At 69.3% G+C, this 461,373-nt stretch carries 394 protein-coding genes, 5 tRNA genes, 5 pseudogenes and 3 riboswitches (1 of these 407 only partly in view); of the genes and pseudogenes, 153 read left to right on the top strand and 251 right to left on the bottom strand.

Features of this window, described 5'->3' with window-relative positions; translation table 11 throughout:
* The 3 genes in view from Ssi02_RS04030 to Ssi02_RS04020 are tightly spaced (each overlapping or abutting the next) and all read right to left on the bottom strand, a layout consistent with a single transcriptional unit that may run on beyond the window.
* Window positions 1-1,171, bottom strand: partial view of an amidase gene (locus tag Ssi02_RS04030; RefSeq protein ID WP_204021102.1) — the 5' portion only. Its footprint begins 248 nt before the window's first position; only the first 1,171 of its 1,419 coding nucleotides appear in the window; the start codon lies at window positions 1,169-1,171; its stop codon lies beyond the left edge, outside the window.
* Window positions 1,168-1,851, bottom strand: coding sequence for a DUF1028 domain-containing protein (locus Ssi02_RS04025; protein ID WP_204021101.1), 684 nt, complete (start codon window positions 1,849-1,851; stop codon window positions 1,168-1,170). Before Ssi02_RS04025 ends, Ssi02_RS04030 begins: the two co-directional genes overlap by 4 nt.
* Window positions 1,851-2,327, bottom strand: a complete 477-nt coding sequence (locus tag Ssi02_RS04020) for a nuclear transport factor 2 family protein (protein WP_204021100.1) — start codon at window positions 2,325-2,327, stop codon at window positions 1,851-1,853. Before Ssi02_RS04020 ends, Ssi02_RS04025 begins: the two co-directional genes overlap by 1 nt.
* A 281-nt stretch (window positions 2,328-2,608) precedes the next feature.
* On the opposite strand from Ssi02_RS04020, the gene Ssi02_RS04015 reads away from it, so the two are divergent.
* Window positions 2,609-4,042 carry a M20/M25/M40 family metallo-hydrolase gene (locus tag Ssi02_RS04015; RefSeq protein ID WP_204021099.1) on the top strand — a complete coding sequence of 478 codons (1,434 nt, stop codon included), beginning with the start codon at window positions 2,609-2,611 and terminating at the stop codon, window positions 4,040-4,042.
* On the opposite strand, the gene Ssi02_RS38540 is transcribed toward Ssi02_RS04015, so the two are convergent.
* From Ssi02_RS38540 to Ssi02_RS03995, 4 genes are all read right to left on the bottom strand, one after another.
* Window positions 3,999-4,199, bottom strand: a complete 201-nt coding sequence (locus Ssi02_RS38540; protein WP_239128602.1) for an alpha/beta hydrolase — start codon at window positions 4,197-4,199, stop codon at window positions 3,999-4,001. The genes Ssi02_RS04015 and Ssi02_RS38540 overlap by 44 nt on opposite strands.
* Window positions 4,200-4,335: 136 nt before the next feature.
* The gene (locus Ssi02_RS04005) at window positions 4,336-5,472 is read right to left on the bottom strand and encodes an NAD(P)/FAD-dependent oxidoreductase (protein ID WP_204021098.1); all 1,137 of its coding nucleotides are present in this window, start codon (window positions 5,470-5,472) and stop codon (window positions 4,336-4,338) included.
* Window positions 5,469-7,019 (bottom strand): protein kinase domain-containing protein, encoded by a 1,551-nt coding sequence (locus Ssi02_RS04000; RefSeq protein WP_204021096.1) that lies wholly within the window; start codon window positions 7,017-7,019, stop codon window positions 5,469-5,471. The genes Ssi02_RS04005 and Ssi02_RS04000 overlap by 4 nt, the downstream gene beginning before the upstream one ends.
* 8 nt (window positions 7,020-7,027) lie before the next feature.
* The gene (locus Ssi02_RS03995) at window positions 7,028-8,401 is read right to left on the bottom strand and encodes a DUF4407 domain-containing protein (RefSeq protein WP_204021093.1); all 1,374 of its coding nucleotides are present in this window, start codon (window positions 8,399-8,401) and stop codon (window positions 7,028-7,030) included.
* A gap of 315 nt (window positions 8,402-8,716) precedes the next feature.
* On the opposite strand from Ssi02_RS03995, the gene Ssi02_RS03990 reads away from it, so the two are divergent.
* From Ssi02_RS03990 to Ssi02_RS03980, 3 genes are all read left to right on the top strand, one after another.
* Window positions 8,717-10,138 carry a hypothetical protein gene (locus Ssi02_RS03990; protein WP_204021091.1) on the top strand — a complete coding sequence of 474 codons (1,422 nt, stop codon included), beginning with the start codon at window positions 8,717-8,719 and terminating at the stop codon, window positions 10,136-10,138.
* An 83-nt stretch (window positions 10,139-10,221) separates the two neighbouring features.
* Window positions 10,222-11,232: a GTPase gene (locus Ssi02_RS03985; protein WP_204021089.1), complete on the top strand. Its 1,011-nt coding sequence runs from the start codon at window positions 10,222-10,224 to the stop codon at window positions 11,230-11,232.
* Window positions 11,229-13,175 carry a hypothetical protein gene (locus Ssi02_RS03980; RefSeq protein ID WP_204021087.1) on the top strand — a complete coding sequence of 649 codons (1,947 nt, stop codon included), beginning with the start codon at window positions 11,229-11,231 and terminating at the stop codon, window positions 13,173-13,175. Before Ssi02_RS03985 ends, Ssi02_RS03980 begins: the two co-directional genes overlap by 4 nt.
* 182 nt (window positions 13,176-13,357) lie before the next feature.
* On the opposite strand, the gene Ssi02_RS03975 is transcribed toward Ssi02_RS03980, so the two are convergent.
* A complete protein-coding gene (locus Ssi02_RS03975) occupies window positions 13,358-13,822 on the bottom strand; it encodes an NUDIX domain-containing protein (protein WP_204021085.1) in 465 nt (154 codons plus the stop codon).
* 847 nt (window positions 13,823-14,669) lie between these two features.
* Between Ssi02_RS03975 and Ssi02_RS03970 the strand changes: the two genes are divergently transcribed.
* From Ssi02_RS03970 to Ssi02_RS03955, 4 genes are all read left to right on the top strand, one after another.
* A complete protein-coding gene (locus tag Ssi02_RS03970) occupies window positions 14,670-15,944 on the top strand; it encodes a dicarboxylate/amino acid:cation symporter (RefSeq protein WP_204021083.1) in 1,275 nt (424 codons plus the stop codon).
* An 87-nt stretch (window positions 15,945-16,031) separates the two neighbouring features.
* Window positions 16,032-17,210: a threonine synthase gene (locus Ssi02_RS03965; RefSeq protein WP_204021081.1), complete on the top strand. Its 1,179-nt coding sequence runs from the start codon at window positions 16,032-16,034 to the stop codon at window positions 17,208-17,210.
* Window positions 17,207-17,845 carry a helix-turn-helix transcriptional regulator gene (locus Ssi02_RS03960; protein ID WP_204021078.1) on the top strand — a complete coding sequence of 213 codons (639 nt, stop codon included), beginning with the start codon at window positions 17,207-17,209 and terminating at the stop codon, window positions 17,843-17,845. The genes Ssi02_RS03965 and Ssi02_RS03960 overlap by 4 nt, the downstream gene beginning before the upstream one ends.
* 41 nt (window positions 17,846-17,886) lie before the next feature.
* A complete protein-coding gene (locus Ssi02_RS03955) occupies window positions 17,887-18,309 on the top strand; it encodes a RidA family protein (protein WP_204021076.1) in 423 nt (140 codons plus the stop codon).
* Between the two features lie 248 nt (window positions 18,310-18,557).
* Here the strand turns inward: Ssi02_RS03955 and Ssi02_RS03950 are convergent, their stop codons facing one another.
* The 5 genes from Ssi02_RS03950 to Ssi02_RS03930 form a co-directional block, all read right to left on the bottom strand.
* The gene (locus Ssi02_RS03950) at window positions 18,558-20,411 is read right to left on the bottom strand and encodes an AAA family ATPase (protein WP_204021074.1); all 1,854 of its coding nucleotides are present in this window, start codon (window positions 20,409-20,411) and stop codon (window positions 18,558-18,560) included.
* On the bottom strand, window positions 20,408-20,668 hold the full coding sequence (locus Ssi02_RS03945; RefSeq protein WP_204021072.1) for a hypothetical protein: 261 nt from the start codon (window positions 20,666-20,668) through the stop codon (window positions 20,408-20,410). Before Ssi02_RS03945 ends, Ssi02_RS03950 begins: the two co-directional genes overlap by 4 nt.
* A 641-nt stretch (window positions 20,669-21,309) precedes the next feature.
* Window positions 21,310-22,527 (bottom strand): hypothetical protein, encoded by a 1,218-nt coding sequence (locus tag Ssi02_RS03940; protein WP_204021070.1) that lies wholly within the window; start codon window positions 22,525-22,527, stop codon window positions 21,310-21,312.
* Window positions 22,528-23,411: 884 nt separating this feature from the next.
* Complete coding sequence (locus Ssi02_RS03935) at window positions 23,412-24,554, bottom strand: carboxylesterase family protein (RefSeq protein WP_204021068.1); 1,143 nt, start codon at window positions 24,552-24,554, stop codon at window positions 23,412-23,414.
* Between the two features lie 224 nt (window positions 24,555-24,778).
* Window positions 24,779-25,444, bottom strand: coding sequence for a TetR/AcrR family transcriptional regulator (locus Ssi02_RS03930; protein WP_204021067.1), 666 nt, complete (start codon window positions 25,442-25,444; stop codon window positions 24,779-24,781).
* 297 nt (window positions 25,445-25,741) lie between these two features.
* Here Ssi02_RS03930 and Ssi02_RS03925 point away from each other — a divergent pair, with 297 nt between their 5' ends.
* Both Ssi02_RS03925 and Ssi02_RS03920 read left to right on the top strand, forming a co-directional pair.
* Entirely contained in the window at window positions 25,742-26,443 is a 702-nt protein-coding gene (locus Ssi02_RS03925; RefSeq protein ID WP_204021065.1) for a hypothetical protein, read from the top strand.
* Window position 26,444: 1 nt separating this feature from the next.
* Window positions 26,445-27,098 carry an RES domain-containing protein gene (locus Ssi02_RS03920; protein WP_204021063.1) on the top strand — a complete coding sequence of 218 codons (654 nt, stop codon included), beginning with the start codon at window positions 26,445-26,447 and terminating at the stop codon, window positions 27,096-27,098.
* Between the two features lie 82 nt (window positions 27,099-27,180).
* Here Ssi02_RS03920 and Ssi02_RS03915 read toward each other — a convergent pair whose 3' ends face one another.
* A complete protein-coding gene (locus tag Ssi02_RS03915; protein WP_204021061.1) occupies window positions 27,181-28,017 on the bottom strand; it encodes a hypothetical protein in 837 nt (278 codons plus the stop codon).
* Between the two features lie 136 nt (window positions 28,018-28,153).
* Between Ssi02_RS03915 and Ssi02_RS03910 the strand changes: the two genes are divergently transcribed.
* The 7 genes from Ssi02_RS03910 (at window position 28,154) to Ssi02_RS03880 (ending at window position 36,920) form a co-directional block, all read left to right on the top strand.
* Window positions 28,154-29,572 carry an alpha/beta hydrolase gene (locus tag Ssi02_RS03910; protein ID WP_204021060.1) on the top strand — a complete coding sequence of 473 codons (1,419 nt, stop codon included), beginning with the start codon at window positions 28,154-28,156 and terminating at the stop codon, window positions 29,570-29,572.
* Window position 29,573: 1 nt separating this feature from the next.
* Window positions 29,574-30,662, top strand: a complete 1,089-nt coding sequence (locus Ssi02_RS03905; RefSeq protein WP_204021058.1) for a sensor histidine kinase — start codon at window positions 29,574-29,576, stop codon at window positions 30,660-30,662.
* On the top strand, window positions 30,659-31,330 hold the full coding sequence (locus tag Ssi02_RS03900; protein ID WP_239128578.1) for a response regulator: 672 nt from the start codon (window positions 30,659-30,661) through the stop codon (window positions 31,328-31,330). Before Ssi02_RS03905 ends, Ssi02_RS03900 begins: the two co-directional genes overlap by 4 nt.
* Before the next feature lie 450 nt (window positions 31,331-31,780).
* Window positions 31,781-34,309 carry an NPP1 family protein gene (locus Ssi02_RS03895; RefSeq protein WP_204021056.1) on the top strand — a complete coding sequence of 843 codons (2,529 nt, stop codon included), beginning with the start codon at window positions 31,781-31,783 and terminating at the stop codon, window positions 34,307-34,309.
* 340 nt (window positions 34,310-34,649) lie between these two features.
* The gene (locus tag Ssi02_RS03890; RefSeq protein WP_204021054.1) at window positions 34,650-35,411 is read left to right on the top strand and encodes a MerR family transcriptional regulator; all 762 of its coding nucleotides are present in this window, start codon (window positions 34,650-34,652) and stop codon (window positions 35,409-35,411) included.
* On the top strand, window positions 35,408-35,992 hold the full coding sequence (locus Ssi02_RS03885) for a hypothetical protein (RefSeq protein WP_204021052.1): 585 nt from the start codon (window positions 35,408-35,410) through the stop codon (window positions 35,990-35,992). The genes Ssi02_RS03890 and Ssi02_RS03885 overlap by 4 nt, the downstream gene beginning before the upstream one ends.
* Window positions 35,993-36,176: 184 nt before the next feature.
* Window positions 36,177-36,920, top strand: coding sequence for a sirohydrochlorin chelatase (locus Ssi02_RS03880; protein ID WP_239128577.1), 744 nt, complete (start codon window positions 36,177-36,179; stop codon window positions 36,918-36,920).
* Between the two features lie 82 nt (window positions 36,921-37,002).
* On the opposite strand, the gene Ssi02_RS03875 is transcribed toward Ssi02_RS03880, so the two are convergent.
* The 3 genes from Ssi02_RS03875 to Ssi02_RS03865 are packed head-to-tail and all read right to left on the bottom strand — an operon-like array spanning window position 37,003 to window position 39,946.
* Complete coding sequence (locus Ssi02_RS03875; RefSeq protein WP_204021048.1) at window positions 37,003-37,692, bottom strand: hypothetical protein; 690 nt, start codon at window positions 37,690-37,692, stop codon at window positions 37,003-37,005.
* A gap of 40 nt (window positions 37,693-37,732) precedes the next feature.
* The gene (locus Ssi02_RS03870) at window positions 37,733-39,061 is read right to left on the bottom strand and encodes an FAD-dependent oxidoreductase (protein WP_204021046.1); all 1,329 of its coding nucleotides are present in this window, start codon (window positions 39,059-39,061) and stop codon (window positions 37,733-37,735) included.
* 27 nt (window positions 39,062-39,088) lie between these two features.
* Window positions 39,089-39,946 (bottom strand): tryptophan 2,3-dioxygenase, encoded by an 858-nt coding sequence (locus tag Ssi02_RS03865; protein ID WP_204021044.1) that lies wholly within the window; start codon window positions 39,944-39,946, stop codon window positions 39,089-39,091.
* A gap of 160 nt (window positions 39,947-40,106) precedes the next feature.
* Here Ssi02_RS03865 and Ssi02_RS03860 point away from each other — a divergent pair, with 160 nt between their 5' ends.
* The 5 genes from Ssi02_RS03860 to Ssi02_RS03840 all read left to right on the top strand — a co-directional run bounded on the left by Ssi02_RS03860 (window position 40,107) and on the right by Ssi02_RS03840 (window position 45,137).
* Entirely contained in the window at window positions 40,107-40,562 is a 456-nt protein-coding gene (locus Ssi02_RS03860; protein WP_204021449.1) for an Lrp/AsnC family transcriptional regulator, read from the top strand.
* Between the two features lie 543 nt (window positions 40,563-41,105).
* Window positions 41,106-42,545: a hypothetical protein gene (locus Ssi02_RS03855; RefSeq protein ID WP_204021042.1), complete on the top strand. Its 1,440-nt coding sequence runs from the start codon at window positions 41,106-41,108 to the stop codon at window positions 42,543-42,545.
* 130 nt (window positions 42,546-42,675) lie between these two features.
* On the top strand, window positions 42,676-43,203 hold the full coding sequence (locus tag Ssi02_RS03850; protein WP_204021041.1) for an NUDIX hydrolase: 528 nt from the start codon (window positions 42,676-42,678) through the stop codon (window positions 43,201-43,203).
* A 450-nt stretch (window positions 43,204-43,653) separates the two neighbouring features.
* Entirely contained in the window at window positions 43,654-44,025 is a 372-nt protein-coding gene (locus Ssi02_RS39575; RefSeq protein WP_204021447.1) for an SDR family oxidoreductase, read from the top strand.
* A gap of 14 nt (window positions 44,026-44,039) precedes the next feature.
* Window positions 44,040-45,137 (top strand): alpha/beta hydrolase, encoded by a 1,098-nt coding sequence (locus tag Ssi02_RS03840; protein WP_204021039.1) that lies wholly within the window; start codon window positions 44,040-44,042, stop codon window positions 45,135-45,137.
* A gap of 7 nt (window positions 45,138-45,144) precedes the next feature.
* Here Ssi02_RS03840 and clpX read toward each other — a convergent pair whose 3' ends face one another.
* The 3 genes from clpX to Ssi02_RS03825 all read right to left on the bottom strand — a co-directional run bounded on the left by clpX (window position 45,145) and on the right by Ssi02_RS03825 (window position 48,085).
* Complete coding sequence (gene clpX, locus Ssi02_RS03835; protein WP_204021037.1) at window positions 45,145-46,425, bottom strand: ATP-dependent Clp protease ATP-binding subunit ClpX; 1,281 nt, start codon at window positions 46,423-46,425, stop codon at window positions 45,145-45,147.
* Window positions 46,426-46,645: 220 nt separating this feature from the next.
* On the bottom strand, window positions 46,646-47,044 hold the full coding sequence (locus Ssi02_RS03830) for a cytochrome P450 (RefSeq protein ID WP_239128576.1): 399 nt from the start codon (window positions 47,042-47,044) through the stop codon (window positions 46,646-46,648).
* A 492-nt stretch (window positions 47,045-47,536) separates the two neighbouring features.
* On the bottom strand, window positions 47,537-48,085 hold the full coding sequence (locus Ssi02_RS03825) for a DsbA family protein (protein WP_204021033.1): 549 nt from the start codon (window positions 48,083-48,085) through the stop codon (window positions 47,537-47,539).
* A 557-nt stretch (window positions 48,086-48,642) separates the two neighbouring features.
* Here Ssi02_RS03825 and Ssi02_RS03820 point away from each other — a divergent pair.
* Window positions 48,643-49,209 carry a dihydrofolate reductase family protein gene (locus Ssi02_RS03820; RefSeq protein ID WP_204021032.1) on the top strand — a complete coding sequence of 189 codons (567 nt, stop codon included), beginning with the start codon at window positions 48,643-48,645 and terminating at the stop codon, window positions 49,207-49,209.
* Here the strand turns inward: Ssi02_RS03820 and Ssi02_RS03815 are convergent.
* Together Ssi02_RS03815 and Ssi02_RS03810 are read right to left on the bottom strand one after the other, a co-directional pair.
* A complete protein-coding gene (locus Ssi02_RS03815; RefSeq protein ID WP_204021030.1) occupies window positions 49,194-52,352 on the bottom strand; it encodes an AfsR/SARP family transcriptional regulator in 3,159 nt (1,052 codons plus the stop codon). The two genes, Ssi02_RS03820 and Ssi02_RS03815, sit on opposite strands and share 16 nt — an antisense overlap.
* Before the next feature lie 90 nt (window positions 52,353-52,442).
* A complete protein-coding gene (locus Ssi02_RS03810; RefSeq protein ID WP_204021029.1) occupies window positions 52,443-53,852 on the bottom strand; it encodes an MFS transporter in 1,410 nt (469 codons plus the stop codon).
* Window positions 53,853-54,122: 270 nt separating this feature from the next.
* Here Ssi02_RS03810 and Ssi02_RS03805 point away from each other — a divergent pair, with 270 nt between their 5' ends.
* On the top strand, window positions 54,123-54,509 hold the full coding sequence (locus Ssi02_RS03805) for a VOC family protein (RefSeq protein ID WP_204021027.1): 387 nt from the start codon (window positions 54,123-54,125) through the stop codon (window positions 54,507-54,509).
* 97 nt (window positions 54,510-54,606) lie between these two features.
* Here the strand turns inward: Ssi02_RS03805 and Ssi02_RS03800 are convergent, their stop codons facing one another.
* The 5 genes from Ssi02_RS03800 to Ssi02_RS03780 form a co-directional block, all read right to left on the bottom strand.
* A complete protein-coding gene (locus Ssi02_RS03800) occupies window positions 54,607-56,010 on the bottom strand; it encodes an MDR family MFS transporter (RefSeq protein WP_204021025.1) in 1,404 nt (467 codons plus the stop codon).
* On the bottom strand, window positions 56,007-56,804 hold the full coding sequence (locus Ssi02_RS03795) for a GntR family transcriptional regulator (RefSeq protein WP_204021023.1): 798 nt from the start codon (window positions 56,802-56,804) through the stop codon (window positions 56,007-56,009). The genes Ssi02_RS03800 and Ssi02_RS03795 overlap by 4 nt, the downstream gene beginning before the upstream one ends.
* Window positions 56,805-56,940: 136 nt before the next feature.
* On the bottom strand, window positions 56,941-57,915 hold the full coding sequence (locus Ssi02_RS03790) for an LLM class flavin-dependent oxidoreductase (RefSeq protein ID WP_204021021.1): 975 nt from the start codon (window positions 57,913-57,915) through the stop codon (window positions 56,941-56,943).
* Window positions 57,916-57,921: 6 nt separating this feature from the next.
* Window positions 57,922-59,280, bottom strand: coding sequence for a dihydroorotase (locus tag Ssi02_RS03785; protein WP_204021019.1), 1,359 nt, complete (start codon window positions 59,278-59,280; stop codon window positions 57,922-57,924).
* Window positions 59,270-60,214 carry an alpha/beta hydrolase gene (locus Ssi02_RS03780; RefSeq protein ID WP_204021017.1) on the bottom strand — a complete coding sequence of 315 codons (945 nt, stop codon included), beginning with the start codon at window positions 60,212-60,214 and terminating at the stop codon, window positions 59,270-59,272. Before Ssi02_RS03780 ends, Ssi02_RS03785 begins: the two co-directional genes overlap by 11 nt.
* Before the next feature lie 197 nt (window positions 60,215-60,411).
* On the opposite strand from Ssi02_RS03780, the gene Ssi02_RS03775 reads away from it, so the two are divergent.
* Both Ssi02_RS03775 and Ssi02_RS03770 read left to right on the top strand, forming a co-directional pair.
* Window positions 60,412-61,251 carry an ABC transporter ATP-binding protein gene (locus Ssi02_RS03775; RefSeq protein WP_204021015.1) on the top strand — a complete coding sequence of 280 codons (840 nt, stop codon included), beginning with the start codon at window positions 60,412-60,414 and terminating at the stop codon, window positions 61,249-61,251.
* Window positions 61,248-62,015 (top strand): ABC transporter permease, encoded by a 768-nt coding sequence (locus tag Ssi02_RS03770; protein WP_204021013.1) that lies wholly within the window; start codon window positions 61,248-61,250, stop codon window positions 62,013-62,015. Before Ssi02_RS03775 ends, Ssi02_RS03770 begins: the two co-directional genes overlap by 4 nt.
* A 32-nt stretch (window positions 62,016-62,047) precedes the next feature.
* Here Ssi02_RS03770 and Ssi02_RS03765 read toward each other — a convergent pair.
* Window positions 62,048-63,235, bottom strand: a pseudogene (locus Ssi02_RS03765) (RNA-guided endonuclease InsQ/TnpB family protein); the annotation flags it as partial.
* A gap of 158 nt (window positions 63,236-63,393) precedes the next feature.
* Between Ssi02_RS03765 and Ssi02_RS03760 the strand changes: the two are divergent.
* Genes Ssi02_RS03760 through Ssi02_RS03750 form a run of 3 tightly spaced genes read left to right on the top strand, consistent with a single transcriptional unit; the run spans window position 63,394 to window position 66,362 of the window.
* Window positions 63,394-64,227: an ABC transporter permease gene (locus tag Ssi02_RS03760; protein WP_204021011.1), complete on the top strand. Its 834-nt coding sequence runs from the start codon at window positions 63,394-63,396 to the stop codon at window positions 64,225-64,227.
* A 42-nt stretch (window positions 64,228-64,269) separates the two neighbouring features.
* The gene (locus tag Ssi02_RS03755; protein WP_204021009.1) at window positions 64,270-65,292 is read left to right on the top strand and encodes an ABC transporter substrate-binding protein; all 1,023 of its coding nucleotides are present in this window, start codon (window positions 64,270-64,272) and stop codon (window positions 65,290-65,292) included.
* 17 nt (window positions 65,293-65,309) lie between these two features.
* A complete protein-coding gene (locus Ssi02_RS03750; RefSeq protein ID WP_204021007.1) occupies window positions 65,310-66,362 on the top strand; it encodes an alcohol dehydrogenase catalytic domain-containing protein in 1,053 nt (350 codons plus the stop codon).
* A 68-nt stretch (window positions 66,363-66,430) separates the two neighbouring features.
* On the opposite strand, the gene Ssi02_RS03745 is transcribed toward Ssi02_RS03750, so the two are convergent.
* The 6 genes from Ssi02_RS03745 to Ssi02_RS03720 form a co-directional block, all read right to left on the bottom strand.
* A complete protein-coding gene (locus Ssi02_RS03745) occupies window positions 66,431-66,649 on the bottom strand; it encodes a hypothetical protein (RefSeq protein ID WP_204021005.1) in 219 nt (72 codons plus the stop codon).
* A gap of 211 nt (window positions 66,650-66,860) precedes the next feature.
* Window positions 66,861-67,061 carry a hypothetical protein gene (locus Ssi02_RS03740; RefSeq protein ID WP_204021003.1) on the bottom strand — a complete coding sequence of 67 codons (201 nt, stop codon included), beginning with the start codon at window positions 67,059-67,061 and terminating at the stop codon, window positions 66,861-66,863.
* Between the two features lie 47 nt (window positions 67,062-67,108).
* The gene (locus Ssi02_RS03735) at window positions 67,109-67,624 is read right to left on the bottom strand and encodes an NUDIX domain-containing protein (protein WP_204021001.1); all 516 of its coding nucleotides are present in this window, start codon (window positions 67,622-67,624) and stop codon (window positions 67,109-67,111) included.
* Window positions 67,625-67,762: 138 nt separating this feature from the next.
* Entirely contained in the window at window positions 67,763-67,993 is a 231-nt protein-coding gene (locus Ssi02_RS03730) for a hypothetical protein (RefSeq protein WP_204020999.1), read from the bottom strand.
* A 121-nt stretch (window positions 67,994-68,114) separates the two neighbouring features.
* On the bottom strand, window positions 68,115-68,414 hold the full coding sequence (locus Ssi02_RS03725) for a hypothetical protein (RefSeq protein ID WP_204020997.1): 300 nt from the start codon (window positions 68,412-68,414) through the stop codon (window positions 68,115-68,117).
* A gap of 141 nt (window positions 68,415-68,555) precedes the next feature.
* Entirely contained in the window at window positions 68,556-68,804 is a 249-nt protein-coding gene (locus Ssi02_RS03720) for a hypothetical protein (protein ID WP_204020995.1), read from the bottom strand.
* Between the two features lie 159 nt (window positions 68,805-68,963).
* On the opposite strand from Ssi02_RS03720, the gene Ssi02_RS03715 reads away from it, so the two are divergent.
* The 3 genes from Ssi02_RS03715 (at window position 68,964) to Ssi02_RS03705 (ending at window position 71,023) form a co-directional block, all read left to right on the top strand.
* Window positions 68,964-69,482: an SRPBCC domain-containing protein gene (locus tag Ssi02_RS03715; protein ID WP_239128575.1), complete on the top strand. Its 519-nt coding sequence runs from the start codon at window positions 68,964-68,966 to the stop codon at window positions 69,480-69,482.
* A complete protein-coding gene (locus Ssi02_RS03710; RefSeq protein WP_204020993.1) occupies window positions 69,479-70,027 on the top strand; it encodes a TetR/AcrR family transcriptional regulator in 549 nt (182 codons plus the stop codon). The genes Ssi02_RS03715 and Ssi02_RS03710 overlap by 4 nt, the downstream gene beginning before the upstream one ends.
* 312 nt (window positions 70,028-70,339) lie before the next feature.
* The gene (locus tag Ssi02_RS03705; RefSeq protein WP_239128574.1) at window positions 70,340-71,023 is read left to right on the top strand and encodes a hypothetical protein; all 684 of its coding nucleotides are present in this window, start codon (window positions 70,340-70,342) and stop codon (window positions 71,021-71,023) included.
* Between the two features lie 40 nt (window positions 71,024-71,063).
* Here the strand turns inward: Ssi02_RS03705 and Ssi02_RS03700 are convergent, their stop codons facing one another.
* Window positions 71,064-72,608 carry a hypothetical protein gene (locus Ssi02_RS03700; protein ID WP_204020989.1) on the bottom strand — a complete coding sequence of 515 codons (1,545 nt, stop codon included), beginning with the start codon at window positions 72,606-72,608 and terminating at the stop codon, window positions 71,064-71,066.
* A 194-nt stretch (window positions 72,609-72,802) separates the two neighbouring features.
* On the opposite strand from Ssi02_RS03700, the gene Ssi02_RS03695 reads away from it, so the two are divergent.
* Window positions 72,803-73,570, top strand: a complete 768-nt coding sequence (locus tag Ssi02_RS03695; protein ID WP_275410577.1) for an enoyl-CoA hydratase/isomerase family protein — start codon at window positions 72,803-72,805, stop codon at window positions 73,568-73,570.
* Between the two features lie 130 nt (window positions 73,571-73,700).
* Window positions 73,701-75,050, top strand: coding sequence for a carotenoid oxygenase family protein (locus Ssi02_RS03690; RefSeq protein ID WP_204020985.1), 1,350 nt, complete (start codon window positions 73,701-73,703; stop codon window positions 75,048-75,050).
* 88 nt (window positions 75,051-75,138) lie between these two features.
* Here Ssi02_RS03690 and glgC read toward each other — a convergent pair whose 3' ends face one another.
* Window positions 75,139-76,374, bottom strand: coding sequence for a glucose-1-phosphate adenylyltransferase (gene glgC, locus Ssi02_RS03685; RefSeq protein ID WP_204020983.1), 1,236 nt, complete (start codon window positions 76,372-76,374; stop codon window positions 75,139-75,141).
* An 85-nt stretch (window positions 76,375-76,459) separates the two neighbouring features.
* Here glgC and glgA point away from each other — a divergent pair, with 85 nt between their 5' ends.
* Complete coding sequence (gene glgA / locus Ssi02_RS03680; RefSeq protein WP_204020981.1) at window positions 76,460-77,635, top strand: glycogen synthase; 1,176 nt, start codon at window positions 76,460-76,462, stop codon at window positions 77,633-77,635.
* Window positions 77,636-77,730: 95 nt separating this feature from the next.
* Here the strand turns inward: glgA and Ssi02_RS03675 are convergent, their stop codons facing one another.
* Together Ssi02_RS03675 and Ssi02_RS03670 are read right to left on the bottom strand one after the other, a co-directional pair.
* Window positions 77,731-78,225 (bottom strand): NUDIX hydrolase, encoded by a 495-nt coding sequence (locus Ssi02_RS03675; RefSeq protein ID WP_204020979.1) that lies wholly within the window; start codon window positions 78,223-78,225, stop codon window positions 77,731-77,733.
* Entirely contained in the window at window positions 78,222-78,557 is a 336-nt protein-coding gene (locus Ssi02_RS03670) for a hypothetical protein (protein WP_204021491.1), read from the bottom strand. The genes Ssi02_RS03675 and Ssi02_RS03670 overlap by 4 nt, the downstream gene beginning before the upstream one ends.
* Window positions 78,558-78,563: 6 nt before the next feature.
* Between Ssi02_RS03670 and Ssi02_RS03665 the strand changes: the two genes are divergently transcribed.
* Entirely contained in the window at window positions 78,564-79,106 is a 543-nt protein-coding gene (locus Ssi02_RS03665) for a protein kinase domain-containing protein (protein WP_275410576.1), read from the top strand.
* Between the two features lie 63 nt (window positions 79,107-79,169).
* On the opposite strand, the gene Ssi02_RS03660 is transcribed toward Ssi02_RS03665, so the two are convergent.
* Window positions 79,170-79,535: a PH domain-containing protein gene (locus Ssi02_RS03660; protein ID WP_204020977.1), complete on the bottom strand. Its 366-nt coding sequence runs from the start codon at window positions 79,533-79,535 to the stop codon at window positions 79,170-79,172.
* A gap of 473 nt (window positions 79,536-80,008) precedes the next feature.
* Here Ssi02_RS03660 and Ssi02_RS03655 point away from each other — a divergent pair, with 473 nt between their 5' ends.
* Window positions 80,009-80,326 carry a DUF4190 domain-containing protein gene (locus Ssi02_RS03655; RefSeq protein WP_204020975.1) on the top strand — a complete coding sequence of 106 codons (318 nt, stop codon included), beginning with the start codon at window positions 80,009-80,011 and terminating at the stop codon, window positions 80,324-80,326.
* Between the two features lie 232 nt (window positions 80,327-80,558).
* On the opposite strand, the gene Ssi02_RS03650 is transcribed toward Ssi02_RS03655, so the two are convergent.
* From Ssi02_RS03650 to Ssi02_RS03625, 6 genes are all read right to left on the bottom strand, one after another.
* Window positions 80,559-80,960 (bottom strand): nitroreductase family deazaflavin-dependent oxidoreductase, encoded by a 402-nt coding sequence (locus tag Ssi02_RS03650; RefSeq protein ID WP_204021442.1) that lies wholly within the window; start codon window positions 80,958-80,960, stop codon window positions 80,559-80,561.
* A gap of 41 nt (window positions 80,961-81,001) precedes the next feature.
* Entirely contained in the window at window positions 81,002-81,559 is a 558-nt protein-coding gene (locus Ssi02_RS03645; protein WP_204020973.1) for a GNAT family N-acetyltransferase, read from the bottom strand.
* A gap of 137 nt (window positions 81,560-81,696) precedes the next feature.
* A complete protein-coding gene (locus Ssi02_RS03640; RefSeq protein ID WP_204020971.1) occupies window positions 81,697-82,014 on the bottom strand; it encodes a hypothetical protein in 318 nt (105 codons plus the stop codon).
* A complete protein-coding gene (locus Ssi02_RS03635) occupies window positions 82,011-82,856 on the bottom strand; it encodes a DODA-type extradiol aromatic ring-opening family dioxygenase (RefSeq protein ID WP_204020969.1) in 846 nt (281 codons plus the stop codon). The genes Ssi02_RS03640 and Ssi02_RS03635 overlap by 4 nt, the downstream gene beginning before the upstream one ends.
* A complete protein-coding gene (locus Ssi02_RS03630) occupies window positions 82,849-83,709 on the bottom strand; it encodes an amidohydrolase family protein (protein WP_204020967.1) in 861 nt (286 codons plus the stop codon). Before Ssi02_RS03630 ends, Ssi02_RS03635 begins: the two co-directional genes overlap by 8 nt.
* On the bottom strand, window positions 83,706-84,818 hold the full coding sequence (locus Ssi02_RS03625; protein ID WP_204020965.1) for a CaiB/BaiF CoA transferase family protein: 1,113 nt from the start codon (window positions 84,816-84,818) through the stop codon (window positions 83,706-83,708). The genes Ssi02_RS03630 and Ssi02_RS03625 overlap by 4 nt, the downstream gene beginning before the upstream one ends.
* A gap of 250 nt (window positions 84,819-85,068) precedes the next feature.
* Between Ssi02_RS03625 and Ssi02_RS03620 the strand changes: the two genes are divergently transcribed.
* The 8 genes from Ssi02_RS03620 to Ssi02_RS03585 are packed head-to-tail and all read left to right on the top strand — an operon-like array spanning window position 85,069 to window position 92,038.
* On the top strand, window positions 85,069-86,145 hold the full coding sequence (locus tag Ssi02_RS03620) for an ABC transporter substrate-binding protein (protein WP_204020963.1): 1,077 nt from the start codon (window positions 85,069-85,071) through the stop codon (window positions 86,143-86,145).
* Entirely contained in the window at window positions 86,145-86,954 is an 810-nt protein-coding gene (locus Ssi02_RS03615) for an ABC transporter permease (RefSeq protein WP_204020961.1), read from the top strand. Before Ssi02_RS03620 ends, Ssi02_RS03615 begins: the two co-directional genes overlap by 1 nt.
* Window positions 86,951-87,691 (top strand): ABC transporter permease, encoded by a 741-nt coding sequence (locus tag Ssi02_RS03610; protein ID WP_204020959.1) that lies wholly within the window; start codon window positions 86,951-86,953, stop codon window positions 87,689-87,691. Before Ssi02_RS03615 ends, Ssi02_RS03610 begins: the two co-directional genes overlap by 4 nt.
* The gene (locus tag Ssi02_RS03605; RefSeq protein WP_204020957.1) at window positions 87,688-88,482 is read left to right on the top strand and encodes an ABC transporter ATP-binding protein; all 795 of its coding nucleotides are present in this window, start codon (window positions 87,688-87,690) and stop codon (window positions 88,480-88,482) included. The genes Ssi02_RS03610 and Ssi02_RS03605 overlap by 4 nt, the downstream gene beginning before the upstream one ends.
* A 16-nt stretch (window positions 88,483-88,498) precedes the next feature.
* Entirely contained in the window at window positions 88,499-89,839 is a 1,341-nt protein-coding gene (locus Ssi02_RS03600) for an amidohydrolase family protein (protein ID WP_204020955.1), read from the top strand.
* Complete coding sequence (locus Ssi02_RS03595) at window positions 89,839-90,630, top strand: MBL fold metallo-hydrolase (protein WP_204020953.1); 792 nt, start codon at window positions 89,839-89,841, stop codon at window positions 90,628-90,630. The genes Ssi02_RS03600 and Ssi02_RS03595 overlap by 1 nt, the downstream gene beginning before the upstream one ends.
* A complete protein-coding gene (locus Ssi02_RS03590) occupies window positions 90,606-91,487 on the top strand; it encodes a sulfurtransferase (protein ID WP_204020951.1) in 882 nt (293 codons plus the stop codon). The genes Ssi02_RS03595 and Ssi02_RS03590 overlap by 25 nt, the downstream gene beginning before the upstream one ends.
* Window positions 91,484-92,038 (top strand): YceI family protein, encoded by a 555-nt coding sequence (locus Ssi02_RS03585; protein ID WP_204020949.1) that lies wholly within the window; start codon window positions 91,484-91,486, stop codon window positions 92,036-92,038. The genes Ssi02_RS03590 and Ssi02_RS03585 overlap by 4 nt, the downstream gene beginning before the upstream one ends.
* A gap of 65 nt (window positions 92,039-92,103) precedes the next feature.
* Here Ssi02_RS03585 and Ssi02_RS03580 read toward each other — a convergent pair whose 3' ends face one another.
* Window positions 92,104-93,099, bottom strand: a complete 996-nt coding sequence (locus tag Ssi02_RS03580; protein ID WP_204020947.1) for a ribonucleotide-diphosphate reductase subunit beta — start codon at window positions 93,097-93,099, stop codon at window positions 92,104-92,106.
* 39 nt (window positions 93,100-93,138) lie between these two features.
* Window positions 93,139-95,340 carry a ribonucleoside-diphosphate reductase subunit alpha gene (locus Ssi02_RS03575; RefSeq protein ID WP_204020945.1) on the bottom strand — a complete coding sequence of 734 codons (2,202 nt, stop codon included), beginning with the start codon at window positions 95,338-95,340 and terminating at the stop codon, window positions 93,139-93,141.
* Between Ssi02_RS03575 and Ssi02_RS03570 the strand changes: the two genes are divergently transcribed.
* Window positions 95,341-95,478 carry a hypothetical protein gene (locus Ssi02_RS03570; RefSeq protein ID WP_204020943.1) on the top strand — a complete coding sequence of 46 codons (138 nt, stop codon included), beginning with the start codon at window positions 95,341-95,343 and terminating at the stop codon, window positions 95,476-95,478.
* A riboswitch (cobalamin riboswitch) is annotated at window positions 95,470-95,729 on the bottom strand. Its footprint overlaps the gene before it by 9 nt.
* A gap of 429 nt (window positions 95,730-96,158) precedes the next feature.
* Here the strand turns inward: Ssi02_RS03570 and Ssi02_RS03565 are convergent.
* Both Ssi02_RS03565 and Ssi02_RS03560 read right to left on the bottom strand, forming a co-directional pair.
* On the bottom strand, window positions 96,159-96,365 hold the full coding sequence (locus Ssi02_RS03565) for a cold-shock protein (protein WP_204020940.1): 207 nt from the start codon (window positions 96,363-96,365) through the stop codon (window positions 96,159-96,161).
* Window positions 96,366-96,593: 228 nt separating this feature from the next.
* Complete coding sequence (locus Ssi02_RS03560) at window positions 96,594-97,619, bottom strand: Bug family tripartite tricarboxylate transporter substrate binding protein (protein WP_204020938.1); 1,026 nt, start codon at window positions 97,617-97,619, stop codon at window positions 96,594-96,596.
* A gap of 260 nt (window positions 97,620-97,879) precedes the next feature.
* On the opposite strand from Ssi02_RS03560, the gene Ssi02_RS03555 reads away from it, so the two are divergent.
* Window positions 97,880-99,250, top strand: a complete 1,371-nt coding sequence (locus tag Ssi02_RS03555; protein WP_204020936.1) for an amidohydrolase family protein — start codon at window positions 97,880-97,882, stop codon at window positions 99,248-99,250.
* Between the two features lie 276 nt (window positions 99,251-99,526).
* Here Ssi02_RS03555 and Ssi02_RS03550 read toward each other — a convergent pair whose 3' ends face one another.
* Window positions 99,527-100,198 carry a helix-turn-helix domain-containing protein gene (locus tag Ssi02_RS03550; RefSeq protein ID WP_204020934.1) on the bottom strand — a complete coding sequence of 224 codons (672 nt, stop codon included), beginning with the start codon at window positions 100,196-100,198 and terminating at the stop codon, window positions 99,527-99,529.
* A gap of 237 nt (window positions 100,199-100,435) precedes the next feature.
* Here Ssi02_RS03550 and Ssi02_RS03545 point away from each other — a divergent pair, with 237 nt between their 5' ends.
* Window positions 100,436-101,653 carry a cytochrome P450 gene (locus Ssi02_RS03545; protein WP_204020933.1) on the top strand — a complete coding sequence of 406 codons (1,218 nt, stop codon included), beginning with the start codon at window positions 100,436-100,438 and terminating at the stop codon, window positions 101,651-101,653.
* Between the two features lie 3 nt (window positions 101,654-101,656).
* Here the strand turns inward: Ssi02_RS03545 and Ssi02_RS38530 are convergent, their stop codons facing one another.
* From Ssi02_RS38530 to Ssi02_RS03520, 5 genes are all read right to left on the bottom strand, one after another.
* The gene (locus Ssi02_RS38530) at window positions 101,657-102,049 is read right to left on the bottom strand and encodes an Atu4866 domain-containing protein (protein WP_239128573.1); all 393 of its coding nucleotides are present in this window, start codon (window positions 102,047-102,049) and stop codon (window positions 101,657-101,659) included.
* 61 nt (window positions 102,050-102,110) lie between these two features.
* Window positions 102,111-102,953 (bottom strand): helix-turn-helix transcriptional regulator, encoded by an 843-nt coding sequence (locus Ssi02_RS03535; RefSeq protein WP_204020930.1) that lies wholly within the window; start codon window positions 102,951-102,953, stop codon window positions 102,111-102,113.
* The gene (locus Ssi02_RS03530) at window positions 102,950-103,420 is read right to left on the bottom strand and encodes a nuclear transport factor 2 family protein (RefSeq protein ID WP_204020928.1); all 471 of its coding nucleotides are present in this window, start codon (window positions 103,418-103,420) and stop codon (window positions 102,950-102,952) included. Before Ssi02_RS03530 ends, Ssi02_RS03535 begins: the two co-directional genes overlap by 4 nt.
* 254 nt (window positions 103,421-103,674) lie before the next feature.
* Complete coding sequence (locus Ssi02_RS03525; RefSeq protein WP_204020926.1) at window positions 103,675-103,845, bottom strand: hypothetical protein; 171 nt, start codon at window positions 103,843-103,845, stop codon at window positions 103,675-103,677.
* 163 nt (window positions 103,846-104,008) lie between these two features.
* Complete coding sequence (locus Ssi02_RS03520; RefSeq protein WP_204020924.1) at window positions 104,009-104,392, bottom strand: hypothetical protein; 384 nt, start codon at window positions 104,390-104,392, stop codon at window positions 104,009-104,011.
* A gap of 357 nt (window positions 104,393-104,749) precedes the next feature.
* Here Ssi02_RS03520 and Ssi02_RS03515 point away from each other — a divergent pair, with 357 nt between their 5' ends.
* A complete protein-coding gene (locus Ssi02_RS03515) occupies window positions 104,750-105,004 on the top strand; it encodes a hypothetical protein (RefSeq protein WP_204020922.1) in 255 nt (84 codons plus the stop codon).
* A gap of 52 nt (window positions 105,005-105,056) precedes the next feature.
* Here Ssi02_RS03515 and glmS read toward each other — a convergent pair whose 3' ends face one another.
* The gene (gene glmS, locus Ssi02_RS03510) at window positions 105,057-106,880 is read right to left on the bottom strand and encodes a glutamine--fructose-6-phosphate transaminase (isomerizing) (protein ID WP_204020920.1); all 1,824 of its coding nucleotides are present in this window, start codon (window positions 106,878-106,880) and stop codon (window positions 105,057-105,059) included.
* A gap of 13 nt (window positions 106,881-106,893) precedes the next feature.
* A complete protein-coding gene (locus Ssi02_RS03505) occupies window positions 106,894-107,169 on the bottom strand; it encodes a hypothetical protein (RefSeq protein ID WP_204020919.1) in 276 nt (91 codons plus the stop codon).
* Between the two features lie 465 nt (window positions 107,170-107,634).
* Between Ssi02_RS03505 and Ssi02_RS03500 the strand changes: the two genes are divergently transcribed.
* The 7 genes and pseudogenes from Ssi02_RS03500 (at window position 107,635) to Ssi02_RS03475 (ending at window position 110,839) form a co-directional block, all read left to right on the top strand.
* Complete coding sequence (locus Ssi02_RS03500; protein ID WP_239128572.1) at window positions 107,635-109,695, top strand: N-acetylmuramoyl-L-alanine amidase; 2,061 nt, start codon at window positions 107,635-107,637, stop codon at window positions 109,693-109,695.
* 91 nt (window positions 109,696-109,786) lie between these two features.
* A tRNA-Gly gene (locus Ssi02_RS03495) sits at window positions 109,787-109,859 on the top strand.
* Window positions 109,860-109,872: 13 nt separating this feature from the next.
* Window positions 109,873-109,943: transfer RNA gene (locus Ssi02_RS03490), tRNA-Cys, on the top strand.
* 73 nt (window positions 109,944-110,016) lie between these two features.
* Window positions 110,017-110,089 (top strand) — tRNA-Gly (locus Ssi02_RS03485).
* 26 nt (window positions 110,090-110,115) lie between these two features.
* A tRNA-Val gene (locus tag Ssi02_RS03480) sits at window positions 110,116-110,187 on the top strand.
* 328 nt (window positions 110,188-110,515) lie between these two features.
* Window positions 110,516-110,602, top strand: a pseudogene (locus tag Ssi02_RS39720) (hypothetical protein); the annotation flags it as partial.
* Window positions 110,603-110,605: 3 nt separating this feature from the next.
* Complete coding sequence (locus tag Ssi02_RS03475) at window positions 110,606-110,839, top strand: WD40 repeat domain-containing protein (protein WP_373870079.1); 234 nt, start codon at window positions 110,606-110,608, stop codon at window positions 110,837-110,839.
* Between the two features lie 31 nt (window positions 110,840-110,870).
* On the opposite strand, the gene Ssi02_RS03470 is transcribed toward Ssi02_RS03475, so the two are convergent.
* From Ssi02_RS03470 to Ssi02_RS03445, 6 genes are read right to left on the bottom strand one after another with little or no spacing between them, the layout of a single operon-like run.
* Entirely contained in the window at window positions 110,871-113,531 is a 2,661-nt protein-coding gene (locus Ssi02_RS03470) for a fumarate reductase/succinate dehydrogenase flavoprotein subunit (protein WP_204020917.1), read from the bottom strand.
* Window positions 113,532-114,245 (bottom strand): ABC transporter ATP-binding protein, encoded by a 714-nt coding sequence (locus tag Ssi02_RS03465; RefSeq protein ID WP_204020914.1) that lies wholly within the window; start codon window positions 114,243-114,245, stop codon window positions 113,532-113,534.
* Window positions 114,242-115,177, bottom strand: coding sequence for an ABC transporter permease (locus Ssi02_RS03460; protein ID WP_204020912.1), 936 nt, complete (start codon window positions 115,175-115,177; stop codon window positions 114,242-114,244). Before Ssi02_RS03460 ends, Ssi02_RS03465 begins: the two co-directional genes overlap by 4 nt.
* On the bottom strand, window positions 115,174-116,577 hold the full coding sequence (locus Ssi02_RS03455) for an ABC transporter substrate-binding protein (protein ID WP_204020910.1): 1,404 nt from the start codon (window positions 116,575-116,577) through the stop codon (window positions 115,174-115,176). Before Ssi02_RS03455 ends, Ssi02_RS03460 begins: the two co-directional genes overlap by 4 nt.
* Window positions 116,578-116,589: 12 nt before the next feature.
* Window positions 116,590-116,817, bottom strand: coding sequence for a 4Fe-4S dicluster domain-containing protein (locus tag Ssi02_RS03450; RefSeq protein ID WP_204020908.1), 228 nt, complete (start codon window positions 116,815-116,817; stop codon window positions 116,590-116,592).
* The gene (locus tag Ssi02_RS03445; protein ID WP_204021435.1) at window positions 116,808-117,560 is read right to left on the bottom strand and encodes a GntR family transcriptional regulator; all 753 of its coding nucleotides are present in this window, start codon (window positions 117,558-117,560) and stop codon (window positions 116,808-116,810) included. Before Ssi02_RS03445 ends, Ssi02_RS03450 begins: the two co-directional genes overlap by 10 nt.
* Window positions 117,561-117,947: 387 nt before the next feature.
* On the opposite strand from Ssi02_RS03445, the gene Ssi02_RS03440 reads away from it, so the two are divergent.
* The gene (locus tag Ssi02_RS03440; RefSeq protein ID WP_204020906.1) at window positions 117,948-118,778 is read left to right on the top strand and encodes an alpha/beta fold hydrolase; all 831 of its coding nucleotides are present in this window, start codon (window positions 117,948-117,950) and stop codon (window positions 118,776-118,778) included.
* 290 nt (window positions 118,779-119,068) lie between these two features.
* Here Ssi02_RS03440 and Ssi02_RS03435 read toward each other — a convergent pair whose 3' ends face one another.
* Window positions 119,069-119,521 (bottom strand): DUF2690 domain-containing protein, encoded by a 453-nt coding sequence (locus Ssi02_RS03435; protein WP_204020904.1) that lies wholly within the window; start codon window positions 119,519-119,521, stop codon window positions 119,069-119,071.
* A 387-nt stretch (window positions 119,522-119,908) separates the two neighbouring features.
* Window positions 119,909-120,535, bottom strand: a complete 627-nt coding sequence (locus tag Ssi02_RS03430; protein ID WP_239128571.1) for a TetR/AcrR family transcriptional regulator — start codon at window positions 120,533-120,535, stop codon at window positions 119,909-119,911.
* Between the two features lie 50 nt (window positions 120,536-120,585).
* Between Ssi02_RS03430 and Ssi02_RS03425 the strand changes: the two genes are divergently transcribed.
* Window positions 120,586-121,515, top strand: coding sequence for an NADP-dependent oxidoreductase (locus tag Ssi02_RS03425; protein ID WP_204020902.1), 930 nt, complete (start codon window positions 120,586-120,588; stop codon window positions 121,513-121,515).
* Window positions 121,516-121,790: 275 nt separating this feature from the next.
* The gene (locus tag Ssi02_RS03420; protein WP_204020900.1) at window positions 121,791-122,720 is read left to right on the top strand and encodes a DUF5996 family protein; all 930 of its coding nucleotides are present in this window, start codon (window positions 121,791-121,793) and stop codon (window positions 122,718-122,720) included.
* Window positions 122,721-122,869: 149 nt separating this feature from the next.
* Here the strand turns inward: Ssi02_RS03420 and Ssi02_RS03415 are convergent, their stop codons facing one another.
* Window positions 122,870-123,571 (bottom strand): thiamine pyrophosphate-dependent enzyme, encoded by a 702-nt coding sequence (locus tag Ssi02_RS03415; RefSeq protein ID WP_239128570.1) that lies wholly within the window; start codon window positions 123,569-123,571, stop codon window positions 122,870-122,872.
* A 272-nt stretch (window positions 123,572-123,843) separates the two neighbouring features.
* Here Ssi02_RS03415 and Ssi02_RS03410 point away from each other — a divergent pair, with 272 nt between their 5' ends.
* Both Ssi02_RS03410 and Ssi02_RS03405 read left to right on the top strand, forming a co-directional pair.
* The gene (locus Ssi02_RS03410) at window positions 123,844-124,428 is read left to right on the top strand and encodes an enoyl-CoA hydratase-related protein (RefSeq protein ID WP_239128569.1); all 585 of its coding nucleotides are present in this window, start codon (window positions 123,844-123,846) and stop codon (window positions 124,426-124,428) included.
* A gap of 55 nt (window positions 124,429-124,483) precedes the next feature.
* On the top strand, window positions 124,484-124,720 hold the full coding sequence (locus Ssi02_RS03405) for a 3-hydroxyacyl-CoA dehydrogenase NAD-binding domain-containing protein (protein WP_204020896.1): 237 nt from the start codon (window positions 124,484-124,486) through the stop codon (window positions 124,718-124,720).
* 254 nt (window positions 124,721-124,974) lie between these two features.
* Here the strand turns inward: Ssi02_RS03405 and Ssi02_RS03400 are convergent, their stop codons facing one another.
* The 4 genes from Ssi02_RS03400 to Ssi02_RS03385 all read right to left on the bottom strand — a co-directional run bounded on the left by Ssi02_RS03400 (window position 124,975) and on the right by Ssi02_RS03385 (window position 136,127).
* Window positions 124,975-125,607: a hypothetical protein gene (locus Ssi02_RS03400; protein ID WP_204020894.1), complete on the bottom strand. Its 633-nt coding sequence runs from the start codon at window positions 125,605-125,607 to the stop codon at window positions 124,975-124,977.
* A gap of 69 nt (window positions 125,608-125,676) precedes the next feature.
* Window positions 125,677-133,899, bottom strand: coding sequence for a LamG-like jellyroll fold domain-containing protein (locus tag Ssi02_RS03395; protein ID WP_204020893.1), 8,223 nt, complete (start codon window positions 133,897-133,899; stop codon window positions 125,677-125,679).
* 836 nt (window positions 133,900-134,735) lie between these two features.
* Window positions 134,736-135,248, bottom strand: coding sequence for a hypothetical protein (locus tag Ssi02_RS03390; RefSeq protein ID WP_204020891.1), 513 nt, complete (start codon window positions 135,246-135,248; stop codon window positions 134,736-134,738).
* Between the two features lie 354 nt (window positions 135,249-135,602).
* Window positions 135,603-136,127: a hypothetical protein gene (locus Ssi02_RS03385; RefSeq protein ID WP_204020889.1), complete on the bottom strand. Its 525-nt coding sequence runs from the start codon at window positions 136,125-136,127 to the stop codon at window positions 135,603-135,605.
* 204 nt (window positions 136,128-136,331) lie between these two features.
* Here Ssi02_RS03385 and Ssi02_RS03380 point away from each other — a divergent pair, with 204 nt between their 5' ends.
* The gene (locus tag Ssi02_RS03380; RefSeq protein ID WP_204020887.1) at window positions 136,332-138,134 is read left to right on the top strand and encodes an alkyl/aryl-sulfatase; all 1,803 of its coding nucleotides are present in this window, start codon (window positions 136,332-136,334) and stop codon (window positions 138,132-138,134) included.
* On the opposite strand, the gene Ssi02_RS03375 is transcribed toward Ssi02_RS03380, so the two are convergent.
* The 6 genes and pseudogenes from Ssi02_RS03375 to Ssi02_RS03350 form a co-directional block, all read right to left on the bottom strand.
* Window positions 138,124-138,279 (bottom strand): hypothetical protein, encoded by a 156-nt coding sequence (locus Ssi02_RS03375; protein WP_204020885.1) that lies wholly within the window; start codon window positions 138,277-138,279, stop codon window positions 138,124-138,126. The two genes, Ssi02_RS03380 and Ssi02_RS03375, sit on opposite strands and share 11 nt — an antisense overlap.
* A gap of 353 nt (window positions 138,280-138,632) precedes the next feature.
* Window positions 138,633-139,040: a hypothetical protein gene (locus Ssi02_RS03370; protein ID WP_204020883.1), complete on the bottom strand. Its 408-nt coding sequence runs from the start codon at window positions 139,038-139,040 to the stop codon at window positions 138,633-138,635.
* A gap of 131 nt (window positions 139,041-139,171) precedes the next feature.
* Window positions 139,172-140,740, bottom strand: coding sequence for a NucA/NucB deoxyribonuclease domain-containing protein (locus Ssi02_RS03365; protein ID WP_204020880.1), 1,569 nt, complete (start codon window positions 140,738-140,740; stop codon window positions 139,172-139,174).
* Between the two features lie 82 nt (window positions 140,741-140,822).
* Entirely contained in the window at window positions 140,823-141,158 is a 336-nt protein-coding gene (locus Ssi02_RS03360) for a hypothetical protein (RefSeq protein WP_204020878.1), read from the bottom strand.
* Between the two features lie 76 nt (window positions 141,159-141,234).
* Window positions 141,235-141,452, bottom strand: a pseudogene (locus tag Ssi02_RS39715) (class I SAM-dependent methyltransferase); the annotation flags it as partial.
* Window positions 141,446-141,583, bottom strand: a complete 138-nt coding sequence (locus Ssi02_RS03350; RefSeq protein ID WP_204020876.1) for a hypothetical protein — start codon at window positions 141,581-141,583, stop codon at window positions 141,446-141,448. The gene Ssi02_RS03350 and the pseudogene Ssi02_RS39715, both read right to left, overlap by 7 nt.
* A 100-nt stretch (window positions 141,584-141,683) precedes the next feature.
* Between Ssi02_RS03350 and Ssi02_RS03345 the strand changes: the two genes are divergently transcribed.
* From Ssi02_RS03345 to Ssi02_RS38525, 4 genes are all read left to right on the top strand, one after another.
* Entirely contained in the window at window positions 141,684-142,097 is a 414-nt protein-coding gene (locus tag Ssi02_RS03345) for a MerR family transcriptional regulator (RefSeq protein ID WP_204020874.1), read from the top strand.
* A gap of 131 nt (window positions 142,098-142,228) precedes the next feature.
* Window positions 142,229-143,335 (top strand): Kelch repeat-containing protein, encoded by a 1,107-nt coding sequence (locus Ssi02_RS03340; RefSeq protein ID WP_204020872.1) that lies wholly within the window; start codon window positions 142,229-142,231, stop codon window positions 143,333-143,335.
* A gap of 143 nt (window positions 143,336-143,478) precedes the next feature.
* Window positions 143,479-144,075 carry a hypothetical protein gene (locus Ssi02_RS03335; RefSeq protein ID WP_239128568.1) on the top strand — a complete coding sequence of 199 codons (597 nt, stop codon included), beginning with the start codon at window positions 143,479-143,481 and terminating at the stop codon, window positions 144,073-144,075.
* Window positions 144,076-144,110: 35 nt separating this feature from the next.
* Window positions 144,111-144,278: a hypothetical protein gene (locus Ssi02_RS38525; protein WP_239128567.1), complete on the top strand. Its 168-nt coding sequence runs from the start codon at window positions 144,111-144,113 to the stop codon at window positions 144,276-144,278.
* Between the two features lie 58 nt (window positions 144,279-144,336).
* Here the strand turns inward: Ssi02_RS38525 and Ssi02_RS03330 are convergent, their stop codons facing one another.
* From Ssi02_RS03330 to Ssi02_RS03320, 3 genes are all read right to left on the bottom strand, one after another.
* On the bottom strand, window positions 144,337-145,590 hold the full coding sequence (locus Ssi02_RS03330; RefSeq protein ID WP_239128599.1) for an SGNH/GDSL hydrolase family protein: 1,254 nt from the start codon (window positions 145,588-145,590) through the stop codon (window positions 144,337-144,339).
* Between the two features lie 237 nt (window positions 145,591-145,827).
* Window positions 145,828-146,994: a hypothetical protein gene (locus Ssi02_RS03325; protein ID WP_204020868.1), complete on the bottom strand. Its 1,167-nt coding sequence runs from the start codon at window positions 146,992-146,994 to the stop codon at window positions 145,828-145,830.
* A gap of 200 nt (window positions 146,995-147,194) precedes the next feature.
* Window positions 147,195-148,124 carry a DMT family transporter gene (locus Ssi02_RS03320; RefSeq protein WP_239128566.1) on the bottom strand — a complete coding sequence of 310 codons (930 nt, stop codon included), beginning with the start codon at window positions 148,122-148,124 and terminating at the stop codon, window positions 147,195-147,197.
* A 642-nt stretch (window positions 148,125-148,766) separates the two neighbouring features.
* Between Ssi02_RS03320 and Ssi02_RS03315 the strand changes: the two genes are divergently transcribed.
* From Ssi02_RS03315 to Ssi02_RS03295, 5 genes are all read left to right on the top strand, one after another.
* A complete protein-coding gene (locus Ssi02_RS03315; protein WP_204020864.1) occupies window positions 148,767-149,093 on the top strand; it encodes a DUF8820 family protein in 327 nt (108 codons plus the stop codon).
* A gap of 81 nt (window positions 149,094-149,174) precedes the next feature.
* Window positions 149,175-150,362, top strand: a complete 1,188-nt coding sequence (locus Ssi02_RS03310; RefSeq protein ID WP_239128565.1) for a DUF6745 domain-containing protein — start codon at window positions 149,175-149,177, stop codon at window positions 150,360-150,362.
* A gap of 92 nt (window positions 150,363-150,454) precedes the next feature.
* Complete coding sequence (locus Ssi02_RS39710) at window positions 150,455-150,862, top strand: radical SAM protein (RefSeq protein WP_373870077.1); 408 nt, start codon at window positions 150,455-150,457, stop codon at window positions 150,860-150,862.
* Window positions 150,863-151,465, top strand: coding sequence for an SPASM domain-containing protein (locus Ssi02_RS03300; RefSeq protein ID WP_204020860.1), 603 nt, complete (start codon window positions 150,863-150,865; stop codon window positions 151,463-151,465).
* A 10-nt stretch (window positions 151,466-151,475) separates the two neighbouring features.
* The gene (locus tag Ssi02_RS03295) at window positions 151,476-152,690 is read left to right on the top strand and encodes a methyltransferase domain-containing protein (protein WP_204020858.1); all 1,215 of its coding nucleotides are present in this window, start codon (window positions 151,476-151,478) and stop codon (window positions 152,688-152,690) included.
* Between the two features lie 34 nt (window positions 152,691-152,724).
* Here the strand turns inward: Ssi02_RS03295 and Ssi02_RS03290 are convergent, their stop codons facing one another.
* The 6 genes from Ssi02_RS03290 to Ssi02_RS03265 form a co-directional block, all read right to left on the bottom strand.
* A complete protein-coding gene (locus Ssi02_RS03290) occupies window positions 152,725-153,603 on the bottom strand; it encodes an STM4011 family radical SAM protein (protein WP_204020856.1) in 879 nt (292 codons plus the stop codon).
* 1 nt (window position 153,604) lies between these two features.
* On the bottom strand, window positions 153,605-154,912 hold the full coding sequence (locus Ssi02_RS03285; protein ID WP_204020854.1) for an STM4012 family radical SAM protein: 1,308 nt from the start codon (window positions 154,910-154,912) through the stop codon (window positions 153,605-153,607).
* Entirely contained in the window at window positions 154,903-155,709 is an 807-nt protein-coding gene (locus Ssi02_RS03280) for an STM4013/SEN3800 family hydrolase (protein WP_204020852.1), read from the bottom strand. Before Ssi02_RS03280 ends, Ssi02_RS03285 begins: the two co-directional genes overlap by 10 nt.
* Window positions 155,710-155,888: 179 nt before the next feature.
* A complete protein-coding gene (locus tag Ssi02_RS03275) occupies window positions 155,889-156,854 on the bottom strand; it encodes an STM4015 family protein (protein ID WP_239128564.1) in 966 nt (321 codons plus the stop codon).
* Window positions 156,855-156,993: 139 nt separating this feature from the next.
* Window positions 156,994-158,919: a hypothetical protein gene (locus Ssi02_RS03270; RefSeq protein ID WP_204020850.1), complete on the bottom strand. Its 1,926-nt coding sequence runs from the start codon at window positions 158,917-158,919 to the stop codon at window positions 156,994-156,996.
* Between the two features lies 1 nt (window position 158,920).
* The gene (locus Ssi02_RS03265; protein WP_204020848.1) at window positions 158,921-159,403 is read right to left on the bottom strand and encodes a hypothetical protein; all 483 of its coding nucleotides are present in this window, start codon (window positions 159,401-159,403) and stop codon (window positions 158,921-158,923) included.
* A 238-nt stretch (window positions 159,404-159,641) separates the two neighbouring features.
* Here Ssi02_RS03265 and Ssi02_RS39705 point away from each other — a divergent pair, with 238 nt between their 5' ends.
* Together Ssi02_RS39705 and Ssi02_RS03260 are read left to right on the top strand one after the other, a co-directional pair.
* Window positions 159,642-160,061, top strand: coding sequence for an effector-associated domain EAD1-containing protein (locus Ssi02_RS39705; RefSeq protein WP_373870076.1), 420 nt, complete (start codon window positions 159,642-159,644; stop codon window positions 160,059-160,061).
* 271 nt (window positions 160,062-160,332) lie between these two features.
* Window positions 160,333-161,421, top strand: a complete 1,089-nt coding sequence (locus Ssi02_RS03260; RefSeq protein ID WP_204020846.1) for a macro domain-containing protein — start codon at window positions 160,333-160,335, stop codon at window positions 161,419-161,421.
* Between the two features lie 296 nt (window positions 161,422-161,717).
* Here the strand turns inward: Ssi02_RS03260 and Ssi02_RS03255 are convergent, their stop codons facing one another.
* Together Ssi02_RS03255 and Ssi02_RS03250 are read right to left on the bottom strand one after the other, a co-directional pair.
* Window positions 161,718-162,932, bottom strand: a complete 1,215-nt coding sequence (locus Ssi02_RS03255; protein WP_204020844.1) for a hypothetical protein — start codon at window positions 162,930-162,932, stop codon at window positions 161,718-161,720.
* On the bottom strand, window positions 162,929-163,693 hold the full coding sequence (locus Ssi02_RS03250) for a TauD/TfdA dioxygenase family protein (protein WP_204020842.1): 765 nt from the start codon (window positions 163,691-163,693) through the stop codon (window positions 162,929-162,931). The genes Ssi02_RS03255 and Ssi02_RS03250 overlap by 4 nt, the downstream gene beginning before the upstream one ends.
* A gap of 172 nt (window positions 163,694-163,865) precedes the next feature.
* Here Ssi02_RS03250 and Ssi02_RS03245 point away from each other — a divergent pair, with 172 nt between their 5' ends.
* The gene (locus tag Ssi02_RS03245) at window positions 163,866-166,001 is read left to right on the top strand and encodes a tetratricopeptide repeat protein (protein ID WP_204020840.1); all 2,136 of its coding nucleotides are present in this window, start codon (window positions 163,866-163,868) and stop codon (window positions 165,999-166,001) included.
* Window positions 166,002-166,103: 102 nt separating this feature from the next.
* A complete protein-coding gene (locus Ssi02_RS03240; RefSeq protein ID WP_204020837.1) occupies window positions 166,104-166,514 on the top strand; it encodes a hypothetical protein in 411 nt (136 codons plus the stop codon).
* A 305-nt stretch (window positions 166,515-166,819) separates the two neighbouring features.
* Here Ssi02_RS03240 and Ssi02_RS03235 read toward each other — a convergent pair whose 3' ends face one another.
* The 5 genes from Ssi02_RS03235 to Ssi02_RS03215 all read right to left on the bottom strand — a co-directional run bounded on the left by Ssi02_RS03235 (window position 166,820) and on the right by Ssi02_RS03215 (window position 176,744).
* Window positions 166,820-169,456: an ABC transporter substrate-binding protein gene (locus Ssi02_RS03235; protein ID WP_204020835.1), complete on the bottom strand. Its 2,637-nt coding sequence runs from the start codon at window positions 169,454-169,456 to the stop codon at window positions 166,820-166,822.
* Window positions 169,457-169,683: 227 nt separating this feature from the next.
* Window positions 169,684-172,497: a type 1 periplasmic-binding domain-containing protein gene (locus Ssi02_RS03230; protein WP_204020833.1), complete on the bottom strand. Its 2,814-nt coding sequence runs from the start codon at window positions 172,495-172,497 to the stop codon at window positions 169,684-169,686.
* Between the two features lie 313 nt (window positions 172,498-172,810).
* The gene (locus tag Ssi02_RS03225) at window positions 172,811-175,216 is read right to left on the bottom strand and encodes an ABC transporter substrate-binding protein (protein ID WP_204020831.1); all 2,406 of its coding nucleotides are present in this window, start codon (window positions 175,214-175,216) and stop codon (window positions 172,811-172,813) included.
* A 443-nt stretch (window positions 175,217-175,659) separates the two neighbouring features.
* A complete protein-coding gene (locus Ssi02_RS03220; protein WP_239128563.1) occupies window positions 175,660-176,031 on the bottom strand; it encodes a transcriptional regulator in 372 nt (123 codons plus the stop codon).
* 80 nt (window positions 176,032-176,111) lie between these two features.
* Complete coding sequence (locus tag Ssi02_RS03215) at window positions 176,112-176,744, bottom strand: hypothetical protein (RefSeq protein WP_204020829.1); 633 nt, start codon at window positions 176,742-176,744, stop codon at window positions 176,112-176,114.
* 172 nt (window positions 176,745-176,916) lie between these two features.
* On the opposite strand from Ssi02_RS03215, the gene Ssi02_RS03210 reads away from it, so the two are divergent.
* Window positions 176,917-177,816 (top strand): ABC transporter ATP-binding protein, encoded by a 900-nt coding sequence (locus tag Ssi02_RS03210; RefSeq protein WP_204020827.1) that lies wholly within the window; start codon window positions 176,917-176,919, stop codon window positions 177,814-177,816.
* A gap of 99 nt (window positions 177,817-177,915) precedes the next feature.
* Window positions 177,916-178,653: an ABC transporter permease gene (locus Ssi02_RS03205; RefSeq protein WP_204020825.1), complete on the top strand. Its 738-nt coding sequence runs from the start codon at window positions 177,916-177,918 to the stop codon at window positions 178,651-178,653.
* A 61-nt stretch (window positions 178,654-178,714) separates the two neighbouring features.
* Here the strand turns inward: Ssi02_RS03205 and Ssi02_RS03200 are convergent, their stop codons facing one another.
* On the bottom strand, window positions 178,715-179,422 hold the full coding sequence (locus Ssi02_RS03200) for an SDR family oxidoreductase (RefSeq protein WP_204020823.1): 708 nt from the start codon (window positions 179,420-179,422) through the stop codon (window positions 178,715-178,717).
* Window positions 179,423-179,524: 102 nt separating this feature from the next.
* Here Ssi02_RS03200 and Ssi02_RS03195 point away from each other — a divergent pair, with 102 nt between their 5' ends.
* Complete coding sequence (locus Ssi02_RS03195; RefSeq protein WP_204020821.1) at window positions 179,525-180,397, top strand: helix-turn-helix transcriptional regulator; 873 nt, start codon at window positions 179,525-179,527, stop codon at window positions 180,395-180,397.
* On the opposite strand, the gene Ssi02_RS03190 is transcribed toward Ssi02_RS03195, so the two are convergent.
* From Ssi02_RS03190 to polA, 15 genes are all read right to left on the bottom strand, one after another.
* Window positions 180,352-181,041, bottom strand: coding sequence for an ABC transporter ATP-binding protein (locus Ssi02_RS03190; RefSeq protein WP_204020819.1), 690 nt, complete (start codon window positions 181,039-181,041; stop codon window positions 180,352-180,354). The two genes, Ssi02_RS03195 and Ssi02_RS03190, sit on opposite strands and share 46 nt — an antisense overlap.
* On the bottom strand, window positions 181,038-182,891 hold the full coding sequence (locus Ssi02_RS03185; RefSeq protein WP_204020817.1) for a dipeptide/oligopeptide/nickel ABC transporter permease/ATP-binding protein: 1,854 nt from the start codon (window positions 182,889-182,891) through the stop codon (window positions 181,038-181,040). The genes Ssi02_RS03190 and Ssi02_RS03185 overlap by 4 nt, the downstream gene beginning before the upstream one ends.
* Window positions 182,891-183,823 carry an ABC transporter permease gene (locus tag Ssi02_RS03180; RefSeq protein ID WP_239128562.1) on the bottom strand — a complete coding sequence of 311 codons (933 nt, stop codon included), beginning with the start codon at window positions 183,821-183,823 and terminating at the stop codon, window positions 182,891-182,893. Before Ssi02_RS03180 ends, Ssi02_RS03185 begins: the two co-directional genes overlap by 1 nt.
* Window positions 183,824-185,413, bottom strand: coding sequence for an ABC transporter substrate-binding protein (locus tag Ssi02_RS03175; protein WP_204020815.1), 1,590 nt, complete (start codon window positions 185,411-185,413; stop codon window positions 183,824-183,826).
* 151 nt (window positions 185,414-185,564) lie between these two features.
* Window positions 185,565-187,160 (bottom strand): ABC transporter substrate-binding protein, encoded by a 1,596-nt coding sequence (locus Ssi02_RS03170; protein ID WP_204020813.1) that lies wholly within the window; start codon window positions 187,158-187,160, stop codon window positions 185,565-185,567.
* Between the two features lie 241 nt (window positions 187,161-187,401).
* Window positions 187,402-188,994: an ABC transporter substrate-binding protein gene (locus tag Ssi02_RS03165; RefSeq protein WP_204020811.1), complete on the bottom strand. Its 1,593-nt coding sequence runs from the start codon at window positions 188,992-188,994 to the stop codon at window positions 187,402-187,404.
* A 205-nt stretch (window positions 188,995-189,199) separates the two neighbouring features.
* Window positions 189,200-190,789, bottom strand: a complete 1,590-nt coding sequence (locus Ssi02_RS03160) for a PucR family transcriptional regulator (protein WP_204020809.1) — start codon at window positions 190,787-190,789, stop codon at window positions 189,200-189,202.
* A gap of 35 nt (window positions 190,790-190,824) precedes the next feature.
* Window positions 190,825-191,703 carry a serine hydrolase gene (locus Ssi02_RS03155; protein WP_239128561.1) on the bottom strand — a complete coding sequence of 293 codons (879 nt, stop codon included), beginning with the start codon at window positions 191,701-191,703 and terminating at the stop codon, window positions 190,825-190,827.
* A 63-nt stretch (window positions 191,704-191,766) separates the two neighbouring features.
* Window positions 191,767-193,095, bottom strand: coding sequence for a serine hydrolase (locus Ssi02_RS03150; RefSeq protein WP_239128560.1), 1,329 nt, complete (start codon window positions 193,093-193,095; stop codon window positions 191,767-191,769).
* A complete protein-coding gene (locus Ssi02_RS03145; RefSeq protein ID WP_204020807.1) occupies window positions 193,044-194,915 on the bottom strand; it encodes a S9 family peptidase in 1,872 nt (623 codons plus the stop codon). Before Ssi02_RS03145 ends, Ssi02_RS03150 begins: the two co-directional genes overlap by 52 nt.
* A 158-nt stretch (window positions 194,916-195,073) precedes the next feature.
* Complete coding sequence (locus tag Ssi02_RS03140) at window positions 195,074-196,498, bottom strand: alpha/beta fold hydrolase (RefSeq protein WP_204020805.1); 1,425 nt, start codon at window positions 196,496-196,498, stop codon at window positions 195,074-195,076.
* Window positions 196,499-196,768: 270 nt separating this feature from the next.
* On the bottom strand, window positions 196,769-197,227 hold the full coding sequence (locus Ssi02_RS03135; protein ID WP_204020803.1) for a GNAT family N-acetyltransferase: 459 nt from the start codon (window positions 197,225-197,227) through the stop codon (window positions 196,769-196,771).
* Window positions 197,228-197,531: 304 nt separating this feature from the next.
* Entirely contained in the window at window positions 197,532-199,010 is a 1,479-nt protein-coding gene (gene rpsA, locus Ssi02_RS03130) for a 30S ribosomal protein S1 (RefSeq protein WP_204020801.1), read from the bottom strand.
* A gap of 223 nt (window positions 199,011-199,233) precedes the next feature.
* Window positions 199,234-200,991 carry a polysaccharide deacetylase family protein gene (locus Ssi02_RS38520; protein ID WP_239128559.1) on the bottom strand — a complete coding sequence of 586 codons (1,758 nt, stop codon included), beginning with the start codon at window positions 200,989-200,991 and terminating at the stop codon, window positions 199,234-199,236.
* A 560-nt stretch (window positions 200,992-201,551) separates the two neighbouring features.
* Complete coding sequence (gene polA / locus Ssi02_RS03120; RefSeq protein WP_204020799.1) at window positions 201,552-204,245, bottom strand: DNA polymerase I; 2,694 nt, start codon at window positions 204,243-204,245, stop codon at window positions 201,552-201,554.
* A 68-nt stretch (window positions 204,246-204,313) separates the two neighbouring features.
* Here polA and Ssi02_RS03115 point away from each other — a divergent pair, with 68 nt between their 5' ends.
* Window positions 204,314-204,730: a hotdog fold thioesterase gene (locus tag Ssi02_RS03115; RefSeq protein WP_204021413.1), complete on the top strand. Its 417-nt coding sequence runs from the start codon at window positions 204,314-204,316 to the stop codon at window positions 204,728-204,730.
* A 598-nt stretch (window positions 204,731-205,328) separates the two neighbouring features.
* Here the strand turns inward: Ssi02_RS03115 and aztD are convergent.
* From aztD to aztB, 4 genes are read right to left on the bottom strand one after another with little or no spacing between them, the layout of a single operon-like run.
* Window positions 205,329-206,531 (bottom strand): zinc metallochaperone AztD, encoded by a 1,203-nt coding sequence (gene aztD, locus Ssi02_RS03110; RefSeq protein WP_239128558.1) that lies wholly within the window; start codon window positions 206,529-206,531, stop codon window positions 205,329-205,331.
* Between the two features lie 29 nt (window positions 206,532-206,560).
* Window positions 206,561-207,511, bottom strand: coding sequence for a zinc ABC transporter substrate-binding protein AztC (gene aztC, locus Ssi02_RS03105; protein ID WP_204020795.1), 951 nt, complete (start codon window positions 207,509-207,511; stop codon window positions 206,561-206,563).
* Window positions 207,508-208,707, bottom strand: coding sequence for a hypothetical protein (locus tag Ssi02_RS03100; RefSeq protein ID WP_204020793.1), 1,200 nt, complete (start codon window positions 208,705-208,707; stop codon window positions 207,508-207,510). Before Ssi02_RS03100 ends, aztC begins: the two co-directional genes overlap by 4 nt.
* Window positions 208,704-209,573 (bottom strand): zinc ABC transporter permease AztB, encoded by an 870-nt coding sequence (gene aztB / locus Ssi02_RS03095; RefSeq protein WP_204020792.1) that lies wholly within the window; start codon window positions 209,571-209,573, stop codon window positions 208,704-208,706. Before aztB ends, Ssi02_RS03100 begins: the two co-directional genes overlap by 4 nt.
* 128 nt (window positions 209,574-209,701) lie before the next feature.
* Here aztB and aztA point away from each other — a divergent pair, with 128 nt between their 5' ends.
* From aztA to Ssi02_RS03070, 5 genes are all read left to right on the top strand, one after another.
* A complete protein-coding gene (aztA, locus tag Ssi02_RS03090) occupies window positions 209,702-210,391 on the top strand; it encodes a zinc ABC transporter ATP-binding protein AztA (RefSeq protein ID WP_204021411.1) in 690 nt (229 codons plus the stop codon).
* 472 nt (window positions 210,392-210,863) lie between these two features.
* Complete coding sequence (locus tag Ssi02_RS03085) at window positions 210,864-212,171, top strand: branched-chain amino acid ABC transporter permease (RefSeq protein WP_239128557.1); 1,308 nt, start codon at window positions 210,864-210,866, stop codon at window positions 212,169-212,171.
* 12 nt (window positions 212,172-212,183) lie between these two features.
* Complete coding sequence (locus tag Ssi02_RS03080; protein WP_204020790.1) at window positions 212,184-213,173, top strand: branched-chain amino acid ABC transporter permease; 990 nt, start codon at window positions 212,184-212,186, stop codon at window positions 213,171-213,173.
* On the top strand, window positions 213,163-214,128 hold the full coding sequence (locus Ssi02_RS03075) for an ABC transporter ATP-binding protein (protein ID WP_204020788.1): 966 nt from the start codon (window positions 213,163-213,165) through the stop codon (window positions 214,126-214,128). The genes Ssi02_RS03080 and Ssi02_RS03075 overlap by 11 nt, the downstream gene beginning before the upstream one ends.
* Window positions 214,115-214,954, top strand: coding sequence for an ABC transporter ATP-binding protein (locus tag Ssi02_RS03070; RefSeq protein ID WP_204020786.1), 840 nt, complete (start codon window positions 214,115-214,117; stop codon window positions 214,952-214,954). Before Ssi02_RS03075 ends, Ssi02_RS03070 begins: the two co-directional genes overlap by 14 nt.
* Window positions 214,955-215,291: 337 nt before the next feature.
* Here Ssi02_RS03070 and Ssi02_RS03065 read toward each other — a convergent pair whose 3' ends face one another.
* Window positions 215,292-215,423: a helix-turn-helix domain-containing protein gene (locus tag Ssi02_RS03065; RefSeq protein ID WP_204020784.1), complete on the bottom strand. Its 132-nt coding sequence runs from the start codon at window positions 215,421-215,423 to the stop codon at window positions 215,292-215,294.
* Between the two features lie 255 nt (window positions 215,424-215,678).
* On the opposite strand from Ssi02_RS03065, the gene Ssi02_RS03060 reads away from it, so the two are divergent.
* Window positions 215,679-216,074: a hypothetical protein gene (locus tag Ssi02_RS03060; protein ID WP_204020782.1), complete on the top strand. Its 396-nt coding sequence runs from the start codon at window positions 215,679-215,681 to the stop codon at window positions 216,072-216,074.
* A gap of 214 nt (window positions 216,075-216,288) precedes the next feature.
* Here Ssi02_RS03060 and Ssi02_RS03055 read toward each other — a convergent pair whose 3' ends face one another.
* Window positions 216,289-217,575 (bottom strand): ABC transporter substrate-binding protein, encoded by a 1,287-nt coding sequence (locus Ssi02_RS03055; RefSeq protein ID WP_204020780.1) that lies wholly within the window; start codon window positions 217,573-217,575, stop codon window positions 216,289-216,291.
* 334 nt (window positions 217,576-217,909) lie between these two features.
* On the opposite strand from Ssi02_RS03055, the gene Ssi02_RS03050 reads away from it, so the two are divergent.
* Window positions 217,910-218,782: a hypothetical protein gene (locus Ssi02_RS03050; RefSeq protein ID WP_204020778.1), complete on the top strand. Its 873-nt coding sequence runs from the start codon at window positions 217,910-217,912 to the stop codon at window positions 218,780-218,782.
* A 96-nt stretch (window positions 218,783-218,878) separates the two neighbouring features.
* Here Ssi02_RS03050 and Ssi02_RS03045 read toward each other — a convergent pair whose 3' ends face one another.
* Window positions 218,879-219,514 carry an ANTAR domain-containing response regulator gene (locus Ssi02_RS03045; protein ID WP_239128556.1) on the bottom strand — a complete coding sequence of 212 codons (636 nt, stop codon included), beginning with the start codon at window positions 219,512-219,514 and terminating at the stop codon, window positions 218,879-218,881.
* A gap of 133 nt (window positions 219,515-219,647) precedes the next feature.
* Here Ssi02_RS03045 and Ssi02_RS03040 point away from each other — a divergent pair.
* Both Ssi02_RS03040 and Ssi02_RS03035 read left to right on the top strand, forming a co-directional pair.
* Window positions 219,648-219,725 (top strand) — tRNA-Leu (locus Ssi02_RS03040).
* Window positions 219,726-219,995: 270 nt separating this feature from the next.
* Window positions 219,996-221,195: a serine hydrolase domain-containing protein gene (locus Ssi02_RS03035; protein WP_204020774.1), complete on the top strand. Its 1,200-nt coding sequence runs from the start codon at window positions 219,996-219,998 to the stop codon at window positions 221,193-221,195.
* 51 nt (window positions 221,196-221,246) lie between these two features.
* On the opposite strand, the gene Ssi02_RS03030 is transcribed toward Ssi02_RS03035, so the two are convergent.
* Window positions 221,247-222,416: an NAD(P)/FAD-dependent oxidoreductase gene (locus Ssi02_RS03030; RefSeq protein ID WP_204020772.1), complete on the bottom strand. Its 1,170-nt coding sequence runs from the start codon at window positions 222,414-222,416 to the stop codon at window positions 221,247-221,249.
* Between the two features lie 312 nt (window positions 222,417-222,728).
* On the opposite strand from Ssi02_RS03030, the gene Ssi02_RS03025 reads away from it, so the two are divergent.
* Window positions 222,729-223,781, top strand: coding sequence for an AraC family transcriptional regulator (locus tag Ssi02_RS03025; RefSeq protein WP_204020770.1), 1,053 nt, complete (start codon window positions 222,729-222,731; stop codon window positions 223,779-223,781).
* 78 nt (window positions 223,782-223,859) lie between these two features.
* On the opposite strand, the gene Ssi02_RS03020 is transcribed toward Ssi02_RS03025, so the two are convergent.
* The 3 genes from Ssi02_RS03020 to Ssi02_RS03010 all read right to left on the bottom strand — a co-directional run bounded on the left by Ssi02_RS03020 (window position 223,860) and on the right by Ssi02_RS03010 (window position 225,778).
* Window positions 223,860-224,021, bottom strand: coding sequence for a hypothetical protein (locus tag Ssi02_RS03020; RefSeq protein ID WP_204020768.1), 162 nt, complete (start codon window positions 224,019-224,021; stop codon window positions 223,860-223,862).
* Between the two features lie 40 nt (window positions 224,022-224,061).
* Window positions 224,062-224,817, bottom strand: coding sequence for an SDR family NAD(P)-dependent oxidoreductase (locus tag Ssi02_RS03015; RefSeq protein ID WP_204020766.1), 756 nt, complete (start codon window positions 224,815-224,817; stop codon window positions 224,062-224,064).
* A 79-nt stretch (window positions 224,818-224,896) separates the two neighbouring features.
* A complete protein-coding gene (locus tag Ssi02_RS03010) occupies window positions 224,897-225,778 on the bottom strand; it encodes an NAD(P)-dependent oxidoreductase (RefSeq protein ID WP_204020764.1) in 882 nt (293 codons plus the stop codon).
* 131 nt (window positions 225,779-225,909) lie between these two features.
* On the opposite strand from Ssi02_RS03010, the gene Ssi02_RS03005 reads away from it, so the two are divergent.
* Window positions 225,910-227,112: a GNAT family N-acetyltransferase gene (locus tag Ssi02_RS03005; RefSeq protein WP_275410574.1), complete on the top strand. Its 1,203-nt coding sequence runs from the start codon at window positions 225,910-225,912 to the stop codon at window positions 227,110-227,112.
* Window positions 227,113-227,476: 364 nt separating this feature from the next.
* Here Ssi02_RS03005 and Ssi02_RS03000 read toward each other — a convergent pair whose 3' ends face one another.
* The 6 genes from Ssi02_RS03000 to Ssi02_RS02975 form a co-directional block, all read right to left on the bottom strand.
* The gene (locus Ssi02_RS03000) at window positions 227,477-227,761 is read right to left on the bottom strand and encodes a type II toxin-antitoxin system Phd/YefM family antitoxin (protein ID WP_204020760.1); all 285 of its coding nucleotides are present in this window, start codon (window positions 227,759-227,761) and stop codon (window positions 227,477-227,479) included.
* Window positions 227,762-227,817: 56 nt separating this feature from the next.
* The gene (gene pyk, locus Ssi02_RS02995; RefSeq protein WP_204020758.1) at window positions 227,818-229,248 is read right to left on the bottom strand and encodes a pyruvate kinase; all 1,431 of its coding nucleotides are present in this window, start codon (window positions 229,246-229,248) and stop codon (window positions 227,818-227,820) included.
* A gap of 146 nt (window positions 229,249-229,394) precedes the next feature.
* Window positions 229,395-229,781 carry a DUF2784 domain-containing protein gene (locus Ssi02_RS02990; RefSeq protein ID WP_204020756.1) on the bottom strand — a complete coding sequence of 129 codons (387 nt, stop codon included), beginning with the start codon at window positions 229,779-229,781 and terminating at the stop codon, window positions 229,395-229,397.
* A 210-nt stretch (window positions 229,782-229,991) separates the two neighbouring features.
* Window positions 229,992-231,761, bottom strand: a complete 1,770-nt coding sequence (locus Ssi02_RS02985) for a S8 family peptidase (RefSeq protein ID WP_239128555.1) — start codon at window positions 231,759-231,761, stop codon at window positions 229,992-229,994.
* A gap of 362 nt (window positions 231,762-232,123) precedes the next feature.
* On the bottom strand, window positions 232,124-232,762 hold the full coding sequence (locus tag Ssi02_RS02980) for a response regulator (protein ID WP_204020755.1): 639 nt from the start codon (window positions 232,760-232,762) through the stop codon (window positions 232,124-232,126).
* Complete coding sequence (locus Ssi02_RS02975; protein ID WP_204020754.1) at window positions 232,759-233,874, bottom strand: sensor histidine kinase; 1,116 nt, start codon at window positions 233,872-233,874, stop codon at window positions 232,759-232,761. Before Ssi02_RS02975 ends, Ssi02_RS02980 begins: the two co-directional genes overlap by 4 nt.
* Before the next feature lie 166 nt (window positions 233,875-234,040).
* Here Ssi02_RS02975 and Ssi02_RS02970 point away from each other — a divergent pair, with 166 nt between their 5' ends.
* From Ssi02_RS02970 to Ssi02_RS02960, 3 genes are read left to right on the top strand one after another with little or no spacing between them, the layout of a single operon-like run.
* Window positions 234,041-235,507: an alpha/beta fold hydrolase gene (locus Ssi02_RS02970; protein ID WP_204020753.1), complete on the top strand. Its 1,467-nt coding sequence runs from the start codon at window positions 234,041-234,043 to the stop codon at window positions 235,505-235,507.
* The gene (locus Ssi02_RS02965; RefSeq protein ID WP_204020752.1) at window positions 235,504-236,376 is read left to right on the top strand and encodes an ABC transporter ATP-binding protein; all 873 of its coding nucleotides are present in this window, start codon (window positions 235,504-235,506) and stop codon (window positions 236,374-236,376) included. Before Ssi02_RS02970 ends, Ssi02_RS02965 begins: the two co-directional genes overlap by 4 nt.
* Window positions 236,373-237,125, top strand: a complete 753-nt coding sequence (locus tag Ssi02_RS02960; RefSeq protein WP_204020751.1) for a hypothetical protein — start codon at window positions 236,373-236,375, stop codon at window positions 237,123-237,125. The genes Ssi02_RS02965 and Ssi02_RS02960 overlap by 4 nt, the downstream gene beginning before the upstream one ends.
* Before the next feature lie 131 nt (window positions 237,126-237,256).
* On the opposite strand, the gene Ssi02_RS02955 is transcribed toward Ssi02_RS02960, so the two are convergent.
* Window positions 237,257-238,741 (bottom strand): glutamate synthase subunit beta, encoded by a 1,485-nt coding sequence (locus Ssi02_RS02955; protein WP_204020749.1) that lies wholly within the window; start codon window positions 238,739-238,741, stop codon window positions 237,257-237,259.
* A gap of 15 nt (window positions 238,742-238,756) precedes the next feature.
* On the bottom strand, window positions 238,757-243,271 hold the full coding sequence (gltB, locus tag Ssi02_RS02950; RefSeq protein WP_204020747.1) for a glutamate synthase large subunit: 4,515 nt from the start codon (window positions 243,269-243,271) through the stop codon (window positions 238,757-238,759).
* Between the two features lie 364 nt (window positions 243,272-243,635).
* On the opposite strand from gltB, the gene Ssi02_RS02945 reads away from it, so the two are divergent.
* Complete coding sequence (locus tag Ssi02_RS02945; protein WP_204020744.1) at window positions 243,636-245,276, top strand: bis-aminopropyl spermidine synthase family protein; 1,641 nt, start codon at window positions 243,636-243,638, stop codon at window positions 245,274-245,276.
* 86 nt (window positions 245,277-245,362) lie between these two features.
* Here the strand turns inward: Ssi02_RS02945 and Ssi02_RS02940 are convergent, their stop codons facing one another.
* The 15 genes and pseudogenes from Ssi02_RS02940 to Ssi02_RS02870 form a co-directional block, all read right to left on the bottom strand.
* On the bottom strand, window positions 245,363-245,998 hold the full coding sequence (locus Ssi02_RS02940; protein ID WP_204020742.1) for a hypothetical protein: 636 nt from the start codon (window positions 245,996-245,998) through the stop codon (window positions 245,363-245,365).
* A 197-nt stretch (window positions 245,999-246,195) separates the two neighbouring features.
* Window positions 246,196-247,800, bottom strand: a complete 1,605-nt coding sequence (locus Ssi02_RS02935; protein WP_204020741.1) for a YML083C domain-containing protein — start codon at window positions 247,798-247,800, stop codon at window positions 246,196-246,198.
* Window positions 247,801-248,465: 665 nt separating this feature from the next.
* Window positions 248,466-249,155 carry a VIT1/CCC1 transporter family protein gene (locus tag Ssi02_RS02930; protein ID WP_239128554.1) on the bottom strand — a complete coding sequence of 230 codons (690 nt, stop codon included), beginning with the start codon at window positions 249,153-249,155 and terminating at the stop codon, window positions 248,466-248,468.
* A 232-nt stretch (window positions 249,156-249,387) separates the two neighbouring features.
* On the bottom strand, window positions 249,388-249,681 hold the full coding sequence (locus Ssi02_RS39700) for a pentapeptide repeat-containing protein (protein ID WP_204021405.1): 294 nt from the start codon (window positions 249,679-249,681) through the stop codon (window positions 249,388-249,390).
* Between the two features lie 199 nt (window positions 249,682-249,880).
* Window positions 249,881-250,645 (bottom strand): annotated as a pseudogene (gene lgt / locus Ssi02_RS39695) (prolipoprotein diacylglyceryl transferase); the annotation flags it as partial.
* A gap of 185 nt (window positions 250,646-250,830) precedes the next feature.
* Window positions 250,831-251,583, bottom strand: coding sequence for a DsbA family protein (locus tag Ssi02_RS02915; protein WP_204020739.1), 753 nt, complete (start codon window positions 251,581-251,583; stop codon window positions 250,831-250,833).
* Entirely contained in the window at window positions 251,583-252,074 is a 492-nt protein-coding gene (locus Ssi02_RS02910) for a MauE/DoxX family redox-associated membrane protein (protein ID WP_204020738.1), read from the bottom strand. Before Ssi02_RS02910 ends, Ssi02_RS02915 begins: the two co-directional genes overlap by 1 nt.
* A gap of 698 nt (window positions 252,075-252,772) precedes the next feature.
* A complete protein-coding gene (trpA, locus tag Ssi02_RS02905; RefSeq protein ID WP_204020737.1) occupies window positions 252,773-253,570 on the bottom strand; it encodes a tryptophan synthase subunit alpha in 798 nt (265 codons plus the stop codon).
* A gap of 17 nt (window positions 253,571-253,587) precedes the next feature.
* The gene (trpB, locus tag Ssi02_RS02900) at window positions 253,588-254,811 is read right to left on the bottom strand and encodes a tryptophan synthase subunit beta (protein WP_204021404.1); all 1,224 of its coding nucleotides are present in this window, start codon (window positions 254,809-254,811) and stop codon (window positions 253,588-253,590) included.
* A gap of 17 nt (window positions 254,812-254,828) precedes the next feature.
* A complete protein-coding gene (gene trpC, locus Ssi02_RS02895; RefSeq protein WP_204020736.1) occupies window positions 254,829-255,653 on the bottom strand; it encodes an indole-3-glycerol phosphate synthase TrpC in 825 nt (274 codons plus the stop codon).
* 112 nt (window positions 255,654-255,765) lie between these two features.
* Window positions 255,766-256,263, bottom strand: coding sequence for a DUF2752 domain-containing protein (locus tag Ssi02_RS02890; protein ID WP_239128553.1), 498 nt, complete (start codon window positions 256,261-256,263; stop codon window positions 255,766-255,768).
* A gap of 499 nt (window positions 256,264-256,762) precedes the next feature.
* The gene (locus Ssi02_RS02885; protein ID WP_204020735.1) at window positions 256,763-257,434 is read right to left on the bottom strand and encodes a TIGR02234 family membrane protein; all 672 of its coding nucleotides are present in this window, start codon (window positions 257,432-257,434) and stop codon (window positions 256,763-256,765) included.
* Window positions 257,431-257,793, bottom strand: coding sequence for a phosphoribosyl-AMP cyclohydrolase (hisI, locus tag Ssi02_RS02880; RefSeq protein ID WP_204020734.1), 363 nt, complete (start codon window positions 257,791-257,793; stop codon window positions 257,431-257,433). The genes Ssi02_RS02885 and hisI overlap by 4 nt, the downstream gene beginning before the upstream one ends.
* Before the next feature lie 77 nt (window positions 257,794-257,870).
* Window positions 257,871-259,727: an ABC transporter ATP-binding protein gene (locus tag Ssi02_RS02875; protein WP_204021401.1), complete on the bottom strand. Its 1,857-nt coding sequence runs from the start codon at window positions 259,725-259,727 to the stop codon at window positions 257,871-257,873.
* Entirely contained in the window at window positions 259,646-261,424 is a 1,779-nt protein-coding gene (locus Ssi02_RS02870) for an ABC transporter ATP-binding protein (RefSeq protein ID WP_204021402.1), read from the bottom strand. Before Ssi02_RS02870 ends, Ssi02_RS02875 begins: the two co-directional genes overlap by 82 nt.
* A gap of 152 nt (window positions 261,425-261,576) precedes the next feature.
* Between Ssi02_RS02870 and Ssi02_RS02865 the strand changes: the two genes are divergently transcribed.
* On the top strand, window positions 261,577-262,227 hold the full coding sequence (locus Ssi02_RS02865; RefSeq protein ID WP_239128551.1) for a TIGR03085 family metal-binding protein: 651 nt from the start codon (window positions 261,577-261,579) through the stop codon (window positions 262,225-262,227).
* Window positions 262,228-262,450: 223 nt separating this feature from the next.
* On the opposite strand, the gene Ssi02_RS02860 is transcribed toward Ssi02_RS02865, so the two are convergent.
* Window positions 262,451-263,083, bottom strand: coding sequence for a MerR family transcriptional regulator (locus Ssi02_RS02860; protein WP_204020732.1), 633 nt, complete (start codon window positions 263,081-263,083; stop codon window positions 262,451-262,453).
* Between the two features lie 136 nt (window positions 263,084-263,219).
* Here Ssi02_RS02860 and Ssi02_RS02855 point away from each other — a divergent pair, with 136 nt between their 5' ends.
* Together Ssi02_RS02855 and Ssi02_RS02850 are read left to right on the top strand one after the other, a co-directional pair.
* Window positions 263,220-264,173: a hypothetical protein gene (locus Ssi02_RS02855; RefSeq protein WP_204020731.1), complete on the top strand. Its 954-nt coding sequence runs from the start codon at window positions 263,220-263,222 to the stop codon at window positions 264,171-264,173.
* A gap of 209 nt (window positions 264,174-264,382) precedes the next feature.
* Window positions 264,383-264,544, top strand: a complete 162-nt coding sequence (locus tag Ssi02_RS02850) for a hypothetical protein (RefSeq protein ID WP_204020729.1) — start codon at window positions 264,383-264,385, stop codon at window positions 264,542-264,544.
* 737 nt (window positions 264,545-265,281) lie between these two features.
* Here Ssi02_RS02850 and hisF read toward each other — a convergent pair.
* The 9 genes from hisF to hisD form a co-directional block, all read right to left on the bottom strand.
* Window positions 265,282-266,052, bottom strand: a complete 771-nt coding sequence (hisF, locus tag Ssi02_RS02845) for an imidazole glycerol phosphate synthase subunit HisF (RefSeq protein ID WP_204020727.1) — start codon at window positions 266,050-266,052, stop codon at window positions 265,282-265,284.
* Window positions 266,049-266,453: a Rid family hydrolase gene (locus tag Ssi02_RS02840; protein WP_204020726.1), complete on the bottom strand. Its 405-nt coding sequence runs from the start codon at window positions 266,451-266,453 to the stop codon at window positions 266,049-266,051. The genes hisF and Ssi02_RS02840 overlap by 4 nt, the downstream gene beginning before the upstream one ends.
* A 71-nt stretch (window positions 266,454-266,524) precedes the next feature.
* A complete protein-coding gene (gene priA / locus Ssi02_RS02835; protein ID WP_373870075.1) occupies window positions 266,525-267,247 on the bottom strand; it encodes a bifunctional 1-(5-phosphoribosyl)-5-((5-phosphoribosylamino)methylideneamino)imidazole-4-carboxamide isomerase/phosphoribosylanthranilate isomerase PriA in 723 nt (240 codons plus the stop codon).
* Window positions 267,248-267,252: 5 nt separating this feature from the next.
* Entirely contained in the window at window positions 267,253-267,591 is a 339-nt protein-coding gene (locus tag Ssi02_RS02830; protein ID WP_204020724.1) for a hypothetical protein, read from the bottom strand.
* A gap of 63 nt (window positions 267,592-267,654) precedes the next feature.
* Complete coding sequence (gene hisH, locus Ssi02_RS02825) at window positions 267,655-268,290, bottom strand: imidazole glycerol phosphate synthase subunit HisH (protein ID WP_204021399.1); 636 nt, start codon at window positions 268,288-268,290, stop codon at window positions 267,655-267,657.
* The gene (locus Ssi02_RS02820; protein WP_204021489.1) at window positions 268,281-268,445 is read right to left on the bottom strand and encodes a CG2302 family histidine operon protein; all 165 of its coding nucleotides are present in this window, start codon (window positions 268,443-268,445) and stop codon (window positions 268,281-268,283) included. Before Ssi02_RS02820 ends, hisH begins: the two co-directional genes overlap by 10 nt.
* A gap of 1 nt (window position 268,446) precedes the next feature.
* Entirely contained in the window at window positions 268,447-269,040 is a 594-nt protein-coding gene (gene hisB, locus Ssi02_RS02815; RefSeq protein ID WP_204020722.1) for an imidazoleglycerol-phosphate dehydratase HisB, read from the bottom strand.
* Window positions 269,037-270,122, bottom strand: coding sequence for a histidinol-phosphate transaminase (locus tag Ssi02_RS02810; protein WP_204020720.1), 1,086 nt, complete (start codon window positions 270,120-270,122; stop codon window positions 269,037-269,039). The genes hisB and Ssi02_RS02810 overlap by 4 nt, the downstream gene beginning before the upstream one ends.
* Window positions 270,119-271,429 (bottom strand): histidinol dehydrogenase, encoded by a 1,311-nt coding sequence (gene hisD, locus Ssi02_RS02805; protein ID WP_204020718.1) that lies wholly within the window; start codon window positions 271,427-271,429, stop codon window positions 270,119-270,121. Before hisD ends, Ssi02_RS02810 begins: the two co-directional genes overlap by 4 nt.
* A gap of 382 nt (window positions 271,430-271,811) precedes the next feature.
* Between hisD and ybaK the strand changes: the two genes are divergently transcribed.
* Both ybaK and Ssi02_RS02795 read left to right on the top strand, forming a co-directional pair.
* The gene (gene ybaK / locus Ssi02_RS02800) at window positions 271,812-272,309 is read left to right on the top strand and encodes a Cys-tRNA(Pro) deacylase (RefSeq protein ID WP_239128550.1); all 498 of its coding nucleotides are present in this window, start codon (window positions 271,812-271,814) and stop codon (window positions 272,307-272,309) included.
* Window positions 272,310-272,376: 67 nt separating this feature from the next.
* The gene (locus Ssi02_RS02795) at window positions 272,377-273,783 is read left to right on the top strand and encodes an amidase (RefSeq protein ID WP_204020713.1); all 1,407 of its coding nucleotides are present in this window, start codon (window positions 272,377-272,379) and stop codon (window positions 273,781-273,783) included.
* Window positions 273,784-273,973: 190 nt separating this feature from the next.
* Here the strand turns inward: Ssi02_RS02795 and Ssi02_RS02790 are convergent, their stop codons facing one another.
* On the bottom strand, window positions 273,974-274,591 hold the full coding sequence (locus Ssi02_RS02790) for a hypothetical protein (RefSeq protein ID WP_204020711.1): 618 nt from the start codon (window positions 274,589-274,591) through the stop codon (window positions 273,974-273,976).
* Window positions 274,592-274,666: 75 nt separating this feature from the next.
* Here Ssi02_RS02790 and murA point away from each other — a divergent pair, with 75 nt between their 5' ends.
* Complete coding sequence (gene murA, locus Ssi02_RS02785) at window positions 274,667-275,986, top strand: UDP-N-acetylglucosamine 1-carboxyvinyltransferase (RefSeq protein WP_239128549.1); 1,320 nt, start codon at window positions 274,667-274,669, stop codon at window positions 275,984-275,986.
* Between the two features lie 720 nt (window positions 275,987-276,706).
* Here murA and Ssi02_RS02780 read toward each other — a convergent pair.
* From Ssi02_RS02780 to dnaE, 5 genes are all read right to left on the bottom strand, one after another.
* Window positions 276,707-277,303, bottom strand: coding sequence for a hypothetical protein (locus tag Ssi02_RS02780; protein WP_204020707.1), 597 nt, complete (start codon window positions 277,301-277,303; stop codon window positions 276,707-276,709).
* A 51-nt stretch (window positions 277,304-277,354) separates the two neighbouring features.
* Complete coding sequence (locus tag Ssi02_RS02775; RefSeq protein WP_239128597.1) at window positions 277,355-279,655, bottom strand: transglycosylase domain-containing protein; 2,301 nt, start codon at window positions 279,653-279,655, stop codon at window positions 277,355-277,357.
* A 169-nt stretch (window positions 279,656-279,824) separates the two neighbouring features.
* The gene (locus Ssi02_RS02770) at window positions 279,825-280,193 is read right to left on the bottom strand and encodes a DUF5615 family PIN-like protein (RefSeq protein WP_204020705.1); all 369 of its coding nucleotides are present in this window, start codon (window positions 280,191-280,193) and stop codon (window positions 279,825-279,827) included.
* Window positions 280,190-280,504 (bottom strand): DUF433 domain-containing protein, encoded by a 315-nt coding sequence (locus Ssi02_RS02765; RefSeq protein WP_204020702.1) that lies wholly within the window; start codon window positions 280,502-280,504, stop codon window positions 280,190-280,192. Before Ssi02_RS02765 ends, Ssi02_RS02770 begins: the two co-directional genes overlap by 4 nt.
* A 35-nt stretch (window positions 280,505-280,539) precedes the next feature.
* The gene (gene dnaE / locus Ssi02_RS02760; RefSeq protein WP_204020700.1) at window positions 280,540-284,058 is read right to left on the bottom strand and encodes a DNA polymerase III subunit alpha; all 3,519 of its coding nucleotides are present in this window, start codon (window positions 284,056-284,058) and stop codon (window positions 280,540-280,542) included.
* A 192-nt stretch (window positions 284,059-284,250) separates the two neighbouring features.
* On the opposite strand from dnaE, the gene Ssi02_RS02755 reads away from it, so the two are divergent.
* Window positions 284,251-285,639, top strand: a complete 1,389-nt coding sequence (locus Ssi02_RS02755) for an amino acid permease (RefSeq protein WP_239128548.1) — start codon at window positions 284,251-284,253, stop codon at window positions 285,637-285,639.
* Here Ssi02_RS02755 and Ssi02_RS39570 read toward each other — a convergent pair.
* Complete coding sequence (locus Ssi02_RS39570; protein ID WP_204020698.1) at window positions 285,584-286,498, bottom strand: chorismate mutase; 915 nt, start codon at window positions 286,496-286,498, stop codon at window positions 285,584-285,586. The two genes, Ssi02_RS02755 and Ssi02_RS39570, sit on opposite strands and share 56 nt — an antisense overlap.
* 358 nt (window positions 286,499-286,856) lie before the next feature.
* Here Ssi02_RS39570 and Ssi02_RS02745 point away from each other — a divergent pair, with 358 nt between their 5' ends.
* The 3 genes from Ssi02_RS02745 to Ssi02_RS02735 are packed head-to-tail and all read left to right on the top strand — an operon-like array spanning window position 286,857 to window position 291,961.
* A complete protein-coding gene (locus Ssi02_RS02745; protein ID WP_239128595.1) occupies window positions 286,857-290,282 on the top strand; it encodes a serine/threonine-protein kinase in 3,426 nt (1,141 codons plus the stop codon).
* 39 nt (window positions 290,283-290,321) lie between these two features.
* Window positions 290,322-291,227, top strand: coding sequence for a serine/threonine-protein kinase (locus Ssi02_RS02740; protein ID WP_204020696.1), 906 nt, complete (start codon window positions 290,322-290,324; stop codon window positions 291,225-291,227).
* Window positions 291,224-291,961 carry a serine/threonine kinase C-terminal domain-containing protein gene (locus Ssi02_RS02735; protein WP_204020695.1) on the top strand — a complete coding sequence of 246 codons (738 nt, stop codon included), beginning with the start codon at window positions 291,224-291,226 and terminating at the stop codon, window positions 291,959-291,961. Before Ssi02_RS02740 ends, Ssi02_RS02735 begins: the two co-directional genes overlap by 4 nt.
* Before the next feature lie 9 nt (window positions 291,962-291,970).
* Here Ssi02_RS02735 and Ssi02_RS02730 read toward each other — a convergent pair whose 3' ends face one another.
* From Ssi02_RS02730 to Ssi02_RS02720, 3 genes are read right to left on the bottom strand one after another with little or no spacing between them, the layout of a single operon-like run.
* Complete coding sequence (locus tag Ssi02_RS02730; protein ID WP_204020694.1) at window positions 291,971-292,900, bottom strand: RluA family pseudouridine synthase; 930 nt, start codon at window positions 292,898-292,900, stop codon at window positions 291,971-291,973.
* Window positions 292,893-293,585, bottom strand: a complete 693-nt coding sequence (gene lspA / locus Ssi02_RS02725; RefSeq protein WP_239128547.1) for a signal peptidase II — start codon at window positions 293,583-293,585, stop codon at window positions 292,893-292,895. Before lspA ends, Ssi02_RS02730 begins: the two co-directional genes overlap by 8 nt.
* Window positions 293,549-293,968: a TraR/DksA family transcriptional regulator gene (locus Ssi02_RS02720; protein ID WP_204020693.1), complete on the bottom strand. Its 420-nt coding sequence runs from the start codon at window positions 293,966-293,968 to the stop codon at window positions 293,549-293,551. The genes lspA and Ssi02_RS02720 overlap by 37 nt, the downstream gene beginning before the upstream one ends.
* Before the next feature lie 539 nt (window positions 293,969-294,507).
* Between Ssi02_RS02720 and ileS the strand changes: the two genes are divergently transcribed.
* Window positions 294,508-297,669 (top strand): isoleucine--tRNA ligase, encoded by a 3,162-nt coding sequence (gene ileS / locus Ssi02_RS02715; protein ID WP_204020691.1) that lies wholly within the window; start codon window positions 294,508-294,510, stop codon window positions 297,667-297,669.
* Window positions 297,670-297,798: 129 nt separating this feature from the next.
* Complete coding sequence (locus Ssi02_RS02710; RefSeq protein WP_204020689.1) at window positions 297,799-298,293, top strand: hypothetical protein; 495 nt, start codon at window positions 297,799-297,801, stop codon at window positions 298,291-298,293.
* Window positions 298,294-298,458: 165 nt separating this feature from the next.
* Here the strand turns inward: Ssi02_RS02710 and Ssi02_RS02705 are convergent, their stop codons facing one another.
* From Ssi02_RS02705 to mraZ, 18 genes are all read right to left on the bottom strand, one after another.
* Window positions 298,459-299,832 carry a hypothetical protein gene (locus tag Ssi02_RS02705; RefSeq protein ID WP_204020687.1) on the bottom strand — a complete coding sequence of 458 codons (1,374 nt, stop codon included), beginning with the start codon at window positions 299,830-299,832 and terminating at the stop codon, window positions 298,459-298,461.
* Window positions 299,833-299,990: 158 nt separating this feature from the next.
* A complete protein-coding gene (locus Ssi02_RS02700; RefSeq protein ID WP_204020685.1) occupies window positions 299,991-300,947 on the bottom strand; it encodes a DivIVA domain-containing protein in 957 nt (318 codons plus the stop codon).
* A 49-nt stretch (window positions 300,948-300,996) separates the two neighbouring features.
* Window positions 300,997-301,284, bottom strand: a complete 288-nt coding sequence (locus tag Ssi02_RS02695; RefSeq protein ID WP_204020683.1) for a YggT family protein — start codon at window positions 301,282-301,284, stop codon at window positions 300,997-300,999.
* An 82-nt stretch (window positions 301,285-301,366) separates the two neighbouring features.
* On the bottom strand, window positions 301,367-301,873 hold the full coding sequence (locus tag Ssi02_RS02690) for a cell division protein SepF (protein WP_204020681.1): 507 nt from the start codon (window positions 301,871-301,873) through the stop codon (window positions 301,367-301,369).
* Between the two features lie 116 nt (window positions 301,874-301,989).
* Complete coding sequence (locus Ssi02_RS02685; protein ID WP_204020679.1) at window positions 301,990-302,694, bottom strand: YggS family pyridoxal phosphate-dependent enzyme; 705 nt, start codon at window positions 302,692-302,694, stop codon at window positions 301,990-301,992.
* Window positions 302,695-302,771: 77 nt separating this feature from the next.
* The gene (gene ftsZ / locus Ssi02_RS02680) at window positions 302,772-304,292 is read right to left on the bottom strand and encodes a cell division protein FtsZ (protein ID WP_204020677.1); all 1,521 of its coding nucleotides are present in this window, start codon (window positions 304,290-304,292) and stop codon (window positions 302,772-302,774) included.
* 285 nt (window positions 304,293-304,577) lie between these two features.
* Window positions 304,578-305,240 (bottom strand): cell division protein FtsQ/DivIB, encoded by a 663-nt coding sequence (locus Ssi02_RS02675; RefSeq protein WP_204020675.1) that lies wholly within the window; start codon window positions 305,238-305,240, stop codon window positions 304,578-304,580.
* A gap of 125 nt (window positions 305,241-305,365) precedes the next feature.
* Complete coding sequence (gene murC, locus Ssi02_RS02670; RefSeq protein WP_204020673.1) at window positions 305,366-306,805, bottom strand: UDP-N-acetylmuramate--L-alanine ligase; 1,440 nt, start codon at window positions 306,803-306,805, stop codon at window positions 305,366-305,368.
* Window positions 306,802-307,893, bottom strand: coding sequence for an undecaprenyldiphospho-muramoylpentapeptide beta-N-acetylglucosaminyltransferase (gene murG, locus Ssi02_RS02665; protein ID WP_204020671.1), 1,092 nt, complete (start codon window positions 307,891-307,893; stop codon window positions 306,802-306,804). Before murG ends, murC begins: the two co-directional genes overlap by 4 nt.
* Window positions 307,811-309,235 carry a putative lipid II flippase FtsW gene (gene ftsW, locus Ssi02_RS02660; RefSeq protein ID WP_307825575.1) on the bottom strand — a complete coding sequence of 475 codons (1,425 nt, stop codon included), beginning with the start codon at window positions 309,233-309,235 and terminating at the stop codon, window positions 307,811-307,813. Before ftsW ends, murG begins: the two co-directional genes overlap by 83 nt.
* Window positions 309,232-310,617: a UDP-N-acetylmuramoyl-L-alanine--D-glutamate ligase gene (murD, locus tag Ssi02_RS02655; protein WP_204020669.1), complete on the bottom strand. Its 1,386-nt coding sequence runs from the start codon at window positions 310,615-310,617 to the stop codon at window positions 309,232-309,234. Before murD ends, ftsW begins: the two co-directional genes overlap by 4 nt.
* The gene (gene mraY, locus Ssi02_RS02650; RefSeq protein ID WP_204020667.1) at window positions 310,614-311,672 is read right to left on the bottom strand and encodes a phospho-N-acetylmuramoyl-pentapeptide-transferase; all 1,059 of its coding nucleotides are present in this window, start codon (window positions 311,670-311,672) and stop codon (window positions 310,614-310,616) included. The genes murD and mraY overlap by 4 nt, the downstream gene beginning before the upstream one ends.
* The gene (locus Ssi02_RS02645) at window positions 311,669-313,051 is read right to left on the bottom strand and encodes a UDP-N-acetylmuramoyl-tripeptide--D-alanyl-D-alanine ligase (RefSeq protein ID WP_204020665.1); all 1,383 of its coding nucleotides are present in this window, start codon (window positions 313,049-313,051) and stop codon (window positions 311,669-311,671) included. Before Ssi02_RS02645 ends, mraY begins: the two co-directional genes overlap by 4 nt.
* The gene (locus Ssi02_RS02640) at window positions 313,048-314,577 is read right to left on the bottom strand and encodes a UDP-N-acetylmuramoyl-L-alanyl-D-glutamate--2,6-diaminopimelate ligase (protein ID WP_204021394.1); all 1,530 of its coding nucleotides are present in this window, start codon (window positions 314,575-314,577) and stop codon (window positions 313,048-313,050) included. Before Ssi02_RS02640 ends, Ssi02_RS02645 begins: the two co-directional genes overlap by 4 nt.
* Before the next feature lie 40 nt (window positions 314,578-314,617).
* Window positions 314,618-316,348 (bottom strand): peptidoglycan D,D-transpeptidase FtsI family protein, encoded by a 1,731-nt coding sequence (locus Ssi02_RS40140; RefSeq protein WP_446692631.1) that lies wholly within the window; start codon window positions 316,346-316,348, stop codon window positions 314,618-314,620.
* Between the two features lie 1,262 nt (window positions 316,349-317,610).
* Window positions 317,611-318,375: a cell division protein FtsL gene (ftsL, locus tag Ssi02_RS02630; protein WP_204020663.1), complete on the bottom strand. Its 765-nt coding sequence runs from the start codon at window positions 318,373-318,375 to the stop codon at window positions 317,611-317,613.
* A complete protein-coding gene (gene rsmH, locus Ssi02_RS02625; RefSeq protein ID WP_204021392.1) occupies window positions 318,362-319,297 on the bottom strand; it encodes a 16S rRNA (cytosine(1402)-N(4))-methyltransferase RsmH in 936 nt (311 codons plus the stop codon). The genes ftsL and rsmH overlap by 14 nt, the downstream gene beginning before the upstream one ends.
* Window positions 319,298-320,009: 712 nt before the next feature.
* A complete protein-coding gene (mraZ, locus tag Ssi02_RS02620) occupies window positions 320,010-320,441 on the bottom strand; it encodes a division/cell wall cluster transcriptional repressor MraZ (RefSeq protein ID WP_204020661.1) in 432 nt (143 codons plus the stop codon).
* Between the two features lie 457 nt (window positions 320,442-320,898).
* Here mraZ and Ssi02_RS02615 point away from each other — a divergent pair, with 457 nt between their 5' ends.
* Genes Ssi02_RS02615 through Ssi02_RS02605 form a run of 3 tightly spaced genes read left to right on the top strand, consistent with a single transcriptional unit; the run spans window position 320,899 to window position 325,495 of the window.
* Complete coding sequence (locus Ssi02_RS02615) at window positions 320,899-321,876, top strand: AAA family ATPase (RefSeq protein ID WP_204020659.1); 978 nt, start codon at window positions 320,899-320,901, stop codon at window positions 321,874-321,876.
* Window positions 321,873-323,132: a DUF58 domain-containing protein gene (locus tag Ssi02_RS02610; RefSeq protein WP_204020657.1), complete on the top strand. Its 1,260-nt coding sequence runs from the start codon at window positions 321,873-321,875 to the stop codon at window positions 323,130-323,132. The genes Ssi02_RS02615 and Ssi02_RS02610 overlap by 4 nt, the downstream gene beginning before the upstream one ends.
* Window positions 323,129-325,495: a transglutaminase TgpA family protein gene (locus Ssi02_RS02605; protein WP_204020655.1), complete on the top strand. Its 2,367-nt coding sequence runs from the start codon at window positions 323,129-323,131 to the stop codon at window positions 325,493-325,495. Before Ssi02_RS02610 ends, Ssi02_RS02605 begins: the two co-directional genes overlap by 4 nt.
* A gap of 189 nt (window positions 325,496-325,684) precedes the next feature.
* On the opposite strand, the gene Ssi02_RS02600 is transcribed toward Ssi02_RS02605, so the two are convergent.
* The 5 genes from Ssi02_RS02600 to efp all read right to left on the bottom strand — a co-directional run bounded on the left by Ssi02_RS02600 (window position 325,685) and on the right by efp (window position 330,514).
* Window positions 325,685-326,089, bottom strand: a complete 405-nt coding sequence (locus tag Ssi02_RS02600; RefSeq protein ID WP_204020654.1) for an SCO2097 family morphological protein — start codon at window positions 326,087-326,089, stop codon at window positions 325,685-325,687.
* Between the two features lie 373 nt (window positions 326,090-326,462).
* Window positions 326,463-327,710 (bottom strand): DNA polymerase IV, encoded by a 1,248-nt coding sequence (locus Ssi02_RS02595; RefSeq protein ID WP_204020652.1) that lies wholly within the window; start codon window positions 327,708-327,710, stop codon window positions 326,463-326,465.
* 949 nt (window positions 327,711-328,659) lie between these two features.
* Window positions 328,660-329,412 carry a class I SAM-dependent methyltransferase gene (locus tag Ssi02_RS02590; protein ID WP_204020650.1) on the bottom strand — a complete coding sequence of 251 codons (753 nt, stop codon included), beginning with the start codon at window positions 329,410-329,412 and terminating at the stop codon, window positions 328,660-328,662.
* 131 nt (window positions 329,413-329,543) lie between these two features.
* The gene (gene nusB, locus Ssi02_RS02585) at window positions 329,544-329,954 is read right to left on the bottom strand and encodes a transcription antitermination factor NusB (protein ID WP_204020648.1); all 411 of its coding nucleotides are present in this window, start codon (window positions 329,952-329,954) and stop codon (window positions 329,544-329,546) included.
* Window positions 329,954-330,514 carry an elongation factor P gene (gene efp, locus Ssi02_RS02580; protein ID WP_204020646.1) on the bottom strand — a complete coding sequence of 187 codons (561 nt, stop codon included), beginning with the start codon at window positions 330,512-330,514 and terminating at the stop codon, window positions 329,954-329,956. Before efp ends, nusB begins: the two co-directional genes overlap by 1 nt.
* 300 nt (window positions 330,515-330,814) lie before the next feature.
* Here efp and Ssi02_RS02575 point away from each other — a divergent pair, with 300 nt between their 5' ends.
* Window positions 330,815-332,671, top strand: a complete 1,857-nt coding sequence (locus tag Ssi02_RS02575) for a glycoside hydrolase family 9 protein (RefSeq protein ID WP_204020644.1) — start codon at window positions 330,815-330,817, stop codon at window positions 332,669-332,671.
* A 230-nt stretch (window positions 332,672-332,901) separates the two neighbouring features.
* On the opposite strand, the gene Ssi02_RS02570 is transcribed toward Ssi02_RS02575, so the two are convergent.
* Window positions 332,902-333,942, bottom strand: a complete 1,041-nt coding sequence (locus Ssi02_RS02570; protein WP_204020642.1) for an LLM class F420-dependent oxidoreductase — start codon at window positions 333,940-333,942, stop codon at window positions 332,902-332,904.
* Window positions 333,943-334,194: 252 nt separating this feature from the next.
* Here Ssi02_RS02570 and Ssi02_RS02565 point away from each other — a divergent pair, with 252 nt between their 5' ends.
* Entirely contained in the window at window positions 334,195-335,079 is an 885-nt protein-coding gene (locus tag Ssi02_RS02565; protein ID WP_204020640.1) for an endonuclease/exonuclease/phosphatase family protein, read from the top strand.
* A gap of 49 nt (window positions 335,080-335,128) precedes the next feature.
* Here Ssi02_RS02565 and Ssi02_RS02560 read toward each other — a convergent pair whose 3' ends face one another.
* The 31 genes from Ssi02_RS02560 to pyrR form a co-directional block, all read right to left on the bottom strand.
* Complete coding sequence (locus Ssi02_RS02560; protein WP_204020638.1) at window positions 335,129-335,749, bottom strand: nucleotidyltransferase family protein; 621 nt, start codon at window positions 335,747-335,749, stop codon at window positions 335,129-335,131.
* Window positions 335,750-335,754: 5 nt separating this feature from the next.
* Entirely contained in the window at window positions 335,755-336,849 is a 1,095-nt protein-coding gene (locus tag Ssi02_RS02555; RefSeq protein WP_204020636.1) for an XdhC family protein, read from the bottom strand.
* Window positions 336,842-337,927, bottom strand: coding sequence for a vWA domain-containing protein (locus tag Ssi02_RS02550; protein ID WP_239128545.1), 1,086 nt, complete (start codon window positions 337,925-337,927; stop codon window positions 336,842-336,844). Before Ssi02_RS02550 ends, Ssi02_RS02555 begins: the two co-directional genes overlap by 8 nt.
* A gap of 14 nt (window positions 337,928-337,941) precedes the next feature.
* Window positions 337,942-338,835 (bottom strand): AAA family ATPase, encoded by an 894-nt coding sequence (locus Ssi02_RS02545; RefSeq protein ID WP_204020634.1) that lies wholly within the window; start codon window positions 338,833-338,835, stop codon window positions 337,942-337,944.
* 162 nt (window positions 338,836-338,997) lie between these two features.
* Entirely contained in the window at window positions 338,998-339,450 is a 453-nt protein-coding gene (locus Ssi02_RS02540) for a PH domain-containing protein (RefSeq protein WP_204020631.1), read from the bottom strand.
* Window positions 339,451-339,732: 282 nt separating this feature from the next.
* On the bottom strand, window positions 339,733-340,203 hold the full coding sequence (gene ribH, locus Ssi02_RS02535; RefSeq protein WP_204020629.1) for a 6,7-dimethyl-8-ribityllumazine synthase: 471 nt from the start codon (window positions 340,201-340,203) through the stop codon (window positions 339,733-339,735).
* A gap of 330 nt (window positions 340,204-340,533) precedes the next feature.
* Window positions 340,534-341,784, bottom strand: a complete 1,251-nt coding sequence (locus tag Ssi02_RS02530) for a bifunctional 3,4-dihydroxy-2-butanone-4-phosphate synthase/GTP cyclohydrolase II (RefSeq protein WP_204020627.1) — start codon at window positions 341,782-341,784, stop codon at window positions 340,534-340,536.
* A gap of 5 nt (window positions 341,785-341,789) precedes the next feature.
* Window positions 341,790-342,392, bottom strand: coding sequence for a riboflavin synthase (locus Ssi02_RS02525; RefSeq protein WP_204020625.1), 603 nt, complete (start codon window positions 342,390-342,392; stop codon window positions 341,790-341,792).
* 104 nt (window positions 342,393-342,496) lie between these two features.
* A riboswitch (FMN riboswitch) is annotated at window positions 342,497-342,627 on the bottom strand.
* 214 nt (window positions 342,628-342,841) lie between these two features.
* A complete protein-coding gene (rpe, locus tag Ssi02_RS02520; protein WP_204020623.1) occupies window positions 342,842-343,513 on the bottom strand; it encodes a ribulose-phosphate 3-epimerase in 672 nt (223 codons plus the stop codon).
* A gap of 11 nt (window positions 343,514-343,524) precedes the next feature.
* Window positions 343,525-344,511, bottom strand: a complete 987-nt coding sequence (locus Ssi02_RS02515; RefSeq protein WP_204020621.1) for a phosphatase PAP2 family protein — start codon at window positions 344,509-344,511, stop codon at window positions 343,525-343,527.
* Window positions 344,512-344,930: 419 nt separating this feature from the next.
* Complete coding sequence (locus Ssi02_RS02510) at window positions 344,931-346,337, bottom strand: RsmB/NOP family class I SAM-dependent RNA methyltransferase (protein ID WP_204020619.1); 1,407 nt, start codon at window positions 346,335-346,337, stop codon at window positions 344,931-344,933.
* A gap of 208 nt (window positions 346,338-346,545) precedes the next feature.
* Window positions 346,546-347,478, bottom strand: coding sequence for a methionyl-tRNA formyltransferase (fmt, locus tag Ssi02_RS02505; protein ID WP_204020617.1), 933 nt, complete (start codon window positions 347,476-347,478; stop codon window positions 346,546-346,548).
* 327 nt (window positions 347,479-347,805) lie between these two features.
* Complete coding sequence (locus Ssi02_RS02500) at window positions 347,806-349,206, bottom strand: hypothetical protein (protein WP_239128544.1); 1,401 nt, start codon at window positions 349,204-349,206, stop codon at window positions 347,806-347,808.
* Between the two features lie 536 nt (window positions 349,207-349,742).
* On the bottom strand, window positions 349,743-351,359 hold the full coding sequence (locus Ssi02_RS02495) for a BTB/POZ domain-containing protein (protein WP_204020612.1): 1,617 nt from the start codon (window positions 351,357-351,359) through the stop codon (window positions 349,743-349,745).
* Between the two features lie 64 nt (window positions 351,360-351,423).
* Window positions 351,424-354,036: a primosomal protein N' family DNA-binding protein gene (locus Ssi02_RS02490; RefSeq protein WP_445009401.1), complete on the bottom strand. Its 2,613-nt coding sequence runs from the start codon at window positions 354,034-354,036 to the stop codon at window positions 351,424-351,426.
* Between the two features lie 226 nt (window positions 354,037-354,262).
* Entirely contained in the window at window positions 354,263-355,666 is a 1,404-nt protein-coding gene (locus Ssi02_RS02485; RefSeq protein WP_204020606.1) for a LuxR C-terminal-related transcriptional regulator, read from the bottom strand.
* Window positions 355,667-356,025: 359 nt separating this feature from the next.
* Window positions 356,026-358,356 (bottom strand): ATP-binding protein, encoded by a 2,331-nt coding sequence (locus Ssi02_RS02480; protein ID WP_204020603.1) that lies wholly within the window; start codon window positions 358,354-358,356, stop codon window positions 356,026-356,028.
* 180 nt (window positions 358,357-358,536) lie between these two features.
* Entirely contained in the window at window positions 358,537-359,730 is a 1,194-nt protein-coding gene (gene metK / locus Ssi02_RS02475; protein WP_204020601.1) for a methionine adenosyltransferase, read from the bottom strand.
* A 227-nt stretch (window positions 359,731-359,957) separates the two neighbouring features.
* Window positions 359,958-360,326 carry a hypothetical protein gene (locus Ssi02_RS02470; RefSeq protein WP_204020597.1) on the bottom strand — a complete coding sequence of 123 codons (369 nt, stop codon included), beginning with the start codon at window positions 360,324-360,326 and terminating at the stop codon, window positions 359,958-359,960.
* Between the two features lie 406 nt (window positions 360,327-360,732).
* On the bottom strand, window positions 360,733-361,974 hold the full coding sequence (gene coaBC, locus Ssi02_RS02465) for a bifunctional phosphopantothenoylcysteine decarboxylase/phosphopantothenate--cysteine ligase CoaBC (protein WP_239128543.1): 1,242 nt from the start codon (window positions 361,972-361,974) through the stop codon (window positions 360,733-360,735).
* Window positions 361,975-362,502: 528 nt separating this feature from the next.
* Window positions 362,503-362,766: a DNA-directed RNA polymerase subunit omega gene (gene rpoZ, locus Ssi02_RS02460; RefSeq protein WP_204020595.1), complete on the bottom strand. Its 264-nt coding sequence runs from the start codon at window positions 362,764-362,766 to the stop codon at window positions 362,503-362,505.
* Window positions 362,767-362,770: 4 nt separating this feature from the next.
* Entirely contained in the window at window positions 362,771-363,433 is a 663-nt protein-coding gene (gene gmk / locus Ssi02_RS02455; protein WP_204020593.1) for a guanylate kinase, read from the bottom strand.
* Window positions 363,434-363,557: 124 nt separating this feature from the next.
* Window positions 363,558-363,881, bottom strand: a complete 324-nt coding sequence (gene mihF / locus Ssi02_RS02450; RefSeq protein WP_204020591.1) for an integration host factor, actinobacterial type — start codon at window positions 363,879-363,881, stop codon at window positions 363,558-363,560.
* A gap of 197 nt (window positions 363,882-364,078) precedes the next feature.
* Window positions 364,079-364,780 (bottom strand): orotidine-5'-phosphate decarboxylase, encoded by a 702-nt coding sequence (pyrF, locus tag Ssi02_RS02445; protein WP_204020589.1) that lies wholly within the window; start codon window positions 364,778-364,780, stop codon window positions 364,079-364,081.
* Window positions 364,777-365,757 carry a dihydroorotate dehydrogenase gene (locus Ssi02_RS02440; protein WP_204020587.1) on the bottom strand — a complete coding sequence of 327 codons (981 nt, stop codon included), beginning with the start codon at window positions 365,755-365,757 and terminating at the stop codon, window positions 364,777-364,779. The genes pyrF and Ssi02_RS02440 overlap by 4 nt, the downstream gene beginning before the upstream one ends.
* Complete coding sequence (locus Ssi02_RS02435) at window positions 365,747-366,619, bottom strand: dihydroorotate dehydrogenase electron transfer subunit (RefSeq protein WP_239128542.1); 873 nt, start codon at window positions 366,617-366,619, stop codon at window positions 365,747-365,749. The genes Ssi02_RS02440 and Ssi02_RS02435 overlap by 11 nt, the downstream gene beginning before the upstream one ends.
* Before the next feature lie 56 nt (window positions 366,620-366,675).
* On the bottom strand, window positions 366,676-369,987 hold the full coding sequence (carB, locus tag Ssi02_RS02430) for a carbamoyl-phosphate synthase large subunit (protein WP_204020584.1): 3,312 nt from the start codon (window positions 369,985-369,987) through the stop codon (window positions 366,676-366,678).
* Complete coding sequence (gene carA, locus Ssi02_RS02425) at window positions 369,980-371,101, bottom strand: glutamine-hydrolyzing carbamoyl-phosphate synthase small subunit (protein WP_204020582.1); 1,122 nt, start codon at window positions 371,099-371,101, stop codon at window positions 369,980-369,982. Before carA ends, carB begins: the two co-directional genes overlap by 8 nt.
* Complete coding sequence (locus tag Ssi02_RS02420) at window positions 371,098-372,402, bottom strand: dihydroorotase (RefSeq protein WP_204020578.1); 1,305 nt, start codon at window positions 372,400-372,402, stop codon at window positions 371,098-371,100. Before Ssi02_RS02420 ends, carA begins: the two co-directional genes overlap by 4 nt.
* On the bottom strand, window positions 372,399-373,331 hold the full coding sequence (locus Ssi02_RS02415) for an aspartate carbamoyltransferase catalytic subunit (RefSeq protein WP_204020575.1): 933 nt from the start codon (window positions 373,329-373,331) through the stop codon (window positions 372,399-372,401). The genes Ssi02_RS02420 and Ssi02_RS02415 overlap by 4 nt, the downstream gene beginning before the upstream one ends.
* Window positions 373,328-373,951, bottom strand: a complete 624-nt coding sequence (pyrR, locus tag Ssi02_RS02410; RefSeq protein WP_204020573.1) for a bifunctional pyr operon transcriptional regulator/uracil phosphoribosyltransferase PyrR — start codon at window positions 373,949-373,951, stop codon at window positions 373,328-373,330. Before pyrR ends, Ssi02_RS02415 begins: the two co-directional genes overlap by 4 nt.
* A 173-nt stretch (window positions 373,952-374,124) precedes the next feature.
* On the opposite strand from pyrR, the gene Ssi02_RS02405 reads away from it, so the two are divergent.
* The 8 genes from Ssi02_RS02405 (at window position 374,125) to Ssi02_RS02370 (ending at window position 383,099) form a co-directional block, all read left to right on the top strand.
* Complete coding sequence (locus Ssi02_RS02405; RefSeq protein ID WP_204020570.1) at window positions 374,125-375,039, top strand: F0F1 ATP synthase subunit gamma; 915 nt, start codon at window positions 374,125-374,127, stop codon at window positions 375,037-375,039.
* Window positions 375,040-375,146: 107 nt separating this feature from the next.
* A complete protein-coding gene (locus Ssi02_RS02400) occupies window positions 375,147-375,401 on the top strand; it encodes a DUF3040 domain-containing protein (RefSeq protein ID WP_204020567.1) in 255 nt (84 codons plus the stop codon).
* 177 nt (window positions 375,402-375,578) lie between these two features.
* Window positions 375,579-377,030, top strand: a complete 1,452-nt coding sequence (locus Ssi02_RS02395) for an APC family permease (protein ID WP_204020565.1) — start codon at window positions 375,579-375,581, stop codon at window positions 377,028-377,030.
* Window positions 377,027-378,271 (top strand): arginine deiminase, encoded by a 1,245-nt coding sequence (locus Ssi02_RS02390; protein ID WP_204020563.1) that lies wholly within the window; start codon window positions 377,027-377,029, stop codon window positions 378,269-378,271. The genes Ssi02_RS02395 and Ssi02_RS02390 overlap by 4 nt, the downstream gene beginning before the upstream one ends.
* Before the next feature lie 188 nt (window positions 378,272-378,459).
* Window positions 378,460-379,866, top strand: a complete 1,407-nt coding sequence (locus Ssi02_RS02385) for an amino acid permease (RefSeq protein WP_204021385.1) — start codon at window positions 378,460-378,462, stop codon at window positions 379,864-379,866.
* The gene (locus Ssi02_RS02380; RefSeq protein ID WP_204020561.1) at window positions 379,866-380,780 is read left to right on the top strand and encodes a universal stress protein; all 915 of its coding nucleotides are present in this window, start codon (window positions 379,866-379,868) and stop codon (window positions 380,778-380,780) included. The genes Ssi02_RS02385 and Ssi02_RS02380 overlap by 1 nt, the downstream gene beginning before the upstream one ends.
* 294 nt (window positions 380,781-381,074) lie before the next feature.
* On the top strand, window positions 381,075-381,569 hold the full coding sequence (bldD, locus tag Ssi02_RS02375; RefSeq protein WP_204020559.1) for a transcriptional regulator BldD: 495 nt from the start codon (window positions 381,075-381,077) through the stop codon (window positions 381,567-381,569).
* Window positions 381,570-381,959: 390 nt separating this feature from the next.
* Window positions 381,960-383,099, top strand: coding sequence for a PP2C family protein-serine/threonine phosphatase (locus Ssi02_RS02370; protein ID WP_239128540.1), 1,140 nt, complete (start codon window positions 381,960-381,962; stop codon window positions 383,097-383,099).
* Between the two features lie 113 nt (window positions 383,100-383,212).
* Here Ssi02_RS02370 and Ssi02_RS02365 read toward each other — a convergent pair whose 3' ends face one another.
* Window positions 383,213-383,662: a YbaK/EbsC family protein gene (locus Ssi02_RS02365; protein ID WP_239128539.1), complete on the bottom strand. Its 450-nt coding sequence runs from the start codon at window positions 383,660-383,662 to the stop codon at window positions 383,213-383,215.
* A gap of 257 nt (window positions 383,663-383,919) precedes the next feature.
* On the opposite strand from Ssi02_RS02365, the gene Ssi02_RS02360 reads away from it, so the two are divergent.
* The 9 genes and pseudogenes from Ssi02_RS02360 (at window position 383,920) to Ssi02_RS02320 (ending at window position 394,703) form a co-directional block, all read left to right on the top strand.
* Window positions 383,920-384,729, top strand: a complete 810-nt coding sequence (locus tag Ssi02_RS02360) for a L,D-transpeptidase family protein (protein ID WP_239128538.1) — start codon at window positions 383,920-383,922, stop codon at window positions 384,727-384,729.
* Window positions 384,730-385,503: 774 nt separating this feature from the next.
* Window positions 385,504-385,953, top strand: coding sequence for an SAV_6107 family HEPN domain-containing protein (locus Ssi02_RS02355; RefSeq protein ID WP_204020555.1), 450 nt, complete (start codon window positions 385,504-385,506; stop codon window positions 385,951-385,953).
* A gap of 338 nt (window positions 385,954-386,291) precedes the next feature.
* Window positions 386,292-386,495: pseudogene (locus Ssi02_RS02350) on the top strand (helix-turn-helix domain-containing protein); the annotation flags it as partial.
* Between the two features lie 310 nt (window positions 386,496-386,805).
* The gene (locus tag Ssi02_RS02345; protein WP_239128537.1) at window positions 386,806-387,360 is read left to right on the top strand and encodes a GNAT family N-acetyltransferase; all 555 of its coding nucleotides are present in this window, start codon (window positions 386,806-386,808) and stop codon (window positions 387,358-387,360) included.
* 491 nt (window positions 387,361-387,851) lie between these two features.
* Window positions 387,852-388,931: a hypothetical protein gene (locus Ssi02_RS02340; protein ID WP_204020551.1), complete on the top strand. Its 1,080-nt coding sequence runs from the start codon at window positions 387,852-387,854 to the stop codon at window positions 388,929-388,931.
* A gap of 24 nt (window positions 388,932-388,955) precedes the next feature.
* Window positions 388,956-390,698, top strand: coding sequence for a hypothetical protein (locus tag Ssi02_RS02335; RefSeq protein ID WP_204020549.1), 1,743 nt, complete (start codon window positions 388,956-388,958; stop codon window positions 390,696-390,698).
* Window positions 390,695-391,960, top strand: a complete 1,266-nt coding sequence (locus Ssi02_RS02330; RefSeq protein WP_204020547.1) for a KH domain-containing protein — start codon at window positions 390,695-390,697, stop codon at window positions 391,958-391,960. The genes Ssi02_RS02335 and Ssi02_RS02330 overlap by 4 nt, the downstream gene beginning before the upstream one ends.
* Entirely contained in the window at window positions 391,957-393,894 is a 1,938-nt protein-coding gene (locus Ssi02_RS02325; protein WP_204020544.1) for a vWA domain-containing protein, read from the top strand. The genes Ssi02_RS02330 and Ssi02_RS02325 overlap by 4 nt, the downstream gene beginning before the upstream one ends.
* Before the next feature lie 158 nt (window positions 393,895-394,052).
* On the top strand, window positions 394,053-394,703 hold the full coding sequence (locus tag Ssi02_RS02320) for an isochorismatase family protein (RefSeq protein WP_204020543.1): 651 nt from the start codon (window positions 394,053-394,055) through the stop codon (window positions 394,701-394,703).
* Window positions 394,704-394,931: 228 nt separating this feature from the next.
* Here the strand turns inward: Ssi02_RS02320 and metF are convergent, their stop codons facing one another.
* Window positions 394,932-395,843 (bottom strand): methylenetetrahydrofolate reductase [NAD(P)H], encoded by a 912-nt coding sequence (gene metF / locus Ssi02_RS02315; protein WP_204020541.1) that lies wholly within the window; start codon window positions 395,841-395,843, stop codon window positions 394,932-394,934.
* Between the two features lie 231 nt (window positions 395,844-396,074).
* On the opposite strand from metF, the gene Ssi02_RS02310 reads away from it, so the two are divergent.
* Complete coding sequence (locus Ssi02_RS02310; RefSeq protein ID WP_204020538.1) at window positions 396,075-397,148, top strand: polyprenyl synthetase family protein; 1,074 nt, start codon at window positions 396,075-396,077, stop codon at window positions 397,146-397,148.
* A 203-nt stretch (window positions 397,149-397,351) separates the two neighbouring features.
* Here Ssi02_RS02310 and thiE read toward each other — a convergent pair whose 3' ends face one another.
* The 3 genes from thiE to Ssi02_RS02295 form a co-directional block, all read right to left on the bottom strand.
* The gene (gene thiE / locus Ssi02_RS02305) at window positions 397,352-398,029 is read right to left on the bottom strand and encodes a thiamine phosphate synthase (protein WP_239128536.1); all 678 of its coding nucleotides are present in this window, start codon (window positions 398,027-398,029) and stop codon (window positions 397,352-397,354) included.
* On the bottom strand, window positions 398,019-398,393 hold the full coding sequence (locus Ssi02_RS02300; protein ID WP_204020537.1) for an Rv2175c family DNA-binding protein: 375 nt from the start codon (window positions 398,391-398,393) through the stop codon (window positions 398,019-398,021). The genes thiE and Ssi02_RS02300 overlap by 11 nt, the downstream gene beginning before the upstream one ends.
* A gap of 92 nt (window positions 398,394-398,485) precedes the next feature.
* Entirely contained in the window at window positions 398,486-399,661 is a 1,176-nt protein-coding gene (locus Ssi02_RS02295) for an NAD(P)/FAD-dependent oxidoreductase (RefSeq protein WP_204020536.1), read from the bottom strand.
* 240 nt (window positions 399,662-399,901) lie between these two features.
* Here Ssi02_RS02295 and thiO point away from each other — a divergent pair, with 240 nt between their 5' ends.
* The 4 genes from thiO to pknB all read left to right on the top strand — a co-directional run bounded on the left by thiO (window position 399,902) and on the right by pknB (window position 404,106).
* The gene (thiO, locus tag Ssi02_RS02290; protein WP_204020535.1) at window positions 399,902-401,047 is read left to right on the top strand and encodes a glycine oxidase ThiO; all 1,146 of its coding nucleotides are present in this window, start codon (window positions 399,902-399,904) and stop codon (window positions 401,045-401,047) included.
* Window positions 401,044-401,244 carry a sulfur carrier protein ThiS gene (gene thiS, locus Ssi02_RS02285; RefSeq protein WP_204020534.1) on the top strand — a complete coding sequence of 67 codons (201 nt, stop codon included), beginning with the start codon at window positions 401,044-401,046 and terminating at the stop codon, window positions 401,242-401,244. The genes thiO and thiS overlap by 4 nt, the downstream gene beginning before the upstream one ends.
* Complete coding sequence (locus tag Ssi02_RS02280; protein WP_204020533.1) at window positions 401,237-401,992, top strand: thiazole synthase; 756 nt, start codon at window positions 401,237-401,239, stop codon at window positions 401,990-401,992. Before thiS ends, Ssi02_RS02280 begins: the two co-directional genes overlap by 8 nt.
* 92 nt (window positions 401,993-402,084) lie before the next feature.
* Window positions 402,085-404,106 carry a Stk1 family PASTA domain-containing Ser/Thr kinase gene (pknB, locus tag Ssi02_RS02275; RefSeq protein WP_204020531.1) on the top strand — a complete coding sequence of 674 codons (2,022 nt, stop codon included), beginning with the start codon at window positions 402,085-402,087 and terminating at the stop codon, window positions 404,104-404,106.
* Between the two features lie 113 nt (window positions 404,107-404,219).
* Here pknB and Ssi02_RS02270 read toward each other — a convergent pair whose 3' ends face one another.
* Complete coding sequence (locus Ssi02_RS02270; protein ID WP_239128535.1) at window positions 404,220-405,407, bottom strand: glycerate kinase; 1,188 nt, start codon at window positions 405,405-405,407, stop codon at window positions 404,220-404,222.
* A 47-nt stretch (window positions 405,408-405,454) separates the two neighbouring features.
* On the bottom strand, window positions 405,455-406,900 hold the full coding sequence (locus tag Ssi02_RS02265) for an AAA family ATPase (RefSeq protein WP_204020529.1): 1,446 nt from the start codon (window positions 406,898-406,900) through the stop codon (window positions 405,455-405,457).
* A 130-nt stretch (window positions 406,901-407,030) separates the two neighbouring features.
* On the opposite strand from Ssi02_RS02265, the gene Ssi02_RS02260 reads away from it, so the two are divergent.
* A complete protein-coding gene (locus Ssi02_RS02260) occupies window positions 407,031-407,870 on the top strand; it encodes a deoxyribonuclease IV (RefSeq protein ID WP_204020527.1) in 840 nt (279 codons plus the stop codon).
* Window positions 407,871-408,617: 747 nt separating this feature from the next.
* On the opposite strand, the gene Ssi02_RS02255 is transcribed toward Ssi02_RS02260, so the two are convergent.
* The 3 genes from Ssi02_RS02255 to Ssi02_RS02245 form a co-directional block, all read right to left on the bottom strand.
* Window positions 408,618-409,379, bottom strand: coding sequence for a LytR/AlgR family response regulator transcription factor (locus tag Ssi02_RS02255; RefSeq protein WP_204020526.1), 762 nt, complete (start codon window positions 409,377-409,379; stop codon window positions 408,618-408,620).
* Between the two features lie 82 nt (window positions 409,380-409,461).
* Window positions 409,462-410,667 carry a histidine kinase gene (locus Ssi02_RS02250; RefSeq protein WP_204020525.1) on the bottom strand — a complete coding sequence of 402 codons (1,206 nt, stop codon included), beginning with the start codon at window positions 410,665-410,667 and terminating at the stop codon, window positions 409,462-409,464.
* 141 nt (window positions 410,668-410,808) lie between these two features.
* The gene (locus Ssi02_RS02245) at window positions 410,809-411,426 is read right to left on the bottom strand and encodes a molybdopterin-dependent oxidoreductase (protein WP_239128534.1); all 618 of its coding nucleotides are present in this window, start codon (window positions 411,424-411,426) and stop codon (window positions 410,809-410,811) included.
* 319 nt (window positions 411,427-411,745) lie between these two features.
* Between Ssi02_RS02245 and aroF the strand changes: the two genes are divergently transcribed.
* Window positions 411,746-412,783: a 3-deoxy-7-phosphoheptulonate synthase gene (gene aroF / locus Ssi02_RS02240; RefSeq protein WP_204020523.1), complete on the top strand. Its 1,038-nt coding sequence runs from the start codon at window positions 411,746-411,748 to the stop codon at window positions 412,781-412,783.
* Between the two features lie 379 nt (window positions 412,784-413,162).
* Here aroF and thiI read toward each other — a convergent pair whose 3' ends face one another.
* On the bottom strand, window positions 413,163-414,365 hold the full coding sequence (gene thiI / locus Ssi02_RS02235) for a tRNA uracil 4-sulfurtransferase ThiI (protein ID WP_204020522.1): 1,203 nt from the start codon (window positions 414,363-414,365) through the stop codon (window positions 413,163-413,165).
* 247 nt (window positions 414,366-414,612) lie between these two features.
* Between thiI and Ssi02_RS02230 the strand changes: the two genes are divergently transcribed.
* Window positions 414,613-415,497 (top strand): MHYT domain-containing protein, encoded by an 885-nt coding sequence (locus Ssi02_RS02230; RefSeq protein WP_204020521.1) that lies wholly within the window; start codon window positions 414,613-414,615, stop codon window positions 415,495-415,497.
* A 118-nt stretch (window positions 415,498-415,615) separates the two neighbouring features.
* On the opposite strand, the gene Ssi02_RS02225 is transcribed toward Ssi02_RS02230, so the two are convergent.
* The gene (locus Ssi02_RS02225) at window positions 415,616-416,641 is read right to left on the bottom strand and encodes a 6-phosphofructokinase (RefSeq protein ID WP_204020519.1); all 1,026 of its coding nucleotides are present in this window, start codon (window positions 416,639-416,641) and stop codon (window positions 415,616-415,618) included.
* Window positions 416,642-416,783: 142 nt separating this feature from the next.
* Between Ssi02_RS02225 and glpK the strand changes: the two genes are divergently transcribed.
* From glpK to Ssi02_RS02210, 3 genes are all read left to right on the top strand, one after another.
* Window positions 416,784-418,253 (top strand): glycerol kinase GlpK, encoded by a 1,470-nt coding sequence (gene glpK, locus Ssi02_RS02220; protein WP_204020517.1) that lies wholly within the window; start codon window positions 416,784-416,786, stop codon window positions 418,251-418,253.
* An 11-nt stretch (window positions 418,254-418,264) separates the two neighbouring features.
* Window positions 418,265-418,540, top strand: coding sequence for a hypothetical protein (locus Ssi02_RS02215; RefSeq protein WP_204020515.1), 276 nt, complete (start codon window positions 418,265-418,267; stop codon window positions 418,538-418,540).
* A gap of 553 nt (window positions 418,541-419,093) precedes the next feature.
* Window positions 419,094-422,873, top strand: a complete 3,780-nt coding sequence (locus tag Ssi02_RS02210) for a P-loop NTPase fold protein (RefSeq protein WP_204020513.1) — start codon at window positions 419,094-419,096, stop codon at window positions 422,871-422,873.
* Between the two features lie 10 nt (window positions 422,874-422,883).
* On the opposite strand, the gene Ssi02_RS02205 is transcribed toward Ssi02_RS02210, so the two are convergent.
* Window positions 422,884-423,351, bottom strand: a complete 468-nt coding sequence (locus Ssi02_RS02205) for a Dps family protein (protein WP_204020511.1) — start codon at window positions 423,349-423,351, stop codon at window positions 422,884-422,886.
* A gap of 168 nt (window positions 423,352-423,519) precedes the next feature.
* Here Ssi02_RS02205 and Ssi02_RS02200 point away from each other — a divergent pair, with 168 nt between their 5' ends.
* Window positions 423,520-424,170: a helix-turn-helix domain-containing protein gene (locus Ssi02_RS02200; protein ID WP_204020509.1), complete on the top strand. Its 651-nt coding sequence runs from the start codon at window positions 423,520-423,522 to the stop codon at window positions 424,168-424,170.
* A complete protein-coding gene (locus Ssi02_RS02195) occupies window positions 424,170-426,569 on the top strand; it encodes a VIT domain-containing protein (RefSeq protein ID WP_204020507.1) in 2,400 nt (799 codons plus the stop codon). Before Ssi02_RS02200 ends, Ssi02_RS02195 begins: the two co-directional genes overlap by 1 nt.
* A 4-nt stretch (window positions 426,570-426,573) precedes the next feature.
* Here the strand turns inward: Ssi02_RS02195 and mmuM are convergent, their stop codons facing one another.
* A complete protein-coding gene (gene mmuM, locus Ssi02_RS02190) occupies window positions 426,574-427,458 on the bottom strand; it encodes a homocysteine S-methyltransferase (RefSeq protein ID WP_204020505.1) in 885 nt (294 codons plus the stop codon).
* Between the two features lie 50 nt (window positions 427,459-427,508).
* A complete protein-coding gene (locus Ssi02_RS02185) occupies window positions 427,509-428,225 on the bottom strand; it encodes a lysophospholipid acyltransferase family protein (protein WP_204020503.1) in 717 nt (238 codons plus the stop codon).
* A 154-nt stretch (window positions 428,226-428,379) separates the two neighbouring features.
* Here Ssi02_RS02185 and Ssi02_RS02180 point away from each other — a divergent pair, with 154 nt between their 5' ends.
* Together Ssi02_RS02180 and Ssi02_RS38500 are read left to right on the top strand one after the other, a co-directional pair.
* Window positions 428,380-429,144, top strand: coding sequence for an alpha/beta hydrolase (locus tag Ssi02_RS02180; protein WP_204020501.1), 765 nt, complete (start codon window positions 428,380-428,382; stop codon window positions 429,142-429,144).
* 63 nt (window positions 429,145-429,207) lie between these two features.
* Entirely contained in the window at window positions 429,208-429,891 is a 684-nt protein-coding gene (locus Ssi02_RS38500) for a DNA translocase FtsK 4TM domain-containing protein (protein ID WP_239128532.1), read from the top strand.
* Window positions 429,892-429,976: 85 nt separating this feature from the next.
* Here Ssi02_RS38500 and Ssi02_RS02170 read toward each other — a convergent pair whose 3' ends face one another.
* Window positions 429,977-430,627, bottom strand: coding sequence for an L-2-amino-thiazoline-4-carboxylic acid hydrolase (locus Ssi02_RS02170; protein WP_204020499.1), 651 nt, complete (start codon window positions 430,625-430,627; stop codon window positions 429,977-429,979).
* Between the two features lie 64 nt (window positions 430,628-430,691).
* Between Ssi02_RS02170 and Ssi02_RS02165 the strand changes: the two genes are divergently transcribed.
* A complete protein-coding gene (locus Ssi02_RS02165) occupies window positions 430,692-431,297 on the top strand; it encodes a TetR/AcrR family transcriptional regulator (protein ID WP_204020498.1) in 606 nt (201 codons plus the stop codon).
* A gap of 67 nt (window positions 431,298-431,364) precedes the next feature.
* Here Ssi02_RS02165 and Ssi02_RS02160 read toward each other — a convergent pair whose 3' ends face one another.
* The 4 genes from Ssi02_RS02160 to Ssi02_RS02145 form a co-directional block, all read right to left on the bottom strand.
* The gene (locus Ssi02_RS02160) at window positions 431,365-432,489 is read right to left on the bottom strand and encodes an NHL repeat-containing protein (RefSeq protein WP_204020496.1); all 1,125 of its coding nucleotides are present in this window, start codon (window positions 432,487-432,489) and stop codon (window positions 431,365-431,367) included.
* A gap of 51 nt (window positions 432,490-432,540) precedes the next feature.
* Complete coding sequence (locus Ssi02_RS02155; RefSeq protein WP_204020494.1) at window positions 432,541-433,239, bottom strand: endonuclease/exonuclease/phosphatase family protein; 699 nt, start codon at window positions 433,237-433,239, stop codon at window positions 432,541-432,543.
* Window positions 433,240-433,336: 97 nt separating this feature from the next.
* Window positions 433,337-434,269, bottom strand: coding sequence for an ROK family glucokinase (locus Ssi02_RS02150; protein ID WP_204020492.1), 933 nt, complete (start codon window positions 434,267-434,269; stop codon window positions 433,337-433,339).
* A 30-nt stretch (window positions 434,270-434,299) separates the two neighbouring features.
* The gene (locus Ssi02_RS02145; protein WP_204020490.1) at window positions 434,300-435,097 is read right to left on the bottom strand and encodes a hypothetical protein; all 798 of its coding nucleotides are present in this window, start codon (window positions 435,095-435,097) and stop codon (window positions 434,300-434,302) included.
* Between the two features lie 409 nt (window positions 435,098-435,506).
* Between Ssi02_RS02145 and Ssi02_RS02140 the strand changes: the two genes are divergently transcribed.
* Entirely contained in the window at window positions 435,507-436,340 is an 834-nt protein-coding gene (locus tag Ssi02_RS02140) for a hypothetical protein (protein WP_204020488.1), read from the top strand.
* On the opposite strand, the gene Ssi02_RS02135 is transcribed toward Ssi02_RS02140, so the two are convergent.
* Both Ssi02_RS02135 and Ssi02_RS02130 read right to left on the bottom strand, forming a co-directional pair.
* Complete coding sequence (locus Ssi02_RS02135) at window positions 436,301-437,146, bottom strand: SAM-dependent methyltransferase (RefSeq protein WP_204020486.1); 846 nt, start codon at window positions 437,144-437,146, stop codon at window positions 436,301-436,303. The two genes, Ssi02_RS02140 and Ssi02_RS02135, sit on opposite strands and share 40 nt — an antisense overlap.
* A 123-nt stretch (window positions 437,147-437,269) precedes the next feature.
* On the bottom strand, window positions 437,270-437,707 hold the full coding sequence (locus Ssi02_RS02130; RefSeq protein WP_204020484.1) for an SRPBCC family protein: 438 nt from the start codon (window positions 437,705-437,707) through the stop codon (window positions 437,270-437,272).
* Between the two features lie 235 nt (window positions 437,708-437,942).
* On the opposite strand from Ssi02_RS02130, the gene Ssi02_RS02125 reads away from it, so the two are divergent.
* Window positions 437,943-439,733, top strand: a complete 1,791-nt coding sequence (locus Ssi02_RS02125) for an AMP-dependent synthetase/ligase (protein WP_204020482.1) — start codon at window positions 437,943-437,945, stop codon at window positions 439,731-439,733.
* Here Ssi02_RS02125 and Ssi02_RS02120 read toward each other — a convergent pair.
* The 8 genes from Ssi02_RS02120 to Ssi02_RS02085 all read right to left on the bottom strand — a co-directional run bounded on the left by Ssi02_RS02120 (window position 439,727) and on the right by Ssi02_RS02085 (window position 449,574).
* Complete coding sequence (locus Ssi02_RS02120; protein ID WP_204021372.1) at window positions 439,727-440,866, bottom strand: glycosyltransferase family 4 protein; 1,140 nt, start codon at window positions 440,864-440,866, stop codon at window positions 439,727-439,729. The two genes, Ssi02_RS02125 and Ssi02_RS02120, sit on opposite strands and share 7 nt — an antisense overlap.
* 2 nt (window positions 440,867-440,868) lie before the next feature.
* On the bottom strand, window positions 440,869-442,185 hold the full coding sequence (locus Ssi02_RS02115; RefSeq protein ID WP_204020480.1) for a M48 family metallopeptidase: 1,317 nt from the start codon (window positions 442,183-442,185) through the stop codon (window positions 440,869-440,871).
* A gap of 9 nt (window positions 442,186-442,194) precedes the next feature.
* Window positions 442,195-443,073: a gluzincin family metallopeptidase gene (locus tag Ssi02_RS02110; RefSeq protein WP_204020478.1), complete on the bottom strand. Its 879-nt coding sequence runs from the start codon at window positions 443,071-443,073 to the stop codon at window positions 442,195-442,197.
* A 305-nt stretch (window positions 443,074-443,378) separates the two neighbouring features.
* Complete coding sequence (locus Ssi02_RS02105) at window positions 443,379-444,002, bottom strand: C40 family peptidase (RefSeq protein WP_239128531.1); 624 nt, start codon at window positions 444,000-444,002, stop codon at window positions 443,379-443,381.
* Window positions 444,003-444,039: 37 nt separating this feature from the next.
* A riboswitch (cyclic di-AMP (ydaO/yuaA leader) is annotated at window positions 444,040-444,199 on the bottom strand.
* 612 nt (window positions 444,200-444,811) lie between these two features.
* On the bottom strand, window positions 444,812-445,711 hold the full coding sequence (locus Ssi02_RS02100; RefSeq protein WP_239128530.1) for a C40 family peptidase: 900 nt from the start codon (window positions 445,709-445,711) through the stop codon (window positions 444,812-444,814).
* Between the two features lie 289 nt (window positions 445,712-446,000).
* A complete protein-coding gene (locus tag Ssi02_RS02095) occupies window positions 446,001-447,311 on the bottom strand; it encodes an NYN domain-containing protein (RefSeq protein ID WP_204020474.1) in 1,311 nt (436 codons plus the stop codon).
* 362 nt (window positions 447,312-447,673) lie between these two features.
* On the bottom strand, window positions 447,674-448,336 hold the full coding sequence (locus Ssi02_RS02090; protein ID WP_204020473.1) for a response regulator transcription factor: 663 nt from the start codon (window positions 448,334-448,336) through the stop codon (window positions 447,674-447,676).
* Window positions 448,333-449,574 carry a sensor histidine kinase gene (locus tag Ssi02_RS02085; RefSeq protein ID WP_204020471.1) on the bottom strand — a complete coding sequence of 414 codons (1,242 nt, stop codon included), beginning with the start codon at window positions 449,572-449,574 and terminating at the stop codon, window positions 448,333-448,335. Before Ssi02_RS02085 ends, Ssi02_RS02090 begins: the two co-directional genes overlap by 4 nt.
* 133 nt (window positions 449,575-449,707) lie before the next feature.
* On the opposite strand from Ssi02_RS02085, the gene Ssi02_RS02080 reads away from it, so the two are divergent.
* The 5 genes from Ssi02_RS02080 (at window position 449,708) to Ssi02_RS02060 (ending at window position 454,319) form a co-directional block, all read left to right on the top strand.
* On the top strand, window positions 449,708-449,917 hold the full coding sequence (locus tag Ssi02_RS02080; protein ID WP_204020469.1) for a hypothetical protein: 210 nt from the start codon (window positions 449,708-449,710) through the stop codon (window positions 449,915-449,917).
* Between the two features lie 8 nt (window positions 449,918-449,925).
* Window positions 449,926-450,414: a PH domain-containing protein gene (locus tag Ssi02_RS02075; RefSeq protein WP_239128529.1), complete on the top strand. Its 489-nt coding sequence runs from the start codon at window positions 449,926-449,928 to the stop codon at window positions 450,412-450,414.
* Window positions 450,411-452,066: a PH domain-containing protein gene (locus Ssi02_RS02070; RefSeq protein WP_204020467.1), complete on the top strand. Its 1,656-nt coding sequence runs from the start codon at window positions 450,411-450,413 to the stop codon at window positions 452,064-452,066. The genes Ssi02_RS02075 and Ssi02_RS02070 overlap by 4 nt, the downstream gene beginning before the upstream one ends.
* A gap of 120 nt (window positions 452,067-452,186) precedes the next feature.
* A complete protein-coding gene (locus Ssi02_RS02065; protein ID WP_204020465.1) occupies window positions 452,187-453,923 on the top strand; it encodes a DEDD exonuclease domain-containing protein in 1,737 nt (578 codons plus the stop codon).
* Between the two features lie 108 nt (window positions 453,924-454,031).
* The gene (locus Ssi02_RS02060) at window positions 454,032-454,319 is read left to right on the top strand and encodes an Lrp/AsnC family transcriptional regulator (RefSeq protein WP_204020463.1); all 288 of its coding nucleotides are present in this window, start codon (window positions 454,032-454,034) and stop codon (window positions 454,317-454,319) included.
* A 360-nt stretch (window positions 454,320-454,679) separates the two neighbouring features.
* Here the strand turns inward: Ssi02_RS02060 and qcrB are convergent, their stop codons facing one another.
* Genes qcrB through ctaE form a run of 4 tightly spaced genes read right to left on the bottom strand, consistent with a single transcriptional unit; the run spans window position 454,680 to window position 458,929 of the window.
* Window positions 454,680-456,332, bottom strand: a complete 1,653-nt coding sequence (gene qcrB, locus Ssi02_RS02055; protein ID WP_204021367.1) for a cytochrome bc1 complex cytochrome b subunit — start codon at window positions 456,330-456,332, stop codon at window positions 454,680-454,682.
* Between the two features lie 47 nt (window positions 456,333-456,379).
* The gene (gene qcrA / locus Ssi02_RS02050; RefSeq protein ID WP_204020461.1) at window positions 456,380-457,486 is read right to left on the bottom strand and encodes a cytochrome bc1 complex Rieske iron-sulfur subunit; all 1,107 of its coding nucleotides are present in this window, start codon (window positions 457,484-457,486) and stop codon (window positions 456,380-456,382) included.
* Window positions 457,483-458,295 (bottom strand): cytochrome bc1 complex diheme cytochrome c subunit, encoded by an 813-nt coding sequence (gene qcrC, locus Ssi02_RS02045; protein ID WP_204020459.1) that lies wholly within the window; start codon window positions 458,293-458,295, stop codon window positions 457,483-457,485. Before qcrC ends, qcrA begins: the two co-directional genes overlap by 4 nt.
* 16 nt (window positions 458,296-458,311) lie before the next feature.
* Complete coding sequence (gene ctaE, locus Ssi02_RS02040) at window positions 458,312-458,929, bottom strand: aa3-type cytochrome oxidase subunit III (protein WP_204020457.1); 618 nt, start codon at window positions 458,927-458,929, stop codon at window positions 458,312-458,314.
* Between the two features lie 196 nt (window positions 458,930-459,125).
* Here ctaE and Ssi02_RS02035 point away from each other — a divergent pair, with 196 nt between their 5' ends.
* On the top strand, window positions 459,126-459,527 hold the full coding sequence (locus Ssi02_RS02035) for a type 2 periplasmic-binding domain-containing protein (RefSeq protein ID WP_204021366.1): 402 nt from the start codon (window positions 459,126-459,128) through the stop codon (window positions 459,525-459,527).
* A gap of 721 nt (window positions 459,528-460,248) precedes the next feature.
* Window positions 460,249-461,289 carry an anthranilate phosphoribosyltransferase gene (gene trpD, locus Ssi02_RS02030; protein ID WP_204020455.1) on the top strand — a complete coding sequence of 347 codons (1,041 nt, stop codon included), beginning with the start codon at window positions 460,249-460,251 and terminating at the stop codon, window positions 461,287-461,289.
* Window positions 461,290-461,373 lie beyond the last annotated feature (84 nt).

Here is a 461,373-nt window from a genome sequence, read left to right as displayed (position 1 = left end):
CGGCGCGGACCGGGGCCTGCAGACCGATAGGGAAGGCCGTGACCGGCAGGGTGGGGCTGATCAGGACGTCGAACCCGGTGAACAGGTCCGCCATGGTGTGTCTCAGCACGGCGCGGCGGACCTCGGCCTCCTCGCCGGTGCCGGGAGCCGCCCGCCGCCAGGTCCTGAGCGTGTCGAGCAGGCTCGGTGACACGTCCGCCGCGGCGTCGCCGTACGTCGCGAACTCCTCCGCCATCGCGGACATGAACAGCGTGTCCCAGACCGGCCCCGCGTCGGCGAGGTCGACGGGTGCCTCGGCGGCCGGCAGGCCGATCGAGGCGATGTCGTGCAGGAACGCGGCCAGCACGCCTTCGACGTCGGGGTCCACGGATGTGCCGTCCACCGTGCGGTAGAACCCGGCGCGCAGCCCCCCGAGCTCGGCCCGGGTGAGGGGCTCGGGCTCCCACGCGACCCCGGGGTCGGCCTCATAGCGGCCGGCCGACAGGGTGAGGGCCAGCGCCGCGTCCCTGACGTCGCGGCTGAGGACGCCGATGTGCCCGAGCACGCCGAGCCGGCTCGGCGGGAAGGTGGGAACGGTCCCGGTGGTGGGTTTCACCCCGAACACCCCGCAGAAGGACGCGGGGATCCGGATGGAGCCGCCGCCGTCGGTCGCCACCGCGATCGGCCCGAGGCCCAGGGACACCGCCGCGCCGGAGCCGCCCGACGAGCCGCCCGCAGTCCTCGACCTGTCCCAGGGGTTGCGGGTGGGCGCGCTGATCAGGCTGTCGGTCGTCGCCTTGTGCCCGAGTTCGGATGTCGTCGTCTTGGCGAACACCAGGGCGCCCGCGCGTTTCAGCAGGCGCACGCTCGGGGCGTCGGGAAGCAGGGACTTCTCGGGGACGAGCGCCGAACCGCGCCGCGTCGGCAGGTCGGCGGTCGCCAGCAGGTCCTTCACGGTGATCGGCACGCCGTGGAGAGGTCCGACGGGTGCGCCGGAGGCGAGCCGGGCCTCGGCCCGCCGGGCCGCGTCCACGGCCTTCTCCGCGTCGGCGGCCTGCAGCGACGCATATGCGGGGTCGAGCAGGGTGGCCCGGTCGAGCAGGGCCGTCATCAGCTCCACCGGGCTCACCCTCCTCTCCCGGATCCGCTTCGCCGTCTCGATCGCGGTCCAGGTGTGGAAAACGTCTGTCACCGCGGGCCTCCGCCGGTCGCGAGCGGGTGCGGATATGCCTCGGCCGGAGGGAAGACCCCGGTCCTGTCGTAGTGGCCCCAGCATCCGTCCCATGCCTTGTGCAGATAGCGCAGCGCGGCGACGGGATCGCCCGCGTCGTCCACCCGGAGGTCGGCCAGCGGGCATCCGCCGGGATCGTAGACCAGGACCGCGGCCGACTGCCTGCCGCGGGCGTCGCCACCCGCCCGGTCACCGCCGTCGAGCGCGTCGATGATCCGGCTCACGAGATCGCCCGTACCGGCCTGGAAGCGCTCGATCATGCCGTCGAGGACCGCGGTGCTCCGCAGCAGGTTGCCGGCCACCGCGACGTGATCGGCCGTGCGTTCGCCGGACTCGTCGGGCACCGCGCTCCCGGTGTACGCGTGGGGGGCGTGCGCCATGGACACGGCCAGGAGTTGCCGCCGGTCGCGGCCGGGGTCCGCGGCCAGCCCCCGGGCGAACGCCGCGGAGGGGGAGTCCCCGTCGTCGAGGGCGTCCGCGATCTCCACGCCCAGCGGCGTGTTGACGGTCGCCTGGGTGACCACCAGCGCCGTCCCGCGCCTGGCGATGAGAGTGCGCCCGCCGACGCAGGGGCGAGCCGTGGCGATGCCGGCGCCGAGGTGCCCCGCCACCGGGTCACGCGCCACGATGGAGAAGGTCATCAGCCGCGGTCCGGCCGTACGCCGATGTCCTGGGTCGAGAAGTGCGCGTGGACCACCTTCCACCCGCCCGCGTCCCGCACGGCCACCTGGGTGGCGCGGTAGAAGCTGGGATTGTGCTCGGAGCCGTGCCCGATCCACTCCTTGTGCCGGCTGACGTAATCCGCGCTCACGCAGGCCATGTCGCCGCGCACGACGATCCTGACCCGGCCCGGCGAATAGGGCCCGAGCAGCTTGAACTGCGGCCGGTAGAAGTTCCAGATGTTCTCCCAGTCGGGCAGTCCTTCATAGGTGTGCCCGTTGGTGTTGTAGTGACGGTTCTCCGGGTTGTCGTCCCAAACGGTGGTCAGCAGCTCGTAATCGAGATCGTCGTTGGCCCTGAGGTACTCGTGGTGCAGGAACAAAAGCTGTTCACGATCCGCGTCCGTTCCGCCGTCGAACGACGTCGAAACCGGAAAGTCAACATCCGCGCTATTCATGTCCATCGCCTTCTCGTCTCGCCGGACCGGTATGCGGGAAAACTATCGGGGCGGCCCTGCCCGGTCGATATCCAATCCGGCCGCAGTGGTTACTCTTTAAAGATCACGACACCGGTTTCCGAGGGCGCCCGCCCGATGTCCCTGCCGTACGGTGGCCGCGGTCTGCGCAGGTCAGAGCGGATAACCGGGCAACCTCGCCGGCCTGTGGCATCCCCCGAAGCGGGAAGGGTCCACTCGCGCCCGCGCTTGGCCCGCCCGCGCGGCACGTGCATGATGGCGCCATGGCCGACCATTTCGAAGTCGACGGGCCGTGGCGTGAGCGGTGCCGTATTCCATTCGAGCTTCTCGACCGGGGAAAAGCCGCCGCGGAGCGCACTCTCGCCGAAATAGCGGCGCAGCCCGCGGTCAGCGCGAAGGGCGGTGATCTCCGGCCCGTCGCGGAAAGACTGGCGCGGCTGATGCGCGACTGCGGCCTTGAATCCGCGGTGATGCCGACCGCAGGCGCGCCGATCGTTTTGGGCCGGCGAATGGAATCCGATCGCCTGCCCACGATTCTCGTATACGGCCATTACGACGTTCAGCCGGTGGAGCCCCTGTCGGCCTGGTCGTCCGGCCCCTTCACCCCGGAGATCCGCGACGGCCGGATGTACGGCAGGGGCACGGCCGACAACAAGGGGCAGCACATCGCCCAGCTGCTCGCGATCAAGGCGGTGCTCGATTCCTCCGGGCGCCTGCCGGTGAACGTCGTGATGATCGTGGAGGGCGAGGAGGAGATCGGCAGCCCGCACCTGGAACGGTGGGTCGACGACCACGCGCATCTGCTCAAGGCCGACTTCGCCTACACCTCGGACGGAGCCATCCACCCGAGCGGGCGCCCCGTCGTGCTCTGCGGAGCACGCGGATTGCTCTATCTCGAACTCACCCTGCGAACGGCGTCGGCCGATCGGCACTCGGGCAATTTCGGGGGCGTCTCCAGAAACGCCGCACTCGAACTCTCCCGGGCGGTGGCCTCCCTCTGGGACGACGACGGCGAGATCGCCGTCCCCGGCTTCCACGACGCCGTCGCCGAACCCTCCGGCGCGGAAAGGGCCGCCGTGGAGGCACTCCCGCTGACCTGGCCCATCCCCGCAGCCGAGAGACTCACGCGGGTGACCTCGCCCTCGGACTGGTTCCACCGGGTGCTGCTCCGCCCCAACATCAACGTCTCCGGGCTGAACGCGGGCTGGACCGGCCCCAGCATGAAGACGGTCATCCCCGCGACCGCCACGGCCAAGCTGGACATCCGCCTGGTGCCCGGCCAGGACCCCGAGGACATCGCGCGCCTCATCACCGAGCGGCTGCGCGCGGCGGCCCCCGACATCGAGGTGAACGTAATCAGCGCGGTCAAAGCATCGCGCACACCACTCGACTCCCCCATCGTCGACCGGGTGTCGCAGGCCGTCGAATTCGCCTGGGAGCAGACGCCGCTCCTCTATCCGTCCCTCGCCGGCACGGTGCCGGACTTCGTGTTCACCTCCAACCTGGCACTTCCCTCGGTGATCGTCCCGTACGGCAACGCCGACCAGGCCAACCACGCCCCCGACGAGAACCTGCTCCTCGACTGCTTCCACAAGGGCGCCCGCACTTTCGTCGCGGTCCTGCACGCCTTCGCGGGCGATGGACCGGCGACCGTCACTGCTCCGGCACGCAGGCCGCGTTCGCCGGGGGCGGCCTGAGGTCGATCAGATAGCGGTTCGCGTGGGCGACCACGCACGGCTTGCCGCTCAGATAGAGCGCGTGTCCCTCCCGCTCGTAGCGTAGGCTCGCCGAGCCCGGCACCCGGTCCGCCAGGGCCCGCATTCTGTCGTGGTCGTTCCAGGTGCCCGCGGCCAGGAGCGGCGGGAGGTCTCCGGCCGGGAGCTCACGTGGCGGGTTCTTCTCCGGGGCCGGCCGGCCGGGGCGGCTCAGGGAGTTCCGGCATTCCGGGTCGACCGGTTTCTGGGGGCTGCTCAGGCGGGCTGACGCCGTACTAGACGAAGGCGGTAGCCGAGGTGTGGCCGCCGCCCCGGCCCGGGCGGTAGGGCGCGAGGGCCTCGGCGGGAGTTCCGTCGAGGACCTCCCGGGCGATCAGCCGTGCCAGGTGTGGGGCGAGCGTGACGGCGCTGTGGGACACGGCGACGTAGAGGCCGGGCAGGACAGGGCCGACGAGGGGGAACCCGTCCTCCGGCATGGGCCGCACACCACGCCGCACGTCTCTGACGGCCACCCCGGGCTCGAGGCCGGGCAGGATGTCGCGGGCACGGGCGAGGAGTTCGACCGCCCGCGCCTCCATGGTGGCGGCCGGGGTGGCCAGGTCGGTCGCCACGTCCAGGTCCCTGGCCGCCAGGAGCAGCCCGCCGTTCCAGTCGGGGCGCAGGTGCATGCGGGGCGCGTGGATCACGCCGCGCAGCAGACGGGCCGGCGTGGTCGTGGCGGTGAGTCCGGGAGCGGGAGAACCCGGAGCGTGCGCGTCCACGAGAGGGAGACGCACACCCGCGGTGCCGAGGATCCGGGAGCTCTGCCACCCGGCGGCGCAGACGACGTGGTCCGCGGTGATCAGATCGCCGGTGGCCAGTTCCACACCGTTCACCCGGCCGTGGTCCTGGGTGAGGGTCACCACCCGGTGGTGGGTGATGAGGCGGGCACCTGCGGACTTCGCGCGTTTGACGAGCGCTTGAGCGGCCTGAGAGGCATGGGCGAAGGCCTCACCGGGGAAGTGGGCCACATGCGCGTCGTCCGGCACCCGGACGGCGGGCTCGATCACGGCCACATCGGCCGGGCTGAGGAAGCGTGCCGGGTAACCACGCGAAAGTAGTCGTTCGACCCTGGCCGCGAGCTCGGCGCGGCTTTCCTCGTTGTCGGCCCACATCAGGTTCCCTGCGGGGACATGCCACTGCGGGGTGCCGAACTCACGGGCCAGCCGCTCCCACTCGCGCATCGCGGCGACCCGGAAGTCGAAGTAGGTCTCGTCCAGAGTCCGGTTCGCGTTGATCCACGCGAACCCGTTCGCCGTCGTGCCCCGCCCGGGGGTGCCCTCGTCGACGACGGTGACCCGGCACTCGGGCGCGAGCGCATCGGCCAGTGCGGCGCCCACGATTCCGGCTCCGACGACAAGGACGTGTCTCATCGTCTGCTCACAGCCTGCCTGACCTGGTCGCGCATCTGCTGACTGAGTCCGTTGAACAACACGTTGGCACGTCCCTTGGACATCGCCTTCAAAAGTCCGGCCGTGAACCCGGGCGGCACATGGTTGAGTACGGCACAAGCCCGCTCGGCCGGGAGAGCCTCGACCACGTCGACGGCGATCCTGGTCGTGCCCAGCGCGCCGATCACCCCCGCGGACGTCCGCACGTCGGCGTGCTGAAGGAACCTTTTGGCCTCCTCCACCGGCATCGCCCCCAGCAGGGCGGCGGAATCCCGGGCACGCATGTGATCCATGATCCCTCCGACGCGCCTCGCCGACAACACCTGGAGCACCGCCACCGTCTCGCTTGGACGGGCGGCCATCTCGTTCACCAGGGCGCCCGCGGCCTTGGCCGGCATGGCGGCGATGACGGACGCCGCCATGTCGGGCGGGAGCGCCAGCAGGATGGCTGCCGCGGGTTTGGGTTCGAGGTGGGTCAGTGCCGCCTGGACGGCTCCCGGTGTGAGGCCGGCGAGCAGTTGCGCGGCGCCGGCGGGGCTCATCTCGCCGGCCCGGCGTGCGATCCGCGCGGGGTCTCGCGTGTCGAGCTTCGGGGGCTTCGGTGGTGGTGGCGTCCGGTCGCGTTTGGGAGGCCGGGGGACGGTGGTGGCGCTTGACCGCATCCGTGCCTCCCGGCGCGGGACACCGTCTTCCTCTCGCGGGACACCGTCGGCGATCGACGTCAGAGCCCTGTCGAGTTCCCATGCCTTCATGCGCTGGGCGGGGTCCTTGTGCAACAACCTGACGACGGCGTCGGCCAGAGGTCCGGGGCGCTTGGCCCGTGGTGGGTCGAGGTCGAGGACCGCTCGCATCGTCGCCGTCGAATCGCTGCGTTCGAACGGGGAATATCCCTCCAGCGCGTAGAAGAGGGTTACCCCCAGCGACCACAGATCCGCGGGCGGGCCGGGAGGGTGCCCCTCGATCCGCTCCGGCGCGGTGAACGCCATGGTGCCGAGCATGGCGTTCGCACGGGTGAGAGCGACCTCACCGCCGAACTGGGCGATGCCGAAGTCGATGAGGTAGACCCCGCCGTTGTCGCCGATCATGACGTTGGCTGGTTTGACGTCGCGGTGCAGGATGTCGAGGCTGTGCGCGGCCCGCAGTGTGCTCAGCACGCGCAAGCCTATGCGGGCGACCTCGCGTTCGTCCGGCCCGCCCTTGTCGAACTCATCGCGAAGCACTTCGCCGAGCGTGCGGCCCTCGATGACGGCCATGACGATCCAGGGAGAGCCGTCCTCCTCGAAGACGTCGTGGATCTCGACGACTCCGGGGTCCTTGATGAGGGCGAGCGCGCGTGCCTCGCGCATGGCGCGCTCGCGCCGCACCGGCAGCCGCTCGCTCCTGGCATCCAGAACGACCTGCTTGAGGGCGACCCGGCGGTGGAGCGCCTGGTCGTCGGCGAGCCAGACATCGGCCATGCCCCCTTGCCCCAGCCTGGACAGCAGCCGGTAACGACCGCGGACGACGGGGAGCCCGCTCCGGGAGTTCACCGCGGGCCCTACTCGTCCTCGGGGAACAACTCGAACCTGGTGCCGGGGGCGAGCGGCTCCGCGACCCGGACCGGGCGGGCGTCCGGCATCGAGCGCAGTCTCTCGTCCTCCAGCGGGCTGTGCGCCGGCTCGCGGGGGAGCTGCTCGGTCACCAGCGTCTCAGGCTCGGCGCGCTCGTGGGAGACAGGCTCGTCGAGCGGCTCCTGCCGCGGAGGCGGCGGACGCTTCCAGATGGCCGACAGGTCCCTTCCCGTGCGGGGGGCGTCCGCGTGGTGTGCCGGGGAGGAGCCGAACGCGTTGTAGGCGCCCTTCGCCTCGCGGTATTCCCGGTCGACGGCGAGCTGGAGGAGCCTGTCGTAGTTGCCTGGCCGCTGCATCAGCTTCACCATGACCGGCAGGCACTCGATCAGCAGGAAGAGCAGGAACAGGACCACCCGGGCGGCCCCCAGGGTGAAGTCGCTGCCCGAGACCTCGTTGAGCGCCTGCAGGCGGATCAGCAGACCGTTGACGGACTCGTTCTCCTCGTCGAACGCCGCCTGCAGATTGCCTTGTCGCTGCAGAGCGGCCTTGAGCAGCGCCTCGGTCGTCGGAAGCTCCGTGTTCGCCGCGTCGAGCCGGCCCTGCTTCGCCTCCTGATCGGTGGCCTTGAGCTCCGACTTACGCGCGTCGATGTCGCGGTTGAGAGCGTCGACGCGGCTCCTGGCCTTCTTGTAGGCGGTCTCGCTGGCCTTCGCGAGGACACCCGGGCCCTTGCGGGGGCACGTCGGCCCGCCGTAGAGCTGGCACTGCCACTCCTTGTAGTGCTTCGCGGCCAGCTTCTGCTGCTCGTCGTGTTCCGCCGTCAGCGACTTGACCTTTGGGTCCTTCGCGGGATCGGCGGGGAGGTCGCCTCCTGAGGCGATGATGTTCCGCAGCTCCGAGACCCGCGCACGGAGCCGTGCCACCTCTTGGCCGACGGCTTCCTTGCCCTGGCGTTCGACGAACGCGTTGGCGCGGGCCTGCCGGATCTCCACGATCTGGGCGTCGATCTCCGACTTGAAGATCTGCAGGACCAGCGGCGTGGAGACGACCACTCCGAGCAGCACCGCCATGAGAATGCGGGGCACCGCCAGCCGCCACCGGCGCGGCCCGTCCGGCTGCAATGTGGTCACCAGCCACCGGTCGAGGCTCATGATGGCCAGGCCCCAGAGCAGGCTGACAGGGATGGCGAAGACAAGGTGAACACCGAGTGCGCTGTGGAGGGCGAAGGCCATCGACGCGGCGGCCAGCACGCTCGTGGTGAGAACCGCGCCGCCGATGCCGTCGAATTTGCCGCGCTCGGTGGGACATTGCTGCAAGATCTCGGGCCGTGCGCCGGACAGGGCAATCAACAGCCTTCTCACCGGGACTACCCTCCAGAACACATTTTCAGGAGATACCTCCCCCGGGCACCCCCTCCGTCAAGAGTAATCACCCTATTATACTTTGGCCAAGCGCATCTAATCTTGACGCCGGGGAAACCGAACGACTTAAAGGGGAATCACGCCGACATACATCCCATAACCGACATTTCCTGTTAAAGCAACCCCCTTGGGGGCTAGGGGGATATTTCGGGGCTGGGCAAACACGAGCCCACCTCGTGGTGAGCGTGATCATGCGTGATACCTGCATATCCGCATTACAACCACTCCCATTCACTCGCATTTCGGAGGCCGCAATTGACCGACGGGGGTGGAGATCTGCTGCGCAAGGCCCTCACCAAAGCAATAGACGAACTCGACGGATCCGCCCGCCTGATCGTGGTCGAGGTGGCCGCCGACGGCATGACCACCTTCACCTTGCACCGTGACGACGCCGGCACTCCGCGCGGGCACCACGGACCCGTCACGCCTTGGAACATCGCCGGCGAGCAGGAGTGGGAGGGGACGGCGGACGACGCCTCGGGTAAGGAGGCGATCGTCCGGGCCTCCGGAATACGGTCCCACGCCTCGGTGATCCTGATCTGCTCATTTCCCGACGGCCTGCAGGCCTCCCGGGCGATGGAATGGCTCCGCGAGGCGCGGCCGGACGCACCGCACTTCACCAAAGCGCATGTGCCGGTTCCCGCGCTGCTCCGCGAGATCCTCGCCGACGAGCCGCTGAAACGGTCATACGACCTTGTCGTGTTGAAGCGGGACGCGGTGAGCGGCCGGTTGGAGCTCGCGACGCAGCCGCTGTTCGCGATCGGCGCCAGGCGCGGACAGCCCGTCAGGGTCCGGGTTCGCTGCGAACCGGGCGACGACCGGGGCACCGCCTTCGCGGTGGCATCGTGGCAGAACATCCAGCCGAGCCTGCTGTCGGTCCAGTCGGCCGTGCTCTCCCCCGGCCGCCACGAGTTCTGGGCCACCTTGGAGCGGCCGGGAGTGGTGCGCTTCAGCGGTCTGCCGGCCCTGGTGCCCGACGACCGGCGCTGGGAGGACCTGGTCGCCTCCGTGCCCGCGACGCTCGATCCGCAGATCGGTCCGGCGCACCTCATCTGCGCGGTCGAGGTCAGCGGCTCCTCCGACCTCGTCGACGAACGGCTGCGCCGGGTCCGCCAGGTCGTCACGACGTGTGCGGGCGCGCTCCCCGACCGGCTGCACGTCTCGCTCCTCGCGTATGGCACGCACGGCTTCGGGCGCGGTGAGCGGGAGGAGCCGGTGGAGGTGCGCGTCTGGCACGTCTCCCCCAAAACCGCTCTGGACTCCCTGTCGGGCCTCGAACTCCGAGGAGCCCGGCCGGAGGGCTATCCCTACGCCGTGCAGATCGAGGACGCCCTGCACGAGGTCCACGGCCGGCTCGGCGCGGGGACCGGAGACCGTGTGGTGCTGCTGACCGTCGGCGGACGACCTCCGCATCCGCCCCGGGCCGAAGCGCGCATTCTGCCCTGCCCGCACCGGCATGACTGGGAGGATCTCCTCCACCGCCTGAGACGAAGGGCCGACTTGACCTTGGGCGCGATCTGCGACGAACCAGAGGAACGTGCCACCCCGGTCTGGCGCACTCTCGGTGAGGGAGCACGCGCCCACCTTGAGGTCGTGGACATCAGACGCCTCTGCTCCGACCTCGGCCTGGTCGCATCGGCGGCACAGCGGATCCCCTTTCCCCTGTACGACCCGTAGTGCCACGCATGGCGACACACGCCCCCGCCCTGTGCCAGTGAAAGGAACAAGAAGCCGGATGCCAGTGAAAGTAGAGCCCTGCCATGTCGGATGAGGGATCGGGGCGCGACCACACCGATATCGCGATGTGGGGCGCACCCGGCAGCGGCAAGACCACCCTCCTCGCCGCACTGTCCATCGCGTTGAGCCGCCGCCCGCAGCAGGACTGGAGGATCGTCGGGGGCGATGCCCCGTCGACCGACTTCCTGATCCAGAACACTTTGGCCCTGTCGGGCGTAGGCGAGTTCCCTGAGGCGACCAAGGACCGGAATCGCTATCGCTGGACGCTGCTCGGTCCTCCGGCTGGGAAAAACGGGCGCCGGCGGGGGAAACCCGCCCAGGTCACCGCGACCAGGATCAACATCAACCTCATGGATCCACCGGGCGGCTCCTTCGGCGACAGCCACCACCTCTCCACCGCCGACAAGTCCGAACTGATCTCCAGTCTGGAGAAAAGCAAGGGCATCATCTTCCTCTTCGACCCGATCCGCGAATTCGAAAAGGGCGACGCGTTCAACTATCTCTTCGCCCCGCTCAGCCAGCTGGCCAGTCAGATGCTGGCCTCGTCGGACAAATATCCCGACGGTAAGCTCCCGCATCACCTCGCGATCTGCATCACCAAGTTCGACGAGCTCAGAGTGCTGCAGACCGCCTCGGAGCTGACGCTGCTCACCACCGATCCCGACGACGTCCACCAGTTTCCCAGGGTCCCGCAGGACGACGCCGCGCAGTTGCTTCAGGAGTTGTGCTCGATATCGGCCACCGGCAACGCCGACATCATGCTGAACACCCTCACGCATTTCTTTCACGAAGACCGCATCAAATATTATGTGACCTCTTCCATAGGCTTCTATCTCGATCCCATGCGCAAGGTCTTCGACATGGCCGACCCGGTGAACCTCGTGCCCCACGCGCCCTTGAGCAGCCCTTCGGCCGCCGAGCCCATGCCCTCCCGGATCCGCGGCCAGGTCCATCCGATCAACGTGGTGGAGCCCGTGCTGTGGCTCGGTCAGCAAGTCCTGAACGAGCACGCGAACGGGAGCCCGGCGGGATGAACTCCGACCCGAGCGCGGTGTGGCTGACGGCCGAATGGGCGGTGGAGGGAAAACCGCCGGGGAGCGTCGAGGACTATCAGATCCTGAAGCACAGCAAGGGTCCGCTTCTCCACGAGGACTTCACGCAGATCATCGCGAGGTTCTCGACCGGCACTCCCGAACTCCTGCCCCAGGTGACGATCGCGTGGGTGGGGGACAAGGCAAACACGCGACTCATCCTGGCGATTCACCGGTGGACGGGCTACGACGGGCGAGGCCGTCGCATCGCGACCTCACGCTATTTCAGCGTGCTTTACCACTGGGCCGCCGAATATCACCTGTCCTACGAAGCGCTCTTCCACGCCCTGGACGGGTCCGCTCCCCCGTCGGACGACCTGGTCGAGTTCGCCGTCCAGCCGCATCTCGCGACAGTCGGCGACACGATCCGCGCGACCGCCATGGGCACGGCGGCACTCCTGCTCACCGGCAGGCACGTCTGCGTCCTCGAAGGCGGCGCGCTCTCCATGGACGACCGCCTGCGGTTCCTCGACGCCGTGGCCGCCTTCCTGCCCTACGGCATGCGGACCAGGCTCACCGCGTCCACCTGGAGCAGCAGCGCTTCGACGGACAAGATCAGATTGTCGTTCGCCTCCCACCCCGGCTCCGACAAGGTGATCCCGATCGTCTGGGGCGAGCCGGTGAGTCCTTCGTATCTCCCCGAACACGCCCAGACATATCTCGACCTCCTCACCCACCACCCCGACCCCGCCGAACTGATCGTCCGGCTCGCGATGGAGAGGGATCCGCTCACCTTCAAGCCAGAGGGATGCGCCGGCGCGGTGGAGGTGCTGGAGAACATCTGCGTCTCGACCGGACGCGGTTACGGGGAGTACGCCGTAAGGCTGCACAAGGTCGAAAGGACGCTGACCAGATACGCCGACGCCGCCGGCAACGGGTGGCTTTCCGAGATGAACACCGCGGTGGGGCAGCTCATCGACTTGAAGTGGAGTGCGGAGGACTTCTTCGACGCCGAGCGGCGGCGCTACCGGAAACTCATCCGGGACCGCAGGTTGCTGGCGAGCAGACCACCTGAGGGAATGCGAGCGGACGTCTACGCCGTGCTCCTGACCGTGGGATACGGCCAGGCGCTCGGCCCCGAGGACGTCGAAGAGATCCTCACCGACGTGCCCGAGCCGAGCCTCGAACTGATAGCGGCGCTGTCGTCAATGGAGCCCGCCGTCGTCCGGAGCCTGCCCCGGCTTCTGAGCAAGGAGGCCATGGAGGGGGCGTTCGCCTTCATGCAGACCGGCACGCTGGCGGAGGTGGCCGCCGAGGAAGGGCAGGCCACCTGGCTGATGGCCCTGGCCTGCAACGAACTCGTCGCACGAGGGTCGGGGGGCAGGCAGGACCCCTGCATCGCCGAGGCACTCAACGCGCACGACTATCTCATCGACGTGATCCGGGAGTTGCATCCGCCGGAGTCCGCCCACCACCGCTTCACAGGCCATCGGGTCATGCTGCAGGCAGCCTACGGCGACGCCTTGGATGGCGACGAACTCAAGGAGATCTTCAGCCGCGTCCTCGTGCCCGGCGCCGGCCCCCTGATCGCCGCCGCGAGCTCGCTATACGGATCCGGTGCCGGACGCGTGCTGCTGGACGCCGCCTTCCACCAGGTCGAGAAAACTCCCCTTCCAGCCGGGGTCCTCGATGCGGTGAAGGGCGACCTGCTCAAACCGGAGCTCGCGGGGGCACCACCCAAGCTTCCGTGGCCCAGTGCACTCCACCGAGGGATCCGACGCTTTCTACGACGCGGTCGCAGGCCGGCTCGGTCCTCACGATCCGGCGACGGGAAATCATCATGGATGTCTCCCGCGATGGTCTACACACTGAGAGCCATAGCGATTTCCATAGTGGTATTCGTCATCGCGCTCGGGGTCGGATACCTCATCGCACAAGCCCTGTAGAAAAGCGTCGATCGGCGCATACTCCAGGGAGCGCACCGGCTTTCGCCGTACCGAAGGCGGATTGGGCGACGTGGAACTCATCCTTGCCGGCCGTGCCGTCGCCGCCGGTGTCGCAGAGGTCCGGCACGGCCTCGATTCGCGCGGCCGGCCCCGCGCGGACGGCGGGGCCGGCCGCGGCCGGCTCAAGCGGCCGAAGAGTAGTCCTGCCTGTTCAGAGACGTGACGTACGTCGCGAGCACGGAGCGTTCCCCGGGAAGGATGTCCAAGGGCAGCTCGTTCAAGGGGAAGAAGGCGAGCTCGGCCCGCCCCCGGCCGGCCATCCTGGCGGTGTAGACGGCGGTCACGGTGAAGACCTGGTCACCGCTGCCCACGTGAAAGTAGTCCGGCCCCGAGCAGACGCCGAGGAGCTCAAGCTCGCCCAGGGCCACCTCGGCGGTGTCCTCGACCTCGCGGCGCACGGTCTCCTCGAACGACTCTCCGGCCTCGCGCGGCGCGCCGGGGAATCGCCATCCGCCACTCCTGTGGCACCTGATCAGCAGCACCCGCCCGCTGTCGTCGGTGACGACCACCGACGTGCCTGGGCGGCTCTGCTTATGGTCACTCGCTGTCGTATGCGGTTTCCTGACGTAGTCAAGCACCGTTTTCACCCCGATAATCCCCGTTTCCTGACTCAAGGCGGTCCCCACCGCCGTTCCCTCGCTATCAAGCCGAGTATTTGAGCGGAAATCGAGCGTCTTCCATCCCATCCCACGACCGCTCGGCCGGCCGCAGGATGCAGTCGCCCGGCCCTGGGTGATCCCTTCTTGCCCCACCTATCACCCAGGTGGATGAAAGTCGCTCACTATTAGGAAACTTTCGCAATTACCGTGAGTGTGTCACGCTGGGCAACGCTCATCAAGGTATTTTTATGGTCAAAGTCCGGTTTGAAGACACTCGTTATGACTTCGTGTCATGCACTCGGGTCATCCTTCCTCGGGCCTTAAAGACGGTCCACTCCGTCAAACGATCGGCGTCGGCGAAAGGTTCGCGGCTTCCGGCTCCCCACCATCCCGGGCACCGCCGCGTGACGCGCGGCCGGACAGCCCCTACGCCACAACCGGCCGACCTGCGTGGCGCCCGGCCGCGGAGTGGGTGAACAGCGCACGCCGGCCCCAGTTGCCGGGCCGCGGAGTGCGCGAGCCCACCACGGGACGCCACTCCCCCGCCGTCCCGCCTGCCAGGTCCGCAGGGGACCCCCGACGGGGGACCGACAGGACTTCGCGTCGGCCACCGGGCCGGGACCCCACGCTCTGACCTGCACGAAGAGATCTTGGAATTTTCTTGTATTTCTGCAATTCCTATCCAATACTGAGGGCGAGCGGGACCATATGCGTGCCGGCCACATCGAGCGTTCTCTGCGGAGCGAAGCCTGCAGCCCACTGCTCCGTGACAGTCGTTCGGTCCCTGCCACTCGCACCGGCTGGTGCGGTCACCCCCTCCCTATGGAGCTACTGCATGAAGAGTCTGATGAGCCGACTGATCGTCGGCGCCCTTGTCCTGGGGGTCGTAGCGGGACTGGTCTTGCACTACCAGTTCGCCGCGAGCCGCGAGGAAATCGTCGCGGCCCTGGACACTGTGACCCACCTCTTTCTCAATCTGATCAAGATGGTGATCGCCCCGCTCATCTTCGCGACGATCGTCAGCGGCATCACCGGCATGGCGAAGGCCACGGGCCTCGGGTCGCTGTTCGCCCGCTCGATGGTGTGGTTCGTCGCCGCGTCACTCCTCATCGGCGCCTACGGATTTCTCGCGGCGCACGCCATGGGCGTGGGAGACGGGCTGAACCTGACCCCGACGACAGGCGGCTCCGGCATCGAGACCGAGCCGGTCACGCCGGCCACGTTCATCGAGGGACTCGTCCCGCAGAGCTTCATCGAGGCGTTGGCCTCCAACAAGCCGATCCAGATCCTTGTGTTCTCGATGTTCTTCGGGATCGCCTTGCTCGCCCTCAAGTCCGCCACCGGCGACTCCCGTCTGGCCGACGCGATCGACGAGCTCACCACCGTCATGCTCAAGCTCACCGGATATGTGATGAAGCTCGCACCGATCGGCGTCTTCACCGCCGTCGCCGCAGCACTCACCGCGGAAGGTGTCGGCGCCTTCGCCACGTACGGATCGCTGATCGTCAGTTTCTACACCGCACTGGCAGGCCTGTGGGCCGCCCTGATCGCCGTGGGGGCCTTGTTCCTCGGCCGTGGAGTGCTCCGGCTGATCGCCGCGGTGCGCGAGCCCATGTTCATCGCGTTCTCGACGTCGAGCACGGAGGCCGCGTTTCCCAAGATGATCAGTGCGCTGACGTCCTACGGTGTCGATCGGCGGACGACCGGTCTGATTCTTCCGCTGGGCTACGCGTTCAACATCGACGGCTCGATGTTGTACATGATGTTCTCGTCGGTGTTCCTGGTCAACGCCTACAACATCGACATGCCCATCGCCCAGCAAATCCTGATGTGTCTCGTCCTGCTGGTTAGCAGCAAGGGCATGGCCGGTGTGCCGCGCGGCGCGCTCGTGATCATCGCCGCGGTCGTTCCCGGCTTCGGTGTCCCCGCGGCCGGCGTCGCGCTGCTGCTGGTGATCGACCAATTGCTCGACATGGGCAGGACCGCGACGAACATCCTCGGCAATGCCGTGGCCGTCGCCGTACTCGGCCGCAATGCGCCCGACACCAAGACCCACGAAACAGCACGAGCCGGCGAAGTTCCCGTGGCGGCCACCGAACCGGTGCGCTGACCCGGCTGTCCATCCCACGTGCCTCGACCACTCATCTGACATTCCCCTCCCGGGGGAAGCCACCTGCCGAAGGGTTCCAGCAGCTCCATGAACGACACCACCAGCGCCGTGATCGATACCCCGTTCCTCTACGACAGGTCCGGCCGGCGTTATGCGGTCACCGACCGGCGCTGGCGCGGTGAGGACGGGACGCCTCTCGCGCTCAGCCCGGTGCCGGGGCTCACGCCCGGCCAGATCGACACCGGCGAACGCTCCCTTTGGCGCTACCAGGCCGCGATCCCGGTCTCCCCACGGCACCGGGTGAGTCTCGGAGAGGGCCTCACCCCCATGCTGCCGCTGGACTGGGACGGGCTGCGTGTTCACTTCAAACTCGAGTGGTTCAACCCCACCTCCAGCTTCAAGGACCGCGGCATCACGGTGATGATCTCCCACTTGCTCGGACAGGGAGAGACGCACGTCCTTGAGGACAGCTCCGGCAACGGCGGCTCCTCGGTCGCGGCCTACGCGGCTGCCGCCGGGATGCACGCCAAGATCATCGTCCCCGCGGCTACGTCGGCCGCCAAGATCCTCCAGGCACGCGCCTATGGCGCCCAGATCGAACTCGTCGAAGGCACTCGGGAGCAGGTGTCCGACGAGGCGATCCGTCAGTCTGAGCAAATCTCCTATGCCAGCCACAATTGGCACCCGTTCTTTCTGCAGGGGACCAAGACGGTCGCCTACGAGATGTGGGAGTCGCTCGGGTTCAGGGCGCCCGACAACGTCGTGCTCGTAGCGGGTGCGGGCAGCAACATCCTCGGCTGTGACATCGCGTTCAGCGAGCTGCTCGAAGCGCGTCAGATCGACAGACGCCCCAGACTTCTGGTCGGCCAACCGGAGCACTGGGCCACCATCGCGGACGCGGTGAACGGGATCGATCCGCGGAGCCGAGGACCGCGGGTTCCGACCATCGCGGAAGGAGCCTCCATCGCCAACCCGGTCCGGCTTCCGGAGACCGTCGAGGCGATCCATCGCTCAGGTGGTGCGGCAGTGGCGGTCACCGAGGACCAGATCCGCACAGCCGTGCGCAAGTTGGCCTCGCGTGGTCTGTACGCCGAGCCGACCAGCAGCGTCGCCGCAGCGGCCCTCGATCATTTCATCGCCGACGGCACTATCGGCCCTGACGAGACCACCGTCGTTATCCTCACCGGAGCCGGACTCAAGTCCGCGGAGAAGATGGCCGCTGTCTTCGACACCGACAACAATCCAGACGAGGAGAGCCACGCATGAACCCCGACGCCTCCGACGAGCACCTTCTCCTCGAAGCCGAGAAGATCGCGATCGCGATCGGACGCATGTTCCCAGGCCTGTGTGAAGTGGTCCTCCACGACCTGCGCCAGCCGGAGCACGCGATCCGCGTCATCGAGAACAACCTGTCCGGACGCAAGGTGGGTGACTCCGCCACCGAGCTGGGGCTCCGCCGGATCGCGGATCCAAACTACCCCAGCGTGATCCAGAACTACCCCAACCAGTTCCCGGACGGCCGTCCGGTGAAGAGCACGTCAATCGGGATCAAGAATGCTGAGGGCCAGTACGTCGCGGCACTCTGCCTGAACCTCGACGTGTCGACCCTCTCCCCCATGACGCTCAGCCTGGCCAACCTGGTGGCGACCGAGGCCGAACACCGGGGCGAGGCATTGGAGACCCTGCGAGACCGCACAGCGCGGGAGTTGCGCGACGTCATCGAGGCATTCGCCGCCGAACGAGCCGCCACCCCGCGAGCACTCAGCCGTGCCGCCAAGAAAGACCTTGTCAGGCAGCTGCACCGTGACGGCTACTTCGACTCGAGGAGTTCCACCGAGACCATCGCAGACCTGCTCGGGATCTCCCGGAGCACCGTCTACAACTATGCCAAGCAGTCCTGACCACCGTCTCCCCGGTGACGCCCACCCGACGAAGGAACACGATGCCCAACCCCGCGACCCCGAACACCACCGAGCGCAGCGAGACCATACACCTGCGCAACAGCCCAGACTTGATCCAGCCGCTGGGCCACTACTCCCATGTCGCCGTCCACGGAGGCCTCGTCTACGTGTCCGGCCAACTGCCGGTGGACCAGCACGGCACTGTCCTGAGCGACCAGGCGTTCGACGTTCAGGGGCTCCAGGTCCTCCACAACCTCGACCAGTGCCTGATCGCGGCAGGCACCGACCGGTCCCGCCTCGTCTCGGTCACCGTCTACGTCACCGACATCGCTCAATGGCCGGCGTTTGACGCCATCTACGCCGACTGGATCGGTCAGCACCGCCCCGCTCGCGCCGTCACCGGCGCCAGCCGGCTCCACTACGACGCCGCAGTCGAGGTCCAGGCCGTCGCGGCCCTCTCCTGAGGAAGGCCACCCGGGGACTGGCCGTACTCCCCGGCCGGCGTCATGGCTTCGCCGTACTCCCCGGCCGGCGTCATGGCTTCGCCGTACTCCCCGGCCGGCGTCATGGCTTTGCCGTATTCCCCGGCCCGGCCGCCGGCACGCTGCCCGTCGCGGCCTGCGGCGGGGTGCCGGTGTCCGGCCGCCAGGACACCTCGGCGGCAGGGCGAGTTCGCCGATGTGGACCACGATGCGGGACGGCGGCGGAGGGTTCACGGCGCCGGCCACCCGTGGAGTTCGTGCGGGATGAGAGCCTGACCGAGCCTGCCGTACTCGCGGATGGCGGCACGATGCACGTGGCCCATCCCGATGGGGGCGTCCTCGTCGGCGGCGAGGAAGGCCGCGCCGAGGGCGATGTCGCGGATGGTGCCGCCGGGGACGTCGAGTTGCGCGAGCAGATCGTAGGAGAGGGCGCCGAGCGGCGCGGAGGCGGGGAAGACCCGCTGCCAGATACATTTGCGCTCGCCGGTGCCGGGATGCGGAAACACGACGGTGTGGCGGATGCGCCGCAGGAAAGCGCCGTCGATCGCGCCTTCCACGTTGGTGGTGAGGATGACAAGCCCGCGGTAGGACTCCATGTGTCGTAGCAGGCAGGAGACCTCGCCGCGTTGACCGAACAGCGTGTCGGCGTCGTCGAACAACAACACGGCTCCGCCGTATTCGGCGACGGCGAAGAGGCGGCGGAGGTTCCTCTCCGTCTCCCCGAGGTGTCTGCCGAAGACGGTGGCGAGGTCGACGCGGTAGAGGTCGAGTTTGAGGTCGTTGGCGATGACCTCGGCGGCGAGGGACTTGCCGGTGCCGCCGGGGCCGCTGAACAGCGCGGAGAGGCCGAGGCCGCGGGTGCTCCCGGCGGCCAGGCCCCACGTCTCGTGCACGCGGGCACGGCCGCGGACCGCGGCGGCTAGCAGGTGCAGGGTTTCGCGGTCGCGGCCTGGCAGCACGAGGTCGTCCCAGCCGGCGGCGGACTCGACGCGCCGGGCCAGGGCGTCGAGGCGGGGGCGTGACTCGCGGCGGCACGCCTCCCACAACTCGCCGGCGAGGGTCCGGGCGTCGCGGGCGCCGCCGGAGAGGACGGTCGAGACCACCCGTGCGACGGCGTCGCCGTCGATGCGGAACTGCGCGGCGATCGCGCCGAGATGTCCGCTCAGGAGTGTGGCACGTTCCCGTCCGACGGCCTGCCGCCAGACGGCCTCCCGCTCGCCGGCGCTCGGCGGCGGCAGGTCGAAGCGCACGGCGGTGTGACCGGGAGGCGCTTCCAAGGGTTCTGCGGCCGACAGCACCACGCCGCCGGTGAGCGAGCCGAGGAACCCCCAGAGCGCCCTCCAGACCTCGGGACCGTCGTCGGCCTCGATGAGCAGCACGCCGTCCGACAACACCGACTCGCGTTCCCAGAGCCGGGCGAGCGCCTCGCGCTCGGCGGGTGTGCCGGGCAGGTCGCGGGCCCGCATCGTGCTCAGCCGCATGTCGAGCAGCGCCGCCAGCCGCTCGGCGGTCGCGCGCCGCGCCGCGGCGTCCGGACCGGCGAGCAGCACGACGGGCCAGGCCGTGTCGTACGGCTGCGCCCGCCACAACCCGGCCGCACGTTCGGCGACCGGCCCGTGCACGCCGGGCGGGTGGGCCTCGCGGATGGGCGGCAGGTGGCGCACCAGGCCGGAGAGCCTTTCGTCGGCGGCGTCCGCTCCCATCAGGTGGTGCAGGATGCGCTCGTCGAGGCGTATGGGGGCTCTGGTGAGTCCGTGCGCCCGGGCGTCGAGCTCGATCAGCCGCCAGTGGCGGAGGGGGCCGCCGGGGGCGAGCGCGCTCCAATGGGCGTGGGCGGGCAGTGTGGCGAAGGCGGCGGCGAACGTCGGCCGCCCCGAGGTGGCCTCGGGCAGACTGCCGACGTGGGCGGCGAAGACCGGGTCGAGCTCCACTCCGGCGCACATCAGCACCACGTCGCGCTCGAAGTGCGACAGGCCGAACAGGTCGGTGAGGTGGTCGAGGGAGGCAGGCCCCGGCTCGTGGCCGTTCTCCTCCCCGCGCATGCGTGCGGCGAGGCGGTCCAGGGCGGCGGGCAACTCGGTCACCGGGTGGTCCCGGCGGTGACGACGGGCCGCCGCACCACGGGCGGGGGTCCGGCGGTCCCGGTGTGCTCAAGGAAGACGCGGAAGTCCCTCACTGTCTGCCCCCTTTCCGCGCGGAGCCGCGGGTAACGTTCCAACGCGCTCAGCTCGCCGTCCGCCGCCGGGGCGGGCTCGGGCGCGGCGTTGATCTCGGCGCGGGCGATCGTCACATGGACCACCGGTCGCTCGGGCCGGCTGTGCCACGTCTCCGTGGCCGGCATCCGCGCGCTCCGGTGAGGGCACAGCGCACGGACCCGCGACCGTGGTGTCCCGGCCAGTGGCGTTCTCGCGCCGCCCCCGGGTGAGGGGCACGACGGCGGAACCGGAAGGGAGGCCACCACCCGGGCGGACAGGCTCGCGCCCGACCGCCCTTCCTGTGGCCTCCCCCATCGCCCTCTCGCCCCCCGGTCCGGCCGCGGGCCCGGACGGCGAAACGGGCTGGGACAGCCCGGGGCTCACAGCGGCGGCGGGCAGCCGCATGGTCGCCGGGGCACGGACCTCGTCGGTCTGTCGCACGCCCCGGTCGGCTCCCCGCCGGGGGTCCCGCACGGGCCCCGGGCCGAAGTCATGAATGATCGCCTCTTGCATGGCGGAGTACGGCGAAGCCGGGTCGGCCGTCTGAAAGGGCACGTTCGCCTCCTGGGGTGTCACGCTCCCATCGCCGGCGAATTCGTCCCCGTCGTCGAGGGAGGGGCCGGAGGTATCCGACCGCTTGTCCTCCGTGTCGTCGGCGGTCCTGTCGGAGCGTGCCCACAGGTGGGGGCGGAGGGCGGCGACCTGTGTGCCCCGATCCTCCGAGGCCTCGCTGCCCAGCAGCCGGGCGAAGTAGTCGCTCACGGCCCATCACCGCCGCCCTCGACGATCATCTGGCGACTCCCGCGCGGATTAAGTCGATGTAGCTCTGCCGGCGGGTCTGCGGGATGGCCAGGATGTCCGCCTCGCTCCAGCCGTACGCGGAGGCTATCTCGTGAACCTCGGCCAGCAGGCGTACTCGGAACATCGCCAGGTGGGACCAGAGGTGCTCGACGAGGTCGAACCGCCCCTCGAAGGACTCACCACACTGGTCGCAGGTCACCGCCACGCGGGTTTCGGCCATCGGGTCGGCACGTTCCATCTCCTCGGCCACGGCGCGGGCCAGGGAGGGGGGGACGGTCGTCTCGATCCCGGCCTCGTCGGTCTCGTCGGCCTGCGTCACGGCTTCGCCGTATTCCTCGACCTCTATTACGGCTTCGCCGTACGCCTCGGCCTGGCCGGAGGGCTCGGCGGGCGGGGCGAGGGCCGCCTCCGGGATGTGAGCGTCGGGATCCGGCGATGTGGGGAGGTCCGCGCCGGTCTCACCGGATGCGGGCACGCCGGCCTCAGCGGCTGCCTTCGCAGTGTCCACGGGCTCGGACGGAGCCGGGGTGGGGTCGGCGGAGGCAGGGGTGGTGACGTCCACGCGCAGGACGCAGCGGGCGAGGAGGTTGGCCCCGTCGCTTCCCGGTGTGTCGGCCAGGGCTGCCAGGTCGGCCCAGGTGGGTAGCCGGAAGGTGGCCCGGCGGGAGCCGGCGGTGACCGAGTGGGGGCCGGCGAGCGGCGGGGGTTGTGATCCCCGGACGTCGGCGGTGGTGAAGGCGAGCTGCAGTTGTGCCGCGCAGGTGGGGCAGTCGGCCAGGCAGGTGATGTGCGGGCCGACCACCTGCTCGTAGAGGTCGAGGAGAAGCGCGTTGGCCGCGCCGAGCGGCATGTGGGCGGGCCCGGCCGGCGCCGGGCCGTCAGCGCGAGCGTGTGCCGGGTGCTCCCCCGCCCGGCCCGGCAGGACCTCCTGCTCGACCGGTGGCACGCTCGCGTGGCCGCCGAGGTCGTCTGTGCCCGGGGTGCTCACCGCCTCGCCGGCGACCTCGGGTGCGCCGTCATGGACGATCGACCGGGCCCCGCCGCTGTGCGTGCCGTATGTCGCGGATGTGTGCACGGCGTCGAACGTGTCGTCGTCGGTCATGCGGTCCTCGGCCAGGGCGAGGAGGGCGAGTGCTCGGGCGGGGCGTGACCGGGCGGAGGCGGCGCGGTCTAGGAGGTCCAGCAGCACGGCATTGGAGGTCAACGCACATCACTTTCTCGGTGGGGCGGGGAGGGGTTCAGGAGGCCTCGATGTGGATGCCTAGGTAGCGCAACGTGGGGGGCACCGCCGCCTCCTTGCATGGGTCTGACCGAGTTGTCACCTGGGGTTTATGATCACCGGTGACTTCAGCGGGCGAATCGGATCGGCGATAGCTGTGGAAACCGATGGCCCGGAAGGCGCTATATCTGAGTGCTTCTCTACCGCACAAGTCGGGGCGATGAGCGCCGTGCTGGACATCAGCCGACACCCGGCACATTATTGGCACAAGGGCCTGCATATAACTTGCACCCCATATGAGCTCGCCACTCATAGAAGTGTCGTTACAACATACGAAAATCGCCAGTACAACCAGGATACCTTGTGAACACGAAAACCATCCGAACACGTGGTGTCCGACATCCATCGGTGGAACGTTCTTACGCCCTTGCCGACGATCGCAGGCATGACAAAACGACATGTGTGCAGCAACAATGTTCACTCACCCGGCTCACCAAAAGCTAACTCACCGTCAGTCGCTCAGCAAGCCTTTTCCTGCTTACGCGTCGCAGTCCTCGCCCGCCTCCTTCCCCGCCGCCACACACCGCAACCTTCGCGGCGCCGGCCCGGGCGGAGGGAATGCCGGGTGATTCACAGGAGTCTTCAGCCTCGCGATACCACCTTGCCCTGGTAGAGCCCTCCCACTCCATGTCAGCGGTGATTCGCCGAACAGCAGTGGCCGGGCCCCGATTGCCCATGATCGGAACCCGGCCACATGTGGTTAGCGATTCGCTAACCACGCCTATGAGTCGGCCTATGCCCGGATGCGGCGATACCCCTCGGTCGCCCCCAAGCCGTAAGCGGTATTTATCCGATGGCTGTAGAAAACCCTACTGAGGGTACAACTCATTCCAGAACTGACACTTATGGGCCCGCGCCAGATCCGCCTGGCGAATCCCTTTCCCGTCGGAGTCCAGCGACTGGCCGTGGCCGCGCAGGATCGTCGAGACGGGCCACTCCGGCAAGCCACTGCCGTTAGGGTTACCCTTCGCCGCGAAGTTAGCCCAATATTTGATCATTTTCTCGGCGAAGCGCTTCTGCTTTGCGGTGAACGGCGCAGGGCGGCGCTGATACTCAAACAGATATGGCACGTCCGACCCGTGCACCGCGCCCGGCACGACCTTCGAGGGGGGAGTCGGCTTGGTCGTGATCTGCTCGGCGAACTCGAAGAAGTAAGACGGGACATATTTCCCGATATTCTTCTCGCCGGCGATCGTCACGTTGCGCGGGTCACCTCCGAACGCCGCCGCGTTGGCCTTGACCCAGCGCATCACGGCCCGCTGGTCCTCCGAGCCGAAACCGCCGGAGGTGCCCGTCTCCGAACTCGCGTCGAGCTTGGGGTGGGAGAGGGTGCCGAAGATGCCGATCCGGTAGTTGAACGTCACCACGACCATTTGCCCGACCGTGGCCAGGCGCCGCGCGTCGTACTCGGAACCACTCCCCGCGACACCGACCCCGCCGTGGATCCAGACGAACACCGGCAACTTCTTCCGGTCGGTGACCGGCGCGGTGACGTTGAGATAGAGGCAGTCCTCGTTCTCGCTGCCCCCTGTGCCCATCTGCTTGTCCTGCGGGCAGATGCTCCCGGGCTCGCCGGCGTCCAGCGTCTCCGTCCAGGGTTCGGCGGGCTGCGGGGAGGCCCAGCGCAGCTCCCCGAGGGGCGGCTTGGCGTACGGCACGCCCTGGAAGACGCGCACATTACTCTCGACGACGCCTTTGATCGGCCCCTTGTCGGTCTGCACGACCGCACTCATCCTGGTCTGCGCGGCCAGCGTCTTCACATCCGGCGCCGTCTTGCCGCCCGCGCCGCCGCCCGCCCCGCAGGCGGAGAGCCCGACGACGGCCGCGAGCGCCAGAGCCGCGGTCGCGTGCAGCCTGTGCTGTACGGCCAGCGCCCGCGACAGCCGTACCCCGTGTTTTTGCCAGCGTCGGGGGGGATTTGTCCCATCGGCCGTCGATCTCGTCCCTGCCACGACATCCTCCTCGGAGCCGGTGGCGCCGGCTCCTTTGTTTTAGCGATTCGCTAAAGAGAAACATGAGAGTGGACAAGGGTCAAGCCGCATACCTCGCTTTGACCCCCATTTCGGATATATCCCCCACGTCCCCTCTCAGGGGGTTCTCAGGCAGGGTCACCTACGTGGGGGTGTTCGGCGCCGTGCGGCCCGTCACAGGAGGGGACGCCTGCGTGGGGAACAGGTCAGCCCGTGCGGCCCGTCAGCCGGGCGAAGGTCTCCATGACCCGGGCGTCGAGCTCGGCCGGCTCCACGCCCAACTGGCGGGCGAAAGCCGTACGCATGACGAAGTAGCCGTACATGAAGCTGTCCCACATCACCAGGACCGCGGCGAGGTCCAGCCCGCTCTCCCCCTGCTCCCGCTCAAGGTCGGCGAGCCGGTCCTCGAAGTAGGCCATGGGCTTGAAGTCCTCGTCGCCGTCCAGGGCGAGCAGCATGAGCACCCGCGCGTAGGTCGGATTGCGGACGTTGACCCGGAACCCCCACAACTCCTTGTCCGGGACCTCCCTGGTGCGCATCCGGGCGAAGACCTCCGCCCCCGCGTCCTTCCTCGCCTCAAGTGCGGCGCGCAGCAGCGCCCGGCGGCTCCCGAAATAGTGGTGGATGAGCCCGCGGTTGACGCCCGCCTCGTCGGCGACCTCCTGCAGGTTGAGCCCCGCGAGCACACCGTCACGCTCAAGCAGCCGCAACGCCGCCTCACGGAGGGCCGCCTCCGTGGCCGCCCGGTTCTGCTTGGCCGCGGACTCCTTGCGCCCACGCCTGACCCCACGCGCCTTGCGCGACGTCCCGGACGACTCCCCATCCTCCGGCCTGCCCACCTGATCGGCCGCATTGTCGGCTGTGCCACTCACCCGCGCAATCATTCCACGCCCCGCCACTCCCCCTCGGCCCCGGCCAGCCTTTCGCTCCCCTCAGGCCGGTGCGAATCGGGGCGGCGGACTCGGCGTCTGCGACGTTCCCGTCCTGCCGGACCAATCCCTAAAGATCCACCGCCCATGGGTCGGATGGCGTCGCCGAGGGGAAGGCCGTATACCCCAGGGCGGCAGGGTTGTTGTCCTGGCGGAGATGGTCGCGATTTATATGGATGGAAGCGCGGCCACGGGGGCATCGGGTGAGTACCGGTCGAGAAAAACAGGGAGGGCTCGCCGTTGCCCGCGACAGAGTTCGTGACCACCATGGTGGGACGCCTGGATGAGATCCGGGAGTTACTCGGCCCCGCCGAGTCGGCACGGCTGCTGGCACTGCTCCAGCGCATCACCGAGGAGAGATCCGTTCAGGCGAGGCGCACCTGGAACGACGTGCTCACGCTGCTGCACAGAGGGCTGCCCCGCGATCACGACCTGCAGTCCGCGATCAGCGGAGCGAGTGTGACATATCGGGGCACGGCGGTGGCCGGCGATCTGGCCGCCGCGGTGGAGCGGTTACGGGAGATATCGCCCCATCTGGCGGCGCTCGATCCGACCAGACTTCCGCCCGGTTCCGGGGTCGAGGTGTCCTTCGACACCTGGTACTCCGAGGCGATGGCGGCGGTCCGGCAGGCGCTGCTCAGGACGCCGTCGCTGAGCGCCGACGAGCTGCGTGATCCGGCAGTGCCGGGCCTGCTCCGGCTGGAGCGGCCCGACGGGGGCGTCGCCGTACCGTCGTTCCAGTTCGGCGGGGACGGGGCGCCGATCCCGGTGGTACTCACCGTCAACGAGATCCTCGACGCGCGCCGCGATCCGTGGGGCACCGCCGACTGGTGGTTGCGCGGCAACGCGCTCCTCGGCGACGTGCCGGCGCGGCTGCTGGAACACGGCGTGGACGACGATCGGCTCACCGAGGCGGCACGCGCGATGCTGGAGCCGTACTGAGATGCCGCCCCAATTGCCTCCCCTCCAGCACCGGGGGACGCCGCACCGGGTCCTGCTTCCCCGGGGGACGTTCCTCTGGCGAGTCCACAACCGGGCGCAGGGACCCGGCGAGTTCACCCGGCTGCGTCCCGTGCCCGGCATGATGGGCGGCCGGTTCGACGGCAGCGAGGACGACGGCTACGACCACTGCTATCTGGGACGCGGGCAGACGACCGCCCTGGCCGAGTGCCTGCTGCGGTCGGTCACCTTCGACGGCGGCGGACCCCGGGTGCTGCCCTTCCAGGCGGTGGCGGGCAAGCGGCTGTCGCTGGTGGAGACCGCGCGCGAGCTTCCCCTGATCTCGCTGACCAGCACTCCGGCGCTGGCGGCGGTGGCGCAGGACGAGTGGCTGATCCAGGCGCCACCGACCGAATACGAGCAGACGCGGAACTGGTCGCGCTGGCTGCGCTGCCTCGACCCGACGGCGGCCGGGCTGGACTGGATCTCCCGGCGCGACCTGCCCAACCGCAGCATCGTGCTCTACAGCGACCGCTGCGGCCCGGCGCCGCTCTCCCCCACCCCGCTCCACGTCGACCTGGACACCCCCGACGGCCTGGAATGGCTCAACGTCGTGCTCCGCCCTTATCGCGCGATCGTGTCCCGGGTGGGCGCCTGACACCCTGCGCAGGGGGCGTCTTCGGCACGCCCCCTCCATTCGTGCTCACCACAGGTTTGTGCGCAGGGGTGTCGCGCCCGGGTCAAGCGCCGCTTCGCCGTGACGCCACGGCGGGGTGGCGGCGGCTGCGCACCGCCCCGGCGTGCTCCCAGATGATCGGCTCCACCTCGGCGGGGACTCGGGGCGCGGGCAGTCCGGCGAGCACCTCCCGCCTGGCGACCCGGGCGACGGCGACCCGCTGACGGTAGTCACTGAAGATCTGCATCTCACCGTCGATCGCCCAGCTGCTCCAATATCTCGTGGTCTGGAGCGCGACATAATCCATGCGCCCGTGAAGGTCGTCCCCGAGCCGCGCCACGTTGGCGGCCCATTCCCGCAACCGAGTCGGCGGCGCCCGCAGGACGAGCGCTCCCCCGACGCGCTCCACCGCCGCCCCACGCGTATCGGCAAGCGGTTCCCAGTCCCACGCCGCAGGCCCTCGCAGCCGCGCGACCTCGGCGTCCAGTCCCCACGTATGCCAGCGAACCGTGCCCTCGGAGGGAAGCGGTGCGACAAGACGGCGCGCCGCCCGGGGCGTCAGGGTCGTGAGATGCGCGGAGACCAGCATGACGGGGTCTGCGGGGGCGGCGTCGAACGGGTTGGGAGTGAGGTGCTGTCGATCGATGACGATGAGCGTGCCGGGGCGGCGTTGGAAGGACAACCCCCAGAGCAGCCGGCCCATCAGGCGTGCGCCGTAGACGTCGGATAGGACGTGCCAGGTGTCGTGGTAGCGGTTGGTGGAGAAGCGTGCCCCGGCGTCCGGCCGCAAGGTGATCACGGTGTAGTCGCGACCGTCCGCGTGCATCCGCCTGCGGTGCAGTTTGAGCCGGTCCCCGGCGTCGCGTGCGGCATCCGGGCGCGCTCGCTTGTGCGTCGGCACAGGCCTCCCTCATCTCTCTTTCGATGGAGTTCATGAAAGTCCTTGAGGCGTGGCGCTCACAACAGGTTTATGCGCTGGGGGGGATCTATCGAAAGGTAGACGCCGCGGGGTGCCGGGAGCGGTCAGGGTTGGGGGCATGAAGAAGACGATCACTACCGTGCTCTGTGCGGGGTTGCTCGCCACGCTCGCGGCGGCGTCTCCTGCGGCGGCCAAGGAGGGGCTGTCGTGGCGGGACTGCGGGGACGGGTTGCAGTGTGCCGAGCTTCAGGTGCCCGTTCACTGGGGCGATCCGCGGGGGAAGGAGATCACGCTGGGGCTCGCCAAGTTGCCCGCGAAGGATCCTGCCACGCGGAAGGGCACGCTGTTCATCAACATGGGCGGGCCCGCGCAGCAGATCTCGGTGCTGCGCCAGACCAAGGACTCCTTCGCCGACCTCACGCAGTGGTTCGACGTCGTCACCTCCGATCCGCGCGGCTTCGAGGCGAGCACCGAGGTCAAGTGCCCCACCTCGTATCCCATCCCCGAGGACGTGGAGTGGGTGATGCCCGATCGGGCGACCTACGAGGCCTACCGTGCCGACAATCGCCGTTTCGGGGAAGGGTGCGCCGAGGCCGCGGGGCCGCTGGCGGGCAGGTTGAACTCGTGGCAGGTCGTCCGCGACATGGACGCGATCCGCGGTGCGCTGGGCGAGGCGAAACTCAACTACTTCGGCAACTCGTACGGCACCGTCGTCGGCCAGATCTACGCCGGCACCTTCCCGGACCGCGTGGGCCGGATGTATCTGGACAGCGTCCTCGACCACACCGACACGTCCTGGATCGACTGGCTGACCCCCCAGGCCAAGACCCAGGAGGGCAACCTGCGCCGCTTCGCCGCCTGGTGCGCCGGGACCGCGAGCTGCGCGCTCCACGGCAAGGACCTGCTCAAGGTGTGGGACGAGGTCATGGCCCGCGCCGCCAGGCGGCCGATCCCCGCGCCCGGCGCGGGAGCGAAGGTCACGGTGCGGGACACCTTGATCGCCTCCCGGTCGCCCGTGGCGTTCGAGAGCGCGTGGCCGGGGCTGGCCAAGGCTCTGGCCGGGGCGCACGCGGGGGACGCCACCCTGTTCGCCAAGTTCCCTGCCGGTGCGCCGGATCCGGCGCTCAGCCGGGTCATGTACTGCGCCGACTTCCCTTATCCCACGAAATATCGCGAGGTGAAGGGCTTGGAGCGCCGGTTGCGCGCTGTCGCGCCGCGAATCGGCTGGACCTCGGCGTGGGTGATGGCGATGCACTGCGGCGGTCTGCCGAAGACGACGACCTATCCGCCCCGCCCGATCAACCCGCGGGGCCTGCCGCCGATCCTGGTCGCCAACGGGGACTACGACCACGCGACACCGCCCGCGCACGGCCGCCGGGTGGCCGCGGCTCTCAAGAGCGCCCGATATCTGCCGGCCAAGGGCGGCCACGCGCTCTACTGGTCCGGGCACCCATGCGTCCGTAAGCACGTGAACACCTATCTGACCACGGGGAACCTCCCGGCGAAGGGCACGACGTGCGGTCCGGCATCATCGTGACATGCGCTACCTGCGGGACATCCTGCTCGTCGTGGTCGTGGCGACCCTCCTGACGCTTCTCACGGTCTGGCAGGCGACGATCTCGGAGCGGCCGGTCCCTGTGGACCTGCCGCTCCTCGTCGTCTTGAGCGCCGGGGTGAGCCTCCCGCTGCTCGCCCGGCGCGTGCTGCCGCTGACCGCCGCCGGGGTGTCCGCCGCGGTCGCGCTGATCGACATGGCGCACCTGCACCGCTGGGAGGCGATGCTGGTCACGATGGGCGTCTTCAGCGCCGCCGTCTACCACCGGCCGCGCAACCCCGGCCTGGTGCTGGCCGTCTCGGCGTTGTGGACGATCGGCGTCGCGATGCTCATCACCGGGCAGCTCCCGATCCTCACCAACATGCTGATCGCCGGGATCGCTCCGGTGGCCACCGGTTACGCGTTGCGGCTGCACCGCGAACGCGCCGAACAGAGGCTGCGGTTGCAGCGCGCCGAGACCGAGCGCGTGATGGCCGAGGAACGCGCCTGGCTGGCGCGGAACGTGCACGACAGCGTGGGCCACTATCTGACCGCGATCCGCCTCCAGTCCTCGGCGACCGGCCGGGTGGCCGGCGACGCCACGGCCAAGCGGGCCCTGGACACGATCTCGGAGCTGTCGCAGTCCGCGCTCGGCGAGGTGCGCGACCTCATGCGGACCCTGAACGAACCGACCGGCACCCAGTCGGGGGTTGCCGATCTGGAACGGCTGGCCGCTCAGATGACCTCCCCTGGCCGGCGGATCGGCGTGCACCACACGGGAGCCGGGGGCGCGCTGCCGCCCACCGTCGACCAGACGGCCTACCGGGTGGTTCAGGAGGCGCTGACCAACGTCGCACGTCACTCCGACGCCACCGAGGTCGCCGTCTACCTCAGGCAGGACAATCGCTATCTGCGCATCGAGGTGCTCGACAACGGCGGCTGTGCCGTACACATGCCGGAGGTCGAGGGACAGGGCATCCGCGGCATGCGGGAACGGGTGCGCCGGCTCGACGGCACCCTCTCTGTGGGGCCGACGGAGACGGGCGGGTGGCGAGTGTGGGCCGAATTGCCGAAGGAGAGGACCGGCTGGTGACCATCCGTGTGCTGATCGCCGACGACCAGGAGGCGGCGCGTGACGCGCTGCGGCTGATCCTCGACGGCGAGCCCGACATCGAGGTCGTCGCGACGGCGGCCAACGGCGCCGAGGCGGTGCATCAGGCGTTGTGGCGGCGGCCCGACGTGGTGGTGATGGACCTCCGGATGCCGCAGATGGACGGCATCGCCGCGATCCGCCGCCTCAGCGCCACCGAGTCCCCGCCGAGAATGCTGGCATTGACGACGTTCGACCTCGACGAGTATCTGTTCGGTGCGCTGCTCGCCGGCGGCGCCGGGTTCCTGCTCAAGGACAGCGACCCCGAGGTGCTGATCGCGGCGGTGCGCGAGCTGCACCAGGGCCGGGGTCTGATCGACCCCCAGGTCACCGGCCGCCTGGTCGACCGCCTGGCCACCCTGTCCCCCCGCCCGGCGACACGCGAACTCGACCTGCTGACCCCACGCGAACACGACGTGCTGCGGCTCCTGGCCCGGGGTTTGAGCAACAGCGAGATCGCCGCCGCGTGCACAATCGAGGAGGGTACGGTGAAGACCCACGTCAACCGGATCCTCACCAAGCTCGGCCTGCGCACCCGCGTCCACGCGGCGATCTACGCCTACGAACACGGCCTGGTCGCCCCGGGCGACACCGAACGAAGCTTGCCGTGACCGCCGTAATGGCCAAGTCCTTTTGGGGCCGACATTGTGCCCACTTCTCTCCGGAGCAAGTCGGAATCCTCGTTATCTGAGCGGCCACAGCCCGGATGTGAGCCTGTTCTCATTGGAGCGCACTCGCCCCGATCGCGGCCCGCGAGGGTAGCGGCCCCCAGCCGGCTTCGCCGTACGCGAGGGCCTGAGCCCTCCCGCCAGCCCATGGCGAACTTCCACCGATTTGGTCGGTTTGGCCATGGAATGGTCTGTTGATCGATCAGCGAGAGAGTGGAGACTGCTCCCGCCATAAGATCCCTACCCCTTTGGTGGAGTCATGAAGTCACCCCTCCACGCTCGGCTGTCGGCACTGTTACCCCGGCGGCGGTGGCGTCCCGCACCACCACCTCGGCCCGCACCGTCGACGAGGTGAGGCCCCATGGCCCGGCACACCGCTATGAAGGGACGTTCTTGAGAAGCTCGTTGCGCATGGTGGCTCACGCTCTGGTGGTGAGCCTGGTCGTCGGCTTGGGGGTCGTGGGCGTCACGTCGCCCGCGTGGGCTGAGCCGCCGCCTTCCGAGATCCCGCAGAACGCCAGCGCCGCCCACCTCAAGTTCCAGCCGTTCATGGACTACGACAGCGACGGCTGCTACCCGTCGGTGGCGATCGGCCGCGACGGCACCATGAACCCGGGGCTGAGCCTCGGCGGCACGGTCAACGGCGCCTGCCACGACCCGTCCGACCTCGAGAACAGCAACATGTACGCGCGCACACGCTGCAACGCCAACGGCTGGTGCGCTCACAAGTACGCGCTGTATTTCCAGAAGGACCAGAAGCTCGACGGCAACCTGGGCCCCACCAACGGTCACCGGCACGACTGGGAACACATCGTGGTCTGGACCGAGCACGACCAGGTCAAGTACGTCGCGGCCTCGCAGCACGGCAAATACGTCGTGCGAGAGCCCCACGAGATCGAGATGGACGGCAACCACCCGAAAATCGTTTATCACCGGCAAAGCGGGGACACGCACGCGCTCCGCTTCGCCAATCGGGGCGAGCTTCCGGAGAACCACTGGCAGCGGTGGCACCTGCCGGACCTGATCAGCTGGAACGGCTTCCCCACCGACGCCCTGCGGGACAGTCTGGCCGCCCACAACTGGGGCTCCGCCACCCTCGCCCTCAAGGATCAGAACGACGAGTTCGCCAGGGACATCTTCAAGGCCAAGCACCGGCTCATCGTCGATGGCGAGAACTACAAGGAGTGGGAGCTGCCCTTCGACTTCGACCGCTTCACGAACGTCCTGCCGCCGGGGATGGCGGACCCGAACACCCCGCCCCGGAACGACGACGGCGACGGCCCCGCGGACTCCCTCCGGGTGATGGGCCTGGGGTCCTCCACCACGATCGGGGAGGGCAGCCCGGACGGCAACGGCTACCGCGACGTGGCCGACCGCGGGTTCAACGACCTGTACGCGGGCACGACCACGGCCGTCCCCCCGGCGGACACCACGCCCAAGGTGAACTGGGTCGGCTCCCATCGGGTCGGGACCATGCCCGACCGGGACATCGAGGGCTGGAGCGGTTACAAGATCTCGGACATCGCCGGCGTGGCGCGGTGCGCCGTCAAGACGTACCAGCCCAATCTCATCACCCTCATCGCCGGTGGGAACGACGTCATCCGGGACGAGCAGATGAGCGGCGCGATCGGGCGGCTCGAATCCCTGATCAGGCAGGTCATCGCGGACGACTCGCGCGTGACCGTGCTTGTGGCCGGCATGCAGCCGTTCCGCGACGCGGGCACCGACCAGCGAGGCAAGGCGTTCACCGCCCAGATCGCCCAGCTGGTCGGGCGGCTCGGCAGCGAAGGCCTGCGGGTGGTGTACACCGACATCACCGGGCTGGGTGCGTCCGATCTGATCTCCGACGGCATCCACCCGAACGGCGCCGGCTACCGCAAGATCGGCGAGGCGTTCGTGAAGGCGGCCCGCGAGGCCAAGGACAGGGGTTTGATCCGCCAGCCGCACCCGATGGCGCCGAACGCGGGCGACAACCCCTGCAAAGGCGAGGACTTCGGCGACGGCATAACCGTCCCGCAGCCCGACCCGACGAACAAGCTGGGCCCGCACTGGGACGACCGCGGCGTCATCCAGGCCACGCAGTTCCCCTCCAGCAACCGGTTCTGGATGGTCGACATCAACAAGGACGGCAAAGCCGAGTTCGTGACCGTCGACCCGCACCAGAACTTCCGGTTCTGGTGGAACGGCGGCCCCTCGGGCACCCATTGGGTGCCCTTCGTGGAGGGCACGCACTCCTACCATCCGCCCGGAGGCGCGGTCGGCAACATGTTGCGCTTCGCCGACGTCGACGGTGACGGCTTCCCCGACTGCCTGATCGTGCATCTGACCGGCCAAATCGACGTCCGCACCTGGAATGTCGACGCCCCGGTCGGCCACCGCATGTGCACGAAGAGATACGACGGTGTGGCGAGCGTCTTCACCAACGGCTCCGACGGGGACAGGCTGACCATCGACCCGAGCACCAAGATCCGCTTCGCGGACGTCACCGGCGGCGGTCGCGACGACTACCTGCTGATCAAGCCGGACGGCACTACCACCGCCTGGTACAACAGGGACTTCCAACTTAAGGACGGGCGCAAGTACCTGGACTGGACCCCGCCCCAGGAAATCAGCGGACGCCTGCAGAATCCCCGCGAGATCAGGTATGCCGACATCAACGGCGACAAACGCGCCGACCGCATCCTCATCACCGCCCGGGGCGGCGCCAGGGCCTGGATCAACGAGGGCGCCAGGGGCGCCGGAGGCACCTACCGCGACATCGGCCGCATAGCCGGCGACGCCGAGGTGCCGCCCAAGGACATCCAGTTCGCCGACCTCGACGCCGACGGCAAAGCCGACTTCGTACGCATCGGCTGGACCGGCGTCGCCCACGCCTGGCTCAACAAGCTGCCGCCGGACTACTTCAATAGCTTCCACCCATAAGGCAGGGCCGGCCAGGGTGACGTTTCAGCCCCTGGCCGGCGTAGCGGCAACCCCGCTTCGCCGTACACACCGGACGTCAAGTCGTCGCCATCACCTCGATGGGGAACACGTCCACTCTCCAGCAGCCGAGTTCACCGAAATGGAAGGCCGGCCCCCCACTCGTCTCCAGGACACTTGAAGGTGCTGCGGCTAGCTCATGCGAAGGACCGTTTCGGTGAATTCAGCGGGTGGCTGGTAATTGTCAGATCGCGATAGGTAGCCAGCTAAAGCACCTCCTGGGCCGACGGAGACCCCACAGACGACTTGACGTTCACGTTACGTCAACGTTTGTAATGGCCACATGCGGATCGGAGAGCTGGCGCAGATGGTCGGGGTGTCGACCCGGACCGTTCGCCACTATCACCAGCAGGGTGTCATGCCCGAGCCCGAGCGTACGGCAGGCGGCTATCGCGACTACAACGTCAAGGATGCCGTGCTGCTGGCCCGGGTCAGGCGGTTGACCGAGCTTGGACTGAGTCTGGCCGAGGTGCGGGACGTTCTGGCCGACAACGGTGGCAAGGAGCTGCGTGAGGTGCTGCTTGAGCTCGACGGCGACCTCGCGCGGCAGGCCGCGGCTATCGAGCGGCGGCGGGAGCGGCTGGCGGCGCTCCTCGCCAAGGAGGAGATCCATCCGGACGACGCCGTCTCGCCCGAACTCGCGGAGATCTTCGCGAGTGTGAAGGTGCCCGAGTCGGCGATGTTCAAGACCGACCGCGAGTTGCTGGCGCTCATGGACACCACGGCGGATCCGCAGGTGAAGCAGCACATGTTCGCCCTGGTGGGGCCGCTGCGGGATCCCAAGACGATGGAACGCGGCATCGACATCAACCGGCGGATCGAAGCCCTCGCGGACGCCGCAGAAGACGACCCGCGGGTGGACACGCTGGCCGAGGAGCTGGCGGCTTTCGTGCCGCCGGAGCTGGCCGAGGCGATCCGCGAGGGGCTGACCGGCGACACGCGGCCGTTCGACGGTGACTTCCTTGAGGAGATGGGGCTCGCTCCCGCGCAGGCCGCGGTGGTGCGCAAGGCCGTGCTGCGGATCACCGCCGGGGGTGACGCGTGATCCGGGCGACGCTGCGCGCGCTCGGTGACCTGGCGAGGTGGGCGGTGCGGCGTACGCCCGCCGTCCCCGGACACGCGATCGGTTACTCCGACGTCCAGCGCGGGATGATGCCCGTCCTCGCCGGAGTGCTGGTGGTGGAGACCGTGGCGGTCGAGGTACTGCTGTTCTCCTCCGGGGTGCCCCTCTGGCTGCGGTTGACCGTGGGGGCGGCCGACGTCTCGGGTGTGCTGGGGGTGGTGGCGACGGCGGTGTCGTGCCAGGTGCGGCCGCACGTGGCGGGCGAGGGGGTGCTGCTCGTGAGATACGGGGCGCTGTTCGAGCTGGCTGTGCCGTATTCCGCGGTGGCGGACGTGCGGAGTTCGGCGAATTTCAACGAGGAGGGTCTCATACGGCTGGCGCACGGCGTGTTGAGGGTCGCCGTGTCCTCGCAGACCAACGTGGTGGTGGAGCTGAGGGACGAGCTTGAGGTTCCGGGGCGCGGGAAGGCGCGGACGGTGAGGCTGTACGCCGACGATCCGCGGGCGGCGACGGCGGCGATCAGAAGGGCCGTGGCCGGTGCCGGAGAACCCGCCGGAAGCTAGCTTCCGGCCCTCGGCCGGGAGCTTATGGTGCCTACAGTGGCTGTTGTGACCCAATTGCCGCCGATAACGGTCACAATCTGCCGTGATTGCACCTAAACTCCGCGCTGTGAGTGACGGATCTTCCCCTTCGAGCCTGCCCGTACGCGAGCGTGCCCCTCGGCCATCCGGCCGTCACCGCCGGCCGGTGCCCGCTCAGCTCCCGCCGGAGGCGCCCGCCCTGGTCTTAGTCACGTCCGGCGAACCCGCCGACGTCGCGACCGAACTGGCCACGGTCATCAGAACCGACAACCCCCAAATCGAGGTGCGCCTCATCGGTCTCAAAGGCGACCCGGGCAACCTGTCAGCCGAACTCGAGTCGCTCGCCGAAGTGAGACCCGAGGAGATGATGGCCGCCGTGGTGGTGACCGTCTCCACCGGGCCCGACCCCGAGCTCGACCGGCTGGTCGCCGAGGCGGTCGAAGGGTGTACGGCGACAGCGGTCGTGGCCGAGCCCCTCGGCCCGCATCCCCTGCTCGCCGAGGCGCTGCACCTGCGTCTGGCCGACGCCGGACTCGCCCGTGCCGACCGGGTGCGCCTGCTGAGCGTGTCGAGCCCGGTGGACGCGGTCATCGTCGTCTCCACCGGCGGCGCCGAGGCGATGGCGGCGGTCGAGACGACGGCCGTGCTGCTGGCCTCCCGGCTCACTCTGCCCGTCATGGCCGCCTGCCTCGACGGTCAGCCGAGTGTCGCCCAGGCCGCCGAGCGGCTGCGGGGCATCGGCGCCGAACGCATCGCGCTGGCGCCGTGCGTGATCGGCAACGAGGCCGACGAGCTCATCGCCGCGGCTGCCGAGTCCATCGGCGCCGGGCGCGCCGAGCCGATCGGCGCCCACACCCTCCTCGCCGAACTGGCCGCCCGCGCCTACGGCAGCATCCTCGCCACCGCCTAATCCACCGACGACACCAGAACGGCTGCGGCCCACCCCTCCATGGGGGCCGCAGCCGAATTTTTTGCTCCCTAGAGAGCCGAGATCACATCAAGATTCCGGCTGAGGTGAGGGGGAGGCCGGCGAGAAGGCGTTCACGGAGGGCGGACCCGCGGATGCCGATCTCGGGTAGGTCGTCCGGGCCCGGGGTGCCGGTGATCAGGAGTTCGGAGACCAGGAGGTCGCCGAGCGGGGCATCGGGCGCCGGGTCGGCGAGGCCGCCGATGGGGGCGGTGGAAAGGTCGAGGTAGGCCGGAGCAAGGGTTCTGCCGTGGAGGGTGCCGGCGATCAGGTCGGGACAGAACTCATTCCAGAAGATCGTCACGGCGGTGCGCAGATCGCCGTGGATCATCACCAGCTTGCCGGTCATGTCGCCGACGAAGGCCTCCGCCGTCACATGACCGAGCACGATCAGCTTCGTGTCGCCCTCCAGGAAGATGTTCTTCGCCCGCAGGTCGCCAAGGACGATCAGTGCCGCCGCGCCGTCGTCCACGTTGACGATGTTGCCGTCGACGGTCAGGTCGCCGTCCACGACGTATCCGGTGGCCATGTCGGGCGTGCCCTCTTGCCACGGGGTCCGCCCGTGCTCGTCGAGGGGGAGCTCCCCGGTCACCGAGGCGGGACCGGGAACCAGGATGTATTGCTCCTCGTAGAGGTTCTCGTATGTCCCTACCGGCAGGCCCCGCCGCTCGAACAGGGTCACCGCGTCGTCCCACTCAAGGTAACTGCTTCGCATGCGCGAAACCGTAGCGCTCACCTCCGACAGTGCGCCCGCTCTAACGCCGGGATCTGACCAGTGAGCGGACGGCCAGCGCGCCCGCCGCGAGCACACCGGCCGCGGCAGCCGCCACGCCCGTGCGCTGCCGGTTGATCCGGGGCTGAATGTCGGCGTAGGGCACCGTACTAAACGACACCAGCTCATATCTCGACATGTATCTCCCGGGCAGTGCCCGCTCCAGCGCGTGCTCCACCTTCGTGCGCGCGAGGAACGCCTTGGAGGCGACCCGGTCGCGCATTTCGATGAAGTTGTCCAGCGCGAGGTCGGCGATGGTGTCGGCGTTGCGCTTGCGCCGCTGCTCGAACAGCGCGAGGGCCGCGGCGAAGTCGTCGCCCTTCTCGCCGAGGCACCGGTCGAGCTCGACGCAGTCCTCGAAGCCGCAGTTGGCGCCCTGCCCGTAGAACGGCACGATGGCGTGGGCGGCGTCCCCGACGAGCCCGACCACCGTCTCCGAGCCGGCGATGTGCCACGGTGAGCAGCGCACCGTGACGAGGTGCCCGACGGGGTTGTGCTCATAGTCGTCGAGCAGATCCGGCATCACCGCGTAGGCGTCGGGATAGTGACGCGTGAAGTGCTCCTTCACCTTCACCGGCGTGTCGAGGTCGGCGAAGCTGCCCGGCCCCGACTTCGGCCAGAACAACGTGCAGGTGAACGACCCACCGGGGTTGGGCAGCGCGATCATCATGGACGACCCGCGCGGCCAGATGTGCAGCGCGCCCGGATCGAAGGCGTAGTCCCCGTCCCTGGCCGGGATCGTCAGCTCCTTGTAGCCGTAGTCGAGGTAGCTCTGGCTGAAGTCGAAGCCGGGCCGCCACTGCATGTGGGTGCGCACCGCGCTGAACGCGCCGTCGGCGCCGAGCACGACCTGCGCCTTGTCGACCTCCACCGGCCCGCTCGCGGTCTCGAAGGTCAGGCGGCCGGTGTTCTCGTCGAGCCCGGTCAGCCGGTGGTCGAACCGCACCTCAACTCCCGGCATGGCCTCGGCGGCGTCCAGCAGGATGCCGTTCAGGTCGCCGCGGCTGATCGAGTTGATGGCCCGCCTGCCGTCGGCGCTGTAATGCTGGAAGGTAAGGCCGCCGTCGACGGCGTGCATCATGCGCCCCGGCATGGGGAGCGCCCCCTCCAGCACCCGCTGGTCGAGACCGACGCGGCGCAGCGCGTCAAGGCCGCGCTCGGAGAGCGCCAGGTTGATCGACCGGCCGCGCTCGGCACCGGCCCGGCGCGGGTCGGCACGCCGCTCGTAGAGCGTCACCTCGTGGCCGCGCCGGGCAAGGTAGCAGGTGAGCAGGCAGCCGACGAGCCCCGCGCCCACGACAGTCACTTTCACGGGGATGTCCTCCCAGGTCTTTCCGGCTCACATGAAGGTTCTGGCGGTCCACAACTCGGGGAAGATGTCGCGGCGCATGCTCTGCTCCAGCCACTTGAGCCCGGCGGACCCGCCCGAGCCCGGCTTGGCGCCCATCGACCGGCGCACCGCCACCACGTGGTGGTATTTCCAGTCGGAGAACTGCACCGCCACGTCCATCAGCACCTCGGCCAGCTCGCGCAGCGCCAGGTCGGCTGAGCCGTACACCTCGGTCCAGACCGCCTCCACCCCGTCACGCGGCCGGTATTCCTCGGTGAGATCGCGCTCAAGCACCTCGGCCGGTACGGCGAAGCCGCGCCTGGCCAGCAATTTCAGCACTGCGTCGTACAGACTCGGGGCGGACAGGGCCTCTTCGAGCCCCGCGTAGATCTTGGGCGCGCGGCGGTAGGGCCGGAGCTGCACCCGCGACTTGAGCCCGAGCAGGATCTCCACATGGCGGTACATCGCCGACTGGAACCCCGACGCCTCCCCCAGCGCGTCGCGGAACCCGTTGAACTGCTTCGGCGTCATCCAGCTCAGCGCCGCCCACGCGGCGTTGAGCGCCTCGAAATGGCGCACACTGCGACGCAGGGTGCTCGTCGCGCTCCGCACGTCGTCGGCGTCGAGCTGCGCCCGCACGAGCAGCCATTCGCTGCGCAGCAGTCCGAAGTAAAGCTCCATCACCTGCGTCGTGACCAGGAAGGCGAGTTCTTCGGGCTCGTCGGTCACGGTGTGCTGCAGATCGTGCAGCGTCTCTGTGCCGACATATCGGTCGTACGGCGTAGCCTGCTCGAAGTCCACCGTGGGCTGACCTTCGTTGATCCGCTCCCTGGCCGAACGTTCCTCGGCACTCACCGGCGTGATCATGATGGCCTCCTTCTTTGCACCCCCTTATGGTCGTCCCACGTCAGCGTGGGCGTAATGATGGATGGACGGCACATCGCCACTAATAGTTGCCGTTCCAAAGGCGATGTCCGCGCCTCACTTTAAGGGTAACGGAGAGTGACCGATCGTGACACTGGATGCAATGGACTGGGCCCTGCTGGCCGAACTCCAGGCCGACGCCCGCCTTTCCTTCAGCGAACTCTCCCGCCGCGTCCACCTGTCCGCACCCGCCGTCGCCGAGCGTGTGCGGCGCTTGGAGGAGACCGGAGTGATCACCGGCTACCACGCCAAGATCGACCCGGCATTGGCCGGACGACCGGTGTCGGCGGTGATCCGGATGAACTGCTACGGCCCCGGCTGCATCCTCCGCGACGAGGCGGTCATGGCCTGGCCGGAGATCCAGGAGGTCGACCGCGTCACCGGCGACACATGCTGCATCCTGCGCGTGTCGACCTGGTCGATGGCGGCCTTCGAGGAACTCATCGACCGCCTGGCCCGCCACGGCCAGCCCTCAAGCACGATGGTCCTGTCCACCCCGGTGCCCTGGCGCCCCCTCTCCCCCGGCACCCCGGGCATGGAGCCGGCCCGTGGCAGGTGAGCCGCGCGGCACGGCAAAAGCTCACGCCGTCTTTCCTTTCATGGTCAACTCCGAGTAAAATCCGGGATGTGGGGTGACGACGGGGAGAACTGAGTTCACAGCGGGGCGTAAAAGGGGAAACGTCTGATCGGCGCTGACTGGAGCGTCGACGCGTCCGGTCGTGTCCGGCGCCGCATCCAGGGTTTCAACGACTGAATTCAAGTCCGCTCAACGGGTCATGTCCGGCTTTCCTCATGCCAAAAAGGGCAGCCGGCACCGTTGGCGCCGTCGGCAGTGTGGGCGCCGATCGGCTATGGCTTCCCGCGCGATTCCATGCTCTATCCGCCCGGCTCCGGGTGCCGCCTCAGTCCTGTTCCACAGCGAGATCAAGCAAGAGGTCGAGAGCATTACATGAAGAGCCTTTTAGCCCGCGTACTTGCAGTCGTTTGCCTGGTCGGCGTATTTCTCATCCCCGCACAGGCCGCACAGGCCGACGCGTCCACCCGGATAACGGTGGACTCATGGGCCTCGGTGTCACTGCGAAAGCCACTCGAGTCGACATGGGTGAAATACGAACCCACCTATGAGAGCCCCGACGCGCTCGTGGGCCGCACCAACGGCCCCTTCGACGTGCAACGCTCGTTCTTCCAGGTGAAGGTCCCCGACTTGCGGGGCAAGAACATCCTCAAGTCCACCTTCTATCTAGCCACCAACCTGGGGCCCGACTGCGGCACACCCATCGAACTGTGGCGTACTTCCGCCATCGGGCCCAAGACCTCGTGGCTCCGCCAGCCGCGGTGGCTGGAGAAGGTGACCACCTCCTCACCCGCCGCCCCCTGCCCCCTCGACTTCCTCCTCCCGTGGGATGTGACCCCGCAGATCAAAGACGCGGTCGCAAGGGGCGACGAATACATCACCCTTGGATTCAAGTCGGCCGATGAGAGAACGGCAGGTCTCCGCAGGATCAAGACCGCCCACATTTCGGGCTCCGGCTCCCCGGGCATCGGGACCCAATACAACACCGCCCCCGACCCCCCGTCCGGCCTGGCGCAGGCGGGAATCTGCGGAGCGGCCCCCGTGGACCGCTACGTCCGGACGACCACGCCCGCCCTGTGGGCCACCATCACCGATCCCGACCTCCGCGGAGGCGCGGACCGCGACCTGGTGTCGGCGCGATTTGAGTGGGCGGACGAGTCCGGCGTCAAAATCGGAGAGCACGTCACCCGCGAAAACAGCTCGGGGTACGTGCACTGTATGACCGTTCCGGGCGGCGGGCTCGCCGACGGCGGCACCTACAAGTGGCGCGTCCGCGCGGAAAACCCCTGGTCCTACGACGACCCGCGCGGCGCCCCTGTGACGGGGACCGACGTCAGCGACTGGAGCGAGTGGCGGACGTTCACCGTCGACACCACCGCCCCGGCTCCGCCGACCATCACCTCCTCCGATTTCCCCGCCAACCAGACGGGCGGACGCGTGGGGCTGCCCGGCACCTTCACCTTCACCCAGGGCGACTCCACGGACGTGGTCTCCTACGAATACGAGCTGCCGCCTACCCCCGGGCGACCTTCGCGTGGCACCCTGCCCGTGGACGACGACGGGAAGGCGACCCTGACCTACATCCCTGTCAACACATTCTCCGTCCGGCTGACCGTCATGAGCGTCGACAGGGCGGGAAACAAGAGCCGCCCCGTGCTCTACACCTTCAGGCCCGGCCCCAACAATCCCCCCACGGTCTCCTCCACCACCTATCCGCCCGGCGCCGCCGGAGGCGGAGTGGGCGTGCCGGGTGAGTTCACCTTCAGCGCGAACGGCGTAGCCGAGGCGGCCACGTTCCGCTACGTCGTCCGAGGGGAGACCAAGGAGACACCCGTCGGCGCCGACGGGACGGCGACCGTCACGATCACCCCCGCGGCAACAGGAGTGACCACACTCACCGTGTACTCCGTCACGGCAGCGGGCAACACCCTCGCGACCACGACCTATAACTTCACCGTCAACGGCTGACATCTCCGGCGGTGCGCGGGTCGCCGCGCACCGCCGGCCTCACACACGCACTTTCTCCAGGCACTGCTCGGTGGGGGCCTGAGAGGAGATCACCATCGGCCCACTCCGCCGCCTCCTTAGGCTCATGCGCGTGACACAACCGACCTGGCGCCCCAGCGCACGCATCCTCCTGGCCGACCCCCACGACCGCCTCCTCCTCTTCCGCGTCGCCGACGGCACCTGGATCACCCCCGGCGGCGGCATCGACAAGGGCGAACCTGTGGAGGTGGCGGCAACCCGCGAACTCCGCGAGGAAACCGGCCGGCACGTCACCACCGCCCAGCTCGGCCCCGTCGTCGCCCTCACCGAGGGCCACTGGGAGGGCCAGTGGAACGGGCGGCTCTACTACTCGGTGGAGTCGTACTTCTTCCTCCGGGTGCCCGAGTTCACGGTGGACACCTCGGGCTTCACCGACTACGAACGCAGCGACATCTCCGTTCACCGCTGGTGGAGCCTCACCGAACTGCAGGACACGACCGAGCGCGTCGTGCCATGGGGACTACCCGGCCTCCTCCCCCGCCTCTACGCGGGCGAGGTCCCGGCCGCCCCCGTCCGGCTCCCCTGGCACCACCCGGAGTTCGGCCACCTGGAACCGGTGCGCCCCCCATCTGCCCTTTAGGGGGCACGGCGGAAGCCCGAGCTTGGCGACGAACGCGAGAAACGTTTGCCATGCCTGCTGCCGGCGAGGCGCGGTTGCGGCGGGGGTGAGCACCGACGTAAGATGTGAACACGTCTAGTGCACGTATGGCCGTGAGGGCCGCTCTCGACCGGCGGCCCTCACACTCTTTCGGGGCTTCCCCGATCTGAGCGAAGAGCCGGGGACAGCGGCCTCTTCGAAGGACACCACACACTAGGGCCGCCCTTCCGAGGGCGGCCTTAGCACTGTTTCCGGAGCATCCCGGCGACAATCACCCCTGAGCATTAGGGTGAACGCCGCTGGCCCTTGGCGGTGATCCTGGCCCTGTCCGCACGCGAGGGCAGAGCCCCCTCACGCCCCCATCCAACCGACCGGCCCCGGCGACTAAGGGAGAAAGGCGCCGACAGTGCGATGGATATTCGAGCGGTATAGCTGGACCACTTACGGCCTGGATGGAAAACTCCTTCCCGAACGTATCACCAAGTTGATTCGGTCCGACGATCCCGACGAGGCACGGCACACACTTCTCTTGATCGAGGAGGCAGTCGCCCCCATCAACGGACCCCTGCAGAACTGCGCACACGCAGTCGCTTCCTGCCTTGTCCAAGGACCGACGAAACCGGGTTCTTCGCCGGACGGCTCAGCCCAGAACGGCGGGAAAACCTTGTCGCCGCCACCGCGGTCAAGAAGGCGGGACGGCCCGAGGACGTGGCGGCGTTGGTCGCGTTCCTCGCCACCCCCGCGTCACGGCACATCACCGGCCAGGTGTTGCATGTCAACGGAGGCGCATACCTCGGACGGTGACACAATCCAGAACCATGACATCGGTTGTTGTGGTCGTAGGGTCTGAGGTCGTCGCCGACCCGATCTCGCTGGGGGAGATCGCCGAGCGGGAGTTCGCGGCGCTTGGGGTGTCCGGATGGGTCGTGCCAGTGTCGACCCCCGATGAGGCGTTGAAGGCCATTCCAGCGGGCGCCGCCGTCGTGGTGCCCGGGCCGGACCCGGAGCTGCGGCGATTGATGACCGAGCCACGCCCGGCCAACCCCGTGACGGAGGCGGTGCCGGGCGTGGTGTGGCTGGACATCCACCGCACCGGGCCGGTCACCGTGCCCCACGGCGACGCCCATGTGTACGGCAGAGGCATCAACGGCCTTTCCTGGGCGATCCGCCACGCGGTCCACCGGCTTCAGCACCCTGCGCGGCGTGTGCCGTACGGCACACATCCCGATCAATGGGGCGACCTGCGCCTGCCACGCGAAACCGACCGGCCGGTACCTGCGGTGGCGGTGATCCACGGCGGCTACTGGCGGTCGGTCTGGGCGGCGGACCTGACGGACGCCCTCTGTGCCGATCTGGCCGACAAGGGGTTCGCGGCCTGGAACATCGAATATCGGCGGCCCGATCTCCACGGCTGGGACGCCACGACGGCGGACGTCGCAGCCGCCCTGGCCGCAATGCACGAGCTCGACGCGCCGCTGGATCTCGGCCGGGTCGCCGTCGCGGGGCACTCGGCGGGCGGGCAGCTCGCCCTGCGCGCCGCTGCCGACGGGGCCCGCGTGGCGCTGACGGTGTCGCTCGCGGGGGTGCTGGATCTCGCCGAGTTCGACCGGCGTTATGTGAGTTCTGGCGCCGTGGCCGGGGCGCTCGGCGGGTCGGTGGACGAGCTGCCGGAGGTCTATCGCCGGTCGAGCCCGCTTGAGCGGCTGCCGATCGGGGTGCCGACCGTCGTCGTGCAGGGCACGCACGACGACCCGGACCTGATCGACGCGAGCCGCCGCTATGTGAGGGCCGCCGACGCGGCGGGAGATGATGTCACCCACCTTGAGGCGGCCGGTGACCATTTCGCCGTCATTGACCCGTCGAGTGCCCTCTGGGAGAGCACAATCGCGGAGATCACCCGCCGCCTGGGGCAGTAAGCCCGACCTAGGCGGACTTGTCGTGACGCTCCCGGTGGTCGAGGTGGTCACGCGGGACGAGGGTCGGGTTGACGTTGTTGAGTACGGTGTCCCGGGTCACCACGACCCGGGCTACATCGTCCCGGCTCGGCACCTCATACATCACGTTGAGCAGCACCTCTTCGAGGATCGCGCGTGTCGCACGAGCGCCGGTACGGCGGAGCAGCGCTTGTTCGGCGACCGCGTCGATGGCCTCCCCCTCGAACTCCAGCTCCACGCCGTCGAACTCGAACAGGCGCTGATACTGCTTGACGAGGGCGTTGCGGGGCTCGGTGAGGATGCGGGCGAGGGCGGTGCGGTCGAGCGGCTGGAAGGTGGACACCACCGGCAGCCGGCCGACGAACTCCGGGATCATTCCGTACTTCAGCAGGTCTTCCGGCATGACGCCGGCGAACGCGTCGGTGTTCTCCCGTTCCTCGACACTGCGCATGACGGCGCCGAAGCCGATGCCCTTGCGGCTGGCGCGCTGCTCGATGATCTGCTCCAGACCGGCGAAGGCGCCGCCGACGATGAACAGCACGTTGCTCGTGTCGATCTGGATGAACTCCTGCTGCGGGTGTTTGCGCCCGCCCTGCGGCGGCACGCTGGCGACGGTGCCTTCCAGGATCTTGAGCAGGGCCTGCTGCACACCCTCGCCCGACACGTCGCGGGTGATGGAGGGGTTCTCGCTCTTGCGGGCGATCTTGTCGATCTCGTCGATGTAGACGATGCCGGTCTCGGCGCGCTTCACGTCGTAGTCGGCGGCCTGGATGAGTTTAAGGAGGATGTTCTCGATGTCCTCACCGACATAGCCGGCCTCGGTGAGGGCCGTGGCGTCGGCGATGGCGAACGGGACGTTGAGCATCCGGGCGAGGGTCTGGGCGAGGTAGGTCTTGCCCGAGCCGGTCGGCCCTATCAGCAGAATGTTGGACTTGCCTAGCTCAACCGCATCCTTCTGCCTGCTCCCCCGGCCGGCACGAATGCGCTTGTAGTGGTTGTAGACGGCCACCGAGAGGGCCTTCTTCGCCCGGTCCTGCCCGACGACATACTGCTCAAGGAAGGTAAATATCTCCCTTGGTCTCGGCAACTCCTGGAGGACGTCGTCGGCTGCCGCCTCGCGGTCCTCCTGGATGAGCTCGTTGCAGAGTTCCACACACTCGTCGCAGATGCAGACCCGGCCTGGACCCGCGATGAGCTTCTTGACCTGCTTCTGGCTCTTCCCGCAGAACGTGCATTTCAGCAGGTCGCCGCCGTCACCGATGCGTGCCACTCGGAAACGTCTCCTCAAGTCGTACGGGCCAAGGCCCGGGAGTCGGGCAGGTCATCCCACGCGGCCTATTCCCCTGTTGTTCATGACCGTGTGGCTTTTGACGGTACCTGGTTCCCGGGGGTTCTGGATCTCTTCTTGGCCTGCCAGTTCCTACCGGCATGAGTAAAACGCCCCATGTCTAGGGCAAGGGCGCTGCGCCGTACGACCTGCTGTGCCCCTGTCAGGCCGTTGCCGGGCCGTTTGCCGTGGTGGCATGAAGGGTGGTGAAGCCGCCGGAGATGAGGGATGAGAGCGGTTGTGGGTTCGCCTCGCGCAGTGTCAGGCCGGGGAAGCGGGTGAACAACCTTTCCAGCGCCAAAGTGCCTTCTAACCGGGCCAGAGAGGCTCCCAGGCAGAAGTGGGGCCCCTGCCCGAAGGCCAGATGTGGACGTTGTGTGCGGGTCGCATCAAAGAGGTGCACATCGGGTCCGTGCTGCTCAGGATCGCGACCGGCCGCCGCGTGGCACATGAGCAACGCCTCGCCTGCGGCAATCGCCGTGCCGGCGAGCTCGACCGGCTCGCTGGTGTAGCGGAACGGCAAGTTGACAACCGGGGACAGCCAGCGGAGTGTCTCCTCCACGACAGCCCCCCACGTCACCGTGCCGGCCTTCGCCATGGCGAGTTGCTCGGGGTGCATGAGCAGGGCGTAGGCCGTATTGGTGATGAGATTGACCGTCGTCCACGCTGCCGGGTAGCTCCACCCGGACCAGCGGACCCAGTTCTCGCAGTTTCACGGCCTGTTCGAACTGGTCGGTCAGGGGGTCGAGGACGAAGGGGGCGGGAGTGGAGGTAGCGGGCACGGATGACCTCCCAGGGCAGCCTGCGTCGCGATCTGTGTGGGCGCTCCCCATCGTCCATGGGCCGCTAAGCATTCTCTAATGGGCAGATCTACTACATCGCCCTAACCACCCCGGAAATCGATATTTCATACACTGGAAGTACGGCAGAAGCCTGCCCGAAACCCCAGGCCAGGGCGAGGTGACGTGGCGCCTCGTTTTTCACTCCGGCTTCTCTGGACAGCGACAGCCATTTCCCGAGCCAAGGGGCACGCGGGATGCTCAACGAGCGCACATCAGTCTTCCTCCGGCCACCAGGGCACGGACCAGTCGAGTTCCTCCCCCTTGTATCTCACCGTGGGTGTGCCTTCAATTCCGCGGCCGAAGACAAGCTCGGTGACCTTGTCGGCGCGTTTGGCCGTCTCCGCCGACTTCAGACATGCGAAGAAAGGCTCCACCGGAATGCCGGTGCTCTTCGCCAGCCGCACGAGTTTCTTATAGGGGAATCCGCCCCGCTTGAAAGGACCGGGCTGGTGGGCGTACAACGCGTCGTGATATTCCAGCCACTTGCCGGGGGTGGGCACGCAGAGCGAGGCCGTCAATGCACGCCGTGAGTTCGCGCGCTGGACAGGCGTCTTGGCGGAGAAGAGCGTGAACGGATGGAAGACGACGACGATCTCCCCGGAAAAGGCCGCGTGCCGCAGCCACTTGCTGTTCTCCCCCTTGGCGAACTCCAGGCAGGCCGGGCACGCGTAGTCCTCGTAGACCTCGACCACCGGGGCTTTCACCCCCGGCTGCGCCATGCGCACAGTGCCGTCCGCCTGCAGGGTGATGAGATCGGCCACCGTCGTCACTCGTTCGGTTTTCTTCAATTGAATCCCGGAGCAACCGGCACTCACGGTAACGGAGGCGAGACATAACGCAAGCACTGCGGAAAACCGGCGTAGACGTACACCGCCGCGGGGCGGACAGAACTTGTAAGGCACCATCGGAGAAACTTTAATGCGCGCCTGGCTCACCCCTCGGCTTGGGCCCCCATATCAACCGGGATTCAGTGCCGAGCCACCGGCCAATTGCGCGTTCAGCGGCTTCATGTCGTGGAGCCGAACAACCAATTGTAAACCGGGCGCCGACCACCCCAAGACTTCCTCCAAGGTGAGTCCGCGCATGCCGACGACGTTAGGAGAGCCTCCCCCGCGCCTCTACGAACTGGTACGAACTTGCACGCCTATTTCAATTCCTTGATGGCCTGGCGGGCCTGCGAACGACGTCAAGGGAGCACCCGCCCGGGGCCGGGGCAGACCGGTAAGGCGACCTGAAGAAAACCGTAAGGGCCTCCCGGAAGGCTGATGGGTGTCAGGCGGACGGCATGAGGCCGGCGCCAAGTAGACGGGAGACACCCATGCGCAAGCTCATCGAGTCCACCTTCGTCTCGTTGGACGGCGTCATCGACGACACCCGCCCCTCCACCGCGTCGCGGGCGGAGCCGCAGCACTGGGGGCGGCCCTACTGGGACGAGGACCACGCCGGCTACAGCGCGAAGCTTATGGAGTCGGCGGATGCCCTGCTGCTGGGCCGGGTGACCTACGAGGGGTTCAAGGAGGCGTGGTCGGCGCAGTCCGGGCCGCACGCCGATCACATCAACAACATGCCGAAATATGTGGCCTCAAGGACCCTGACGGAGACCTCCTGGAACGCCACTCTCATCCAGGGCGACGTGGCCGAGGAGGTCGCGAAACTCAAGGAGCAGCCGGGGAAGAACATCCTGAAGTGGGGCACCGGCGAGCTGGACCGTGTCCTGGTGGAGCACGGGCTGGTGGACGAGTTTCACTTCTGGTATTTCCCGGCCATCGTGGGAGCGGGGAAGCACCTGTTCGAAGGGGCTGGGTTTGACACGACGCATCTGAAGCTTGCGGACATCAACCGTTTTGCCTCGGGGATCGTCGTCCACGTCTATGTCCCCAAGTAAAGGGCGCGGGCCTCTTCGGGGGTGAGCTTGCCGCCTTCATCGGACAGGGCGGTGAAGGCGGGCCCGGCGGCGGCCTGGACATCCGCGGTGATGCGGACCCAATCCTCCTGTTCCGACGGGGACGACGACCGCTCGGACTTCCGCCGACCGGCGCCCGCGGCGCCCAAGGTCCGGGCGGCCAACGCAGGCCGGCCGTCCACGACCAAGGCCGCCGCCATGCCGGCCAACGCCATGGACATGCCGTGTGCCGACCCCTGCTCGCGGAACACGTCGAAGGCCTCCGCGTGGAAGCCCAGGGCCGCGGCCGCGTCCCCCCGGCTCCCGACGGCGAAGCCGAGCTCCACCAGCACCATCGAGAGGTATGGCGGCTGCCCGGCCTGCTCTCGCGCGGTGGCCAGGAGCCACCGCAGGTGCTCCTCGGCGAGGTCGAGCCGGCCGGCCCGGCGGGCGGCGAAGGCCAGCCCCAGGGTGGCGAAGACCTCGTGGACTCGCTGGCCGTGCTCGGCGGCGAGCCGCCTCGCCTGCTCCCCCCGCTCCTGGGCCTCGCCGTAGTCTCCGACCTGCATCGAGGTCCAGGCGAGCCACGACAGCCGGCCGGCCACGTCGGACCACAGGCCGAGGTCCTCGGCGACCCGGAGGTGGGCCCGGCTCAGGCGGGCGGCCTCGGCGTGGTCGCCGGTGAGGTCGGCCAGGCCGATCAGCCAGTCGGTGGCCTGGAGCACACCCCAGTCGTCTCCCAGCTCGGCGAAGAGAGTGGCGCTGCGCCGGGCGTCGTGCTCCAGCCCCGCAAGGTCGTGGCGCAGGTGGGAGAGCATGGCCCGGGTGCTAAGAGCGGCCGCCTCACCCCACCGGTCACCATATGCCCGGAAGGTCTCCAACGCCCGCTCCAGCAGCTTCTCCGTGACCGTCTCATCGCCGAACTCGATGACCGCGCTCGCGAGGAACCACTCCGCCCAGGCGCGGTCGACCGGGTGCGACACCTTCGCATATGCCTCCAGCACCTCCTCCACCCGCTCCGGCCCGGCCTGCCCCTGCCGTAGGGCCAGGCCGAGGTGCCAGGTCTCGGCTCTGGCGCGGGCCTCGGCGGACGCCTCGCCGTCCACGGCCAGGGCGGTGGCCAGGGCACGGCGGGCCTCGGTCAGCCGGCCGCGGAGATAGCCGTGCCAGGCCAGGGCTCCGGCCAGCCGCAACGCCGGCTCGGCCGCGCCCGCACGCCGGAAGGTGTCCAGAGCCGTCCGCATGTTCGCGGCTTCGGCGTCAAGGCGTCGCAGCCACTCCCCCTGCTCGGGCCCGCGCAACCGCGGCTCGGCCTCCTCCGCCACGGTCAGGTAGTGATCGGCGTGGCGGCGGCGCAGGGCGGCCTCCTGCCCGGCTTCGCGCAGCCGCTCCAGGCAGAACGCCGAGACCGACTCCAGCAGCCGGAACCTCGGCCCGTCGCCGCGCACCACCAGCGAGCGGTCGACCAGCCGGGCCACCAGCTCGAACACCTCGTCACCTCCGGCGCACACCGCCGACGCCCCGGCCGGCGTGCATCCGCCGGCATGGACGGCGAGGCCGGACAACACACCGCGCTCGGCCTCGGTCAGGAGCCGCCAGCTCCAGTCGATCACGGCGGCGAGGGTGCGCTGCCGGGCGGGTGCGTCGCGGGGGCCGCTGCTCAGCAGGCCGAAGCGATCTCGGGGCACGGTCAGCCGGGCCGCGAGTTCCGGAACGCCCAAGGCGGGCACACGTGTGGCCGCGAGCTCCAAGGCCAGGGGGATGCCGTCGAGGCGGCGGCACACCTCGGCCACGCCCGCGGTGATCTCCGGTGCGGCGGCCAGCCCGGCTCGCGCCATGAACAGGCGTACGGCAGAAGCCTCCGTCAACCGGGCCGGATCATCGGTGTCGGGCACCTCCAGCGGTGGCAGGTCCCAGCGGGTCTCGCCGCGCAGACGGAGGGGCTCGCGACTTGTGGCGAGAATGTGGAGGCCGGGGGCGGCGGGGAGCAGTGCGCCGATCAGGGTGGCCACTGGCTCGACGACGTGTTCGCAGTTGTCGAGCACCAGCAGCGTGCGGCGGTCTCGCAGGGCGGCGGCAAGGCGCTCCCCCGCCGATGCCACGCTTCCGGGGGTGTCCGGGATGGAGAGCACGGAGAGCACCACCTCGGCGGGGTCACCCTCCCCGTCCCATGTGGTCAGGTCGACCAGCCAGGCACCATCGGCATATGTCCCGGCCAGGGCGCGGGCGGCCGCGATGGCCACGCTGGTCTTGCCCACTCCGCCGGGGCCGGTCAGGGTGACGAGCCTGCCGCCCGCCAGCAGCTCGCGCACCCGCTGGACCGCGTGGTCGCGGCCGATCAGGTCGGTGACCGGTGCGGGCAGGTTGGTGGTGGGTTTGACGGATCGAGGTGCCGGGGGCGGCGCGTCCTCCGCCGGATCGCCGGTCAGGATTGCCTGGTGGAGAGCGGTGAGCTCGGGGCCGGGGTCGAGCCCCAGGTCGTCGGCCAGCCGGCGGCGCAGATCCTGATAACCGGCCAGGGCCTCGGCCGTGCGGCCGGCACGGTGGAGGGCACGCATCTGAATCGCCAGAAGCCGCTCGCGGTAGGGGTGTCTCGCCACCTGCTCGCCCAGCTCGCCGATCAGGTCGCCGTGCTCGCCAAGGGCCAGCCTGGCCTCGCCATATGCCTCCAGGGCGGTCAGCCGCCGCTCCTCCCAGCGGCCGGCCGCCGCGCGGGCGAACTCCTCGTCGGCGAAGTCGGCGAGGGCTCCTCCCCGCCACAGGTCCAGCGCCTCGGCCAGCAGACCCGCCCGGCTCCGGGGGTCGCGGGCGGTCTGCGCCTGGTCGATCAGGGCCGCGAATCTCGCGGCGTCGGTCTCGGCGCGCAGGGCGTAGCCGGGCGGCTGGGAGGCCACCAGGTCTCGCCCGCCGGGCTCGGCGCTCTCCAGCGCGCGGCGGAGCTGGGAGACGCGCACGTGCAGGGCGGCGGCGGGGTCGGCCGGGGGCGAGTCTCCCCACAGATCGTCGATCAGCCGGTCGGACGACACCACCCGGCCCTCGTGGACCAGCAGGTCGGCCAGCAGGGCACGCACCTTGCGGCCGGGGACCGAGACCGGCTCACCCCGGTCGGTCCACACGGCCAGCGGCCCCAGCACCCCGAATCGCATCCCCACAGGTTACGAGAGCCGGCCGACAGCGGTTCCACGCCCGCTATCTCGCCAATCGCAGCGAACTGCTCTCCTGACTCCGCACGCCGGTCACGACCGGTGGGCGAATCTCCTCGGCACCACCAGTACGGCCAGCACACCCAGCACCGCCAGCACGATCAACGCCAGGAAGACGTCGTGCACGGCTCCGGCGAGCGCCAGCCGTACGACTTCGTCTCCTCCGCCTTCGACCGCACGGGAAGCCTGGTCGATGGAGGTGTAGCCGGTGCCGGCGAGCCGGTCGGCGAGCGAGTTGTTGGCGACGGCGGCCAGGAGGGAGGCGCCTACCGCACCGCCGGCGATGCGGAAGAACACCACTCCCCCGGTGACGACGCCGCGTTGTTCCTGCGGCACGCCTACTTGTGCGCCGATCAGCATGGCGCTGGAGACGAGGCCGAGTCCGGCTCCGTTGACGAAGGTGCAAAGACCTGCGTAATAGAGAGGTGAGGATTCGTTGAGCTGGGTGAACATCAATGCCGAGACGCCGATGAGGACCAGTCCGGCGAGCGCGGTGTCGCGAAATCCGATGCGCATGTAAAGGCGTGAGGAAAGCCCGGCGGCGAGGGGCCAGCCGACGGACTGCACGGCCAGCACGAAGCCGGCGACGACGGCGCTCGCGCCGAGTACGGCTTGCGCGAAGGTCGGCAGATAAACGGCGGGGCCGATGAGGATCATGCCGACGAGAAGGCTGCCGAGGAATGAGCCGAGAGTGACCCGGTCGCGCCACACCCACGGGGGGATGAGGGGTTCGGCGGCGCGGGTCTCCCACCAGCCGAAGGCGACCAGGAGAAGTACGCCGAGGGCGACAAGCCAGAGGAGTTCCTTCTGGAGGCCGAGCATCGTGGCGGTGACGCCGCCCATGAGGAGCAGCGTGCCGAGGATATCCATGCGGTGGGGGCGGCGCTGAACGGATTCCTTGAGCCATAGCGCGATGACGAGAATCGCGGCCAGGCCGATGGGGATTTTGATGAGGAAGGTCCAGCGCCAGGAGACCAGTTCGGAGAGCAGGCCGCCGAGGGCGGGGCCGAGGAGGGCGGAGACTCCCCAGACGGAGGAGAGGAGGCCGGTGATTCGCCCGCGTTCGTGGAGTGGGTAGAGGTCGGCGGCGAGGACCTGGGTGATGGGCTGGAGGGCTCCGGCGCCGATGCCTTGAAGAGCTCGGGCGAGGATGAGCACCGGCATGTTCCAGGCGAGTCCGGACAGGAGGGTGCCGGCCAGGAAGATGCTCATTCCGATGATGAGGAGCGGTTTGCGCCCGTACACGTCGGCCAGGCGGCCGTAGATCGGGGTGAAGACCGCCTGGGTGAGCATGTAGGCGGCGATCACCCAGGGGAAGAGGGAGAAGGACCCGAGGTCGCGGACGACGGAGGGTACGGCTGTCGCCACCATCGTGGAGTCGACCGCGGAGAGGGCGGAGCTGAGCATGAGGCCCGCGACGACGGGGGTACGGCGATTGGTCACGCTCGTGGTTCCCTCTCGGGTCGGTCCCAGAGGGTCGCGTGGGGGACCGTGCCATGCTTGGACCGCAGGCGAAGGCCAGGGGGGAACCCCGCTCCCACGGGCCTCGCCGGGGAGTGGACGGGCACCAAGTGGCAAAGCCAAATTACCACTTGAGAAGGGGGGTGCCTCCCGGGGGTCCGGGGGTGGGGCACACTACGCTGATCAACGGGCTCTTGCGCCGCCGGGTATGGTCACGAGGACCGGCATATTGAGGGGCTTGAGGAGCGGAAAATGCGGGTGAAAGCCTTCGACCACCTGGTGATCAATGTTGAGGACGTCGAGCGTTCCCTCGGCTTCTACAACGGGCTGCTCGGGCTGGAGCCCGTCCGGCTTGAGGAGTGGCGGGCGGGCAAGGCGCCCTTCGTATCGGTCAGGGTCACCCCGGACACCATCATCGACATCGTCCACGGCCCTCGCGGCGAGTCGAACGTCGACCACATCTGCCTCACCGTGGACCCCCTCGACTGGGACGAGGTCATCGCCTCCGGCGCCTTCACCGTCCTCGAAGGCCCGGTGAGCCGATTCGGTGCACGTGGAAACGCCATCTCCGTCTACGTCTCCGACCCCGACGGCAACACCGTGGAGCTGCGCTGGTATCCGCAGGACGCCGAAAGGTAATCGTCTGGCTCCGTGGAGCTTTCACCTGGCAGCGCTGCACCCGGCACGCTTTGAAGCCGGTTGCATGCTCGACGCCGTGGGGCGGTGAAACCACAAATCACGAGCGTGGGGTGAACCTCCGGGGCATGACGGCCACCGCGAAGAAGCCGGCCACGACGAATATCAGCATCGCCAGGAACGCGTTGTGCACCGCGCCGGCGAGGGCCAGGCGGACGGTTTCGTCGCCGCCGTTTTCCAAGGCGCGGATGGTGTCGTCGACCGAGCCCGCTCCGCCCAGGCGGTCGGCGAGGGTGCCGTTGGCGACGGCGGCGAGCAGTGAGGCCCCTACGGCGCCGCCGGCGATGCGGAAGAAGACCACGCCGCCGGTGACCACGCCGCGGTGCTCGTGGCCGACGACGGCTTGAGCGGCGACCAGGACGGAGATGGACAACAAGCCCAGGCCGGCGCCGTTGATGAAGGTGCACACGGCGGCGTACACCACCGAGGAGGCGGCGGTGAGCTGGGTGAACATCACGGCCGAGACGGCGATGAGGGCGAGGCCGGTGAGGGCGGTGTCGCGGAAGCCGATGCGCATGTAGAGGCGGGCGGATAGGGCGCCGGCGATGGGCCAGCCGATCGACTGCACGGCCAGCACGAAGCCGGCCACGATCGCCCCGGCGCCGAGCACGCCCTGGGCGAAGGTGGGGAGGTAGACGGCCGGGCCGATCAAGATCATGCCGACCAGCAGGCTGCCCAGGAAGGAGCCCAGCAGGACACGGTCGCGCCACACCCACGGGGGGATGAGGGGTTCGGCGGCCCGGGTCTCCCACCAGCCGAAGGCCGCCAGGAGCACCACGCCCGCGAGGGCTGTGCCGTACGAGGTCTCCTGGAGCCCGAGCATGACGGCCAGGACTCCGGTGGTGAGCAGGACGGTGCCGAGGATGTCCAGCTTGTGGTGACGGCGTTCGACCGTCTCGCTGAGGCGGAGTGCGATGACGACGACGGCGGCCAGGCCGATGGGGAGGTTGATGAGGAAGATCCAGCGCCAGGAGATCGACTCCGACAGGATCCCGCCCAAGGCCGGACCGAGAAGGGCGGAGGCCCCCCAGACGGTGGAGAAGAGGGCGTTGATGCGGCCGCGTTCGCGCAACGGGTAGAGGTCGCCGGCGAGGACCTGGGTGATGGGCTGGATGCCGCCGGCGCCGATGCCCTGCAACACGCGCGCCAGGATCAGCATGTGCATGTTCCAGGCGAATCCGGCGAACAGCGATCCGGCCAGGAAGATGCCCATGCCGATAAGGAGGAGCGGTTTGCGCCCGTAGACGTCCGCCAGGCGGCCGTAGATGGGGGTGAAGACCGCCTGAGTGAGCATGTACGCCGCGATCACCCACGGGAACAGCGAGAACGACCCGAGGTCTCGCACGATGGAGGGTACGGCTGTCGCCACGATCGTGGCGTCGACCGCCGCGAGGGCCATGGTGAGCATGAGCCCCGCGACGACGGGGCCGCGGCTGGAGGTCACGCGGGTGCGGGCTTCTTGCGGCGGCGCTTGGGGGTGACCGGGTCGGCCTCGGCCTCTTCGGAGGAGAGGACCTCGATGATGCGGCGCGAGACGTGCTCGAGGTGGTCGCGCAGGTGGGCGGCGGCGGTGTCGGCGTCGCCGCGCGAGGCCAGCCGGGCGAGCTCGCGGTGGCCACCGGCGCCGTGGTCGACGCGCAGGCCGAGGAGGTAGCGGCCGACGGAGTTGCGGAGGTCTTCGATGATCTCCACGGTGGTGGGGTTCTCGCCGGCGTCGTAGAGCTCGCGGTAGAACGCGACGCGTTCGTCGACGAGGGAGGCGCTGATGTGGGGTTCGTCGAGGGCGGTGCCGAGTTCGCGGAGGCGGGCGGCGCGGGCTGAGGTCATGCGCGCGATCGACTTGCGGAGGGCGTAGGTCTCCAGGAGGACCCGGAGCTCGTATATCTCGCGGACCTGTTCCACGGTGAGGGTGCGCACCACCGCGCCCTTGTGCGGGTGGAAGGAGACCAGCCCTTCGGACTCGAGCTGCATAAGCGCGGTGCGGATGGGAATTCGGGATACACCGATGCGCTCGGCGAGTTCCTCCTGCCGCAGGTGCTCACCGGGGGCGAGTACGCCGGTGATGATGCACTCGCGGATGATGTCATATGCCATTTGACCGACGGTCTTGTAACCGCCGGATGCACGCCCGACTACATCGGCGAAGGTGAGCTCCACCGACGCGTTCGCCTTGCGCACGACCATCAGGGTTCCGCCCCTCTGGTTGAGGGCCTTGTCAGGGCCCGGATCGATGTACATGTTTGGATACAATCCAAGCACAAGTTGAGCGCGGTCCTGGCTTTAGGCCCCCCGGCTGTGATCCGTGATATACCGCGCCGGGGCCGCCGGTCCCCGCTCCTCGCCCTGGAGATCAAGGGATCGGCGGCCCGACATCTCATCGCAGGTAGGGGAGCACCTGCGTGCCGAGGAGTTCGATCTGCTGGAACCAGCGGGCGAACTTGAAGCGGAAGTCGAACACGAGGTGCTCGACCCCGAGCGCCTCGAACTTCTTGACCTCCTCGATCACGTCGGCGGGGCTGCCGACGATCAGCTGGCCTTCGAGGTCCTCCACCGTCTCGAACCGCCCGGACGGCGGCTTGACAGCGAACTTCGCCTTGTTGGCCCAGGTGAGGAGGCCGGGCACGTTGACGTCGCGGAGGGCTTCCTCGCGGGTGGCCTCGACGGAGGTCGGGGGGATGACGGCGACGGTGGGCATGGGTTTACCCGCGGCCTCGGAGAGCGTGCGCATGGTCTCGATGCGCTGCGCCATGGAGAGCAGGGAGATGCGGCCGGGCATCCAGCCGTCGGCGAACTCGACGGCCAGGCGGGCCGAGCGCGGGGTGGCTCCGCAGTACCAGAAGGGGGCGGGGCCGCCGACGGGTTTGGGCTCGATGGTGATGTCGCTGAAGCTGAAGTTCTCGTCTGAGTACTCGACGGCGTTCTCCAGCGCGACTTTGCGCAGGATGTGGGCGTTGGAGCGGACAAGGGAGACGCGGTCCTTGTCGCCCCAGCCGATGGCGTCGAACTCGTGCTGGTAGGTGCCGGCGCCGAAGCCGAGGATGACGCGCGGCCCGACGAGCTGCGTCATCGTGCCGATCTGGAGCGCGGTGGTGAGTGGGTGGCGGAAGGGGATGAGGGAGCCGGTGCCGAGCTGGATGCGCTCGGTGACGGCACCGATGGCGGTGAGGGTGGTGAGGGCGTCGTAGAACTCGCGGTTGGGTGCCTCCATCTCGCCGTGGGGCTCGAAGACGAGGTGGTCGCGGACCCACACGGAGTCGAAGCCCAGTTCCTCGGCGAGCTGGGAGCCGCGCAGGAGCTTGACCCGGTCGGCGTGTTCGCCGAAGTGTGGGAGGAGAAGTCCGAACTTCATGGTGCTTTATGCCTTCTTTCCGTGACCAGGCCGGCCGGTGACCTTTCCTTCGCTGTAGACCTCGACGCCCCGCACATACGTGCGGTCGATCCGGGCCGAGCAGGTGGTCCCGTCGTACGGCGTCCAGCCGATCTTGGACAGGACCCCGTCGTTGGTGATCGTCCACGGGGCGTCGGGGTCGGCGATGACGATGTCGGCGTCGCGGCCGGGCAGCAGGGCGCCCTTGTGCGGGAGGCCGAAGTCGCGCGCCGGGTGCTCGGCCGCCATCTCCACCACGCGCGACAGGCTGATGAGGCCCTTGGCCGCGGCGTCGAGGAGGAGGGGGTAGTAGTACTGAATGCCGGGTGTGCCGGTGTGGGAGCTCCACATCTTGGTCCAGCCGATCTCCTTCTCCTCCCGGGTGTGGGGGGCGTGATCGGAGGCGACGTGGTCGATGGTGCCGTCGTTCATGCCTTCCCAGACGGCCTGGCGTGCGTCGTCTGGCACCCAGTAGGACAGGGCGTAGGGGCCGAGCCGCTCGACGTGCTCCCATTGCGACAGGAACGGCATCCAGTGGTTGACCTCGCAGGTCACGTCGACGCCGCGGGCCTTGGCCCGCCGCACGGCCTCGATGGAGCGCCGGGTCTGCATGTGGGCGAGGTGGATGGGGCACTTGGAGGCCTCGGCGAGGCGCAGCACGACGTCGATGGCGGTGTCCCAGATGACGCCCTCCCGCTCGGCATATGCCTGGGCGTAGGCGGCGGGGGTGTTCTCGCCGCGCTCGAGGTAGGCGCCCTCGATGTAGTCCATCAGCCCCTGGTCGTGGGGGTGGATGATGAACCTTTTGCCGGTGGGGGCAATCGTGTCCATCATGCGCAGAAGGTCACCGTGGTCGTGCATGCCGGTGCCCGCCGGGTGGGGGTAGGTCCGCCCGGTGTCGACGACCATGTAGACCTTGAAGGCGCGGATGCCGGCCGCCGCCATCTTGACGACCTCGCCAGGAAGGGTGGCCGCCGGGTTGTGGTTCCAGTCGACGATGCAGGTCTCGGCATAGCGGCTGAAGACGTCGTCGAGCGTCTCCATGGTGGTGGTCGGCGGGTCGAGGTTCGGCATGCCGAAGATCGTGGTGACGCCTCCGGCGGCGGCCTGGAGTGAGGTGGTGTGGATGTCCTCTTTGTGGGTGAAACCTGGCTCACGGGTGTGGACGTGGACGTCCACCATGCCCGGAAGCACGAGCTTGCCCGTCGCGTCGACCACCTGGCCGCCGGTCTCGACCTCGCGGTCCACCAGGCCGACGATCTTGCCGTCGGACACGAGCACGTCGGCGTCGAGGGCCCCGGCGGGGGTCAGCGCGGTGCCGCCCGAGATGCGCAGATCAACCGGCATCGGGCGCCTCGATCCTGTGCTCACCTTCGGGGGTGGACACCACGATGTGGGCGGGGCCGAGGTGCCGGTCGAACCAGCCGACGATGCGCGGCGTCGTCTGCGTCCAATAGCGGTCGTAGGCGGCATAGTGGGTGGTGTGCCGCTGCATGAGGAGCTCCTTGGGACCGCGGGCGGCCTCGTAGATCTTCTCGGCGTGGTCGGTGGGGGTCGTGGCGTCGTCCTCGATGCCGATGACCAGCAGCGGGGTGCGCAGCTCGGCTGCGGCGGAGACCGGCGAGTAGGCCAGGATCTCCTCCACCGCGGGGGCGAACTCGATCGCGGTGGGGATGCGCCCGTCCACGTCGGCCTTGATGGTGGTGGCCCGCCGCTCGCCCGTCGGCACCATGATCTCCTCGCGGGGGTGCACGACCCGGCCCTTGCCGGTGAGCACCCGCTCCCTGCGGTCGGCGGCGACCGAGGCGAGGAAGTCCAGCCATTCGTATTCACTTCGCATCCGATGCAGCCAGTCGGTCCCGTCGGCGACGGGAAGCTGGCTGACGGCGGCGCGGACGCGGGGGTCGGCCGCGGCCAGCAGCACGGCGTTGCCGCCGCCGGTGCCACCGCTGCCGAAGACGCCGATGCCGTCGGGCACGACGTCGTCGCGGGTGGTCAGGTAGGTGACCGCGGAGCGCAGGTCCTGAAGCTGGCGAGCCGGGGACAGGACCGACCTGTCGCCCTCGGAGTCGCCGAAGCCTCGATAGTCAAACACCAGTACGGCGAAGCCCGCCGCCGTCAGCGCCTCGTGATAGCGGACATACAGCTTGGCGTCCTTCAGACCGAGCCATCCCGGCCCTTGGACCACCGCGCGGTAAGGCCCCGCCCCCTTGTCGGGGGTGCGCCAGAGCGCGCTGATGCGGTCGCCCTCGCTGAACCAGCTCACTTCCTCGGTTCGCATATGCCTTCCCGGACACGTCGTCGGGCCCCGATGGCCCAGGCGTCATAAGCGTGCGTCTTTGTATCCAATCTTGTCAATAACAAGTTCTATAGCGACCTCTTAGGGCTCTTGACCCAGGATTTGAGCGATGAATAATGTAGCCATCTCTTCTGAGGCGCATCCCCAGCACCGCCGAAGTGAGGGAGGATCAAAAGCGCATGGCGCACGGCCAAGCAACACCCGCCGAAACCACGTCCCCCACCACCGCAGGCTCCCCCATCATCCAGATCCGGGGTCTGTCGGTCCGCTACCACATCGCCAGGACAGGCGCCTGGCTCACCGCGCTCGAGGACATCGACCTCGACGTATACGAAGGTGAGTTCCTCACCGTGCTCGGCCCCAGCGGCTGCGGCAAAACCACCATGCTCAACTGCATCGCCGGCCTGGTGGCGCCCACCACCGGCACCGTCGTCGCCGACGGCAGCCCGATCACCGGCCCCGGCCCCGACAGGGCCGTCGTCTTCCAGGACTACGCGCTGCTCCCCTGGCGCACGGTCGAGGACAACGTGCGGTTCGGGCTGGAGATGCAGCCCCGGCTGAAGGACGGCGCACGCGAGCGGATCCAGGAGGCGATCCAGCTCGTCGGCCTGGCCGGCTTCGAGCAGTCCTATCCGCGCGAGTTGTCGGGCGGCATGCAGCAGCGGGTCGGACTGGCCCGCGCCCTGGTCGCCGACCCGCGCATCCTGCTGATGGACGAGCCCCTCGGCGCGGTCGACGCGCTCACCCGCGAGGTCATGCGGGCCGAGCTCGAACGCATCATCTCGGCCACAGGGAAGACCGTCGTGTTCATCACGCACGGCATCGACGAGGCCATCCTGCTCGGCGACCGGATCGCCGTCTTCAGCTCCCACCCCGGCTCCATCAAGGAGATCGTGAAGGTGGATCTGCCCCGCCCCCGCTCCGGCCAGGTGAAGGCCGAGAGCTATGACGACCTGCGGCGCCACCTGTGGGAGGCGCTGGAAGGCGATGCGAAGGCCGCGGCCCGGGGCGACTCGTGAAACTCGTCAAACGCTACCGGACCCCGCTCATCGCCGTCGCCGACCTGGTGGTGTTCGTACTGGTGTGGCACGTCGCGGTGGTCAACCTGGAGCTCGTCAACCGGCTCTTCTTCCCCTCCCCCGGCGACGTGCTCGCCGCGCTCGGCGACCTGATCGCGGGCGGCGTGCTCGCCACGCAGCTGGCCACGAGCGCGACGAGCTGGGCCGTCGGCTATGTGCTCGGCGCGGCGGCCGGCGTGCTGACCGGCCTGATCGCGGGGAGCGTCAACGCGGTCAACCGGCTCGTGATGCCGCTGCTGTGGTCGCTCTGGGCGACCCCGCTCATCGCGCTCCAGCCGACGCTCACCGCGTGGCTCGACTACGGCTCGGGCCCCATCATCGTGCTGGTCTTCCTGAGCACCATGATCCCAGTCGCGCTCAACACGGCGACCGGCGCCCTCAGCGTGAAGAAGTCGCTGCTGCGGGCCGGGCAGGTGTTCGGCTGCAGCCAGGTACAGCTCTATCTCAAGGTGCGCCTTCCCTGGGTCGTGCCGTACATGCTCGGCGGGTTCAGGCTCGCCGTGCCGACCAGCATGATCGGTCTGCTGGTCGGGGAAATGGTCGGATCGCCGACCGGTCTCGGGTCGATCATCGTCAACGCGACGTCGCGTTTCCGCACAGGTGAGGCGTTCGCCGCCATCGCGGTCTATGTGGTGCTGTCGGTTGCTCTGGTGAAGATCCTCGATACGGCGGAACGGCGTGTGGGCAGATGGAGGACCGGTTGACTTCTTCCCCGCCTAATGGCGGGAAATCCAGCGGTCACCCGCTGGGCTTCCTGCTTCACCGACGACCGCCCCGTCCGGGAGGACTCCCGTTGAGGTCTCACACCGTCTCCACAGGCGGACACCGCCAGCCCGGCGGCCAGGATGTTGCGCGCCGCGTTCACGTCGCGGTCGTGCACGGCGCCGCAGCCGCACGCCCACTCCCGGACGTTCAGCGGCATCCCCGCAGCGACCGTGCCGCAGGCCCCGCACAGCTTCGAGCTGGGGAACCAGCGGTCGACCACGACGAGTTCACGCCCGTACCAGGCGCACTTGTACTCCAGCATGGAGCGCAGCTCCGTCCAGGCCGCGTCGGAGACGGCGCGTGCGAGCCTGCCGTTCCTCAGCAGGTTGCGGACGGTGAGGTCCTCGATCACGACCGTTTGGTTCTCACGGACGAGACGAGTCGACAGCTTGTGCAGGAAGTCGCGGCGCCGGTCGGCGATCCGCGCGTGGATGCGGGCGACCTTCACCCGGGCCTTGGCCCGGTTCGCCGAGCCCTGCGCCTTCCGCGACAGCTCCCGCTGCGCCTTGGCGAGGCGGGCGCGGTCGCGGCGCTCGTGCCGGGGGTTGGCGATCTTCTCCCCCGTGGACAGGGTCACCAGGGAGGTGATCCCGGCGTCCAGGCCGACCGCCCCGCCGGTGCCGGGGGCCGGGGCAACGGTGTCCTCGCACAGCAGCGACACGAACCAGCGCCCGGCACTGTCGCGGGACACGGTCACCGTCGTCGGCTCCGCACCCTGCGGGAGGGGACGCGACCAGCGGATGTCCAGGGGCCCGGCCGTCTTGGCCAGGGTCAGCCGCCCGTCGCGCCAGGTGAAGGCGCTGCGGGTGTACTCGGCCGACGCCCGGGACCTCTTCCGGCTCTTGTACCGGGGGTACTTCGCCCGCTTGGCGAAGAAGTTCCCGAACGCCGTCTGGAGATGCCGCAGCGCCTGCTGGAGCGGGACGGAGGACACCTCCGCCAGGAAGGCGAGCTCCTCGGTCTTCTTCCATTTCGTCAGCGCGGCGGAGGACTACACGTAGGAGATGCGGCGCCGCTCGCCGCACCAGGCCCGGGTGCGCTCCTCCAGCGCCTTGTTGTAAACGAGGCGGACGCAGCCGAACGTGCGCGACAGCTCGGCCGCCTGCTCGTCCGTGGGGTAGAAGCGGTACTTGAACGCCCGCTTGACCTGCCGCGTCACGCCTCAGACTCTATCGGCTCCGGTGTGAGTGGCGGGTGTCGTCCGGTGGCTGCGGACGCTGGATCGCCCTGGCGGCGATCCAGCTTTTCCTGCCCTGCTCCGCAGGAGCTTCGTTTCCTTCCCGCTCTGAAGGTCGGGGTATCCACGAAGGGGACCGGATGACCAGCGCGACTCTGGCCACCAGGAGGCCGCGGACGTCGCCCGGCGGGGCGAAGAAGTCCAAGGAGCTCAAGTGGAAGCTTGCGGTGGCGGCCGAGGTCGCTCTGCTGTTCGGGCTGTGGGAGCTCGCGGTCAGCGTGTTCAAGCTGGCCAACCCCGTGTTCGTGCCGCCGCCGAGCGCGATCTGGAACTCGTTCACCGAGATGGTGGCGGACGGTTCCCTGGGCGGTCATGCGTGGTTCAGCACGCAGAACGCGCTGATCGGGTTCGTGCTCGCCGTGGTGATCGGGGTGGGCAGCGGGCTCGCGCTCGGTTCGTCGCGGTGGGTGAGCGACATCGCGGGGCCGCCGTTCTGGACCGCGTATTCGATGCCGCGAATCGCGTTCCAGCCGCTGCTGGTGCTCTGGATGGGGTTCGGCGAGGGGCCCAAAATCCTGATCATCTTCCTGATGGCGGTCTTCCCCGTCGCGATCAACACGATGGACGGCATTCGCGGCGTGGATCCCTCCCTGGTGAAGGCGGCCAGGGTGTTCGGCGCGAGCCGTACGGCGATTTTCTTCAAGGTCCAGTTGTGGGCCGCGCTTCCGCTGATTCTGACGGGTGTGCGCATGGGCGTCGCCCGCGCCATGGTCGGAATCGTCATCGGTGAGTTCATCGGCGGCAGCGAAGGGCTCGGTTATCTCATCTTCCGGCGGTCGGCCGACTTCGACCTGGCGTCGTCGCTCGCGATCACGCTGATGCTCGTCGTCATCGCCAATCTGCTGATGGCGCTGGTGAGCCTGGTCCGCAGGCTCATCGCGCCCTGGTATTCCGAGGGCGTCACACCGGAGTGACCGGGGAAACCTCGCAATCTGCACAACCCCAAGGAGTGCCTCATGAGGCGTTTCGCAGCCTTTCTCGCCGCGGTCACCGTCGTCGTCGCCGGATGCGGATCGGGAACCGAGGACGAACCCACGGCCGCCAAACCGGCGGCGACCGGCCCCATCGGGCCGCCTGAGAAGACAACCGTCAAAATCGGCATGCGCCTGCCGAACCTCGACACCAACGCGCCCATCGAGATCGCGATCGACAAAGGCTTCTACAAAGAGGAGGGCCTGACCGTCGAGCGGGTCGAGGTGCAGTCGATCCGCGAGGGCATCGTCGGCGGCAGCCTGGACTTCGGCGCGGAGGCCGCACCGGACGTGGTGGCCGCCGCGGCGGCCGGCGCCGGGCTGAAGATCGTGGCCGGATATCGCAACCGCGAGCCGTTCGTGGTCGCGGTGCAGTCGGACATCAAATCGCCGCAGGACCTCGCCGGCAAACCCATCCTGCTCGGCGCGAACCCCGGCACCATCGAATACGACGTCCGCATGCAGCTGCTGAAGGACGCCGGCTTCGATCTCACCGGTGTCGCGTTCAAGGCGGTCAACCTGCCCGGTGGATCCAATGCCTGGGTCGAGCAGTTCAAGCAGAACAAGCTGGCGATGACGGTCATCTTCCCGAGACACAAGAAACTCGTCGAGGAGGCCGGCGGCCGATTCGTGCTGGACGTCATGAAGGAATGGCCGAACGACGCCCTTACCGCGACCCAGACCTTCGTCGACCAGAATCCCAACACGACCGCCCGCTTTATCAGGGCCACCATTAAAGGCATGAAGATCTTCAAGGATCCCGCACAGCAGAAATACGTGCAGGACATGATGAAGGCCAAGGGCTTCATGGTGACGCCCCTTGAGGCCGACCCCGCGGTCTACGCCAACGGGCCGCACCTCTACGACGACGACGGCGGTCTCGTCCCCAAGATGTTCGACGAGCTTCTCGGCGTGCTGAAGATGCCGCCGGCGAAGTTCGACAGCTTCACCTCGCTCGACCAGCTCTATCGGGCACAAGACGCCCTCGGCATCGCGCGGCGCCCATGATGAAAACGAGGCTCACCATGAGAGCCGCGCGGTTGCCCGAGGCGGGCGGTCCCGACCTGCTCCGTGTGGAGCAGGTCGGGACACCGGCCCCCGGCCCCGGCGAGGTGCTGATCGAGGTGCACGCCGTCGGGGTCAACCAGCTCGAACGTCAGGTGATGGCGGGCGCGCCCCTCGGGCGCCCCGTCCTGGTCCCCCGCACCGTCGGCCTGGACCCGACCGGCGTCATCGCCGCCGTCGGCCTGGGTGTGGCAGAAGAGCGGGTGGGCGAACGGGTGGCGGTCAAACCCAACGTGCCCTGCGGGACCTGCGATTTCTGTACGGCGGGGCACGAGGCCGACTGTTCCTCGCAATATGTGTCGGGCATCCACAGTGACGGCGGCGCCGCGGACTATGTGGTCGTGCCGGAGCGGGTGGCGTTTCCCATCGCGAGCTCCGTGGGCTACGCCGAGGCGGCTGCCGCCGTACACAGTGTGCCGATCGCGCTGCACATGATCCGCAGAGCGTATGGCCCGGCCGGGTTCGCCCCCGGCACCACCGTGCTGGTCACCGGGGCCACCGGCGCCCTCGGTGTGGCATGTGTGCAAGTGTGTGCCGCGCTCGGCGCACGGGTCGTCGCCGGTGTGCTCAAAGGCGAGCCCACCGGGGACCTCCCGTCGCTGGGCGCGGCCGAGGTGGTCGAATATCCGATCGACGGTTCAGCGGAGCTGGAGTCCGCCGTGCGGGACATCGCCCCCCGCGGTGTGCCGCTCGCGCTGGACGCCACCGGCAGCGGCGCCCTCATCGGCGCGGCGCTGCGGCTGACGTCGTGGGCCGGCCACACCGTTGTGGCCGCCGCCCTGCCCGAGTCGGCGTTCACGGTGGACACGCGCAACTTCTACACCAGGCGGGTCACCCTGCACGGATGCGCGGCAGCCGACTTCACCGACGTGCGCGACGGGCTGGGCCTGGTGGCGGACGGGCGGGTGAGTCCCGTGGTGGCGACGCGGATGGCGCTGGAGGACATCCGGGAGGCGTTCGAGATGACCAAGCGGCGGGACCACCTGGGCAAGGTGGTGCTGTCGATCCGGTGACGGAGGCGATCTGGGGTCTGCCCTCTCGTGGGGAGGGGGCGGACCCCGGGGCTTTTCGTTTTCGTTATTCAGACGTCGGGGAGCTGGGTGAGGGAGACAACCGGTTTCGGCAGGATGTGGGTCATACCGAAGGTACTGTTGGACTCCAGGGCGAAGGTGAGCTCATAGACCGTGGGGCTGAAAAGCCCGAGCCCCGGCTCAGGTGCGGCGTGCGCGGCGGGGGCGAGCAGGCCGCTCACCGCGGCGCTCAGGAGCAGGGTGGTGGCGATCCGTCGCGGAGTGGTCATGGGGTATCCGCCTTTCACGAGGGGGATCACTAGCGTGCTCGAATTTAACGTGAGGTGACTGGACATCCACTTAGGGTGATGTCGAGCCGGGGGTTCGCGAGGTGTGGTGCGTCCACATAGGGAAAGGGCCGGTCCGGTCCCGGGTGAGGCAGCACCGCCCGCCGGGACCGGACCGGCCCCTCCGACCCCCCACAGCGGGGAAGGCCGGCTGTCAGTGCCCGACGAGCGGGAGCCCGTGGGTGGAGATGGGCAGCCCGTGACCGCCCGCGCCGCCGACCAGGCCGCCGACGAGCGGCAGGCCGTTCACGAGGTGCAGCGGGTCGGGGGCGACGGCCATGGCGGCAGGGGCGGACAGACCGCCGATCGCGGCGGTCAGGGCGAGGGCGGCGGCGACACGGCGTGCAGTGCGCATAGTTGGCTACCTTTCGAAAGTGACCAATGTCGCCAACGAGGATAACTTTATGTGACTGGCAAATTACCTAGAGTGTCGAGTTCTTGGAAGTAGTCCGCCACGACGCGGGTGTGCAGGGGGAAGGCCAGCTCCCGGGGGCCGGTGATCACAAGCCACTCCGACGTCTCGGCGGTGGCGGCGACGGGCGGCAGGTCCGGTGCGGCCAGGCGCGGGCCGCGGGCGAAGACGAGCACGGTGCCGTCGGGGGCGCTGTGCACGTCGAGGAGCCGCACGGCGGCGGGGTCCACGGCGACACCGGTCTCCTCGCGGAGCTCCCGGGCCGCCGCCTGCTGCCACGACTCCCCCATGTCGATGAAGCCACCCGGCAGGGCGAGCTCACCCCGGCGCGGTTCGACGTCGCGGCGCACCACGAGGAGGCCGTCGTCCACCGGGAGCACCATCACGGCGACGGGTAGCGGGTTGAGGTAGCCGGTCTGCCCGCATCCGCCGCAGGTGCGGGGCCAGGCCGAGCCGGCGGCATATGCCGTACCGCAGTAGGAGCAGTGGGAGTTCTTGATCGCCATGCCCGCGAGACTAGGCGGACGCGGCGGCGACCACCAGCGGAGCGGCCGGGGCGAAGGGGCCGTTTCCCTGGGGCGGCCCGCACCGACGCCCGGCCGCCCCAGGGGAACGGCCGGACACCGGGTGCTCGTTCCCCCCCGCTATGGAGGGGTGAGGCCCGCGCCGGCGTTGAGGTTCACACCGAGTGGGGTGGTGAACCTGACACCGCCGCCGTCGCCGAGCAGCTGCTGGCCACCGCCTCCTCCCTCGCCGAGCAGACCGCCGACGAGGGTGCCGAGTGGATCGGGGTTGGCCATGGCGGGTGAGGCGGCCAGGACACTCACCGTTGTGGCGAGTAACAGCGCGGCGGCGACATGTCGGGCACTTGGCATGATTCCGCCTTTCAAGGTGATCACCGTAGTAACTCACAGTAATGACGTGACGGCTAAGGAATCACTTAGAAGCGGGACAGGGGGGCGCCGCATCACCTTCGGCTCCTGCCGTACGGCTTGATCAGTCGTCCACCGCGGCGGACCGCGTTTCGGCGTCGTCCCTGGCCGTGCTCGCCGGAGCCGCGGCCTTCGGTTTGCCCGCGCCCACCAGGTTGCCCAGCAGGCCGCCCACGGCCACAAAGGGATCGGCGCCCCTTGTCGTGGCACCCGCGCCACCGAGCAGGCCCGAGACCGAGCCGGCGCCGGAGGCCGGGGTGTCGGCCCTCGCCGGACCGGGGCCCGCCGCCACGGCGGGAGAAGCGGCGAGCCCGCCGGCCGCGGCGGCCAGCACAAGGGCAGCGAGACGGTGTGCGATGCGCATGAGTGCCTACCTTTCACGTGATCGTTGGTGAACCGGAGTAAGTCGCGAACGGTTGCGACGGCATGCAAGAAGACGCGAGGCCCTCACGGCCGGCGGACATCGCGGGTGCGATGCCGCCGGATGGGCCGTGAGTCACTCGGATTACCTGAAGAACTTGGCCCTGACCTCGGGAGCGGAGAGGGCTGCGTCCACGGCGGGCGAGGACGGGAAGAGCTTCGCGTTGAGATCCGTGCCGAACGGCCCTCCGACCAAGGCACCGAAGTCGGCGAGGTGAGCGACTGACGGAGGAACGGGGTCGGAGCCGGCCGCCGCGGCGGCGACGGCAGTGGTCAGACCGCTCAGCGCGGCGACCAGCGCCAGAGTGGTCGCGATACGGCTGGTGGTGCGCATGCTCGGCCTGCCCTTCTTCGGCGGTAGTTGCCACTGAAAATAACTTTCCGTGACTGAACCAACACCTAGAGATTGCGAAGTCGGTCGAGCTTGACCGGCTAACACCGTTAGCCTACGGTTGTGGCTAACAGCGTTAGCTCAACGGAGGTTCTCACGTTCGTGTCCACTGCGGCCAAGGTCACGGGCGGCATCGCGGCTCTGCTCGTCGCCGTCCCCGCGCTCCTCTACGCCTGGACGCTGCTCCGCCCCCACGAGATCCACACCCGCGTCGACATCGACGCCCCGCCGAGCCGGGTGTGGGAGGTCCTGACCGACTTCGCGGCCTACCCCGAGTGGAATCCGTTCATCGAGCGCGCGGAGGGCCGGGCCGAGGCCGGCGCCCGGCTGTCCAACCACCTGCGCGTCAACGGCGAGATCATGGTCTTCGGCCCGACCGTCCTGGCCGCCTCCCCCGGGCGCGAGCTGCGCTGGCTCGGGCGGTTCGTGATGCCCGGCGTCGTCGAGGGCGAGCACACCTTCACGATCGAGGACCTCGGCGGCGGACGCAGCCGCCTCGTCCAGCACGAGAAGTTCACCGGCGCGCTCGTGCCGTTCGCCGGGAGCACACTCGACGTGGTGGACGAGTTCAACGCGATGAACGCGGCGTTGAAGGCCCGCGCTGAGACAATGGTCCGGTGAGCGCTCGCCCGGAACCCCGCCCGTTGTCACCCCGCGCGTCCGAGATCGTGGCGGCAGCCCGCGAGCTCCTTGAGGAGCAGGGGCGTGACGCGCTCACCATGCGTGCCCTGGCCGAGCGGCTCGGCATCCGCGCCCCCTCGCTCTACAAGCACCTGCCCGACAAGGCGGCGGTCGAGGTCGCGCTGATCGAGCGCGGCTTCGTCGAGCTCGGCGACGCCCTCCACGCCGCCGTGGCCGACAGCGCCCCATCGCACGTGGTCGCCAACCTGCTCGCGACCTACCGCAAACACGCCCTCGCCAACCCAGGCCTCTACCGCCTGGCCACCTCAGGCGCCCTCCCCCGCCAGCGACTCGCCCCCGGCCTCGACGAGTGGGCCGGCACCCCGTTCTACCTCGCCGTCGGCGAGCCCCACCTGGCCCAGGCCCTCTTCTCCTTCGCCCACGGCATGGTCATCCTTGAGCTCGACAGCCGCTACCCCGACGGCTCCGACCTCGACCGCACCTGGGCCGAAGGAGCCCGCGCCTTCTCCTCCCTGTCCCCTTGAGAGACGGCTCTGTCCCCTTGAGAGACGGCTCTGTCCCCTTGAGGTACGGTCTGTCGCCTTGAGTACGGCGAAGCCCCGGACACGCTCAGCCGGGGATTTGGTCGAGCCGCCACAGGCTTCTGAGTCCGGTGCCGCTACGTCAGCGAGCTTACGGAGGCCCGGACGAGCTTGGCAGTAGTGCCAGGTCTACCTTCGAATCTCGCCTCAGCGCCCATGTGCGCCGACGGGTGCATCGTCCTTAATGGCGGGGTGCAGCAAACAGAGCTTTCTCATACTCGCAAGCCCCGCCCCGTCACCCTCCCGGGACCATGGGTGGAGGGGGTCGGCCTCGTTCTCGGGCCGCTGCTGCTTGTGGCGGGCGTGCTGGCACGGCTTGGACAGGACGACTTCTTCACCGGCCAGCTGGCCGCCTACGCCGCGCAGCCGGGTCGAATGACCCTCTCCTACAGCCTCTTCGCCGCGGGAAACGTGCTGCTCTGGCCGGCGGTGATCTGTCTGGCCCGCCGGATCGGCGACTCCGCTCCCGGATGGGCCAGGTGGGGCGTCGCTCTCGTGCTCGCCGGCCTGTTCGGCCGCGTCTTTCACGCCGGGGTGAGCCATCTCGCCTTTCAGATGGTAGACGCCCTTGGACTGGAGGCGGCGCAGCGGGCCGTGGCCTCCAGCTATGGCGCCTTCCACGTCTTCAAGGCCGTGAACATCCTCATCATGACCGGGTGGATCGTGCTGGCCGTCGCCGCGTTCCGGGCCAAGGCCCTTGGCACGGGGGCGATCGGCGCCGCACGCTGCGTCGCGCTTGCTCTCGCGCACGCGCTGCCGATCGGCGTGCTCAAAGGCAGCAGCGATGCCCTCGCCTGGGCTGCCTTACTCGGCCTGACCGTCGCCCTGGTCCCCCTCGGTGTCACTGTGCTGAGGCAGGCCCCGGCCCCCAAACCTTGGCTCGTCGCTCTTGTGCTGGTGCTGATCCCCATCGCCTTCGTCGCCGGTGTCGCCGGCTGACAGTGAGCGCGGTCCTCGACCCAACGGGCCGGGGTTCGGGTCACGGAGGGTTCGACGGGCGGAGCACGCGGGCGGTGCCGGCGATCAAGGCGGTGGCCAGGATCCAGCCGGAGGCGATCAGGGACCAGGCCAGCCATTGGGTGCCGGCCGCGGGTTCCCAGGCGGCCCGCTGTTCGAACAGGCTGACCGGGACCAACAGGTCCAGTGTGTAGACGAACGACGAGAAGGTCCGTTTCTCGTCGGGGTCGATCTGGGTGGGCGGATGGATGCCGAACACGACGGTGCCGATGGTCAGCAGCACTCCCGCCCAAACCGCGGCTTGCCAGGGGCGATAGCCATACCCCACGACCGCGTCGAGCATCCGGCCCCATCCGCGTCCCGTCGGGCGCAGGGTGGCGCGGTGTTCGCGCTGTTTGGCCAGCATGACGCGGCGGGCGTCGGGTTCGTGGCCGATGCGGCGATACCAGGCGGCGAGTTGCTCGTAGGGGTGGGGGCGGTAGCCGCCCGGGTCCCGGCACACCCAGTCGAGGCGTTCGGCGACGGTCCAGGTGCCGCGGAGGGATTCGTAGTTCGTGCCGTTGAGGTGGACCCTGTCCGGATAGCTGGACGGGTTGTCGAAAAGCACACCGACGCGGGAGTAGGCGAGGTTGACCTCGCCTTTGATTGACTTGGGCATCATGATCAGCTCGTCGACCTGCATGTGGCTGAGGTGCAGGGACCGGGTGGGTGCGCTGAGTTCGGCCCGGTCGAAGGAGAGCACACCGCCGATGCGGGCGCCGCGCAGCCGGATGCCGCCCTCGGCCTTGAAGTTCGCGCTGAACTCGGCGGTCTTGGCCTCCAGGAAGTCGCCGAACAAGGCGAGGTCGCCCGCGGCCCGCAGCTCGGCCCCTTGCAGATAGAGGCCACCGTTCAAGGTGGCGCCGATCAGGCGCAGCCCGCCCTCGGTGCGCAGTCCGCGCATGAACGCGCCGCCGTCGACGGTCAGGCCGCCCGCCCATAACGCCCAGGGCTGCTGACCCAGGAAACGTTCCTTCAGGTCCTCCTCCGTGTAGGGGTGGCCCATGTCCTCGAAGGCGCTTTCTGTGGCTCGCTTGTGCGGCGGCGGAGAGGAGACGAACGCCCGGGACAGGCGGAGCTGGCCGGTGATGTGGGCGTTGTCGAGGCGGAGACCGGTGCGCACGGTGGAGCCGTCCAGCTCGAACACACCGTCGATCTTGGAACGGGCGGCGCGGATGCGGTGAATGTCGCAGCCGCGGAACCGCAGTCCCTGGGTCGAGGCGTCGGTGAGGTGCACCACACCCGGGAGGTAGCAGTTGAGCAGATGTAGTTTGTCGCGCACCTCCGCGTCGGAGAGCAGCAGGTCACCGATGATGTGCGCGCCGGCCAGGCGCACCCCGGGGATCTTCCCCGGATCGGGTTCCCGTGCGCCGGTCAGCAGCGCCGCGATCACCTCGGCCCTGACCTGCCGCTCGGAACCCCACTCGGCCCCGTTCGCCGCGCGGTTGCCCTCGGCGTCGGAAGATCGCAGGTCGATCCAGGCGCCTGAGGGATACGCGTTCCAGACTTGCCGCTCAGCCGGTGTCATCCCCCGAAATGGCCGCGATCTTCGCACACCTGGACTTTACTCGCGGCGCTCCCGGCGTGGGGAGGCTTGCAGAAAGGCTTCTGGCGCGCGTGGGCGGGTGCCCGTCGAGATCATCATGGGAGTGAAAGTTGTGTGTCACCCGGTGTTCGGCACTTGGGCGAGGTCGGCGACAATGACCGGCATGCATCAGGAGGTTGCCCCAGGATTCGACTTTCACATCGACCACGAGGCCTCCATCGGCATCCCTCCGGCTAAACCGTCCGGAGAAGCGCAACGCCATGAGTGCCAGCATGTGGCATGACCTTCCGGGAATCCTCCGCATCCTCGCGGACAACCCCGCTGTGCGGGTGCTTGTCCTCACCGGCGCAGGGGGCACGTTCTGCTCGGGCGCCGACATCTCCGAGATCGCGAAACTAGGCGACGGCGGCGACAGCACCGGTGCCACCGTCGCCGCCGAGCGTGCGCTCCGGGAGTTCCCCAAGCCGGTCATCGCCATGATCGAGGGGTTCTGCGTGGGCGGCGGGTGCCAGCTTGCCCTCGCCTGCGATCTGCGCATCGCCACCGACAACGCCCGATTCGGCATTACCCCCGCCAAACTCGGTCTCGTCTACCCGTTGTCCTCCACCCACCGCCTTGTCGAGCAGATCGGCCCCTCGGCCGCCAAGCTCCTGCTTTTCTCCGCCGAGCTCGTCGACGCCTCCTGGGCGCTGCGGGTCGGGCTCGTCGACGAGATCACCGCCCCTGAGGAGCTCGCCGGCCGAGTCCACGGCCTGGCCCGTACGATGGCCACCCGCTCCCAGCTCACCCTGTCCGCGTCCAAGGAGATCGTCGACGGCCGGGCCGACGAGGACGCGTTCCGGGCCTGGCAGAAGCTGTCGGAGGACAGCGGCGAACTGGCCGAGGGTGTGTCGGCCTTCCTGGCCCGCCGTTCGCCGGCCTTCGCGTGGACACCTCACCTCTGACATAGCGGAGATTGCCTGGGCTGTACGGCATCAGCCCGGCAGGCCGTCTTTACAGCGGAAAGTTGCTCGTCACTTGGTAGATCCATGTGACTCTTTCGTGCCACTCTGAAAGGGAAGGGGATGATGTGACGTGTCGGAGACATCGCCGTTCTACCTGCAGGGTTTCCTCGCCCCGGTGGCCGATGAAGTCGACTATTACGATCTGCCGGTGACGGGTGCTCTGCCGTACGAACTCAACGGCTGCTACGCGCGCAACGGCCCGAATCCGCTCCCTGGGGACGACCCGGGCAACTGGTTCCTGGGCGCTGGCATGGTGCACGGCGTGCGGCTTCGCGCGGGCAAGGCCGAGTGGTACCGAAACCGGTGGGTCAGGACAAATTCCTTTGTCGAGGACGCGCCGTATATCCGTGCCGACTACTCCATCGACCTCACCGCCGTGCCCGCCAACACCAATGTCGTGGCCTGCCACGGCAAGGCGTTCGCGCTGGTGGAGGCGGGTGTGCCATACGAGATGACGTTCGGCCTGGACACGGTCGGGCCGTTCGACTTCGGCGGCAGGCTGAAGACGGCGATGACGGCCCACCCGAAGCACGATCCGGTGACGGAGGAGATGCACTTCTTCGGATATGGGTTTAGGCCGCCCTATCTGACCTACTACCGGCTGTCGCCCGAGGGCGAGCTGGTGGAAAGCCGGGAGATCGAGGTGATCGGCCCGACGATGATGCACGATTTCGCGATCAGTTCCGGTCATGTCGTCTGGATGGATCTGCCGGTCGTGTTCGACGTGATGACCCTCTCGCGGACCGGCATGCCATACCGCTGGGACGACGCCTACGGCGCACGGCTCGGCGTGATGCCGATGACCGAGGACGCCAAGGTGACCTGGCACGACATCGATCCGTGCTACATCTTCCACACCGCCAACGCCTACGAGGACGACTCGGGGCGGGTGGTGCTCAACGCCATCCGTTACCGTCCGGACGCCTTCAAGTCGGTCTGGACGGAGATCGAGGGACAATACGATCCGGCGGCCTCGGCGGCGATCCTCGGCCGGGCACACCTCCACCGCTTTGTGATCGATCCGGCGAACGGGGTGAGCGAGGAGCAACTCGACGATCTCGATATCGAGTTCCCGACCTGGAACATCGATCGCACGGGGGACGACAACCGCTACCTGTACGCGGTGTCGGTCGACGGGATCGTGAAATACGACCACAGGAACGATTCGACCGAGTTCTACAAGGTCGGCAGGGACCAGTTGCCGGGCGAGGCGGTCTTCGTCCCGTCCCGCCACAGCCGCGGTGAGGACGAGGGCTGGCTGATCTCCCTGGTGAGCGGGGCCGAGGACACACCCTCCGAGTTGCTGGTTCTCGACGCGAGAGACCTCACCTTCGTGGCGTCCGTGCAGCTCCCGTGCCGCGTCCCGGAGGGGCTTCACGGCTCCTGGCTGCCCTATGACGAGGAGCAGGAGGCGGCCTGACCCGGCCGCCTCCGGGCTCCGCTCAGGCCGCCTCCGGGCCTGCTCAGGGCCCTCTCCGGGCTCCGCTCAGGCTCCCTCCAGGCTTCGTTCAGGCCTTGACGACCGCGTTCTTGCCGATCACCACGATGCCGCCCTCGGTGACGGTGAAGCGGCGCCGGTCGTCGTCGAGGTCGTAGCCGATTCGTGCGCCGTCGGGGATCACGACGTTCTTGTCGACGATGGCCCGCCGCACCCGCGCACCCCTGCCGACCTTGACGCCGTCCATGATGACCGAGTCCTCCACCAGCGACCGCGAGTGCAGGATCGTCCGCGGCGAGATGATCGAGCGTGCGGCGGTGGCCCCGGAGACGATCACCCCCGGGGAGACCAGCGACTCCAGGGCGTGGCCGACCCGGTCGCCCTCGTTGTGCACGAACTTCGCGGGCGGCAGGGGATCGTGCCCCGTGTAGATCGGCCACTGCTCGTTGTACAGGTTAAAGATGGGATGCACGGAGATGAGATCCATGTGCGCCTCGTAGAAGGCGTCGAGGGTCCCGACATCCCGCCAATAGCCTCGGTCGCGCTCGGTCGAGCCGGGGACGATGTTGTGCGCGAAATCGTAGACCTCCGCGCGTCCCGCCTTCACCAGCATCGGGATGATGTTGCCGCCCAAGTCGTGCTTGCTCGACGGGTCCAGCGCGTCCTCCCGCACCGCGTCGATCATCGCCTGGGTGCGGAAGACGTAGTTCCCCATCGACGCATACACCTGATCCGGCGCGTCGAGCAGGCCGACCGCGTCGCGGGGCTTCTCGCGGAACGCGCTGATCCGCCGCCCGCTCGCATCCGTCTCGATCACCCCGAACTGGTCGGCCAGCGACAAGGGCTGCCGGATCGCCGCGACGGTCACATCGCATCCCGAATCCACATGCTGCTGGACCATCTGCCGGGGGTCCATCCGGTAGATGTGGTCCGCGCCGAAGACGATCACGTGTTCGGGCATCTCATCGTGGATCAGGTTGAAGTTCTGGAACAGCGCGTCTGCCGAACCGGCGAACCAGTGCGGCCCGAGCCGCTGCTGCGCGGGCACCGGGGTCACATAGTTGCCGAGCATCGCCGAGAGCCGCCACGTGCGTGAGACGTGCCGGTCCAGGCTGTGGCTCTTGTACTGCGTGAGCACCACGATCTTGAGGAAGCCGCCGTTGGCCAGATTGGACAGAACAAAGTCCACCAATCTATACATCCCCCCGAACGGAACCGCAGGTTTCGCGCGGTCCGCGGTCAGGGGCATCAGCCTTTTACCCTCGCCGCCGGCGAGCACGATCGCGAGCACTCTCGGGGTTGTCATAGGAGAGGACGTTACCCCTCTAACCCCCTAAAAACACCCCGGCCGAAACCACCATGAATCATGCGTCTGGCGTTAGGGTCGTTCCGTGCGAGTCGATCTCCTCACCCGTGAGTATCCGCCCGAGGTGTACGGCGGAGCCGGCGTCCACGTCGAATACCTCGCCAGGCAACTGCGCGGGCTGGCCGACGTGCGGGTCCGCTGCTTCGGCGAGCCCCGCCCCGAGCCCGGCGTCAGCGCCCACCGCGTGCCCGCCGACCTCGGCGCGGCGAACGCCGCCCTCCAGGTGCTCGGGGTCGACCTGTCGATGGCCGCCGCGTGTGAGGGGGCCTCCGTGGTGCACAGCCACACGTGGTACGCCAACTTTGCCGGACATATCGCAAAATTGCTGTATGGCGTGCCTCATGTGGTGACCACTCATAGCTTGGAGCCACTCCGGCCTTGGAAGGCCGAGCAGCTCGGCGGAGGGTACGCCCTGTCGTCGTGGGCCGAGCGCACCGCTCTGGCGTCCGCGGACGCGGTTGTAGCGGTTTCCGCGGGGATGCGGAGAGATGTGCTCACGGCTTATCCCGAAATATCACCGGAAAAGGTCTCGGTGATTCACAACGGCATCGACACCGACGAGTACACCCCCGACCTGGGCGACCACTTCCTCACGAAGCACGGCATCGACCCGGCGGTGCCGTACGTCGTATTCGTGGGCCGGATCACCCGGCAGAAGGGACTTGTGCACCTGCTCCACGCCGCACGTTCCTTCCCCCGCGACACCCAGCTCGTGCTCTGCGCCGGCGCGCCCGACACTCCCGAACTCGCAGCCGAGGTGACCGCCCTGGTCGAGGAACTCGGCGCGTCCCGCCCCGGCATCGTGTGGATCAGGGAGATGCTGCCGCGGCCCGAGGTGATCCAGATCCTCAGCCGCGCCGCCGTCTTCGTGTGCCCCTCGGTCTACGAGCCCATGGGCATCGTCAACCTGGAAGCCATGGCCTGCGCCACCGCCGTGGTCGCCACCGCCACCGGCGGCATCCCCGAGGTCGTCGACGACGGCGTGACCGGCCTCCTCGTCCCCATCGCCCAGTCCCCCGACGGCACCCCCCACGACCCCGCCCGCTTCGCCGCCGACCTCGCCGCCCGCGTCAACACTCTGCTGGGCGACCCCTCACGGGCCGCCGCGATGGGGGCGGCGGGCCGGGCCCGCGCGGAGGAACACTTCTCGTGGGCCCGAGTCGCGGAGCGCACCCATGAGCTGTACGAACGGCTCGTCTGACTCGTTCACCCAGATCGCAGCGGCCCCAGGCGCTTCAGCCGTCAGAGACCCTTGATCTTCATGGCGAGCTTGGAAGTGGGGCTGTCGCTCACGAGTCACCAGGCGTAACCGTCCACCTCTTCGACCTGGAGGACGACCTTGGGCTCCTTCACCCGGAACGCCCATCGGAAGTCCGCATGCCAGTGCTCGGGCTCGCCCTTGGACGGGCTGGCCGGGATGGTGTGAATGTCGATGTCCACGGGGGTGTGGTCCTGACCGGGCGGGGAAACCGCACCATGCCAGGAGATGCCGGTCTCCTCCTCCAACTCCCGCAGGGAAGCATGGAGTAGCCCGACGTCTTGGGGTTCGAGGTGGCCGCCTGGAAGCAGCCACTTGCCAAGAGTCTTGTGCTGAATGAGCAACAGCTTGCCGGTGTCGTCGATCACAACCGCACCACACGTGACGTGACCGCCGTCGAACTGCTTCCGGGACGTGAGCTCCTTCCCACTCGCCAGAGCGTCGGTCAGCGGCCGAAGGTGGCCGGCCTCGCCAGGATACCGCTTCAGATAGCGGGCGACCGAGGCACGGATCTCGTCGGTGGTGATGCTCATGAAGTCCCATCGAAGTAGCTAAGCCAGGTCGCGGCGATCCGGCTGCGATCGGCAGGGTCGAGTTCGTGCATCCCGGCTTCATGACCGACGGAGGTCAGCCGCGCCGTAGCCGCAATGATCTCGCCCTGCACGAGATAGATAAAAGCACCAACGCTCGCTCCGTGCAGGAAGTTGACCGCGTTCCCGTCGGCGAGAACGTAGAAGTAGTGGCTGGTCCGCTCATAGCGGATGACATGTTCATCCGGGTCGACCGGTTCCCGGACGGCCGTCCGGACAAGGGGCTCACGCGGAGATTTGTGCGTGAATGCCGGGTAACCGCAGGACTGCAACATCCCGGAGTGCCCGCGGTCTACGACTGCGGCACCCGGGACGACCGGCTCTACCTCGTTATGCAGCGCGTCGAGGGTGTCTCGGTGTCCACCGTGCTGGACGAGGCGGAGATCCCCGTCGCCTGGGCCGCGGTCGTCGGCACTCCGGAATATATGGCCCCGGAACAGGTGGCGGACGGCACGGTCGGCCCGCGAAGCGATCTTTACACGCTGGGGGTGGTGCTCGACGAGATGCTCACCGGGGAGAACCAGTTTCTCGGGGGGACTCCGCTCGCCTCCATGGACAATCATCTCGAACTCCCGCCGCGGCCGCTTCGGCGGCGACGCAGGGACGTTCCTCAAGATTTGGAGCGGCTGGTTCTCTGGCTGCTGGACAAGAACCCGGAGAGGCGACCGGCAAACGCGACCGTGGTTTTTAACCGCCTCATCGCCTTCTGCCAGGAAATTCCCAGCTTCCCGGGCTATGTGGTCACGTCGTCGCCACACGCGATCCGGATGTACGGCAAAGTCCTCGGAATGATCGACGGCTCCGCGGCCAGGGGGTCACGGTAAGGGTTATCCCCGGAGTGTGGCTAGCTGACCTCGCCGGACGGGATGGATCACCGAGGGTCACGGCTAAGCGGAAATATAATGCAGAATCACATTGTGGACGTGATGGCTTTTGTGGTCTCCGCGAAACTCCACCTCATAGGTGTGCGTCCCGACGTGAATGGCAATGGCCCCGGAGGAGAAAAACCCACCCGCCCAGGACTTATTGCTGACCACGCTGACGGCTGAGATCCTGCTATAGGGAATGCTGGTGATCGCCACTTTCTTCCCGATGAAAGACTTGTCCTGCACAATCACTCGCCGATTGGTCAGGCCGAGGAATCCCGTGCCGGCTCCGATGGCGTCGTAAACGGCGATGATCTGCTCACCCTGCAGCAGGCCACTCGCGATCTGGTCAAGCTGTTCCCGACGGTCGTAGGTGACATTCTCCACGGTTCCCCCTGATGAGTGGGCTTCCGTGGAACGCTACCCCGCCCGCCGCCGGCCCGCTAGATCCGTGACCGGACGGCAGGCACTTCAACATGCCGACACCGGAAAACACGCTCTGTGTGCCGGCGGTGACGTTTATGGAGGTGATGGCGGACTCCACCCGCCGCTAATGTAGGTAATCCCACCGCTCCAGGAAACCCGTCCATCCATGTAACAGAATGACGCACCTCTCGGATATCCGAGTAGCCGAGTGAAACCACGCTCGACCGTGCAGCGTCTAATGCGAAGCCCCCCAAAGCAAGGAGAAAACCGTGAGCGATCCGTACGGCCCGCCGAGTGACCCCGGCACTCAGGCCGGCTCGGGATATGGCCAGGCGCCCGGATACGGACAGCCGTCCGGCTATGGACAGCCCGGATCCCCCCCGCCTCACCCCGGGTATGGTGCCCCGCAGCCACAGCCCAAGAACGGCATGGGCGTGGCCGCCCTTGTCACCGGCATCATCGGTCTCATCTTCGGGCCGATCCCGTTCACGTTCTGGATCGGTGCACCGCTGGCCTTGGCGGCCATCATCCTGGGCGCGGTGGCCCTCAGCCGAGTCCGCAAGGGAGTGGCCACCAACAAGGGTGTGAGCATGTCCGGCCTGGTGCTGGGCATTCTCGCGGCCCTGGCCTCCATCGTGGGGGCGATCCTCTTCTTCGTGTTGCTGAACACAGGCATCGAGATCGCCGAATGCATAAACCAGAATCTCGGAAACCCCGACGCCGAGGCGATCTGCCTACAGCAGATCCAGTAGCTTCATCCGCCTAGCCTGCCACCCGGACTGCGGGAGTCCTCCGGGTGGCGGCGACGACCAGGCAGACGTGACGATTCCCAGGCCTTCGCCGTACAAGAAGGAGCACGTGCCCCAAACGGATGGGAAGGCACCGTAACGTGCCTCCCCGCATACGGACGACCACGCTGCGCGAAAGCCGCGAAGGAGGGGGGTACACGCACCGGAGCAGGACCGGTGCGTGTGCGGGGTCGGGTCAGCGGCGTTCGAGCACGACGACGGGGATCTCCCGTGACGTCTTCTCGGCGTATTCGTCATAGGCCGGCCAAGTGGCCCTCATTAGCTTCCACAACTCAGGCCGTTCGGCCGCCGTGGCGACCCGGGCATGGGCGGGAAAGACCTCGTCCATGACCTGGACCTCGACGTTGGGATTGGCCTCCAGGTTGAGGTACCACAGGGGGTGGTCGGGTGCGCCGCCCTTGGAGGCCACGATCACGTAGTCGTCGCCGTGGCGCTGGTAGATGAGCGGTGTGGTGCGAGCCTGGCCCGACTTGCGGCCGATGGTGGTGAGGAGCAGCACGGTGGTGTTGTTCCAGTCGTGCCCCTCGGCGCCGCCGGTCTCGCGATATCTCTTAACGTGCTCTTCTCCGAACAGCATCGTCTTGCCTCCCCAGTTGAATGCAGTGGACAAGATCTGGCCTACCCCGCCCGATATCGTTCCCACTCATCCCGCAAGGCGGAATGGATGATGGAGTCGCGCCATCCGGTGGGTGTGGCCACGTGATGGCGGGCTCGGCCCTCCTCGACCATGCCCGCGACGAGCATGGCGAGTTGGGCGGCGGTGTTGGCCGGGGATCGTGCGCCCCAGATGCGGTGCAGCCGAAGTCCGCGGAAACCGAAGGCGAGGAGCAGCCTCACCAGGTCGGTGCCCATGCCTCGACCCCAGTGGTCTCGGCGTAGTGCGACGGTGATCTCGGCGCTGTGGGGGTGTTCTGGATCGATGCGGAGCCTTCCGACGCCGATGACTTGACCGGATTCGTTGTCGATGACGGCGAGCACATAGACCTGCCGGGGCACGGCGGCGGCTAACGTGAGGGCCGCGGTGACGATCTGTTCGATCTCTGCGCGCGTGCGGGGGCTGAACGGCAGGTGCTCGGTGGCCGCGGGGTCACCGTATACGGCGTGTATGGCGTCCACGTCGTCCGGGGTGACATCCCGTAGGCTGAGCCGTCCTCCGGAATAATGAACGGAACGCATGCGATGACGCTAACGTCTCTTCTGTCCCACGGCTAGCGATCTTTCCCGTTTATGGATTAATCGGTGATTCTGATGGGTTCTGTGGTGCTGGTGTGGCCGAACGTCACGTAAGTCCGGCCACACACCGTTCGCCGAGGTCAGGTGGCGGTGTCGGGGTATCCGTGGGCGGCGGACCGCACCCGGTAACTCTCCACCAGCTCCGGCCGTGTGATCTCCGGCACCCAGACCGCCTCCGCGAAGCTCCACAAGAGGTACGGGTGACCGCCAAGGCCATAAATCGCACCGTAGTCGCGTGCGGCGAGAGCCTCGAACTCCGTGTCGGTCAAGGCGCAGGCCTCATTGGCCCGCTGCCGCCACGCGGCGGCGAAGCCCGCGGGGTCGCGGACATACTCCCTGTGGCAGTCGGGGTCCATGTTGACGTCCCGCATAAAAGCGTTCAACGCATATTTGCTCATGAGTCCGTCGGCCATTCGAAGAAGGGAGACGTGGCGAACCGAGATTTCACACCTTCGGCTGATATGGCTGGCGCGCCATCCGCGATGCCCATGGTCACCATGAAGTTCAGGAACTGGTGGCTGACGTTGCCCGCCGCCCGCAGCCGGTCATAGGTCAGCGTGCCGATGGCCTTGTCCACCTCCCCGTCCCGCATCCACCCCACGGCGGCCTCGTCGAACTCGTGGTCGGGCGATCCGTTGAAATGACGGGGGCCGCCCACCTCCGTAGCGAGATGTCCGCTCGCGACGACCGCCACGCGGCGGTTGAGCGGCGAATCTTCGATGGACTTCCTGATGGCCTGCCCCACCTGGAAGAACCGCTCGGCGGGCGGCAGCGGGGCCGCCATGCAGTTGGTGAACACGCACACCACGGGGATGTCGAGCCCCGGATTCAGATAGAGCAGCGGCACCAGCACGCTGTGGTCGGCGCGGAAGTCGTCGGAGGCGGAGAAGTCGACTCCGCGCTCGATGCCGCCGCCGAGGATGTCCCGCGCGAGCTCGCCGTCCCCGCCGAGGGTGCGGTATGGCAGTCCGAACTCGCGTTCCTCGTTCCAGAAGGTGGCCGGCACCGCCGAGGTCTTCCCCACCAGGAAGGACGGCATGTTGTCGTAGAACCACTGCGTGAGGTGGTCGGTGGCGATCACGACGATCGTGTCGGGCCTGGCCTCCTCCATCCGCCCGGCGAGGGAGGCGAAGGCGTCGCGGGTGGCGACCAGGTCGTCGGGGGGCGCGGAGCCGTCTCCCATCACCCGCCACAGCAGCGGGTTGTGCGTGGTGCCGTAGATGCCGACGATCTCAGACAAGGCCGAACAGCTCCTTGGCGTTGTCGAGCATGATCCGCCGACGGGACGTCTCCTTGAAACCGAGGTCGTCGAACTCCTTGACCCACCGGTCGACCTCCAGCACCGGCCAGTCGGTGCCGAAGAGCACCCGCTTGGTAATGATGCTGTTGGCGTAGTGCACGACGTCCGGCGGCCAGTATTTCGGCGCCCAGCCCGACAGGTCGATGTAGAAATTGGACTTGTGCCAGCAGGCGGCCAAGTTGTCCAGGTGGAAGGGCCACCCGGGATGCGCACTGATGATCTTCAACTCGGGGAAGTCGGCCGCCACGTCGTCCAGGTAGGGAATCGGCCGGGTGTATTCCAGCTTGTAACCCATGCCGCCCGGAGTGCCGGCGCCCGCGCCGAGGAAGCCGCCGTGGAACATCACCACGAGGCCGAGCTCCGCGCACGCCTCCCAGATGGGGTAGAAGTGCCGGTCGTTGGGGAAGAAACGCTGCCGCCCGGGGTTGAGCTCACCCACGCCCTTGATGCCATATTCCGCATGACAGCGGCGGATCTCCTCGATGGCCGCCTTGCCCTTCCACGGGTCGATCCCGGCGAAGGCGAGGAAGACATCGGGATGCTCCGCCTGCGCCCGGCCCAGCAGGTCGTTGGGCGCACCGATCACACCGGACTGGGTCTCGTCGTCGGAGTTCACGATGACGGCCATCATGCGCCGCTCGCGGTAGACGTCGGCCTGCGCGGCGAACGAGACGGGGGTGCGCTCCTTGCCGAAGTGTGATCCCATCTGCCCGCGTCTGCGGCCCATCGCCGCGAGGAACTCCTCGGTCTGCGGATGGGTGTGGACGTCGATCGCGACCAGGTCGTCGGTCACAGAAGCTCCTCGTTGTGCGCCCCGAGAGCGGGGGCGGGGGCGGTGCGGAGTCGGGGCAGCCGGCGTTCGTGGGTGGAGAACCGGGTGCCGGGGCGGGTGGTGTCGTCCTCGATCAAGCCCATGTGCAGCACCTGGGCGTCCTGCACCAGGTCGGCGACCGTGTTGAGCGGACCGTGGGGGATGTCGGCGGCGGTGAGCAGTTCGAACCACTCGTCCCGGGGTCGTTTGCGCGTCTCGGCCTTCAGCACCTCGTCGAGCGCGTCGTAGTTGCGGTAGCGCAGGTCCCGGGTGGCGAACCGGGGGTCGCTCGCCAGGTCGCGCCGGTCGAGCACGTCGAGCAGGCCGAGCCAGAACTTCTCCGGCACCGACATGTGCACGACGAACGGCAGGCCGTCGCTGCCCACGCAGCCGTAGGCCTGGGCGCGGGCCGCCCTGCCGCCCGGCTGCGCCGTAGAGCCCGTCTCCAGGTAGGTGGAGATCGCCTCGGTGAGGAAGTCAGCCACCGAGCCCAGCATGGAGACCTCGACTCGCTGCCCCTCCCCGCTCGCCGAGCGCGCGTGCAGCGCGGCGAGCACACCCTGTGCGGCGGACATGCCGGACAGCAGGTCGGAGAAGGCGGGGCCGATCGGCCGGGGCGACTCAAGCGGCACGAGGTGGGAGTACATGCCGCCGACCGCCGAGATCACCGTGTCGTAGGCGGGGCGTTTGGCGTAGGGGCCGCTGGGGCCGAATCCGGTGATGGAGCAGTAGACGAGCCGGGGGTTGCGCTCCTTGAGCACCGGCCAGCCGAAGCCGAGCCGGTCGGCGACCCCCGGGCGGAAGTTCTCGATCAGGACGTCGGCACGCTCGGCCAAACCGAGCAGCGAGCCGAGGTCGTCGGGCTGTTTGAGGTTGAGGACTACTGAGCGTTTCCCGCGGTTGTAGGCACCGAATTGGGGGCTGTACGGCCTGGCCCCGCCACCCTGCCATCGTCGCATTGGATCCCCCTCGGGGGACTCGACCTTCACCACGTCGGCGCCCATGTCGGCGAGCAGTTTCGCCGCGTAGGGACCGGAGATGTATTGCCCGATCTCGATCACGGACAGCCCGCTGAGCGGCCCTTGTGTCATCCGTCACTCCCTCGTGAACCGTTGACCTGGGGCGAAATTGGATTCAGTATACGTCTCTAACGGGGGGCTTCAATCAGCCCCGGAGGCGTCAATGTCTCGCCACTCTGCCACGTCGTCACAATGTCCGACTAGCCGTTTGACCGATTTGCAACTCAGTCGTACCGTCTTTCATGCTTTACCTACCAAAGTACTCGGAAAACTAGGGATCCGCCGCTGGCGGCACGAGATGTATCCAACCCTGGAGGTAATGATGAGGCGGATGATCGGTGCGCTCGCCGGTTTCGCCCTGCTCGCCGTCGCCGGATGCGGTGACAACCCCGATGCCGCCGCACCCGCGGGGCAACCCACACAAGCGGCACTCCCCGTGAAGCCGCCCGCCTCCATCGAAGAGCTCAAGGCCAAGGTGCAGGGCAAGGAGCTCTCCATCGCCAGCGCCGCCTTCCCCAACCCGACCCTGACCGGCATGTACAAGGTGCTGGACCTGCTCCAGAGCGACTTCGGGATCAAAGTCGAGTTCCGCATGATGGACTCCTCGCCGATGAACGCCGCGCTCATCTCGGGGCAGGTGCAGATCGGCCACGTCTCCCTCGGCGGCATGGCCTCGGCCGTGGAAGCCGGAGCCGACCTCGTCGCCGTCGCCGGCAACGACCAGAAGAACGCGTTCCTCGTCACCGCCCGCGCCCCCGCGGCCTCCCTGGCCGACCTCAAGGGCAAGCGCTTCGCCGTATCCCAGAACCTCAGCTCGATCGTCGGCCAGACCGCCGCCAAGTGCTTCTCCTCGGCCGGCCTCGACGTGCAGAAGGACACCCAGCTTCTCCACCTCGGCAACGTCGGTCAGATCGTCGAGTCGCTGGAAAGCGGCCAGCTCGACGGCGGCATGTCCGCGACCTTCCGGCAGACCGAGCTCGACCTCGAGAATCCCGGGAAGTACACCGTCCTCTGCAAGGGCTGGGAGGCCAACCCGCAGCTCAACGACGTGTGGGCGGTCAGCCGGGCCTGGCTGGAGGAGAACAAGGACATCGCCATGGCGCTGGCCATCGCCGAGATCAAGGCCGACCGGTGGACCCACGAGGACAAGGCCGGATGGCTCGCCCTCGCCCAGGCCAAGATCGAGGGCCTGAGCCCAGAGGCGGCGGAGAAGAACTACACCACCCTCGTCACCGAACTCGACGACTGGCCGGTCAACGGCAGCCTCGACCGGAAGATGTGCGACTTCACCCTGGCCACCAGCAAGGAGTTCGGCGTCATCAAGCGTGACTTCACCTGCTCTGACCTGGTGCTCTTCGACTACCAGCAAGCCGCCGTCGACTTCCTCGGGGCCAAGTGATGACGCTGGCCCACGGGAAGACCGCCGCTCCCACCCGGCTCGCCGCGCTGACCGGGCCCGGCCCGGTGCGCGACTGGACGATCAGAGTGGCCGCGTTCTGCGCCCTGCTCCTCGCCTGGCAGCTCGCCGCGCAGAACGTGTCCGTCGCCGTGCTCCCCACACCCCGCCGGGTGTGGGAGGGCATGGCCGGCCTGCTGGAGCGCGGCGACCTGCAGCTCGCCTGGGGGCAGACCGCCGTGCAGGTGGCGGCGGGCATGCTGCTGTCGGCGGTGTTCGGCGTGGTGCTCGGGGTGCTCATCGGCTGGTTCAAGCCGGTCGACGACGCCATCTCACCGCTGCTCAACGCGGTGTTCCTGATGCCGCGCATCGCGCTCGTGCCGCTCATCGCGCTCTGGTTCGGCCTCCAGGACACCGCCAAGATCGCCCTCATCCTGTCCTTCAGCTTCTTCGAGATCTTCTTCACCGTGCGCAACGGCGTGAAGACCATCGAGAACGAGTTCGTCGAAGTCGCCAAGGCCTATTGCATCCCCCAGTGGACGGTCCTCCGCAAGGTGGTCCTTCCCGCCATCACCCCCTATGTCATGACCGGCCTGCGCCTGGGCCTCGTCTACGCCCTCGTCGGTGTCGTGCTCGGCGGCTTCTTCCTGGAGTCCAACGGCATCGGCGGCCTCATCTACGCCCTCGGCTCCGACTTCCGTACGGCGGAGCTGATCGCAGCCCTGTTCACCGTCATGCTCGTCGGCCTGGCCGTCAACCTCGGCCTGCACCGCCTGGAGAACCTCCTCGCCCCCTGGAAGGTGACCCGGTGAAATACATCAAGGTCGCCGGCGTCGTCGTCTTCCTGCTGCTGTGGCAGCTCGCCGGCCAGATTAACCCCGGCATCTACTCCTCCCCCACCCTCGTCGTCACCGAGATCGTCCGGCTGTTCACCGAAGGCGGCCTGCTCGGCCTGGTGTTCGGCACCGTCGCCACCATGCTGCTCGGCTGGGCGTTCGCCGCGGTCATCGGCGTGTTCACCGGGTTCCTCATCGGCAGATACCGGCTGGCGTCGCTCGTGCTTGAGCCGTACCTCGTCGCGCTCTACTCCGTGCCGCTCATCGCGGTGGTTCCGCTGCTGGTGATCTGGTTCGGCATCGGCCAGACCTTCCTGCTCGCCACGATCGTGGTGGCCACCGGCATCATGCTGGTGTTCCCCACGGCGGCCGGCACCAGGGAGACCGTCCGCGTCTACGACCAGGTGGCGCGGGCCTACTGCGTCTCCGGTCGCCACTTCCTGTTCAAGGTGCTGCTGCCCGGGGCTCTGCCGTTCATCGCGACCGGCATGCGCATCAGCGTGCAGCGCGCCCTCATGGCGGTGATCGTCGGGCAGTTCCTCGTCGGCCACCCCGGGCTCGGCACCCTGCTGAGCGACGCGAGAGTACGGCTGGACGCCGACGAGGTCTTCGCCGTAGCACTTGTCGCGCTCGCCGTGGGCGCGGCCCTCACCGCCCTGGTCGGCTGGGCCGACCGCACCCTGTCGGCCTGGCGTCCCGAGGTGACCTCATGAGCACACAGAAGATCGAGATCGACACCGTCGGCAAATCCTACGAGACCGGCCCCCGCAAAAAGCGCAAAGTCGTGCACGCCCTCAAGGACGTGAGCCTCACCATCGCCCCCGGCGGCTTCGTCAGCCTCCTCGGCCCGAGCGGATGCGGCAAGACCACTCTGCTCAAGTGCATCGACGGGCTGATCCCCATCACCGAGGGCGAGATCCGGGTGGGCGGCAAGGCCATCGCCGACCCCGGACGCGACCGCGCCTTCGTCTTCCAGGACTTCCGCCTGCTGCCGTGGCGCACCGTGCTCGGCAACGTGTGCTTCCCCCTGGAGACCACGATCTCCTCCAAGGCCGAACGTGAGGCCATCGCCAAAAAATACATCGACATGGTGGGCCTGACGGCCTTCGAACGCCACCACCCCCACGAACTGTCCGGCGGCATGCAGCAGCGGGTCGGCATCGCACGGGCCCTCGCCGTCGACCCCGACATCCTGCTCATGGACGAACCCTTCGGCGCGCTCGACGCCCAGACCCGCGAACTCATGCAGGTCGAACTCCTGCGCATCTGGGAGCTCACCGGGAAAACCGTCGTCTTCGTCACCCACAGCGTGGACGAGGCCATCTTCCTGTCGCAGCGCATCGCGGTCTTCTCCTCGCGCCCCGGCACGATCTCCGCGGAGTTCGACGTGCCGTTCGCCTACCCGCGCACCGACCTCGGCATCCGCCGCGACCCCCGCTTCACCGACCTGAGGCAGGAGATCTGGCGCCTGCTCAAGGGCGACCAGAACTCCTTCTCCGACTGACGGGACATCTGATTCGATGACGCTTCTCATCCGCGGAGTGACCGCGCTGACCATGGATCCGGGCCTCGGTGAACAGTCCGGCACCGACATCGAGGTCGCGGGCGGCCGCATCGCCCGGGTCGGCCCCGGCCTCGAATCACCTGGCGCCGAGGTCGTCGACGGCACCGGCATGATCGCCGTTCCCGGGTTCGTCGACACGCACTGGCACATGTGGGGCACGCTGCTGCGCGGGGTGATCGGCGACGGCCCGGCCAACGGGTGGTTCGCCCGCAAAGGCAGGCTCGCGCCGTACTTCACCGCCGACGACACCTACCTCGGTGTACGGCTGGCCGCCGCCGAAGGCATCGCCGCCGGCATAACCACCGTGCACGACTGGGCGCACAACGTGCTCGGCCCAGAACACGCCGACGCCGACCTGCGCGCCCACCGCGAACTCGGGCTGCGCACGCACTTCTCCTACGGCGCGCCATCGGCCCACCCGTCGATGTCGCCCGAGGAGATGCGCCGCCTCATGGGCGACCGGGGCAAGGGCTTCGACGAGGCCATGGACTTCGGCGACGTCAAACGCCTCGCCGAGGAATATGCCGACGACCCGCTCATCGGCATCGGCGTCAACCTGCGCGGCCCCGCCCGCTCCAGTGCGGAGGTCTACCGTGCGGAGTTCCGGGCCGCCAGGGAACTCGGGCTGCCCATCGCCATGCACTGCGCCGGCACCCGCGCCGAGGTCAAACGTATCCACCAGGTGTCGCTCCTCGCCGAGGACGGGCTGCTCGGCCCCGATCTGCTCCTCGCCCACTGCCTGCACCTTCCGCAGCGGGACCAGGAGCTCGTGGCCGAACACCGCGTGCCCGTCACGATGAGCCCGATGTCCGAACTGCGGCTCGCCATGGGCTACCCGCCGCTGCTCGACCTCATCGACCAGGGCATCGGCGTCAGCCTGTCCCTCGACACCACCGCCATCAGCGCCGCCGCAGATCCCTTCCAGGCGATGCGTGTCGCTCTTGGCCTCGTCAACGTCTCACGCGGCGACGCCGAGGCCATCAGCCCGCGCGACATCCTGCGCATCGCCACCCTGGAAGGCGCCAAGGCGCTCGGCCTCGGCGACGTCACCGGCTCCATCACGCCCGGCAAACGCGCCGACCTCGCGCTGATCCGGACCGACGGCCTCCACATGGCGCCCGTCGTCGACCCCGCCGTCGCCGTCGTGCACTCGGCCGCGCCCTCCGACGTCGACACCGTCCTCGTCGACGGCAAGGTGCTCAAACGGCACGGCAGGCTCACCGGCGTGGACGAGGCCGAGCTGGCGGCGCAAGCCGTACACGCCCTCCGGGAGTTGTGCGGGCGGGCGGGATTCTGATGGCGTTCCGCATCGGCCGCGGCGGGGTGGAGATCGTCGCGCTCAGGGACGGTGACCACACGCCCGACTGGATCTGGCATTTCCCCAAGGACGGCGGTGATTGCGAGGGTTGCCTGAACTTCGGGGCGTTCCTTGTCATCGCCGACGGCAAGACCGTGCTCGTCGACACCGGCTGGGGCCCCCACCACGAACCGCCGGGGGGTCTCACCGCTCCCGCCGGGCTCCTCGCCGACATGGCGTCGGCCGGCGTCGGGCCCGACGACGTCGACCTCGTGGTCTTCACCCACCTCCACCCCGACCACGTCGGGTGGAACCTCATCCTCGACCCGCCCGTGCGGCCCCGCTTCCCGCGCGCCCGCTACCTCGTGCCGCGTGAGGACTGGCTGCACTACAACGTCCGCGACGACATCCACCCCGGCATCGTCGAGCAGGCCCTGCCGCTGGAACGGCTCGGCGTGCTGCAGCTCATCGACGACGGCCACCGCGTCACCTCGTCGATCCGCGCCATCGCCGCTCCCGGCCACACTCCAGGCCACACCGTGTACGCCGCGGGCGACGACACCCTGCTCCTCGGAGACCTGGCCCACCACCCCGACGTGCTGGAGCGGACCCGGTGGCACCAGCGCTTCGACTGGAACCCGGAGGAGGCGGTCGCCACCCGGGAGAAGCTCCTCGACCAGGCAGAACGCGAAGGCACCCTCGTGGGGCTCGGCCACTTTCCCCCGCCGAGCCTTGGACATGTCATCAGAAAGGACGGGCGGCGCATATGGCACCCCCTGGAAACCCGCTAGTCACCGCGGACTGGCTCGCCGAACGGATCGGCGATCCCGGCGTGGTCGTCGTCGAGGTGCAATACGAGCCCGACGTGGACGAATACTCGGCCGGGCACATCCCCGGGGCCCGGCACGTCTTCTGGAAGGACCTCTTCTGGGCCGACGACGTGCGCGAGTTCCGCAACCCGGCGGAGGCGGCCGAGATGCTCGGGTCGCTCGGGGTCGGGCCCGACACCACGCTTGTCTTCTACAGCGGGCGCGGGCAGTTCGCCGCCTACGGCTACTGGGTGTTCCACGAGATGAACGGCCACCCCGACGTGCGTGTGCTCAGCGGCGGCAGGGCCGCGTGGCGGGCGGCGGGCCACCCCCTCGTCACGGAGGCGCCGGGCGTCACGGCTGTGGCGTACAAGCCGCTGCGGGCCGGCCGCGACGACTCCACGCGCATCGGGAAGGACGAGGTCCTCGGGCTGCTCGGCAAACCCGGGGTCGTGCTGCTCGACGGGCGTTATGCCGAGGAATATCACGGGGAACGCGTGAAGCCCGGCGACGGCTTCGACCACGGCGCCGAACGCCACGGGCACATTCCCGGCGCGGTCAACCTGTGCTTCAAGGACCTCATCGACCCGGCGACCTTCAAGCTGCTGCCGCCCGACCAGTTGGAGGCGGCCTTCCGCGCCCACGGCGCCGGGCCCGACCAGGCCGACCAGGTCATCGCCTATTGCCGGCTCGGGCACCGCGGCAGCCTGCTGTGGTTCGCGGCGAGCGCCCTGCTCGGGTGGGACCACGTGCGGGTGTACGACGGCTCGTGGACCGAGTGGGGAAGCAGCGTCGGCACCCCCATCACCGGCCCCACCGCGGAGAGGAAGACAAAGTGACCTGGCCCGACCCCGGCACGTGGGAGATCGACCCGCGGCACACCAGCATCATCTTCACCGCCCAGCACCTCGTCGTCGCCCGCGTGCGGGGCAGGTTCGACGTGTTGTCGGGCTCCATCGAGGTGCGTGACCCCGTGGAGGAGTCCCGGCTCAGCGTCACCGTGGAGGCGGGCAGCGTCAACAGCGGCGTCGCCAAACGGGACGGGCACCTGCGCTCACCCGATTTCCTCGACGTCGAACGGTTCCCCACGTTGAGCTACGTCTCCACCGGGCTGCGTCTGCTCGACGAGCGCACCTTCACCGTGGAGGGCGACCTCACCCTCCACGGGGTGACCCGGCCCGTGGAGCTCGCCGCCGAATATCTCGGCTCCCACGCCGACGGCGACGCTCCCCTCGTGGCCTTCGTCGCCACCACCTCGATCGATCGCAACGACTTCGACCTGAGCTACAACCGCCCTCTTCCCGCGGGCGGCTTCGCGGTCGGGCCGCGCATCGACATCGAGATCACCGTGGAGGCCCTCCCGGCGGGCATCAAACGCGTCGTCGCCTGACCGACCGGGACCACCTCCGACCAGCCGGCCGGGGGTGGTCCCGTCTCCTGCTTCCCGGGGACGGCTCAGAACGACTCGTCGAAGGAGACGCTGCCCTCCACCGCGACCTGGTAGGCCGACACGCGGCGTTCGAAGAAGTTGGCCAGCTCCTGGACGTCCTGGAGCTCCATGAACCCGAACGGGTTGGCTGTGCCGTACCTGATCGGCATGCCGAGGCGGCGCAGGCGCTGGTCGGCGACGTATTGCAGATATTCCTCCATCTGGTCGGCGTTCATGCCGAACAGGCCGTCGCCGCACAGGTCGCGGGCGAAGGCCAGCTCGGCGGCGACCGCGTCCTCCATCATGGTGGTGACCTGCCCCGCCAGCTCGTCGTCGAAGAGCTCGGGTTCCTCCGACCGCACGGTGTCGACGACGCTGAAGGCGAACTCCATGTGCATCGACTCGTCGCGGAACACCCAGTTGGTGCCGGTGGCCAGCCCGTTGAGCAGGCCGCGCGACCGGAACCAGTAGACATAGGCGAAGGCCCCGTAGAAGAACAGCCCCTCGATGCAGGCGGCGAAGCAGATGAGGTTGAGCAGGAACGCCCGCCGGTCGGCCGCGTCTTCGAGCCGGGTGAGCCCGCCGAGCGAGTCGATGTATTTGAAGCAGAACTCCGCCTTGTCGCGGATCGACGGGATGTGCTCGACGGCGGCGAACGCCTTGGCGCGCTCGTCGTGGTCGGGCAGATAGGTGTCGAGCAGCGTGAGGTAGAACTGCACGTGCACGGCCTCTTCGAAGAGCTGCCGCGACAGGTAGAGCCGCGCCTCGGGGGCGTTGACGTGCTGATAGAGGTTGAGCACCAGGTTGTTGGCGACGATCGAGTCGCCGGTGGCGAAGAAGGCCACGAGCCGGTTGATGAGGTGGCGCTCCTGCGGGCTCATCTTGGCCAGGTCGGCGAGGTCGCTGTGGAGGTCGACCTCCTCGACCGTCCACGTGTTGCGGATGGCGGCGCGGTAGCGCTCGTAGAAGTCGGGATAGCGCATGGGCCGCAGCGTCAGGTCCATACCGGGGTCAAGCAGCATCGACATCCCTTTCGGGGTAAGTAGCCGGGAGAACCGGGATTACTGGCAGGCTTCGCAGATCTCGGGGTTCTCCAGTGAGCAGGCGACGGCCTCGGCGGACTCGCGTGCGGCGGGCACGGCCTCGACGGTGGTCTGCGCGATGCGGGTGGCCGGGCGGGACCGCAGGTAGTAGGTGGTCTTCAAGCCCTGGCGCCAGGCATAGGCATACATCGAGGACAACTTGCCGATGGTGGGGGACGCCATGAACAGGTTGAGGGACTGCGACTGGTCGATGTACGGCTGGCGCGCGGCGGCCAGGTCGATCAGCGCCTTCTGCGGCAACTCCCAGGCCGTGCGGTAAAGCGTCTTGAGCTCGGCGGGGAGGGCCGGGATGTCCTGGATCGAGCCGTCGGCCCGCTTGATCGCGTCGCGCACCTTTGGGGTCCACAGCCCCCGCTGCTTGAGGTCGGCCACCAGATAGCGGTTGACCTGGAGGAACTCCCCCGACAGGGTCTCACGCTTGAAGACGTTGGACACCTGGGGCTCGACGCACTCGTAGCACCCGGCGATGGAGGCGATCGTGGCGGTCGGCGCGATGGCGATCATGAGCGAGTTGCGCAGCCCCGTGCCGGCGACGCGGGCACGCAGCCGCTCCCACTCGGCGGCGTGCACCGGCGCGGCGGGGAAGTGGTCGAGGTGCAGCTTGCCGTCGGCGGCACGGGTCTCGCCGTATGACGGGTGGGTGCCGAGCCGCTCGGCCAGATCGGCCGAGGTGCGGTAGGCCGCCAGGGCGATCTCCTCGGCGATCCGCGTGGACAGCCGCAGCGCCTCGGGCCCGTCGAAGGGCAGCCGAAGCGCGAAGAAGACGTCGGCCAGCCCCATCACGCCGAGCCCGACGGGCCGCCACCGCCGGTTGGCGGCCTGCGCCTCCGGCGTCGGGTAGAAGCCGCGGTCGATCGTGCGGTCCAGGAAGGTGATCGCCGTGGCGACCGTACGGCGGAGCCGGGCCCAGTCGAGCTCCTCGCCCGGCGCGGCCGAGCCCGACAGATGCGCGCCGAGGTTGATCGAGCCGAGGTTGCACACGGCGGTCTCGCCGTCGCTCGTGACCTCCAGGATCTCGGTGCACAGGTTGGACAGGTGGATGACGTTCTCCGGCCGCGCGGTCTGGTTGGAGGCGCGGTTGGCGGCGTCCTTGAAGGTCATCCAGCCGTTGCCGGTCTGGGCGAGGGTGCGCATCATGCGGGCGTAGAGGGCGCGGGCCGGCACCTGCTTGACGTAGCGCCCGGCACGCTCGGCCTCGGCGTAGGCCGCCTCGAACCGCTCACCCCACAGGTCGACCAGCTCGGGCACCTCCTTGGGGTCGAACAGCGACCAGGTGCCGTCGGCCTCGACGCGGCGCATGAACTCGTCGGGGATCCAGTTGGCGAGGTTGAGGTTGTGGGTGCGGCGGGCCTCCTCGCCGGTGTTGTCCCGGAGTTCGAGGAACTCCTCGATGTCGGCGTGCCACGGCTCCAGGTAGACGCAGGCCGCGCCCTTGCGCCTGCCGCCCTGGTTGACCGCCGCGACCGAGGAGTCGAGGGTGCGCAGCCACGGCACGATGCCGTTGGAGTGGCCGTTGGTGCCCCGGATGAGGCTGCCCCGGGAACGCACCCGGGACCAGGCGATGCCGATGCCCCCGGCATATTTCGACAGGCGGGCCACCTGGCCGTATCTCTCGTAGATGGCCTCAAGCTCGTCGCGCGGCGAGTCGAGCAGGAAGCAGGACGAGAGCTGCGGGCGGCGCGACCCGGAGTTGAACAGTGTCGGGGAGCTCGGGAGGTAGGCCAGGGAGGACATCAGCCTGTAGAGCTCCGCGGCCTCGGCGACGGTGTCGGACAGGCCGGCCGCCACGCGGAGGAAGAAGTGCTGCGGGCGCTCCAGCACCGCGCGGGTCACCGGGTGCCGCAGCAGGTAGCGGTCGTAGACCGTGCGCAACCCGAAGTATTCAAACCGCGCGTCGGCGCTCTCGTCGATCAGCGCGTCGAGCTCCGCGGCGTGCGCGGCGGTGAACGCCGCCAGCTCGTCCGACACCAGCCCCGCCGCGTGTGTCGCCGCCACCGAGTCGGAGAACAGGCGCACCCCGTGGGCCGCCGCCTCCTCGGCGATCTCCTCGGCCAGCAGCGCCGATGCGACCTTGGAGTTCTCCGGGTCGGCGATGACCTTGGCCGCCGCCTCCTCGATGGCGAGCCGCCGGTCCACACCCTGAATTGCGGCAGTCGTCACGTGCCTGTCTCCCTACGCGCGCTCTTGAATCCCCCTGCGGCGTTCGGCGGGACGGGCACGCGCGGCAAGCGGCACGCCCGTAAGAAGGCACGGGTCGCCCGCTGGTCCGGCGGGCCCTCCCTCGAAGCCCTGGACTAGACGTCGCCGGCAGGTCTTCGGACTCGTGGGCACACTCCCGCCGACGTGGTCGTCGGCGGGCGCACCTAGTGGCCGTCGCTTCCCAGGCTCGCGCCCAGTGCTTGATGACGGCTGTCGTTCCCACTCACCGCTGCGGGGCAGTCCCGGAATTGGCGTGCCCGCCGCTCTGCCATGAGCGCGGGTGCCGCACCGGGTTCCCTCTTGCGTCGCCTCCGGGGCTCCGGGGGCGAACCAGCAACGAGCTGAATCCTACATCTAGTGCCGCCCGGCGCAACCACCCCAACACCTTGTGTCGTTTGCGTAGGTAGACCTAGTACGATCAGTCGTCAGGCACCCGTGTGGAGTGGCCATCGCGGCTCTCGTCCCGGCGCTCGTGACCGTCTTCCACATCATCCAGTCCCACGTGGCGGACCTGCGGCTGGACGACGGCCCGTCCGCGAGCCGGCGGATCAAGGAGCTGAAACGGAGTCCAGGGCCGCGATTATCGACGGGCAGGCGGCCGAGCTCGGCCGGTAGGGCGGCCGGCGGCCGGCCGGGCGACGCCGCTGCGGGGTGCCTGGCCATGTCTCGGCTGAGCCGTACGGCACCTCGTGCCCGGAGGCCGATCGGTTCCAGATAGCGGCCGGAACGAATCAGGGCCCGCATCCGTGCGGATGCGGGCCCTGATCAGTGATGCTTTGTCAGGAGGCCACGATGTTCTCGGCCTGCGGGCCCTTCTGGCCCTGGGTGACGTCGAAGGTCACCTTCTGGCCTTCACGCAGCTCGCGGTAGCCGCCCTGACCGACGATGTTCGAGTAGTGCGCGAAGACGTCGGCGCCGCCGCCGTCCTGCTCGATGAAGCCGAAGCCCTTTTCTGCGTTGAACCACTTCACGGTGCCGGTAGCCATGGAGATCTCCTCTTTTTGATGGTGCAAGGCCGAAATTCGCACTTCACGAATTTCGCGTTGCCGCAATAGGCCCACACCCGGAGATGACCGGTAAACAAAAATGCACCCGAGGTTACATTCCGTCAGGTGCACGCAAGCTCACATGGGTACCACACTGCAACTGACCTAAGCTTAGCGCATCCAAGGTGCGACACGTGTCCCCGTGTCGCCAAGATCACAGCACGGGGGTCAGTCCCGCCCTGTGCAGATCCCCCCGCAGCGGGCCTCGGGGCGGTGGAGCAGGCCGAGTTCGCGCAGGGAGCGACGGATCCTGGCGTCCTCCGCGGTCATCCACCGGCGGAAGTCGTCGCCGCCGAGGTGGATGCGCCGCCAGCCGCGCGAGGCGCAGGCCCTCGCCCAGTACGGCGACGCCGCCATGGCGTCCACAAGATCCACGGCGGCGTTCCTGTCGTCCTCGCTCATGCCTGGCGGGCCGACGATGCCCCGCCAGTCGTAATAATCCACGCGTACACCGCATTCCAGCATGGTAGGCGCGTCGATCCCGTCGACCCGGGCGGCCGAGGAGACGGCCAGAGGCCGCAGATCGCCTCGGGCGAGGCCGGCCCGCCACGCGGTGAGCGGGCCGATCGCCGCGGCGGCCCGGCCCTCAAGGAGGGAACGTTCCAGGTTGGCGGCGAAGCCGGCGTAGTCGAGCAGGCGCACGTCGGCGCCGACGCAGCGCCCGATCATGCCGAACAGGACGTGGTCGGCGCTGCCGACCGGCCCCCCTGCCACGGGGACGGCGGCGGGGCGGGCCTTGACCGCGGCGGCGAAGTCCTCGAACGCGGTGAACTTCGACGTCGATGGCACGACGAGGGCCTCGGCGTCGCCCACGAGGCGGGCCAGCGGCGTGACCGACGTCGTGGTCATGGCGGGGCCGTCGATCTGCGCGGCGGCCAGGTCCGCCAGTCCGGCCACGAGGAACCGCCGCTCGGGCCCGCCGTGGGCGGCGGCCCCGTCGGCGAAGCGGGTGGTGGTCTTGCGTATGTCGGCGAAGACCGAGGCCGGGGTGCCGAGTCCGGCCATGGTCGCCGCGGCCAGCCGTTCGTCACGCAAGGTGGCCGCCACAACCTGGGCGACGTCGAACGCGCCGCCGGCGCCCGCGGCCATGATCGACACACGCCCGGCCCGCCGCCCGGCGGATCCGTCCGCGGAGCCGCAACTCGCGGCGCACAAGGCCAGCCCGCTGAGCGTGAGAAAGCGTCGACGGCGCATAGGCGCCCCCTCCCCCGTGATCCCCCGTTTCATGAGGTTATCGATGTGTCACAGCACGTCACACCCCGGGAAGGTATTTGGATATAGATCCTGACCTGCGCATTCAACCCCCCATTCGATCTACGTTCAATGTTTCTACACAGCGTGCAGTGTGGCTTGACACCCTGGCCACGGCCGCCATAGGTTTCGGGCGTATCACGGGTATCCACCGCACACACGCGAGAGCCCGGCAGCACAATCCGAACCACTGGAGGTCCGCCGTGGCCGACCGCACCCTCATCCGCAACGCGAGCATCATCACCGTCGATCCCGCGATCGGTGATCTCAACGGCGCGGACCTGCTCATCGAAGGCACCCGGATCGCCGCGGTGGGCCGCGACCTGCCCGTGGACGGCGCATGGGTGATCGACGGCACCGGCACGATCCTGATGCCCGGCATGGTCGACACCCACCGCCACCTCTGGCAGACCGTGCTGCGCAACATCGCCGGCGACTGGACCCTCAACCAATACTTCGCCGGTGTGCGCGGCGTGCTCGGCGAGCACTTCCGCGCCGAGGACGTCTACGCCGGCAACCTCGCCGGCGCCTACGAGGCCCTCAACGGCGGGGTCACCACGGTCCTCGACTGGTCCCACAACATGAACACGCCCGAGCACGCGGACGCCGCGGTCGAAGCGCTCAAGGCGACGCACGGGCGCTACGTCATGTGTTACGGCAACTCCAACGACGAGTGGCTGCCCATCAGCGCCAAACCCACCTCGCGGGACGCCCGCAGGGTGCGCGCCGAGCACTTCTCCTCCGATGACCAGCTCGTGACCATGGGCATGGCCCTGCGCGGCCCGCAATACGCGACCCCCGAGGTGACGGTCGACGACTGGGCCCTCGCCCGCGAGCTCGGCGTGCTCATCTCCGTCCATGTCGGCGACGGCGCCTGGGGCCGGAACCGCCCGGTGGCCTGGCTCGCCGAGCGGGGCCTGCTCGGTCCCGACGTCGTCTGCGCCCACTGCAACTCCCTGGCCGACGACGAGTTCCAGATCATGGCCGACTCCGGGTGTTCAGCCGCCATGACCCCCGAGATCGAGATGCAGATGGGGCACGGCTGGCCCGCCACCGGCCGTCTCATGGCGGTGGGCATGGCCCCCACCATCGGCATCGACATCGCCACCTGCAACAGCGGCCACCTCTTCCAGGTCATGCGCACCGTGCTGCTGGTCGAGCGGGCCTTCGCCCACGACCGGGCCTACCGCACGGGCACCACGGTCGAGCGGCTGCCGATCGGCACCAAGGACGCCATCGCCTTCGCCACGATCAACGGCGCCAAGGCCCTCGGCCTCGACCACCGCATCGGTTCCCTCACCCCCGGCAAGGACGCCGACCTCATCATGATCAGGGCCGACGGCATCGAGATGGCCCCCATGAACAACGCCTCCGGCGCCGTCGTCATGGCGGGCCACCCCGGCCTCGTGGACTCCGTCTGGGTGGCCGGACGCCAGGTCAAGCGCCGCGGAAGCCTCGTGGGCGTGGACGAGCACACCGTCGTGGAACGCGTGAACGCCGCCCGCGACCACGTCCTCGCCCAGGCCGGGGTCGCCCCCGGCGAGGACTTCGTCCCGGACAACTACCAGGCCTGAGATCCCCCGGCCCGGCCCACACCCGAAGGAGCCAGGCCGAGGGACGATCCCCGGGCCCCGGCCCGTACGGCGAAGCCGGACTTGGCCGGTTGACCACAAACGGCCAAGCCCCGCGAGAAGACCGCGCTCCGGGCGGATCACCCCCGGCGCGAGACGAGCTGTACGGCAGGGAGCCGCCAGGACCCTCTAACCACCGCCAGGCCCCTGGAGGACCCCGGGCACGGAACCCCGCTCACGGCCCCCACCGGGCCTCCGCCGTACGGCAAGGCCCTTTGCTCATGGGGAGTGCGGGGTGTGCAGCACGAACCAGATCGCGCGGGTCGTGATCTCGCCGTCGTTGCGGTAGTGGTGAGGGGTGGAGGAGGCGAACGAGATGGAGTCGCCCGCGTTGAGCACGTATTCCTCCGTCCCTATGCGGCCGGTCAGCGATCCCTCGATCACGATGCCGTATTCGTAGCCCTCATGCCCCACCTGTTCCTCCGATGAGCTGCCCGGCGCATAGACGATCTCCATGAAGTCCACCCGGGAGTCGGCCGTGGTCGTGAGCCGCTCCCAGCGCACCCCGCTGCCGAAGTCGACGGCCTGGCGGCCGGTGGCCCTCTGCACCTGGGCCTGGAGGGACGGGGGCAGGGAGCGGATCAGGTGCCACGGTTCCGGCCGCCCCGAGCCGTTCCGTTCGGCGGGGGGCGGCTCTTGCGGAACCTCGGGGATGGCCAGGTTGAGCAGCCGGTCGATGGACACGCCCAGTTCACCGGCGAGCATGTAGAGCATGCCGACGGAGGGGGCGGTGACACCGCGTTCGATCTGGGAGAGCAGGCTGGCGGAGCAGCCGAGGGTGCGGGCCAGCGCCCGGATGGACAGTCCGCGCTCCTGCCGGGCGGCGCGGAGCCCGGCCCCCAGGGCCTCTGATCGCAGGGGGGTCGAGGAGCCGGTCACAGGGTTCGCCACAGCGTAAGCCTACACTGCACACTCCTGCTCACTCAGGCGCTCGCTTCGGCACCGGGGGCTGCACCGTACCGGAACCCGGCACAGGCAGCCGGACCCACCACCACGGGAACTCACCACATAAGGAGTCACGCCCCCACCCGACCAAATCACCATAAATGGTGATTTCTTGAGAAAAGGAAGGATCTCACCACATAAATGTGACCTTGAAAAAGCGTCAGGCCTCGCTAGCGTGCGTTTATGTCACAAAACTCTGCATGCCCTCATTTCCCTTTCCCTCGCCAAGAGCCCGGCCGCCCCGCCGATGAACTCCTGGACCTGCTCCGCCCCGGACCGCTGGCCCGTGTCACCTTGCCGAGCGGCGACCCCGCCTGGCTGGCGGTCCGCTATGAGGACGCGGTCGCGGTGCTGACCGACCCCCGCTTCAGCAGGAACCTCCGTTACCCCGGAGCTCCACGGCTGCTGAAGGGATATGACTTATCCGACGAGCCCAATTCGCTGATCAACATGGACGCCCCGGAGCACACCCGGCTCCGGCGGCTGCTCGCAGGCACCTTCACCCCCCGCCAGACCGACGGCTGGCGGAACGCCATCCGCGCCGTCGCCGACGATCTGCTGCTCACCGAGGTCAAGGCGGGCGAGCCCATCGTCGATCTGACGACCTTCGCCGTTCTCTATCCGGTGAGCGTGATCTGCGCGATCCTCGGCGTCAAGGAGCTCGACATAGCCAAGGTGCGCTCTATGTCCTGCGCCCTGCTCTCCACCGCCGACGTCTCGGAGGAGGAGCGCCGCCAGGCCTCGCTGGACTTCCACAACTACGCCGCCGAGCTCGTCGCCGAGCAGCGGCGCTCCCCCGGCGGCGGGCTGCTGACGCAGATGATCCAGGCGCGCGACGACGGAGACCGCCTGAGCGAGAGGGAGCTCGTCCGGCTCACCGTGTCCTTGATCCTCGCAGGTCACGAGACCACGAGTTCCCTGCTGACGCGGGGCCTGGTGCGCTTTCTGGAGCCGCGCTCGGGTTATGCGGCCCTCGTCGAGGCGCCGGAGTCGATCCCCGGGGTGGTCGAGGAGCTCCTGCGCACCGAGACTCCGGGGGACGCGCTCTTCATGCGGGTGGCGACCGAGGATGTGGACCTGCCCTCGGGACGGGTGCGGCGCGGCGAAGCCGTTCTGCCGGTCTCCTCGGCGGCGAACTTCGATCCCGAGGTGTTTCCCGACCCCCGGCGCGTCGACCCGGCGAGGTCCGGCCATCCGCATCTGGGCTTCGGCAGGGGGCCACACTATTGTCTCGGCGCCAACCTCGCCAGGGTGGAGCTCCAGGAGGCGTTCCGGGCACTGGTGGCACGGCTGCCGAATCTCGCCCTGGCCGAGCCGGCGAGCGCCGTACCCTGGTCGCAGGGACATCTGTTCAAGCGGCCGGAGCGCCTGCTCGTGCACCTCGGCGACGCTCCCGCATAACGGTCAGCGCTCGCGGTAGAAGATCATGCCGCCGTGGTGCAGTGTGTCGTTGTCGACGAAGACGCCGTCGGCGGTGAAACCGGTGTCGTCGACATAGTCGATCTGGTTCCCTGTGACGGTGTAACCGCCGGTATAGGCGCTCTTGCGGGTGCCGCGCGCCTCGTCGTAGCGGCCGTCAGCGGTCAACTCCTGGCGGATGTGGCCGTCGGCGGTGACCCACATACCGACATATGGGTGGGCGGCAATGCCGGTGGACGTGGACGTCACGGTGGGCTCCTGACTGTGGGAGGCGGTGGGTGAAGGAGTGGCCGCGCCCTGGACTGCCGCCTCGTGCTGAGAACAGGCAGTGAGGGCGAAGGCGAGAGCGGCGGTCACGGCGACAGTGCGTCTGATCATGGTTCCGTCTCAGTGGGATGGTCTCCCCGTGGGAGTGGTAAAAAGCCCCACGTTCCGCCGGTCACACATGCTTGTGCTGTACGGCGCGAGCCGTACCAAGGCGGTGACTGCCGAGCATGGCCAGGGCGTCGGCCGAGGGGCTCCCGGGTTCGGCCTGGTAGACGACCAGCTGCTGGCCGGGGCTGGAGTTGACGCTCAGCGACTGGTAGCTCAGCTCGATGTCGCCGACGAGGTGATGGTGGAATCGTTTGGTTTCGGCGGTCTTGCTGCGCACGTCGTAACGCGACCACAGGCGAGCGAAATCGACGCTCTTCAGGGACAACTCGCCCACCAGTGCGATGAGAGCTGGATCGTCCAGGTCGCCGCCGGTGCTGGAGCGCAGCGCCGCCACGCAGTTCTCGGCGATGACCTCCCAGTCGCGGTAGAAGGTCCGGGCGGGCGGGCGGAGGAACACCGCGGTGACCAGATTCGCCTCCTCCCCCATCCAGTCGAACAGCGCTTCCCCGAGGGGGTTGGCGGCCAGCTGGTTGAGATAGCGGTCGAAGATGAGCGCGGGGGTGGTGTGCCAGCCGTCCATGAGGCGGATGAGGGCGGCGTCCGCATACTCGGTGCGGGTGGGTCGTCTGCGCGGCGGCGCCGGGCTCGCCAGTGTGCGCAGGTGGTCGGCGGCGTCGGCGCTCAGGCCGAGAGCCACCGCGAGGGCCTCGACGACCTGGGGCGAGGGGTGCCTGTCGCGCCCCTGTTCCAGCCGGATGTAGTAGTCGGTGGACACCCCGGCCAGGATCGCGACCTCTTCACGGCGCAGTCCCGGCGTACGGCGCTGCCCCGCGGGTAGCCCGTGCCGTGCCGGGTCGGCCGCGGCGCGGCGGGCGCGCAGGAACTCCCCGAGACGGCTGCCGGTCATGAGAAGGAGCCGAGGGTGTCAACGCCCAGTTTCCAGGCCATGGTCAGGTGCTGCCCGGCGACCTTCCAGCCGTCGCCGGTGCGGACGAACTCCCACGCGTAGGAGCCGCCCATGTCGAAGTGCTCGCCCGGCTCGCCGCTGTCGGGGATCCCGACGAACAGCATGTAGCCGACGCCGGTGGCGCGGTCGCCGTCGATCTCGAAGTGCGTGTTGAGCAGGTGGTGGAACATGGCGTCATAGCGATCTTCGGCCTGGACGACGGTGTCCCTGATGGTGGTCGCGCCGTGGAGCGGCTCCCAGGGGCCGAAGGCGAGTTCGGCGTCGGCGGTCCAGCAGTCGATCCAGGTGTCGTAGTCCTTGTGGTCCAAGGCACGCCAGCCGCGCACGAGCAGGCCGCGAATCGCCTCCTTGTCGACGAGGGCGGCCAGCGCCTCGCTCGACGGGGCTGGGGCGGGAGCGGTGGTCACGAGAGGTTCCTTCCGGGATGCGCCCCTTGGGGGGCTCGATGGTGTCACCGTACGGACGACCGGAACGTGCCGGGTAGGCCTGTCACTCCCACCTACCGCCTGCAGGCGGGGCCAGGCGGTCATGGCGGTGTCCTCCACGGCCAACCTCGAGGTCGTCAAGCCGGGCTATGACGGCCCTCCTCACCTGGGCTTCGGCCGGGGCGCGCACTACTGCCTGGGCGCCAACCTGGCCCGCATCGAGCTCCAGGAAACCTTCAGGCCTTCGCCGCGCGGCTGCCGGACATGGCCCTGGCCGAGCCGGCGGCCGAGTTGCCGGGCACCTCGATCAGCCGCTTGGGCTCCTCCTCGATCACCCGCGGGTTTGGGGTTCCATGATCCGCTGTCCTGAACGTGTGCCTGTGCGGCTTCACGGGTGAAAGCCGCACACTTCTCCCATTGAAGGGGGAAAATAGAACGCCCGCCCCGGAGGTTGCGGCTTCGGGGCGGGCGTCGTTTCTCTCACAACCGTCGGCGTTCTACAAGATGGCGGTCACACCCGGGCGAAGGAGGGCATGTCCCGCCGTACTAACACCGACGGACTCCGGGTCGTCAGCTGCGGGTGGCGTCGACCGAGATGCCGTAGCCGCCGCCCGCGATGGACAGGGTGGCCTCGGACACGGTGTCGCCGGTGCAGGTGGGGGCGCTGAGCAGCCAGAAGACGCCCTGGCCGCCGAACTGCAGGCTGTTGGCGGAGACGGTGTAGGTCTGCTTGGTCGACTCCGATCCCCGGGTCAGGGTCACGTCGTTCGCGGTGACGGCGATGGTGACGGCGGCCGCGCCGGGAGGGTTGGCCGTATAGGTGCCGACCCACGATGCAGCCGTGCTGCCGCACGGGGCGGCCTGCGGTGCTGCGGCGAGAGCCGCGGGAGCCATGGCCAGCCCGAGGAGGCCGGCCAGTGCGATGGTGGCGGTACGCGCGCCGATGGGAGACATGGAGCTCCATTTCCTTGCAGGGGAGGCCGCCGTGGCGAGCTCCCCCCGTTGGGCGATTACTTTCAGTGGCATTTATATAACTCTCCGTGGCGACACTGAGAGCGCTACAGAGCGAGAAAAGCCTGTGTCGCCAGTGAGCACACTGTGGCTGAAGGGGCAGTAGTGATCTCCCTAGATGGCCACGTTCCCACCCGACTCAGCGGCCACCCGACGAGAATGCGCCTTACTCGCCATGCCTCCCACAGTTAACTTCTCCTACGGAATCTCAACGGTGCCCCAATTCCCCTTCCCCGAGGTAACGGCGGGACTCTCGGAGACGAACCGGCAAGGGAGCTGCAAGAGCCTTCGCTGCCCCACGTGCAACTGCCCAGCGGAGATCTCGCCCGTCTGGCCGCCCTGCCCGTCAACCAGGTGGCCAACCACGACCCGCCGGTCTTCCCCGCCCCCGACCGGCTGGTGACCGGGCACGCCCCCCACCCGGGGTTCGGCAGGGGTGTGCACTTCTGCCTGGGCGCCCCCCTGGCCAGGATGGAACTCCAGGAGGCCCTGCAGGGGGCTCGTCGAACGCCTTCCGAACTCCCCCGGCCGCCCGTCCGTCTGACCGTCTTCTAGGCGCCGCCGTACCGCATCGGCGGAGCCTCCGATGCGGTGCGGCTGGGCCGGGTCACTCGACGGTGACGCTTTTGGCCAGGTTGCGGGGGCGGTCGACGTCGCGGTCGAGGGCCACCGCCGCGTGGTAGGCGAAGATCTGCAGCGGGATGCTCAGCAGGATCGGGTCCAGCTCCGGCTCGTTCTTCGGCACGAGGATCACGTCGTCGGCGAGCTTGGGGTCGACCTGGCGGTGGCCGACCATGAGCACGTTCCCGCCGCGGGCGCGGATCTCCCCGAGGGTGGTGAGGTTCTTGTCCAGCAGTTCGTCGTCGGGCACCAGGGCCACGGTCGGCGTCTCGGGGCCGATCAGGGCGAGCGGCCCGTGCTTGAGCTCGCTGGCGGGATATGCCTCGGCGTGGATGTAGGAGATCTCCTTGAGCTTCTGCGCGCCCTCCCGCGCCACGGGATAGCCCCGCACCCGGCCCACGAACATCATGCTCGGATGGTGGGCGTACTTCGCGGCGAGCGCGGCGATCCGCTCGCCGCCGGCGAGGATCTCCTCAATCTGCCCGGGCAACCGCCGCAGCCCGTCGCAGATGCGGCGCCCGTGCGCGGGCGACAGGTCGCGCACCCGGCCGAAGTGCAGTGCGAGCAGCGCGAACGCGGCCGCCGTGGAGGTGAACGCCTTGGTCGAGGCGACCGACACCTCCGGGCCCGCGTGCAGATAGATGCCCCCGCCGCACTCGCGGGCGATGGCGCTGCCGACGGTGTTGACGATGCCGAGCACCCGGCCGCCCTTGCGCTTCAGCTCCTGGACCGCGGCCAGCGTGTCGTAGGTCTCGCCCGACTGGCTGATGGCGACATATAGCGTGTCATGCTCGACGACCGGGTTGCGGTAGCGGAACTCCGAGGCGGGCTCGGCGTCGGCGGGGATGCGCGCGAGCTCCTCGATCAACTGGGCGCCGATCTGCCCCGAATAGTAGGCCGACCCGCAGCCGATGATCTTCACCCGGCGAAATGCCCTGGTCTCGTGTGGTGTGAGGTTGAGCCCGCCGAGGTGGGCGATGTGGAACCGGTCGTCGATGCGCCCGCGCAGGGTGCGGGCCAAGGTCTCGGGCTGCTCGGAGATCTCCTTGAGCAGGTAGTGCGCGTATCCCCCGGTGTCGTAGTGCCCGGCGTCCCAGTCGACGACCAGCGGCTCCTTGGCCGTCTCGCGGGCGTCCATGGTGAAGGTCGTGAACCCGTCGGCCTTGATCACCGCCAGCTCGCCGTCCTCCAGGTGCACAACCTGGCGCGTGTAACGCACGAGCGCGGCCACGTCGGAGGCGGCGAACATCTCCTTCTCGCCGAGGCCGAGCACGATGGGCGAGCCGTTGCGCGCGACGACCACCTCGCCGGGGCGCTGGGCGTCGACGACGGCTATGCCGTATGTCCCGACGATCCTCTTGAGCGCCAGCCGCACGGCCTCCGACAGATTCGCGGTGTCGGCGACGGTGCGGGCGATGAGGTGGGCGAGCACCTCGCTGTCGGTCTCGCTGGCGAACTCCGCGCCGTCGGCGGTGAGCTTGGCGCGCAGCTCGTCGGCGTTCTCGATGATGCCGTTGTGCACGACCGCGATGCGCTGGTCGTTGGACAGATGCGGGTGCGCGTTGACGTCGCTCGGCTCACCGTGGGTCGCCCAGCGCGTGTGGCCGATGCCGAGGTTGCCCTTGAAGCGCGCGGGCACGGCGGAGGCCAGGTCGGCCACCCGCCCCTTGACCTTGCGGAGCTTGAGCGAACCCCTGGCGGACACGACGAGCCCGGCCGAATCGTAGCCGCGGTATTCGAGCCGCTGAAGCCCCTCAAGCAGGATCGGCGCCGCGTCCTGCGGGCCGACATAGGCCACGATTCCACACATCCGCAGATTCTCCCTATCCGTAGACGATCCGGCGCAGCTGCCGCAGCGACAACTCAGGCGCCGAGACCCGGCGCGCGGCGATCTCCGCCGCGATCCTCGGGAAGATCGCCTCGTTGGTGAGACCACGCGCCCGCAGCTCGGCGTGGCGGCGGCGGACGAACTCCTCCGCAGACTCGGAGAAGTATGCCAGCACATCCGCCACGACCCTGGCCGCCTCACCGGGGCCGAGTGGGCTCGTCCTGGTCAGGTGGGCGATGAGGTCGCTGTGAGGATGCCGCGCCGTTGACACAAATGTGGACCTTACGCAGAGAGATCTACCAATACCAAGCTCCCTGCCCGATATCGGGCAGGATTTCGATTCACAAGCTTCTCACAGGCTCTCTGCCCTGTTCACGGGGCCTTGGTGTGGTATCACACTTGGCTTCCGATCGAGCACATGCCCCCTCCCCTCGCGGGTCGGCGGGGGAACCGAGCAGCGACTCTCCCGAGCGGCAAGATCTCCTATCGCGCGCATCGCCGGGGCACCCCTGCCCACCAGAGGGATTTCCATTGATAAATCGGCTCCATTAATCAGATATCCCGATACACCACCCCGGCCTGAGCCGTATTCCATCCGATGAATCCATGAAGAACGGATCATCCATGGAAAAGCTTCACCGAAACCCCGAACCACCCTCCTCTGCACGAGCAAACCAGCCAATTACTCTGAGTAGTCTTGAAGGGACGAGGAGTAGTTGAGCCTGGGGAGTCGCAGATGCCGTCAATGTCGATCGCCACCTCCGCAGTGGTCGCCTCGGCCGCCGTGCTGATCTCCCCCGCCCTCGTCCCCCACGACCCCGCCGAACGCCGCGCCCCCGCCGCCCCCGCCGCGGCCACCCGCCATGCCGCCTTCGCCAAGGCCGCCGGCGAGTTCGGGGTGCCGGTCAGCGTGCTGCTCGGCGTCTCCTATCTCCACTCGAGGTGGGACTCCCATGCCGGGCTGCCCAGCACCTCGGGCGGATACGGCCCCATGCACCTGATCGACCTACCGGCGGCCCGGCGCGACACGGCTCTGCCGTACTCCCTGGGCAATCACCACGACGACGACCGCGAGGACCCGCGCGGCGACCCCTCGCGCCCGATGCCGAGACACCGTCACCAGCCCCCTAAGCACAGCCCCGCCGCGCCCCGCACGCTCATGCGGGCCGCCGAGCTGACCGGGATCGCCCCCGAGCGGCTGCGCCGCGACCCCGACGCCAACATCCGCGGCGGCGCGGCCCTGCTCGCCGACCACCAGCGCGCCCTCGGCGGGCACAAGAGCGCGAACCCGGCGGACTGGTATGACGCGGTGGCCGCCTACGGCGGAGACCCGGCAGGAAGCACCGGCTTCGCCGACGAGGTCTTCGGCACCATCCAGGCGGGCGCCGCCCGCACCACCGACGACGGCTTCGCCCTGCGCCTCGGCGCCCACCCCGCCCTCGGCGCCCACCCCACCCTCGGTGCGGACCGCGACCGCTCACCGCGTCGCTATCGCCTCCACCGCAACCCCGGGCCCGACCGCCAACGGCCGAAGTGGGGAAAGAAACGCCGCGGCGGCCACGGGCGGCACGATCGCCCCGCGCGACGCGATCACCGCCGGCGGGCGGAATGCCCGGAGTCACTGGCGTGTGAGTGGATGCCCGCCGCATATGCGCGGACGGGACGGAAGAGTTACGGCAACCACGACCGGCTGCATGAGGATCGGAAGATCGACTACATCGTCATCCACGACACGGAGGGGTCGTTCCGGGGTGTGCCCTCCATGGTCAACAATCCCCGGTATGTGAGCTGGCACTACACCATCCGCTCCGAGGACGGGCATGTCGCCCAGCATGTGCGGACGGGCGACATCGCCTGGCATGCCGGCAACTGGGATATAAATTCCAGATCCATCGGCATCGAGCACGAGGGCTACCTAGCCCGAGGCGGCACCTGGTACACCGAGGCGATGTATCGCGCCTCGGCCAAACTCGTGCGGCACCTGGCCGACGAGCACGACATCCCCCTCGACCGCGCCCACATAATCGGCCACGACAACGTGCCCGGCATCACCCCCGACCGCGTGCGCGGCATGCACGTCGACCCCGGTCCCTACTGGGACTGGGCGCGCTTCTTCGCCCTTCTCGACGCCCCCTTCACCGCCACCGGCGAGGAGGACGCCACCTCGGTCATCATCCGCCCGGACTTCGAGCACCACCAGGCGCAATACACCGGTTGCACACGCAAACAACCCGCCAGACACTGCAAACGCCAGGGCTCGGCCTCCGTCTGGCTGCACACCGAACCCTCCCACCACTCCCCCCTGGTCAAGGACATCGGCAAACACGGCGGCGGCGCCTCCACCCACAGCGTCTACGACCACGCCGGCCGCGCCTCCACCGGCCAGCGCTACGCCGTCGCCGACCGCCAGGGCGACTGGACCGCGATCTGGTATCTCAACCAGAAGGCGTGGTTCCACAACCCCGCCTCTTCCCCCACCGCCCTCCCCGCCGACGGCCCGCTCGTCACCCCACGCGCCGGCCTCGACTCCGTCAAGGTATACGGCAGGGCCTACCCCGAGGCCGACGCCTACCCCGGCGGCATCCGGCCGGAGAAACTCGTCCCCTTGCAATACACACTCCGCCCCGGCCGCCGCTACACCCTCGGCCTCACCATCCGCTCGGCCTACACCCGGGCCAAGTCGGTCGACCCACGAGAGCACGTGATCATCCGCGGCCGGCTCCGCTACCACCAGATCCAACTCGGCCACCGCGTGATGTTCGTGAAAGCCGACGACGTGGAGATCATCGACCGTTGATCCCTTTGGCCTTTGAAGCCGCCGGTTGGGCACATCCGGGCCTGAGAGGCGATAGAGTCTTACACGTAGCCCCAAGCGGTTGGGGCCACAGGCGGACGTGGCTCAGCTGGTAGAGCATCACCTTGCCAAGGTGAGGGTCGCGGGTTCGAATCCCGTCGTCCGCTCGGGTCGATCTTTGGTGGAGTGGCCGAGAGGCGAGGCAACGGCCTGCAAAGCCGTCTACACGGGTTCAAATCCCGTCTCCACCTCGGCGAGCATCGGTCACAATGGCGATTCTGCTAATGTGGCCGGTGCTTAACAAACGGGTGATTATTCATCCATGCGGACGTGGCTCAGCTGGTAGAGCATCACCTTGCCAAGGTGAGGGTCGCGGGTTCGAATCCCGTCGTCCGCTCTGAGGCCCCTTTTCGGGGGTTTTTAGGGCGATTAGCTCAGTGGGAGAGCGCTACCTTGACACGGTAGAGGTCACTGGTTCAATCCCAGTATCGCCCACGTGCCTTCCTTGGGGACGTGTGCCCGCGGAAAGCGCGGGCCGTTCGCGGCGGCACCTGCGTAGTGCTCGCTTCGCATCGCGGGTGGGGGCTTCGCCACCCACACCCCCCATCGCTTGCGCCCGGTTGGCCTTGTTCCTTGAATCTTGGCCTCCCCCGTGAGTCTGGGGCTTCTCGTTGTTTGTCGTTGGCCCCCGTAGTTTGGAACCGGTGCGCTTTGGCGTAAAGGGCCAGTTCGCGCTCGGGTGAGCCGATGAGTTCCAACCGGGAGCGGTGCCGACGCTGATTCAAGCTGTTTTAAATGACCGCCGGGTCGTGTTCGAGGTCACGTCCTGGGGATCACAACGTGGGTGACCTCTATGGCCTTCAGCCCTGACGGGCATACCCTGGCCGGCGCCAGTGCCGATGAGACGGCGCGGTTGTGGGACCTGGCTACCCGCAGGCCAATCGGCACCCCGCCGGCCGGCCATGCCGGGTCGGTGAATTCAGTGGCCTTCAGCCGCGACGGGCACACCCTGGCCGGCGGTGACGAGGACAACGCCGTGCGGCTGGGGAATGTGAGCGTGCCCGATCACCTGGAAGCGTGGCGGGCCGGCGGCGGCGCGTTGGTTGCTGCTGTTTTCGTACGCTCGGCTCACTGTCCGAACGCTTGATGTGAATGGTGGGCCGACCGGTCTATATGTTCTAGACGCGGGTGATCGCCTTACGCGCGTAGGCTCGGACGTCGGCGTCGGAGTCTGTGAGGGCGGCCCGCAGGGCGGGCGCGACATCCGTGGCGGCGGCGCGGGGGGTGAGGGCGAGCACGGCGGCCTTGCGCACGTCGATGTTGGCATCCGAGAGGGCCGCCACGAGCGGTTGCTCGGCGGTGGCGGGGTCGGCTGCCGCAAGGCAGCGCACCGCGCCCACCCGGACCTGCCAGGCGGGGTCCCGTATGGCCCGTACGGCGTCTGCCGTGAGCGGTGCGCCCACCGCTCCGGATGATTCCAGCGCGGCGGCTCTGACCAGCGGGTCGGCGTCCCCGGCGAGCAACGGCAGCGCGTCGGACGGCTTGCCGATGAGGCCGAGCCCCTTGGCGGCCCATACGCGTACCGCTCTTGCGGGGTCGGTCGCGGCGGTGGCCACCGGGCCGGCCTCGTCGAGTGAGACCAGGCCGCGGATCGCGGCGATTCGCACGCGGTGGTCCGCGTCAGCCAGCGCCGCCTGGAAGATCTCGGTACGGCCGAGCCGCAGCGCGCGCAGCACGTCCAGGACGGCGCCCCTGACCACGGGGTCCCCGCTGTCCAAGCGGCCCGCCAGCGCCTCGCCGAACTCCGCCGTCGCGGGCAGCACTTCGACGAGTTCCAGAAGGCCGGTGGCGGCGGCGTGCCGTACGGTGCCGCGCTGGTCGGCGAGCGCGCCGACCAGCGCCGTGCCCGCGCCTTGCGGCACGGTCTCGGTGAGCGTGGCGATCGCGGCTCTGCGCACTTTGGGGTCGGGGTCGGCCAGGTAGGGCGCGAGGTCGTGCATGGTCGGCTGTTCCTCGGTCAGGCGATGCAGTTCCAGGATGCGCGGTGAGCGGCCGACCGCGGCGCGGTCTGAACGTTCGCCGCGCGCCCGGCGGACCGCCGTGGCCGCGTGCGCTCCGAGGATCACGGGCTCGGCCGCGACGGGTGCGAACTCCGCTACGGGCACGAGGTACGGCTCCACGGGTCGCTTGAGGAACTCCATCGCGCCATCGCCGCGCTTGCGTAGGTTGAGGTGGTACAGCCAGGTGTCGTCGTCGCGTTGCGGCTGGTCGGCGCGCTCGTGGTAGAGGCCCCACCGGCTCTCGGTGCGGGTGAGCGAGGCCCTGGCCGCCATCTCGGCGCAGTCGCGGATGAAGTCCACTTCGGCGCACCGCATCAGTTCGTGGGGCGTCCGCGCCCCCATCGCGTCGATCTCCTCCCGCATCCGTTCGAACGACTCCAGCGCGATCTCCAGTTTGGCGGCCGTCTTGGGCGGGGCCACGTAGTCGTTGACGAAGCGGCGCAGTTTGTATTCGACCTGCTGTTGCGGCGGCCCGTCCGGGTTGCGCAGGGGCCGGTAGGCCAACGCGTGCGCGGCTTCGATCTGGTCCTCGGGCAGCGATGCTCCCGGCCGGTGGTGCGCGGCGGCGTGGGCTCCGGCCAGGTCGCCGAAAACGAAGGCGCCGATCATGTAGTTGTGCGGGACGCAGGCCAAATCTCCGGCCGCGTACAGGCCGGGCACGGTAGTCGCGCCGTGCTCGTCCACCCACACGCCGGACGCCGAGTGGCCGCCGCACAGGCCGATCTCCGAGATGTGCATCTCCACGTCGTGGGTGCGGTAGTCGTGGCCGCGCCCGGCGTGGAAGGTGCCGCGTGTGGGGCGCTCGGTCGTGTGCAGGATGTTCTCGATCGCGGTGACGGCCTCGTCAGGTAGGTGGGAGAGTTTGAGGTAGATGGGGCCGCGAGCCGAGGCGATCTCGGCGGAGACCTCGGCCATCATCTGGCCCGACCAGTAGTCGGAGTCGACGAACCGCTCCCCCTTGTTGTTGACCTGGTAGCCGCCGAACGGGTTGGCCACATACGCACAGGCCGGGCCGTTGTAGTCCTTGATCAACGGGTTGATCTGGAAGCACTCGATACCGCTGAGCTCCGCTCCGGCGTGGTATGCCATCGCGTAGCCGTCGCCGGCGTTGGTGGGGTTCTCATAGGTGCCGTAGAGATAGCCACTGGCGGGCAGGCCGAGTCGGCCGCAGGCGCCGGTGGCGAGGATGACGGCGCCGGCGCTCACCACGACGAAGCGGCCGGAGCGGGTGTCAAATCCCGCCACGCCGACGGCGCGGCCCTGTGAGGTGAGGACCCTGACCGGCATGACGCGGTTCTCGATGTGGACCTTCTCCCGGATGTGGCGCTGGCGCAGGACGCGGTAGAGGACCTTCTTCACGTCTTTGCCCTCGGGCATGGGGAGCACATAACTGCCCGAACGGTGGACCCTTCGGACGGCGTATTCGCCGTGCTCGTCCTTCTCGAACTTCACCCCGTACCGTTCCAGGCGGCGCACCATGTCATATCCCCTGGTCGCGGTCTGGTAGATCGTCTTCTGGTTGACGACGCCGTCGTTGGCCCTGGTGATCTCGGCTACGTAGTCCTCGGGCACGGCCTTGCCCGGGATGACGGCGTTGTTGACGCCGTCCATGCCCATGGCCAGCGCACCGCTGTGCCGTACATGGGCTTTCTCCAGCAGCAGCACCCGCGCGCCGTGCTCCGCCGCGGTGATCGCGGCCATGGTGCCGGCGGTGCCGCCGCCGACGACGAGGACCTCGCACTCCAGGTGCAGGCGGTCCTCGATCGAGGGGATCTCCATTCACAACTCCTTGATGATCTGGTCGCGCAGCGCCGTCCGGTCCACGCCGAGGTCGCGCGGTCGCGGCACTTCGATCAGCGCGCGCACGCCTCCTGAGCCGAGCACCACCACGCGGTCGGCGAGCAGGAGCGCCTCATCCACATCGTGGGTGACGAAGATGACCGTGGCGCGGGTGTCGCGCAGCACGTGCAGCAGAAGCCTCTGCATCTCGGCGCGGGTCTGGGCGTCGAGCGCGCCGAACGGCTCGTCCATCAGCACCGCGCGGGGAGCTCCGGCGAGGGCACGGGCGAGCTGTACGCGCTGCCGCATACCGCCGGAGAGTTCGCGCGGCAGCCTGTCCTCGTGTCCGGCCAGGCCGACGCGGGCGATCCACTCCCGCGCGGCCGCGCGGCGCTCGCGCTTGGGCAGTTTGCGTATGCGCAGCGGCAGCTCGACGTTGCTCCGGACGGTGCGCCAGGGCAGCAGAGCGTCGTCCTGGAAGATCATCGCGCGGTCCCGCGAGGTGGCCGCGATCTCCTCGCCTTCGGCGACGATCCTTCCCCGGTACGGCCGCAGCAGCCCGGCCAGCGCGCGCAGCAGCGTGGACTTGCCCGAGCCGGACGCACCGACCACGACCAGGACCTCGCCAGGCCGAACGGCCAGGTTGATCTCGTCGAGTACGGGGTCGCGAGCGTAGCCGAGCGTCAAGGACTCCAGGGTGATCCCCAGCGTCATGGCCCGCTCCTCTCCGCCCGGGGCAGCCACCGGGTCACCCTGCGGCCGACCAGCTCCACAGCGGCCGAGGTGAGCCACCCGAGCAGGCCGATGGTGATCATGCCGACGATGACGGCGGGGTAGTCGACAATCGTGTACGACATCCAGGTGCGGTAGCCGACCCCGAACTCCCCTGAGATCATCTCCGCCGAGATGACGCAGATCCACGACACGCCCATGCCGACGGACAGGCCGCCGAACACGCCGGGAAGTGCACCGGGGAGCACGACGTACCAGTGCACGTGGCGCCGGGCGCCGCCGAGCGTCCTCACCGCGTCCTCCCACAGGGTGGGGAGGGCCCGTACGGCATGGCGGGTGCTCACCGTGATCGGGAAGAACGCGGCGACGAACGTGATGAACACGATGCCCTGCTCGTCGGTGGGAAAGAGCAGGATCGCCACCGGGACCAGGGCGATGGCGGGGATGGGCCGCACGGCTTCGAGGAGGGGGGTGAACACGTCGCCCGCCCTCGTGGACCTGGCCACCAGCACGCCCATCGCGACGCCTGCCACGGCGGCCAGGCCGAAGCCGGCGAGGATCCTGATCAGGCTTTGGAGGAGGTCGAGATAGTAGATCTGGGTACCGAGCTGCCCAGCCGCCCGGGCAGCGATCTGGTCCAGTGTGGGGAGGCGGTCGAACCTCAGCCACAGGCGGGCGTCGGTGACGGTGAGCACCTGCCACAACGCCGCCGCGGCCAGGAGGGACGCGGCCCGGACCGCCCACCGCCGCCCACGTCCTCCGCCATTCGGGGCGGGTTGCGCAGATGCGGGAGACACGCCGCGCTCGGGGGCGTACGGCGACGCCGTACGCCGGGGGCCGTCCGAGCGTGGAGGCGAGGGCAGCGGGTCCGGCTGGCGGGCCTGGTCGGTGATCTGGGCCTCGGCGCCGCTCATCGGGCGTCGCCTCCCGCTGCGGCCTTCAGCGCGGACTCGTACGCGACGGGTTCCGTTTTCGGGTGGGCCTTGCGATAGGCATCGGCCCCGTCCTGCGTCGTGAAGGGCAGGAAGCGGGCGGTGGGATCGGCGGACGGGTCCGTCAGCCAGATGGACCGGTCGGCGAACCACCGCGTCCCCGTCGCCGTGTCCGGGACGTAAGCGGCGCGCACGCTCCCACCCGCCGTTGCGATCTGGCGGAGCAGGCAGGTGGGGGTGGCGGCGGGACGCGTGGCGTCCTCGCCGGTCAGCCAGAGCTCCGAGGCGGTCCTCGGATCGGAGACGGGCAGGTCGCAGGCGGCGTCGGTGCCAGTGACGGGGGCGGCGTTCGCGGTAGAGGCCCGGTCGGCGTCGTAGGTGGGGCCGTACGCCTTCCGCAGGTAGCCGTCGTTGACGAAAGAGCCGACGTTCACGCCGGAGAAGTCCGGGCTGATCCGCTTGAGGTAGGTCACGTCGTGCTCGTGCGCGGCCCGCAAGGGCTGCTTCAGCGTGACGTCGAAGGTCGCGATGCCGCCCCGCCCGTTGTAGAGGTAGACGACCTCGGGCGGCAGCCCCGTGGCCTTGGCCACCGACTCGGCCGCCTCCAGGGGGTGCTCGTGCAGGTAGCGGGTGGCGTCGATCTGTGCTTTGAGGAAGGCGTCGACGACCTCCGGATGCGCTTTGGCGTACTCCTGCCGCACCACCACACCATGGAAGGTCGGCACGTTGAGCGCCGAGCCGTCGTACACGATCCGGCCCTTGTTCTGGAAGGCCAGCAGCCCTGGCCAGGCCACGAACTGCGCGTATCCCTGGACGCCGCCGGATTCCAGCTGGGCCGCGCCCACGGCGGGCTGATGATTGACCGTCTCCACGTCGGTGATTCCGGCCTTCTCCAGGGCTTGGACGAGCGTCCCGTGTCCGGCCGAGCCGACACTGGCGGAGATCTTGGTTCCGGCGAGATCGGCCAGGGTTCGCGCCTCGGACTCGGGCGGGACGACGACCATGTTGAGCCCGCCGCGCAGGTTGTAGCCGGTGATGGAGATCAGCTCAGTGCGCGCCGCGGGGATGTCCTGCGTGCGGGCGGCGTTGATCAGCAGCGGGTAGTCGCCCATGGAGCCGATGTCGATCTTCCCGGCCACCATCTTGGCGGTGATGGGCGCGCCGGTGTCATAGTCCTGCCACTCGACCCTGTATTTGCTGCCGAGTCGCTTCTCCAGGTAACCGAGCGAACGCAGCAGGGTTCCCGCCGTCACCGTGTTGATGGTCTTGGACTGGTAGCCGACGACGAGCGTGGGCTTCCCGTCGCCGCCCGCCGACGTGCCTGAGACCGAGCAGGCGGCCGAGGCCAGCAGGAGGGTCGCCATCAAGGCCTTGCGCAGCATGGTGCTTTTCCTTTATCGCAGCAGGTAGGGAATGTTGATGGTGACCGCGTCCACGGGACACCTGGCCGCGCACGGGCCGCAGTACCAGCACTCGTCTACGTGCATGTACGCCTTGCCGGTCTCCTCGCTGATCGCCAGGGAGTCGAGCGGGCACGCCTCGACGCATAAGGTGCAGCCATCGATGCATACGGATTCGTCGATTGTCACGGGGACTTCGACGCGCTGGTTGATCAGGGCCATGCCCGCTCCTCGTCCGGGGTTCGTCGCAGTTGGCCGCGCATGGTGAGCCGATCGCCCCGGAATCGGATGAACTCCAGGTCGACCGGCCTACCGTCGGCCAGGTGGGTGAGCCGCTCGACCATGAGCAGCGCGGCTCCGCGAGGCGTGCCGAGCGCTGCGGCGGTGTGTGGGTCGGCGTTGACGGCTTCGAGCGTGAGCTCGGCCGTGCCGAGGGGCTGCCCGGCGATCCCTTCGAGCAGCGCGAAGATGTCGTTGTTGGCCAGGTCGGCGTCGAACAGCGGCTCGCCGGCGTCGCGGACGAGGTAAGTGAGATCAAGCGAGAGCGGCAGGCCGTTCAGGCTGCGGAGCCGTTCGAGGTAGACGACCTGCTCGCCGGGTGGGAGCCCGAGCCGCTGGCTGACCTGGGCGGGCGGCTCCATCAGGGTCATCGTGCGGACCTGGTTGGTCACCTGCCCGTGCTCGTGCAGGGTCTCGGCGAGGCCGAGCAGGCGGTGCAGGCCGTGCGGGTATTTCTCGGCCGCCACCGTGGTGCCCACGCCCGGACAGCGCTCGACCAGCCCTTCCTCGCGGAGCAGGTCGAGCGCCTCTCGTATGGTATTGCGCGAGGTGTCGAACTCGCGCGCGAGCGCGGCCTCCAGCGGCAGCTGCCCCTGGGGGAAGCTGTCTTGGAGGATCTGTCTTCTCAGCAGGTCGGCGACCTGCCGGGCACGATCTGCCCTGCGCCGCCGATCATCGAGCACCATCCGTTCCACAGCATTAAACCTACTAAATGAGTAGGAAAAAAGGGATAACGGGGAGATTGCGCCACTTTCGCCGGGTTGCCGCACCACGTTGACCTGCTGCGCGAGCGGCCCGTCGGCAAGATCTGCCACCCGGTCGCGGGGACCTGCCGACGGTGCCCTGCGCGTACGGCAGGGAGCCCACGTCGACGTCCACATACCGCTCGACCAGATCGCATCCATCCGGGAGGTTGACTGCGACGCCAGCCGGAAAAATCTTCACGGGACTGTCGACGGAGGACATCTCCGTTCGTCGTCAAGGTGTACGGCACCGCCGGACGACGTGGCCGCCCGACCGGGCGGCCGGCGAGCCGGCACCGCAGCGCTCGACACCAGATACGGGAGCAATCCGTGAACGCCCTATCGTCCACTCCTTCCAGCAGCGGCACCCTCGACGTCCCGGGCGCCCGGCTCCACTACGAGGTGCGCGGCCAAGGCCCGCTGATCGCCCTTGTCGGCGCCCCGATGCACGCCGCGGCCTTCGCGCCCCTGGCCGACCTGCTCGCGGTCGACCACACCGTCCTCACCACCGACCCTCGCGGCATCAACCGCAGCCCTCTCGACGATCCGGCCCAGAAGTCCACCCCGGAGCTGCGCGCCGACGACCTGTCCAGGCTGCTGACCCACCTGGACGCCGGGCCTGCCGCCGTACTGGGCTCCAGCGGCGGCGCTGTCACCGCGCTGGCCCTCGCCCAGGCCCACCCCGAGCAGGTGCACACCGTCGTCGCCCACGAGCCCCCGCTCGTCGAACTGCTGGAGGACCGCGACAGACTCCACGCGCAGACCGACGATCTCATCGCCACCTACCTGACCGGCGACGCCATCGGAGCCTGGGGGAAGTTCATGGCGCAGGCGGGCATCGAGCTGCCCGAGGGCGCGCTGGAGATGATGTTCGGTGGAGAACGCGACCCGCAGCAGGTCCGGGACGAGCACCGATGGTTCGCCCACGAGATGTGGGGAACAACCCACTGGCGCCCGGACATCGCGCTGCTGCGCACCGTCCCGACCCGCATCGTGATCGGCATCGGCGAGGAGTCGACCGGGCAGCTCTGCGACCACACCTCCAGAGCACTTGCCACCGCCCTCGACACCAAGCCCACCCTGTTCCCCGGGGACCACACCGGCTTCGTCGAACACGCCGACCGCTTCGTCACCCCGCTGCGCACCGTACTCTCGTCTTGAGGGCTTGATGCCTGTGCTGCCGCTCTCCTCTCATGGGCGATCGTGTTCTGGGATCGGAGGGCTTACCCCCGAATCCGAGCAGACGCGAGGTCCGGGGCGGAGACGGCTGGTTCAGTCCCAGACCTCTCCTTCGGCGGATGTATGGACGGTCGTCTGCTTCCGCCGAAGACAGGGGCAGGTCGCGCGCTTTCGTTCAACGTCAACTCGCTCCCTGTGACGAAGGCCGCACGGCCCTGGAGACGGCGCTGCCCACCCCCAGGGCCGTAGTGCGACCCGCGTGGTGGGACCCGTCAGCGGCAGGCCCTCCCCGTGGCGCCGGAGGCGTTCTGCCCGCCCTTGCCGCCGCCCCACTGCACGTGCACGCTGCCCCACGCGCACATGTTGTTGGCCCACAGCATGTCCCCCCAGTGCCGGCCCTTGTTGCCGGCCTTGAACCGGAAGGTGTTGCTCCGGCCGTCCTTGGTGTAGACGCTGATGCTGCCGGTCGCCGACGCGGCTGTCCTTACCTCGACCCAGTTGGTCTTGCACTTGGTCGACCACATCAGCCGCACCGTGCCGACCGGGCCGTGGATCCGGCTCTTGATGCCGGCCTTCCGTACTTCTCGTGCGGTCTTGGCGCAACCGCTGCGGTATGGGTCCTGGCCGTCGTATGGTTTGGCCGCCGCCTGCGCGGAGGTGGGCGACAGCACCGCAAGTGCCGCCGCCACGGTGCCGACCACGCCGACCGCCATTCGAAGCTTCACCGGGAACCGCCTTTCATCGATCAGGTTCGTCGGCACGTTAGCGGAACGACCGGACCATGGTCACAAATCCGACAATCGATAGGGGTACCTTTTCGGTCGTACGGCTACCGCCAGAAGTGCGTCTCCGGAAACCACGGCGACGGCCCGTCGAACAGGGGACGTGTCCCCGGACCGCCGGATCCTCGGCGAGCCCGGTTGGCGAGACGCCTCCAGCACACGCCCCGGGACAACGGGATGCTCGTCTGCGGTGTAGCCGCCCAGATGTGCCGGCCACGCCGAGAACGCGCCCGCATCCGCAGCGAGAAGGGCCTCCGCTGGGGCGGCCGGCCTCTCGCGCCGGCAGCTTGAAACACTCACCCAACCCGGTGATCGTTTCCGGTCACAGCACTAAGGCACCATCACCAGTGGCAGCCGGACCGCCGGGGGCAGTGGCGGGATGGCCGGCTCGGCCCGCATGCCCTGGATCAGCAGCGCGGCGAAGCGCCGCGAGGCGGCCACCGCGGAGGCTCGCGAGGTGGTCCGGATACCGCCGTTGGCCATGAGCATCATGATCAGGTCGTCCAGGACGAAGTCCGGGCGCAGCTTGCCCGCCGCCTTGGCCCGGCGGGCGAGTTCGGCGACCTTGCCCAGCGCCCGCTGCCGGTCCGCGGCGAAGTCGATCGCGTGGGGGAAAGCCGAGACGAACGCTGCGGTGAAGCCCCGATCCAGTGCGTGCAGTTCACATATCCGCTCGATCATCCGATAGAAGCCGCGCCATGGGTCCGGATCGGCCAGCCCCTCGTCGACGATGGCGGTGCAGGCTGCCATCTGCTCGGTGAAGACGTCGGTGACCAGCGCCTCTTTGGTCGGGAAGTGCCGGTAGAGCGTCGCGGGACCAACCTCGGCACGCCGCGCGATTTCGCGCATCGCCACGTCCAGCCCCTGCTCGGCGAACGTCGTGCGGGCCACTGCGAGGATGCGCTCACGGTTGTCCCGGGCATCGGAGCGCAGGGAGTGAGGCAAACGGTTCGTCACCGCTCTCACTTTAGCCAAACGGACGGGGTGTTCCGCTAGCGTCCGACGGCATGAGAGCACTGACATTCGCCGAGTACGGTCCCACAAGCGTCCTTGAGGTCGCCGACGTACCGGAACCACACGCGGGACCGGGCCAGATCCGGGTGGCTGTACGAACCTCGGGCCTCACTCCCGCCGACTGCTACCTGCGCTCAGGCCGGTTCCGCGACGTGGCGCCGCTGCGCCTGCCCCACGTGCTCGGCGTGGATGCCGCAGGTGTGGTCGATGAGGTCGGCACAGGAGTCACCGGTATCCGGCCGGGCGACGCGGTCTTCGGCGTCGTCGATATCGCGGAACTCGGCGGCGCGAACGCCGAATACGCCGTCCTGGCAGCCTGGGAGCTGAAGCCGGACGCGCTGAGCTGGGAGCAGGCCGGCGGTGCGGCCGGGAACGTCGAGACCGCCACGCGTGTCCTCGACCGGCTGAAGGTCGGCACCGGCACGACCCTGCTGATCGAGGGCGCGGCCGGCGGGGTCGGCACGGTCGCCGTCCAACTCGCGGCGGCCCGCGGCGCAACCGTCATCGGTACGGCCAGCGCACGCAACCACGAGTTCGTCGCGGGGCTGGGGGCGACTCCGACCACCTACGGCGCCGGTTTGGGCGAGCGGGTCACCGCCCTGGCACCAGGCGGAGTCGACGTCGTCCTGGACTGTGCCGGATCCGGTTCGCTGCCCGATCTGGTGGACCTAGCCGGAAGCCCGGACCGGGTGGTGACCATCGCCGACCTGAACGCCGTGGAGTTCGGAGTCCACCTGTCACGCTCGGCGGGCCCCGGAGCGGACCCGCAGGCGATCGAAGGGCTCGCCGCAGCCGCCGCCCTCGCACAGCAGGGCCGCTTCACCGTGCCGGTCGCGGCCGCCTTCCCCATCGAGAACGCGGCCGCGGCGCACCAGTTGAGCGAGACCGGCCACGCCCAGGGAAAGATCGTACTCACCCTCTAGTGTCCTGCGCCGGAAATTCGTCGGCACCATCGGGCGAGGGATTCGGCAACGCGACCCGCGCCGAACGATCAACCGCGGATGTCGACTTCACCAACGACCTGATGCGGCCGGCCGCCGGCGGCCGGCCGGCCTGATCCGGGGTCGTATCCGTGCCCGGCCGGGCACGAGCTGCGCGCGTTGCTGCGATCCGAGGCGTCGCCGCAGCTCAGCCGGGCAGGAAGAGACCGGCGGCCCTGATCGGCACGCGATACTGTGATCACGGAAAGGGGGCCGTCATGGACATGTTTCCGCCGTTGCCGCTGGAGGAGTGGTCTGATGCGAAGGAGACCATGCACCGGTTCGCGCAGATCGTTGGCAAGGTGCGGCTCGCGGCGAGCGACAGGCGCAACCACTGGTGGAACGTTCCGTTCCATCTGACCGGGCGCGGGCTGACCACCCGGCCGATGGGTGGGCTGGGCGAGATGCCGCTGTTCTGTATCGACTTCGATCTGGTTCGCCACCGCTTGGTGGTAGACGTCCTCGACGGGCGTAGTGCTGAGTTCGAGCTCGCGGGGCAGTCGGTGGCGAGTTTCCATGCGAATCTGTTCGCCGTCCTCGAGGGCTTCGGGCTTAGGCCGGAGATCCGGGCGGTGCCGTTCGACCTCGGCGATCAGGTTCCGTTCGCCGAGGACAGCGCACACGCCGCATACGATCCCGCGTTGATCAACCGCTACTGGCGCATCCTGTCGCAGGTCGCCCGGCTGCTCGAACGCCATGCCGCCGGCTTCGCCGGCAAGATCAGCCCGGTGCACCATTTCTGGCACACCTTCGACATCGCGGTCTCTTCCTTCACCGGCCGTGTCGTGAGCGGGGCGCCGCAGGTCGATCCGGTGAGCAGGGAGGCCTACAGCTGGGAGGTGATCAGCGCCGGGTTCTGGTTCGGGGATGCCGAACGGCCCTGGCCCGCGTTCTACTCCTACACCGCCCCCGAGCCGCCGGGCCTGGAGCGGGAGCCGTTGCGTCCCGAGCAGGCGGAGTGGCTCCCGGCGCGCGGGAGCCACTTGGCGATCCTGCGCTACGACGACGTCCGGGAGGCCGACGATCCCGTCGCCACGGTGCTCGACTTCCTGCGCAGTGCCTATACCGCGGGGGCGAAGCTCACTCACCTCGACGCGCAGAAGCTCGCCTGCCCGGGCGGTGTCACCGACCCATGGTACGAACCCTGACACTCGCCTCGCGGACGCCGGTGCTCTGGAGCGGACTCGCCTTGCTCATTTCGCTACGCAGCGCGGGCGTCTCCCGGCCCAGGACGAACCGATGTGACCGCGGGCCGCGCCGCCCGCCGTACATCGCATATGCTGCCCCGCCGGTCGGCTCAGTGGTGCCGGAACGCCTCCTCCAGCCACCACGCGCCGGAGTTGCTGACGATCTTCGCGTCGATCAGCATCGGCCTGGTCCGCGGCCCGGACACCCATGCCGCCACCGCATCGAGGTCGGCCGGGCGGCGGACCGTCACCGCTTCGAAGCCATAGCCACGCCCGATGGCGGCGATGTCGGTGTCGGGGAAGGCGACGGTGTCGAGGGGGTATCCCTGCGGACCGAAGTGGTGCACCTCCGCCCCATAGCCGCGATCGTTGTAGACGACAACAAGCATGGGCAGGCCAAGCCGGACAACCGTTTCGAGTTCCTGCGCGGCCATGAGCGCGCCACCGTCGCCCAGCGCCGCGACGGTGAGCCGATCGGGTCTCGCCAATGAGGCTCCGATGGCCGTGGCCAGGCCGAGTCCGATCGACTGGAACGCCTGCGTGAAGCAGAAGCCCTCCTCGTCCGGCACGGACAGGAACATCGACGGATATCCCATGAAGTTTCCGGAGTCGACCGCGACCAGCCGCTCAGCCGGAAGCAGGTCGTCCAGACGGATGGACAGAGTGCGGGGATCGATGAGTTCGCCCGTCGAAAGGTCGCGGTAGGGCTGATCCCGCCACCGACGCCCCTCGGCGATGCGATCCAGCACGGCAGGCGAACGATAGCCGGTCCGGAGTTCTGTGAGCCGGCTCGCGAGCAGCCGCGCGGTCACGCCCACATCGCCGTTGACGCGCTTGCGAGAAAGGACTGCGCAGTGACGCGCCTCCGCGCCTCCGCACCGCTGACCACCGACTAGCGGCATTTCGACTTCCGAGTCGACGCAACGATCGCCACGGTGACCTGAACCGGCCGGACAAGCTCAATGCGCTCACCTTCGAGTCCTACGCCGACCTGCGCGATCTGCTCACCGAACTCCCCCACCACACAGGCGTCAAGGTCCTCGTCATCTAAGGGCAGGGCAAGGGCTTCTGCGGCGGCGGCGACGTGAACGAGATCATCGGCGAGCTCATCAAGATGCGCGCAGGCGACCTGATGAAGTTCACCAAGATGACCGGCGAGGTCATCCGGGCCATGCGCGAGTGCCCGATCCCGATCATCGTCAAGATCCAGGGCATCGCCGCCGGCGCCGACTCCGTCATCGCCCTGGCCGCGGACTTCCGCATCGTCGGCACCTCGGGCCGGTTCACCTTCCTCTTCACCAAGGTCGGGCTGTCCGGCGGCGACATGGGCGCGGCCTACCTGCTCCCCCGCGTCGTCGGCCTCAGCGGCGCGACATCACTGCTCCTGCTCGGCGACCCCATCGACGCACATACCGCCGACCGCTACGGCCTCGTGTCCCAACTCGTCGACGACGACGACCTGGACGAAGCCGTCGCCACCCTCGCCACGCGCCTGGCGGCCGGCCCGACACTGGCCTACGCGCAGACCAAGAGCCTGCTGACCCGCGAGCAGGACATGTCGTTGTCGTCGGCCCTCGAACTCGACGCGATGGCCCAGGCCCTGCTGATGACCACCGACGACCACGCGGCTTTCAACGCGGGCCGCCCGCCGGCCTGGCGAGGAAGATAGAGATGTGCGGACCCCGGTGGCCGCGTGCCTCCCACAATCCTGAAGGTAGGCCGATATGAACATCAAGCGCGTGCTCGTGGTGGGTGCGGGCGCAATGGGATTCCATATCGCGCTGCTGTGCGCACGTGCCGGGCTGGAGGTCGGCTGTTGCGACTTCGCCTCAAACGTGCTGGACGAGGCACAACGAAAGCTCAGGGAACGCTCCGAACGCGACATCGCCAAGGGGCGCGTCCCTCACGATCGCGAAACCGACGCCTGCAGCCGGCTTCGATTCGGCACGTGCAGCGGGTAGGACACTGCCGCCGCCGTCACCTCGGAGACGGCGGGAAGCAAGGTGGACTCGGCCAGTCCACCAAGCGCGGCGGCCGACAGGAGGGAGCCCGCAGCCCCAGTAGGGCCGGGAACCTGTGCAAGGCGGTCGCTGTTCTTCAGAATCATGGGGTCGCACGAGGATGAAATAGGTTCGCTGCAGCATCCTACGCCACGCCGCCGTAACCTTTGGCGCGATCGTTCTTTCCTATCGACACCCGGATACCGCAGAGCCGATTACAGATAATCGTAGTCGATCAAAACTCCAGATAGAGAATTTTTTGCCGCATCTGATATATCACTCCGTGGAGACGATGCACTCTGCACAAGAAACTCCCTAACCAGTCCACCCTCCCAACCCGTACTTGCGACAATCGGCCAGAACCGCAGCCCGTCATACAATTCACGACCCGACACGGCTGCGATTACAGATCGGACCATATCATCATTTAGATTAATCTTCAGAATGGCCACCGCCCGAAATGCACCATCCATAACGGCATCAATCTCAGTGGCCAAACACCATTGAACCTGAGTTGAAGCATCGCCACGGTGCTCACCCAAGCGGACCACTGCATCACCGATCGCCGTCTGAACGAATGCCGCGACGGGCGCCCGGCGCTGAACCGCGCCACGCAGGAAGTCAAGAGCTTGATCATACATGCATGAACCGAGCGCCATGGTCAGCTGATACTGCGTCTCCCATGTGCGCGGGTTTTCGATCTCCCTTCCCAGAGCGTCCAACAACGCCGGCCCCGCTATCGGATCCTTCAGTCTCCTCAACTTCTCGGCCGCCGATCGACGACTGCGCGCGGATCGATCGTCAAGCTGGGATATCAGATCTCCCACTGAAACATGTGCCGCACCCATAGCCCACTCCTACGCCGCCTACATAGCGCATGATCCGGCAGCTTAGCCTAAACTAAGCCCCGTCACACATCAATCGAACCTGCCGAACCCGGCACCGCATCCACCTCGCTCTGCACAAGACATTCCGGGGGTCACAAATCCACGATCTTGAGCGCTTGAATTACATGCATGTCCTTCAAGGCACAGATTCTCACTGTTCAGGTTACCGCCAGCAGACCTCGGGACATTCTTATGCCCCACTGCCATATTAGCTGGATTAGCCGTCGTATGCCCGCATCGCCAACATTCATAATATCCGCCGGTTCTGGCAAACTCCTCATTTAGCATGCGACGCCTAATTCCCCGGGTGACATTCTTTCCTGCCGTTGGGCCTCCCGAGCTCGCAGCCACTTCACGTGCGGGGGCTGACTCTCCGTCTCGGAATACAAAAAGCGGCAACTGACACGGATTGGAATTGTGAACTAATAGGGGGCTGTCCCCCGCAATCACGTGGTAGGTGTGGAGATCACCGACCGTGAGGTTGTGGACCCGCTGTTTGGCGGTGCGCTTCTCGATAGTGGAGATCTGGACGTAGGTGCCGGCCGAGGTCTGCAGCAGCATCCCCGGCGTGAGCTGGGACGCCGGGAGCCATTCGCGTAGCTCGGGGACCCAGAACGGGTGGTTGCCCGTTGCGGTGAGGAGTTCGGTTCCCGTGGAGGGGCCTTGGATGCCTTCGCCCATGACGGTGATGTCCACCAGGGTCTTGTCGCCCTCGCCGGTGATCAGGGCGGTGACGGGGCGGGGTCCCGCTTGGCCGGTTTCGGGGTCTGCGGCCATGACGCTGTCGCCGAGCCGGATGTCCTCGATGGGCTTGCGTGAGCCGTCGGCCATCAGCACGAGGGTGCCGGGGATGAAGCTGTTGCCCTCGCAGTCGCTGGATGAGTCGGCCGGTAGTTCGGGGGCGACCTGGTCGATGACGTCGTCAATCAGTTCGTCTGTGGTGTTCTCGATGAAGTCTTCGACGACTTCCTTGGCGCAGCCGCGCCAGCTTGTGCAGCCGCGCCAGTCGCCCATGGGTTCGGCGCCGGCCTCTTCCAGCATGGACTCGACGACGGTGTTCATGAGGTCGTTCTTGGTGGTGTTGTTCGAGGAGTTGCCGCCCTTGCCGCGGCCTCCGCCCCGGCCAGAGTTGCCCTTGTTGCCTTTGCCCTTGTTGCCGCCGCGTCCGGCTGTGCCCTTGTTTCCGCTCTTGCCGGTGCCCTTGTTGCCCTTGGACCCTCTCCCCGAGGTGCCCTTGTTGCCCTTGGACCCTCTCCCCGAGGTGCCCTTGTTGCCCTTGCCGGCTTTGGCGCCGGAGCGGTTGGTCTTGGGACCGCCCTTGTTGGCCTTGGCTCCGCTTTTGGCGTTCTTGGGTGGTTTGGCGTTGGGTTTCTTCTGGCCGGTCTTCGCCGAGTGGCCCCTGGTGCTGTTTTTGCCCTTAGAGCCGTTCTGGGCGGCCTTCTTGCCCGTTTCCTGACCGGCTTTACGGGTGCTGGCCTGCGCACCCGTCTTCTTGCCTGTCTGGCCTCCGGCTTTCTTGCCCGCCTCGCTTGCGGCTTTCTTCGCGGTCTGGCCTGCGCCCTTGCCGACGCCCTGGCCCGCCCGCTGGGCGGCCTGGGGCAGGGCACGCTGGGTGGCTTGCGGGGCGACCCGCTTCACCACCTGTGGGACCACCCGCTGGACGACCGCCGGTACGGCGCGCTGCGCTATCTGCCTGGCGGCGACCTGGACGAGTACCCGGACGCCCACCCAGATGAGCGGGATGCAGAACGGGCAGTTGCCCGAGGGGTCGGTCATGGCCAGGGGGTCGCCCATGGCGTAGGTGTAGCGGTTGAGGTTGACCGACGGATACGGGCTCAAGGCGACGTCGTCGCGCGAGATGAACCCACCGGTGCCCGGCTGGTACCAGCGGGCCAGCATGTTGACCTTGCCGGTGTCGGGGTCGGTGTACTCGCCCTGGTAGCCGAGTCTGCGCTGGGCGCCGGTGCGGGCGACGACCTTGCCGTGGGGGTCGTAGGCGGCCGAGTCGACCAGGGCGGTGCCGGTGTAGGTGGCCACCAGGTCGCCGTGCAGGTCAGACATGGTGGCTACCGCCGGTCCTGTGCCTTCCTGGAGGCTGAGCAGGCCGCCTGCGGGGTCTCTGCCGTACTTAGCCTGCACGGTGCCTGCGGTGTCGGTGACGGCGGTGAGGTGGTTGTCGATGCCGGAGTACAGGTACCGTTCCTCCGCCCCCGCTTTGGTGCGGGAGGTGACGCGGCCCATCGCGTCGTATCCGTAGGAGATGTCGCCGTCGGTGACGAGCCGGTCGAAGGCGTCGAAGGCGAGGTTCCTGGTGGTGGCGCCGGTGGTCTCGGAGGCCAGGGTTCCACGCGGGGTGTAGGTGTAGGTGCTGCCGGCGCCCGAGGTCAGCCGGTTGCGTTCGTCGTAGGTGAAGTTGTCGGCTCCGGCGCGGGTGCGGTTGCCGGCGGCGTCCCATTCGTAGGTGGTGGCGCCTGCGGGGCCGGTCCAGGAGGTGAGGCGTCCGGCGCGGTCGTAGGCATAGGTATTGTTGCCGGCGCCGGCGGTGCCTTCGGTCGCTTTGGAGGTGAGTTTGTCGTCCTTATCCCACCCGTAGGTGATCTTGGCGAGCTGACCGCCGGTGCCATCCTTCAGCGTGTGGACCAGGAGCCGGTCCATCTCGTCGTAATCGAAGGTCTGTGAGTTGGCGGGGGTGGCCGAGGTAAGGGTCTTGAGCCGGTCGGCGATGTCGTAGCCGTAGGTAAAGGACCTGCCGCTGACCGGGTCTGCCGCCGTCGCCAGTCGGTCGTCGTCATCCCAGGAGAAGAGGGAGGTGCCTGTGTCGTCCACCCTTTCGGTGGGGTTCCCGTAGGCGTCGTAGTTGAAGGCGGCGATCTGCCTCCCAGCTTTGCGAACTGCGGTGAGCAGGCCGCGGTCGTTGTAGTCGAGGCCGTAGTCGCCGATCTGGGTCTCGCGGCCGACCATGTCGTAGGAGTAGGTGCGCTGGGGGGTCGCCACCTGCGCCCCGCTCCCGGTCTCGCTCTTCGCCCGGTCCAGACGGTCGTAGACCCTGTCCACACGCACGCCGCCCGGAGCCAGGGTGGTGACGGCGTTGCCCAGCGCGTCGTAGGAGAAGGTCCAGGTGCGGTCCGCCGGCTGGGGGTGCGCGGTGGTGGAGGGCTCGATGGTCGATTCGACCAGGCCGAGGCTGTTGTAGGTGGTCCACACGGTGTTGCCGCGGCCGTCGGTGGAGCGGGTCGGGTTGCCGAGGGCGTCGTAGCCGAAGGTGGTCGTGATCGACTGGGTGGCGTTCACCGGTTCGACGAGCTGGGTCACCTCGCCCGAGGCGTCGTAGGTGCGCTGCACCGTGTGGCCCTCGGCCGAGGTTTCGCTGGTCGGGTTGCCGTCCGCGTCGTAGCCCGTCGAGGTCTGGCGGAGCACCGTGCCGGTGGCGTTGAGGTCTTTGGAGCCGATCTCCCTGCCCGCCAGGTCGAACTCGGTGACGGTGGCGTTGCCCAGCGGGTTGATCACCTTGACGGCGCGTCCGGCCAGGTCGTACTCATAGCGCGTGGTGTCCAGCATCGGGTCAGTCTCCGCGGTGACCTCTCCGGCGGCGTTCAGCTCGTAGAGGGTGACACGGTAATCCGGCCCGGTCTCCTTGGTCTTGTTGCCCGCGTCGTCGTACTCAAGAGTTGTGACGAAGGTGTTGAGGGTAGGTTTGCGTTCGACGATCGTCGCCGTGTTGACGCGCCCCAGGTCGTCGTAGGTGCTGCCGGTTTTGGCACCGGTTGGGTCTGTGACGCTGAGCAGTTCACCCACGGTGTTGTACTCGTAGACCCAGACGCCTCTCGCTCCCATGGGCGGGTTTGCCGCCGGCTCGGTGACCCGAACGCGGTTGCCGAGCGCGTCATATTCCGAATTCCAGGAGACTCCGATTGCCTTGATGACCCCGGTGACCCGTCCAGCGGCGTCGTACGAGTAATGGGTGGCCGGTGTGGCGCCGGCCAGTCCGCGGATCTCGTTGTCGTTGAGTGCCCTGCTGTAGGCGTGCACCTCGTCGATGTCGCCCCGGAAGGAGTGCTCGTATGCGCCGTTGTGCTTACCCGCGCCTATGAGAAGGCCGCCTGTGGAGTTCCAAGCGCTGGTGTAGGTCGCGGCCGCGGTCGCTTCACCGTTCTCATACAGCCTTATCCGGCCCGCTGCCGCATCGTAGACACCGACCAGATGGGTCCACTCGTTCAGCTTGGCGGCGCGGTTTGACACCGCCTGAGTTTGGGCCGCCGCAGGGGTGTCGGCCTCGTAGGCCACCATGCGCCGCTTGCCGTCGCCGGCGTCGTAGGCGACTTTGAACGCGCTGCCGCTCGCGCCGGTCTGGCTGACCGCCGTGGCGTTGACGTCACCGCGAGTCAACCGCACCCACGCGCTGACGGTGTAACTCGCATTGGTCGTCAGTGCGGGGGTCGCGGTCACCGCGTGGGTGCCGGCGTCGAAGCGCACTCCCGCGCCGGTACGGCCGGTGGTCCAGGCCGTGGTTCCGGCTAGGTTTGCGGTGCGGCCGCCGACTGCGTCGGCCAATGCCGTACCCGTGCCCTCGTCCATCTTCCAGCGGCCGACCACACCTGTGGGCGGAGCGGGCGCGGTACGAAGCGGCGCGAAGTAGGCGGCGTCGCGCGTGGACACGACACGGCCGAGCCGGTCGTAGGCGGTGGTGGAGGTGCGGCCCTCGGCGTCGACGATGTGGGTACGGTTACCCGCGTTGTCGTAGCCCGCGCGGGTGGTCGGCCGCGTTGAGGCGGCGGCGCCGTCGCGCTCCACCTGAACCTGTGGCGCGACGGCCTCGATGAGGCGGCCGGCCTTGTCGTAGGTGTAGTTGGTCGTGTGGCCGGTGGCGCCGGGCAGGTTGCCGCGTGGGGAGGTCATGGCAGTGACCAGGCCTCGGTCGTCGCGTGTCCAGGTGGTGACCAGGTCGACGGCGCCGTTTTCGACGGTGCGGCGCACCGGTAGGTCGTCGGCGTTGTAGACGGTCTCCACGCTTTCGGTGCGGGTGGTGCCTGCGGCGCTCGCGACCTGGCGGGTGACGTTGTCGTTGGCGTCGTAGGTGAACTCGACGGTGCGGGCCAGCCCGTTGGGGTCGAAGGTCTGGGAGATGACCCGGTCGGCGGCATCGTGGACGAAGTTGACGGTTTCTGCGCCGCCTCCGGTGATGCGGCGGCTGAGATTGCCCGCCGCATCGTAGATGTTCTCCTCAAGCACCACGTCGCGTCCCGTGGTGGAGGCGTTCAGGCGTACGCCGACGGCCGTGACCTTGGCGAGGCTGTCGTCGGACAGGTAGGTGCGGCTGATGGTGCGGCCGGCGGAGTTGGTGGTGGAGGCCAGGCGCCCTTCGAAGTCATAAGCGAACGACTCCAGCACCAGATCGGCCGGCGGCTGCGGGGCCACCGGGCTGCCCGTCCAGTTCTTGAGCGTGCGGGTGGCAAGCTCACCGCGCGGAGTGTAGGCGTAGACGACCTGGTGGCCGAGCTCGTCGGTGGTGGAGGTGCGGGCACCGGTGTTGTCCCAGGTGTGGGTCACCGTACCGTTCTCGGCGCCGGTCACGGTCTCAACCCGGCCACGCGCGTCGTAGGTATAGACGACCTTGCGCTCTGGGTCGCCACCGGTCAGGTCGACCACGCTGCTGGTCAGGACCTTGCCGTCGGCGTTGTAGGTGTTGCGTGTCTCGGCGGTGTGCACGGCACGGGTGACCTCGTTGCGCACGCCCGCCCCGGTGTGGGTCAGCACCTGGCCGAGCCCGTTGTAGGTGAAGGTGGTGCGCACTCCGGCTGGCTCGGCCTGGGAGACTTCGACGCGCGCCGCAGTGCGGCCGATCGCGTCGTACTCGTAGCGGATGATCAGGCCTGGGGCGTCGGTCTCCTCGGCCAGGTCTCCGGCGGAGTTGTACTTGTAGGAGGCGGTGGCACCCCGGGCGTCGGTCTCGGTCTTGATCAGGCCGGCCGGGGTAGTGCCGCCGCCCACGGCGGGTTCGGTGCCGTCGGTGTAGGTGGTGGTGGCGGAGCGCCCGCTGGGGAAGCCCTGTACGGGCGGTGTGGTCTCCTTGGTCTGCTCGCCGTACTGGTTGTATTCCCAGGTGGTTAGGTAGCTGTTGTCGGTCGGCCCGCCTGAGCGGGCGTCGCGGTAGGCGACGAGTTGGTCGTTGCGCGGGTCGAACTCGTCGGCCGCGTTCAGGTGGTAGGTGTAGTAGTCCGGGGTGACCGTACAGGCGCCTGGGATGGCGGGGTCGCAGTCCTTCGTGGTGAGCAGGTTGCCGCGTTTGTCGTGTGTCTGCTGGACCACGATGCCGTTGCGGTCGTCGATCTCCGATATGAACCCGCCGGTGTCGTACTCATAGAGCGTGGTCTTGCTGAGCTGGTCGGTCTCCGACACCAGCCGGTATCCGCGCCAGGCGTCGTGCGTGTAGACCATGGTGCCGTTGCGGGGATCGGTCACCGTCACCGTGGATTTGCCGGTTGCCGGAGTGTAGACGGGTGCCCCGATCTGCCAGACGCCGCCGTTCTCATCCGTGTGGGTCTTGATCCGGTCGGTGGCCGCGTCGAAGGTGTTCTCCATCCACACCCGCCCCGACGGCAGGGTGATCTTCTTCATCCAACGCGGCTCGGCCAGCCTTGCGTTGTAGTGCTGCTGCACCTCGGCGGCCATGAGCGGCCGGTCGTAGACCGCGACCTCGTCCATCGCCCCGCTGTAGGGGAAGGCCGTGCGGGTGCCTGCGGTGCCGGGCACGCTCGGCGAGTGTCCCGGCAGGGCTTCGCCGTCTCCCAATTGGGCGCCGGGTTTCCACTGGACGCCCGCGGCGGTCAGGGTGCCGACCTGCTGGCCGTCCAGGAACATCGTCTGCGTGTTACCGAAGATCGTTAGCACGATGTGGTGCCACTGCCCGTCGTTGACCGGGGCGCCGGTGGTGATGGGGGTGGCTGACTCGTCGAACGATCCGCGCAGCCTGCCGTCCACCCCGACGTATAGCAGCGTGGCGTTGTGGCTGGAGGTGCTTCCGTATTCGTGGGCGGAGAGTACCGTGCCCGAGCCGGTGGTCTTGATCCACAGCTCCACGGACCCCTGCTCCTTGTGCGCGGCGACCGTCTGGTTGGGCAGGTAGACAGCGCTGTTGGCGAACTCCGCGGCTGTGTCGATAGTGCCGGCCAGAGCTCCGGGAACACCCAAGGTCACGTTGCCGTAGTTCGCGGTCTCCCCGGCGCTTCCAGCGTTCGCCCCCGTCGCGCTCCCGGCCGCCTCCCCCAACCGCCAATAGTGTTCAGGCGCCGAGTTCACGACGCTATTGCGATAGTTCGACCCGGCCTCGTAGGTGTAGTCGGTGCAGTTGTTCGGCGCCGGCTGCGGCAGGCACACCTTCGTGAGACTTCCGGAGGTGTACTCGTAGGTCCAGGTCAGCGGGGTGCCGTTCACCGGGGCGGTCGACACCGACGCCACCCGGTCGCCGCTCCAGGTGAACGACAGAGATCTGCCGCCCGCACCTGTCACCGTCTCCAGCCTGCCGCCCGCCCCGTAGACGAGGGTCTGCGCCCGGCCCCGCACGTCGGTGACCGAGGTGAGCCTGCCCTGCCCGTCGAACACGTAGACAGTGCCCGACTTGTCCATCAGTCTCCACCCGCCGCCCGCGACGACGCCGAGGGTGGCGTGCATGCCGGGCGGCGGCTGGAATGTGCCGTCGCCGTTGTCGCCGAACCGCACCTCGCGCCCGTCGGGATAGGTCACCAGCAGCATCGCGACGCCGGCGATGGTCTCCTGCCGTACCCGCATATCCCACCGCGTCGACCATCCCGCGCCGAACATGCCAGTGGTGCGGTGGTCGAGGCTGTTGTAGGAGCGGACCACCGACAGCGGAGGGCCGGCGACCTTGACGACGGCGTCGGTGAAGGCGGTGGTGTAGTTGCCCGCCAGGTGGTGGAACGCTTGGCCGTTAGCGCCGCGTGCGGAGAGCTGGGAGGTGACGGACGGCTGGATCACACCGGTGGTGAATGAGTGGACCGGGGAGCTCTGGGTCAGGCTTTCGATACCCTCCCTGGCGGTGACCCGCCACCAGTACTGCTTGCTCCACTTCAACTTGCCGACCGGGACTTTCCAGGTGCGGTCAGTGCTCCAGAGCGAGGTCTCACAACCGGTCCCGGTCATGTCCACGTTGTCGCAGATCGTGAACTGGTAATCGATCACAGTGTCGATCCGCACCGCATGTGCGTAGGCCTGGAGTTCGGGGGTTCTGGTCGCCACCATATTCTCGTGACCCGGCGACTGAAATGTGATGTCGGGGCGGATGGCGTACGGATTGCACGCCGTCACCCTCCGAGCAGAAGTGCCGACAGGCACAAACGTCGCCCTACGCTGCACCACCGCAACTCAGAGCGCGATCAGCAAACACTCAGAAAGGCAACCCGGAACGATCAAAGCGACAATGAAGATCTTTATCACAAAACGACAACACCACACACCGGTGACGCTTGACCACATATCGCACAAACGCTGTAAATAGGACGTTCGTCAAGTCTCTCTACGGTGAACTTCTGCAAGCTGACGGTCTCTTCGGAGCGGTCGGATGAACACCTGCATCGCACGCCAGCGTTATAGTGCACTGCACGTTAACTACGTACGGAAGGTTCCCGCATGTTGCCGACGCACCTGTAACAGGGGTTGGACCATGGCCTGATCGCATCAGACGATCTCGTGCGGGCCCACCTGCCCGTGTTCTCCCCGGCGCGATGAGACGGCGGCGTCGAGGGTCGACGTACGGCACCCCGCTCCACAGAGGAGGTCCGGTCATGTCCCCCCAGATGACCGCGCAGGCCACGCCACCATAGAGTCCATCTCGGCGAACTCCACGGCGCGTATGGGCAGCCGGGAGAACACCGTCTTGTTCGCGGCCGATGTCACGGCGCTGTTCTCCTGATCGTGCTGACCTTAGCTCTCCAGGAGATACCGAACTCATCGCCGGTTTCGGCGACCGCTCAGCAAGCACACCCCGCAGAGACTGGCAGCGCCGTGACGAGGGGAGGGCACCGCGCTTGATCCGGCCTTCCGCCGGACGATCCCCCTCGTCACGGACGTATGCCTTAGGCGTCCACGCAGTCCTGGTTCTTCAAAGCCAGGCTCATCTCGGTCACCTTCCCACGCTCCACGGCGAAGGAATAGTATGCCTTCGAGTTTCCGGGGACGGCGGCCAGCAGATATCCGTGCACCGTCTTCTTAAACTTCGGGTAGGCCGCGTACAGTTGCTTCGCCGTACTGCCCAGCCTGATGCCCTGCGGGGTCTTAGCGCCCTTCGGGGAGAAGATCACTGCAACGCCGCGCTTGGGAGAGATAAGCAGGTCGGCGCCGTCGAGTTTGTTGGGATCGGCCTTCAGATCCCAGGTGGTGCAACCGCCTTCGCCGTTCCGGTTGCGGACGATCGCCCCCGTGGCCGTGGCCTGCTTGGCCGACATCCCGAGTTTCACGACACCGTAACCCGACGGCCCCAGCGTGGGTGACGATGCGGCGGCGGGCGCGACCGTCGCCGTGATCAGCACCACCCCTCCCACCAGCGCCGCAGCCATCCCGGATCCGATCAGCCCCGTGGCGTTCTTCATGTTCTCTCCTGACGTGTGATCCTGCTTCGAATTCGACTCCCGATCGGCCCGGAAAGTTCACGGATGATCTTCCTGCTTTCCGCCCGCCCCGTCGGCCCTCGCTCAAGCCCACCCGGGGCCGACACTCCCGCGTGTCAGACGTCGCGGACGCTGAACACCTCGCGGGCTTGGACGATGGCTGAGTGCAGGCCGCCACCGACGACGGCAGTGGCTGTGCTCCGGACGGCGGTGAAAAGGGTCTGGGTAAGGAGTCTCTCGTAGACGTCGGCGGTGAGGGTGCCGTTGGAACATCCGGCGCACTTCTCGGCGGCGCCTTACACAGGGTGCAGGACGAGAAGATGACCGGTATCCGGCCTATGCCGAAGCTTGCTCAGCGGCCATGGTCGGAATATCGGCGTACAGGGTCCGAACCGCCTTCTTATCCGCTCCCCACGTGTAGAACTGCCCTTCGAACAGAGTCTCACAGGCCACCGTGGAGCCGTTCGGGCTGGAGGTCACGTCGACAGCGAGGGTCCCACCGAAAGTGCGCCACGAGGACGGGATGGTGGCCTTTACCCGGCAGCCCGCCTCCTGCTGGTCGAATTCGGTCATGTTCAGACCGCGCTGGGCCAGCGAGCACATGACGGCGACCAAGACGCTGCCGACCGGCAGGGAGAACTGCTCTGCCGACGAGCGGCGACTCTTGACGCCCAACTTCTTTCCGAGCGAGTTGCTCATCGGTCCCCCGAAGAGAATTTTCGCTGGGAGTAGGAACTCCTCCGCGCTCATCGCCCAGTCCGAATCCGCATCGTAGCGAGCAATAAGAGTTCTTACCTGCGGAGTCTCCAATAGAACCATCAGTCGATGCTCGTTGCCCCACTCAGGTAACCGCACGGTCATCGAAGCCCCCATCTATGAGTGCATGTCGCCTAAGCAAAACTCTACTTCAGCAGTGATCTCTCCGAGCGTGTCAGCGCTCCGTTTGCATCTCCCATGTGCGCGGGTTTTTCCAGGTCACAACTGGAGCACACGAGAGTCGCCGGAAATGCCCTCTTTTGGGACTTTCCTTGCCTTATCCAAGGCGGTGGCGGGCACCACGGTCTCATGGCAGGCCTTCCCCTGCACGATCGGGCGGACTTCGACGACGCCGGACGGGGATTCATGGCGAAGCTGAGCCCCGCCCTGATCAGAGCGGCCGACGGGCGGGTCGTCTGGGACAACGACGCCTACGACTTCCTCAGCGGCGACTGCCCCGCGACCGCGCACCCCAGCCTGTGGCGGCAGGCGCAGCTGTGCGCCAAGCAGGGGCTCTTCGAGGTAACCGACGGCATCTACCAAGTGCGAGGCCTCGACCTTTCCAACATGACGCTCGTCGAAGGCCACCGCGGTGTCGTCGTCATCGACCCGCTCATCTCCACCGAGTGCGCCGCCGCGGCTCTGCGGCTCTACCGGGACCACCGGGGTGAGCGCCCGGTGACCGGCCTGATCTACACCCACTCTCATGTCGACCACTTCGGAGGCGCACGAGGCGTCACCGACGGCGCCGATATCCCCATCATCGCCCCCGCCCACTTCATGGAGCACGCGGTCTCGGAAAACGTCTTCGCCGGCACCGCCATGAACCGTCGAGCCCTCTACATGTACGGCCAACTCCTGCCGCGCACTCCCGATGGGCATCTCGGCTGCGGGCTGGGCATGGGCACCTCCTCCGGAACGGTCTCCCTCATCCCACCCAACCTCGCCATCACCCACACCGGGCAGGAGGAGACGGTAGACGGCGTGCGCATCGTCTTCCAGCTCACCCCCGACACCGAGGCCCCGGCGGAGATGAACTTCCTGTTTCCCGACCACCGTGCCCTCTGCATGGCCGAGAACGCCACCCACAACCTGCACAACGCGCTGACCCTGCGCGGCGCGCTCGTCCGCGACACCCGCTTCTGGGCCCGATATCTGGACGAGGCCATCACCCTGTTCGCCGACCGCGCCGATGTGGCTTTCGCCTCCCACCACTGGCCCACCTGGGGCAGAGACGGCATCGTCACCTTCCTGTCCCGGCAGCGCGACCTGTACGCCTACCTGCACGACCAAACCCTGCGCATGGTAAATCTCGGCCTGACCAGCACCGAGATCGCCGAAGCCATGCAGGTGCCTCCCGCTCTGGAACAGGCCTGGCACACCCACGGCTATTACGGCTCGGTCAGCCACAACGTCAAGGCGATCTACCAGCGCTACCTGGGCTGGTTCGACGGCAACCCGGCCCACCTGTGGGAGCATCCGCCCGCGCAACAGGCCAAGCGGTATGTCGAATGCCTAGGCGGCGGCTTCGCCGTGCGCGCACTGGCCGAGCGCTACGTCGGGGAAGGCGACCTGCGTTTCGCGGCGACGCTGCTCAACCACGCGGTGTTCGCCGACGAAAGCGACTCGGAGGCCCGCGCTCTGCTGGCCCGGGTATACACACGGTTGGGCCACGGCGCGGAGAACGCCACCTGGCGCAACTTCTATCTGACCGGTGCCGCCGAGCTGACCGGCAGGCCCTCGGCGGGCATGACCGACACCACCGCGCCGGACATGCTCGCCGCACTCACCGCCGAAGAGGTCTTCGACTCCCTCTCCATCCGGGTAAACGGCCCCAAAGCCTGGAACGAGCGATTCGCCATCGACTGGCACCTCACCGACCTGGATGAGCACCATCGCACAACGATGTCCAACGGTGCCCTCATCCACCGCAGGACACCGCCCGATGGCCGGGCGGATCTCACGCTGCGGCTGACGAAACAGCGCCTGCTCGGCCTGCTCGGCGGCGAAGGGGTCGACGCCATCGATCACGACGGCGATATCGCCCTGCTGCGGCGGCTGATGGCCTTGCTCGAAGAACCCCGGCCGGACTTCACCATCGTCACTCCCTGAAGAGCGCGCTCACGCGCAAGGCGAGTCCGCGAAGTGCGGTGGGCACGCTTCGTCCGGTGAACCTGTCGAGGCGATTAGCGGGCCGGCTGTCGGGAGACCAGGCCATCGCCAGCATGCCGCCGAGCAGCCCGAGGAACATGCCCACCAGGAAGCCGCCCAGGTTGGACGTGGCTGCTCACAGCAGGTTGATCCTGTTTCGGCAAGTCCTGCCCGTGCTTCGACATGCGGCGACCGGCCGAGGTCGGCCAGTACGGGACGCCAGTTGAAGACGACAGCGATGCGGGCGGTATGCCCTCGTAGATGTCGGTTGCTGGCAAGCCGCCGAGGACGAACCGATCTTCTGCACCGGTGAGGAGTCGGGCGGCCTACGTTGACGAGGCCCCCGATATTGGGTTCATCTTGGTCGATCAACCACCTACCGGAGACCTCGTTTGGCCTCGATTCCCTGCACCGATTTTCAAGGCGGCGGGGACCCCGCAGCGGACCTTGATACAGGCCCTAGCCCTGCGAGGGCCAGAATTGCAGCTTCAGCAGGGTGAAGCCGACGAGAGCCGGTGTGAACTCCTCATGACCGAGGGACTTGTGATGAACCCTGACGTCCCAGAGTCCGTCCATCCGGCCAAGGTCGAACTCCGCGCCGTAGAACGTGTTACCGGAGTGCTCTTTCACAGCGAAGATCTTCCCCGAGGCGAAACGTACGGTGCCAGACCAGACGCCGTCCCAGGAGCGGAGAGGAGGAGGCTGCCCGTCCCAGAGCTCATACTTGATAAGGCACCGCTCGCCGGGGAGCCTGTTGAACAGGATCCCATTGTCGCCTGCGCCGGCCCACTCCCCCGCGGCGGCCTCAATGTCGTAGAGGTCGTCTTCCTCCTCCGCATCGGCGATGCCCGCCGGGCACGGAGCCATCTCGTGCTCATCAAGGAGTTCTGCTATTACTTCCGCCATGAACTGCCTGACATTCCTATCTCGTCACGGACGAAAATCGCTCCCTGGCCGAGCCACCCTTATCGGTGGCTCGGCCGGGAGGTAGGTTCAGACTACTGGATGTCTATCCAATACTTATCACCGTTCAGGATCCGATTGTTGCTGTACCAGGCTTTGAGCACACGTCCGTGGTCCTGGTTCTGCACCGACTCGATCCGATCGACCGAGAAGTTATGGGGAGGATTGGCTCGGGTCGCGCCCTGCAGGGTCGATGCGAACGGGAACTCATCGCAATCCGTTCCCTCCTCCTTCTTGATTTCGTTCTTGCACACCACGCCCGCCGTCGTACGATTCCCTTCGTTTGTCGGCTCGTACCCATGGCGCGTGAGCGGATTGTGCCAAACGCCACCGGGGATGTTCTTCGCCTGGAGCAGGTCTGGATAGGACTTGCCACCCGGCTTGGGATACGTGACCGACCCCGCAGTGAGTGCACGTTTGATGTGGTCGTACATGTCAGGGAACTTCGTGCCCTTTTCGTTAACGTCGTTCCTGGTCATCGTGAACGAGGGCACTCCCGCGTTGTGCACGCAGCCGCCTCCCCGCTTGTTGTGCCACTTTACCTGGGGCGACCGGTCACACCGGAACGTGCCGTCCGCGTAGATCGGTGTGCTGCTCCGCGTACTGTCTTCAGGATGCTTCACAACCATGGAGTAGTTGACCGTGCAATCGCTCTTGTTGTGATATCCCGTTCCGGGGCCCGACGTGTACTGCTCCTCGATATGCCACGCGTCGCCGGCTCGCGCCTGCCATTGAGCCACGGTGTATTCCCCGGTCATGCCCGTCGCGGACACAGCCGAGCACCCCGGACTGTTCGAGGCGATGGTGCTGGCGAAACGAAGACCGGTGGGGATGGTACCTGACACCCTGTCTATGTAGATGTGCTTGTAGACCTTGAATTCACGCCGGTCAATCGTGCCCTGGATGTAGGTGAGCTGATGCCCCTCGATGTCCCCGATCTTGACCGGAAGGAAGCTCCTAATGCCCCAAACCGGAATCTTCCACCCCGAGTAGCGGCAGTGGGCGAATCGGCTCGGTGTAATCGCGTAGGGCGCATTGCCGGTGCTTGTGGCGCTGTGACACTGCTGGTAGGTAGCGCTGGGCGTAACGGTTGCCCCCTTGCTGGGGAGGACTCGTCTGATCGGCGCCGGATCGGAGGCGGCCGATGTCGCGATGCCTCCTCCACCTGTCTTCGACGCGCCGACAATGAGGTCTCGCCATTCGGTCCACCTGCCGTCACCCGTGGCACCGGAGACTCGGGCACGCCATTTCAGCTCCGAACCGGCCTTCAAGCGCTTCTTCGGTACCTGCAGTGTCACCCGGGAATCGCCGGGCTTGACAGCGGCCTGCCCCGCCCAGATCACCCGGTCGCTTCCGAGCACCTTCGCGGTCTTGGCGGGCTTGTGGGCGATCTGCACCTCCGCTCTCGCCCTACCGTCTCTCGCGGCAGAGACCCATGCGGTCAACCGAGGCGTGCGTGTGGTGGCGACACTGACCCCGGCCACGGTCTTGCCGTCCTCCACCACCAGCTTCTCGACCACTTGGCCACGACCGGCGCCGGCGTCCGCGGTCGACGAGCGCGCCGCTGCGCTTTGCCCCGCTGCGGTGCTGATGGGGGTGTTCATGTCGGTCTGGATCTCCGCCGCGCGAGGCGGGTGGGCCGCCGCTCCTCCAGTGTCCGGGGTACGGCGAAGCCGTGCCTTGGCCTCAGGCTTTGCGGGCGGCGGCGAGGATGAGGGGGATGGCCAGGAACAGCCGTCCGGTTTCCGCCCGTCGCCGCTGGTCCGCCACCCAGGCGTCGTGGTCGCCCGCGCCGACGGCCCCGGCGGACAGCGCGCCGGCGGCCAGGCCCAGCAGCACGGGCAGCATGGCGGCATCGGTGAACACACCGAGGTGGGCTTCGACCCGCACGTCCTGGAAGCCCGCCGCCGCCAGCAGCTCCCGGTACTGCCGGGCGGCGCGTGGCGCGTCGATGCCGTCGGGCGCGGGCGTGGACGATGACGCGGGTGAGTCCGGGGTGGTCGGAGTCGATGAGGTAACCATCCCAGTCCTGCCCGAGGAGGATGATTTGACCGCCGGGCGCGAGCACCCGCCCTGCCTCCCTCAGGGCGCGCGGTGCGTCGGCGAGGTTGTGGTATAGCTTCTCCGCCCGATAGCCCGCCGCCTGCCCGTCGTGGAGGGGCAGCTCGTAGGCGTCGCCGAGGCGGAAGTCGCCTTGGGGGCACGCGAGCGCGCCAGAGTGATCATTTCCTCGTCGAGGTCGACACCGACGGCATTGGCCCCGCGGCCGCCCATCTCGGTGACGGCCCGGCCGGTTCCGCAACCGGCGTCTACCACCGTGTCACCGGGCGCGAACTCCAGGAGTTCGTAAGTGCGGGCACGCAGTCGGCCGCGCCGGGCAGTGAGTCGGCGAGGTCGAGCATGCGGATGAGCGGGGAGGCGTGCTCGGAGGCGGTGTTGTCGAGCATGTCAGCTCCGTTGGATGTATGGACATCCGTAGATGCCGCAGTGGTGTTGGACATGTCGGCAAGACTGCGACTTAATGCCGACATGAAGTCAAACGGCCTGATGAGCATTGGCGAGATCTCCGACCGGTTCGGGTTGGCCACCCATGTCCTGAGGCACTGGGAGTCCATGGGCCTGCTCACCCCCGCCAGAGTGGAGGGAGACCGCTGCCGCTACGGCGCCGACGACGTCGTCCGGGTCGTCATCATCCTGCAGGCCAAGGAGGCGGGGCTCAGTCTCGACGAAATACGCGAGATGCTGCACACCTCCAATGCGAAGGTCCAGCGTGGAATCCTCCTGCACAGGCGCAACGAGACGGCCAAGCGCATCGCCGAGGCCCAGGCGGCACTGGAACTGATCGACTGCGCCTTGGGCTGCGACCACGAGGACTTCGCCAGTTGCGCGGATTTCCAGGAGATGGTCTGGGACCGGATCCCTGCTCCACTGCGCCTCTCCCCCGCGACCGCGGGGAAGTAGCGGCGGGCGGCGGGCTCGATGCGAGAGGATAGAGCCATCGGCCATTCTTAACGAATACGGTCGGCATATCAATATCTGCCGTTGACGCCGCCGGGCTGGAATCATGCTGTGCATAAATCCCGGGAGGCACAATGAAACGCCGCACAGTTATGACCAGCCTCATATCGCTGGCATTGACGGCCGGAATTTCCCCGGCGCACGCCACTCAGACAAAGGAGGGCACGTGGGCAAAACTTCGTACGTACGGCACGCCGCCGTCCGCCCGTTCCGTGCCCTCGACCGCAGCTGTCGGCAGGCATGTCTACGTCTTCGGCGGCGTTCACGACTCCTTCAGCAGCGGCGAGAACACCTTCCTCAACGACGTCCACCGCCTCGACACAACAACCGGACGATGGACCGCAATCCAACCTCAGGGTGTGCAGCCTCCCCCAAGGGCTTGGGCGGATTCGGCACCCTATGGCCACTCGTTTCTGATATTCGGTGGATCACGCTACAACCCGGCAGGGACCGAACTCGAGGTCTTTAACGACCTCTGGTCCTTCGACACCGTATACCGGCGCTGGCGCGAGATCCGCCCGGCCAATGCCGGGCCGAGCGGGCGGAGTGGCGCGACCGTCTGGGTGGGAGGTGGCAGGCTTTACGTCTTCGGCGGGGTCGATGCGACCTTCACTGCCCTCAACGACCTTTGGGCCTATGACTTCGGGCGCAACTCCTGGGCCCTACTCAGCACGAACAGCGCCGCGGGCGCGCCTCCCCCGCGCCACATCGCCTCGTCCGGGACCAAGCCCGTCAACGGCAAGCTGGTGATCTACGGGGGCGAAGGGGTGTCCGGAGGCTCCTTCTCGATGCTCGCCGACACCTGGGAGTTCGACCTCCTGCGGAAGACCTGGAAGGAGATCACGCCGGCGACCGGAAACCTGGAGCCGCCGCACAACTACACCGCGTCCGGGGTGATCGGGAACCGTTTCTATTTGCACGGCGGCGACATTCCCGGCGGGCAGGCGGGGTGCGGCGCGCCGTTCGATCAGAATCCCACCGACGACATCTGGTCGTTCGATCTGAACGCACACACCTGGCGCAGGCATCAACCGCAGGCCCAACCCGCCCGGCTGAAGCGCCACTCGGGGACCGTGGTCTCCGGCCGGATGTACATCAACTCCGGCTGGGACTTCCAGTGTGCCGACGGCGTCGGCCCAGGCCAGGTCTGGAACCTCGACACCTATGTCTTCACTCCGTAGGTCACTGCACGAGGCGTGTCACCACCTCTCCCCTACAAGTCTCCGGGATGAGAACGCCCAATGATTGCCACCGCCCACTCCCGTCACCCTCCTCGGAGCACGATCTCCAGCAACGAACACTGCGGTTGAGGAAAGCTGAACTCATGGCGATTGAGTGGCCCCGAGAGGAAGTCCTCGCAGCGGTCAGAACACATCTGCTACGTGCGGGTGGCGTCACAGACGGGTACTCCGCCGTTGACGTCGTCGCGGAACCCGAAAACATGCTGGTGATCTTCCGCTGGAGACGAGATCCCAACGTATTCGCCATAGAGATCGGGTTCCCGGCGACACCCGAAAGTACGGTGACCGGCGAGCCGTTGCCCTCGGCGGACGCCTGGGCCTCCGACGTCGAGTTCCGCCTCATGGAAGAACTCGACACGGGCCTAATACACCGAGGCCACCGGACCATCCGCGACGGCTACGTCGTATTGGACCCCAAGGACGCTCCAGACATCTGGCCCACCGGGTATTTCATCGACTCGGTTCCTCTCGGTGACGACGTCATGCTCACTCCCCCGCCGCTCTCTGCAATCGCCTGCTGGTTGGCCGAGGCAGGGATGGATGTCACCATCCCCAGGCGACTGATCGCCGAGGCCAGGCCTTCTGGCTTCAGGCATATGTCAACAACTCCCGTGGGGAACCGTTTGTCGGTCATGCGGCCGCGTCCTGGGAGGACAAGCAGCACGCCACCGCCCGTCTAGACCCAGTGCACATCCAGCCCGGCATCCCATCGGGGGTGCGTGACGCGCTCGTACGTTTGGTGATCTTCAAGGCGGCCGAGGCCGGCGCCTTGCACGTCGTCACCTCGATTGAGGAGCCCGAACTCCGTGGGCTGGGGTTTCAGCCCACGGACGGCGGCGGCCTCGTGTTCCACACCAGCAGCGCCAAACCGCCCGGGGCCTGACAATGGGCTCCGTTCAACACCTCGTGTACGGCGAAGCCCCGATCCGGTCTTCCAGAGGTCAGAGAGCGCCGAGGTCGACGGCCTCGGCCATCGCCCGGTAGCCGGCGTCGTTCGGGTGGAGGTGGTCGCCGCTGTCGTAGGCCGGGCGGAGACAGTCGCCGTCAGACGGGTCGGCCAGCGCACGCTCGAAGTCCACCACGCCGTCGAACCCACCGCCGGTGCGGATCCACTGGTTGACGGCGTCGCGCACCGACTCGCCGTGGTCGGTGAAGAGCGGTGAGCCCTTGAACGGCGGCATGGTCCCGCCAATCACCTTCACACCGTCGGCGCGGGCGGCGCGGATCAGTTGCCGGTAATCGTCGATCAGTGCGTCCGCGGTCATTTTCGGATTGGGCACCGTACAGGCCGACGGGACGGTGTCACCGTGCATGATGTCGTTGATGCCGCCCATGGTGATCACGGTCCGCGCCCGGGGATGGTCGAGCACATCACGCTGGAAGCGGTTGAAGAAGCTCTCCCCCAGGCAGGCCGAGTCGTTGAGCACCCGATTGCCGCCGATGCCGCTGTTCAACACCACCTCTGTGCGGCCCGCGCGCTTCAGCCGCTGAGCAAGCACGTCCGGATAACGGCGGTCGGCGTCCGTCGTCGCCCCCTGGCCGTCGGTGATCGAGTCGCCGAAGGCCACGATCGTGTCCCGCCTCGCATGTGCGCGGTCGACGACGTCCAGTCCCGCCAGGTAATACCAAGAGGTGCTCCGCTCGCTGAACGACGCCGCACCCGGATCGCGGAGATGATCACCTGTGGCTCGGTATGAGGTGGCGACGGCGAGGTTGTGGTTGGTGGCCGGGCCGCTGGCTCCCTTGAAGTAGAGGGTCACCGTCACGTGCTCGTGGGCTCTCACCGACAGGTTGACGGTGTCGCTCACCGCGCGCCCGCCCGCGGGGACGACCACGGTGCCGGACCCGCCGAACCTCACCGTCCGCATCGTGTCCGGGCGCACTGCCGCGCCTCCCGCCGTCTTGCCGATGCTCGCACCGGTCAACGTGAGGGGGGCTGTGCCGTACGCATTGGTCAGGCGCACCCGCAGCTTGGAGCCTCCCACGCCGACGCGGACGACCTGGCGCACGGACTGGTCCTTGAAGCCTTCGTAGGCCCAGTTGGAGATCCATTCGCTCTGACTCGGGTGTTGTACGGCTGTCGCCCAGCCGCTTGTCCAACCGAGTCCGTCGGGTCGCGTGGCGGCATTGGCGGTGGTGGGCAGGGCACCGAGGAACAGCGCCCCCATCATGGCGATCAACGACACTCTGGGCATCGAGAACACGTGAAACGTCCTTCTTCTCAGGGATTGAGGGAAGGGCCTGGGCTGCGATGTGTAGGCAGCCGACCCTTCACCCAAAGTTGCGAAGGACCGCTTTCACGAACAACCGCCGAGTAGGAAACGTGCGATCACTCAAACTTATCGTTGGGCGGTTGCGCTGGCGTGGCTGTGTTGAGCTCCTCCTCGGTCTGCGGGGCGATGTGGATGTCGACGAACACGCCTTAGCTGTGGTTATGGGGTTGGGGTGTAGCGCAACGTGCCGGTGTTCACATACATATTGAGATCGGACGCCGCGACCACGAGCCCTCCTGGGTCGCGTTCGATCAGCATCACCGAAGCGGAGAGTTCTTGGAGTCCTTCCGCCACAGATGCCTCCGACAGCTTGGTGGCATGCGCGATCTCCTTCACGGTGGCTCCGGGGGACACGTGATCCGCTACGACACGGGCCACCGGGCTGACGATCATGGAACGAGGGACGACCAGGACTATCCGATCGATGAGCTCCGATAGATCGGGTGGATATTCGGGAGTGCCTTCCGATGAAGTGCGCAATTGAGGGATCTCGCCCCTCAGCAGACCGGATTCCGCCTGTTTGATCGCCTCTCGCCCGCCGGACAACAATTCCATAAGGCCTGTCAGGCCATAATTTATGTAAACGAGGTAGGCCATGCGTAGAAAGTCATCGTAGTGCTCTCGGCGCCTGTCATAGACGCCGGAAAGCCGATGAAAAGTCTCGATCCACAGCGTGGGCATGGCCCCCACGAGGTCATAGCTCAGAATAACAGCACCGACGAGCTCCGCGATGCCCTCTTCAAGCCCGCGCCCCATAAGATGAGGAGAGCTTTCCCCGAGAGCCACGCGAATTATCTCACGACAGATAAGCACTTCGGTGGACAGCGGATGAATCTGGTCAGCGACCAGATAAAGGCCCGTTTGGAGGCCATACCGCCGATGGTCGCCCTTGTCCACGGCGCGCACGGCATATGGGTGCCCGTCGAATGGCGGTGGAAGGGTGTCGACGATGCTGACCATGGGTTCTGCGACGTCCAGCCCATAAGATCCCAGGAAGTCCCTCGCGTGGGTGATGGCGTTGCCGAAGCAGCGATCGAGGTCTGAGTGGTCCACTATCCGCTGGCGGACATCGGGGTCGCCGATGACACGTGCGAGGTTTTCCGCCTCGGCTCGTATCAGGACCGACGTGGCGCGTGTGGCGTCATCGGTGACATCTAGGGGCGAGTCAATAAAATCGAAGAGAAGCTCCACCATGTCATCGGGATCGACTCTCGCGTCCTGAATGCGCTGAGGAAAGTGTGAGATTAGTCGATGCGGCAGGGCACACTGCGAACCACCGTGGCAGAATCCGCTCCACAGCAAGTCCTTACCCAAAAGTATGGACACGGGACCTCCCCTTTGCGGCGTCATGATGTCGATCAGGTGTCGTCAACGCCACCACCACCGAGTCCGGCAAGGCATCCTCGGTGACATCCTTCCGGCGATTGCCCGCCGTATTATCGCATCGCCGTGCGCCACACTCCCGCTGTTCGGGGGCGGGTGATTTCACCAGAAACAACCACCCCGCCCCCGAAATCACTCACAGATCAGCGCAGCATCGGCTCCGGAGCCGCCACCGGCCGCCGGGCCGCCGCCCGGCGTTCACCCACGATCAGTACGGCTACCGCCCCGAGCAGTACGGCCGCGCCCGCGAGAGCGGCGACGGTGAGGTGCTCCTGCAACAGGAGAGCGGCGAGGACGGTGGCGCTCACCGGTTCCATGAGGGCGATGACCGAGGCGGTGGCCGCGCGGACCACCGACAGGGCGGCGAAGAACAGCAGGTAGGCGAGAGCGGTGGGAACCGCCGCGAGGAAAGCCATCAGGGCCACCGTGTGCCCCATGTCGCCCGTCGGAGGCCAGATCCCTTCCATCAACGCCGGGGGCAGCAGGCACACCATACCTACGGCGAAGCCTTGCAAGGTGGACGTCACGGCTGAGCCGTACCCGCCGGCCGGCCCGGTAGAGGTGGAGTGGCGGTTGGCGAGGGTGGCGGCGGCGTAGCCGAGTGCGGAGATCACCGCGCAGGCTAGGCCGAGGAGTGGGGCGGGGGCGGGGTTGACGGTGCCGCCTACGACGAGGAGGGCTAGGCCGGCCAGGGCGGCGGAGGTGGTGAGAAGTCCTAGTCGTCCGAGTCGTTCGCCGAGGAAGATGTGGGCTCCGACAGCGATGAGGATCGGGGACAAGCCGATGGCGACGACCGTGCCTATGGCAAGCCCGGCGAACTCGATGGAGGCGAAGTAGGTCGCCTGGGAGATGGCCAGACCGGTTCCGGTGATGGCGATCCGCCGCCATCGGTCTTTGGGTGCCGGCTGGGGGATTGTGTGGCTACGCCGTACGAAGAGGGCGACTAGGGCTAGAAGTGCGACGGCTCCGGCGAAGCGCCAAAAGGTGACGGCTATCGGGCCGAGGCCACTCACGTCGTAGAGCATGGCGGCCACGGCGCCACCGGTGCCCCACGCTGTTGCTGCGATAAACACGCAAATTAGGCCTTGCCGTACGGACAAGGCATGAACGTTCACACTCAAGGGTTCTCCATGAGTCTCGACGCCTATAAGTCCAGGCATTTGCAGACATGCCTGGAACGGCCCGGAGGGACATCACGGGCCGTGAGATGTCAGAAATCGCTCGCTTGGGGAGCGTGACAGGGGGGTTCCGCTACGGAACCGGGGGCGGCGAGACCATGTAGGAACTCATAGTCGGCATCCAACCACGGCGTGATCGACGGTCGCCATGCCTTTTCGGGCGGGCAGCAGCCAATCTTGATCCAGGTCGGCGTTCCTGGGCGTACGGCTCGACCACAGGAGGCCACCGCCTTGATCCAGGTCGGCGTTTCTCGGCGCAGGGCTCGGCCATGAGAGGCCACCGCCTTGATCGACTTCGGCGTCCTCGGGCGTACGGCTCAGCCTTTCCACCAGGCGGCCCTTGACCCGGCCCCGGCTCGGCGTCCTCGGGCCCGCGGCTCGGTCAACGGCAGGCCGGGCCGCCCACCGCGAAGCCTCTCGCCGTCGCTCGCCGGGCCGTTCTCGACCCCGCCGGGAAATGTCGGTGAGGGCGGCTAACTTGCCGTGTCAGGTCACGACGCAGTGTTGATCCAGGAAGTGTTGATCCAGGAGGCAAGGATGTTCCGTCAGGGCGATATTTTGATCATGCCTGTTCCCGAGGAGTCGGTGCCGGCGTCGGTGCACACGCTGCCCTCCGTGCCGCGCGACGGGCGTGGGCGGCTTGTTCTCGCGCTCGGTGAGGCGACTGGGCACGCGCATGCGGTGGTGGGGCAGGGCACGCTGCTGCGCGACCCCGATCCGATGCTCCCCCAGCATCTGCATGTGACGTCCGCCGCGAGGGTGGTCCACGAGGAGCACGACCCGATTTCCCTCCCCCCGGGGTGGTATCGCGTGGTGAGGCAGCGCGAATACATCCCGGGTTCGGTGCGCATGGTCGCCGACTGACCGCCGGTCTCGATCGCAGGTGACGATCCGTTCAATGAGTCCCGAGTCCTGAAACCCTGTAGACCCCCTTGGAGATTTTCCATGAGCGCCACCCCCTCCACCTCGTCCGCTCCCGCCGGGACGCTGGTTTCCTTTGACGCCGCCGCTGCTCTAGTGGAGGCGGCCGACAGATGGTCGACGGTCGCGTTCGCCACCGGCGGCGCCGATCGCGACCGGGCCGAAGCGGGCATTCGCCGGAGTTACCAGACGGCCGGCCTGTCCTCGCCGGAGCGCGTGGTGTGGGTCCCTTCGCCCGCTCATGGAGCGATCGCCGCACTGCTGGTCACCGGTCAGGACCTCGGCGGGTTCACCGAGGGTCCGGTGGCCGCGATGGTCGCCGAGGTGCGAGAGCTGGTGGGGGCGGCCGAGGCGGGGCAGAGCGTTCGCCGGGTCGTCCGCGACCTCCCGTGGGAGGCGGCACGGTCGGCTGCCGTGACCGAGTTGGGCCCGCAGGGGTGGGCGCACGCCTGGTCGCTCACCGGAGGGCGTCTCTGGCCGCCCACGTCGAGCCTGGTGACCCAGGTCCGGCGTGCCATCGGCGAACTGGTGCCGGAGCAGGACGACGCCAAGGCCCGGATGTTGCGCGAGGCCACCCTCGACGCGATCCTCGGCCACCAGGACGCGGCCTGGCTGGCGGTGTTCGACGGTCTGGTTCAAGGTGGGGGGGCGACCGAGGCCGCCTGGCCCGAGGGGCTGGCTGCCCTGGCCGAGGTCACCCGGGCAGCCGGATGGTGGTGGCCGTTCGAGCGCCTGGTCATCGCGGCCGAGCTCCCCGTGGAGCTCCACCGCGACGAGCTGGCCCGGCTCCACCGGGGCGACGGCCCGGCGCTGGCCTACCAGGGCGGGTTCGCCCTGCACGCGTGGAGCGGCATGCCCGTCCCCGGAGACTTCATCGCCACCCTGCCCACGGCCACCCCGGCCGACATCAGGGAGCAGGACAACGCCGAGCTGCGGCGAGTCATGCTCGAACACTACGGCTTCGACCGCTACCTCACCGACACCGGCGCCAAGCCCGTCCAGAAGGACGAGACAGGCGTGTTGTGGCGGGTGGACATGCCCAACGACGAGCCCGTAGTGATGGTGGAGGTCGTCAACTCCACGCCCGAGCCCGACGGCACCTCCCGCCGCTACTGGCTCCGTGTCCCCCCGTCCACCGAAACCGCCCGAGCCGGCGTCGCCTGGACCTTCGGCGTGGAGCCGGACGACTACTCCCCCCTCAAGCAGACCTAATCGAATCGCTCAACGCCAAATATTCTCCATAAAACGTAAACAGCTGACTTTCAACTATTCTGAGGCTCTGGTATTCCTGATAAGCGGTATACATGGCCCTAAAAACCACACCTCGGAGGGGCTTGACGGAGGCGGCGGGCGTGGTGGACCGTCGTGGTGCGGCCTCATCAGCCCTGATGGGGCGAGGTTCTTATCCGGCCGCCGTGTCGCGAGGATGTCACCAGATGACCGCTCCACCGCTCCCCGCACAACCCACAGTTGCGAGTCTGCGTTTCCTATGGGCCGAGTTAACTACCAGATGTGGATTACGCTGCATTCACTGCTATGCCTCGGCAGGACCGGACGGAAATGACGGAACTATGAGCGTTGCCGACTGGAAGGCAACGTTCAACCAGGCTGCCCGGCTCGGGGCGCGTACGATCTCTATGATCGGAGGCGAGCCGACCCTCTATCAGGGGCTGGAGGACCTGATTAGGCATGCCCTCGGGCTTGGCCTTTAGGTGGAGGTTTACAGCCATCTGGCCCACCTTCCCGACCGTCTGCTGGAGGTGTTCGCGCTGCCAGGAGTGCGCATCGCGTGCTCCTTTTACTCAGATGACGAGAGCGAGCACCGGCAGATTACTGGTCGCGACACACTGAAGAGCACCCAGGAGAACATCGTCCGTGTCCTCGATCGTTCTATCCCGCTGAGAATAGGGATGGTGCACATTCTAGAGGGGCAGCGAATCGAGCAGGCCAAGGACCTGCTCACCACGATGGGCGTGACTGAGATCGGCGTAGACAGGCTCCGCTTGCTTGGCCGCCCGCAACGCAAGGCACCCGAGATCACCGAACTCTGTGGGGCATGCGGGCTGCGGTCGGCAGCTGTGCTTCCTAACGGGGAGGTCACGCCATGTCCACTGGCGCGATGGATGGCTGTCGGAGACGTGCGCGAGTTGGGCTTGCGTAACGCGCTCGACAGGATGAGGCCTGCCGCCGACAAGATTGCCGCGGCGTTGCAAGAGATCAGAATGTGCGGGCCACACAACGACGGGCAATGCTACCCGTGCGAACCTTCATGCAATCCCGGCTGTGACCCCGGCGTCGACCTGGAAGAGGAGTGAGGAAGTCCCCTTGAAATGGTCGGACGTCCGGCGCCGGGAGCTGATCGGCTCTCTCGTCGACTACCTCACTGGCAAACGCATTCTGCCCATCGACGATTGGCGGAGTCGGGTCTGGTACTCCGGGCTGTTCGAGGTGCCGCGTGACCTTTTTGTCCCCACCACCGGGTGGGCGGTGCCGTTCACCGAGGGGAAAGAACGGGCTATCGATAGAAGACGGGACGCCGGGGACTGGTTGAAAGCGGTCTACTCCGACACCACGATCGTGACCCAGCGGGACGACGGGGCGACAGATCCTGCTGATCCCTCGGGCATGCCGACGTCGTCGTTGACGCTGCCGTCACAGTCGCTGGCTCTTCTCGGACTCCTCGATGTGCACGATCACCATCGCGTGCTGGAGGTCGGGACGGGGACCGGCTGGACGGCCGGGATGCTGGCCTGGCGGCTTGGTCACGACAGAGTTGTGACGGTCGAAATCGACAAGGACCTGGCGGAGATCGCACGGGCGAACCTGGGCTCGGCCGGTCTTGATCCGCCCGTCGCCGCAGGAGACGGGGAGCAAGGGTTCGCTGAACATGCTCCCTACGATCGCATCCACGTCACCTGTGGGGTCCGCGACGTCCCCGCCGCCTGGATCGAGCAGGCACGCCCAGGCGGGGTGATCGTTCTTCCCTGGTTGCCTCCCGTCACATCCTTCTCAGGTGGTCATCGGCTGCGGCTGGACGTTGTGGGAGACGGGGTTGCGGTCGGCCGCTTCGACGGCAGTTGCGGCTACATGCTGCTCCGGGGGCAGCGGCACTCATCATGGTCTGAACCCGCCGGTGAGCCTCTCGTTGGAACAACGCTGTTCGATCCACGCACCATCAGCTCCCTATCGGACAACCCGGTCGACCAAGGCGCGACCGTCCTGCTTGCGGCCCTGCTGCCTCGGGTGGAGGTGCAAGTCTCGCGAGTTCGGCGGCAGAGTCGCATAGTGCACACGACCATGCTGCGTGATCTAGAAAGTGACGCACAGGCCACCTGTGAAGCGGTGGACGGTGAGGACAAGCACACAGTCACCCAATACGGCTCTCGCCGACTGTGGGAGGAGCTCGAGGCGGCCTACTTAGAGTGGATCAGGTTGGGCAGGCCGGCCAGAGATCGGTTCGGTTTGACGGTAAGTGCTGGTGCCGGCATAGACATCTGGCTGGATACACCAGGGCAGCGAATAGCTCCGATCTCCCGATAGTTGTCAGCCGCGATCCGGCCAAGACAGGCCACCGTCAACCAACACTTCGCGTCCTCGCCGTGCCCCCCGGCGGGGCGTGGGGGATGCGTTCGAGCACGCCTCCGGCGTACACGTCATAGAGGCCCAGCGGTTCCAAATGCACGTAGCCGATGTGGCAGTCGCACACAGCCAAAGGGCATCCGCGGGGGCGGAGGGCTGAGCGGAAAGAGTTGTCGTACAGGTTGCCGAGGATTTGGGGGACGAAGTGGCAGCGACGGACTGTCCCATCGCCGGCCACCGAGATGACGGACTCCCCCGTACGGCAGGGCCTGCCCAGGCTGTGATGCGGGTGGCGGCTGTAGGAGAACAGTGGGTCGAGGTCGTGCCAGGGAGCGGCGTCCTCATCTGTGTATACGTGTCCTTCGGCGGCGTTCACCCATAGATAGATTTCAGGGGGCAATGCATCGCGTAGGCGCCGGGCCTCCTCCACGTGCTCCGGTAATCCCACGATGCCAACGCTGAAGCGCACTCCCATCTCCGCCAACTCACGGCAGCGGGCCACGAAGCGCTCACGGCTGACCTGGGTCGGATGGTAGGTGACCCACAAGGCCAGGGTGCTGAGGTCGGCTTCGGTCAGCCAGGTCAGGCGGCAGCTCAGGTTGGTTTGGATGGCGACTCTGTCCAAGTGGGGCAGGTGGCTTAGGGTGACCATGGCCCGTCTGTACCACGATCGCACCAAGCCCTCTCCCCAAGGGGTGAACAACACCGAGAGCTGGTCGGGAGCATCGGTCACCCATGTTGTGAAGCGTTCCAGGGCGGCACGGTCTTCGCGTAGCTGGGTGGGGGTGTCGCGGCGCTTGGCGAAGGGGCAATAGGCGCAGTCGTAGTCGCAGCTCGACAAAGGCCCGCGGTAAAGAATGGTCAGCGGAGCCATCTCAACGCCCCTCATAAGTGTTCATCAGCGCTTGCACCGCAGGTGAGAACAACGACGGGCCAATGGCGTCGGAGTGGGCCAGACCTTCCGCCGTCAAGGCCAGGCGTTCGGCGTCGGCGGTCAACCAGCCGGTGTCCGCAAAACGCTCCAACGTGGGGAAGTCCGCGACGGCGTCCGTTCCGAAGGTCTCTCGGTAGGCTTCGCGGTCCAGGCCCTCAGCTTGGAGGAGTGACTGGATGAGATAGCGGCGGCGGCGTTCGTGGTCGTTCAGGTGGAACCCGCCTTCGGCGTAGGCGAAGTCGCCGGCCGGGCGCCCTACGTAGTCGTCGATGATGGCGCGGACGTGCCGGGCCCCCACGGCGTAGTCAAAGGAATAGTGCACCTCGCCCGTGTAGGAGCGGGCGCCGGCACCCAAACCGACCATGCCGTCTCGTTGGCAGCAATATTCGCCGGCGTCCCCACCTGTTCCGGGCAGGCGGAACATGCGCATCGACACCTGTTCATATCCCTCGGCCAGCAGATGGTCGCGTCCTTCGCGATATAGCGTCATCCGCTGGTCGTCCCAGTCCACGGCGTGCCGTCCCAGACCGGTCAACGGGCGGACATACAGGGGATAGAGGTAGATCTCCTCAGGACGCCATGCCAACGCCGCGTCCAGGGAATAGCGCCATGACGTCGAGGTCTGGCCGTCGATGCCATAGATCAGGTCGATGTTCAGCCGTTCAAAGCCTTCCGCTCTAATGGCGGTCAGGGCTTTCTCTACCTCCGCCCGCTTTTGAGGGCGGACGGCGGCTCGGGCCTCGGCGTCGATGAAGCTCTGGACTCCGATGGACACCCGGTTGGTCCCACTCGAACGAAGCACGGCCAACCGGTCGGGGGTGGCTGTCGCGGGGGACGTCTCCACGGACAGGGGCATGGTGTGGAGGTCGGCCCCCATCTCCTTCTGCGCGATGTCGAACAGGCGCTCCAGCTCTCCCGCGCTCAAATAGGTGGGTGTGCCTCCGCCAAACGCGGCCACCGCGAAGCGTGCGTCGTCTCCGATCGCGGCGCGTACGGCGGAAGCCTGCCTGTCCAAGGCGTCAAGGTAAGCCTGGGTGAGCTTCTCGGGCGCCCCCGTCCGGGTGAACAGGTTGCAGAAGCCGCATCGCATCTCGCAGAACGGGATGTGGATGTAGAGGAAAAGTGCCTTCCGACGCGGCTCCGCCGCCCAGAGGTCACGCAGATCAAGACGCGGCGCGAACTGACGATATGCCGTTTTATGGGGATAAGCGTAGACATACCCCTGGTAGGGGCCACTCGTTACTTCCACGAACCTTGCTCCAGAACAAACTCGCCATAAGGAACCGTCCACACGACCTCATGGCCCAGGCGATGGCCCACGTGACCGTCCTCGCCATAGGCCGTGCCATGGTCTGAGGTGACGATCGCGAAGCACCTTCGCCGTGAACTCATCAGCGCGAACAACTCCCCGATATGGCGATCCACATATTCCAACGCCGCCCCATGCGACTCCACCGTGTCCCCCCGGTCGGCGCCTGAGTGGTGGAACCAGTTGGGCTGATGCAGCGCCGAGACATTGACGAACAGGAACAGCCGCCGGTCCGCGGGAAGCCCGGCGACGGTCCGCGAGGCGCAGGCGATCTGCTCCTCCAGTGAGGTCGGCGACGTGACGCCGAACGACGGTGACCAGTGGCTCTCGGCGAACAGCCCGGGGAGCGCGGAGCCCAGTGGCGTCAGCTTGTTGAAGAACCCCACTCCCCCGATGCACACGGTGTGATAGCCCGCGGCGGCGAGGCCGGTGGGCAGGTCGGCGGCATCGAACACCCACGTGCCGGGAGCGGTGGTCTCGCTCCCGGGAAAGGCGGCGGCGAACAGGCGCGGGTGGGGACCGGAGGTGACGGGGGTGGGCAGGAAACCGGCGAGCATGGCGGCGTGGGCGGCGTAGGTGAAGTTGCCGGGGGTGTGGCGCTTCTCCCAGTGGCCGCCGGGGAGGGCACGCTGGAGGTTGGGGATGCGACCGCGGGCCATCAGATCGGCGGCGACGTCGTAGCGCAGGGTGTCAAGGGTGACCAGCAGCAGGTCGTGAGTGCCGACGACGGCGTTCATGTCAACCGAACGCGAGGCGGCGCGCACCTCGGACAAGGCCGGCCGAGGGGGCACGGACGGAGGCGAAGCCGAGCGTGAGCACTCCAGGTCAGCCGTCCCTCCTTCGGACAAGGACGTCCCAGGGACCACCGGAGGCATCCCGGCCGCGCCGGCGGAAGGCGAGACAGGCACGGCGGAGCTCATTCGGAGACCGTGATGTAACGCCTGCTGTCGTTCCCGTAGGACCTGCAGCGGTCGCCAAGCTTTAGATCGACACCCGTGCCGCCGAAGGTGCTCTCAACCTTGGCCGCCATCGTGGGGCTGAGGAAGTGGTGGCGCAGGTCGAGCCGTTTGAGGTGGGTTAGGGGCTGACCTGAGAGGAGAGCCGCAGCTCCCTCATCGCTCAAAGCCCCAAGGGCGAGGCTCAGCGACTCAAGGCGCGCGACGATCGGCGCATGGGCGACGGCGAGGGCGATGTCATCCTGAAACTCGCTGTTCTCCAGCCCAAGGTGGGTGAGCGCGGGAAGACGTTCGCCGGACAGCAGAGGGCCCAGGTCGGTGACGGTGACCGTGCACCCGTAGTTGTCGGAGCCAAGCCACAGGTCGAGGTGCCGCAGCGCGGGAAGGTCGCAGTCGAGCACGGCGCGCGGGACCTCGACCGGAAGGCCGCCCGTCTCGAACCGCAACACGCGCAGGGACTCGTGCCGCAGCGGCGCCAGCGACACACCGTTGCCACCCCGCACGTCCAGCCGCTCCAGCTGAGGGAAGGCGGTGAGGAGCGGCGTGATGTCGCTCTGCTCGATCCAGGAGATCTCATTCTCCTCCTGAGGAATCGCCCCGAGAAAGATCGAACGCAACGCGGGAAGCCGGTCGGCGGCCTCGGCGAGCAGGCTCACCACCTCTGCGGAGCTGCCGTCGAACTCGGCCCACATCCCCACCACAATCGCCTGGATCCGAGCGGGATCGACGCGTCTCAGCAACCTCTCGAACCGGGTCGCGAAGTCGTCGGAGTTGACCTCGCCGTCAATGTCTGCCGCGACGCGCCACGCGACCCCGCGCGCCGGAGGCAGCGGTGTCTCGTCGTCTTCGGGAGAGGAGACCACCGGCAGCCCGGCATAGACCTTGTCTATCGCGCTCACATCACCGTAAAAGGCGGTGTCCTCCACCAGGGGCTCCCCTCCGCGTCGTGCCGTGCGCACCACTTCTACCAGGGGTCACCGACAATCCCACCACCCGGTTGAAGCACAACGGGAACCACAATCCCCGGGCCGCCGTCCCCAAGCACGACGGCCCTGTGCTCGCGATCTAAAGGATCCGCAACCCGATAACCACCGCGGCCACGACCAGCAGCAGCGCGACCACCGCGATGACACCGGCGCCACCGACCAGCAGCCGGGTCAAGGTGTCGCCGTCCCACCACCACCGCTTGAAGGGGTGGGCGCCGAGCGGCCGCGCGGGCTGCTGCTGTTGCTGTGTGGTGAGGCTTTGAGCGGGTTCAGATGAGTTGAGCGCCCGGCTGGGCGGCGGCAGCCCCTGGTCGGCGAACCACCGGGTGCCGGCGTGTTCCAGGATCAGCGTGGCCAGTTTCGGATCCCGCACCTGCGCGATCATCGCGTGGAGCAGCACAGGTGCTCCCGAGGACTTCTGGATGACCTCCCGGATGACCCACGCGTCCGCCAAGGCTTCGCCGTACGAGACGGCGAGCATGCACTGCAAGATGCGTGACTGGGTGGCGAGGTCGCGAGGTTCAACGCGTTCGACGGCAGGCACGAGGAAGTCGTGCTGTGTCATGGCAGCGATGGATTTGTCGCGTTCACGCATGCTGTCCTGCCGGGCGGCGGCCCGCTCCATGAGCAGCAGCGCCAGGTCCGGCGACAACTCTGCGCATCGGGCGACGGCCGAGAGCAGCTCCGCCGTAGGCGCTGCGGACAGCAGGCCGTTGACCTCGGGCGTGTCGAAGTCCAGCCCCATCGCGACGGCTCGTTCGATGTAACGCAGCCGCTCGGACTGGGTGGCCCTGGCCGCTAACGCGCGTAACTCGGCCTGCACGAGGAAGGCCGGCGGCCGGTGCCGCGTGAGGGCGCCGCGCAGTGCCTGCTCGTCGCCGACACCGGTCATGAAGCGTTGTACGGCTACCGCCGTCGCCTTGTCGGCGACCTCCGCGAAGTCGCCGCCGGTGGCGGCGAGTCCGTCGATGACCTCGGCGAGCGCGGCGGAGTCGAGTTCGGCCCAGTTCTCCTTGGCACGGGCGGCCCAGGCGTGCAGCGCGCGCGTCTCCTGGTAGGCCATGGACTCGGCCGCGGTGAGCGCCATCAGCCGCACGATGCCCGCCCACGACGGGGTCCAGTCGAGTGCGTCGTCGGAGGTGGAGATCGGCCCGCGGGTGCGCAGCGCCCGCACGAGCTCGGTGCCCCCGTGGCGGTAGGCGACAGCCAGCGCCATGGCGAGGTCGGGCATCATGTCGTCGCCGGAGCCCGCCACGCCGGAAACCCCGATCGAGGCGGCCCCGAGTCGGGCGCGGTGCCCGGTGGCGGCGAGGTCGGGCCTGGGCGGTTCGGTGACGGCGACGATGCGTGGCCGGTTCGGCGTGCAGGGTTCGACGGCCTCGCGGGTCGCGAAGGTCCACGGCACCGCCGGCGACTCCCCCATGACGTCCACGACGGCGCAGACGAGCTCGGCGGCGTCGCCCTCGGGCCGGATCAGCGTGAAGCAGCCCTCGGGGTCGCGAAGCACCAGCTCGAACAGCTCGGCCAGGTGGTGACGCGAGCGTGCGCGCGCCCGATTGCGCACCTCGACGAGACCAGCGCGGGCGGTGAGCCGCAACGCGTCGTACGGCACAGCCTCCATCACGCGTTCCCCGGCGAACCGGTCGTCCTCCTCGATCCACCCCGCCCAGGGCGCCAGCCCGAGGGCGATCTCGGCGGTGAGCAGGTGGGCGGGGCCGACGAGGGCGTGGGCGACCGTGGACCCGCGCCATCCGTGCGGGTCGCGCACGGACCTCTTGCACACTACTGCGGCCTCCTGCTCGAACCGCAGCAGAAGCAGCGCCGCCTCCCCTGTCGTGTGCTGGTCGGCCTCGGCCGCCGCCCAGTCCGGCGACAGGAGCCGCTGTTCCCACTTGACCACCTCGGCGGGTGGCAGTGACGTGGCGACGGGGCCGAGCCCGCGGGGCCCCGTCAGTGTTGGGTCGTCCCAGGCGAACAGGATCTGGTCAATGGAAACCTCACTCATGTCAGCACGACTCCTCCCGCCCGAGTAGTCCCGGGTCGACCACGCCCTTCATGGCGAGCAGAGCGAGCAGCGGCTTAAGCACCCTTCCCGGGTGGAAGCCGCGCTCAGGGAAACGGCCGCCGCCGGCGCTGACCCGCGCGGCCGAGGCGAAATGCAATGTCGAGTCGGCGGACCGGGCGGCCGTCGAGCCCTGCGCGGACGCCCCGTGGGTGGCGCGGAAGGTGCAGGTGTCGCCGCTCTCCCGCTCGACTGTGCCGGGGTGCGGGTCCTCGACGTCGCGCGCCATCCGTCTGTCCACGGCGGCGAAACCCCGGCGGCGCCGCAGGCCGGCCTTGTTCACGACGACGTTTTCGACGGCGTGTCCGCCGATTCTGACGGTGTGGCCGCCCCTCGGCTCGGGAGGTCCTTCGAAGTCCACGTGAAACGGCTGCGGGCCCCTGCTCGGGACGAACGGCACATAGAGCATCAAAGGATCGGTCGCCACAGACCACCCTGCCTATACCTTGAGCTCACGGGAAACCCAGGTAGCTCGAAACGACTATGCCGACTTTAATATGCGACGACAGAGACCTACCCTAAGGGCGCAAACCAGAATACTGGTATGCCCGTTCCATGGGTGAGCGTGATTGGCTGATCATCGACGAGAGAAATCAGGGATCGGCACCGAGATATATCGCTATAGACCGACAAACGGTGTCCCACCAGTATCAAGCGACCGCCTAATGATCACATATGACATTGTCAGAAGGTACGGCGTCCTCACCGCTCTCGCCCAGGTTTTTGATTCCGAGGCCAAGAACGACGCTCTCCTAGGGGACATCGGCGCCGATCGAAGTCGTCTCCCACGCTTCGGCACCCTCAGCGCCGAACTCTATTGGCGGCAGGTCGCACGTGAACTCTCCCACGGCATGGCAGGGCCCGGACTCGCCGAATTGATCAACGGCGCACATGAGTTATATCCGGAAAGCACGCTCTTCAAGCGTTACGCGACACCCCTATCCGGCACCTCGTCCCGACCGGCCCCCTCCAGGCGTTCTGCCTGCAGTCCGCGCCGGCCGGATCGGCCGCACTGCGCCTCGACCACGAGCACCGCTCGCTGCCGGACATCGCCCGCACCCGCAGGGCGCGCGGCCTCGACGTAACCCACTCCTCCGCGACCCGTCCGTCCATCCCAGAACGATCCGCCGTTCCACCCTCGTAGGGCATATCGTGTGCAATGCGCCAGCTGCACGCACACATTGCGCCTCTAGGAGGTTGTCGCATTCCGCCCTTGCAGTCCGGAAAAGCCGAAATGCAAATTACGGAAGGTGCTGTGAGTATTCGCCAGGCTCGATGAGTTCCGGCAAGCGCTCCACAAACCAGCGCAGACCGAGCAGCCTAGTCGCGCCTCCCCCGGAGTGGAACGATTACCACATGCCTGAGTCCCCGGAGCTGCCACACACCGACCTGATCGGAGAGTTGCGGACACTGCGGGAGCGAGGTCTCCTCAGACTCCGCCAGGCGCCGCTCCCCGCCCTGACCTCGTGTGCCGACCGCCTCGGCCTGCCCACCGCCGACGGCCTGCTGCCCACCACGATCACCACGCTGCTCGACCGCGTGGTGGCGGCGCTCGGCGAGGGCACACTCGCCGACGCGACGGCGTTCACCCTCGGCACCGCGCCCGGCACACGCGACATGGCCGCGCAGGACCGCCGCCGCAAGGCCGCCGAGGTGTACGGCGTGAGCGTCGAAAGGTTTCGCAAACATCATGAGCGGCTGATCCTCGAACACGTCGCCGACAAGATCCTCGAACTCTGCCAGCGGGCGAGCACACCACCTTCGACCGGACCGGCTCCCACGGGGCCGGTCTTCCGTCTCGCCGTCACCCACCGGGGCCGTGACGTGCCCCTCACCTTGCATGGCAAACCGGTCGAGACGTTATGCGACATCGACGTGGTGGTCTCCTCCGAGAACATCTACATGGAGATGGCCAAGACCTTCAAATCATCCTTGTCGGGCACCCTGCGCAACGTCGCCGCCCGGCGCAACGCGCTGGGCGAGGTCGTCGACGACGTGCTCCAGCGCGAGTTGTACGAGTGGATGCACAAGCACGGCCGCTTCGGCGTCCCCGTGGCCCCCGGCACGGTCGTGCCCACCTCGTCCGGCGACCTGGTACGGCAGGGCATCCGGCGCGTCTACCACGCGGCGACCGCCATCCCCCGCCCGCACACCGACGACTACGCCATCGAACCGGCAGCCGTGATGCGCGCCGTGCACGGGGCATTCGCCCTGGCCCGCGACGAGCGGCACGCGTTCGACCCGCCACTGCGCTCTATCTGCCTGCCACTGTTCGGATCGGGCCGGGGCGGCCTCCCCATCGAGACAAGCGCCGCCTACGCCTGGCCGGCGTTGGAGAAGGAACTCGCCGCCGACGACTTCGAAGTCCACCTCATCACCCGAGGAGGCGATCCCACCACCGCCGCCCTGGACGCCCTCCACCGCCTCGGCGCCCACCCCCTGTGACCGCCGGCACGCCCCCTATGACCGCCGTCTCGGCGCGCACTTCTTGCGACCAGCGTCTCAAGCGCACAACCTGCACGACGACCTCTTCACCGTGCACCATGCGTATGGTCCCTGCCCCTGGACCGACCGGGGTGGGCTTCTCACCGGCTACCGGACGCGCAAACCACCGGGGCCGCGCCTGCCGGCATGCCCCATGTTCAACCACCACACCGGCACCGAAACACATCCGCCGGTGAGGGAGCCGAAGTGAGCCGAAGTGGCGCCCCCGCCGCCTCAGCGCGCATCATGCGCCGGCCTCAGCCGGGCACCGACTGGAGGGGCGCGAGGTACGCACCTGCGCGTTCGGTGAGCGCGGCCGCCGCCGGGTGGGCGGCGCACACTTTCGCCCAGCGGGCGTGCAGGGGCTCGGTCAGGGAGTCGGGTAGCAGGTCGCGGGAGACGGGGGCGAGTGTGCCTGTGAGCAAGGCCAGGGGACCGAGTACGTAGGTCTCGGCCAGGCGGGGCAGGGCGTCGAAGCCTTCGGAGGGGCGGCCGGGCGGGCTCTCGCCGTACCTTGGGCGGGGGATTCTCGCCATGCGTTCGCGTAGGCCGGCGCGGAGCCAGAAGACCTCCTCCGCGGCCCCCTCCAGTGCGCACTGCACGAGGGCGAGGATCTCCACGGCCATCGCATAGGACTCGGCCGCCATCAGTCCCTCGCCGAACTCCACGGCGCTCGGCCCGACACGGGTTGTTCCGCCCACGGCGGCGAGGTGGTCGAGGTGGGCTCCGTCGTGGACGCCGCGCCAGATCCGCCGCTGTCCGGGGGTGGCCTGCCGCGGCACCTCGACGAGAACGTCCGCCATGCCGCACGCCCCCGACGAACCCGCTTCCGCCATAACGGCCTGAACCGCGCCCGCCATGCCCGGGTGCCAGGGCAGACGCAACCAGGTGCGCCATACCGCACCCTCGTAGCCGGGCCGGGTCACCACCACATATTCCGACGTGGGTGACGGGCGCAGCCGTTCGCCCCAGCGCAGGTGTTCCACGGCCTCGTCGCCGTGCTCGGGCGGGGTGGGCCATACGGGCCGCACCCCGCGGCCCACCCCGCCCCCCTCCCCCCCTCGGCTCCCGGTCCCGCGGGTGACGCCGCGTGAAGGCACGGGAGCCGTTCCGGAAAAGACCTCGTCGCAGAACTCCCCCAGCACCCCGCACAGCCGCCACGTCAACGGGCTGACGTCCCGGCCCGGCCGCAACGGCCCGTGCCGGGGATAGAAGCCGGGTACGGCTCCCGCCCGGCCCCGCAGGGCGCGCAGGCGCACGGCGTGCCGGTCGCCCGTGCGCACCGTGTGCGCACGCACGACGTCATCCAGCCCGGCGAACGCCTCGGCAGCCCCGAGTACGGCACAGCCGAGCGCGACCTCGGCCCATCCCCGCACCACCCACGCCTCGGCCTCCTCCCCGTCGGCCGGGACACGCGTGGCCGCGATGGCCGCGGCGACCGCCCATGAGTAGGCGATCCCGGCGGCCGTCACGGGCCCGCCCACAGCCGGACCCGGAGGAGCAGCCGCGCGGGGTCGTGGAAGGCGGTCCGCGCGTGCATGGTGCGGTGGTTGTCGATCAGGATCAGGTCTCCGGGGCGCTGCACGATCCGGGTGGGGCGCAGCAGGCCGGTCAGGCAGTGCTCAAGGAGCGCGGCGGCGCGGCACTGGGCCGGGGGCAACCCGGCCACCAGGTTGTCGGCACGCCACCGGATCGTCCCGTCGCCGGGCAGCACCGCCGTGGGGAACTGCATCGGCGGCGGGCCGTACACCTCGGGGGCGCGCCACCGCCAGACCGGGCGGGACAACGCGTCGAGGGCGACGCCGCCGTCAGGGTGGCGGCCGAGCGCCGCGATGGTGCTGCTCTCGGTGGCCAGCAGGGTGTCGCCGCCGTGGGCGGCAGGGGTGACCACGAACAGGCAGACGAAATCCTCGGGGCGGTTGTGATATTGCGAGTCGGTGTGAAATCCCGCTCCCCCGGCACGCATGGAGAACGTCCCGCGCCCGCGGCGGGTGCGCGGGCTGACCCGCCATACGGTCCGGCCGCCGTCCCGGTCGGACGGGATGCCGAAGCATGAGGCGATCCGGCGGACCGCGTCCTCGTCGTAGGCGTATGTTGGGCCGGTGTCGGCGTTCTCGGTGCGGGCATGTGCGGCACTCGTGAACGGCAGGTCGCGGAGCAGTGCCCAGCCTCTCCGCGCGAGGTCCGCCCGGGCGCGCTCCACCGGCAGATCACTCAGCGACTGCGACGGCATGGCCCTCCTCCCTTCGCCCTTCCAGTGGATTCCATGACGAAGGTGCGGAGCCGGTCGCGGGCGGGTCGTCTTCCGGGTGACTTCAGGTTGAGTAAAGACCTTCGAAGTCGGCATACCCCGGGGGCCGCCACATCGGTATAGTCAGCTAAACAGATCTTGGGGAGAGGTCGCAGTGTCAAGTCAGGAAAAACGGCTTGAGGCTATCGGGGCCGCCGCGGCGGGGGTGCTCAGGCGAGGGGAATACCACCTGGTGCGAGCCGAGGATGTGGCGGCACAGGTGCCCCCGGGCGGGCGCAGCGCGGTCTGGCTCTACAACGAGGTGAAGAGCCGCCGGGTGCTCGTCTCACTCGCGCTCCATCACGCGTTCGCCGGCTTCCCCGCTCTCGGCCAGTGCGACCGGCCGCGCACGGTGGCCGCGCTGCGTTCGCACGCCACACTCGGGCTGCTCCACATCGCGCGTTTCCACCTCGCCGAGCGCACCCTGGTCACCCAGGTCGGGCTCGGCATCGGCGACATCGCCAACTCCGAGAAGCGGGCCAAGCCCGGGCGGGCGACACGTTCGCAACCTCCGGCCTGGCCCGATGGGCCGTGCGGGCGTGTGGCGGCCGCCGCCTGGAACGGCCAGGTGGTGGCATATGCCGCCCATCTCACGCAGGTGCTGCGCGGTGCCGCGCTGACGGTCGCACCGGTTCCGCCGGGGTGGGCGGAGCGGTGCGCGGCCCGCCTGTCGGATCTGGCCTTCCACGCCTTCACCGGCGACCTCGACGGGCCCGCCGAGCGGCAGGCGGCGGCGCTCGCGGCCCACTGGTTCGAGCGTGACCTGGTGCCGCTGGCCGGGGAGTGGCTGCACGACCTCGCCGCCGCCGAGCACATGGTCACGCTGTCCGACGGAGCCGAGCCCCGCAAACGGGCCGCGGCGGTCGGCATGATGGCCCGCACGCTGCTCACGAGCACACCGCTCGCCGAGCGTGCCGCCCGCGCCGGGGACCTGCTCGTTGATCTGCTCTCCGCCTCGCCCAAGGAGCCGGCCGAGGTGCGCGACCTTCTCGACGCGGCCAGCAGGCGGGGGCTGGCGCTGCTGCGCTATGGCGACGTCGCCGAGGCCGAGGCGTCGTTCCGGTTGTCGGCGCAGGTCGACGACGCCCCGCTCCCCGAGCACGACAAGGTGGCTTATGTCGCCCGCGCCCGGCACAACCTCGGCGAGGCGCTGCTCGACGCGGGCCGCCCCCTGGCGGCCATGGTGGAGATCGAGCACGCCCGGCGCGACCGCGACGGCGCCAGGACCGAGGGCGGCAGGACCGAGGGCGGCGACGATGGCGCCGTGTGGCGCCGCCGTACTCTCACCGAGCAGGCGCGGGCCCGCGCCTGCTACGCCGCCGGGCGGGTGGTTGAGGGGGTGCGGCTGGCCGAGGAGGTGCTCAACGACCGCCGGGACCGGCTGGGCGGCCTCGACAACGCCAACACCGCGGCCGCGCGGGTCACCCTCGCCGAGGCGCTTCTCGCCGCGGGCCACCCCACCGAGGCGCGCTACCACCTGACGGAGGCCCACCGCCACCGGGTCGAATCCCTGCCGCGGCACGGCTACAAGACGCAGTTCGACGTGGTCAAGCTCGCCGAGATCGAGCTTGAACTGGAGGACCCCGACGCGGCGCTGCGCCTGCTGGCCGACTCGTGCGCCACCTCCGAGTGGTTCGAGCAGCACGTGTCCCACCGGCTCGCCGCCGACGCGCGTCGGGTGCACGCCCTGGCGCTCGCCAGCACGGGCGACCTCACGGCGGCCGAGCTCATCCTGCGGGATCTGCTCGCCTCGCCCCGCCGCGGCGGCGAGGCCGACCCCGTGACGCTCACCCTGCGGCGCGCGCTGGCCCGCGTCCTGATGTCGGGCGGCGAGTTCGACGGCGCCGCAGACCTGCTTCACGACGTCAGGCGCGCCGAGACGCACATCGGCGACGATCCCGCGGGGCAGGCGGAGACCCTGCTGCTGCTGGCCCGCGCCGCCCACGCCCTCGACGAGGACCCGTGCCCCCATGCCGACGAGGTCGCGGCCTTGACCGCCTCAGGCATCGACCCCACCCACCTTCACATCCTGACGGCGCGTCACGACCAAGCCGTCCGCCTGGTGCAGGCGGGCGATCTGGACTCGGCGGCGGCGCTCGTCCACACCCTGACCAGGCGTGACCACCTCGCCCACGACCGGCCGGCACTCGGCGACGGCCACCCTCTGCTCGCCAAGGCCCTCGCTCTGACCACCCGTTTGGGGGCTCGTGCGGACTCCGCTAAGGATGACCAGCTTTGGGAGGAGGCTTGACCGAAACCCACCCCCGTTCCTTTAGTTGTGTCTAGCATGATTGAGGAGATTCGCATTGAGCCGTGTTCAGGAGCGCAGCCTGAGCCCTCCGAGGAGGTGGCCGTGGCATTCCGTGACGTGATCGTGGCCCTGACCGAGCACTGGGCCGACGTCCGCGAGTGCCTTGGGGCCAAGACCGCCGCCCGCCTCGCCGCCTTCGCCGGCGAGCTGGGTGAGACCGATCCTCCCGACCCGCGCCGCAAGCGGCTCGGGGCAGCGATCATTCAAATCCTGCTCACCTTGCCCGAGGGACACCCGGTGCGGTGTGTCCTCATAGCCTCCTCCACCCTCAGCGACCCGGCGGCCGAGCCGGTCGACGCGGCCAGGCCCGGCCTGCCGCAGGCGGTGTTCTCCTGCTCGGGCAGCCGGCGACGCGCCCGGCAGTGCCGTACCTCATGCCGGTCCGTCCATCTCGGGGAGACGGAGTTCAGCCGCTCACACTGCTGGTCCCGGCGGCGTCGGCGGTTCATCTAGGGCGGGCTCACCTGGCGCCGCCACTCGCGGCGCCGACTCGCACCCCTCCAGCTCATAGGGCCGGCTCGCCCCTATCCAGCTCATAAGGCCGACTCTCACAGCTCCGGCTCACCGCCTCAGACCCGGATGCCGCCCCGCTCATGACGGGCTGAGATCGGGACCGCCCGCGCTGCGACCGGCACCCCACGACCGTCACGGCGACCAGCCCCCATCACCATCACGGCGACCAGCCCCCACCACGTCACGGCGACCGGCCCCCACGACCGTCGCGGCGACCGGCCCTCCGCGACGGGAGCCCGCCTGTTCTACCCCGAAGAGGTGCAATTCGCGTCGCTCCCGGTCGGCGCGCAGCTCATCTCAAACTCAAGCGGCTTCTTTGGGAAGATCGAATACAGCCATACAGTCCTGTGCAGCGCGTCGTGCTGCTCCCGCTTCGCCGAGAACTCGATCTCACCGGTCGCGCCGGTGACCTTGAGACCGCGGAGATGCTCCTGCACGCCCGCTCGCACGTCCATGCCCTCCGCCCAGCCGGTCAGCAGGCCGTCGAGCGCCGTGGTGACCGCCAGGGCGGCGTCGTGCGCCAGCATGGCGGGGCTCAGCGGCAACATGAGGTTGCCGGCGCGCCTCTCCTGCCCCTTCGGCACGCTGTTGCGCAGATCCGTCTGCGCCCCCTCCAGCACCCGTTTCACGTGCTCCTCATATCTCCCCAGCACCCCCTGCTTGTGCGGCGCGGGATTGCTCAGCGCGAGGAAACGCAGGTCGACGCGGTGCCCTTGCGGGTCTCGCTCGACCTCCGCCAAGGCGGTGTCCGCCTCGTCTCCGGCCAGCACCACCACCTCGTCGGCGCAGAAGTCGTTCCACCCCTGCCGCACGGCGGCCAGCAGCTCCCCGCGCCCCGTGTAGAAGAGCACGTCGACGCCGTCGTCGCAGGCCCGGCGTATCTCGCGCTTCAGCGTGGCCGAGTCGCGGAAGTCGTGCACAACCGACTCGCCAACGTATTTCCGCTTGAAGGAATCCGCGAGGTCCGCGCTGTAAAGCTCCTCGGCGTCGTCCTGGCGGAGGATGCCGACCTTCGGGTTGGGATCCAGCTTCTCACCCGGGGCGGCGGGCAAACCTTGCCCCAGCCAGTGAGCCGCCACGAGCGCCTGCTGGGAGTTGGGGGGAGCCATGCGATAGAAATAGCCGGACCTCTCGCCGTCGACCTCCGCCAGGCTGTCGGCCGTCGCGGTCGTGGTGAGCGCCGGCATCTGCGCCCCGCGCAGGACACCGATCGCCTTCTGCACCGACTTGCGGCTCCATCCCAGGCCGATCACCGCGGCGATCGACCGGTCCTCTGCCGCCCGTTCGGCGACCGCCTCGGCGGCCTCGACGGCCAACCTGTAGTCCTCTCCCGCGTTGGCGAACTCCACACGCATGCGCCATTGACCCCGCTCGTTGAACTCCACCTGCCTGGCATGGATGCCCACGAGCTCCGACGCGGTGCTGAGCACTCTCGTGCCGGGGTCGCCGCTCTCGGAGGGAGTGGTCAGCGGACCCAGGTAAATGACCTTGAACACCTTCGCGGACGGCGGGATGAGGTCGTTCTCCCTATTGATCAGGTTGAGGATCGGGATCAGCGCCGGGTCGTAGTTCTTGGTGGCGTTGCTCATCCCCACGCACTGCCCGCCGAGGAGGCTGAGCCCCGGCTCGCAGGTCCGCAGCACGGTCCAAGCGCCGAACCCGAGGGGGGCGAGCACGGTCGTGCCCGCGATCAGCCAGTAACCGACCGGCCGCAGACGCCCGATCACCCGCCTGCGCCCCATGTCCACGGCGCCCGCGTCACCGCGCCACATGCCGGTGTCGATCACGAGGTATGGACAGGGGGCGACCTTGGCGCTGCGGGTCCGCCACTCGGCATAGACCTTCAGCATGTCACTGGCCGCCGGGTTCACCCTGACCGCTGTGGGGTGGTCCCCTCCGCACAGGTCCGCGGGCCACTCGTCCGCCGCCGCGACGACCAGGAGCGGGGCCATGCGTCCGGTGTCGGCGAGAACCTTGTGCAGTGTGGTGAGAAACCTCCGGCCGACGGTGCCGTGCCCGGCGTCCTCGATCAGGAGCACGGCATATCCGCTTCTTCCCCACCCCGGCCAGGGTCGTCCTCTGCTGTAGGCGAGCCTGAGGTCCTCCAGCAGGGCGTTCACGAGCAGTCGCTCCACGATCTCCGGATCGCCCTTCTCGGTTTCGGCGACGCGCCGCACATAACCGGCGAGCCACTCGCCGCGCCCTCTAGGAATGTACGGCTGGCGCGCGAACCAGCCGTAGCGAAACGTGCCGCTGGACCAGAAGCCGGCCAGCAGGCCCGCCAGGGCGAACGCCGACGTGACGGCTCCGATCAGGATCCACACGTTGACCAAGCCCCCGGTGTCGAGCCATTCGGTCAGGACGACGGTCACCGCGGCGGCGCCGATGGAGGGCGCGCTGAGGAAACGCACCGCATATTCGAAGCGCCCGCTCAGCGACCGCACCGGGGTGCGCCCACGGGACCATTGGCGCAGCGGCTCCCGGTAGGCCGAGTCCAAGGCCCGCTGTGACCCGTCGGGGGCCTCCTCGCCGTTCTCCCACAGCGCGGCCTGCTCGTCGCGATGCCTCAGCGCCCACAGGATGATCTGGGTGAGCGGGAAGCGCGGCGCCGGAAGCAGCGACCCCGAGACCCCCGCCCCGAGATCCCCGTCCTCGCCCGCCGCCCGCTCGACCAGATCTCTAATCTGAGTGTCCCTGCCGTTGTGCGAGGAATTCAGCTCCGCGTAGGGAACCTCGCCCGCGACCGTTCCCACGAATCTCCTGGCGTGGACGGCACCGTCCTCCCCGGTGAATATGACCGCCGGGACGAAGACATCCTTTCTCCCGATAAGCGGACGCCGTGCCATCCGCACCGCCAGAGCCCCTAATGCAGACGCGCTCACGTCTCCCCCTCTTGCGTCCAACCTTGGCCCCTCCGGCAAACGAACACCTCAAGCCGAAAGTTTCTCAAGCACGACCGACAGAGAATGGCAACGGCAAATTATCCCTTTCCTCCTTCTACTTCGGTAGATCCATGATGTCGGCCGGCTTGCCGCATTCTGGATCCTCGCCCGCCGTCAGCGGACGACTCAGGCAAACAGGCATGAGCCAGGGCGATTAACGACTTCGTTCATGAAGGGCTGGAAGGCAGAGCCGCACTATTGCTCGGGCTTGCACTGGGGCCAGGCGTGGCCGGTGGGGGACCGGCGCGGGTGTCGTCCTTAGGGCCGATCGGCTCCTCTGTCATGTCGGACGTGCAGTTGGCGACGTTGCCAACCGGTGTGCAGCGCATTTCAAACTTGTGCGGCCGCTTGGGGAAGATCGAATACAGCCACAACGACCTTTTCTCGTCTTCCCGGCGCCGCTCCGCCGAGAACCGGAGTTCGCCGGTCGCTCCGGTGACCTCCAGCCCGCGCAGATGCTCTTGGGTGCCGGCGCGAACGTCGGTGGCCTCGCTCCAGCTGGCGGCCAGCATGCGGTCGACCGCGGTGGTGACGGCCAAGGCGGCGTCGTGGGCGAGCATGGCGTGGCTCGGCGGCACCACTGGGGCGAGGCCCCCTTTTTGGTCGTCGCCGACGCTCTTGGCGAGTTCGCTCTTCACCTCGTTCAGCACCTTGACGACATGCCCCTCATAACCGCGGAGCCCAGACTTCTTCTCCGGCGCGGGATCGCTCAGCGCGATGAAGCGCAGGTCTATGTCGTGCCCAGTCTCGTTGCGCGCGACCTCGGCCAACGCGGTGTTCGTCATGTCGTCGCCGGCGAGCAGCACCACCTTTTTCTTGGCGCAGAAGCTCTCCCAGCCTTCCTTCAACACCGCCAGCTGGTCCCCACGGCCCGTATAAAAAAGCACTTCGACGCCGTCGTCGCACGCCCTGTCCATCTCGCGCTTCAGACCGGTCGGGTCCTGAAAGTCATAGAACTCCGACTCGCCGGCATATCGATCCTGGAATGCCTCGGCCAAGTCGACGCTGTAGATCTCCTCGGGGTTCGTAAACCGGAGGATCCCGACCTTCGGGTTCGGTCTCACCTTCCGGTCGAGGGCGGCCGGCAGTCCCCGCTCAAGCCAGCGTGCGATGACAAGGGCCTGCCGCGAGTTAAGTGCGGCCATGTGATAGAAGTAGCCGGATCTCTCGCGGCCGAAAACCGCCAGCCTGTTGGCCGTCGCGGTCGTGCTGAGCATCGGCACCTGCACCCCGTGGAGAGTGGCGATCGCCCTCTGCACCGACGTCCGGCTCCACCCGAGTCCGATCACCGCGGCGATCGCCCGATCCTCGGCCGCACGTTCGGCGATCGCCCTAGCAGCCACGTCGGCATGCCTGAAGTCCTCACCCGAGTTGGCGAACTTCACATACAACCACCGGCTGTTCTTGTTGTTGTTGTACCTCCGTTGCCTCGCATAGACGCCGGCGAGTTCGGAAAACGTGCCGTCCACCCTCGTGCCGGGGGCGCGGCTCCCCGGACGGGTGGTCAGCGGACCGAAGTAGACGATCTTGAACATCTTGGCATCCGATGGAATCCTGTCGTTCTCCTTGTTGATCAGATTGAGGATCGGCGCGAGTGCGGGGTCGAAGTTCTTGGTGGCGTTGCTCACTCCCACACACTCGCCTTCGACGAGACTGAGTCCGGGCTCACACGGGCGCAGCACGGTCCACCCGCCGAGCCCGAGAGGGAAAAGCACGGTCATCCCCACGATCAGCCAGTAGCCGATCGGCCGCATGCGGCCGACAAGCCGCCGAGCCCCCTCCTCCGTGAAGCCGCGGTGCTTATCCCATTTCCCCATGTCGACTACGAGATAGGGGCACGGAGCGACGCGGGAGGAGCTGGCCAACCACTTGGTATATGTCCCCGTTCGCTTATCTTTAGGGGATGCCTCCGGTGGCTCACCGGCGGGAGATACCTTCGACGGTTCAGCGACAGGTTCCAGCGAAGTCCATGAGGGGTGTTCGTCTCCGCAGATTTCCTCAGGCCAGCTATCGGCAGACGTCACGACCAGCAGTGGGGCCTTCTGCCCGGTGACGGCGAGCACCTCGTGCATGACGGTGAGGAATCTCCGACCGACAGTGTTCGCCCCCGCATTGGTGAGCAGGAGTACGGCATAGCCGCCTCGCCCCCACCCCGGCCAGGGATGCCTCCTGCTGTAGGCCAGCCTGAGATCCTCCAGCAGGGCGTTCATGAGCAGCGGCTCCACTTCTGCCTGAGAGGACTCCGGGTAGGCGATGCGCTGCATGTAAAGGTGGAGCTGCTCGCCCCGCCTACGTGGTTCGTACCTCTGGCGAGCGAACCAGCCGTAGCGGAATTCGCTGCTGGACCAGAGGCCCGCCAGCAGGCCCGCTGCGACCAACGCCGACAACACGGCTCCGGCCAGGATCCCCACGTTGATCAGGCCCGCAGTGTCGAGCCACTCGGTGAGAGTGACGGTCACGACGGCCGCACCGACGGCCGGGGCGCTGAGGAAACGCACCAGATATTCGAGTCCCCCGCCCACCGACTGCACCAGTGACTCGAAAGAGCCGCCCTTCGACCACGCCGAGGAGCGCTCCCGCCGCCTTTCCCGCATCTTGTCCGCCCAGTCGAGCTTCGCGTCCGGCTGAGCCTTCCCTTCTACCTTCTGCGACTTCTCAAAGTCGTCACGTTGCTGCAGCGCCCACAGGACGATCTCGGTGAGCGGAAAACGCGGTGCGGGCAGTAGCGACCCAGCCACCTTGCTCCCGAGTCCCTTATCCTCAGCGATCACCTCGCCGATCAACTTTCGGAGAGCGGCGAACTCACCGGCTCCCGCGGATTTCACCTCAGCCTGATCGGCCCTCGCGGACTCCACCTTCGCGTAAGGCACCTTGCCCTTGCCCGTCCGCGCGAAACTCTCGGCGTCGCCCTGCTTATCGCCGGTGAAAATGACTATCGGGACGAAGACATCCCTTCTCCAGACACGCGGACGCCGCACCATCCGCACTGCCAGTGACTGTAATGAAGAAGCACTCACGATCCCCCCAGTTGCACCTTGCCTCGATCCACCCGATAAACGAACGCTCCATACAGAAAGTTGCCTCAGCGTAAAAGTCAGGGTCTCGACGGCAAGCCACAGGAACATACGAACTTAATAGCCTGCCTTAAAAGCCCGAAAATCACCAAGGGCCGAAATCCCCGGAGCACACCCCGCGCCCCGCGGCAACACCAACGAACACCGGTGCGACCACCACAGCGCTCACCTATAACATGACGTCCCCCGACGCCGTCAACCCCGCCGAGTACGGCGAAGCCTAGTTGTCCTCTTCCTCCTTCTCCTTCGGCTTCACCGTATCCCCGCCAAGGGGCTTGCCGCATTCAGGTTCCTCGCCCACCGGCGTGCAACTCAATTCCGCTGTCAGGGGTTGACCGGGGTAAACAGACATGAGCCACAGGGGGCGTTTAAGGGCCTCGTTCTGATTTCTGTCGGAGGCGAATTCCAGGGAGCCGCTCGCGCCGTCGACCTTAAGGCCGCGCAGGCGCTCCTGAACTCCCGCGCGCACGTCCACGATGTCCCCCCGGCTGCGACTGCGGTCGAAGGCGGTGGTGACCGCGAGGGTGGCGTCATGCGCCAGCACGGCGTGGTCCGGCGGCAGGGCGACCGGCGGTGTGCGGCCGGCCTCCTTGGCCTTCCTCCCCCGCTCGACCTCGGTCTCGCTCAGCACACGCTGGACCACCGTCCCGTAATACGGAATGGGTTTGGTGGAGTTCGGCGGCCGAGGGTCGCTCAGCGCGATGTAACGCAGGTCGAGGCTGTGCCGTTCGCCGTGCTCCAGCACCTCGGTCGCCACGGCGTTGGCGATGTCGTCACCGGCGAGGATCACGACCTTCTTGCCCGAACAGTGACTGCCCCAGCCCTCCTTCAACGCCGGGAACTGGTCGCCGCGCCCGAGGTATAACAGCACCTCGACCCCGTCGTCGCAGGCCTTCTGAATCGTCTTCTTCAACCCGGCGGAATCGGAGAAGTCATAGATCGAAGACTCCCCCCGGCCCTTGTAACGTTTGGCGAACTGCTCGGCCAGGTCCGCGCTGTAAAGCTCCAACGCGTCGGAGAACCGCAGGATCCCCACCCGCGGATATTCCTTCATGGTCTTGTCCTTGGACACCGGCAGCGCCCTGAGCCAGTGCACCGCGGCGACGGCCTGCCTGGCGTTGGAGGGCGGCAGCCGGTAGAAATATCCGGACGGATCACCGTCAACCATCGAGAGGTTCTCCGCCGTCGCCGTGGTGCTGAGCCCCGGTATCTGCGCCGTGTTGAGGATGCCGATGGCGTCCTTCACCGCCTTTCGGCTCCAGCCCAGCCCGACGACCGCCGCGATCGTGCGGTCGTGCGGCACCCGCTCGGCGATGGTGCGGGCGGCCACGTCGGCGTAGGCGTAGTCCTGCCCGGGGTTGGCGAACTCCACCATCAGCTTCCAGTCGCCCTTGACCTGGTTGTATTCCTTCTGCCTGGCATAGACCCCGACGAGTTCTGCGGCGGTGCCGATCAGTTTGTCGCCCGGGTCGGTGCTGCCCGGCCGCTGGGTGAGCGGGCCGAAGTAGACCACGCGGAAGACCTTGGTGTTGAGCGCTATCCGGTCGTTCTCCGCGCCGATCAGGTTGAGGATCGGGATCAGCGCGGGGTCGAAGTTCTTGGTGGCGGTGCTCACGCCCACACATTCGCCCTCGATGGCCGTGAGGCCGGGTTCGCAGGGGCGCAGCACCGTCCATCCGCCCCAGGCGAAGGGGATGAGTACGGCCGCCCCCGCGATCAGCCAATAGCCCACGGGACGCAGCCTGCTGATGGCGCGGCGCCGGCGCGGCGGCGCCCCCGCGGGTTCGATGCCGCGAATGCCTTTGGCGTCCACGGCGAGATAGGGGCACGGCGCCAGGTGGGCGGTGCGCGTCCGCCATGTGCCGTGGGCCCGCCTGACGTCCTCGGCGGCCTCCCGCTTCGGCAGCAGCACCGACGGGTGGTCACCGCACAACGCCGGCGACCATTCGGGCGAGTGGGCCACGATAAGCAGCGGGACCTTCAGCCCGGTGTCGGTTAGCACCTTGTGCAGCACCGCGAGGAACCGCCGCCCGGCGCTCCCCTCACCGGCGTCGCCCAGGTGGAGTACGGCATAGCCGCTGCGGCCCCACCCCGGCCACGGCATCCTGCGGCTGTACGCCAGCCGCAGGTCCTCGATGAAGGCGTTCACGAGCAGCCGGTCGACCTCCACGTCGTCGCGCTCCGCCTCACCGATCCGGTAGAGATAGCCGGCGAGCTCCTCGGAGCGTTTCCGCGGCTTGTACCTCTGGCGGAAAAACCAGCCATAACGAAACGTCCCGCTGAACCAGAAGCCGGCGAGAAGCCGCGCCAAGCCGATGGCCGCGGCAAACGTTCCCACCAGGATGGCGAAGTTGATCGGACCTGCGGTGTCGAGCCATTCCGTGAGGATGACGGTGGCCAACGCCGCGCCAAGGGTGGGACCGCTCAGGAACCTGACCAAATATTCAAGCCTGCCGCCGAGAGAGCGAAACGGCACCCGCTGGCGGCGCCATTCACGGAGCTTTTCGCGATAGACCGCGGTTCTGGCTCGGGGGGATTCGGTGGTGCGCTCCTCACCGAGGTCCAGTGCCCACAGGATGATCTGGGTGAGGGGGAAGCGGGGCGCCGGAAGCAGCGAACCAGGCACTCTAGCTCCAAGCGCCCCAACCTCACCGGCAGCGTGTTCGACTAGGTCCCGCACGCTGGCCGACGAATCCATACTGACCTGACCAATATCCGCATAAGGGACTTCACCCGCCAAAGTACCCGCAAAAGCCCTTGCGTCGGCGGACGCGCCCTCCCCCACAAAAACGACCGCCGGCACGAAGACATCTCTTCTCCAGACCCGCGGCCGGGCGGCCAACTGTATAGCGAGATCTCGTAACGGAGATGTGCCCATGGCCCTCCTCATGCAGCATCCCACCCCTGTCCGGTAAACGACCGGACGCCATCAGGGTTGCGTTACATACATGAGTTTTACCCGATCGGTCACACTTCGAGGGAGTATGGGGGGATAACGGTTTCCACCATTAAATCGCCGTATCGAGTTTTCTCCCACCCGACTTACTTTCTTTAGCCCACCCGAAATGTTTAGGAGCCTTTGTCATCCCGGTGCGCGGTGAGTTCGCCGGAGGTGGCGGAGTCGAGGAGAAGGCGCAGCGAGGCCGTGTAGTCGTCGAAGGCGAGCCGCCCGCGCGCGGTGAGGGCGACGAAGGTGACGGGGGTGCGGCCCTGATGGGTCTTGGTGACGCCGATGTAGTCGGCGTCCTCCAGCTTGCGCAGGTGCACCGAGAGGTTCCCTGCGGTCATGCCGAGGATGTCCTTGAGCGCGGGAAAGGTGATCTTGTCACCGACGGTGAGGGTCGAGAGCACCGCCATGACCCGAAGCCGGGCCTGGGCGTGGATGACCGGATCAAGCTCGGCGAGAGGCACATCTTGGGACGGCACAGGCTGGGACGACACAGCCTCCTGTGGCTGAGGCGCCTGAGCCTCAGGCTCCTGGGACCGCCGCGCCCTGGACTGCCGCGGGGATTTGTGGTTGTTCAGCAACGCTGCCGTCTCCACGCGATGAGGCCGAAGAGAATCATCCCGAGGCCGCTCGCGAGCGCGGTGACCAAGGAGTGCCATCCGGGTCCCGCCAGGATACCGAGAACGTCGGTCACGATGATCCACACGCCCAGCATGAACAGATAGCGCTCCTGGAAGACCGCCCCGCCCACGCTGTAGAGCAGGCCGACGACGGCTCCTGAGCCCGCGGCGTAGAACAACTGGACATATTCCGGGGGCATGAACGGCGTGACCTTAGCGCCCAGCACCATCAGCACAAGGAACCCCAGCGCCCACGACCAGCCGTACATCGCCCCCTGCACCCTCGACGGCCCGGCGACCGCACGGCTGCCGCGACAGCCGGTGACGGCGGTGGCGACCACGGCGGCGGCACCGAGCACTCCCAGTGTCGCCAGAGGCAGGAAGGCGGGCATCGGCACGAGCACCTGCCCGCCCGGCCCGAACCTCAAAAAGAGCAATCCATAGCCGACCAGCCAGGCCACACCCCACATGATGTAGACCAGCGCGAGGTTGGGCACGAGCCTGCGCCGGGCCTGCGCCTGCTCGCGCTCGATGAGGCGGAGCGACTCGGCGACGCTCACCGGGGCGCCGTCCTCATGACTGTCCACTGGACGCCTCACCTTCACCGATCGACCGAGTGCGGCCACCGTCACGACTCAACGCGCCAAGTTTGCCATACAAACTAGTTTGCCCACTCCTACCCGGTCAAGAAGTTGACACATTCGACAGAGTGGTTTGAAATGCAAACCAGTCACCGATGTGAACCACAAGGAGCCGACGATGTCCCCACCCCTGGCCCAGGCGATCGAGGTCACCCGCCGCTACGGCGACGTGCTCGCGCTCGACCGCGTCTCACTGGAGGTGGGCCCCGGCGAACTGGTCGGCCTGCTCGGCCCCAACGGCGCCGGGAAGAGCACGCTGATCAATCTCTTCACCGGACTGCGCAAGCCGTACTCCGGCCGGGTGATGTTGTCTGGCCTGGACCCCCGCACCCCGATGGCACGAAGGCACATCGGGGTGGCGCCGCAGGAGACGGCGCTGCCGGGGTCGCTGCGCGTGGGTGAGTGTGTGGACTTCGTGCGGGCGCACTTCCCTGATCCGCTGCCGACCGGCGAGTTGCTGGAGCGGTTCGGGCTGGCCACGCTGCGGCGCCGGCAGACGGGGGGTCTGTCGGGCGGGCAGAGACGGCGGTTGTCGGTGGCGCTGGCGTTCGTGGGGCGGCCGAAGCTGGTCTTCCTCGACGAGCCCACCACCGGGCTGGACGTGGGCGCCAGGCACGAGTTGTGGGACGCCGTCCGCGCGTTCCACGCCGAAGGCGGCACGATGCTGCTCACCAGCCACTACCTGGAGGAGGTCGAGGCGCTCGCCAAGCGTGTCGTGGTGCTCGGGCGGGGGCGGATCCTCGCCGACGACGACCTCGACGGCGTGCGCAGGATGGCGGGCCTGCGCAGGGTGAGTGTGACGATGCGGGCGGTGCCGCCGCTGCCGGGCCTGCTCAAGTCGTCCGCCGAGGGTGACCGCACTCACCTGCTCACCGCCGACGCCGACCGCCTGGTCCGCGACCTCGTGATGTCGGGGGCGGAGTTCCGCGACCTTGAGGTGCGTCAGACGTCCCTGGAGGAGGCGTTCCTGACGATCACCGGAGCCGAGTCCGGCGACCTTGTACCCGCCGCCTCGTGACCGCAAAAGGCGCGAGCAAAGAGCACCGCATGGATAACCCCACACAGGCAGCGCCGCAGAACCAGCGCCCATGAAAACCGCGACGAAGGACCACCCCCGATGTCACTAGTCCTGACCCACGCCAGGTATCAGTTCCTGGAGGTCGTCCGCGTGCCGATCGCCGTGATCGGCTCGATGCTCTTCCCCGCCCTCTCCATGATCTTCTTCGTCGTGCCCAACGCCGGCGGCGACCCGGTGGGCGCGACCTACGCGACCGCGTCGACGGTCACGTTCGCCGTGATGATGACGTGCCTGTTCCAATACGGCGCAGGCATCGCGGAAGACCGCGCCCAGCCGTTCGAGCCCTACACCCGCACCCTGCCCGCGGGCCCGTTCCCGCGTTTCGCCGGCCGCCTGCTCACCGGCCTTCTGACCACGCTCCTGAGCATGGTCCCCATCGTGGCGGTGGCCGCCACGCTGACGGAGGCGACCACGACCCCGCCGCGCCTGCTGCTGGCGGCGGGCACCCTGGTCGTGGTGTCGGTGCCCTTCACCCTGATGGGGCTGGCGATCGGCTACACCCTGCCGTCGAAGGCGGCGCTCGCGGTCGCGCAGGTCGTCTTCTTCCCGTTCGCCTTCGGCGGCGGCCTCATGTCCGCCCCCGGCCAGGCCCCCGGTTTCGTGGAGGCCGTCGCGCCCTTCCTGCCGACGAGGGGCTCGGTCGAGCTGATGTGGGCGGCGGTCGCCGGCTATCCCGTCGATCCCCTTGCGATGGCCATGCTGGCCGTCTGGATCGTGGCGACGGCGGCGCTGGCGGTGTGGGGCTACCGCCGCGACGAGGGCCGGCGCTACACCTGAGACACCCGGTGCCGGCGCCCGGGGACCGCCGGCACCGGCGGCGCCGGTCAGGAGTCCCGGTTCACCAGGGCACCTCGCCCTCGTCGCTCATGTAGGCGCCCGTCGGCCCGTCCGCGCCGAGCAGTGCGAGGCGTACGGCTACCGCCGCGCCCTGGGCCGGGGTCCGCGGCCCGGTGTGCTCGTTGAGGTCGGTGGCGCAGTAGCCGGGGTCGGCGAGGTTGACCTTGATCGGGGTGTCCCAGAGCTCCTTGGCGTAGGACACCGCGACCATGTTGAGCGCGGCCTTGGAGGAGTTGTAGCCGAGGAAGTTGAGCGCCCAGAATTCCTGACCGCGGTCGAGGCCCGCGCCGATCGAGCCGAGCCCGCTGGACACGAAGACGAGCCGCGCCGCGTCGGCCTTGCGCAGGAGCGGCATCAAGGCGTTGGTCACCCGAATCCCGCCGAAGACGTTGGTCTCGTACAGCTTCCTGACCGCGCCGAGGGGCGCCTCGCTGGGCACGAGCCCCTCCTCGCCCCAGACGGCGATGCCTGCGTTGTTAACGAGGATGTCGAGCCTGCCGTACCTCTCCGACAGCACCCCGGCCGCCGCGGCCACGGAGTCGTCGTCGGTGACGTCGATCCGCACGAAGTCCGCGCCGAGCTCGTCGGCCGCGGCCTGACCGCGTTCGGCGTCCCGCGCGCCGATGACCACGGTGACCTCCTTATCCCGCAACTGGCGGGCGATCTCGAAGCCGATTCCCTTGTTGGCACCCGTGATGAAAGCAATCATGAGCCCCACGATGACCCGGCCGGCCGCGAAGCTGGAGAGACCACCTGAGACTGGGATCAGCGGTACCACCCACGGCGTCCCTGATTGCGGCATCCTGACCACATGGACAAACAGCAGCTCGCGCACTTCCTGCGCTCGCGGCGGGCCCACGTCACGCCGAGGGAGGTGGGGCTGCCAGAGGGCGGCAGCCGCCGTACCCCGGGGTTGCGCCGCCAGGAGGTCGCGCAGCTCGCGGGCATGTCCATCGACTACTACATCCGGCTGGAGCAGGGCCGGGGGCCGACGCCGTCGCGGCAGGTGCTCAACGCGCTCGGCCGGGCGCTCATGCTGAACGCCGACGAGCGGGCGCACCTGTTCCACCTGGCCGGCCGGTCGCATCCCCTCGTGAGCCCCGCGCCCGGCGAGGTGACGCCGGAGATCCGGCTCCTGCTGAGCAACATGGCCGAGGTCCCCGCCTTCGTGGTAAACCCGATCTACGACGTGCTGGCCTGGAACACGATGGCGAGTGTGGTCATGGGCGGCCTTGAGACGCGGGCCGCGCACGACCGCAATGTCATCCGGTGGGCCTTCCGCGAACCCGACGAGCAGACCCGCGCTTGGTATCCCGAACGCGACTATCTCGGCGAACTCCTCGTGGCCGATCTGCGCGCCTCAGCCGCCCGTTTTCCCGGCAATCAGGCCATTCGTGACCTCGTCCAGGAGCTGTCCGCGTCGAGTCCGCACTTCGCCGGTCTGTGGGCGGACCACAGGATCGCCGTTAAACGCAACATGAGCAAGCATCTCTACCACCCGCTGACCGGCCCCTTCGAGGTGATCTGTCAGATCCTGTGGATCCAGGACACCGACCAGCGCATCGTGGCCTACACCGCCGAGCCGGGCTCGGCGCCGCACAGGGCGCTGCGGACCCTGTGCGACGCGATCCGCGAGGGTCAGCTCCTGAGCCTGGGCACGGCCTCAAGCAGCTCGCGCGTGTAGTCGTGCTGTGGTGAGCCGACGACCTGCTCGGCCGGCCCCACCTCCACGAGCTTGCCCTTCTGCATCACCGCCACGACGTCCGACACGTAGCGGACGACGGCGAGGTTGTGCGAGATGAACAACATCGACAACCCGAGTTCCTCGCGCAGCGAGCGGATCAGATTGAGCACCGCGCCCTGCACCGACACGTCCAGCGCCGAAGTGATCTCGTCGGCCACGAGCAGCGACGGCTTCGCGCCGAGCGCCCGCGCGATGGCGACTCGCTGGCGCTGCCCGCCGGACAGCTCACGCGGGTAGCGCCCGGCGCATATCGTCGGCAGCGTCACAAGCTCAAGCAGCCGCTCGACCTCGGCGTCGCGAGCGGCGCGCGGCAGGCGCAGCCCCTCGGCCACCGAGGCGGCGACGGTCATGCGCGGATTGAGCGAGGCGTAGGGGTCCTGGAACACCATCTGCACCCGCGTCACGTCGACCCCGGTGATCTTCCCGGAGTACGGCACGAGCCCGCACACGGCCTTGGCCACGGTCGACTTGCCCGATCCGGATTCGCCCACCAGCCCGACGATCGACCCCGGCGGCACCTCCAGGGTGACGTCGTCGACCGCGGTGAACGCCCCGAACCGCACGGTCATGCCTTCGATCTTCATGGGACGGCCACCTCGGCTTTCGAGATCACGGGGTGCCAGCAGGCCACGGCGCGGCCGTCGGCGGTCCGGTCGAGCGGCGGGCTTTCGGCGCACTTGTCGGTGGCCAGCGCGCAGCGGGCCGCGAATGCGCAGCCGGCGCCGACGTCGGCCGGGGACGGCTGGTGCCCGGGGATGCTGGCGAGCGGTTTGTCGCGGTCGGTCTCCATGTCGGGCAGGGAGGCGACGAGCGCCCGCGTGTACGGGTGCCTGGCATCCGTGGCGAGGGCGGCGACGGGCAGCTCCTCCACGACGTTCCCCGCGTACATCACCATGACCCGGTGGCACAGCTCGCTGACCACGGCGATGTCGTGCGAGATGAACAGCGCGGCGGCGCCGGTCTCGTCGGCGACCTCGCGCAGCAGCTTGAGGATCTGGCGCTGCACGGTGACGTCGAGCGCGGTGGTCGGCTCGTCGGCGATGAGCAGCCTGGGCGTGCCCATGAGGCCCATGGCGATGACGGCCCGCTGGCGCATGCCGCCGGAGAACTCGTGCGGGTGCTGCCGGGCGCGCTTCTCCGGGTCGGGGATGTGCACGTGCCCGAGGCGGTCCACCGCACGGTCCCAGGCCGCCTTGGGCCCCGCGCCCTGGTGCACGATCGACACCTCGGAGAGCTGCCCGCCGACCTTGAGCGCGGGGTTGAGCGACGCCATGGGGTCCTGGAACACCATGGCCATCGAGGTGCCCATCAGCTTGCGGCGTTTGGCCTGGCCGAGCTCGGTGAGCTCCTCGCCGCAGAGCCGCATGCGCGCGCTGGTCACGACGCCGGGGTAGGCCACGAGCCCGCCGACGGCGTTGGCCGTCATGCTCTTGCCGCTGCCCGACTCGCCCACCAGGCCGACGATCTCGCCGGGCATGAGCGTGAGGGACAGTCCGCGCACGGGGGTGACCGCGCCGGGGAAGGTGACCGTGAGGTCCTTGACGTCCAGCACGGCGCCCTCGACGGGCTGGGAGCCGGCCGCCTTGCCGGCTTTCGCCGTACGGCCTCCCTGCTTGGCGCGGGCGGGGGTGCGGGCGACGGACCTGGCGAGTGCCTCGCCGATGAGGTTGAAGCCGACACCGGCGGCCACGATGGCCACGGCGGGGCCGATGGCGACCACCGGGTCGACGTAGATGCGGGCGAACCCGTCGAACAGGAGGCGGCCCCAGTCGTAGGACGGCGGCTGCACACCGAGACCGAGGAACGACATCCCCGACATCGCGACCAGGCTGCCGCCGAGCACGGTGGTGAGGTTGAGGATGACCGGTTCTGCGATGTTCGGCATCACGTGCCGGGTGGCGATGCGCCAGCGGGGCACCCGCAGGAGGCGGGCCGCCGCGACGTAGTCGGCGTTCGCCACCGAGGCGGCCAGGGTCTGGGTGAGGCGGGCGATGGAGGGGGCGAAGGCGACGCCGATGCCGAGGACCGCTCCCCTGGCGCCGAGGCCGGCGACGACCGCGGTGAACATCGCCAGCAGCAGCGAGGGGAAGGCCACCAGCGCGTTGACGGCGGAGGTCACGAACCGCCCGAGGCGCCGCGGCAGCACGACGGGCAGGAGGCCGAGCACCATGCCGGCCACCGTGCCGATCGCGGTGGCGAGGAAGGCCAGAGTGACGGTGAACTGCCCGGCGGCCAGCACTCTGGCCATGATGTCGCGGCCGAGGTGGTCGGTGCCGAGCCAGTGCTCGGCCGAGGCGCCTTGCAGGGCGGCGCCGGCGTTGACGGCTTCGGCCTCGTCGCCCCAGATCACCGGGCCGATGATCGCGATCACGAGTGTGAGCGTGACGAGGACAAGCCCGATCACCCCGGTCGCGGTGCGCAGGAGCTGGCGCATCAGGACTCCTTGATCATCGACTTGGGATCCAGCTTGGCCAGAATGAGGTCCACCACGAGGTTCACCACCAGCACGATCGCGCCGTAGACGAGGATGATCGCCTGGGCGACCGGATAGTCCTTCTGCGTGATCGACTCGACCATCCGCATGCCGAGCCCCGGCCAGGCGAAGACATATTCGACGAGCACGCTGCCCGCGATGAGCCCGCCGAGCAGCAGGCCGCCGATGGTGAGGGTGGCGGTCAGGGTGTTCGGCAGCAGGTGGCGGAAGTAGAGCCGGAACTCCGGTAGCCGCTTCGCGCGGGCCAGGCGGATGTAGTCGGTGCCGAGCTCTCTGAGCGTCTCCACCCGCGCGAGCCGGGCGACCATCGCGATCGGCCCGATCGACAGAGCGAGGATGGGCAGCACATAGGAGGCGACGCCTTCGCGTCCCGCCGGGGGGAACCACTGGAGGCCGATGGCGAAGACGACCACGAGCGCGATCGAGTAGAGGAACTCCGGCACCGCGACGGCGGCGCCGGTGGTCGAGGTGAAGCCGATCTCGGTGCCCCGGTTGCGGCCGTTCTCGGTGCGGATGCCGGCCCACATGCCGAGGGGGATCGCGACGAGCAGGGTGACCAGGGTGGCGAGCACGCCGAGGGCGAGGGTGTTCGGCAGGCGGTCGACGATGATCTGCCCGACGGGTTCCCTGCTCATGAAGGAGGTGCCGAACTCCCCGCTGAAGATCTGCTGGATGTAGGCGAGGAGTTGCTCGTGCAACGGGTTGTTGAGGCCCAGTTCCTCACGGCGCTGGGCGACCAGCTCCGGCGGTGCGTTCATGCCCAGGGCGACCCTGATGGGGTCGCCGGGGATGAGGTGGATCATCGCGAAGGACGCCACCACGAGCACCGCCAGCGACACCATGAAGCGAATCAGGCGGCGCAGTGCGAACACTTAGCTTCCCTTCGTCATGCGGATGGTCGTCGGCAGGATCATGTAGCCGAGGTTGCCCGCGGTCGCGTTCTTGCCGGCCACGAGCATGGTGTTCTCCACCACGGGGAGCACGTCGAGGTTCTTGACCAGTGCCGACTCGGCCTTGTTCCACAACTCGCACGCGGGCTCGCCGGTGAGTTTCATGGCGTCCTCGCTGAGCCGGACGTATTCCTTGTTGTCGACGCCGCCGAAGTTCGACCCCTTCGGCGCGGCGGGGCCGGAGTAGAAGCCCATGAGCTGGGAGGGGAGCGGCACACCGACCGAGACCCACGCGACGTCCCAGTCGCCGCCGCTGCCCATGGTCTCGTTCATCTTGCCGACGGTGGCGGAGGCGAGCTTGACCTCGACCCCGGCCTTCTTCCACTCTCCGGCGATGTATTCCGCCGCGGCCTGCGCGCCCGGTCCCATTGAGGGGGTGTAGAGGTAGGTCAAGGTCAGCTTCTGGCCGTCCTTGACCCTGATCCCGTCGGGTCCCGGCTGCCAGCCGGCCTCGGTGAGCGCCGCGCCCGCCGCCGCCGCATCGAAGGCGGGGCGGTTGCCCGCGACGGTGTCGCCGGTGCACGGGCCCGGCTTCATGACGAGGCTCGTCGGCGGGCGGCCCTTGCCGCTGGAGGCGACCTTGGCGAGTTCGTCGAGGTTCAGCGCCTGGGCGACGGCCCTGCGCACGGCGAGGCCGGCGAAGGGCCTGCCCTTCGCCTGGTTGAAGAGCAGGTCGGAGTTGCCGAACGGGATGTCGCGCTTGGTGATCGCGGGCGACGCCTCCAGCCGTGCCCGGTCGGTGCCGCCGAACATGCCCAGCGTGAGTCCGCCGGACATCAGGAGGTTCGCCGCGGTCTGCTCGTTGGGCACCACCTTCACCACGACCTTGGCGGGCATGCCCGCCTCGTTGTTGGTCACGCCGCCGGGCCCCCACGTGTAGCCCTCGCGCTTCGTGTAGGTGTACGAGTCGCCGGCCATCATGTCGGAGAGGACGTAGGGCCCGGTTCCCGAGGTCTGCCGGGCCAGGATGGAGCGGTCTTTCAGCCCCTGGCCGCAGGCGATGAAGACGTTGGCCGTGGTTTCCAGGATGAAGCTGAACGGCTGAGGCGTGCTCAGCGTCACCGTGCCGGCGGCGTCGTCCGCCTTGGCCTTCATCTCGGGGGGCACCAGGATCCCCACGAGGGGGGACTTCGTGGCCGGGTCGAGGAGGTGGGTGTAGTTCGCGGCAACGTCCGATGGCGTGACCTTTGTCCCGTCGGAGCAGGTGATGTCCTTGCGGAGGGTAAAGGTCACCTCCGTGGGTTTGACGTCCCACTTCTCGGCCAGCCCGGAGACGATCTTGCCGTCCGCGTTCCTGTTGACCAGGTAGTCGTAGGCCACGCTCAGCGCGGCGTTGGTGATGCCGCTGATAGCCATGGCGGGGTCCAGGGCGCCGGGGTCGCCGGCGATGCCGTACGTGAAGGTGGCGTTCTCGGCGGGCGCGCCACCTGTGCCGCCGCCGGTCGAGGACCCGCAGGCTGTGGCCAGCAGCCCCAGGACCCCGACTGCGGCGATGGCTCCGGATTTGTTCATGGTGAGGTGGCTCCGTGTTGCGAGGTGGTGTGTACAGGTTCCCCGCCCACACCTGGAGGGTCTTCGTTCCCGCGGACAAAAGACGGGTCGCAGGTGGTGCCGTTGTTCGAAGACGGCACCCTGCGGCGGCTCCGGGGACGAGACCGGCGGTCTACTTCTTGGTCATCCGGATGGAGTGGGACATGACCAGGGTGCCGAACAGGTCGGCGGTCGCGTCCTTGGAGGCGACGAGCATGGTCAGCTCCACGACCGGGGTGACGTCGGCGTTCTTGATCAGGGCGGCCTCGGCCTTGTTCCACAGCTCGCAGGCGGGCGCCCCGGTCAGCTTCATGGCCTGGTTCGTGAGGTCGGTGTACTCCTTGTTGTCGACCTTGCTGAAGTTGGCGCCCTTGGGGGCGGAGGGGCCGGAGTAGAAGCCCACGAGCTGCGAGGGCAGCGCCACGCCGATCGTGTTCCACACCACGTCCCAGGTGCCGGTGCGGTCGAGGGTGTCCCAGAGCTTGGCGGCGGTGAGCCCGTTGAGCTTGGTCTCGACGCCCACCTTCTTCCAGGCGTCGGCGACATATTCCGCCGCCGCCTGCGCGCCCGGGCCGAGCGAGTTGGTGTAGATGAAGTCCAAGGTCAGCCGCTTGCCGTCCTTGACCCTGATCCCGTCGGGGCCGGGCTTCCAGCCCGCGGCGGTGAGGGCCGCGTCCGCTGCCGCCGCGTCGAAGGCCGGGCGGTTGCCCGCGACGTTGTCCCCGGCGCAGGGGGTCGGCTGCATCGGCATCACCTTGGCGGGCTGACCGGTCTTGCTGGAGGAGACCTGGGCGAGTTCGTCGAGGTTCAGCCCTTGCAGGAGGGCCTTGCGCACCGCGGGGTCGGCGCCCACGCGTCCCTTGGCCTGGTGGAAGATCACGTCGGCGTTGACGAAGGGGATCACGCGCTTGCTGATGCTCGGGTGCGCCTCCAGCCGTGCCCGGTCGGTCCCGCTGAACATCCCCAGGTTGAGCTGGCCGGAGAGCAGCATGTTGGCCGCCGTCTGCTCGTTGGTCACCACTCTCGCCACGATTTTGGCGGGCTGGCCGGGCTCGCTGTTGGTCGCGCCGCCCGGACCCCAGGTGTAGCCCTCGCGCCGGGTGAAGTTGTAGGTGTCCCCCGCCACCATGTCCGACAGCACGTAGGGGCCGGTGCCGGAGGTCTGCTTGGCCAGAATGGAACGGTCCTTCATACCCTTGCCGCACACGATGAAGACGTCGCGGGCGTTCTCCAGGATGAAGCTGTACGCCTTGGGCATGCTCAACGTCACCGTGCCGGCGGCGTCGTCCCCCTCGGCCTTCATGTCGGGCGGCACCAGCACCCCCCGGAGCGGCGACTTGGAGGCCGGGTCGGTGATCTGGGTGAAGTTCGCCGCGACCTCCGACGCCGTGAGCGGCGACCCGTCGGAACAGGTGATGCCCTTGCGCAGGGTGAAGGTCACCTCGGTGGGCTTGACGTCCCACTTCTCCGCCAGGTTGGAGACGGTCTTGCCGTCGGGGGTGATGCTCACCAGCGTGTCGTAGGCGACGTTGACGGTGGCCCGGGTGGCGCCGTCGACCGCCATCGCGGGGTCGAGAGAGCCCGGGTCCGCCGAGATGGCGAAGGTGAAGGTGGCGTTCTCCGCGGGCGCTCCGCCGGGCTTGCCGCCCGAGGCGGAGGGGGAGGATCCGCAGGCGGCGGCGAGCATTCCGAGGACGCCGAGGGTGGCGACCGCTCCGGTCTTGTTCATATCAGGTGGCTCCATAGGGGGCGGGAGAGGTGGTGTATAGCCTCCTTGGCGACACCAAATGCGGTCTTCATCCCGTCGGACAAAATATGTTTCGCCACTGGTGCCGTTGCTCGAAGATCTTCCGCCAGGCAGGCGAGAACCCGAACACCGGACCCGGCGCTACGAAAAGGTGCTTCACCATACGCGAAAGGCGGGTCACCCGGAAAACACCGGGTGACCCGCCTTTCTGGACGGACGGCTCTCAGCTGGAGCCGGTCATACGAATCGAGGTGGGGACGATCTGGTCGCCGAAGAACTTGTTCGTGGCGCCCTTGTTGGCGAACAGAACGGTGTTCTCGACTACCGGAATCAGGTCGAAGTTGGTGAACAGCGCCCGCTCGGCCTCGGCCCAGAGCTTGCACCCCTCGGGACCGGGCGTCTTCAGGGCCTCGGTGGCCTTCTCGACATAGGTCTTGTTGTCGAGGTGACCGAAGTTCGCCCCCTTCGGCGCGGAGGGGCCGGAGAAGAAGCCCATCAGCTGCGAGGGGTTCGTGACGCCGATGGGCAACCAGATCACGTCCCAGTCACCGCTGCTGTTCAGGACCTCGGCCAGCTTGGTGTCGATGATCCCGTTGAGTTTGACCTCGACGCCCGCCTTCTTCCACACTCCCGCGAGATATTCGGCGCCGGCCACGATGCCCGCGCCCCGGGTGGTGCCGTAGACATAGCGGATGGTGAGCCGTTTGCCGTTCTTCACCCGGATGCCGTCCGCACCGGTCTTCCAGCCCGCCGCGTCCAGGGCGGCCGCTGCGGCGGCGGGGTCGAAGGCCGGCAGTGCGCCCGTGACGCTGTCGTCGGTGCAGGGTTCCATGCCTTCGATGCCGAGTCCGTTGACGGGCCTGCCCTTGCCACCGGTGGCGATCTTGCCGAGTTCCTGCAGGTCCACCGCCTGGGTGAGCGCCTTGCGCACCTCCAGCTCGCTGCCGGGCAGCCCGTCCTTCTGGTTGTAGAAGAACTGTCCGTTGCCCGCGCCTCCCACAGACCTCGTCAGACCGGGGGCGGCCTCCAGCCGCGGGCGGTCCTCACCGAACACCTTCACACTGTTGACCTCGCCGGAAATGAGGAGGTTGGCGGCGGTCTGCTCGTTGGGCACGACCTTCAACACGACCTTGCCCGGCTGGCCCGGCTCCGAGTTGCCCTTGCCACCCGGCCCCCACGTGTAGCCCTCACGTTTGGTGAAGGTGTAGTTGTCACCCGAAACCGAGGAGGCCAGCGTGTAGGGACCGCTGCCCGACGTCCCCTTGGCCAGCAGGGAACGGTCCTCCAGCCCCTTGCCGCAGACGATGTAGATCCCCGACGCGGCGTCCAGGAGGAAGCTGTACGGCTTGGGCGTGCTGATCGTCACCGTATTCGCGGCGTCGTCCGCCTTGGCGACGATCCCGGCGGGCACGAGGACACCGTAGATCGGTGACTTGGTGGCGGGATCGGCGATGTGGGTGAAGTTCTGCGCGATCTGCGACGGCGTGACCTTGGAGCCGTCTGAACACGTCACGTCCTTGCGGATCGTGAAGGTCACCGAGTCGGGCTTAACGTCCCACTTCTCGGCCAGCCCGGAGACGACCTTGCCGTCTTCGTTGTGCACCAGCGAGTCATAGGCGAACTTCAACGCGAAGTTGGTGATCGACAGGACACCCGTCGCCGGGTCCAGAAGCCCGGGGTCGGCGCCGATCGCGGCGGTGAAAGTGGCGTTCTCCGCGGAGGCGACGTTACCGCCGCCCCCGGATTCCCCTCCGCCACCGCAGGCGGCGGCGAGAAGACCGAGTGCGCCGAGAGCGGCTAACGCTGTGCTTCGCATGGGGACTCCAGACGGGAAAGGAGAGGGGGTGGTGTCCCACACCCTTCCCTCCGGCACCGATGAAGGTCTTCGTTCATGTCGACGAAAAGAGAAGCACGCCTCGTGCCGCCGTTCGAAGACCACTGAAGAACACGGCTGTCACGACGTGATTATGCGGAGGAGGCGGTCTTTCACGGCCTTGGCGGCGAATTCGAAGCTCGATCCTCTAATTCCGGTGCTCGAAAATCCGCATCTGCAACGTCACGGCCAGCCTGGCGTCGGGGTCGGCGAGGTCGAGCCCCCCGATCTCGGTCAGCCGGCGCAGCCGGTAGCGGAACGTGTTCGGGTGCACATGCACCGCCGCCGAGGCCGCGTTGACGTCCCCGAAGGCGTCCAGATAGGCCTTGAGCGTGGCCACAAGCCCGGTGCCGTGCTCGGCGTCGTGCCGCAGCAGCCGCTGGTAGGGCCCGGTCGGGCTCTGCTCCTCGGCCGTGACGAGGTCGCCGAGCTGGAGCAGCAGCGACTCGAAGTGCACGGCCGTATAACCCGCCACCTGCCCGGTCTCCCCCCGTGACCGCAGCACACGCAGCGCGCGGTCGGCGTCGGTGCGCGATCTCGACACCTCGGCGAGGTTGGCCGCGAGCCGCCCCACGCCGATGTTGCCGGAGTGCCGCGGCCCGACCCGGGTGAGGAAACTCTGCGCGACCCGCACGGCCCGCGTCTCCTCTTCCCCGCTCGCGTGCAGCGGGAGTATGGCATAAGCCACCGACCCGACCAGCGCCGCCGCGGCCTTGGGATGGATCGCTCCAACGTGAAGCGCGAGCGCGTCGCAGAACCGCTGCCGGTCACCCTCCCGGTGGGCCGCGTCACTCGCGGTGTCCTCGCTGAGCTGGGCGGCGAGCACGCAGAGGCGTTCGCTGGCGACCCCGAGCCGGCCCGCGGCCTCGGCCGCCTCCTTGCCGCCCGCGAGGACCGTGGACAGCAGGTCCGCCTTGAGCCGGCGCTGGGTGTCGGCGCCCGCGCGCTGCCGCAGCAACTGGAGCGCCACGATCTTCGCCGCGTCGATCAGCGCGACCCGGCGCTGATCGGAGAGGGGCTCGCGGACCGCCGCCCAGATGGAGCCGAGGATCTCGTCGCCCGACCGCACCGCGATCGCCACCCGGGGCAGCACGTCGATCCCCGGTGAGATCAGGATCGGCTCGCGGCTCTGGTAGAGCTGACGGAAGTAGCCGCCCTCCTCAAGCATGCGCCGGTATTTCTCCGGCACCTGCCGCCCGAGCACGGTCTCGACCCGGCTCGGGTCGGCCTCGTCCTGCCGCCCGGAGAAGGCGAGCACCCGCGAGGAGCGGTCCTCGATCGTGATCGGCGCGTCGAGCAGCGCGCAGACCGCGTTGGCCAGCGCGAACAGGTCGTCCGGCGTGCTCTCGCCCGGGTCGCTGATCGCCCCCTCGGCCAGCAGCGACCGCATCAGAGCCGCCACCTGCGCCCAGGAGGCGGCACGGGTGAGCCCGAGCAGCGCGACGCCGGTCTCAAGGACCTTGGCCCGCACCCGTTCGTCCACGTCGACGGGTTGTTTGACGACGACGCCCGCCACGGTCTTCGCCTCGTCGAGCAGGGCGCAGATGCGCTCGGCCCCCTCGACTCCGACGGCGAGCACCAGCCCGCCCTCGGGGAAGAACACCTCGTCGAGCGGGTCGTAGATGTGCACCCCGGTGACCTCGGCGTCGAGCTCGCCCGGGGACGCGGCTACGTCCAGCAGCGTGCTGCCCAGGTCATCGAGGATTCGACGCAGGCTGGCACGCGGACGATTCGTCATCTCCTCACGATAGTGGGAGTAGACGACATTTGACTTCAGGGCTGTCCTCCGGCACGAAGATGGTCGACAGCGATCTTCGCCGCCGCGCCGATCGACGCGTCGGCCTTCGGCAACCGCAGGCCGAGCCCGCGGGGCCGCACGAACACCGCCGCGGCATAACGCTTCCCGTCAGGGAAGGTGAGGACTCCGGCCTCGTTGCGGACCCCCATGAGGGTGCCGGTCTTGGCGCCGATGCGCACCTCGTCGCCGAAGCCCGAGGACAACCGGTGCGGCCAGACCTGGTTGCCCATGATCCTGCGTACCTCCGCGCACGCCCCGGCGGGACCGGCCTCGTCGCGCCAGATCGCCGACAGCAGGGTGGTGATCTCGCGCGGGGTGCTCGCCGTGGTCTTCGCGGGGTCGAGCACCGACAGCGCCCTGATCCGCTCCTCGCCCATGTCCCCCATCTCCTCCCAGGAGGAGATGCCGAGGTCGGTGAGCACGGTGGCGAGCAGCGTCCGGCAGTCGCCGATGATGCGGGTCTGCTTGAGCCCCAGCTCGGCGAGGGTGGCGCGCACGTTCTCCAGGCCGACCTTGTGCATCAGCAGGTCGGTCGCCGCGTTGTCGCTCTGGGTGATCATGAAGTGGGCGGCGTCGCGCACGCTCAGCGTCACATCGTCCAGACAGCCCGACGTGCCGATGCCGCCGTCCTTGTAGTCCTCGGTCACGCTGACCTGTTCGCCGGGATCGAGCGTGCCCGCCGCGACCTGCCGCGCGTATTCCACCAGAACCGGCACTTTGAAGACCGACGCCAGCACGACCGGCGCGTCGGGCGCAAGCCCCGCCTCGGCCGTCCCGTCGACCTCACGCACGTGGACAAACCCCTCGGCGTCCGCCTCGGCGAAGACGTCCGCGATCCGCTGCTCGACGCTCACAACACTCCTTAGAACCAGGGGGTACGGCGGGGGCCCGGCGCGACGGGGCCCCCGCCGTGGATCTCATGCCACCTTGGGCGTCGCACGCACTCCGAAGTGGACATACGGCGTGCCGTCGGCGATCTCGTAGAAGACCAGCGACGCCCAGGAGGGGTCGTCGCGGAACTTCCCGACGAAGGTCCGCTCGTCCACCGGGATCAGCGTGGCCTCCATGGGCTCGCTCACGGCGGCGAGCGCACCGGTGGCCTCATATTTCACCCGGAACTCGTTGTTCTCATTGGTGAAGGTGATGCGACCGCCGACCCGCTCGTAGACCCCGACGTAACGCTCCACGTCCACGGTCACCGGCTCCGCCGGCGGCCCGAGCACGGGAGGTACGGCGATGCCGAGGAGTTCGGCGAACAGCTCGGTGGCCACCGCGTGCTCGATCGAGCCGCTCTGGCCGCCGTTGACCAGCAGGCAGGCGACCGTGCCCGAGCCGGGCAGCACCCACAGCATCGCGGACTGGCCGATGGTGTTGCCGCCGTGCGAGACGACCTTGTGGCCGTCCCACTCCGAGAGGATCCAGCCGACGCCCCAGTGGCCGCCGAGAGTGTGCGGGTTCGGGATCGCGACCTGCGGCTCCCACATGGCCTCGGGCCGCTTCAGCAGCCTGCCGGACAGGTGCGCGCGGCCGAACTCGACCACGTCGCGGGCCCGGGCGCAGATCAGACCGGCCGGGCCGACCGATCGCGGCAACATCCACACCGGCGCGGGCTTGCCGTCCTCATGGCCCATCGCCGCGCGGAAACGCAGCACGTCCTCGGGCAGCGTGTAAGTGTGGGTCAGCCCCAGCGGCTCGATGATCTGCTCGCGCAGCGCGGCGTCCCACACCTTGCCGGTGAGCCGCTCGATCACGCGGCCCGCGATGACGAAGCCGGAGTTGCAGTACGACTGGGTCACACCGATGGGGTGGTTCTGCCTGAGGTCTGCGCAGAGCGCCACATACTTCTCGACGCAGTCGTCGCCGCGGCCGGGCTCGTCGGTGAACAGGTCGCCGTCGATGCCCGAGGTGTGCGACAGCAGGTGCCGGATGGTGACCTGCTTGGCGATCTCCGGATCGGGCAGCGTGAACTCCGGCAGCACCTCGATCACCGGGGTGTCCAGGGTGAGCCTGCCCTCTTCGACCAGCAGCATGATCTGCGTCGCGGTCCACACCTTGGTGATGGAACCGATCTGGAACAACGAATCGGGCGTCGCCTCGACCCCGGTGGCCGTGTTGAGCACCCCCGCCGCGAACTCATGCACCTCCCCGTCGTGCAGGAAGGCGAGCGTCGCGCCGGGAACCTCGTATTCGGCGATCAGCTCTGCGAGTCGGGTACCCCAGCGCCCGGGATCCACTGCTCCAGCCACGAAACGATCCTTTCGTTGTAGTCACGACGGTGTGACGGACGGCCATTGACGATGAAGAGGTGGGACCCACCCGGGTAACGCACCAGGCGAACCGGCACCTTGCGCTCACGGAGCGCCGCGAACCACTGCTCGGCCTGCCCCATTGGGCAGCGGTCGTCGTCCTGGCCGTGGAGGATGAGCGTCGGCGTGGTGACCTGCTCGACGAAGGTCATCGGCGACTGGGCGGCCAGGTCGGCGCCGCACTCGTGGTTCTTGAGATGCAGCCCCGCGTCGGAGGTGCCCGACATGCTCACCAGGTCGGTGACGACACCACCGGGGATCGCCGCCGCGAAGCGGTCGGTCTTGGTGGTGAGCCAGCACGTCATGTAGCCGCCGTAACTGTAGCCGGTCACCGCGAGCCGCGCCGGATCGGCGACCCCCTCCGCGACCAGCACGTCCAGCGGGGTGAGGAAGTCGCCTGTGTCGGCGATGCCCCACGCTCCGACTGCGGCGGTGTAGAAGGCTTCGCCGTACCCGTCGCTGGCGCGGGGGTTCACGGTGAGTACGGTCCAGCCCTGCGCGGCCAGCACCTGGTGGTAGAGGTGCACCCCGTCGAACACCGGCGCCCAGGCGTTGTGCGGGCCGCCGTGGATGTCGAGCAGCAGCGGCGCCGGGCCGGGCTCGCGGTCCGGGTCGGCCAGGATGAAGGCCTCCACCGGCGTGCCGTCCGGGGCGGTGAACACGCGGGTCTCGGGCTTGAACAGCTCCACGTCCGCCAGGGCGTGGTCCGTGAGCTGCGTCGTCTCGGTGAGGTCGGTGACGAACAGCTCGCCCGCCGACCGGGGGCTGCCCGCCACGTAGGCGATGCGGCCGGCGGCCACGCTCATGCCGCTGACGACCAGGTCGTCACCGATGATCTTCTCGCCGGGGGCGCGGTAGGCGTGGGTGAAGCCGCGGTCCCGGGCGCAGAAGACGACCTCGTCCCCGAGGAGCTGCGGCGCCGCCCCCGGGTAGGCCGCCGAGCCGACCATGATGTTCCGGTCCAGCCCCTCGGCGAGCTCGGTCAGGTCCGACCCGTCGATCTCGTAGAGGCGCTGGTGGCCGTCGGGCCCGCCCTGCCAGCCGACGGCCAGCAGGCGCTCGCCGTGCCACCACACGCCTGTGCAGATGAAGTCCGGCTCGGTCAGCACCTTGGGCTCGCCGCCCGCGGCCTCCACGGTGTAGACGTGGCTGCCCGCCACGAGATCGCGCTCGGAGTCCATGTTCGACACGAACGCCAGCCGGGATCCGTCGGGCGACCAGGCCGGGCTGCCCGCGTGGAAGTCACCCGAGGTGACCTGCGTGGCCGCGCCGCTCGCGACGTCGACCGTGACGAGGTGCATGCGCAGCCCGCGCAGCAGGCCCGAGCCGTCCGCCTTGTGATCGAGCCGGTCGTCGGCGACCGGCGCATTGGGGTCCGGCTCGCCGTGCGGCCCGGCGTAGACGATCGCGGTGCCGTCGGGAGACCAGACCGGCGCCCCCGCCCCCAGCTTCGCCTCCGTGAGCCGCCGCGCCTCACCGCCGTCCATCGGCAGCAGCCAGATCTGCGGCGCCCCGTCCGCGGCGCGGAGAAAGGCCAGCGTACGGCCGTCGGGCGACCACTGCGGAGAGGAGTCACGCGGCCCCCCGGTCAGCCGCCGCGGCGCGGTTCCCGGCGCGGCGAGCCAGATCTCGGAGGTGTTCTCGTCCTTGTCGCGGTTCGCGCGAGTGACGGTGTAGGCGACCTTGGTCCCATCGGGGTGGAGTTGGGGGTCGCCGGGGAATTCGAGACGATACAGATCGTCGATCGTGACGCGAGCCATGCCCCCGACCGTAAACACCCCACTCGGCCCGTGCTTCGGCCGCGCGGACGAACACTGTGCGGGTTCTTGTGCCAACTCCCTAAATGTCCACGCCAGCCCATCGGTTAGAGTCCGGCCACCGGTGATCGCGCGCGTGTGCTGTGACAGCGCCGGAGGCTCTACTGAGGCGGGTGGCAGACGGTGCCCTGCGGGGGGAGGGTCAGGTCGGTGAGGTAGCGGGTGGCGTGGGCGATGGCGCAGGGGTCGCCTCCGGCGTACATCACGTGGCCAGGGCCGTCGTAGCGGACGGTGGTGGAGCCGGGGACGAGCCGGACCAGGGAGTCGGTGATGCCGTAGTCCCCCCAGGTGCCGAGGCCGAGGACGGGTGGGAGGTCGTGGACTGGGAGGGGGCGGGACGGGTTGGCGACCGGGCGCGGCCAGCCGGAGCAGCCCAGGGCGTCGAACGTCGCTCCGCCGAAGTTCGGGGAGACCTTCCGCACCTGGCGGCGGAACTCGCGGTATTGGGCATATCCGCTGTAGCCCCGGTCGTCGCCGCAGGTCTTCCCGATCATGGCCGGCATCGACCACACCCGGGAGTTGCCGAGCACGGGGGTGGCCAACGCGGAGCCGTCTCCGCGCCGGGCCTTGTCGACCGCGGCGGCGAAGGCACGCCATCGCTCCGAGCCGGGGCCGGGGTCGACGGAATAGCTGAACCACCGTAGAAGCGAGCCGGTCAGCTTGCCCTTGCCGAATTCTGGCGACTCCACCGGGAGGGGATCGCGGTCGGCCCGCCGGATGAGTGCGCGCCAGACCTTGCCGACGTCCTCACCGTGCAAGGCACAGGCCGTGGTGGTGCCGCACCAGTCGGCGAAGCGGGCGAAGCTCTCCTCCATGGCCTGGAAGCCCAGCAGGGTCTGGCTGTGCCATCCGGACACCTGGTCGATGACCCCGTCGAGGTACATCGCGCGGATCCGCTGCGGGAAAAGCCGCATGTAGGCCGCGGCGGGCACACCGCCGTACGAGTTCGCCATGAAGCTCAGCTTCTCCTCGCCGAGGGCCGCGCGCACCGCGTCCATGTCGCGGGCCACGGACAGCGAGTCCAGGTTGCCGAGCAGGCCGCTGCGGTCGTCGGCGCGGCACTTGGTGAAAGCGGCGGAGAACGCGGCGGCCTGGGCGTGATACTCCCGCCGGTTGCGCGGCTCTGCCAGTTGGGGTACGGCGGGCCGCCTGCAGCTGTCCGGGGTCAGAGTCTCGGTGTTGCGGGGGTCGTAGCCGACCAGGTCGAACCGCTGCCTGAGCTCGGCGAGATCGTTCGCCGTACTTGTCAGGAGGTCGATGCCGCTGCCGCCGGGGCCGCCGGGAATGTGGAGGACACTTCCGATGCGGCGGTCAGGATCCGTGGCCTTCAGCCGGGCGAGCTTTAGGGTGATTTTTCGCCCTTGGGGATCCGCCCAGTCCACCGGCACTTCGACGGCGGCACAATGCATGCCCGCCGGGATCTCCGTGCCCTCGCACGGCTTCCACTCCGCTCCGCTGCGGGCCGCCGCCGGGGGCGTGGGCAGCAGGCCCACCGCCAGCGCCAGGCCCACGGTCAACGATCTCATCGCGCCCCCTTCATCACATGCCTATTGATCACCCTTCAACAGTGACGAAGGCGCTTGACGAGGACCATGGAACTGGCCACCGTCCCCACTCTCGAGCCACCTCCACACAAATATGGGGATAACCCGATATATGGCGATCTGATCAGGGCAGACATCATGGTCGGCCGACGGCGCCCCGGAGGCCTGGACTGATCACGCTTACGACCGGCTTGCCATCTCATGCTGGATGATCACGCTATTGCATCTGAAAAGGGAGTTCCCTGCGGGGAATCAGGTCCCGGTGCGGCGCATGTGCACAAGCGTCAGGTGGTCGTGGACGCGCTCCCGGTGGAGTTCGCGATAGCCGTGCCGGCGGTAGAGGCGCATGTTGCCCTCCGACAGGTGGCCGGTGAACAGGGCGAACACCGACACCTCCGGGTAAGCCTTGTGAAGGGCGTCGAGCAGGGCGCCGCCTATGCCGTTGCCCTGCCGGTCCGGGACCACGGCCAGCCGGCCCACCAGACAGGTGCCGTCCCGCTCCTTCCCCCGCACCGCGCCCACCATCCGACCCCCGTCCCGGGCCACCAGCACAACCCCCGCCCCGATCGCGTCCCGCACCTGCTCGACCGACTCCACGAGCGGCGGGATGAACGGATCCCCGTAAAGCTGAGCCTCCCGCACATAGGCCGCCCGCTGCACCGTAACGATCTCCCCGGCATCGCCCACCACGGCCCGCTCAATCCGCGTCACGCGCACACCTTAGCCATGAGCCACACTCGACCGCACCGGCTATCTCAGGGTCGATCCGCAAACAGGGAATTCACCCGAATTAAGCCCCTCATTAGGGCTATGAAGGGCCGGGCCGGTCCAGAATGGACTCAAAGTCGGCGGTTGCGAACCCTCTGAGGGCTCTGAGGGTTATGACGAAAATCGAAAGACCGTCCCGCGCACAACCCGCCGAGGGCTGCGTCCCCCCAAAACCTCCCAGAAAGACGGAAACCCCGCCCTCCCGGAGGAGAGCGGGGTTTTCGCGTGGATCACATGTCGAGCAACATCAGCTCTGGCCGCCCGCGAGCTTCTCGCGGAGGGCGGCGAGGGCCTCGTCGGAGGCGAGGGCGCCACCGCTGGACGCGTTGCCACCGCCGCTGCTCTGAGCCGGGGTCTCACCCGAGTAGGACGAGGGGACCTCGCCGGCCTCGGCCTCGGCCTTGCGCGCCTCTTCGATCTGCTTCTTGTGCGCTTCGAAGCGGCCCTGGGCCTCGGCGTATTGCCGCTCCCACTCCTCGCGCTGCTTGTCGAAGCCGTCGAGCCACTCTCCGGTCTCGGAGTCGAAGCCCTCGGGGTAGATGTAGTTGCCCTGGTCGTCGTAGGTCGCCGCCATGCCGTAAAGCGTGGGGTCGAACTCGACCTCGGCGCCGACACCCTCGTTGGCCTGCTTGAGCGACAGCGAGATGCGGCGACGGTCGAGGTCGATGTCGATGATCTTCACGAAGATCTCGTCGCCGACCTGGACGACCTGCTCGGGGATCTCGACGTGGCGCTCGGCCAGCTCGGAGATGTGGACGAGGCCCTCGATGCCCTCCTCGACCCGGACGAACGCACCGAACGGCACCAGCTTGGTGACCCGGCCGGGAACGACCTGGCCGATCTGGTGGGTGCGGGCGAACTGCTGCCAGGGGTCCTCCTGCGTCGCCTTGAGCGACAGCGAGACCCGCTCGCGCTCCATGTCGACGTCGAGCACCTCGACGGTGACCTCCTGGCCGACCTCGACGACCTCGGAGGGGTGGTCGATGTGCTTCCAGGAGAGCTCGGAGACGTGCACGAGTCCGTCGACGCCGCCAAGGTCGACGAAGGCGCCGAAGTTGACGATCGAGGACACGACGCCCTTGCGGACCTGGCCCTTCTGGAGGGTGTTGAGGAAGGTCTGGCGGACCTCGGACTGGGTCTGCTCCAGCCACGCGCGACGGGACAGAACCACGTTGTTGCGGTTCTTGTCCAGCTCGATGATCTTGGCCTCGAGCTCGCGGCCCACGTAGGGCTGCAGGTCGCGGACACGGCGCATCTCGACGAGGGACGCCGGCAGGAACCCGCGCAGGCCGATGTCGAGGATGAGACCACCCTTGACGACCTCGATGACGGTGCCGGTGACGATGCCGTCCTCGTCCTTGATCTTCTCGATCGTGCCCCAGGCGCGCTCGTATTGCGCGCGCTTCTTGGAGAGGATCAGACGGCCTTCCTTGTCCTCCTTCTGGAGAACCAGGGCCTCGACGTGCTCACCGACCTCGACGACCTCGGCCGGGTCGACATCGTGCTTAATCGAGAGCTCGCGCGAGGGGATGACACCCTCGGTCTTGTAGCCGATGTCGAGCAAGACCTCGTCTCGATCGACCTTGACGACGGTGCCCTCAACGATGTCGCCGTCGTTGAAATACTTGATGGTCTCGTCGATCGCGGCGAGGAAGGCCTCCTCGGAACCGATGTCGTTGACCGCTACCTGCGGGGTGTTCGAGGTGGCCTCGGTGCTGCTCGTCATGTGTGGAATTGCTCCGAACGCGGACAGAAGTCGATGTGGCGGGACACGCGGCAGGCCTTTTCGTTTCCCAGCCAGGAGGGTCAAGTCACCGGCGGGAGACGAGGGCGAGCCCACTCCGTCCGAGACACGCAAGAGCCCACAGCGCAGCGATCAGGATATGAGACAAGCAGGGCGCGGTCAATCCAGTTACGCTGCGGATCAAGGGCGAAATCCCGAGCATCCGCTAGTAGACGACCAACTTCCGGGCGTGCTTGGAAGGGATATTACCCCGAAGCCTGGTCGGTACTGAGATCCGCCCCGGGTCACCGTCGGACGTGAACCGCATGTGGGGATGCTTGTCGAGCCACTCCAGCCAGTAAGTGGAGCACCATCGGCGGCACTCCCCCTTCTTGCCGTTGCTCTGGATCCGCTGAATGCCAAGCTTGTCAAAATCCTTAGCAAACGGTGACCTTGAGGGTTCGGCTCCGGCTAGAAAAACACCATCGAAGTCGTACTTGCCGCCGTCCCACCCGCCGCTGCGGGCGATCTTGCGCGGCCGCGGCATGATGCCATATGGCAGGGCGAGGGTCGACGACGGCCCCGCCCCCAGCTTCACGAGCAGACGCTCGACCCGCACGATGTGCTCGCGCACCTTCTTCTTGCGCAACGCCCCGAGGTTGGGATGCCCCCAGGTGTGGTTCGCCACCTCGAAACCCCGCTCGGTCAGCCACCGTACGGCGCGAGCCTGCTCGGCCTGCCGCTTGAGCCCGAAGGGCTCCCGGTTCACCCAGAAGGTGCCCACGGGGCGGAAGGACGGATAGCGGCGGGCCACGTCGATGATGATGCCGACCGCCGTGTCCGCCTTCGGCATGCCTTGGTCGTCGAAGGCGAAATGGCTCTCATGGCCGTCGTCGAAGGTGAGCACCACGGGATACTTGCCGGCCGGGACCCCGATCCGCCCCGTGGCGAACTCCTTCGCCGTGATGGGGACATATCCGGCCTTGGCCAGGCGTTCCATCTCCTTGCGCACCTGCTTGGGGGTGCGGTCGATGGAGGCCATCCGCTTCTTGACGATCCGGTGATACATGATCACGGGGATGACGCCGGCCTCGTTGGCCTTCACCGCCCGTGCCGACTCGACCGTCGCCTCAACCGGCGGCGGGAGCGCGGACGACGGCAACGGCGGCACTTCGGGCGCTGCCGGGGTCGGCGCGGGCGCAGGCCCGGGCCGCTCGTCCGCCACGGGGGGCGCGTCCTCTCCCGCCGGCCGGAGCAGGAACACCACGAGAAGCGCGACCAGCGCGACCGCGATGTCACCCACGACCGCCCCCTTCCCCGGCCTCGGCCGCCCGGCCAGGCGCGAGGCACGCGGGCCGCCCTCCGAGGCGGACGCACTTGTGGCGGCGGCCGGTCTGCGGCGCTGGGTGCCCCCCGGCGCCGCGCTCGCGGCTCCGGGGGCCCGTCCGCGATCTCGCCTGTCCTCGGCCGCGGCGGCAGCCCGTCCACGGTCCTTTGCGTCTTCCGGCCCGGGCTCGGCCGGGGTCTGGCCGTTCAGCAGCGAAGCGTAAGGGCGGCGGCCCACCTGCCCGTTGGGGAGCACACGTCGCTCCCGCGGGAAGTGCACGGTCCCCTTGCCCGGGCCGTCGAGCCCGTCTCCCGTCCCGCGAGCGTCCCCTTCGGAGGCCCGGTGTGCCGAGTGCCCCTCCCGATCGCTCCCGGCCTCCGCGCCGTCGCCGGCACCGGAGTGGCCGGCCGGCTTCAAGCGGGCACCGGACCTGCTCTCGCCCCCGCTCCCGTCGCTCTTGCCGCCCGCCTCAGGCTCGCCGGCGCGCTCGGGCCAGCCGATCGACGCGGCCGTGGCCCCGTGGAACCGCTCGTAGGGTCGGCGCCGCTGAAGTCGCCGCTCCTGGGTGACCTCGTCGTCCGGCGAGTCACCGGGCGAGTCCTCAGGTGCCGGAGTGCCCTCCGAGCGGCCGGCCGTCCCCTCACCCGTCGACGCCACATCACCGGCTCGGGGTGTCTCCCCCCCGTCAGGCTGAGGCGCGGCACCATCCCAAGGGCCGGCCACGCCATCGGGCTCCCCGGACCCGCCGGCCGCCTGAGTCGTGGCACCGTCCACAGCACCGGCCGCCCCCGAGAGCGACGGCCCTTCGGCACCGCCACCCGGCTGAGGCGCGGCACCCGCCGCGCCCGGAAGCGACGAACGCTCGGGATCATCGGCCACGCCCTCTGAGGAGTTGACCGAGAGCGAAGGTCCTTCGGCACCGCCACCCCGCCGAGACGCGACACCCGCCGTCTCCGAGATCGACGGCCCCTCAGGATCATCGGCAACGCCCTCTGAGGCCCCACCCACCCCCTCAAGCGGCGGCCCCCCGGGAGGGGCGTCCGCAGTGTCCCCGGCGGGGCCTGTCGCCCCGCGGCCTTCCTTCCCCTTGTCGTGGTTCAAGTCGTGCTTGTCCGGCGTCTGCTCGTTCAGGTTGTGCCCGCTCAGGTTGTGGTCGTCCAGGTCAGGTCGGTCCGCATCACGCTCGATGCGCCCTTCACGGTCGTGCTCCGACGCGTTCAGTGCCCCGCGTCCTCCCAGGTGCGGCCGACACCGATGGACACCGATAGGGGAACACGCAGCGAGTAAGCCGTGGACATCTGGGCGGTCACCACGTCGCGCAGGTCGTCGAGCTCTCCCGGCGCCACCTCGAACACGAGCTCGTCGTGCACCTGGAGCAGCATGCGCGACGCCATCTTGGCCTCGCGGAGGGCGCTGTGCACCTCAAGCATCGCGAGTTTGATGATGTCGGCCGCCGACCCCTGGATGGGCGCGTTGAGCGCCATGCGCTCGGCCATCTCACGGCGCTGGCGGTTGTCGCTGGTGAGGTCGGGCAGGTAGCGGCGGCGGCCGAGGATGGTCTCGGTGTAGCCGTCGTGGCGGGCCTGGGCGACGATGGCCTGGAGGTAGTCGCGGATGCCGCCGAACTCCTCGAAGTATTCCTCCTTGAGCGCCCGCGCCTCGGCCACCGGGATGTTGAGCTGCCCGGCCAGCCCGAAGTCGGACAACCCGTAGGCCAGGCCGTAGTTCATGGCCTTGATCCGCGCCCGCAGCTCCCCGCCGACCTGGTCGGGGGGCAGGTTGAAGACGCGCGCCGCGGTCGCCTGGTGGAAGTCGTGCCCCGACTCGAAGGCGTCGATCAGCGACTCGTCGCCCGACAGGTGGGCCATGATGCGCAGCTCGATCTGGCTGTAGTCGGCGGTCATGAGCGTCTCGTAGCCGTCGCCGACGGTGAAGCCCTGCCGGATGCGGCGGCCCTCGGAGGTGCGGATCGGGATGTTTTGCAGGTTGGGCTTCTCGGAGGAGAGCCGCCCTGTGGCCGCCACGATCTGGTTGAACGTCGTGTGGATGCGCCCGTCGTCGCCGATCTCCTTGATCAGCCCCTCGACGGTGGTGCGCAGCCTGGTCTGGTCGCGGTGGCGCAGCAGGATGACCGGCAGCTCGTGCTCGGTCTGCGCGGCGAGCCAGGCCAGCGCGTCGGCGTCTGTCGTGTAGCCGGTCTTGATCTTCTTGGTCTTGGGCAGCCCGAGCTTGACGAAGAGGATCTCTTGCAACTGCTTGGTCGACCCGGGGTTGAACGGCTCGCCGACGACGCGGTGGGCCTCCTCCACCGCGTGCTTGACCGCCGCCCCGAACTCCGACTCCAGCTCCGCGAAGTAACCGCGGTCGGCGGCGATGCCGTCCCGCTCCAGCTCCGCGATGACCGGCACCAGCGGCAGCTCGAGATCACGCAGCAGGTGGGTGCCGCCCCGGGGCTCAAGGTGCGCCTCAAGCGCCTCCGCCAGCTCGAGTACGGCGTGAGCCCGGATGGCGAGCTCCTCCCCCGCGCGGTCGGCCGGGTCGTCGAACAGCGCGGTCTGGCCGTCGGCCCCCTCCTCGACCCGCAGCTCGCGGTGGAGGTAGCGCTGGACCAGATCGTCGAGCGGGAAGGACCGCTGTCCCGGCATCGCGATGTAAGCGGCCAGGGCGGTGTCGCAGGTGAGCCCGGCGAGGTGGAAACCGTGCGCCCACAGGGCGAGCATCGGCCCCTTGGCGTCGTGGACGGCCTTCTCCTTGGTCTCGTCGGCCAGCCAGACGCGCAGCGCCGCCTCGTCGGACTCGGTGAGCTGCCGCGGGTCGAGGTGGGCGGCGGCGCCGCCGGGGGCCGCGACGGCGAGGGCCTCAACGGTGCCGGTGCCGCTGCCGTAGGACCCGCGGAAGGCGAGCCCGGCGCGGCCCCGCGGCAGGGCGTCGAGCCACGCGGCGACCTCGCCGGGGCCGAGCGCCACCGTCTCGACCTCGAACCCGGCCGCCTCCGCCTCGGCCTCGGTCGCGCCGAGCACCTTGAACAGGCGGTCGCGCAGCTCACCGCGGAACTGGAGCGTGTCGAGCAGCTTGTGCAGCTCGTCGCGGTCCCACTCGCGCATGGTGAGCGCCGGGACCTCGACGTCGAGCAGCACGTCGCGCTTGAGCTCGGTGAGCCTGCGGTTGAGCAGCACCTGGTCGAGGTGGTCGCGCAGCTTCTCGCCGACCTTGCCCTTGACCTCGTCGACCCGGTTGACGAGCTCGGTGAGGGACCCGAACTCGCGCACCCACTTGGCGGCGGTCTTCTCCCCCACGCCGGGGATGCTGAGCAGGTTGTCGCTCGGGTCGCCGCGCAGGGCGGCGAAGTCCGGATATTGCAGCGGAGTGAGGCCGTATTTCTCCACGACGGCCTCGGGGGTGAAGCGGGTCATGTCGCTGATGCCGCGCCGGGTCATGAGCACGGTGACGCGGTCGTCGACGAGCTGGAGCGCGTCGCGGTCACCGGTGACGATCAGCACGTCCATGTCGTGCTCGGCGCCGCGGGTGGCGAGCGTCGCGATGAGGTCGTCGGCCTCGAAGCCCGGCAGGGACAGGTAGCTGACGCCGATCGTGTCGAGGACCTCGAAGATCAGGGCGACCTGCCCCCGGAAGTCCTCCGGCGTCTCCGACCTGTTCGCCTTGTATTCAGCGTATTCCTGATGGCGGAACGTCGGCTCGGACCGGTCGAAGGCCACCACGACATGGGTCGGCCGCTCGTCGCGCAGAACATTGGTCAGCATCGACGTGAAGCCGTAGACGGCCTCGGTGTGCTGCCCGTCGGTCGTGACGAGCTGGGCGTCCTTCAGCGCGTAGAACGCCCGGTAGGCCAACGAGTGCCCGTCCAGGAGGAGCAGGCGCGGACGGCTGGGGGTCGTTTCGGTCTTCGACACACTCGCAGCCTAGTCTCCCTGTACGACGGAAAACCCATGCACGACAGACAGGAGGCGCCTCCTTGACGATGGCCAACCCCGACGATCTGCAGTCGTTCTTCGCAGCTCACGGCGAAACGGCGGGCAATCTCGCCGCCCGTCTCGGCATCGAGATCACCGAGCTGACCGCGGAGCGTGTCGTCGGCCGCATGCCCGTCGAGGGCAACACCCAGCCGTACGGCCTGCTGCACGGCGGAGCCTCCGCCGCACTGGCCGAGACCCTCGGGTCGGTCGGCGCCGCCCTGCACGCGGGCCCTGGGCGAATCGCCGTGGGCATCGAGCTCAACGCCACCCACCACCGGAGCGTCTCCACCGGGCATGTGACCGGCGTCGCGACCCGGCTGCACGGAGGGCGCACCGTGGCCACCTACGACATCGAGATCACCGACGACCGGGGCCGCCGCGTGTGCACCTCCCGTCTGACGTGTGTCCTGAAGGACGCCTAGACCGCACGCCCATGAGCGCCGCCGGCGAGACGCGGGAGGCGACGGGCGGGCACCGGATCACACACCTGTGAGTGCCGCCGGGGGCGAGGTTTACCCCTCCGGGGTGACCCCGCCCCCCTCTCATGGGTGAGTGGCGAAAACTCCGACCCCGCTGTCATCAGGAATCTCAAAGTTGACTCGTGTCTTCCTTTGCGCAAGCGCCCCTCCGGTCGCTAGCGTTGGCTACGCATCGAACGAAGCCCGGAGGGCTGACTGAGTAGACAACGTGCAGGGCCGGGGAAGCCCTACACGGCACCAAAGGTCACCCCCGGGCTCGTTGCTTTCCAAGGCCCTCCGTGAGCTCCTGGCAAGAGCGCTCACAGGTCGGCGTTCACACTCCACCACGGGCGAAGACCCCTCCGCCACACGGCACGAGCACGCCTAGCCGGCATCCGGCCAACCACCGGGCGGCACCGCACGGCGTGAGCCCGAGCAGACGGCATCCGGCCAACCGCCGGGCAGCGCCGTATGGCACGAGCCCGCCAAACCGCCACCCGCACCCGCGACGGCGGCGCCGAACCCGCCGTCCCGCCCCCCGGGCGTGGTGTCTGCCGCGAGGTCAGTGGTGGGTCTCGGCCTTCACCCCGGAGAGCTCGTTCGGCGGTTTGGGAAGCGTCACCGACTTGATCTTCTTCCGGGTGGCGAGGTCGACGGCGTGCACCTGGGCGGTGGCCGGTTCGCTCACGTAGGCCGTGCCGCCTCTCACGAAGATCGCCGGGCGGGCCTCCTGCCACTCCATCGGCTCCCGCCACTCGCCGGTGACCTCGACGGTGTCCACGACCTTCCCCTTGCCGGGGTCGATCACGTGGATCCCGCCGTCGGTGCCGAGCACAAGGGCCTCACCTCCGGGCCCCCGGGCGAGGGAGCGGAAGGTGTAGCTCGTGCCGATGTCCACGAGGCTCATCGTGCCCGCCGCCGTGTCGATGAGCGAGATCCGCTCGGGACGCTCCAGCTCCGCCTCCGGGTCCTTCTTGTAGTCCCCGAGGACGATCGCGGAGTCCTCCGCACCGGCCTGGTTGCCGACCCGCCCGTAGTCGTCGGGGCTGTCCACCTTCCGGAACTTCCCGTCCTTGTAGATGAGCACGCCGTCCTCGCAGCCGATCACCACGGCCTCCCCCTTGGCCGTCGCCTCCCCGTGCACGCCGGGGCATTTCTCGCTGCGGGCGATCTCCTTGCGGTCCTTGCCGAGTACGAGGGCCCCCACCCGCTTCTCCTCGGTGCCGAGGGTGACGAGGAGTTCGCCGCCGCTCAACTCGATCGCGACCCCGTGGTGGGGGGCCGCCGCGGTGTAGACCTCGCCCTTCGGCAAGCCGTTCGCGAGCTCCTTGGGGTCGAACACGGTCACCTCGCCCGTGCCGTCGGAGAAGAGCACGGTCTTGCCGGCGTGCCGTACGACGTGGCCGGGTTTGGCGCCCTTGAACTCGTCGTCCTTCAACCGCGCGGCCACCGCGTCCAGCACGCGGAACCCGGTCGCGGTGGAGACCATCACGTGGCTCTCGTCGCCGGCCGGGTTGACGCGGTTGAAGCCGGGCAGCGGGATGTCCCTCGCGAGGGCCAGGGTGGTGCCGTCGAGGATGTAAAGACCGCCGTCGTAGGTCGCGACGATCGGCTCGGCGACGACCTGGGCGGGGGCCGACGGCGACGCGGGGGCGGGAGCGGGGCTAGCGACCGCGGCGGGCCGCGGCGATGATCCGCAGGCCGCCGCGAGGAGGAGACCTGCCGCCGCGGCGGTCGCCAAAACTGCCGTCCGAGTGGATTTCACCGGCGATTCTTCCTTTCCATGGGTGTGTTTCACTGCGCTCTTGCGCTCTTTTCCACCAGACCGTTGACCATGGCGGTGGTGTTGGAGCGCATCATGTCGAGATAGGTGGACGCGCCTTTGCGCGCCGTGCTTAGGGATTCGGTGAAGAGCGGCACCACGGCGACGTCCAGTCCGGCCTCCGCGGCCAGCACCTTGGCCAGCCGGTCGGGGTGGGAGGAGTCGGCGAAGATCGTGCGCACTCCGGCCGCGCGCACCGCGTCGACCAGCGACTTCAGGTCGGAGGCGCTCGGGGAGGCGAGCGTCGTGCCGCTGGGGATCACGGTGCCGACGACCTTGAAAGAGAAACGCTCCGCGAAATAGCCGAACACATGGTGGTTGGTCACAAGGTTGCGGCGCCCCGCGGGAATCGCGGCAAACTCAGCCTCCATCCAGGCATCCAGCTTTTCCACTTTCCCGCGATAGGCGGCGGCGTTTCTCCGTATGGCTTCCGCGTCGACTCCGGGCACCGACTCGACCACGTGGCGGGCTATCGCGCCGACCGCGCGGGCCATCCGCCGGGGGTCGGTCCAGAAGTGCGGATCGGGCCGCCCCGCTGTTTCGTCCCCCGCGCCGGCCGCGTAAACGATCGGGTCGGCCGCCTCACCCACCGCGAGGACCGCCGCCCCGGTCTCCTTGGCCGCCTCGACGTGCCGCAGCACCCCTTCCTCCAGGCCGAGCCCGTTGTGCACGACGAGCGCCGCCCGCGACAGCCGGGCCGCCTGCTGAGCGGACACGCCGAAGGAATGCGGGTCGGAGTCCGGCTTCATGAGCACGGTGACCTCGGCCTGGCCGCCGACGATCTCGCGGGTGACGTCGCCGAGGATGTTGGTGGTGACCACGATCTCCGCCCGCGTCTCCCGCCCCGATGCGCACCCGGCGAGTACGGCGAAGCCCGCGATCACGGCCGCCGTGAGCAGTGCCGTCCATCTCTGCGTCCTCATCGGCCCGTCTCCACCATGTGCCCGGGTGCGATGTCGAGGGTGAACGTGCGGGCCAGGCGCAGGTCGTCGTTGTAGTCGATCTCGTAGACCGCCTTGGCCGCCGGGTCGTTGACGTAGGCCCGGCCGGTGTCCACCTGGACGACCGGCCGCCCCGCCCCGGCGTCCCGCACGGGCAGTGTGACCTGTGCCGTCTTCCGCCCGGTATCCGGGTCGAAGGAGCGAAGCACCCCTTCCGCGTCGAGAGTGAGCACCGGCGCCCCCTCGCCGACCGCGGTGACCGCGACCGCGGGGCCGCTTTCGATCAGCCGCCAGCGCTCACGGCCGGTGTCCAGCACCCAGACGCCCTTGTCGCCGGCCTTCGCCGCCACGACGGGACTCCCGGGCCGGGACACGAACTCCTGAGCGCGTTCCTTCTCCCGTACCTTGCCGGGATAGGCGATCTTCGTGCTCTTGAAGCCGTCTCCGTCGGGTGTGACCAGCAGTGCCCCGTCGGCGCACCCGAGGACCGCCCCCCGTCGGGTCACGGCGTGCCCCCGGAGATCGACGCACGTCTCACCGAGGGTGGCGAGCACGGCGCCGCCCCGATCGCGCACCTCCACCGCCGCCCCGGGCCCGGGCACGAGCAGCCGCTCGCGGTACGGCACAGCCACGCCGGGCGGCCCCGCGAGCCTGAAGTGGGCCTTGGCCGCGACGGCGCCCTTTTCGAGGGCCGCCCGGTCGAGGACGGTCACCGCACCGTCGCCGGAGGAGAGCGCGACGACGGCGGAGTCGGCGGCGGCCCCGATCGGATCGCCGCCCTCCGGAGAGCCGAGGTCGCGGATCTCGGCGCGGTAGTGGTGGACGTGGTCGCCGTGGTCGACGGTCCAGCCGCCGCTGTCGACGATGCGGAGGGGGCCGCCGCGCGCCGCGAGGTAGGCGAAGCGCCCGTCGCCCGTCACGCGGTCGACGTCCGGCACGGCGGACATGGGCACGGCCTTCTCCGTGATCAGGTCGAGCACACGCACCGCCCCCGTGGCGGGGTCGGCGAGCACGAGCCGGTATTGCGGCTCGGCGGTCTCCTCCGCGCCCTCCACATATCCGTGGGGGACGTCGCCGGCTGTGGCGGGGACGGCGACCGGGCGTGGGGACTCCGCCGCGCATCCGGCGGCCAGGACAGTTGTGATGACCAGCGCGAGGGCCGATCCGGTGGTCTTCACGCCGGGGTCTCCACCTCTTGTGAGGGAGTGGCGGCAGGCGGGCGGTGCCGTACTCGGTGCCGTACTCGGGCCGCGAGAGCGGACAGGAAGAAGAGGGCGACCGCGACTGCGGCGATCGTCGCGCCCGCCGCGGTGCCGAGATGCCACGACACGAGCAGGCCCGCCGCGGTCGAGAGGGCGCCGAGCAGCGCGGCGCCCAGCATGATCGTCGGAATGCGCCCCGCCCACAGGGCCGCGGCGGCGGGCGGCGCGATGAGCAGGCCGAAGACCAGCAGCGTGCCGACAACGTGGAACGACGCGACGATGGCGAGCGTGACGAGGCCCAGAAGGGCGACGTGCGCCAGGCGGGGACGCAGTCCGAGCGTGTGGGCGACGCGCGGGTCGAAGGTGAGCGCGGTGAACGAGCGGTGGCCGAGCGCGGCGACGGCGGCGGCCAGGACGAGCGCGGCGCCGAGGTAGAGCAGGTCCCGGTCGCGGACCGCGAGCACGTCGCCGAACAGGAACCCGGTGAGGTCGACCGCGAACGACTCTGCGTGCGACACGATGATCACGCCCAGGGAGAGCATGCCGGCGAACAGCAGGCCGATGCTCGTGTCCCGGGAGAGCCTCGGCGACCTGGCGAGCACCGTCACGCCGGCCCCCATGGCCGCCGCGCTGAGGAGCGCGCCGAGCAGCGGGTTCAGGCCGAGCAGGGAGGCCAGGGCGACGCCGGGGAGCATGCCGTGTGACATGGCGTCCCCGAGGAAGGCCATCCCGCGTAAGACCACCCAGGTGCCGGCGAGGGCGCAGATGAGGGATACGAGGATGCCGCCCCAGAGCGCCTGCCGGACAAACGTCACCTCAAAGGGATCTATCAACCACTGCATGACTCGGGATACTACAATGAAAACTATTATCACTTTCAAATGGAGGCGATGTGTCGGCAGATCACGAGGGCCGCGCCGGGGTACGGCAGGAGCCGCGCGAAGGGATTGAGGGCCCGGGAGGCGAGGCGATGGTTGTGCTTCGCGGGCTTGTGGCCGGCTATGCCCGCCGCACGGTGCTGCACGGGCTCACGGCCCGGGTACCGCGGGCCCGCACGACAGCGGTCGTGGGCCCCAACGGGGCCGGGAAGTCCACGTTGCTGTCGGTGCTGGCGGGTGTCGTGCGGCCTGCCGCCGGGTCGGTGGAGCGCTCCAGTGCGCGGCGGCCCGGTCTGGTGGTGCAGCGCAGCGCGGTCTCCGACGCGTTGCCGATGACGGTCAGGGAGGCGGTGGCCATGGGCCGGTGGGCGCACCGGAGTCCGTGGCGGCGGCTGACGTGGCAGGACTGGGCGGTCGTGGACGCCCGTCTGGCCGACCTCGGCATCGCCGACCTCGCCGGGCGCCAGCTCGGCGCACTCTCCGGGGGGCAGCGGCGGCGGGCGCTGGTGGCGCAGGGGCTCGCACAGGAGCCCGACCTGCTTCTGCTCGACGAACCGGCGGCGGGGCTCGACGCGGCGGCGCTGCAGCGCATCGCGGACGCGCTGGAGGCGGCCGTGGCGCGCGGCACGACCGTGGTGCAGGCGACACACGACATCGCCGCGGCACGGCGGGCGGAGCACTGCCTGCTGCTGAAGGACGGCAGGCTCGTGGCCGAGGGGCCGCCGGAGAGGGTCTTGACCCCGGAGGCCTTGGTGCGGGTGTGGGGGCTCGGCGTGGAGTAGTCAGCGGCCTGGGGCGTGCGCGCTTGAGGACGCCGCAGAGGAGGCGACCGCCGGAAGGGCGCCCTGCGGGCGTGAGGGCGCCGGAGCGGCGGCGTGCGGGCCTCCCAGGGGTTGAGTCAAGCCACCCAGGGTTTGGCGCTTCCGAGGCGTTTGGGAGGGCTTGCGGCCCCGGATCGTGGGGTAAGTGACGTCTCAACCGTCGGCGGCTCTGAGCAGGGGGCGGCATGAGGGAGTGCGACTCGGCTCAAAGTACGGGCGGTATACAGCTTCGTGGTTGACGCAGCATGTCAGCCCTGGTAAGCCTGCGTTTTCCTCACGCCCACGACACACCCTGGTCACCGTTTTGTGACAAACAGTCCAGAACCGGGCGCGTCGGTTTAAGCTCCCGCCCAAGCATTGCACCCCATTGCGATGCCCACGTATGGAGATGAAGGGGTATATACCCCTTCACGGCGTTTATGAGGGAGCACCATTGCGCAGAGCCGTGATCGCCTTCACGGCCTTCCTGGGTGGGCTGATCTTCCTTCTCGCCTCCGGCTCGGCCACCGCCTGGGCCGAGGGCGAGAGTGTGAAAGGCACGCTTAAAAGCCAAGGCCAGCCTGTGAATGGCGTCAAGATCAGCGTGGCCGACGAGAGCGACAAGCCCGTCGGCGACGCCACCAGCAACGCCCAAGGCACGTGGGAGGTCTCCGTACCATCGGCAGGTACCTACAAAGTCACCCTTGATCAATCAACACTTCCTGCCGGTTTAGCTTTGCGGTTCAAGGATCGGGCCACGCTTACCGTTCAAGTTTTCGAGGGAAATGCACGTAACGTGCTTTTTGCTCTTGATGCTGCCGGAGGCCAGCAGCAGGGAAACACCCCTGACGGCGACCCCGCCCCGACCGAGAACGAGACCTATTGGGCCCGCGTCGCCCAGCTCGCCTTCGAGGGACTCAGCCTCGGCTTGGTGATCGCGCTCGGCGCGGTCGGCCTGTCGCTGATCTTCGGAACCACGGGCCTGACGAACTTCGCACACGGTGAACTACTCGCCATCGGTGCCTTCATCGCGTTCTTCCTCAACAGCGTCGTCGGCCTTCATCTCCTCATAGCCGCCCCGCTCGCCGTCGTGCTCTCCGCAGCCTTCGGATATGGGCAGGACCGGTTCTTCTGGGGGCAGCTGCGCAAGCGCAAGACCGGGCTGATCTCCATGATGATCATCTCGATCGGCGTCGCGCTCTTCCTCCGCTATCTCCTGCTCTTCATCTTCGGCGGCGCCAGCGAGGCATATCGGCAGTACGGCGCGCAGGAGGGCATCCAGATCGGCCCGATCTCGGCCACTCCCAAGAGTCTCATCATCATGGGCATCGAGATCCTCGTCCTCATCGCCGTCGGCGTGGCCCTGCTCTTCACCCGCCTCGGCAAGGCCACCCGCGCCGTCGCCGACAACCCCGCGCTCGCCGCGTCGTCCGGCATCAACGTCGACCGGGTCATCCGCATCGTGTGGACCGCGGGCGCCGGCATCGCCGGTCTCGCGGGCATCTTCCTCGGCCTGAGCCAGACCATCAACTATCAGATGGGGCTCCAGGTCCTGCTGCTCATGTTCGCCGGGGTCACCCTCGGCGGCCTCGGAACCGCGTTCGGCGCGCTGGTCGGCTCGCTGGTGGTGGGACTGTTCATCCAGGTCTCGACGCTCTGGATACCTCCGGAGATCAAAAACGTCGGCGCTTTGGCCGTCCTCATCATCGTGCTGCTGTTCAGGCCGCAGGGCATCCTCGGCCGCCGCGAGCGGATCGGCTAAGGGAGAGCGGACATGGACTGGATACTCATCTTCAGCCGGGCCGTCGAGGCGGGCATCGGCTCCGAGGCCGTCATCTACTGCCTCGCCGCCATCGGCCTGAACGTGCAGTTCGGATACACCGGCCTGCTCAACTTCGGGCAGGCCGCCTTCGTCGCGGTCGGCGCCTATTCGATAGCCACCACCGTGGCGACCTTCGGGCTGCCGCTCTTCCTCGGCGTCGGCATCGGCCTCGTGCTCGCCGTCCTGCTCGCGCTGTTGCTCGGCATCCCCACGCTGCGGCTGCGGGCGGACTACCTGGCGATCGTGACGATCGCCGCCGCCGAGATCGTGCGCCTGGTCGTGCGGGCCGTCGCCCTCAAGGACACCTTCGGCGGCACCGACGGCCTGCAGGAGTTCGCCGGCACGTTCTACGGGCTCAACCCCTACCCCGAGGGCAACTACGTCATCCCGCCGTTCATCGGGTTCGACCACCGCACCATGTGGATCCTCACCGTCGGCTGGATCCTCGTCATCGCCGTCTCGCTCCTGCTCTTCCTCGTGATGAGGAGCCCGTGGGGACGGGTGCTCAAGGCCATCCGCGAGGACGAGGACGCCGTGCGCAGCCTCGGCAAGAACGTCTTCTCGTACAAGATGCAGTCGCTCGTCATCGGCGGCGTGATCGGCTCGCTCGCCGGCTTCATCTTCGCCCTGAGCCGCTCCTCCGCCCAGGCCGACCTCTACAGCACCGATTTCACGTTCTTCGCCTACACCGTGCTGATCCTCGGCGGCGCGGCGCGCATCCTCGGCCCCATCGTCGGCGCGGCGATCTTCTGGTTCCTGATGATCTTCGTCAAGACGGGCCTGGAGGAGGCGATCAACAAGAACGTGATCAACTTCCTCAACGTCAACCAGGTCGGCGCGATCCAGTACATGATCATCGGCCTCGGCCTGATCCTCCTGCTCATCTACCGCCCGCAAGGCATCTTCGGCGACAAGAGGGAGATCGCGCTCGATGCACGCTGACAACCCGGCCCAGAGCCGCAAGGCCGCCGCGCTCGCGGCGTTCGAGGGCCTGGCCACCGAACCCGGTGTGGCGAAGCCCGACCCCATCCTCGTCGTCGACAAGGTCGTGCGCCGCTTCGGCGGTCTCACCGCCGTCGACGTCGGCCACGTCGAGATCCAGCGCGGCTCCATCACCGCCCTCATCGGCCCCAACGGCGCCGGCAAGACGACGTTCTTCAACCAGCTCACCGGGTTCGACACCGCCGACGCCGGCGAGTGGACCTTCAACGGCCAGAAGATGAACGGCGTGCCCGCCTACAAGGTGGCCCGCCACGGCATGGTGCGCACCTTCCAGCTCACCAAGGCCCTCTCCAAGCTCACCGTCATCGAGAACATGCGGCTCGGGGCCCAGAAGCAGCGCGGCGAGAACTTCTTCGCCGGCCTCATCCCCGGCCTGTGGCGCGGTGAGGAGGCCGCGATCACCCAGCGGGCCGAGGACCTGCTCACCCGCTTCAAACTCATCGCCAAAAAGGACGACTTCGCCGGCAGCCTCTCCGGCGGCCAGCGCAAACTCCTGGAGATGGCACGCGCCCTCATGGTGCAGCCCGAGCTCGTCATGCTCGACGAGCCGATGGCGGGCGTCAACCCGGCGCTCACCCAGTCACTGCTCGGCCACGTGAAGAACCTCCGCGAAGAGGGCATGACCGTGCTATTCGTCGAGCACGACATGGACATGGTGCGCGACATCAGCGACTGGGTCATCGTCATGGCCCAGGGCGCCGTCATCGCCGAGGGACCACCGCACAGCATCATGTCCGACGCCCGCGTCATCGACGCCTACCTCGGTGCCCACCACGACGCCCCCCTCTCGGCCGAGGAAGAGCAGCAGCAACTCGAGGAGGCCGAGGCGGAACTCGCGGCCGAGGCCGACGCGGACGGCGACAGCACGAAGGAGGCCGGCAATGAGCGAGTCTGAGAAGACCCCCGACGTCACCGCCGCGGACGACCTCTCCCGCGCCGACGAGGCGGACGACAGCGCGAGCAAGGTCGCCGACCGCTCCGCCCACCTCACCGGCGCCGAAGACGCGATCCTCCGCTGCGACGAGCTGATCGCGGGCTACCTGCCCGGGGTCAACATCCTCAACGGCACCGACCTGTATGTGAAGGAAGGTGAACTGATCGGCATCATCGGACCGAACGGCGCGGGCAAGTCGACCCTGCTCAAGTCCATGTTCGGCCTGGTGAACATCCGCAGCGGCGCCGTCACCCTCAAAGGTGAGAACATCACCAACCTGAAGGCCCACGCCCTGGTCTCGCGCGGCGTCGGCTATGTGCCGCAGACCAACAACGTCTTCCCCAGCCTGTCGGTCGAGGAAAACCTTGAGATGGGGGCCTACCAGGCGCCGAGGAAGTTCAAGGAGCGCTTCGAGTTCGTCTCCGAGATCTTCCCCGCCCTCAAGGAACGCCGCAAGCAGCGAGCCGGCTCCCTGTCGGGCGGCGAACGCCAGATGGTCGCCATGGGCCGCGCCCTGATGACCGAACCGTCCGTCCTCCTTCTGGACGAACCCTCGGCCGGCCTGTCCCCCAAACTGCAGGACCTCGTCTTCATCCAGGCCCAGCAGATCAACCGGGCGGGCGTCACCATCGTCATGGTGGAGCAGAACGCCCGGCGCTGCCTCCAGATCTGCCACCGCGGCTATGTCCTCGACCAGGGCCGCAACGCCTACACGGCCTCCGGCCGCGACCTGATGAACGACCCCAAGGTCATCGAACTCTACCTCGGCACCCTCGCCCGAGCCTGACCCACGCACCCGCAGAAGGCCCCGTCCGGCATACGCCCCGGACGGGGCCTTCGCATGAACGCTGATCTCGGCAAACGACGGGCAACAAGGAATTCCTCCGGTGAATCGCACGACCGGCCGACACCGAATGCGCCCAGCTGAAGACCGACGCCTCCCCTCTCGCAAAAGCCGATCGCCCGGTTGGGTGACGGCGTGCTCGCCACCTCGCCTATTGACATCCTCCCCCGGCTAAAGCCGGGGGATTCCAACCGTCACCGGCTGGGCTTCCTGCTTCACCACCGGTCGCCCCGCCCGAGAGGACTCTCGCTTGAGGTCTTACACCGGCTCCACAGGCGTTTCACCTCTCCGCCGGCCCGGCGGCGAGGATATGGACCAGGCGCACGCAGCCGAACGTCCGGGCAAGCCCGGCGGCTTGCCCGGGGGACGGCTGGAAGCGGCACCTGCAGGCCCGCTTCACGATCTGCGACATGGCTCACACCCTATCGCTCGATCGGTCAAGCATCGTACATGTGTTCGCATGGCGTTTCGCCTGACGGGCGAAACGCCTGCCCCTGCCCTGCTCCGCAGGAGATCCGATTCCTCCCCCGCCTGAAGGCGTGGGTTTCCTCGGAGGTTTCTGATGAGATCCCAAGACCGCCTTCGCGGTCCCGACCACTCGTCCCGTGATCATTGCCCTGGCCGAACTCCTCGCCGCCAACGGCGACGGCCCCGACGCAGGATCCCGGTGGCCATCGAGACCACCCGCAGCAAGTTGCGATCACTGCTGCGTGAGTACTTCCCCGCCGCCGTCGGTGCTTTCGGCGAGGCGGGCCTCACCTCGCGGGAGGTCCGGGCCGCCCCCGCCCCGGGCAAAGCGGCCCGGATGACCCGCCGGCAGCTGATGGCGGCGCTGCGCCGCTCCGGCCGCGAACGCGACCTGGAGGTGTGGGCCGACCGGCTCCGGCGAGTCTTCCGCCAGGAGCAGATGCGTCGGCCCCCGTTGGTCGAGGATGCCTTCGGCGAGCAGGCATGCGTGCTGCCGGCGCAGCTGGAGGCCGCCTGCTCGGCCGCCGACCGACTCGCCGGGGCGTCCGGCGAGGCGTTCCGCCGGCACCCGGACTCCGAGCGCTCGTACTCGTGATGGGGTCACGCCCGCCGGGTGCGCGGTGCGGCAGCACGGCACCGATCTCACTCCGGGTCGGGGGGACGGCCAAGGGGAGGGCTTCGCCGTACGGCGGAAGCGTGGTCGGCGGAAGCGTGGTCGGCGGATGCGACAAGGCCCGGCCGGGCCGACGTGGTGTCGGCCCGGCCGGGCCCGATCGCCTGGGGTGAGGAATCAGCCCGAGATCGAGGGGTTAGCCGTCGATCTTGCCGGAGAGGTGGTTGACGACCTTGTTCTTGTTGTCGTCGCCGAACTCGTAGATGCCGATGGTGGCCTCGGCCGGGTCACCGGCGTCGTTGAACTCCACCGGGCCGGAGACGCCGTCGAAGTCGATGTCCTTGCCGGCGTTGAGCAGGTCGAGGCACTGCTTGAACGTGGTGCACTTCTCGCCGCCCTTGCTGACCTCGATCAGCTTCGCGGCGACCGCCTTGCCGGAGTCGTCCTTGGCGGCCACGGCGGCCAGGGCGACCAGGATGGCGGCGTCGTAGGACTCGGGGGCGTAGTTGAAGTCCTTGAGGTTGGGGTCGATCTTCAGGAGCTTGTCGCGGAAGTCGTCGTTGGTCTTCGCACCGGGCTGGGTGGCCTTGACGCCCTTCAGGGTGCCCTTGGGGAAGTCCTCGGAGTAGTCGGCGAGGTTGCCGTCCACGAAGTAGAGCTTCACCTTGTCGGGGCCGATGCCCTGCTTCTTGAGCTCGGGAACGATCTTCTTGGTCTCGTCGAACCCGATCAGCGAGATGGCCTTGGGCTTCGCGGCCTTGATCTTGCTGATCTCGCTGGCGAAGTCGGGCGCGCTGGGGTCGTAGGCCACCTCGGCCACGACCTCGCCGCCGCCGCCCTCGACCGCCTTCTTGACCTCGGCGGCGAGGCCGGTGCCGTAGGAGTCCTGGCGGTTGAGGATGGCGACGGACTCGCTGCCGTCCTGGAGGATCAGGTCGCCGTGGACGCGGCCCTGGAGCACGTCGGACGGGGCGGTGCGGAAGTACAGCCCGTTGTCCTTATACGTCGTGAACTCGGGGGACGTGTTGGCCGGCGAGAACTGGATCACACCGGCGTTAACGATTTTATCGATGACGGTCTTGGACACACCGGAGGAGGCGGCGCCGATGATGGCGTCGGCCTTCTGCTGGAGCAGGCTGTCCACAGACTGCGAGGCGATGTCGGTCTTCGTGTCACCGGAGTCGGTGTGGACCTTCGCCACCGGCTTCCCAAGGACACCACCGGCGGCGTTGATCTCCTCGACGGCGAGGTCGACGCCGGCGAACTCGGGCGGGCCGAGGAAGGCCAGGTCACCCGTGCGGGGAAGCAGGGTGCCGATGGTCAACGTGCCGTCGCCCTGGCCGGCGGCGGCTGCGGGCTGCGAAGCCGGCGCGGACGCCGAGGGCGTGGCCGCCACCTCCGGCTCGCTGCCGCACGCCGTCAGGCCGAGGCTTGCGGCGGCCGCTACGGCCAGCACCCTCCCGAGGGGGGCAATGCGGATCATGAAGTGTCTCCTTCATTCAGGCAGGGAGTGTCAGCGCGGCCGACGGTCCCGATCGATTGGTCGAAAGGTATAAAACTGGGAACCTTCGAGCTAGATATGCATCGGAACTGTGGACACTTGGATGCTGAGTCGTAATCAGTCCTCTACTTCCGGCTGTTTCGGCCCCTCCGGAAGGGGCCGTATGGACCCACGACAGGCGGCTGCCCGGTTACCGTCTCGTATGTCGACTCCGGTATCTCACATCCCGGACGTCGCTATATACCCAGAAATCACACAATCGATACATGTTTCTGGGGGCTTTCTTTGAGGTTGCGGACCTCTTATGGTTCGGTCCATGCACGCGGGTTCCGGACACCGCCGCGCGGTCACGCTGCTCACCACCCTGACGACCCTCGCCGCCTGCACAGCGGCCCCGCAACCCCCCGCCGACCCCCTGCCGCCCCTCTCGGCCACCCTCGAACAGTCACGTTCGGACGAGGACAAACGGTGGCTCGCCATCGGCGTCCGCAACGGCGGCCCCGGCACCGTGCACATCGAGCGCCTGCAACTCGACAGCCCGTCCCTGACGCTCCTCCCGCCCCACCCCGTGGACGCCGAGGTCACCCCGACACCACGCGTCGACCTGCGCATGCCGTACGGCGAAGCCCGGTGCGCCGGGGACACCATCCCCGAGGCGCGGCCGAGCCGCGTGATCGCCTGGGTCCGCTCCCCCGCCGGCGCGGCGGAGGCCCGGCGGATCGAACTGCCCCTCCCCCACCCGAACCCGCTGCTCCAGCGGCTCGTGAAGCTCGACTGCGGAGCGGGCATCGCGCGGCGGGCGGTGGACGTGCGGCTGGCGCCGCCCTTCCGGCGCGGCCGGACCGGCGGGCGCGAGGCGGTGTGGGCCACGGTGGTGGTCGAACGGCGGGCGGCGGCGGGGGAACTCACGCTGCAGGACCTGTCGGGGAGCGTGTTGTTCCAGCTCAAACCGCTCAAGGGCATGCCGCCGCCGCTCGCCGTGCTTCCCGCGTCACGCGCCCGGGTGGAGATCCCCGTGCGCTTCCTCATGACGAACTGCGACGCGCACGCGCTCACCGAGTCCAAGAAGAGCTTCGTCTTCCCCTACTGGGTGAAGGTGGACGGCCGTGAGGCGATCTACATGACCCTCACCGTGCCCGAGGAGGCACGGCGAGCCCTCGACGAACTGATCGCCGCCTGCGATCCCTAGAGGGCCGCCCAGCCCTCCGGCGGAGCCCCTCAGGCCATGGATGCACACCCGGCCGTCCGGCTCCGCCGTACCTCTCACTCGGACTCTCAGGCCCGGTCAGCCCGCGGCGCCCGCCGTGGGACCGCTCTCGCCGGACGTCGCGTCTCCGGCGGCCGTGCCGTTGCCGGAGGGTGGTGCCTGGGCCTCGCCCACGACGATCTGCGCGACCTGACGCATGCTCATGCGGCGGTCCATGGACGCCTTCTGGATCCAGCGGAACGCCTGAGGCTCGCTCCAGCCGTGCTGAACCATGAGCAGCCCCTTGGCCCGCTCGACGAGCTTGCGCGTCTCCAGGCGCTCGGAGAGAGTCGTGACCTCCTTCTCCAGCGCCATAATCTCCTCGTGGCGGCTGACCGCCATCTCGATCGCCGGAACGAGATCACCCTTGGTGAACGGTTTGACCAGATAGGCCATCGCCCCCGCGTCCCGAGCCCGCTCCACCAGATCCCGCTGGGAGAACGCGGTCAGGATCAGACAGGGCGCGATCCGATCGGACACGATGCGCTCAGCGGCGGAGATGCCGTCGAGCACAGGCATCTTCACATCCAGGATCACCAGGTCGGGGAGAAGCTCGAACGCGAGTCTGACTGCCGTCTCACCGTCCCCCGCCTCCCCGACGACCGCATAATCCTCCTCCTCAAGCATCTCCTTGAGGTCGAGGCGTATCAGCGCCTCGTCTTCCGCGATCACCACTCGCCGCTGCGTACTCACGAGCAAGAGGGTACAGATGTCCGCTACATTGGGACCATGCTGGTGCGGATAGCCGAGCGGCTGCCCCATCCAGTCTTGTGCGTGCCGTCCTGACGGGCGAGCATGTCCACCACGGGCCCCGGTACCCCAATTGGCATGAGGGAGCGGATTCAAAACCCGTACAGTGTGGGTTCGAGTCCCACCCGGGGCACCAGTGCGCACAGGGGTCGAACCCACGGTTCGGCCCCTGTTTTGATCTGTGCTTATCTCATTTCACGCTTCACTTCCGCGGCGAAGAGCCACTTCCGAGCCGTACGGCGCAGCCGGGGCGCTTCCCCGTGTGATCCGCGGCACATCCGTGCCGATCATGTGGGGCGGGCGGCACAACAGTGGGGAAACACGCCGCCGTGTTGCATGGCCGGGCATGACCCGGCATAGGGCGGGCCGGGTGAGACCAGAGCGCCGCCCCACAAGGAGACATCTCATGACCCGCGAATCATCGCCCCCGCGCGCCTCCCGGCGCTCCATGCTCGGCCTGCTGGGCGCCGCCCCGGTCGCCGCGGGCCTGGTGGCGGCCGGCCGGCCCACGCGGGCGGAGGCCTCGGCCTCCCGCCCGGCCCCCGGTGAGCTGCGGCCCGGCGGAGAGTTCGATCGGTTTCTCGCGGATCGGGCCGCCAAGGACCTGTTCTCAGGGGTCGTGGTGCTGGCCTACCGGGGCAGGCCGGTGTTCCGGCGGGCGTACGGCATGGCGAACAAGGCCGATTCGATTCCCAACCGGCTGCAAACACGCTTCGATCTCGCGTCGGTGACCAAGACCTTCACCGCGGTGGCGGTGGCCCAGCTCGCGGAGCGAGGCAAGATCGGGTTCCATGAGAAGCTCGGCACCTACCTCCAGGGCTTCTCCCCGGAGATCGGCCAGAACGTCACCGTCCACCAGCTGCTGACCCACACCGCCGGCGTCGGCAGGCCGCCGATGGGGTCGGAACCGCCGACCAGGCCGGAGTGGGACACGGTGCAGAAGGTGTGGGACGGCACGGCCAAGACCATCCGCGGTCTGCCGCCCCAGTTCACTCCGGGAACGCAATATCGCTATAGCAACGACGGCTACTTCCTGCTCGGGGAGATCGTGGCGACGGTGTCCGGGCAGTCCTACTACGACTATGTCCGTGAGCACATCTTCAAGCCGGCCGGGATGACCCACGCGGACTTCTCCACCAAGCCCCAGGTGATCGCCGACCGGGACATCGCCCGCCCATATGCGTCACGGCCTTCGGGCGAACGGTTCGACTTCACCACCAGTCCCGTTTTCCCCTTCGTCGGGCTGCCGTATCGCGGTGCCTACGCCACCGCCGGAGACCTGCTCGCCTTCGCCCACGCCCTCAGGAACGGCAAGCTGCTCGGCTCCGCCTACGCCGAGCTGATCACCGGCGGCAAGACGGCCGTGCCGCCGACCGAGCAGCCGGCCATCACGCGGCAGCACATGTTCTACGGCTACGGGTTCAGCGACGCCATCGTGAACGGCCGCCACGTCGTCGGCCACTCGGGGGGCGGTCCGGGGGCGGGCAACAATCTGGACGTCTTTCCGGGTCTGGACTGGGTTGCGGTGATCCTCGGCAACTACGACGCTCCCGCGGTCCCGATCGTCGAGCTGGAAAGGCGGCTCGTCGTCGGCAACGCACGGTGATCGCCCGGCGGGGGCCACGGGTCCCTGGGCCTCCGCCGTACACCTAATCGCTCAGACGGCGTCGTTGGCGTAGATATCCCGGTAAAGGCGCAGGGCCGCGGTACGGAGATCGTCGTGGTGGTGAGCGTCGAAGCGGTCCACGGCCAGCTCCGGGGGCGGAGCTGCGTCGTGTGCCAGAGCGCCGGCCAGCCGGGAGGCCGCGCCGGCTGCGTGGGTGACCCAGATCGCCTGCGCGATCCAGACCCCGGGCAGGGTGGGGTGCGGGCCAAGGAAGGGCAGGTTGTCGGGGGTCATCGCGAACACACCGTTGACCAGCTGCTCCGGCTCAAACCTGGCGTCGGCCCGCAGAAGCCGCTGGGCGGAGGTGATGACCGGGGCGAAATCCTCGGCCCAGGCGAGACTCGCCCCCTCCGCGAGCGTCGCCTGCCCGACGAGGACCGGCGGGTGATCGTAGGAGCCGATGCCGAGGCGGTCGTCGTGGACACGGGCGTAGACGTGGTGCTCGGGCCAGCGGACGAACGGCCCGGCGCTCAGCCGCGCTCCGGCAGCCGAGTATGCATAGGGGTGGGCGACGGGGAACAGCGGCAGGTCCAGCCCGGTCAGCCCGGCCAGGGACGGCCCCCAGACACCGCCGGTGAGCACCACGTCGTCCGCGGCGAAGCGTTCGCCGGAGTCCGTGGTGACATAGGTCGTGCCGGAACCGCGCTCGATGCCGGTGACGGCCTGCCCGGAGACGAACCGTGCCCCGAGAGCCGCCGCCTCGGCGCGCAGCACCGCGGTCAGAAGCGGCGGGACGGCCGCGCCGTCGTCAGGGTAATGCGCAGCCGCCACGACCTGCTCCGTGTCCACGAAGCCCGTCACCGGCCCGGGCAGCTCGCCCGGCGCCAGCAGCGCCGCGGGGAGTCCTGCGGCTCGTGCGGCCTCGGCCCGCCGTTCCACCTCCGCCGCTCCCGCGGCCGAGGTGGCGAGTTCCAGGCCACCGGCGCGGGTGAAGCCCGTGTCCGCCTTCTCGTAGACGTTCGCCGACGCGCGGGCCAGCTCGGTGAGGATCGGGGCGTCGTTGTAGAGGCCCACGAATCCCGGTGCATAGGTGGTCGAACCTCGCGGCTCGCCCGGGTCACGCTCCAGCACCGTCACCCGTATGCCTGCGAGCCCGGCGAGTTCCCGGGCGAGCGAGACTCCAACAATCCCGGCACCGATGACGACAACCTCACGAACCATGGAATCGACCTCCTAGCACCCCGAGCGGCCTTCCTCACAGTAATCACCGCGTCAAGACCGGTACATCCACATTGCGAGCTTTGTCGAGAAAGAACGGGCTCGGCGTGGTCCGCGGGTCCGGCGAGAGCGCGATCACCGGCCGCCCACCACATGAGAAACTTGACGACACCCGGCCTCGGCGCCGCACCCGCGCGCCGGCACATCTGATCGACTACGGGAGTCACCACCAAGCCAATCCACCGCCCAGAGCCTTCCGGCTTCCTCCATCGCTCCCCGGACCGGAGCGACGGAGCCGCCGGACACCCCGTCGGCGTGCGCGCCGATCCCCGTCCCGGCCCCGGCGGCTTCGCCGCACCCGGAGCGGGCGGGCGGGGGTGCCGGTTCCGGCTCGGGGGTGGGGCCGCCGGCATCCAGAGGCTTGAGGCCGAGCTCGTCGGACAGGCGTTCGCACCACACCGGCACGACACCTACGCCGTGGGCGTCACCCTGTCCGGCGTGCAGACCTTCCGCTATCGCGGTGAGCAGCGCCACTGCCTGCCCGGACAGTGGCACATCCTGCACCCCGACGAACTCCACGACGGCGCCGCGGGCACGGGCGACGGCTTCGGCTATCGCATCTTCTACCTCGACCCCGCGCTGGTCCAAGACGCCCTCGGCGGCCTGCCGCTCCCTTTCGTCGCCGACCCCGTGATCCCCGCCACCGGGATGCCCCGGGTCCTCGGCGGCTTCCTCGCCGACATCGGCGAACCGCTGGACGAGCTTGAGGCCGTCGAGGTGACCACCGCGATCGCCGACAGCCTGCGCGCCCACGCCTCCCCCGCCCGCGGCCGTCCCATCGGCCTGGACATGGAGGCCATGCGCCGCATACGGAGCCTCCTGCTCGACGACCCGACCACCCGTCACCGGGCCGGCGACCTGGAAGCCGCCTCGGGACTCGACCGCTGGACGATCGCCCGCCAGTTCCGCGCGGCGTACGGCACAAGCCCGACACGCTTCCGCACCATGCGCCGCCTCGACCTGGCCCGCGCACTCCTGCTCGGCGGCAACCCCCCGGCCGCCGCCGCGACCGCCGCCGGCTTCGCCGACCAGGCCCACCTCACCCGCATGTTCAAACACGCCTACGGCCTCACGCCCGCCACCTGGGCCGCCGCCGTACACGTGACGACGTCGAGGACCGTCCCGGCGACAAAAGGCCCCTCGGGCGACAAATGCCACGACACAGCGGCCACGATCCCGGCCGGCGTGCGACTTCGCCAACCGGCCTCACCCACCCCCATGTCTCCGCCACCTCGCCTGCAGACGTACAGCTCACAGACCGCCGGTCACGTCAAGGACCGCGCCGGTGACACGAGACCCCTCCGTTGACAAGAGCCACGACACAGCGGCCACGATCCCGGCCGGGGCGCGTCTTCGCCGGCCGGCCTCACCTCACCCCCGTGTTCTTCAGGCAGGCGTGTCCGCCATGAGCATGCCGCCGAAAGTGAGGTCCACCAGCCGGTCGGCCTGTTCCTTGGAGATCTGCTCGGACACCCAGGAGGTGGTAGAGCTCGGCGACGAAGTAGCTGGCGCAGGCCGGGGGTCGGTGCGATGGCGGGACGATCCCACACTGCCCGGCCTTCCGCCACCTCGGCTGCAGCCGTACAGGTCACAGGCCGCCGGTCACATCGAGGACCGCGCCGGTGACGTAAGACGCCTCGGGCGACAAAAGCCAGGAGACGGCGGCGGCGATCTCGGCCGGGGCGCCGGGGCGGCGCAGGGGTGCGGAGGAAGCGATGCGCTGCGCACGGCCCGGCTCGCCGGCGCGGGCGTGGATGGTGGTGTCGGTGAGGCCGGGGGATACGGCGTTCACGTGGATGCCCGCCGGGCCGAACTCTTGCGCGAGACCCTTGGTGAGGATGTCGATCGCCGCTTTCGTCGCCGCGTAGGCGACATATTCGTTAGGTGATCCCGTGCGGGCGGCGCGCGAGGAGATGTTCACGATGTCGCGCCGCCCCGCCGAGGGCTCGCGTGTCCAGCGGCCGACGGCCTCGCGGCACAGGCGGATCGGCGCCGTCAGGTTGACGTCCACGACGCGCCGCAGCTCGTCGTCGCCGAGCCCCGTGAAGGGGCCGAGGGTGCCGGTGACGCCGGCGTTGTTCACCAGCGCGGTGACCACTCCGTGGGTCTCGGCCAGGTCGAACAGCCGCTGCGGCGCGTCGTCCTCGGTGACGTCGAGCCGCACTCCCCACACGTGGTGGCCCCGGGCGCGGCAGTCCTTCTCGACCTGCGCGGCGTCCTCGTCCGACGCCGAGTGGGTGAAGAGTACGGCGAAGCCGTCGTGGCCGAGCCGTTCGACGATGCTGCGCCCGATGCCTCGGCTGCCGCCGGTGACGATTACCACTGGGTGGGTGGGTGTGCTCATCGTTCCCCTTTCGCGGACGCTTGATCCTTTTGTACACGGGCGGCGGTGTCCGGCGTCGTGGCCCGCTTGGAGCAGCAGGTCAGGCGGGGTGGGCGCGGGCGCGCAGGGCGTGGATCACCGCGGCCATGTCCAGGCGGGCGTGGCCAAGGTCGCAGGCTTCGCCGTACAGCTCGTGGCAGGCGTCCAGGAGGGGTGTGGCGGCGCCTCGGGTGCGGGCGGCGTCCGTGGTCAGGCGGTTGTTCTTCAGCACGTCGGCGATCGCCGCCTGCACCGAGTAGTCGGCGTCGGCGAGTTTGCCGGCCTTGGCCCGTGAGACCCGTGAGGACATGGGGCCGGCGTCGAGGATTCGCCGTAGCCGTGCGAAGTCGACGCCGTGTTCCTCGGCGAAGTGGAAGGCCTCGGCGAGCCCGGTCACCATGGTGATCAGGAACACGTTCACCGCGAACTTCGTGATCATGGCCGAGGGCACGGGGCCGCAGGCGAACACCTCGGCGCACATGGGGGCGAGCAGCGGACGCACCCGCTCGACGTCGGCCTCGGCGCCGGCCACCATCGCGACCAGGTTGCCGCTCTCGGCGGGCCCCCGCGAACCGGACACCGGGGCCTCGACATACGCGCCGCCGGCGACGGCCGTCTCGGTCGCGACCGCCTGCGAATAGGACGCGGCGACCGTGCCCATCTGCACCACCGTGCGTCCGCGCACCCTGGCCGCGAAGCCCGGCGTGCCTCGCCCGAGCACGGCGTCGGTCGCCCGCTCGTCGGCGGGCATCACCATCACCGTGCCGCAGCGCTCGAACACCTCGGCGGGGCCGCCGGCGAGCCGGGCGCCGAGCTCCACCACCGGCGCGCAGCGGGACGCGGTGCGGTTCCAGACCACCAGCGGCACACCCGCACGGGCGAGGTTCATCGCCATCGGCTGCCCCATCACACCAAGCCCGATGAATCCCACAACGCCGGTCATGTGCACCCTTCCCTCTCAGCCGATCGACTCCTTTCTAGCCGGACCAGGTGAGGAGCGTCTTGAACGTTTGTGCAGGCCATGGGGAAAAACCAGTGGTCACAGCCCTCCATGCCTGACTAACGTCGATTTTCATGTTCAATGTGCGCTTCGTGCCTGATTCCGACTTCGACCAGATCTTTGAGCTCAACGACATCGCCTTCCACGAGCGCACGGAAGACGACGATCGGGAGAAGGTCGAGTGGCTCCTGCGCCGCGCCCACCGAATAGGCGCCTACGACGAGGGACGCCTGGTCGGATTCCTGGCCGCGGTGCCGCAGGAGGTGTCGGTGCCCGGCGGCACGTTGCCCTGCCTCGGGGTGACGTTCGTCTGCGTGCTTCCCACCCATACGCGGCGCGGCATCCTCGCCGCGATGCTCGACTACATGTGGGCTGAGGTGCCCGCCCCGCTGGCGACGCTGTACGCCTCGGAGGCCAAGATCTACGGCCGCCACGGCTTCGGGGTGGCCACCCACGCGCTCCACGTCGACCTCGACAGCGACCAGCCGCTGAAGCTGCGCGCCGAGCCGGCCGACGTGCCCCTGCGCCTCGTACCGGCCGGCGAGGCCGTGAAGGTGCTCACGCCGCTCTACGAGGAGGCCAGGGCCCGCAGGGCGGGGCAGTTCGCCCGGGACGAGGAGTGGTGGACCAGGGCGGTCCTCAGCGACGTGCTGCCCTTCGACGACGATCTCACCGCGCCTCGTGTCGTCGTGGCGGGGGACTCCGGCTACGCGGTCTACCGCACCAAGCAGGAGAACGACTCGGCGAACACCCCCGGCCTCGTCTACGTCGTGGAGCTCGAAGCCGGCTCGGCCACGGTGGAGGCGGCGCTCTGGCGCTATCTCGCCTCGATCGGCCTCACGTGGCGCGTCGGCAGCCTGGCCCGGCCCGTCGACGACCTGCTGCCGCTGCTCGTGGCCGACAAGGACACCGTCAACGTCAAGAAGCGCTGGCCCGCCCTGTGGCTGCGCCTCAACGACGTGCCCGCCGCCCTGACGGGCCGCACCTGGGCCGCCCCCGTGGACCTCGTCCTCGACGTCACCGACGAGCGCCTCCCGGCCAACCACGGCCGCTGGCACCTGTCCGCGGACGACACCGGCACGGCCTGCCGCCGCACGGACGCCCCCGCCAACCTGTCATTCGAAGTCGCCGACCTCGCCGCCGCCTACCTCGGCGACACCCCGGTCACGACCCTCGTCCGCGCCGGCCTCGTCGTGGAACACACCCCGGGAGCCGCCACCCACCTGGACACCGCCCTCCACACCCCACTCGCACCTTTCGCCTACGACGAGTTCTGACCGGCGTACGGCACAGCCCAGCCGTTGACATGCGCCGGCGCGGTCGCGAACAGCTCCCGCCGTGCCGGCGCCTAAGGGCGAGCGGCGCGCATAACAAGGTCGGCGCTCGGAGCGTTTCTCTGATCTCGCAGAGGCGGAGGATATGGCGACCGGCTGGTCGTGCGGGTACGGCACAGCCTGGCCGGGCTGTGCCGTACTACGGTCAAGCAGGTGTGCACACGTTGAGGCCCAGCTCAGAGGCCGCATCCGCCAACCGCTTGTCATAAGTGACGAACGCCAGCAACTCACCAAGGAGCTTGCCGCAGTGCGCGCGCTTCAGGCTCCGGATGGAGCAGCTTGATCATCGCGCACGGATCAAGATAGATCACCAGCGTTCCTCGTCCCGGGACGCGATTATTTCCTCCGTAAGACTCACGTCTGGGGCAATGCCCTCGATCTCCACCGGGTCCGGCAACCGGCCCGGTGCGGTGGCGGGCTTTAACACGCCTTCAGCAGTAAGTGTGGCCCGCAGTCCAGTCGGCTGCGGATGGGGCACGAGCGTAAAGACGAGTGTGCCGCGGTCGGTGACCTGGACGGTCTCCCCCGCACGCACCCTGGCGACGACACGCGCCGTATGACGCTTGAACTCGCGGATCCCGATGACACCCATGGCGACAACGCTACGGCCACCACCCGATCGGGTGGTGGCCGTTTGGTTGAGGTCGGCTAGTTGGGGTGGGAGACCGCTGAGCCGATGGTGTGGACGCGGAGGGCGTTGGTGGAGCCGGGGCTGCCGGGAGGTGAGCCGGCGACAATGACGATCTTGTCGCCCTTCTCGCAGCGGCCGATGGACAGCAGGGCCGACTCGACCTGGCGCACCATGTCGTCGGTGTGGTGCACGAAGGGCACCTTGAAGGTCTCGACGCCCCAGGTGAGGGAGAGCTGGCCGCGCACATGGGGAGCGGAGGTGAAGGCGAGGAGCGGTATGGACGAACGGTAGCGGGCCAGGCGGCGCGCGGTCTCGCCGGACATGGTGAAGGCGACCAGGGCCTTGGCCCCGACGATCGCGCCCACCTCTGCGGCGGCGCGGGCGATGGCGCCGCCCGTCGTCTCGGGCATGCGGTCGAGGGTGTGGGACGCGATGAGGGAGGCGCGCTCGGCGGCGCAGGCGATGCGGTCCATGGTGGCGACGGACTCGATCGGATAGTTGCCGACCGAGGTCTCACCGGACAGCATGACCGCGTCGGCGCCGTCGATGACGGCGTTGGCGACGTCGGAGGCCTCGGCGCGGGTGGGCCGCGGGGCGCTCATCATCGAGTCGAGCATCTGGGTGGCGACGATGACGGGACGCGCCTTCTCATGGCAGAGCTCGATGGCCCGCTTCTGGACGATCGGCACCTCTTCGAGGGGAAGCTCGACGCCGAGGTCGCCGCGGGCCACCATGATGCCGTCGAACGCCTCGACGATCTCGGGGAGGCGGTCGACCGCCTGCGGCTTCTCGATCTTCGCCAGCAGCGGGAGGCGCACGGCCTCCTGCTCCATGATGTTGCGCACCACGTCGGCGTCGGAGGGCCGGCGCACGAAGGACAGCGCGATCATGTCGAACCCGGTGCGCAGCGCCCACCGCAGGTCGGCCTCGTCCTTGTCGGTGAGGGCGGGGGCGGTGACGTTGACGCCGGGGAGGTTGAGCCCCTTGTTGTCGGAGATCATGCCGCCGATGACGACGCGGGTGGTGACGCGGGGCCCGTCGACGCGGGTGACCTCCAGCACGACGCGGCCGTCGTCGACGAGGATCGTGTCACCGGGGTGCACGTCCTTGGAGAGACCCTTGTAGGTGGTGGACACCTGCTCGCGGTCGCCGGGGACCTCTTCGGTGGTGACGCTGAACACGTCACCGAAGGCGAGTCGCACGGGACCGTCGGCGAACTTGCCGACGCGGATCTTGGGACCCTGCAGGTCGGCTAGGACGCCTACACCACGGCCGAGTTCGGCCGCCGCCTCCCTCACGCGCTCGTAGACCTCAAGGTGCAGCTCGTGGCTGCCATGGCTGAGGTTGAAACGGGCCACGTCCATGCCGGCCGAGATGAGCTCCCGGAGCCGCTCGGGGGACGACGTTGCTGGGCCAAGGGTACAGACGATCTTCGCACGACGAGTCACGGTCCCACCTTAATTGGTACAGACCACTTGGTCGTGGACGATGGCCACACTTGGCCATGAAATCTCGGTGAAGGACGCCTTAATACCAGCGCAGCGCGACCCTGGAATAGCGCCACTGCCCTACTGACACTGCCGTAGCGCTGGTCTCAGGAGGCACTGGCCTCCTGCTCACGGCGGGTGCGAGCACGGCGGCGCATCACCAAGCCCGCCCATGAAACCACGATCACCGCGCCCACCGCCACTCGCACAAGGTTGGTGTAGCGCTCGGGATAGATCACCCCTTCGATGTAGTGGTCGATGAACCCGCTCGGGGGCAGGCCAGCCTGTCCCCCGGCCCGTCTCCCCCAGTCCTCGACCACGCTGAGGGGGCACTCCATGCCCGTCACGATGGACAACACGCCCCAGGAGACGACCGCGAAGTGAGCCCAGATGGCCTTCGGCCAGCGCCAGGCGACAAATCCGCCGACGGTGAGGAAGGCCAGGAACAGGAAGTGCATGACCATCGCCACCTCGGCGAGGATGCGGTAGCCCATGCGCCCGACGATAGCCCCGCCGGGCGCACATGTCAGGGCCTGCTTAGGCCACCGGTCAGGAGCCTGGCCGACGGCCTGTTCCGGTTGCCGGCCGGGGACCTTTTCCGGCCGCTCAGGAGCCTCACCGGCGGCCCGTCCCGACCGCTCAGGAACCTGGCGAGAGCCTGTTCCGGCCGCTCAGGAGCCTGGCCGGAGGCTTGTTCCGACCGGTCAGGGGCCGTTGAAGGTCGCCGCGCGGGAGGCGCTCACGATGCCTTTGCCGTAGAAGCCGTTCTTACCCTTCGTGCCCTCGCAGCGGTGGGTCTCCTTGGTGGCGCCGAGCTTGTAGACGTAGGCGCGGGGCGAGGGGCAGGGGCGCGGGCTCGCGGTCGCGTTGAGCAGGCTCTCGGTCCGCGCGGGCGACAGGCTGATGTCCTTGTCGCCGCTGCGGCTGCCGAAACGATCGATCAGGATCGCGGCCACCCCCGTGGCGTGGGGCGCGGCCATGGAGGTGCCCTGGAGGTATTGGTAGTAGGAGCACTTGCCGCCTGTGCACTCGCGCACGACCGACGAGGTCTTCGGCTTGCCGTTGGCGTCGATGAGCTTCGCCGCACGCAGAGCGCGCTCGGGGGCGGCGGCGAGGATCATGCGGCGCTCGCCCTTGAGCGGCCCCTTGTCGGTGTCGGAGTCGCCACCCGGGGCCGACAGGTCGGTCTGCTCGATCCCGTAGTCGGAGTAGAGCGCCTTGTCACCCGAGGGCCCGAGCCCGGAGACCGAGATGACCCCCTTGGACTCGGCGGGCACATTGAGGCAGGAGTTGTCGACCTTGCGGGAGCGTTCCGCACCCTGCGGGTAGTCGGGGCTCGCGGTGTCCTCACGGATCTTGCCGAGGTCGGTGGAGCCGTTGCCGAGCGCTGCGATCATCGTGACACCGCGCGACCGCGCGTAGTCCACGGCCCGCTGCATGCCGGTCACGATGGCGCGCTGCTCAAGCTGTTCGGCCTTGGAGTCCTTGGGGTTGGAGACGCAGTTGAACAACCACGGGTCGATGTAGTAGCTCATGTTCACCACGTCGACGCCGATGTCGCCGGCGTAGGTGAGCGCGTCGAGGCTGGGCTTGAGGAAGAAGAACCCCGAGTCCTGCCCCGCGCGCAGATTCACGAGGTCCACATTGGGGGCGACCCCGGCCACGCCGACGCCGTTGCGGGGCGAGGCGATGATGCTGGCGACGTGGGTGCCGTGGCCGTCGTCGTCCACGTCGGCCGGGTCCTTGCAACCCGTGTGCTCACAGGGGCCGTCGAGCTCCTGGCCGCTGGAGTCGACGGGACGGTCGGTGACGAAGTTACGGCTCAGCTCGCGGTTGAAGTTGGGGGCGATGTCGGGGTGCTTGCCGTCGATCCCGGTATCGATGACACCGACGAGGACACGGTGACTGCCCGGCGCGGTCTTGTACGACTTGTCGGCGGTGGCACCGATCATGTCCATGTTCCACTGCCGCTTCGCCAGCGGCTCCCCCTTTTGCGCGCCGCCCCGCGTCGCCTCGGTCTCTGCGGCCTCGGTCTGGGCGGCGGGCTGTACGGCACCGCCCGCACGACCGGATGCGGCGGACGCATGGCCGATCGCCTTGTCGACCGTGACGCCGACCACGGCGGGCTCACGTCCGACCCGCTCGGCGAAGGTATTGGGGTTCGCGGAGGAGCGGGCGACCAAATAGTCCAGCTTGGCGTCGGAGGTGACGACGGTCCCCCCATGGGTCTGCACGGCCTTCACGGTCGCGGCGTGGCCGCCACGGGAGTGAAACACCAGGTAGTCACGTGACTTACCCGAGCCCGCCGCCTCGCCCGAGCCTGCGGAGCCCGGCTCGGCGGAGTCCGGCTCGCTGGTGACCGCCGCCTGGGTGGCGGTGGACGGCTGTGTGACCGCAATGGTGCCCGCCGCCATCGCCCCCGCGACCGCGACCGCCATCGCGGTGCCAAGCCCCGCTTTCACTCCCCGCCGCATTGACCCTCCAGATGACTTTGAAATCGACATCCTTCAGTCATGCAACGTCAAACACAAGCCATTACGCCTTTAGTGTGATTTTTCCGTCCCCCTCGCCCCGCAAACCATGATCACGCCCACACCCCGGCTTCGCCGTACCCACCGGCGAATCCGACCGCCCCACCAGGACCCACACCTCGCCCGATAAAGCGCAATAAAATCTACCTAGGAGTGAAATAGGCACCCTGGGTGACCAGCGGGAATTCCCGGCTTTCCTCCCCCCCGAACCACCTCAAAGCCCACCCGAAACAGCACCCGGACCTCAAGACCAGCCCGACGCGGGCTCGTACCACAGACCACGCACAAACCATCCGGCACAGGGACTAACGCGGTGTGACCAAACCCGCCTCGTAAGCGGCGATGACGAGCTGGGCGCGGTCACGAGCCTGGAGTTTGGCGAGCAGGCGGCCGATGTGGGTTTTCACGGTGCCGGGGCTCAAATGGAGGCGGGTGCCGAGTTCGGCGTTGGACAGGCCGTGGGCGATGAGGGTGAGCACTTCGCGTTCGCGGTCCGTGAGGTTGTCGAGACCCTGGAAGTCCTGCCGGGCCGGTCGGCGCACGAACTCCGCGATCAATCGTGTGGTGACCTTCGGGGCGAGCAGGGTCTCGCCCGAGGCGACCACCCGGATCGCCTTCAGGAGATCGTCGGGGGGCGTGTCCTTGAGCAGGAATCCGCTGGCCCCGGCGCGCAGCGCGGAGTAGACGTATTCGTCGAGGTCGAAGGTGGTCAGGATGAGCACCCGGGTCTCCCCCGCGATCTCCCTGGTCGCGGTGATGCCGTCCATCTCCGGCATCCGGACGTCCATGAGCACCACGTCGGGTGACTTGGTCCGCGTGAGGGCCACCGCCTGTCGGCCGTCCGCCGCCTCGCCGACCACGACGAGGTCGTCCTCCGAGTCGATCAGCAGCCGGAAGCTACCCCGCAAAAGCGCCTGGTCGTCGGCGACGAGCACTCGAATCACGAGATCTCCCAGGACGCGAAGACGCCGAACCCGCCCTCCGGCCGGGGGCCGGCTTCGAAGGCGCCACCGTACAGCATGACCCGTTCCCGCATGCCGGTGAGGCCGTGCCCGCCTGTCTCGTCCGGGAGGACCCTCCGTCCCGGTCCGTCGTCGACGACGGAGATGCTCAACGTCCCGTCGGCGACCGACACACCGACACGGCACCGGGCTGGGGCGGCGTGCCTGACGACGTTGGTGATCGCCTCCTGGACGATGCGATAGACGGACAGTCCCATGGGTTCGGGCACGTCTCCGCTCACCGAGAGCTCGACCCGCACGCCGGCCTCCGCCGCTCGGGCCGCCAGGGACGGCAGGTCGGCGATGCCGGGGAGCGGCGCGTTCTCGGGTGTGGTGCCGGGGGCGCGCAGGGTGCCGAGCATCCGGCGCATCTCCACGAGCGAGCCGCGGCCGAGTTCTTCGATGTCCCGCAGCGCCTTGCGCCCTTCCTCGGGGTGTTTGTCCAGGACCTTGGCCGCCACCCCGGCCTTCACGGTGATCGCGCTCATCGTGTGGGCGACGACATCGTGCAGTTCGCGTGCGATCCGCAGGCGTTCGTCGATCAGCGCCTGCTCGGCCCGGCGTGTGTCCTCACGTGCGGCGAACTCGCGGCGGGTGCGCGCCACCGTGCCGAGGCTCCAGCCGGCCGCCATGACCAGGCCCGCCGTCCCGACGACGAACAGGGGGTCCGGCCAGCCGTTCACCTGGCGAATCCCCGTCAGCCAGGCCAGATTGGCGCCGCAGACGACAAGCAGGCCCGCCGCCAAGGCGGTCGCCGATTGCCTGACCGGCCGGCTGGCCGACACCGTGTATATGGTCAGGGCCACCACCACGCTCATCGTCAGGCTGTTGGTCTCCAGCACCGGGGTGAGCACAGTGGCCACGAGTGCACCGCCGTACGCGGAGAGCGGCCAGATCCGCCGCACCGCCACGGGAAGCACGCAGACCAGCGCCGGCACGACGATCATCGGCAGGCCCTGCCTGCCTGCCGTGGACAGCAGCACGAGCAGTGCCGCGACGCCGGTGTCAGCGAGGATCAGCAGGCCGTGTGATAGGCGCCGGGCGAGCAGGTTCACGTTCCGACGTTACCGAGCGACGGCCGCGGGCGGATCGGAGCGTGAGCCGTCGGACCAGGGTCCTACCCCGGTTGTGTACGGCGGCGCCGTACGACCCTGGTCCGAGGGATAAGAGCGGATCTGTCTCCGATGTGCGCACCCCACGCCGTCCAGCATCGTGACCCGCATGAATCGACGCACAACCATCGCGCTGTGCCTCGCCGCCTGCCTCGCCGTGTCGCTCGGCGGCATCGCGCTGGCTTCGGCGCGGACGCCGCACCTGGCCTGGAAGGAATGCGGTAACGGGTTGCGCTGCGCCGAGCTGGTCGTTCCGGTGGACTGGGCCGATCCGGCGGGGCCGAAGACCTCGGTGCACGTGGCCAAACTGCCCGCGACGGGCAAGAGCCTGGGGCCGCTGATCGTCAACTTCGGCGGCCCGGCCACCAGCACGGCGATGCTCAGGCCGTCCGACGACGCCGACCGCTCGCCGGACATGCCGGTGTTGCTCAAGGAACTGCGGACGCGGTTCGACGTCATCGCCCTTGATCCGCGTGGACTGTCCGAGCCGCGGAGTGGCAAGACGGTGAGCTGCCAGGAGCCGGGGGCCTCCATCTACGGATTGGTGACCGCGCGCACGAAGCAGGACTGGGATGCCCACGCCACCCAGAACGCGCTCCACCAGGAGAGCTGCCGCAAGACCGCCAAGTCGGCATGGCGGGGCATGACCGCATGGAATGTGGCACATGACATCGACGCGCTGCGTGCCGCGCTCGGCCAGGAGAAGCTGGTGTACGCGGGCAACTCCTACGGGACCGTCTACGGCCAGGCATATCTGGAGCTGTTCCCGCAGCGGGTGGGCCGGCTGTATTTCGACGGGACCGCCGATCACACCCAGCAGGACTTCGAGCGCTGGCTGCGCAACTATGCTCTGGTGCAGGAACGCCACCTCACCCGCTTCCGCGATTGGTGCGCGAGCCGCACGGACTGCGCCTTGCACGGCAGGGACGCGGGCCGGGCGTGGGACGAGCTGGTCGCACGGGTACGCCGCGCGCCGCTGCCGGCGTCGCCGGGCAGAACGGTGCACGAGGGACAACTTTTCGCTGGCGCACTCCGCGGTATCAACCCCGCATTGTGGCCGCAGTTCGCCGCCGCCATCAGGAAGGCCCTCGACGGCGACGCCGCGGACTTCCTCACCGCGCTCGCGCCGGACCCGGGCAGTCCGACCGTGAGCCTGGACTCCCTGTGCAACGACTTCATGCCGAAGCCGCCGACGTATGCGGAGTTCCACGGCATCGAGGCCCGGCTGCGCCGGCTCGCGCCGAGGTTCGGCTGGATCGAGGGACGCTACGAGCTCGGGCGTTGCTGGGGGCGCAGCGGGGGCGCGTCCTGGGCGCCGCACCCGCTGCCCGCGCGGAACCTGCCGCCGATCCTCTTCGCGATCGGGGATCTCGACAACAACACCAACCACCTCGGGCAGTGGCACGTCGCCGAGCAGATCCCCTCCGCGCGGGTCCTGCGGCACGGCGACGGCCACGCGGCGTGGGCGGGCAACACCTGCCTGCGAAAGCACGTCCACACCTATCTGACCACGGGTGTGCTGCCCCCGGAGGGCACACGCTGCCAGGGCGAACTGATCCACCGGGTGGGACAATGATCCAGGTCATCGAGCTGACGAAGGCATACGGCTCCACGCGAGCGGTCTCGGAGCTGACGTTCGACGTCAACCCCGGCCAGGTCACGGGTTTCCTGGGGCACAACGGCGCCGGCAAGTCCACGACCATGCGCATGATCCTGGGCCTGCACAAGCCCACCTCGGGCAAGGCGCTGATCAACGGCGTGCTTAAGCGCGACCTGCGGAACCCCATGCGTGAGGTCGGCGCCATGCTCGACGCCGCCGAGGTGCAGGGCGGGCGCAGCGCGTTCGATCACCTGCACGCACTGGCATATGCGGGCGGGATCGAGCGCCGCAGGGTCGCCCAGGTCCTGGAGCAGGTCGGCCTGGCCGGTGCGGCACGCAAACGCATCTCGGGGTTCTCCCACGGGATGCGCCAGCGCCTCGGCATCGCGGCGGTGCTCCTCGGCGATCCCGGGGTGATCATCCTGGACGAGCCGGTCAACGGTCTCGATCCAGACGGCATCCGCTGGCTCAGGAAGTTGCTGAGATCGCTGGCGGCCGAGGGGCGGACCGTCCTGCTGTCGAGTCATCTGATGACCGAGATGTCGCTCACCGCCGACCGGCTCGTCATCATCGAGCGCGGGCGGCTGATCGAGGACACCACGGTGGCGGAGCTGCTGGCCCGCTTTCGGAGCGACGTTCTCGTACGGTCACCCCACGCCGACCGGCTGACCCAGGTGCTCCAAGCAGCGGGGGCGACCGTGCGCCCGGCCGAGGGAGAGCTGCTGGTGACCGGCCTCTCCGCGTCCGCCATCGGTGATCTCGCCTACGCGAACGGCTGCGCCGTACACGAGCTCGCGCCGCGTCACGCGTCGCTTGAAGAAGCCTTCATAGAGATCACACAATGATCGACGTCGTCGCGTCGGAGTGGCTCAAGCTGCGTTCGCTCCGGTCCACCTACTACGTCATGGCCTCGCTGCTCTCGGCCGTGGTCCTCACCGGCTTGTCCGCGTTCTCGATCTCGCGTTACTACGACCTCAACGGTCCCGGCGGCGCCCCCGTCGGCACGGGGCTCAGCACCAGCGCGGACGTCGTCTTCGTGCTCTTCGGCGTGCTGGGGGTGCTGGCCGTCTCCGGCGAGTTCCAAAGCGGCATGATCAGGCTGAGTTTGATCAGGATCCGGCGCCCGTGGATGCTCATCGTGGCCAAGGCCGCCGTGGTGGCCGCCGTGGCCGCTGTCGCGGGTCAGGTGCTGGCGTTCGCCGCGTACTTCACGGCGCAGGCCGTGGTGGGGGCGCGGCCGATCGGCGCCTCCCTCTCCGACCCGGCGGCCCTGCCCGAGGTGCTGGCCACCGGCGTCGGCGCGGCGGTCGCAGCGGTGACGGGGTTGTGCCTCGCCACACTCCTGCGTTCTACGGCGGGAGCACTCATCTCGGTGGTCGCCGTCATGCCGGGCCCGGCCATGATCGAGCGTTTCCTCCCCGCCCCCTGGAACGACTGGACGGGCTCCCTCACGATCACCTCGCTGACCCGGCAACTGGCCGGCGTCCCCGACTCCGGCGCCTTCGGGGCGGCCGGGGCCGGCGCCGCGCTCTTGGGGTATGTCGTGATCCTCATCCTACTGGCCGCCGCCGCCATCACACGCCGCGACGCCTGACGAGGCCCCCTCCCGACGCGGGATCACAGCCTGCCCGAAAGCAAAACTCGGCGGGCCGCCGTGGAGGCGGCCCGCCGAGGTGGTGCTTGGGCCAGACCCGGGCCCTTGGCAACCCAGGACCCGACCGCAGGCTAGACCAAGGGCCTGGCCGTCGGGGGGATGGCCACCGGGAGGGCGGTGGTGCCGGTGAGGTAGCGGTCGATCGCAGCGGCGGCCGAGCGGCCTTCGGCGATCGCCCAGACGATGAGCGACTGCCCGCGGCCGATGTCCCCCGCCACGAAGACGCCGTCCACCGTGGACATGTAGGACTTGTCCCTGACCACGTTGCCGCGGGCGTCGAAGAACGCCTCGGCGTCGGGGGCAAGGGCCGCGAGGGACGTGAGCAGTCCCGGCTTCTCCGGCCCCACGAAGCCCATCGACAAGGTGACCAGGTCGGCCGGGATCTCCCGCTCGGTGCCGGGGATCGGGCGGAAGCCGGCCTGCGGGCCCTCCACCTCGACCAGGCGCAGTCCCGTGACGTTGCCTTCGGCGTCGCCGGTGAACTCGGTGGTGGAGACCGCGTACACCCGGTCGCCCCCGCCGTCGGCGAGCTCCTCGTGGGCGCTCTCCATCTTGAACAGGATGGGGAACGTCGGCCAGGGCTGCGCCCCGGGCCGCGTGGACGGCGGCTGCGGCATGATCTCAAGCTGGGTGACCGACGCCGCGCCCTGCCGGATCGCGGTGCCGATGCAGTCGGCTCCGGTGTCACCGCCGCCGATGACGACCACATGCTTGCCCGCCGCGTCGACGGGCGAGACGGGGTAGTCCCCCTCCTGCACCTTGTTGGCGAGCGGAAGATATTCCATCGCCTGGTAGACGCCCTTGAGGTCGCGGCCGGTCACGTTGAGCTCACGCCACGCGGTGGCGCCCCCGGCCAGGACGACGGCGTCGTACTCGGCCCGGAGCTCCTCCACGGTGATGTCGACGCCGACGTTGACACCGGCGCGGAACTCGGTGCCCTCGGCGCGCATCTGGTCGAGGCGCCGCTCGATGTGGCGCTTCTCCATCTTGAACTCGGGGATGCCGTAGCGCAGCAGCCCGCCGATGCGGTCGGCCCGCTCATACACGACGACGTCGTGCCCGGCGCGGGTGAGCTGCTGGGCGGCGGCGAGGCCGGCCGGCCCCGAGCCTACGACGGCGACCTTCTTGCCGGTCTTCTCCGCCGGGGGCTGCGGCACGACCCAGCCTTCCGCGAAGGCCCGGTCGATGATCTCGACCTCGACCCGCTTGATGGCCACCGGGTCGGCGTTGATCCCGAGCACGCAGGCCGCCTCGCAGGGCGCGGGGCACAGCCTGCCGGTGAACTCGGGGAAGTTGTTGGTCGCGTGGAGGCGTTCGATCGCCACGCGCCAGTCCTCGCGGTAGACGAGGTCGTTCCACTCGGGGATGAGGTTCCCGAGCGGGCACCCGTTGTGGCAGAACGGGATGCCGCAGTCCATGCAGCGCGACGCCTGCTTGGTCAGCGACTTCTCCGGGAACTCGGTGTAGACCTCGCGCCAGTCGCGAATGCGCACGTCGACGGGGCGGCGAGCCGGCAGCTCGCGCGGGTGAGTGAGGAAACCCTTCGGGTCGGCCATCGGTTTCGTACCCCCTTATCCCTGTGCGGCGGCCATGACGGCCTCGTCGATGTCCCGGCCCTCGGCTTCTGCGGCGGCTCTGGCGAGCAGCACCCGCTTGTAGTCCTTGGGCATGATCTTCCCGAATCTCGCCACGGCGGCCGGCCAGTCGGCCAGCAGCGACTCGGCCACGGTGGAGCCGGTCTCGGTCAGGTGGCGGGCCACGATCTCGTGCAGAAGCGCCGTGTCCTCGTCGGTGAGCTCCTCCAGCTCGACCATCTCGCGGTTGATCCGCTCGGGCACCATGTCGAGCAGGTAGGCCACGCCGCCCGACATGCCGGCCGCGAAGTTGCGCCCGGTCGGGCCGAGCACGACGGCCCTGCCGCCGGTCATGTATTCACAGCCGTGGTCGCCGACGCCCTCGACGACGGCGGTCGCGCCCGAGTTCCGCACGCAGAACCGCTCGCCGACGACGCCCCGGATGAACACCTCACCGGAGGTGGCGCCGTAGAGGCCGACGTTGCCGGAGATCACCTGGGTCTCGGCGGCGAACTGGGCGTTCCTGTGCGGGCGCACGGTCACGCGTCCGCCGGACAGGCCCTTGCCGAGGTAGTCGTTGGCGTCGCCGGTCAGGCGCAGCGTCACTCCCTTGGGCACGAAGGCGCCGAAGGAGTTGCCGGCCGAGCCGGTGAACGCCACGTCGATGGTGTCTTCGGGCAGGCCGGCTCCGCCGTACCGCTTGGTCACCTCGTGGCCGAGCATGGTGCCGACCGTGCGGTTGACGTTGCGGATGGGCAGCTCCAGCTTGACCGGCGTGCCGTACTCAAGCGCGCCCTCGGCGAGCTGGATGAGCGTGTTGTCCAGTGCGCGGTCGAGGCCGTGGTCCTGCCGGACGGTCTGGCGCAGCGGCGTGTCCGGCGGCAGGTCGGGCACGTGCAGGATGGGCGACAGGTCGAGCCCGGCGGCCTTCCAGTGGTTCTCGGCGCGGGCGGTGTCGAGCACCTCGGCGTGGCCGATGGCCTCGTTGAGGGTGCGGAATCCGAGCGCCGCGAGATATTCGCGGACCTCTTCTGCGATGAACTCGAAGAAGTTGACCACGAACTCCGGCTTGCCGGAGAAGCGCTTGCGCAGCTCGGGGTTCTGCGTCGCCACACCCACCGGGCAGGTGTCGAGGTGGCAGACCCGCATGAGCACGCAGCCCGACACGACCAGCGGCGCGGTGGCGAAGCCGTATTCCTCGGCCCCGAGCAGCGCCGCGATGACCACGTCGCGGCCGGTCTTGAGCTGGCCGTCGACCTGCACCACGATGCGGTCGCGCAAGCCGTTGAGCAGCAGCGTCTGCTGGGTCTCGGCCAGGCCGAGCTCCCAGGGGGCGCCCGCGTGCTTGACGGAGGTCAGCGGCGAGGCGCCGGTGCCGCCGTCGTGGCCGGAGATCAGCACCACGTCGGCGTGCGCCTTGGAGACACCCGCGGCGACCGTGCCGACGCCCACCTCGGCGACCAGCTTGACGTGCACCCTGGCGGCCGGGTTGGAGTTCTTGAGGTCGTGGATGAGCTGGGCGAGGTCCTCGATCGAGTAGATGTCGTGGTGCGGCGGCGGCGAGATGAGCCCCACGCCCGGCGTGGAGTGCCGGGTCCGCGCGATCCACGGGTAGACCTTGTTGCCGGGGAGCTGGCCGCCCTCGCCGGGCTTGGCACCCTGGGCCATCTTGATCTGCAGGTCGGCGGCGTTGACGAGATATTCGCTGGTCACACCGAACCTGCCGCTGGCCACCTGCTTGATGGCGCTGCGGCGCACCGGGTCGTAGAGCCGGTCGGGGTCCTCGCCGCCCTCGCCCGTGTTGGACTTGCCGCCGAGGCGGTTCATGGCGATGGCGAGCGTCTCGTGGGCCTCCTTGGAGATGGAGCCGTAGGACATGGCTCCGGTGGAGAACCGCTTGACGATCTCGGTGACCGGCTCGACCTCGTCGATCGGCACCGGCGGGCGCACACCCTCGCGGAACTTGAACAGCCCGCGCAGCGTCATCAGCTTCTCGGCCTGGGAGTCCACCAGGTCGGTGTACTCCTTGAAGACCTCGTAACGCCCCGACCGGGTCGAGTGCTGCAGGCGGAAGACCGTCTCGGGGTTGAACAGGTGCGGCTCACCCTCACGCCGCCACTGGTATTCCCCGCCGATCTCCAGGCGCCGGTGCGCGTTCTCCACCCGCGGATAGGCGCGGCGGTGTCGTTCGGCGCTCTCCTCGGCGAGTACGGCGAAGCCCACGCCGCCGAGGCGTGACGTCGTGCCGGTGAAGCACGCGTCGACGACCTCCTGGCCGAGGCCGAGGGCCTCGAAGATCTGCGCGCCGGTGTAGGACGCCACAGTGGACACGCCGATCTTCGACATGACCTTGAGCACGCCCTTGCCGTACGCCTTGATGAGGTTGCGCACGGCCTTGCGGGGGTCGAGGTCGAGCTCGCCGGTGGCGATCATGTCCTCGACGGTCTCGATCGCGAGGTAGGGGTTGAGCGCCGAGGCGCCGTAGCCGATGAGCAGCGCCATGTGGTGGCACTCGCGCGCCTCGGCGGTCTCGACGACCAAGCCCACGCGGGTGCGGGTCTTCTCGCGGATGAGGTGGTGGTGCACCGCGCCGGTCAGCATGAGCGACGGGATCGGCGCCAGGTCGGCCGACGAGCCCCGGTCGGACAGCACGATGATGCGCGCGCCGCCCGCGATGGCCTCGGTGACCTCGGTGCAGATCTCGCTGAGCCGCGCCGTCAGCGCCTCGCCGCCGCCCGCGACGGGGTAGAGGCCGGAGACGATGTACGGCTGGAAGCCCGGCAGGGCGCCCTCGTCGTTGATGTGGATGATCTTGGCGAGCTCGTCGTTGTCGATCACTGGGTAGGGCAGCACGAGCCGGCGGCAGGAGGCCGCCCCCGGGTCGAGCGGGTTGTGCTCGGGCCCGATCGTGGACTGGAGCGAGGTGACGAGCTCCTCGCGGATCGCGTCCAGCGGCGGGTTGGTGACCTGGGCGAAGAGCTGGCTGAAGTAGTCGAACAGCAGCCTCGGCCGCTCGCTCAGCACCGCGACCGGCGTGTCGGTGCCCATCGAGCCGATCGGCTCATAGCCGGTCTTGGCCATCGGCGCCAGGATGACGCGCAGCTCCTCCTCGGTGTAACCGAAGGTCTGCTGCCGCTTGATCAGCGCCTCGTGCGTCGGGATCTCGCGCGAGCGGGTCGGCAGCTCCTCGAAGCGCACGAGCCCCGCGTGCAGCCACTCGGCGTACGGCTCGGCCGCGGCGAGCTGCGACTTGATCTCGTCGTCTTCGATGATCTTGCCCTGGGCGGTGTCGACCAGGAACATCTTGCCCGGCTGGAGGCGGCCCTTGCGGACGACGCGGTCCTGCGGGATGTCGAGCACGCCGGCCTCGGAGGCCAGCACGACCAGGCCGTCGTCGGTCACCCAGAAACGGCCCGGGCGCAGGCCGTTGCGGTCGAGGACCGCGCCGACCAGGGTGCCGTCGGAGAAAGTGATCGACGCGGGGCCGTCCCACGCCTCCATCAGCGTCGAGTGGAACTCGTAGAAGGCCCGGCGGGCCGGGTCCATCTCGGTGTGGTTCTCCCAGGCCTCCGGGATCATCATCAGCACCGCGTGCGGCAGGCTGCGCCCGCCGAGGTGGAGCAGCTCCAGGGTCTCGTCCAGCGACGCCGTGTCGGAGGCGTCGGGGTCGCAGATGGGGAACAGTCTGCGGAGATCGCCGGGAATCAGGTCGGTCGCGAGCAGCGCCTCACGGGCCCGCATCCAGTTGCGGTTGCCCTTGACGGTGTTGATCTCACCGTTGTGCGCGACATAACGGTAGGGGTGCGCGAGCGGCCAGCTCGGGAAGGTGTTGGTGGAGAAACGCGAGTGCACCAGCGAGATGGCCGTGGCGTAACGCTCGTCGGACAGGTCCGGGAAGAACGGCTCAAGCTGGGGCGTGGTCAGCATCCCCTTGTAGACCATGTTCCGGCTGGAGAGCGAGGGGAAATAGACGTCCACCTCGTGCTCTGCCCGCTTGCGCACGCAGAAGGCCAGCCGGTCGAGCTCAAGGCCGGTCTCGCCGTTCGGCGAGGAGATGAAGAGCTGCCGGAAGAACGGCATCACCGCGCGGGCGCTCGGCCCGGCGTGGGCGTGGTCGACCGGCAGGTCACGCCAGCCGATGACGGTCATGCCCTCTTCTGCGGCGATCTCCTCGATCATGCCCACGGCGATCTCACGCGCCTGCCCGTCGAAGGGCAGGAAGGCGGTCCCGACGGCATAAGCGCCGGGGCCGGGGAGCGTGAAGTCCACGACGGCGCGGTAGAAGGCGTCGGGGACCTGCGTGAGGATTCCGGCTCCGTCGCCGGTGTCCGGCTCGCTACCCTTGGCACCCCGGTGATCTAGGTTGGTGAGCGCCGTCAAGGCTTTACGCACAATGTCATGACTGCGGCGGCCCTGGACGTCGGCCACCATGGCCACGCCACAGGCGTCATGCTCATATGAAGGGTGGTAAAGACCCTGCGGCTCGGGGATCCCTGAGCGGGCAGCAGGCATTGAATCCCTCCCGTCGTCTTCGTCAGCATCTGATGGAGGCATGAGGGACGACGTTGGCCCTGCTGCAGTTGTAGGTGTGTAGAGGCTACATCACCTCGCCGGAATAGTGCCCACCAGGGCCCTATCACGAACATTGGGGTGACTTACAGTCCGGGCACAGTCGATGCTCGACACATTCACCCTGCTCAACGAGTCACAGCCGAAACACATTCCGCGTGTTGTCAAGAGCGAGATCTTCGAGACTCCCGTGGACTACGGCGGCTCGGGGCGAAGGCGGCTGGCAGTACCTTAGCTAACGTGCGGCGGGGCGCCGCACTCCCTCCCTGGGCCGATGTCCGGGGCTTCCACTGTTCAAGGGGTTTCGATGGCCACGGGCGGGGTTTCCGGCGGATTCGGCGATCTTGAGGAGAACGGCCGCCGGGCCGGCGGATTCGAACCCGGCGGACTTGAGGTCTCCGTCACGAAGGCCGGAGTCGACGGGCGGCGGCTGGTGCGGGCCCTGGCGCTGCTGGGGGACGGCGGCTGGTGGACCCTGGCCGACCTGGTGCGTGAGACCGCCACATCGCGGCGCACCCTGGAAGCCCTGCTCCGCGAGCTGGACCTCGAACGGCAGGGTGACCGATTCCGCCTGGCCAGCCCCTCCGGCCTGAAATTTGAGGAAATCGAGGGTGTAGCTGGGTGGGATCCCGCCGATCCCGTCGCCCACCTGCTCCCCCGCCACCAGGACGTCGTGGCCGAGCTCACCGACCTGATCGCCCGCGCCCCTCGGGGCCGCCACACGCTCGACCACGTCGCCGCGACCGCCGACACCGTCGTGCGGCGGGCTCTCCTGCTCGGCGCCCGCTTCCGGCTCACCGGGGCCCGCCTGCTGTGCGTGGGCGACCACGACCTGACGTCGCTGGCCACCGCCCTGATCCACCCCGGCGTCGAGATCAGCGTCGCCGACATCGACGAGCGCATCCTCGCCTACATCGCCGCCGAGGCCGACCGGCTCGGCGTCACCGTCCGCACCCGCTGGGCCGACCTGCGGCTCGGCCTGCCCGCCTCACTCCGCGACCACGCCGACCTCGCGATCACCGACCCGCCCTACACCCCCGAGGGCATCGGCCTCTTCGTCGCCCGGGCCCTGTCCGGGCTGCGCGACCGCGAGCAGGGTCGTGTGCTGCTCGCCTACGGTGCGAGCGAGCGCACCCCGGCCCTTGCCCTCAAGGTGCAGAACTCTTTGTCCACTCTCAACCTCGCCTACGAGGCGATCTATCCAGATTTCAACCGCTACCACGGCGCTGAGGCGATCGGCTCGGCCGCGGACCTCTACATCCTGCGTCCCACCACCAAAACCTGGCCCGCCGTCACCGCCCGCGCCGATAAATACGGCACGGCCATCTACACCCAGGGGCCCCAGTCGATCGAGGCCGCCCCCGTCGAGATCCCTCACGCCACGATCGGCCGCCTCGGCGACCGGCCGCCCCGGCTCCTCGTGGGCGACTGGCCCCGCGCCGCCCTCCCCGGCGTCCCACGGGTCAAGACCGCCACCTGGCTCGCCAAGCCCCACGCGACCGACCCCGACCATGTGGCGATAGCCGTGGCCCCCGGGGTGGAGGGGGCACTGGCGCGGCTGCTGCTCGCCACCCGCGCCCGCGAGGTGCAGGCCTTCCTGCACGAGCCGCCGCGCGACCTCACGGCGCTCCGGGCCGCGCTGGCCTCCGTCTATGAACTGTCGGTGGACGGGCTCCACCTGTCCGCTCAGCGGCTCCCCACGCCTGGCGACGCCGCGGGGCAGGTGCTCAGGCGGGTGCTCGACAGCGCCCACACCAAGCTGGCGAACTCGTGGCGGGAGGCGCTGATCAAGGTGCGTGGCTCACTGACCAAGAACCAGGCCCGGGCCCTGATCGCCGGCCACGCTCCCTGGTCCGCCGAGGTCAGCGTGCTCGAACTTCCCCTGCACCGGCTCCAGGAGCTCCCCACCGCCGTCGCCGCCACCCTGACCGCCCCGACCCCGACCTGACATCGCCTGCCCGGCCTCCACACGGCTCCCCCATTCGGCGACCCTTTTCTGCGCCCCCTTTCGGTGGAGCCTCCCGAGGCCGGAGTTCAGGCCGCGTTCACCACGCGGGCCTGCACCACCTGGCCGAGGCGGTCGAGGGCCACCTGCTCGGCCGCCAGGTCGACCCTGCCGGTGCCGCCCACCGGCCCCACCCAGCTCACGGTGACGTAGTGGCCCATGGACCTGGCCTGGGCGCTGCTGCGGGAGGCGTCGAAGCCGGTCTCCCGGCGCACGAAGGCCCGGTCGTGCATGGCCTTGACGAGGAGGTCCGCCCCCTCGGCGGACGCCATGTTGAAGATGAAGAACTCGCCTGCCGTCTTGCCGTCTTCACTGGTGTAGGCGGCCTTGAGCATCTGGGAGCACCCGTCGAGCACCTCCTCGACGCCCTCCCCCCACACGGCGTCGCCGCAGTCGTCCACGACCGCGGATGTGCCTTGCCGCAATGGGCTCCTGCCGCCTGCGACGGCGAGCCGCCTGGTGTCCTCGCCGAACACCTCGATCAGGGACAACGGCTTGCCGTCGGCGGCACGAGTCGAGATCGGGGCGTAGATCGCCGTGGTGAACTCGCCGCGGTAGACACCCGGACGATCCTCACCGCCCGACAGCAGCCAGAACGCCACCCCTCCGGCGGCGGCGAGAACCACGACGGTCACGAGGACGACGAGGGAGGAACGCCTGAGCATGGCACCTTACGGTAGCCGCCCCGGCCGACAAACGGAGACCACCCCCGCTGATCGGCCCCCCTGGGCGCCGGTTCCCTTTTCGGAACGCCGGTCACTCGGCCTCCGGCGTACCGGTCACCTCCTGGGAGACCGCCTCCGCTCGTTCGGCCCGCCGAGGAACCGAGAACTCATCCCACCGGAGGACCGGCTCCCGCCGCTCACCCGGCCGGAGGGCCGGCCGCCGCCACGACCCGGCGGTAGACGGCCTTCTCGACGGTCCGCACGGCCAGGGACAGGCCGACGTAGTCGTCCTTCGGCGTAGGCTCGGCGCCGTCGACCCGCGCCAGCCACACCAGGCCCACGAAGTGCCCCATGGCATGTCCGCTGCCCTCGGTGTGACCGTTGACCGGGAAGGCTGCCTTATCCGTCTTGAGGGCGATGGCCCACCCCGCGCGGTGCTGCACCTTCATCGACTGGGCGAACGCGTCCGCCGACGCCTGATCCTTCAGATTGAGCAGCGTGTATTGCGCGATGTAACGCCGGTCGGAGCTGGTGTAGAGCCCCCGCGCGGCCTGGGTGCAGCCGAACTCCGTGAGCTGCTTGAGCACGGCTTCGCCCCACACGGCAGCCGCGCAGTCGCTGTCCATGTTGCTGCCGACAAGCCGGAAACTCGTCTTCCCGTCCTTGATGACCTTGGCGGAGAACAACTCCTTGAGTGTGATCGGCTCCTTGTCGGAGTTCCGGTCGGAGATCGGCGCGAACAGCTTGGGCGACGCCCACCCCTGATATCCGTCCGGCCTGGGCTGCCCCGCCACCACCGCCGCCGACGACGGACCCCGCTCCACCGCGACAGGCGAGCCGAGTCCCAGGACGGCCACCACGAACCCCACCGACAACGCCGCGGCCAGCAGGACCACGCCGAGAACGGCGAGCAGCTTCTGCTGCCGGGCCGACAGTCCCCAGCGGGTCAGGAGCCCTTCTTCGTAGTCCTCTCCCGGAGTACGGCGGCGCTTACGAGACCCGCCGCCTTCGGGATCCTCATCGTCGTCCCGGCGGCCACGCGCCTCTTCGGGCCACGCCTCCTCCAGTGCGGCAAGAGGGGAGCGGGAGCCCTCATCGGCGGCACGCCGCCGGCCCCGCCCTTCCTCGGCCCGCGCACCCTCGCCCGGAGGAGCGGAAGACCGGCGATCCCCCTCAGGAGCCCGCCGACGCCCACGACCGGCCCCCTCACCCTCGGGCCGGGCGTACTCCCCGGTAGCTCCGGAAGGCCGGGCATACTCCCCGGTGGCTCCCGAAGGCCGGGCATACTCCCCGGTGGGCCCTGAAGGCCGGGCATACTCCCCCGTTGCCCCTGAAGGCCGGGCATACTCCCCCGTGGCTCCCGAAGGCCGGGCATACTCCCCCGTCGCCCCCGAAGGCCGGGCCTCTCCCTCCGGCGCCCGGCGACGTCCACGGCCGGGCCCCTCGCCACCTGGCCGGGTGTGCTCCCCCGTGACGGCCGAGGCGCGGCGATCCTCGTCCAGGCCACGCCGGCCCCCAAGACCGGCTCCGTCGTCGGCCCACGAGCCCTCCCCCAACGGCCCCGGAGGCCGTGGAGGCTCAGCGAGACCACGCCGCCCTCCGCGACCGGTCCGATCGTCCGGCCGGGCGTATTCCCCCGTGGGAGCCGAGGGCCCCTCCACGGCCGGGGGCCGATGCTCGACCGGCTCCCTTCCTTCATGAGCGCCGGGCCGGCCGGCGGGAGCACCCGGCTGGTTGGCGGGGACGCCGGGCTGATTGGGGCGGCGGCGCTTCCAGGCCGTCACACCCTCCATCCGCGTCACCGCGTCGATCCCCTCGGAATCGTCGCCCGCGGGCGGACGCCTGCGGGGCGCCGTCGTCTCCTCCGCTTGACGCCCCCACTCGGCGGGCGGAGCCGGCCGGCGCCGCCCCCGGGTCGCCGCGTCCCCTGTTTCGCCCGGCGGAGAGGTACGGCGACGCCTACGGGTGGCCGACGCCCCTTCCGCGGACCCCGGCCGCCCTCCATCAGTGCCTGAACCCGCCCCGGGACCGGGCCTCGGCCCGTCGATTCCCGATCCGGTCCCCGGCCTATCGGCCCCCGGGCCAAGCCTCGGCCCGTCGTTTCCCGGACCGAATCCCCGCCTATCGGCCCCCGGACCGGAGCGCGGCCCGTCGGGCCCCGCCGTACCCGGCGCGAATCGCGGTCCCGGTTGCGCAGGCCCCGCCGTACCGGGCGTCGCGCCGGGAACGGAAGGGGGGCGGCGGCGCTTCCACGCCGTCACGCCCTCCATCTGCGTGATGGAATCGATCCCGTCGGGTTCGCCGCCCGCGTGCCGCCGCCCGCGAGGAGCGGTGTCGTCCCCCGGCCGGCCCGCGTCGGCGGGCGGGGGTGTCCGGCGCCGTCCGCCGGGTGGTGTGGGGGTGGGGTCGGTCGGCCGGCCCTCGTGGGGTTCGCCGGGCGGAGTCGAGCGGCGCCGTCGGGGCGGTGTCACAGGGCTCCCGCTCCGATCAGATCGCCGAGCGCGAAGGTCAGTGCGGCTGCCGCTGCCCCGACCACAAACTGGCGCAGCCCGGAGTAAAGCCAACCCCTCGCCGTCAAACGAGACACCAGCGCCCCCGCTCCAAACAAAGCCACCCCGGAGACCAGGGCGGAGCCCCACAGATCGTGCATGCCCAAAAGGTATGGCAAAAGCGGCAGTACCGCGCCCACGCTGAAGGACAGGAACGACGATATAGCGGCTGTGTATGGGCTCGGCAGGTCACTGAGAGTCACTCCGAGCTCTGCTCTGCTGTGTATGGCGAGAGCCGTCTCCGGGTCGCGTGAGAGCTGCCGGGCGACCTCGGCGGCCACGTCGTGTTCGACGCCTCTGCTCTCGATGAACTGCGTCAACTCGGCGAGTTCGGCCTCGGGGTGGTGTTTCAGCTCACGGCGTTCGACGGCGATCTCCGCCTGCGCCAGCTCGCGCTGACTGGCCACAGAGACGTATTCGCCGCCCGCCATGGAGAACGCCCCGGCGGCCAGCCCGGCCACTCCGGCGAGTGCGATGACCTTGGTGTTGTGTGTGCCGCCCGCCACTCCGGCGATCAGCGCGAAGTTGGAGACCAGCCCGTCCATCGCCCCGAACACCGATGGCCGCAACCAGCCGCCGGTGACGTCGCGATGCTGGTGTGTGACCACCGAAGGCGTCCCGGCCGGGATTTGTCGCCGGCCGGGGGCTTCGTCACCCGCCTTGGCGTTCTCGTCGCCGTGATTCCCCTGGTCACCTTGTGCGCCTTGGGAATCACGGCGGTCATGCGGCCTGTTCTGGTGTGATCCGTTGTGGTCTGATCCGTTCGCAGCGGCCTGTCCCATGTTCGCTCCCCTCCGGGCTCGGCGGCCGGCCGAGCCCGCCCATCGGTGAGGGGAACGTCTACGAACTGATCACAACCATCGGGACCGAGGCGGGCCGGGCTCGGTCAGTCCGATCCCGAGCCCGAGTCGCTCGACGAATCGGCCGGGTCGCCACTCTTGGAGCCCGTGGCCCCCTTGGTGGCCGTGCCCGTCGTAGCCGTGCCCGTCGTAGCCGTGCCCGTCGTAGCCGTGCCCGTCGTAGCCGTGCCCGTCGTAGCTGTGCCCGTGGCGGCCGTGCCTGTGGTCGTCGTGGCTGCGGGGGCCGTGGTGACCGCACCTGCCGGCGCTTCCGCCGAAGTGCCACCGGGCGCATCCTTGCCGGACGTCTCGTCTCCTCCGGGCTTGTCGTCGTCCTCGCCCGCGCCGGACTCCACCGTCTCCGCCTGGGTGCGGCGCTCGGCGGCACCCGCGAGCTCGTCCTCGTCGGCCAGGTCGGCGCCGTGCCCGTCGACCGCCGGGGTCACACCGAGCGACTCCTCCCCGGTCCTGTTGCGCATCAGCCAGAAGTAGACCAGCGCGGCGAGGAACAGCACGATCGAAGTCCACTGGTTGAGGCGCAGCCCGAGGATCTCACTCGTCGGGTCGGACCGCATGCCCTCGATCCAGAACCGGCCCAGGGTGTAACCCGCCACATAGAGCGCGAACAGCCGGCCGTAGTGCAGCTTGTAGCGGCTGCCCGCCCAGAAGAGCACCCCGGCCAGCGCGAGGTTCCACAGCGACTCGTAGAGGAAGGTCGGGTGATAGACGTCGACGCCGGGAATCGTGCCGGGACGGCCGGGTTCGATCTCGATGCCCCACGGCAGGTCAGTGGGGCCGCCGAACAGCTCCTGGTTGAAATAGTTGCCCCAGCGGCCGATCGCCTGCGCGATGGCGAGGCCGGGCGCGATCGCGTCGGCCATCGCCGTCAGCGCGATGCCCCGCCTGCGGCAGGCGATCCAGACGCCGACGCCGCCGAGGGCGATCGCCCCCCAGATGCCGAGCCCGCCGTTCCAGATCTTCAACGCGTCGATGGGCTCATTGGGCGCTTCTGAACCGAAGTAGAGATACCAGTCGGTGGCCACGTGATAGAGGCGACCGCCGATCAGGCCGAAGGCCACCGCCCACACGGCGATGTCGACCACCGTGCCGGGATCGCCTCCCCGTGCACGCCACCGACGCATCGTGATCCACACGGCGACAACGACACCGAGCACGATGCACATTGCATAAGCCCGCAGAGTGAGCGGCCCAAGGCTCCACTCGGATACGGACGGGCTGGGAATCGAGGCGAGGAGCATGTCAGGTGACAGTACAGGGTTCGGAGCCACATGTCGGCATCACATCGACACCGGAACCAGCCTGAGACCTCAACATGGATCCCACCCGCCTCTCCCGGACCGCACGGGACCGCCCATCGGTTGCATCCCCGACACTCGGGTGTATCTCAGTGCGAACCTCGAGTGCGGCGGAAGCCCGCGAGACGCTAGCCGCCGGCATTGATGACGGCTTCCCGGAGAGCCTGCGGATTGAAAGCCACACGGTTGTCCAAGTCCTTGCCGTTGAGCCTGACGGTCGGGGTGCCCTGGATCTTGATCGTCGCGCCGTAGTCGAGGTGGGCCTTGGCTTCCTTCTGCGAGGTGACACACTCCGCGAAGCCGGAAGCGGTCACCCCGGCGGCCTCGCCCCACGCCACGATGTCGTCGACTTTGAACCCCTCGGCCTGCTCCGACGGCTGCTCCTTGAACAGCTTGTCGTGCAGGGCGAGCCACTGCTGACCGTCGGACACACAGCGCATGGCCGCGCCGGCCCGCACCGAGTTGGCCCGCGTGATGCCGCGGTTCATCTGCTCGGGGAAGATCGTGACCGGGTGGAAGACCACCTTGGCCTTGCCCTCGGCCGCGAGATTCTTGAGCGTGGAACCCGAGGTCTCCTCCAGCTGCTTGCAGGCGGGACACTGGAAGTCCTCAAAGATGTCGATCACCGGCCGGTCGACCCCGGGCTTCGCCATGACCGCGGTGCCGTCCGACGTCACCGTGATCGGGGCGAGCGACTGGGCGATGGTCTCCGGAGTGCTCCTGGACGCGGCATACCACCAGCCGGCGCCGACGGCGGCGAGCCCCACGATCCCCACGGTGGCGATCGTCGCGATGCGTCTGCGCTGATCCTGCTTGCGCTCGGCCTCACGCTGCGCCTTGATGCGCTCCCGCGCCGACTGATCGCGCGCGCCCTTGCCCATCAGACAGTCTCCTCATCCTTGTCGAGATCCTCGTCGTCGTCCTTGTCACGCGACGAGGTCAGCCCAAGCGCCGAATCAAGCGCGAACTTTCCCGGGGGGAACCAGGCGACCCAGACACCGAGGGCCACCAGCCCGATGTCTCGCAGGATGGTGCCGAGGTAATTGGGCTCCTCCCACGCCTCAAGCACCCCGCCCGTCCCGAAACACCCGCAGTCGATGCGCAGACCGCGAGCCCAGGCCGAGATGATGCCGACGACGAAGACGAACATGAGGAGCGCCCCGGCGACACCCGCCGTGCGGGTGAGAAGACCGGCCGCGAGAAACACGCCGACGACGATCTCCAGGACCGGCAGGCCGTAACCGACCACCGGCGTGAGCGAGACCGGCAGCAACTCATAAGCCCTCACCGCCTCCACGGACAACGCGGGTGTGTCGATCTTGAGCAGACCGGCCACGATCAGCACTCCCGCGAGCACCAACCGAGCGACCATCGACACCCACGGTATCGCAGAACTCACTCTGCGCGACGGTGATGACACCGCCACCTCCCCAAGTCCTCATGATGTTGTTTTCGATCGGCGGGCCCGACGCCCGGCGCGCACCGTCTTACCCGCGCATATCACCGGGTAGAGCAAGCCACACTAACCTCATTCCACCCCGGCACGAGCGCGGTACGCCTTCATTACCCCAGGTCAACGACAACCCTGTTACCGAAAGTCACCGCATATCCCACTTTTCCCCCGCGCCAAGATCTCTGCGCGTGACCCAGCGTCCTCCACACCGGCCTCTCGGCGTTAGGCCCTTCCGCCCGTCATCCGAGAGCCGATAGTCCCCCAATGCCCAGGACCAAGATCACAAGCCCAGAACCCCGCCCCGGACTCCCCCGCCCCGCGCCCCCAGCCCAGCTCAGCCTCCAAAACGAGCATCCCCAAACACCCGCACAGCTCCCCCAAGTCACCCGCACGCCGCCGATGTCCTCACACCCCGCGGCACCACTCCTATCCCCCAGGCTCCGCCGTACGGCACAAGCCGGAAGTGCGCCGTGACCAACGACCGGCCGGACCCGGTGCGCCCGCGCCCGAAACCTGCACGGGCCGCGCCCATGCCAGGCCCCCGGACACGAAGATCGGCCCCGGAAAAGCCGGAAGGGCCGCCACAAGGGCGGCCCGGGGCCTGGGAAAGCGGCAGGTCAGCGGCTGCGGACTCCGGCGGCCAGTTCGGTGGCCAACTCGCGCACCGCGGCGAGGCCGGTGGCCTCGTCCGGGGCGTCCAGGAGGCGGCGGATGAAGGCCGAGCCCACGATGACGCCGTCGGCGTAGGCGGCGACCTCGGCGGCCTGGGCGCCCGTGCCGACGCCGAGGCCGACGCAGACGGGGATCGAGGTGTGCGCGCGGCTCCGCTTGACGAGTCCCTCGGCTGCGGAGCCGACACTCTCGCGCGCGCCTGTGATGCCCATGAGGGAGGCGGCGTACAGGAAGCCGGTGCAGCACTCCACGACGGAGGCGATGCGCTCGTCGGGGGAACTGGGGGCGACGAGGAACACCGTGTCGATGCCCGCGGCGGCCGAGGCGGCGCACCAGGGGCCGGCCTCCTCGGGGATGAGGTCGGGGGTGATGGTGCCGACGCCGCCGGCGCTCGCGAGGTCGCGGGCGAAGCGCTCGGCCCCGTAGATGTAGACGGGGTTCCAATACGTCATGACCAGCGTGGCCGCGCCCGTCTTGGCGACGCCCTCGACGGTGTGCATGACGTCGGCGATGCGGGTGCCGTTGAGCAGCGACCGGTGCACGGCGTCCTGGATGGTGGGGCCGTCCATGAGGGGATCGGAGTAGGGCAACCCGATCTCGATCACGTCGCACCCCGCCTCGACCATGGCGGTGGCCGCGGCGATCGCGCCCTCCTTGGTGGGAAAGCCGGCCGGAAGATATCCGACCAAGGCGGCGCGGTTTTCCGCGCGGGCCTTCTCGAACACCGAGGCAAGTGTCGTCATCGCTGGTCCTGAGGAAATCAGAGGTTGAAGTATTTCATCGCGGTGCCCATGTCCTTGTCTCCGCGCCCGGAAAGGTTGACAAGGATGACGGCCTCGGGACCGAGTTCGCGGCCGAGCTTGATCGTGCCGGCCAGCGCGTGGGAGGACTCGATGGCGGGGATGATGCCCTCGGTCCTGGCGAGCAGCGCGAACGCCTCCATGGCCTCGGCGTCGGTCACGCCGCGGTAGGTCGCCCGGCCGGTCTCCTTGAGCCAGGCGTGCTCGGGGCCGACCCCCGGGTAGTCGAGGCCGGCGGAGATCGAGTGCGACTCGATCGTCTGGCCCTCGTCGTCCTGGAGGACGAAGGTGCGCGAGCCGTGCAGCACGCCGATGGTGCCGGCGGTGAGGGTGAGCGCGTGCTCACCGCTCTCAAGGCCGTGCCCGCCGGCTTCGAAGCCGTAGAGCGCGACGTCCTTGTCGCCGACGAAGGCGTGGAAGATGCCGATGGCGTTGGAACCGCCGCCGACGCAGGCGGTGACGGCGTCGGGCAGACGTCCGACGAGCTCAAGCACCTGGCGGCGCGCCTCAACGCCGATGATGCGCGCGAAGTCACGCACGATCTCGGGGAACGGGTGGGGCCCCGCGGCGGTGCCGAACAGGTAGTAGGTGTGGTCGACGTTGGTGACCCAGTCGCGGAACGCCTCGTTGATGGCGTCCTTGAGGGTGCGGCTGCCGTTGGCGACGGGCACGACCTCGGCGCCGAGCAGCTTCATGCGGGCGACGTTGAGCGCCTGGCGCTCGCAGTCGACCTCGCCCATATAGATCACGCAGTCGAGACCGAGGAGGGCGCACGCGGTGGCGGTGGCCACGCCGTGCTGGCCGGCGCCGGTCTCGGCGATGACCCGGGTCTTGCCCATGCGCTTGGTCAGGAGGGCCTGCCCGAGCACATTGTTGATCTTGTGCGCGCCGGTGTGGGTGAGGTCCTCGCGCTTGAGGATGATCCTCGCGCCTCCGGCCTCCTTGGCGAAGCGGGGCACCTCGGTGAGGATGGTGGGCCGCCCCGCGTAGGTGCGCAGCAGGTGGTCGAACTCGCGCAGGAACTCCGGGTCGCTCTTGGCCTTGGCATATTGCGCGGCGACCTCGTCGAGCGCGGGCACCAGCGCCTCGGGGACGAACCGCCCCCCGAACTCCCCGAACCTGCCGAACGGATCGGGGTCGTCCCCCGCACCGGCGTTGCCCGCCAGGTCGGCGGCGGTGAGCATGGTGCCTCGCGTCTCGGTCACTGCTGCCTCTCGGATCCGTTGTCCGGTCTGGTCGCGGGGTGGGCGCCGGCGGTCACCAGGTCGACCACGGCGGCCCTCGGGTCCTTGCCCGTCACCAGGCTCTCGCCCACGAGCACCGCGTCCGCTCCGGCACGAGCATATGCCAGAAGATCATGCGGACCGCGCACCCCGGACTCAGCGATTCTGATCACGCCGTCGGGGATCTTCGGGGCGAGACGCCCGAACACCTCGCGGTCCACCTTAAGCGTCTTCAGGTCGCGGGCGTTGATGCCGATGATCTTGGCTCCGGCGTCGAGGGCGCGGTCGAGCTCCTCGGCGGTGTGCACCTCGACCAGCGGCGTGAGGCCGATCGACTCGGCACGCTCGATCAGCGAGACGAGCGCGTTCTGCTCCAGCGCGGCGACGATCAGCAGCACGAGGTCGGCGCCGTGGGCGCGGGCCTCCCAGAGCTGATAGGACGTCACGACGAAGTCCTTGCGCAGGACGGGCACATCGACCGCCGCCCGCACCGACGCGAGGTCCTCAAGGCTGCCGCCGAAGCGGCGGCGCTCGGTGAGCACGCTGATGACGTGGGCGCCACCCGACTCGTAGTCCCTGGCGAGCGCAGCGGGATCGGCGATGGCGGCGAGCGCCCCCTTGGAAGGGCTTGAGCGCTTCACCTCGGCAATGACCGACACCTTGTCGCCGCCGAGCGCGGCGTAGGCGTCACGGGGCGAGGGCGCCTTGGCCGCCCGCTCCTTCAGCTCATCGAGCGTCACGGCTCTCTGCCTGTCGGCGAGGTCCGCTCGAACCCCGTCCAGGATCTCGTCGAGCACGGTCACGCGATCAGGGTCCCTCCGGTCGACGGCTTAAGGCCGACCTTTCGGCCTTGTTCTGCCGATCGTATCGGCCTCATCGGGGCCGTGCTGCCAGGGGGGCGTCGCCTGGCCCGCTCTATGGGGCCAGGAACTGCCCAAAAGGCAGATTTCGAACGATCCAGAAAACGATCACAAAGGCCAGGAAGCCAAACAGGTAGGGCGCCCCCGGCATCACCCACCGCACCGGCCGCGCCCGCCAGGACGCGACCAGCCACTGCCCCCACACAAACCCCAGAAATGGCACCAAAAGCACAAACATCGCATTGAGCCCTAGAGCCCCCAGCACATCTCCATGCCCCAAGGCATGCACCGCTCGCAAAGTGCCACATCCAGGACACAAAAGCCCCGTCAACGCCAAAAACGGACACGCCGGATAATGTCCCGGCTCATTGGGATCCACCGCCCGCACATACAGCCCCGCCCCGGCAACCACCGCCGCCACCGCAACCGGCCCGAGCACCGCCACAACCCGCCGCCGCGCAACCACCGCCATAACGCTCAGTATGCCGACCCCGCGCGCCCCATCAGTGCTCACAAACTTCAAAGTCGCGTACGGCAAAGCCGCCTCAACCACGGCCCGAACCTGGGCCTCGAAGCCACCGCCGCCCGCTCCAGGCCGCCGCACCTCATGCACGTGGCTCGCCGATCAGGCCCGAGCCGGCGCGACCGGCAACCACCGCCTTCCAAACCTGCTCTATCCCGAAAACCCCGCCCAACGGCCCTCAGACCGGTCGGCGAGCACCGCCTTCCAAGGCGGTCATAGCCCGAACCCGTCAACCGGCCTCGACCCGGTCGGCGGGTGTCGCCTGCGGTGTCACGTAACCCGTCGAGAGGGTGAGAGTGCCTGGGCCGGCTGGATCCCGAAAACCCCGCCCAACGGCCCTCAGACCGGTCGGCGAGCACCGCCTTCCAAGGCGGTCATAGCCCGAACCCGTCAACCGGCCTCGACCCGGTCGGCGGGTGTCGCCTGCGGTGTCACGTAACCCGTCGAGAGGGTGAGAGTGCCTGGGCCGATCGAGCTGCTTAGGTGTCGTGCACCGGCTTGGGGGCGGTGCGGTCGGAATCCTGGCCGGTCAGGGGCGGCGCTTATGGCCACCCGAAGCGGGGTTGTCCTCGTCGCCGGTCTCGGTGGGGTCCTCGCCGCTGTCGATCGCGTCCCACAGGGCACGTTCGCGTGGGCGGGGGGCGGGCTCCCGGGGCGCGGCCGGGGGGGCTTCCGCCGTACGGCCCTCGCCGGAGGTGTGGCGGGAGTAGCGGTCGGACATGCCCGGCCAGCGGGGGGCGAACGCGGCGGCGGCCAGGCCGAGGGCGCACAGGACAACGCCGCAGACGGCGGTGACGCTGGACCAGAGGGTGAGGTCGAAGGTCCAGCCGTGGGCGGCTGAGGCGAGGGGGTTGCGGCTCTTGACCAGGTCGGCGATGTCGCTCGTGTCGGTGCCGCTGAGCGCGATGTAGGCGATGCCGGCGCCGAAGGCGGCGGTGGCGAGGGCGACGAGGCGCCGCCACAGGCCGCTCGCGGCGAGGACGGCGAGGATCGAGGCGAGGGCGGCCAGGGCGAGAGGGCCGACGCCCGCGGCGATCTCGGCGCCGGTGACGGCGGTCTGCGTGCGGCCGCCGGGGCCGGAGGTGCCCTGGTAGGCGACCTGGACCCACTCCTGCCGGGACGCCGTCCAGGCGAGGCCGGCTGCCGCGGCGGTCGCAAGGACCCAGATCCAGAGCGCCCGTCTGCCCGTGCCCGCGCTCAAGGTCCGGTCTCCTCCCCAGGGGTCACGTCGAGGCCCCCGGCGTCGAAACATGTGCGGTCGCCGGTGTGGCATGCCGCCCCGAACTGGTCGACCTTGAGCAGAATCGTGTCGCCGTCGCAGTCGAGCGCGGCGGACACCACCCGCTGCGTGTTGCCGGAGGTCGCCCCCTTCACCCAGTATTCCCCTCGGCTGCGGGACCAGTAGGTCGCCCGGCCCGTCGTGAGGGTGCGGTGCAGCGCCTCGTCGTTCATCCAGGCGAGCATCAGCACCTCTCCGGTGTCGTGCTGCTGCACCACTGCGGGCACGAGACCGTCGGACGTGCGCTTGAGCCGATCAGAGATCTTGGGGTCCAGGGACATGCCGCCATTCTGCCGCAGCTCCAAGCCGGTGCAGGTCGCGGGCGGGCCATGCCCCGGAAGATCAGCTCGCGGGTGGCTCACGAGCGGGCCGCCGCCACCCAGGACGCGTGGAGGTCGGCGTAGACGCCCGGCACTCTGACGAGGTTCTTGTGGTGGCCGCGCTGGACGATCTCGCCCTTGTCGAAGACCAGGACCTCGTCCGCGGCCTCTGCGGTGGAGAGGCGGTGGGCGATGGAGATCGCGGTGCGGCCGCGGGTGACGCCTTCGAGGGCGCGCGCGAGCCGTACCTCGGTGGCGGGGTCGACGGCGGAGGTGGCTTCGTCGAGGAGCAGCAGGTCGGGGTCGGCGAGGTAGGCGCGGGCCAGGGCGACGAGCTGGCGTTCGCCGGCGGAGAGGGATTCGCCGCGCTGGCCGACGGGGGTGTCGAGGCCGGCGGGGAGTCCGTCGAGCCAGTCGGCGAGGCCGAGTTCCGTTAGGGCGAGGAGGATCTCGTCGTCCCCGGCCGACTGCCGTCCGAACCTGATGTTCTCGGCGAGTGTGGTGTCGAACAGGAACCCGTCCTGGGGCACCATGACGATGCGTTCCCGCAAGGAGGAGAAGCGCAGGTCCCGCAGGTCTCTGCCGTCGACGGTGATGCGCCCGCCGGCGGGGTCCATGAGCCGGGTCAGCAGTTTGGCGAAGGTCGTCTTGCCGGAGCCGGTCTCTCCGACGACGGCGACGCGGGAGCGGGGGGCGATGTCGACGGTGACGTCCTTGAGCACGGGTTCGCCGCCGGGGTAGGCGAAGTGCACGTTCTCAAAGGAGACGGAGATCGGCCCGCGTTCCATGACATGTCCCTCTTCGCCGGGGTCGGCGACGTCAGCGGGGGTGTCGAGGACGGCGAGTACGCGCCGCCAGCCGGCCAGGGCGTTCTGGGCTTCGTTGAGCACTTCGGTGGCGGTCTGGAGCGGGGCGACGAACAGGGTGATGAGGAACAGGAACGCCACAAGACGCCCCTCGGTGATGTCTCCGGCGAGACCGAGGGCGACACCGACCAGGACGACGGCGGCGACCGCGATCGAGGCGATCAGCTCGGTGAGGGGGAAGGTGAGTCCGACGATCTTCTGCGCCTTGACCTGAGCGTCGCGCTGGCGGGTGATGGCCTGCTCAACGCGTTCACCGGTGCGGTCCTCCGAGCCGTAGGCGCGCACGACGGCGCTGCCGACGACCGACTCGCTGATGGCGGAGAGGGTGTCGCCGCTGAGCTCGCGCACCCGGGTGAATCCGGCGGCGACCCAGCGCTGGAAGCGGGGCAGGAAGACCACGATCGGCACCATGCAGATCCACACGACGAGTGCGAGCTGCCAGGAGTAGATCACCATGAGTACGGTGGCCACCAGCAGCTGGCCGACCATCACGATGATCATCAGCCCGCCCCACTGCATGAACGCGCTGATCTGGTCGATGTCGCCGGTGACCCGGGAGACCATGGCGCCGCGCCGCTCGCGGTTCTGGGTCAGCACCGACAAGTCGTGCACGTGGCGGAAACCTTTACCGCGGAGGGTGGCGAGGCCCGACTCGGTGGAGCGGTAGAGCCGCACGTTCATCAGATAGCCGCACAGCGCGGTGAGCAGCACCGCGGCGACGCACCACAGCACGACGGTGCGGATGAACGGCAGGTCGGGGGTGCCGCCGCCGAGGCCGCGGTCGATGACCTGCTGGATGGCGATCGGGATGATGATCTTCCCGGCGGTGGCCACCACGGCGAGCAGGAGCGTGAACGGCAGCCCGTCCTTGAACTCCGGCGACAACGACAGGCCGCGCCGTAGCGTGGCCAGTGAGGATCGTTCGCGGGCTTGGAGCGTCTGCTGGGTCACGCCATCACCTCGTCGTCGGCGTCGAGCGTGACGCGCTCGGCCTCTTCTCTCTCGTAGGCGGTGACGAGGTTGCGATATCCCTCGCACCTGCCGATCAGTTCGTCATGGGTGCCGCGGTCGACGACCGTGCCGTGTTCGAGGTAGACGACCTCGTCGGCCAGTGTGATCGTGGCCATGCGGTAGGCGACGACGACCACCGTCGACCCGCTGGAGCTCTCGCGCAGGCCGGCCAGGATGCGCCGTTCGACCTGGGGGTCCACGCTGGAGGTGGCGTCGTCGAGGATGAGGAGCCGCGGCGAGCGCACCAGGGCGCGGGCCAGGGCGAGACGCTGGCGCTGGCCGCCGGAGAGCGACGCGCCGCGTTCGCCGAGGCGGGTGCCGAGGCCCTCGGGCAGCGCGCTGACGAACCCCTCGGCCTGGGCGAGCCGCAGCGCCGCCCACACCTCCTCATCGGACACGGGCAGCCCGAGGGTGATGTTGCCGCGCACGGTGTCGTCGAACAGGAACGTCTGCTGCAGGACCAGGGCGGCGTGGTCGCTCACGGCGCCGCGCTCCAGCTCGCGCAGGTCGATACCGTCGAGGCGGACCGTTCCCACGTCGGGGTCGACGAGGCGCACCATGAGCTGGGTGAGGGTGGATTTGCCCGATCCGGTGGGGCCGACCACGGCGAGGGTGCGGCCGGAGCCGGCCTCGAAGGACACCTTGCTGAGGACGGGCACTCCCGGCACATACGCGAAGTCGACGGCGTCGATCGCCACATGGGCGGGGGCGCCGCCGGGGAGGCCGGCTGTGCCGTACTCCATGGAACCGTCGGCGTCGAGCACCTCCTGCACGCGGGTCCAGCCGACGACGCTGCGGGGCAGTTCCGCGAGCACCCAGCCGAGGGCGCGCACGGGGAAGGCGAGCAGCAGGAACAGGTAGGAGACCTGCACCAGTTCGCCGGCGGTGATCGCGGAGGTGGAGAGGCGGAGCGCTCCAACCAGGAGCACGGCGAGGACACCGAGGGTGGGCAGTGCTTCGAGCAGCGGGTCGAACATGCCGCGGATGCGGCCGACGGCGATGTTGGCGTCGCGGAGTTCGCTGGTCTTGACGCGGAATCGCGCCGCTTCTGACTCCTCACGGCCGAGGGTCTTGACGACGAGGGCGCCGTCGAAGCTCTCGTGGGCGATCTCGCTGACCTCCGCCCGCACCTCCTGCGCGCGCGTGACGAGCGGGGAGAGTTTGCGCTGATAGATCAGGTTGAGTACGGCGAGAGCCGGAAAAATCAGGAACCCGACTAACGCGAGCGCGGGGTCGGTGATCAGGATGCCGCCCGCCGCGGTGACGAGCATGACGACCACCCCGAGCGCCATCGGCAGCGGCGCCAGGGGCGCCCAGGCGGCCTCGACGTCGGAGGAGGCGTTGGACAGCAGCTGGCCGGTGGGGTGCCGGTGATGCCAGGCGAGAGGCAGTCTGAGGAACTGCCGGGAGAGGTCGCGGCGCGAGCGCGCCTGCATGCGATATTGCAGGATCCCGGCGAGGATGCGGCGGCCCATGACCCCGACGGCCTTGAGTACGGCGACGCCGACGATGAACAGTGCCCCGGAGACGGCCGCCGCGATCTCGACGGCGCCCTGCCGGAAGGCGGGGAGGATGACGTTCTCGGTCGCCCAGCCGAGCGCCCACGAGCTGATCACGGTGGTGACGCCGTAAAGCACGCTGGCCAGCAGCGCACCGGTGAAGACGGCGGGCTCGGACCGGATGGCCACCCCGATCACGCGAAACCCTCGGCGCATGACTGCGGGGGTGACCTTGGTCGCCACTCGTAGAGATCCTCTCGATACAGGAAATATCTTCCTAAATGACTATCACTCCCGGTCAACCCGTTATTCCCGGATACCTGTGGTGGTCAAGCCTCCTCTGGAGGGCTTTGTGTAGCATCACGGGCGTGACCACCCTGCACGCCCGGGCCGAGCGCGACGCCGTCTGCGACGCGCTCACCGTCGCCGGGCCCGACGCCCCCACCCTCTGCGCGGGCTGGTCGGCCTTCGACCTCGCGGCACATCTCGTCCTCCGCGAGCGCCGCCTCGACGCGATGCCCGGCATCTCGCTGAAGCCCCTGGCGGCCTACACCGACAAGGTCCAGCGTTCGCTCAAGGCGGAGTTCGGGTTCGAGGGTCTCGTCCACGCCGTGCGCACCGGCCCCACAGGGGTCTACCGGGTCGTGCCCGGCTTCGACGAGCTGGTCAACACGATGGAGTTCTTCGTCCACACCGAGGACATACGGCGGGCCCAGCCGGACTGGGTGCCGCGCGAGTCGTCCCCGGAGCTGGAGGAGGTGTTGTGGCGCAGGCTGCGCGCGGGAGCGCGTCTCATGCTGCGCCGGGCTCCCGTGGCCGTGGTTCTGCACCGCATCGGCGGCCACGGCGGCCATGGAGTGGCCCTCGGCGGTCCCAAGCGCGCCCCGCGCGTCGAGGTGACCGGCCGGGCCGGTGAGCTCCTGCTCTTCTGCTTCGGGCGCCAGGCTCACGCCCGCGTTGACCTGACGGGCGAGGAACGCGCCGCCAACGCCCTCCGCTCCGCACGCCTCGGGACGTAGCCGCCCTTTTTCCCTCTCTCAGGACGCGTCGATCGGCGCGCCGTGACGTCGTTCGCACGACCGCCGGCCCTCTGCCGAGCGACAACAGTCGCCTGCCCGATAGGGCGAGGCGGCCCGGCGGATGGTTCAGCCCCAGGCGGGGCAGCCCCCACGGTGTCGGCCTCCGGGCGGTCAGGGCCCGGGGCGCGGCGTGGTCCGCGAGCCCGTGTGGCCGGGCGCGGCATCAGAGCGTGCGGTCCCCTGTCTCCAGTTCGTAGGCGACGTGGCTCTGGGCCAGCCGCCGCAGGGCCGCGAGCAGGGCATCGCCCAGTACGGTGCCAAGGATGACCACCTGGACCGCACGCTCGACGTCGCGGGCGTCGCCGACCACTCTCAGGTCCGTGACCGCGATGAGTTCGGCGGCGGCGGCGAAGTCGTCGAGCGCCTCGATCACGTCCTGGCGTCCGAGTTGCTCCAGCACGCCGATCACGCCCGCCGCCGCGTCGAAGGAGGGGTGGTCGCCGACGTTCTTCCACCCGCGTTTCGCGATCACCTCCGCGAGCCGCCGGCGGCCCCTCTCCTCCTCGGGGGCGTCGCGGCGCTCGTATCGCGGGATCACCGTGGCCTGGGCCTCACCGAGGAGCCGGAGGGGGTCCCGCCCCGGGTGGTCGATGTAGGCGAGTAGCTCGCGGATGACCGCGATGGACAGGCCGCCGTATTCGGCCAGCGCCCGGACCATCTTGATCCGCCGGACGTGCCGATCGTCGTAGTAGACCTGGTTTCTGCCTGCTTGTTCTCCGGGGGTCAGCAGCCCTTCCCGCAGGTAGTACTTGATTGTCGGGACCGGAACTCCGGTCGTGCGGCTCAGTTCGGCCATCCGCACGTGCTCTGCCCTCTCTTCTAACTCTGTCCCATATGTCGAGATCTCCCGACGGATGTTCGCATCGCCCGGAGATAGTGGATAGTGTCAGTATCAGTAGTGGATAGCTTAACTATCGAGAGGCGCATCCCCCATGTCCGCATTGATGTCGCGTGCCCTCAAGTGGCATCGCCCGCTCATGATCTTCACCCTCGCCATGGTCGTCCTCGCCGTCGCCACCACAATCGGCCTATTCGTCGACGACCGCCAACTCGACGGCGCGCCCATCTGGGCGAAGCCGCTCAAGTTCAGCGTCTCTCTCGCTGTCTACGCCTTCACGTGGGGGTGGTTGTTCTCGCTGTCGACCCGCGCCCGGCGGACCCGGTGGTGGCTCGGCACGGTGCTGGCCGCCGCGGGTGTCATCGAGATCGCCATCATCGTCTTCCAGGCCGCACAGGGCCACCGCAGTCACTTCAACGTCTCCTCCCCCTTAGACATCACCCTGTTCAGCATCATGGGCACCACGATCGCCGTGCTCATGCTGGCCAACATCCTCTCCGCCGTCCTCGTGCTCGCCGTACGGCAGGCCGACGATGTGACCACCTGGGCCCTGCGCATCGGCCTCGTCGTGTCGGCGGTCGGCATCGGCTTCGGCGCCCTCATGCTGGGCCCCACGCCCGCGCAGAGCCAGGGCTTGATCGAGGGGGCCATCGGGGCGCACACCGTGGGCCTGCCCGACGGCGGTCCCGGACTGCCGATCCTCGGATGGAGCACGGTCGGCGGCGACCTGCGGGTGCCCCACTTCGTGGGGATGCACGCCCTGCAGTTCCTGCCGCTCTTCGCCATGATGCTGCTCGCGCTCGCCGGCCGCCTGCCGGCCCTGGCCGACGAGACGGTCAGAGTGCGCCTCGTCCTCATCATGGGCGGTGCTTACGCGGCCTTTGTGGCGCTCGTCACCTGGCAGGCGCTCCGCGGCCAGTCCTTCGTGCGCCCCGACGGGGCCACTCTTGCGATCCTCGCCTTGATCGTTATAGCCGCCGCGGCGGCCTCAGCGACGGCGCTACGGCAGGGGAAAGTCGGGCTCACCAGGTCAAAGGTGTCAGTGTGACTGAGGGAACAAGCTGATTACCCGGCGATCTGCCCCAACCAACGGCACAATGGTCTCTGGACAGATCCACGTCACAACCGCACGATGAGCAGGGTGTGAGGTAGCTGGAGCCCCCCAACAGCTATGATCAATAACATCTCTAAAGAAGATGCCAGGGATCGCCCAGAACCGGGTATATACGCCTGGGATTGGACTGCAGGAGGCCCCCCGTGCAGGTCAAGAAAGTTGCCACGTACGTGCTCGTGGCATTTGTTGCCTTCTACTTGTTTTCCCGACCGACCCAGGCAGCGGACGCGGTTAACGGCGTCTTCGATGGGGTTCTCAACGGAGCAAACCAGTTGGCTACATTCTTCTCACGGGTGCTGAACTGATTCCTACCTCAGGGGTTATACGCCAGCGCCTTTGATCACAACCGCCATCGGCGTGAGCACAGCTCACACCCTCCGGCGGAGTCCAGTGTGCGGCAGGTCCGTCCACCTGCCCCTCACTGTCCCGTACGACCGGTCCGCGCATCAGGCGTCGGCACAGGGCTCGGCCTAGGCATCGCCAAATCAACCCGGCTCACTCAGCCCGGCTGAACACGGCACCACCAAAGCCCGGCTGTGCCGTACGGCAGTGCCAAGCAGGGTCGCGCCGAGCAGGGTGGCACCAGGCCCGACGGTGCCGCACTCCGGCGGCGTCGAGTCACGGCAGTGTCGATTAACGGCAATGTCGATTAACGACAGTGTCGATTGACGGCAGCGGATTCACCGGTCGGCGGGTTTGCCGACTCCAGGCAGGTTCGTTCCGCGGGCAGATCCGTTCCAGCCGGATCCCGTCCCGGGCCGGCCGCCACACGCGGGTCCGGCGACTCCGGAGTGCGGCCCACCGCCACACCCCAAGATCGCCAAAGCCCCGCATGCCACAACAGGAAATCGGCAAGCGGGGCAAAACCCGAGGAGGCGAACCCACGATCCCGCCTCCCCCATCGGCGACCGCGCCGGAAACCGGCGCACACCAACGATCACACCGGAGAGCAGCGCTCTCCGGCGATCAGGCCGGAAGGCACCTCAGGCCGGAAGGCAGCTGAGGCCGGAAGCCGGCACATGCCGGGGAGCCGCGCCGATGGTCAGCGCACCGGGTGGCCGGCCTCCCGCAGGCTCTCCTTGACCTGAGGGATCGTCAGCTCCCTGTAGTGGAACACCGACGCGGCCAGCACCGCGTCCGCCCCCGCCGAGATGGCGGGCGGAAAGTCCTTAAGATCCCCCGCCCCGCCGCTGGCGATCAACGGCACCCCCACGACGGAACGCACCGCGGTGATCATCTCCAGGTCGTAACCGGCCTTCGTGCCGTCGCCGTCCATGGAGTTGAGCAGGATCTCCCCCACCCCGAGCTCCTCGCCCCTGCGGGCCCACTCGACCGCGTCGAGCCCGGTGCCCCGCCGCCCGCCGTGGGTCGTGACCTCGAACCCCGACGCGGTGCGTGTATCCCCGGTGACCCGGCGCGCGTCCACCGACAACACGATGCACTGCGCGCCGTAACGCCGGGACGCCTCGGTCAGCAACTCCGGCCGGTTGATCGCCGCGGTGTTGAGCGACACCTTGTCGGCCCCGGCCCGCAGCAGCTTGTCGATGTCGTCGACCGACCGCACGCCGCCGCCCACCGTGAGGGGGATGAAAACCTGCTCCGCCGTGCGGCGCACCACGTCGAACATGGTGTCCCGCTCGCCGGAGGAGGCCGTGATGTCGAGGAAGGTGAGCTCGTCGGCTCCCTCCCTGTCGTAGCGCGCGGCGAGCTCGACCGGGTCGCCGGCGTCCCGGATGTTCTCGAAGTTGACGCCCTTGACCACCCGCCCGGCGTCGACGTCCAGGCAGGGGATCACACGGACCGCGACACTCACGATGACTCTCCTCGATATGCGTCGATCTCAACCTCGACCAGCATGCGCGGGTCGATCAACCCGGCCACCCGCACTCCGGTGTACACCGGGCGCACGTCCCCGAAGGTCTCCCCGAGCGCGGTGCCCACCGCGTCGAAGTCGTGCTGGTCCACCACGTAGAACCGCACCCGGACGACGTCCTCGCGGGTCGCCCCCGCCTTCTCGACCGCCGCCAGGGCGATGCCGACCGCGGTCAGCGTCTGCCCCCGCGCGTCGCCCACGTGCACGACCTCGCCGTCGATCGTCGCGGTGCTGCCCGAGACCAGCACCCACGGACCGGCGACGGCCGCGCGGGCATAGCCGTAGCGCTCCTCCCAGACTCCGCCCGAGAAAACCCGACGGCCCGCCGCGACCTCGCTCACCGTGCCTCCCGCCTCATCAGCGCCCTCTCACTGGAATGTACGGCAACGCCGGCACAACCTCTGACCTGCGACTACGCCCGCACTGCCGCGAGCGCCTCCTCCAGGGTGAACTGCTGCGCGTAGAGCGCCTTGCCCACGATCGCGCCCTCGACGCCCACCGGCACCAGCTCGGAGATGGCCCGCAGGTCGTCGAGCGAAGAGACGCCGCCACTGGCGATCACGGGCTTGTCCGTGCGGGCGCAGACCTGGCGCAGGAGGTCGAGGTTGGGGCCGCGCAGCGTGCCGTCCTTGGTGACGTCGGTGACGACGTAGCGGGTGCACCCGTCGGACTCCAGCCGGTCGAGCACCTCCCACAGGTCGCCGCCCTCCTTGGTCCAGCCGCGGCCGGCCAGGGTGGTGCCCCTGACGTCGAGACCGATGGCGACACGCTCGCCGTATGTCGCGATGATCTTGGAGCACCAGACGGGGTCCTCCAAGGCGGCGGTGCCGATGTTGACCCGCGCGCAGCCGGTGGCGAGGGCAGCCTCAAGCGAGGCGTCGTCCCTGATGCCGCCCGACATCTCGACCTTCACGTCGAGCGCTCCCACGACCGAGGCCAGGAGCTCGCGGTTGGAGCCCCGGCCGAACGCGGCGTCGAGGTCGACCAGGTGGATCCATTCGGCCCCGGCCTCCTGCCAGGCCAGCGCCGCCGAAAGCGGGTCGCCGTAAGACGTCTCCGAACCCGCCTCGCCCTGGACCAGGCGCACGGCCTGGCCGTCGGCGACGTCAACGGCGGGCAGCAGCACGAGCGACATGTGAATCAAGTCCTCCGGTCGAAAACCAGGGTGACAAGCACCGGAACCAACAACAGTGACAATATGAAAACGCCGAACCTGCCGGTCCACGACGACAGGGCTAACCAGGCGATGACCTGCACGATCACGAACAACACAGCGACGACGCCGTTCTGCGCCCGCTGCCGCCGCGCGATGACGCCGCCCTGACGGGCGACCCGGATGGGCCGCGGCACCAGCGCCGCGAGACGGGCCCGGCGGGCCCGGCGGCGGGCGAGCCGCTCCTCCTGCTCGGCCCGGAGGGCGGCCAGGCGCTCCCGCTCGGCCTCGCGCGCGGCGCGCCTCTTGGCCCGCTCCTTGCTCATGTCCGGATGCCCATCTCAGCGGCTCGTGATTCGGCGGCTCGGTCTGGTGTCAGGTCGGCCAGCCTACTTGAGGGTGGCGATCCAGTTGGCGAGGAGCGTGGCCCCCGCGTCGCCCGACTTCTCCGGATGGAACTGCGTGGCCATGAGCGGGCCGTTCTCCACCGCCGCCACGAACGGCACGCCGTGCTCGGCCCAGGTCACGAGGGGCGCGGTGAAGCCGGGCCCAGGCACGAGGTCAAACTTGCGCACGCCGTATGAATGCACGAAGTAGAAGCGTGTATCGGTGTCTAGGCCGTCGAACAAGACGCTGCCCTCGGGCGCGGACACGGTGTTCCACCCCATGTGGGGCAGCACCGGCGCCTCCAGGCGTTCGACGGTGCCGGGCCACTCGCCGCAGCCCTCGCTGCGCACGCCGTGCTCGACGCCCTCGGCGAAGAGGATCTGCATGCCGACGCAGATGCCGAGCACGGGCCGCCCGGCCGAGAGCCTGCGGTCGATGATGCGGTCGCCGATCACGCCCTTGAGCCCGGCCATGCACGCGGCGAACGCGCCGACGCCCGGCACGACCAGGCCGTCGGCGTTCATGGCCGCGTCGTAGTCGGCTGTCACCGTCACGTCGGCGCCGACCCGGGCGAGCGCACGCTCGGCCGAGCGCAAATTGCCCGATCCGTAGTCGAGAACCACGACGTTTACCACCAGAGCACCCCCGCTGCGATCGCCATGGCCGCCAGCACGCCGAGCACGCCGGCGAACGCCTTGCTGTGCCCCTGCTTCAAGGTCGACACCACGCCCCCGACAAGGAAGAGGCCGAGGAAGACCATGGCCACCGCCAAGAAGTTGGACGGCATGGACATGTCACAGCACGCCCTTGGTGCTCGGGATGCCTGTGGCGCGCGGGTCGGGCTCGCACGCCTCGCGCAGGGCGCGGGCGAGCGCCTTGAACTGCGACTCCACGATGTGGTGGGCGTTGCGGCCGTAGGGCACGTGCACGTGCAGGCAGATGCGCGCCTGGGCGACGAACGACTCCAGGATGTGGCGGGTCATGGTCGTGTCGTACATCGGGCCGATCATGGTGGCCATGCCCTCGGGCTCGGAGTGCACGAGATAGGGGCGGCCGGACAGGTCGACGGTCACCTGGGCGAGCGCCTCGTCCAGCGGGCAGGACGCGCTGCCGAATCTCCGGATGCCGGACTTGTCGCCCAGGGCCTCGCGGAAGGCCGCGCCGAGGGCCAGCGCCGTGTCCTCCATGGTGTGGTGGGAGTCGATGTGCAGGTCGCCCTCGGTCTTGACCGTCAGGTCGAACAACCCGTGCTTGCCGAGCTGGGCCAGCATGTGATCGTAGAAGCCGACGCCGGTCGAGACCTCGACCCGGCCCGTGCCGTCGAGGTCGACCTCGACCAGCACCGACGTCTCCTTGGTCGTGCGCTCGATGCGCCCGGTCCGGTTCACAGCACTTCCTCCATCACGGCTTGCGTCGCGGCGCGGAACGCCGCCATCTCATCGCCCGTGCCGATCGACACGCGCAGCCATTCGGGTGGCCCGACCTCGCGCACCAGCACGCCCTTGGCCAGCAGAGCCTCCCAGACCGCCCGCCGATCGGCGAACCGGCCATAAAGCACGAAGTTCGCATCCGAGTCGGCGGCCTCCAGGCCCCGCCCACGCAGCCAGTCGACCGTCGCGTCACGCTCGGCGCGCAGCTCGTCGACCATGCCGAGCAGCTCGGCGCGATGCGCCACCGCCACGCGGGCCGCCGCCTGTGTCAGGGAGGACAGGTGGTACGGCAGGCGCACGAGAAGCAGCGCCTCGACCACGGCCGGCGCCGCGGCGAGATAACCGAGCCGGGTGCCCGCCATCGCGAACGCCTTCGACATCGTGCGCGTCACGATCAGGCGGGGGTGGTCGGGCAGCAGCGTCAGCGCCGACGGTGTGCCGGTGCGGGCGAACTCGAAATATGCCTCGTCGACCACGACCATGCCCGGGGCCGCCCGCAGCACCCGCTTGATCACGTCGATCTCCAGCGCGGTGCCGGTGGGGTTGTTGGGCGAGGTGAGGAAGACCACGTCGGGCCGGTGCTCCTCGATCGCGGCGACGGTCTTGTCCGGGTCGAGCCCGAAGTCGGCCTCGCGCGCCCCGGAGATCCACTCGGTGAAGACGCTGCGGGCGATGATCGAGTGCATCGAGTAGGACGGCTCGAAGCCCATCGCGGTGCGCCCCGGGCCGCCGAACGCCTGCAGGATCTGCTGAAGCACCTCATTGGACCCGTTGGCCGCCCACACCTGACCGGCGATCAGATCGTGGCCGAGATAGGCCGCGAGGTCGGTGCGGAGCGCCGTCGCGTCGCGGTCGGGATAGCGGTTGAGCTCGGCGGCCATGCCCGAGACGGCGGATGCGAGGTCGGCCACCAGCTCGGCCGAGGGGCCGTAGGGGTTCTCGTTGGTGTTGAGGCGCACGGCGACGTCGAGCTGCGGCGCGCCGTAAGGGGTGAGCCCCCGCAGATCATCGCGGAGGGGAAGATCGGAAAGGCTGGTCACGGGTTCGGAATCTCCCAGTCGAACCTGGCGCGGACCGCCGCGCCGTGAGCGGGCAGGTCCTCGGCGTCGGCGAGCGCGCACACGTGGCGCGCGGCGCCGGCGAGCGCGTCGCGGTCGTAGTCGACCACGTGCACGCCGCGCAGGAACGTCTGCACCGACAACCCGCTGGAGTGGCAGGCGCAACCGCCGGTCGGCAACACGTGGTTGGACCCCGCCATGTAGTCGCCGAGGGACACCGGGGCGTAGGCGCCGACGAAGATCGCGCCGGCGTTGCGGACCCGGCCGGCCAGGGCGCGGGCGTCACGCGTCTGGATCTCCAGGTGCTCGGCGGCGTAGGCGTCGACGACGACCAGCCCGTCTTCGAGGTCCTTGACGAGCACGATGCCCGACTGGCGGCCCGCCAGGGCCTCCGTGACCCGCTCGCTGTGCTTGGTGGCGGCGACCTGCGTCTTGAGCTCGCGCTCGACGGCGTCGGCCAGCTCGGCCGAGTCGGTGACCAGCACCGAGGCCGCGATCACATCGTGCTCGGCCTGGCTGATCAGGTCGGCGGCGACGTGCACGGGATCGGCGGTCTCGTCGGCGAGGATCGCGATCTCGGTGGGGCCCGCCTCGGCGTCGATGCCGATGCGGCCCTTGAGCAGGCGCTTGGCGGCGGCCACCCAGATGTTGCCGGGGCCGGTGACCATGGCGACGGGCGGGCACTCCTCGGTGCCGTAGGCGAACATCGCCACGGCCTGCGCGCCGCCCACGGCGTAGACCTCCTCGACGCCCAGCAGGGCGCAGGCGGCCAGGATCGCGGGGTGCGGCAGCCCGCCGAACTCGCGCTGGGCCGGCGAGGTGACGGCCAGGGAGGGCACCCCGGCCTCCTGAGCGGGCACGACGTTCATGACGACGCTGGACGGGTAGACCGCGAGGCCGCCCGGCACATAGAGACCGACCCGCTGCACCGGGATCCAGCGCTCGGTGACCGTGCCGCCCGGCACGACCTCGGTGGTGACGTCGGTGCGGCGCTGGTCGCGGTGGACCAGCCTGGCGCGCCGGATCGACTCCTCAAGCGCGGCCCGCACCTTGGGGTCGAGCCCTTCGAGGGCCCGCCCGAGCTCCTCGACAGCCACGCGGGTGCTCGCGAGCTCGACACCGTCGAACCTCGCGGTCAGCTCCTTGAGCGCGGCGACCCCACGATGGCGCACGTCCTCGCAGATGGGCCGCACCTTCTCAAGGGCGGCCTCCACGTCGAGCTCGGCGCGGGGCAACACGTCGCGCAGGTCCTCGGGAAGCGAGGCGCGCAGGTCGATACGGGAAATCACCCGCCCAGTCTACGGAGCCCGGCATCCGAATCAGCTTCTGTCCAGCATCCGGACGAGGCAAATCTTCGCCAGTGAGCCCTTTTCCCGGGTTGGCGGGCAGGTGGCGGCGTAAAATCAGGTGTGCACGGCGGCTGTGCCGTACGAGCTTTGTGTGACGGACGTCGCGGGCTCGCGGGGCTGTGCCTTTGTTGGAGGTGCCGCAGGCTTTCGGCCATGCGCGGTGGCTGTGCCTTTGTGGGGGATGCTGCAGGCTTTCGGCCGTGCGCGGCGGGCTCAAGGTGGCTGTGCCGTACGGCTGCGGAGTCGGCTTTTCATGGGTGTGGCCTGGGCCCAGAGGTCGGCTTTACGTTGTAGATTCGCAAGATGCTCTAGTCTGCGGCACGTGAGCAGGACGAAGAAGCAAGGCGGCCAGGGCACCCCCGCCACGGTCGCGCTGACCAAGGCCAAGGCGGCGTTCACCCTCCACCCCTACGACCACGACGCCGGCTCCGAGGGCTACGGCGAGGAGGCGGCCGATGCGCTCGGCGTGCCCCACGACCGCATCTTCAAGACCCTCGTCGCCGAGACCGAGGGCGGACTCGCCGTGGCGGTCGTCCCGGTGGCGGGCAAACTAGACCTTAAGGCGTTCGCCGCCGCGCTGTCCGGTAAGCGGGCGGCGATGGCCGAGGCGGCCAAGGTCGAGCGTGTGACGGGATATGTGGTTGGCGGCATCAGCCCGCTCGGGCAGCGCAAGAAGTTGCCCACGGTGGTCGACGCCTCCGCCCTGGCATTTGAGACGATCTTCTTCTCCGCGGGCCGGCGCGGCCTCCAGATCGAGACCGAGCCCGCCACCCTCATCACTCTCACCCAGGCCGTGACGGCGCCGATCAGCAAAATGTGACAGGGCGCGGCCCCGGGCCGGTCGGCCAGACTCGGGCCGAAGCCGCACGTGAAGGGGGCCGTTGACCATGACGGAACTGTTCTACCTGACCGCCGTCGAACAACTCGCACTACTGCGTTCACGAGATATCAGCGCCGTCGAACTCCTGGAGGCGCACCTCGATCGCATCGACAGGGTCAACCCGTCGGTCAACGCGATCGTCACCCTTGTGCAAGAACGCGCTCTCGCCCAGGCGCGCAGACTCGACGACGACGCGGTGCGCGGCCGATGGCACGGCCCGCTCCACGGACTGCCCGTCGCGCACAAGGATCTCGTCGACACCGCCGGCATCCGCACGACGTACGGCTCGCGCCTGTTCGCCGACCACGTCCCCGTGACCGACGCCCTCCTTGTGCGGCGCATGCGCGAAGCCGGCGCGATCACAATCGGCAAGACCAACACCCCCGAGTTCGGCACCGGCTCCCACACCGTCAACGAGGTGTTCGGCGCCACCCGCAACCCCTACGACCTCACCCGCAGCGCCGGCGGCAGCAGCGGCGGAGCCGCCGCCGCCCTGGCCAGCGGCATGATCTCCCTCGCCGACGGCTCCGACATGGGCGGCTCGCTGCGCAACCCGGCCTCCTTCTGCAACATCACCGGCCTGCGCCCCACCCCCGGCCGAGTGCCGGCGCCGAGCGACACGGCGGCGTGGTTCACCCTGCCCGTGTCGGGGCCCATGGCACGCACGGTCGGCGACCTGGCGCTGCTGATGAGCGTGATCGCGGGCTACGACGCCGCCGTGCCGATGGGCCCCCTGGACGACGGCTCGGAGTTCGCCGCCCCCCTCGACGCCGACCTGACCGGGCTGCGCGTCGCCTGGAGCCCCGACCTCGGCGGGCTGCCGGTCGACCCGGCCACCGCCGAGGCGACCGCCACCGCGCCCGAGGTCCTGGAGAAGCTGGGCGCCCGGGTCGAACGTGTGGACCTCGACCTGTCCGACGCCGACGAGGCGTTCCGCACCTATCGCGCGTGGTGGTACGTCCTGTCGTTCGGTGAGCTGCCCGAGGAGCAGCTCACCGACAACGTGCGCTGGAACCTCGCCAGGGGCCGCGAGGTCACCGCGGCCGACCTGGCGCGGGCCGAACGGCTGCGCAGCGGGTTGTTCGCGCGGATGGCGGAGTTCTTCCGGAACCACGACATGCTGATCGCGCCGGTCAGCCAGGTGCCGCCGTTCCCCGTGGACAAGCCCTACGTGGACGAGATCAACGGCGTCGCCCTGCCCGACTATCTCGCGTGGATGCGCTCGGCCTACTGGATCAGCGTGCTGCACTCCCCCGCCGCGTCGGTGCCCTGCGGCTTCACACCCGGCGGACTGCCCGTCGGCGTACAGATCGTGGGGCGGCCGTACGCCGACCTCGACGTGCTGCGAGTCGCCCACGCCTACGAACACGCCACGGGCTTCGGCACACGCCGCCCGGCACTGCCGGGTGCGTGAGCACGCGGCCACATGGCGTTGCCGGGCGGGTGAGCACACCGCCCCATGGCCCGTCGAGCTGCCGGGCGCGTGAGCGCGCCGCCGCCCGGCGTTACCGGGCACATGAACGCGGCACCGCACAGCGCTGCCGGGCAGATGAACGCGCACCATCGCACGGCCCGTCGAGCTGACGGGCGGCGCACGGCAGGCCTCAGTCCCGTGACTCGGGTACGGGGTCCGCAGGGCCTTTGCCGGACGAGTCGGAGTTGGAGGCCAGATCCGCCTTAGGGGGGAAAGCGCCGCGGAAGACCGGAAAGAGCGGTGGCGCCTGCCCTCCGTACGGCTTGCGCAGGGGAGACTCGCGATAGGCGAGCACGCCTTCGATCGCGAAGAACACCCCGACCGCCAGGAACGGCCAGGCCATCAGCACCCCATGGGCGGTGAGCACGAGGTGGGCGGTCGTCGTCGTCCCCGTCGGCCCCGCGGCCAGTTGCACGGGCGCGCTGAGGCAGACGACCCTGCCCACCCCGAAGGTGAGCAGCGAGGCCCCCATCCCTCCGACTGCCAGCCCCACCACGACGGGGAGGGGCCGCTTCCGGCTCAGGACATGTCCGACAATGCCGCTCGCCAGTCCTAGGAGACCGGTCACCACCGCGAACCAGCCGTCGGCGGCGATGAGTGTCTGTGTCGTGGGATCGGCCGGCACGTCGCCGTCGGGACCACTGACGAACAAGGTCCGCGGCGCGGTCGCCGCCCAGACGAACCCCGCGATCACTCCCAGGACCGCCAGCACGAACACGGTCACCGCGAACTCCCGCAAATGCCGCAAGTGCTCACTCCTCTAACCGAGGTGGGCCGGACCCGCCTGATGCTATCGACCAACGGACGGCCCTACGCTTTTCACGTGAACGAACAAGAGGTGTGGCTGATAGAACCCTCCGGTCCGCTCCACGGCGACGTCGTTGTACGCGGATCCAAGAACGGAGTCTCCAAACATATGGTCGCCGCCATGCTCGGCACCGGCGACAGCACCATCCACAACGCCCCTGAAGTGGGCGAGGTCGGCATCACCGCCGCGATGCTGGAAGCACTCGGCATCCATGTCGACATCACCAAAGACGAGATCACCGTGACCAGGGGCCCGGAGATCAACCCCCGGGTGCCCGAGGCCTTCACGGGACTCAACCGGATCCCCATCCTCATGCTCGGCCCGCTGCTCCACCTGGCCGGGGAGGCCTTCGTACCTCTCGTCGGCGGCGACCCCATCGGCCGCCGCCCCGTCAACTTCCACGTCGAGGCGCTCCGCTCCATGGGCGCCGAGGTCGAGGTCGGCGACACCGGCATCGCCGCCAAAGCCGGGCGCCTCCACGGCACCCGCATCGAACTCCCCTACCCGAGCGTCGGCGCCACCGAGACCATCCTCATGACCGCGGTCCTCGCCGAGGGCAAGACCGTGATCAAGGGCGCGGCCATGGAACCCGAAGTGGTGGAACTCGCCTTGTTCCTCCAGCGCATGGGCGCCCGCATCGAACTCAGCCCCGACCGCCGCATCGTCATCGAAGGCGTCGAAGAACTCCACGGCGCCTCCACCTGGCTCGCCGGCGACCGCATCGAAGCCTTCTCCTACCTCGTCGCCGGCCTCATCACCGGCGGCTCCGTCCGTGTCCACGGCTGCCCCCAGGACCGCCTCGTCACCGCGATCACCACCCTGGCCCGCATGGGCGCCCGCTTCGAGATCACCGACGACTGGCTCACCGCCTCGGCCCCCGACGGCCTGCGGGCGGCAGCCGTAAAGACCGACACCCATCCCGGCTTCATGACCGACTGGCAGACACCGCTCATGGTCCTGTTCACCCAGAGCCAGGGCATGTCGGTCCTGCACGAAACCGTCTTCGAGAACCGTCTCGTCTACGTGCCGGCCCTGCAGAAACTCGGCTGCGAGATCGAGGTCTTCAACGTGTGCCTGGGCGGCCCTGCCTGCCGCTACCACGACACCAACGCCAAACACTCAGCCGTCGTCCGCGGCGTCTCCAAACTCCGCGGCGCCGACGTCACCCTCCCCGACATCCGCGCCGGCTTCTCCGCCGTCCTCGCCGCCGCCGTCGCCGACGGCACCTCCACCCTGCGCGGCGTCCACCACATCGAACGCGGCTACCACCACCCGTTCGACCAGTTCGCCTCCCTGGGCCTCAACCTGCGCAGGGAAAAACTCCCACCCCGGTGAACCCCTCCACTTCAACCGCACCCAACATCAGGAAGGAGATCGCCCCGCGCCCTTCCCCGAAGCCGGCCCGCCGTCGGTGAGGGCGGGGCCGTAAGCCGCTCCACCGGCAGCAGGGCCGACAACTGCGAATCACCGGTGGCCATGCTCGTCAGCGGGCCGTAGGGATCGTCCCAGACGTCGGCGCCAGGGCCGCCGCAGGAGCGTCCGCAGGAAATTCCCCGAATGGGGACAGCGCCGCTCAGATAGGTCAGGTCGGAACGTCACCGCCGACGGGACAACTCCACGGAGATCGCCTCCGCGAGAGGAGCCGTCGTAGCGTGGCCCGACCTGGCCTCCTCAATCGCTTCGTAGTATCCGGGGCGGGAAGCGGTCACCACGACCATGCTCCACCTGTGCAACAACCGGGAAAGGTCTTTGTAGCGGGCGACATAGTCACGCGCCGCTTCGACCGCCTCGCGGTATTAACAGAGGAACTCCGCCCGCTCCCGCAGAGGCAGCCCACGAAGGATCACCTGCGGGTCCCGGGGATCATCCTCGGCAGGCCGAGCACTCATAAGAAGAACGCTATCCCCGTCACCACCAGAATCGATCACCCTGAGCAGGCAGGCTGGTAGTCCAACGTTCGTCATCTGTGAGAGAGCGGTCAGCGATCGTGCTCAGGGCACCGGTCATGTCCTGCTCTCGCTACCGCTCTCTCGCAGGCGACATCTGTCGGGAACGTCAGCTAGCGCCGGGGATGGTGACCGGTTGTTCCTTCACCGGGAAGCCGTTCTTGGTGGCGCTGCCCTTCATGTCGTTGATGGAGGACTTGACGCCCTCGAGGTCGGCCGGGGTGGCCGTGCCGCCCTTCAGTTTGTCGGTGAGGGCGGTGACCTTCGTGGTGACGCCCTCGACGGCCTTGCAGAGGGTCGGGTTGCTCATGGCGAAGCCCTTGGCGACCCTCAGCTCGTGGAGGGCGAAGGCGCCTGCGATGGCCGCCTTCACGAAGGTACGCTTGCGCTTTTCCGCGCCCTCCTTGAAGCCGCCGCTGCGGAGCGGCTGGTAGATATAGCGGTAGAAGGCCCCGAGCGCGAGTCCCCCGTGGAGCGCGAAGCGGGTCTTGGCGAAACGCCGGGCGTTGCCCGCGGTCGGGCACGGACCGTGAAACTCGCCGTCGGCGGGCGGGGACGCCGGGGCGGCGGTCGCCGGGTTGGCGTTGATCGCGTTGCCGGGTCTGGCGGCGAGGTCCCTGTCGCTGCCGCAACCGACTAGGGTCGCCCCCGCCAGCAGCACCGCCGCCGCGTACACGACAACGGATCGGATGCTCCGTACAGTCATTTTTCCCCCTGTGGTTCTACACGAAAGCCCGTCGTCGTCACGGGCGGCGGATCAGTCGTCCCACGGCCATCGCCAGCCCTCACCGAAGATGCCTGCCTCCTGGTCGGCCATCTCGCGTTCGAAGCTGTGGTCGTAGTCGTCGAATTCGTCGCGGTCGCGGTCGCGCCGGTCGCCGCGGCGGTCTCGGCGGCGATCGCTTTCCTCGCGTTCGGCGCGTTCGAGGCCGGGGGTGTGGCCGCCGCCGAAGCGGGCCATGTCGGGGCGGGTGAAGGGGGTGCCGGCGCTGCCGGCCAGGGCCTCGCTCATGGAGTCCACCCAGATGGGGCCGGGCAGGGAGGCTCCCTGGACCGAGCCGTAATACGTGTCGCCGATGGTCACGCCGCGCAGCGGGTGGCGGTAGGAGCCGCGCAGGTCGCCGATGCTGACGGCGGCGGCCAGGTCAGGGGTGTAGCCGGCGAACCACGCCGAGGTGTAGCCGTCGGTGGTGCCGGTCTTGCCCGCCGCGTGGCGGCCGATGCTCTGGCCTTTCATGGTGCCGCGGGCGAACACGCCGCGCAGCACCCAGTTGACGGCGTCGGCCACCTCCGGTTCCAGCGCCTGGGAGCAGCTTGAGGAGATGGGGGTACGGTTACCGTCCCTGTCCGTGATCTCGACGATGGTGACCGGGCGGCAATAGCGGCCCCTGGCGCCGAACGTGGCGAAGGACGCGGCGACGGTCAGCGGGTCCATCTCGTTGATGCCGAGCGTGAAGGTCGGCACCTCCCGCAGGGCTTTGCCGTCGGCGCGGGTGATGCCGAGCGAGCGTGAGGTTTTGACGACGTCGCAGAGCCCGACCTCGCGTTCGAGCATCATGTAGAAGATGTTGACGGAGTTCCAGGTGCCGGTGGCCAGGCTGTGCGGGCCGCCTTTGCCCTCTCCGCTGGCATTGTGGATGACGGAGCCCGGATCGTTCACCGGCACTCCTTTGCAGTTGCGAAAGCCCCTGCTCGGCACGTAACTGCCAGGTGTGTTGAAGCCCTGGTTGAACTGCCATCCTTTTTTGAGCGCGGTGGCCAGCGTGTAGACCTTGAACGTCGATCCGGCCTGGAAGCCCTGGCCGCCGCCGTGCGCCGCGTCGGCGGGGAGGTTGTAGGTCGTGGCCGGGCCGAGTTTCCGCCCGCCTGGGTTGGCCCCGTAGCGTTTGCTGGCGGCCAAAGCCCGCACCCGGCCGGTGCCGGGTTCCACCATGGCCTCGGCTGCCACCTCGGTGTCGGCGGGGTCGACCCGGGATGAGATGGCGCGCTGGGCTGCTTTCTGAACGCGGGGGTCGAGGGTGGTGGTCAGGGTGAGGCCGCCTACGGCGAGGCGGCGCAGGCGTTCGGCTCTGGTGTGACCGAAGACGGGGTTGTTCTGGAGCTCTCGATAGACATAAAGGCAGAAGAACGGATATTTGCTCTCAAAGCACCCACCGGGGGCCGGTTGCAGCTTGATCCCGAGAGGGCTGCGTTTGGCCGCCCGGGCTTGTGCCGTACTCACCATGCGCAGCTCGGCCATACGGTCCAGCACCAGATCCCGCCGCTCCGTGAGCCGGCGCTGCCGCTGCCTGCCGAGCGCCGGATCGGTCGTGGCGGGAGCGCGTACGGCACCGGCCAGCGTGGCCGCCTGAGCCAGCGTGAGCTGAGCGGCGGTCGTCGAGAAGAACCGCCGGGCGGCTGCCTCGACCCCGAACGCGCCGGCACCGTAGTAGGAGATGTTGAGATAGCGTTCGAGGATCTCGGCCTTGGTGTATTTCTTCTCCATCGCAAGTGCCAGCCGCAACTCGTTGAGCTTGCGCTGAATACTCGGCGCCCGCGCCCGATCCCGCTCGGCCTCCGACTCGGCACTCTCCACCAGAATGTTCTTCACCAGCTGCTGCGTGAGCGACGACCCGCCCTGGCGGATTCCCCCCGCCTGGGTGTTGGCTATCAGCGCACGGAACGTGCCCTTGATGTCGAGCCCGGCGTGCTCGTAGAACCGGGAATCCTCAATGGCCAAAATGGCCTGCCGCATGACGGGCGCCACCGCGGCCAGGGGAACGACCGTGCGATTCTTCTCGTAGAACGTGGCGAACTCCGTGCCGTTCTTGTCGAGCAGCACCGTACGCTGCGAGAGCGGATCCTCAGAGGGCGGCGGCGGCAACTTGGTGAACAGGTCGGCCACATGCTTGACGGTGACTCCCCCACCCCCCACCACGGGCAACGCGATCCCCGCGACCAGAATCCCCCCAAGCACCCCCGCGATCCCCAGCCCGGCCGCCATCCCCACCGTCACCCGCCGCACCGAACGAACACCGGGCTCGCCGGGGTGCTCATGGGCATCATCGGTGGTGGTCACGGTCAAGAAAGTGCGACCCGGAGATCCTTTCCAAACCCACACCACAACAAGCTTGACCTGCCCAACAGCGGTTTTTACCTGCCCGCGACAGCTTTGTCGACGGAAATCCCTTAGGCGTGAAAGCACCCATTAACGACAAACAGGTCGGGCATGTTTGGCCACTGCAGGCTTATCGCAGCGGGAGAGCCCTCACCCGGATGCCTCTGGTGGAAAAAGCCACAACGGCGCCTGCTTGAAGATGGCTGTCGAGGACCGCAAGGTTCGCCACGATGACGTCGACCAAGTCGGGTGGACGCAGCTCAATCAGTTCTCGTACAAGAATCACAGAAGGTTCAGTCGCACGTGTGTGTGCCAGGAGCGCACCGAAGTCCGTGTCTGCGGAGACGATTGCCCGGCCGCTCGCAACAGCGAGTTCCATGATCGTCGTATCGGGTGCGCTCGTCGCCCGAAGGTCGCGCACATGGATCGCATTATGATCAGCTTTGTTCAGGAGTTCGGCAACGCGAGGTGAGAGGTTTTCATCAACCAGGAATTTCACGCCGGCTCTTGGAGACGGTAGAAGTGGACGTTCGTTGATGCCGCAGCGTACTCAAGCGCTTGTTTGATGTCATCGCGTTCCAGATCTGGGTAGTCCGTGAGGATCTCGTCGAAGGTCCATCCACCGGCAACAAGACGTACCACCGTCTCAACCGTGATTCGCAGGCCACGGACGGTGGGCTTGCCTTCGAGCTTGTCGGGCTCGACGGTGATTCGATCGAAGTTCATGGTGTCTCCCTCCCCTCCTGATATTGCCAGGTCGGCTCCGAGGAAGGCGACCGCGATACGCCGTGCCGCCAAAACGTACGGCACAGCCTCCAAACGAGGCTGTGCTGTACGAAGCCGAGTCAGACCAGGCAGGAAGGGCCGAGGAGTTGTTTCAAGTCGCCCATCAAAGCCGGGGAGGGGGTCACGCGGAGGCGGTCGTCCAGGCGCATGACCGTGGTTTTCGGGCCGGTGTGGACGTGGAGGTGGACCTCCGTGGTGCCGGGGTGGGTGGTGAGGACCTCGCGGAACTGGCCCACCAACGGGGGGGTGCAGCGGTTGAGGGCGAGGCTGACGACCAGGGGGCCGCCGGATTCCACGGTGAGGTCGGGGGCGGTGACCTCCATGGCGATGATTTTGGCGACGTCTTCGCGTTTGTCCAGGCGGCCCTTCACGAAGACGATGGCGTCCTCGGCGAGGATGGTCGAGCAGAGCTGGTAGGCCGAGGGGAAGATCATGACCTCGATGGCGCCTTCGAGATCCTCCAGGGTGGTGAGCACCCAGGTGTCGCCCTTTTTGGTGACCTTGCGCTGGAGGCCGGTGAGGATGCCGCCGACGGTCAGTGTCTGGCCGTCGGGACGGCTTTCGTCCTGGAGGGCGGCGATGGAGCAGTCGGCGCCGGCGGCGAGGATGTGTTCGACGCCGAGGAGCGGGTGGTCGGAGACGTAAAGGCCGAGCATCTCCCGTTCGAAGGTCAAGATGGTGGTCTTGTCCCATTCGCCGGGCGGGATCTGCACGTCGAAGGTCTGGTCCTCGGCGCCCTCGACGGCGCCGAACAGGGAGTCCTGGCCGATGGCCTCGTTCTTCTTGATGTCGATGATGGCGTCGACGGCCTGTTCGTGGATGAGGACGAGGCCCTTGCGCACGTGGCCCAGGGAGTCGAACGAGCCGGCCTTGATGAGGGATTCGATGACCCGCTTGTTGCAGACGATCGCCGAGACCTTGCGGAGGAAGTCCTTGAAGTCGCCGAAGCGGCCCTTGCTCTTGCGGGCGGCGACGATGGCCTCGACGACGTTGGCGCCGACGTTGCGGATGGCGGACAGGCCGAAGCGGATGTCGGTGCCGCGCGGGGTGAAGTCGGAGTCGGAGTCGTTGACGTCCGGCGGCAGGACCTTGATGCCCATGCGGCGGCACTCGTTGAGGTAGAGCGCGCTCTTGTCCTTGTCGTCTTTGACCGAGGTGAGCAGGCCCGCCATGTATTCAGCGGGATAGTTGGCCTTAAGGTAGGCGGTCCAGTAGGACACCAGGCCGTAGGCGGCGCTGTGCGCCTTGTTGAAGGCGTAGTCGGAGAAGGGGAGAAGGATGTCCCAGAGCGTCTTGACGGCGTCGGCGGAGTAGCCGTTGGCCTTCATGCCCCCTTCGAAGGACTCGAACTGCTTGTCCAGCTCGGCCTTCTTCTTCTTGCCCATGGCGCGGCGGAGAAGGTCCGCTTTACCGAGCGAGAAGCCGGCGACGCGCTGGGCGATGGCCATGACCTGCTCCTGATAGACGATCAGGCCGTAGGTCGTGTCGAGGATGTCGGCGAGCGACTCCTTGAACTCCGGATGGATCGGGACGATGTCCTGCTGGCCGTTCTTGCGCAGCGCGTAGTTGGTGTGGGAGTTGGCGCCCATTGGGCCGGGGCGGTAGAGCGCGCCGACGGCGGAGATGTCCTCGAAGTGGTCGGGCTTCATCAGCCGCAGCAGCGACCGCATGCCGCCGCCGTCCAGCTGGAACACCCCGAGGGTGTCGCCCCGGCCGAGGAGCTCGTAGGTCTTGCGGTCGTCGAGCGGCAGCTTGAGCAGGTCGATCATGGAGCCGGTGTTGGCCTCGATCATCTTGAGGCAGTCGTCGATGATCGTGAGGTTGCGCAGGCCCAGGAAGTCCATCTTGAGCAGGCCGAGCGTCTCGCAGGTCGGGTAGTCGAACTGCGTGATGATCGCGCCGTCGGAGTCGCGGCGCATGATCGGGATGTAGTCGGTCAGCACCTCCGACGACATGATGACGCCGGCGGCGTGCACACCGGTCTGCCGGATCAGGCCTTCGAGGCCCTTGGCGAGGTCCATCGTCGACTTGACGTCGACGTCCTCCTCGTAAAGCTTGCGCAGCTCGCCGGCCTCGGCGTGGCGGGGGTGATCGGAGTCGAAGATGCCGGTGAGCGGGATGTCCTTGCCCATGACGGAGGGCGGGAAGGCCTTGGAGACCCGGTCGCCCAGGGCGTACGGATAACCGAGGACGCGCGCGGCGTCCTTGATGGCCGCTTTCGCCTTAATGGTGCCGAAGGTGGCGATCATCGCGACCTTGTCGGCGCCCCACTTCTCCGTGACATACCTGATCACGTCGGCGCGCCGGCGCTCGTCGAAGTCGATGTCGACGTCGGGCATGGAGACGCGGTCGGGGTTGAGGAACCGCTCGAAGATCAGGCCGTGCGGGAGCGGGTCGAGGTCGGTGATGCCGAGCGCGTAGGCGACGAGCGAGCCGGCGGCGCTGCCTCGGCCGGGGCCGACGCGGATGCCGTTGTGCTTGGCCCACATGATGAAGTCGGCGACCACGAGGAAGTAGCTCGGGAAGCCCATCTTCAAGATGACGTCGATCTCGAACTCGGCCTGGGTCCGGTGCCGCTCGTCGACCCCCTCGGGGAAGCGGCGGTTCATGCCCTCCCAGACCTGCTCCCGGAAGAAGCCCTCCTCGGACTGGCCGTCGGGCACCGGGAAGGTGGGCATGAGGTTCTTGAACCCGAACATGCCCTCCGGGTCGACCTTCTCCGCCACGAGCAGAGTGTTGCGGCAGCCCTCCTGCCACAGCTCGGAGGAGTCGACCGCGCGCATCTCGTCGGCGGTCTTGATGTAGTAGCCGCTGCCGTCGAAGCGGAACCGGTCTGGGTCGGCAAGCTGCTTGCCGGTCTGGATGCACAGGAGGGCGTCGTGGCTCGCCGCGTCGGACTCGTAGGTGTAGTGCGAGTCGTTGGTGACCAGCGGGGGGATGCCGAGCTTGCGGGAGATGTCGGTAAGGCCGTCGCGGACCCGGCGCTCGATGTCGAGCCCGTGGTCCATGATCTCCAGGTAATAGTTGTCGGGCCCGAAGATCTCGCGGAACTTCGCCGCCGCCTTGAGCGCCTCCTCCTCCTGGCCGAGCCGGAGCCGGGTCTGCACCTCGCCCGAGGGGCACCCGGTGGTGGCCATCAGGCCCTCGGAGTGCTCGGCGAGCAACTCGGCGTCCATGCGCGCCCACTTGCGCACGAACCCCTCGGTGTAGGCACGTGAGGAGAGCTTCATCAGGTTGCTCAGACCGGTCCGGTTCTTCGCCCAGATGGTCATGTGCGTGTAATAGCCACCCGCCGACACATCGTCACTCTTTTGGTGGGGCTCACCCCAGGTGACCTGCTTTTTGTGGTGCCGGGCGGCGGGCGCGACATAGGCCTCGATGCCGATGATCGGCTTGATGCCGGCGCCCGTGGCCTGCTTGTAGAAGTCGTAGGCGCCGTGCATGTTGCCGTGGTCGGTGATCGCGATCGCGGGCATCCCCAAGTCACCGACCTGCTTGAACATCTGCTTCAACCGGGCAGCTCCATCGAGCATGGAGTATTCGGTGTGAACGTGCAGATGAACAAACGACTCGCCCATGCGCTCCCCTAGTTCGTGCGGTGCGTCAGAGCCTACGCGTGTTGAGCGGGGCCCGGAGGCCCACCGCGCCCTAAGGTCTGACCTGTAACCCGCTCAACCGTTTTGAGCAGGGAAAACACCGGGGGAACATCAATGGCCTCAGAGCTAGTGGAACCAGGCTACAGCCCTGTCCTGAGCGGCCGGCAGGTCCGGATGATCGCGATCGGAGGGGCGATCGGCGTCGGCCTGTTCCTGGGTTCGGGCGGGCGTCTCGCGGCCGCCGGGCCGGCGCTCGTGCTGACCTACGCCGTGGCGGGGGTGGCGGCGTTCTTCGTGATGCGGGCGCTCGGTGAGCTTGTCCTGCACCGGCCCACGTCGGGGTCGTTCGTGGACTACGCCCACGAGTTCGTGGGCCCGTGGGCGAGCTTCGCCAGCGGATGGATGTACTGGATCAACTGGGCCTTCACCGGCATCGCCGAGCTCACGGCTATCGCCACCTATTTCAGTAAATGGGCTCCTCACGTTCCCCAGTGGGTCGTCGCCCTCGGCGCGCTCGTCCTGGTGCTGGCGGTCAACCTGCTGTCGGTGCGGCTCTTCGGCGAGCTGGAGTTCTGGTTCGCCCTGCTCAAGGTGCTGGCGATCACCCTGTTCCTCTTCGTCGGCACCTGGCTGGTGGTCTTCTCCGTCAACGACGCCGGAGTCCACAACCTCGGCGCCGGCGGCGGATTCACCCCGCACGGACTGCCGATCGTGGTCATGAGCCTCCAAGCCGTGATCTTCGCCTACTCCGGCATCGAACTCGTCGGAATCGCCGCGGGCGAGACCAAGAACGTGCACCAGGTCATGCCGAAGGCCATCAACGGCGTCGTCTGGCGTATCGCGATCTTCTACGTGGGGTCGGTTCTGCTCCTCACCCTGGTGCTGCCCTGGACGGCATACTCCGGAGACCAGTCGCCCTTCGTCACGGTCTTCAACTCGCTCGGCGTGCCGTGGGCGGGCGACGCGATGAACGTCGTGGTCATCACCGCCGCCACCTCGTCGTGCAACTCCGGCCTCTACAGCACCGGGCGCATCCTGCGCGCCATGGCCCTCAAGGGCGAGGCACCCGCGGTGACCTCCAGGATGAGCAGGAGGCATGTGCCCTACGGCGGCATCGCCCTCACGGCGGCGGTCTTCCTCGGCGGGGTGTTCCTCAACTATCTGGTGCCGAAGCAGGCTTTCGACATCGCCATCGCCATCGCCTCCCTCGGTGTCATCACGACGTGGGGCACGCTGCTGTTCTGCCAGATCAGGCTGCGCCGGGCCGCCCTGCGCGGCGAGATCGCCCGGCCGTCTTTCCGCATGCCGGGCTCGCCATACACCAACTGGCTCACCCTCGGGATGCTCGCGCTGGTGGTGGTGCTGATGGCCTTCGCCGACGAGCCGCAGCGCATCGCGTTCTACAGCATCCCGCTGCTCGCGATCGCCATCGCGCTCGGCTGGCACCTGGTGAAGGCGCGCCGGGGGCGTGCGCCGCGGCCCCCGGCCACCGGACCGCCGCCGCTGCTCAGCGGTCCCGTTCCTCCGCCAGACGCAACCCCGCCTCTATCACCGCGTTCATGATCGGCGCCAGGCCGGGCTCGCCCAGTGTGGGGGCACGTTCGGCCATGGCGGCCACCAGGCGCCGCTCACGGTCCATGTCACGACCGGCGAACCCGCCGACGGGCTTCAACCGCTGGATGGTGCCCGCCAGCGCGGCACGGCGCTCCAGCAGGGTGGCCAGCGCGGCGTCCACACGGTCGATCGCCCGCCGCGCGGCCACCACCGTCTCGGGGGACTCCTCTCTGAGGATCGCGCCGACCAGCGTGACCGCCTCGCGCGCCGCCGCCACGGCGTCGCGGCCGCACTCCGGCGCGAGCATGAGCCCGTCGGCCCCGGCCGCGACCGCCGCGCCCGCGAGGCCGGCGTCATCGCCCAGCCAGGCCAGCACCGGCCTCCCCGAACGCTCACGCGCCTCCCGCATCAACGTGAGGTCCAACGTGTGGGTGCGGCTGCCGCCCTCGCAGAGCACCACCTCGTCGTTGCCCTCGGCCACGCAGTAGTCCACGATCGCCAGCCATTCCTCCAGAGTCGCCCCGGGCCCCCGCCGTACGACCACCGGCAACCCCAGCCGCGCGACCGCCCGCACGAGGCCGAAGTCCTGCATCCACTCCCCGCCGATCACCAGGCCGTCGGCCGCTGCCTGGACCGCGGGCAGGTCGCCGGCCGAGAACGGCTCGACGAGCAGCGGCCCGGCGAAGGCCGCCCGCGCCTCGCGCACCGCGTCGCCGGCGTCACGGCGCCCGTGGTGCTCGCGCAGGGAGATCCAGCGCGCGTCGGGCGCGGTGTGAGCGGCCCCGCCGATCAGCACGGCCGGGCCGGCGCCGACCCTGAGGTCGCCGATCGGCACAGCTCCGCGGTGGATGTGGGCGGCGAATGTCATGGACGCATCTCCCGGATGCTCGGCCGGGTCCGCAGCCGGAACCGGCGTGGGCGACTTGACGAACGTCGAACAGGCCTGGAAAGCAGGAAAGGCAGAGACAAGGGTCTCTGCCTGGGTGCCGGCTCCGAAAACGGTCGCTAGATCACGTGCATGCGACCGACTCGACCGGAGCCGGCTCGGTAAACGCGAAATAGCGGGTCACAGCAACGACGATAAGGCATGCTGTACGGCCATGCCAGCGGCCGGACCACGTCATCCCACGATGCGAGATGAGCGCGAAATGCGAATCCTCCGTACGGTCGATGTAGATCCCCCGCTATGGGAGGATTTCTTGGCCTGGGAGGGGGATTGAGCGGTGATGCAGTCGGACGGACAACACCACAAGGGTCGCCGCGTCGCCGACCGCTACCACCTGCTCGAACCTATCGGACAGGGCGGCATGGGCGTGGTGTGGCGAGCGCACGACACACTTCTCGACCGGACCGTCGCGGTCAAAGAGGTTCGGTACGGCGGCGGCCTGGGTGACGAAACACACATGCTCAACCGGCGGATGATGCGCGAAGCCCGCGCCGCCGCCCGGCTGACGCATCCCAACGTCGTGATCGTCTACGACGTGATCGAAGAGGACAACCGGCCGTGGATCGTCATGCAGATGGTCCCGTCGCGTTCCCTCGGGCAGGTGATCAAGGCTGAAGGGCCGCTCAAGCCGCGCCGCGTCGCCGAGATCGGCCTGAACCTCGTCGACGCCCTGCGCGGCGCGCACCGGGCGGGTGTCCTGCACCGCGACGTCAAGCCGGAGAACGTCCTGCTGGCCGACGACGGCCGCGTCGTGCTCACGGACTTCGGCATCGCGACGCTGGAGGCCGAGACCGCGCTCACGATGACGGGGCTGGCGGGCACGCCGGCCTTCATCGCGCCCGAGCGCCTGCGCGGCCTGCCCGCGCGCCGCGAGTCGGACCTGTGGTCCCTCGGCGCGACGCTCTATGCGGCGGTGGAGGGCAAGTCCCCCCACGACCGGGGCCTCGCCATGGCCACCATGCACTCGGTGCTCAACGACGAACCCGGCCCTCCGCGCCTCGCCGGGCCGCTCTATCCGGTGCTTGAGGGGTTGCTGCGCAAGGAGCCGGTGCAGCGGCTCACCTACGACGAGGCGACCGCGATGTTGCGCAAGGTCGTCGAGGGTCACTCCCCCACCATGCCCTTCGGCATGGTGCCGCCCAAGCCTCAGGCGCGGCCGAGCAAGCCGGCCGGCCCCTCGATCCCCGAGACGGGCCACCACGCCCATCCGCCGGTGTCGGGCCGTCCGCTCAGCGGCAGGAACCAGCGCCCCGGGAAGGACCCGTACGGCAGGCAGACCCCGGCGGCGTTCGAGGCCGACGACGGCGACATGGCCACCCGCAAGGCACGCGTGCCGAAGCCGGGCACCGCGTCGACCGCCAGGCCGCCCGTGGCGGGCCGCCTGCCCGGCGCGACGGGCAGGTCGGGCGACGCGGCGGCCAAGGCCGCGCGTGAGGCTGAGGCCAAGGCGGCCAGGGAGGCGGAGGAGAGGGCCGCACGTGAGGCCGCAGAGAAGGCCGCCCGTTTGAAGGCGGCCCGCGAGGCCGCAGCCAAGGCCGCCCAAGAGGCCGAGGCCAAGGCGGCCAGGGAGGCCGAGGAGAAGGCCGCACGGGAAGCCGCAGAGAAGGCCGCCCGTTTGAAGGCGGCCCGCGAGGCCGCAGCCAAGGCCGCCCAAGAGGCCGAGGCCAAGGCCGCCAAGGAGGCCGAGGAGAAGGCCGCACGGGAAGCCGCAGAGAAGGACGCGGCCGACGGCCAAGATGCGGAGTCCGGCTCGGCCACGGCCGAGGATGAGCCGAGCAAGACCAAGTCCAAGAAGTCCGGCACCTCAGGCACGAAACGAGCATCGGCGCGAACCGGGACGGCGAGCGGCACCGGGGCAACCGGGGACGCCAAGCCCGAGAGCGGTTCCTTGTCAGACGACGATGCCGCGAACACGGACTCCACCGGCTCGGGCAAACGCCCCTCGGCACGCAAGAGCACAGGCTCGTCGAGCGCCGGTGCTTCGAATGCCTCGAAGTCCGGAACCGGCGCACGCCCCAAGGCACAGGCCAAAGCGGATGAGGAAAAGTCATCCGATTCACCGGCGGACGCCGCGGAGCCGGGCACCGAGTCCGGCGAGAAGGAGCCGGCGTCCCCGGAGAAGACCACCGGAAGCACCCCCGCCAAGCCCGGGGCGAAGGGCAAGAGCGACACCAAGAAGAAGCCCGCCGCCGACAGCACGGAAGACGGCGCCTCACCCGCCGACAGCGACGCCAAGGACGTGAACGGCGAGGCCGGCGGCGAGGCCCCCGACATCGCGCTCGGGAGTGCCGCGTTCGCAGTCGGCCGCGAGGACGACACCGACACCTCGCCGAGCCTGGTCATCCCGGCGGTCAGCCTCGACGGCCCGGCATGGCCCGACGTGTCCGTCTCCACCTCCGAGCGCATACTCGGCACCGACGCCAAGCATGAGAAAGCCGCGGCGGCCTCGTTCGACCTCGTCGGTGACGCCGCGGCCGGCCTCGACCCCGTCGGCCTGCCGGCGGCCGGGGCGGACCCGGCCGACCCTGCGACGACTAAGTTCGGGGCCGAGGAGATCTCGCTCGATCTGAGCGCCAAGGCCGGGAACGACGTCGGCAAGGCGGGGTCCACGGGCTCAAAGGCCGCCGCGAGAGGCGCGGTCGGCCGCGCCCCTTACGACACCTCTTTCGCCGCCGAGGCGACCCGGGTCGCCGACGGCGCCCTGGACCCGGCCCCGAGCGGAAAGAGCCCCAAATCGGGCAAAGCCCTCCCAAGCGTAGGTGGGTACGGCCGTCCGGCGGCGCGTGAGGCCGCGGGGGCTTCCGCCGTACCGGGCTGGGAGGTGCCTGAACCGGACGCCGCGCCGTACATCGGGAACGCCACCGCGAAGCTCCCCACGCCGCCCCGGCCCGGACACGAGGCGCAGCCTCCGCCCGGACGGAATAAGGGCGGCGACGGGCAGTCCACGGTGATGGGCCTGCGGCCATCGGTGCCGCCGCGGCCTCCGTCCCCCCTGCGCAAGGTCGTGCCCGCCGTGGTCGTGGCGGTGATCGTGGTCGCGATGGTGTCGCTCTATCTCGGCATGCGCAGCGGCAACACCGCGGGCTCCCCCGACCCCTCGGCCACGACATCGGCGACGACCGAACCCGAGGGCGAGAAGTCGTCGTCCCCCGGCGGGTCTCCGCAGGCCGCCCCCGTTCCGAACCCGCCGCAGGCCAATGAGCCGGCCCCGTCGAAAACGGCCGAGCCCGCTCCCGAGAAGTCGGAGCCGGCGGCGGCGCTGCCCGCGGGTTGGAAGATGTACAAGGACGACAAGATGGGCTTCTCGGTGGGCCTGCCGAAGGGCTGGAAGCCCTTCGTCCGCACCCGCAACGCCGTGCGTTTCCGCGGCCCCGGAGCGAGCCCCCAGTCGTACCTGCTGATCGAGGAGGCGGACAACCCCAAGAGCGACCCGGTGAAGGACTGGCGCAAGCTTGAGCGCACCGCGAGGTACAACTTCGGGGGATACAAGTTCAAATTCATCAAGAAGGTCGACTACCAGAAGTCGGCCTCCGACTGGGAGTTCACCTGGAGGGCGAACTCCGGTCTGGCCCGGGTGCGCAACCGCGGCTTCCTCACCGACAACGGCCGCGGCTACGCGATCTATTGGCACACCGCGAGCAGCAAGTGGAAGAAGCACCTGCGCTTCTTCAACGGATTCGCCGACACCTTCAAACCCGCGAAGTAACGTGTCGCGTCTGACGCCCGCAGGCGGAAAGGGGCGCCGGTGACGGACGGACAGCGCCGGATCAACGGCAGATATCTGCTGATCGAGCGACTCGGGCAGGGCGGCATGGGCGTCGTGTGGCGCGCCCACGACGAGCTCCTCGACCGGCCGGTGGCCGTCAAGGAGGTGCGTTACTCGGGGGTCGACGACGAGCGCCGCGCGTCGCTGATCCAGCGCACGATCCGCGAGGCCAGGGCGGCAGGACGGCTCGACCACCCCTCGGTGGTGGCCGTGCACGACGTCGTCGAGGAGGACGGCAGGGCGTGGATCGTCATGCAGCTTGTGCGTTCGCGGTCGCTGGGCGAGGTCGTGCGGGTCTACGGTCCGCTGGCACCCGAGCGGGTGGCGGCGCTCGGGCTGCAGATGTTGTCGGCGCTGCGGGCCGCGCACGCGGCGGGGGTGCTGCATCGCGACGTCAAGCCGGAGAACGTGCTGCTCGCCGACGACGGGCGGGTGGTGCTGACCGACTTCGGCATCGCCGCCGTGGAGGAGGACCCCGCCCTCACCCACACGGGGGCGATCATGGGCACGCCCGCCTTCCTGCCCCCTGAGCGTCTGAAGGGCATGCCCGCCGGGCCCGAGTCCGACCTGTGGTCGCTCGGCGCGACGCTGTACGCCGCGGTGGAGGGCAGATCGCCCTTCGACCGGGGTGCCGCCGCGCCGACGATGGCAGCGGTGCTCTACGAGGAGACGGGCCCCATGGCACGGGCGGGCGCCCTGTCCCACATGATCCACGGGCTTTTGCACAAGGAGCCGGCCCTGCGCATGGGCACGGAGGAGGCCGAGGAGCTGCTCCGCCCCATCGCCGAGGGCACAGGACCCACCGAGGCGCGACCCCTCGCCCGGCAGGGCACCGGCCCCCAGGCCGCCCGGCCGGCCGGCTGCGCCGTACGGCACTGCTCGTGACGGCGATCACCGTGTCGCTGGCATTGGTCGCGGCGGCGGCGGTCTTCGGGCTCCTCTACTGGGGCGGGAGGTCCACGGAGCAGGAGTCCATGATCGTGCCCGTCGGGACCGCCGAACCCGAGCCCCTGCCGTCGCCGACGCGTACGGCACAGGCCCGCGTGACGGTCACCGCCACCCCGCGCGAGGCGTTCATCCCGAAGGGGTGGGTGTCCTATCGCCACCCGCAGGGGTTCTCGCTGGCCGTTCCGAAGGGATGGACCGCCGTGGACGACCCTGAGCGGCCCAGGGTGGAGATCCGGGGGAAGGGGAGCAACGGCTTCCTCTGGGTGGAGTGGGCCACGCCGGAGAACCCCCAGGACGATCAGGTGGCCGCCTGGGAGGAGCTGGAGAAGACGATCCTGGCTGAGAAGGGGCTGCCCGGTTATCGCCGGATCGGGATCAGGCCGCTGACCTACCTCGGCCGCCCGGCGGCCGACTGGGAGTTCACCTTCGAGAGCACGGCGGACGGCACTGTGCGGGTGATCGACCGAGGGTTCCGCACAGCGGACGGACGGCATTTTGCGCTCTATTGGCGGGTGCCCGACGCCGAGTGGAGCCGGGACCTGCACTTCTTCCAGAACTTCGCCCGGACCTTCCGCTTCGGGAGTCAGGCGCCCGGCGCCGAAGGCCGGGCGCCGGCGCCTGAGCGGAGCCGGAAGGTGCCTCGCACCGAGAACTCCCCCGGCACCCCCTGAGCCGCCCCGTCAGGACTCGCGGCCGGCCCTGTCGAGGGCGCCGGCGAGGTCGTCGGGATAGTCGCTCGTGAACGACACCCACTCGCCCAGGGTCGGGTGCTCGAAGCTGAGCGAGACCGCGTGGAGCCACTGCCGGCCGACCTTGAGGCGGGCGGCCAGCGTCGGGTCCGCGCCGTACATGAGGTCGCCGACGCACGGGTGGCGCAGGGCCGCCATGTGCACGCGGATCTGGTGGGTGCGCCCGGTCTCGAGGCCGATGTCCAGCAGGGAGGCCGCCCGGAACGCCTCGATCGTGTCGTAGTGCGTGATCGACGGCTTGCCGCCGGCCACCACCGCGAAGCGGCCGTCGCCGGAGGGGTGCCGGTCGATGGGGGCGTCCACGGTGCCGCGCAGCGGGTCGAGGTGGCCCTGCACGAGGGCGTGGTAGCGCTTTTCGACGCGGCGCTCCTTGAAGGCCCGCTTGAGCAGCGAGTAGGCCACCTCGCTCTTGGCGACGACCATGGCGCCCGTCGTGTTGGCGTCGAGGCGGTGCACGATGCCCTGGCGCTCGGCGGCGCCGCTGGTGGCCACGGTGTGGCCGGCGCCGAGCAGGCCGCCGAGGACGGTGTGGCCGGTCCAGCCGACCGTCGGGTGGGCGGCGACGCCGATCGGCTTGTCGACGACGACGAGATCGGAGTCCTCATAGATGATCTTCATGCCGGGCACGGGCTCGGCTATCGGCATGGGGGCGGTGGGCGGCGGCGGCAGGGTGACGTCGAGCCACGAGCCCGCGTGCACTCGGTCGGACTTGGCCGCGGCCACGCCGTCGACGAGCACGTCGCCGTCGGTGATCAACTCGGCGGCGCGGGTGCGGGAGAAGCCGAACAGGCGGGCCAGGGCGGCGTCGAGCCGCTCGCCGGCGAGGCCGTCGGGGACGGGGAGACTACGCTGATCAGCCATTGTCCTCATCCTTCGCCGCGGCGGATTTGCCCTTGGAGCCGCCCGTGTCGCGGGTGCCGTCGATCTGGTAGCCCCGCCACGCGAGGAAGACCGCGAGGATGCCGCCGCAGACGATCGAGGAGTCGGCCACGTTGAAGATCGGGAAGTGGCCGGGGAAGACCTCGACGAAGTCGACCACGTGGCCCTCAAGCACGCCGGGCGAGCGGAAGATGCGGTCGGTGAGGTTGCCGAGCGCGCCGCCGAGGAGCAACCCGAGGGTCACCGCCCAGGGGAGGCTGCGGAGGTTTTTGGCGGTGCGCAGGATCGCGATGACCACGCCGATCGCGATGAGGGTGAGCACCAGCGTCAGCCCGGTGCCGATGCTGAAGGCCGCACCGGGGTTGCGGATGACGCGGAACTGGAGCAGCCCGTCGATCAGCACGACCGGGGGGCGGTCCTCGATGGTCTCCACCACAAGGATCTTGGAGGCGAGATCGGAGAGGTAGATGACCACAGCGATGATCGCGAGCAGGCCGAGCCGCCTCCTGGCGGGCCCTCCTGCGGAGGGTGGTGTCTCCCGCGCCGTCGTCTCACCGGGAGCGCCGGGGCGCGTCACGTCGTCCGTGCCGCCCGTTCCGCCGCTCCCGGCGTCGTCGCCCGGCGCGCCGCTCAGCGGCGCTCCTCCCGCTGCTTGCAGGCCACGCACAGCGTCGCCCTCGGGAACGCTCGAAGGCGTTCCTTGCCGATCGGCTTGTGGCACGATTCGCACACTCCATAGGTCCCTGCGTCGATCCGGGCGATCGCCCGCTCGTTCTGCGCGAGCAGGTCGCGCGAATTCAGGGTAAGGGCGATCTCACGTTCCCGCTCATAGGTCTTGGCCCCGGCGTCGGCCTGGTCGTCGCCCGCGCCCTCGGACATGTCGCCGGAGGCGATCTCCGACTCGGCCCGCGCGATGTCGGCCCTCAGGTCCTCGACTTCCTTGGCCAAAGCCTGGCGGACTTCGGCGAGCTCGCCTGCGGTCCAGCCTTCAAGGGGGGTCGTCGAGCCGTCGCCGGCTCTCTTCGCGGTGGTGCGCGTGCTCGCGGCCATGGCCTGCCTCCTAGCTGTGCCGTTCCCGTCTCACCGGTGTGCTTTCAACGGGTGCCGAGAGCATAGGTCGCTCATAACAGAACGGCAAACGACCCGCCGTAACATTTACCACTCCCGTACGATGACCCACCCTCTTCAGCGTCTCATCACCATTACCCATACTTTGCAGGACTTTGTCGTTACTTCTGCCCACACCGGCTGGCGGCCGTGACCGCGCCACAGTGCTGCTACGGGTGCGTTATCGTGTAAAGCTGCAAGGCGTTGATGGGGACGAGTAGGCCCTGTGCCGCCCGCATGAGCGACCCGGGGACGGTGCGAGCCCGGGGCGGAGGCCGGGCCGAAGATCACCCCGGAGCCGCCGGAAGAAAGGCCTGCCCGTCCAGGCCCGGTAGACCCGGCAGCACACCCCAAACAAGAGGGCGTCACAGGCCACATCCGCACCTTTGACGCCAAGGAGGGTGGTACCGCGGGGCCGGTCCGGTCTCGTCCCTCCACGCGAAAAGTCGGTTTGAGCTTTCGGCGTGGAGGTCCCGCCCGCGATGTCTTCCCATTACTTCTCCCAGCTCCCCGCCTCGGTCGATCTGCCCGCCATGGAGCGGGAGATGCTCGACCGCTGGCGCGAGGGCAAGGTCTTCGAGCGTTCGATGGACCAGAACGCCGGCGGCCCGTCGTGGGTCTTCTACGAGGGCCCCCCGACCGCCAACGGCCTGCCGGGCGTGCACCACGTCGAGGCCCGGGTGTTCAAGGACCTCTTCCCGCGCTACAAGTCCATGCGGGGCTACCACGTGCCGCGCCGGGCCGGGTGGGACTGCCACGGGCTGCCCGTCGAGGTCGCCGTGGAAAAGGAGCTCGGCCTGTCGGGCAAGCCCGAGATCGAGGCGTACGGCATCGCCGAGTTCAACCAGCGCTGCCGCGAGTCGGTCCTGCGCCACGTGGACGCGTTCGAGGAGATGACCGAGCGCATGGGCTACTGGGTGGACACCACCCAGGCCTACCGCACGATGGACCCCGCCTACGTCGAGTCCGTCTGGTGGTCGCTCAAGGTCATCTGGGACAAGGGCCTGCTCTTCCGCGACTTCCGGATCACCCCCTACTGCCCCCGCTGCGGCACCGGCCTGTCCGACCACGAGCTCGGCCAGCCCGGCGGCTACGAGACGGTGACCAGCCCGTCGGTCTACGTGCGCATGCCGGTGACCGAGGGCCGCCTCTCCGGCGTCGACCTGCTCATCTGGACCACCACCCCATGGACGCTGGTGTCCAACACGGCTGTCGCCGTACACCCCGAGGTGACCTACGTCGTCGCCGAGAAGGACGGCGAGAGGCCGGTCGTCGTGGCCGAGCCGCTGCTCGGCGCCGCGCTCGGCGAGGGCTGGTCCGTGCGTGAGCGGGTGCCGGGCACCGAGCTTGAGCACACGCCCTACTCGCGGCCGTTCGAGCTCGTCGACATCCCGGGCGCGCACTATGTCGTGCTGGCCGACTATGTGACGGTCGAGGACGGCACCGGCCTCGTCCACCAGGCCCCCGCCTTCGGCGCGGACGACATGATGGTCTGCAAGAAGTACGGCATGCCGGTCGTCAACCCGATCGGCCCCGACGGGCGTTTCCTCGCCGAGGTGCCGCTCGTCGGCGGCGTCTTCTTCAAGGAGGCCGACGAGACCCTCACCGCCGACCTTCGCGAGCGCGGGCTGCTGTTCCGCGGCGACCACTTCGAGCACAGCTACCCCCACTGCTGGCGGTGCCACACCGCGCTGCTCTACTACGCGCTCCCCGCGTGGTACATCCGGACCACCGCGATCAAGGAGCGGCTGTTCGCCGAGAACGAGAAGACCAACTGGCACCCCGAGACGATCAAGCACGGCCGCTATGGCGAGTGGCTGCGCAACAACGTCGACTGGTCGCTCTCCCGCTCGCGATACTGGGGCACGCCGCTCCCGCTGTGGGTGTGCTCGGCCGACGAGAGCCACGTGACCTGCGTCGGCTCGCTCAAGGAACTCGGCGAGCTGGCCGGGACCGACCTCACCGGGCTCGACCCGCACCGGCCCTTCGTCGACGACATCGCCTTCGCCTGCCCCGACTGCGGCGAGCAGGCCCACCGTGTGCCCGACGTGATCGACGTCTGGTATGACTCGGGGGCCATGCCGTTCGCCCAGTGGGGCGCGCCGCACATCAACAAGGACGAGTTCGAGCAGGCCTACCCCGGGCAGTTCATCTGCGAGGCCATCGACCAGACCCGCGGCTGGTTCTACTCGATGATGGCGGTCGGCACACTCGTCTTCGACCGCTCCTCCTACGAGAACGTCCTGTGCCTCGGCCTCATCCTCGCCGAGGACGGGCGCAAGATGAGCAAGCACCTCGGCAACGTCCTGCGGCCCATCCCGCTGATGGACGAGCACGGCGCCGACGCCCTGCGGTGGTTCATGACCGTCTCCGGCTCCCCCTGGGCGCCCCGGCGCGTCGGCCACCACATGCTGGAGGAGATCGTCAGGAAGGTCCTGCTGACCTACTGGAACACCACCTCCTTCTTCACCCTCTATGCCAACGCCGAGTCCTGGACGCCCGACAAGCTGGCCGAGGCGCCCGCCCCGGCCGACCGCCCGCTGATCGACCGGTGGGCCCTCGCCGAGCTCCACCGCACCGTGGCCGAGGTCACCGCCTCCCTGGACGAGTTCGACAGCGCGCGTGCCGGGCGGCGCATCACCGAGTTCCTCGACGACCTCTCCAACTGGTATGTCCGACGTTCCCGCCGCCGCTTCTGGTCCGGTGAGACGTCGGCCTTCGCCACGCTCTACGAGTGCCTCACGACGGTCAGCAAGCTGATGGCGCCGATCGTGCCGTTCCTCACCGACTATGTGTGGGGTGTGCTGCGCGCCGCCGACGCCCCTGCCTCGGTGCACCTCGCCACCTGGCCCGAGACACGGCATGAGCTGCTCGACACCGCCCTCTCCGAGCAGATGGCCCTCGTCCGCCGCCTTGTGGAGCTCGGCCGCTCGGCCCGCGCCGCCGGTGGCGTCAAGACGCGTCAGCCCCTCGGCCGCGCCCTCGTCGGCGCGCCCGGCTGGGCCGCGCTTCCCGCCACCCTGCGGGAGCTGATCGCCGACGAGCTCAACGTGCAGACGCTTGAGAACCTGTCCGGATTCTCCGCCGACCTGGTCTCCTTCACCGTCAAGCCCAACTTCCGGGCCCTCGGCAAACGCTTCGGCTCGCAGACCAAGTCGGTCGCCGCCGCCGTCGCCGCCGCCGACCCCACCGACCTGGCCGGCCGACTCCGCGCCGGCGGGCCGGTCACCCTGTCCGCCGACGGCCTCGGCGAGGTCGAAATCACCCTCGACGACGTCATCATCACCGAGCAGCCCAAGTCGGGCTGGGCGGTCGAGACCGGGGCGATCGACACGGGCACCGGGGAGACGGTCGCCCTCGACCTCGCCATCACCCCCGAGCTGCGCCGCGCCGGGCTCGCCCGCGAGGTGATCCGCCTCGTCCAGGAGTCACGCAAGGCGACGGGGCTGTCCATCACCGACAGGATCGACCTCCAGTGGTCGACGCAGGACCAGGAACTGGCCACCGCACTTCGCGACCAGTCCGGCCTCATCGCCACCGAGGTCCTCGCCGACGTCATCGCCGAGTCGGCCGGACTCGACGAGATCACCCACCACGACCCCGACCTCGGCCTGACCTTCCGGCTCCGCCGTACACCGGCCTGACGTGTGCCAGGGGCTGGGCCCGGCGCTTTCCGCCCAGCCCCTGGTTGCCGCCGTCGGCTGCACCGAAGACCGCAGTAGACTGCAGGCCTGCTAACGGTTCCGGCGATTTGCCAAGGGAGCATCGCATTCATGTGGGCAGCACGCTTCGAATCAGCCTTGAAGAGCATGCTCAGCAGCGATGGCCACCCAACGGTCAAAAGGGTTCAAACTTTCAAAGAAGCCGGATTTCGCAGCAAACCATTCGGAGTGGATCTGGAGTTCGTCACCGGCGGCAGGGTGCTGCTCCAGATCGTGCGCGCCTCACCTCCCGGCGGCGACGACTTCAGCCAAGACGAGCGAGTCGTTGAGGGCGACATTCTGCCCGGCGTTCCCCGCCCGGATCTGTCCCCGGCCGGCAGCAGGCTCCTGACCAGGGATGTCAAGTCCTATCTCACCGCACTGATCACCAACAGCGGCAACTCGGAGATCCGAAGCGTCAAGCCATTCGGCGGCAAGCCCGAAAACCTCGGCATAGACGTCGAGTTCCACAATGGCGCGCACTGCTATGTGCACTTTCTCTACACTCTCCAGAATGGGAGAGATATTGGATCCCACCCAGAGTTCATCGCTTTGGAGGCAGTCTAAGGGCAAATGCCCTGAATGCGGCGGAAGAGTCAGCTCCGACCCAACAGCGCCAACCCAGGGGAAACGACCCCGATTCACCAGAGAAAACCTGCGGCCGCATAGCCAAAACCCCCGGCACCTTCACGGTCCGGGGGTTCCTTTTGTTCAGTGGCTCACGCCGATATGTCACACATCCAGGCAGACCACACATTTCGTGAGGCCCGCTCTCTCGGCGTCGGCGCGGGTCGTCGATTCCAGGCCGATGTCGTCCATGGCCCGGATGAGCGGGCAGTCGGCGGCGTGGAAGCGGTGGGTGCCGACGATCACCTTGACGGGGTCGGAGGGGCGGCCCTGTGCGGACGCCACAGGGTCCGACTCGCCCGTATTGGGCAACATATCTAGACCGGGGGCGGATGAGGCTTCAGCGTAGCTTTCAGCGGCCGAGGAGGGGTCCTGCTGGCCCGCCCCCGGGCTCTTGCTGGCGAACCAGCCGCCGGTGGATCTGGACGTAGCCGGAGGGATCGAAATAGGAGCGGCAAAGCGCCCCACAGCCGGCGGCTCAGGTCTGCCTGCGCCCGGCGGGAAGGTCTCGGCCCCCGAGAGCCGGGAGTCTGCCGGGACGTCGGAGCCGGGGCGGCCTGTGGAGTCGGTGGAGCGGTGGAGACCCGCTGAGGGGCCGGTGGGGCCTGAGGGACCGGAAGACCCTGGAGAACCGGAGGGGCCGGAGGAAGGCGTGGAGGCCGAAGGGCCGGAGGAAGCCACGGAACCGGCGGCCTCTGGAGGAGCCGCATAGCTGGGCGAGTCAGGGAAACCAGGTCTGTCAGGGAAACCGGGCGAATCAAGGGGTCCCCGCGAATCCACGGATCCACTGCTGGGGAACGCGGCCCCGGAGGGGGCGGAGGCCGTCGGCTGAGACTCCGTCGCACCCGGCTGCCCGAGGGAGTGGAACGCGGCCTCTGCGGGCTGGTCCGGCTCGGCGCTGGGCGGGGTCTGCAGACCGCCGAGGGCGGCATCGGGCAGGCAGGTGGTGCAGGGCGTGAAGCCCTCTTCCCTTGCCTCCTCGTAAGTGAGCTGCTCAAGCTGTTTGCCGAGCAGCTGGCGGCAACCCGCCACGTGATATCTCTTGCGCCCTGGCACGACCAGGACGATGGCGTCCGGGGAGATCCCGGACGGCGCGGGCCTTCCGAGTGGCCCGGCCGAGGGATAGGGGTGGGAGTGGGTGCGTGCGATCGTCGCGGTCTGGCCGGGGGCTGTGCCCACCATCGGAGCTGTGGCCGCCGACGCCGTCGTCGGCGCGCCCATGTAGCCACCCGCGTGTGCGTGAGCCTGGACCATCGGCGCCTGAGCCCCCGGTGAGGGCGTCACCGGAGCCTGGGCACCGGCTCGCCCACCGCCGGGAAACAACTTGTGACGCCAGAGCAGTGCCGCGATCACGAGGAACACGGCGGAGAGCACGCTGAGCACGATCGACCACATGACCAGGAAGACCTTGCCCAGCACGATGCCCGCGATCAACAACACGATTGCCGCGAGCACCAGTCCAGCGCTGACGAGAATCACAGGGGAACTCCCACTTGGCGGGCCGAAGCGGGTTCGACCCGGATGAGCCTTCTCCATCCGTCAAGCGAGCCGGAAGTGGAAACGCGCCCTGTTGAGGGAAGGGCGAGTTTGTGTCCGGAGGGATCGTTTAGCTCGCGAGGGGATGAAGGCGGCTCGTGCTAACGGCGGTCGTTGTGCGGGCCGTCGGCGGTCTGGAAGGCACCCTGGTGCTGCACGGGCTCACCGCCGAAAGGCGCGGGCCCGCCGGGGATGGCCTGCTGACCGCCGGGTCCGTGGGGCATGGGCTGAGGCCCGCTCATCTGACCGCCGCCCATCTGGGGTGCGGCACCCATCTGGCCGGGGCCGAGCTGTCCGGGGCCGAGGGGAGCGGCGCCCATCGGCGGGCCGGTCATCGGTCCGGAACCCACGATCGGGAACGGCTCGCTGGTCTCGGCCGCGACGTTGAGGTTGGCCAGCTGGTCTTCGAAGTAGAGCTTCAACCTGCTGCGGTATTCACGCTCTATGCTGCGCAGCTCCTCGACCTTGCGCTCAAGCTCGTCGCGGTTCTGCACGAGCGTGCCCATGGCCTGGCGGTGGCGCTCCTGGGCGTCGCGCTCGAGCGTGCTCGCGCGGGCGCGCGCGTCGCCGATGACCTGCTCGGCCTGGCGGCGGGCCTTGCTCAGGATCTCGTCCGCCTCACGGCGGGCGCGGGTCACGGTCTCGTCGGCCTCGCGGCGCGCGTCGGCGATCGCCTGGTCGGCGGTCTGCTGCGCGAGCGCGAGCACCCGGGCCGCGGTGTCCATGTTGTCCTCGGCCGGGGGCATGCTCATGACCGGGACGGGCTGGGGCGGGGGCACCGGCTCGGGGGCCTTCATCGGCTCCGGCTGGGGGATCATCATCTCGGGCTTGGGCTCGGCGATGGGCGCGGGGGCCATCGCCATGCCCATGCCACCGGGCACCTTGCCGCGCAAGCACTCGGTCAGCTTGGCGCGGAGCTCCTCGTTTTCCTGAATGAGTCGGTCGAGCTCGGCTTCCACCTCATCGAGGAATGCGTCGACCTCCTCCTCGTCGTAACCCGGTCGCAACCGGGTGGTACTGAACTGCTTGTTCCGCACATCAGCGGGCGTCAGCGGCATTTCGGTCTCCTTGGCGCGCTTGGAATCTGTCCGGAGGGACGGTACCCGATTAGTGAAGCGCGGACACGAGTGTGATCATGACCAACACCACAATGAAGAGCACTGTGAAGCTTAGGTCAAAGGCCACCGTACCCAACCTGAGCGGCGGAATAAAACGGCGTAGGAACTTGAGAGGTGGGTCCGTCATCGTGTATGTGGCCTCCGCCAAAACCAGCACGAGCCCGGTGGGCCGCCACTGGCGAGCGAACGCCTGGACCGTCTCAAAGATCATTCTGCCGATCAGCAGGAGCAGATAGATGGTGAGGGCGAAGACCAGAATGCTCTCAATGATCGCCATGACCCCGCCTCGCCTCCGTCCCGTTCCGCCGGCCAAGGTCCGGTGGGGACCAGTCCGGCCAGTCAGTCTTCATGGTGGCACTCTAGCTCTGGTTGAAGAACCCGCGTTCCGCGATTCGGGCCTTGTCCTCGGCAGTCACCTCGACATTGGCAGGGGACAACAGGAATACCTTGTTGGTAACACGTTCGATGCTGCCGTGTAGGCCAAAGATGAGACCTGCCGCGAAATCGACAAGTCTCTTGGCGTCGGAGTCGACCATCTCGGTAAGGTTCATGATGACCGGGGTGCCGTCCCGGAAGTGCTCGCCGATGGTGCGCGCCTCGTTGTATGTCCGGGGGTGCAGCGTGGTGATCCGCGCCAGGTCGGTCGTGCGACGCTCGACGACGCGGTCCGCCGGTCTCGGCGCGGGCACACCCGAGTCGGTGTCGTCCTCGCGCTCATGGGCGTCCGCCACCTGCTCCCCACCGGTGCGGCGACGTTCGTCGTAATCGTCGTAGTCGTCGTCCTGGTAAGCCTCGTATCTCTCGTAGCGGTCGTCCTCCACCAGACCGAGGTAGACCGCCATCTTGCGCATCGCGCCGCCGGCCATTGCTACGTCATCCTCCGTGGTCGGTTGAAGGCCGGTGGCAGCCGTCCCCCCTCGCAGCTCACCACTGTGCGCCCTCTACTCCAGATTCGCGGACACCAGGCCCACTTGAGGGGACATTACCTGACGAAGGGCCTCCTGCGGCCGAGCAACGCCGTACCGATCCGCAGGTGTGTCGCACCATTGGCGACCGCCTCGTTCAGGTCGCCGCTCATGCCCGCCGAGACGATCCGCGCCTCGGCCCATCGACCGCGTACGGCCTGCGCCAACTCGGCCAATTTCGTGAACGACTTGCCCGCGTCACCGCCCAGCGGGGCCACCGCCATCAGCCCGCCGAACCGCAGCCCCTCGGCCGCCACCACCTCTTCGGCCAAGGCGAACACCTCGGCCGGGCGGACCCCGCCGCGCGAGGGGTCGTCGTCGAGCGCGACCTGGATGAGGCACCCGAGCTCCCGCCCGGCCGCCACCGCCGCCCGGCTCAGCGTGGTCACGAGACGGGAGCGGTCCACCGAGTGCACAAGATCGGCGTACGACGCCACCGACTTGGCCTTGTTCGTTTGCAATTGACCAATGAAATGCCAGTTCAGCGGGAGATCGTGGCACTCTTGGGCTTTCGCGGCGGCTTCCTGGTCGCGGTTCTCACCGACGTCGGTGATGCCCAGCTCGGCGAGCACACGGACATCGGAGGCCGGGTAGGTCTTGGTGACCGCGATCAAGGTGATCTCGTCACGTGAGCGCCCCGACGCCCGGCAGGCATCCGCGATGCGCTCCTCTACCTCGGCCAACCCGGCCGCGATCTCGTCGTATCTAGTCAGATTTGTCACTCTTTAGCCGCCTACTGTGCAGTGAACCCGGTGCCGGATCCGGCGGCTCTATCGTGCCTTCTCGCAGGAGAAGGCCCTCACGCGCCCCCGACGGAAGGCGGCTGCTGCTTGAGGAACTCGGGGACGTCGAGATCCTCCTCTTGGTCCTCGAAGACGACGCGCGGACGCCGGCCCATGTCACCCAAGCGCGTGATCGGCGTCGGCGGGTTGGCCGGCTCGGGAGTCGAGCGCGGGTTCGGGACCGGGGTCGGCGGCTCATCGCCCAGCAACGGCGAACCGGCCGACGGGCCCCCCATGGAGGAACCCGAGGCCGAGCCCATCGAACCTCCCTGACCGCCCGATGTGGCGGGGAAGTCCGCGGAGACGGGGGCCGGATGCGGCGGAGCCGGGGCGGGAGACGGCGGGGGCGCGGCCTCGGCGGGCGGCGGCGGAGGAGGCGGCACGGAGGCCGGCGGCATGCTCGGCACGGGCCGCACCGGGGGCGGCGAGACCGAGGCGTTCCCGAGCGGGTTGCCCCGGGACTCGGCCTTGACCGCCGGCGCCGTCGGCGGCTTGGGCGAGGAGGTGAGCCCGGCCGACGGCGGCGGAGTCGCCGCGGCCTGGCGCTGCTGGCGTGACCCCGGCGGCGGAAGCTGCGGCTTCTCCTCCGTGTGCGGCTCGTCGAAGCCGGCCGCGATGACCGTCACCCTGACCTCGTCGCCAAGGGCGTCGTCGATGACCGTGCCGAAGATGATGTTGGCGTCGATGGCCGCGGCGCTGGACACGAGCTGGGCGGCCTCGTTGATCTCGAAGAGGCCGAGGTCGGAACCGCCGGCGATCGACAGCAGCACACCGTGGGCGCCGTCGATGCTCGCCTCCAGCAGCGGGCTCGACACGGCCATCTCGGCCGCCGCCACCGACCGGTCGTCGCCCCTGGCGTGGCCGATGCCCATCAGGGCCGACCCGGCGCCGGACATGACCGACTTGACGTCGGCGAAGTCGAGGTTGATCAGACCGGGGGTCGTGATGAGGTCGGTGATGCCCTGGACACCGGACAGCAGCACCTGGTCGGCCGCCTTGAAGGCGTCGAGCACGCTCACCTGCCGGTCGGAGATCGACAGCAGCCGGTCGTTGGGGATCACGATGAGGGTGTCGACCTCGTCGCGCAAAGTCTCTATTCCGGCCTCGGCCTGCATGGCCCGGCGGCGCCCCTCGAAGCTGAACGGCCTCGTCACAACGCCGATCGTGAGCGCGCCGAGCGAGCGCGCGATGTTGGCGACCACCGGCGCGCCGCCGGTGCCCGTGCCACCGCCCTCGCCCGCCGTCACGAAGACCATGTCGGCCCCCTTGAGGACCTCCTCGATCTCCTCACGGTGATCCTCGGCCGCCTTGCGCCCGACCTCGGGGTTGGCCCCCGCGCCCAAGCCGCGCGTGAGCTCCCGGCCCACGTCGAGCTTGACGTCGGCGTCACTCATCAGCAGCGCCTGGGCGTCGGTGTTGATGGCGATGAACTCGACGCCCTTGAGTCCCTCCTCGATCATCCGGTTGACGGCGTTCACTCCGCCGCCGCCAATGCCGACGACTTTGATGACCGCGAGGTAGTTCTGCGGTGCTGCCACGACGAGGGGCCTTTCCGCTCGTTGACTTGCCATTTCGTGTGGTATGGCGAGATCCGATACCACAATTGCTAAACTCTCATCCTCAAGTTGAGATTTAGATTTATGTCAACCTGAGGATTGATACGGACAGTAGGGTTACGCACCACCCGGGTCAACTAAGCGCGCCGCAAGCGCGCCCGGCGTGTCGCGCCCTGTCCCTTTCGCACGCCACCCTACTTTCCCTCTCTACCGACCTTCTCACCTGACCGCCACCGAACCCGCCGACTTGACCGCGAGCACACCGATTCATTTGACCGTTACCACATCGGGCGTGCTCACGTCATAGACGTCGTACGGTTTGCGCAACAACCCAGTGATCACGCGCACCTTCTCGGCCGCGCGATCGGCGCCGCCGAAGACCACCTCGCGACCGTCGTTCAACATGAGCGAGACACTCTCGGCCGACGGCGCCCGCACCTCCCGGACCGTGCGCCCCAAAGTCTCGGGCAACGCCCTGATCACGGCCAATGCCGCCGCAGTGGCCGGATCGCCCGGCTTCGGCTGCGACACCTTGAGCACGGGCATCCTGGGCGGAGCCGCCGGCACCACTTGCATCACGACACCGTGCCGGTCGACGAGGGCGAAGGCTCCGCCGTACGGCAGAGCCGCGACGGGCCGCCGCTCCACGACGCGGACCTTGAGCGTGCCGGGCCAGTTGCGGTCGATCCGCGCGGACTCGAGCTGCTTGATCGACAACACCCGGCGCTCGACGTCGGCGAGGTCGACCGTCGCCAGCGGCTCGCGGTCGGCGACCCCGACGGCCTTGCGGATGAGCTCCGTAGGAATTGTGACATTTCCCACTATCTGCACCTCACGCACGCCTAGGACCGGCGAGAAGAACACCAGCCAGGCCGCCGATCCCACCACGCCCGCGGTCAGCAGAGCGATGAACGCCGTGCGCGCCCTCATGCGGCACCTCCCCCGATCGGCGGGCCCTCGGAGCGCCCCCGCCGGACGCCCACCGACAGCGTCTCACCCGGCATGCCGCACAAGCGCGCTCGGACTCGCCCGATCGATGAAGAACTCCCAAGGTCTCAGCGGCCGGACAGCTCCGCCACGATGTGCGGGCCGAGCTCGGTGACGTCGCCCGCCCCCATCGTGAGCACGATGTCACCGGGCCGCGCCCGCTCGGCCACAAGGGCCGGCACCGCGGCGCGGTCGGGCGCATAGGCGATGCTCTCCGGTGGGAGCGGCACCCTCCCTGCGACCATCGCCCCCGAGACTCCCGGCTCGGGGTCCTCACGCGCGCCGTAGACGTCCAAGACGATGGCCTCGTCGGCCAGGCCGAGGGCGGCGCCGAGCTCATCGGCGAAGAACCTCGTGCGCGAGTAGAGATGCGGCTGGAAGACGGCGATCACCCGGCCCGAGCCGGAGAAGGAGGCCACGACGTCGCGCGCCGCCTTGAGGTCGGCCGCGAGCTCGGTCGGATGGTGGGCGTAGCTGTCGAAGACCGCGACACCCCCCGCCTCCCCCTTGGGCTCGAAGCGGCGCTTGGCCCCCGTGAAGGCCGCGAGTCCGCCGGACACCTCGTCGAACCCCAGGTTGAGCACCGTGGCCACCGCGATGACGGCGGTGGCGTTGAGCGCGTTGTGGGCGCCCGGCACCGCGAGCCGCACCCGGCCGCCCGTCTCGGCGCCGCCGACGGAGATCGACTCGGAGAACGACACGGTGAAGGCGACGCCCATGCCGTCCGGCGTGATCTGCGAGACGCGGAAGTCGGCGCCCTCGGACTCGCCGTAGGTGCGCACCACGAGGCCCCGGGCCCGCGCGATGGGCACGAGCTCGGCGGCCCCCGGGTCGTCGGCGCACACGATCAGCGTGGACCCGATTCGCTCGACGAACCGCGCGAAGGACGCGTGCACCGCCTCAGGCTCGCCGTAGTTGTCGAGATGATCGGCCTCGACGTTGGTCACCACGGCGATGCGGGGGGCCAGCATGAGGAACGAGCCGTCGCTCTCGTCGGCCTCGGCGACGAACACCTCACCCGTCCCCTCGTCGGCGCCGAGCCCGGTGGTGACGAGCTGGCCTCCCACGCAGTAGGACGGATCGGCGCCGCACTTTTGCAGGGCGACGGTGAGCATCGAGGTGGTGGTGGTCTTGCCGTGGGTGCCGGCGATCGCCACCGCCTCGCGGCCCGCCATCACCGAGGCCAGGGCCGCGGCTCTGGGGATCACTCTGAGCCCCTGGCGCAGGGCCTCGCCGAGCTCGGGATTGGAGTCGCGGATGGCGGTGGACACCACCACGGTGTCGATGTTCTTGATGTGGGAGGCGGCGTGTCCGATGTGCACCGTCGCACCGAGGCCGCGCAGCTCCGTGAGCAGCTCGGATCCGCGTGAATCGCTTCCAGAGACGCGTGCGCCGCGCTTGAGAAGGATGCGCGCGATGCCGGACATGCCTGCGCCGCCGATGCCGACGAAGTGCACGCGGCCGAGGTCCTCGGCGTCGACCGGATCGACGGGTTTGACGAGGTTCACCGGCGGCCACCCGCCTGGGCGATGCTCAGCACGCGATGGGCGAGGTCGACGTCCGCGTCGCGGCGGCCGAGGCGCAGGGCGGCCTCCGACATCATGGCGACCCGCTCGGGGTCGCGCAGGATCGGGATGAGGTTGTGCACGATCCACTGCGGGCTCAGCTCGGCGTCCTCGACCATGAGGCCGCCGCCGCCCTCGACGACGGGGACGGCGTTGAGCCGCTGCTCGCCGTTGCCGTGGGGCAGCGGCACATATGCCGCGGGCAGTCCGACCGCCGTCAGCTCCGCGCACGTCAGCGCCCCGCTGCGGCACAGCGCGAAGTCGGCCGCGGCATAGGCGAGGTCCATGCGGTCGACATAGGGCAGCACCACATATTGGGGGTCGCCCGGTGGCGGCTCGACCTCGAGCTGGTTCTTCGGGCCGATGACGTGGAGCACCTGCACACCCGACGAGCGCAGCGCGTTGGACGAGTCGAGCGCGGCCTCGTTGATCGACTGGGCGCCCTGCGAGCCGCCGAAGACCAGCAGCGTCGGCAGGTCGGCCTCAAGCCCGAACCACGAACGGGCCTTGTCGCCCATCGACAGCCGGTCGAGCGCGACGATGTCACGCCGCAATGGGATGCCGACGCACTGGGCGTGGGGCAGCACCGTCTCCGGGTGCCCGGTGAAGACGTGCTCGGTCAACCGCGCGCCCAGGCGGTTGGCGAGGCCCGGCCGGGGGTTCGCCTCGTGGACCACGATCGGCACGCCGCGCCGCCGCGCCGCCACATAGGCGGGGGTCGCGACATAGCCCCCGAAGCCCACCAGGACATCGGCTTTCACGCGGTCGAGGATCTGAGCGGCGGTGTTGACGGCCCCGGCGAGCCGGCCGGGCACCGTCAGAAGCTGTGGCGTGAGCGTCCTTGGGAGGGGCACGGCAGGAACGAGCTCCAGCTCGTAGCCCCGGTTGGGCACCAGTCTGGTCTCAAGGCCACGCTCGGTGCCAAGACAGGTGATGCCGATGTTCGGGTCAAGATGACGCAGAGCGTCGGCCAGGGCCAGGGCCGGTTCGATGTGACCGGCCGTCCCGCCGCCGGCGAGGACCACCCTCATGTCGGTCCTTTCGATTTCCCGTGCCGTCGTTGATCGCCTTGTGGAAAACGCGGCGCAGTCGGGCCGCCGCACCACCCAGGCCAAGCCAGCTTAGAGCCCTTGCCACCGGTCCGGGGCCACGCGCCGCGAGCGCCTCGGCCGCACCGGGCTCCCGTTTCGCGAACGACAACAGCATCCCGAGTGAGGCCAGGGTGGGCAGCAGAGCCGATCCGCCGTAAGACACCAGCGGAAGCGGAATGCCCGTGACGGGCACCACCCCGATGACCGCGCCCATGTTGACCATCGCCTGCCCGGTGATCCAGGCGATCACCGCCGCGGACGCGAGCCGCACGAACGGATCTTGCGCCCGAGAGGCGACACGCAGACCGGCGTAGCCGAGAAGCCCGTAGAGCATGACCACTGCCAAGGTGCCGAAGAGCCCCAGTTCCTCGCCAAGAATGGAGAAGATGAAGTCGCTCTCCGCGTGGGGGATCCAGTTCCATTTCTGTCTGCTGCTGCCAAGCCCGAGGCCGAACCAGCCGCCCGAGCCCATCGCGATCTGCCCCTGCACCATCTGGTAGCCGGCGCCCTGGGCATCTGCCCAGGGATCGAGGAAGCCCGTGATGCGCCTCAAGCGGTAAGGCTCAACCCAGATCATGATAATCGTGGCGAGCAACACCACGCCCATGATCCCGGTGAAAAGCCGTACAGGAGCGCCGACCACCCACAGCAGGGACAGGAAGATGATCAGCAGCACGAGTGTCGTGCCGAGGTCGCGCCCGAGCATCACCATCACGCTCATGATCGCCGTGCCCGGCATCAGCGGGATCAGCAGCTGGCGCCACTCGATCCGGCCCGCGCGGGCCTTGCGCGCCAGCAGGTCGGCCCCCCAAAGCGCGAGCCCCAGCTTGGCGGGCTCCGACGGCTGGAGGTAGAACGGCCCGATGTCGATCCAGCGCTGGGCGCCGAGCTGCGATTCTCCAATGAAAATGACCATCAGCAGCCCAAGGAAGGACAGCACCATGAGCGGATAACCGGCCCACCGGAAGAACTTCTGCGGCAGCCTCGAACAGATCCACATCAGGCTCACGCCGAGAAAGGCGGAGATGGACTGCTTGAAGAACCAGTAGAACGGCGTGCCGGTTATCTGCAGCGCCTCGATGCTGGAGGCCGACAGCACCATCATGAGGCCGAGCACGAGCAGCAGCGAGGTGCACCCGAGCACGAGATAGTAGGACGTCAGCGGCCTGTTGAGCAGCTCTCGCAGATTGCCCAGCCCGCCTTCGTAGGGCCGCTCCCCGGCCTTGGCCGATCCCTCGGACTTCGAGGGCGGCGGGCCGGCCGTGGTGGTGGTCTCGCTCACGCCCCCTCCAAGCGGCGCACGGCGCGGGCGAACGCCTCCCCCCTCGCTCCATAGCCCGTGAACATGTCGAGGGACGCTCCCGCCGGGGCGAGCAGCACGGTGTCCCCAGGGGAGGCGAGCCTCGCGGCTTCTGTGACGACACGGTCCATGACACCAGTGTCTTGCCCCGGCACCTCCAGCACGGGGACATTCGGCGCGTGTCGCGCCAGAGCCTCATGGATCAACGCACGATCCGCGCCGAGCAGCACCGCGCCGCGCAACCTCGGCGCGGCGGCCCGCACCAGGTCGCCGATGTCGGCGCCCTTGAGCTGACCGCCGGCGACCCACACGATCGACTCGTAGGTCATGAGCGAGGCCGCCGCCGCGTGGGGGTTGGTGGCCTTGGAATCGTCGACGTAGTCGACCCCCGCGACCCGCGCCACGTGGGCGATGCGGTGCGGGTCGGGGACGAAGTCCTGCAGGCCCTGGCGTACGGCATGAGCCGGGACGCCGTGCGCGCGGGCCAGCGCGGCGGCGGCCAGGGCGTTGGCGACGTTGTGCGGCGCGAAGGGCCGCACGTCCGACAGCTGGGCGAGCTCCTCGGCCGTGGTCACAGGATCGGCGACGAAGGCCCGGTCGACGAGCAGATCCTCGACTACGCCGACCTGCCCGGGGCGCGGCACGTCGAGCGTGAAGCCCACCGCCCCGGGATACGGCGCGGCCAGCCGGGCCGCCCGCTCGTCGTCGGCGTTGTAGACCACGGTGCCCGCGCGTTCGAAGACGCGGCCCTTGGCCTTGGCGTATTCGTCGAGGGAGCCGTGCCAGTCGATGTGGTCGGGCGCGACGTTGAGCACGGCGGCGGCCTGCGGGGCCAGGCGGTGCGACCAGTGGAGCTGGAAGCTGGACAGCTCCACCGCCAGCACGTCGGCCCCGCCCCGCACCGCCTCGACGACCGGGTCGCCGACGTTGCCCACGGCGACCGCCCGCCGCCCCGCGGCGGCGAGGATCGACGTCAGCATGCGCACCGTGGTGGTCTTGCCGTTGGTGCCGGTGAGCACGAGCCACGGCGCCGCCTCGGCGGGGCGCAGCCGCCATGCCAGCTCGACCTCGCCGATGACCTCGACGCCGCGCTCGCGCGCCCGCACGAGCAGCGGGTGCGTGGGGCGCAGACCCGGCGAGGTGACGAGGAGCTCGGTGTCCTCGGGCAACTCGCCGCCGCCGAGCCTGACCTCGACGCCGATCTCCGCCAGCCCGGCCGCCGCGGCGCGCTGCCGCTCGCCGTCGGCGTCCTCAAGCACGACGACCCGGTCCCCGCCCGCGGCGAGAACCCGCGCCGCCGCCGCGCCGGACACCCCGGCGCCGGCCACACAGACGGTCCTGCCCTTCACCTTGTGCTCGCTCACGCGCTCGGCACCCACTCGACGTAGAACAGCGCGACGCCAAGAGCGGCGAAGAGCCCGGCGATCAGCCAGAAGCGGACCACGATGGTGGTCTCGGCCCACCCCTTCAGTTCGAAGTGGTGCTGGAGCGGGGCCATGCGGAACACCCGTTTGCCGGTCATCTTGAAGAAGCCCACCTGGATGATCACCGAGAGGGTGATCATGACGCAGAGGCCCGCCAGGATGATGAGCAGGAGCTGGGTCCTGGTGGTGAAGGCGAGACCGGCGAGCACACCGCCGAGGGCGAGGGAGCCGGTGTCACCCATGAAGATCTTGGCGGGCGGGGCGTTCCACCACAGGAAGCCGACCAGCGCGCCCAGCACCGCCGCCGCCACCACCGCGAGGTCGAGCGGGTCGCGCACCCAGTAGCAGTTGGGGTCGAGTTGCGACACGCAGCTGTTGCGGAACTGCCAGTTGCCGATCACCACGTAGGCGGCGAGCACGACGCCGGTCGCGCCGCTCGCCAGGCCGTCGAGGCCGTCGGTGAGGTTGACCGCGTTGGAGAAGCCGACGATCCAGATCAGCACCCAGATGGTGAAGACGACGATGCCGAGGGGCGGCCCGAAGTCCCTGAGGAAGGACAGGCGGTCGTCCGCCGGGGTGATCTGGTAGCTGTTGGGGAAGTTCGTCACAAGCACGGCGAAGAGCACGCCCACGATGAGCTGGCCGAACGCCTTGGCTCCACTGCGCAGGCCCAGGGAGCGCCGCTTGTAGATCTTGATGAAGTCGTCGAGGAAGCCGACCGCGCCGAGCCCGGTCATGAGCATCAGCACCAGCAGCGCCGAGGCCGTGGGCTCGGAGAAGGTCGCGAGGTGGGAGACGAAGAAGCCGATCAGGGCGGCGATGACGATGACGGTGCCGCCCATCGTCGGGGTGCCGCGCTTGCCCTGGTGGGCCTCGGGCCCCTCCTCGCGGATGCTCTGGCCGTAACCGCGCCGGGAGAACAGCCGGATCGCCAGCGGGGTGCCCAGCATCGAGAGCACCAGGGCCACCGCCGCGGCGATGAGTACGTTGGTCACGTCGAGGCACCCCCGAGCAGCCCCGCGGCGACGCGTTCCAGTCTCATGGCCCGCGGCCCCTTGATCAAGAGCACGTCGCCGGACGCCAGCCGGCCGCCGATCTCGGCGATCGCGCCCGCCGCGTCGTCGACGTGGACGATCTCGGTGGCGCCGCCCGCCGCGTGCGCCCCGGCGAGCACCGGGCCCGCGCCCGGGCCGACGACGACCAGCGCGGACAGGCCCGCGCCGCCCGCCAGGCGGCCCAGCTCCTCGTTGAGCCGGTCGCTCTCGTCGCCAAGCTCACGCAGCGCGGCGACGACCGCGAGGCGGCGTCTGCCCCCGGCGAGCGCGGTGTGCGCCTGGAAGGCCGCGCGCATCGAGTCGGGGTTGGCGTTGTAGGCGTCGTTGACGACGGTGACGCCGTCGGCCCGCTCGGTGACCTCCATGCGCCAGTGGCTGCGCGGCTCCGCCCGCGACAACTCGTCGGCGATGACGGCGACCGGGATGCCGAGCTCGTAGCCCGCCGCCGCGGCGGCGAGGGCGTTGTCCACCGCGTGCTCGCCGTACAACCGCAACCGCACCTCCGCGGCGCCCGACGGCGTGCGCAGGGTGAAGGAGGCGCGGCCGTCCTCGACCGTGACGTCCTCGGCGCGCACCGCGGCGTCGGCGGAGCGGCCGAACAGGGTGACGCGGGCGTCGGTGCGCCCGGCCATCGCCCGCACGTGCGGGTCGTCGGCGTTGAGTACGGCGATGCCGTGCGCGGGGAGCGTCTCGACAAGCTCGCCCTTGGCCTTGGCGATCGCGTCGCGTCCGCCGAAGACGCCGAGGTGGGCGGTGCCGACGTTGAGGACCACGCCGATGCGCGGCGGGGCGACGCGGGCGAGGTGGGCGATGTGCCCGATGTCGCGGGCGCTCAGCTCAAGCACCAGGAAGCGGGTGGAGGCGTCGGCCTTGAGCACCGTGAGCGGATGGCCGATCTCGTTGTTGAAGGAATTGACGGGCGCGACCGTCGGCCCCACACGGGCGGTCAGCCCCGCGAGCAGGTCTTTGGTCGAGGTTTTGCCGGCCGAACCGGTGATGCCGACCGTGGTGGCCGAGGTGAGCTCCGCGTGCACCGCGGCGGCCAGTTCGGCCAGGGCACGCGTGGTGTCCGGCACGATCACGGCGGGCGCGTCGACGGGGCGGGAGGCCAGCACCGCGACGGCACCCGTCTCCACCGCCGCGGTGGCGAAGTCGTGCCCGTCGGAACGCTCGCCCTTGATCGCCACGAACAGCGATCCGGGCCCGGCTTCCCGCGAGTCGATCACGACCGGGCCGCCCGCGATGGCGCGGGGGTCGGCCATGCCCGCCAGGGCCCCCGAGGTGACCTCGGCGATCCTGGCCAGAGGCAACGGGATCATGTGTTTTTCCTACTCTCCACACGTGCTCTGACGGCGTCGGCGACCACCTGCCGGTCGTCGAACGGGATCACCTCACCGGCGACGTATTGCCCCTGCTCGTGACCCTTGCCCGCGACGACGACCACGTCGCCGCGCTCCGCCCGGTCGACCGCCAGGGCGATGGCCGCGGCGCGGTCGGGCTCCATGATCATATGAGCCCGCCGTTCGCGCGGAACCCGCAGGGCTCCGTCCATCATCGCGGCGAGGATCGCCAGGGGGTCCTCCGAACGGGGATTGTCGCTGGTGAGAATGGCCACATCGGCCAGGCGTGCTGCGGCCTCGCCCATGAGCGGGCGCTTGCCCCGGTCACGGTCGCCGCCGCACCCGAGCACGACGGTCAACCGGCCGGTGGTGACCTCACGCAAAGAGCGCAGGACCGACTCCACCGCCCCGGGCTTGTGAGAGTAGTCCACAATCGCCTGGAACTCATCGGTGCCGGGCACTCTCTCCATGCGCCCCGGCACCCCGGTGAGCGTGCCGACCCCCGCCACGGCGGCCGGCAGCGGCACCCCCGCCTCCACCAGCGTGACGACGGCGCCGAGCGTGTTGGCGACGTTGAACAGCCCCGGCAGGGCCACCGAGACGTCGGCCTCGACGCCCCCTGGCCCGACGACCCTGAACGTGCTGCCGTCGCCGCCGAGCCGCACCCCGGCGGCCCGCCACTCGGCCTCCTCGCGGCCCTCCGCCGAGAAGGTCGTCATCGGGACCTTCGCCCGGTGCAGCAGCTCGCGCCCGTGCGGGTCGTCTATGTTGACCACGCCGCAGCGGCTGCGCTCCGGAGTGAACAGCGCCACCTTCGTCGCGAAATAGTCGTCGAGGTCGCGGTGGAAGTCGAGGTGGTCCTGCGACAGGTTGGTGAACAGCGCCACATCGTAGAACGCGCCGTCCACCCGGCCGAGCGCGAGCGCGTGGCTGGAGACCTCCATCGCCGCCGCCGTCACGCCCTCCTCGCGCATGAGGCCGAGCAGCCCGTGCAGATCGGTGGCCTCCGGCGTGGTCAGCTTGGGCACGAACCGGGTGTCGCCCACGTGGATCTCGACCCCGCCGATCAATCCCGTGCGGTGCCCCGCGGCCTTGAGACCCGCCTCCAGCAGGAACGTGGTCGTGGACTTGCCGCTCGTGCCGGTGACCCCGAGCATCAGCACGGACTCGGCGGGCCGCCCGTAGACCCAGGCCGCCACCTCGCCGAGCACGGCGCGCGGGTCGGGCACGACGAGCACGGGCAGGCCGGTCGCGGCGGCCTGCTCCTGCCCGGCGGCGTCGGTGAGCACGGCCACGGCGCCGGCGGCGAGCGCCTCGGCCGCGAACGCGCCGCCGTGGGTGGTGTTGCCGGAGAGCGCGACGTAGAGATCGCCGCGCATCACCTGCCGGGAGTCAATGGTCACTCCGGTGATCGCGCCGCGGGGCGCCCGGGAGGTGCCGGAGGGTGCTCCGAGCAGGGTTGCAAGCCCGGACAGCGGCCGGGGTGGACTGGACTTAGGTCGCATCGACGACGGGGGACGCACGGCGAGAGCGTACCTTCCCTCGTCACTCACCCGCGCGTATCCGCACCTTCGGCGGTGTCGCGCCGGTCGGAGCGATCTTGCGGTTCTTGAGGGCGAACGTGGCGACGTCCTTGAAGACCGGAGCCGCGACCTGCCCGCCGAAGTGGCCGTTGCGGGGATCCTGGATCACCGCGGAGACGACCAGCTCAGGGGCCTCCGCGGGGGTGAAGCCGACGAAAGTTGCGGTATAGCCGCAGTAACCCTGGCAGCTCGCGTCGTAGCGCATCGCCGTGCCGGTCTTGCCCCCCACGCGATAACCGGGGATCGCGGCCAGGTTGCCCGTGCCGTCCTCGCTCACCGCCGCCTCCAGCATGAGTCCGATCTCCTTGGCGGTGCGCTGGCTCACGACCCGCCGCTTCTCACCGGCCGGCGCGGGCACGAGTTCGCCCTCCGCGTCCGTGGTCCCGGCGACGATCCGCGGCGTAACACGCACGCCGCCGTTCGCGATGGTCTGATACACACTCGCCGTCTGCAGCGCGGTGACCGAGATGCCCTGCCCGTAGGCGATCGTGCAACGCTGACTGCCCGACCAGGTCTCCGGCTTCGGCAGCACGCCGCCCTCGGCCCCGGGCAACCCGCCGCCCGGCCGCTCCCCGAAGCCGAAAGCCTTCAGCATGTCGTGCAGCCCCTTGTCGCCGACCTTCTGGGCGGCGAGGATCGTGCCCACGTTGCTGGAGGTCGCCACCACACCGGAGAAGGTCAGCCGCTCCGGAGGGTGCGGATGAGCGTCCTTCAGCGTACGGTCCGCACATTGGATGCTGTCCCTGACGAGGAACTCCGTCTCGGGGCGTACGGCTCCCGCCTCCAGGGCGGCCGCCGCCGTGATGACCTTGTTGGTGCTTCCCGGCTCGAAGACCTCCGAGACCGACCGGTTCACCCAGTGCTCCTGCGGGGCCTGCTGCCACTTGTTCAGGTCGAGTTCGGGGGCGTTGGCCATGGCGAGGATGTCGCCGCTCTTGACGTCCATCACGATGACGCTGCCGCTGCGCGCGCCCACCGCCCGGACCTGGTCGGCGATGACCTTCTGCGCGGCCCACTGGAGGTCGCGGTCGATCGTCAGCCGCACGTCCCGGCCGGGCACCGGCTGCTGCCGCTTGGTGCTCGTGAGCGGGATGCGCTGCCCCTCTCGGCCCATCTCGATGGTCTGGCTGCCGTCGCGCCCGCTCAGCGTGTCGTTGAACGCCTGCTCCAGACCCGACAGGCCCTTGTCCTCGTCGCCGACGAAGCCGACAAGGCTACCGGCGAGGTTTGCACCCGGATATGTGCGACGGTATTCGTGCTTGGAACTGATGCCCTTGAACTTCCTGGCCATGATCCGCTTGGCCACCACGGGGTCCACTCCGCGGGCCAGGCGGACATAGCGCCTGTCGGTCTTCGCGAGTTTGCCGGCGATCTCCTCCTTGGGCCGGCCGAGGTCTGTCGCCAGCGCGGTGGCGATCTCGTCCCGGCCCGCAGCCGGCACGATCTGGGGGTCGGCGGAGATCTCCCGCGCCTCCACGGTGACGGCCAGCTCGTGCCCGTTCACGTCGGTGATCGAGCCACGCCGCGCGGGCAGCACCTCGGTCTGCACCCGCTGCGCCGCCGCGGCGGCCTCGTAGATCTTGGAGTCGAGGCCCTGCATCTGGACCAGCCGCCCGGCGAAGACGGACAGCACGAAGGTCATGGCGATCAGGCCGATGTTGATGCGCCGCCGCGGGTTGCCCAGCATGAGCACGTTCGGCGGGCGCATCGGAGGCCGCGGCCCCCTGCCGCCCGGCGCGGCGATCGTCTCGTCCTCCCGAGCCCGGGACCGCCGCGCCCGCTCGTCTCTCCCGGAGCCACGCTCCCCCGCACGCTTGCCCGCCGGCCTCCCGGCCTCCTCACGCCCCGCGGCCCGGCCTTCACCGCGCCCCGCGGCAGTGCCGCCCCGGCTCTCCCCGGACCGGCCGCCGCCACGTCCTTCGGCAGAGCCTCCCCGGCTCTCTCCGGACCGGCCGCCGCCACGTCCTTCGGCACGGGTGCCGGACGAGCCTGCGGCCCGGCCTTCACCACGGCCGCTCGCGCGCCCGCCGCGCGAGTCGGCAAAGTCGTCAGTGTCCCGGCCACCGGACCTGCCCCCGGCCACACGGCCGGTCGAGCGACCCTCGGCACGGCTGCTCGACGAACCCCCGGCACGGCTGCTCGCGCGCCCGCCCCGCGACTCGGCGAAATCGTCGATGTCCCGGCCACCGGACCTGCCCCCGGCCACACGGCCGGTCGAGCGACCCTCGGCACGGCTGCTCGCGCGCCCGCCCCGCGACTCGGCGAAATCGTCAGTGTCCCGGCCACCGGACTTACCGCCGGCCACACGGCCGGTCGAGCGCCCCTCGGCGGAACCGCCCCGCCGGATGCCGCCCAGGCCCTCGCCGCGACCGTTCGCGCGGTCACCGCGCCCATCGGCGGACGTGCCCGCACGGCCGCCGCCCCGGCGCTCATCCTGACCTTCGGGCCGGCCGGCGCGGGCGCCGCCGACCTTGCCCTCACCACGGCCGCTCACGCGGCCGGCGGGACGTCCCTCGGACGAGGTGCCCGACCGGCCGTCACCGCTTACGCCGGAGGGCCCGTCATCCGTGCCCCGGGCCGGCGGGCGGGTGCCCCGGGCATTGCCTCTGTCGTCCTCAGTCCCCTTGCCGCGGCCTCGCGGCGACCTGCCGCCGCTCTCGTCCTCGCCCCGGCCCGCAGGACGGCCGCCTGCCGTGCCCCGGGTGGGTCCGCCGCTCGCACGGGGGCGGTCGCCGGCGTCGTCCGTCGGCCAGCCGTCGATCCAGTCGTCCTCGCCGCCTCGGCCCTGACGGCCGTCGGTGGGGCGGGAGGACTTCGGGGGGCGGCCGGGTCCGTCGGCGCGGCCCTGCCCCCCCTGGCTTCCCGGACCGCGGCGGGAGGACCCGGGCCCTCCCGAGGGTCCGGCGCCGGAAGCGCCGCGGCCGGGGCCTTTGCCCCGGCCGCCACCGTTGTCTCTCACCGGACCGGATCCGCCTGCCGCTCGGCCGCAGGGCCCTCGGCGGGGCGTCCCGCCGTGCCCGCGTCCACTGTCCGCGGACCGCCGGCGGCCCCCGGAGCACCCGTGTTCGCTTCGCCGGTGTCAGGCGAGCCCGCCGGTGAACCCGTCGACTGGCCCGTGCCGTTCGGGGTGGTGCCGTTCGGAATGGCGTTGGTCGGGCCGGTGCCGCCGGGTGTGCCGCCCTCCGTCCCGGAGGCCGCGCTTGAGCGCTCGCGGGTGTCCACCGACCGCCCGGTCAAATTGTCCGGCCTGTCGGGGTCCACGAAGTCGGGCGACTTCCACGCGGTCCGCTCGCCCAGCCGCTCGGCCTCGGCCGCCATGTTCGCCGGCTGCTCTCTGCGCATGTTGTCCTGCTTGACCTCCTGCGCCTTGCGAAGGATGTCGTTGGTCTGCGTGCGCAGCGAGTCGGCCGCGATGGAATCCTGTGCGAGAACCATGTTGAGCAGCAGCAGGCTGACCAGACCACCACAGAGCAAACCCACCACGAGCAGCACGAACGGCGCACGCGGAGCACGCGGGACACGCTTGCTCCGGGCTCGCGCCGGGCGCTCCTCGGCGGTTGTGGGCTTAATCACCCCGTCAGAGGAACTAAGATCGTGTTCCACCCTGCGGGGCGTGCCCTTGGCGCCGCGTCCGGGAAGACCGCGCGTCGGCGTGCGCGCGGGCTTCGGCCCCCGGGTAGCGGGGCTCCGCTTGATGATCTCAAGGTCAGTCTTCGTCAACTGGCTCACGGATCCTTTCTGCTGCCCGCAACCTGGCTGAGGCCGCCCGCGGGTTGCGGGTCACCTCGGCGTCACTCGGTAGCTCAGCTCCCCTGGTAAGGAGGCGGAACGTCGGCTCATGACCTGGAAGCGGGACCGGCAGCCCTACCGGGCTGGTGTCCTTGATGCGCGCCGCGAGGGCCTGCTTGGTCAGTCGGTCCTCAAGGGAGTGGTAGGAGAGCACGACGACTCGTCCGCCCACCGCCAGCGCGTCGAGCGCCGCGGGCAGGGCGACGTCGAGCGCCGTCAACTCCGCGTTCACTTCGATGCGCAATGCCTGAAAAGTCCTCTTCGCGGGGTTTCCCCCAGTCCGTCGCTTTGCCGCTGGGATCGCCTCGCGGACAATCTCAGCAAGTCGCTTAGTCGACGTTATGGCCTCCTTGGCCCGTTCCTTGATGATTAAGCGCGCGACACGCGGAGCGGATCCTTCTTCCCCGTAATCGCGGAGGATGCGGATTAGCTCCGCAGCCGAGTAGGTATTGACCACATGCTCGGCTGTGACCTCCTGATCCGGGTCCATCCGCATGTCGAGGGGTGCGTCATAGGAGTAGGCGAATCCGCGCTCAGCCTCGTCGAGCTGCGGCGAGGAGACACCGAGGTCGAACAGCACCCCGTGCACCTTGCGCACACCCGCCTGATCCAGCACCTCGGGCAACTCGTCGGAGACGGCCCGCACCAGCGTCACACGCTCGGAGTACGGCATGAGCCTCGCGGTCGACCGCTCGATCGCGGCCGGGTCGCGGTCGATGCCTATCAGGTGCAGCGACGGATGAGCACGCAGCAGCGCCTCGGCGTGACCGCCGAGACCGAGGTTGGCGTCGACCACCACGGCGCCCTCGGCGTCGAGCGCGGGGGCGAGAAGCTCAAGCACCCGCTCCACCATCACGGGCACATGCCCGCCCGGAGCCGCGCCCTGGCCGGAGTCGCCGCCTAGCCCGGTGGCACTGTCTTTCCCGGTGGCACTGTCTTTCCCGGTGGCACTGCCTTGCCCGGCTGCGCCGTATCCCACAGAACCGTGTCCAGCGGCGCCGTTGTCCTGCACGCCGTTTCCTGCGCTGTTTTCCGCACGCATGCGAAAACCCCCCTCTCGCGCCTTGCTCGCGGATGACGCGGCGGGCGGAATAGTGAGCCGTCTGCCTGAGCCACCCACCCACTCGTTCGGCGGGTGGTGGAGCTCACACTCCTGAACCGGTCACAGGTGGCCCGCCGGCCACGGCGACCCGGCCGAACACATCTCGCTCTAACCGACCGAATGCGATGCGCCCGTGTCGCCGCGTCCGTCCACGTGGTGCCCGTCCGGGCGGTGCCCTCAAGCGGGCCCGGCCCGGCCGGGCGACGACCGTTCAAACGAATGACCGTTCAAGCGGTTGACCGTTGACACGACCATTGAACCGGTCGCATCCGCGATCTCTCGACTGGATATCGGTGTCCTGTCAAACCCCACCCAAGCCGCCCGGCCAGGTCCCCATCCGCAACCTCTTCGTAGTAGCCGGTCACCTGACACCGGGGAAGGTGCATCAGCTCACCGACAAGCGGGTGCGGGTGGAGACCTCGCCGAACGACATATTCACCGACAGGTCCACCGTGGTTGACGTTTAGAGAACCCCTGGCAGCACCTCCTCCGACAGATCGGCGAACGCCTGCTCTTGGTCGGTCAGATAGCTGTCCCAGGCCTTGGCGTCCCAGATCTCCAGCCGGGTGTTGGCCCCGATGACCACGCACTCGCGATCCAGGCCGGCATATGTGCGCAGGCCTTGAGGAATCGTGATGCGACCCTGCTTGTCGGCGACCTCGTCGGATGCACTGGCGAAGAAGACGCGGCTGTAATCCCGGACCGCCTTCGCGGTCACCGGCGCTGTCCGCAGAGCCTCGGTAATGCGTTTGAACTCCTCCACGGGAAACACGTAGAGGCAACGCTCCTGGCCTTTGGTGATCACCAGACCCTCCGCCAGCTCCTCGCGGTACTTCGCCGGCAGGAACAGCCGTCCCTTGTCGTCCAGACGCGGGTGATGAGTGCCGAGGAACATCGGCTTCACCTCCCGTGCCACATGGATCGTCAGGCGCTAGAGCCCCTGCTCTCCACTGCGCACCACCATACTCCACTTCTCCCCACCGTCAACTGATTCCAACCCTCTTCACCGCGTGTTTCCGATGCGTTTTCCCAGGTCAGCGCGGTGGGGCGGAGTGGAGGGGCGGTGGGGCGCCTGCGCGCACTGTGGGCGTGTCGAGACGGAGCAGGTCCAGGGGATCGATGGGGCCCGCCCTGGGGATCGACCCCGGAATCACTCGGGAAGCATGCCGGAAGTGAGGGAACCGAGAGACAGAGTGAGCAGTGGGATGCTTCACCCCGAATCTGGCTAAAAGTCGCCGGAGAACTCATCGGGCCGTAGTGTCAGTACACACAATGGAAAAGGAATCGCAAGCATCCCGCGATCTGCCGGTAGTAAGCAGGCGGGACGCCGTCGCACTCCCCCTGGAGGTCTGGTGGCAATAACCCATGACGTTCCTCCCCAGCTCGACGACCTCGTGCCGACGGCGCACAGGGTCCGGGAAGCGATCGAGTCCGTCATCGAGGGCAAGGGCGACGTCATCCGGCTCACGCTGACCGTGATGCTCGCCGAGGGCCACCTCCTGATCGAGGACGTCCCGGGTGTGGGCAAGACCATGCTCGCCAAAGCGCTCGCCCGATCCATCGACTGCCCGGTGCGTCGTGTGCAGTTCACCCCCGACCTGCTGCCCAGCGACATCACCGGCGTGAGCGCCTACAACCAGCAGACCATGGAGTTCGAGTTCAAGCCCGGCCCGGTGTTCGCGAGCATCGTGGTCGGCGACGAGATCAACCGCGCCTCCCCCAAAACCCAGTCGGCCCTCCTTGAGTGCATGGAGGAGCACCAGGTCACCGTCGACGGCGTCACCTATCCCCTGGACACGCCGTTCATGGTTATCGCCACCCAGAACCCGATCGAGATGGAGGGCACCTACCCCCTCCCGGAGGCGCAGCGCGACCGCTTCACCGCGCGCATCGCCATGGGCTACCCCGAGCCCAGCGCCGAACTCGAGATGCTGGACGTGCACGGGGGCACCTCCCCGCTCGACAAGTTGCAGCCGGTCGCGACCACCGCCGAGATCACCGCACTCATCGCGGCCGTGCGCGCCGTCTACGTATCCCAGGCCATCAAGCGCTACGCCATCGACCTCGTCACCGCCACCCGCCGCTCCCCCGAGCTGCGCCTCGGCGCGTCGCCGCGCTCGACGCTGCACCTGATTCGCACCGCGCGGGCGCACGCCGCCATGCTCGGCCGCGACTACGTCATCCCCGACGACCTGCAGGACCTCGCCGTGCCCGTGCTCGCCCACCGGCTACTCCCCAGCGTGGAGGCGCAGGGGCAGCGCCGCCTGCCCGAGCATGTCATGGCCGACATCGTGCGACAGGTGCCCGTACCGGAGGCACAGGCGAGGTGACGGCAGGGCTCAAAGCGCTGACCGCGCGCGGGCGGTCGTTCGTCGCCTCCGGTCTGGCCGCGCTGCTCTGCGCCCTGATTCTCGGGGAGCACGACCTGCTCCGGATCGGCGTGCTCATCACGGCGCTGCCGCTGGTGGCCGCGCTCGTGGTCGCCCGCACCCGCTACCGGCTGAGCTGTGCCCGCCTGCTCACCCCGTCGCGGTGCGAGGTGGGCGCCGAGGCCACGGTGACCCTCCGGCTCGAAAACGTCACGCGGCTTCCGACCGGACTCCTGCTGATCGAGGACACGGTGCCGTTCGCGCTCGGCGCCCGTCCCCGTTTCATGCTCGACCGGGTGGAGGCCCGCGGTGTGCGTGAGGTCGACTACCGGGTGCGATCGGACTTGCGGGGGCGCTTCGCGGTCGGCCCGCTGACCGTGCGCATCGCCGACCCGTTCGGACTCGTCGAGCTGACCCGGGCCTTCACCGCCACCGACACTCTCGTGGTGGTCCCGCACGTCGTGCCGCTACCGCAGGTGCGCCTGTCCGGCGAGTGGACGGGCGGCGGCGACAGCCGTACCCGGAGCATCGCCTCGGCGGGCGACGACGACGTGGCGCCGCGCGAGTATCGCCACGGCGACGACCTGCGGCGTGTGCATTGGCGCTCGACGGCCAGGCGGGGCGAACTCATGGTGCGGCGCGAGGAGCAGCAGCGCCAGAGCCGGGGTGCGCTTCTGCTCGACACGCGCAGATTCGGCCACCGGGGCGAGGGGCCGCGCTCGTCCTTCGAGGTCGCCGTGTCCGCCGCGGCGTCCATCGGCACCCACCTCGCCCAAGGCGGCCTCGGGCTGCGCCTGGTCACCGATCAGGGCGCGGTGCACCTCGCCGACAGCGGCGGGTGGTCGCTGCTCGACACCCTCGCGGTGGTACGGCAGAGCGGCGCGCGCACCCTCGACAGCGGCGTCTCCACGCTGCGGCAGGGCGGCGGCGACGGGCTCGTCATCGCGGTGCTCGGCGCGGTCGACGCCGCGGAGGCCAAGTCTCTGGCGAAGCTGCGGCACGGCACCATGACGGGAGTCGCGGTCATGCTGGACATCCCGCGCTGGGATCAGCACGACCCCGACCCGGGCGAGCTTGAGCAGGCCAGGGCCGCCCGCGCCGTGCTGACCGCGGCGGGCTGGCGGATAGTACGGCTGGCGCCCGGTGGATCGCTGGCCGCGGTGTGGCCGGACGCCGCGCAGCGGGGCCGGATGTCGTTCACGGGAGGCGTGGTATGAGGTTGCCGATCGCGAGCGGGGTGGCCACACTGGCCGTCGCGACCACGCTCTACCCGCTGTTCGACAGCACCACGTGGTTGTGGACCGTGGTGGGCGCGATCCTGACCGTCACCGTGCTCGGTGTGCTCGCCGACAGGTTCAACCTCCCGCTCTGGGCCATGCCGCTCGCGAGCCTGCTGGGCCTCACCCTCTATATGACAGCGGTCTTCGCCCGCGACGAGGCGTGGTTGTGGGTGATCCCCAATTGGGACTCGGTCACCGCACTGGCCGAGCTGTGGAATCGGGGCTTCGGCGACATCCAGCGTTTCGCCGCCCCGGTGCCGGACCAGCCCGGGATCGTCGCGCTGACCGCAGTCGGCGTCGGCGTCATCGCGGTCCTGGTCGACCTGTTCGCGGTGCGCGCCCGCGTGGCCGCGCTGGCGGGGCTGCCGCTGCTCGCGCTGTTCACCGTGCCCGCCGCGGTCATCGTCGAACCGATCGCGTGGCCGTCGTTCATCCTGGCCGCCTTCGGTTATCTGGTGCTGCTCGTCGCCGACGGGCGCGAGCGGGTGAGCCGGTGGGGGCGTGCCGTGCTGGTGCGCCGCCGCCCCGGCCCCGGCGATGTGACGGGTCAGCGGCACCAGGGGCCGCTCCGGTTGTCGGGTAAGCGCATCGGCTTCGCCGCGGTGGCTCTCGCCGTACTCCTCCCGACCGTTGTGCCCGATCTCGCGCCCAACCCGCTGTTCGGCTTCGGGGTGGGCTCCGGGCTCGGGCGGGGCAACAACACCATCAGCATCCCGAACCCGATCGCGGGCCTGCGCGGACAGCTCACGCTGCCGGAGGAGGCCCGGGTGATGACCTATTCGAGCGCCGACGGGAATCCCCGTTATCTGCGTACCTGGTCGCTGGACGTCTTCGACGGCGAGGCGTTCGAGATGACCCCGCCTACGGGACGCCCTCAGGACAGGGTCGACGAGGGCCCGCTGCCGCCGCCTCCCGGCATGTCGGGGGCGGTGCCGGCCAAGTCGAACCAGCTCCGGGTCCAGATGAGTCCCGAGCTCGGCAAGTTGTCGTTCCTGCCGCTCCCCTATCCCGCGGCGCAGATCGGGATCGAGGGCGACTGGCGGGCCGACCGGTCCACGCTCGTGGTGTTCTCCCACGTCGAATATGCCGCGGGGCTGAGCTACAACGTCGTCTCCAACGAACCCCGCCCGAGCGGGCGCACGCTCGACGAGGCCGGGCCCGCGCCGGTCGACATCGCGACCCGCTACCTTCAGCTGCCCGATTCGTTGCCGGAGTCGATCCGCGACCTCGCCAGGCGTGAGACCCGCACGGGCAAGACGCCCTTCCAGAAGGCGGTGCAGCTGCAGAAGTGGTTCACCGAGCGGGGCGGCTTCACCTATCAGTTGCGCACCGAGGGGCACAGCGCGTCGGCGCTTGAGGACTTCCTGCTCTACAGCCGGGCCGGCTACTGCGAGCAGTTCGCCGTCTCCATGGCGGTGCTGGCCCGCATCCTGGACATCCCGGCGCGAGTGGCGATCGGCTACACCGGCGGCACCAGGATCGGCGACTCGACGTGGGAGGTGACCACGCGCGACACGCACGCGTGGCCCGAGCTCTACTTCGAGGGGGCGGGCTGGCTGGCCTTCGAGCCCACCCCGACCGGCGCGGCGGGCCAGGGCACCGGGCAGGTCCCCGAGTACACGCGTTTCACTCCGCCGAGCGCCGCCGACTCCGGCACCGAGACCGAGACCGACACCCCGGCCTCCACGCCCGAGGAGGAGGAGACCGCGGCGGGCACGACCCAGCGCAACCAGGGCCCGCTGGACCGCGAGGGCGCGGCGGCCCCCGTGACGGTGGAGGAGGAGACACCGGTCCTCGCCTGGATCGCCGCCGGGACCGGAGTGCTGCTGCTGATTCTGCTCATCCCCGCGTTGATCCGCGTCCTGACGCGCACCCGCAGGCTGCGGGCGGTGGGCAGCCGGGCGGTGGTGCGCCTGTGGGCCGAGCTGGACGACATGCTCTATGACTACGGCATGTCGCGGGGGCCGAGTGAAAGCTCCCGGGCGATGGCCAGGCGGCTGACCGAGAAGTTCGAGTTCGGGCAGGAGGCCGCGGGTGCGGTGGCCAGGGTCGCCTCCGCGACCGAGAGGCTGATGTACGCCAGGGATCCGGGCACCGTCACCGTGAGCGCCGAGGACGTGGAGACCGTGCGCAAGGCGCTGGCCGCGTCCGTGACACGCGGGCGGCGGATGCGCGCGACGCTGCTGCCGCCGTCGACCTTCGCACGGTTCCGGGTCATGAGCGGGCGGGTTTTGGACGGCTTCGACTGGCTGGAGAGTGTCGGGGCGCGGTCGCTTACGCGGAGACTGGCACGCAAGTAGCGAAGACCGGCGCCTGGGCGGGCGACCGGCAGCACGAAACCAGAGAGGTGGAGGAGGCGGGATTCAGGCCCCGAGGGCCTGAATCCTGGCCGCGAACCCGAGCCGGCGCGCCTCAGCCCGGCCGGGAAGCCTCCCCCGGCGGGTGGGGCGCGGCCCGCGAATCGCGGCCCGACGTCCGTCAGGTGCGGATCAGCGGTCGTCGTGACGACGCCGCCAGCGCTCCTCCATGCGCTCCATGAACCCGGGACGACGCCCGCGGGCCCTGCCCGCATCACGCCGACCGGGCGCACCGGGCGCGGGGGGAGCCTCTCCACCGCCGAACCCGTTCATGCGCTTCCAACTCGACAGGCCCCATAGGCACGCGGCGAGCATGACCACGAAGCCACCCACACCGAGTGCAATGACCTGCGAAACGACACCGACCATCAACAACACGACACCAAGCAGGAAGCCGATGGAGGCCTTCACCAGGCGGCGCTTGTAGTGGTTGCGTGGATCACTGATCCGCACGGCATTGGCCCACTTCGGGTCCTCGGCGTAGAGGGCCTGCTCGATCTGGTCGAGCAAGCGCTGCTCGTGCTCAGAGAGCGGCACGGCGCCTCCCAAGGACGGCCCCAGGACGGGGCGAACGGCAACGGACGACACGGGGTGTCCGAACCTCGCGGTCGGTTATCCCCAGAATACGAGGCTGTAGACGTGGGCGAAAGAAAACGTCCAACGTAGACCAAACCGGAGGCGATGTCATAGATCCATTCCATCAAATAATGACGGAACACGTGACATGCCATGGTCGATGCTTAGCCGTGGGAAGGCTAACTCCACATCTAACCCTTCGATTCCCCGCACCTTGGCCACCTCACCCTGGGGAACCCTACGTGGAAGGCCACTCCTGCGGCGGGCGGCTGGACGGGCGGCGCCGCGACCGGGCCTCTCCGATGTCGACACACCTACCTCCCGGGACTCGACGTCATGACTCCATTTCATCAAATCTCGGGCGAACCAGCGACGCGGGGACCACAGCTCCCGTCCCAAAACGTCGCACCGCCTCATCCATGGCGCGTTCGGCCTCGCGCCACCCCCGCTCACGCTCCCCCAGACTGAGCTGGCGGGCCGCCCCCTCCGCCGGGCGCAAACCCTCGACCCGGACCCCCACCAGGCGCAGCCTCACCCGCTCAAGACCAGCGGCGGCGAAGAGCTCACAGGCCATGGCGTAGATCTCCTGAGCCACATCGGTGGGCTCACGCAGCGTTCTGGCGCGGGTGAGGGTGGTGAAATCGGACTTGCGGAGCTTCACACTGACCGTGCGGCCCACATGCCCGCCATCACGCAGGCGCGCGGCCACCCTCTCACTCAAACGCAGCAGCTCGCGCCTGATCACGTCGGGATCGTGCACATCGGCGGGGAAAGTCTCCTCCGCCCCGATGCTCTTGTCCGGCACGTGCGGCGTCACCGGGCGCTCGTCCCGCCCCCAGGCCAGAGCCGCCAGATGCGCCCCCGCCGCCTGCCCGAGCTCCCGCTTGAGCGTCGCCGGCGGCACCCTGGCGAGATCGCCGACCGTGCGGATGCCCAGCCTCGTCAGAGCGCTCTCCGTGCGCTCCCCAACGCCCCACAGCATCGCCACGGGGAGCGGATGGAGGAACTCCACCACCCTGTCCGCCGGGACCACGAGCATGCCGTCCGGCTTGCATTGACGCGAGGCCAGCTTCGCCACGAACTTGCTGGTCGCCACCCCCACCGAGCAGGTCACGCCGAACTCCTCATGCACCCGCCGCCTGATCGCCTCCGCCACCACCGCGGGCGACCCGATCAACCGCCCCGCCCCCGACACGTCGAGAAACGCCTCATCGGAAGCCACCGGCTCCACCAGCGGCGTGAACGACCGGAACAGCTCCATCACGCCACGGGACACCTGCGAATATTTCCCATGACTAGGCGGGATGACCACCGCCGCCGGACACAACCGGCGAGCCCTCGACATCGGCATCGCCGAGTGCACCCCGAACCGCCTCGCCTCATAGGTCGCGCTCAGCACAACCCCCCGGGCCCCCGTCGCCCCCACGATCACCGGCCGCCCCCGCAACTCCGGCCGCTCAAGCAACTCGACACTGGCGAAAAAGGCGTCCATGTCAACATGGAGGATCGAACACCCCTGATCGTCCCCCTGCCCCCGGCCCCGCCCGGCACCGCCGCCCCGAATCACCTGCTTACGCGACACCCCTCCAGCCTATCCGAACGCCCGTTCGACCACCTAGCCCCCCAACAACCCCCACCCACACCGCATGGCTCGACCGGTTTAACCTCGCACGGCCCAGCCCCGTACGGCAAAGCACCCCCTTCGCCCCGGCCTGGCCCCGCCACCGTCAACGGACGGTAACCAACCGCGACAAGAAGAGCCCGCGCCACCTGAAAGGGCGCCCAACCGGACCGGCCCCTCGGCACGGCCGGCGAACCTCACAAAGGCGATCACATGGACACCGCCGAGGACCGCGAGCTGCACGGCCATACGGCCACGCCACCGGACGCACCGTTGACCAAGACCCAATTGCCCGGATCGGCCCGCTCGCGCGGAGCACGCGCGGCGCGCGGAGACCGGGGACAGGCAGCGCCGCCTCAGGCGCCGGATCAGCAGCGGGCGGGATCACCCAAGGTAGGCGGTGTCCACGACGAGCCGCTCCGCCCACACGCCAGCGATCAGCGCCGCGCGGGCGCCGCCAGTGGGCAGATCTCACAGAGGCGATCGCACGGACACCGCCGACACCGATGACCACCTGAGGGGCGTCCAGCGCGACCGGCCCCTCGGCACGGCCACCCGACCCCACAAAAGCGATCGCACGGACACCGCCGAGAACCGCGACTTGCGCGGCCATACGGTCGGCACCGCCGGACGTGCCGTTGACGAGGACCCGTCTTGTCCGGATCGGCCCTCCCGCGCGGGGCGTGCGCAGGGCGCGGAGACCGGCGACGGGCAGCGCCGCCGCAGGCGCCGGGTCGGCGGCGGGCGGGATCACTCCGAGGTGGGTGGTGTCCACGGTGAGCCGCCGCCCATGCTCCGTTAACGCGCCGGCGATCAGGGTCGCGACGCGGCGGTGGGCCCGCTAAGGCGAGCACGCCACAGCGGGCACACCGGCGACCGGCCTCAGCAGGGTGATCAGGGGCCTGGTGGGTTATTTGCGGTGGCCGAGGAGGTGGAGTTGGGTGGCGATGTCGCGGAGGACCGGGTGGGAGGCGGCGGCCTGTTCCAGGGCGGCGAGGGCGGTGGCGGCGCCGGGTTCGCCGTCGAGGAGGCGGCTTGGGACGAGGTCGGCGAAGACGCGGACGCCGTGGGCCTCGCCGGGGGTGAAGCCGGAGGTGGAGAGGAGCTGGGCGAGACCCTCGGCGGTGAAGCGGCGCGGGGTGGGGTCACGGTCTCCCCAGCGGCCCTCGGGGTCGCCCAGCACGTGCAGGGCCTCGTCGAAGCGGCCCGAGGCGGCGCGGTGGATGGCCGTGGCGACCGGGTTGGCCGCCAGCACGCTGATCACTCCGCCGGCGCGCAGCAGCCCCGCCATGGCGGTCAGTGCCCGCCGCGGGTCGTCGACGTATTCGAGAACGCTGTGGCAGATCACCAGGTCCGCGCTGTCGCCGGGCAGCAGGTCGCCGAGATCGGCGGCGTCGCCCTGGAGGGAGCGCACGCCCACGCCGGCGTCGGCGGCCCGGCGCTCCAGGGCCGCCAGCGAGTCGGGGCTGGGGTCGACCACCGTGACGGCGTGGCCGAGCCCGGCGAGGGGTACGGCGAAGCCGCCGGTGCCGCCGCCCGCGTCGACGATGTCGAGGCGCTCACGCCCCTGTGCGGCCACCCGCTCGTCGAGCACCGCCCTCAGCGCGTCCCACACCACCGCGGTGCGAGCCGCGGCGGCGCCCGTCTGCTTGATGCTCTCCATGCGCTTGGCCCTCCCCCTCGTGACCCTTTCCACCCGTGGCATGCCCCGGGCCGGGTCAGGCGATCACCGGCGGGGCGGGCGAAAGAGGTTCGATCTCCGTACGCCCCCGAGCCTAAGGCCAAAAGGGCGCGCTAGAGAGCGAGGGTGGGCTTGAGCTGGTTGAATCTCGCGAGAAGCCCGTTGACGAACTGCGGGGAGTCGTCGGTGGACAACTCGGAGGCCAGGTGGACCCATTCGCTGATCACGACCCCGCCGGGAACGTCGGGCATCCACAGCAGCTCGTAGGTGCCTCCCCGCAGCACGTTGCGGTCGACCGCGGGCATGCGGTCAAGGGTCCACCCCTCGGAGTAGGTCTCGATCAGGTCGTCGATGCGCTCGGCGTGTCTGACCACACCTTCGACCAGAGTGGTGGTGTATTCGTTGACCGGCGGGTCCGCGCGGGCGACCCGCTCGGCCAGGACCGTCCGCGGGTTCTCACTGCGGAGCTCGGCCTCGAAGAGGATGTCGAGCGCGCGGCGGCGCGCCTTCCCCCGTGCCGACATCAGGCGCGGCCGAGGTATTCGCCGCTGCGCGTGTCGACCTTGATCTTCTCGCCTGTGGTGATGAACAGAGGCACCTTGACCTCGGCTCCGGTCTCCAGCGTGGCGGGCTTGGTGCCGCCGGTGGAGCGGTCGCCCTGCAGACCGGGCTCGGTGTGAGACACGGTCAGCTCGACGGCGGCCGGAAGGTCGACGTAGAGCGCCTCGCCACCGTGGAAGGCGACGGTCGCCAGGGTGTTCTCCAGCATGTAGTCGGCGGAGGAGCCGACGGTCGCCCGGGGCACGTTGACCATGTCGTAGGTCTCGGTGTCCATGAAGACGAACTCGTCGCCGTCGAGGTAGGAGAACTGCATTTCCCGCTTGTCGACGTTGGCCACGTCGACTTTGACGCCCGCGTTAAAGGTCTTGTCGACAACCTTGCCCGAAAGCACATGCTTGAGCTTCGTGCGGACGAAGGCGCCACCCTTACCGGGCTTGACGTGCTGGAACTCCACGACGGTCCAGAGCTCACCGCCGTCGAGCTTGAGCACAATGCCGTTCTTTAGGTCGTTGGTCGTCGCCACTCGTCTCTTCTCCTGCGTACAGCCGTATGCACAACTCGACGCCCAAGTCTACCGGCAGGCGAGGGGACCGGCGCCCCGCTTATCACAGGGCTTATCGCGGGGCGTTCGCCGCGGCCGGTGCCGGGCGGGCCTGGCCCGGGCGGGCATATGGGCGGGTGTGTGCCGTCCGGCGCGGAGGGGGCCCGTTCGCGGCAACAGGTGGGAAACATTCATTGACCACACCCCCACCCCGCCATTACCGTGCCGGAGAAGGTTAGGAAGGTTTCCTAACTTTTGCACCCCTCCCGCTCAGGAGACCCGATGAGTTCACGCAAGCTCGCGGCCGGTGCCCTCGTGTTCGGCCTGCTGGCCGTTGGGAGCCCCGCCATGGCCGAATCGAACCCCACCGGATTGATCAGAGTCGACCAAATCGGTTACACGACGTCGGAGTCCAAGCACGCCTACCTCATGACCTCCGCCCCGTCGCCGGGGGCCCGCTTCACGGTGGTCGACCACCGGGGCAAAGAGGTGTTCCGCGGTCGTGCGGGTGCGGACCTCGGCGCTTGGAACACCGCGTTCGGCCACGTCTATGAGCTTGACCTATCCAAACTCCACCGCGCCGGCACCTATCGCATCAAGAGCGGCACATCTGTCTCACCCAATTTCCGGATTGGTCACCGTACCCAGTTCGCCGATACCGCCGCCAAGGCGGTGACCTTCTTCGGCGGCCAGCGCGACGGCGCGGACGTGCTGGCGGGGCCGCTGCAGCGCAAGCCCAGCCACCTCAACGACCGGGCGGCGGACGTCTACGACTGGCCGGCCTTCACCGGCCCCGGCACCGACCAGATCCAGGGCGAGCTCACCAAGGTCGGCGGCCCGGTGGACGTCGAGGGCGGGTGGTATGACGCGGGTGACTACCTCAAGTTCACCCACATCCTGTCCTACGTGGACACCCTCATGTGGGCCACCCAGCGCGACGCCGGCGCCCTGGCCGACCCGCGCCTGCGCGCCGAGGCCGCGCACGGTCTCAAGTGGCTCGACAAGATGTGGGACGAGCAGTCCAAGACCCTCTACATCCAGGTCGGCATCGGCGCGGGCAACAAGGAGGGCACCTTCGTCGGCGACCACGACATCTGGCGCATGCCGGAGGCCGACGACAACGATCAGGGCGCCGACCGCAAGTTCATCCGCAACCGCCCGGTCTTCCGGGCCGCCGCGCCCGGCCGGCCGATCAGCCCCAACCTGGCGGGCCGTACGGCTGCCGCCTTCGCCCTGGCGGCCCAGGTCGAGCCGGACCGCCGCAAGGCCAAGGCGCTGCTCGACAAGGCCGCGCAGATCTACGGCATGGCCAAGACCGAGAACGTCGGCGAACTCGTCACCTCGCTCCCGCACGCCTTCTACCCCGAGAGCCTGTGGCGCGACGACATGGAACTCGGCGGCACGGAGCTCGCCCTGGCCGCGGCGCGGCTGCACGACCCGCGAGGCAAGGACTGGCTGCGCCAGGCGGCCCACTGGGCCGGGCAGTACATCGCGAACGACCGCGGCGACACCCTCAACCTCTACGACGTGAGCGCCCTCGCCCACGCCGATCTCGTCCGCGCGATGCGCGTCTACCGCGCCAAGGGTCTCGCGGTCACCCAGGCCGACCTGCTCGGCGACATGAAGAACCAGCTTGAGATCGGCTCGGCCCGCGCCAAGGCCGACCCGTTCCGGGCGGGTGCGCAATATGACCAGTTCGACTCGGTGCCGCGCACCTTCGGCCTGGTGGCCACCTCGAACCTCTACCGGACCGTCAGCGGCGACCGCTCATACGACGCCTTCGGCACCCGCCAGCGCAACTGGGCGTTCGGGGCCAACGCCTGGGGCACGTCGTTCATGGTCGGCGCGGGTGAGGGGGCCATCGCCTGCCCGCACCACCAGATCGCCAACCTCACGAAACTGCCCGCCGTCGGCGCCGTGGTCAACGGCCCGAACAGCAAGGGGCTCTTCGACAGCGGTCTCGGCGGCCACTTCGAGGAGATGAACCGCTGCCCGGCCGACGGGGTCGACAGGTTCGAGCAGTTCACCGGCCGCAATTCGCGGTTCGTGGACGACGTGCGCTCGTGGCAGGCGTCCGAGCCGGCCGACGACTTCGCCGCCATCGCGCTCTACGCCTTGTCCCTCAGCGCCCGCGGCTGAACCCGGCGAAGGCCCCGGACGTACAACGGTGAAGACGGGCCGGCGGGTGACTCTCCTGGGCCGCCGGCCCTCGCCTCGGGGCCTCGCACCTATGGGCGGGTGCGAGGCCCTCCGACGTCCCGAGGACGCGCCGAAGACGTCCCGAGGAGGTGTCGAGAACGTGCCGATGAGGTGTCGAGAACGTGCCGAGGACGTCCCGGAAACGTCCTGGGGACGTCAGGAGGCCGCCGTCACAAGGTCATCTCTCTGACCTTCTCCACCAGCTTGAGCCGCTCGGCGTGGCTGCCCGCGAGGGGCGTCACGTTGAGCGTCGTCACCCCTGCCTCGCGCATCGCGGCGATCCGGTCGCGGACGAACCCCTCGGGGCCGATGAGCGACATCGACTCCAGCAGCTTGATCGGCACCGCGGCCGCCGCCTCCGCCTTCCGCCCCGACAGGTAGAGGTCCTGGACGAGCTCGGCCTCCGCCTCGTAGCCGAAGCGGCACACGAGGTCGTTGTAGAAATTACGGTCCTTGGCCCCCATGCCGCCGATGTAGAGCGCCGCCACATCCCGGCCGAACTCAAGCAGCCCGGCCGCGTCGTCCCCGATCGCGAGGTTCGCGTGGGCGATCACGTCCAGCTCGCCGAGCGCGGGGTCGCGCTTGGCCTTGCCCGCGGCGAGGGAGGGGCCCCACACCTCCTGCATCTTCTCCGGCAGGAAGAAAATCGGCTGCCAGCCCTCGGCCACCTCGGCGGAGAGCTCGACGTTCTTGGGGCCGATCGCGGCGATCACGATCGGGATGCGCTCGCGCACCGGGCGGTTGATCAGCTTGAGCGGCTTGCCCAGCCCCGTGCCGCGGTCCTCGGGCAGCGGCAGCGTGTAGTGCCTGCCCTCGTAGGTGAGGCGCTCCCTGCGCCAGACCGCCCGGCAGATCTCGACCACCTCGCGGGTGCGGCCGAGGGGCGCGGTGTACGGCACGCCGTGGAAACCCTCGATGACCTGGGGGCCCGAGGCTCCGAGGCCGAGGGTGAAGCGTCCGCCCGACACATAATCCATGCCCGCCGCGGTCATCGCGAGCAGCGTGGGGGTGCGTGAGTAGATGGGCAGGATGCCGGAGGCGATCTCCAGCCGCTCGGTCTTCGCGGCGATGTAGCCCATCTGGCTGACCGCGTCGAAGCTGTACGCCTCCGCGACGAAGACGATGTCCAGCCCGGCACGCTCGTAATCGGCCAGCTCCTCGACCGTCTCCTTGAAGCCACCCGCGTAGTTCAAGGCCATACCGATGCGCATGCTGCCTCCCGTCCCTTCCGTGGTGTCACGCCCACACCACCCACGATCAAACCGAATGTTGTTCGGTCCGGTTAGAGGCTAGCGGATCGCCTAGCGGCGCGTCCTTCCCCACCACCCCGTCCAAGCTGAAGATCACGCCGAACGAGGAAAATTACTCGGTGCGCCGTCCGCGCACGTCATAAACCCAGACAATTCCTACTTACGGCGTGCTGTCGTTGGCCTACGGCCCGTGTGCGGCCTAACCTACTCAGGGTGCTGAGACAGGGAGTCATAGCGACGGCGGCGCTCACCGCCCTTGTCATGGGCGGCCACCGGATGCTCCCCGAGCTCGGCGGGGTCACCCCCGTCCTGGAGAGCCTGCTGCCCTGGCTCGGCGTCGCGGTGCCCTTCCTCCTCGCCGGAGCCGTCGTCGCCCGCTCCGGCCCCGCGCTCGCCACCGCCGTGGTCCCCGGCCTCGTGTGGGGCCTCATGTTCGGCCCCGACCTCCTGCGCAGCGGCCCCGGCGGGCCGAGCGACCTGTCGGTCGCCACGCTCAACATCGGCGCCGCCACTCCCGACCAGGCCAAGGCCGTGCGTGCCGTCGCCAAGGGCCGCGACCTGCTCGCCCTGCAAGAGCTGCGCGGCGGCGGGCTCGACAAGGTGCTCGACGAGCGTTTCCCGCACCACTTCACCGCCGGCACCGTCGGCCTCTGGAGCCGCTACCCCATCACCGAGACCCGCCGCCTCGACCTCGGCCTCGGCTGGCCCCGTGCGCTCCGCGCCGTCGTGCGCACCCCCAAGGGCGACGTCACCGTCTACGTCGTGCATCTGGCCTCGGCCCGCCCCGGCGAGACGGCCGTCCGCGACCGCACGCTGGCAGAGGCCCGCCGCGTGGTCGACCGCGACGACAGCGACAGGCTGCTCCTCCTCGGCGACCTCAACACCGCCACGACCGACCGCAAGCTCCGCGGCCTCGCGCCGCCGCTCACCGACGCCCAGACCCAGGCCGGCACCGGATTCGGCTTCACGTGGCCGTCGGTGTTCCCGGTGACAAGGCCCGACCACATCCTCTATCGGGGGCTCAAGGCCACCAGGGCCGGCGTCGAGACCGCCCCCGGCAGCGACCACCTCGCCGCGGTGGCGTGGCTGCGCATGTGACAGGCCGCGCGCATAGAGACAGTCGACGGCGGCTGCGCCGTACCCCGCGTCAGGAGTGCAGCCGCCGCTCCAGGTCCTCCGGCGTGTCCAGGTCGGCGGGGTCGCCCGCGTCGTCGCACGCCACCTCGGTCACGAGCTCCGGGTGCGCCTCAAGGAACGGCCTGGCGCCCACGTCGCCCACCGCCATGGACGTCACCTCGTCGAAGTGCTCGCGTGCGATGAGCACGGGGTTGCGCCTGGCTCCGCCGTACGTCGCCACCGCGATCCGCGCCCCGGCGCGGCACGCCTCCACCAGGCGGCGTACGGCGAGAGCCTGGATGTCGGGCTGATCCACCAGGGCCACCACCACCGCGACCGCCTCCGGCGGCACCGCGGACAGGCCGACCCGCAGCGAGGAGCCCATGCCTGAGCGCCATTCGGAGTTGCGGGCCACCACCGCCTTGCGCACCGGCACCACGGCCGCGCCCAGCACGACGACGACCGGGTGGCAGCCGCCTTCCTCCAGCAGCCGCACCCCACGGTCGACCAGGCGTTCCCCCTCCACCTCCACGACAGCCTTGGGAGTGCCCAGCCTGGCCCCCTGGCCGGCCGCGAGCAGCAGCCCCGCGACGGGCGGGCCGTCGTCGTGGTGGGCGAGATCGAGCGGACGTGAGTCGCGATGAGGGCTCATGCCGGTCAGCCTTCCCCGTGGATGCGGCCTGTTGTGTCGGTGAGCGGGCGGCCCGAGCCGCCCCACCTGAGCTGGATCAGCTCCGCCGCGATCGACACCGCGGTCTCCTCGGGGGTGCGTGCCCCGAGATCGAGTCCCACCGGGGAGCGCAGCCGGGACAGCTCCTCGCCGGTCAGGCCGGCCTCGCGGAGGCGCGCCAGCCGGTCCTCGTGGGTGCGGCGCGAACCCATCGCCCCCACATAGCCCGCCCGGGTGCGCAGCGCCACCTCCAGCAGCGGCACGTCGAACTTCGGGTCGTGGGTCAGCACGCAGATCACCGTCCGCTCGTCGACCGTGGGCGCGACGCTGCTCAGATAGTCGTGCGGCCACTTCACCACGACCTCGTCCGCCTCGGGGAAACGTTTCGCGGTCGTGAACACCGGGCGCGCGTCGCACACGACCACGTGATAGCCGAGGAACTTGCCGATCCGCGCCACCGCCGCGGCGAAGTCGATCGCCCCGAACACCAGCATGCGCGGCGGCGGTGCGAACGAGTGCACGAACACCGCCAGATCGTCCAGCCGCCGCTCCCCGTCGGCGCCGTAGCGCCGCACCCCGGTCAGGCCCTGGGCGAGCATGCCGCGCACGTCGTCGTCGACCGCCTCGTTCAGCCGGGCCGGCCCAAGCGATCCCGAGACCCGCTCCCGCCAGAGCACTCTGCGTGCTCCCAGCGTCCCCGGTCCCGAGATGATCGTCGCCGTCGCCACCGGCTCGTGGGCCTCGATCGACGCCGCGATCTCCCCCAGCTCGGGGAAGGTCTCGCGGGACACCGGCTCCACCAGCACGTCCAGGATGCCGCCGCAGGTCAGCCCCACGGCGAAGGCGTCGTCGTCGCTCACGCCGTATCTTTGCAGCACCGGCGCGGCGGACTGCGAGGCCAGCTCGAACACCGCGCCCTCGACGCAGCCGCCCGAGACGCTGCCCACCACCTCGGCGCCGAGCACCGCCATCGACGCGCCGGGCGGCCGAGGCGCGCTGCGGAACGTGTCCACCACGGTGGCCAGTCCGAACTGCTCGCCCGCCCTCCACCACCGAATGATCTGCGAGAGCACGTCACGCATGAGCGAGCCTTTCCGCGAGCTCGGTGAACGCGGCCAGGCTGTGTCCGGCCACGAAGTCATCGATGTACGGCAGAGCCGCACGCATGCCCCCGGTGAGCGGTTGATATCCCTCCGTGCCCTTGTGCGGGTTGACCCACACCACACGGTGGGCGAGCAGGGACAGCCTGGCCATCTGGCGTTCGAGCAGGGCCGGATCACCACGCTCCCAACCATCCGAGGCGATCACCACAATAGCCCCGCGAGCCCATGAAAGCCGCAGAAACTCCTTGAGCTCCTCACCCAGGCGGGTGCCCCCGTTCCAGTCGGGGATGGCCGCCGATACCTTGGCCATCGCGGTGTCCGGATCGCGATGCAGGAGATCACCGGTGAGTCGCGTCAGCCGGGTTCCCACCGAGAAGACCTCGGTGACCCGCGGCTCCGAGCGCATCAAGGCGTGGGAGAAGCGCAGTAGCGTGTCGGCGTAGGCGTTCATGGAACCGCTCACGTCCACCAGGAGCACCACTCTGCGGGGCTTGAGGCGGCGAGTGCGATTGAGCAGCCGGGCCGACTCCCCGCCCCGGCGCAGCGTCTCGCGAATCGTGCGCCTCGTGTCCAGGGCGCCTCGACGCGCCGCCACGAACCGCCGCGACCTCCGCTGCGCCCGCCCGGCGTTCAGCAGACTCATCATGCGGTGCACCTCGCGCCGCTCCGCCTCGCCGAGCCGCGCCACATCCCGGTGCCGCAACACCTCAAGCTCACTGGCCGTCCCCGGCACCGCCTCCGCCTCCCGCCCCTCCCCCGCGCCGTCGCGGTCGAGTGTCAGCGTCGTGCGCGTGACCGTCACCACCGGAGTGCCGGGCCGCGCCGAGGCGGTGCGCCCGCCGAAGTAGGCGTCGAAACACCTGTCGTAGCGGGCGAGGTCGTCCTTGGACGCGCACAAGGTCAGCCGCCCCGCCCAGTAGACGTCGGCGGGCCCCGTCACATCGAGGTGCGCCAAGGCCCGGAACATGTTCTGCGTCCGCTCGTGGTCGGCCCCCACCCCCGCCGCACGCAAGGTCCGCGCGAACCCCGTCAAAGCGATCACCAGGTCGTCCGCCACTTTCCCGCACCCCGCTAACTTTGCAAGCTCTTGATCAGGCCGCCCGCCAGCACCGCCTCCTGGTCCTCCCGGTGCTTGAGCACCGTGCCCAAGGTCAGCGCCGCCAGGTCGTGATCCAGCTCCCTGGCGCCGAGGGTGATCAGCGCCTGAGCCCAGTCGATCGTCTCCGCGATGCCCGGCGGCTTCACCAGGTCCGCGCCCCGCAGCCGACCCGCGGCCGCCGCGACCTGCTCCGCGAGAGGCCGTGTGATCGACGGCAGGCGCCGGGTCAGGATGGCCACCTCGCGCTCGAAACCGGGGAACTCCAGCCAGTGGTAGATGCACCGCCGCCGCAGCGCGTCGTGCACGTCCCGGGTGCGGTTCGACGTCAGCACCACCACGGGCGGAGTCTCGGCCCGGATGGTGCCGAGCTCGGGCACAGAGATCGCGAAGTCGCTCAGCACCTCAAGCAGGATCGCCTCGAACTCCGCGTCGGCCCGGTCGATCTCGTCGATCAGCAACACGCTCGGCTGCGTCTCGATCGCCCGCAGCAGGGGCCGGGCCAGCAGGAAACGGCGATCGTAGACCTCGTGCTCCAGGCGGGCGGCGTCCCTCACCCCCGCCGCCTCGGCGGCCTTGAGGTGGAGGAGCTGCCGGGCGAAGTCCCAGTCGAAGAGGGTCTGGGCGGCGTCCAGGCCCTCATAGCACTGCAACCGGATCAGCGGCGCCTCCAGCACGGCGCCCAGGACCTTCGCGAGCTCGGTCTTGCCGACCCCGGCCTCGCCCTCCAGGAACAGCGGTCTTCCCATGCGCAGGGCCAGGTAGACGGCGGTCACCAGCCCCTCGTCGGCCAGATATGCCTCGCGGTCCAGCGACCCAGCCAGCTCAGCAGGCGAGGTGCCACCACTCGCCCCAAAAGTCCGTCCCAACACGCTCTCAGGCTACGCCCCAGGTGACCCACACCACCGCCCGATAAGATCCACACCTGGCACATTCGCGCCTTGTTGTGACCTGTCGCCCTTGTCCTCTTTGGATCTTCTTTGGGGCGCCGGTACGGCGAAGCCTGGTCAAGCGGGGCCGGGACGCCTGCCTCAGCGGTCGGGGGCCTCGCCCTTGACACGGATGAGGGCCTCCAGCTCGGCCACCTGGCGCTCGGCTAGGCCGTGTTCGGAGCCCTGGATCCCCATGGCCCCGATCGTGGCGCCGTCGGCGAAGTCGATCTTCGCCCAGGGCTCACCCGGGATGAGGGTGACGTCGAGAACCTCCGGCCACTCATAACGGTGGATCTTGAGAGGGTTGACCAGCTTGATGCCCTGCTCAGTGGCCTCGACCCGGCAGCGGCCGAGCAGGTGGAGGATGTAGGCGACCATGCCCCCGAACATGACGATGAGGATCCGGTCGGACACCCCCCAGGGCGGGGGCAGGGCGACGCCGAGGACGATCGCGCCCACGACCATGACGACCGCGAAACCGTAGGCCACGAGTCTGCCCTTCTTGGGCCGCCAGACGACGGGAAGGGGCGGCGGAGGCACGGTCTCAGGCATTAGAGGCTCGCTGGGGTTCGGGTAAGGGACGGTCGGAACGACTGGCAACCTATCGCACGGGACCGTCGCCCCAGATCTTCACCTCGCCGATGACCACGACGATCGGCACACGCCTGCGGTGGACCTCCGTACCAGGTCGATCGCCCATCCCGCACGGATCACGTTGTGCGGACCCGGCGTCCGCTCCGCCCTGACCATATGCATGGGACCTGCCTCGTGCCCCTGTGCCCTGGCACCGGCTCGGCAGGGTCAGGTGCCGGGCCGGTGCTCAACGCGCGGGCGTCACGCCCTGAGGTCACGCAGGGCGAGGGCCGTCTCCAGAGCGGCCACGGTGGCCTCGTAACCCTTGTCCTCCTTGCTGCCGGGCAGGCCGGAGCGTTCGAGGGCCTGGTCGAGGGTGTCGCACGTCAGGACGCCGTTGCCGACGGGGGTCTCCTCGTCCAGCGCGATGCGGGTGAGCCCGGCGGTGACGGAGTCGCAGACATAGTCGAAGTGCGCTGTGTCGCCCCGGATGACGGCCCCCAGAGCGACGACCGCGTCGCGACGGCGGGCCAGAGCCTGGGCGACGACGGGGATCTCCAGCGTGCCCGCGACGCGGACGACGTCGCAGGTGGCCCCGCTGTCCTCGGCGGCCTGCACGGCTCGCGCCACGAGCTGGTCGGTGATCGCGCCGTGCCAGCGGGCGGCGACGATGCCGACGGTGAGGCCGCCCGCTTCGACGGTCTCGGGGATGGGGCGTCCGACGCCGCTCATGATGCTCTCCCGCAGTCGGGCACGATGGGTGATCTTGTCCAGGTGACTCCCCGGCCGGCGAGCCGGGTCACCGGTCGCCGCCGCGGCCTGAAGCGGTCCGCCGAGGCAGGACCGGCGGGCTGCCTTGTCCGTGTAATGCCGTGAAGGCGTGGCGGGCAGCCGTGGACCCCGGCTTTCGAAGCGGGCGGATCACTTCGCTTCGTCCATGTGACGCCAGGCCCGGTCATAGGTAGCCTCCGGTGGCGGTCCCGGCCGATTCCCTTGTCCAGGTAACACCGGGACGGTTTGCCCTCGAAGCCCGGTTCCTCGTCCAGGTAACGCCGGTCCGGTTCACAGTTCCTCCTCTGTGCCGAGTGTGCTGAGTTCGGCGATCTGGTGCCCTAGGCGGTCCCGCTTGGCCGCCAAATAACGTTCGTTATGGGGGTTGGCTGCGACAGGCATGGGTTCGCGGCCCAAGACCTTGATGCCGTAGCCATCCATTCCGCGCAATTTCGCGGGGTTGTTCGTCAACAGCCGGACGGACCTCACGCCGAGGTCGGCGAGCATTTGGCCGGCGTTGCCGAACTCGCGAGAGTCGACGGGCAACCCCAGCTCGAGGTTGGCGTCGACCGTGTCGTGGCCGGCATCCTGCAGCCCATATGCCTTGAGTTTGGCGAGCAGACCGATGCCGCGGCCCTCATGACCTCGCAGATAAACGATAACCCCTCGCCCCTCGGCGGCGATCGACGCCATCGCGGTGTCGAGCTGCACGCCGCAGTCACAACGGAGAGAGCCGAGGACATCGCCGGTGAGGCATTCTGAGTGAGCACGAACGAGGATGTTCTCTCCATCCCCGAGATCACCGTAGACGAGGGCGATGTGTTCGCCGCCGTCGATCGCGCTGAAATATCCGTAGGCCTGCCACATGCCATAGCGATTCGGGATCCTGGTCACGGCGATGCGTTCGACCATCCGCTCGGTGCGGCGGCGATAGTCGATGAGCTGCTCGATGGACACCAAGGCCAGATCGTGCTCGTCGCAGAACTCGCGAAGCTCGGGAAGGCGCTTCATCGTGCCGTCGTCGTTGACGACCTCGGCGAGGGCCCCCGACGGGGGCAGCCCGGCGAGCGCGGCCAGATCGGCGGCGGCCTCGGTGTGACCGGCGCGGACCAGCACGCCGCCCTCGCGGTAGCGGAGCGGGAAGACATGGCCCGGCCGTACCAGCTCGGCGGGCTCGGTCGCGGAGTCGCCCAGCAGGCGGATGGTGCGGGCGCGATCGGCGGCGGAGATGCCGCTGCTGACGCCCTCGGCGGCGTCGACGCTGATGGTGTAGGCGGTGCGCATGCGCTCGCGGTTATCGCGGACCATGAGGGGCAGGCCGAGCCGGTCGAGCTGGGCGCCGTGCATGGACACGCAGATCACGCCGCTGGTGTGCCGGATCGTGAAGGCGAGCAGCTGAGGTGTCGCCTTGGTGGCGGCGAAGATGATGTCGCCTTCGTTCTCACGGTTCTCGTCGTCGACGACCACGACGGCCTTGCCCTCGCGGATGTCGGCGATGGCGCGCTCGACGGGGTCCAGCCTGATCTCTCTGCCCTCGGCCATCGCGATCACGCCCCTAGCCGGTGAGCGCCGACGAGCTTTTCGACATATTTCGCGATCACGTCGACTTCGAGGTTGACGGGGTCGCCCGGCTGCTTGAAGCCAAGGGTGGTGAGGTTCAGGGTGGTGGGGATGAGGCTGACGCCGAAGTTCCCGTTTTCGAGGGTGGTGACGGTGAGGCTCACGCCGTCGACCGTGATGGAGCCCTTCTCCACGACATAGCGGTCAAGCTCAGTAGGCAGGGAGATCCTCATCTCAACCCAATGCTCACTGGCTTCACGCGTGAGCAGCACCCCCGTGCCGTCCACGTGGCCCTGCACGATGTGGCCGCCAAGACGCTGGTCGGCGCGCACGGCACGTTCCAGATTGACCCGCGAGCCGACCTTGAGCGCGCCGAGGGAACTGCGGTCGAGGCTCTCCTTCATGACGTCAACGGAGAACACACTGTCCTGATTGCCGACAACCGTGAGACAGACACCGTTGACCGCGATCGACTCGCCGTGCGCGGCGTCCGACGTGACAAGCTCGCCGCGGATCGACAGGCGGGCGGAGTCCCGCAGGTGTTCGAGGGCGACGACCTCGCCCAGCTCCTCGACTATTCCGGTGAACACGTGTGGGGCTCCTCACCTCAGGGGATCTGCGCACGAGGCGGCCCCGGGGATGAGGGGTGCATAAACGACACCCGTGGCGAGGGCGGCCTCAGAGCCACCCTCACTCGCGCGCTGCCTCCCATCCGGACTTTAACCGTCGGTCCCGGAATCCCACCGGGTCAACCGGCCGATGGCTTCGGCCGGGTCGCGGACTTTCACCGCCGGTTCGGAATTTCACCGACCCCGGAGCACGCTGCTCTGCCATCAGTCTGCCATGCCGGATAAAAAGAGCGCGACCACCCCCCTCAAGCAAGCGCTTGAGAACCCCTCGCTCCCCTGCCCCACGCAGACGGAAGGTACGGCAAAGCCTCCTTGACCACGCCCTTACCCAGGCCCGCGCCGTACAAGCAGACCGCATAAGCAGGCCGTGATGCCCGCGCCGATGGAGCGCGGGCGGTCGGGTGGGGCCGTCAGGCGATGAGCGGGGAGGCCTTCTCGGCGAGGGCGCGGAGGTGGTCGACGGCGCGGGCCGGGTCGTCGGCGCCGTAGACGGCGTTGCCCGCGACGAACACGTCGGCGCCGGCCTCGGCGCAGCGCTCGATCGTGGAGGCCGACACGCCACCGTCCACCTGGAGCCACACCTGGCCGCCGTGGGCGGCGATCAGGGACCGGGCCCGGCGCACCTTGGGCAGAACGACGTCGAGGAACGGCTGCCCGCCGAACCCGGGCTCGACCGTCATCAGCAGGAGCATGTCGATCTCGCCTAGCAGGTCTTCGTATGGCTCGACCGGCGTGGCCGGGTTGAGCGCGAAACCGGACCGAGCACCCGCCGAGCGAATCTGCCGCAGAGTGCGCACGGGGGCTTTGACCGCCTCAGCGTGAATGGTGACGCTGCCCGCCCCCGCCTCCGCATAAGCAGGAGCCCAGCGGTCGGGGTCTTCAATCATGAGATGGCAGTCGATCGGGGTGTCTGTCGCCTTGAGCAGGGACTCAACCACCGGCAGACCCAAGGTCAGGTTGGGCACGAAGTGGTTGTCCATGACGTCGACGTGCAGCCAGTCGGCATTGCCGACCGCCGCGACCTCCTCGGCCAGGCGAGCGAAGTCGGCGGACAGGATGCTAGGTGAGATCTGTACGGCCATGATGGCCGAGTCTAGGGGGCCACCGGACGTGCGCGCTCAGCCAGCCCCACCGCGACGAAGACGAGCGGCGCTCCCAGCACGGCCCACAGCGCGAGCGCGGCGTAGTTGAGGTAGGCCACCGCCTCCGTCAGCAAAAGCGGCCCCTGCGGTGTCACAAGCCGGAGCACGGCCCAGATCAGCGCCGCGCCCGCGACACCGATCAGCCATCGCAGCGCCCGCTGCTTGACGGAACCGGCCGCCGAGAAGCCGCCCTTGTGCGACAACACCGACCCGCCCGCGATCGCACCGAGCAACCCTCCGGAGATCGCGGCCAGCCGGCTCTCCTCCCACGGCGCCACCAGCCCCGCGAAGCGCCACGCCTCAGGCAGTGTCCACCCGGCCCCCGGCAACGACGCCAGCAGCGCGGCCACGACCACACCGAGGGAGACGGCGACCGACAACCCGATCTGCGCACCGATCGCCCGCGCCCGCCACCAGGCCAGCACCGGCTTCTCCCAGCGGAGGACCGCGGCGAGGAAGAGCAACCCGATCAGGATGCCCGCCGCCACATCCGACAGGAAGTGCACTCCCAGATAGACCCGCGAGAACCCCATCAGCGCGACGAACGCCACAGCCGCCCCTATGGCATAGGGCTTACGCGACGCCGACGCCAGAATGCCGCTGAAGACCGTCGCCGCCTGAGCGTGACCGGAGGGAATGCCGAACGTGGGCTCCCTGGCGAACGCCTGCACCCTGCTGTCGATCCAGTAGGGCCGGGGTGCCTGCAGCAGCAGCTTGGCGATCGAGTTGAGCCCGGCCGACAGCAGCACCACAAGCCCCAGCCGCAGCCCGAAACGGGGATTGACGCACCAGTAGACGACCGACAGAACGACGATCACAAATCCATTCGTGCCGAACACCGACACGACCTTGAGCGGCGTCTCAAGCCACCCGGGTAACCCCTGAACCCACAGGATGGGCGCCAGCTCCGCATGCCGCAGGTTGTCCAGGAAATCCACGGTCTCCTCTGATCCCCCGATCGATCGCGGCTACTCCGGGCCGCCCAGTGACCTCCCACCGTAGCCAGCTCGCGCCCCGGGCGCGCGACGCCCGAAGACACCCTGGCCAAAACCTGGCCTGCAAGGGACCGGGCATGCCAGCCTCAGTACGCCCCAAGCCACCCACCGCGGCCAGGCTGCGCCCCGGGCGCGCGACTCCTGCGGGCGGCTTGCGGACCGGCTGTGACCACCGGCCGACCGAGAGGGGGTCCCACTACCCGCAGGACATGGCCGGCCTCCCGCACGGCGTCGCCGTGGCCGGGGCATGCGGCATGCGGCATGCGGCATGCGGCATGAGAGCATTCCATCGAACGGCAGGTGGCCGGGAGGCCCCGACGCCTAAGCGTGCACCCCCGGCGCCGGCAAAGCGTCCCGCCCGCCTAAAGACGGCGGAGCAAAGCCAGGAACATCGCGTCCGTGCCGTGCAGGTGCGGCCAGAACTGCACGTAGGGCCCGTCGCCCAGGTCGCCGACCTCGGGCAGGAACTCTCGCGCGTCGAGCACCTCCACCCCGCTCTGACCCTCCACGACCTCCCGGGTCTCCTCCAGGTGCGGGGAGCAGGTGACATAAGCCACGACCCCGCCCGGCCGCACGGCCTCGACGGCGGAGGCGAGGAGTTCGCGCTGGAGCTTCGTGAGTTCGGGGATGCTGCGCGGGTCGCGCCGCCAGCGGGCCTCGGGGCGGCGGCGCAGGGCGCCAAGACCAGTGCATGGGGCGTCGACCATGGCGCGGTCGAACGCCGCGGGCCGCCACGCGGGCACGGTGCCGTCGAGGTTGACGACGGCGGCCTCGCGGGTCGTCTGCCGCACAAGCCGCGCCCGGTGATATTGCGCGTCGGCGGCGAGCAGGTGGGCGCCGCCGGGGTGGCCGCCCTCCACGCCGTGTGCGGCTATCGCGTCGAGCAGGCCGGCCTTCCCGCCCGGCCCGGCGCACAGGTCGAGCCAGCGGGTGTCGCCGCCCTCGACGGGAACGCGGGTGAGGGCGACGGCGACGAGCTGGCTGGCCTCGTCCTGGACCGCGGCCCGGGTCTCGGCGACCGCGGGGATGCCCCCGGGGTCGCCCTCTGTCAGGTGCACGGCGTGCGGCGAGTAGCGTGCGGGGGTCGCGCCGGCGGCGAGAAGCTCGTCCACGCCGGCCCGGCCGGGGCGGGCCACGAGGGTCACCTTGGGCCGCTCGTTGTCGGCCGCGAGCAGGGCGGCGGCCTGGTCGGCGTCGCCGCCGAGGGCGTCGAGGAAGGCCGCGACGATCCAGCGGGGGTGGCTGTAGGAGACCGCGAGGTGGCCGACGAGGTCGGCGGCCGGGTCGGGGGCCACGATGGGGAGCCAGTCGGCCAGCTCACGCCCGGCGATCTTGCGCAGGATGGCGTTGGCGAAGCGGGAGGGGCCGACGCCCACGCGCAGCCGTACAAGATCGACCGTGGCGCTGACGGCCGCGTGGGCCGGGACGCGGGTGCGGAGGAGCTGGTGCGCTCCGAGGCGGATCGCGTCGAGCACCGGCGGGTCTATGTCGTAGGGCTCGCGGTCGCTGCACACCGCGATGATCTCGTCGTATGTGCCGAGGCCGCGCAGGGTGCCGTAAGCCAGCTCGGTGGCGAGTGCGGCGTCGCGCCCGGCGATGCCCCGGTCCCGCAGCATGCGGGGCATGAGCAGGTTGGCGTAGGCGTCGCGCTCGTCCACGGCCCGCATCAGGTCGTAGGCGGCGTTGCGCGCCTCGTCCCGGCGGGGCCTGTCCTGTCCGCCGCCGCGTTGGGGCCGCCCGCCTCGGGGGTGCCTCCGGTCGTTTCTCATCTGCCGCTCAACCAGTCCTCATCGGTCGCTCCGTGCGGGGCGCCACGATCGACGGCGGCCACCTGCCCCGGCCTCGGCCGCCGAACTCGCGGCACCCACCAGTGTTCTCTCGCAGTCTCGCACCGGCCGATTCGACATCGCCCGCTCGATCAACGGTAGCCACCTGCGGCGAGTCTCGTGGCATCGAGCCCCGTCAACCGATCGGCGCTCATGCACCGTTCAGTCGATCCTCATCGGTGGGTCGTGTGCCGCGCGCCCATTCGACGGCGGTCATGAGACGTTTGCCCTGGGGCTGCACGTCGCCGAGCCGCACCGGGTCGGTGGCGGTGCCCACCAGCACCGAATGCTTGTCCACCCGCACCTGCCCGGGGGCCAGCGGGTCGCCCGGCTCGGTGCACACGGGGCCGAGCTTGAGCCGGCTGCCGCGGAACTCCGTCCAGGCGCCGGGGGCGGGCGTGCAGGCGCGGACAAGCCGGTCGACGCGCGCAGCGGGCGCGGACCAGTCGACCTTGGCGTCCTCGGAGTTGATCTTGGGGGCCAGGCTGACGCCGTCTGCGGGCTGAGGTCTGGCGGAAACGGTGCCGTCCTCGATCCCGTCCAGCGTGAGCGCGAGCAGCTCGGCGCCGGAGATCGCGAGGCGGCCGAGCACGTCACCACTCGTGTCGTGGGCGCCGATGACCTCGGTGACGACCCCGAAGACCGGCCCTGCGTCGAGCTCCTTCACGATGCGGAACGTCGCGGCCCCGGTGATCTCGTCTCCGTGAAGCACGGCGTGCTGCACGGGGGCTGCGCCGCGCCAGGCCGGCAGCAGCGAGAAGTGCAGGTTGACCCACCCGTGCGGGGGGATGTCGAGGGCGGACTGGGGCAGCAGCGCGCCGTAGGCCACGACGGGGCACGCGTCGGGCGCGAGCTCGGTGAGGCGGGCGAGGAACTCGGGGTCACCGGCCTTGGCGGGCTTGAGCACCTCGATGCCGTGCTCGTCGGCGAGCTCGGCGACGGGGCTCGGATGAACCTTGCGTCCGCGGCCGGACCCGGCGTCAGGTCTGGTGACGACCGCCACGACCTCGTGCCGCGACGAGTCGAGCAACGCCCGCAGCGAGGGGAGGGCCGTGTCCGGAGTGCCGGCGAAAACCAGTCTCAACTTCCCGCAGAGCCCTTCCCATGGATGTGAACCCCGCACTCCCGAGGCGCGAGGTGATCCGACCAGGCTAGGCGATCACCACCGCGGCGAGGCGGAAGCCGGGCGAAGCGTATGTCGAAAGTCTACGACCGCCGGCGGCCCCGGCCCGCCACGACAGCAACCGAGGCCCACAAAACGTGAGGTACGGCCCCCACCGTGACCTCCGCCACAAACCGGCCGACCCAGCACTCGCACCTTCCCGATCCCCCGGGAGCCCGCAAGACGGGAGGTACGGCCACCCGCGATGACCTCCGAAGGCCCGGTGACCACGCGGGGTGCAGGCCAACCTTACGGCTGAGAGGAGCGCGCCTTCATGGCCGCCTTGCGGGCCGCCTTGGCGACGGCGGGCTCAGGGTGGTGGGTGCCGAGCATCTCCAGGACCGAGAGGGTGTCGGGGTGCTCGACCGCGGCCATCTCCTCGACCACCCGCACCAGGTCGTCCCCCGGCTCAAGTGCGCCGAGCTCGGCGATCGTGCCGATCGACTGCGGGAGGCAGGTCAGGGCGGCGAGGGTGTCGACGGTGATCCAGATGTTGTCCTCACCCGAGAGGCAGGGCGCGGGCAGGTCGCGGATGTGCAGCCAGGACGCCGCGTAACGCCACATCATGGGCTCGTCGAGCGCCTCGCGCACCGCCGTCTCGGCCTCCGGGCCGAGCTCCTCAAGGATGCCCGCGACGGTGCCGCGGGCGCCGGCGGGGCCGGCCACGGCCACCGCGATGAGCTCGCGGGCGGCGGCGTCGGGCGAACGGCGCTCCAGCCAGACGGCCACGGCGCTCGGCGCGGCGGCCCCCGAGGTGGCGGCCTCGACCAGCTCGGACGCCCCGAGGTCGGCGAAGACGTCCACCTCGTCGGTGGTGGGGGCGTCGTGGCCCTCGCGCAGGAGGTCCTGGCGCACGGCCCAGACGCCGAGGGGCGTCAGCCGGACCCTGCCGTGCGGCGCGGCCTCGACGAGCCCGCAGTAGGTGAGGAGGTCGAGGGCCCCGGCGAGCTCGTCGGGGAGCACAGCGGCCAGGTGCCGCATCTCGGCCGGCCCGGCCTCGCAGGCGACCTCGTGTGACTGGAGCACGCCTTTGGCGAGGGTGGCGGGGGCGAGGCCGTCGGCCACCGAGTAGATCGTCGCGAGAACCTCGGCGAGATGATCGTCCATGACGACCGAACCCGTGAGCCCGCCCTCCTGCCCCTCGTCGGCCCGGTCGAGGACGTCCATGACCACGCCGTCCCAGAACTCGAGCAGCGCGGTGCCGGTCAGGCCGGACAACCCGGTGAGCGTGCCGGGGCCCGCTCCGGTGCCGGTGATGCCGAGCAGGCCGGTGTTGACCGCGACCACCCACAGCAGGTGGAGCCGCGCGGGCCCGGCCAGGCCGAGCTCGCGGAGCGCGGCCTGCGCGTCGCCGTCGAGCAGCAGGCCGCCGGGGGCGACCGGCCGCGTGCCGGTCCAGGCGGCGAGGCGCAGCGCGTCGGCCACCAGGGGCACGGAGAGAACGGCGCCGGCCAGCTCGGCGTCGCCCGCCAGCTCGACCGGGGGGAAGCTGAGCATGTCGCTGCCGCAGTCGGGGCAGTCGCAGGCGTGGCCGCCGGCAGCGGGGGCGTCGCCGGTGCCGGCGCTGCCCTCAAGCAGGGACCCGCGGGCCTGCGGTCCCGCCTCTCCCAGCTCGTCGATCAGCTTGCGGAGATCACCGAGGTCGAACACGTTGCCGCTCTTTGTCACCCACGAAACTTAACGCACACCGGCCCCAGAAAAGTACCTCAACCGAGAGCCCACGACCGTGCTTTGACAACCTCACCACCCCAGGCGTGCGACCAACCAGCCCAAACCCAGCAACGCCGTCGAGTACGGCTCACGCCCACGCCATCGGCGGAGGCGCAAGCCGTACTAGATCACCGAATAGCCGGGCGTGAAGGCACCGCCGAAGCCGCCCTCAGGCAAGCAACCGACCACGCCAAGACCCACCCAGGGCGACAAATCCCACACCCGCCCCGCGAACGGCCTGCAGGAAGCGGACGCATAGCCGCCCAGTCTCGTACGGCAGAGCCACCGCCACCCGGAAGCACCGATCCCGGGCGGACGGCCCGGCCTCCAGCCCCCCCGGAACACGCCCGCGAAGACCTCAGCGTCCGGCCGTCCGGGAAGGGGCAGACCACCGCGATCCTCACCCAAGCACCCGGGAAGACGCCGGCCGAGGGCCCATGCACGGCTCAGCCGCCCGCACCCCCGGAGGGAGGACCTCAGCCGATGGCTCGTGACCGGGCCTTGAAGGCCGCCTTACGGGCCGCCTTGGCCACGTCGGCGTCCGTGAGGGAGCGGCCGAGCAGTTCGAGGACGGCGACCACGTCGGGGTGGTCGACCCGCCACATCTCCTCGATCAGGTGGGCCGGCGGCCCGGCGGCGGACATGTTCTCCGCGAACACCTCGAGGTCCTCGTCCGCCGCCGGCATCGCCAGGGCGAGCATGTCCACGCTCATCCAGAGCAGCTCGTCCTGGGTGAGCGACGGCGCGGGCAGACCGCGGGCCGACAACCAGTGGATGGCGTGGGGCCGCAGCTCCGGCTCGGTGAGGGCGGCGCGCACGGAGGGCTCGGCCTCGCCGGGGAGGCGGTCGACGATGGTCATCGCGATGCCTCTGGCGACGGCGGGCGCCCCGGTGGCGGCGTCGAGGAGTTCGGCGGCGGCGGCCTCGGCGGACCGCCGCACCAGCCACGCCTCGATGTCGCGTTCGGCGAGCTCGGTGGGCACCCCGGTCAGCAACCCCTCGATGAGCCCGACGGCGTCGGCCTCGGCGAGGTCTTCGGCCTCGGGGGCGTCCATGCCCATGGCGGTGTAGAGCCGCCGCAGCCCCCACAGCGCGTGGGGCGTGAGCCCGACCGTGTCGCCCTCGCGGGTGACGAGCCCGCAGTAGACCAGGCGCTCCAGGCCGCGTGCGAGGTCGACCTGCCCGGGATCCTCCCCGATCTCCTCCAGGTATTCGACCACCATCTGCGGCGGCACGGCCACCTGAAGCCGGTAGAGCAGCTGGAGCAGGTCGTAGATCTCGCGGTCGAGCACCGCGTCGCCGGTGACGGCGGCCTCACCCTTGGCCAGGAACGCGACGCTCGCGGCCCACAACTCCAGCACCTCGTCGTCCGTGCGCTCGGCGAGGGGCGCACCCGCCTCCCCGGCCCTGCCGGTGGCGCGGGCCAGGTCCCACAGCATCGCGGAGGCCGGCACCGGGGCGCGGGCGGCGTCCTTGACCCGCAGCCTCCCCTTGACGGTGGGAGTGCGGCCGGTGTCGCACATCCACGCGACGAGGGTGTGCACGTCCCCCATGAGGATCACGTCGCGTACGGCTGCGGCCAGCTCGGCCGGCGGCGCGAGCCGTACGGCGGGCAGGGGCGCGCAGCCGGGGCACTCACACGGGCTCTCCGTGATGAGCGCGCCTTCGCCCGAGGGGATGACGATGGACTCGGAGCGCTCCAGCGAGTCCGGCCCTATGGCGCTGAAGATGCTCTTGGCCATGCCGTACCTGGAGGTGTCGGCCAGCGCTATGGGCATCTCCGGCTCGATCCGGTCCAGCGTGGCGCGCATGTCGGCGGCCAGGCCGGCGGGCGAGTGGCCCGACTCGACCAGGAAGTCGACAAGTGTGCGTGCGGCGGCGACGGTCTCCCCGGCGCTCTCCGGCGGGGCGATCACCTTGCGCGGATAGATGGACAGCAGCAGCTCGTCAAAGGTGTCGGCGGTGAAATCACCGAGTTCGTTCACACCCAGGTAGTCACTGGCGTAATCGCAAAGCAGCCGGATCTCATCCACATCCACGCCCTGATCGCGAGAGCGGCCCCAGGCTCGTAGATCGTCGACGACTTGATTCACCCATTCGATCGACACATGGAGAAACTAACGGCTACCTGTCAGCACGGCGAATCGGCGAAACAGCCTAAATCAGTTCGAGCGGGTCGACGCAGATCCTGACCACCTCCGGAGTCTTACGGGCGGAGCGCACTCCGCTCGCCCCTTTCAAGGCCGCCACCAGCTCCGCTCCGCCCGCGCGTGGCGCGCGCACCAAGGCGCGCTCGATCTCGCGTTCGCCCTGGGCAGGACGCCTGCCGCCGGTCTCGACGGGGACGGGCCCGAGCACCTCGGCCGTGCCCGGCAGGCGCGTCTCGGCCAGCATCTCGCGCACCGCGGCGGGCGAACCGGTCAAGGTGGCCATGCGGACGGCGGGCGGAAATCCGAGCTCGGCCCTGTCGGCGAGCTCACGCTCTGCGTGGGTCACCGGGTCCCAGCGCAGCAGCGCCTGCACGGCGGGGAGCGCGGCATTCGCGAGCACGACCAGCTCGGCCCGGGGGCGCAGCAGGGCGGCGGCGTTCATCCACCGGCGCAGCGCCTCCTCGCCCGCCCGCAGGTCGGCCCGGCCGAGCAGCGCCCAGCCGTCGAGCAGCACGGCGGCGGCATATCCGCCCTCGGGCACCGGCTCGGCCCCCGGAGTGGCGACGACCAGGGCCGGGGTGGCGTTCACCGAGGCGAGCACGCCGTCACGCCCGGAGGTCTTGACCCGCACCGAGGGGAAGGCGCGGCCGAGCTCCTCTGCGGTGCGCCTGGCCCCGACGACCACGGCCCGCACACGCACCGCGCCGCAGGCTGGGCAGCGCCAGTCGCCCGCGATGCGCCCGCACCACCGGCAGGCGGGAGCGGCGTGGCCGGAACGCAGTCCGAGCGGGCCGTGGCAGCTCCCGCAGCGGGCGAGCTCGCGGCACCCCTGGCAGGCGACGGCGGGGACGTAGCCGCGCCGCGGCACCTGCACGAGCACCGGCCCGCCGGTCAGCCCCTCCTTGAGCGCCCGCCAGGCGAGGGTGGGCAGGCGGGCTGCGCGGGCCGCCTGGTCCCTGGCGAGCTCGGCCTCCTCACCGGCGGTGCGCACCCGGGGCGCGGACCGGCGGACCGCCTCACGATCGGCGGCGATCGGCCTGACCCAGCCGGAGGCGGCGAGCTGGGTGGCCTCCGCCGTACGGCTGTGACCGCCGATCAGCAGCGCGCAGCGTGCGCGGTGGGCGCGCAGGGCGAGCACCTCACGCGTGTGCGGGTAGGGCGCGTGGGGCTCGGAGTGGAGGTCGTCACCGTCGTCCCAGACGACGACGAGGCCGACGTCGCGCACGGGGGCGAACGCGGTGGCCCTGGTCCCCACCACCGCCGCCGCCTCGCCGCGCAGCAGGCGCAGCCACCGGCGGTAACGCTCCGCGGGGCCTAGATCGGCGGTCAGCGCGACGTGGGTGCCCGGCCCAAGCAGGGCGGTGAGCGCCGCGTCGACCCGCGCGACGTCCTTGCCGTCGGGCAGCACGACGACGGCGCCCTTGCCGGTGCGCAACGTCACCTGCACGGCCCGCGCGATCTCGGCGGGCCACCTCGGCCCCTCGGGGCCGACACCCGGCAGGGCGGTCCACACGGCACGGGGGGCCCGCCCCTCGGCGAGCGCGGCGAGGAACGACCCGCCCATGGGGTAGTCGGCCCATCCGCCTATGGCCTCCCGCGCCGCCGAGGCCGCCCCCGCACCGGCGGGGCGGCCTTCCTGTCCCGCCGGACCGTCCGCGGCGCCGCCGCCTCCCTCAGGGCCGCTCCGAGCTCCACCCGGCACGTTCACGTCCCCTGCGCCCCCCGGACCCATCGTCGCGCTCACGCCCCCCGTCAGGTCTGTCCGGCCTCCGCCCTCCGGGCCAAGAGGCGCACCGCCGCCCTCCGCCCCTTCGCCGGAACCGATCGGCGCACTGTCACCTCCCGGCCGGCCGGCCGGCCCCTCGGCCGACGCGCTCGCCTCCCCCCCGGAACCCGCATCCTCTCCACCGGAACCGATCGGCGCACTGTCACCTCCCGGCCGGCCAACCGGCCCCTCGGCCGACGCGCTCGCCTCCCCCCCGGAACCCGCATCCTCTCCACCGGAACCGATCGGCGCACTGTCACCTCCCGGCCGGCCGGTCGATCCCTCGGACGACGCGCTCGCCTCCCCCCCGGAACCCGCATTCTCTCCACCGGAACCGATCGGCGCGCTCCCGCCCTCCGCCGGGCCGGTCGCACCCCCCTCGGCCCGCTCGGGGCGGTTCTCCCCCTCGACGCGGGCGTGACGGGGAGGGACGGCGAGGCGGAACACGTCGGCCAGTGTGCCGGCGTAGTGGTCGGCCACCGCGCGGGCGAGGCCGGCGATCTCGGGGGTGACCACGGGCTCCGGTGACACGACGCGGTCCAGCGGGGTCAGTGTGCCCTTGTGGTCGGTCGTGGCCACCCGTTCCATCAGGAAGCCGTCGGCGAGCTTGCCGGCGAACCTCACCCGCACCCGGCAGCCGGGGACGGCGGTGGCGTCGAGCGCCTCAGGGACGAGGTAGTCGAACAGCCGGTCCAAGTGCGGCAGCGGGTTGTCGACGGCCACCCGGGCCACCGGCAGCGACGCGGCGGCCTTCCTCGCGGGACGCGCCGCCGTGCGAGGACCGCCCCCGGGAGCGGTGCGCACGGCCGCGAGCGGCAAGAGGGCGCCCGCGTCGGAGGTGAGGGTGTGGGTCACGCCCTCCGTCCTACCAGACGCGGCGGCCGGCTCCGCCCACGCCGGGGGCGGGTGTTTGGCCAGTGGGCCTGAGGCGATGGAGCGCTCCATCGGAAACCCAGGCGACGGGGGGACCCCTCCCTGGTCGGCGCCTGAGCGCTGCGGATCAGACTGGCACTAGCCATGCCGCCCACTGGCCACCTGTAGTGTTCTGGGCAAGGCATCGCTCCCACATCGGGAATAGTGCCTATACATCTACGCATTGCCGTTGCACGGCTACCCAGGAGGCCACCTGGGTGCGAGAGGCGAGGCTGCCTTTCGTCAGGATGTTGCGCACGTGTGCGTCCACCGTACGCTTTGCGATGCCCAGCTGTACGGCGATCTCCCGGTTGGTCATGCCCTTCGTGATGAGCACCGCCACTTGAAGCTCGCGGGGGCTCAGCGCGGCGGCCGCCGCGTCGGCGGAAGGCGGCTCGGGGGCCGGCTCCGGGGCGGGGACGGCCAGGTCGGAGCGGGTGAGAGCACTCGCGGCGACCCGCACGTCCGCACCGGGCCGCGGCGAGGGCACGATGTGCGGGAGGGCGCCGCCGGCCCGCCGGGCGAACTCCGCGTGGAGGTAGGGCAGGCGGTAGAGCACGCCGCTCTCCCCCGGCTCCCGCAGTACGACGGACTCGTCCACCAGACCCGCCAGCGGCCCCGCTGCCGGGCCCGCGGCGACAGGCGACCAGACGCTCTCCACCGCCTCCAGGTCGAACGGCGCGTCGAGCGCGGACAGCGCCGCCCACAGGTCGCGCCGCTCGGGATCGCACAACGCGTGGCTCCATTCGATGGCCGACCGCATGTCTCGATGGCGGGACAACATGCTGCGGCTGCCGCTGAGCACCTCGAAGGGCTCTGCCAGCCATTCCAGCAGCTCCTGGACCGACAACGAGCGCAACCGGGCGGCGGCGAGCTCGATCGCCAGCGGGACGCCGTCGAGACGGCGGCAGATCGCGGTGACGACCGGCAGGACGCCGGGGGTCAGGGCGAACCCGGGGTCGGCCGCGGCGGCCCTCTCGGCGAACAACTGCACGGCGGGTGCGGACATCCCGCTCAGCCCGGGGTCTCCCGCCCGCGCGGCCCGGCCCTGCCGGATCGGCGGCTCGGGGTCGGGCAGCGAGAGCGGGGGCACGGCGAGCAGGCGCTCGCCCGGGACGTTCAGCGGGCGGCGCGACGTCGCGAGCACCCGCACCCGCGGAGCGCGCCGCAGCAGCGACTCGGCCAGCAGGGCCACGCCGTCGACGACGTGTTCGCACGTGTCGAGCAGCAGCAGGGCCCGCTGCCCGCGCAGAGCCGACACGACCCGCCCCACCTCGGTGTCGCGCGCCCCCGGAGAGCCCTCGCCGAGTCCCAGCGCCGAGGCGATGTGAGGCGCGGGACAGGAGCCGGCGGGCACCGAGGACAACTCGATCTGCCACACGCCGTCGGGGAAGCGCCGGCCGGACAGGCGGGCGATCTGGGCCCCCACTCGCGACTTGCCCACCCCGGGCGGCCCCATCACGGTGAGCAACCGCGTCTCCCCGAGCAGGCGGACCCCTTCGGTGACGTCCGCCGCCCTGCCGATGAGGGGTGTGATATCGGAGGCAAGATAACCCGGACGCCGCGGCTGCATCGATCGCCTCCCCCATGTCGACAGAGGCGGACACTAGCACGGGCTACCGGGCGGCGAACTGACCTCCGGGGACTCCAAGTCCCCCAGATGAGCTACCCATACTGGTCACACGGCATGCCCCGCCCCAAGCACCTCATCCCACGCCTTTCGCCCGGGACGTCTCATGACCACCCGCCGCGAACTTCTCGCCGGCGGCGCCGTACTGCAGGGGGCCGGCCGCCTTACGGATCACTCGCTCCGATCACGCTGCGTTTCCAATCGGCATGGACACCCCCTGAGGACTCCCGCCCCCTGCCCGCATGCCTCCCCCCGGCACGCAGGACCGCCGGGAGCCGTCAGGTGGCGGCTGAGGGCCGAACTCAGGGATCGGAGGTGCGGTGTTCCTCGGCGCGGCGGTTCGCCGCCCAGGCCGCGATCTGGGCACGGCCCGCGTAGCCGAGTTTGGCGAGGATGTGCTCCACATGAGTGTCGACCGTGCGCCTGGCCACGACGAGGCGCTGGGCGATCTGCCGGTTGGTCAGCCCGTCCGCGACCAGTTCGGCGACCTCGCGTTCGCGCGGGGACAACGGCGCCCACGGGGAGGGGTTCACCGCGGTGGCGGGTGTGTCGGCCGGGCCCAGGGCGTAGGCCACGATGTCGTCGGTCGACATGGTCCGCCCCGCCGTCATCCCCTCCTTGTACGCCGCGGGGGACAACGATCCGACGAGGCGTTCCTTGAACCGCTGGTGTTCGGCGGTCAGCTGCGGGGAGCCGAACAGGTAGCGCCCCACCGACGTCCAGCGCTGGTAGGCGGCGCTGAGCAGGCGCACCGCCCGCTCCGGCACCCCGTCGGCGGCCAGCCACGCCATCAGCTCCATGGACAGGGCCTCGGCCACCACATCGTGCAGCGGGTGCGCCACCTTCAGCGCCTCACGCGCGTGGAAGGCGGCGGCCGCGGTGTCGCCCCGCGCCTGGCAGACGAGCGTGAGCCCGATGTCGGCCCACGACCGCGACCAGCTTTCCCCACCGGCCTCGGACACGGCGCGGCAACGCTCCAAGACCTCCGCCGCGTCGTCGATGCGTCTGGCCCACACGCGGGTCAGCCCCATCTCGACCATGGCCGCGAGTTTCACCGTGCGGACGTCGCCGGCGTCGTCGAGGTGGCGCTCCGCCTCCGCCAGGCAGCGTTCTGCCGCATCCATGTCGCCCTCGCCGAAGGCGAGCGTGCCTTGCAGTTTGAGCAGGTGGAAACGTTCTTCGGGGACGTTGAGCCGGGCGCACTCCGCCAGAGCGGACTTGGCCGCGGGAAAATCGCCCTGGCCGATCGTGAGGTAGGCCAGGCGCAGCAGCGCGTGCGCGCGGTCGCGCGGGTGGCCGGCGCCGAGGGCGAGCAGCGTCTCCAGGTAGTGGCGGCCCTCGCGGGGCATGCCGCAGGCGATCCAGAGGAACCACAGCTGCGTCACCAGCCGGAGCCCGGTGGCGGCCTCCCCCGGGCGCACCACGCAGAACTCGAGTGCGGCGCGCAGGTTGGGCCAGTCGGCGCGCATGCGCGCCCATCTGGCGACCTGGTCACCGCGGGGCCCTAATCGCGCGGAGGCGGCCTCGGCCTCGGCGAGGTAGTGGTCCCGGTGCCGGGTGGCCAGCGCCTGGGCTTCGGCGGGGTCGTCCATCTGGGCTTTGCCGTACTCGCGGATGCTGTCGAGCACGTGATAGCGGGTGCGGCCGTCTTGTTTGGTGCAGACGACGATCGACTTCTCGACCAGCCCGTCCAGGGCGGGGAAGACCCGCGATGCGGGCAGGTCGGCGTCGGCGCACACCGCGGTGGCGGCGGCCAGGTCGAACCCGCCGGAGAAGACCGAGAGCCTGGCCCACAGCAGCCGCTCCTCGGGCGTGCAGAGGTCGTGGCTCCAGGCGATGGCGGCCCACATCGTCTGGTGGCGCGCGTCGGCGGTGGCGAAGGTGCCCTGCCCCATCGCGGGACGTTCCCTGATGAGCTGGAGGATGCGGCTGACGGGCAGAGCGCGGGCCCGCACGGCGGCCAGTTCGATGGCCAGGGGGATGCCGTCGAGGCGGCGGCAGAGTTCGGCGACGGCTGCGGCGTTCTCGTCGGTCAGGGTGAAGCCGGGGTCGACCGCGGCGACCCGGTCGAGGAAGAGCCGCGCCGAGTCGCACTCGGCGAGAGCGGCCCTGGGGTCGGCAGACCCGGTGGGGTCGGCGGGAGGCACGGCCATGGGGTGCACGACCAGGCTGTGTTCGCCGGGCGCGCCCAGCACCTGGCGGCTGGTGGCGAGCACCCGCAGGCCCGGGGTGGCGGCGAGGAGCGTCTGCGCCATATGCGCGCAGGCGTCGATCAGGTGCTCACAGGTGTCGAGCACCAAGAGCAGCTCACGATCGGCGAGATAGTCGGCGAGCACCTCGGCCGCCGGGCGCGTCGGCCGGTCGGGTACGCCGAGGGCGTGGGCGACCACGCGTTCGAGCCGCCGGGGGTCGGTCAGGCTCGACAGCTCGACCAGGTGCACACCGCCGGTGAAGGCCCGGCGGAGACTGTGCGCGGCCCGCAGCGCGATCCGGCTCTTGCCGACGCCGGGTATGCCGGTGACGGTCACGAGGCGCGAACGCTGAAGCATGCGCCGCACTGAGGCGACCTCGCTGCGCCTCCCCACAAAAGGGGTCAGCTCCACGGGCAGGTCGCCACGCCGGTTCAGGCCCACGTCGCGACCTCCAGGGTCGCCGGATCGGCGTCCGGGAAGGGCTCAGCGGGCAGTGACGCGCACCGGATCGCCGTCGGACCGCCACGCGTCCCGCCGCCCGGCCGGTGGGGCCTTCGCCTCGCCCGGCCGGGTGCGGTCGCGTGTTTCAGGTCGCTCCGCAGGATGGAAGTGATCCGCTGCTTAGAGGCCGGCTGCCGTGCGCAGCGCCTCGGCGCGGTCCGTGCGCTCCCAGGAGAAGTTTGGCTCCTCACGGCCGAAGTGGCCGTAGGCAGCGGTCTCCGAGTAGATCGGGCGAAGCAGGTCGAGGTCCCGGATGATGGCGGCCGGACGCAGGTCGAAGGTCTGCAGAACGGCTTCCTGGATCTTGGCGACCGGGAGCTTCTCGGTGCCGAAGCACTCGATGAACAGACCCACCGGCTGCGCCTTGCCGATCGCGTAGGCCACCTGGACCTCGCAGCGGTCGGCCAGCTCGGCGGCCACGACGTTCTTGGCGACCCAGCGCGTGGCGTAGGCGGCGGAGCGGTCGACCTTGGAGGGGTCCTTGCCGGAGAAGGCACCGCCGCCGTGGCGGGCCATGCCGCCGTAGGTGTCGGCGATGATCTTGCGCCCGGTCAGGCCGGCGTCGCCCATCGGGCCGCCGATCTCGAACCGGCCGGTCGGGTTGACCAGCAGGCGGTAACCCTCGATGTCGATGTCGATCCCGGCGAGCACGGGGTCGACCACGTGCTCCTTGATGTCGGGGGCGAGCATCTCCTTGAGGTCGATCTCGGCCGCGTGCTGCGTCGAGACGACCACCGTGTCGAGGCGGACCGGCGTGTCGCCGTCGTATTCGATCGTGACCTGGGTCTTGCCGTCGGGCCGCAGGTAAGGCACGACGCCGCGCTTGCGGACCTCCGACAGGCGGCGGGCGAGACGCTGGGCCAGCATGATCGGCAGCGGCATGAGCTCGGGGGTCTCACGGCAGGCGAAGCCGAACATCAGGCCCTGGTCGCCGGCACCCTGACGGTCGAGCTCGTCGCCCGCGCCGCCCTCACGGTGCTCGTAGGCGTCGTCGACACCCTGGGCGATGTCGGGGGACTGAGCGCCGATCGACACCGAAACGCCACAGGAGGCGCCGTCGAAGCCCTTGTGCGAGGCGTCGTAACCGATTTCCAGAATCTTTTCGCGGATGACACCGGGAAGGTCGACGTAGGTCTCCGTCGTCACCTCACCGGCGACATGGACCTGGCCCGTAGTGATCATCGTCTCGACGGCGACCCGGCTCTTGGGGTCGTCCTTAAGCATGGCGTCGAGAATCGCGTCACTGATCTGGTCGGCGATCTTGTCCGGGTGGCCCTCTGTGACCGACTCGGAGGTGAACAGGCGACGGGACAACTCAGTGGCTCCTCATGCAGCGGCTGCTGACGTTATCGGTGCTCGGTGGCGTAGGCACGCCAAGAGCGCTCGGGGCGAAGTCTAACCCCACCCGTTAGGGCGTGCGTAAACCGTCCGGGATCCGAACTCTCTCATACGACCTCGGCGCACCTGAAGATCCTCACTGTTTGTACGGTTTCCGCTGGAGCGGGGCAGGTGCAAAGCCCGCCGGAGCGGATCCGGGCATCTCATAAGTCGGGCAGCGGATCCAGGGGCAACGTGTCCGGAGCGAACACCTCCGCGTCGGCGGCGGTGACGACCGCGAGATACTCCTCGCTGACCTCGAAATGCGTGGCGCCGATGTGAATCGTCGGGGTGGGCGTGAAATCCACCGGTCCCAGCCGAGTCTTCCGCGGCAGCGCCTGATAGACGTCCGCCGGGGAGTCGCGGTCGAAATATCGCGTCGACAGGACAAGAATCCTGCGGTCGCCGACCACCACGAGGAAATGCGCCGGCCCCGGCGCGCCCGACAACGTCGCGGGAAACACATAGCGGATCTCCTCGCCCGGCTCCATGAGTGCCCGGCACCGCTCCCTGATGGCCCTGCGCACCGGCATGATCGCCCTCCTCGCCGACGGCGCTCCCGACGCGAGTATCCGTTGTGTCCGCGCCTACCGCAACGCATACACCCCCACCAACCCCCAAAACCACCAACTCCACGTACGGCACAGGCCCCCTTATCCATGGCCTCCGGCATCATCGAGGCCAACCGCACCGGCGGCACCGTCAAGCGCACCCACTTCGGCTGCGCCCGCCGCCCTGACCGCCGCCGAACTCGCCGGCGCCACCGGTGGTCGAGCCGTCGCGGCGATACCCGCCGGCACGAGGTGTGCGTGCGGCTCACCCCCGCCTGGGCAACGTCCCGCTACGCCTGAACCGCCAGGCACCGAGCCCGGCACACGCCCCCACGCCGATCACACCGGATCGGCGGCCACCAGGCCGGGCAAACGGCCTCGGCGCCGGTCAGACCAGGCGGGCGCCCACCAGGTCGAGCACCACGTGGGCCAGGGCCTCCTTGGGGCCGCGGTGGACTTCGGTGGAGGTGCCGTCGGACGACAGGATCACGGCGGCGTTGTCCGGGGTGCCGAAGGCCAGGTTTTCGCCGACCTCGTTGACCACGAGGAGGTCGCAACCCTTGCGTTCAAGTTTGGCCTTGCCGTTGGCGAGGATGTCGTGGGTCTCCGCGGCGAAGCCGACGATCACGGGGCCGAAGCCTTCGTGGGCTTCGGCGCGGCGGCGGGCGCCCAACTCGGCCAGGATGTCGGGATTTTTCGTGAGAAAGATGGGGTCCGGTTCGCCGGAGGTCTTCTTAATCTTGGAGTCGCTCCGCGCGGAAGGCCGGAAGTCGGCCACCGCCGCCGCCATCACGATCGCGTCGGCCACGCCGTACAGGCCGAGCACGGCCTCGCGCATGTCGCGCGCCGACTCCACCCGCACCACCGAGGCCCCCGCCGGGTCGTCGAGCGCCACGTTGGCGCTGACGAGGGTGACCTTGGCGCCGCGTGCCACGGCCGCGCGGGCCAGGGCGTAGCCCTGCAGGCCCGAGGAGCGGTTGCCGAGGAAGCGTACGGGGTCGAGGGCCTCGCGGGTGCCGCCGGCGGAGACCACGATGTGGCGGCCGGTCAGGTCGAGCGGGTGGCCGGCGAGCACGGCCCGGCAGACCTCGAAGATCTCACGCGGGTCCGGGAGGCGTCCCTTGCCGGTGTCGGCGCCGGTGAGGCGCCCCACGGCCGGGTCGATCACCAGGGAGCCGCGCTCGCGCAGGGTGGCGACGTTGGCGCGGGTCGCGGGGTGCTCCCACATCTCGGTGTGCATCGCCGGGGCGAACACGACGGGGCAGCGGGCGGTGAGCAGCGTGTTGGTGAGCAGGTCGCCGGCGAGCCCGCAGGCGGCCTTGGCGAGCAGGTCGGCCGTGGCCGGGGCCACGACGACGAGGTCGGCCTCCTGCCCGATGCGCACGTGCGGGACCTCGTGGACGTCGTCCCAGACCTCGGCGGCCACGGGGTTGCCGGAGAGCGCGGCCCAGGTGGGGGCACCGACGAAGCGCAGCGCCTCGCGGGTCGGCACGACGCGCACGTCGTGACCTGACTCGGTGAACAGGCGCAGCAGCTCACACGCCTTGTAGGCCGCGATGCCCGCGCTCACCCCGAGCACGACACGCGGCTTCACCGTGTCCGCGGCCTCACGACCGGTTTCGGAACTCAAAAGGCCCTCCGCCTCTCATCCTGTACTGCGAGGCCCGGTCCGCCGACGGCGGCGAAAGCGCCTCACGCGGCCCCGGAACTCATGTCCGCGGCCCCACTCCAGGATGGCGACGTCCTCATGAAGGCGCGCATCCGCCCCTGCGACACGAGGGGCCTTGCAGCTCACAGGCCTTGCCGATGCCCCGGAGACCGAGGCCGTTCCCCCAGAAGCGAGGTCACTCCATTCCGGAGAACGAGGCCGATCCCTCCCGAACCGGGGCGAACCCCCTCTGGAAGCGGGGCGGCGAGGCACGAGCCCCCGGAAGGGATCCTCAAAGCCGACGGCCAAGCCCGGGACCGGCCTGCCACCCTCGAAAGCGACCCCGGGCCGAAGCGCGCAAGTCAGCCTCACAGCCCAAAGCCCGCAAAAACGGTCCAAGCCCCAAGAAAACCACCCGAAGCCCGGCGGCCAGAACCGCCGGCCCGGAAACGGGCACAACAACCGCGCCGGGGGAACGCGGGCACCCGGGAAAAGCCTGGGAAAAGAAGCTCAGCCCTCGATCGGCTCGGCCGTGAGCAGCCCCTCGCTGACCTCGCGCAGCGCGATGGACAGCGGCTTCTCCTGAGCGTGGGTCTCAACGAGGGGGCCCACGTATTCCAGCAGACCCTCGCCGAGCTGCGAGTAGTAAGCGTTGATCTGGCGCGCCCGCTTGGCGCCCATGATCACAAGACTGTATTTGCTGTCGACCACGTCAAGCAGCTGGTCGATCGGCGGGTTGGTGATGCCTTCTGCGGTCTGGGCCGTGCCTGCCACGTCGTCATTCCCCTAGGTCGGTGAGTGCTTGGCTGCCCGGGGCCTTGTGATGAGGTGAGAGAGCACCCTCCGGGCCAGTCATCAAGGCTATCAGCCGATGACACACGTCCTGGACGGACGTGTTGACCAAGGTCAGGTCGAACTCGCTCTCGGCCGCCATCTCGACGAGCCCGGCCTCAAGACGCCTGGCGATGACGTCCTCCGGCTCGGTGCCGCGGCCTCTCAGCCTGCTTTCCAGCTCCTCCCAGCTCGGCGGGGCCAGGAAGATCAGCAGGGCTTCGGGCATGCTCTCGCGGACCTGGCGCGCCCCCTGGAGATCGATCTCCAGGAGTGTCGGCCTGCCTTCGGCCAGCCGTTTGAGCACGGCCGCACGCGGCGTGCCGTAACGGTTGCCGGCGAACTCGGCCCATTCGAGCAGCTCGCCTGAGGCGACGAGTTCGTCGAACTCGTCGTCGTCGGCGAAAAAGTATTCGACCCCGTGTGTCTCGCCGGGGCGCGGCCCCCGGGTGGTCACCGAGACCGACAGCCACACCTCGGGGTGTGCCCGCCGGAGCTCGGCGACGACCGTGGATTTGCCGACGCCCGACGGTCCCGAGAGAACCGTCAGGCGTCTGCCGGTCCGCTCGGAGGAGAGTGTTGCTTCCTCCGGGCGATCGGCCGGAGGCATGGCGTCACCGTCGGCTGTCCCGGACCCGCCGGAATCGGCTGCCTGGTCGGCCCGACCGCCGTCAGGCCAGGACGTAGCGATCACGCCAGTACCCCCGTAGTCCTACGTTCACGCGAAACCGAGATCAGCTCTCGGAGCCGCCGAACTCGCGCTCCAGAGCGGACCGCTGGTTCGCACCAAGACCCCGCACACGGCGGGACTCGGCGATACCGAGCCGCTCCATCAACTGCTTGGCACGGACCTTGCCCACACCAGGGAGCGACTCCAACAGCGCCGACACCTTCATCTTGCCGATGACGTCGTCGGACTGACCATCCTTCAGCACCTCAGCCAGGGAAACCGCGCCGTGCTTGAGCCGGTTCTTGACCTCGGCACGCTCACGGCGGGCCTTGGCAGCCTTTTCCAGGGCTGCGGCGCGCTGCTCGGGGGTCAGGGGAGGAAGAGCCACGCCGGGTCACCTCGAATTTCTGTCGATGTACTCGGACGGGAGGGGAAACTAGCTGGTCTTGGGCCATCAGGCAACGTCAAAGCCGGTTTCTGTCCCCACAAAATCTACTTCAACACTCTCCGTAACCGGGAGGCTACCGTTAGCCGATGAAAACGCCCCTACTTCCGGCTTTCCCCGACAGGTCCTTTGGAGAGCGATCAAGACTCCGGAAGCGTGCGCCGGAGTGCCGCCGCGAGGGCAGCGGCGGCCGCTCCGGGATCGGTCGCGCCGGTGATCGGCCGCCCGATCACGAGAAGGTCGGCCCCGTCCGCGAGCGCACGCTCGGGAGTGGCGACCCGGGCCTGGTCCTGTACGGCGGAGCCCACCGGGCGCACCCCCGGCGTGATCAATGTCACGCCCGGCCCGACCTCGGCGCGCACGGCTGTGACCTCCTGAGGCGAGCAGACGAGCGCCTGGGCGCCCGCGCCGACGGCGAGAGCCGCCAGGCGGCGTACGGCGTCCTCAGGCGGCCCCTGGAGGCCGATTTTGGCCAGGTCGGCATCGGACAGCGAGGTCAGGACGGTCACGGCGGCCACCTGGATGCCGGGCGCGGCCTCAACCGCGGCTTTCACCATCGCGGGGCCGCCGGCTGCGTGTACGGTCAGGATGGCCGGTTTGAGGCGCGCCACGGCCCTTGTGGCGGCGGCCACGGTGTTCGGGATGTCGTGGAGCTTCAGATCGAGGAAGACACGCACTCCGCTCGCCCCTCGCACGGAAGCGATCACATCCGGCCCGTAACGCAGGTAGAGTTCGAGCCCTACCTTCACGGTGCTGACATGCGGGGTCACCAGAGCGGCCCAGCGGGCGGCGGTCTCCAGGTCGGGCGCGTCCAGGGCGACGGCGATGGGCGCTCTCGTCACAGCGAGCTCTCCTCCAGGTGCCGGGAACCGCTTCCCGGCGGGCGGTGGGCCAGGCCGACGGCGTCGGCCAGGCGTTGGAAGCCCCTGGCCGCCAGGGCGTCCTCAAGCTCCTTGAGGATGCGCACGGCGGCGAGGGGGTCGTGGAAAAGCGCGGTGCCGACGGCGACGGCACACGCTCCGGCGAGGATGAGCTCGAAGGCGTCCCTGCCGGTCATGACACCTCCGACGCCGACGATCGGCACGCCCGGCAGCGCGGCGTGCACCTGCCAGACGCACCGCACGGCGAGCGGGCGCACGGCGGGGCCCGACAGGCCGCCCGAGACGGCGGCCAGCGCCGGGCGCAGGGTGTCGACGTCGATGCACACCCCGAGAGGGTTGTTGATCATCGACAGCGCGTCGGCCCCGCCGTCGACGCACGCGCGGGCGACCGCCACGACGTCGGTGACATCGGGCGAGAGCTTGGCGACCACGGGCACGTCATAGCGCGTGACCGAGCGCACCGAGGCGACCACCTCGGCGGAGGCCGCGCCGTCGCGGGCGAAGACCCGGCCCCTGTCCTCGATGTTGGGGCAGGCCAGGTTGACCTCGATCGCGGTGACGCCGGGGGCGTCGGCGAGCCTGCGCGCCAGCGCGGTGTATTCCGCGACCGAGCCGCCGCCGATGGACACGACGGTGCGGATGGAGCGCTGGGCGAGCCAGGGCAGCTCACGGCCGAGGAACGCCTCGATGCCCGGCCCCTGCAGGCCGACCGCGTTGAGCAGGCCAGAGGGCGTCTCGGTCATGCGGGGGGTGGGGCGGCCGGCTCTCGGCGCCATGGTGATCGTGCGGGTGGTGTGCGCGCCGAGGCGGCCGAGGTCGAAGAACTGCGAAAGCTCGCGGCCGGTGCCGGCGCATCCGGCCGCGGTGGTGACGGGGTTGGCGAGCTCCACGTGCGCGAGATAGGTGCGCATGTCGACCGCCGGCACATCAAGTGACATGGCGGGCACTCCCACCTCCGCCGGGGGCGCCCAGCGCGTCGAAGGGGATCGTTCCCACGTCCTCGAACCGGACCCGCTCACCGCGGAAGACCGGCCCGTCGGCGCAGGCCCGCACCATGCGCGTCACGCCGTCGTCACCGATCACGGGGAGCACACACGTCATGCAGACGCCGATGCCGCACGCCATGGCCTCCTCCACCGCCACCTGAACCGGAATGTCGAAATCGATGCCGACGGCGGTGACCTCGCGCAGCATGGCCATCGGCCCGCACGCGTAGATCACGTCGGCGTGCACGTCCGTGACGACCCCGGGCAGCACGTCGGCCACCCGCCCGCGCAGGCCGAGCGAGCCGTCCTCGGTCGTCAGCGTCGTGGTCTCCCCCACCCTTCGCGCGCGCAGCGCGCCGAACACGCGGTCGGCCGCGGCGGCCCCGAGCACGAAGTCGACCCGGCAGTGCCGGCGTTGCAGCGCGTCGGCGAGGGCGAACAACGTGGCCGAGCCGTATTCCCCGCCGACGAGCACGCAGTTGACCGGGTCGCGCGGCAGCGGGAAGGGCCGCCCGAGCGGTCCGACGAGGTCCAGGGTGTCCCTGGCCCTGCGGTCGGCCAGCCAGGCCGTGCCGGGCCCGCGCACGGCGACGACGAACTCGACGGTGCCGCCGTAGTCGGGTTTGACGTCGTGTACGGCGAGGGCCCTGCGGGTGACCATCGACGTGCCAGGACCCCCGACCGACACCGAGACGAAGTGCCCGGGGCGGAATCTCTCCGCGATGCCGGGAGCGACGACGGTCAGGGCGTGGTAGGCGTCGACACGGCGCGTCGTCAGCACCGTGCCGGTCACCTGCTGGGGGCTACCTCCCAAACGTGCACCTCTTCGCCGCTCGTCCTCGCCGCCGCGGTCAGCGGGCGGGTGGACGACTAGGCATCGCCTCGACTGTCCCCGTGCCCTCTGAGCCGCTCTGCGTGCTCCTGAAGGGACCGTACGCCCACCTCGCCTCTGACGATGGCCTGAATGCCCTGGACCGCCGCGGCGAGTCCCTGGACCGTGGTGATGCACGGGATGCCCCGCAGCACCGCCGCGGTGCGGATCTCGTAGCCGTCGAGGCGCGGTCCGGACTGCCCAGGGCTGCCGAACGGCGTGTTGACGATGAGATCCACCTCTCCGTCCAGAATGCGGCCGACGATGGTCGGCTCCCCGCCGGGCGCCGCGCCGTCGCTGTGCTTGCGCACGATCTTGGCACGGACGCCGTTGCGGCGCAGCACCTCGGCGGTGCCCTCCGTGGCGAGGATCTCGAAGCCGAGGTCGGCGAGGGCCTTCACCGGGAAGACCATCGCACGCTTGTCGCGGTTGGCGACCGAGACGAAGGCGCGGCCCTTGGTGGGAAGCTGGCCGTAGGCGGCGTCCTGCGACTTGGCATAAGCGTGGCCGAACACCTCGTCGATGCCCATGACCTCGCCCGTGGAGCGCATCTCGGGCCCGAGCACGGTGTCGACGCCGCGGAAGCGGTTGAAGGGCAGCACGGCCTCCTTGACCGCGATGGGCGCCGACAGCGGCAGCGTGCCGCCGTCGCCCTCGGCCGGCAGCATGCCCTCGGCGCGCAGCTCGGCGACGGTGGTGCCCATCATGACCCGCGCCGCGGCCTTGGCCAGGGGCACCGCCGTGGCCTTGGAGACGAACGGGACCGTACGGCTGGCGCGCGGGTTGGCCTCCAGCACGTAGAGCACGCCGGCCGACATCGCGTATTGCACGTTGAGCAGCCCGCGCACCCCGACGCCCTCGGCGATGGCCTCGGTGGCGGCGCGGATGCGCTTGATGTCGAGGCTGCCGAGCGTGATCGGGGGCAGTGCGCACGCCGAGTCGCCGGAGTGGATGCCGGCCTCCTCGATGTGCTCCATGACGCCGCCGAGGTAGAGCTCCGAGCCGTCGTAGAGCGCGTCGACGTCGATCTCGATGGCCTCGTCGAGGAACCTGTCGATGAGCACCGGGTGGTCGGCGGCGGCGCGCTCCATGTAGCGGGCGAGGTTGTCGTCGTCGTAGACGATCGCCATGCCGGCCCCGCCGAGCACGTAGGACGGGCGGACGAGCACCGGGTAGCCGATCTCGCCGGCGATCTCCGTGGCCTCCTCGACGGTGAGCGCGGTGCCGTGCTTGGGCGCGGGCAGCCCGGCCTCGGCGAGCACCCGCCCGAAGGCGCCGCGCTCCTCGGCCAGGTGGATCGACTCGGGCGAGGTGCCGACGACGGGCACCCCGGCGTCCTTGAGCGCCTGGGCGAGCCCGAGCGGCGTCTGCCCGCCGAGCTGCACGATGACCCCGGCCACAGGCCCGGTGCGCTGCTCGGCGTGCACGACCTCAAGGACGTCCTCCAGGGTGAGCGGCTCGAAGTAGAGCCGGTCGGAGGTGTCGTAGTCGGTCGAGACGGTCTCGGGATTGCAGTTGACCATGACGGTCTCGAACCCGGCGGCCGACAGCTCGAAGGACGCGTGCACGCACGCGTAGTCGAACTCGATGCCCTGCCCGATGCGGTTGGGACCGCTGCCGAGGATGATCACCTTGGGCCGGTCGCCGAGCGGGACCTCGTCCTCCTCGTCGTAGGTGGAGTAGAGGTACGGCGTGGCCGCGGCGAACTCGGCGGCGCAGGTGTCGACGGTGTTGTAGACCGGCCGCACGCCGAGCGTGTGGCGCAGCGCGCGCACCTCGGCCTCGGCCAGGCCCCGGATGCCGGCGATCTGGGCGTCGCTGAAGCCGTAACGCTTGGCCTTGACCAGCTCGTCGGCGGAAAGCGCGGGGGCGGCCCCGAGCTCCTCGGCGACCTCGTGGATGACGTAGAGCTGGTCGAGGAACCACGGGTCGATCCTGGTCGACTCGAAGAGCTCTTCTGCGCCCGCCCCGGCCCTGATGGCGCGCATCACGGTCGCGAGGCGCCCGTCGCGCGGCGTGGCCGCGGCGGCCACGAGCTCGGCGCGGTCGCCCGGCTCGTCGTCGAAGGTGAAGGAGGAGCCCTTGCTCTCCAGCGACCGCAGGGCCTTCTGGAGCGCCTCGGGGAAGGAGCGGCCGATGGCCATGGCCTCGCCCACGGACTTCATGTGGGTGGTGAGGGTCTGGTCGGCCCCGGCGAACTTCTCGAAGGCGAACCTCGGCACCTTGACCACGACGTAGTCGAGCGAGGGCTCGAAGGACGCCGGGGTCTCCTTGGTGATGTCGTTGGGGATCTCGGGCAGGGTGTAGCCGATGGCCAGCTTGGCGGCGATCTTCGCGATCGGGAAGCCGGTGGCCTTGGACGCCAGGGCGCTCGACCGCGACACCCGCGGGTTCATCTCGATGACGATCATGCGGCCGGTGCCCGGGTCGACGGCGAACTGGATGTTGCAGCCGCCGGTGTCGACGCCGACCTCGCGGATGACGGCGATGGCGACGTCGCGCATGTTCTGGTATTCGCGGTCGGTCAGCGTCATCGCGGGGGCCACGGTGATGCTGTCGCCGGTGTGCACGCCCATCGGGTCGAGGTTCTCGATGGAGCACACGATCACGACGTTGTCGGCCCGGTCGCGCATGACCTCGAGCTCGTATTCCTTCCAGCCGAGGATCGACTCCTCAAGGAGCACCTCGGAGGTCGGGGAGGCGTCGAGCCCGGCGCCCGCGATGCGGCGCAGCGCGGCCTCGTCGTGGGCGAAGCCGGAGCCGACGCCGCCCATGGTGAAGGAGGGCCGCACGACCACCGGATAGCCGAGCTCCTCGGCCGCGGCGAGGCACTGCTCCAGCGTGTGGCAGATGGCGCTGCGCGCCGACTCGGCGTTGAGGCCGTGCTCGCGGGCGACCTTGGCGACGATCTCCTTGAACTTCTCGCGGTTCTCGCCGGACTGGATGGCGTCGACGTCGGCGCCGATCAGCTCGACGCCGTAGCGCTCAAGCACGCCGGCCTCGTGCAGGGCCATCGCGGTGTTGAGCGCGGTCTGCCCGCCGAGGGTCGCGAGCAGCGCGTCGGGCCGCTCCCGGTCGATGATCTTCTCGACGATCTCGGGGGTGATCGGCTCGACGTAGGTCGCGTCGGCGAACTCCGGGTCGGTCATGATCGTCGCGGGGTTGCTGTTGACGAGCACGACGCGGAAGCCCTCGGCGCGCAGCACCCGGCACGCCTGGGTGCCGGAGTAGTCGAACTCGCACGCCTGGCCGATCACGATGGGCCCTGACCCGATCACCATGACCGAGGAGATGTCGGTGCGTTTAGGCACGCCGGTGTCCTTCCATCAGGGCGTTGAACTCGTCGAACAGGTAGGCCGCGTCGTGCGGCCCGGCAGCGGCCTCGGGGTGGTATTGCACGCTGAAGGCCGGGCGGTCGAGGAGGCGCAGCCCCTCGACGCAGTTGTCGTTGAGGTTGACGTGGCTCACCTCGGCTCTGCCGTATGGCGTGTCGAAGGGGCCGTCGAGGGGGGCGTCCACGGCGAAGCCGTGGTTGTGGCTCGTGATCTCGACCTTGCCGGTGCGGCGGTCCATGACCGGCTGGTTGACGCCCCGGTGGCCGTAACGCAGCTTGTAGGTGGGCAGGCCGAGGGCGCGGCCGAGGATCTGGTTGCCGAAGCAGATGCCGAAGAACGGCGTGCCGGAGTCCAGCACCCCGCGCAGCGCCTCTACGGCGAAGCCGGCGGTGGCGGGGTCGCCGGGGCCGTTGGAGAAGAAGACGCCGTCGGGGCCGAGCGCCAGGATGTCGGCCGTCGTCGCGCTCGCGGGCAGCACGTGCACGCGGCAGCCCCGCTGCGACATGCGCTCCGGCGTCATGGCCTTGATGCCGAGGTCGACGGCGGCGACGGTGAAGCGGTGCTCCCCGACGGGCGAAAGGACGTACGGCGAAGCCGTGGACACCTCTCCCGCGAGGTCGGCGCCGGCCATCTTCGGGCTTTGGCGCACGCGCTCGAGGAGCTCCTCGACGGGGGCCAGGGCCGCGCCGGAGAAGACCCCGGCGCGCATCGCGCCGCGCTCGCGCAGGTGGCGGGTGAGGGCGCGGGTGCCGGGCATGGCGATGCCGACCACTCCCTGCTCGCGCAGGGCGTCGTCGAGCGAGCGCCGCGCCCGCCAGCTGGAGGAGACGCGGGACGGCTCGCGCACGACGTAGCCGGCGACCCAGATGCGCGTGGACTCGGGGTCCTCGTCGTTGACGCCGGTGTTGCCGATGTGCGGTGCGGTCATCGCGACGATCTGGCGGTGGTAGGACGGGTCGGTGAGGGTCTCCTGGTAGCCGGTCATGCCGGTGTTGAAGACCATCTCTCCGAAGGTCTCGCCCACGGCGCCGTAGGGGGTGCCGTTGAAGACTCGGCCGTCTTCCAGAACCAGGATGGCGGTCTCCGTCACGCGAGCTTCCCTTCGAGAACGGTGGGCCTGCCCCGCAGGAAGGTCGCGACGACCTTGCCGGGCAGCGTGAGGCCCTCATATGGCGTGTTGCGGCTCTTGGAGGCGGAGGCGCGCGGGTCGACCACTGTGCGGGCGGCCGGGTCGACCAGCGTCAGGTTGGCCGCCGAGCCGGACTGGAGCGGCGCGCCGTGGCCGCTGAGCCTGCCGATGCGGGCGGGCGTGGCCGACATGCGCTCGGCGACCCCGGCCCAGTCGAGCAGCCCGGTCTCGATCATGGCGAGCTGCACGACCGGCAGGGCGGTCTCCAGCCCGATCATGCCCATGGCGGCCGCGCCCCACTCGGTCTCCTTGTCCTCGACCGGGTGGGGGGCGTGGTCGGTGGCGACGACGTCGATCGTGCCGTCGGCGAGGGCGGCGCGCAGCGCCTCGACGTCCTCGCGGGTGCGCAGCGGCGGGTTGACCTTGAAGATCGGGTTGTAGGCGCCGAGGGAGGATGCCTCGACGAGGTCGTCGGTGAGCAGCAGGTGGTGCGGGGTGACCTCGGCGGTCACATTCCACCCCTTGGACTTGGCCCACCGGATGATCTCGACGGAGCCCGCGGTGGAGACGTGGCACACGTGCAGGCGGGAGCCGACGTGGGCGGCGAGAAGGCAGTCGCGGGCGATGATCGCCTCCTCGGCGACCGCGGGCCAGCCGGTCAGGCCGAGGCGGCCGGAGACGGCGCCCTCGTTCATCTGCGCGTCCTCGGTGAGGCGCGGCTCCTGCGCGTGCTGGGCGATGACGCCGTCGAACGCCTTGACGTATTCGAGCGCGCGGCGCATCAGCACCGCGTCGGAGACGCACTTGCCGTCGTCGGAGAAGACGCGGACGCGGGCGGCGGAGTCGGCCATCGCGCCGAGCTCGGCGAGGCGCTCGCCGGCCAGGCCCACGGTGACGGCGCCGACCGGGCGCACGTCGCAGTGGCCGGCCTCCTGGCCGAGCCGCCAGACCTGCTCGACGACACCCGCGGTGTCGGCCACCGGCGAGGTGTTGGCCATCGCGTGCACGGCGGTGAAGCCGCCGAGGGCGGCGGCGCGGGTGCCGGTCTCGACGGTCTCGGCGTCCTCGCGGCCGGGCTCGCGCAGGTGGGTGTGGAGGTCGACGAGGCCGGGCAGGGCGACGAGCCCCTCGGCGTCGACCGTCTCGGCGCCGGCGGGCGCGGTGAGGCCCACGCCCACAGCGGCGATCACGCCGCCGCTCAGCAGCAGGTCGGCGGGGTCACCCCCGAGGATGCTCGCGCCCTTGATGAGATAGGCGGTCACTGCGCGCCCCCTTCGAGTTCGGCGCCACCCAGCAGCAGGTAGAGCACGGCCATGCGGATCGTCACACCGTTGGTGACCTGTTCGACGATGGTGGAGCGGGGCGAGTCCGCGACCTCGGCGGCGATCTCCATGCCGCGGTTCATCGGACCGGGGTGCATCACGACCGCGTGGTCGGGCATGCGGCCGAGCCGGTCGCGGTCGAGGCCGTAGCGCCTGCTGTATTCACGCGCGCTGGGGAAGAACGCGGCGTTCATGCGCTCGCGCTGCACCCGCAGCATCATCACGACGTCGGACTTCGGCAGCACGGCGTCGAGGTCGTAGGAGATCTCGCACGGCCAGGAGCCGACCGAGACCGGCAGCAGCGTCGGCGGGGCGACCAGCGTCACCTCGGCGCCGAGCGTGGCGAGCAGCAGCACATTGGAACGCGCCACACGGCTGTGCAGGACGTCGCCGACGATGGTGACGCGGCGGCCGTCGAGCGGGCCGAGCCTGCGGCGCATGGAGAAGGCGTCGAGGAGGGCCTGCGTCGGGTGCTCGTGGGTGCCGTCGCCGGCGTTGACGATGCTGCCGTCGACCCACTCGGCCAGCCGGTGGGGCGCGCCGGAGGCGCCGTGCCGGATGACGACCGCGTCGGCGCCCATCGCCTGGAGGGTCAGCGCGGTGTCCTTGAGGCTCTCGCCCTTGGAGACGCTGGAGCCCTTGGCGGAGAAGTTGATGACGTCGGCGGACAGGCGTTTGGCCGCGGCCTCGAAGGAGATGCGGGTGCGCGTGGAGTCCTCGAAGAAGAGGTTGACTACCGTGCGCCCGCGCAGCGTCGGCAGCTTCTTGATCGAGCGCTGCGAGACCTGGGCGAGCTCCTCGGCGGTGTCGAGGATCAGGAGGGCGTCGTCGCGGCTCAGGTCGGCCGCGGAGATGAGGTGGCGTTTCATTTGGCGTCGCCCTCCTTGATGAGGACCACGGCGTCGCGGCCGTCGGTCTCCGCGAGGAAGACCTTGACCTTCTCACTCATGGCCGTCGGGAGGTTCTTGCCGACGTAGTCGGCGCGGATGGGCAGCTCGCGGTGGCCGCGGTCGACCAGGGTGGCGAGCTGCACGGCGCGGGGGCGGCCGATGTCGCCGAGCGCGTCGAGTGCGGCGCGCACGGTGCGGCCGGAGAACAGGACGTCGTCGACGAGCACGACGATCTTGCCGTCGATGCCGTCGGGCGGCAGCTCGGTGCGGCCGAGCGGGCGGGCCGGGCGCAGGCGCAGATCGTCGCGGTACATAGTGATGTCGATGGAGCCCGCGGGGATCTGCACACCCTCGAACCTCGCGACGCGCTCGCCGATTCGGCGGGCGAGGGTGACCCCGCGGGTGGGAATGCCGAGCAGCACGACGTCCTGGGCGCCTTTGGTGCGCTCCAAGATCTCGTGGGCGATCCGGGTCAGTGCCCGGTGGATGTCAGGCCCTTCCAGGACGGCCCGGGAGACATTTGCCACAGAGGGGCTGGATGTCGTCGAACCGGGCTCGGAGGGGCCGCGAGTGGCAGGGCGCGGCCGGGCATCAGACATGCGAAAATCACCGCCTTTTCCGCCTCACGGGACGGGTCTTTAAAGGGAAACGGTCTCCGTCACACTACCAGCCGCGTTTTGACGCGCCTCGCCGACCTGCTCGGACGGACCGGGAGCGAGCACGCGACTACACTGCGCGAGTAGAGGGCACACGGTGACGGGGGCGAAGACACGTGGGTGCTCAGCTGCGGGCCATTCGCGGGCGGATCAAGTCGATCAAGTCCACCGCCAAGATCACGCGCGCCCAGAAGCTCATCGCCACCTCCCGCGTCGGCAAGGCCAGAGAGCGGGCCAGGGCCGCCGAGCCCTACGTCAGGGAGATCACCCGGGCGGCCTCCATCCTGGTCACCCACCACACCGCCCTCACCCACCCGATCCTCAACCAGCAGCCGGACACCTCGCGGGTGGCGGTGCTCGTGCTCACGAGCGACCGGGGGTTCTGCGGGGCGTTCAACCACGACGTCATCCGGCACACCGAGGCCCTCGGCGGGCTGCTGCGCTCGCAGGGCAAGGAGCCGGTCTTCTACATCGCGGGGCGCAGGGGGGCCGACTGGTTCCACTTCCGGGGCAGGGAGGTGGCGCGGGAGTGGTCGGGGTTCTCCGGCGAGCCGCACTATCCGATCGCGGCCGAGGTCGGGCAGACGCTGCTGGACACCTTCGCCATGCCCACGCGCGAAGGCGGTGTGGGCGAGGTGCACGTCATCTACAACCGGTTCGTCTCCATGCTGCGGCAGCAGGTCACCGCGCACCGCATCCTGCCGATCGAGATCGAGGAGCACGAGCGTGAGGACGCCCCGCCCCCCGGCATCCCCGAGGCGCCCTTCGAGTTCGAGCCGTCGGCCGCCCAGGTGCTCGACGCCCTGCTCGGCAGCTATGTGCGGTCGCGGGTGTGGTTCATGATGCTGAGTTCGGCCGCCGCCGAGCACGCGGCCCGGCGGGCGGCGATGACGTCGGCCACAGAGAACGCCGAGGAGCTCGTGGAGAGGCTCGTCCGGGAGGCCAACGACGCGAGGCAGGCCGAGATCACCACGGAGATCACCGAGATCGTGGGCGGGGCGGAGGGGCTGCACAAGCTCGCCACCATGTGAGGCCGCGGAGAGATCTACGACAACAACCTTGGCAAAGTCGGATATGTCGCTTATAACAAGCTCTCATCCCCACTATGTGCCCCGAGAAGTGTCCTGAAGGAGATCACGTGGCCCTGTCCCCGCACGACCAGCGTGTTCTCGGCGGCATTGGTGACCGCCTCGCGGCCGACGACCCGGACCTCGCCGCCCGCCTCCGCACCTTCTCCACCTCCCCGCCCGCCGGCCCGCCCTCGCGCCTGCGCATGGTGCCGGTGGCGATCGCCGCGCTGCTGATCGCGGCGGGCGCACTGGTCTTCCCCCACCTCGTCGACGGGGACGGCGCCGCCCGGCCCCCGGCCACCCACTCGGCGACCACGCCTTAGCAGGCTCACGCCGTACTCTTCTCGCCTGGTCACCCCCCGTTTCCGCACGTCCGAGAGCTGTGCCCGCGCGCCCGCTCCGCACCCCTGCTCACATCCCGCTCTGGTTTCACGCTGATTTCAGCCGGGGACGACCCGGGTTATCGCTTTTGGGGTGAAAGCGGTGCCAGGGGGCAGAGCATGGGGGAATCTTCTGGCGAGGGACCTCCAGGTCCGCTCGCCGCCGACCGGCACGACGGGCGGGACGACGGACAGAACGGGCGGGACGGACAGGACGGATGCGACGGGCAGGACGGCGGCACACCGCACGCCCCGGAGGGGGAGCTCGGGCTCGCGCAGGCGACCGCGCTCGTGGTGGGCAACATCGTCGGCACCGGCATCTTCCTGCTCCCCGCGGCGCTCGCCGCCTTCGGGACGATCAGCATCCTGGCCTTCGGCGTGGTCACGGTCGGCGCCATCGCCCTGGCGGTCGTGTTCGGCAGGCTCGGCGCCCGGCTGCCTGCGGCGGGCGGGCCGTACGCCTACTCCAGGGACGCCTTCGGCGAGTTCCCCGGTTTCCTCAACGCCTGGTCGTTCTGGATCACGGCATGGGCGGGGAACGCGGGCATCGCGTTCGCGTGGGTGGGATATGTCAATTACTTCCTGCACTGGGACAGCACTCTGGGCAAGGTCGCGATCGGGCTGTTCGGGCTGTGCCTCCCGGCGTTGATCAATCTGAGCGGCGTCAGGAACATGGGAACGTTCCAGCTCGTCACCGCTGTCCTGAAGTTCCTCCCGCTGATCTTCATCTCGGTCGTGGGCCTGGCGTTCGTCCGCACGGCCGACTTCGGGCCGTTCAACGCGACGGGGAACTCGTGGCCGGCCGCGTTGTCGGGCGCGGCGGCGCTGGTGCTGTTCGCCTACTCCGGGGTGGAGAGCGCGACCGTCGCCGCGGAGAAGGTGCGCGACCCGGTGCGCAACATCGCACGGGCGAGCGTCTTCGGCTGCCTGGCGTGCGCCGCGCTCTACATGCTCTCGACCGTCGCCGTCTTCGGTACGGTGCCCCACGACGAGCTGGTCGCCTCCGAGGCGCCGTTCGCCGACGCGGTCGACAACATGTTCGGTGGCGGCGTCTGGGGCGGGGTGATGGCCGCCTGCGCGGTCGTCTCGGGCATCGGCGCGCTGAACGGCTGGACCATGCTGGTGGCCGAGATGCCCATGGCATCGGCGCGCGACGGCCTGTTCCCCTCGGTCTTCGCCAAGGTGAACGCGAGGAACGTGCCTTATGTCGGCATCCTCGCGGGCACCCTGTTTGCCTCCGTCACCTTCGTCGCGGCGTTCTCGGCGGTGAACGCGTTCAGCGCCATCCTGCTGCTCGCGACCTTCACGACGGCTGTGCCGTACATGTTCTCGGCGGCGGCGCAACTGTTCTGGCTGGTGACGCGCGGGCGGCGGGCGGAGCGGCGGCACATGGCGCGGGATGTAACGGTCGCGGCGATCGCGCTGCTGTTCACGTTCTGGATGGTGGTCGGCGCGGGAACCCACGCCGTCTTTCAAGGGACACTGATGCTTTTGGCAGGCATCCCGGTTTATATCTGGATAAAGGCCTCGCGCGGCGAATACGGGGTCGATCGGACCAAGGAGATCAAATGACCTTTCATGTCGACTCCGAGGTGGGAACCCTCCGCCGGGTCCTCGTCCACCAACCCGAGCTCTCCCTCAAACGACTCACTCCAGCCAACAAGGACGGCCTGCTGTTCGACGACGTGCTCTGGGTGCAGCGCGCCGTCGAGGAACACGAGGAGTGGCAGGCCGTGCTGCGCGCCCGCGGCATCGAGGTGATCCTCCTCATCGACCTGCTCAGACAGACCGTCGACATCCCCGAGGCCCGCCGGCACATCCTCGACCACATCATCGACAAACGCTGGTTCGGCCCCCTCGCCACCGATTCCATCCGCAACACCCTGGACTCGATGAGTTCCGCGCTACTGGCCCGCTTCCTCACCGGGGGGATCACCAAGCGCGAGATCATGGAGTACGGCACGGATCCCAAGAGCCTCGCCTTCCACACCCTCGGCCCGGACGACTTCGTGCTGCCGCCGCTGCCCAACCACCTGTTCACCCGCGACACCTCGTGCTGGATCTACGACGGCGTCTCGATCAACGCCATGAAGAAGAAGGCGCGGATGCGCGAGACCGTCAACATGGAGGCGGTCTACCGCTGGCACCCGATGTTCGCGGGCGGCTACGACCGGCCGCGCGAGGGCGGCTACCACGTGTGGCTGCCGGGCACACCCATCGCGCCCGCCACCATCGAAGGCGGCGACGTGCTGGTCATCGGGCGCGGAGCGGTGCTCGTGGGCATGAGCGAGCGCACCCAGCCGCAGGCGGTCGAGATGCTGGCGCACAACCTCTTCGCCGCCGGGTCGGCCACCAGCATCGTGGCACTCAACATGCCGAAGGCACGGGCGTTCATGCACCTCGACACCGTGATGACCATGGTGGACACGGGGGTGTTCACGAAATACGCCGGGCTCGGCATGCTGCCGTCCTACACCATCGAGCCCGGGGACAACGAGAAGGAACTCAAGGTCACCGACCATCCCCCGGAGAACATGCACAAGGCCATCGCCGCCGCCCTCGGGCTGCCCGAGATCAGAGTGCTGACCGCGCAGCAGGACGTGCACGCCGCGGCGCGCGAGCAGTGGGACGACGGCTGCAACGTGCTGGCCGTCGAGCCCGGCGTGGTGATCGCCTACGAACGCAACACGACCACCAACAACTATCTCCACTCCCAGGGCATCGAGGTGATCACGATCCGGGGCAGCGAACTCGGCCGGGGCCGGGGCGGCCCGCGCTGCATGAGCTGCCCGTTGGAACGCGACGCCATCTGACGACCACCGGCTTCACGCGCGGGAAGCGGCGACGACGACAGCGGTTCTCCACGACATCGGACCGGCCCGGCCGATCGGGCAAACCCCCGCCCGCGGCAGGGCCCATCGGGGACACCCCCTCAGATCCACCCCCATCCAGATCGCCCACGAGGCGGAAGGGAGACGCCGTGGACTCACTGTGGCGCCGGATGTTCCGTACCAAACCCACCGAACAGATCGTGGCCGAGGGTGGGCACGGGGAAGGCGGCAATCTCAAACGGTCCATGTCGCTGACCCAGCTCACGCTTTTCAGCGTGGGCGCGACGCTCGGCACCGGCATCTTCGTGATCCTCGGCGAGGCCACCCCCCTGGCCGGACCCGCCGTCATCGTCTCCTTCCTGCTGGCCGCGGTCACCGCGCTCTTCTCCGCCCTGTCATACGCCGAACTGGCGGGAACGATCCCGGTGTCGGGCTCCTCCTACTCCTACGCCTACGCGACCCTCGGCGAGGTGGTGGCCTGGGTGTGCGGCTGGTGCCTGCTGCTCGAATACGCCGTCTCGGTGTCGGCGGTCGCGGTGGGCTGGGGGCAATATCTCAACGAGTTCCTCGGCCAGCTGTTCTCCTGGCGCATCCCCGCCGCGATCGCCAACCCGCCGGGCGCCGAGGGCGGGATCGTCAACATCCCGGCCATGGTCGTGGTGATCGTCGCCACGCTGCTGCTGCTCCGCGGCACCTCCGAGAGCGCCACGGCCAACACCGTCATGGTGTTCCTCAAGGTCGGCGTGCTGCTGTTCTTCTGCGTGGTCGCCTTCACCGCGTTCAACAGCGACAACCTCACCCCCTTCGCCCCGCTCGGCATGGCCGGCCTCAGCGCCGCCGGAGCCAAGGTCTTCTTCTCCTACATCGGCTTCGACGCCGCCTCCACCGCCGGCGAGGAGGCCAAGAACCCCCGGCGCGACCTGCCGCTCGCGATCCTGCTGTCACTCGGCATCGTCACCGTCGTCTACGTGCTCGTGGCGCTGGCCGCCGTCGGGGTCATGCCCTGGCAGCAGCTCAGCGGCTCGGAGGCGTCGCTGGCCAAGGTGCTGGAGGACGCGACCGGCTCGGTCTGGCCGGCGGCGATCCTCTCCCTCGGAGCCGTCGTCGCGATCGCCAGCGTCGTGCTCACCGTGCTGTACGGACAGACCCGCATTTTGTTTGCCATGTCCAGAGACGGACTGATCCCCCGGGTGTTCCAGAAGGTCAGCCCGCGCCGGCAGGTCCCCGCCGCCAACACGATCATCGTGTCGGCCTTCGTCGCGATCCTCGCCGGGCTCGTGCCGCTCGGCCACCTCGCCGACGCCACCAGCATCGGCACGCTCTTCGCCTTCGCCATCGTCAACGTCGGCGTGATCGTGCTGCGCGGCACCCGGCCCGATCTGCCGCGCGCCTTCCGCACGCCGCTGTTCCCCGTCACCCCCGTGCTCGGCGTGCTCTTCTGCCTCTATCTCATGATCAACCTCAGCGGCGCCACCTGGGTGGTGTTCGTGCTGTGGACGGTCGTCGGTCTCATCGCCTACTTCGCGTACGGCTTCCGCCGTTCGCGGCTGGCCCGGCAGAACACGAGGGGGACGTGATGAAGCTGGAGCGAATCCTGACCGGGTTCATCCCCGAGCCCCGGGGGCGCGACGGGCTGGCTCTCGCCGTACTCATCGCGCGGCAGTCGGGCGCGGCGCTCACGGTGGCGAATGTGCACCCGCCGGCCTGGGAGACACCTGGCCCAGGCAAGGTGGACGCCGAATGGCGCACCTACCTGCGCGAGCAGGCGCAGCACACGCTGGACGTCGCCGGGGAGCTGCTGGCCGGTCAGGAGGACGTGAGCGCGGAGTTCGTCATGCATCCGCAGCGCGGGAGCGGGCGCGGGCTGAGCGAATTGGCACGGGCCACCGGCGCGGACCTCGTGGTCGTCGGCTCGGCGCCGCGCGGCGCCAGAGGCCGCATCTCGCTGAGCAGCACCGCCGATCAGCTCCTGCACGCCTCGCCGGTGCCTGTGGCGCTGGCGCCGAAGGGTTATGCGGCCAGCGCGCCGGCCGCCTTCGACCGGATCACGGTGGCCTACCGGAGGGGGCCCGGCTGCGATCACGCCGTGCGGCTCGCGGCGAAGGCGGCGGCGATCTTCGGCGTGCCGCTGCGCCTGGTGACGCTGGTGCTGAGGGGCGGCGGCCGTCCCGGCAGGGTCGAGGACGCCATGCTCGAACGGTTGCGCGAGCAGGTCCTGGCCGATCTGCGGGCCGTAGCGCGCGGTCCCCGGCGCAGCACGCATGTGGACCTTGAGGTGCTGTCCGGCCGGGATGTGGCCTCGGCGCTGGCGTCGACCTCGTGGTTCCCGGGGGAGATGGTGATGTGTGCCTCCAGCGAAGAGGGTCCCCTGCGTCGCGTCTTCCTCGGCGACACGTCTTTGAAGATCATAAGGGCTGCGCCATGCCCAGTGATCATCTTGCCTCGGGTTCCGGCCATGGAGCGTACGCGCGCTGTACACCTCAAACGGTAAAACCAGGGAGTTTCGGACAGGACAAGCCGGACGATCGTGTCGGACCACACCGGATCGGATTCGGCATCTTTTTTCCAATCAGCTTGACCTTGGGCTGCCATCGCTTTACCGTCACTGTCCGTAACCACCCCTCAAGGTGTTGTTGGGAAAAACCCGACACCCCTGTCACCGATGGTGCCTACCCCGGGCACCGACCCCGGTTGTCAGGGCATATGCCGCGAGGGAGCACAATTTGGTGAGAAGCATCACCTTTCTGCTGAGAGCATGACAAACCTAAGAGCCGGGGGGCCACACATGCCGTCTGAGTACGCCAAGTCGCTGGGTGCACGACTCCGCGCGATCCGCACCCAGCAGGGCCTGTCCCTGCATGGAGTCGAAGAGAAGTCGCGTGGCCGCTGGAAGGCTGTCGTCGTGGGCTCCTACGAACGCGGCGACCGGGCGGTCACGGTGCAGAAGCTCGCTGAGCTGGCCGATTTCTACGGTGTGCCGGTATCCGAGTTGTTGCCGGGCGGGGCCGCACCGAGTCCGCTCGGGCCCACGCCGAAGCTTGTGATCGACCTTGAGCGCCTCGCCCAGCTTCCCAAGGAGAAGGCCGGGGCCCTCGCGCGCTACGCCGCGACCATCCAGAGCCAGCGCGGTGACTACAACGGCAAGGTGTTGTCCATCCGCCAGGAGGACTTGCGCTCTCTTGCCGTGATTTACGACAAGTCGCCGGCCGAGTTGACCGAGGAACTCATCGGCTGGGGAGTGCTTGACGCCGAGGCGCGCAGGGCGGTCGAAGCCTTCTAGTTCGGCCCACTTCGTGTTCCGCCCGCTTCCGCGGCCACTGGACGTCTCGGGCGCTCAGTGAGCCGCTGACGGGCTTTGTCAGTGTTGCCTGGCTCACATTATGCATTTGCGGCCCCCGTGCGTGATTAAGGCCTCTCAGGCCCGTACGGGGGCCGTTCTCATGCCTCAGTCCTGGGCAAAGGCGACAGACTTGCTCCTGCCGTACATGTCACCTCGATAACCCCGGTGAGTCGATCATCGCGATCTACAGCGATTGTGGTAGTAACAACACAGGCAGGGGATTCAAGAATTTTGGTGGCCATGAGCAAGAGGGATGGCGAGGGGGCCTCCACGACGTCTCAGGACACATCCTTACGGGAGGTGTCTGAGACGCCGGAGAGCACAAAAGAAGTGAAAATTCATCCCCCGGGAAGCGCCGGAAGGCCCGAGGGGATGATCGCCGTGGTCGACGCGGCGGCCCGCGGCAAGACGCAGGGGCTGCTCAAAGTGCTGCCCTTCGCCGTCATGGTCGCCGTGGCTCTCGCCGACATTCTCGCCGGTCGGGGCCTCGGCCTGCTGCCGCTCCTCGCCCTCGGTCCCGCCTTCGCCGGCATCGCCTGCGACGTGCGCACCACCGCCCTCACCGGCGCGATCGCCGTGAGCCTGTGCCTCCTGCTCGGCGTCTACACCGGCAGCGTCCACACCCTGCGCGTCCAGGTCGCCTTAGGCGCCATCGTCGGAGTGACCCTGGCCAGCGCCCTCGCCAGCGCCGGGCGCATGGGCTACGAACGGCGCCTGGCCGAGGTGCGCAACGTCGCCGAGGCCGCCCAGCGCGTCCTGCTGCGCCCCGTGCCGCGCCGCGCCGGCCCCGGCATCGGCGTGGCCGTCTCCTACACCTCGGCCGCGGCCGAGGCCCGCATCGGCGGCGACCTGTACGAGATTGTGACCCGCCCCAAAGGCGGCGTGCGCATCATCGTGGGCGACGTCCAGGGAAAGGGCCTTGAGGCCGTCGAGACCGCCGCGGTCGTCCTTGGCGCGTTCCGTGAGGCCGCCCACGACGAGGCCGAACTCCCCGGCATCGTCGCCAGGCTGGAGAAGGCGCTGGCCCGGCACCTGTCGGGCGAGCAGTTCGTGACCGTCGTCCTGGCCGAGGTGATCGACGAAAAGGAGATCTCCATGGTCAACTGCGGCCACCCCGGGCCGCTGGTGCTGCGGGGCGACGGCACGCAGTTCCTGGCCGACCCGCCCGAGGAGGCGCCGCCGCTCGGGCTGCTGTCGCTGGAGCCCGACCCGCCGGTCCCCTACCGCGTGCCCTTCGCACCCGGCGACCAGATCCTCTTCTACACAGACGGCGTCATCGAGGCCCGCGACCCCGCCCAGCGGTTCTACCCGCTGACCTCGCGCACCCACCTGCTCGCCGGCAAGGACCCGCAGGCGGCCCTGGACGATCTGCGGGCCGACCTGCTGCGCCACGTCGGCCGGCCGCTCGGCGACGACGCGGCCATGCTGCTGCTGCGCCGCCGGGCCCCGGAGTACGGCACAGCGGCCTGAGCGCCACTTCGCGGGCCCGGGCCTTGGTCCGGTCGTCGGCGGGGCGTGCGGGCGGCTCGGTCTTGCTTGCCTAGGTCGTCGGCGGGTCTTGTGACGGCTCGGCGGCCTGGACATCACTCCACGTCGACGGGCTTGCCGCCGGTGATCCGTACCAGCTCGTCGAACGACGTCGGGAAGACCGTGTGCGGGTGGCCGCCCGCCGCCCACACCACGTCGAACTTGCTCAGCCAGTTGTCCACCAGCGTGCGCACCGGAGCCGGGTGGCCCACGGGCGCGACCCCGCCGATCGGCTGCCCCGTGGCCTCCCGCACGAACTCGGGCGCGGCCCGCTTGACCTTGACCACGCCGACGATCCGGGCGATGAGCTCGGTGTTCACCCGGTGGGCGCCGCTCGTCAGCACGAGCAGCGGCGCGCCGTCCGCGTCGAAGATCAGGCTGTTCGCGATGGCGCCGACCTCACAGCCCAGCTGAGCCGCCGCCGTGGCGGCGGTGGGCGCCGACTCCGGCAGCACCACGATCTCCCCGGCCACACCCAGCGACTGAAGGGCGGTGGCGACTTTCACAGCGTTCTGCGGCAACTTTTCTGGCACCCGCTCACTCTAAGGAGATTGACCCAGATAAGCGATTGATTACGTCTCCATGACGAAGTCAAGCATTGTCTGATCTCTGCGCTAGTGTCCCTGGACTGAGCCTTTCCCCGCCCGTGAAGCGACCGCGCCACACAGCCGGGTCCGGACAGGACGGGGTCGCCGGGGGGCGGAGAGGTCACCGATGACGAGGAAACTGAGGGGTGGTTTTGGTGGGGGGTAGCCGGCGACCGATGGTGGCCGCTCTCTTAACGGCGGGGGCCGTACTGATCGGCGGACTCGCCATAGGAGCGGACACACCGCTCCTGGCACGCGCCGAAGCGGCAACCGCCGTCGTGCACACAACAACCGCGGCCGCGCCAACGGCATCCGCGGCGACATTTGGAACGTTCAAAGCACCCGGCAAACGACTCCGCGTGGGGTCCAAGGGCGCCGCGGTCAAGGACCTCCAGCTCCGGCTGAAGGAACTCGCCTACGACCCCGGCAAGATCGACGGCCGGTACGGCGGAGCCACCCAGGCCGCCGTCTGGGCCTTCCAGAAGATCCACGGCATCCGCCCCAACCAGGCGGGCTCGGTCGCCTCGGCCACGTGGAAAGCCCTGGAGAACCCGCGAAACCCCCGCGTGCTCGTCCCCAAGGGCAAGCCCGACCGGGCCGAGGTCGACCTGACCAAGCAGATCGTGGTGCTCTACCGCGGCGGCCAGGTGCGGCTCATCAGCCACATCTCGTCCGGCAGCGGCATCCCCTACTGCGAGGAAACCGAATGGGACGGCCGCCGCCAGCGGTTCTGCGGCAACTCAAAGACCCCCACCGGCGACTACAAGACCACGTGGCGCCGTTCAGGCTGGCACAAGTCCTACCTGGGCCAGCTCTACAACCCGATCTTCTTCAACGGCGGCATCGCCTTCCACGGCGCCCTCTCGGTCCCCCTCGCCCCCGCCTCCCACGGGTGCGTCCGGCTACCGATGCACGTCGCGGCCAAACTCCCCGCCATGCTCGGCAAGGGCGTCCCCGTCCACGTACGAGGCGCCTTCCGCCGCTAACGGCTCACTGGTCCTAGGGGGTCCGGCTCACGCCGGGCCCCTTTTGGTTTGCGCGTCTTTCCACGTTTGGTTGCGCGTCCTTCGGCTTGGGCGTCCCTCGGCTTGTGCGCCCTTCGGCTTGCGCGCAGCGCCGGTTGGTCCACAGACAGGACTCGTCCCCGGAGGCCGCGGGCAGCAGGCAGCAGGCAGCAGGCAGCAGGCAGCAGGATCGAATCTTTGTTCGCACAACTGTTGACATGAACCCTACATCGAAATTATGTTCGATAGCGTGATGTGAGACTCGCGGCTCACATCAACGTGATGTGAGCTCGCGGCTCACATCCATGGGGAGCGCCCGGCGGACCGTCGGCCCAACCGTTTCAGACGGTCCACCGGGCGACTCCAAGGGCGGAGGACGCGTCCTCGTCGTCGGCGGAGACGAGATCGGGCGCGTTCGGCCGGACGGGGAGAGGGGAAGCTCCTCGTCCGGCCGCCCGCAATGTGTCCACCGCAGCCGGCGGTTCACTGTGGTCGCAATATGTCCACCGCAGCCACAATGTGTTCGCTCCGGCCGCAATAGATCCCCAGAGCTGCTGCGATATGTCCACCATGGCGGCAACGCATGCATCGTGGCCGCATATGTTCACTTTGGCTGCGATGTGCCGGCGTGCGGCTGTGCCTCAGGCCGGGTGCGGTCCCGCATGTGCCCGCACGGGAATTGTCGGTGCCGTCTGTCACGCTGATGTCAGTGCCGGATTTCAAGCCGGCCGCGGCGACCCAGGGAGGTTTGACGCAATGACTTCCAGACCCATCGCGCTCACGCCCGCACCACTCGCGACCAAGGTCCGAGCCCACCTCGCCGACGCCCACGCCCGTCTCGCCGAAGCCGCCGACGCACGCACACCGGCGGCGCGTTATGTCGCCGCCCACATGGCCGCTCTTCGCGCCGCGGCCGCGGTCATCGCGGCCCGCCCCCACCTCCACGAGGGCCGCCGCAGGCGGGTGCGCAGCGCGTGGGAGCTGCTCCCGAAGGCCGAGCCACAACTCGCCGACTGGGCGGCCTACTTCGCGGCGAGCGCCACCGTGCGCGCCGCCGCCGAGGCCGGTCTGGTCCGCGGCGTCTCCGCCACCGACGCCGACGACCTCACCACCCAGGCAACCACCTTCGTCACCGCAGTCGAAACCCTCCTCGGCATCCCCACCCACACCGTCCCCACCCCCACCCGCATCCCCCTGGCCGGCTGAAGACAGCGGGCAGACCGGTGCGGGCGTCCCGGTCAGGACCGAACAGCCCATCCCGGCGCCTCCCACGGCCCACGGCCGCTCAGCCTGCGGCTCACCACGTGGCCTGAGCCACATCGTTCTGAGCGGCGGAATTCGGCGCTGCCAGACGGCCGTGGGAAGCTGGGCTGGTCGCCGACTCCACACAGGTGGAGTGCGACTGCTCCCGCCAGACCGTCATCAGATCCGACTCACAGGCCGGCTCGACCTGGAGCAGCGCGGCAGGCAGACCGGTGCGGGGTCGCGGTCAGGGCTGAACAGCCCATCCCGACGTTGACAGCGGGCAGACCGGTGCGGATGTCTTGGCCGCCGAGCCGCTGGCCGAGCGCGACGTCACCATCGCCTCGGTGGCCAGGCGCGTGGGCTACGCGGACGCGTTCAGCTTCAGCAGCGCCTTCAAGGGGGTCAACGGCGTCAGCCCGAGCACATTCCGCGAGGCTCCCCGCGACGAGGAGGCACAGGCACGGCACCATGAAGCCCTTCGGCCTCACCCTCCAGGACGCTGACCCATTTCTGCTTTTCCACAAGGCCCGATCCCAATACAGATCCGGTTAGCCGAAGAAAGGGCGAATAGCGCGTTACGGGGCGACCGGCCCACAGATGCCACCTCCGGGCAATGGCGTTATTGACTTCCGCACGAGCACTTACCCGTTTCCTCGACAAGAAGCGGCCCATACCGATCCCCTGCCCGGTCGGCACCTGCGCCAGGAAACCCACGGTTGGTGCACACTTACGGGGCTCTGTGGGTCCTTTACGGTCGGGTGTGCTTGTGGGTGCGCTCCAGTGGTTCCCTTCGATCCTGCTAGTGTGCCGTGCGTGATCGGACTGCGGCGGGTAGGCAGCGATGGGTTCACCGCACAACTGGAGCCGGTGATCTCCATCTACAGCGCGGCGATGCGCCCCCCGGCCGATCAGCTGTCGGGCCGCAAGAGCATCATGCGCAATCACGCCACATATCCCGACTTCACCTGCATCTTTGCCGAGCTGACCGACGGCACTCCCGTCGGGTTCGCATACGGTTTCCACGGGGTGCCCGGGCAGTGGTGGCACGACGTCATCAGCCGGGCCGTGGCCGAGCGGCTGGGCAGCGAGAGCAGTCACGAGTGGCTTGACGACACCCTTGAGCTGGCCGAGATCCACGTGCACCCGGACCACCAGGGCAAGGGCATCGGGCGGCGCATGATCCACGCCTTGTGTGAGGGCCGCAAGGAGCGCACCGCCGTCCTCTCCACGCACGACCAGCCGACCGCGGCCCGCCACCTCTACCGCAACATGGGCTTCCGCGACCTGCTCAGCCAGTTCGTCTTCCCCGGGGGCCACGAGCACTACGCCATCGTCGGCCGTCCTCTTCCTCTGACACCGCAGGACTGACCGCCGCAGGGCACACGCGGCACACAGTGGCTCAATCCCACACGAACGCAACAAGCCGCGCGAACCTCCACAATGCCCTGCAAGTGCTGAAGCATCCCAAAAGGCGCTATTGCCACAATAGGGATAGGCTACGGGACACCGCCATAAAACAGTGCAGCTTTTTCAGCACGCCCGAAACAGACTCATTTCACGCCCCCAATTCCCCTCTTAGAGCTGTAGACGATCATCAGGTATCGCAAAACAACTCAAGCATGAAGGCCGAGTGTTAGGCTGACCCGCACTCCGAAGCGACCCGTGAACGAATGCATCAGACAACACTCGACCGCGAGGGAGGGCTGATGCCCTTTCAACGGCGCAGCACCTGCCTCATTGTCCCCGTGACGATCGACCGTGATCCGGAGTGGCGAACCGGACCGTTACCACTTCACACATCCTCCACACAGAGATCGTTTCTTTCCCGGAACGAAACCGCCGCCGACCGGGCCAGAAGATTGAGCTATTTCGAGGGCCGGGTCGGCGAAGCCCTGTACGGCACCCCCGCCCGCCCCTCGCGATGGCACAAGACGGTCGAGGAAGACCTGTCGGGAAGCGTGCTGCGCGCCCTGGAGCTCGTGCGCGACCCGCTCGACGGCGATCGCGGACTCGCGGTCTACCACGTCGAGCTGGGCGGCGATCCGCTCGCGGAGGTGAGCCGCCTCGCGGCCCTCCCGCTCACGGACGCCGGCGCACTCGGTGCCCGCCTGCCGGCGGGCACCGCCCAAGCCGGGCCCGCGCGCCGCGCGCAGACGGTGTCCTTTGTCTCCTTCACCGGCTTTCCCGTCCCGGTCATGCCGGAGGAATACGCGGAATGGGACGCCGTCGACCAGTGGTTGTGGCTTCTCGCCTCCGCGACCCCGGTGGAGCGTTTTCCGCCCGACCCGAAAGACGAGTCTCTTTTCTCGGGGCGGGTGAGGTTGTCGGCAAGCTGGCGGGCGCTGGTGCTGCGGGACGGTGTGGCCTTTGTCGGCACGACCCCCGACCCGGGCGCGGAGGCGCATTTCCTGGCCGCCGCCCAGGTCTATGCGCACTCCCTTTATCTGGACACCGTGCTACTCGGCGCGATGCAGGTCACGACATACAACCGGCTGGCCAATCAATTGGCCGGCACCCAGACGCTCCGGCTGCGCCGCGGCACCCTGGCCGAATGGGAGGGACGCCTGATCACCGCGCGCAACACCGTGGGAATGGACACGATCACCACCCGGGGAAAAGGCAATGAGCTCCTGGAGCGTTACAGAGAGCAACACCGGGTCCCCCAGCTGATCGCGCACTTGACCGAGGGGCTCACCTCTTCCGCGCGTTACATCGAGGCCGCGGCGAGTCACGGCGTCGTCGCCGCACTCGGCCTTTTCACCTCGCTCGGGCTGCCCTTCGGCCTGGCCTACGCCGCGGGCGCGCTGTGGGGGGACGGGGGGCTCGGGCTTTTCCTCTGGTGCACGGCCGCGGCCGCCGCGACGGCGGTGCTGCTGACGGCCCTGCTCCCCCAAGTACGAAGTCTCGTGACGGACTTACTCAACGACCGATCCAGATGACCACGGGATCGGAAGGGCAGCTGAATGGCGCTGACGCAGTTATACCGCGATGCCTCCTTACGGCAGCGCATCTCCAAGACCTACGTGATCCTCGGGAGGCAGGCGGCCCAGATCGCCGAGCGCCTGGCCACCTCACCGCCGCCCCTGCCCCTGGTGGAGGGGCGCCCCTGCACCCTGCTCACCGACAAGAACCTCCCGGGCGCCGTGTGGATCGACACCGGACCGGTGTGGCTGTTCGGCCCGGCCGTGCGGGCACGGGTCGCCTCGGCGCTCGGCACCGCGGTGTCCCGGCTGGCCAAAAGGGTCGCCGAGCTCGGCGGCACCCTCGTGCCCGCGGCCTATGTGGCCGAGGAGGAGCAGCCGAAGGGCTGGCTCTCGCCGGATCTGCACGCCGTGGAGGTCCTCACCGACATGCAGCGCGAGCTGGTCACCAACCTGCTGCGCCAGCACTCCCCGTCACTGATCGCCCTGTCCGGCCGGGCGGCGCACGGCCCGCGCGGGGTGGATCCGCAGGGGTCGCGGCGGCTGGCCGACAGCTCGAACCAGCTCACCACCCGCTACATCACGTCGTTCTCCCAGGCTCATCTCAGCCGGGTCCAGGAGAACCTCCGCCGCTTCGAAGGCGTGTCCGACCTCGCCCTGATGGACGTCAATCCGCTGGGCGACAGCCGTACCGGACTGAGAAACGTCTCGGTGTCGCTCTTCGACGGGCAGACCCTGATCGGCACCACGATGGCACACGCGATCCTGCTCCAGGCGATCTCCATGAGGGCCCGGGCCATGGAGCGTATGGGGCGCAGGGTGGGTGCGATCCCGCATCGCATCGTCGATTTGAACCGGTCCAGGGCCATCGCCTCGGGACTGTCGGCCACGTTCCTCGTGGAGGCCGGTGACGGGCGGCCGGGCGGAAAGGCCGGGCGTTCCCCCGGGGAGCGGCAGGCCGGCGGCGAGGCGTTGAAGCTGTTCACGCAGCTCATCCCGGAGTTTCGCGCGCTGGACGTGCACTACGCGGAGCTCTCCCCGCTGCTGTCGGGGTTGGTGGGGTACGGCTCACGCCGGCCGGCGGTCAGAGGCGAGAACGACCTGATGCTCGTCTGGCGGAGAAAGACGTCCCACCGGCTTGAGCCGAAGGAGATGGGCCGCCTGCTGAGCGACCCCGCGTGGCTGACGACCGATCACGTGTCCGCCGCCAATCACCAGGCGGCCCCAGGACCTACCGCCCTCGTCGCCGCGGAGTGGACCGCGAGACTGGCCGGGGAGAAACCTACGCAGGACAGGCCCCCCAAGAAGGACAGCAGCTCCCCCCGGAAGACGGCCGATCCCGCGACGGAACTCTTCAACGCCCTGGAGAAAGCCGCCGCCGACCGGGAACCGGCGCCCTCCGAGCTGGCCGCCCTGCTCGACGGCTACTTCTCCCGGGGCGGCGACTACAACCTGAACCGCGCCATGCAGAAGCTCGACGGCGAACGTGCCAAGACGTTGCGCCGGATTCTGCGTCCGAACCGGGAAAGCACCGTGCGGGCGGCTGTGGCCGCGCCTTGGGACCGGCTGTTCGGCATCGCCAGGAAGCGGCAGATCGCGCTGCTCGTCTCCGACGTGCCCGCCGCGGACGCCGACGCGGCGCAGAGCTCGATCCAGGAAGGCCGGCGGTCCTGCCCCGGCGACCTCCGTTTCCTGCTGCTGTCCTCGGCGAGATATCGCGGTGACGGCGGCGGGCGCGCCACGTGCGAAATCCTCATCGTCCAGCGTGAAGGGCGCCAGGAATGACCGACACGGTTCCCGTCATGCTCGATCTGCGTGACTTCACCGCGCCGATGAAAACCGCGGGCGACTACATCGCCCTGTGGGCCGAGATCGAGCCCACGCTGTTCACTGTGGATCCGCAGGAGGAGCGGGTCGTTCACCTCGGCTGCGGCGACCGGGGCACAATCGGGGTGCGTTTCCTGTCCCCCGGCCACAATCCGCGCGCCTTCCGGCTCGACACCCGCTTCGCCGTACACGGGGTGCTGGAAAAGCCGCAGGTGCTCTACGCCTGCGACACCTGCCAGACCTCCGGGGCGACGGTCTACGGGCCGTTCACCTGCAAGCCGTGCGCGGACGGCGGCAAACCCGGCCGCATCTGCGACGACCACGTGACGATCCTGGACGGAGGTTTCCACGCCCGCTGCCCCGCGCACACCCCGCGGTGCCAGGAGTGCGGCGGCCGTGCCTCCTTCTGGTGCGAGGGGCGCAAATGCGCCCGCAAGCAGGCGTGGTGTGACCGGCACCGGCGGCGGCACCCCGGCGACGCGGCCATGTCGTATTGCCCGCCGTGTTACGCGGACCGTTTTCCCGGCTGTGCCGTACGGAACTGCCAGAAGATCGGGCACCTCCGCTGCGACCACGTGCACGAGCGGAACAAGGAGGACTGCGGGCGCCGCATCTGCGCCCACCACGCGGAGCGGTGGCAGATCTACGGCTTCGGCCCCCGCAGCCGGCGCGGCCTCGTGCTCTGTCCCCCGCACAGCGCCGACCTGCGGTCCCTGTCCCGGCACAGCCTCGTCTTCCAGATCATCGCCGGAACCGCCGCGCGGCGCCGGCGGGGTTCACGCGGGCAGGCGACCGGGCTTCCGCACCTGTCGTCCGTGCGGCACATCTTCATCAACGTCCGCGAGGAGGCGCTCGACCTGTCCGTGCTCAGCAACCTGTTCGACGATGTACGGCGCAGCCTCGCCTCGCACGGCCGGGACGCGGAGCTGGCGAAGCTGATCGACGGCGCCGCCGACCGCCGCAGGCAGGACATTCGCCGGTGGGAGGAGCAGCAGAAGACCGGCCGTGAGCTTTTCGGCAGGCTGGTGCAGGTCCTCAGGAACGACGGCAAGAAGGAATTGGCGGCGAAGGTTCGTTTCTCCAGTTTCCAGGCCGCCAGCAAGAAGCTTTTCGTCCACGTCCCTCCCGAGCTCTTAGGCCGTTTCATCGGCACGAAGGGCGCCGGCGTCAAACGCCTCGGCGAACAGCTCGGAGTCTCAGTGGAGTGGGAGAAGCGATGAATGGCACAGTGCTCTCCGCCCGGACCTGCCAGGTCGCCGTCGTCGGCGGCGAAGGGCTCGTCTCAGGGCAGCGTGTCGGGGTGAATCCGCTGGTCGCACGCCGGGCGAGCGCCGGGCTGCTGCTCCCGTTCGGCGAGGAGTCGCAGGCCAGGCCGGTGCGGCTGGTCGCGGTCCCCGAGGTGCCCGAGCGGGGCATCGCGATCTCGGAGGCCCTGGCCCGGGAGACCGGCGTGGCCGACGACGGCGAGGAGTGGGAACTGCGTCTGCGGGAACCCACGCCCGCCGCCTCCATCGTGCTCGAACCGAAGGTGGACATCGTGGTCGACGACGCGGTGCGGCAACTGCGCGCGTCGACCTCGCTCGACGGGCGGCTCTTCTTCGCCGCTCCTGCGAAGGGCACCGGGGCGGCCTGGCTCGACCTGCAGGGTGTGCCCTACCGGGTGCGCGACGTCAGCGACGCCCGCGGCAATCCCTTGCGGGGACTCGTGAAGATCGACACCACGACCCAGGTGGAGCTGTTCGTCTCCGGCGCGAGGGCCGGCGTCGACATCGTGATCCTCGCCGACTGCAGCGCGTCGATGTCGTGGAGCGACGTGCCTACCCCGGGCGAGACGCTGCGGGGTTCGGCGGCCAGGCACGCCTACATGACCCGCATGGACGCCTTGAAGCGGGCGCTGCGCCAGATGGCCGAGAGCCGCATGCAGGTGGGGGGCCGGGTGGCGCGGCTGGCGATGGTGCGCTTCACCACGCGGTCCACCACGGTGTTCCCCGTAGGCGGGGGCATGGAGGAGCTCGGGACCACCGACGACGACGAGAGCCTGCGCAAGTTCAAAGTAGCCGTCGGAAAGCTGCGGCCGGAGGACGCGAGCACCGACATCGGCCAGGCCATCGGCTATGCGGGTGATCTGCTCGATACGTATGGCCTGCCGTACAACGACCGTCTCATCGTGCTGGTCAGCGACGGGGCGGACTGGAACGAGAAGGGCGTGGAGAAGACCGGCGAGGTGCTCGCGGTGAGGGCCGACGCGGTCTCCCTGACACAGGAGCTCCACGAGACGCAGAACGTGCGGCTGCACGCGCTCGGCATCAGCGACGAGGAGCAGTTCTTCAAGTGGTGGCGGCAGTCCCCCGAGCGCAACTACGAACCCGCGGCCAGCCTCATCCCCAACCACCGTCTGCTGCGCAGGATCGTCGAGGAGGGCGGCGGGGACGCGAGCCGGATCGGCGGTGTGGACGTCCTGGAGGAATATTTCAGCATGCTGGGCGCGGGCGTGACCCGCTCGATCGGGCGTCCCCGGCCCGAGGTGCTTCCCCCGGCGCAGCGCGGCATCGCGGCGTTGTTCCCCGAGCGGCGGCGGCTCGTGGTCACCAAGGAGGAGACGCGCCTCAAGGAGGTGGCCGAGCGCATCCAGCAGCTCTACGGCGCGTGTGTGCTGGCGTCGGCGAACCGCACCGGCCAGTCGATCTATCGCAGCACCTCCGACCCGATGGCGCTGCTGACCATCGGCAACGCCGTCAGCTCGCGCGACACGTTCAACGCGTGGGTTCTGCGAATGGACCAGATCTTTCACGAGCGTCTGGACAGCAGATTGCGAAAGCGCGAACCCGACGAGGATTACGACGTGCCCGGAATGCACGAGATCATCTGGGATGGGAAGCTGGAGAACATTCACATGCTTCGCATCAGCGTGGCCCACGACACGCCCGGCAGGAACAACAAGAACCAGGCGGCCGAGCATCGGAAGAAGATCGGCGATCTTCTCGTCTCGGTCACGGGGCGTTATCACCTCATGGACGACGACGCCGCGGGGTGGGGCCGCCTGCAACTGCATCTCATGGAAGAGCTCAGCGACATGCTGACGAAGCTGGAGAGCACCATCAATTCCGCACCTAAAAAAGCTCAGGATGGGATAAAGATTTTAGGCTTCAACTAAACTTGCCACCAGGACTATGGGGATGAAATCCCTCGCGACCGGCACCAGATCCATATCAATGGTTAAGCCCATAAAGGTGGATATAAGGGCATATCGCGGAAAGAATGGTCGGACCAGTAGAGAACACGTGCGACACCTGACCTCACGTGGAGCATCCCATGGCAACCGAGTACGACTACCCGACCCACCGCCTCAGCCCCGAGAACACCGCCATACTGCTCGTGGACCACCAGACCGGGCTCCTCGTCGGTGTCCAGGACCACCCGCTCGACGAGATCATCCGCAACGCCCTGGCCCTGGCGCGGGCCGGAAAGGTGTTCGACATCCCGGTCGTGGCGTCGACGTCGGCGCAGACCGGCCCCAACGGCCCTCTGCTGCCCGAGCTGATGGCCGAGCTCCCCGAGGGCACGCCCGTCATCCACCGCACCGGCGAGGTGGACGCCTTCGACGACCCGGCCTTCGACGACGCCGTCCGCGCGGCCGACCGCCCCAACCTCGTCGTCGCCGGCGTGATCACCGACGTGTGCCTGATGTTCGCGTCGCTGTCGGCACGGGCCCGCGGCTACAACGTGCACGCGGTCATCGACGCCTCGGGCACGACCAACACCCTCGCCCGCGAGACCTCCGTCGTGCGGCTCGCCGACGCCGGGGTCGTGCTCAACTCGACCGTGGGCGTGATCTCCGAGCTGCTGCGCGACTGGAAGACCGGCGGGGGCGCCGGCACCGCCGATATCTTCGGCCACCTGGCCATGCCGTTCTACGGCGCCGTGACCGCGAGCCACGCCGCCGCCAAGTCCGCAGGCGGCTAGAGGAGAGCAGGGATACGGCGAAGCCGGGACGGCCCGGCAGGAAGATCGGGTACGGCAGAGCCGGAGCGGCCCGGCCCTCCAGGCGAAGCCGGAGCGGCCCGGCGGCCGGCCTCCCAGGGAGATCACGATTACGGCGAAGCCGGAATGCCCTTGCGCCCGGCCCCTAGCCGCACGTCACGGGCTTCCCGGCGAGCCACACCTCATGCCCCGCCGGGACGGAGAACGCCCCTAGACCCTAGAGGTGCCCGCCACCGGGACGGGCTGGATGAGCTGGAACACCTCACGCGTCGCACTCGACTTGTTGAAGGTGATGAAGTGCAGACCGGGCGCCCCCTCGTCGAGGAGGGTCTGCGACAACTCTGCAGCGTGCTCGATGCCGAGCTGCCGCACGGCGGCCGGGTCGTGGGCCACCGCCTCGAACCGGCGGGCCACGTCGGCCGGGAACGGCGCGCCGGAGAGCTGCTCCGACCTCGCGATCGTGCTCATCTGGGTGACGGGCATGAGACCGGGGATGATCGGCGTGTCACACCCGGCGGCGGCGACCCGGTCGCGCAGGCGCAGGTAGTCGTCGGCGCGGAAGAACATCTGAGTGATCGCGTAATCCGCCCCGGCGCGGCACTTGCGCACGAAGTAGTCGGTGTCAGCCTCGATCGTCGACGACCGCGGGTGCTTGTAGGGGAACGCGGCCACCCCCACACAGAAGTCGCCCGACTGCCTGATCAGCCGGACGAGGTCCTCGGCGTAAAGCACGCCATCGGGATGGCGCACCCATTCGCCCATGGGGTCGCCGGGCGGATCGCCGCGCACCGCGAGGATGTTGCGCACCCCCGCGTCGGCGAAGCGGCCGATGAGGTGGCGCAGCTCGCGGACGGAGTGGTTGACGGCGGTGAAGTGGGCCACCGGCGTGAGGGTGGTCGAGTGGGCGATGCGCTCGACGATGTCGACGGTGCGGTCGCGCGTGCCGCCTCCTGCGCCGTAGGTCACCGACACGAACGTCGGGCTGAGGGCCTCAAGCTCGCGGATGGCCCTCCAGAGCCGCTTCTCGCCGTCGTCGGACTTGGGCGGGAAGAACTCGAAGGAGAACGTGCGGTCACCGGAGGCGAGCATCTCGCGGACGGTGGGAACCCGGCCTGGCATCATCGAGGGGCGACCCAAAGACATGCCTCAAGGCTACAGGGCCGGGCGCGCGGTGCGGCGTGATCGCGTGCGCCGGTCCCAAGTCGCCGACCGGCCCTCCTCGGCCATCGGGTAAAGTCACACGGAAGGCGTTTGAAGGAGGAAACTCCGCTTCGCCTTACCTTCTACACGCTTTTCCTGCAAATAGCACACCATGCCATCTTAATGTAAGGCCCCGGCCGTTAATCTCATCTCATGACCACTTCCGCCGCAGCCAGCACTCTGGTCGAACTCCGAGCCGGAGTTGATCACTCCCTAAGGGAGTTCCTCAACCGGCAGCGTCCGCAATTCGGCTCCCCGGATCTCGCCCCCCTGTTGTCCGCCGCGGAGGATTTCCTCGCGGGCGGCAAGAGGCTGCGACCCGCGTTCTGCTATTGGGGCTGGCGGGGGGCCGGTGGCGCCGACTGCCCCGAGCTCATCACCGCCGCGGCCTCGATGGAGCTGCTCCAGGCGAGCGCGCTGGTGCACGACGACGTGATGGACGCGAGCGACATGCGCCGCGGCATGCTCTCGGCCCACCGGCGCTTCCAGCGGCTGCACGAGAAGGCGGGCTGGCACGGCTCCTCCGAGCAGTTCGGTGAGGGCGCCGCCATCCTGCTCGGCAACACGATGTTGATCTGGTCCGGGGAGATGTGGCGCACCAGCGGGCTGCCGGAGGAGGCTCTGGCCGCCGCCCAGCCGGTGCACGACCACATGCGCACCGAGCTGATGTGCGGGCAATACCTCGATCTCCTGGAGCAGGCCCACGGCGAGGGCACCTTCGAGTCGGCGCTGCGGGTGGCACTGCACAAGAGCGGCAAATACTCGGTGGAGCAGCCCTTGCGCCTCGGCCTCGTGCTGGCCGCGCGGGCCCAGGAGCCGTGGATCGACGAGGTCTGCGTGAACTTCGGGCAGAAGGTGGGCATCGCCTTCCAGCTACGCGACGACGTGCTCGGCGTGTTCGGCGACCCGGCCGAGACCGGCAAACCGGCGGGCGACGACCTGCGCGAGGGCAAGCGCACCATGCTGATCGCGCGCACGCTCGCCGCGGCCACCGCCGCTCAGGCGGAGGTCGTACGGAAGCTCCTCGGCGACCCCGCGCTCGACGCCGAGGGCGTGCTGGCGCTCCGCGAGATCATCGTGTCGACCGGCGCGCTGGCCGACTGCGAGGACATGATCAGCCGCTATCTGGACGAGGCGCTGACCTCCCTGGCCGCCTCCCCGATCACGGCCGAGGCGCGCAGCGCCCTGGCCGACCTCGCGGTGGCCGCCACGAGCCGCAGGACCTGACGCCCGGGGCCGGGCGGCGCGGGCCTACCGGAAGCGAGATCACGCGCGGGCCTTCGCCGTGCGCCGAGGCGGGGTCATGCGCGGTGCCGGGGCTCGGCGGGCTTCGCCGTACCCCGCCCGGCGGGGCGTGCCCGGAGCCGGGCCCGCGAAAGGGGTCGTGGCCCTGCCCGCCCGGATGAGGACGGCCAGGGCCGGGAAAAGGGTCAGTTCACGGCCAGGCGCCGGGCGAACTCCGCGGCCGCGGCCCCGGGATCGTCCGCCTCGGTGATGGCCCGGACGACGACGATCCGCCGTGCGCCGCAGGCGAGCACCTCCGCGAGATTCCCGAGGTCGATGCCGCCGATGGCGAACCACGGACGGTCACCGGGCTCTGCAGCCGCGCTCTTGAGCAGCCCGAGGCCGGGTGCGTGACGCCCCGGCTTGGTCGGAGTGGGCCACAGCGGACCGCAGCAGTAGTAGTCGACGCCCGGTTCGGACGCGGCGGCGGCCACCTCCGCCTCCGAGTGGGTCGACCGGCCGATGACGATGTCGGGCCCGAGCATGTCGCGCACCACCGGCACCGGCAGGTCGTCCTGCCCGAGATGCAGGACGTCCGGGCGTACGGCATAAGCCACGTCGGCCCTGTCGTTCACGGCGAGCAGGGCGCCGTGCCGGTCGCATGCGTCGCGGAACACCTCGAGGAGCTCGATCTCCTCGCGCGCCTCCAGCCCCTTCTCCCGCAGTTGCACGATGTCCACGCCGCCGCCGAGGGCGGCGTCGAGGAACTCGGCGAGGTCGCCGCGGTCGCGGCGGCCGTCGGTGCAGAGGTAGAGGCGGGCCGTGGCGAGGCGCGCGCGAAGCCGGCTGCGGGCCACGGGGTCCGGAGCGAGGTCAGAAGGCAAGGGCCTGCGCCCTGCGCTTGACCTCGGTATGGCGGCCGGCCACGATCGCCTCCACCGGGGCTCCCGGTAGAGACTCGTCCGGTGTGAAGAGCCAGCGGAGGGATTCGACGTCGTCGTAACCCGCGTCCGCCAGCACCGTCAACGTGCCGGGCAGTCCCTTCACCACGTCCTCACCCGCGATGAACACCGCAGGGACCTGGGGTTCGCCCTTTTCTCGGCGAACCCCTATGAGTTTGCGGTCCTTGATGAGCTGCTTGGCCCGACCGGCGCTAAGGCCGAGTCGTTTCGCCACTTCCGACAGCGGGAGCCACTCTCCCACGAGCTGGTCGGTCTCACGATCGATCTGTGCAACAGAAAGCGTCACGAACCCACCACTACCACATCGGGCCTCGTACCAAACACCCCAAGGGCCGGTCCCGGGCCCCATTTCACATTAAATCCGTCCAGGTCACCGGCTTAGGTGACGGTACAGTCACGCAGAGCAACCGAAGAGTCGGTCACCCGGCGGACGTCGAGCCGCTGCCCGCTCTCCACGATGCGCCGCCCCTGCACAAGATCACGCGGCCGGTCCACGGTGAGCAGAGCGGCCAGCCGGTCGTCGTCGGTCAGCCAGCACAGGGTCCAGGTGGCGTCACGTTCTGGATCACCGCGCCGGACCAGCCGGGCCCCGACGTGATAGCCGGCATATTGCACCATGTGGCGGAACTGCTCGGACCAGAAGTAGGGCACCGGGTCGTAGACCGCGTTCTCCCCCAGCAGGGTCGCGGCCGCGACCTCGGGCGCGTTGAGCGCGGTGTCCCAGTGCTCCACCCGCAGCCTTGTGGCGAAGCGGCGCGACCACCAGGCGGCGCAGTCGCCCACCGCTACGACGCCGGGGAGTGAGGTGGCGAGGTGCTCGTCGGCTACCACGCCGTCCTCCACCGCGATCTCCGAGCCCGTGAGCCAGTCGACCGAGGGCCTCACGCCGACGCCGGCGAGCACCACGTCGGCCTCCAGCGTGCCGCCGCCGGCCAGTGTCAGGCCGCCGGGGTCCACGGAGGCCACCCGTTCACCGAGGCGCAGGTCGATGCCCGCCTCGGCGTACCACGGGGCGGTGTAGCGGCCGGCCTCGGGGCCCAGCGCGACCGACAGCGGCGAGTCGCCCGCCTCGACCACGACCACCTCGCAGCCGGCTCTGCGGGCCGCGGTCGCGACTTCAGCCCCGATCCAGCCCGCGCCCACGACGGCCAGCCGGACGCCGGGGGCGAACAGCGCGCGTAGCGCCAGTGCGTCGTCAATGGTGCGCAACACATGCTGATCGCCTTCGCCGCGCAATCTCACGGGGACCGCGCCGGTCGCGAGAACGAGCCCGTCATACGGGATCTCGCCCTCGGTCGTCTCCAGCACCCCGTCGCGCAGGCCTTTGGCCGCCACGCCTGTGCGCAGGGTCACATTCATAGCGTCGAGATCCGACTCGACCTTCGTGGAGTCGCTTTCGCCCAGCAGCACCGCTTTGGAGAGCGGCGGCCGATCATATGGACGATGCGGCTCTTCCCCGATCAACGTGATGCTTCCCTGGTATCCGCGTGCCCGCAGCGCCTCCACACTTCGTACGCCTGCCAGCCCCGCGCCCACCACCACGACATGATTCACATCTCTTGACCCTAGTTGCGAACCCCGCCCGCACCAACGGGTGGGTCGTAACAAATGCTGGTAGCTCAGCGCACAACCACCGATGACCGCATTGTGCAAGTGCTTCGGGCGTGGTCGTAGTCTGGGAACGGAACAACGCGCGGGAGTCCGGCCGTACCGGGCTGAGAGGAAGGCTACGCCGGCCTTCGACCGCCAACAGACCTGATCCGGATCATGCCGGCGAAGGGAGCGGAACTACATATGCCTTCAATCTCCCCCCGATCCCCCGACGTGCTCGTGCTCGGAGGCGGGATCATCGGGCTGTCCACCGCCTGGCGGGCCGCCCGGCAGGGCCTCACGACCACGGTCGTGGACCCCGCGCCGGGGCGGGGCGCGACACACGCGGCGGCGGGCATGCTCGCCCCCGTCAGCGAGGTGACCTACACCGAGGAGCCCCTGCTGCGCCTGGGCCTGGCCTCCCTGGCCAGGTGGCCGGAGTTCGCCGCAGAGCTCGAGGCCGCGAGCGGGCACGAGGTCGACTACCGCACCGACGGGATGCTCGATGTGGCCTTCGGCCCCGACGACCTGACCGCCCTCGACGACCTGGCCGTCTTCCTCGACAAGCTCGGCCTCCCGTTCGAACGGCTGACCGGCCGCGAGTGCCGCCGCCTGGAGCCCATGCTCGCCCCCTCGGTCCGCGGCGGCCTGCTGGCCCGAGGCGACGCCTGGGTGGACCCGCGCCGCGTCACCGCCGCGCTGCTCGCCGCCCTCGACCGCCTCGGTGTGGAGGTCGTACGGCGGAGCGCGGCCGAGCTCGTGCCCGGCGAGAGCGGCCGGAGCGTGCGCCTGGACGACGGCGAGATCGTGACCGCCGAGCGGATCGTGCTGGCCGCGGGAGCCTGGAGCGGAGCGCTCCAAGGGCTGCCGCCCGGCCTTATGCCGCCGGTGCGGCCGGTCAAGGGCCAGATCATGCGGCTGCGCTCGCCCGCCCCGCTGCTCGGCCACTGCGTGCGGGGCACCGTACACGGCTCCCCTGTCTACCTCGTGCCGCGCGGCGACGGCGAGATCGTCCTCGGCGCGACGCAGGAGGAGATGGGCTTCGACACCCGGGTGACCGCCGGGGGCCTGTGGGAATTGCTGCGCGACGCCCGCGAGCTGGTGCCAGGAGTGACCGAACTGGAGATGTGCGACGTGGTGGCGGGCCTGCGCCCCGGCACGCCGGACAACCTCCCCATGATCGGCCGTACGGCACTGCCCGGCCTGCTTATGGCGACCGGCCACCACCGGGGCGGCGTGCTGCTCGCCCCGCTGACGGCCGACCTGCTCTTCGGGGACCCGCTCTTCGGAGACGGCGACGGGGCCCTGGCCTCGGCGTGCTCCCCCGACCGCTTCAAGGGATACGTATGAATGTGACGATCAACGGTGAGGCACGCGACGTGCCCGCCGGGGCCACAGTGGCCGACGCCGTACTCAGCCTGACGAACGCGACCAGCGGCATCGCCGTGGCCGTGAACGACGAGGTGATCCGGCGGAGCGCCTGGGAGGCGACCGAGTTGACCGAGCAGGACAAGATCGAGGTGCTCACGGCGGTGCAAGGTGGATGAGCTCGTCATCGCCGGGGAGAAGTTCTCCTCGCGTCTGATCATGGGCACCGGCGGGGCGCCCTCCCTGGAGGTGCTCGACCAGGCGCTCGTCGCCTCCGGCACCGAGCTGACCACGGTCGCGATGCGGCGGCTGGACCCGGGCGCCCCGGGCTCCGTGCTCGACGTACTGCGGCGCAGGGACATCAAGGTGCTGCCGAACACCGCCGGGTGCTACACGGCGGGCGAGGCGGTGCTGACGGCGCGGCTCGCCCGCGAGGCGCTCGGCACGCCGTGGGTCAAGCTGGAGGTCATCGCCGACGAGCGCACCCTGCTGCCCGACCCCATCGAGACCTTCGACGCGGCCGAGCGGCTCGTGGCCGACGGGTTCGTCGTGCTGCCGTACATCGGGGACGACCCGGCGCTGGCGCGGCGGCTTGAGCAGGCCGGGTGCGCGGCGGTCATGCCGCTCGGCGCGCCGATCGGCTCCGGTCTCGGCATCCGCAATCCGCACAACATCGAGTTGATCGTGGAGGCGGCCTCGGTGCCCGTCATCCTCGACGCCGGCATCGGCACGGCGAGCGACGCCGCGCTCGCCATGGAGCTCGGGTGCGACGCGGTGCTTCTGGCGACGGCGGTGACGCGGGCGCAGCGGCCGGAGGTCATGGCGTCCGCCATGCGCGGGGCGGTCGAGGCCGGCCGGCTGGCGCGCCTCGCCGGACGTATACCGAAGCGTCGGTACGCCGAAGCGTCGTCACCAATGTCTAAGTAACTGCTTCTTTGACGGATTTTGAGGGAACAGGCTTGGCATCGCTTTGATGGTGCCGGGCCTTTCCCTCGTCGAAACGCCCGTAAACTCGGGGCGTGGACACGACCGATGCCGACGCCCTCGTCGGGCGACTCCTCGATGGGCGTTACCGCGTCGAATCGCGTCTCGCCCACGGCGGCATGGCGACGGTCTACCTCGCACTTGACGTCCGACTCGACCGCACGGTCGCGCTGAAGGTCATGCACGGCACCCTGTCTGCCGACCCCAGCTTCGTCCGGCGCTTCATCGGCGAGGCGAAATCCGTGGCCAGCCTCTCCCATCCCAACATCGTGCAGGTCTTCGACCAGGGCACAGACGGCTCGACGGTCTACCTGTCGATGGAATACGTGCCGGGGCGCACCCTGCGCGACGTGCTGCGCGGCCGGGGGCGGCTGCCCGCCCGCGACGCGCTGGAGCTCATGATCCCGGTGCTGGCCGCCCTCGGGTCCGCCCACCAGGCGGGACTGGTGCACCGGGACGTGAAGCCGGAAAACGTGCTGCTGGCCGAGGACGGCCGGGTCAAGGTGGTGGACTTCGGCCTGGCCCGGGCCATCGCCTCCTCCAACCAGACGCGCACCGGCCTGATGATCGGCACCATCGGCTACATGTCGCCCGAGCAGGTCACCACCGGGGTCGTCGACGCGCGCAGCGACGTCTACGCCGCGGGCGTCATGCTCTTCGAGCTGCTGACCGGCCGCCAGCCCTATGAGGGCGAGTCGCCCATGGCGATCGCCTACAAGCATGTGCACGACGAGGTGCCGGCGCCCTCGTCGATCGTGCCCGACCTGCCGCCGATCGTCGACGCGCTGGTGGCCCAGTCCACCGCGCGCGAGGCCGAGGACCGCTTCGCCGACGCCACCGCCATGCTCGTCGCCTCGGTGGAGGCCCACCGCACCCTCCCGGCGGGGGGAAGCGGGGTCCGGGCCTTCTACCAGCCCAACCCCAACCGCTCCTCCGCCGGCTCCCCCGGTCCCTCCGGGTCCCCCGGCTCATCCGGCTCCGGGGCGGAGCCGCCGGGCCGTTCCGGGGCGCCCAAGCCGCCGCCCGGTGTCGTGCCCAACCAGACGCTCATCCAGCCGAAGGCCGCCGTGCTCGCCGCGGGCACCGCCCCCGCGGGCAGGTCCGCCGACAAGTCGGGCAGGTCCGCGGAGAAGGCGGGCAAGCCCAAGTTCAAGCCGCACTGGTTCCTCATCGGCCTCGCCGTGGTCATGGTGATCGGCATGGGCATCACCGGCGTGTGGCTCGCCCAGGAGGACCCGGTCAAGGTGCCCGAGCTCATGGGCAAGACCCTCACCGTCGCCAAGGGCGAGGCGGCCAAGGTGGGACTGACCGTCGAGGTGCTCCAGTCCGAGCACGACAACAAGATCACCGAGGGCAAGGTGCTGCGCACCGATCCCGCGGCCGGGGCCGAGGTCGACGCCGGCTCCACCATCAAGCTGGTGCCCTCCCTGGGGCCCGTCCGCGTGATCGTGCCCAACGTCGCCGGCCTGAGCGAGGCCGAGGCCAGGACGGCGATCGCCAACGCGGGCCTGACGATCGACGAGATCAAGCGCATCGCCGACAAGGCGGTGCCGCGGGACAAGGTCATCCGTTCCAGCCCCCAGATCGGCACCAAGGTCCGCAAGGGCGGCAGGATCGACCTGGTGCTGAGCGCCGGCCTCGTCATGCCCGACGTGACCGGCATGCTCCGTGAGCAGGCCGAGACGACCCTCCGCGAAGCCGGCTTCCAGGTCAACGTCGTCGAGCAGATCGACGACGCCCAGCCCGGCACCGTCATCGCCCAGTCCCCACCCGCCAAGGCCGAGGTCAACCCCGGCGACACGGCCAACCTCACCGTGTCCAAGAGCGACAACTTCCAATGGCCGTGGGATCAGGACGACGACGACTCCATCGAGGGCTTCGTCACGATTCCCAATGTGATGCACAAGAACGTGCAGGACGCCCAGACCGAGCTCCAGACCGCCGGCCTCAAGGTCAAAACCCGCAAGATCGCACATGGCGGCTCGGGCCTGGTCAAAGCCCAGCGCCCCCTGGCCGGCGCGGTTCCACCGGGCACGGAGATCTGGATCTGGCACTGAGCTTTTCCGGCCCGGCCTCGCTCTACGGCGCGGCCGGGCCGTTTGCTGTGCTCAGGGCTTTGTTGTGCTCAGGGCTTTGGCGCACTCGGGGGGCGTCTCAAAACCCTAGAGGGTTACCGCGTGGCGGTGTGCTCCTCCCAGAGGCGGCCGGCGAGGCGGCGCAGCAAAGGTCCCGCCTCGGTCAGATAGCGGGAGGGGTCGGGGGCGGGCGGGGTGTCCAGAGGCAGGTCGACGAGAGCGTAGGCGGCCTGGAAACCCGCGGCGTGCAGGTCGGCGGCCGGCAGGTCGCAGCGGCCGCAGATCGCCACCACCGGCACGCCCGCCTTGGCCGCCGCCTTGGCCACTCCGGCGGGGGCCTTGCCGCGCACGGTCTGCTCGTCGAGGGCACCCTCTCCGGTGATCACCAGGCGGGCCCCTGCCAGGTGGGAGTCGAAGTCGACCAGGTCGAGAAAGTAGTCGATGCCCGGCCGGAGCTCGGCGTGGAGGAAGGCGAGGGCCGCGAACCCCACACCCCCCGCGGCACCCGAGCCGGGCTGCCCCGCGACGCCCATCGGCCGCACCCTGCCGTCGTGCTCGACCGCGCCGACCAGCCCGTGCGTGTGAGCGCACACCGCGGCGAACCTCGCCAGCCCGGCCTCCAGCACCGCCACGTCCTCGGCCGCGGCCCCCTTCTGCGGCGCGTACACCGCCGCGGCCCCATGCGGCCCGAGCAGCGGGTTGTCGACGTCGGCGGCCACGACGACCTCCACACCCGACAGGTCGAGGAATCCGCTCATGTCGATCCGGTCGAGGTCGCGGAGAGCCGCCCCGCCCGGCGGCACCTCCGAACCGTCCGCCGCCAGCAGCCGCGCACCCAGCGCGCTCACCAGCCCCGCTCCCCCGTCGGTCGAAGCACTCCCGCCGAGCCCGAGGACGACCCGCCGCGCGCCGTGCCGTACGGCATGAGCCACCAGCTCGCCCGTGCCCCGGCTCGTGGCTGTGAGCGCCGCCGGAGCACCGCGCAGACGCCGCAGCCCGGACGCCTCGGCCAGCTCGATCACCGCGATCGGCTCCACGGGATGCCGGGCATAGGCCGCGAGAACCACCTCACCGGTCGGCCCCGTCACCTCCACCTCGACCCGGGCGAACCCCGATGCCACAACCGCGTCGACCGTGCCGTCCCCACCGTCGGCGACCGGGAGCACAACCGTGGGCACCCCATCTCCAAGCCCGGCCACCACGTGCTCAGCCGCCTCGGCCGCGCTCAACGACCCCCGGAACTTGTCCGGGGCGACAACCACATGTCCGGATGACTCGACCAACACCCGCTCCTAGACCTTGCGTCGTTCAGTCTGAGCATTGTCCCGCGTCACCCCCCGTAGAGGTCGCCCGGCCCCACCAGCACGACCTCACCCCGCTCCCGCTCACGCATCAGCTCCTCGGTGAATCCCGCGGCCGAGTAGCAGACGAGGTGTGTCCCCCGCGTGTCGTACTTGTCCCCGCGGGCCACCAGATCCCGGATCCGCCGCAGCCGTTCCAGGTGCCCGGCCCCCATCACCTCGCCCCACTTCACCTCACCGATCGCGAGCAACGGCGCCTTCGCACCGTCCACGTGACCGACCGCGACGACATCCACCTCGTGGCTGGTCCTGTTCGCCGGATCGTTGAGGGTCCCCGCCGTGACCTGGGAAGGCCAGTCCCCAAACCTGTCCTCCGCGAAGTACAGCGTCCATTCCCGGCAGATCCGCTCAAAGTGCGGCCCCACCACATTGGCGATGAACCTCTGCCTCGCACGCTGCCAGATCCGCTCGGTGTTCACCGCCCGCAGAAGCTGCGGCCAGAACGGCCGCATGATCGCGTGATAGAAGGTGAGCAGCGGCTCCGTAATCCGAAAGTCCGTACGATTACCACGAAACGCATCCAGCTCACGCGCGATGAGCCCCGCGTCCTCCAGGACCGTCAGCGGGTGGGAGAGCTCGTTGCTCTTGCGCCCCACAAAACTCGCGATCCCCCCACGCCCGCTGTTGCCTTCTGCGATGGCGCTGAGCACCGAGTGATAGAGCGCACCGTCACGGAGGTCGGGCTCCTCCGCGAGAAGATATCTGGCCTCAAGGAAAATCGGGCTCCCCGGCGACAGGACGGCCCGGACGACCCAGGCGTCGAAGTCTTCAAGATCTTCAGGCGTGTCCCCCCTGATCATCTCCGTGCGGTAAGCCGGAGTGCCCCCCACCACGGCATGCACCAGCAACGCCAGCCGAGGATCACTCAGCCCCCAGAAGCGCGCCGCGAGCCGGAAATCGAAGGTCGCGACAGGCAGATCCAACGCCGCCCGCCCCCGCAACGGCGCGTTCCCCGAGAGCAGTCCGCCCATGAAGGACATGGCGGAGCCACAGAGCAGCAGCCGGGCACGCGACTCCACCCGTTCGGCTCGGCGAGGGGCGTAGGCGGCTTGAAGCATCGACGGCAGGGCGGGGCTCGCCTGCACCAGATAGGGGAACTCGTCGATCACCACGGGCACCGGACGCTCCCGGCCGATTCTCAGCAGCACATCGATCACGGCAGGCCAGTCCGTGGGCGTGAAGGGAGCCACGAGGTCGAGATGCCGGGTCAGCGCCTCACCGATGAGACTGAGTGACTCGGCCTTGGTCGCCTCCTGGGCGGAGAAGTAGAACCCGCCCGCCTCCTGACAGAGCGCCTCCAGCAGGAAGCTCTTCCCCTGCCGTCGGCGTCCTGAGACGACACCCAGCGTGGCACCCGGCTGCTCATCGGTCGCGAACCTCACGAGCGCGTCCCACTCGCGATCACGATCGAACATGTCAGAAGGCTTTCGCACCCTGCCTCCAGCTGAGAGAAGTGTACTTATGATAACTGTACTTCTCTCAGCATGGTCACTGTCGGTGCGGGGTCGGGTGCGGAGAGGTGGTGGGCATAAACTATGAGTCACCATGACGCAGACTCCACTCATCGGCGGACACGTGTCCGTCTCCAAGGGGCTGGCCACGAGCGGGCTGGCTTATGCCGCCGAGATCGGCGCCGAGGTGATCCAGGTTTTCGTGAGCAATCCCCGGGGCTGGGCGCTCAGTGCGGGGAAGTCTAAGGAAGACGCGATGTTGCGGGAGTCCGGCATGCCGGCCTTTGTGCACACGTCTTACCTCATCAACTTCGGCTCCCCCAGTCCCGCCACGCTGGAGAGCTCGTCGGCCTCCGTGCGCCACGCGCTTGTGCGGGGGGCCGAGATCGGGGCGCGCGGGGTGGTGCTGCACACCGGGTCGGCGGTGAGCCAGTCGCGGGACGACGCGATGCGCCAGGTTCGCGAGCATCTGCTGCCGCTGCTCGACGAGATCCCGGGCGACGGGCCTGACCTGCTGCTTGAGCCGATGGCCGGGCAGGGGGCCATGCTCTGCGCGACGGTGCAGCAGCTCGGCCCCTATCTGGAGGCGCTCGACATGCACCCCAAGGTGGGCGTCTGCCTGGACACCTGCCACGCGTTCGCCGCGGGTCACGACCTGGCGGCGCCCGGCGGGGTCGCGGAGATGCTGGACGCCCTCCACGAGATCGCTCCGGGCAGGCTCAAGTTCGTGCACGCCAACGACTCCAAGGACCCCTGCGGCTCCAAGCGGGACCACCACGAGAACATCGGGGCCGGCCACATCGGCGCTCAGCCGTTCGCCGACCTGATGCGCCACCCGGTGGCCTCCCACGTGCCGATCTGCATCGAGACCCCGGGCAAGGCCGAGAAGCACCGCGAGGACATCACACTGCTGAAGAAGCTCCGCGACGCCTGACCCCCGGGGGATTCACGGGGTGACCGGAGGCCGCGGGAAGCCCATGCCTCAGCCCGGCACCCTGGAAGGATTCACGGACGGCAGGCAGCGGTGAGAGCCCGCGTCCCGGCCGGTACGGCGGAAGCCTCGCCTGCGTCCGCCGTACATTTCGCGGCAAGCGCCCGAGGAGGGCTCACGGGTGGCGGAAAGCCGCAGAAGCCCGCGCCTCAGGCGAGGCCTGCAAGCGGAGGACAACGCGGAAGCCCGTGATCCAGCCGCCCCCGCCTGGCCGGATCACGGGTGGGCGGTGGCCGCCCAGTCACGCCGTCTGCCGCCGTTGCCCCTGCCCCCCGGTCAGGGGCAACGGCGGCCAATCGGCGGCCGGGTGTGCCGAGCCGCCAGGTTTCCGCGCACCGGTCGCCGCGAGCGCCATGGCCTGCGCACTTGGTGAAAGCGGTTTGTCATCATCAGTGTTCGGACCCGCGGAGGATGTGACCCTCCACAAGGTGACCGTGTCAGGTGACTCTGCTGGGTCGACGTGAGGCCGCCCGTGGATCCGGCGGGCTCGGCCGACCCCCCGATGTCGCGGGATTGCCTTCCGACGTGGAAAACACTACGGTCGTGATCTTGCTCGCGAAACCTACTTGGCGGCCCCGTAGACCAACGGTGTGTAGTCGGCGACGCGCGGAGAGCCCGCCCACGACGGACGGTGTCTCCCGCACGACGAGCGGCCTTCCCGCCCGGCAGGACTCGCCCGCCTCCCCGCCGTCACGTGCGATGATCGCCTGAAGCAGGGGGCTTGAACTGCTGCCGCACCAACAGCTCACGCACATGCTTTGTGTGCCGTCGGCTCACAGCCAACCACTCGGTTCCAACACGGAGCGTAATCTTCCCGCCGTGCAGCTTCATCTCGTTCACATGGCGGACGGCGACCAGGGCACTGCGGTGCACCCGGATGAAGCCAGGCGGCCCCCAGCGGCGCTCCAAGGCGGCCAGAGGCATACGCACCAGATATCTGTCGTCGGCGGTGTGCAGCCGCACATAGTCGCCCTTGGCCTCGGCGAACCACACCGCCTGCCGGGGCACGAACCTCGTGCGCCCGCCGAGTTCCACCGGGATGACGTCCTCGGGGCCGGGCTCGGCGGGCTGGGCGGGGCCGTCGGCGGTGAGCCGGCTCACGGCCTCCTCAAGGCGCGCCGGGCGCACGGGCTTGAGCAGATAGTCGACGGCCCGTAACTCGAACGCCTGTAACGCGCAGTCGTCGTGGGCGCTGACGAACACGAGCTTCGGCGGGTAGGGGAAGTTGCCGATCAGGCGGGCCAGGTCGAGGCCGTCGAGGCCGGGCATGCGGATGTCGAGGAAGACTCCGTCGAGCCGCTCTCCCGCGCCGATCATCTGGACGAGGTCCTGCAGGGCGCTCACGCCGTCGGAGGCGGTGGTCACCTTCCCGACGCGGTTGTCGCGCCGGAGCAGCGAGGCCAGTTCATCCAGGGCGGGGGTCTCATCGTCAACGGCCAAGACTCGCAGCATGGCGACCACGCTTCCGCGTACCCCCCGTGACAGCAAGCGACACGCCTACGTCACGTAAAGGATTGACTACAAAAAGTTATAGTCACCCGACGGTGAAGTCGGGGGGGACGTCCTTGGGCACACGCAGCCGCACGGTCGTGCCCTCGCCCGGGGCCGTCTCCACGGTCAGGCCGTGTTCGTCGCCATAGATACGGCGGAGCCGTACATCGACGTTGGCCAGCCCGACCCCGCCGCCGCCCAGCCGCGTGCCCGGCGCCGCCGCCAGCACCCCGCGCACATAGCCGGGCTCCATGCCCACGCCGTCGTCCTCGACACTGATGTGCAGCTCGCGCCCGGCGTCGCGGACCACGACGCACACGGTGCCCCGGCCGGGGCGGGAGCCGACGCCGTGCCGGATGGCGTTCTCCACGAGGGGTTGCAGGCACAGGAAGGGCACCGGCACCGGCAGCAGCTCGGGCTCGGCCCGGACGCTGAAGACGAGCCGTTCGCCGAACCGCGCGCACTCCAGGGCGACATAGCGGTCGAGGCACCGCAGTTCATCGGCGAGCGGGGTGAAGTCCGCGCACCGCCGCAGGGCGTGGCGCGCCACGTCGGCGAAGTCCATCACGAGGTCGCGGGCGCGCTCGGGGTCGGTGCGCACGAACGACGCGATGGTGGTGAGGGAGTTGCCGATGAAATGTGGTGAGATCTGCGCGCGCAGGGCCCTGGTCTCGGCGGCGTGGGCGCGGCGGCGCGAGGCGTCGAGCTCGGCCAGCTCAAGCTGGCCCGACACCCAGTCGGCGACCTCGGTGACCGCGCGCACCGACGACGCGCTGAGCTCGGAGCCGTAGACGGCGAGGGCGCCCGCGGCGCGGCCAGAGGTGGTGAGCGGCACCACGACCGCGCCTCTGATCGGGCAGCCCGGCGCGCAGCCCGGATCGACCGCGACGTGCGGGCCGCCCGAGCCTAAGGCGGAGCGCACGTGGGCGGGGAGCGTGCCGAGGTGGGCCCCGGTGTGGCCGGCGACGGCGTCGAAGGCCAGCACCGCGTCGGGCGCCGAGGGGTCGGCCGAGGACAGCGCCACGGCGGTGGCGCCGAGCAGGGGTCGCAAATGGCGTACGGCACGGCGCGCGGCGGCCTGGGTGAGCCCGGCGCGCAGTGCCGCCGCGGTCCTGGCCGTGCCGCGTAAGGCGTCGAGGGCCGCGGTCGAGCGCCAGGAGCGGAAGCGCCCGGACCTGGCGAGCAGGAAGCCAATCAACGCGCTCAGCGGGCTCAGGAAGGCGAGGAGGGCATATCCGGTAACGGACATGACCGCGAACCGTAGCACTCCGTAACCGGCCCGGGGGGCGGGTTGAGGGAAGCTCGCGCCTGCGGGACCCAGCGGATCAGGCGCTTACCGACATGTCCCCTGAAGACGAATGATCGTATGGGTCCTTACGGCCGAGCTTCCCTAAGGAGGCCCGTCGCCCGGTTCCTCCTGGTAGGAGTAGCGCTGTTCCTTCCAGGGGTCGGCGATGTTGTGATAGCCGCGTTCCTCCCAGAAACCGCGCCGATCATCGATCATGTATTCGACCCCGCGCACCCATTTGACGCTCTTCCAGGCGTATAGGTGGGGGACCACGATCCGCAGCGGGTAACCCCGCTCAGGCGAGAGCGTCTTCCCGTCAAGCTCCATCGCGAACAGCGTGTCCGGCGCCATAAAATCATTTATCCGGATATTGGCGCTGTAGCCGTATTCCGCCCAGATCAGCACATGCTTGACCCCAGGAGCCGGCGGGGCGAGGTCAAGCAGCACGGAGGGCGGGATCCCAGTCCACTCGTTGCCCATGAGTGAGAACTTGGTCACACAGTGGAAGTCCGCCAGCACCGTCTTTCTCGGCAGCTCGCTGAACTCGGGCCAGGAGAACCGGTGGTGCTCACCCGAGGCGGTCGCCCCCATGACCCGGAACTCCCATGTCTCCGGCCGGAAAGTGGGCACGCGGCCGTAATGGATGACAGGGCGTCCCCTCGGCACATATTGCCCTGGAGGCAGGCGGTTCTCCTCCCGTGGAGTCCCGGGTAGCTCCACCGTCAATCACCTCGCCGCCTACCGGTCACCCGGCGCTTTCCCCCGTGGAATGAACCCGTGCACGAACGTCATCCTCCCATCGTCTCCCGGGACGGCCCGACTCGCCCACCGCATAGCGGGGTCAGGAAGGTGGGGTACTATTGCCCGCGATGCGTACAGCGTTCTGGTTTCTCTATGGCGACGGACCCCTAGGTCGGACCGTTCGCCATCAGACGCTGCGCTGACAGCAGGCGAACTGAAGGCCCCGGGTCCGATTCGGACTCGGGGCCTTCGGCGTTTGAAGGCTTTATCCGGTAGCGGTCACTCAAGAGGAGAGATGATGGTCATTGTCATGGGGCCCGAGGCCACGCAGGGCGACGTCGACGCGGTCGTGCAGATCGTCGGCACGGCGGGCGGCGAGGCGTTCGTCAGCCGCGGCATCAGCCGTACGATCATCGGCCTGGTGGGTGACATCGAGCGTTTCGGAACGCTCAACCTGCGTGGCATGAGCGGGGTCGCCGATGTGATCAAGGTGTCGACGGCGCACAAGCTTGTCAGCCGTGACAACCACCCGGAGCGCTCTACAGTGCGCGTGGGCGGTGTGCCGATCGGACCCGACACTGTGACGTTGATCGCGGGTCCGTGTGCGGTCGAGACGCCGCAACAGACGCTTGAGGCGGCCCAGATGGCCAAATCGGCCGGGGCCTCCCTGTTGCGAGGAGGGGCTTACAAGCCCCGCACCTCGCCTTATGCGTTCCAGGGGCTCGGCGAGGCGGGATTGCGCATCCTCGCCGACGTCCGCACCGAGACGGGGCTGCCGATCGTCACCGAGGTGGTCGACGCCCACGACGTCGAACTTGTGGCGTCTTACGCGGACATGCTCCAAATCGGCACCCGCAACGCTCAGAACTTCGCATTGCTCCAGGCCGTCGGTTCGATCGGCAAGCCGGTCATGCTCAAGCGCGGCATGAACGCCACGATCGAGGAGTGGCTGATGGCGGCCGAGTACATCGCACAGCGCGGCAACCTCGACATCGTCCTGTGCGAGCGCGGCATCCGCACCTTCGAGACCGCGACCCGCAACACCCTGGACATCTCGGCCGTGCCGGTCGCGCAGCGCCTCTCCCACCTGCCGGTGATCGTCGACCCGTCCCACTCCGGCGGGCGCCGCGACCTCGTCCTCCCCCTCACCCGCGCCGCCGTCGCCATCGGCGCCGACGGCGTGATCATCGACGTCCACCCCCACCCCGAACAGGCCCTCTGCGACGGCCCCCAGGCCCTCGTGGACGGCGACCTGCGCGAACTCGCCCGCGTGATGCGCCAGCTCTCACCCCTGCTGGGCCGCACCCTCGTCGGCGACGCCCTGGCCACAGCCTGAACCCCCCCCGGACGCGGGCAACCCCCGCGTCCGGGCCCCACACCTCCCCCGCACCGTCAACCGGGCCCAATCGGCGACGCAGGCTCCCTCCGTACGGCAAAGCCCGCAGTAACCACGGCCGCATCGAATCGCGGTTCAGCCTCATCGCCCCCGTGGCCCCGGATCCGCCCCGATCATGGGCGTATGGCGGGCGTGGGCAAGACCATGCCGGTCGGCTGCGGGAGAATCCCGGACACGCAGCACCCGTTCCCCCGGGTTGTACGGAACAACCTTCGTCTCCTGGCCGCCGAGGGCGGGGGCCAGGAGCCCGGTTGAGCGCCGATGCCGGCACTGCCGGACCCCGGCTCCGCCGTATGGCGCGGCCCGTCGCGGCGGCGGCCTAGGCGTCGAGTTCGTAAGCCTGGAGGGAGCCGGCGAGCTGGACGGCGAGTTCCTCCGCGTCGAGGCGTTTTTCGATCTGCCGGAGGTCCTCGATGCGGGCGCGGGTCTCGGCTGAGCGCGGGGCGAGGAGGGAGCAGCAGTCCTCGTCGGGGAGCTCGGAGATCGACAGGGTGCCGATCCGCCGGGCCTCGGCCATGATCTCGGTCTTGTCCATGCCCACCAGCGGGCGCAGGATCGGCAGGCGGACCGCGTCGTCGAGCGCGGTGATGTTGGCGAGGGTCTGCGAGGAGACCTGGCCCAGGGAGTCGCCGGTGATGAGGGCGGCGGCGTGGACCTTGTGGGCGACCTCTTCCGCGGTCTTGAGCATGAGCCGCCGCTGCGCCACCATCTGGAGCCGGTCGGCGCCGGACACCTTGATGGACTGCTGCGCCTTGCCGAAGGGCACGACCCACAGTCTGGACCGGCCCTGGAACCTGTCGAGGGCCCGCACGAGCGCGTAGGCCTTGTAGATGGACTCCGACGTGGTGAACGGGATGCCGGAGAAGTGCAGGAAGTCGACCCGCAGCCCGCGCCGCATCATGCGGTAGGCCGCGACCGGCGAGTCGATGCCGCCCGACATGAGCACGAGGGCGCGGCCGCTGGACCCGACGGGCAGGCCGCCCTGGCCGGGGATGCCGTTGGTGAAGAGGAAGGCCTCGTCGCGGTCGACCTCGATGTGCACGGTCAGCTCGGGGTTCTTGAGGTCGACCGGCAGCCCGTAGATGTCGTTGAGCTCGCCGCCGACGAGCCGGTCGAGCTCCATCGAGCGCAGCGGGAACCGCTTGTCCCTGCGGCGCGAGCGCACGGCGAAGCGGGCCCTGCGCCTGACCTCGTCGGTGTCCCTGACGAGCTCCACGGCGGCCTTTACGACCGCGCCCGGCTCCTTGGCGACCCGCCAGGCCGGGTGCACCCAGACGAGGCCGGGGACGTCGGCCACGCGCCGGGCGACGGCGTCGGCCTGCTCGGCCGAGGTGCCCTCGGGGAGGAAGAGGGCGATCACGCCGTGACGCTGGCGGACGTCGACCCGGATGTCGAGTTTCTTCAGCGCGCCCTTGATGTTGCCCTGAAGGCGCCGCTCGAAGAGCTCGCGGTTTTTGCCCTTGAGAACGACCTCACCCAGCTTGAGGAGCACACAGGGCTCGCCCATGGCGGACATGGTCATGGCGGGACCTCCGGGGGTGGGACGTGATCGAAGTCTGGGAACACTACTGTCAATGCTCACAGGAACGGCATGACCCTGTAGGGACTACACCGTGACCCAGCTACTTTAGTCCTGGCTGGACACCTGTCCGGTTCGCGCCATTAGCGACTTCCGCAACTTTTGTAACCGACCTGATAGTCAGGTCCCCTGTCTGATGCTCCTGCACGCTGCGATAATTCCTAGCTCATCTGTCAAGGAATGAAGTCACATGTCATCTATTGAGCACTTCTCGTACGGTCTTCTGACACCGCTGCTCGCGTATGTCATGTCGGCGAGCGGGTCCATGCTGGGGTTGCTGCTTACAACGCGCGCCCGAGGCGCCGAAGGCACGTCCAGGTACCGCTGGTTGGCGGGTGCCGCGATCTCCATCGGAGGCACCGGCATCTGGGTCATGCACTTCATCGCCATGATGGGCTTCGAAGTGCGCGGCACCCAGATTCGCTACGACGTCCCGCTGACGGTCGCGTCGGCGTTCATCGCCATGGCCGTGGTGGGCGCGGGCCTGATCGTCGTCTCGCGCGGCGGCGAGCATCTGATCCCGTTGCTCGGCGGCGGCCTCCTCACCGGGCTTGGTGTGGCCAGCATGCACTACCTGGGCATGGCCGCCATGAATATGTCGGGTCATATCTCTTATTCCCCGGTCGTGGTAGCCGCTTCCGTCCTCATCGCCGTCGTGGCCTCCACGGTGGCGCTGTGGTTCACGCTCAGGGTGAAGGGCGCGCTCGCCACCACGGGAGCCGCACTGATCATGGGTATCGCGGTCTGCGGCATGCATTACACCGGCATGTTCGCCATGAGCGCCCACTTGCAGCCGGGCAGCGGCCCGGTGCCCGGAGCCGAGGGCATCGACTTCCTGCTGCCGCTCCTGGTGATCATCAGCCTGGTGACCCTCGCCCTGCTGCTGGCCGTCCTGCTGTCGCCCTCCGAGCATGACCTGCGCACCGAGGCCGAGTTGATGGCCCGGCTGCAGAACAGCAGGTCGGGACGTCAGGGCGCCCACGCCAGGCCCGCGGCCCCCGCCGATCAGGCCGCGACCGGCCAGACCGCCCAGGAGCCGAGCCCCAACCTGTTCGACGCGCGCCGCAACCACTGATCGGCACAGGCGCGAAAGCAGGAGGACCGGCCGGATGGGCGCCCGGCCGGTCCTTACATGTCTCGCTCGCCGCGGAATGCCGTCAGACGGCCCCCGGACGCGAAAGCGCCCTCAAGGCTCAGCCGAAGAAGACCTCGGCCTCCTCGTAGCGGGACACCGGGACCGTCTTCAACTCGGCGGTGGCCTCGGCGAGCGGCACGCGGACGATGTCCGTGCCGCGCAGGGCCACCATCTTGCCGAAGTCGCCCTCGTGCGCGGCGTCGATGGCCTGCAGGCCGAACCGCGTGGCCAGCACCCGGTCGAACGCGGTCGGCGTGCCGCCGCGCTGGATGTGGCCGAGCACGGTCGTGCGGGCCTCCTTGCCGGTGCGCTTCTCGATCTCGCGGGCGAGCGTCTCCCCGACGCCGCCGAGCCGCACGTGCCCGAACGCGTCGAGGTCGCCGGTCTGCAGGGCCATCTGCCCCTCCACGGGGTGCGCCCCCTCGGCGACGACGATTATCGGCGCGTACCGCGTCTTGAAGCGCGACTCGACATACTCACACACACGCTCGATGTCGAACGGCTTCTCCGGGATGAGGATGACGTTGGCGCCGGCCGCCATGCCCGCGTGCAGGGCGATCCAGCCGGCGTGGCGGCCCATCACCTCGCAGATGAGCGCGCGGTGGTGGGACTCGGCCGTGGTGTGGAGGCGGTCGATGGCCTCCATCGCGATGTTGACCGCGGTGTCGAAGCCGAAGGTGTAGTCGGTCGCGTTGAGGTCGTTGTCGATCGTCTTCGGCACGCCGATGACCTTGACGTCGCGGTCGTAGAGCTGCTTGGCCACGCCGAGCGTGTCCTCGCCGCCGATCGCGATCAGTGCATCGACCCCGTGGGTGATGAGGTTGTCCTTGATGTGCTCAACCCCGCCGTCGATCTTCATCGGGTTCGTCCTTGACGACCCGAGGATCGTTCCACCACGCGGCAGGATGCCCCGCACGCTGGTGATGTCGAGCGGCATCGTCTCGCCCTCAAGCGGGCCGCGCCACCCGTCGCGGAAGCCGATGAACTCATGGCCGTACTCGCTCATGCCCTTGCGGACCACTGCCCTGATGACGGCGTTGAGGCCGGGGCAGTCGCCACCTCCGGTGAGCACTCCAATACGCATGGCGGGTTCCTCCCGATGGGTTGCACAACCAGACTATGTTTCGATGCACGACAACCTGTGGGATGGTCCCCAAAGACAGTCGGTGATGCAAGGCATTGTGCCGGAGCGGCGAAAAATGGTCTAGACCATAGAGGGAGCACACATGTCGGTTCTGGCCGTCGACGCGGGCACCACGGGCGTCACCGCCCTCGTAGTGTCCGAGGACGGCCTCGTGGAGTCACGGGGTTACCAGGAATTTGCCCAGCACTTCCCCAAGCCAGGGTGGGTGGAACACGAACCCGAGCAGATCTGGGAGGCGGTGCTCGGGGCCTGCCGCACGGCGCTGACCGGCACGTCCAGCCCCCCGTCGTGTGTCGGGATCACCAACCAGCGGGAGACCGCCGTGGTGTGGGACCGGTCGTCCCTCTCCGCTCCCCGCAGGGCGATCGTATGGCAGGACAGGCGTACGTCTGAAATCTGCACCGAGCTCCGCGAGGCCGGACACGAAGGCCGTGTGGCGAATCTCACGGGACTCCGCCTCGATCCCTACTTCACCGGAACGAAGTTCACCTGGCTCGCCCGCCACGAGCCCGAGTTGTGGCGGGAGGCCGAGCGCGGCCGGCTCGCCCTCGGCACCGTCGACTCCTACATCATCGCCCGCATGACGGGCGGCGCCCGTCATGTCACCGACGCCTCCAACGCCTCCCGAACCCTGCTCTACGACCTGTCGGCGGGCGCGTGGTCCCCCGAGCTGTGCGAGCTGTTCCAGGTGCCGCGCGACTCCCTCCCCGAGATCGTGCCGAGCTACGGCACCGCCGGCCGGACCGACCCTTCGGCGTTCCTCGGCCTCGACCTGCCGGTGAGCGGCATCGCGGGCGACCAGCAGGCGGCGCTGTTCGGCCAGGTGTGCCTCTCCCCCGGCGACGTCAAGTGCACATACGGCACGGGCTCGTTCGTCCTCATCAACACGGGGGACGAGATCGTGCGCTCGAACGAGGGGCTGCTGACGACCGTCGCGTGGCAGAAGCCGTCGGGCGAGCTGACCTACGCCCTGGAGGGTGCGATCTTCGTCACAGGGGCCGCCGTGCAGTGGCTCCGCGACGGCCTCGGGATCATCGGCACGGCGGCCGACTCGGAGGCGGTCGCGTCCGAGGTGGCCGACTCCGGCGGAGTGGTGTTCGTGCCCGCCCTGACCGGGCTCGGCGCACCCCACTGGGACCCGACGGCCAGGGGTGCGATCGTCGGGCTGACCCGGGGCACGACCCGGGGCCACCTCGTACGGGCGACCCTGGAGGCCATCGCCTTCGAGGTGCGCGACGTGGTCGATGTGATGACCGGCGCCGCCGGCCTTGACGTCCCCGCGATCAAGGCCGACGGCGGTGCCTCGGCCAACGATCTGCTCATGCAGATCCAGGCCGACCAGCTGGCCGTCCCGGTCGAGCGGCCAGTTGTGCACGACACCACCGCGCTGGGCGCCGCCTTCCTCGCCGGGCTCGGCAGCGGCGTGTGGTCGTCGCCCGGCGAGCTCGAGCGCACCTGGCGGCTCGACCGCCGCTTCGAGCCCGGCATTCGCGACGACGAGGCCCACAAGCGGTGGTCACGGGCAGTCGAGCGGGCCCGGCACTGGGCGTAACGCTCAACCGCATGAGAGGAGGCCAGGAGCCGGCGCAGATAGAGCCAGAGCAGGCCGAACACCACCGGGGCATCGGCGCCCGGCTCGCCGAGATCTTCGCCCACCGCGCTCCAGGGCTTCCCCCCGACCGCTATACGACGGTCGCCGCCGTCTGCGTGGCCACCGCCCGTGCCGTCTTCCCCCTCATCGTCCAGGCCACCCCCGCCGAGGCCGCGGTCCTCACGACCGAGCTGAAAACCATCGTCGCCGGCTACCTCACCCAGGCCCTGCCCCCATCCCCCGTCTGACCCCGCTCCGGTCCCCCGGAGCGGCCCCGTCCAGGCCGACCCGTGCCGAGGCCGGACACTGCCGATCGGGGGCCGGCTGCGCCCATCCGGCCGGCCGGCACCCTCCCCTCACCCGATCGAGCTCTGTGGCTGCTCCCATCCGTGGCGGCCGACCGGCGCCAAGCGCCCAGCACGCGGACGTGCGGGCCACCGTACGATCGGCCTCCAGGGCGATGTGGCGGGAAGCTCCTGCGGCGGCCCCGCGTCGGGTCGGCGGCGCGGGACTCCGTCATGGACCCACGCGGCGCGACGAAGCTCCCGGCAACGCCTGCGGTGGCCCCGGAGGAGGTGCCCGCCCATCCCCGATGGGGTGGGCGGGACGCCGTCTTGGACCCGCGGGGCACGACGGGGTTCCCGGCAACGCGCCTGCGTGGCCCCGGAGGAGGTGCCCGCCCGTCCCCGATGGGGTGGCGCTCAAGCTTTCGCAAACCCTTCGCCGCAGATCAACGGCTTGCGGCGGGTGCGGGCGATCATGGAGTGGAGGAGTTGGCCTGGACGGGTGGGAGGTCGTCGGATGCGGCTCTCGGTGCGGTCGACGGCCACCACGCCCATCCGGGCCCGGCGTGCTCTGATCTTCCTCGACCGGGCCGACCGGACCGCCGACCGGCCGGGAGACGCCGTGCGCCTGGCGCACGCCCTCAGGGTGCGCGGGTTCGACACCCGTGAGGTGCCGCCGGGCGACGCGCCGCAGCTCGTGATGGCCGGCTTCCTCGCCTCGGCCGAGCCGGGCGAGCTACTGCTCGTGCGGTGGGCCTCGGGGCCGGAGGCCGCGCCCATGGCGGTCGCCGACTTCGGGCGCATGGCGGGCGACACAGGTGCGGCGGCGGTCTTGCTGATCGTGGATTTCGGCTGGCTCATCCACGGCGGCGACAACGCTTCCGAAGGGGCCGTCCGCTGGCTGCGGGTGCCCGGGGACCCGCCCGTGGCGGCTGCCGCCCTCACCGTCGGCATCACCCCGGGCGTCGCGCGCCCCGGCACCGTCCCCTCCCTCACCGCCCTTCTGGCCGACGCTCTCCTGCTGCCGCCCCAGGATGCTTTCCCGCCGTTTGAGGACGAGTGGGATGCGGGCGACGCGCCCGATACGGCACGGCCGTCCCCGCGGGAGGGATGGGACACGGCCGGCGATGGCCCTGATGTGCACGGCGAGTGGGACATGGGCGATCACATGTCGCCCCCGGCCCCCAGGTCCTCCTCCGAAGTCCGCGATCGGCCGGATCGGCGGAGCGGCTCCTCCCCGGATGGAGCGGTCACGATCGGCGACCTCTACGACGTGGCGCGCAGGCGTTACGAATCGCTGGGTGCGGGCCGGCAGGTCGTGCTCTTCACGCACGGGGACGCCGAGCGGGTCGTCGCGGCTCCACGGCGTCTCACCGCGCCCGCCGTGGAGCCGCGGCTCGCGGCCACCGCGGCCCGGCTGGCCCGCGCGGGCGATCCGGTCTCCTCGCGCCCCGCCGCGGAAATCGTCAGCCGTGTCTACGACCTGCACCTCGGGGAGGACGCGCGTTGCCTCCTGCGGCGGGCCGCGCTGCTCCACGACGACGAACCCCTGACCCCCGAGCTGGCCGGATTGATGACGGGCGACACGTCCGCATGGCACACGCTGGCCGAATGGGGTCTGCTCGGTCAGACGGGCACGTTCGCTCACGAGTCCGTGCGGGAGGTGGGCCTGACCCGGCTCACCCCGGAGGAGGTCGAGCGTGTGCCCGCGGTGTTGCGCAGAGGCCGCGCGGAGGGGCGGCGGCTTCCGCCGCGCACCCCTCTCACCGCCGACCGGTGGACGACGAGCGACCGCCTCGGCCACGCCGTCTACGCCGAGGCCGTCGCGGCCTTCATCCGCCACCCCGACACCCGGCCACCGCTGACGATCGGCGTCAAGGGGCCGTGGGGCACAGGGAAGACGTCGCTGATGCGCATGATCCAGGACCTCCTCGACCCCGGCGCCGCCGGAGGCAGCCCGGCCCGCGTCCACCTGGTGCGCCGCTCCCGCTCACGCCTGCCCCGAGGGCAGAGGCCGCGCCCGGCCGACGGGAAGCCCGGCGACCGATCCCCCCATCCGCGCCCGTGGCACCGCCTCGGCCGCCGGGAGGCAACCGCCGACGAGCGGCCGGCCCGGTACGGCGAGGCCCCGATCCCGGCCGAGGCCCCGGGAGGCGGGGCCGACGCGACACCACCGTGGGGCCGTGACGCGTCCCCTGCGGCCGGCGCACGCTTCACGTTTCCCGGCGGGCTGCCACCCCGCCACACGTTCACCGATCCCTGGTCCCGCGACCTACAGATCGGGGACGGCGCCCTGGATCGGCTCTCCCGGCGCGCACGAACCGCCGGCGAGCCGGACACGGCACGGCGCCACAACGACCGGCCCCCGTCTCAGCGGAACGACGACCCTTGGCCACGGCGCGCAAGAGGTCCCGTCGCGGACACCCTCCGGCAATGGCCGTCCGGCCGGACACGCCGGACCACACGGCACACGGGTGACGACACCGCGGACACGCCCCAGGGCGCACTGCGACGCCCGCCGGTCAAGGAGTGGTGGAGCCGCCTGGCCCTGTGGTCACGGCGGACGCGTGACGAGGCCGCGGGTGCCCCGAGGGGGCGGCGGGGCGCGCTGGTGACCAACGCCGAGGTGATGGCCCGGGTGAGGAGGGCACCCGGGGAGCCCCGGGAGCAGCGGGCCGAGCCCATGGATGAGGCCGCGGGGCGGAGCGGATGGCGGCCGACGGTGTGGTTCAACCCGTGGGTCTACCAGAGCAGTGAGCAGGTCTGGGCCGGGTTGGCGCACGAGATCATCACCCAGGTGACGCGGCGGTTGCCCCGGGGGGAGAGGGAGCGGTTCTGGCTGGAGCTCAATCTGGCGCGAGTCGACAGGGAGGCGATCCGGCGGCGGGCCTACGGCCTGGCGCTCACCCGCCTCGTGCCGCTGGCGCTCGCGCTGGGGGTGACGGTGGTGCTGACGGGTGCGGCGGTGGCCGCCGCCGCGTTGTCGCCGGTGTTCGGGCCCGCCCTGCGAGATGCGGCGGGGGTGCTGGGGTCGGTGGGGCCGGTGGCCGTGCTGGGGGCGGGAGCCGTACGGCTGGCGGGGTTCTTCAGGGAGTCGGCGAACGTGGCGTTCGGCGGGTTGGTGCGGCAGCCGGACCTGCTGGGGCCGGTGGGGGCCGCGGCCGGGGAGGCCGTGGCGGATCCGGGCTATCAGTCGAGGGCGGGGTTCCTGCATCTGGTGCAGACGGATATACGCCACGTGCTGGACCTGGTTGCGACGGAGGACCGGCCGCTGGTGGTGTTCGTGGACGACCTCGACCGGTGTTCGCCCGGCACGGTGGCGCAGGTCATCGAGGCGGTCAATCTGTTTCTGGCGGGCGGGTTCCCCAACTGCGTGTTCGTGCTGGCGATGGAGCCCGAGGTGGTGGCGGCGCACGTCGAGTCGGCCTATCGGGACCTGGTGGAGGCGTTGCCCGAGGGTGATCGGCCGGGGCTCGGGTGGCGGTTCCTGGAGAAGATGGTGCAGTTGCCGCTCAGCATGCCGAGGCTGGACGAGGACCGGCAGGTGCCCGCCTACATTCGTGCGCTTCTCGGGCTGGACGGCCGCCTGCCAGCCGAGGCGTCCGACCCGCTGTCGGCGTTCACGCAAGCGGTGCCCCCGGGCCCGGCGGCCCCCAGGCCGGCGTCCGAGGTCTCCGGCCGGGAAGGCTCACGCCGTACACCGCGGCCAGCCGTGGACGAGGCGCTTGTGGAGCGGCTGGAGTGGGCGATCAGGAGCCGCGATCCCTCCCCCGACGACCTCGACGCGATCACCCGTGAGGTCCAGCGGGTGGAGGGTGTCGTGTCCTCGCCGGGGTTCACCCTCTCCCCGGCGGCGCGGATGGCGGCCGACCGGGTGTTCAACGATCTCTACAGCGACGAGAACGCCTACCGCGCGATCGAGCCCGCGCTGCACGTGCTGGCCCTCGGCAATCCGCGGGAGGTGAAGCGCTACTTGAACGTCTACAGGTTTTACGCGTTCCTCGCCTACCGGCGGAGCCTGTCGGGCGGGCCCGCCGTGTCGGACGCCGCCGTGGCGAAGATCGCCGCGCTGGCCGTGCGGTGGCCGCATCTGGTCTCGTCGCTGGTGCGGGACCGGCTGGGGGGTGAGACGGCGCTCAGCCGTCTGGAGCGGGCCTCCCCCAAGGGCGGGGACGCCTTCCGGGAGGCGGTGGCCGAGCTGGGTCTGCACGAGTCGCCGGGTGTGCGCTGGGAGTGTGTCCGCGCGTTGCTGGCGTCGTTCCCGCCGGTCGCAGGTGCGGCCAGGGACCTGCTCTGAAGCCCGCGGGTCAGCGCTGGGCCTGCATCATCCAGTGGTGCTTCTCCAGGTCGTGGGCGACGGCGTCGAGAAGGTCCTGGGTGACGGGGTCGGTTTCCGCGGTGACCTCGATGCGTTCGCGCATTCTGGCGATGATCGATTCGAGGATGTCGGTCATCGCGGCGACGACCTTGCCGTCCTCTATCGATCCCCCGTCCAACTGAGGCACGTGGCTGGTCTTGACAACCGTGGACGCACGGCCGTCGGGGTGGGCGCCTATGGCGCTGGCCCGTTCGGCGACGGTGTCGGTGTGTTTGCGCATGACCTTGACGATCTCGTCGAGGTGCAGGTGCACAGAGCGGAAGTTGTGCCCGATCACATTCCAGTGCGCCTGCTTGGCAAGGAGTGTGAGGTCGAGCAGGTCGACGAGTGCGCCCTGGAGCGCCTCGCCGACGATCTTCCGGTTCTGAGGCGTCAACGAGCCGGTGATCGCGGCCATGGTGGATCCCCTCCGTTGTAGGTATGGCCCGCCGTGACGGGCCCTCTACGCTGCCCTACCCGCCTAAATCACGCCATCACCCGAAAAATCTTCCCAAAGGACGCATATTGACCAACCCTTGGCCCAATTTGATTGACACTGTCATAGTTACAGTGTAATTCTGCGGATATGGAGGAGACCCTGACGATCGCCGAGCTGGCGGAGCGCGCGACCGGCGTGCTGCGCGACGGCGCGCGCGGCGCCAACGGGAGGATCCGCGAGGTGCCGAGCGAGCGCCTCATCCGGTGGTATACGACGATCGGCCTGCTGGACCCGCCGCTGACCCGCCGTGGCCGCGTGGCGAGATACGGCAGGCGCCACCTGCTCCAGTTGGTGGCCGTCAAGCGCCTCCAGAGCGCGGGGCTGTCGATCGCCGACATCCAGGCGCGGCTCACAGGCGCCACCGACGCGGCCCTCGCGGAGGTCGCCCGGCTGCCCGAGCCGCCTGGTGGGCCGCCCGTCGCGGACGCAGAGGAAACACCCCGGAGCGCCACACACGTTCCCGCACGCGAGCGGTTCTGGGCCCGCGGCACCGGTTCGCAAGACCTGCGAGATCCCCTGGACGCGACGATCCCCCAGCCGGTGACGACGGCGCCCGGCCCGGCGCTCGTCCACGGCGTACGGCTGGCACCGGGAGTGACGGTGATGTTGTCCGGACGTGCCCCCACCCCCTTCGACCTCGCGGTGCTGGGAGAGGCGGCCGTCCCGCTGCTCGACGCGCTGCGCACCCTGGGCCTCATCGACACCGCCTTCGACGCAGCTCCGGAAGGGAGCACCTGATGACCTTCACAGTCGTGTCACTGCCCAAGGAGCAGTGCCCGCCTCGCCCCGACGCCGGGCTCGGCGCGCTGAGCACCGAGCGCGGCAACCTGCCGCTTTCGAGCGTCGACGTCAACGCCGCCGTCGCCGGCATGGTCGCGGACGTGATGGTGACGCAGGAGTTCACCAACGTGCACGACGTGTCGCTGGAGGCGACCTACGTCTTCCCGCTGCCGGACCGGGCCGCGGTCACCTCGTTCACCATGGAGGCCGACGGCCACGTGGTGGAGGGGGTGCTCAAAGAGCGCGGCCAGGCCAGAGCGGACTACGACCGCGCGCTGGCGGAGGGGCGCCGGGCGGCGATAGCCGAGGAGGAACGGCCCGACGTGTTCACCATGCGGGTCGGCAACATGGTGCCCGGGGAGCGGGTGACGGTGCGGTTGACGCTGACTCAGCCTCTGCCGTACGAAGACGGGGCCGCGACCTTCCGCTTCCCGCTCGTGGTGGCCCCGCGTTATGTGCCGGGCACCCCGATCGACGGGCCGCCCGCCGGCGACGGCACCGCGCCCGACACCGACGCCGTGCCCGATGCCTCCCGCATCACCCCGCCGGTGCTGCTGCCCGGCTTTCCCAGTCCGGTGCGGCTGTCGCTCGCGGTGACGATCGACGCCGCCGGCCTCCAGCCGCGCGAGGTGCGCTCCAGCCTGCACGTGACGCGGGAGGAGACCACGGCGGAGGGCACGGTCGTGCGGCTCATGCCGGAGGAGCGGCTCGACCGCGACTTCGTGCTGCGGCTGGCGTTCGACGCGGCCGACTCGCTGGTGCTCGCCCCCGACGAGGGCGAGGAGGGCACGTTCCTGCTGACGGTTGTGCCGCCCGAGGGTGAGCGCCGGGTGCCGAAGGACGTGGTCCTGGTGCTCGACCGTTCGGGCAGCATGGGCGGGTGGAAGATGGTGACCGCGCGGCGGGCGGCGGCCCGCATCGTGGACACGTTGACGGCAGACGACCGGTTCGCGGTGTTGTCCTTCGACCACGAGGTGGAGCGGCCGGCGGCGCTCGGTGAGGGGCTCGCGCCCGCGACCGACCGCAACAGGTTCCGCGCGGTCGAGCATCTGGCGTCCCTCGACGCGCGGGGCGGCACGGAGATGCTTCAGCCGCTGGAGCAGGCTGTGGCGCTGCTCACCGCCGGCGAGGACGGCAGGGACCGGGTGGTCGTGCTGGTCACCGACGGGCAGGTGGCGGGTGAGGACCACATCCTGTCCCGCATCGGGGCCGCGCTGCTCGGTGTCCGCATGCACACGGTGGGCGTCGACCGGGCGGTCAACGCCGCCTTCCTCGGCCGGCTGGCCGGTTTCGGGTCGGGGCGCTGCGAGCTGGTGGAGTCGGAGGACCGGCTCGACGAGGCGATGGAGCACATCCACCGCCGCATCGGCGCGCCGCTGGTGACGGGACTGGCGCTGTCGGCCGACGGGCTCGGCGTGGAGGACGACAGTGTCACGCATCTTGGGTCGATGTTCACGGGAGTGCCGTTGACGGTGATGGGGCGGTTCCGCGGTGCGGCGGCGGGGACGCTGACCCTGCGCGGGACGGGGCCCGACGGCGAGCCGTGGGAGCGGCGGGTCGAGGGGGCGGTCACGGAGGCTCACGGACCGGCTCGCGCGGGCGCAGCCGTACGCGCGGTGTGGGCGCGGGCGCGGGTGCGGGCGCTGGAGGACCACTATGCCGCGGAGGACCGCCTCAGGGATCCCGGCCTGGAGCAGGAGATCGTGGCGACCTCGCTGCGGTTCGGGGTTTTGAGTAGGTTCACGGCTTTTGTCGCGGTGGATTCCCGGGTCACGAGTGACGGCGGGCCGGAGCACCGCGTCATTCAGCCGGTCGAGATGCCGAGCGGCTGGGATCGGCCCAAGCCTCCGGCGGCGATGCCCCGCATGATGCCGGCGTCCATGGCGTCCATGGCGTTCACCCAGGACGACGCGCTCAGCCGGCCTTCGCCCCCGGTCGCGGCCTCGCCCGCGTTCGCCGCGCCGCCGCCCCCGGGAGCCGGCGTGGGGGCGCCGAGCCCCGCCGCCGGCGGCGGGCTGTTCGGCGGCCGGGCGCGCAAAGCGAGGCAGGCGGCGCCCCGCAACGCGCTGGAGGAGATCAGGCCGCAGCTCTTGCAGGAGCTGGAGCGTGTGGAGAGCGTGACCCAGCTGTCCGCCCGCGACCTGCGCGGCTATCTCGCCGACCTGGGCAGCCGCCTCGCGGCGCTCGCGGCCTACCTCGACGGGCACAAGGAGCTGGCGGCCCTGGCACGCGACCTTGAGGCGGCCGAGCGGCCCGGCGCCGACCTCGACGAGCTGGTGCGCCGCACCCGTGAGCTGCTCGGCACCCTGACGGGCCGGGGCGGCGGCTCGCCGCGCGCCTTCTGGAAGCGGAGCTGACCGCTCAGGACAGGCGGGCCCGGACACCCCGGATGTGCTCGGGTGTCGTACGGCAGCAGCCCCCGATGAGGCTCGCCCCGGCCGCGAACCATGCCACCGCGGCCTGGGCGAACTCGTCGGGTTCGGTGAAACCGGTCCATGTCCCGGCGACGGGGTCGTAGTCCTCGCCGGAGTTCGGGTAGACGACGACCGGGAAGTTGTCGACGCACCGGATCAGGGAGGGGATATAGCGGGGCTGGGTGCAGTTGATCCCGACCGCGACGACCCTCGGGTGGCCGGAGAACACGGCGGCGGCGTCCTTCAGCGGGGTGCCGTCGCTGATGTGTGCCTCGTCCCGGCAGGAGAAGCTCACCCAGATGCGGACGTCGGGGGTCTCGTCGAGGAGGCGGGCGAGTGCCTGGGCCTCGCCGTACGACGGGATGGTCTCGCAGGCGAGCAGGTCGGCGTCGGTGCCGGCGAGCAGGTGCCACCTGTCGCGGTGCCAGTCGGTGAGGCCGTCCTCGTCGAGGTCGTAGTCGCCGGTGTATTCGGCCCCGTTGGCGAGGTAGGCGCCATAGGGGCCGACGCTGGCGGCCACCAGGCCGCTGCCGTGCTCGTCGCGGGCGCGGCCGGCGATCTCGACCGAGAGGGAGATCAGGCGCTCGGCCTCGGCGGCCGAGCATCCCCGGCGCATGAGGCCGGGGATGGTGGCCTGATAACTGGCTGTGGTCGCGACGTCGGCACCGGCGGTGAAGTAGTCGCGGTGAGCCCGGAGGATCACTTCGGGGTCGTCGGCGAGAAGCCGGGCCGACCATAGGTCGTCGCGCAGGTCGTTTCCCAGGGCTTCCAGTCTTGTCGCCAAACCTCCATCAAGAATGAGGACGTCACGGCCGTAAAGGGCGGAACTCACCCGCCAACTCTATGCGGAACGCGGTATGTCAGCGCCAGAGAGCCCTGCGGTCATGATCCGGTCAGGCCCTGCTTGGCCTGTTTGGCGGCGCGTGCCATCTCCACCTTGGCACTCGCGGCGTATTTGTCGACGTATTCCTGTCCGGAGAGCTCCATCAAGGCATACATGATCTCGTCCGTGACGGCCCGCAGAACCAGCCGGTCGTCTTCCATGCCGTAGTAACGGGAGAAATCCAGCGGCTTGCCGAAGCGCACGCCCGGCTGAATGCCGAGCCGGGGAATCAGACGGCCCGGCGGCATCATCTCAAACGTGTTGATCACCGCCCACGGGATGACCGGCACCCGGGACTCCAGCGCGAGGCGGGCGACGCCGGTCTTGCCCTTGTAGAGACGGCCGTCGGGGGATCGTGTGCCCTCGGGGTAGATGCCGAGGACCTCACCCTCGCCGAGCACCCGCAGCCCCGTGCGCAGGGCGGCCTCACTGGCCTTGCCGCCGGAGCGGTCGACCGGCACGGTGCCCACGGCGGTGAAGAACGCCCGGCTGAGCTTGCCCTTGATGCCCCTGCCCGTGAAATATTCCGCCTTGCCGAGGGAGATCACCTTGCGGGGCAGGTAGAGGGGCCCGAAGAAGTGGTCGGCGAACGAAAGGTGGTTGCCTGCGAGGATGACGGGCCCCTCTCGGGGGACGTTGTCGACGCCCTCGACCCAGGGGCGGAACACCAGATGGAGGATCGGCTTCAAAATTACCTTAACCACCCAGTAGAACACCGGAGGCACCTCATCTCGGGGTTCGAGTCATCAAGCACGCGTTATCTTCCCATCTTCCGGCCATGGCTTCTCCCGCACCAAGCCCACCCCTCGCACAATCACCCCCCGGCATGCGACGATCAGTCGACCAGCCGCAGCGCGAGGAGGCCGGGCGATGCCACTCATGCCAGGTGCCGAGCCATACCACCACGAGGGTGGCCAGGTCGGCGTCCTTCTCTGCCATGGATTCACCGGCACACCCCAGTCCATGCGCCCCTGGGGCGAGCATCTCGCCGCCGCGGGCCTCACCGTGTCGCTCCCCAGGCTCCCCGGCCACGGCACCACGTGGCAGGAGATGAACCGCACGCGCTGGGAAGACTGGTATGCCGAGTTGGACCTCGCCTTCGGCGACCTCCGCGGCCGATGCGCCGAGGTGTTCGTCATGGGCCTGTCGATGGGCGGCTGCATGGCGCTCAGACTCGCGGAGGTCTACGGCGAGACCGTGCGCGGGGTGGTGACGGTCAACCCGTCCCTCGCCATCGACGTGCCGCTGCTGCGCCTCGCGCCGCTGCTCAAGCTTTTTGTGCCCTCGGTGCCGGGGGTGTCGGGGGACATCAAGAAGCCGGGGGTGACCGAGCTCGCCTACACGCGCACCCCGGTGCGGGCCGCCGCGACGCTGCCCCGACTATGGTCACTGGTGCAATCGGAGCTCTATCGCATCACTCAGCCGGTATTGGTCTACCATAGCCCCGAAGATCACGTTGTTAAGCCGGAAAGCGTCCGCATTCTTCGCGAACGGCTGACCAACGGCAATCTGGAAATCGTTCAACTGATGGACAGTTATCACGTCGCGACCCTCGACAATGAGGCAGATCGCATCTTCTCGGGGAGCCTCGACTTCATCAGGACACATGCCTCTGTACCCTTACAGAGAGACTGATCGCGAGCAGGGGGAGATGCGCGGTCTTACACAAGGAAGCGACCGGCCGATGAAGACAGTCACGTGACGCCGCAGAGCGATGAGGACGAGGTCTGGCGTCAGATCGTCGCGTCCTTCCACGCCCCGGACGAGCGCGGCTCGAGCGACCAGCCGTGGCCGGACAGTGAGAATCTCACTCCCGAGCCGGCGGCCCGGCTCGGCGATCGCGTCGGCGATGACGACCCGACCGCCGATCTGCCCGCCACACCGCAGACCGACCCCCGGGAGCCCGGCGATCAGCCCGACGCCAAAGACCAGAGGGAGCCGCACGACCACGGCGACCTCCGCGATCATCCCGACCTGCGCGATCTACGCGACCCCTTCGAGGGCACCGAGCTCGGCACCGTGTCCCGCCGTCCCCTCGGCCGCCGCCGCTTCGACCACGAGGCGCTGGACCTCTCGCACCAGGACCCCGTGGAGCAGGACAAGGATCAGTCCGGCGACGACGGCAGGGACGACGAGGGCCACTACGATCCCCCGCCTCCTCCTCCCCTGCCCAAGGCCGACACCACGACCAAGCTCGCCTGGCTGGCCCTGTTCGGCGGCCCCGCCTATCTGCTGATGGCGGCCATGCTCGGCTGGCACATGGAGGGATGGGCGCTGTTCGGCGCGGTCGCCGCCTTCATCGGTGGTTTCGTCGCCCTCGTGATTCGCATGGGCGACGGTCCTCCGAACGACTCCGGCTGGGACGACGGCGCGGTCGTCTGAGCGGGGACCGCCCAGGTCCCCTCGGTGCCTCCTCCCGCCCCCTCACCACGGCACCGAGTACGTCCGGAGTGCCTGGAGCCGGGTGTCAGTCGTCCCCGGCGGACGCCGGCCGGGTGCGGCGCCAGTGGAAACCGCAACTCCCGTGGCCGGCGGCCAGAGTGGTGGGGCGGTCGAAGGCGAAGCCATGGCGATCGGGGTCGATGGCCTCGATCCACGACCGGTCGAACTCACAGAAGACCGGCACCAGTTCGGGCGCCCCGGCGCCCCGGAGGACGTCGTTGTAGGCGCAGCGCCGTATTTCGAGGAGATAGGCGTCCTCGTCATCCCGTTCGCGCACGAAGTCAAACGAGGCGCCGTAACGCTGCTCCTCGTTCGACTTCGATATCTCGACGATCAGGCTGAACGGGTCGGGTGCCTGATCGAGCGCGGCCGTCATGCCGTGCCGAATCCCCTCCCTCATGGGGTCGAGGAAGGCGTGCTTCACCTTCTCGACGGCCTCGGCGCCCGGCATCCGCTCGCGGAGCAGGTTGTAGGTGGCGAGCAGGACCGCCGACATGTGCACGTTGTAGCGGGCGGCGCCGTCGACCAGCAGATCGCCGCGGGCTTCCACGAGCGCCTGGGCCCGCCGTTCGATCTCCTGCCTCATCCCGGGCAGGTCCGGTTCGAGTATCGCGAAGTAGGCGTCGAACAGCTCAGCCATCTGGCTGTCGACATCGTCGGCCTTCAGATCGGCCATGTGACTCTCCCTTCCGTCGGATGGTTATATACAAACATGAATGTATGTATGCGACAATCTAACCATGAGACGCACAGCGGATGAAGCCGCCGCCACGAGGAAGGCGCTCCTCCACGCCGCCCTTGAGGTGTTCGCCGAGCGGGGGTTCAACGGTGCGAGCCTCGCCGACATCACGGCACGCGCCGGAGTGACCCGCGGGGCGGCCTATCACCATTTCCGCGACAAGTCCGCGCTCTACCTGTCCACCTTGTCGGAGCTATGGGACGAGGCGACCGGCCGCATCTGGGCGGAGCTGGAGGGAGACGCCCCGCCGGCGGACCGCCTGCGTGCCTTCCTCGTGCGTTTCATCACGGAAATGGAGGCGGACCCGGTGGTCCGGAGGCTGCTGTCGGTCACCATCCTCGCCAACGAGGCGGTGCCGGTGCACGACACGGGCATGGCCGACAAACGCGCGGCCACCAAGGAGCAGACGGCCCGGCTCACCACCCTCTTCGCCGAGAGCGGTTTGCCCCTGCGCCCGGGCGTCGCCCCCGAGACCGCCGCCCTCACCGTGATCTCCGCACTCAACGGCGTGGCCATCACGTGGCTGATGGATCAGTCGCTCTTCTCCCCCGCCGCCCAGGCCCCCACCCTCGCCGGCACGATCGTGTACGGCATAGCCGGGGCCTGATCGTGTACGGCACAGCGCCGCGTGCCTGACCTCGCCGGCAGGGATCGTGTACGGCGCGGACGGGTGCCTACCGGTCGGAGGGCCCGCCGAACCGCTTGACGACGTCGGTGTAACGGTCGGCCGAGTCCACGATGTGGCCGACCGACCAGACTGCCGAAGTGCCCGGCACACTCGTGACGGCCTGCAGCCGGACCGTGCTGCCCTTGGCCCCCGCCGTACCACGAATGATCTTGCCTTTGCCATGCTCGAAGCGCATCAGGAAGGGCTCGGTCGGGCGGCCGGGATCGGCCCCCGAGATCCAGAACCTCCCCTTGCCGTCCCCTGAGACACCGTAGAGTTTGGCATCGCCGTCGGGCACGTCCACCTCGGACCAGCGTTTGCCGTTCCAGGCCATCACGAGCGGCGTGACGTCCCCCGGACCGCGGAAAACCCCGCCCACGGCAAGCGCGCGGCGCGGGGAGTCGACGTGGATGTCACGCAGATAACCGCCGGGCACAGACGGCAGCGAGACACGCTTCCACTCCCCCGACGACAGGCGCATGACCAGCGGCTGCCCCGCGGTGTCGCCGACGGCCCACCCGTCGCCTTTGGCCGACAGCGCCACGCCGTACAACACCCCGCGGTTCTTCATCGGCGTCAGCGTCCAGGATCCCCCGTCCCTCGCGACCACCAGGGGTTTGCCCTCCCGGCTGCCGACTGCGACGACCTTGCCCTGCGCAGCCGCGACCCCGCCGAGCCAGTCACCGCTCCGCAGCTCGTCCACGGTGACCCGGTCGAAGCCGTTCGCGTCGCCCCTCGCGATGTATGGCTGGCCGTCGTGGCCGTCGCCCACCGTCCACATCTGGCCGGGTCCGGCGGCGGCGACGGACCGCAGGTGGCCCGCACCCGTCGCGTCGTTGCGGATCGGCACCTGCGTCCAGGCCTTGCCGTCCCACCTGGTGATCACGCCGCGGTTCTGCCACACGTCCCAGATCTCCTGCTGCCCGACGGCCCACACCTCGGTGGCCGACACGGCGACCACATCGGACAGGGATCCATCTGTGCGCAACCGAGCACTTGTGGACTGCTGCCATGCTTCGGCCACAGGCGGACGGGTCGGATCGGCGTGCGCGGAGACGGCCGGAGTCGCTGAGGCGAAAAGCGCGGCTGCCGCGCACACGACCGATGCACGCCGCATTGAGCGGCGGGTCATGTTTGAGATCGTACGGCCCTCACCGGACACTTAGTGGCCTTCCTTGCCGGACTATGTCCGATGCGTGGCAAGATCGGCGACAACGGGCAGGTGATCCGTAGCCGCCGACAGGTCTCCGGAATCGGCTTCCCCGATGCCGCATCCCAGCACGGTCAGGTCGTGCGCGGCGAACACCGCGTCGATGCGCCGCCCCGGCCGCCTGGCCGGAAACGACAGGCCGTCGCCGCGCGGCGCGTGCGCGTAGCAGTCGGTGAAACGGTCCGCCAGATAGCGCCAGGCGGGCTGGTGGTCCTGCTCGTTGACGTCACCGGCGAGCACCACGGAGGCGCCGTGGGCCCGCGCCGCCGCCTCGGTGAGTTCCACCGCCTCGGCCACATGAACAAGCCGGGCATCGGCCCTGAGATCCAGGTGCATCGATCCCACGGCCAGCCGTACACCCCGCGCCTCGACCACCGCCACCGCGAGCCCGCGCCGCTCCAGCCTCGGGAAACGGCGCAACGCGTGGCCCTCGTCGTGCACGACGCGTACGCCGGAGGCCACGTAGACGGCGACCCCGCCCACCCGGCCGCCCGCCGCCACCGTCATGCCCGCCCCCTCGGCCAGGCGGCGCCGCCGGTGCCGCCACCGCCAGTAACGCGGCGCCTCCTGCACGCACAGGACGTCGGGCGCGATCGACCGCAGGACCCGGCTGAGCGCTCCGACGTCGTCGTACATCGAGCGCACGTTGTAGGTCGCCACCCTGATGGTCATCGAAGGCCCCCGCACCGTCCCATAAAGGGTGGGCCGAGGTTAGAGACCCCGGCCCACCACCTGTCAGCCGAGTGACCTCACCGGCCGCGCGACGTGGTTATCGCTTGCGTGCCAAGTCGGCCGCGCCGACCAGGCCGGCCTCCGCGCCGAGCTCCGCCAGGCGGATCTCCGCCGTCGGCCGGTGTCCCCTGCCGGTGAGCACCGACACGTAGACCTCACGCACCCGATCGACGAACAGGTCGGCGGCACGCGACACGCCGCCGCCGATGACGTAGCACCCCGGGTCGAGCACGGCGCTCAGATCGGCCATCCCCTGAGCCAGCCAACCTGCCAGGCTCTCGAACGCCGCCAAGGCCGCCTCGTCACCCTGCCGGGCCGCCTCGGTGATCTCCTCGCCCTCGATCGTGCCGCCGGCGAGTCCCAGCAGGACGCGGGCCCGGTCGGGGTCGGCGGCGGCGATCTCCCTGGCCTCGACGACCAGGGCGTTTCCGCTCGCGTATTGCTCCCAGCAGCCGAGGTTGCCGCACCCGCACAACCGCCCGCCCGGCACGACCTGCATATGGCCGAGCTCGGCGCCCATGCCCCACCGGCCTCGGTAAAGCGCACCGTCGAACACCAGCCCACCGCCGATGCCCGTGCCGACCGTCACACAGACCATGTGGCTCTGACCCCGCCCGGCGCCGAACCGGGCCTCGGCCCACGCGGTCGCGTTGGCGTCGTTCTCGACCACCACGGGCAATCCGACGACGTCAGCCACCCGCTTCTGGAGTGGCTCCTCACGCCACGCCAGATTGGGCGCGAAGCGGACGACGGATCTGGTCTCGTCGACGAAGCCCGCCGCGCCCAGCCCGACCGCCTCGATCTCGCGCCCGCGGCGCAACTCGTGCACCATGTCGGCGATCGTGTCCGCGACACGGTCGACGTCGTCCGCGGGGGTGGGGCGGAGCATGTGCTCGTGCACCCGGCCGTTCTCGTCGACTACTCCTGCGGCGATCTTCGTGCCGCCGATGTCCACACCGATGGTCAACATGTTGGAAACCATTCCCCAGGGGATGCCCGGTCAGCCGAGGTCCGCGCGATCGGAGCCGCCGCGCTTGCGCGGCGGCTGCGGGCGCTGCAACACATCGACGATCTGCCGCATCGCCGACATGACCTCGCCGCCCGCCGCCATGAGGTGACCGGTGACGTCGTTGCCCGAATCCCGCTGCGCCGCGATGGCCCGGCACACCGGGCAGGCCCGGCACACGTATTCTTCCTCGTGCTGCTCCGCCACCGCCTCGGCCCACACGTCCCGGGACTGCTCCGGGCGTGTACGGCGAGAGCCCGTGAAGTCCGAGATCACCTGACCGATGCCCCGGGCGCCACCCCGCACCACGGCCTTCCCTACCTCACGCGTCGCCCGCGCCTGCAGGGAGGACAACCACTTGGCCGCCTCGTCGGCCACCGTGCCGATGGCCTCACGCCCCATCCGCTCGGCCTCCCGGATGCCCTCGTTGACCCGCTCGCGATCAACACTCCGCGCCCGCTCCTCATCCGCAGGCCGCTCCTGCTCCACCTCACCCTTGCCCACGGGGGCGGGGGCGGCGGGCCGGACAACCTCTTCGGAAGCGGCGGCCCCGGTGGAAGCCGCCGAACCCGCCACCTCTGCGGAACCGGCCGACTCGGTGGTGGGGGCACCAGGGGCGACGATCCGCCGGCGATCCGGCCCGTAGGCCTCACGAGCCCCCTGGACCCGACCCCTGAGAGCGGTCTGCCGCACCTCGTCCGCCTCGGCGGCGGCACGCGTCTCCTCCGCCCAGACGTCACCGGTCACAGGCTCGGCGATCTTGGGCTTGGCAGCCGTCCGGCGCCTGGTCACCGGCTCGGACGGTGCGGCCTCGGCCGCAGCCTCCTTGGCCGGTGCGGCCTCGGCCCCAGCCTCCTTGGCCGCAGCCTCCTTGGCCGGCGCTGCCTTGGCCCGCGTCCGCTTAGCCGGCGCGGCCTCGGCCCCAGCCTCCGTGGTCGGCGCTGTCTTAGCCGGCGCTGTTTTAGCCGGCGCTGTCTTAGCCCGCGTCCGCTTAGCCGGCGCGGCCTCGGCCCCAGCCTCCGTGGTCGGCGCTGTCTTAGCCGGCGCTGTCTTAGCCCGCGTCCGCCTGGCCGGTGCGGCCTCGGCCCCAGCCTCCTTGGCCCCAGCCTCCGTGGCCGGTGCGGCCTTGGCCGACGTCTCCGTGGCTGACGCGGCCTTAGGTTGCGTCCGCCCAGCCGAGGCGGCCTTAGCAGGTGCCGCCTTGGCTTCCGCAGCCCCGGCCGACGCCGCCTCGGTCACTGCCGTCTCAGCCGGCGCCGCCTCGATCACCGCCGCCTCAGCCGGTGCCGTGTCTGCCGTTGCCTTCTTAGCCGACGCCGCCCTGGCCGAGGTCGATTTCCTGGCCGACGAGGAGGTGCGGGCCGTCGCCCCGGCCGTCTTCTTGGCCGTGCTCCTGGTCATGCTCTTAGCCGTGCCGGTCTCGGGCTCCTTGGCCGGTTCGGCCGCGGCGCTCCCCGATGCGGTGCCTTCGGTGGCTTCAGCCGCCACACGCTTAGCCGAAGACGCACGGCGACCGGTGGCGGTGCGCTTGGCCGGTGTCGAGGCCGTGGGCGCGGGGGTGCCGGTCGTGCCGGCTTCCGCCGTACCGCCGTCGGCGGCGCTCGCGGCCTTCGCCCTGGTCCTGGGCTTGGAAGGCGCGGGCTCGCCGGACGCCGTCGCGGGGGTGTCCGCCGCGGGCCTCGGCTTGCGGGTGCGTTTCGCGGCGCCGGCCGTGGTCGTGGTCGCGCTCCCCGGCTTCGCCGCCGTCCCCTCGCCCGCCGCCACGTCCCTCTCGCTCTCGGTCACCGCAGTCTCCTGGTTCTCGGAGGGGCCGCCGGGGCGTGTACGGCGGGCACTCGCAGCCCTGCCGCCTGTGGTTTTGCCGCCTCTACGACGGCTCTGCTCGCTGTTGTCGCTCATTTCGCCCTCCTGCCTCGAAACGCTACCCGAGGAGCCCCCCGGTGGGCGCGCCTACGGCCGAGAGCGGCTCCCCGAGACGATCAACGCCCGCCTCCTTCAGGAGGCGACGGGCTTGCGTCCCACACCGCCGAGGTAGAGCAGGCGGCTGATGAGCTGGGGCTCCGGCCCCTGGACCTCGTCCGGGCGCCAGTCCGGCGGGTGCACCACGCCCGGCTCGACCAGGTCCAGACCGGAGAAGAAGTCCGTGATCTCGTCGCGGTCGCGGAGCTTTCCGCGGCCGATGGTGCGCAGCAGCACCGACTCCAGCGCCCGGGCCTCGGGGGCGGCCGACGAGAAGTGGGTGAGGAGCAGGTGGCTGCCGGGCGCCATGGCCTCCTTGTAGGCCTCGAGTATGCGGCCAGGTTCCTCCTCGTCGAGCACATGATGGACGACGGCCACAAGCAGCAGTCCGATCGGCCGTGTCAGATCCAGGAAGCCGGCGACCTCGGGATGTGAGAGCACGCCCTCCGGATCGCGCAGGTCGGCGGTCACCACACTGGTGTTGCCGTTGGTGGCGAGCAGCGCCCGGCCGTGTGCCAGCACGACGGGGTCGTTGTCCACGTAGACGACCTTGGCGTCGGGGTTGATCCGCTGGGCGATCTCGTGGGTGTTCTCCACCGTGGGCAGCCCCGAACCGAGATCGAGGAACTGGTCGATGCCCTGTTCGCACATGTAGCGCACGGCGCGAGCCAGAATCGCGCGGTTGTGCTTGGCGGCCTCGCCTCCGTCGGGGAACGCCTTGAAGGCCGCCTCCGCCACGGCACGGTCGACCGCCAGGTTGTCCTTACCGCCGAGGATGGCGTCGTAGATCCTGGCGATGCTTGGTCGCGTAGGGTCGACCGTCGGGGGAACGCGATCCGTCTCGCGCTGACTCCAGGACTTGTCGGCACTGCTCTCAGGCATGGAAATCCCCTTTTGCCCCGGGCCCCCTCTTGATCATCTTGAGCCCGACTCAGAATAGCCGTCCCCGGTCCCCAAGGTCGGGCACTTGCCTCTACTCGGGCGATGATCTGCCACGAAAGACCGCTATGCGGACTCGACCCGCTTCTTCAGCCCCTTGAGCGCGGTGTCCACGATGACCTTCTCCGCCTTGCGGCGGATCATGCCGAGCATCGGCACCTTGACGTCGACCGAGAGGTCGTAGACCACCTCGGTGCCGCCGCCGGAAGGGGTGAGCCGGTAGCTTCCGTCGAGGGCGGCCAGCATGCGGCCGGTGGAGACCATGCTCCACGTGACCGCCTCGTCGCCGAGCCACTCGTAGACAAGGGTGTAGTCATCGACGATCACCCCGGCGTCCACCTTGAAGCGCACCTCGGCGGGACGCCCTTCCTCGTCGGTGGAGAGCACCTCCGCGGACTTCACCTGGCCGGCCCATTGCGGGTAGGCGGGGAAGTCGGCGATCACCGCCAGGATGGCGGGACGGTCGGCGGCGATGGTGATGCGCGAGCTGGTGCGGTCAGCCATAGGGCCACCGTACTGGTTTCACACCCCCCGGAGAACTTCACGACGCGTGTTTGACGCGGGCCGCGCACCGGGTAACACCGCGATACAGGATGTTCGGAGAAGCGATGAACGGCCTGGGGCCTAATTAACGACTGATAACGTGGAAATGCCCTTGATAACGCATGGGTGACGGATCTACCCGAGCGTAACTTAACGCGGTAACGTCCAGGCAGCCCACGCCCCTGGAGGAGTCACCGTGCGCGAGTACAGCGTCCCCGTCCTTGTCGATGTGCCTGCTTCCGCAACCCTCACCGATACGGTGTTCAACCGGGCCGACACCGATCCCGGCACGGTCATCATCCGCCGCAAGTCGGGCGAGGAGTGGACGGCGGTCACCGCGGCCGAGTTCCGCGACGAAGTGGCCGGGGTCGCCAAGGGGCTGATCGCGGCGGGTGTGGGGCCCGGCGACCGGGTGGCGCTGATGTCGCGCACCCGCTACGAGTGGACGGTTCTGGACTACGCGATCCTGGCCGCGGGCGCGGTGGGTGTGCCGATCTACGAGACCTCCTCCGCCGAACAGGTCAAGTGGATCCTCGGCGACAGCGGCAGCAAGGCCGTCGTCGTGGAGCACGACGGCCACGAGGAGACAGTGCGCAGCGTCCTCGCCGACCTGCCGGACGTGAAGCACATCTGGCGCATCGAGGACGGCGCACTGGCGAAGCTGACAGAAAGCGGCGCCGATGTCTCCGACGAGACCATGCACGAGCGCCGCACCAGCCGCATCGGTGCCGATCTCGCCACCATCATCTACACCTCGGGCACGACCGGCATGCCCAAGGGATGCCGCCTGACCCATGACAACCTGCTCTTCACCGCGCGCAACATCATCTCCGGCCCGCTTGAGCCGCTGTTCCAGGTCCGCGACCGGGCCGCGCTGCTGTTCCTTCCGCTCGCGCACAGCTTCGCCCGCATCATCTCGGTGGTGCTGATCGAGAGCGCCACCGTCATCGGCCACAGCCCCAACATGCGTGACATCGCCCCCGACCTGCGCACTTTCAAGCCCACCTTCCTGCTTGCCGTGCCCCGCGTGTTCGAGAAGGTCTACAACGCGGCCGAGCAGCGGGCCGTGGCCGGCGGGCGGGGCAAGATCTTCCACAGAGCCGCCGAGGTGGCGATCACGTGGAGTAAGGCGGAAAGCTCGGGCGGCGCCGGGCTGGGCCTGCGGCTGCGGCACGCGCTGTTCGACCGGCTCGTCTACTCCAAGCTGCGCGCGGCCACCGGCGGAGTGTTGTCCGCGGCGGTGTCGGGCGGGTCGGCGCTGGGCGACCGGCTCGGCCACTTCTTCCGCGGTGTCGGCATCGAGGTCTTCGAGGGATACGGACTGACCGAGACCTCGGCCCCCTCCACGGTGAACATGCCGGGGGCCAACAAGATCGGCACCGTGGGCAAGCCCTTCCCCGGCGTGACGATCCTCATCGCCGACGACAAGGAAATCCTCGTCAAGGGCCGCCACATCTTCAAGGGATATTGGAACAACGACGAGGCCACCGCCGAGGTCATCGACGAGGAGAACTGGTTCCACACCGGCGACCTGGGCGAGCTGGACAACGACGGCTACCTGCGCATCACGGGCCGCAAAAAGGAGATCATCGTGACGGCGGGCGGCAAGAACGTCGCCCCCGCCCCGCTGGAGGACCGCATCCGCGCCCACCCTCTGGTGTCCCAGGCACTGGTCGTCGGTGACGACCGGCCGTTCATCGCGGCCCTGGTCACACTCGACCCCGAGGCCATCGAGCAGTGGAAGGCCGCGAACGGGCGCGAGAACGCCTCCATCGCGGACCTCACCAAGGACGAACTTCTCCGCGCGGAGATCCAGAAGGCCGTCGACGAGGCCAACAAGCAGGTGTCGACAGCCGAGTCCATCAAGAAGTTCGCGGTGCTCGACGTGGACATCACCGAGGAGAGCGGCCACCTCACCCCGAAACTCAGCATCAAGCGCGACATCGTGACCCGCGACTTCGCCGCGGAGATCAACGCGCTCTACTGAGCACCGGTTGTCCCGTGGTCGGCGAGGATCTCCCCGAACCTCGCCCCGACCCGCTTCCACCCCCACTCGCGCTCCACCCAGGCCCGGCCCCGCTCGCCCATCCGCCGCGCGGTGGCCGGGTCGGTGAGCAGGCGGGTCAAGGCCGCGGCCACCTCGGCCACCGAGGTGCCGTCCACGAGCAGTCCCGTCTCGCCGTCGAGCACGGCGTCGGGGGCGCCGCCCGACCGGCCGGCCACGACCGGCAGCCCGGTCGCCGACGCCTCCAGGTAGACGATGCCGAGCCCTTCCACGTCGATGCCCGCCAGACGCGTACGGCACGGCATGGCGAACACGTCGCCCGCGTCGAAGCAGGCCGGCAACGACGACCACGTCACCGGCCCGGTGAACCGCACCGCGCCGCCCAGCCCCCGCAGATGCACCATGCGCCGGAGCCGCGCCTGCTGCGGCCCGCCGCCGACCAGCAGCAGCACCGCCCCGGGTACGGCACGGCGCACCGAAGCCCACGCCCGGATGAGGGTGTCCTGCCCCTTGCGCGGGACAAGCCGGGACACGCACACGACGACCGGCGCGTCGCCGAGGCCGAGGGCCGACCGGATGCGCGTGCCCCCGGCGCCGGGCCGGAAGACGTCGGTGTCGACGCCGGGCGCGAGCCGTACGAGAGCCGGCTCCCTGATGACGCGGGTGAGCCGCCGCCGCGTGTATTCGCCCAGGTAGGTGATGACGTCGGCGTGTTCGCCGATGCGGCGCAGGAGGGTGCGGGCGAGGGGCACGCTGGCCCAGGACGCCTCGTGCCCGTGGGTGAGCATGACCACGCGTTTCGCGCCGGCGGCGCGCAGACCGGGGGTGATGAGCCCGAGGGGGGCCGCCGCGCCGAAGACCACGGTGTCGCACCCGTGCTTCTCGATCAACGACGCGGCCCGGGACGCCACCGCGCGGGACGGCAGCATGAGGGAGGAGGAGTGGCGCACCACGGGATACGGCTCGCGGTCGTCGAAGCGGGCGCACCCCCGCCAGGCGGGCGCGTAAACGACCACGGACTCGGGGGGCAGGCAGCGGGCGAGCCCGTGGACGAACGACTGGATGCCGCCTGCCCGGGGCGGGAAGTCATTGGTGACGATCAGTGTGCGGGGGATGCTCACGGCTGTGGCAGCCGGTTGAGCAGAGCCCACGAGCGGGCGATGGCGATGCGTTCGGGGGTGGGCGGGTGTGAGAAGTAGAGCACGTACTCGAGGGGGTCGGGCGCCAGGTCCGACAGGTTGGTGGTCGCGAGGCGCTGCTGTATGGCCACAAAGGTGGCCGGGTCACGGGTGAGGTCGAGCGCGTGCACGTCGGCGCGGCCCTCGATCTGCCGGCTGATGAGGTTTTGCGCCGGGCCGGACAACACGGTGCCGATGCTGATCAGGCTCAGGACGAGCCCGGCGGCCCGCGGGTCGGCGAGGGAGGCGATGCCTGTGCGCCGCCGCAGGAAACCCGTGGAGGTGACGGCGGCGAGCAGGCATGTGCCGAAGGCCGCGCCGAGGCCGCCGATGAGCGTGCCGTAGAGCACGTCGTCGTGTTTGGCGTGGCCGAGCTCGTGGGCGACGACGACGCGTACCTCCTCGACGGGGGCCTTCAGCAGCGTGTCGTAGACGACAATGCGCTTGGTGGCCCCGAACCCCGACACATAGGCGTTGAGTGCGGTGGTGCGGCGGGAGGCGTCGGCCACGAGCACGTCGGAGACCGGCACACCGTCGCGGGCGGCCATGGCGAGCAGGTCGTCGCGGAGCTGCCCGGCGGGCATGGAGCGGAAGTCGTTGAAGAGCGGCTCGAACACGACCGGGTAGACGAACGACGCGCCGACCGTGAGCAGGAACACCCCTGCGGCGGCCGGGATCCACCACCGCGCCAGGCGGCGCGCCAGCGCCACCACGACGAGCACCACGAAGGCCAGCAGGCCCGTGCGCACCCCGAGCGACATCAGCCGGTCGAGCGACCAGGCCGGCCATGCCTGCGTGGACAGGCCGAAGTCACGCAGATAGGTCTCCATCCACATGCCGAGCGGCCACCGCAGCGCCTCGGTGACCACGGTGATCGCGAGCACGCCGAGCGGCACACGCACCCACCACGGCCCCCGCAGCCGCCCGAGCAGCCGCGTGCCGAACGGCGTCAGCGTCAGCAGACCGGCCACGATCAGGGTCAGCCCCAGCGACAGGTACGCGGGCACGCTGGTGGCCGTGTCGAGGGCCGCAGAGCGGGCGATCTGCGCGGCGGTGAAGTCCCTGGCGGACTCGGCGGGCACAACCGGCGTGCCCGCCGGGAGCGCCCGCCACGGGGTGGTGAGCACGACGACGGCCACCAGCGCCGCGCCCAGCAGCGCGACGCCGATGCCCGCTCCGCGCGGGCTCGCCGCTGGCTGCCGCGGATCGCTCTCCGCGGCCGGCGGCGGGTCGGCGGCGGTGTCCGGCGCGCTCATGAGTCCCCCTCAGGCAAGGGTCTCCCGGACGTGGACACGCCACGCGGCGGTCAGTCCGGGGACCGTCATACCAAGCTCCGACAGTGCGGCGTCGATGCCGAGCCGCTCCGCATCACGGTAGAGCCTCACCAGCGCGTCCTCGCCGAAGCGTGCCGCTAGCAGGCCGCAGGCGAGCCACGCCTCGGCATATGCCTGGGCGATCCGGGGCGCGCCGGGCTCGAAGTCCTCACGCTCCGGCAGCCGGTACGGCACGGCCCCGGCGCGCACCTCGGCCGCGAGCTCGGCCGCCGCCACCCGCGCGGGCAGGCCGGTGTCGCGATATCCGACGTAGTCGGCGAACCCCTCCACCAGCCAGATGGGCACCCCGCTGACGGCGGCGCCCGTCGTCACGTGGGTCAGCTCGTGCGCGAGGACCACGTCCCTGCCGGTGGGGGTGAGGCGGGTGAACTGGTCCGGGTTCACGACGACCCGGTTGAGCGTCGCCACGGCGGCCAGCCCGTCGAGTACGGCGTCGCCGGCGATGACCCGCGCCATACGCTCGGTGCCGGGGACCAGCACGACGGCACACGCGGCCGAGCCCCACACTCCGGCCACGCGCTGCCAGGCCGGGCCGACGCGGCCGGCGATGTCGTGCACGAGGGCGGAGTCGGCGGCGTAGCCGACGACGAGGGAGTGCGGACCGCGGATCACCGCGGGCCCCGTGCCGGGCGGGCGCGGCGGCGTGTCCCTGACGGGGAGGGACAGGCAGGCGAGGCCCGCGAGAGTGGGGAAGAGCAGGCGGCGGGTCAACGACGGCACGGCGGAACGGCCGGCCACCCGGCAGCCCTTGGGCGCCCGATCGGCCGGCACGGGGAGGGCGGTCGTGCGGCGGGCGGCGGCCTCACCCACCGCTTGCCCAGGCGAGGTGTGGTTTGCCCGAACACATGCTCGCAGAGCTTATCGCCGGGAGCCGGGGGGCGGGATCACACCTGGCATGTGGCGGGCCGGGTGCAGGCGTGGGGACGCGGGTGACACCGGCGGAGAGTACGGCGGACATGGGAAAGCCCCGTCCCGGCGAGTGGACGGGGCCTGTCTCCCAGCACCCTGACGGCCGTGCGTGGCGGTGACCGCTCTCGGGAGGTGTTCCCAGGTTTACCCCCCGAGGGGTCGTGCCGGCCGTGGGCGGGGAACCCATCGGTCGGGTGTGACGGTCATTACAGTCCGGGGCGGACCGCTCCACTGAAGGACGACTTGCGCCACTGGCTCAGCTTGTCGATGCGGACATGCTTGCCGCTGCTCGGCGAGTGCACCATCTTGCCTTTGCCGATGTACATCCCGACATGGCCCTTGCCGTGGAAGAACATCAGGTCACCGGGCTTCAGGTTCTTCCAGGAGACCTTCTTGGCGATTCCGCGGAACTGGCTGTGGGAGGTCCGCGGCAGTTTCACTCCGGCCTTGCGCCAGGAGTAGACGAGGAGGCCTGAGCAGTCGAAGGCGTTCGGGCCGGTCGCGCCGTACCGGTAGGGGTCTCCGACCTGCTTCTTGGCGACCTTGATGGCCTTCTTCGCCTTGAGTCGCTGTTTGGCGGCCTTGCTGAGCTTCTTCTGCTTGGCGGGCTTCGCCGTGGGCTTCTTGGCCTTGTCGGCCTTCTTGGTGTCCTCGGCGGCCTCTGCCGTACTGGGTTCGACCAGAGCGTCAGCGGGATCGTAGGTGACGACCGGGGGGTTTGGGGGGATGGGGCTCGCCGCGTGTGCCGGAAGGCCGAGGGTGACGGCTCCTGCGGAGGCGGTGAGGGTGAGTGCGACTCCTCCGACAGTTAGTCGAATCAGGCGCGACAAAAGGGGGGTATGGGGTGACGTAGACAGGATTGCTCCTTGGGTCTTCCACCAATGCCTACCGGGTTAGCTGACGGGTTCGGGCGTGGAAGTTCGCCCTACAACACAAACGTGCTGATTCACCCCTAGCCCAGAAAAACTGGACTTTTGGGCCCCCGGCTCCACGCCTCCTGACTGCGTGGATTAGGCGGATACTTCCGGAGCCTCATGGGGGGCGAGGCTCCGGGATCACAACTCGCTCCGGACGGGGGGCGCTCAGAGCGGGCCGACGCATGGCTTGCTGCCGCCGAACGGGAACGTACTCCGATCGTCATATTTCAGCAAAGCCCCAACCAAAGATAAAGATCATGTAAACATGAAATTTCATCCAAAAGCCCTGATAAATCAGGGCGCACGTTATGCAAATGTGACCCTTGTCACATTTTCCAGATCGTGACCTTCCGGCGGCTCACTCGCCCCACCGGTCACACCCGCCGCATCCAGCGGCAACACGTCGCTCGCATGCCTCAAGGCGCACGTCAGCCCCCTCTTAATCGGCACAATCAAGCATTGCGTAAATAGCCATGCTTCGCGGTGGTCACGTTCCCGCATGATCGGCGCCCTACGCGGCGCCGGGCGACGACGGGGATGTGGCAATGATCACGGAGACGCGCGCGTTTGATCGTTCCACAGCGCGTGCAGAAATCACTCGTGATCTCTCCGGATGAGACCGCCGGAGGGCGGGAGAGGGCCGCAAGGACCCTCCCCCGCCCCGCGCACGGCATGAGCGCCGCCCGGTGGCGCGGACGACGCAGAAGCGGCGAGACCGCCGCTCAGGGGCGTATAGCGCCGACGAGCCGGCCCCGGCGTGTGGACAGGTCGCTGATCTTGACCACGTCCCCGGTCTGCGGGGCGTGGACGAACTTGCCGCCGCCCGCGTAGATGCCGACGTGACCGAGCCCGTGGCTGAAGATGAGATCGCCAGGCTGGAGCGCGTCGAGGGAGACCTTGCGGCTCGACCCCCAGCTCCACTGCTGCCAGGTGGTGCGGGGCAGGGTGACGCCCGCCGCCCGCCAGGCGGCCTGGGTGAGCCCGGAGCAGTCCCAGCTTCCCGGGCCGGTGGCACCGTAGCGGTACGGCTTGCCGAGCTGGCCGTAGGCGAACTGGAGGACGGAGCGGGCGTTGCCGGACGCCGAGCCGGTGTACTTCTGCCCGGTGCCCTGGGGATTGCCCACCCTCAACCGGCCGAGCCGGCGCAGCAGCTTGGTCTGCTCCTTGATCAGCTTCTCGACCTTTTCCTTCTCGTCGCGCAGCTCGTCCCTGATCTTGTCGGCCTCGGCGAGCGCCGTCTTGGCCTTGTCCCTGCGATCGCGCAGGGACCGGTTGGCCTCCTCGAACGCGATAAGGATCGCGGCCTGCTCCGAGGAAACGTGGTCGACCGCCGCCATGCCGCTGAGGAGCGCGGCCGGGTTGTTCTCGGCGGCCAGCGTGGGCCACCCGGTCATCTCACCGAAGCGGTAGCGGTTGACGGCGACCGAGACGAGCCGCTGGCGCATGTCGGCGACGCTGGCGTTCTGCCGCCGATATTCGGCGTCGAGCCCCGAGTGCTTCTTGCGGGCCGCCTTCAGGCGCTCCCCGGCGAGGTTGTACTTGTCGACGACCTTGTCGGCCTCGTCGTTCAGTTTCTCGAGCTTGGCCCTGGCCTGGGCGACGGTAGGCCTTGGATCGGCCACGGCTCCGTCGAGGGGGAGAAGGAGCGCTGCAGAAACAACCCCCATGGTCACAGCAATGCGGCCAAACCTCGCGGCCAACGTGTTTTCACCCTCCCACAAGCCTCTACTTCTTGCCGGGAACCCCTGCCTGCGGGGGCCGACCCGGCGGGGTCGCGCGACCGCGCCCTCGGATCTACCGGCGAGTAGCGAGTGACCTGACGGGGGCGCAGTGCTCAGGACCTGGGGCGAAATAGTACAGAAGACACGGCACCCGACTCATAGTTTTGTCGGGATTGACGGGAAACGTGAGTCAAGCGCGACCAAGTCGGCGCAGCAGCAGACCGGACAGAACCGGCCTCGCTCCCATCCTGCGCACGGAATCGGCCACCTCGCGGTCGGAGGACACCACCGCGATGACCCGCCCTTTGGGCTCGGCCCGCACGAGCTGCCTTATCAGGTCGTCGGCGCTCTGACCTGGGACGCTGAACATGACTCTGACCCCGCGCGGCGCCACGACCTGCACCGGGGCGTTGAGTTCCGCGCCGTCGAAGACGCACGTCACCTCGATGCGCGTCTGCGCGACGAGACCGCCGAGGCCGGTCAGCAGCCGCGTGCGCTGATCGGCGAGAGTGAGCCCGCCGTAGCCGCCCTTGGTGACGTTGTAGCCGTCGACGATCAGATGCGGGCGGGGCAACGCGAGCAACTGGTCGAGCAGCGCCGGGTCGTCGTCGGAGAGCGCCCGCGCCGGAACCCCCGGCTGGCCCGGCGAGGCCGCGGTCACCGAGTCGGCCGGGCGCGAGATCGTCGAGGGCAGCGCCAGCTCCCGGCGCAGCCCCGCCGCGGCGTCCTGCAACGCGTCCAGCAGCAGGCGAAGCCGCGCGTCCTCGACGCTGCGGCCCTCCCTGGCCGCCCGGCGCGTCGCCTCCATCTGCCGCTCGGCGTCGGCGAGCCGCTCGCGCAGCCGGCGCAGCTCGGTCTCGCTCGCGCTGCCGGCGCCGGCGAGCGCCACACGTGCCTCCTCGGCCGCCTGCTCGCTCTCGGCCGCGCGGCGCTCGGCGGACTTGGCCCGCTCGCGGGCGTCGTGGAGTTTCCTCCGCAGATCGGAATTCTCCGATCGGGCCGCCTTGAGCTGCTCACGCAGGCGCTCGGCCTCCTCCTTGGAGGAGCTCTTGAGCAGCGCCACCTGCTCACGCAGCCGGGTGATGGTCTGCTCGTTGGCCGACCCCTCCGCCGCCGCCGTGCGCTCAAGCTCGCACCGGGCACTCTCCACCATGTCCGGCCAGCCAGGCGGACGCGTGAGATAGGCCGCGGCGGCCACCAGCACCGGCTCGGCCGCCGGCGGCACCGTGCCCTCGGCCAGACTGCTCACAAGCGCGGGCCAGCCCGCGGCCAGCGCGTCGGCCACGTGCTCGCGGAACTCCTTGTCCGCCTCAAGCTGCGCCGCGATCGGCGTGGCGCCGAGCCGGGCCCGTTTGCGGGGGTCGAACTTGCTGATGCCACGCAGCGGTGGCGGCACCGAGGTGGCGGGCATCGAGCCCAGGACCTGCGCCGCGAGATCCACCACGTGTAACCGGACCTGCTCGGGCAGCGGACGAGACAGGCCCTCTCCGGCTGAACTCATCCCACGTCCCCTTAGTCCACCTCTCGGCATTGGTCTGTCACTAAGGGTACGGCTGCCGCCGGCATGGGCGTGTCTCAGGCCACACCGAACGGTGTTCCGTCCTTCCTGCGGGGAGTACGGCGCAGCCGTCGTCACCTGGCGGGGAAAGGTCACAGCCCGCCGCAGGAAGATCACAGCCCGCTGCTTAAAGATCACCTCTCCCGGCGTGCCCGTGTCCGGCCATCACGACCTTCCGGCGCCGCAGGCGGCTCTAGCCGGATCTCGACCGGAGATCGGCCGGCGCTTCCGTGCCGCGCCCGCGCGAGGCCGCCACCGCCTTGGCCTGCTTTGCCGGATTTCAAACCAGGTCCACCGGAGATCGGCTAGGTCAGCATTCCCGCGTCCTGAACGAGGAGTGCCACCTGCACTCTGTTGTTCAACTCAAGCTTGGTTAAAACCCTCGACACATGGGCCTTGACCGTTGCCACGCTCATGAAGAGCTCCGCCCCGATGTCCGCGTTGGCCTTGCCCTGGCCCACCGCCACGGCCACCTCGCGCTCCCGCTCGCTGAGCCGCCTGAGCAGCTTGCGCGCCCGATCGCGCCGCGAGTCGACCGCGGTCTCCGAGACGTGCGAGATGAGCTGCCGGGTCACCGCCGGCGACAGGATCGGCTCGCCCGCCGCGACCTTGCGGATGGCCGCCACCAGATCCACCGGCGGGGTGTCCTTGAGCAGGAAGCCCGCCGCCCCCGCGCGCAGCGCCCGCAGCACCTGCGCGTCGGCGTGAAACGTCGTGAGCACGATGACCTCGGGCGCCCCCGCCACCGCGCGGAGCCGCTCGGTGGCCGTCAGGCCGTCGACCCTCGGCATGCGGATGTCCATCAGCACGATGTCCGGCCGGTGCCGGGAGACCAGTGCGGGCACCGCGTCGCCGTCGGGGGCCTCCCCCACGACCTCGATGTCGCCGACCCCGGAGAGGATCATCGACAGGCCGGCGCGCACAAGCGCGTCGTCGTCGACGATCAGCACGCTGATGGATGAACTCATGCCGGCCACGGTAGCCACGCCTTCAATGTGAAGTCACCTCCGGGGCCCAGGCCGTGCTCAAGCCTGCCCCCCGCCAACTCGGCCCGCTCGGCCATGCCGATCAGGCCCGTCCCGGTGCCCGGGATCTCCACCACCGGTCCTTGGTCCCGCACGAACCCCTGCATCCGGGAATCAGACCGCCGGCCGGGCACGCGATTGCGCACCTCCGCCGTGAGCCCCTCCCCCGCTCCGCCCGCGACCCGCACCTCGACCGGCTGCCCCTGAGCGTGTTTGCGGGCGTTGGTGAGGGCCTCCTGGACGATGCGGTAGACGTTGCGGCCGAGCACCTCGGGCACCTCGCCCTCCGCCGACATGTCGAACGACACCGGCATGCCCGCCCGCCTGGACTCCTCGATCAGGCCCGGCAGGTCGGCGAGGGTGGGCTGCGGCCGCTCCGGCGCGCCGTCCTCGTCCCCGTGCCGGAGCACGCCGATGACCTGCCGCAGGTCTTGGAGCGCCTGATGCGCGCTGCCCCTGATCGCGCCCGCCGCCCGCGCGATCTCGGCACTCGGCGCGCCGGGGCGGAACTCCAGCGCGCCGGCGTGCAGGCTGAGCAGGGAGATGCGGTGGGCCAGCACATCGTGCATCTCCCTGGCGATGCGCTCGCGCTCCAGGTGCCGGGCACGCTCCTCGCGCAGCTCCGCCTCGACCTCGGCCCGCACCGCCCGCTCGCGCAGCGAGATGACGAGCTGCCTGCGCGCCCGCACGAGCATGCCCCAGGCCACCACCCCGAAGGACACGGTCACCCCGAACACGAACGTGCCCCAGAAATCGAGCTCGGGCTCGGGATAGAGCGCGGAGAAGGGCAGCAGCGCGAGGGCGTGCATCGCCGCGATCGGCGCCACCACCCGGAAGGGCCGGTGCACCGCGAGGGTGAAGACCGACACCATACCCGCGCCCGCGACCCCCTCGAAGACCGCCGACAGCGGCGCCAGGACGAGTGCGAAACCGGCCGGCCAGCGGCGGCGCAACCACACCGCCGCGCAACTCGTGGCCCCCAGCACCTGCTCGGCGAGCATGACGGGCCGGGGCCTCCCGTCCATCTCCATCATGATGACCAAGGTGAGGACGGAGGCCACGAGGAACATCACGATGTCCACCGCCCAGTCCCGCGTGGACCGCCGCACCCGGCCGGACGTGCGCCCGCCGGGCGCGTCGCCGAGCAGTGCGGCAGGCAGCGCCCAGCGGTATTCCAACATGTTTCCCGAGGTTAGGGCCTGCACAAGGGTGCGGGATACCGACCAAAGTCGATGGCCGCAGGCGACCTTGGACATCCGCCCGCGACCCGAAGGCCGACGCGCTGCACCGCCCGCCCCCGCGACGCTGAACACCATGAAAGTCTTCCTTGAGCTTCTCGGGGTGCTGTTCATCGTCCAGGCCGTCGGCGGCCTGTTCAGCAACCTGTGGGGCGGTTCCAGAAGCTGGTTCCTTGTGAACTACCTGAGCTTCCTCGACGGATACGAAGTCTTCGCCAGCATCGTCATCGGCGTGCTGGGGCTCACCCTGTGCCTCGCCGGGGCCGGCAAGAAGAAGCAGAGCTGAGGAACACCTTGAACGAGCTCCGACTGCGGCAACCCCGGCACTCGGCCGACCCGCGCGCGGTCCGCTACTGGACGGTCGACGCGGTGATCGGCGCGGTCGTCGTGGTCGTGCCCCTCGCCGTGGCCTACCAACTCACCGGCCGGCCCGCCGCGCTCGGGGCGGCGGCCGCCGGCGCGGCGGTCCTCGCCGTCGCGCTGACCGTGTTCGCCCCCCGCGTCTACTACCGCGCCGTGCGCTGGGAGGTCACCGACGAGGCCGTCTACACACGCTCGGGCCTCATGGTGCGCACCTGGCGGGCCGCGCCGCTGTCCCGCGTGCAGACCGTGGACACCGTCCGCGGACCGCTCCAGCGACACTTCGGCCTGGCCGACGTGACGGTCACCACGGCCTCTGCCGCGGGCGCGCTCAAGATCCGGGGCCTCGACCACGAGGAAGCCGCCCGCCTCGCCGAACAGCTCACCCTGCTCACCCAGGCGACCCCCGGGGACGCGACATGAGCGACACGTACCGAACGTCCCGGCAGGCCGACCCACGTGAGGGCGAACCCCGGGGACACGACATGAACGGCCCGTACCAAACAACCCAGCAGGCCGACCCGCGTGAGGGCGAACCCCGGGGACACGAGCCCGGCTGGGAGCGTGTCGACCGGCGGACCGCCGCCGTGTCCGCTGTGTACTCGCTCGCCGTGGTCGCGCCCATCGTCCTCGCGATGAGCAAGTTCCTCGCCGACCGGGATGTGCCCCCCGCCGGCATCGTCGCCGCGAATGCCGCCACCGCGCTGCTCGTCATCGGCGCCACCGTCGCCTACGACGTGGTCAGATGGCGCAAAACCGTCTTCCGCGTGACCGCCGGCCGGGTCGAGCAGCGCTCGGGCGTCTTCGTCCGCACACACCTGTCGATCCCCCGCGACCGGATACGCAGCGTGGACATCACCGCCGATCCCGTCCGCCGCGTCCTCGGCCTCGCCACCGTGACCGTCGGGAGCGGCGAGCACGCCGGTGCGGAAGGCTCCGAACTGCGCCTCGACCCCCTCACGAAGGACCGGGCCGAGGAGCTCCGCCGTACGCTCCTCGACCGCGGGGAGCGGTCCCGGCAGGAGCAGTCCGCCGAGGGCGACCCCGCGCTCGCGACCCTGCGGTGGAGCTGGGTGCGGTTCGCGCCGCTGACCGTGTGGTCGCTGGTCGGAGCGCTGGTGGCGGCGGGAGCCGTCTACAAGGCACTCGACTTGATCGGGCTGAACCTCCTCTCGTGGGACGTGACCCGGCGGATATGGCAGGAGCTCCAGGAGATGCCGCTCTGGGTGGCGGTCCTGCTCGTCGCGGGCGCCGCGACCGCCGTCGGCACACTCGGCGCGCTGGCTCTCTTCGCCGAGACCTGGGCGGGTTACCGGCTGGAGCGCGAAGCCGGTGGAACGCTCCGGGTGCGGCGCGGACTCCTGACCCGCAAATCCCTCTCCCTGGAGGAGCGCAGACTGCGCGGCGTCGAGATCGCCGAACCCCTCCTGCTGCGCACCGGCGGCGGCGCCCGCGTCCGCGTGGTCGCGACCGGCCTCGGCGCCCCCCGCGAGGACCAGCACGAGCAGGTCGACGCGCTCACACCGCCCATGCCCCGGGCGACCGCCCGCCTCGTCGCCGCCCACGTCCTCCGCACCGATCCCGCCGCGGCCTTCGACCGCCTCTCCCCCCACCCTCCCGCGGCCCGCCGGCGCCGCTACTTCACGGCCCTGGTGTGCACGGGGCTCGGCTTCGTGGCCGTCGCCGTACTCGACACGCTGTTCACCTGGACACCCGCCTGGGCCTGGGCCGTGCCCGCCCTCACGGCCCCCGTCGCCCTCGCCCTGGCCACCGGCGCCTATCGGGGGCTGGGGCACGGCCTGACCGGCCGCCATCTGATCGTGCGCTCGGGCGTCCTGGCCCGCCGTACGGTGGCCCTGGACAGAGCGGGCGTCATCGGCTGGCAGATCAGCCGGTCCCCGCTCCAGCGCCGCTCCGGCCTCCTGACCATCCGGGCCACGACTGCCGCGGGCAAAGGCGTCTACGAACTCGCCGACGTCGGCACCGACCAGGGCCTCACCTTGGCCGCGGCGGCGGTCCCGGGCCTCCTGTCCCCCTTCGTGGAACGCACCGGGCCTCCGCCTCCGGGAGGCTGACCCGGGGGTGCCGATGATCACGACCAGTCGCGCGAGCCCGCAGGACAAGGAGCGGGAGAAGGTCATGCCTATGGGGCATGAAGTGCGATCTCCTCCCTAATCTTGTCGGTGACGGCTTCTATGGTCTTGGTCGTGGACGCGGTACAGGGCACATTCGAAGACCTGGGCACACCCCTCAGCGACATCACTTTTGTCGTCTTCGATCTTGAGACGACGGGCGGGTCGGCCGCCGAGCACGCCGTCACCGAGATCGGCGCCGTCAAGGTGCGCGGAGGCGAGGTGCTCGGTGAGCTCGCGACGCTCGTCGATCCCGGCGGGCCCATTCCGCCGTTCATCTCGGTGCTCACCGGCATCACCGACGCGATGGTCGTGGCCGCGCCCAAGATGGAGTCGGTTCTGCCGAGTTTCCTGGAGTTCATCCGGGGGGCGACGCTGGTGGCGCACAACTCCCCGTTCGACATGGGGTTCATCAAGGCCGCGTGCGCCGCACACGGCTACCCTCCGCCGAACAACCCGGTGCTCGACACGGTCGACCTGGCCCGGCGCCTGCTGACCCGCGACGAGACGCCCAACTGCAAGCTCGCCACCCTCGCCCGGCTTTTCCGCAGCTCATCCGAGCCGTGCCACCGGGCGCTCGCCGACGCGCGGGCCACGGTCGACGTGCTCCACGGGCTGATCGGCAGGGCCGGGTCGTTCGACGTGCACACGCTGGAGGAGCTGCACTCGTTCGTGCGGGCGCCGACCCCCGAGCAGCGGCGCAAGCGCCACCTGGCCGATCTTGTGCCGCACGCGCCGGGCGTCTACGTGTTCGAGGACGCGCGGGGCGAGGCGCTCTACATCGGCAAGAGCACCAACCTGCGCAACCGCGTCCGCTCCTATTTCACCGCGAGCGAGACGAGGTCCCGCATCCGCGAGATGATCGGCATCGCCGAGCGTGTGCGTCCCATCGTGTGCGCGACGCCGCTTGAGGCCGAGGTCCGCGAGCTGCGTCTCATCGGGGCGAGCAAACCGCGTTACAACCGCAAGTCCCGCTTTCCGGAGAAGGTCGTGTGGCTCAAGCTCACCGACGAGCTGTTCCCCCGCCTTTCGATCGTGCGCGAGGTGAAGGACGACCGGGCGACCTATCTCGGCCCGTTCGGCAGCACCCGCCTGGCCGAGGACGCGCGGGCGGCATTGCACGAGGCCGTGCCGCTGCGGCAGTGCACCGAGCGCCTCACCGCGCGCACCACACGGTCCGCCTGCGTGCTGGCCGGCATGGGCCGCTGCGGTGCGCCCTGCGAGGGAGGCGAGACCCCCGCCGTCTACAACGCGCACGTCGAGGCCGCCAGAGCGGCGATGACCGTCGACGCAGGGCCGGTGTTCCGCGCGGTCGAGGCCCGCATGGAGCGCCTGTCGGCCGAGCGGCGCTATGAGGAGGCCGCCGTCGACCGCGACCGGCTGGCCGCATATGTGCGCACAGCCGCGCGCATGCAGCGGCTGGCCTCGCTCACCCGCCTCCCCCACCTCGTCGCCGCCTCCCCCTCTTTCAACGGCGGCTGGGAGATCCATGTCATCCGGCACGGCAGGCTCACCGCGGCGGGTGTCATGCCGAAGGGCGCCCATCCCGTGCCCTACGTCGACGCCCTGGTCGCGACCGCCGAGACCGTCGTCCCCGGCCCCGGCCCGACCCCCGCGGCGAGCGCCGAGGAGACCGAATGCGTCCTGCGGTGGCTGGAGGCCCCCGGGGTCCGGCTGGTGCAGGTCGACGGCGACTGGTCCCTGCCCGCCCGCGGCGCCGCCCGCCTCAAGGCCCGCATCGACCTCGCCTACGAGCCGCGGCACCGGCCCCGCTCCCGCGAGGGCCGCCCCCTACGCTAGAAGTGAGGCTCCGGCCCGCGATGACACCCGCCCCACCGGGGTGTTAAAACAGACCACACTCGCTCGTGCACCCCAGTTCACGAGCATCGCTCAATATCAGGAGGAAGCGTGGTCACGGCCATCGTCCACATCAACGCCGAAGTGGACCGCATCCAGGAGATCGCCCAGACCATCGCGGCCCTCGACGAGGTCAGCGAGGTTTACTCGATCACCGGCGAATACGACCTGCTGGCGATGGTGCGCGTGGGAGCCTACGAGCAGGTGGCCGAGGTGATCCCCGGCCGCATCAACAAGATCCCCGGCGTGCTCGACACGGTGACCCACCTGGCCTTCCGCACCTACTCCCGCCACGACCTGGACGCCGCCTTCTCTCTGGGCCTGCCCGAGTCCGACTGACCCCGGCCGCCCTCCCCCGGCCTTCCGGGCCGCCATCCCCGCATGACCGCCGAGATCGAGTTCCGGGCGGTGCCGGCGGGCTTCCAAGGGTATTCGCGGGTGACCGGCCGACGGCGAGCAGCAAACCGGGACCTTCCCATGCTCCCCCAACCGGACAACCACGGCCCGCCGGGTCGATCCGTACGGCACAGCGATGTGAGCGGGCGTGATCTGGCGGCAGCCGATCTCCGACGCCGCCCTCCCCGGCCTTCCCGATGCGGATCGGGGAACCGGCGAGCCACCGGAAATGCGAATGGGCCAGGACATCTCAGATGTCCTGGCCCACTGCTGTGGCGGAGCTTCAGCGGTCAGCCGACGGGGTCACTTCTTGTCGTTCGAGTGCCCGCCGTCACCGGCGCCGATCGCGGCGTGCTCGCCGTGGTCGTCGTGGTGACCGTGGCCGTCGTCGATGGCGACCTTCTCGCCGCCGTAGGCGCGGCTCATCTTCGCCCGGAGCTTGCCGATGGGGCCGCGGAGGGCCTTCGGCGGGACGCCCTCGGGCTCAGCCTCGCCGTCCCCGGCGCCGGGCAGCATCGCGACGGGACGTTTGCCGAGCATGTGGTCGGCGATGTCGTCGGCGGGCGGCACGTGGATCTCGATGTATTCACCGCTCGGCAGGCGCTTGATGACGCCCGACTCGACACCGTGCCCGATCACTTCGGCGTCCTTGCGCTGGAGGCCGATGCAGATCGAGTAGGTGACGATGTAGGTGACCACCGGGAGCACGAAGACCAGGACCCGGCCGACGATCGTGGTGACGAACAGCGAGATCTGGAACTTCGCCGAGATCTCGTCGTTGGCGCCCAGCAACCAAAGGAGGCCGTAGAACGAGATCGCCGCCATGCCGATCGAGGTGCGGTGCGGGTTGTTGCGGGGGCGGTCGCACACGTGGTGCTCACGCCGGTCGCCTGTAACCCACTGTTCCAGGAACGGATAGAGCGCCAACCCGGTCATGATGATGCCCAAGGGCAGCAGCGCCGGGATGATCACGCTCAAGGGCAACGTATAGCCGAGGAAGTTGATCTCCCATGCGGGCATCAGTCGCAGCGAGCCTTCGAGGAAGCCCATGTAGAAGTCAGGCTGCGAACCCGCCGAGATGTCCGCCGGCGTATAGGGACCGAACAGCCAGATCGGGTTGATCTGCGCGAAGGTCCCCAGACCCGCGGTGACCGCGAACGTGAACAGGAAGTACGCGCCGGCCTTGGCCATGAAGGCGGGGTAGAACGGCGCACCGACCACGTTGGTGTTCTTGCGGTCCTTGCCGGGCATCTGCGTGTGCTTCTGCACCCACATCAGGATCATGTGGGCGGAGATGAGCGCCAGCAGGATGCCGGGGATCAGCAGCACGTGCAGGGTGAAGAACCTGGAGATGATGTCCGTGCCAGGGTATTCACCGCCGAACAGGAAGAAGGTGATGTAGCTACCGACCAGCGGCAGCGAGATCATCACACCTTCCGTGATGCGCAGACCGGCGCCCGAGAGCAGGTCGTCCGGCAGCGAGTAGCCGGTCAGACCCTCGACCAGCGCCAGGGTGAGCAGCAGGATGCCGATCAGCCAGTTGAGCTCGCGCGGCTTGCGGTACGCACCGGTGAAGAACACCCGGAGCATGTGCACCATCATGCCCGCGACGAACAGGAGGGCCGCCCAGTGGTGCATCTGCCTCATCAGCAGACCACCCCGGACCTCGAGGCTGATGTGCAGCGACGAGGCGTAGGCCTCCGACATGCCGACGCCCTTGAGCGGCTCGTAGACGCCGTCGTAGACGACGTGAGCCATGCTGGGCTTGAACCAGAACGTGAGGAACGTGCCGGTCAGCAGCAGGATGATGAACGAATAGAGCGCGATCTCCCCCAGCAGGAACGACCAGTGGTCGGGGAAGATCTTGCGCAGGTTGCGCTTGAGGAAGTTGCCGGCGCCAAGACGGTCGTCGAGGTAGGTGCTGACCCCTGCGATCGCCTTCGGCGTCTCGGTGATGCTCGGCTGATGAACCGTGCTCTTCTCATTGATGCCGATCTTCGCGCTCACGCGTGACCTCCCCTCGCGCGGACCTCCGCCTCGGCGTCGCCGCGTTCCCAGAAGCTCGGCCCCGGCGGAACGGGGAAGTCACCCTTGGCGACCAGGAATCCCTCGGAGTCAACCCCGAGCGGGAGCTGAGGCAGCGGTCGCGCCGCAGGACCAAAGATTACCTTCGCACCGTCGGCCGCGTCGAATGTGGACTGGTGGCACGGGCAGAGGATGTGGTGGGTCGTCTGCTCGTAGAGCGCCGCGGGGCAACCCACGTGGGTGCAGATCTTGGAGTAGGCGATGATGCCGTCGTGAGTCCAGTTGAGGTTCGTGCCGGACTTGATGACCTCCGGCCGAAGCTTGATCAGGATCAGCGTGGACTTCGCCAGTTCGTTCAGGTCGTGCTGGTATTCCTCGGGCACCACCGACAGGATGCCGCCGGGCGAGTTGAAGTCGGCGGCGCGGATCGGCGCCCCCGTGCCCTCGACCAGAAGCCTGCGGTCCTTGCCGGCCTTGGTCTTCTTGCCCCACACGGTGTGGCGAAGCGCGGTGCCGGGCAGCGGGCCGAGGTCGCGCAGCAGCACGATCGGCAGCAGGCCCAGCGGCGCGGCGGCCAGGAGCAGAGTGCGGCGGAGCAGCTTGCGCTTGACGAACCCGCTCTCCTCCGCGCCCTGCAGGAAGGTCTCGGCGACGACCTCGCGGGTCGCGGGCTCCGAGGCCATCTCGTGGCGCTCCTGGAACAGGGTGTACTTCGGCATCACCATGCGCACCCAGACCACGACGCCGGCGGCCAGCGCGAGGAAGGCCAGAGTCAGCGTGCCGCCGAGTGCGAGGTTCGAGGCGCCGGCCTTGTCGAGGTCGCCGACCTGGAAGATCACGTAGGAGGCGATGAAGCCGATCGCGGAGAGGAAGGTGATCACGAAGCAGAGAGCGGCGATGCGCTCCCCCTTCTTCGCGGTCTTCTCGTCCTGGAACTTCACGCCGGGCATGGGACCCGGCCCCTGCGCGGTCCTCTCCTCTGCGGCGCCCAGCAGGGAGGTGCTCTCCGCGGGTGGGGGTGTCCCGATGACGCGCTTGGGAACGCGCTCGTCGGGAGCCTCGGGCTCGTGTGAGTTCTCAGTCATGACTTCTTCTGTCGCCTCTTCGCGGTGATCCAGATGGCGGCGAGTACTAGCAGGCTGATGCCCACGACCCACAGGGCGAGACCCTCGGTCACCGGGCCGATGCGCCCGAGGCCGAAGCCACCCGGGTCCTTCTGACCACGGACCTCGACGATGTAGGCGATCATGTCCCGCTTCTGCTCGGGGGTGATCGTACTGTCGTTGAACGGCGGCATGGCCTGCGGGCCGGTGACCATCGCCTCGTAGATCTGCTTAGGAGTCGACGAGTTGAGGTCGGGTGCGTACTTACCCTCGGTCAGCGCGCCACCGGCGCCGACGAAGTTGTGGCACTGGATGCAGTTGGCCCGGAACAACTCGCCACCCTTGGCGGAGTTGCCCTTGGCCGGGTCGACCGCGTCGTCGCTGGGGACGGCCGGGCCACCACCCTTGGACTGCACATATGCCGCGAGCTGCCTGATGGTGGTCTCGTTGACCCAGGGGTATTTCTGCTTCCTCGGCGCCTGCGCACCGGGCTGGGCCGCGGGCATGCGCCCGCTGCTGACCTGGAAGTCCACGGCCGCCGCACCGACACCGACCAGCGTGGGGCCGGTCTTGGTGCCCTCGAGGTTGAGGCCGTGGCAACTCGCACAGGACTGCTCGAAAAGCTTTTTGCCCGCCGCGACGTCGTCGACCTTGCCCGACGCGATCGCCGCGTCCGCACTCTGCCCAGCCGGCGCGGCGACGGTATAGACGCCGCCGAGCAGGGCGAGAGCGAAAAGCAGGACGGCGTATCTCGCGAGGGGATGCCGCCGCCGAGCGGTGATCCTATTCACAGAGATCCCGTTCCGATCAGTGGATGATGTAGATGGTCGCGAAGAGGCCGATCCAGACCACGTCCACGAAGTGCCAGTAGTAGGACACGACAATCGCGCTGGTCGCCTGCTCATGGGTGAAGCGCTTCGCGGCGTACGTGCGTCCCAGCATGAAGAGGAACGCGATCAGTCCACCGGTCACGTGGAGGCCGTGGAAGCCCGTGGTCAGGTAGAACACCGAGTCATATGCAGAGTGCTGCATCGTGTGTCCGTGGCTGACCAGCTCACCGTACTCATAGAGCTGACCGCCGACGAAGACGGAACCCATGAGGAAGCTGACGATATACCAGAAGCGGAGCTTGGCCACCTGGCCTTTCTCCGCCGCCCATACACCAAGCTGACAGGTCACGCTGGACAGGACCAGAATGATCGTGTTCACCGTTGCGAACGGGATATTGAGGTGAGCCTCGGGCCACGGAAGGCCCTCGCTCAGGCTCACTGACCGGATCGTGAAGTACATCGCGAACAGCGCCGCGAAGAACATGAGCTCAGAGGACAGCCACACGATCGTCCCCACGCTGACCAGATTGGGTCGGCGCGAGGCATGTGCCGTCGTCGTCGTTGTAGTTGCGGATGCTGTCGCCACGGGCAGCATTATTGCGGCTCTCCTGGTCGGGTCGCCGCACGACCCCCCGTTAGGCAGCCCCAAGACGTCCGAAATGCCCAGAATGCAGCTAATCAGGCGGTGAATACCTCCGGCCTGGGTATCCAACCCTGACGACCGGTACGATCCTGAGTTGACCCTACCTCCACAAGCGATAGTGAGCGCGACCGTGAGCAGCGACCACGCGATGAAGGTCCTCGTCTACAGCGACGACGCCTCGACCCGTGAGAAGGTACGGCTGGCGATCGGCAGAAGGCCGGCTGCCGACGTGCCACGCGCGGAAGTCGTCGAGTGCGCCACCCAGGCCAAAGTGATCCAACTCCTCGACAGCGGCGAGATCGACGTGGCCGTGCTCGACGGGGAGGCCCAGCCCGCCGGCGGCATGGGCGTGGCCCGCCAGGCCAAGGACGAGGTCTTCGACTGCCCCCCGATCTGCCTGATCATCGCTCGCCGCGACGACCGTTGGCTCGCCAATTGGTCCCGCGCCGACGCCGTGGTGCCCCAGCCTCTCGACCCCATGGTCGTGGCCGACACCATCGCGGGCCTCATGCGCACCCGCGCGGCCTCCCGCCTGCCCAGCAACCACTGACCCTCTTCGAGCCCAGGTCGCCTCACCGCACCACCGCACCCGCGGATCCACCTGTGAGGCGGCCAGGGCTCTTCCATGTCCCCCGTCTCCCCCGTCACAACCTGACGCGTCCGCAGGTCGCTTCGCACACCTCATTCCGGGTGTGGCCGGGAATCCCCGGGGAAACACAGGTCACCCCGGCCCCCGCAACACCGCACAGGCAGGCACGGCACGGGCGGGCACGGCACGGGCGGGCACGGCACGGGCGGGCACGGCACGGGCGGGCACGGCACGGGCGGGCACGGCACAGGCGGGCACGGCACAGGCGGGCACGGCACAGGCGGGCACGGCACAGGCAGGCACGGCACAGGCGGGCACGGCACAGGCAGGCACGGCACGGCACCGGTGAAACGCGGTGCTCGACGGCACCGCGCTCAAAGAGGGCGGCGGCTCCAAGAGGGCGGCGAAAGCGGGGCGCTCGGCAGACCCGGCCGGACGACGGCTCCGCCGTACCGCTCGCCGATGGAATCGTGCTCCGGCGGCCCGCAGATCCGCAACGCAACTGAGACCTTCACCGCGGTTTGCGGCACCCCGATCGACCCCTTACGGGTAGATGCGCTGCGATACCGGCAAGATCCTTCCAGGCCGGCGGGCGTGGCGCCGCCTGTCGCCGGGAGGCGCGGCGGGGCCGGACACCATAGGATTGGTCGCCTCGAAGACCGCACCCAGACCTGGAGATCCCATGCACGCGCGCACCACCTGGCCCGCGCTGTTGTCGGCCCTGCTCTCGGGAGAGCATCTGACCACCGATGAGACGGCCTGGGCGATGAAGGAGGTCATGTCGGGCGCGGCGACGCCGGTGCAGATCGCGGCGTTCGCGGTGGCGATCCGGGCCAAGGGTGAGACCGTCGACGAGGTGGTCGGTCTGGCGCGCACCATGCTGGAGTTCGCGACGCCGCTCAAGGTCGAGGGGCGCGTGGTCGACATCGTCGGCACCGGCGGAGACCGCGCCCACACGGTCAACGTGTCGACCATGGCGGCCATCGTCATGGCGGCGGCGGGCGCCCGGGTGATGAAGCACGGCAACCGTGCGGCGTCCTCCTCTTGCGGGGCCGCCGACGTGCTCGAATATCTCGGCGTGCGGCTCGACCACTCCCCCGAGGCGACGGCGAAGGTCGCGGAGGAGGCGGGCATCGCCTTCTGCTTCGCACCGGTTTATCACCCCGCGCTGCGTTTCGCGGGGCCGGTGCGCAAGGAGGTCGGGGTGCCGACGTTCTTCAACTTCCTCGGCCCGCTCTGCAACCCCGCCCGGCCCGCCGCTCAGGCGGTGGGGGTCTATGACGCGCGCATGCTCCCGGTCATGGCCGGCGTCTTCGCCGAGCGGGGGGTGTCCGCGCTGGTCTTCCGGGGCGACGACGGCCTCGACGAGCTGACCACGGCGACGACCTCGACCGTCTACGTCGTGCGTGACGGCAGGGCCGTCAAGACCTCGTTCGACCCCGCGGTGCTCGGCATCCCGAGGTCCGGCGTAGACGCCCTGCGCGGCGGTGACGTCGCGTTCAACGCCAAGGCCGTCCACGACACGATGAGCGGGGTGAAGGGGCCCGTGCGCGACGCCGTGCTCCTCAACGCGGCGGCGGGCCTCGTCGCCTACGACGGTGTCGGCGACGACCTGGACGCCGCGATGACCGCCGCCCACGCGCGCGCCGCCCAGGCCGTCGACTCCGGCGCGGCGGCCGCCACCCTCGACCGCTGGGTCAAGGTCAGCGCCGCCCAGAGCTGACCCCCGTGTGGCGGCCCCACGGGCCGCCACACCCGGCTCACAACGGCGAAGCGGTCGCGGCCAGCGAAAACACGCCCAGCCGAC

Source organism: Sinosporangium siamense (genome assembly GCF_016863435.1).
Lineage (GTDB): Bacteria > Actinomycetota > Actinomycetes > Streptosporangiales > Streptosporangiaceae > Sinosporangium > Sinosporangium siamense.
Note: the sequence above shows the minus strand (reverse complement) of the source record. Positions and strands in the feature narration are given on the sequence as shown.

Coding starts and splice junctions, on each gene's coding strand:
- Ssi02_RS04025 (WP_204021101.1), bottom strand. CDS start 1,851: ATGACCTTCTCCATCGTGGCGCGTGACCCGGTGGCGGGGCACCTCGGC.
- Ssi02_RS04020 (WP_204021100.1), bottom strand. CDS start 2,327: ATGAATAGCGCGGATGTTGACTTTCCGGTTTCGACGTCGTTCGACGGC.
- Ssi02_RS04015 (WP_204021099.1), top strand. CDS start 2,609: ATGGCCGACCATTTCGAAGTCGACGGGCCGTGGCGTGAGCGGTGCCGT.
- Ssi02_RS04005 (WP_204021098.1), bottom strand. CDS start 5,472: ATGAGACACGTCCTTGTCGTCGGAGCCGGAATCGTGGGCGCCGCACTG.
- Ssi02_RS03985 (WP_204021089.1), top strand. CDS start 10,222: ATGTCGGATGAGGGATCGGGGCGCGACCACACCGATATCGCGATGTGG.
- Ssi02_RS03980 (WP_204021087.1), top strand. CDS start 11,229: ATGAACTCCGACCCGAGCGCGGTGTGGCTGACGGCCGAATGGGCGGTG.
- Ssi02_RS03970 (WP_204021083.1), top strand. CDS start 14,670: ATGAAGAGTCTGATGAGCCGACTGATCGTCGGCGCCCTTGTCCTGGGG.
- Ssi02_RS03965 (WP_204021081.1), top strand. CDS start 16,032: ATGAACGACACCACCAGCGCCGTGATCGATACCCCGTTCCTCTACGAC.
- Ssi02_RS03960 (WP_204021078.1), top strand. CDS start 17,207: ATGAACCCCGACGCCTCCGACGAGCACCTTCTCCTCGAAGCCGAGAAG.
- Ssi02_RS03955 (WP_204021076.1), top strand. CDS start 17,887: ATGCCCAACCCCGCGACCCCGAACACCACCGAGCGCAGCGAGACCATA.
- Ssi02_RS03945 (WP_204021072.1), bottom strand. CDS start 20,668: ATGCCGGCCACGGAGACGTGGCACAGCCGGCCCGAGCGACCGGTGGTC.
- Ssi02_RS03920 (WP_204021063.1), top strand. CDS start 26,445: ATGCCGCCCCAATTGCCTCCCCTCCAGCACCGGGGGACGCCGCACCGG.
- Ssi02_RS03910 (WP_204021060.1), top strand. CDS start 28,154: ATGAAGAAGACGATCACTACCGTGCTCTGTGCGGGGTTGCTCGCCACG.
- Ssi02_RS03905 (WP_204021058.1), top strand. CDS start 29,574: ATGCGCTACCTGCGGGACATCCTGCTCGTCGTGGTCGTGGCGACCCTC.
- Ssi02_RS03890 (WP_204021054.1), top strand. CDS start 34,650: ATGCGGATCGGAGAGCTGGCGCAGATGGTCGGGGTGTCGACCCGGACC.
- Ssi02_RS03875 (WP_204021048.1), bottom strand. CDS start 37,692: ATGCGAAGCAGTTACCTTGAGTGGGACGACGCGGTGACCCTGTTCGAG.
- Ssi02_RS03865 (WP_204021044.1), bottom strand. CDS start 39,946: ATGATCACGCCGGTGAGTGCCGAGGAACGTTCGGCCAGGGAGCGGATC.
- Ssi02_RS03860 (WP_204021449.1), top strand. CDS start 40,107: ATGGACTGGGCCCTGCTGGCCGAACTCCAGGCCGACGCCCGCCTTTCC.
- Ssi02_RS03840 (WP_204021039.1), top strand. CDS start 44,040: ATGACATCGGTTGTTGTGGTCGTAGGGTCTGAGGTCGTCGCCGACCCG.
- Ssi02_RS03820 (WP_204021032.1), top strand. CDS start 48,643: ATGCGCAAGCTCATCGAGTCCACCTTCGTCTCGTTGGACGGCGTCATC.
- Ssi02_RS03815 (WP_204021030.1), bottom strand. CDS start 52,352: ATGCGATTCGGGGTGCTGGGGCCGCTGGCCGTGTGGACCGACCGGGGT.
- Ssi02_RS03805 (WP_204021027.1), top strand. CDS start 54,123: ATGCGGGTGAAAGCCTTCGACCACCTGGTGATCAATGTTGAGGACGTC.
- Ssi02_RS03795 (WP_204021023.1), bottom strand. CDS start 56,804: ATGTACATCGATCCGGGCCCTGACAAGGCCCTCAACCAGAGGGGCGGA.
- Ssi02_RS03790 (WP_204021021.1), bottom strand. CDS start 57,915: ATGAAGTTCGGACTTCTCCTCCCACACTTCGGCGAACACGCCGACCGG.
- Ssi02_RS03785 (WP_204021019.1), bottom strand. CDS start 59,280: ATGCCGGTTGATCTGCGCATCTCGGGCGGCACCGCGCTGACCCCCGCC.
- Ssi02_RS03780 (WP_204021017.1), bottom strand. CDS start 60,214: ATGCGAACCGAGGAAGTGAGCTGGTTCAGCGAGGGCGACCGCATCAGC.
- Ssi02_RS03775 (WP_204021015.1), top strand. CDS start 60,412: ATGGCGCACGGCCAAGCAACACCCGCCGAAACCACGTCCCCCACCACC.
- Ssi02_RS03760 (WP_204021011.1), top strand. CDS start 63,394: ATGACCAGCGCGACTCTGGCCACCAGGAGGCCGCGGACGTCGCCCGGC.
- Ssi02_RS03755 (WP_204021009.1), top strand. CDS start 64,270: ATGAGGCGTTTCGCAGCCTTTCTCGCCGCGGTCACCGTCGTCGTCGCC.
- Ssi02_RS03750 (WP_204021007.1), top strand. CDS start 65,310: ATGAGAGCCGCGCGGTTGCCCGAGGCGGGCGGTCCCGACCTGCTCCGT.
- Ssi02_RS03745 (WP_204021005.1), bottom strand. CDS start 66,649: ATGACCACTCCGCGACGGATCGCCACCACCCTGCTCCTGAGCGCCGCG.
- Ssi02_RS03740 (WP_204021003.1), bottom strand. CDS start 67,061: ATGCGCACTGCACGCCGTGTCGCCGCCGCCCTCGCCCTGACCGCCGCG.
- Ssi02_RS03735 (WP_204021001.1), bottom strand. CDS start 67,624: ATGGCGATCAAGAACTCCCACTGCTCCTACTGCGGTACGGCATATGCC.
- Ssi02_RS03730 (WP_204020999.1), bottom strand. CDS start 67,993: ATGCCAAGTGCCCGACATGTCGCCGCCGCGCTGTTACTCGCCACAACG.
- Ssi02_RS03725 (WP_204020997.1), bottom strand. CDS start 68,414: ATGCGCATCGCACACCGTCTCGCTGCCCTTGTGCTGGCCGCCGCGGCC.
- Ssi02_RS03720 (WP_204020995.1), bottom strand. CDS start 68,804: ATGCGCACCACCAGCCGTATCGCGACCACTCTGGCGCTGGTCGCCGCG.
- Ssi02_RS03700 (WP_204020989.1), bottom strand. CDS start 72,608: ATGACACCGGCTGAGCGGCAAGTCTGGAACGCGTATCCCTCAGGCGCC.
- glgC (WP_204020983.1), bottom strand. CDS start 76,374: ATGACAACCCCGAGAGTGCTCGCGATCGTGCTCGCCGGCGGCGAGGGT.
- Ssi02_RS03675 (WP_204020979.1), bottom strand. CDS start 78,225: ATGAGCATCACCACCGACGAGATCCGTGCCTCGGTCGCCCGCTATCTG.
- Ssi02_RS03670 (WP_204021491.1), bottom strand. CDS start 78,557: ATGTTGCAGTCCTGCGGTTACCCGGCATTCACGCACAAATCTCCGCGT.
- Ssi02_RS03650 (WP_204021442.1), bottom strand. CDS start 80,960: ATGCTGTTCGGAGAAGAGCACGTTAAGAGATATCGCGAGACCGGCGGC.
- Ssi02_RS03645 (WP_204020973.1), bottom strand. CDS start 81,559: ATGCGTTCCGTTCATTATTCCGGAGGACGGCTCAGCCTACGGGATGTC.
- Ssi02_RS03640 (WP_204020971.1), bottom strand. CDS start 82,014: ATGAGCAAATATGCGTTGAACGCTTTTATGCGGGACGTCAACATGGAC.
- Ssi02_RS03625 (WP_204020965.1), bottom strand. CDS start 84,818: ATGACACAAGGGCCGCTCAGCGGGCTGTCCGTGATCGAGATCGGGCAA.
- Ssi02_RS03620 (WP_204020963.1), top strand. CDS start 85,069: ATGAGGCGGATGATCGGTGCGCTCGCCGGTTTCGCCCTGCTCGCCGTC.
- Ssi02_RS03615 (WP_204020961.1), top strand. CDS start 86,145: ATGACGCTGGCCCACGGGAAGACCGCCGCTCCCACCCGGCTCGCCGCG.
- Ssi02_RS03605 (WP_204020957.1), top strand. CDS start 87,688: ATGAGCACACAGAAGATCGAGATCGACACCGTCGGCAAATCCTACGAG.
- Ssi02_RS03600 (WP_204020955.1), top strand. CDS start 88,499: ATGACGCTTCTCATCCGCGGAGTGACCGCGCTGACCATGGATCCGGGC.
- Ssi02_RS03595 (WP_204020953.1), top strand. CDS start 89,839: ATGGCGTTCCGCATCGGCCGCGGCGGGGTGGAGATCGTCGCGCTCAGG.
- Ssi02_RS03590 (WP_204020951.1), top strand. CDS start 90,606: ATGGCACCCCCTGGAAACCCGCTAGTCACCGCGGACTGGCTCGCCGAA.
- Ssi02_RS03580 (WP_204020947.1), bottom strand. CDS start 93,099: ATGCTGCTTGACCCCGGTATGGACCTGACGCTGCGGCCCATGCGCTAT.
- Ssi02_RS03565 (WP_204020940.1), bottom strand. CDS start 96,365: ATGGCTACCGGCACCGTGAAGTGGTTCAACGCAGAAAAGGGCTTCGGC.
- Ssi02_RS03560 (WP_204020938.1), bottom strand. CDS start 97,619: ATGCGCCGTCGACGCTTTCTCACGCTCAGCGGGCTGGCCTTGTGCGCC.
- Ssi02_RS03545 (WP_204020933.1), top strand. CDS start 100,436: ATGTCACAAAACTCTGCATGCCCTCATTTCCCTTTCCCTCGCCAAGAG.
- Ssi02_RS38530 (WP_239128573.1), bottom strand. CDS start 102,049: ATGATCAGACGCACTGTCGCCGTGACCGCCGCTCTCGCCTTCGCCCTC.
- Ssi02_RS03535 (WP_204020930.1), bottom strand. CDS start 102,953: ATGACCGGCAGCCGTCTCGGGGAGTTCCTGCGCGCCCGCCGCGCCGCG.
- Ssi02_RS03520 (WP_204020924.1), bottom strand. CDS start 104,392: ATGTCTCCCATCGGCGCGCGTACCGCCACCATCGCACTGGCCGGCCTC.
- glmS (WP_204020920.1), bottom strand. CDS start 106,880: ATGTGTGGAATCGTGGCCTATGTCGGCCCGCAGGACGCGGCGCCGATC.
- Ssi02_RS03500 (WP_239128572.1), top strand. CDS start 107,635: ATGCCGTCAATGTCGATCGCCACCTCCGCAGTGGTCGCCTCGGCCGCC.
- Ssi02_RS03470 (WP_204020917.1), bottom strand. CDS start 113,531: ATGGAGATCCCCTCGATCGAGGACCGCCTGCACCTGGAGTGCGAGGTC.
- Ssi02_RS03465 (WP_204020914.1), bottom strand. CDS start 114,245: ATGACGCTGGGGATCACCCTGGAGTCCTTGACGCTCGGCTACGCTCGC.
- Ssi02_RS03460 (WP_204020912.1), bottom strand. CDS start 115,177: ATGAGCGGCGCCGAGGCCCAGATCACCGACCAGGCCCGCCAGCCGGAC.
- Ssi02_RS03455 (WP_204020910.1), bottom strand. CDS start 116,577: ATGCTGCGCAAGGCCTTGATGGCGACCCTCCTGCTGGCCTCGGCCGCC.
- Ssi02_RS03450 (WP_204020908.1), bottom strand. CDS start 116,817: ATGGCCCTGATCAACCAGCGCGTCGAAGTCCCCGTGACAATCGACGAA.
- Ssi02_RS03445 (WP_204021435.1), bottom strand. CDS start 117,560: ATGGTGCTCGATGATCGGCGGCGCAGGGCAGATCGTGCCCGGCAGGTC.
- Ssi02_RS03425 (WP_204020902.1), top strand. CDS start 120,586: ATGAGAGCACTGACATTCGCCGAGTACGGTCCCACAAGCGTCCTTGAG.
- Ssi02_RS03420 (WP_204020900.1), top strand. CDS start 121,791: ATGGACATGTTTCCGCCGTTGCCGCTGGAGGAGTGGTCTGATGCGAAG.
- Ssi02_RS03405 (WP_204020896.1), top strand. CDS start 124,484: ATGAACATCAAGCGCGTGCTCGTGGTGGGTGCGGGCGCAATGGGATTC.
- Ssi02_RS03400 (WP_204020894.1), bottom strand. CDS start 125,607: ATGGGTGCGGCACATGTTTCAGTGGGAGATCTGATATCCCAGCTTGAC.
- Ssi02_RS03390 (WP_204020891.1), bottom strand. CDS start 135,248: ATGAAGAACGCCACGGGGCTGATCGGATCCGGGATGGCTGCGGCGCTG.
- Ssi02_RS03385 (WP_204020889.1), bottom strand. CDS start 136,127: ATGACCGTGCGGTTACCTGAGTGGGGCAACGAGCATCGACTGATGGTT.
- Ssi02_RS03380 (WP_204020887.1), top strand. CDS start 136,332: ATGGCAGGCCTTCCCCTGCACGATCGGGCGGACTTCGACGACGCCGGA.
- Ssi02_RS03370 (WP_204020883.1), bottom strand. CDS start 139,040: ATGGCTCCGTGCCCGGCGGGCATCGCCGATGCGGAGGAGGAAGACGAC.
- Ssi02_RS03365 (WP_204020880.1), bottom strand. CDS start 140,740: ATGAACACCCCCATCAGCACCGCAGCGGGGCAAAGCGCAGCGGCGCGC.
- Ssi02_RS03360 (WP_204020878.1), bottom strand. CDS start 141,158: ATGGTTACCTCATCGACTCCGACCACCCCGGACTCACCCGCGTCATCG.
- Ssi02_RS03350 (WP_204020876.1), bottom strand. CDS start 141,583: ATGCTCGACAACACCGCCTCCGAGCACGCCTCCCCGCTCATCCGCATG.
- Ssi02_RS03345 (WP_204020874.1), top strand. CDS start 141,684: ATGAGCATTGGCGAGATCTCCGACCGGTTCGGGTTGGCCACCCATGTC.
- Ssi02_RS03340 (WP_204020872.1), top strand. CDS start 142,229: ATGAAACGCCGCACAGTTATGACCAGCCTCATATCGCTGGCATTGACG.
- Ssi02_RS03335 (WP_239128568.1), top strand. CDS start 143,479: ATGGCGATTGAGTGGCCCCGAGAGGAAGTCCTCGCAGCGGTCAGAACA.
- Ssi02_RS03330 (WP_239128599.1), bottom strand. CDS start 145,590: ATGCCCAGAGTGTCGTTGATCGCCATGATGGGGGCGCTGTTCCTCGGT.
- Ssi02_RS03315 (WP_204020864.1), top strand. CDS start 148,767: ATGTTCCGTCAGGGCGATATTTTGATCATGCCTGTTCCCGAGGAGTCG.
- Ssi02_RS03310 (WP_239128565.1), top strand. CDS start 149,175: ATGAGCGCCACCCCCTCCACCTCGTCCGCTCCCGCCGGGACGCTGGTT.
- Ssi02_RS39710 (WP_373870077.1), top strand. CDS start 150,455: ATGGCCCTAAAAACCACACCTCGGAGGGGCTTGACGGAGGCGGCGGGC.
- Ssi02_RS03290 (WP_204020856.1), bottom strand. CDS start 153,603: ATGGCTCCGCTGACCATTCTTTACCGCGGGCCTTTGTCGAGCTGCGAC.
- Ssi02_RS03280 (WP_204020852.1), bottom strand. CDS start 155,709: ATGAACGCCGTCGTCGGCACTCACGACCTGCTGCTGGTCACCCTTGAC.
- Ssi02_RS03270 (WP_204020850.1), bottom strand. CDS start 158,919: ATGAGTGAGGTTTCCATTGACCAGATCCTGTTCGCCTGGGACGACCCA.
- Ssi02_RS39705 (WP_373870076.1), top strand. CDS start 159,642: ATGATCACATATGACATTGTCAGAAGGTACGGCGTCCTCACCGCTCTC.
- Ssi02_RS03260 (WP_204020846.1), top strand. CDS start 160,333: ATGCCTGAGTCCCCGGAGCTGCCACACACCGACCTGATCGGAGAGTTG.
- Ssi02_RS03250 (WP_204020842.1), bottom strand. CDS start 163,693: ATGCCGTCGCAGTCGCTGAGTGATCTGCCGGTGGAGCGCGCCCGGGCG.
- Ssi02_RS03230 (WP_204020833.1), bottom strand. CDS start 172,497: ATGGTGCGGCGTCCGCGTGTCTGGAGAAGGGATGTCTTCGTCCCGATA.
- Ssi02_RS03210 (WP_204020827.1), top strand. CDS start 176,917: ATGTCCCCACCCCTGGCCCAGGCGATCGAGGTCACCCGCCGCTACGGC.
- Ssi02_RS03205 (WP_204020825.1), top strand. CDS start 177,916: ATGTCACTAGTCCTGACCCACGCCAGGTATCAGTTCCTGGAGGTCGTC.
- Ssi02_RS03200 (WP_204020823.1), bottom strand. CDS start 179,422: ATGATTGCTTTCATCACGGGTGCCAACAAGGGAATCGGCTTCGAGATC.
- Ssi02_RS03195 (WP_204020821.1), top strand. CDS start 179,525: ATGGACAAACAGCAGCTCGCGCACTTCCTGCGCTCGCGGCGGGCCCAC.
- Ssi02_RS03190 (WP_204020819.1), bottom strand. CDS start 181,041: ATGAAGATCGAAGGCATGACCGTGCGGTTCGGGGCGTTCACCGCGGTC.
- Ssi02_RS03185 (WP_204020817.1), bottom strand. CDS start 182,891: ATGCGCCAGCTCCTGCGCACCGCGACCGGGGTGATCGGGCTTGTCCTC.
- Ssi02_RS03175 (WP_204020815.1), bottom strand. CDS start 185,413: ATGAACAAATCCGGAGCCATCGCCGCAGTCGGGGTCCTGGGGCTGCTG.
- Ssi02_RS03170 (WP_204020813.1), bottom strand. CDS start 187,160: ATGAACAAGACCGGAGCGGTCGCCACCCTCGGCGTCCTCGGAATGCTC.
- Ssi02_RS03165 (WP_204020811.1), bottom strand. CDS start 188,994: ATGCGAAGCACAGCGTTAGCCGCTCTCGGCGCACTCGGTCTTCTCGCC.
- Ssi02_RS03160 (WP_204020809.1), bottom strand. CDS start 190,789: ATGACGAATCGTCCGCGTGCCAGCCTGCGTCGAATCCTCGATGACCTG.
- Ssi02_RS03145 (WP_204020807.1), bottom strand. CDS start 194,915: ATGGCTCGCGTCACGATCGACGATCTGTATCGTCTCGAATTCCCCGGC.
- Ssi02_RS03140 (WP_204020805.1), bottom strand. CDS start 196,498: ATGAGATCGTTGACCGTGGGCCTGGCGCTGGCGGTGGGCCTGCTGCCC.
- rpsA (WP_204020801.1), bottom strand. CDS start 199,010: ATGACGAGCAGCACCGAGGCCACCTCGAACACCCCGCAGGTAGCGGTC.
- Ssi02_RS03115 (WP_204021413.1), top strand. CDS start 204,314: ATGGCCAACCCCGACGATCTGCAGTCGTTCTTCGCAGCTCACGGCGAA.
- aztC (WP_204020795.1), bottom strand. CDS start 207,511: ATGAGGACGCAGAGATGGACGGCACTGCTCACGGCGGCCGTGATCGCG.
- aztB (WP_204020792.1), bottom strand. CDS start 209,573: ATGCAGTGGTTGATAGATCCCTTTGAGGTGACGTTTGTCCGGCAGGCG.
- aztA (WP_204021411.1), top strand. CDS start 209,702: ATGGTTGTGCTTCGCGGGCTTGTGGCCGGCTATGCCCGCCGCACGGTG.
- Ssi02_RS03080 (WP_204020790.1), top strand. CDS start 212,184: ATGGACTGGATACTCATCTTCAGCCGGGCCGTCGAGGCGGGCATCGGC.
- Ssi02_RS03075 (WP_204020788.1), top strand. CDS start 213,163: ATGCACGCTGACAACCCGGCCCAGAGCCGCAAGGCCGCCGCGCTCGCG.
- Ssi02_RS03070 (WP_204020786.1), top strand. CDS start 214,115: ATGAGCGAGTCTGAGAAGACCCCCGACGTCACCGCCGCGGACGACCTC.
- Ssi02_RS03065 (WP_204020784.1), bottom strand. CDS start 215,423: ATGTCGCAGATCGTGAAGCGGGCCTGCAGGTGCCGCTTCCAGCCGTCC.
- Ssi02_RS03055 (WP_204020780.1), bottom strand. CDS start 217,575: ATGATCCGCATTGCCCCCCTCGGGAGGGTGCTGGCCGTAGCGGCCGCC.
- Ssi02_RS03050 (WP_204020778.1), top strand. CDS start 217,910: ATGCACGCGGGTTCCGGACACCGCCGCGCGGTCACGCTGCTCACCACC.
- Ssi02_RS03035 (WP_204020774.1), top strand. CDS start 219,996: ATGACCCGCGAATCATCGCCCCCGCGCGCCTCCCGGCGCTCCATGCTC.
- Ssi02_RS03030 (WP_204020772.1), bottom strand. CDS start 222,416: ATGGTTCGTGAGGTTGTCGTCATCGGTGCCGGGATTGTTGGAGTCTCG.
- Ssi02_RS03015 (WP_204020766.1), bottom strand. CDS start 224,817: ATGAGCACACCCACCCACCCAGTGGTAATCGTCACCGGCGGCAGCCGA.
- Ssi02_RS03010 (WP_204020764.1), bottom strand. CDS start 225,778: ATGACCGGCGTTGTGGGATTCATCGGGCTTGGTGTGATGGGGCAGCCG.
- Ssi02_RS03005 (WP_275410574.1), top strand. CDS start 225,910: ATGTTCAATGTGCGCTTCGTGCCTGATTCCGACTTCGACCAGATCTTT.
- Ssi02_RS03000 (WP_204020760.1), bottom strand. CDS start 227,761: ATGGGTGTCATCGGGATCCGCGAGTTCAAGCGTCATACGGCGCGTGTC.
- Ssi02_RS02990 (WP_204020756.1), bottom strand. CDS start 229,781: ATGGGCTACCGCATCCTCGCCGAGGTGGCGATGGTCATGCACTTCCTG.
- Ssi02_RS02985 (WP_239128555.1), bottom strand. CDS start 231,761: ATGCGGCGGGGAGTGAAAGCGGGGCTTGGCACCGCGATGGCGGTCGCG.
- Ssi02_RS02970 (WP_204020753.1), top strand. CDS start 234,041: ATGAATCGACGCACAACCATCGCGCTGTGCCTCGCCGCCTGCCTCGCC.
- Ssi02_RS02965 (WP_204020752.1), top strand. CDS start 235,504: ATGATCCAGGTCATCGAGCTGACGAAGGCATACGGCTCCACGCGAGCG.
- Ssi02_RS02960 (WP_204020751.1), top strand. CDS start 236,373: ATGATCGACGTCGTCGCGTCGGAGTGGCTCAAGCTGCGTTCGCTCCGG.
- Ssi02_RS02955 (WP_204020749.1), bottom strand. CDS start 238,741: ATGGCCGACCCGAAGGGTTTCCTCACTCACCCGCGCGAGCTGCCGGCT.
- gltB (WP_204020747.1), bottom strand. CDS start 243,271: ATGCCTGCTGCCCGCTCAGGGATCCCCGAGCCGCAGGGTCTTTACCAC.
- Ssi02_RS02945 (WP_204020744.1), top strand. CDS start 243,636: ATGGCCACGGGCGGGGTTTCCGGCGGATTCGGCGATCTTGAGGAGAAC.
- Ssi02_RS02940 (WP_204020742.1), bottom strand. CDS start 245,998: ATGCTCAGGCGTTCCTCCCTCGTCGTCCTCGTGACCGTCGTGGTTCTC.
- Ssi02_RS39700 (WP_204021405.1), bottom strand. CDS start 249,681: ATGCGCCCGGTGGCACTTCGGCGGAAGCGCCGGCAGGTGCGGTCACCA.
- Ssi02_RS02915 (WP_204020739.1), bottom strand. CDS start 251,583: ATGGGCAAGGGCGCGCGCGATCAGTCGGCGCGGGAGCGCATCAAGGCG.
- Ssi02_RS02910 (WP_204020738.1), bottom strand. CDS start 252,074: ATGGTCGCTCGGTTGGTGCTCGCGGGAGTGCTGATCGTGGCCGGTCTG.
- trpA (WP_204020737.1), bottom strand. CDS start 253,570: ATGACGACACTTGCCTCGGTGTTCGAGAAGGCCCGCGCGGAAAACCGC.
- trpB (WP_204021404.1), bottom strand. CDS start 254,811: ATGCTCACCGCCGCCGACCTGGCGGGCAACGCCGGTGCGGGGGACGAC.
- hisI (WP_204020734.1), bottom strand. CDS start 257,793: ATGTCCCTGGACCCCAAGATCTCTGATCGGCTCAAGCGCACGTCCGAC.
- Ssi02_RS02870 (WP_204021402.1), bottom strand. CDS start 261,424: ATGCGCCGAGGGTTTCGCGTGATCGGGGTGGCCATCCGGTCCGAGCCC.
- Ssi02_RS02860 (WP_204020732.1), bottom strand. CDS start 263,083: ATGGCCGAACTGAGCCGCACGACCGGAGTTCCGGTCCCGACAATCAAG.
- Ssi02_RS02855 (WP_204020731.1), top strand. CDS start 263,220: ATGTCCGCATTGATGTCGCGTGCCCTCAAGTGGCATCGCCCGCTCATG.
- priA (WP_373870075.1), bottom strand. CDS start 267,247: ATGTCGCTCGTGCTGCTGCCCGCCGTTGACGTCGCCGACGGCCAGGCC.
- Ssi02_RS02830 (WP_204020724.1), bottom strand. CDS start 267,591: ATGAGCAAGGAGCGGGCCAAGAGGCGCGCCGCGCGCGAGGCCGAGCGG.
- Ssi02_RS02820 (WP_204021489.1), bottom strand. CDS start 268,445: ATGTCCATGCCGTCCAACTTCTTGGCGGTGGCCATGGTCTTCCTCGGC.
- Ssi02_RS02795 (WP_204020713.1), top strand. CDS start 272,377: ATGACGGAACTGTTCTACCTGACCGCCGTCGAACAACTCGCACTACTG.
- Ssi02_RS02780 (WP_204020707.1), bottom strand. CDS start 277,303: ATGACTGTACGGAGCATCCGATCCGTTGTCGTGTACGCGGCGGCGGTG.
- dnaE (WP_204020700.1), bottom strand. CDS start 284,058: ATGGGCGAGTCGTTTGTTCATCTGCACGTTCACACCGAATACTCCATG.
- Ssi02_RS02755 (WP_239128548.1), top strand. CDS start 284,251: ATGATCGCGATCGGAGGGGCGATCGGCGTCGGCCTGTTCCTGGGTTCG.
- Ssi02_RS39570 (WP_204020698.1), bottom strand. CDS start 286,498: ATGACATTCGCCGCCCACATCCACCGCGGAGCTGTGCCGATCGGCGAC.
- Ssi02_RS02745 (WP_239128595.1), top strand. CDS start 286,857: ATGCAGTCGGACGGACAACACCACAAGGGTCGCCGCGTCGCCGACCGC.
- Ssi02_RS02730 (WP_204020694.1), bottom strand. CDS start 292,900: ATGGCTGATCAGCGTAGTCTCCCCGTCCCCGACGGCCTCGCCGGCGAG.
- Ssi02_RS02720 (WP_204020693.1), bottom strand. CDS start 293,968: ATGGCCGCGAGCACGCGCACCACCGCGAAGAGAGCCGGCGACGGCTCG.
- ileS (WP_204020691.1), top strand. CDS start 294,508: ATGTCTTCCCATTACTTCTCCCAGCTCCCCGCCTCGGTCGATCTGCCC.
- Ssi02_RS02710 (WP_204020689.1), top strand. CDS start 297,799: ATGTGGGCAGCACGCTTCGAATCAGCCTTGAAGAGCATGCTCAGCAGC.
- Ssi02_RS02700 (WP_204020685.1), bottom strand. CDS start 300,947: ATGCCGCTGACGCCCGCTGATGTGCGGAACAAGCAGTTCAGTACCACC.
- Ssi02_RS02695 (WP_204020683.1), bottom strand. CDS start 301,284: ATGGCGATCATTGAGAGCATTCTGGTCTTCGCCCTCACCATCTATCTG.
- Ssi02_RS02690 (WP_204020681.1), bottom strand. CDS start 301,873: ATGGCCGGCGGCGCGATGCGCAAGATGGCGGTCTACCTCGGTCTGGTG.
- Ssi02_RS02675 (WP_204020675.1), bottom strand. CDS start 305,240: ATGAGGGCGCGCACGGCGTTCATCGCTCTGCTGACCGCGGGCGTGGTG.
- murG (WP_204020671.1), bottom strand. CDS start 307,893: ATGAGGGTGGTCCTCGCCGGCGGCGGGACGGCCGGTCACATCGAACCG.
- Ssi02_RS02645 (WP_204020665.1), bottom strand. CDS start 313,051: ATGATCCCGTTGCCTCTGGCCAGGATCGCCGAGGTCACCTCGGGGGCC.
- Ssi02_RS02640 (WP_204021394.1), bottom strand. CDS start 314,577: ATGCGACCTAAGTCCAGTCCACCCCGGCCGCTGTCCGGGCTTGCAACC.
- rsmH (WP_204021392.1), bottom strand. CDS start 319,297: ATGGTGGAGCGGGTGCTTGAGCTTCTCGCCCCCGCGCTCGACGCCGAG.
- mraZ (WP_204020661.1), bottom strand. CDS start 320,441: ATGTTCCTCGGCACTCATCACCCGCGTCTGGACGACAAGGGACGGCTG.
- Ssi02_RS02605 (WP_204020655.1), top strand. CDS start 323,129: ATGAGGTTGCCGATCGCGAGCGGGGTGGCCACACTGGCCGTCGCGACC.
- Ssi02_RS02590 (WP_204020650.1), bottom strand. CDS start 329,412: ATGGAGAGCATCAAGCAGACGGGCGCCGCCGCGGCTCGCACCGCGGTG.
- nusB (WP_204020648.1), bottom strand. CDS start 329,954: ATGTCGGCACGGGGGAAGGCGCGCCGCCGCGCGCTCGACATCCTCTTC.
- Ssi02_RS02575 (WP_204020644.1), top strand. CDS start 330,815: ATGAGTTCACGCAAGCTCGCGGCCGGTGCCCTCGTGTTCGGCCTGCTG.
- Ssi02_RS02570 (WP_204020642.1), bottom strand. CDS start 333,942: ATGCGCATCGGTATGGCCTTGAACTACGCGGGTGGCTTCAAGGAGACG.
- Ssi02_RS02560 (WP_204020638.1), bottom strand. CDS start 335,749: ATGAGCCCTCATCGCGACTCACGTCCGCTCGATCTCGCCCACCACGAC.
- Ssi02_RS02555 (WP_204020636.1), bottom strand. CDS start 336,849: ATGCGTGACGTGCTCTCGCAGATCATTCGGTGGTGGAGGGCGGGCGAG.
- Ssi02_RS02540 (WP_204020631.1), bottom strand. CDS start 339,450: ATGCCTGAGACCGTGCCTCCGCCGCCCCTTCCCGTCGTCTGGCGGCCC.
- ribH (WP_204020629.1), bottom strand. CDS start 340,203: ATGAGCGGCGTCGGACGCCCCATCCCCGAGACCGTCGAAGCGGGCGGC.
- Ssi02_RS02530 (WP_204020627.1), bottom strand. CDS start 341,784: ATGGCCGAGGGCAGAGAGATCAGGCTGGACCCCGTCGAGCGCGCCATC.
- rpe (WP_204020623.1), bottom strand. CDS start 343,513: ATGGCCGTACAGATCTCACCTAGCATCCTGTCCGCCGACTTCGCTCGC.
- Ssi02_RS02510 (WP_204020619.1), bottom strand. CDS start 346,337: ATGAGAAACGACCGGAGGCACCCCCGAGGCGGGCGGCCCCAACGCGGC.
- Ssi02_RS02485 (WP_204020606.1), bottom strand. CDS start 355,666: ATGCAGCCGCGGCGTCCGGGTTATCTTGCCTCCGATATCACACCCCTC.
- Ssi02_RS02470 (WP_204020597.1), bottom strand. CDS start 360,326: ATGCCGGTGCGCAGGGCCATCAGGGAGCGGTGCCGGGCACTCATGGAG.
- gmk (WP_204020593.1), bottom strand. CDS start 363,433: ATGCCTCCGGCCGATCGCCCGGAGGAAGCAACACTCTCCTCCGAGCGG.
- Ssi02_RS02440 (WP_204020587.1), bottom strand. CDS start 365,757: ATGTCACTTGATGTGCCGGCGGTCGACATGCGCACCTATCTCGCGCAC.
- Ssi02_RS02415 (WP_204020575.1), bottom strand. CDS start 373,331: ATGAAACGCCACCTCATCTCCGCGGCCGACCTGAGCCGCGACGACGCC.
- pyrR (WP_204020573.1), bottom strand. CDS start 373,951: ATGTCTGATGCCCGGCCGCGCCCTGCCACTCGCGGCCCCTCCGAGCCC.
- Ssi02_RS02395 (WP_204020565.1), top strand. CDS start 375,579: ATGGGGGAATCTTCTGGCGAGGGACCTCCAGGTCCGCTCGCCGCCGAC.
- Ssi02_RS02390 (WP_204020563.1), top strand. CDS start 377,027: ATGACCTTTCATGTCGACTCCGAGGTGGGAACCCTCCGCCGGGTCCTC.
- Ssi02_RS02385 (WP_204021385.1), top strand. CDS start 378,460: ATGTTCCGTACCAAACCCACCGAACAGATCGTGGCCGAGGGTGGGCAC.
- Ssi02_RS02380 (WP_204020561.1), top strand. CDS start 379,866: ATGAAGCTGGAGCGAATCCTGACCGGGTTCATCCCCGAGCCCCGGGGG.
- bldD (WP_204020559.1), top strand. CDS start 381,075: ATGCCGTCTGAGTACGCCAAGTCGCTGGGTGCACGACTCCGCGCGATC.
- Ssi02_RS02360 (WP_239128538.1), top strand. CDS start 383,920: ATGGTGGCCGCTCTCTTAACGGCGGGGGCCGTACTGATCGGCGGACTC.
- Ssi02_RS02355 (WP_204020555.1), top strand. CDS start 385,504: ATGACTTCCAGACCCATCGCGCTCACGCCCGCACCACTCGCGACCAAG.
- Ssi02_RS02335 (WP_204020549.1), top strand. CDS start 388,956: ATGGCGCTGACGCAGTTATACCGCGATGCCTCCTTACGGCAGCGCATC.
- Ssi02_RS02330 (WP_204020547.1), top strand. CDS start 390,695: ATGACCGACACGGTTCCCGTCATGCTCGATCTGCGTGACTTCACCGCG.
- Ssi02_RS02325 (WP_204020544.1), top strand. CDS start 391,957: ATGAATGGCACAGTGCTCTCCGCCCGGACCTGCCAGGTCGCCGTCGTC.
- Ssi02_RS02320 (WP_204020543.1), top strand. CDS start 394,053: ATGGCAACCGAGTACGACTACCCGACCCACCGCCTCAGCCCCGAGAAC.
- metF (WP_204020541.1), bottom strand. CDS start 395,843: ATGATGCCAGGCCGGGTTCCCACCGTCCGCGAGATGCTCGCCTCCGGT.
- Ssi02_RS02310 (WP_204020538.1), top strand. CDS start 396,075: ATGACCACTTCCGCCGCAGCCAGCACTCTGGTCGAACTCCGAGCCGGA.
- thiO (WP_204020535.1), top strand. CDS start 399,902: ATGCCTTCAATCTCCCCCCGATCCCCCGACGTGCTCGTGCTCGGAGGC.
- thiS (WP_204020534.1), top strand. CDS start 401,044: ATGAATGTGACGATCAACGGTGAGGCACGCGACGTGCCCGCCGGGGCC.
- Ssi02_RS02265 (WP_204020529.1), bottom strand. CDS start 406,900: ATGTTCGATCGTGATCGCGAGTGGGACGCGCTCGTGAGGTTCGCGACC.
- Ssi02_RS02260 (WP_204020527.1), top strand. CDS start 407,031: ATGACGCAGACTCCACTCATCGGCGGACACGTGTCCGTCTCCAAGGGG.
- Ssi02_RS02255 (WP_204020526.1), bottom strand. CDS start 409,379: ATGCTGCGAGTCTTGGCCGTTGACGATGAGACCCCCGCCCTGGATGAA.
- Ssi02_RS02250 (WP_204020525.1), bottom strand. CDS start 410,667: ATGTCCGTTACCGGATATGCCCTCCTCGCCTTCCTGAGCCCGCTGAGC.
- aroF (WP_204020523.1), top strand. CDS start 411,746: ATGGTCATTGTCATGGGGCCCGAGGCCACGCAGGGCGACGTCGACGCG.
- thiI (WP_204020522.1), bottom strand. CDS start 414,365: ATGACCATGTCCGCCATGGGCGAGCCCTGTGTGCTCCTCAAGCTGGGT.
- Ssi02_RS02230 (WP_204020521.1), top strand. CDS start 414,613: ATGTCATCTATTGAGCACTTCTCGTACGGTCTTCTGACACCGCTGCTC.
- Ssi02_RS02225 (WP_204020519.1), bottom strand. CDS start 416,641: ATGCGTATTGGAGTGCTCACCGGAGGTGGCGACTGCCCCGGCCTCAAC.
- glpK (WP_204020517.1), top strand. CDS start 416,784: ATGTCGGTTCTGGCCGTCGACGCGGGCACCACGGGCGTCACCGCCCTC.
- Ssi02_RS02215 (WP_204020515.1), top strand. CDS start 418,265: ATGAGAGGAGGCCAGGAGCCGGCGCAGATAGAGCCAGAGCAGGCCGAA.
- Ssi02_RS02210 (WP_204020513.1), top strand. CDS start 419,094: ATGCGGCTCTCGGTGCGGTCGACGGCCACCACGCCCATCCGGGCCCGG.
- Ssi02_RS02205 (WP_204020511.1), bottom strand. CDS start 423,351: ATGGCCGCGATCACCGGCTCGTTGACGCCTCAGAACCGGAAGATCGTC.
- Ssi02_RS02200 (WP_204020509.1), top strand. CDS start 423,520: ATGGAGGAGACCCTGACGATCGCCGAGCTGGCGGAGCGCGCGACCGGC.
- Ssi02_RS02195 (WP_204020507.1), top strand. CDS start 424,170: ATGACCTTCACAGTCGTGTCACTGCCCAAGGAGCAGTGCCCGCCTCGC.
- Ssi02_RS02180 (WP_204020501.1), top strand. CDS start 428,380: ATGCCACTCATGCCAGGTGCCGAGCCATACCACCACGAGGGTGGCCAG.
- Ssi02_RS02170 (WP_204020499.1), bottom strand. CDS start 430,627: ATGGCCGATCTGAAGGCCGACGATGTCGACAGCCAGATGGCTGAGCTG.
- Ssi02_RS02165 (WP_204020498.1), top strand. CDS start 430,692: ATGAGACGCACAGCGGATGAAGCCGCCGCCACGAGGAAGGCGCTCCTC.
- Ssi02_RS02160 (WP_204020496.1), bottom strand. CDS start 432,489: ATGACCCGCCGCTCAATGCGGCGTGCATCGGTCGTGTGCGCGGCAGCC.
- Ssi02_RS02155 (WP_204020494.1), bottom strand. CDS start 433,239: ATGACCATCAGGGTGGCGACCTACAACGTGCGCTCGATGTACGACGAC.
- Ssi02_RS02150 (WP_204020492.1), bottom strand. CDS start 434,269: ATGTTGACCATCGGTGTGGACATCGGCGGCACGAAGATCGCCGCAGGA.
- Ssi02_RS02135 (WP_204020486.1), bottom strand. CDS start 437,146: ATGCCTGAGAGCAGTGCCGACAAGTCCTGGAGTCAGCGCGAGACGGAT.
- Ssi02_RS02130 (WP_204020484.1), bottom strand. CDS start 437,707: ATGGCTGACCGCACCAGCTCGCGCATCACCATCGCCGCCGACCGTCCC.
- Ssi02_RS02115 (WP_204020480.1), bottom strand. CDS start 442,185: ATGAGCGCGCCGGACACCGCCGCCGACCCGCCGCCGGCCGCGGAGAGC.
- Ssi02_RS02095 (WP_204020474.1), bottom strand. CDS start 447,311: ATGAGTTCAGCCGGAGAGGGCCTGTCTCGTCCGCTGCCCGAGCAGGTC.
- Ssi02_RS02090 (WP_204020473.1), bottom strand. CDS start 448,336: ATGAGTTCATCCATCAGCGTGCTGATCGTCGACGACGACGCGCTTGTG.
- Ssi02_RS02085 (WP_204020471.1), bottom strand. CDS start 449,574: ATGTTGGAATACCGCTGGGCGCTGCCTGCCGCACTGCTCGGCGACGCG.
- Ssi02_RS02080 (WP_204020469.1), top strand. CDS start 449,708: ATGAAAGTCTTCCTTGAGCTTCTCGGGGTGCTGTTCATCGTCCAGGCC.
- Ssi02_RS02070 (WP_204020467.1), top strand. CDS start 450,411: ATGAGCGACACGTACCGAACGTCCCGGCAGGCCGACCCACGTGAGGGC.
- Ssi02_RS02065 (WP_204020465.1), top strand. CDS start 452,187: ATGGTCTTGGTCGTGGACGCGGTACAGGGCACATTCGAAGACCTGGGC.
- qcrA (WP_204020461.1), bottom strand. CDS start 457,486: ATGACTGAGAACTCACACGAGCCCGAGGCTCCCGACGAGCGCGTTCCC.
- ctaE (WP_204020457.1), bottom strand. CDS start 458,929: ATGCTGCCCGTGGCGACAGCATCCGCAACTACAACGACGACGACGGCA.
- Ssi02_RS02035 (WP_204021366.1), top strand. CDS start 459,126: ATGAAGGTCCTCGTCTACAGCGACGACGCCTCGACCCGTGAGAAGGTA.
- trpD (WP_204020455.1), top strand. CDS start 460,249: ATGCACGCGCGCACCACCTGGCCCGCGCTGTTGTCGGCCCTGCTCTCG.